The sequence below is a fragment of the Phenylobacterium sp. J367 genome (genome assembly GCF_024699985.1).
GTDB lineage: Bacteria > Pseudomonadota > Alphaproteobacteria > Caulobacterales > Caulobacteraceae > Phenylobacterium.
In genome coordinates this window covers 1,712,487-2,159,833 of sequence record NZ_JAJONA010000001.1, presented here as the reverse complement: position 1 = coordinate 2,159,833, position 447,347 = coordinate 1,712,487, and the positions used below count along the sequence as shown (strand labels likewise).

Sequence of the window (447,347 nt, the reverse complement as noted above, 5' to 3'; positions counted from 1 at the left end):
GTCGACGCCCGCGCCGCCGCCCACCGCCTGAGGCGTGGTGAGCGCTAGGCTGACCTGGACCCCGCCCGCCGCGCCGCCGGCCGGGGCGCCGATCAGGCTGAGCGGGAAGGCCGGGCCGTAGTCCGCCCAGTCGTGGGCGGAGCCGCCGACCAGGCGGTCGTCGCCTTCCCCGCCGCTGAGCGTGCCGCCGCGGACGTCGGTGAAGAGGACGTCGTCGCCCGCGCCGCCCCAGAGCAGGACGCCCTGGCTGAACATCGTGCCGTTGGCGCCGCCCGACAGCGTGTCGGCGTAGGGCGAGCCGACCAGGCCGTTCAGGCGCACGAGGGTGTCGACGCCCATGCCGCCGCCGACCGCCTGGGGTCCGGTCTCGGCAAGGCTCACCTCCACACCGCCGGTGGCGGTGAGGTAGCCGGCCATGGACATGCCGGTCATGTCGTGGGCGCCGTCGATGGCGTCGTCGCCCGGGCCGCCCTCCAGCAGGACGGAGTCGTCGCCCGCCGTGTGGGTGAGGGTGTCGTTGCCGTTGTCGCCGAACACCTGTCCGCCGACGGACTGGGTCTGGATCACGTCGTCGCCGCCGCCGCCGCGCAGGGTGTCGCGGCCGGCGATGGCAAGGTCGACGCCGCCCGACGTGAGGGTGTCGCCGCCCTGACCGCCGAAGACGAGATCGGGCCCGCGGCTGCCGGTGATCCGGTCGGCGTCGGCCGTGCCGGTGAGCGTGTCGGCGTAGCGGGTCGCGACGATCTCGGCCATCGGGGGCTCCCTCGGTTCAGGCTCCGAAGATCCAGCCGGACGGCAGGGTCGAGAGCTGAACGTTCATGAGCATGAGCTGGGCGCCGGGGCCCGTCGAGACGACGACGTCGGCCCCGACCTGCTCGGCCGTATAGATCGCGCCGGGCAGGAGCTGGACGCGGTCGCCCTCGGCGGCGTTGAAGTCGGTGACCCGGTCGATCCCGGCCTCGGCGAAGGTGTGGAAGACGTCGGCGCCGGCGCCGCCGGAGAGCGTGTCGTCGCCCCGGTCGCCGGAGAGCCAGTCGGCGCCCGCCCCGCCGGCGAGGGTGTCGTTCCCCTGGCCGCCGCGGACGATGTCGGCCCCGTCGCCGCCTGACGCGGTGTCGTCGCCGAGGTTGCCGTAGACGATGTCGTCGCCCGCCTGGCCGTCCAGCCGGTCGTGGTCCTTGCCGCCCACCGTCCAGTCGTCGCCGGCCCCGCCGGAGACGGTGTCATTGCCCTCATTGCCGTGGGCGTCGTCGAAGCCCGCGCCGCCCTGGATCACGTCGTCGCCGGCGTTGCCGCGCAGGTAGTTGGCGCCGCCGTAGTCGGTGATCCGGTCGTCGCCCGCCCCGCCGAACACCGTGTCGGCGCCGTAGAAGAAGTAGTCCGCGGTATCGGCGACGATGGTGTCGTTGCCGCCGCCGGCGTCGATCCACTCGTTGCGGTAGGTGGAGGTGTAGCTCTCGGCCACGTCGCCGCCGTAGACCTTCTGGGCCTCCTCGATGCGGATCACCTGCACGTCCTTGGCGATGAAGCCCGGGCCGGCGTGGTCCTGGTTGAGGTAGACGTCGGGGGATGTTCCAGTAGCGGATGGCCAGGGTGTTGGTCCCAGACCCGCCCTCGAAGACCAGGCGGTCGATGGCCGGGTTCAGGCCCTCGAGCCAGAGCTCGTCGTCGCCCGCGCCGCCGGTGACGGTCTGCAGCACCTGGGGCGTGTCCCAGGCCTCGTACCAGCGGCCGACGGTGATGATGTCGTTCCCGTCGCCGCCGTCGACCACGGCATCGTAGATCGAGGCGCTGATGCCGTCGTCGCCCGCGCCGCCCAGCAGGGTGTCGGCGCCCGGGACGGCGGTGCTGCCGCCGACGCCGGGGATGGCGCCCTGCAGGCTGTCGTTCCCGTCGCCGCCGTCCAGCAGGTCAGCGCCGTGGTGGCCGGTCAGCACGTCATTGCCCGCGCCGCCCAGCAGGGTGTTGCTGGCGGTGTCCATCACGGTGATGTCGCTGTAGAGGCCGGCCATCAGGGTGTCGTGGCCGTCGCCGCCGTCCAGCCGGTCGGCGCCGAGCTGGCCGCCCAGGACGTCGTCGCCGCCGCGGCCGATGATCGTGTCGGCGCCGTCGAAGCCGTTCATCCGGTTGGCCCCGGCGTCGCCGCGCAGGACGTCGTCGAACAGCGAGCCGCCCAGGTCCTCGATGCCGATCAGGGTGTCGAGGCCCTCGCCGGTGTCCTGGGCGCCCGTGATCGTCAGGTCGACGGTGACGCCGCGAGCCGTGCCGGTGAAGTGGGCCACGTCGCCGGCGTAGAAGCCCAGCGGCATGACGTAGTCCTCGGCCTCGCCGGGGCCGCCGTCGAGGATGTCGTTCCCCGCCCCGCCGGTCAGGCCGTCGCGGCCGGAGCCGCCGACCAGGGTGTCGTCGCCCGCGCCGCCGTCCAGGCTGTCCACATCCTCGGCGCCGTCGAGACGGTCGTGGCCGGCCTCGCCCTTCAGCACGTCCGAACCGGCGCCGCCCTCCAGCGTGTCCGCGCCGTCGCCGCCGGAGAGGCGGTCCATGCCGCCCAGGCCCTGCAGGGTGTCGTCCTCGACCCCGCCCGTCAGCGTGTCGGCGCCCGCCGTGCCCGTGAAAACGCCCATCGAAACCGACCCCAAGCTCTACCGCAGGGCGCACAGGCCCCGACCATCGCCGAGGGCCTTATAGGCGCCAAGATGACGGCAAGATGACTGAGCTCTACCGTAGGCTGCGGCGGGGCCGGCCGCCTAGTGGCGGCCCTCAGCGAACTCCTCGACCATCTTGGCGCAGAAGGCCGGCAGGTCGTCGGGATTGCGCGAGGTGACGAGGCCGTCGTCGACCACCACCTCCTCGTCGACCCAGTCGGCGCCGGCGTTCTTGAGGTCGGCCTCCAGCGACGGCCAGGAGGTCATCCGCCGCCCGTCGACGGCCTCGGCGTTGATCAGCGTCCAGGGGCCGTGGCAGATCGCCGCGATCGGCTTCTTCGCCTCGGCGAAGGCGCGGATGAAGTCGATGGCCTTTGGCTCCAGGCGAAGCTGGTCGGGATTGATCACCCCGCCCGGCAGCACGATGGCGTCGTAGTCGGAGGCGTTCGCCTGGGCGAGCTCGCGGTCGACCGCGACGGTGTCGCCCTTGTCGTGGTGGTTGTAGCCCTGGATCTCGCCCGCCTTCGGGGAGACGACCTCCACCTGGGCGCCGGCGGCCTTCAGGGCCTCCACCGGCTTGGTGAGTTCGACCTGTTCGAAACCGTCCGTCGCCAGGACGGCGACCTTCCTGCCCTGCAGCCTTGCGTCGGCCATGGCGCGTACTCCTTCGAGAGATTGGGTTCGGGCCGACAACCCCGCGCCCGGCAAGGGGTTCCGACAGCCCAGGCGCCGAACCGCCGCCCGGCCGGCGAAGCGGCGCTTGGCGGGGCGGGGGAAGGCTCCTACACCTCCGCCCATGTCCGACGACGAGAAGACCCTGCTGGCGGCCGTGGAAGCCGCGATCCGCAAGCGGCCGGAGCTCGCCAAGCGGATCGAGGAGATCGGCGCGCTCGCCCAGGGCAAGGGCTGGGGCACGGCGACCATCGCCCAGGAGATCAACTGCGTGCAGGCGGTGCTGAAGGGCCCGCTGACGCTGGCGGTCGACGTCGGCGGCAACATCGGCGACTACACCGCCACGCTCCGGGCGCGCTATCCGGACCTGGAGATCCACACCTTCGAGCCGGCGCAGCGCAACGTGGCGCGGCTCCGGACCCGGTTCGCCGAGGACCCGGGCGTCCGGATCGTGCCGCTGGCGCTGTCCGACAAGGGGACGTCCACGACGCTCTATTCCAACGTGCCGGGCTCGGGCGGCGCCAGCCTGACGAGGCGCAACCTCGACCACCTGAACATCCGCTTCGACCTCGAGGAGAAGATCGTCACCACCCGGTTCGACGACTACTGGCAGGCCGCCCTGCAGGGCCGGCCGATCGACCTGGTGAAGCTCGACATCGAGGGCCATGAGCTCGATGCGCTGAACGGCTTCGGCGACGCGCTGGCGGTGACCCGGGTCGTGCAGTTCGAGTTCGGCGGCTGCAACATCGACACCCGCACCTACTTCCGGGACTTCTGGTACTTCTTCACCGAGCGCGGCTTCACGCTCTTCCGCATCACGCCCTTCGGCGCCTGGCGGATCCGGACCTACCGGGAGGCCGAGGAGAACTACGTCACCACCAACTTCCTGGCGGTCCGCGACCCGCCGGGCTAGGCCCCGAAGATCCAGCCGCTGGGCAGGGACGACAGCGTCACGCCGACCAGCACCATCTGGCCGCCGCCGGCCATGGAGATCACCATGTCGGCGCCGACCTGGGCGGTGGTGTACTGGGTTCCGGCCAACAGGTTCACCCGGTCCCCCGCCGCCGCGTCGAAGTCGAGGACCCGGTCGAGGCCGGCGTCGCCATGGGTGTGGAAGATGTCGGCGCCCGTCCCACCGGTGAGGGTGTCGTCGCCCCGGTCGCCGGCCAGCCAGTCGTCGGCGGCGCCGCCGGAGACCGTGTCGGCGCCCTGGCCGCCGCGCACGATGTCGGCGCCATCGCCGCCCGCGCAGGTGTCGTCGCCGAGATTGCCATAGACGATGTCCGCCCCGGCCTGGCCGTCGAGCAGATCGTTGTCCTTGCCGCCCACCACCCAGTCGTCGCCGCCGCCGCCGGCCACGGTGTCGTTGCCCATGTTGCCGTGCAGGTCGTCGAAGGCGCTGCCGCCCGACAGGCTGTCGTCGCCCGCCTCGCCGCGCAGATAGTTCAGGCCCACGATGTCCGACAGGGTGTCGTCGCCATCGCCGCCGAAGATCTGATCGCCGCCGCCGCCGCCGGCCAGGTCGTCGTTCCCGCCGAAGCCGTTCATCAGGTCGTTGCCGGACAGGCTGGTGAAGTAGTTGTCGGAGGCGTTGCCGTTCAGCGTGTCGGCGTAGAGCGAGCCCCAGAGGTCTTCGATGCTGATCAGGGTGTCGAGCCCGAAGCCGGTCTGCTGGGCGGCGGCGATCCGGAGGTCGATCGTCAGGCTGCCGTCCGCGGCGCTGTAGTCCACGGCGTCATAGCCGTCGCCGCCATCCATGACGTCTGCCCCGGGGCCGCCGTCCATCAGGTCCCAGCCGTCTCCGCCCCGCAGGGTGTCATTGCCCCAGAGGCCGGCGAGGATGTCGTCGCCGCCGGCGCCGTCGATCTCGTCCGCGCCGGCGCCGCCCAGGATGGCGTCGGCGAGCGCGCCGCCGTGCACCCGGGCGCCCTGCTCGGGCAGCCAGACGATCTCGATCCCGTCCGCCCTGAGTTGGCCCGCAGGCGCGGCCTGGTCGAGCCAGAGCTCAACGAAGCCGGTCCCGTCCGCGAACAGCAGCAGGTCGTCGCCCGCCCCACCGTCGAAGCGGTCGGCGCCCGTCGCGCCGACGAGCACATCATTGCCGCCGCCGCCGTTCAGGGTGTCGGCGCCCGCGCCGCCCTCCAGATAGTCCGCGGCGTCGCCGGCGCCGCCGTGCAGCACGTCGTCGCCGCCGCCGCCGATCAGGAAGTCGGTCGCCGCATAGCCGGTGATGGTGTCGCCGCCGGACGATCCGACGAACTCGGCGCCGAGATTGGCGAGGCCGCTGTTCAGCAGCGCGATGTTGGTCCCGGTGGGCAGGTCCTCGATGGTCGCCACCAGCTCGCCCGCGGCGTTGAACAGCAGGGCGGACTCCACCTGGCCGGTGAAGGGCAACTGGCCCACAGTGCCCGAGGTGAAGGTGGTGACGGGATAGAGTTCGAGCCGCCAGCCGGCCATGGGCGCGCCGGCCGCGCCGGTGATCACCACCTTCTGCGGCGTGACCTCCAGGGTGTAGCGGCCGGCGTCGGCCAGCAGGCTGCGCAGGAGGTCGCCCTCGGGCTGGGCGGGGTCGCCGCTGAACACTGTCGGCCGGGCGAAGGTGATGATCGGGATCGTCGCCGCAGGGTCGTTGGTGGCGCGCACCGGCGCCGGCTGTGCCTGATCCATACTCACCCCCACCCCGGAGCGGACAGTGACCGGGCCGGGCGGCTGCCGTCAACCGTGCACTGACGGCCGCCCCGAGCGGAGCGCGAGGCCTAGGCGCCGAAGATCCAGCCGGCCGGCAGGGACGACAGGGTCACGCCGACCAGCACCATCTGGGCGCCGCCGGCCATGGAGATCACCGTATCGGCGCCGACCTGGTCGGCGGTGTAGTCGGTCCCGGGCAGCAGGAAGACCCGGTCGCCCTCGGCGGCGCTGAAGTCGGTGACCCGGTCGAGGCCGGCGTCGCCGTGGGTGTGGAAGATGTCGGCTCCGAGCCCGCCGATGAGGGTGTCGTCGCCGCGGTCGCCGGCCAGCCAGTCGTCGCCGGCGTCGCCCAGGACGATGTCGTTCCCCTGGCCGCCGCGGACGATGTCGCTTCCGGCGCCGCCGTGACTGGTGTCGTCCCCGAGGTTGCCCAGCACGATGTCGTCGCCGGCGTCGCCGAACAGCAGGTCGTGGTCCTTGCCGCCGACCACCCAGTCGTCGCCGGCCCCGCCGGAGGCGGTGTCGTCGCCCATGTTGCCGTTGATGGCGTCGAAGCCCGCGCCGCCGGTGATGCTGTCGTTCCCGCCATTGCCGGAGAGCACGCTGGTCCCGTCGCCGCCGGTCAGCGTGTCGGCGCCCGACGAGCCCAGCCAGTTCGCCCCGAAATCCTCCAGCCAGGCGCCGGAGAGCAGCGCATCGAGGTCGCCGCCCATCGGCAGGTCGGTGACCGAGACCAGAGTCTGGCCCTGGGGATCGAGCACCCGGATCTCGCCGAGGTCGCCGGAGAGGTAGGGCGCGCGGAAGGTGATGCCGAAGCTGGTCTCCGGCAGGAGCTCCAGCCGGTAGCCGGCGAGCGGGGTCGTGGCGCCCGCGGCGATCACCACCCGGCTGGACGACAGGGTCTCGATGCTGACCAGCGAGGCGAGGTCCGAGACCGTACCGATCCAGTCGCGAAGGGCGCCGACGTCGAAGGGCAGGGCCTGGGCGAAGGTGAGGGTGGTCATGCGGACGCTCTCCGGCCCCGGGTGGAGCCTCGATAGGGTGCTACCAAGACCTTAAGCCCTTGTAATCGTGGCGATCGGCCGCGCGGGGCGGGCGTGGGATCCGGCGCAGGCGGGGAAACCTAAGGGCGCCTGAGACCGGAGCTCCGGCCGCGCCGTCGCCCCAGGCGCGGGTTTCACCCTAGGTCCGGGCGCGGGGATGGCCGCTACCGTCGCTCCCGACAGGCGGGAGGGCGTCATGACGGGCACAGAGAATTTCCTCACACCGGCGGCGCTGGCGATCCCCAGGGAAGGCTACTTCGAACGGATCGAGGGCCCCTATGGTCCGCTGTTTCCGAAGACGCCGGCCAACTACGGCTTCTCGATCCTGGCCAAGGTGCTGCCGGGCCGCGAACAGGTCATCCGGGACTACGCCAAGACCATCGAGGCCGCCGTCCGGGAAACCCCCGGCGTGCTGGCCCCGCTCAAGCTGCACTACCTGCGCTGGATCATGTTCCCGATCGGGGACGACCTCTACTTCATGTACCAGGGCATCTTCGACACCGACTTCGACAAGTACATGGACGACGCGCTGATGCTGTTCCTATCGACCGGCATCACCACCGTCTTCGTGAACCTGGAAGGCTTCCCGGAGGACTGGAAGGACAACCTGCCGGCGGTCGTCAGGTTCTTCCGCGAGCACCAGGTGCCGAGCTTCCTGGAGTACGGCGAATACCCCTACGTCAGCGCCGACGAGATCAAGAAGGCGCTGCGGCTCAAGGCCTCGCTCACCGACGCCCTCGACCAGCTGCAGTAGGGGCGGCGTCCATGCGCGAACCGGCCCGCACCTACAACCAGAGTCACGCGCCCAGGCCCGAGACCCCGGGCCGCAAGCGCGCGAGCATCTACATCTCCTGGAGCTATCCCGGCGAAGCGAACCGCAACCCCGCCGAGATGGACAACCGCTTCTCGACCATGACCGAGGTGCGCCGCGTCCTGTGGCCGGCCTACGAGGTCCCGCGCTTCGCCGACCCGCTGCAGTTCCAGCAGGGCATCGCCGGATCGCTGGAGCTGTTCTTCTGGGCCTGGGTCCCGTTCCAGGACCTGGCCGCCCAGGTCACCGGCCATCCCGTGCCGGTGTTCCAGCGGGTCGACCAGGCCGGCTTCGCCCTGCCGCTGGACGAGCGCGTTCTCGGCGACTGCGACGTGCTCTTCCTGTTCAGCCTCGACCACAACGTCACCTGCCAGACACCCAGCGCGGCCGAGATCGCCGCGTTGCGCGACTGGCTCGGGCGGCCCGGGACGCTGCTGGTGATCGGCCCGCACCACGACGTGGGCGCCACCGACGATCCCGACCAGCGGGCGGTGGAATATGCCCACCACGGCGACCTCCTGGTGCCGCGTCAGCAGCGCTTCGGGCAGTACGCCGTGCAGCTCCTGCAGGCGCTCGGCGTCCCCGTGGAGAACCGGTGGGCTTTCCGTCCGGCGGTGCGCGAGGGGACGGGGAACAAGATCGCCCCCTTCGAAGCCTATCCGCAGAACGACGCCCGCGGCTGGCTGGCGGGGGTGGAGAGCCTGAACTTCCACATGCACCTGCCGCACTACGCGATCACCCGCGACGACGGGACCGCGGTCGTGCTGGCCAAGCAGCCCATCGACCCGAACCGGCCGCATCCCTTCACGGCCAGCGGCGAGAGCGCGTTCAACACCCTGGTCTATGCCCCGCCGGCCGGCGAGCGGGCCGGCGACGTGCTGGTCTGCGACTCCACGGTCTTCAGCACCCTCTTCGGGGCCGACGAGAGCCTGGAGCGGTTCTGGAAGAACCTGGTCTCGTGACCCATGGCTGACGACGCCGCCGTCCCGAGGCTGGAACTGGAGGACATCCAGAGCGGCGTGCTGCGGCCCCGGCCCACGCCCTACGCCGCCACCTACATCCTGCTGCGGATCGACGACCGTGGGCAGGGCGGGGAGCTGCTCCGCCGGCTGGGGGAGGTGGTGACCTCCGCCGCCGCGCCGGAGCGGCCGGGGCGCGACACCTTCGTCCATGTCGCCCTGACCTACGACGGGCTCGTCGCGCTCGGCCTCCCCGAGGCCTCGCTGGAAAGCTTCTCCTGGGAATTCCGCCAGGGAATGCTCGCCCGCGCCAAGGCGCTCGGCGACGAGGGGCCGAGCGCGCCCGAGCGCTGGGAGGCGCCGTTCGGCGGCCGGGACATCCACGTGATCCTGACGGGCGTCGCGCCGAGCGCCGAGAGCCTGCAGACCGCGCTGGACCGCGCCCGCGCCGCCTTCGCCGACCTGCCGGGGGTGGTCCCGATCTGGCGGCAGGACTGCTTTGCCCCGGCCGACGAGAAGGAGCCCTTCGGCTTCAAGGACGGGATCAGCCATCCGGCCATCGAGGGCAGCGGCATCCCCGGGACCAACCCGCTGGAAGCGCCGCTCAAGGCCGGCGAACTGGTCCTCGGCTACCTCGACGAGATGGGGACCTATCCGCCCGCGCCCGAGCCCGCCGCCCTCGGCCGGAACGGGACCTATGTGGTGTTCCGCAAGCTGCATCAGGACGTCGCCGGTTTCCGCCGCTACCTCCGCGCCAATTCCAGCGGGGCCGACGACGAGGAATTGCTGGCCGCCAAGATGATGGGCCGCTGGCGCAGCGGCGCGCCCCTGGCGCTCTGCCCGATGCACGACGATCCGGCGCTGGGCGGGGACCCGGCGCGCAACAATGCCTTCCTGTTCCGGGCCGACGACGCCACCGGCTACAGGACCCCGCCCGGCAGCCACGTCCGCCGCTGCAACCCGCGCGACGCCGACGTCGCCGGCGTCGTCCGCCTGCACCGGATGATCCGCCGGGGCACCGCCTATGGCCCGCCGCTGCCGCCCGGGGTCACCGAGGACGACGGCGCCGACCGCGGCCTGATGTTCGCCTTCGTCGGCGCCCACCTGAAGCGGCAGTTCGAGTTCGTGCAGTCGGAGTGGGTGAACGGCGGCGAGTTCCTGGGCCTCGGCGACGCCCGCGATCCGATCTGCGGCGCCGCCGACGGCGCGGGCGCCTATGCGATCCCCCGCCGGCCGCTGCCGCGACGCCTCCAGGGCCTGGCGCGGTTCGTCACCACGCGGGGCGGCGCCTATGGCTTCATGCCCAGCCTCACGGCGCTGCGCTGGCTGGCGGAGGTCGCGGCCGGGCCACAATGACCGACGTTCTCGTCACCGACGTCGTCGTGGTCGGCGCCGGGCCGGCCGGGACCATGGCCGCGCTGCGCGCCGCCCAGCTCGGCGCCCGCACCGCCCTGGTCACCGAGGGCGCGTTCGGCGGCATGGCGGCCAACGACGGGCCGGTCCCGGTCCGCACGCTGGCGCATGCGGCGCGGCTGATGCGCGAGGCCCGTCAGCTCCCGGCCTACGGCATCGGCGGCGCGCCGCCGGAACTCGACTACGGCCGCCTCCTGGTCCGCGTCTCGGACGTGGTGGCCGAGGTCGCCGCGCGCTCCTCGCTGCGCGCCCAGGTGGAGGCGGCCGGGGCGACGATCCGCGAGCACGAGGGACGCGCCCGCTTCGTCGGACCGAACACGCTCGAAACCGCCACCGGCCGCCGCTTCCATGCCGATCGCGTCATCCTCTGCACCGGCGGGGTCAGCCGCCGGCTGGACGTCCCGGGCTTCGAGCTCACCGCCACCCATTCCGACGCCTGGTCGCTGACCGCCGTGCCGCCCTCCATGCTGGTGATCGGATCAGGCGCCACCGGGGCCCAGGTCGCCTCGGTGTTCAGCGCCTTCGGCACGCAGGTGCAGCTCTTCGAGGCCGGGGAGCGGATTCTGCGCACCGAGGAGCCGGAGGTCTCGGCCTGCGTCGCCGCCGCCTACCGCGCCGCCGGCGTGGTGATCCACGAGCGGTTCGGCGCCATCCACGGGTTCGAGGCGACGCCGGACGGCATCCGCATGACCTATGGCCCGCCCGGCGAGGCCCGCACCGCCGAGGCCGCGCTCTGCGTCGTCGCCGTCGGCTGGACCGCCGACACGCAGGGCCTGAACCTCCCCGCCGCCGGGGTCGAGACCGACGCCCGCGGCTTCGTCCGCGTCGACGCCGCCCAGCAGACCACCGCGCCGCACGTCTATGTGGCGGGCGACGTCGCCGGGGTCCGCATGCTGGTCCCCCAGGCCCTGCAGGCCGGCTTCACCGCGGCCACCAACGCCGTCACCGGATCGCGCGAGACCGCCGCCCATGCGGTCAATCCGGTGGGCAGCTTCACCGACCCGGAGTACGCCCAGGTCGGCCTGGGCGAGGCCGCCGCGCGGGCCGAGGGGCATGACATCGAGGTCGTCGCCGTCCCCTTCGCCGAGACCACGCGGGCGATCATCGACGGCCGCACCACCGGCCTCTGCAAGCTGATCGTCGCCCGAGACAGCCATGCCCTCCTCGGCTGCCACCTGGTGGGCGAGCGCGCCGTCGACGTGGCCCAGGTCGCGGCCGTCGCCATGGCCGGCGGCCTCACCGTGGACGCGCTCGCCCGCCTGCCGCTCAGCTTCCCGATCTACGCCGGCGTCCTCGGCCGTGCGGCGGCGGCCGCCGCCCATCGGCTGAACCGCGGGGCCGAGGCCACGGGCCTCGCGGCGGCCCTTTCATGAGGCGCAGGCTCGCGGTCCTGATCGCCGCCAACCTCGCCGCCCTCCTGCTCGCCGCCCTGGTCCTGGCGGCGCTGGCGACCCAGGCCCGCGCGCAGGACGACGGCCCGCGGGTCTATCAGCTCGCGCCCGTCGGCGCCCGCAACGTCACCGCCTTCCTGGTCAACAAGCGCGGCAACGAGCTGCCGGAGCCGGGCTCGGTCGCGCCCGGCGCCGACATCGACACCGACATCCTGGTCCTCCGCTACGCCGAGACCTTCGAGATCGCCGGCCGGCCGGTCACGCCGTTCGCGATCCTGCCGTTCGGCGAGGTCCGGCGGACCGGCGCGGCCTCCAGTTCCGGCCTTGGCGACATCCAGCTCGGCGGCACGGTGGGACTGCTCGGGGCCCCTGCCCTCACGCCGGCGGCCTATGCCGCCTACGCGCCGGGCTTCGGCGTGCAGATCCTCGGACGGGTGTTCTTCCCGACCGGCGCCTACGACGGCGACCAGCCCCTCAACCTGGGCTCCAATCGCGCCGCCTTCCAGGTCGGCCTGCCCACGGTCTTCGCGGCCGGGCGCTCCTATCGCGAACCGGGCCTGACCAGCCTGGAGGTGCTCCCGACCGTGACCTTCTATGCGCCCAACGAGGACCCGTTCGGCGGCGCGCGCAGCGAGAAGGACCCCTTCCTCACCGTCGAGGCCCACCTGACCCGCACGCTGGGCGACCGGCTCTGGGTGTCCGCCGACCTGCTCTACCGCCGGGGCGGCGAGACGGAGACCGATGGCGTGCGCGACGCGAACGGCATGCACGGCTGGTCGGCGGGCGGGAGCCTCGCCCTGCCGTTCGTGTCGCGCACCAGCCTGATCTTCACCTGGCAGCAGGTGATCGAACGCAGCGACGACGGCCCCGACGGCTGGTTCTTCCGCACCGCCCTGGTGGCGCCGTTCTAGGCGGGGGATGGGGGTCAGGCGACCCAAGCCCCCCGCCCCCTACCGCGTGAACTTGTGGAACTTGATGCGGTGGGGGGATGAGGCTGTCGGCGCCGAGGCGGCGCTTCTTGTCCTCTTCGTAGGCTTCGAAGTTGCCTTCGAACCATTCCACGTGGCTGTCGCCCTCGAAGGCGAGGATGTGGGTGGCGAGGCGGTCGAGGAACCAGCGGTCGTGGCTGATGACCACGGCGCAGCCGGCGAATTCCTCCAGCGCCTCTTCCAGGTTCTGCAGCGTCTCGATGTCGAGGTCGTTGGTCGGTTCGTCGAGCAGGATGACGTTGCCGCCCTCGGTGAGCGTCTTGGCCAGGTGGACGCGGTTGCGCTCCCCGCCCGAGAGCTGGCCGACCTTCTTCTGCTGGTCGCCGCCGCGGAAGTTGAACGAGCCAACGTACGAGCGGGTGTTGATGTCCCGCTTGTTGACGGTGAGCACGTCGAGGCCCTGGCTGATCTCCTGCCAGACGGTCTTGGAGGGATCGAGCGCGTCGCGGCTCTGGTCGACATAGGCCAGCTTCACGGTCTCGCCGACCCGGAAGGTCCCGCCGTCGGGCTGCTCCTGGCCGGTGATGATCTTGAAGAGGGTCGACTTGCCGGCGCCGTTCGGGCCGATCACGCCGACGATGCCGTTGGGCGGCAGCTTGAAGGAGAGGTTCTCGAAGAGGACCTTGTCGCCATAGGCCTTGGTCAGGCCGTCGGCCTCCAGCACCACATTGCCCAGGCGGGGGGCCGGGCGGGATGGTGATGGTGGCGAAGCTCTGGGCGTCGCGCATGGTCTCCTGCTGGCGGACCATCTCGTCATAGGCCGCGAGGCGGGCCTTGGACTTGGCCTGGCGGGCCTTGGCGCCCGAGCGCACCCATTCCAGCTCGCGGGTCATGGCGCGCTGGCGGGCCTCGCTCTCGGACTTCTCCTGCACGATGCGCTTGGTCTTCTGCTCCAGCCAGCCGGAGTAGTTGCCCTCGTAGGGGATGCCCTTGCCGCGATCGAGCTCCAGCGTCCACTTGGTGACCTGGTCCAGGAAGTAGCGGTCGTGGGTGACGAGGATCACGCAGCCCGGGAAGGCCTCCAGGTGGTGCTGCAGCCAGGCGACGCTCTCGGCGTCGAGGTGGTTGGTGGGCTCGTCGAGCAGCAGCATGTCGGGCTTGGAGAGCAGCAGGCGGGCGAGCGCCACGCGGCGCTTCTCACCGCCGGAGAGCTTGTCGACCGGCCAGTCGTTCGGCGGGCAGCGCAGGGCGTCCATGGCCATCTCGATCTTGGAATCGATGTCCCACAGGTCGCCGGCGTCGATCTTCTCCTGGAGGGCGGTCATCTCCTCCATGAGCTCGTCGGTGTAGTTCTCGCCCAGCTCGGCGGCGATCTGGTTGTAGCGGTCGAAGATCTTCTTCTCTTCGCACCAGGAGATGACGTTGCCCCAGACGTTGAGCTGCTCGTCGAGCTGGGGCTCCTGCTCCAGGTAGCCCATCTTCACGCCGTCGGCGGCCTTGGCCTCGCCGGTGAACTCCTTGTCGATCCCCGCCATGATCTTCAGCAGGGTGGACTTACCCGAGCCGTTGACGCCGACGACGCCGATCTTGGCGTCCGGGTAGAACGAGAGCCAGATGTTCTCGAAGGTCTTCTTGGGGTTTCCAGGGTAGCCCTTGGTCAGGCCCTGCATCTGGAAAATGTACTGCTGCGCCATGGGGCGTCCGCGCTCGCTCTTATCGAAGTGTGGGAAGTCGCGGGTGCAGATAGCGGGGCGGAGCCCCAGGTGCAATGACGGGCGGCGCCGGAGCGCAGCTCGCGCAGCCGACCGGGGTGGGGAAGCGGGGTTCAAGCGCGGGGGATCGCGCCTGGCTCACACACCCCCACCCGGCGGAGCTTCGCTCCGTCCACCCTCCCCTGAAGGGGAGGGATTGGGCTAGTTCCGGGCCGTCTGGATCTGGACGGCGGCCTTGTTGCAGGCGCGGAGCTGGCCGATGGTCAGGTCGCGGCCGCGGCTCTTGTAGCTGGCCACCGGGCCGATGACGGCGGCGACCTTCTTGCACTCGCGCACCAGGCCGTCGGCGTTGGCGGTCTTGCCGGGCGCCCTGGCAGGCGTCGCCCTCGCAGCGCCAGGCGACGCCGCTGATCACCGCTTCCTGCGGCGCGGACACGGGGCTGGTCAGCCGGGCTTCCGACGAAGCCTGGGCCAAGGCCGCCCCCGGAGCGAACACCGCCAGCGCGGCGATCGCCCCCAACACACTCAGACTTTGCATTCCCGTGATCCTTCCGTTAGGGAAAAGAGCACGACCGGTCGCTAATGCTGAAAGAGCACGATCGGTCACTTTCTGTCAAGCAGGGAGGCTTGGCTTTTGCGCAAAGGCGACGCGACCCGGGTCCGCATCCTCGACGAGGCGACGAGGCAGGTGGCCGTACGCGGCCTGACCGCCGCCAGCCTGGGCGACGTGGCCGAGGCGGTGGGCCTGTCCAAGAGCGGGCTCTTCAAGCACTTCGAGTCCAAGGAGGCGATGCAGCTCGCGGTCATCGACCGGGTGCAGGAGCGGTTCTCCGACTTCGTGTGGCGCGAGGCCGAGCCGCTGGCGCCCGGCCGCGCGCGGCTGGAGAAGATCTTCGACCGCTGGCTGGACTGGTCCGAAAGCGAGTGGGACGACCACGGCTGCCCGCTGATGGCGCTGTCGGTGGAGCTGGACGACCAGCCGGGACCGCTGCGCGACGCTCTGCAGAAGGGGATGCTGCGCTGGCGGCGCACCCTGATGCGCGAGTTCCAGGCGCTGACGGACCCGCCGCTGTCCGAGGACCAGGCGGCGGCGGCCTATTTCCAGATGAAGAGCTACCTGCTCGGCCATTCGGAGGCGCGGCGGCTGATGGGCCTGCCCGACGCCAGACGCTCGGCGCAGGCTGCGTTCCACGCCCTGCTGGACCGAGTGGGCCAGGCTCAGCCGTAGGAACCCCGGCCCTTCCCGCCGCGTAGTGCTCCCGACGCGAACGCTTGCAAGGAGTACGATCATGCACCGCGACGAGATCAAGGGCGCCGCCAAGGACGCCAAGGGCACCGTGAAGGAAGCCGCCGGCAAGGCGACGGGCAACGAGCGCCTGGAAGCCGAAGGCGTGGCCGATCAGGCCGCCGGCAAGGTCCAGAAGGGCGTCGGCAACCTGAAAGACGCCGCCCGGGACGCGCTGAAGCACTAGTTCGGCAGCGCTCTCCGCCTCCCCGAGCGGCGCTGCGCCGCTGGCGGAGAGCTCGATCGAGACCAACGGCCGCGCTGGTGAGCGCGGCCGTTGTTGCATCCGGGCTAGGGCGCCGGCGCCCAACCCGGCGGCGCCAGCTCGAAGCCGGAGAACTCGAACCCGGGAACCACGACGCAGGCCACCAGCGCCCAGCCGTCGCCGGCCCGGGCCGCCTGCCATTCGCCCGGCTGCACCACGTGCTGCTGGACATCGCCGGCCAGGGGGTCGGGGCCGAGGCGGGTCTCGGCGACGCCCTGCCCCATCGACGTCCCGAGGATCAGCGGGGTCCCGGCCTGGAAGATCCACAGCTCGGCGGCGTCGACCCGGTGCCAGTGCGAGCGCCCGCCCGCCTCCAGCAGGAACAGGATCGAGGTCCCCGCGGCCCGCCCGCCGCCGGGCGCCGGCGCACGCCAGGTCTCGCGGTACCAGCCGCCTTCGGGGTGCCTCTCTCGAGGCCGAGGGCGGCGATGATACGCCGGGCGTCGCTCATGGGCGAGGAATGCCCGCCCGCACGACGCTCGGCAACCGCCGTTCGACTGCGCCGCGTTGACGGAGGCAGACGGTTCCGCTTCGGTCACGCGCTGAAGGTTTCCGAAGGGGTCATCATGCTGTCGCGCGCCGTCCTGCTGGGGTCCGCCCTGGCCCTCTGCCTCTCCACCACCGCGGCCGCGCAGGCGGCGCCGGAGACGCGGGAAGTCGGCGCCATCGTCTATTCCGGCGTGCCGGCGACACCCGCCGACCTGCAGGCCCGGATCGCGCCCTACTACAACGCCCGCTCGGCGGTGTTCGAGGGCTGGCTGGCCGACGGCTCCATGCTGATCGCCACCCGGTTCGGCGACACCCAGCAGCTCCACCGGGTGAAGGCGCCCGGCGCGGCCCGGACGCAGCTCACCTTCTTCAACGAGCCGATCAACCAGGCCCAGGTGCGGCCGGGGACGTCCACCTTCGTCTATCCGCGCGACGTGGGCGGGGCGGAGTATTACCAGGCCTACCTCCGCGACCTCTCCGGAAACGAGACGGCGCTCACCGCGCCGAACACCCGCAACCAGGGCTTCGTGTTCAACAAGTCTGGCAGCCTCGTCGCCTGGACCCAGGTGACGCCCGGCGATCCGAACTACGACATCGTCATGGCCGACCCGTCGAACCCGGCCAGCCGCCGGGTGGTGCACGAGGGCACGGGCGGCATGGGCGTGGAGGACGTCTCCGAGGACGGGTCGCGGCTGCTGGTCGGCCGCCGACATTCGGCCACCCACACCGAGCTGTTCGTGCTGGACACGGCCAGCGGCAAGCTGACCCCCATCGGGCCGCAGGGCCGCAAGATCGGCTACCTGGTGGCGGCCTTTGTGGATGGCGGGGTGCTGGCGGTCTCCGACGACGGGGCCGAGCAGGCGCGGGCCGTGGTGATCGACGCGAAGACCGGCAAGGTCCGCGACCTGGAGCCCAATCCGAAGTGGGGCACCGAGGCGATCGAGATCAGCCCGGACGGCAGGACCCTGCTCTCCGCCGTGAACGAGGAAGGCTATTCGACGATCGTCCTGCGCGACATCGCCACCGGCAGGCTCCTGCCCGGGCCGAAGCTGCCGCAGGGCGTGCTGACCGCGGCGAAGTTCTCGCCGGACGGCTCGAAGATCGGGCTCAGCCTGTCGACCTCCACCAGCTCCGGCGACGTGTGGGACTACGACCTGAAGACCGGCCAGCTCACCCGCTGGACGGAGAGCGAGCTGGGCGGGCTCGACCCGGCCAAGCTCGTGGAGCCGACGCTGTTCCGCTACCCGAGCTTCGACGGCCGGCAGATCCCGGCCTTCATCTACCGGCCGAAGACCGCGAAGGCCGGCGGCAAGCTGCCGGTGGTCATCCAGATCCACGGCGGGCCGGAAGGCCAGGAGCAGCCGAACTTCAACCCGCGCCGCCAGTCCTGGGTCAACGAGCTGGGCGCGGCGGTGATCATCCCGAACGTCCGGGGATCGTCCGGATACGGCAAGACCTACATCGGTCTCGACAACGCCGAGAAGCGCGAGGACTCGGTGAAGGACATCGGCGCCCTCCTGGACTGGGTGGCCAAGCAGCCGGACCTGGACGCCAGCCGGGTGGCCGTGGTCGGACAGTCCTACGGCGGCTACATGGTGCTGGCCGTGGCCGGCCACTACAACGACCGGATCGCCGGCGCGATCGACCTCTACGGCATCTCCGACTGGGTGACCTTCCTGCAGAACACGGAGGGCTACCGCCGCGACGCCCGCCGCGCCGAGTACGGCGACGAGCGCGATCCGAAGATGCGGGCGGTGTTCGACAGGATCGCGCCGATCCGGATGAGCGACCGGATGAAGAAGCCGATGATGGTCTTCCAGGGCGCCAACGACCCGCGCGTGCCGCGCTCGGAGTCCGAACAGATGGTCGCCAAGCTCCGCGCCCAGGGCACAGAGGTCTGGTACGTGCTCGCCAAGGACGAGGGCCACGGCATCTACAAGAAGGCCAACCAGGAGGCCGTCAGGGCCACCGAGGTGGTGTTCCTGAAGAAGGTTCTGGGGGGTGGAGTAGACGGGAATCCCTCCCCTTCAGGGGAGGGTGGACGGCGCGTTCGCGCCGTCGAGGGGCGCCTATTCCGGCAGGCGCCGCGCCTGAACACGACTGCCCCACCCGGATCGCTTCGCGATCTGTCCCTCCCCTTGAAGGGGAGGGATGAGGGAGGGACGGGAGCCATAAAGGCCAAGCTGCGTTTGGCAGCTTATGAGCATCGCGTGCCCGGCCCTGCGGCCGCAGTCACTGGCCGCCGACCCCCGGCGCGTCTCCCTCCTTTCCCTGATGGTCGCGGGTCTCTGCGTCCTGCTGCTCGCCGCGTGCGGACAGAAGGACGGGCAGATCGGCGCTCGTGACGCGGATTACGCCATCGAGGTGCTGGCGGCGGCGCCCGGCCCACGGCTTTCCGGACGGCGCGTTCGACGCGCAGCGGCTGGCCGAGATGCCGAAGTCGGCGGAGCGCGACCGGCTGCTGAAGGCCGCCCTCATCGCCTATGCCGAGGCCCAGCATGGCCTCGGCCTGCCCAAGTCGGCGCTGCGCAAGGACTGGGGCCTGCGGCCCGCGGCCTATGACGCCGAGGCGGAGCTGACGGCGGCGCTGCAGAAGGGCGACTTCCGCGCGTGGCTGGACGCCCAGGCGCCGACCGCGCCCGGCTACACGGCCCTGAAGGCGGCCTATGCGCAGTACCTGAAGATCGACGCGGCCGGCGGCTGGCCGCAGGTTTCGTCCAACACCGACCCGGCCGTCCTGCAACAGCGGCTGGCCTTCGAGGATCCGCAAGCGACGGCCGATCCGGCGGGCGCGCTCGGCCGCTTCCAGGCCGCCCACGGCCTGCGTTCGACCGGCAAGCTCGACGCCGCGACCCTGGCCGAGCTGAACGTGCCGGCGATCACCCGGGCCGCCCAGATCCGCGCCAACCTGGAGCGCCTGCGCTGGCTCCCCCGAGACGAGCCGGCCACGCGCATCGACGTGAACACCGCCGCCGGGGTCATGGCCTATGTGGTCGACGGCCAGACGGCGGTGACCATGCGGACCGCGTCCGGCAAGCCGGGCGACGAGACCCCGATCCTGGCCTCGGAGATCCGCTCCATCGTGATCAACCCCCCGTGGAACGTGCCCGAGGGCATCGCCAAGGAGGAGCTCTATCCCAAGGAGGCGGCCAATCCCGGCTACTTCGCGGCCAACAACTTCGTCGAGAAGGAGGGCCGGCTGGTGCAACTCCCCCGGCCCGGAGAGCGCGCTGGGTCTCGTGAAGTTCGACTTCGAGAATCCGTACGCCGTCTATCTGCACGACACGCCGGCGAAGGCCGCGTTCAACCGCACCAGCCGGGCGGTGAGCCACGGCTGCGTCCGGCTGGAGCACGCCGTCGCCTTCGCCCGCATGATGCTCAGCCAGCAGCCCGGCTGGTCGGCGGCGAAGTTCGACGAGACCCTGGCGGCCGGCGAGACCCGGCACGTGAAGCTCGAGACGCCGGTGCCCGTCCGCCTGATGTACCTGACCGCCCTGCCCGAGGGCGGCCGGATCGCCTTCCGCCCGGACGTCTATGGCTGGGACGGCGAGCTGCTGCGGATCATGGACCGCGAGCTGGGCCGCACGGTGGCCAGCGCGGGCACGGCGGAGGCGGGCTAGAACCGCAGGAACACCGAGCCGAAGGCGGCGACGCCGATCAACATGACGGCGCCGGCGATCAGGTAGTTCGGACTGTGGAGCTGCTTCGGCGTGAGGGCCGCGATGCTGGCGAAGGCGCCGCTCGAGAGCCCGTGGCGGGCCCGGTGGTACTGCCAGGTGAAGATCGCCAGCGAGACCACGCCGGCGGCGATCAGGACGAGGCCGAAGTTGCGGGGCGCCGCCTCCGAGAGCCGGCGCGGGCCGTCCTCGCCCACCAGCTTCTGGAAGAACTGGGCCACCGTGAAGCCGAAGCCGATCAGCGAGACCGAGGTGCGGACCGCGGCCATCAGGGTGCGCTGGAGCGCCATCTGGGTGCGCAGCCAGGAGAAGTAGTTGCTCGCGTTGGCGGCGGCCTCGAAGCCGGCGGGCGACGGCGGGGGCAAGGCGGGCCTCCCTATTTCGGGAACAGCAGGGTGGTGACGAAGCGCAGGCCCCAGGCGGGACCCTTATCCTCGCGGGCGGCATAGACCTTGGCGCCCCCGGTGAACTGCACCTTCCGGCCGCCGATGGTGGTGAGCTGGGCGACGGTCAGGTTCACGGGCACGGTCCAGCTCCCGGACTTCCAGTTGTAGGTGGACTCCGTGTTGATCCCGATCGTGGTGTGGCTCGGCGAGGTCCAGCTCAGGAACGGCTGGACGAAGGTCTGGCTGATGTCGTCGCGGCGAGCGTCGCCGACGTCGGCGTAGGACCAGATGTGATTGGCCAGCACGCCGACGCTCCAGGGGCCATCCTGCTTGAGGACGAGGCCGGTCGGCCCCGCGCCCCACTGCTTGCTCCCCAGCTCCTGTCCGGCGACCGGCCAGAGGAACACCGGGCCGGCCGCGAGGATCAGGCCGTTCACCGGCTGCTTCGGCGAGAAGAAGAAGCTCTGGGTGATGTCGCCGAAGCCCTGGGCGTCGCCGGCCGCGGGCGAGGTGCGGTCCTGGTAGATGACCGGCATGATCGTGCGGACGATCATGTTCCAGTCCTGACCTACCGAGACCGGGACCACCGGCTGGACGTTGAGGGTGTAGCGATAGCCCTCGTCCGGCCCGAAGCAGCAGTCGTGGTTGAGCTGCAGCGGCACGCTGATCAGGCTGGAGACCGGGTTGGACAGCTTCTTCGCCAGCTCCGCGTCGCTGTCCTGGGCGGCGGCAGGGAATGCCGCGGCCGCCGCGGCGGCGAGGGCCAGACTGACGACGCTGCTTCCCATCCCGCCTCTCCGCACCCGCACGGCCCGCACGTTCGATCGTGGCGGCCCGGACCGGGATCGGGTGAAACCCGAAGGCGGCGCCGCGCCGAACGCCGAGGCGGCTGGTGGTGCCGGCGCGGCGGCGATAGGGTCGGCCCGCGCAACCGGGGGACCCTGCCGCATGCTGAGGATCGCGAGCTTCGTGGGGGCCGTGGCGCTGGCCGGGACCGCGGCCGCGCAGCCGCTCAGCCCCTACGCCTCGGCCGCAGAGCAGCAGGCGGCCATGCGCGCGGGCGCGATCAGCGCCGAGCGTCTGACCCAGCTGTCGCTCGACCGCATCGCCCGGATCGACCGGGCCGGGCCGAAGCTGAACAGCGTGCTGACGCTGAACCCGCATGCGCTGGCGGACGCGCGGCGGCTCGACCAGGAGCGCCAGGCGGGGCGCGTGCGCGGGCCGCTGCACGGCGTGCCGATCCTGCTGAAGGACAATATCGAGAGCCAGGACGGAACGGCGACGACCGCGGGCTCGCTCGCCCTGGTCGGCAATGTGCCCGAGCGCGACGCGCCGATCGTCAAGCGGCTGACCGACGCCGGGGCGGTGATCCTCGGCAAGGCCAACCTGTCGGAATGGGCGAACTTCCGCTCGACCCGGTCGATCAGCGGCTGGAGCGCGGCGGGCGGACTGGTGCGCAATCCCTACGGCCTGGACCGCACGGCCTGCGGCTCGTCCTCCGGCTCGGGCGCGGCGGTGGCGGCGGGTCTGGTAGCCCTGGCCATCGGCACGGAGACCGACGGCTCGGTCACCTGCCCGGCGGCGATGACCGGGATCGTCGGGCTGAAGCCCACCGTGGGCCTGGTCTCGCGGACCCACATCGTGCCGATCTCGCCGGCCCAGGACACGGCGGGTCCGATGACCCGGACCGTGGCCGACGCCGCCGCCGTGCTGACCGCCATCGCCGGCTCCGATCCGCTGGACCCGGCCACCGCCGAGGCCGACCGCCGGAAAACCGACTATGTGGCCGCCCTCGACCCGCAGGCGCTGCGGGGCGCGCGGATCGGGGTGCTCAGGAACCTCGCCGGCCGTCACCCGGACGTGGACGCCGAGTACGAGAAGGCGCTTACCGCGCTCCGCGACGCCGGAGCCGTCCTCGTCGAGGTGAAGGGGCCCGAGGAGGCCGTGCTCAACAAGGTGGGCGCCGCCGAGGGCGACCTGCTGCGCTGGGAGTTCAAGGCCGCGCTCGACGCCTATCTCGCCACCACGCCGCCGGCCGTCCGCACGCGCACCCTGGAGGCGCTGATCGCCTTCAACGCCGCCGAGCCGCGCGAACTGCCGCTGTTCGGCCAGGAGATCTTCGAGCAGTCGGCGAAGACGCCGCCGGCCGCCGACCGGGCCATGGCGGCGAAGCGGGCCGAGACGACCAAGCTCGCCGCCGACACCCTCGACAAGCTGATGCGGGAGGCGAACGTCGAGGCGCTCGTCTCACCGAGCGGCGGCCCCGCCTCCATCGTCGACCCGGTGAACGGGGGGCGGTTCTTCGGCTCGCCCTCCACCCTGCCGGCGGTGTCGGGCTATCCGCACCTGACCGTGCCCATGGGCCAGGTCCGCGGCCTCCCAGTCGGGCTGTCGTTCCTCGGGCCGGCCTGGTCGGAAGGGCGGCTGCTCTCGCTGGGCCACGCCTTCGAGCTCGAAACCCAGGCGCGCCGTCCCCCCGGAATTCCCGCCTTCGATCGGGGCCCGTCCCGAGGTCGCCAGGGCCTACGATCCGTAGAGACACGGACTTGCACCCGACCGCTTTCCGCCCAATCTGGGAAGCAAGCTTCAGTGTGACGCGCGTCCGCCCGCGTCCTTTGCCGATCCGATGCGAAGGGGCAACAGCCTGGACAACGACTGGAAGAAGACGCCGGCCAGGCGCAAGCTGCGGGTCCGGAAGCCTCTCGGGCGGGATCGATCCGCCGGTCTGCTCGTTGCAGCTTCAGCGAGCGTCATCGAGAGACGCGTCAACGAAGCACAGGGGGGCACGCCGAATGTTCGACGCTGTCGCGCCGCAGCCTGAGAATCTGATCCGGCTGGATCCGGCGGACACGCCCGCGTTCGGAGAGGCGCAGGGCTTCCACCTCATCGACACGACGATGATGTACGCGCCGAAGTCCGGGGGCGTGAAACGCTACCTGCTGGCCAAGCGCGCCTGGCTGGACCTGCGCCGGCCGGACATCCGCCACACCCTGGTGGTGCCGGGCGCCCGGACCGAGGCTCAAGGGTCCAACCTCGTCACCATCGCCGCCGCCCGCCTGCCGTTCGGCGACGGATACCGGATGCCCGCCAGCCTGACCAAGTGGGAGACGGTGATCCGGATGCTCGAGCCGGACATCATCGAGGCCGGCGACGTCTTCGTGCCGGGCCATGCGGCGCTGGAGGCCGGCGAGGCCCTGGGCGTGCCGGTGGTCGGCTTCTGCCACACCGACGCCGCGACGCTTGCCGCCCTGCACTTCGGCGAATGGGCCGAGGCGCCGACCTTCAACTTCTGGGCCCAGGCCTACCAGCGCTTCGACCATGTGGTGGCGCCGTCCAGGCACATGGCCAACCGGCTGCAGGAGGCGGGCGTGGAGCGGATGAGCGTCCAGCAGCTGGGCGTCGACACCGACCTCTTCCATCCCTCGCGGGGCGACCGGGCGAAACTGCTGAAGCGGCTGGGCCTCGCCGCCGACACGCGGCTGCTGGTGTTCGCCGGCCGCCCGGCGCGCGAGAAGAACATCGACGCCATGGTCGCCGCCGTGGAGCGGCTGGGCGCGCCCTACAAACTGCTGCTGGTCGGGGCCGGCAAGGACGTGGGCTATTCGCCGAACGTCATCTGCCTCGACTACGAGCGCGACCCGGTGAAGCTGGCCGGGCTGATCGCGTCCTGCGACGCCTGCCTGCACGCCAACGAGAACGAGATCTTCGGGCTCGTCGTGCTGGAGGCCATGGCCGCCGGCCTGCCGGTGGTCGGCCCCGGCAAGGGCGGGGTCTCCGAGCTGATCGACGAGACGGTGGGCCAGCGGGCGCGCAACGTCGAGCCGGCGGGCCTGGCCGAGGCCATCGAGGCGCTGTTCGCGCGCGACCTCGGCGAACTGTCGGCCGCGGCGCGGCGGCGGGCCGAGACCCGCCACGGCTGGGCCGCGACATTCGAGGGCCTGACCCGGCTCTACAGCCAGATCCTCGGGACCAACGCCCGCAACCGCCCGCTGGCGCTGACGGCGTAGCTTCGCGCGGCGCTACTGCCGCGCCATGGCCAGCTCCAGGGCCTTCTCCCTGTCGACCAGATGCCCGTCGCCCGCGTCGACGGGCGCGATGGAGATCTGGACGCCCTTGATCCGCCCGTTGAAGGCGTTGTTGATCGGCGGGTAGTCCTCGGACACGGGCGCGCCGCTGTCACGGCCCACGTCGCAGCCGTCGTCGGCCGAGTAGACCATCGAGAGCGTCGCCTCCACGCGGCCCTGGCCCGCAGCCTCGCCGTCGACGTAGAGGGTGACGTTCCCGCCCTTGCCGAGCCCGCCGCCGTCGTAGGCGAACTCCATGCGGACCTGGTGCTCGCCCTCGGTGAGCGGCGCCTGGGCCTCGACGTAGAAGTAGCGGACGCCGGACAGGTTGTAGCAATACTTCAGCCGGCCCTGCAGCGCGTACAGCGACCAGCCGCCGATGTTGGCGCCCTGGGCGATGATGACGCCATGGGCCGGTTCCGGCCCGACGACGATCTCCGCCGTGACCGCGTGGGACTTGTTCTTGATGCTCAGCACGGCGTTCTCGCCGAGCCGGCCCATGCCCGCGAAGAGCAGCTGGGTGTCGCCGCGGATCAGCACCGGGCGCCCGGCGGTGTCGGGGGTTCAACCGCTTCCCCAGGTCGTCGTCGAGGGGCAGCACATTGTATTTCACGGCTTCGATCAGCCACAGGCGCTGGAGTTCGTGCAGCTTCTCCGGGAACTGCTTCGAGAGGTCCTTCGCCTGGGTCCAGTCCTGGGTCGTGTCGTAGAGCTCCCAGACGTCGTCGTCGAAGGCGGGGACCGCCTCGCCGATGAGCAGCCAGGGCGTCTTGTGCCGGGTCACGGCCGTCCAGCCCCGGTGATAGATGCCCCGGTTGCCGAACATCTCGAAGTACTGGGTCTCGTGGCGGTCCGCCGCCTCCGGATCGTCGAAGGAGTAGGCCATGCTGACGCCATGCAGCGGTGTCTGCTGGACGCCCTCCACGAACAGCGGCTCGGGCAGGCCCGCGGCTTCGAGGACGGTCGCGGCGACGTCGATCACATGGTGGAACTGGTCGCGGACCTCGCCACGCGCGGCGATGCCGTTCGGCCACTGGACGATCGTGCCGTTCCGGGTGCCGCCGAAGTGGGAGGCGACCTGCTTGGTCCACTGGTAGGGCGTGCACATCGCGTGCGCCCAGCCGACCGCGAAGTGGTTGTAGGACTTCGGTCCGCCCAGCTCGTCCAGGCGCTCGATCAGGAACTCGGGCGTCTCGATGGCGCTCAGGCCATTGAAGTTGATCATCTCGTTGAAGGTCCCCTGGAGGGTGCCTTCCGCCGACGCGCCGTTGTCGCCGATGATGTAGTAGATGAGGGTGTCGTCGAGGATCTTCAGCTTCTCAAGGCTATCGATCAGCCGTCCCACGTGATGGTCGGCGTACTCCAGGAAGCCGGCATAGACCTCCATCTGCCGGCGCAGCGCCGGCTTGATCGCCTCGGGCATGTCGTCCCAGGCCGGGATCTCCTTGTGGCGCGGCGTCAGCTCGCAGTCCGCCGGCACCGCGCCCATGGCCTTCTGCCGCGCGAAGGTGCGTTCCCTCAGCTCGTCCCAGCCGGCGTCGAACCTGCCCTTGTACTGGTCCGCCCAGGCCTTCGGCACGTGATGCGGCGCATGGGTCGCGCCCGGGGCGAAGTAGATGAAGAACGGCTTGTGAGGCGCGAGCGCCTTCTGCTGACCGACCCAGGCGATGGCCTTGTCGGTCATGTCCTCCATCAGGTGAAAGCCCTGTTCGGACGTCCGGGTGACCTCGACCGGCGTCGTGCCTTCGTAGAGGCTCGGGTACCACTGGTTGGCCTCGCCCCCCGATGAACCCGTAGAAATATTCGAACCCCGCGCCGGTCGGCCATTGGTTGTAGGGACCGACCGGGCTCGTCTGCCAGACCGGCACCTCGTGGCACTTGCCGAACTGGGCCGTCGAATAGCCGTTGAGCTTGAGCGTCTTGGCGAGCGGCGCGGCCGTGTTGGGCAGCACCGACGAATATCCCGGGGCGCCGGTGGCGATCTCGGTGATGCCGCCCATGCCGACGGCATGGTGGTTGCGGCCGGTGAGCAACGCCTGCCGCGTGGGGGAGCAGAGCGCGGTGGTGTGAAACCGCCGGTACTTCAGGCCGCCCGCCGCCAGCCGCTCCGCGGTGGGCATCTCGCAGGGGCCGCCGAAGGCGCTCGAGGCCCCGAAGCCCACATCGTCCAGCAGGACGATCAGGACGTTGGGCGCCCCGTCAGGGGCCCGCAGTTCGGCGATCGGCGGGAACGAGGTCTCTCCGTCCTTGGCGTCGAAGGTGACGAGACGCGCTTGCGCGCGATCCGGGATCGGCAGGACGGTGCGATCGTCGCGGCGGATGGCCATGTCCGGGGCTCCGTGGCAGAGGCAGCGCCAGATCCTCATGGCGGGAAGGTCCCGGCGCCTATCCGGTGGTCGCCCGTATAGGCGCAGCGCTTCTACGGATGCAGACATTCGAAGCGCGGGTCAGGTCCCCACCGGATGCTCCCGTCCGCCGGGGCGCCGCTAGATGCGGCGGTCCACACGGAGAGCCCCCCATGGCGGACAAGCGCCCCTCTATCCGCCTCGCAGCGGCCGGCGCCGCGATCGGCGTGACCCTGGGTTGGGCCGCCGGCGCACGCGCCGCGCCGGACGAACCCGCGCCGGACGCCGCCGGCCGCGAGCCGGCGTGCGCGGCGGACGAAGGGTGGGAGGTCTCGGTCGCCCCCTACATCTGGTTCGCCGGCCTGAACGGCGACCTCGGCACGCCTGGGCGGCTGCCCGACGTGAGCGTCGACACTGCGTTCAGCGACATCCTGGACGCCCTGAAGTTCGGGGCGATGGCGATGGGCGCGGCGCGCCGCGACCGCCTGGTGATCGTGGGCGACCTCTCCTACGCGGAGCTCGAGGCGTCCAAGGACCTGAAAATCCGCGATCCCGGCCTGGTGACCGGCGAGGCGACGGTGAGGCAGTTCATGTCGACCCTGGCCGGCGGTTACCGGGCGGTCGACCGGGGCGCCACCTTCGTCGACCTGCTGGCCGGGATTCGGATCGTCGCGATCGACCAGGAGGTGCAGCTATCCGGGCCGGGACGGACGGTCTCGGGCGGGTCGTCGAAGACGCTCACCGACCCGATCGTCGGCGTGCGCCTGGGCGGGCCCATCGCCGACCGCTGGGCATACGATCTCTACGGCGACGTCGGCGGCTTCGGCGTTTCGTCCAGCTTGACCTGGCAGCTCATGGGCGTGGTGAACTACCGGCTGAGCCCGCACTGGACCGCCGCGGGCGGCTGGCGCCACCTCGCCATCGACACGTCCAACAGCGGCTTCAAGTTCGACGCCGGGATGGACGGACCGATCCTCGGCTTCGCCTACCGCTTCTGAAACCCGATCGCCGCCGCTATCGCCCCGTCGGCATGTCCTTGAAGGGGACGTCCTTGTCGACGCGGATGTCGCCGGGGAGGCCCAGGACGCGCTCGGCGATGATGTTCTTCAGGATCTCGTCGGTGCCGCCGGCGATGCGCAGGCCCGGCGCCATCATCCAGGAGCCGTGGAAGGCGCTCTTCAGCGGCGCGAGCTCGGGGTCGTTGATGATCCCGTACTGATCCAGCATCTCGATGGCGGTGTGGGCCAGCTCCTGCATCTGGACGGCCGAGACGATCTTGCCGATCGAGCTTTCCGGGCCCGGCGTCGCCCCCTTGGAGAGCGCGGTCAGCGTCCGGTTGCGGGTGTGCTTCAGCCCTTCGGCCTGGACGTACCAGTCGGCCAGCTTCTCGCGCAGGGCCTGGTCCTTCAGCGCCGGGGCGCCGTCGAGGCCGGGCACGGTGCGGGCCGCCTCCAGGAACTGGCTCCAGCCGGCGCCGGTCGCCCCGCCCACGGCCAGGCGCTCGTTCATCAGCGTGACGAGCGAGACGCGCCAGCCGTCGTCCACGGCGCCCAGGCGCTGGCTGTCCTTTACGCGGACGTCGGTGAAGAACACCTCGTTGAAGCCCGAGCCGCCGGACATCTGGTGGATCGGCCGGACCTCGATGCCCGGGTCCTTCATGTCGACCCAGAACATGGTCAGCCCCTTATGCTTGGGGGCGTCGGGGTTGGTGCGGACGACGACGATGCCGAAGTCGGAGAACTGGGCGCCGGTCGTCCACACCTTCTGGCCGTTGATGACCCAGTCGTCGCCGTCGCGGACGGCGCGCGTGCGGGCGGCCGCCACGTCCGAGCCGCCCGAGGGCTCGGAGAACAGCTGGCACCAGATCTCCTCGCCGCGGAGGGCGGGCCCGACGAAGCGCTTCTTGGTGTCTTCGTCGGCGAAGGTCATCACCGTGGGCACGCACATGCCCAGGCCGATCTGGAACGGGTTTGGCGGGATCGGATAGGCCGCCTCCTCCTGGTTGAAGATCACCTGCTGGATCGGCGTGCCGCCGGGGCCGCCCCACTCCTTGGGCCAGGTGATCTGCGCATAGCCGGCCGCGGCCTTCTTCGCCTGCCAGGCCTTGGAGGCGGCCATCGAGCCGCCGCCCTCCATGTCGGTGAGGTCGAGCGCCTTCTTCGGGGCGTTCTCGTCCAGCCACGCGCGGACCTGGGCGCGGTAGGCGGCTTCTTCCGGGGTGTCGTTGAAGTCCATGATCCCTCGCTCCCTGATCAGGCCGCGTTGCGCCGTTCGAGCTGGCTGACCAGCCGTTCCTTCCAGACGCGCGGGGCGCCGGCCACGAGGCCGAGCTGGCGCGAGCGGCGGAAGTAGAGGTGGGCGTCCACCTCCCAGGTGAAGCCGATGCCGCCGTGGGTCTGGATGTTCTCCTTGGCGGCGAACCAGTAGGCCTCGGACGCGGCGATCCGCGCGGCGCTGGCGGCCACCGCCAGCTCCGGGGCGTTGGTGTTGAGCGCCCAGGCCCCGTAGTAGGCGTTCGAGCGGGCGAGCTCGTTGCGGACATACATGTCGGCGAGCTTGTGCTTGATGGCCTGGTAGGAAGCGATCACCCGGCCGAAGGCGTAGCGCTCCAGCGCATAGGCCTTGGCCATCTCCAGGCACTTGTCGGCGCCGCCGGTCTGTTCGAAGGCCAGCAGGATGGCGGCGCGGTCGAGGACCTGCTCCAGGAGCGCGAAACCCTCGCCGGCCGGGCCGAGCCGCGTCGCCGGCGCGCCGGAAAAGACAAGCTTCGCGGCGTCGCGGGTGGGATCGACCGTCTGCAGCGCCTCGCGGGCGACGCCCTCGCCCGTCAGGTCCACGAGGAACAGGCCGAGCTTGCCGTTCTCCTTGGCGAGCACCACGGCGAGGGTGGCGATGTCGCCGTCGGTGACGGGGACCTTGGTCCCGGTGAGCTTGCCGCCGGAGACGGTCGTCTGGATCGAACCGGGGGTCACCGGGCCGGGGCCTTCGGAGGTGGCGAGGCAGCCGATCACCTCGCCGGCGGCGATCTTCGGCAGGAGGTCGGACTTCTGGGCCTCGTCGCCGGCCAGCATCACGGCTTCGGCCAGGAAGTAGACGGTGGAGGCGAAGGGGATCGGGGCGACCGCGCGGCCGAGCTCCTCGGCGATCACGCAGAGCTCCAGGTGGCCGAGACCGAGGCCCCCGTGTTCCTCGGGGATGGCCGCGCCCAGCCAGCCCTGGCCGGCCACGGCCTTCCACAGCGCCTCGTCATAGGCCTTGCCGTCGTCGTCCAGCACCTTGCGGACCTGGGCGGCGGAGCTGTTCGCCTCCAGGAACTTGCGCGCCTCGGACTTCAGGAACTTCTGGTCGTCGGAGAAGTCGAAATTCATGCCCTGCCTCCCGCCGGTTGGCCGGCGTTCGTCGTTTCCTCGCCCGCAGCATTGCGCGGGAAGGCAGGGCAGGAAAAGCGTGACCTCGCGTCAGGCCATGGCCGGTTCGGGCTAGAACTTGTAGCCGACGCCGGCCGAGACGACCCACGGGTCGAGGCTCACCTTGGACTTCACCCCGTTCCAGGGATCCTTGGCGTCGGTCTCGAAGAAGATCTTCTTCACGTCGACGTTGGCGCTCCACGGGCCCTGGATGGCGACGTCCGCGCCGGCCTGGAGCGCGACACCGAACCCGTTGTCGATGTCGAGGCCGAAGCCGTTGAAGTCCTTGTCGGCGTAGAACAGCATGTAGTTCACGCCCGCGCCCACATAGGGGCTGACCTTGGCGGCCGGGGCGAAGTGGTACTGCAGGCTCAGGGTGGGCGGCAGCACCCAGGTCTCCTTGACCTTTACGTCCGTCGTCCCACCCTTGGCGCGGACGGTGTGCTTGCTGCTGCCGGCGATGAGTTCGGCGGCCAGGTGGTCGGTGAAGAAATAGGTCAGGCCGATGGTGGGCACGATGCTGTCGCTGACGTCGGCCTTCAGGCCCGTCGGGGGCGCCGGCCAGCGTGGTGATCGGGTCGCCGGCGTCGGGCGCCACGTCGGTGATGCGGACGTTCAGCATCACGGTCCCGGCCGTCTTGGGCTGGAAGTCCTGGGCCTGGGCGGCGCCGGCGAGCGCCAGAGCCGCCCCGGCCGCAAGCGCCATCTGGATGGTGTTCATGTCTATCCCCTGTGTTGGCGGCAAGGCCGCGCAGGGGTCATGGGCCAGGGGCACAGGCTTCACCTTGACGCCGCTCAATCCGCGACGGGTCCGTGCAAAACCGCGCCGAATGCGCGCGGGCGCCGCTGGCGAGGGCCGGTGCGGAGGGCTAAATCCTCCGGATGCGCACCGAGACCCCCCAGCCGATCAAGCTCTCCGACTACCGGCCGCCGGCCTACCTCGTGGACGAGGTCCACCTGGCCTTCGATCTCCAGCCCAACACCACGCGGGTGACGGCGACTCTCAAGGTCCGCCGCAACGGGGAGCACGCCGAGCCGCTGCGGTTCAACGGCGAGCGGCTGAAGCCGATCTCGGTGGCCGTGGACGGGCGGGTCCTGGCCGAGGCCGAGCGGACCATCGACGCCGAGGGGCTGACGATCCCGGGCGTGCCGGCCGCCTTCACGCTCACCACCGAGGTCGAGATCGACCCGGAGAACAACAAGGCGCTGGAAGGGCTCTACATGTCCGGCGGCCGGTTCTGCACCCAGTGCGAGGCCGAGGGCTTCCGGAAGATCACCTTCTGGCCGGACCGGCCGGACGTGCTGTCGCGCTTCACCGTCCGCATCGTGGCGGACCGGAAGTTCCAGCACCTGCTCTCCAACGGCAATCTGCTGGAGAAGGGCGACCTGCCGGGCGGGCGCCACTACGCGGTCTGGAACGACCCCTTCCCGAAGCCCTGCTACTTGTTCGCCCTGGTGGCCGGCGAGCTGGACGTGCTGGAGGACACGCTCACCACGATGAGCGGCCGCACGGTCGAGCTGAAGATCTTCGTCGATCCCGGCATGGCGCCGCGCGCGGCCTACGCCATGGACGCGCTGAAGCGCTCGATGAAATGGGACGAGGAGGCGTTCGGCCGCGAGTACGACCTCGACCTCTTCATGATCGTCGCGGTGCGCGACTTCAACTTCGGGGCCATGGAGAACAAGGGGCTGAACATCTTCAACAGCTCCCTCCTGCTGGCCGACCCGGCGACGGCGACCGACGTGGACTTCGAGCGCATCGAGAGCGTCGTGGCCCACGAGTACTTCCACAACTGGACCGGCGACCGGATCACCTGCCGCGACTGGTTCCAGCTCTGCCTGAAGGAAGGCCTGACGGTCTTCCGCGACCAGAGCTTCTCGGGCGACATGCGCGGCCACGCCGTGCAGCGGATCAAGGACGTGAAGGCGCTGCGCGCCCGCCAGTTCGCCGAGGACCAGGGGCCGCTCGCCCACCCCGTGCGGCCGTCGAGCTACCTGAAGATCGACAACTTCTACACCGCCACGATCTACGAGAAGGGCTCCGAGGTCATCCGGATGCTCAAGACGCTGATCGGGCCGGACGCCTTCCGGAAGGGGATGGACCTCTATTTCGAACGCTGGGACGGCCACGCCACCACGGTCGAAGAGTTCATCAAGTGCTTCGCCGAAGTCTCGGGCCGGGACCTCTCGGCCTTCTTCGCCTGGTACGAGCAGGCCGGCACGCCGCGGGTGAGCCTGGCCAGCACCTATGACGAGGACGCCCGGACGCTGACCCTGGAGCTCGCGCAGCAGACGCCGCCGACGCCGGGCCAGCCCACGAAGCAGCCGCTGCCGATCCCGGTGACGGTGGGCCTGCTCGACCCCGAGGGCCGCACCCTGGCCTTCGAACGCGACGGCCAGGCGGTGGACGAGACCGTGGTCGTGCTGGACCAGGCGACGGCCAAGGTGACCCTGACCGGCGTCGACGCCCCGCCTGTGGTCTCGGCGCTGCGCGGCTTCTCGGCGCCCGTGGTGCTGACGACCGACGCCCCGCAGAAGGACCGCTACGTCCAGCTCGCCGCCGACCCGGACCTGTTCAACCGCTGGGAGGCCGGCCAGGACCTGGCCCGCGCCCTGATCCTCGGGCGCGCGGCCGGCCATCCGGACGAGGTCTCCGAGGAGCGGTTCGCCGACGCCGTGGGCCGGGCGCTCAGCGACCTGGCGGCGGACCCGGCGTTCAAGGCCCTGCTGCTGGCGCTGCCGTCGGAAAGCGACCTGGCGCTGGCCATGAGCCCGGCCGACCCGGCGGCGATCCACCAGGCGCGGGACGCGCTCCGCCTGCGGCTGGCGCTGCACCTGAACGCCCAGCTCCGGCACATCCACACCGGCCTGCAGGACCTCGGCGAGTTCTCGCCGGACGCCGCCGGGGCGGGCCGCCGGGCGCTGCGCAACACCGCCCTCGACCTGATGACCGCCAATCCGCGCTCGGAGATCGCCGAGATCGCCGACGGGCACTACCGCGCGGCGATCAACATGACCGACCAGATGGGCGGGCTGAGCGCGCTTATGCAGATCGGCGGGGCGGCCGCCGAGGCCGCTCTGGAGGACTTCTACGCGCGCTGGAAGTCCGAGCCGCTGGTGATCGACAAGTGGTTCGCCGTGCAGGCGCGCGACCCGTCGGAGGAGGCCATCGGCCGCGTGCTGGGGCTGACCGCGCACCCGGCCTTCGACGCCAAGAACCCGAACCGGCTGCGCGCGCTGGTCTCGACCTTCGCCAACTTCAACCCGGCGCGGTTCCACGATCCGAGCGGGTCCGGCTACCGGTTCCTCGCCGACCAGATCATCGCCACGGACGGCTTCAACCCGATGATCGCGGCGAGGCTCGTCGACCCGCTGGGCGGCTGGCGGCGCTACACGCCGGAGCTGGGCGCGCTGATGAAGGCGGAGCTGGAACGCATCCTGAAGACCGAGGGGCTCTCCAAGAACGTCTACGAACTGGTCAGCCGGGCGCTCGCCGAGGAGGGCTGAGCCAAGCTTCACGGGGAGTCGAAACGCCGCGCCCGAGATGGGTGACGGATTCCGCGACGCACCTTAGATTCGCGAACCGAGGGAATGACTCGGGTCGGGGAGGGTCGGCAGGCGTTGGCCAGGCGCGGGCTCAGTGACGCGGTGGAATCGCCTGCGGATGCGGGCGGCGAAGACACGTCCGAGCGCCGGCGGCCGCCGAGCTACAGCTTCGCGCGCATCGCCATCCTGGCCACCCTGCTGCTGCTCGCGGTCTATACGGCCGTGGCGGTGGGCCGGCTGCGGGCCGGGCCGCAGTCGCCGGAGGAGACCCTCGTCTGGCTGGCCGCCCCGCTCGCCACCGCCTTCGCGCTCGGCCTGCTGCTGCTCTTCGAATGGCGGCGCGTGGAACAGGCGCACGCCGCCTATACCGACAGCGAGCACCGCTTCCGCCTGGCGGTAGAAGCCGCCCGCTGCGGCATCTGGGAATGGGACCTGACCACCGACAAGATCTTCATGTCGGACGTGACCGGCGCCCTCTTTGGCTGGCGCGGCGGGGTGGTGGACGGCCAGCAGGTGCTGGATCGCGTCTCGCCCGGGCACCGGGACGGCCTGCGTGACGCGCTCGCCAACGCCGCGATCTACGGCGGTTTCGACGTCTCCTTCCAGGTGCCTTCGCCGATCGGCGGCCGGCCGGTGTGGATCGACGCCCGGGGCCAGGGCTTCGGCGAGGCGGCCGAGGGCGGCTTCGCCCGGATCATCGGAGTGGCGCTGGACGTCACCGAGGAGCGGCTGGCCCAGGCCCGGGCGCAGACCGCGGAGATGCGCCTGCGCGACGCCATCGAGAGCGTGTCGGAGGCCTTCGTGCTGTGGGACCGGCACGGCCGGCTGCTCATGTGCAACAAGAACTACCGCAACTACTTCCGGCTCGACCCGCAGCTCCTGAAGCCCGGCGTCCAGCGCGAGCAGGTGGACCGCTTCGCCCAGCTCGCCGTCCGGCAGGAGGTCTCCGCCCCGGGCGGCCTGCGCGGCGTGCGCGAGGCCGAGCTGGTGGACGGCCGCTGGGTGCAGATCTCGGAACGCTCGACCGCCGAGGGCGGCCTGGTGGTCACCGCCGCCGACATCACCGCGCTGAAGACCCAGGAGGAGGCCCGGCGGCGGAACGAGGAGGCGCTGCGCCGCGCGGTGTCGAACCTGGAGGCCAGCCAGCAGGAGCTCTCCGAGCTCGCCCGCAAGTACGAGCTCGAGAAGGTGCGCGCCGAGAGCGCCAACAAGGCCAAGAGCGAGTTCCTGGCCAACATGTCCCACGAGCTCAGGACTCCGCTGAACGCCATCAACGGCTTCTCGGAGATCATGCTGGGCGAGATGTACGGCCCGCTCGGCGACAAGCGCTACGTGGACTACTGCCGCGACATCCTGGCGTCCGGCCAGCACCTGCTGGCGCTGATCAACGACATCCTCGACATGTCGAAGATCGAGGCCGGCAAGATGACGCTCCGCTTCGAGCCGGTCTCCATCGAGGAGGTGGCCGAGGACGCCGCCCGGCTGGTGCGGAACCGGGCCGAGAGCGCCGGGCTGAAGCTCGACGTGGAGTTTCCGGTCCTGCCGGAGGTGGAGGCCGACTACCGGGCGGTGAAGCAGGTGCTGCTGAACCTGCTCTCCAACGCCATCAAGTTCACGCCGCGCGGCGGCCGGGTCAGCATCCATGCCGAGGTGCGCGCCGAGCACCTGGGCGAGCGGGTCCGGGTGGCGGTGCGCGACACCGGCATCGGCATCGCCGAGGACGACCTCAAGCGGCTGGCCGTGCCCTTCGAGCAGATCGAGAGCCAGCACTCCAAGACCCAGCAGGGCACGGGCCTGGGCCTGGCGCTCACCAAGTCGCTGGTGGAGATGCACGGCGGCCTGCTGGAGCTGGCCAGCGCGCCGGGCCAGGGCACCGAGGCGAGCTTCCTCCTGCCGGTCCGCCAGACCGCCCCGGCGGAGCCGGAGCGGGTGGAAGAGGACGCGGAAGAAGAAGTCGCCTGATCCCTCCGCTTCAGGGGAGGGTGGACGGCGCGTCGGCGCTGAGGGGTGGGGATCCCACGATCAAGCACGGAGCCTGGACGTGACCTCCCCCACCCTGCCCGCGAAGCGGGCTGTCCCTCCCCTGAAGGGGAGGGATGACGTTACGCCGGCTGGCGGTGCATGCGGTGGCCGCGCATGCCCTTGCCGCGCTTCAGCTCGTCGCCGGAGAGGACGCCGTCCTTGTTGGCGTCGGCCTTCTCGAAGCGGGCCTTCGAGGCGGCGTCGAGCTCGGCCTTGGTGATCGCGCCGTCCTTGTTGGTGTCGAGCCGCGCGAACATGCGCTCGGTCCGCTGGGCCTGGCGGGCCTCGAACTGCTGCTGGCTGATCTGGCGCTCGGCCTTCGGCTGCGGCGCGGGGCCCGGGGCCTGCTGGGCGATCGCGGCGCCGGCCACGAGGGCCGCCGCCGTGGTGGCGGTGAGGAGAAGAGCTTTCATCGATAGGTCCTTACGGGATGCACACAGGTGGGGCTTCGTCCCGTCCGAACGTCGCCGCCTCCGTCATCCACGGTCAGGGTTGCACGATGATGTCGTAGGCTTTCCGGGCCGCCACGCGGGATGTCGAAAGTTTGGCGAAGAGACCCTTCAGGTCCCGGGCCCCGCCGGCCCGGGCGAGACGGGCCTGGAACGGCTTCGGCTCCTGGGTCGGGTCAGGGTTCTCCTCGAGCGCCACCTTGAGGAGCTGGGTCAGGTCCTGCTGCAGGCGCCAGGCGGCCTCCAGGGCTTCCAGCGGCTGGGTCGGGGCCAGGCCCGCCTCGCGGAAGGCGGCCAGCGCCTCGGCGGTGTTGGGGCGCAGGGGACCGCCGTCGGCGGCGTGGCAGAGCTGCAGGAACTGGGCGGCGAACTCGATGTCCACCAGGCCGCCGGGGGTGAGCTTGAGGTCCCAGTCGCCCTTGGGCGGACGCTCCTCCTCGAGGAGCTGGCGCATCTCGCGGACGTCGGCGGCGGTCCTCCTTCGGTCCCGGGGCCGGCGGAGCGCGGTCTCGACGGCGCCGGCGACCTCCTGGGCGAAGGCTGGCGAGGTCGCCCAGACCGGCCGGGCGCGGGTCAGCGCCAGCAGCTCCCAGGTCTCGGCCTCGCCCTGGTAATAGGCGTCGAAGGCCGCAGCGCTGACCGCCACCGGGCCCTTGGTGCCGGAGGGGCGAAGCTGCATGTCGACCTCGTAGAGGCCGCCTTCGCCGGTCTGGGTGGAGAGCGCCGCGATCAGCCGCTGGGTGAAGCGGCCGTAGAAGGTGGATGCGTCCCAGCCCTTGATCTCCGACATGCCGGCCGGGTCGGCGGCCCGGTAGAAGGTCATCAGGTCGAGGTCGGAGCCGGCGCTCATCTCGCGCGAGCCGCACTTGCCGAGCGCGACGACGGCCACCTCGCCCGCGAAGGCCCCGCCCAGGCGGACGGTCTCGGCGAGCGCCGCGGGGGCCAGCGCCTCGATGCAGACGTCGGCGAGGTCGGCGAAGGCCTTTCCGGCGACCTCGGCGGTGGCGGCGCCGCTCATCACCTGGACGCCGATGCGGAACGCCTGTTCGCGGTGGGCGCGGCGGACGGCGTCCATGGCCGCCTCGAAACCGTCGGCGCGGGAGACGGCGGCGGCCATCACTGCCCGGTCCTCGGCGATGTCGATGGGCTCGAAGAAGTCCGCGTCCAGCATGGCGTCGATGGCGGCGGGACGGCGCGAGAGGGTGTTGGCGAGCTTCGGGGCGAAGGCCATCACCTGGACCACCAGCTCGAAGAGCTTCGGCTGGGCGAGGAACAGGGACTGGAGCTGCACCCCGGACGAGAGGCGGGCGAAGAAGTCCGAGAAGCGGTTGAAGGCGACGTCCGACGCGCCGGTGGCCTGGAAGGCGTCGAGCAGGCGCGGCGCGAGGCGGGTGAAGAGCTCGCGGCCACGCTCCGTGCGGGTGGCCGGGATGCGGCCGTGGTGCCAGCTTCGGATGGTCTGGGAGACGCGCTCGGGGTTGCTGAAGCCCATGCGCCTGAGGGTGGCGAGCGTCTCCGGGTCGTCGTCGACGCCGGTGAAGACCAGGCTGCCGAACTTCGAGGAGAGCTGCTCCTCCTCCGGGAAGAGCTCGGCGTAGCGGGCGTTGACGGTCTTCAGCGTGCGGGTGATCCAGGCGTCGAAGCTGCGGAGCTTGTCGTAGCCGCAGAGCGCGGCGACCCGCCGGCGGTCGGCGTCGGACTCCGGCAGCCTGTGGGTCTGCTCGTCCTCCAGCATCTGGATCCGGTGCTCCACGGCGCGGAGCGTCCGGTAGGCCTCGGTCAGCTCCTCGCAGGCCTCGGGGGCCACGTGGCCGGCGTCGCGCAGGGCGCGCAGGGCGTCGATGGTGCGGTTGGCGCGCAGCTCCGGATTGCGGCCGCCGAGGATCAGCTGCTGGGTCTGGACGTAGAACTCGATCTCGCGGATGCCGCCGCGGCCGAGCTTCAGGTCGACGCCCTTGGCCGACATGCGCTCGTCGACCTTGTGGGCGTGGATCTGGCGCTTGATGGAATGGATGTCGGCGATGGCTGCGAAGTCGAGGTTGCGGCGCCAGACGAAGGGCTGCAGCTCGGCCAGGAAGTCGCGGGCGGCGGCGAGGTCGCCGGCGCAGGGCCTGGCCTTGATGAAGGCGGCGCGCTCCCAGTTCTGGCCGACGGTCTCGTAGTACTCGAGCGCCGCCGGGATCGGCACGGCGGGCGGGGTTGAGGACGGGTCCGGCCGCAGGCGCAGATCCATCCGGAAGACGTAGCCGTCGGCGGTCTTGGCCTGCATCAGCTCGGAGAGCCGGTGGGTCAGGCGGACGGCGAAGGCCTGGGGCTCCACGTCCGCGGCCAGCGGCAGGCGCTCGGGGTCGAAGAAGACCGAGACGTCGATGTCCGAGGAGTAGTTCAGCTCGAAGGCGCCCTGCTTGCCCATGGCGATGCAGAACCAGCCGGGAACCGGGCCTTCCTCGCCCTCGCCCAGGCGGGTGAGGCGGCCGGCCTCGACCTCGGCGCGGGCGGCCACGGTGAGGGCCGCGGCCACCGAGGCGTCGGCGAAGCGGGTGAGCGCGCCCGTCACCTGGTCGAGATCCCAGGCGCCGCCGAGGTCGCAGAGCGCCGTCAGCAGGTGCAGTTCGGCCTTCAGCTTGCGCAGCTCGACGGTGGCCGCCTCGGTGTCGAGGGCGGCGGCCGCGGCGGTGCGGGCCAGCACGTCGGCGAGGCGCGCCTCGGGGTCGTCGGCCAGGATGCGGCCCAGCATCGGGGGATCGCGGCGGGCTAGGCTGGCCAGGTAGGGCGAGGCGCCGAACACCGGGGCCAGCGCCGGCCAAGCCTGTTCCAGCTCCGGTCCGTCCCAGCGGCCGGCGACGATCTCGCGGGCGCGCTCGGCGGCGCGGGCGTCGAGCACGGGGCCGCAGGGCCCGAGGAGATCCGCGGTTACCGCCATTTAACTGGCCGCACGCGGACGGCGCGCGCCACTATCCGCCGCGCCGCAGACGGAGAGCCGCATGACGCCCCGCGACCTGATCACGCTTTCGCCGCTGGCCCGCGGCGCGGACGCGGCCCTGACCGCCCTGCGCGTCGGGATCGGCGCCTTCCTGGTCTTCGGGGTGTGGGACAACATCACCAGCGCGGAGCACATGCGGGAGTTCGCGGCCTTCCTCGGGCAGTTCGGGTTTCCCTGGCCGAACGTTCTGGCTCCCTTCGACGTGGGCGTCCAGTTCGCGATCGGCATGGCCTTCGTGCTGGGCCTGATGACGCGGTGGGCCGGACTGCTCTGCGCGGTCAACTTCGTCGTCGCCATCGTCATGGTCGACCACCACCAGGGCTGGCGCGGCTCGTTCGGCTCCATGTGCCTGGTGCTGATCGGGCTCTACCTGGCGACGCGGGGGCCGGGCCCGTGGTCGCTGGACGCCCTGCTGTTCCGCCGGCGACGGGGGTTCCGGACCTAGGCCCTCGGCAGGATCAGCGCCACGCGCAGGCCGGGGCCCATCTCGCCGACCTTGCCGGGGCCCTCGTTCAGCTCCAGGCGGCCCTGGTGGGCCTCCGCGACGGCGGTGACGAGGGAGAGGCCGAGGCCGGCGCCGGGCTCGTTGCGGCTGTTCTCCAGGCGCACGAAACGCTGGACGACGCGCTCGCGGTCGGCCTCGGGCACGCCCGGGCCCGTATCGGTGACGGAGAACTCCACCTCGCCGGAGGAGCGCCGGCGGACGCGGAGCATGATCGCCCCGCCGGAGGGCGTATATTTGATGGCGTTGTCGAGGATGTTGGCCAGCGCCTGGGCCAGGAACTCGCGGTTGCCGCGCACCTGCAGGTCGCGGGTGAACTCGGCGGCGAAGTCGATGCCCTTGTCCTCGCAGAGCGGCTCGTAGAGCTCGGCGATGTCGGCGGCGAGGTCGGCCGGATCGAAGAGGACCGGATCGGGCGCCGTGCCCGCGGCCTGCAGCCGGGCGATCGAGAGCACGGCGCCGAAGGTTTTCAGCACGCCGTCGGTGTCGGTCAGCGCCTGGGCCAGGGCCTCCTGCGGGTCGCCCTTGCCGGCCTCCACGTCGAGGTAGGCGACCTCGAGCCGGGCGCGCAGGCGGGTGAGCGGCGAGCGCAGGTCGTGGGCGATGGCGTCCCCGGAGTGCTTGTGGCCGGCCATGGAGCGTTCCAGCCGGTCGAGCATCTCGTTGATTCCCTGGGCCAGTTCGTCGAACTCGTCGCGGGCGCCGCGGACCCGGGCCCGGGCGCCCAGGTCGCCGTTGCGCACGGCGTCGACCACCTCGGTGAGACCGGCCATGCTGCGGCTGACGTTGCGGCTGACCAGCACGCCGCCGGCCAAGCCCAGCATGACCACGAGCGCGCCGGCGCCCCAGAGCGCGTTGATGATCTTCAGAACATAGGCCTCGTCCTCGCCAACGTCGGCGCCGACGAAGAGGATCTCCCCGCCGCGCAGACGCTGCTGCAGGCCCCGAGCCGGATTGCGGACGAGACGGCCCTGCTCGTCCTCCTCGGTGATCTGGAAGGTGGTCCAGGTCGGCTGGCCGTCGAATTCCTCCACCGGGCTTTCCTCGATGGAGCCGGAGATGGTCTCGCCGGCGTGGTCCATGAGGAGGTAGAGGAACGGCCGCTCGGAGGCGGCGCGCTCGATGGTCGCCTGGTTGACCGCGGCGATGCCGGCGCGGTCGTAGGCCTGCACCAGGGACCGCATCTCGCGGGTGATCTCCTGGTCGGTGCGGCGCGCGGCCTCGCCGGCGGTCGCCACATAGATGTAGGCCAGGAAGGCGAAGGCGGCGCTGGCGAACAGCGCCAGGAACAGCAGCGTCAGCCGGAAGGGCGTGGTCCGGAAGATGCGCGGCAGGCGCATGGGCTTCCTTCCCCGTTTACGGGGAAGGGGGGACCATCGGCCGAAGAGCCGATGGTGGAAGGGGCGGAAGCGGGCGCGGCGGATGAACTCGCCCCCTCCACCACTCGCTCTGCGGCGAGTGGTCCCCCTCCCCGCTTCGCGGTGGCGGAAGGTTACGCATCCAACCGGTAGCCCGCCCCGCGGACGGTCTGCAGCATCGGCCGGTCGAAGCCCTTGTCGATCTTCGAGCGCAGGCGGGAGATGTGCACGTCGATGACGTTGGTCTGGGGGTCGAAGTGGTACTCCCAGACCTTCTCCAGGAGCATGGTCCGGGTCACCGACTGTCCGGCGTGGCGCATCATGAACTCCAGGAGCTGGAACTCGCGCGGCTGGAGGTCGATCTCCTTGCCCTGGCGGTGCACCGTCCGGGCGATGAGGTCCATCTCGAGGTCCCCGACCCTGAGCAGGGTCTGCACCGAGCCGGTCTCGCGGCGCCGGGCCAGAGCCTCGACGCGGGCGATCAGCTCGGCGAAGGCGTAGGGCTTCACCAGGTAGTCGTCGCCGCCCGCCTGCAGGCCGGCCACCCGGTCGCCGACCTCGCCGAGGGCGGAGAGGAACAGCACCGGGGTCTGGTCGCCCTCGCGCCGGAGCGTGGTGATCAGGGTGACGCCGTCCATGCGGGGCATCATGCGGTCGACGATCATCACGTCGAACTCGCCGTCGCGGGCGGCGGCGAGGCCCTCCTCGCCGTCGGCGGCCCGGACGCAGGCATAGCCCGCCTCGGTGAGGCCCCGGTCCATGGCCTCGGCCGCTTCAAGGTCGTCTTCGACGATCAGGATCCGCATGATTCTCCGCCCCCGCGAGCCTCAGACCCTAGCCCGAAACCTTCAGCGGCAGGAAGGACGTGCGGCCGTTGCGGTAGACGCCGACCAGCACGCTGGGACGGTTCGCCTTCTTCGCGGCGTCCACGACCGCGGCGAGATCGGCGGCGCTGCCGATCGCGCGGTCGCCGGCCCGGGTGATCACGTCGCCACGGCGCAGGCCCTTCTCGCCCGCGTCGGAGGCCTGGTCGACGCTGGTGACCAGCGCACCGCGCACGTCGGCGGGCACGTTGAGCTGGCGACGCGAGGCCTCGTCCAGCGGGGCCAGCGCCAGGCCGATCACCAGCGCCGCGGGCGCGGCCGGCGCCCTGGCCGCCCGGAGCACGGCCGCCCGGCGCGTTGTCGTTGGCCGCGAGCTCACGCTCGGACGGACGGGTGCCGGAGCGGACGTCCACCACCCGGCGGCGGCCGTCGCGGATCACGTCGAGCTTCAGCAGGTCGCCCGGACGCGCCTGGGCCACGCGGCGGGTCAGCTCGGACGAGCTCTTCACGCCCTGGCCGTTCACGGCCACCACCACGTCCCCGACCATCAGGCCGGCGCGCTGGGACGGACCGCCCTGGACAAGGTCGCCGACGATCGCGCCGCGCTGGTCGCCCAGCCCCTGGGCTTCCGCCATGTCGCGGGTGAAGTTCTGGATCGACGCGCCGATGTAGCCGCGCTCGATCCTGCCGCCGCTGATCAGCTGCTTGGTGACCGAGTTGGCGACCTCGGCCGGAATGGCGAAGCCGATGCCCACCGAACCGCCCGACGGCGAGAAGATCGCCGTGTTCACGCCGATCACCCGGCCGTAGATGTCGAAGGTCGGGCCGCCCGAGTTGCCCCGGTTGATGGGGGCGTCGATCTGGATGTAGTCGACGAAGGTCTCGCCGATGTCGCGGCCGTAGGCCGAGATGATCCCGGCCGTGGCGGTGCCGCCGAGGCCGAACGGGTTGCCGACCGCGATGACCCAGTCGCCGACCCGCGGGGTGGCGGCTTCCTCGAAGTTGACGAACGGATACGGCCCGCGGCCGCCCTTCACCTTCAGCACGGCGAGGTCGGTGCCTTCGTCGCGGCCGACGATCTCGGCCTCGAGCTCGGTCTCGTCCTTCATCACCACGGTGATCTTCTCGGCGTTCTCGACCACGTGGTTGTTCGTGACGATGTAGCCGTCCTGGGAGATGAAGAAGCCCGAGCCGGAGGACTGCTGGCTGGGGAGACGCGGCTGGCCGCGCTCGGTCTGGCCGCCCTGCGGCGGGGCGGTCGGATCGTCGCCGTCCTCGTCGTCCGGCTGGGGCAGCAGGAACGGCAGGCCGGGCAGCGCGCGGCGCAGCGCGTTCGGGTCGACGCGGCTGGTGACGTTGATCGAGACCACCGCCGGAGACACCCGCTCGAAGATGTCGGCGTAGGACATCGGCGCGCCGGGCGGCGGGGCGAAGATCGGCGCTGTGGACGCCTTGATGACCTGCGCTTCGCCCGCCTGGGCGGTGGGAAGCCGCATGCCCGCGCCCGCGACCGCCGCGGCCATCACGCCGGCGCCGGCCACGGCGCCCAGGAGGTAACCCGTCTTCTTCGAGGTCATAAGCCTTCTATTCCCTGTACGGGCCCGCGAGAGTTTCGCCCGTCCGAAAAACCTAGGTTCGATGCACGAGAGTGCAACCGCTCTCAAGTTACATTCAGGTCACCCTGCGCGCGGCATCGCGTCGGATATTTGGCGCAATCGTGTCAGTCTGTTTCGCTCTCCGCCAGCCGGCGCAGACGCTCCGCCTCCCCTTCCGAAAGCTCCAGCTCCGGCGTCCGGTTCCGCAGGCGGACGAAGAGCAGGCCGGCGCCCAGCAGGACAATCAGGAAAGGCCCTATCCAGAGCGCAAGATTGCCCGCGTTGAACGCCGGCGTCAGCAAGACGAACTCGCCGTAGCGGTCGGTGAGATAGGCCTTGATCTGGTCCTCGGTGCGGCCCGCGCTCACCTGCTCGCGGACGAGGCGGCGGAGATCCTGGGCGAGCTCGGCGTCCGAGTCGTCGATCGACTCGTTCTGGCAGACCATGCAGCGGACCTCGCGGAAGATCTCCCGGGCGCGGGCCTCCTGGGCCGGGTCCGCCAGGCGCTCGGCCGGGTCGGAGGCCGCGGCCACGCAGAGCACGGCGGCCGCCGCGGCGAGGAGCGCGCGGAGCCGCCTCATGCCGGCTGCTCCTGCGGGGCCGGCTGGGCCTGCGGCTGCTCGCGCCGGCGGCCGACGCCGAGCCGCAGGCGGCGGTCGGACAGGGAGACGAGGCCGCCCAGGGCCATGATCGCCGGGCCGATGAAGATCAGGCTGGCCCAGGGGTTCCAGTAGGCGCGGACCAGCCAGACGGGCTCGGGCCCGCCCTCGCGGCGTTCCCCCAGCACGACATAGACGTGGCTCATGCCCTGGTAGCAGATGCCGACCTCCGACGTGGTCTGGCCGCCGGCCGGATAGAACCGGCGCTCGGGCGATGGCGCGCAGATCGGCCGGCCGTTGCGGGTGACGGCGAGCTGGGCGCGCTCGGCGTCGTAATTGGGGCCTTCCACCGCCTGGATGTCCTGCAGGACCACATGGTAGGCGCCGGCGTCGAGCGCGCCGCCGAGCGGCAGGGTATCGGCCGCCTCCACCTTCCAGGTGGTCTCGAAGACCGCGCCCAGCACGAAGACGCCCAAGCCCAGGTGGGCGAGCGTCATGCCCCAGGCGCCGCGCGGCAGGCCGGTGAGGCGGCGCAGGCTCTCCGCCGCGGGGGCCCGGAAGGCGCGGACCCGCTCGAGGATCTCGGCCACGGAGCCGGCGATCAGCCAGACGCCGAGCGCCACGCCGGCCGCCCCCAGCCGTGCCTCGGGCTGACAAGCGCGATGGTGGCGACGCCGGCGGCGAGCGCGATGAGCGCGGCGATCCAGAGCCGTTGCAGCACGCCCTGCGCGTCGCCGCGCTTCCAGGCGAGCAGCGGGCCGGCCGGCAAGAGGATCATCAGCGCGGCCATCAGCGGCGTGAAGGTCAGGTTGAAATAGGGCGGGCCGACCGAGATCGCCTCGCCCGTGGCCGCTTCCCGGATCAGCGGGAAGAGGGTGCCCAGCAGCACGGTGGCGGTGGCGGCGGCCAGCAGGATGTTGTTGAGGACGAGCGCGCTCTCGCGGCTGACGGGCGCGAAGACGCCGCCCTGGGCCAGGCTCGGCGCGCGCCACGCGAAGAGGAGGAAACCGGCGCCTGTGCTGACGCCCAGGATCATCAGCAGGAGCACGCCGCGGGTGGGGTCGACGGCGAAGGCGTGGACCGAGGTCAGGACGCCTGAACGGACCAGGAAGGCGCCCAGCATGGAGAAGGAGAAGGCGGCGAGCGCCAGGAAGACCGACCAGCCCGGCAGCGCGCCGCGCTTCTCGGTGACGATCGCCGAGTGCAGCAGGGCGGTGGCCACCAGCCAGGGCATGAAGGAGGCGTTCTCGACGGGGTCCCAGAACCACCAGCCGCCCCAGCCGAGCTCGTAGTAGGCCCAGAAGGCGCCCAGCGCGATGCCGGCGGTGAGCATGCTCCAGGCGGCCAGCGCCCAGGGCCGGACCCAGCGGGCCCAGGCGGCGTCGACGCGGCCCTCGACCAGGGCGGCGATGGCCAGCGAGAAGACCACGCTGAGGCCGACATAGCCCGCGTAGAGGAACGGCGGGTGGAAGGCGAGCGCCGGGTCCTGCAGCAGCGGGTTCAGCGAGCGGCCCTCGACCGGCGCCGGGTTCAGGCGGGCGAGCGGGTTGGAGGCGAAGACGGTGTAGGCCAGGAAGAGCACGCCGATCAGGCCCTGGGTCGCGACGGCGACGGTCCGGAGACCCTGGGGCAGGGTTCGGCCGAGGATCGCCGCGGCGGCGCCGTAGCCGGTGAGCGCCAGGCACCATAGCAGCATGGAGCCCTCATGGCTGCCCCAGGTCCCGGCCACCCGGTAGAGCAGCGGCTTTTCGCTGTGGGAGTTGGCGGTGACGTTGGCGACCGAGAAGTCGGAGCCGACGAAGGCGTGCATGAGTGCGGCGAAGGCCACGGCGACGCCCAGGAAGGCGACGAGGGCCGCCCCCTCCCCGGCCGCGGCCAGCACCGGCGAGCGGCGGATGCGCGCGACGATCGAGAGGCCGGACTGGGCCACCGAGGCGGCCAGCGCCAGGATGAGCGCGAAGGCGCCGATCTCGGCGATCATAGGGCGTTGCTCTTCGCGGGCTGGATGGGCGCGTCGTGCATGGGCTTGCCGCCCTCGCCGTACCACTCGCCCTGTTCCTTGAGGGCCTTGGAGACCTCGCGGGGCATGTAGCGCTCGTCGTGCTTGGCCAGCACCCGCTTGGCCTCGAAGACGCCGTCCTCGCGGAAGGCGCCGACGGCGACCACGCCCTGGCCCTCGCGGAACAGGTCCGGCAGGTCGCCCTGGAAGACCACCTTGTCCACCGCACCCTGGTCCTGGACCGTGAACTCCACCCGACCGTCGGCGTGCTTGACCACCGACCCCTCGGCGACAAGGCCGCCGAGCTGGATCGCGCGGCCCGGCGGCGGCTTGGCGGCCTCGGCCTGGGTGGGCGTGTAGAAGAACGAGATCGAGTCCCGGAGGCCCCAGAGCGTCAGGCCGACGGCCAGGGCCAGCACCGGCGCGATGGCGGCCAGGAGGGTCAGGCGGCGGCGCGCCTTCGGGGACTTGGGAAGCCAGCTCATGGGGGCAGGAAACTCATCGCATGGGCTCCGCCCGCGCGGCCTGCGCGAGCTGGTTCAGGATCTCGGGCCTTCCGGCGTAGCGCGCCCGGGCGTCCGCCAAGGCGGCGTCACGCTGGGCGGTCTCGCCCAGGACCGCGTAGGCGCGGACCAGGCGCACCCAGCCCTCGGGGTCGTCGGGATCGGTCTTCAGCCGCGCGGCCAGGCCGTCGACCATGCCGCGGATGGCGGCCATCTGGTCGCCCTGGATGGAAGGTTCGGCCGGCAGGTCCTCGGCTTCGGCGATGGCGCGGCGCAGCACCTCGGCGCGGGGGTCGTCGGCGGGCAGTTCGCCCAGCAGGCCGCGCCAGGTGGCGATGCCGCCCGGCCGGTCGCCGGCGAGGATCTGCTGGCGGGCCAGGTAGAAGCGCGGTTCGATCAGCTTCGGGTCGCGCTTCAGGGCTTCCTGGAAGGCGGCCTGGGCGGCCTCGTCGATCTCGCCCGCCTGGGTGGCGTAGGCCTCGCCGAGCAGGGCCCAGAGGTCGGCGCGCTCGGGCGCGATCGCGGTGGCGCGGCGCAGGGCGCGGACGGCGGCGGCGGGGTTGTTGGCGCTCTGCTCGACCATGGCCAGCAGGCGGAAGAGCTCGGGGTCCTCGCGGCGCTCGCGCCTCAGGCGGTTCAGCACCGCGGCGATCTCGGCCGGCTGCAGGGTGGCGAGCTCGGCGTTGCGCCAGGTCTCCAGACGCTTCGCAAACGGCTGGTCCGGCAGGCCGGGCGAGCCCAGGCCGATGTAGAGGCCAAGCGCCAGGGCCGGCACGAGGGTGGCGGCGAGGAGCACCGGCGTGCGGCTCGCCCCGTCCGCCTTCCAGACGGCGGCCGGCTGATCGGCGGCGGCCAGCAGGCGGCGGGCGGCCTCGGCGCGGGCGCCCTTGCGCTCCGCATCGGCGATCAGGCCACGGTCGGCGAGGTCGTCGATCTCCGCCAACTGGCGGCGATAGAGGATGGGAGTCGGGTCCGGCGCCTCGCCCTGCGAGGCGGCCTTGGCGGCCCGGAAGAGGATGAGGCCGGCCGCGGCGGCGGAGAGAACGCCCGCGACCGCCCAGAACGCGATCATGCGGCGCGTTTAGCCGAAACCGAAAGCGAGCGCGAGAGGGCGATCAGCCGCCGGTGGCGGTCTGCTTCGGCGCTTCGCAGGCCGCGGCGCGGCGGCGAACCAGGTCGGCGGCCTTCTCGTCGCGGACCAGGATCGAGAACTCCACGACCACCGCCAGGTGCTCGCGGGCCACGGCCTCGTTCTCGCAGTCGCCGGTCTTGATCAGGTCCAGCGTCTCCTCGACGTAGTGGTCGAGCATGTCGCCAACCTTGTCGAGCATCCGGCTGCGGGCGGAGGCGAAGCCGCCATAGTTGGCGCTGGAGCGGATCTCGCGGGCGAAGTGCAGCAGGGTGATGGCCCGGCGCACGGCCTTCTCGTCCGGCGGCAGGGTGTGGCGCGGGATCATCCGGCGGATGCGGCGCAGGCGGGCCGGCTGCATCGGCAGGGCGAGGCTTGCGTACTTGTCGGCCTCGCGGATGCGGCCCTCGACGACGCTGGCGAGCGCGGCCTTCTGCTTGAAGAGGCGGTGCCCCCAGCCCTGCTCGCGCTCGATGGCGATGCAGGTCTCGATCTCGGCGATCTGCAGGGTGATCTGCTCGACCAGCTTGGCGGCCTCGCGGGCCACCGGCTCGCCGCCGTCGGCGTCGATGGTCTGGATGGTCCGCAGCCCCTCGTCGATGTCGTCCATCAGGCGCTCTGCGAAGGCGCCGAACTCGCTCTGGGCCAGGTAACGCTCGGTGGGCTTGTCCATGACCGCCGAGATGATGCGCAGCACCATCCAGGGGCTGGGCAACTGGGCGGCCAGCATCTCGAAGAACGTCGGGCCGGCGTCGTCGGAGACCTGGCAGGCGTCGCGGTAGGCGAGCCGGGCGGCCGCGGTGGTGTCGTCGCCGAAGTGGGCGGTCCATTCCGGCAGCCGGTGCGCCGCGCGGCGCACCACGGGGGCGAGGTCGAGGCAGGTCTGGAAGGCCTGGCCGCCGCCGGGGCGGGCGCCTTCGCAGAGCGTCTTGACCAGCATGAACTCGCGCGGCTCGCCGGCGCGGACCGCGTCTGCGGCGCGCTGCACCAGGGCGTCGAAGGGCGCGTTGGAGCTCTCGCCGGGGCGGTAGTCGTAGAGCGCCCTGGCGGCCGCGTCGACGCCGGCCGGGTCGAGGGCCTTCAGGCCCTTCCACAGGTAGCCCAGCGCGATCGACGGGAAATGTAGGCCGTGCGGGTCCGTGCCGTGACCCACGCACATGGGGACGATCGGCTGAAGGATGACGTTGCGCAGGCGCCGTTCAGCGGCCTCGGCCTCCACCAGCTTGCGCACATTGGCCAGGGGTGAATCGCCCATGTGGTCGGCGAGCGCCGCCTGCAGCCCGCCCACGACCTTGTCGGGCGCTGCCGCGACGAGGCCTTTCACGAGGGCGATCTTGCGCTCCGACAGAGCGACCATGCACGGCTCCAGGGGTGCGGACACGCGACCGCACGGGCTGCAGCATCCCTCCAGCCGGTTAAGGCTTTCCAAAAGTTAGGGAAAACACCGCGATAACCTTGAATTCAGGCCGCCGCCATCGGCAGGACGACCGAGAGTTGCAGGCCTCCCAGGGGACTGTCGCCAAGGTCGAGCGCGCCCCCCGTAGGCGCGGGCCAGTTCGTCGACGATGGACAGCCCGAGCCCCGAGCCCGGCGCGCTCTCGTCCAGGCGGGCGCCCCGGCGGATCACCGTCTCGCGTTCCTCGGCCGTGAGGCCCGGCCCGTCGTCCTCGACGGTGAGGCGGAAGCGCTCGGCGGTCGTGGCCGCCGCGCGGACGCGGACCCGGGCGCGGCCGAACTTGCAGGCGTTCTCCATGGCGTTGCCGGCGATCTCCATGAGGTCCTGGCGCTCGCCGAGGAAGAAGAGCTCGTCCGGCGCGTCCCAGTCGATCTCCACGCCCTTGTCGCGGAAGATGCGCTCGAGCGTGCGGGCCAGTTCGTCGAGCACCTCGGCGACGGAGGTCCGCTCGCCCTGGCCCTGGCTGCGGGCGGCGGCGCGGGCCCGGCGCAGGTGGTGGTCGACCTGCTGGCGCATGGTCTCGGCCTGGCGGGCGACGACCTCGGCGAGCGGCCCGGGACGCTGGCCGGCCTCGGTGAGCATGACCGAGATCGGGGTCTTCAGCGCATGGGCGAGGTTGCCCACGTGGGTCCGCTGGCGTTCCACGACCTCCTGGTTGTGGGCCAGCAGCGCGTTGAGCTCGTCGGAGAGCGGCACCAGCTCGGTAGGATAGACCTGCTGCAGGCGCTCGGCCTTGCCCCGGCGGACGGCGGCCACCTCGTTCTGCAGGGCGAAGACCGGACGCAGGCCGACACGGACCTGGATGATGATGGCCGCGACCAGCCCGCCGCCCAGCAGCAGGAAGGCGCCGGCCGTCCAGGCGGCGAAGTTCAGCACGTCGCGGTCGATGGAGCTGCGGTCCTCGGCGGCCAGGAAGACCACCGGCACGCCCCGCAGCTCGGCGTAGCGGGCGCGGGCCCGCAGCGGCTCGTCGAGCGGCCCGCGGGTGTCGTAGGCGATGGGCTCGGACGGACGGGCCTTCAGCCGGGCCACGAGGTCCGGCGGCGAACGCAGTTCGGAATCGAATAGCGAATAGGAGCGCACCAGAGGCTGCACCCGGCCGTCGGCGGTGGGGGCGGCGATGGTCCAGTAGCGGCCGGAATAGGCGCGCAGCGCGCGTTCGTCGGTGAGCGCCGGGGCGAACACCTGACCGGCCTCGACCGTGGAATTGGAGAGCAGGTTGTCGATCAGCTCGCCCAGCGTCTGGTCGACGCGGCGCTCGGCGGCCTGGCGGAAGAGGAGCGCCAGCACCACCGCGGAGATCACCAGGGCGGCCAGGCTCCAGCCGAAGGCGAGCAGGACGAGCCTGCGCGCGAGCGACGGCCTGGCGAGCGCCCCGGCGAGGTTCACCGGGCGGGCGTCACGAACTGGCGGCCTGGCCCACCTCGTCCTCGGGGCAGGTCAGGCGGTAGCCGAGGCCGCGGACGGTCTCGATGCGGTCGGCGCCGATCTTCTTGCGGACCCGGCCGATGAACACCTCGATGGTGTTCGAGTCGCGGTCGAAGTCCTGGTCGTAGAGGTGCTCGACGAGCTCGGTGCGGCTGATCACCCGGCCCTGGTGCATCATCAGATAGTGCAGCAGGCGGTACTCCAGCGAGGTGAGCCGCAGCGGCTCGCCGTTGACGCTGGCGCGGGCCGCGCGGGGGTCGAGGCGCAGGCCGCCGCAGGCGAGGTTCGGGGTCGCATGGCCGGCCGAGCGGCGCAGCAGGGCGCGCAGGCGGGCCAGCAGTTCCTCGGTGTGGAACGGCTTGGTCAGGTAGTCGTCGGCCCCGGCGTCGAAGCCCGCGACCTTCTCGCTCCAGGCCCCGCGGGCGGTGAGGATAAGCACGGGCGTGGCCATGTTCTCCCGCCGCCAGCGCTCCAGCACCGAGACGCCGTCGACCTTGGGCAACCCCAAATCGAGGATGATCGCGTCGTAGGGCTCGTTCTCGCCCAGGTACTGGGCTTCCTCGCCGTCGGGGGCATGGTCCACGGCATAGCCGGCGTCGGCCAGCGCCAGCTTGAGCTGGCGCGACAGGTCCGGGTCGTCTTCAACAAGCAGGATGCGCAAGGCTCGCGTCCCTTCCAATCCTTCGGGCTACTGGCGGCCGACGATCCGGCCGGTCTGGGCGTCCACCACGATGACCATCACGCGGCCGTCGGGCGTCTGCCACTGGACGAAATAGGCCGGGCGTCCGCCGGCGTCGCCCATGGTGGTGTTCAGGTGCCGGCCAGGCATCTGCTGGCCGATCGTCTCCAGAACGCGCGGCAGCGGCACAAGGCGCCCGTTCTGGACGGGCACGATGCGCGCAGCCTGGGCCTCGGCCGCGACGGGCGCGGCGAAGGCGCCCAGCAGGGCGGCGATCACGAGAAGACGTTTCATAGCCCCAGATCTAGCCGGCCAGGACTGAACCGGGCCTGAATAGTGGGTTTATGTCGTGGCTGCGACCGCCTGTCACGGACGCATTCGGGCGTGCGGCTCAGGTGCGGCGCTTCGGCGTGTAGGGCCGCTTGGCCCGCCAGGTCTCGGCGATCTGCTCCAGCTCCGCATCGACGGTGTCGGGCAGGGTCACCACGAGGCGTGCGAAGAGGTCGCCGCGGTGGCCCTTGGCGTCGGAGAGGCCGCGGCCCTTCAGGCGCAGCTTGGCGCCGGTGTTGGCGCCCTTGGGGATGGTCAGCGAGACCGTGCCGTCGGGCGTCGGCGCCTCCACCTTGCCGCCGAGGACGGCGTCGTAGACCGTCACCGGCACGTCGACGACCAGCACCTCCCCTTCCCGCCTGAAGACCGGGTGCGGCTGGATCGAGAGCTCGATGAAGGCGTCGCCGGGCCCGGCGCGGCCGGGCGCGCCCTGGCCCTTCAGCCGCAGCGTCTGGCCGTCCTGGGCCCTTTGGGGATGGTGACGTCGATGGTCCGGCCGTCGGAGAAGGCGACCCGGCGCTTGCCGCCGCGGATGGCGTCCAGCAGGTCGACCTCGAGCTTGGCCCGGATGTCCGCGCCGCGCTGGGAGAAGCCGCCGAAGCCGCCCCCCGCGCCGCCGCGGCCGGCCCGGCCGCCGCCGAACATCTCGCCCAGGATGTCGCCAAGGTCCGCGCCCTCGAAGCTCTCCGACTGGTAGGAGCCGCCGCGGCGCTGCTGGAAGCCGCCGTCGCCCCAGGGTCCGCCGCTGCCGCCGCCGCCGCCCCAAGGCCCACCGCCGGCGAAGCCGCGCGCGGTCTCCCGGCCGTCGGCGTCGATCTCGCCGGCGTCGAACTTCTTCTTCTTCGCCGGGTCGCCGACGATATCGAAGGCGGCGGAGACGCGCTTGAAGCGCTCCTCGGCCTCCTTGTTGCCGGGATTGGTGTCCGGGTGGTTCTGCTTGGCGAGCTTGCGGAACGCCTTGCGGATCTCGTCCGCGCTCGCGCTCCGGGAGACACCCAGTTCCTGATAGGGGTCGCGCGCCAAACCTTCAGCCTCTGCCCACATTCGATAAGACCTTTGGCTTGTAGATTGGTCCGCGGCCGGATGCACGCAAGGGCGCGTGTGTCATTTTGGCCACAGGCCCGAGACCTACGGCGCCAGGATGGGTCCGTGCGGGTCCTGGAACGGCCGCCGCTCCGCCTCGGCGGGAGCACCATCGTACGGCCGCGGGGCGGCGTCGGCCGGGCGGGCCCCGCGGGTGAACACCGTGTCGGCGAAGCGCTCGATGGCGCTGTTGTAGGCGTGCGCCAACTCCAGCGGGCCCAGGTGGCCGGCGTCGGTCACATGGTCGGGCGTAGCGTCGGGCATGCGCCGCGCGATGGTCTCGCCAGCCTCGGGCACGGTGACGATGTCCGATCCGCCGATGAACACCAGCGCCGGGACCCGCAGCGAGGCCAGGTCCTCGGTGACCGACCAGTCCATCATGGCGAGGTTGCCGCGCGCCTGGACGGCGGGCGAGTTGCGGGTGACGGCGCGGGACACCTGCTCCAGCTGGGCCCTTGTGGGCGTCGTGCCGAAGCCGCCGAGGCGCATGGCCAGGTGCGTCGAGCCCGACAGATAGCTCTGCCAGTTCATGAGCCACACCAGGGGCTGAAGGAAGATGTCGAGGCGCATCACCAGCCGCACCAGCGGCTCGAAAACCACCAGCCCGCGCCCGAGGATGGTGGTCTTCATCGGATCCGTGTGGGTGGTGTTCTCCAGTACGACGCCGAGGACCTGCCGGCCGAGCATCTCCGGATGGCGCCGGCAGAACGTCTGCACGATCATTCCGCCGATGGAGTGGCCGACCAGTATCACCTTGCGGGGGCAGGCTTCCGCGATCAGCGGCGTCAGGTCTTCCGCCATGCGCTCGATGCTGTAGCGCCGGTCGCGGTAGGGCTTGGAGCGGCCGAGGCCCGGCAGGTCGTAGGTGACCACCTGGTAGCGGTCGGCGAGCGCGCGGCGCGCCTCCCACCAGACGCCGGAGTCGAGGCCCCAGCCGTGGACGAAGATCAGTACGGGCGCATCGGCCGGGCCGCTGCGCTCCACGTACAGCCGCGCCCCATCGGGCGTCTCCACGAGGTGGCCGGGGTCGCGCCGCAGGCGGCCCCAGTCGTCGCCGGCCTCGCCGAGCAGCAGGGCCGTTGGCAGGCGGCCGAGCAGGGCGACGGCCAGCAGGGCGCCGCCGGTCCAGAGCCGCCAGTCCTGGGCGTCGACGTCATCGCCGAGAATCTCGCGGACCTCGAACCACGACCAGATCAGCGTCCCGCCCAGGGCAAGGACGGCCAGCGAAGCGAGCGCCGCAACGCGCTGATAGATGGCAAGCAGCATATCCGGCACTCCCACGCCAGGGCAGGGAATAGCGGGTGGGTCCGGAGGTTCCCCGCCTTATCCTTTAGTCCCGCCCGCGCTCGTCCAGCAGGTCGTAGGCGGCGAAGTCCAGCGCGTCCTCGGGGTCGGCCAGCGCCGCCTCGTTGATGGTCTGGCCGCGGATCGAGACCCCGGCGCGGTGCACGCTCTCCGGGTCGCCGGAGACCAGCGGATGCCAGTCGGCGAGGTCGCGGCCTTCGTGCAGGCGGCGGTAGGCGCAGCTCTTCGGCATCCACTCCAGCGCCTCGATGTTGTGCGGCGTGAGCTTGATGCAGTCGGGCACGTGCTGCTTGCGGTTCGGATAGTCGGTGCAGGCGCAGCGGTCAGCGTCGAACAGCTTGCAGTGGACGCGGGTGGGGATGATCTCCGCCGTCTCCTCGTCCTCGAAACGCACCAGGCAGCACAGGCCGCAGCCGTCGCAGAGGCTCTCCCACTCCGCCACGGTCATCTGCTGCAGGGTCTTGCGGCGCCAGAAGGGTTCACGCGGCATCGGCGCCATCTAGACCCTCGCGGCCGCCGGCCCAACCCCTTGCGTCGGATGACGCGCCTTTCCGCGGCGCCCGCGACCCTCTATGTGAGCGCCCCCATGAGAGCTCCGATCCTCGCCCTGAAGGACGTCCGGCTGGCCGACGGTCCGGTGATGCTGTTCGACGGCGTCGACATCGGCCTGGAGCCGCGGGTGCGCGCCTGCCTGGTCGGGCGGAACGGGGCGGGCAAGTCGACCCTGCTGCGCGTCATCGCCGGCGAGATCCAGGCCGACAGCGGCGAGCGGACGATCACGCCGGGCACAAAGATCGCCTTCGTGCCGCAGGAGCCGCAGATCACCGGCGCGACGCTGCTGGACTACGCCACGGCCGGCGGCGCCGAGACGCACCGGGCGGAGGACGAGCTTGCGACCTTCGGCCTCGATCCCGCGAAGCCGGCCAGCGGGCTCTCCGGCGGCGAGATCCGCCGCGCGGCGCTCGCCAAGGCGTTCGCCGAGGACGCCGACGTCCTGCTGCTCGACGAGCCGACCAACCACCTGGACATCCTGGCGATCGAGACCCTGGAGGCCGAGCTCGCCGAGAGCCGCGCCGCCGTCCTGATCATCAGTCACGACCGGGCTTTCCTGCAGCGGACCACGAAGCGCTGCTTCTGGCTGGAGCACCGGCAGGTCCGCCGCCTGGACGAGGGCTTCGCGGCCTTCGACGCCTGGGCCGAGAAGATCGAGGCGCAGGACGCCGAGGAAGCCCGCCGGCTTGACGTCACGATCAAGAAGGAGATGCACTGGCTGGCGCGCGGCGTGACCGCGCGGCGGACCCGCAACGAGGGGCGGCTGCGGAAGCTGAACGACATGCGCGCGGCCAAGAGCGCGTGGATGCGGGAGCAGCGCGGCCAGCTCAACATGGGTCTGGCGACCGCGGGCGTCTCCGGCCAGCGGGTCGCCGAGGCCAAGGGCGTCTCCAAGGCGTTCGGCGAGCGCACGATCCTGAAGCCGTTCTCGACCCGTATCATCCGCGGCGACCGGGTGGCGATCGTCGGGCCGAACGGGGCGGGCAAGACGACGCTGGTGAAGCTGCTGCTGGGCGAGCTCGCGCCGGACACCGGCTCGGTGAAGCTCGGGACCAACCTGGAGATCGCCTACATCGACCAGAGCCGCGCGGCGCTGAGGCCCGAGATGACCCTGAAGGACGTGCTGACGCCCGACGGCGGCGACCAGGTGATGGTCCGCGGCCGGCCCATGCACTACGCGGGCTATGCGAAGGACTTCCTGTTCCGCGAGGCCCAGCTCCGCCAGCCGGTGCGGAGCCTGTCGGGCGGTGAGCGCAACCGCCTACTGCTGGCCCGCGCGCTCGCCCAGCCCTCGAACGTCCTGGTGCTGGACGAGCCCACCAACGACCTCGACATGGACACGCTGGATCTCCTGGAGGACCTGCTGGCCGACTACGAGGGGACGCTGATCCTGGTCAGCCACGACCGGGACTTCATCGACCGGCTGGCCACCTCGACCATCGGCCTGGACGGAACGGGACGCGCGGTCGAGACGCCGGGCGGCTGGCAGGACTTCATCGACCAGAACCCGGGCTTCTTCGGGCGGAAGGGGGCGGCGCCGGCGCCGAAGGCCGCGGCGAAGGCGAAGCCCGCCGCCCCGCCGCCGGCGGCGGCCAAGCTGAGCTTCAAGGAACAGCGCCGGCTGGCGGAGCTGGACGCCCTGATCCACGAGCTGCCGCAGAAGATGGCGGTGCTGGAGCAGGGCCTGTCGGACCCGGACCTCTACGCCAAGGACCCGTCGGCCTTCGACCGCTACTCCCGCGCCCTGGACGCCGCGCGGGCCCAGCTTTCGGCGGCGGAGGAGGAGTGGCTGGCGCTCGAAGAACGGCGTGAGGCGCTGGAAGCCGGGCGGTAGACCGGCGGGCGGCTTTCCTGTGGAAAACCCAAGCTTTTGAATTCGCTAGCGGACTGGTTAGCCGCGCAACGATTGTTAACAGTTTACTCACAGAAGAGTGACGCCTTGCGCACATCGGGGCGCTTTCGGGCGCTTGCCTCATACCGGGTTCAGGCGCACCGTCAACTCGTCGAGAGGGACTGCGGCGCGGAGCGGAACGGGCGACCGGAAAGCTCAAACGAGCAGGAGGCTTCTTCTGACGCAAGGGACCGGGGCAACCCGGGACCAGCCTCGGAAGCGGCAACGACGCGGCGGAAAACCAGCGGGGCGACCCGCAAACCGAAACCGCCTCGACCTTGAGACTCAGATCCCCCAACGGATCTGGATAGGAGGAGCGACGCCTCGGGCAACCGAAGCGCCGCCCTCTTGCTATGGGGGCTTGGCCAGACGTGGCGCCACGCCCTAGGTTCCCCCGAGCCATAGGTCGGGGACATCTCCATGAAAGCTCTGCGCCTGCTCGCCGTCGCCCTGGCCGCGATCGTGGCGGCCTGCTCGCCGGCGACGAAGGACGAGGCCGCCTCCGGCCAGCCTGAGCGCACGACGATCCGCTTCGCCACCGACTGGCGGGCCCAGGCCGAGCATGGCGGCTTCTACCAGGCGCTGGCGTCGGGCGAATACGCCCGGCGCGGGCTCGACGTGACCATCGTCCAGGGCGGGCCGGGGGTGAACGTGCCGCAGCTCCTGGCGGCCGGCGCGGTCGAGCTCGGTATGGGCTCGAACAGCTTCATCGTCATGAACCTCGCCCAGGAGGGCGTGCCGGTGAAGGCGGTGGCGGCCTACATGCAGAAGGACCCGCAGGTCCTGATCGCCCACCCCGACCCGGCGGTGAAGTCCATCGCCGACCTGAAGGGCCGGCCGATCCTGCTCTCCGACGCCTCGGTGACGGCCTTCTGGGTCTGGCTGAAGGCCAAGTACGGGTTCACCGACGACCAGGTGCGCAAGTACACCTTCAATTCCGCGCCGTTCCTGGCCGACAGGCGCGCCGTGCAGCAGGGCTATGCGACCAGCGAGCCCTACACCATCGAGAAGCAGGCGGGCTTCAAGCCGACGGTCTTCCTGCTCGCCGACGAGGGCTACCCCGGCTACGCCACCATGGTGCTGGCGTCCGACAGCCTGATCGCGAAGAACCCGGCCGCGGTGCAGGCCTTCGTGGAGGCGACCGCGAAAGGCTGGGACGACTATCTGAACGGCGACCCGAGCGCCGCCGACGCCCTGATCCGTAAGGACAATCCGGAGATGACCCAGGACGTCCTCGACCAGGCCCGCGCCAAGCTGAAGAGCTACCGGATCGTCGCCGGCGACGAGGGCCTGCCGACGGGCGCCATGACCGATGCGCGCTGGAAGGCCTTCTTCGACGTGGCGAGCGGCCAGGGCGTCTATCCGACGACGCTGGACTACCGGCGCGCCTATATCCTGCAGTTCGCGCCCAAGTGAGCGTCGCCGCTCTCCGGCAGGTCGAGGTCGACTACGCCGGGCGCGGCAAGGCGCTCGGACCGTTCAGCCTCGACATCGGCGCGGGGGAGATCGTCGCGCTCGTTGGGCCCTCGGGCTGCGGCAAATCGACGGCGCTGCGGCTGCTGGCCGGGCTGGAAGCCCCGACGCGGGGCGAGGTCGCGCGCACGCCGGGCCGGGGCGAGACGGCGGTGGTCTTCCAGGCGCCGACGCTGGCGCCCTGGCTGTCGGCGCGGGCCAACGTCGCCCTGCCGCTGGAACTGGCGGGCGTCGGCCGGCGCGAGGCGGCGGCGCGGGCCGAGGCCGCGCTGGCGCGCGTGGGCCTGGGCGCGGCGGCGGACGCCCGGCCGGCGCAGCTCTCGGGCGGCATGGCCATGCGGGTGTCGCTGGCCCGCGCCCTCGTCACCGAGCCGAAGCTTCTCCTGCTCGACGAACCGTTCGCGGCGCTGGACGAGATCACCCGGCGCGCCCTGGCCGACGACGTGCTGGCGCTCTGGGCGCAGGCGAAGCCGGCCATCGTCTTCGTGACCCACAACGTCGAGGAGGCCGCCTACATGGCCGACCGCGTGGCGGTGATGACCCGTGGGCCGGGCCGGATCGCTGGCGAGGCGAAGGTGGCGGGCCCCCTGCCCCGTCCGACCGGCTTCCGCACCGCCGCAGCGTTCCGCGACACGGTCGAGGCGGTCTCGGGCCTGCTCGGCCAGGGGATGGCGGCGTGAGGCGGCTCGCGGCGATCGCGGCGCCCGTGGCGCTGATCGTGCTGCTGCTGGCGGCCTGGGAGATCGCCTGCCGGGCGTTGGCCGTGCCGGCCTATTTCCTGCCCACGCCGTCGGCGATCGGACAGGCGTTGATCGCCGACTGGCCGACCCTGCTGGCCTCGGCGTGGGCGACGCTGCGGATGGCGCTGATGGCGCTGGTCGTCGCCAGCCTGATCGCCCAGGGCGTAGCGCTGGCCGTGGCCCTGTCGCCCACCGCCGAGCGGGCGGTGCGGCCCCTGGCCGTGGTGCTGCAGGTGACGCCGGTCGTCGCCATCGCGCCGCTGGTGCTGATCTGGGCCGGCATCGACCACCCGACCCGGGCGATCGTGGCGCTGGCGGCCATCGTCGCCTTCTTCCCGATCTTCTCCGGCGCGCTCACCGGGTTGAAGTCGGCGGACCCGGACCTGGAGCGGCTCTTCGACCTCTACGGCGCGAGCCGGGGCCAGCGGCTCGTGCGGCTCCGCCTGCCGTCGGCCGTGCCGTTCCTGCTGGAGGGCCACAAGGTGGCCGCGGGCCTGGCGGTGATCGGGGCCGTGGTCGCCGAGTTCGTGGCCGGCTCCGGCGGCGCCCAGGGGCTGGCGTGGCGGATCCTGGAGGCCGGCAACCGCCTGCAGACGGCGAAGATGTTCGCCGCCCTCGTGGTGCTGGGGCTGATGGGCGCCCTGCTCCACGCCCTGCTGGAGGCCGGCGAGAAGGCCGGCCTGCGCTGGTGGCGCGGGCGCTAGCGCGCGGCCTGGACCTGCTTCAGCTCGTAGCGGATCGGCACCCGGACCTTGGCGCCGTAGGTCGGCTGGCCGTCCGCGGACCAGGCGCCGACCCGGAACTTCGGCATCAGCGCCAGCGCCGCCTGGCCATAGCCCTGGCCGGCCGGTTCCTCGCGGTCGAGCGCGCAGTCGGTGAGCGCCCCGCCCTCCTGGGCGGTGCAGATGTAGGCCACCCGGATGCTGTTCACGCCGTTCTCGGTCTTCGGCAGCGCCGTCTGGAAGTCGGAGGTCGCCGGGATCTCGATCCATGACGGGTTGAGGACCGTGATCTGGCCGCCGCGGAGCAGCTCCACGGGGAAGGCGACGGAATCTCCACCTCGGAGCCCTTCACCAGCTTCTCTTGCGGCGCGGCGACTAGATAGGCTTCGGCGATCTTGCGGGCGGCGGTGCCGAAGCCGAGGTTGGCCGGCTCTTCGTGGGTGGCGGTGCAGTCGCGAGGCTGCAGGGCGCGGGTGAGCGTGCAGGACAGCAGCACCATCCCGCCGACGCCGGCGGCCTTGGCGCGCGGCGGATAGGCGGCGGCGATCTCGGCCGCGGTGGGGACTTTCGACCAACCGGCGACGGCCACCTGGGCCGAGGCGGAGGTGGCGGCGGCTGCGGCCAGGACGGCGAGCGCGGCGGTGAGCTTCAGGGTCATGACGATCCTCCCGAGGCGGAGCTTGCCCCGGCCAAGGCGGATTGAGAAGCGGCGCCGCTTCCGGTGGGCGCGTCGCAGGCGCCGCCGGTCGCATATTTTTGACCGATCGCGGGCCTCCGGCGCGGAAAACACGCGTCAGCCGGGCGACTTCACAGGCGGCGTCTCGGCGGGCTTGGCGCCCAGCTCGAAGCGGATCGGGATGCGGACGTAGGCGCCGACGGTCGGCAGGCCCTCGGTGGTCCAGGTGTTGAGCCGGAAGTCCGGGGCGACCTTCAGCGCGGCCTGGCCATAGCCGTGGCCGGCCGGCTCCTCCTTTTCGACCACGCAGTTGGAGACTGCGCCGGCCTGCTCCACCCGGCAGCGGAGCATCACGCGGACCGTCCCGGCGACGGCCGTCTCCTTGGGGAAGGCGGCTGCAAGCGCTTCGACGGTGGGCAGCCTGGCCCAGGACGGCTTGCCGACCGCCGGGTCGGCGCCGGTCAGCATGTCCGGCGAGAAGGCGAAGGGGATCTGCACCCCCGCCCGAAGCATCTTCCCATCCTCGTCGGTGGCGGGGGCGCGGAAGCGCTTCGAGAGCGTCCGCGCCGCGGCCGCAAAGCCCATGCCCTTCGGCTCCTCGCGCATTAACTGGCAGGCGCTCAGTTCGCCGCCGCGGATCGAGCAACTGAGACTGGCGACCCCGCCGACGCCCGCGGCCTTCGCCTTCTCGGGATAGGCGGCGACCACCTCCTGGTAGCTCGGCGCCTCCGGCCAGGCCCAGGCGGCCGGCATCATGCGCTGGGTGCCGAAGGTGTCATTGCCGCCGAAGCCGACGCCGCCACCCGGCATGACGAAGTTGAACGGAAGCCTGACGCCGTCGACGACCGGCTGGCCGTTGCGCCGGGCGGGCTTCATCAGGAGCTGCGGGGTCATCAGCATGGCTGCGGCGCCGAAGCCGGAGCCCTTAGGCTCCTCGCTGGCGACGCGGCACTGGGTCAGCGTTCCCTGCAGGGTGACCATGCACTCCAGGATCGCCTTGCCGCCCTGACCCTTCTTCCACGCCTCCGTCGGCCACACGCCGCGCAGCATTTCGGCGGTCGGGCGTCTGAGCCAGTCGGCGGGCTGGTACTGATCGGCCGCCAGGGCCGGCAGGGCGATGCCGGCGATCAGCACGGCGGCAAGCGGCGATGGACGCATGCAGGAATTCCTCCGGACACGTCCTACAACCTTTGCAGGCGCCGGAACGATCCGGAAAGGCCCTTCAGACGGCGGTGCGCGGCGTTCGCGAGGCGCCGGCGCTGACCCGGTCCAGGGCGTCCTGGGCGACGACGGCGAGCGAACGCAGGCCGTGCTCGCCGAACACCTCGAGGGCGGCGTCGAGCGCGGTGACAGCGGCGGCGCGCTCGCCCCGGTCGCGGCGGGTGATGTCGAGGCGGGCCTCGTAGAGCCGGGCGAGGTTGAGCTGGGCGAGCGCCCAGCCCACAGGGTCGCGGCCCGGACGGGCGGCGGCGAGCTCGATCTTCATCGCAGCCTCGGCGGCGTCGAGCACGGCGAGGTCGCCGGTGAGCTCGGCGGAGCGGGCGAGGCAGACGGCGCGGGCGCCGGCGGCGTGGCCGCGCATCGGCAGGGTCACGGCGTCCTTCAGCACCAGGTTCGCGCGGTCGTAGCAGGTGACCGCTTGCTCGAAGGCGCGCTCGTCGGCGGCGGCTTCGCCGATCGTCTGCAGGGTCTGGGCCAGCGCCATCTGGGCGCGGGCCCAGTCGAGCGGGCTGTGGTCGCGGCTGAGCTCGTCCAGGGCGGCGGCCAGCGCCGTGGCCCCGGCGGAGACGGCGTCGATGTCGCCGAGGCATTCGCCCCAGAGCGTCAGGGCCTGGCCGCGCATCGTCTCGGCCCGGGCCCAGGTCAGCGGCTCGTAGGCGGGGTCGAGCCGGCGGGCGGCGCAGGAAGCGTCGTCGACAGCCGACTTCAGCAGCACCTCGTCCTTCAGGCGCGCGCCGAAGCCCAGCATCAGGTCGGCGCGGATCAGCCGGGCCTCGGCGGCGAGGCCGCGGGCGAAGACGATCCGGCGGGTCAGGGCGTCCAGCGCAGCGATCGGGGCGGCGAAGCGTTCGGCCACCCGCTGGGCGTCCGAGGCGTCGCCCAGGCCGAGCACCTGGCGGCCCTGGACGGCGGCGAGGCCGATGTCGGCCAGGGGCGCGGCCAGCCCGCCACGGGCGGCGGCGCGGGCCTCGCGGAAGGCCACCTCGGCCGCGGCGTCGAGGCCGGGATCGCCGAACAGCTCGGCGCCGGTAAGCGCGCAGAAGCCCTGTTCCGCCCGCGCGCGGGCCCATGCGTCGGGCTTCTTCTTCTGATCCAAGGCGCCGGCGGCCATCTCGGCCGTGGCGGCGGCCTTGCGGAGCGCGGCAGAGTCGCCCGAGCGGCGGGCGACCTCGCGCCAGACGACGGCGGCCTCCAGCCGTCGCTGGGCGGGATGCTTCTCTCCGGCCCGGCCCGCGGCGATGTCGGCGGCGCGACCCTCGTCGCGCAGCAGCTTCATGTCGAGGAGTTCGAGGAGGGCGCTGTCGCCACCCGTGACGCCCTCCCGGGCCGGATAGGACCGGGAGGACTGGGCGGCATCGGCGCCGAACAGCCGCTTAAGCTCGCGTCCCAGCTCGAACATCGCGTCCCTCCAGAAGGCGGGGCGTCCCGCCTTGAGACGGGCAGCCCCTGCCCCGAAGGACGTCAGCAAAGCCGCTGCCGAAGGGTTTAACAAGTCATTAACGTCCGAAGTATGGTTAACGAAGTCCTGCCATCCACAAGTAAAGGCGTGGGTTGTTGATGTGTTCCGCGCAGGCCTGATCGTGTCTTGTCCCGGCGGAGCGGCCGGATCAGGCGTCTGCAATCTCAAGATATTGGGGTCGACCGGCGGGAGCCCGCATTCCCTGCCCGGCTCAGCGGCCGCGGAGCAGCCAGCCCATGACGGCCGCCGCCGCCAGCGCGCCGGCGATCTGCCCGGCGATGAACCCGGGGGCGGAGGCGGGCGCGATGCCCGCGAAGGTGTCCGTCAGGCTCCGCGCCACGGTCACGGCGGGGTTGGCGAAGCAGGTGGAGGCGGTGAACCAGTAGCCCGCCGTGATGTAGAGCCCGACCGCGGCGGGCGTCGCCTCAGGCCGGAAGCGCGACGCGCCGAGGATGGTGGCGATCAGGCCGAAGGCGGCGACGGCCTCCGACAGGCCCTGAGCCGGGCCCTCGCGGGACTGTGTCGAGACCTGCCACAGCGGCAGATCGAACATGGCGTGCGCCAGGAGGACGCCGAGGATCGCCGCCGCGACCTGCACCGCCACATAGGCCAGCGCCGGCCCCGGCGCGATCTCCCGCCGGAGCGCGAAGACCAGCGTCACCGCCGGGTTGAAATGGGCGCCGGAGATCGGGCCGAAGATGGTGATGAGGACATAGAGGCCCGCGCCGGTGGCGAGCGTGTTGCCGAGCAGGGCGATGGCCGCATTGCCGCCGGCCAGCTGCTCCCCCATCACCCCGGAACCGACCACGACGGCGAGCAGCAGGGCCGTTCCCAGCGCCTCGGCGGCCAGCCGGCGGCCGAGGTCGACCCCGCTCATGCCGGGCCGGCGTCGTGCGCGCCGGAGCCGATCTCCCGGAGCCGGGCGTCGAGCGTCATGCGGTCGAGCGAGGCGAGCGGCAGGTTCACGAAGGCGGTGATGCGGTTGCGGAGCTGGCGGGTGGCCTCGCCGAAGGCGGCGGCCACCTCGGCCGGATGACCCTGGACGGCGGCCGGGTCCGGGATGCCCCAATGGGCGGTGACGGGATGGCCGGGCCACACCGGGCAGATCTCGCCGGCCGCGTCGTCGCAGACGGTGAACACGAAATCGAGATGCGGGGCGCCTGCGGCGGCGAACTCGTCCCAGGACTTCGAGCGGAAGTCGGAGGCCGCATAGCCCAGCCGCTCGACGATGGGGACCGCGCCCGGGTTGATCGCGCCCTTGGGGAACGAGCCGGCCGAGAAGGCGCGGAATCGCCCCTCCCCCATCCGGTTCATCAGGGCCTCGGCGATGATCGATCGGGCCGAGTTGCCGGTGCAGAGGAAGAGCACGTGGTAGGGCCGGTCCATCTCAGCAGCTCCGGCCTTCGGCGGCGCACGACTGGCCGGCGATGACCGCCAGCGGCGCGCAGATCGTGGCGTTCCCGGCGCAGCAGTCCTCCATCAGGAAGGTCAGCAGGTCGCGCATCTGCTCGTAGGTGGCGGTGTAGATGATCGAGCGCCCCTCCCGCCGCGAGGCCACGAGGCCGGACGCGCTCAGGATGTTGAGGTTGCTCGACAGGGTGTTCGGCAGCACGCCTGTGGTTCGGGCGATCTCGCCCGCGGGGAGGCCTTCCGGCCCCGCGCGGACGAGGAGCCGGAAGATACCCAGCCGGCCTTCGTGGGCCAGGGCGGAAAGGGCCGTGACGGCAGATGTCGTTTCCATAGTTCGTCGCTATTCGAAATGTGCGACCTGGGGATGACAGCCGCCGGCCGGGCGCGTCAAGCCGCAGCCGGCGCGCCGCAGCAGGCGCTCGCCTGGGGCTTCGGCTCGGGCGCGGGCGCCGGTCCACAGCAGGCGGCCCCGGCGGCGGCGGTGGCTTCCAGCTTCGCCATGGCCTGGTCCTCGCCGTAGGTCGTGGCCTCGCCGAAGGTGTAGAAGGTCTCCCAGCGCACGCCGGCCGGGTCGGCCACCCAGCTCTTGTCGGACTGGGCGTAGCAGCAGGTGGTGGCCGCCTCGTCGAAGGTCTCGGCGCCGGCCGCCTTCAGCCGGCTGGAGAGCTCCGCCAGTTCGCCCCCGGTGTCGACCTGGATGCCGACGTGGTCCACGCCCAGCGCCCGGGCCGGCTGCTTCGAGATCGCGAAGTTCACCCGCGGATCGTCCAGCATCCACTTGGCGTAGTCGTCCTTCACCACATTCGGCGCCGCGCCGAACAGGGGTCTCGTAGAACAGGATGGACTGGGCGAGATCGGGCACGCTCACGTGCAGGTGCAGGCGCTTCATGGGGTTCTCCTTCAGCAAGCCGCGCTGATATCAGTTCTATATTGCGGGAATCTTCGAACTGTCAACCCCCATCTGCACCTGGCCGGGACGTTCGCACGTGCAGAAATGGGAGCTAGAGGGCGCCTTCGGGACCTGCGGGCGGGAGAACGCTTTCGCCCACGACGAGGGGAAAGCCGATCTCGCAGCGGACGCCGCCAGGGCGGAGCGAGAGCCGGCCCTCGCCGCCCAGGTCCTGGGGCAGCCGATCCTCAATCACCTCGGTCCCGAAACCGCGGCGACGGAGGGGCGCGATCACGCGCACGCCGGTTTCCACCCACTCGAGGCGCAGCCAGTCTGGGCCGTCGGGCCGGCTCTCCAGGCGCCAGGTGACCGCGATGGCTCCATTCTGGCCGATGGCGCCGTGGGTGGTGGCGTTCGCGGCCAACTCGTGGATCGCCAGGGTGACGACCTCCGCCGACCCGGGGGCCAGCACGATCTCCGGGCCCTCGACGGTGATGCGCCCTTCGTCGGCCGTCTGGGCGAGCAGTTCCTCGCGGACGAGCATCTCGAGGTCGACGCCTGCGCCCGTGGCGCGGGTGAGCATGGCCTGGGTGCGGCTGAGCGCATTCAACCGGCCCTCCAGCATGTCGCGAAGTTCGTCGGCGCCGACGGCGCCGGCGGCGGTGCGGCGGACGACCGAGCGGACGGCGGCGAGGATATTGCGCACGCGATGCTGCAGCTCGCTCAGCAGCAGGGCCTGGGCCTGTTCCGCCCGGTGGCGCTCGGTGGTTTCCAGGGCGACCATCAGGAACCCGCCGATGTCGCCCGGGGCGACGGGAATGGGCGTCCAGGTGGCGGTGAACCAGCCGGTCTCCAGCCGCCCGGCCGAGCGGGCCAGCTCGAACGGCGTCTCCCGCCAGAGCTGCGGCTCGCCGGTCAGGGTGGCGGCGATCTGCGGCGCGAGCACGTGACGCAACTCGGGCCAGACCTCGGTCAACGGCAGGCCGAGGGAGTGCGGATGCTTGATCCCGAGAATCGCCCGGTACTCGTCGTTGTGGATCAGGATGGCGTCCGCCCCCCAGCAGACGCTGGCCGGCTGGCGCATGGCGAGCACGAGGTCGACCGCGAGCCGCAGCGGCTGGGGCCAGCCGGCGAGCGGTCCGAGCGGCGTCGCGGTCCAGTCGAACGCCCGGACACGCGCGCCCATGTCGCCGCCGCCGGCCGGCCATTCCATCGCAAGAGCGTCCGCCATCCGGTGATCAACGCACCAGACGGCGCGCGAGTCACCCATGCAGCATTTGTCAGGCGCGTTCCTTCGAACGCTCGAAGCGCACCTTGGGGTAGCGCTCGGCCACATAGCCGATTTCCCACGCAGACTTGGCCAGGAAGACGGGCTGGCCGTCGATGTCGGCGGACATCTGCATCTTGTGCTTGTTCGCGAAGTCCTCGAGGTCGGCACGCTCCGCCACCAGCCAGCGGGCCTCGGCATAGGGGCTGGGCTCGAAGATCACCTCGAGCTGGTACTCGTTGGCCAGGCGGTCGGCCATGACCTCGAACTGCAGCTGGCCGACGGCGCCGACGATGAAGTCGGCCCCGACGTCGGGACGGAAGAGCTGGGTGACGCCCTCCTCGGCGAGGCCGGTGAGCGCCTTGGCGAGGTGCTTGGCCTTGAGGGGGTCCTTGACCCGCACACGCTGGAGGATCTCGGGCGCGAAGTTGGGCAGGCCGGCGAAGCGGAGCGCGCCGCTCTCCGACAGGCTGTCGCCGACCCGCAGCACGCCGTGGTTCGGGATGCCGATGACGTCACCGGCGTAGGCCTCCTCGGCCAGTTCCCGGTCCGAGGCGAAGAACATCACCGGGGCGTTCACCGAGATCTGCTTGCCGGTGTTCTGGACCTTCAGCTTCATGCCGCGGCTGAACTTGCCGGACGCCAGCCGCAGGAACGCGATCCGGTCGCGGTGGTTGGGGTCCATGTTCGCCTGGACCTTGAAGATGAAGCCCGTGACTTCCTTGTCGCCGGGCTGGACCTCCGTGGGCTCGCCGCCCCGGGTGGCCGGCACGCCCTTGGGCGGCGGGGCGTACTCGCCAAGCCCCTCGAGGAGCTGGTCGACGCCGAAGTGGCGGAGCGCCGAGCCGAAGAAGACCGGCGTCATGTGGCCTTCCAGGAAGGCCTGGCGGTCGAACGGCTTCGACGCCTCCTGCACCAGCATGGCGCCCTCCTCCACCTCGGCCTGCTCGGCCTCGTCGAGGAAGGCGGCGAGCGAATTGCCGCCGAGCGCCACCGGCTCGGGATGGCCCTCATCGGTCCCGTCCGAGCCCTTCTTGGCGAAGGGGATGAAGCGCTGGCGGGCGAGGTCCAGCATCCCCTTGAAGCGCCCGCCGGAGCCGGCCGGCCAGTAGAGGGGCGCCGGGTCGAGGGCCAGCTTGGAGCCGATCTCGTCCAGCAGGGCGAAGGGGTCCTGGGCCTCGCGGTCCATCTTGTTGATGAAGGTGACGATCGGGATGTCGCGCAGGCGGCAGACCTCGAACAGCTTCAGGGTCTGAGGCTCGATGCCCTTGGCGGCGTCCAGCACCATGACGGCGGCGTCGGCGGCGGTGAGCGTGCGGTAGGTATCCTCCGAGAAGTCCTCGTGGCCCGGCGTGTCCAGCAGGTTGAACATCCTGCCCGCGTGGTCGAACGTCATCACCGAGGCCGAGACGGAGATGCCGCGCTCGCGCTCGATCTTCATCCAGTCCGACCGGGTGCGCCGGTTCTCGCCCCGGGCGCGGACGGCGCCCGCCGCCCGGATCGCGCCGCCGGCCAGCAGCAGGTTCTCGGTCAGGGTCGTCTTGCCGGCGTCGGGGTGCGAGATGATCGCGAAGGTGCGGCGGCGCGCGGCCTCGGCGGCGGGGGAGGTGCTCATGGCGGGCGCAGGTAGCGGTTCGCAGGCGTTTCCGCAAACGCGCCCTTGGCTCAGGCGTGCGGCAGATTGAGTTGCCAGGACACGCCGAAGCGGTCGTTGACCCAGCCGAAGCGCCTCGAGAATCCATAGTCGCCAAGCGGCATGAGCGCGCCGCCGCCCTCAAGCAGCTCGCCGTAGAGCCGCTCGAGTTCGGCCTCGTCGCGGCAGTCCACGAAGATCGACAGGGCCGGCGTGAAGGTGAAGGCGTGGGCGACCGGGCTGTCGAAGGCGCGGAACTCCCGCCCGCCCAGGCGGAACCAGGCCTGGAGCACCTGGCCCGGCTTCGGCGCATCGTCGCCGTGGCGGTCGAGGCGGGTGATCGCGGAATCCTCGAAGATCGAGACGTAGAAGTTCACCGCCTCCTCGCAGCGGCCCTCGAACATCAGGAAGGGGGTGATGGCGGCGGGCATGGCGGCTCCTCGGGATATTTCCCGAACGTAACCGGATCGGCCTTGAAAGCGCCACAGCCGGACACCAGCTTGAACCTCGCGGGCCGGGCCCCTCTGGCGATCGTCTCCCAGCGATCGTGATGTCGGACCGCATCGGGTGTGCCTGATGCTGAGTGGGTCCGTCGCCTCCCCCCAATGACGGCTGCCGGTGTCGGGCGCACCCCTCCAACTTGCCGAGGGGCCGGACGATGCCGCACATCCTGATCTATCGCCTGCAATCCAAGCGCCGGGCGCTGATCGCCGAGATCCGCCGCGAGCTGAAAGGCCGCGCGCCCGACATGCGCCGCCTGCTGGAGCTGCGCAGCCGCAAGGACGTGGTCACCGCCCGGCTGGCGGCGTTGCAGCCGGCCTAGGCGCCGAGCGCGGCCAGCGCCGCCTCGCCCCCGGTCTCGAGCTGGTCGCAGGTGCATTGCCCAGGCGCCTTGTCGGGGCGCCAGCGCAGCAGCTTCGCGCCGTGCCGGAAGCGGCCGCCGGTCGCGTGGTCGTAGCGGACCTCCACCACCAGTTCGTGGCGCAGCGGGACCCATTCGGCCGAGCGCTCGGTCGACCAGCGACTGGGCCCGCCGGGCGCGTCGCCGGTGAACCCCTCGCCAGGGGCGAGCGCCTCCAGCCGCTTGGTCAGCTCCGCACGCTCGGCGTTGGTGATCGTCGAGGTGAAGCCCACGTGGTTCAGCCGGCCGGCCCTGTCGTAGAGCCCGAGCAGCAGGGGAGCCCACGAGCTTCGAGCCCTGACCCCTTGTGACCTGGGCATAGCGGAAGCCGCCGACCACGCAGTCGACGGTGCGCATCTTCTTGATCTTCAGCATCGCCCGCTCGCCGGGGACGTAGGGGCCGTCGAGGCGCTTGGCGACGACGCCGTCGAGCCCGCCGCCGGACCGGGCCAGCCAGCACCGGGCCTCCTCCGGATCGGTTGTGCCGGGCGAGAGGCGCAGGCGGTCCTGCGGACCGAACCGCTCGAACAGCGCCTCCAGCGCCGCGCGGCGCCGGGCGAAGGACGCGTCCACCAGGCTCCGGCCCTTGGGATCGAGGAGGCAGTCGAAGAGAACGAGCGCCGCGGGCGTCTCGGCGGCGAGCTTGCGGACCCGGCTCTCGGCCGGGTGCAGGCGCATCTGCAGGGCGTCGAAGGCCAGTTCGCCCGCCACCTCGATCACCAGCTCCCCGTCGACGACAAACCGGTCGACCGGCAGCGCCCTCAGCATGTCGACCACGTCCGGGAAGTAGCGGGCCAGCGGCTTGCCCGACTTGGCCTGGAGCCCGACCTCGCCGCCGGCCCGGAAGGCCAGGCAGCGGAAGCCGTCCCATTTGGGTTCGAACCGCCAACCAGGTTCATCGGGGATGGCGTCGACGAGCTTCGCCTCCATGGTCTGGAAGCCGGGCGGGACGGCGAGGTCGGAGAGCCTGGGCATCGGCGGGCTAACCGCCGGGCCTCAGGCCCGTTCCACGGGTTCGGTGAGGAAGTGGCGGCCGTCGCGGTCCTCGATCTCGACGACCCAGATGTCCGGGTCGATGCGGGCGGCGCGCTCGACGTAGCGGTCGAGGTCCGGTTCCTGATCGGTGAGCTGGGGCTGCATCCAGACGCGCTCGCCGTCCATGCGGGTGGCCTCGGCGTACAGCCGAGCGGTGCCGTCGGACCGGTTCAGCACCTTCACCAGGACAGCGCCCGCACGGGCGTCGCCCTTGCGGACGACGACAGCGAAGGCGCCGCCGATCTCGGCGCGGCGGATCAGGGCGCCGACCCAGATGTCGGTGGAAAGCAGCATGGCGGCGGACCCTGCCGCACCGCCGGGACCCTGTCATCCCGTTTACCGTATCGCTTAAGGACGTTCCTCAACCCAACCGCAAGCTGCACCCCCTAAACCAGGGTCAACGGCCGTAAAGGCTGACGAGAGAACAACGAAAAGACGCGAATGACGGACACGCGCAAAAATGCGCGGCCGGCGTCTCGGTGGATGGGGTTGTTGGGCGCAGCGATGGTGGCTGCGCCGGGTCTGGCGCATGGCCAGGCCATCGACCTGTTTGTCGAGCGTACGGCCATGATGGCGGCCGACGGCCGCTGTGGGCTATTCGCGCCCGAGGTGTCGCAGGCGCTCGCCGCCGGCGCCGCCCAGGCGCGCGGCACGGCCCTGCGCGCCGGTGTGTCCGCCGACAAGCTCAAGGCCGCCGAGCGCGACGCCCGCGGCCGCGTGGCGCGCGTGGCCTGCCGCTCACCGGACATGACCGTCACCGCCGAGCGGGTGCGCAACGCCTTCGACGGCTACACCCGGCTGGCGCGGATGACCTATCCCGGCGACTTCGCCGCCTGGAAGGCCGATCGCATCCCCTCCTACAAGGTGCGCTGGCGCCTCGCCCAGGAAGCCCGCTTCGGCCGCGACCGCATGACCTTCGGCCTGATCGGTTCGGAGGACGCCGGGACGCTGATGGCCGTGGCCCGCTTCGCCGACGGAGCCGAGCCCTATGGCGCGAGGCTCGTCACCCGCGACACGATCCGCACGTGGGGCCCCTACCTCGACCGCTACTACGGCGGCCCGACCTCGGCCCTGCCGCTCACCCGGCGCGTGCCGCCGGCGAGTGCGCAGACCGGCTACATGGCCCAGACGCGGACCCAGGCGAACCCCGAGCTGCTCGCCGACGACATGAAGTCGGGCTGGGCGTTCCGCTTCCCGGCGGGCGCCATCGGCCGGCTGTCCAGCCTCGACCCGCGCGAGGCCGTGGTGGTGGAGTTTCTGTTCGCGGGCGGGACGCGCCGGGCCTACGTCGAGGTCGGAGACTTCGCCGCTGGCCGCGCCTTCCTTACGGCCGGTTCGCCGAAACCGGCGGCGCCGGCGCGGGTGGCGCTGCAGGAGCCGCGGTCGGCGCGGGGGCGCTGAGGGCGGCCGGCCTGAGGACAGGCATCCGGACGGTGACCGTGGTCCCTTCGCCCAACGCGCTCTCGATGGCCATGTCGCCGCCGTGCAGACGCGCGAAAGCCCGCACCAGCGACAGGCCGAGCCCCGCGCCATTGGCCTTCTGACCGGCGTCTCCGGCCTGCTCGAAGGGCCGCCCCAGGCGCTCGAGGTCCTGGACGGCGATCCCCACGCCGGTGTCGGCGACGACGATCTCCAGCACGTCTCCCGCCCCCTGCACCGTGACGGTGACCGTGCCGGTCTGGGGCGTGAACTTCAGCGCGTTGGACACCAGGTTCAGCGCGATCTGCTTGAGCGCCCGGCGGTCGGCGTCCGCGTCGAGCGGCTCGGTCGGCAGGACGCCGCGCAGGGTCACCCCGGCCCGGTCGGCCTGGCCGCGCATCAGCCGCAGCACCGCCGAGATGGCGTCGCGGGCGTCGAAGGTCTCGCGGGCCAGCTCGAACCGCTCGGCCTCGATCTTCGACATGTCGAGGATGTCGTTGATCAGCTCCAGCAGGTGCGCGCCGCTCTCGTGGACCAGCTCGGCGTATTCCACATAGCGGTCGGACATCGGCCCGAAGAGCCGCTGCCGCATGATGTCGGAGAAGCCCATGATCGCGTTGAGCGGGGTGCGCAGCTCGTGGCTCATGTTGGCGAGGAAGCGGGACTTGCCCGCGTTCTGGCTCTCGGCCGACGCGCGGGCCTGGTCGAGCTCGGTCTCCCGGGCCTTCTGCGCCCGGGCGTCGCGGACCGCGCCCACCAGGCGGATGTCGCTCATCCGCCGCAGCGACAGCACGCACCAGCCGTCGGGATCGTGGGCCGGAATGAACGCCGCCTCGGCCGAGCCGTCCTGCACGGCGCGCTGCAGGGCCTCCTCGACGGCGAGGCGGTCGTCGGGCGAGACGAGTTCGGAGAGGTTGCGGCCGAAGAGCCCGTGCGCGCTCGCCTCGCCGGGCGCCTGGCCGAAGGCCTCCAGGATGCGGCCGCCGGGATAGACGCTCATCAGGAGCTGGGGCTGGTTGTCGAGCACCTCCCGCAGCGCCTGCTCGGCCGCGTCGCGCCGACGGCCCTCGAAGCGGGCATGGCCCTGCAGCGAGACGAGGCCAGCGCCCAGGCCGATGGCCACCGTCGAGAGCGACAGCAGGCTGAACCAGGGGGCGAGCGCCGGAGACGGGCTCGGCAGCGGCATGAGCAGCGTGCCCACGGAAGCCAGGGCGGCGGCGGCGACCGCGCCGGCCGCGCCCAGGGACAGCAGCTCGGAGCGACGGAAGGCGGCGGCGGCGGCCAGCGGCGCCAGGCACCAGGCGGCGAGCGGGCCGAGCGTGCCGCCGGTCATCTGGCAGGCGACCGCGCCGGCGAGGGTCCAGACGAGGATGGCGATCACCCGGGCGGGGCGGGCGTCCAGCAGGGCAAGGCCCGCGCCCACCAGCGCCGGCACCGCGCCGACGGCGAGCGCGGCCAGTTCCGTTCCGGGCGCGAGGCGGCCCAGGCCCACGAGGATCCCGGCCGCGGCAAGCACCGCGCCGGCCCAAGCGAGGTGCCAGGCGAGCGCGAAGCCGCCGAGGCGGCGCGGCTTCCTTCGGGAGTTGTATCGCCGGTACGGCATGCTCTCAGTTGCGATTCCATCCCGGGGTGCGGTCCGGACAGCTTAGCGGCCTGGGCGAGTCCACGTAAGACCGCTCGCCTGCGACGCGACGGCTCCACGAAAAGGCGAGAAACAACCGCCACTGCAACCAATTCGTAAGTGCGGCAGGCGACACTCGCGTTTCAGGTCGGACAGAAGGTCCAACGAAGGCGAAAAATGCCAAAACCGGCATCCATGGCGGCCCAGACGGCGGTCCCCGCGAACGCTCGCGCGCCCAGCGCGCAGCAGGCGCGGCGCGATCAGGCGTTCGAGGATCAGAAGCGGTCGTTCCTGCGGATGGTCAGCCATGAGCTGCGCACCCCGCTGAACTCGATCCTCGGCTTCTCGGACATCCTGGCTTCGGGCTCTACGGGCCGCTGGGCGATCCCCACTACCGCGAATACGCCGAGATCATCCGCGGCAGCGGCTCGCGCCTGCTGAAACTGGTCAACCAGGTGCTGGAGATCGCCCGGCTGGAGAGCGGATCCGGCGAAATGAACGCCCGCGCCGAGCCGCTGGAAGCCGCGCTCGACGACGTGACCGGCGCGCTCGCCGAGGATCTCAAGGGGCGCGACATCCGGCTGAACGTCGACCAGAGCGCCGAGCAGATCCTGATCCACGCCGACCCGAAGGCGCTGCGCACCGTGGTCGGCAACCTCCTGCAGAACGCCGTGGCCTTCTCGCCGGATGGCGGCGAGGTGCGCGTGCGCGTCGAGCGCCATGGGGCTTTCGTGGAAGTGGTCATCGAGGACGACGGCGAGGGCGTCGACCCGGCCGACCTGCCGAGGCTCGTGAAGCCCTTCGAGCAGGGCGAGAACGCGCTCACCCGCCGCGGCCACGGGGCGGGCCTCGGCCTCGCCATCTGCGACCTCAACTGCCAGGCCATGGGCGGCAAGCTGACCCTGGTCTCTGCCCCCGGCCAGGGACTTTCCGCGCGGGTCCGACTGCCGGCCGGCTGACCAGGACGGCCGACTTCGTCCGGCCGGCCCGCTGGACGCTTGCGTCGGCCCGTCCAACCGCTACCCAGGAGCGCGGAGCCGCGACCGAGGGGGCGAGATGCACGACTTTCCGGACGATATCTTCACGGAGCCGGAGGACGTCGACCCCGACGGCCTGGCCAATCTCGGCCCGCTCCGGCGGCTGGCGGGGGTCTGGGAGGGCCGCAAGGGCGTCGACGTGAACCCTAAGGCCGACGGGCCGGAGCGTCGGGAATACCTCGAGCGTATCGAGATGCATCCGATCGACCCGCAGCCGAACGGGCCGCAGATCCTCTACGGCCTGCGCTACCACATCCACATCGTCTCGACGGACGAGGAGACCACCTTCCACGACCAGGTGGGCTACTGGCTCTGGGAGCCCGAGACCGGCCTCGTCATGCAGACGCTGTCGATCCCCCCGCGGCCAGACGGTGCTGGCCGGCGGCCTGGCGGGGCCCGACGACAGCCGGATCACCGTCCGGGCGAAGCGCGGCGACCCGACCTACGGCATCTGTTCCACGGACTTCCTGGAGTGGGCGTTCCGCACCGACAGCTTCACCCTCGAGGTGACCTTCCAGCCGGACGGGACCTGGAGCTACGTCTCCGACACGGTCCTGCAGGTCCGCGGCCGCGACGAGCCCTTCCACCACATCGACCGCAACCGGCTGAGCAAGGTGGGCGAACCGCGGCGCAATCCGCTGCTGCGCATCGAGCGCGACGGGGTCAGCAAGGCGGACGCGCACGGCCTGGGCTGAGGACTGGCCGCCATGGGGCGATACGTCCCGTGGGCGGGCGCGGGAATCACGACACAACGGTCGGGCGGCCCCCTCGCCTGGGGCGCTCGGCGCAACCGCAGGGACCCCATGGCCAGCCTCCCGATCCGCCGCGACGCGGACTCCCTGCGCCCGCCCCTGCACGAGATCGTCGACCTGCCCGACCGGATCCGCATCGTGGACGTCGGCGCCAATCCCATCGGCGATCCGCCGCCCTACGCGTCGCTGATGGCCACCGGCCGGGCGGACCTGATCGGCTTCGAGCCCAACCCCGAGGCGCGGCAGGCTCTGGAGGACGCGAAGGGGCCGTACGAGACCTACCTGCCCTACGCCGTGGCCGACGGCGGCCGCCACGAGCTGAAGATCTGCCTGAACTCCGGGATGACCTCGCTCCTGGAGCCGAGCGTCCCGGTGCTGTCGCTGTTCAACAACTTCGCCTTCTGGGCGACGGTCGTGGAGCGCGTCGAGCTGGACACGGTCCGCCTGGACGACCTGCCCGAAATCGAGGGCATGGACTATCTGAAGATCGACATCCAGGGCGGCGAGGTCATGGTGTTCGAGAACGCCCGCGAGCGCCTGCGCGACGCGCTGGTCGTGCACACCGAGGTCTGCTTCATGCAGATGTACATCGACCAGCCGCTGTACGGCGACATCGACGCGGTGATGCGGGCCAACGGCTTCATGCTGCACCGGTTCGACGCCCTCACAACGCGGGACCTCTCCCCGCTCCGCATCGGCAACCACAAGCGGGATGGGCACAGCCAGCTCTTCTGGGGCGACGTCATCTACATCCGCGACATCGTCGACCTGAGCGGCCTCGACGACGGTCAGATCCTGCGCCTCGCGAACATCCTGCACGACTGCTACCGCTCGTTCGACGTGGTGCTCCGCCTGCTGCAGGAGAGCGACCGCCGGACGGGCGGGACCCGGGCCGACGCCTATGTTGCGGCCCTGGACGCGGCGGCCGACACCGGCGGCTAGAGCACGACGGGGCCAGGTGGCGTCGCCTGACCGCTGAATCGTGCTCCAGATTCAAAAGTGTAGAGTGCGCTCGAGCGGCGAAACCGCTCTAGGCGGCCTTGCGGGCGATCAGCAGAAGGTTCGAGGGCCAGCCGAGCAGGGAGACCGAGGCGACCTTGCCCGCGGCGCCGGACGCCTGGGCGACCTTCCTCAGGTCTTCGCCGCCCAGCAGGTTCAGCACCGCCTCGTCGGCCAGCTCGCCGCGGCCGGTGGCGTTCAGCACCCGCCAGAAGGCCGGGCGCGGCAGCCAGTGGACAAGCGGCAGGACCGAGTGGAATTCGATCGGGAACCAGCGGTTCGGCGTGGTCAGGAACACGCCCTTGCGGGCGACGCGCCACAGCTCGGCGATGAACCGCGCCTGGTCGGCGCGGGCGCCCACGTGCTCCAGCACCGCGCTGGAATGGACGAAGTCGAAGCTTCCGTCCGCGAACGGCAGGGCGCGGCCATCGGCCTTGCGGAAGGTCACGCCCGGATAGCGGGTCTCGAGGAACGAGGCGTCGTCGATGCCGACCGTGGTGATCTTCGATTTGTGCGGATACCAGGCGACCGCATAGTTCGAATGCTCCAGCGTCTGGTCGCTGGTGGCGCCGACGTCGAGCAGGGTGTCCTCCGGGCCGGGGTCCATCTCGTGCAGGAAGCGCTCGAACATGCGGCGGCGCTGCCAGCCGGCGATGCGGTCGGGGATGGAGCCGGCGCGCGAGACGCTGATCTGGGCGTTGAGGGTCTGGGCGGTCACGGTCGCCACTATAGCGGGAAGGCGGCCCCCACCAACCCCGATCGCCGAACGCCGGCGCCCCGAGCCCGGCTGTTGCAGCGAGGCCCGCCGCCCCTTAAGTGCCGCCAGCCATGCCGAGCATCGACCAGGACTTCCGCGACCTTTCCGACGAGTTCGACGTCCTGGGCGACTGGGAGGAGCGCTACCGCTATGTGATCGACCTCGGGCGGGAGCTCGCCCCCTGACCGACGCGGAGCGGTCGGAGGCCAACAAGGTGCGTGGCTGCGCGAGCCAGGTCTGGCTTGTCACCGAACCCCAGCCCGACGGGACGCTCGCCTTCCGCGGCGACAGCGACGCCCACATCGTGCGCGGCCTGATCGCCATCCTGCTGCGGCTGTTCTCGGGACGCGCGCCGGGCGAGATCCTCGACTTCGACACCAAGGCGGCCTTCGACGCCCTCGGCCTGACCGGCGCCCTATCGTCGCAGCGGTCGAACGGGCTCGCCTCCATGGTCGCCCGCATCCGCCGCGACGCGGAACTGGCCAAGGCCGCTTAGGCCGGCAGCCGCTTTTCGTAGACGCCTTCCAGCTCGGCATGGCGGCCCCAGAACGGGCCGCGGGGCCGGCCGGCGAGCTCGTCCACGAGCTGGGCGAGATGGCTGTGCCAGCCGCCCGAGACGTCGACCATCATGGCGCGGTCGCGCAGTTCGCTGTGGGTCAGGGTGAGCAGCACCTCGGTCCCGCGCGGCTCCAGCTCGAAGGTGACCACGGACGGCGGCCCCTCCTCCTCATGCCAGGCGAAGCTCAGCAGGCGCGGCGGGTCGACCTTGAGGATCGTGCCGGTCGAGTTGAAGCCGGTCTCGTTCATCTCCCGGTGCTTCTCGGGGGCGGGTCAGGCACGTCCGAGAGCTGGGCGTGGCGGAAGTTGATGTCGGCGTGGCCGCCTTCCCTCAGGTCCATCTCGCCTACGGCGAACCAGCGGCCGCGCTTCTCGCTCTCGGTGAGATACGCCCAGACCCGTTCGATCGGGCCGGGCAGCAGCCGCTCGAAGCGGACCACGCCGGGGCCCGGCGACATGCCGAAGTCGTTCATCCGTCACTCCCTTTCTGGGCTTCGTCCTCGGCCCTCAGCAGGCCTTCGAGGACGTCGAGCCGGCCGTTCCAGAACCGCTCGTAGGGCTTCAGCCAGTCGTGGGCGCCGGCCAGCGGCCGGGCTTCCAGACGGCAGAGGTGGGTGCGCCCGCGGACCTCGCGGCGGACGAGGCCGGCGCGCTCCAGGGCCTTGATGTGCTTCGACGCCGCCGCCAGCGACATGCGGTGCGGGGCCGCCAGCTCGCCCACGCTGCGCTCGCCTTCGGCGAGGCTGAGCAGCATCCGGCGGCGCGTGGCGTCGCCGAGGGCGTGGAACACGGCGTCGAGGCGGGCGGGCTCTAATTCAACCATCAAGTTGAGGATTAGGCCGGCAAAAGCGGATAGTCAACCGTTCGGTTTAACGAGTGGGATCAGGCGGCGCGGATGCCGCTATAGAGCTGGCTCATGCCGACCACGGCGTCGTAGCCGAGGATCATGTCCACGTCGGACCCGTTGGAGGCCAGGGGCAGGCGCAGCCACAGGATCGACAGGTGGGAGGCGCCCTTCCAGGCGAGGTTGTGGACGCCCACGGCCGGCCGGCGCTCGGCGACCACCCGGCCGAGTTCACCGCGCCAGTACTCGGCGGCGCTCGACGCATAGACCTCGGAGATGGTGCGGCCGGTGATCTCGCGGCCATAGACCCCGTAGAGGTCGGTGCCGGCCAGCCGGATGCGGTAGTCGAGGCCGCCGCCGTCGCCGCGGACCACGTCCAGCAGGCTGACGGTGGGCAGCAGGCGCTTGAAGCCCGAGGGATGGATGTCGCCACGGCCCGGCAGGCCGGCGCCCCGCCGAAGCTGGGCCCAGTAGCGGATCATCTCCTCATGGGCGCGAGCCGCCGCTGCGGGGGCTCCGATCTGCGCCGCCATGTTCAGATTCCTTAACAACCCGTTGGAATCACAACGAATCACTTATCGCCTGATGCGCGAATCGGCGGCAAGTCAAAATCATGGCGCGACAACAGATTTCGCGCGTGGGGTGACTGAAAAGCAGAACGCCCGCCGAGACCGGCGGGCATTCCTTAACTTAAGAGGCTGTTGTTCCGGCGGACGCCGGCTGCGGATCTCAGCGCTTCTTGCGGGGCGCCCTGGCGGCCGCCCTGGCCGAGACCCATCTGCTTGGCGAGGTCCGAGCGGGCCTTGGCGTAGTTCGGAGCCACCATCGGATAGTCCTTTGGCAGGTTCCACTTCGCCCGGTACTCCTCGGGGCTCATGTTGTACTTGGTCCGCAGGTGCCGCTTCAGCGACTTGAACTTGCGGCCATCCTCGAGGCAGACGAGGTAATCCGGCGTGATCGACCGGCGCACCGGGACCGCGGGTTCCTTCGGCGCGACCTCGGCCGTCTCCTGACCGGAGGAAACGCCCGCCAGGGCGCGGTGAACGCTCTGGATCAGCGCCGGCAGGTCGGCGGCGGCCACGGTGTTGTTGCCCACGTAGGCGGAAACGATATCCGCCGTCATCTCGATGACTTCCGACTTCTCGTCCATTCTTGTCGTTCCGTAGAAGCGCGCCGATGAACGGCGCCGAAGCGATCCATAAGATCAGTAGCGGAGGTGCCTATATGGAACTCGCTCCCAAGACAAGCAAGTGAGAAGAACTCAATTTGGGCGAACACGGCTCGGAATTGAGAAAAAACGCGTTTTTCAAGCGTTTTCCCAGGGGACCGAAGAGTAAGATCGGGACGGTCTACCTGCCTTTCCCAAGGGGTCGCGAATCAGTCACGCCCCCTGGAATTCCGTCTCACACCAAGATGTGTTGCACCGCACAACAGTATCGGCCCGCGGGGACTGCCGCGGGCCGCTAAGGGGAACTGCGGAACCCGGACTAGCGGAACGTAGGCGCCTGCCAGTGGGGCCAGATGTCGGGCAGGTCCGACGACACCTTGTCCGGATAGTTGGGTGGACGCTTCTCCAGGAACGAGCTCACCCCCTCGCGGGCGTCGCCCGAGCGTCCGCGGAGCTGGATGCCGCGGCTGTCGGCCATGTGCGCCTCCATCGGGTGGGAGGCGCCGGCCATGCGCCAGATGAGCTGGCGGGTGATGGCGACGGACACCGGGGCGGTGTTGTCGGCGATCTCGCGGGCGATGGCGCGGGCAGCCGGCAGCAGGTCGTCGGGCGCGTGCACCGAGCGGACCAGCCCCTTCTCGTGCGCCTCGGCGGCCGGGAAGATGCGGCCGGTGTAGCACCACTCCAGCGCCGTCTGGACGCCCACCAGCTTCGGCAGGAAGTAGGAGGACGCCGCCTCCGGGTTCAGACCCCGGCGGGCGAACACCAGGCCGTAGCGGGCGTCCGTCGACGCGAGCCGGATATCCATGGCGAGCTGCATGGTGACGCCGACGCCCACCGCCGGCCCGTTGCACGCCGAGATCACCGGCTTGAGGCTGTCGAAGATGCGCAGCGTCAACAGGCCGCCGCCGTCGCGCTGGACCCCGTCCCGCTGACGCTCGGCAAGCGCCCGGCCGCCCTGCGCCTCGTAGTCGAAGGTCTGGGCGCCGCCGGAAAGGTCGGCCCCGGCGCAGAACGCCCGGCCGGCCCCGGTGACGATCACCGCGCGGACGGCGTCGTCGGCGTCGGTCTCGTCGAAGACCGCGATCAGGTCCTTCATCATCTGGGTATTGAAGGCGTTGAGCTTCTCCGGCCGGTTCAGGGTGACGGTCGCGACGCCGTCGTCCACGGCGTACTGGATGGTCTCGAACGTCGGCGCGGGCATGGGTCATTCCTCCTGATGTTTCGGCCACTCCGCCCGGGTTGACGGACGGTAGGTCAAGCGCACCGTATGCGACTGAACACAGATAAGTCGGGCGCCGGCGAACGGCGCCGATGGGAGCGAGCACACACCATGCATCCGGCGACCCACGCCAAGACCCATCCGGACCGGCCCGCCTACATCATGGCGGGCTCCGGCGAGACGGTGACCTATCGAGAGCTGGACGAGCGCTCGAACCAGGGTGCGCACCTGTTCCGTTCGCTGGGCCTGAAGCCGGGCGACGTGATCGCGCTCTTCATGGACAACCACCCGCGCTACTTCGAGATCGCCTGGGCCGCCCAGCGCAGCGGGCTCTACTACACCTGCATCTCGTCCAAGCTGACCGCAGGCGAGGTGGAGTACATCGTCGGCGACTGCGGCGCGCAGGTGCTGATCGCCTCGCCCGGCGTGGGCGAGGTGGCCGCGGAGCTGCCGGCGATCCTGAAGGGCGTGAAGCTCTACATGGTGGGCGAGGCCAAGGCCCCGTACGAGAGCTTCGAGGCGGCGAGGGCCGCCTTCCCGACGACCCCGATCGCCGACGAGACCGCCGGCTCGGACATGCTCTATTCCTCGGGCACCACCGGCCGGCCGAAGGGCATCAAGCCGGCGCTGACCGGGGCCGCCATCGACGAGCCCAACGCGCTGGTGATGATGGCCCAGGGCCTGTTCGGCTTCCCGCCCGGCTGCACCTACATCTCGCCCGCGCCGCTCTACCACGCCGCCCCGCTCCGCTGGTGCATGAGCGTGCACAAGCTCGGCGGCACGGTCGTCGTGATGGAGAAGTTCGACCCCGAGCAGGCGCTGGCCCTGATCGAGAAATACAAGGTCGACGTCGGCCAGTTCGTGCCCACCCACTTCGTCCGCATGCTGAAGCTGCCGGAAGAGGTGCGGGCGAAGTACGACGTCTCCTCGATGAAATCGGCGGTGCACGCCGCCGCCCCCTGCCCCGTGCCGGTGAAGGAACAGATGATCGCCTGGTGGGGGCCGGTGATCTACGAGTACTACGCCGGCACCGAGGGCAACGGCTTCTGCTTCATCCGGGCGGACGAGTGGCTGACCCACAAGGGCTCGGTCGGCAAGGCCGTGCTGGGCGAACTGCGGATCTGCGACGAGGACGGCGAGCCCCTGCCGCCCAGGACCGAGGGCGTGGTGCACTTCGCCAACGGCCCGCCGCTGAGCTACCACAACGCGCCGGAGAAGATCGCCGAGGGCACCAACAAGCACGGCTGGACGACGCTGGGCGACGTGGGCTGGGTTGACGAGGAGGGCTACCTCTACCTCACCGACCGCAAGAGCTTCATGATCATCTCCGGCGGGGTGAACATCTATCCGCAGGAGATCGAGAACCTGCTGATCGGCCACCCGAAGGTCGCCGACGCCGCCGTGGTCGGCGCCCCCGACGAGGTGATGGGCGAGAAGGTGGTCGCGGTGATCCAGCCGATGGCCTGGCAGGACGCCGGCGAGGACCTGCGCGAGGAGCTGATGGCCTACGCGCGCCAGAACCTCAGCCACGTGAAGTCGCCCCGCGTGATCGACTTCATCGCCGAGCTGCCGCGGCACCCGACCGGCAAGCTCTACAAGCGCCTCATCCGCGACGCCTACTGGGGCAAGGAAGGCTCGCGGATCGTGTAGGCGGGTCACTTCACCTCCCCCAGCGCGGAGCGATGGCGGGAGGGGGACCGCTCGCCGCAGAGCGAGTGGTGGTGGGGGCAAGCGGCCGCGCGGAGGCTTGCCCCCTCCACCATCGGCTCTTCGGCTGCGCCTCGGCCGACGGTCCCCCCTCCCGCCGCTTCGCGGGGGAGGTGAGGCCTGCTAGAGACGAACAACTGTTTTGGACTTCAGGGAGAGACGAATGAACCCGGTTGAGATCAAGGACCTGCCCGGCCTCGTGGGCCAGGAGGTGGGCGTGTCGGACTGGGTGCAGATCACCCAGGAACGCGTGAACCAGTTCGCCGAGGCGACCGGGGACCACCAGTGGATCCACGTGGATGTGGAGCGCGCCACGAAGGAAATCGGCGGGCCGATCGCCCACGGCTACCTGACGCTCAGCCTGATCCCGTTCCTGTCGGCCGGCCTGATGCCGGTGAAGGGCGTGACCCGCGGCATCAACTACGGCTCCGACAAGGTGCGGTTCACGAACATGGTCCGCGTCGGCAAGCGCGTCCGCCTGCGCCAGAAGCTGATCGGCGCCGAGCCCAAAGCCGGCGGCATGCAGCTGAAGAACGAATGCACCATCGAGATCGAGGGCGAGGACAAGCCCGCCTGCATCGCCGAGACGATCAGCGTCGTGTACGGCGGCTAGTCTCCTTCTCGCCTTGCGGGAAGGTGTCGTCCGCAAGGACGACGGATGAGGGGTCGCACGGGAGATCGTGCGGCCCTTCTTCGTGTCTGGAGATCGAGGTCGGGGCGAGCCCTCATCTGTCGGCTTCGCTGACACCTTCTCCCGCAAGGGGAGAAGGGATTTTCAGTAGGGCGCGACGGCTTCCTCGGCCGAAGCGGCCTTGGCGCCCGTGACCTGCTGGGTCGTGGCGTAGGTCACCGGCGCGGCGGGATCGGTCACCAGGGCCACCGTCTCGCGGATATATTTCGCGTGGGTGACGATGCCGATCTCGAGGCGTTCGTTGTTCAGCTCGACCTGCTGGGTGAGCAGGCCGGCGATGAAGGTGGCGTCGCCGCCGGCGCGGGTCTGCTCGCTCATGAACACCGGCCCGCCGGAATTGCCCGGGAAGACCGAGAAGTCGAGCAGGAAGGTCGGGAAGATCTTGGCCGGGGCGATCGGGTAGGACGCCACCCGGCCGGAGCGCAGGATCGGGAAGCCGGCCTGATTGGCCGCCAGCCCGCGCGGGAAGCCGAGCGCCATCATCTCGTCGCCGGCGCGGACCTGGTACTTGTTGAAGGTGTCTTCGGCCGCCAGGTAGTCCACCGGGATCGCCGCCTTGGCGAACTCCGGCGGCGCGGTGATGGCGATGGCGGCCACGTCGCGATCGGATGCTGCGTCCAGAGCGGCTGGCCCTTGGCGTCGCGCACCTTCAGCGTCTGGGGCGCGTAGCTCCAGGAGCCGTCGGAATTGGAGAAGCGGTAGCCGATACGGGCGTCCGCCTTCGGCATCTTCTGGAAGACGTGGTTGGCGGTGACGAGGATGGTCCGCGGCTGGCCGTCGGCGCCGGTCTCGGTGATCAGGAAGCCGGTGCCGACCGTGCGCGTGCCGTCGCCCAGCGGCTGTTCAAGCTGGACCGTCGCGTTGATCAGCTCAAGCGGCAGATCAATGGCCATCTAGGTGTTCCCGACTTGGAGACTCGATACGCCCTTCGCGTCTACGCGCGATCTCGATGCCAAAGAGTGAATGAACCGCGGGATCGCAACAAGCGCAGACCGCAAGGTGGCGTTGCGCCCTAGTGACGCGCGTCACCTTCCGGTGGAGCTTGAGCCGGGACGGGCGGCGGCGCATCTAGCAGGCATGACCCTCCCCACCCCGCCGAAGGCCCGCAAAGAGCCTCATCGCATCGAGCAGCTTGGCCGCGTCCGGATCGACGACTACGCCTGGATGAAGGACGACAACTGGCAGCAGGTGCTGCGCGACCCGAAGGCGCTGCGCGCCGACGTTCGCGAGCACCTCACAGCCGAGAACGCCTACACCAAGGCCATGCTGGCCGGGACCGAGGCGCTGCAGGCCGAGCTGTTCGCCGAGATGAAGGGCCGCATCAAGGAGGACGACAGCTCCGTCCCCTCTCCCGACGGCCCCCTGGGAATATTACGCCCGCTACGAGATCGGCGCCGAGCATCCGGTCCACGCCCGCAAGCCCCGCGGCGGCGGCGAGGAGCAGGTGCTGCTGGACGAGCAGGCCGAGGCCAAGGGCAAGGCCTACTACCAGGTGGGCGCGGCCAGCCATTCGCCGGACCATGGGCTCTACGCCTGGGCGGTGGACGAGCAGGGGTCGGAGTATTTCCAGATCCGGGTGAAGGACCTGCTCACCGGGGAGGCCGTGGGCGCGCCGATCGAGAGCGCCTACGGCGACTTCACCTTTTCGCCCGACAGCCAGTGGCTGTTCTGGATCTGGCGCGACGAGAACGCGCGACCCTCCAAGGTCTTCCGCCGGTCGGCGCGAGGCGGCGAGGACGTGCTGGTCCACGAGGAAGCCGACGAGGGCATGTTCCTGGGCGTCGGGACCGCCTCGGACGACAGCGCGATCCTGATCCACGTGGGCAACCAGGAAACCACCGAGATCCTGATCGTCCCGGCGGCCGATCCGTCCGCGCCGGCGGTGGTCGCCGAGCCGCGGCGGGTCGGCGTCAAGTACGACCTCGATCACTGGACCGACCGCTGGGTGATCCGCACCAACGACGACGGGGCGGTGGACTTCAAGCTGATGGTCTCGGACGCCCCCGTCCCAGCCAAGGCGACCTGGCGCGAATGGATCGCCCACACGCCGGGCCGCTACATCACCGGCTTCGCGGCCTACGCCGGCCACCTTGTGCGCGCCGAGCGGGTCGATGCGCTCGACCGGCTGGTGGTGACGGCCCGGGACGGGACCGAGCACGCGGTGGCCTTCGACGAGGAGGCCTATGCGCTGAACCTGGAGGGCGGGCTCGAATACGAGACCACGCTCACCCGCTTCGTCTACCAGTCGCCGACCACGCCCAGGCAGTGGTTCGACTACGACCTGGCCACCCGTGAGCGGACGCTGCGCAAGACGCAGGAGGTGCCGTCGGGCCACGACCCCGCGAAGTACGTGGCGCGGCGGATGCACGCGAAGGCCAGCGACGGGGCCGAGGTGCCGATCACCGTCCTGATGCTGAAGGACACGCCGCTCGACGGCTCGGCGCCGGTGCTGCTCTACGGCTACGGCAGCTATGGCCACGCCATGGAGCCCAGCTTCTCGATCCGGAACCTCAGCCTCGTGGACCGCGGCTGGATCTCGGCGACGGCGCACATCCGCGGCGGATCGGACAAGGGCTGGGGCTGGTTCCTCGACGGCCGGCGGGAGACCAAGACCAACACCTTCACCGACTTCATCGCCTCCGCCGAGCACCTGATCGCCGAGGGCTACGGGTCGAAGGGGCGGATCGCGGCCATGGGCGGCTCGGCCGGCGGGATGCTGATGGGGGCGGTGGCGAACCTGCGCCCTGAGCTCTTCGGCGCCATCGTCGCCGCGGTGCCGTTCGTGGACGTGCTGAACACCATGAGCGACACGACCCTGCCGCTCACCCCGCCCGAGTGGCCCGAGTGGGGCAATCCGATCGAGGACCCGGTCGCCTACGACCGGATCGCCGGCTACAGCCCCTACGACCAGGTGAGCGCCCAGGCCTATCCGCCGGTGCTGGCCACCGGCGGCCTCTCGGACCCGCGCGTCACCTACTGGGAGCCGGCGAAGTGGGCGGCCAAGCTGCGCGAGTTCCAGGCCGGCCCGGCGCCGATCCTGCTCAAGATCAACATGGAGGCCGGCCACGGCGGCGCCTCTGGACGCTTCGACTTCCTCAAGGAGGTCGCCCTGGACTACGCTTTCGCCATCTGGGCGCTCGAGGGGAGCTGGGCGAAGGCATGATCATCCGCGCCGCGACGGAGGCCGACGCCGGCGCGTTGGCGGAGATCTACGGCCACCACGTCCTCCACGGCTTCGGCACGTTCGAGATGACGCCGCCCGACGCCGCCGAGATGGACCGCCGCCGTGCGGCCATCGCCGCCCACGGCCTGCCCTACATGGTCGCCGAGCTGGGCAAGCGGGTGCTGGGCTACGCCTACGCCAGCCCGTTCCGACCGCGGCCCGGCTACCGCTTCACGGTCGAGGACAGCGTCTATGTGGCGCCCGACGCCATCGGCCGCGGCGTCGGCCGCGCGGCGCTGGCCAGCGTGCTCGACCAGTGCACGGCGCTCGGGCTGCGCCAGGTGGTGGCGGTGATCGGCGACAGCGGCAACGAGGCGTCCATCGGCCTGCACCGGGCGCTGGGCTTCGAGGACGCAGGCGTCCTGCGCCACGTCGGCTTCAAGCACGGCCGCTGGGTCGACATCGTGATGATGCAGAAGAGCCTGAACGGCGGCGGCGCGACCCCGCCCGACGTCCCGGGCCTGACCCTCGGCGGCTGAGTCTCCGCGCAGCGGGCCGACTCGGCGCCCGTTCCTCCGGCAGAATTCCTCTATAGATGAAATCTATGGATGCACCGCAGCAAAATCAGTTTTGCTATTGCGAGAAGAGTCCCTACATGGAGCCCACATCAATCGGGAGTGCATGGATGTCTCTGATCAACACCACGGTGAAGCCCTTCTCCGCCCAGGCCTACAAGGCCGGCAAGTTCGTCGGCGTGAGCGACGCCGACCTGAAGGGCAAGTGGGCTGTCTTCTTCTTCTACCCGGCCGATTTCACCTTCGTCTGCCCGACGGAGCTGGAGGACCTCGCTGACAATTACGCCGAGTTCCAGAAGCTGGGCGTCGAGATCTATTCGGTGTCGACCGACACGCACTTCTCGCACAAGGCCTGGGCCGACACCTCGCCGGCCATCGGCAAGATCCAGTACACGATGATCGGCGACCCCGCGGGCGTCGTGACCAACAACTTTGGCGTCATGCGCGAAGGCCAGGGCCTGGCCGACCGCGGCACCTTCCTGGTCGATCCGGACGGCGTGATCCAGTTCATGGAGATCACCGCGGAAGGCATCGGCCGCAACGCCGCCGAGCTGCTGCGCAAGGTGAAGGCCGCGCAGTACGTCCGCAGCCATCCGGGCGAAGTCTGCCCGGCCAAGTGGGAAGAGGGTGAAGCGACCCTCGCCCCGTCGCTCGACCTCGTGGGCAAGATCTAACAACCCACCCGCTGGGACCCGTCCGGGCGGCGAAACCGCTTCGCACTTTCGCCTGACGGGTCCTGGCCGCACGACCGACCCCGGCGCCGCCGCCCAAGCGGCGGCGCCGGCCTCTTCCTTCAGTCCCTTTCCCTCCCCGGAACCCGCATGTTGGACGCGTCGCTGAAGGCCCAGCTGAAGGCCTATCTCGAGAACCTGCGCCAGCCGATCGAGCTGGTCGCCTCGCTGGACGACAGCCCGAAGTCCGCGGAGTTGATGCAGCTCCTCGAGGACATCGCCGGACAGTCGGAGAAGGTCAGCGTCCGGCGCGACGGCGACGACGCCCGCAAGCCTTCCTTCGCCATCGTCCGCGCGACCGATCCGGCAGTCTCCGTCCGCTTCGCCGGCGTGCCGCTCGGCCACGAGTTCACCTCGCTGGTGCTCGCCCTGCTGCACGTGGGCGGCCATCCGCCGAAGGTGGACGCCGACGTCATCGAACAGGTGAAGGCGCTCGACGGCGACTTCACGTTCGAGGTCTATTTCTCGCTCTCCTGCCAGAACTGCCCCGATGTGGTGCAGGCGCTGAACACCATGAGCGCGCTGAACCCGAAGATCCGCGTCACCTCCATCGACGGCGCCCTCTTCCAGGCCGAGGTCGAGCAGCGGCAGATCATGGCCGTGCCCACCGTGCTCCTGAACGGCCAGGAGTTCGCGCAAGGCCGCATGACGCTGGAGCAGGTGCTGGCCAAGCTCGACACCGGCGCCCAGGCCCGCGAGGCCGAGAAGATCAGGGCCAAGGACGCCTTCGACGTGCTCGTGGTGGGCGGCGGCCCGGCCGGCGCGGCGGCGGCGATCTACGCCGCCCGCAAGGGCATCCGCACCGGCGTCGCCGCCGAGCGGTTCGGCGGCCAGGTTCTGGACACCATGGCCATCGAGAACTTCATCTCTGTCTCCCACACCGAAGGCCCGAAGCTGGCCAGCGGCCTGGAGCAGCACGTCAAGGACTACGACGTCGACGTGATGAACCTGCAGGTGGCGACGAAGCTCGTTCCCGCCGCGCAGCCGGGCGGCCTGATCACCGTCGAGCTCGCCAACGGCGCGAGCCTCAAGTCCCGCACCGTGATCCTGGCCACCGGCGCCCGCTGGCGGCAGATGGGCGTGCCGGGCGAGGACGAGTACCGCAACAAGGGCGTCGCCTACTGCCCGCACTGCGACGGGCCGCTGTTCAAGGGCAAGCGGGTGGCGGTGATCGGCGGCGGCAACTCGGGCGTCGAGGCGGCCATCGACCTGGCCGGCATCGTCGCCCACGTGACCCTGATCGAGTTCGACGGCCAGCTCCGCGCCGACGCCGTGCTGCAGAGGAAGCTCCACAGCCTGCCGAACGTCACCGTCGTCACCTCGGCGCTGACCACCGAGGTGCATGGCGACGGCCAGAAGGTCGTGGGCCTCACCTACAAGGACCGCACCACGGACGCGCTGCATCGCGTCGAGCTGGAAGGCGTCTTCGTGCAGATCGGCCTGGTGCCGAACACCGAGTGGCTGAAGGGCTCGGTGGCGCTGTCGCCGCGGGGCGAGATCGAGACCGACGCGCGCGGCGCGACCAGCGTGCCCGGCGTTTTCGCCGGCGGCGACGCCACGACCACGCCCTACAAGCAGATTGTCATCGCCATGGGCGAGGGCTCGAAGGCCTCGCTCTCGGCCTTCGACTACCTGATCCGCCAGCCGGCGCCGGACGCGGCGCGCGAGCCGGCCGACATCGGCGAGGCGGCCTAGCCGGCCGGCTTGGGGCCGGGAGACCGCCGCGGCGCCGGTGAAGACCTTAGGGTTTCACCCGATTTCGCGGCGCCGCGTTACCCGGCACTGTGCGCATGCCGGCAGGGCCAATCCGCACCCCACAGTGCAAGGCCGCGACCCCCAGCCCAGTCGGCGCCCACGAGCGGCGGCGTCGGCCCGTCGTCGCCGCTCGTGGGTAGCGCCCCCTCCGACCGACTTCAGCCCTTGTAGCCGCCCGCCGGCTCCCGCTGGATCGTGCAGGGACCGCTGGTGACGTCGAGACCGCTGGCCCCGGTGGTCCGCCAGGTGGCCTGGCGGGCCGGCGGATCGAGCCGGATGGTGAGGGTCATGGACGCCGTGCTGATGAAGCCCTCCAGCGTCTTGCGGTCCGCCGTGCAGGCATAGCTCTGGCAGAGGTTGGGGCCGAATTCCCGCTCGCCTGGCTTCCATTCCTGGAACACGTAGCGGCCGAGCCGGAAGGTCCGGACGGTCGCCGGCCGGCCGTCCTTCCCGGCCACCTCACAACCCAGGATGAAGGTCGGCCCCGCGGGCGCCGCGGCCTGCTGCAGCACCACCAGGCCGGTCATCGCCATCGCCAGCATCATCGTGTCGGGCCCCTGTTCGTGGCGCATGATGCCGACCACCCCTGGCCCGAGACCTCGGGCGATACCCTGAGAGGCGGTCGGGTGATCTACGGATGGACCGGGGGTGATTCCGGATGTCCACTCGCCGGGTAGAAACCACAAGTTCTCGTTAAGGCTGCATTTTGAATATGCTTATCGCCATAGGCGAGTGAGAGGGGTATGTTTTCAAGGTGAGGCGTTTAAGGGCGGGGCTAGCTGAGGACCGGCGCGAGGTCCCAGGCGTCCGGGCGCGAGGACGGTCAGACACCTGACCAGAGCGGGCCCGCGCACGCGGTCCTGGGAACGGGGGATCCGATGCTTCGCATACTGATTGCCGACGACCACCAGATCGTGCGCAAGGGCGTCCGCGACGTCATCGAGGGGCATCCGGGCTGGGAGGTATGCGCCGAGGCCGCCGACGGCCAGCAGGCGCTCGAGCTGGCGCTCAAGGAGAAGCCCGACGTGGCGATCCTGGACGTCTCGCTGCCGATCCTCAATGGCGTCGCCCTCACGCGCCGGCTGCAGAAGGAGATGCCCAAGATCCGGGTGCTCCTCTTCACCATGCACGACGACGACGAGACCGTGTCGAGCGGCCTGGCCGCCGGCGCGCGGGGGTACGTGCTGAAGTCCGACAGCGAGCGGCACCTGGAGGCCGCGATCAGCGCCCTGCACGTGAACCGGCTCTACTTCTCCTCGCCGGTCTCGGAGCTGCTGCTCGACGCCGCGCTCAACGAGCGCAAGCGGTCCAGGCTGGAGAGCTTCACCATCCGCGAACTGGAGGTCGCCCAGCTCATCGCCGAGGGCAAGGTGAACAAGCAGATCGCCCGCCAGCTCGACATCAGCGTGAAGACCGTCGAGAGCCACCGGGCCGCCGCGATGCGCAAGGCCGGCGTGCGGACGGCGGCCGAATTCGTGCGGTTCGCCATCAAGCACAACCTGATCCAGCCCTAGGTCGGCGCCACGCCAGACTAGGGTATCGGCCCGATATCGGGCCTTGGGCGCCCCCCGGGACACTCCCGCTCTCGGGGAGGCGCAATTGGCCCAGAAGATATTCCGGGAGCGAGGTTCCAACTCCATCCGCACGGCCGCGGCCGGCTGCCTCTCGATCTGCTTCCCGCTGTTCCTCGTCGACGCCGTCCGCCGAGCCCATCCGCTGGCCATGCAGCAGTTCGCCCTGCTGCCCCCCGACGGGGCGGGTCTCGCGCCCGGCCTGCAGGAGGACGATGCCTGCATCGTACAGACCAGCGCCTGGATCGACCTCTCCCGCGGCCCCGTCGTCGCCCACCTGCCCCACGCGCACGGTCGCCATTTCGACCTCACCCTGATCGACACCGCCGGCGAGCCCTTCGCGAGCTTCGGCAGCCGGACCGGCGACGACACCGGCTTCGACCTGGTGCTCGTCGGTCCGCGATGGTCGGGCGAGGCGCCGCGGGACGTGGTGGCCCGCCGGTCCCCGAGCGAGGCCTGCTGGGCGATCGGGCGCCTTCACGCCCATTCGGCCCTCGACCGATCGGACACCATCGCTCTCGCCAGGCGCCAGTCGCTGGCCCCGCTGGCCGAGCGCAACGAGCCCCGGTCCGCGCCGGTGCGCACCCTTGAGCCACCGGCCTCGTCCTGCCTGCGCCAGGTGGCCGAGCTCGGCCCCGCCCTCTTCTTCCACCGGCTCGACGCCGTGCTCGACCGAGCGCCCGTCCCCTTCCAGCGGGCCGCCCGACCCAAGCTGGAGGACTTCCGGCGCGAGCTCGGTGGGCCGCCGCCGCCCGGCGACTGGGACGAGGCGTTCGCCCATGACCTGGCCCAGGGTCTCGACGATGGGCTCGCCGCCGTGCAGGCCGCCGCGGAGGCCGTCGTGGAGAGCCATGGCTCCGGCTGGCGCGCGCAGGCCGTGCCCGTCCACGACGGGTCGGGCGCCAGCCTCGCCCAGGCCGGCCGGGCCTACGCCAACCTCGGCGCGCCGACCCGCGAAGAACTCATCACGCTCACCTGCGACCACGACGAGTTGGGCGCGCCGCTCCGGGGCGACCTCGGTTCCCGCATTCACTTCGAGGCCGACGCCCTGCCGCCGGTCCACGCGTTCTGGCGGCTCTGCACGCGGCCCGCCGCCTCGCCCGACAAGCGCTACGGGCTTTCGAACCACAGCGACCTGCTGCTCAACGCCGACGGTTCGCTGGACCTCCTGATCCAGAACGCGCCGCCGCCGACCGGCGCGATGGCCAACTGGCTGCCGGCGCCGGCCGGACCGTTGACGCTGGCCATGCGGCTCTACGCGCCGCGCGCCGCGGCGCTGGGCGGCGGCTGGCGGATGCCGCCCGTGCAGGGGTCGGATGCCGACCCCGTCCCCGCAAGACCCCGGCGCAGCCGGCCGCAGCCTTCAAGACCGGGCGCCCGCGAGCGTCACTACCGGCCCGCCAGCGCGGAGAGGAGACCTATCCTGTGAAAGCCCTTTCGATCGTCCTGACCGGGGCGCTGGCGCTCGCCGCCTTCGCCGCCCCGGGTCCCTCGCCGGCCCAGGCTCCCGCGCCCCAGGCCGCGCCGCCGGCCAAGGCCGGGCCGGAGACCGCGGCACCCGAGGAGGTGGAGCCCGAGGCCAAGGCGGCGCTGCAGAAGATGAGCGCCTACCTGGGCACGCTGGACACCTTCGAGATCAAGGCGACGACGAGCCTCGACCTGGTCACCCAGACCGGCCAGCGGGTCCAGCTCAACGGCGACGCCCGCTACCGGGTGCGGCGGCCCAACGGCTTCGTCATCGACGTGAACACCGACTGGAAGAAGCGGACCTTCATCTACGACGGCAAGAGCTTCACGGTCTTCGCCCCGGAGAAGGGCTACTACGCCACCGTGCCGGCGCCCGGCACGATCCTGGCGACCCTGGACCTGATGTACGAGAAATTCGGCATCGCCCTGCCGGTCGAGGACCTGTTCCGCTGGAACAACGAAGGCAGCCGCAGGGTCGCGCAGATCGATTCCGGATGGCGGGTCGGGACGGTGACGATCAGCGGGACCAAGACCGACCACTACGCCTTCCGGCAGGACGACATCGACTGGCAGGTGTGGATCGAGCAGGGCGACAGGCCGCTGCCGCGCAGGCTGGTGATCATCGACCGCTCGCAGGCCGAGCAGCCGGCCTATCAGGCGACCTTCGACTGGACGCTCAACCCGAGGCTCGCCGACGACACCTTCGCCTTCAAGGCCGGGCCAAACGCCAAGGCCATCCAACTCACCGTCTTGTCCGATGGGGGCAGCCAATGAGCGGACAACAGATCTCCACGGCCATCGCGTTGGCGGTCGGCCTTTCGGCCTCCATGCTGGCCTTCGTCGAGGAGAGCTGGGCCCGCGGCGGGCGCGGCGGCGGCGTGCGCAGCGCCGGAATGAGCAGCATGAGCCGGGGGGCGGCGGCAGTTTCGGCGGCAGCCGATCCTACTCCTCCGGCCGGTCGTCCTCCGGCAGCAGCTTCGGCTCCGGCAGCCGACCGAGCGCCTCGACCCGCCCTAGCGCCTCGACCCGGCCGAGCGGCGGCTCGGGCAGTTTCGGGGGCGGGGCGAGCGCTGCGACGCGCCCGTCGACGGGCGGCGGCGCCGGCGTTTCGAACCGCGCCGCGGCGGGCGCCGGCGGGGCCGGCGCGGCCGCCACCCGTCCCGGCCAGGGCGAACGCGGGGACCGCATCACCAACATCCAGGGCGGCGACATCAACATCGACCGAAACACCAACATCGACATCGACGACGGCTGGGGCGGCTGGGACGGGGACATCGACCATCCGATCGCCGCCGGCATCGCGTTTGGCACGGCGGCGGCGATCACGGCCGCGGCGTTCACGCCCTATTACTACTATGGCCTGCCGGGCGGCTGCGGCCCCTACGCCTATCCCGGCTACAGCTACTACTACTGCGGCAGCTACTTCGTGGAGCCGCGCTACGAGGGCGACACCATCGTCTATGTGACGGTGCCGGATCCGCGCTCCGAGGAAGAGCAGAAGAAGAATCCGCTGCAGCAGGGCGCGCCGCCGCCGTCGACGGCGCCCGTCCCGTCGACGCCCCAGCCGTCGGCCGGTCCCCCGGCTTCGCCAGGCTGAGGTCCGGGACAGAGAGAAAAGGCCCCGCGCCGCAGCGCGGGGCCAGTTGGGAGCCTGTTGAAAACCGCCCCCGGGAGACCGCCATCCGGGGGTGATGGCGGACGCGTGCCCAGCATGACCCGCGGGGCGCGCGTTCTGAATCAGGTGAAACCCTGAGACACGCCCGATCCGAACGGTGCGTTCGTCCGCTGGCGGACGGCGGTCAGGGTTCGCCGGCGGCGATCGGCAGGCGGACCCGGATTTCGAGGCCGCGCACGGGACAGCCGATGTCGAGCCGCCCCCCGAGCTGGGCTGCGCGCGTGTGCATGCCGGCGACGCCGACGCCAGGCTGGAAGGCCTGCGGATCGCCCGCGCGGAGGGCCGGGACGCCCTGGCCGTCATCGGCGACGCGCAGCGACACCAGCTCGTCATCGCTTTCGAGTTCCACCTCCACGCGGGTCGCCCCGGCATGGCGGTAGACGTTGGCCAGGGCTTCCTGGACGATCCGGTAGACGGCATGCTGCACCGCCGGGGAGGCGCACTCGAAACGCCCCCGCGCGCGCAGCTCGGCCGTGAGGCCGGTCCGGGTGGCGAACCCCCGGACGAAGGCCCGGATCGCGCCCTCGAGGTCGCCCGGGGCGAGCGCCGCCGGCCGCGTCAGGTAGGAGAGCACGCGGATCTCCTTCACCACCTCGCCGATGGCGGTGGACATGTCTTCCATCACGTCCAGCGCGCCGGCGCCGCCGACCAGGCGACGCAGCCGGGCAAGGCCGAGCGCCAGGGCCACCAGGTGCTGACTGGTGGAGTCGTGGAGTTCCATGGAGATCCGCAGGCGCTCCTCCTCCTGGGCGGCCAGAAGGTCCTCCGGCGCGGAGGGCCCGGCGCCCGCCGGCCTGCGCACCTCGTCATCGGTGACCACGAAGAGCGCGGCCGGACCGAGCGTGATCGGCGTGATGCGGATCTCGCGCTGGCGGCGGCTCTCGCCCGCGTAGGGGTGCGTCAGAGACGTCGCGCGGCCGGCGAGTACGTCGGCCAGGCTGTCGCGGAACGCCGCGCTGTCCAGAGCCGGGCTGAGCCGGCGGCAGACGTCCGCGTAGGACTGGCCCACGTCGCCAGCGCGGCCGCCGAAGCCTTGAGCCAGCATCACGCCGCGCCAGGCGGCGTTGACGGCGACGATCGCGCCGGCTTCGTCGAGCAGGGCCATCGCCTGGCCGGTCTCGCCCGGCAGGTCGGCGAGCACGCCCTCGACCGGCCGACCCTGGACGCCACGGTCTGCGGTCGTCGCCAGTCCGATCGTCGCGGGGGGCGGAAACGGTCCAGGACGCGTGCGACCATGCCCACCCGGCGCTCAGGCTCGCCCGAGCCGAGCTCGCCCTTGAAGGTCGCCGGCGTCACGCCGGCTCCATTACCCCATCCGACAGCCCTGTGCGCCGGCGTCATCATCCCTCGCTCGGCCAGGATCCGCCAAGCGGAGACCGGCCTACCCTCTGTTGTACCCGCCCCCCGTCGTCTCCATCGTCATCGCCTTGGACACCCTCAGGCCTTGCCGGTCAGACCCTGCTCGTTGATCGGCGACAGCGCCTTGACCTCGTTCAATCCCCGGACCGCGAGCTGGGCCCAGGTCTTCACCAGCCGGCGGAAGTCGGCCTGGTTGGAGACCCTGGTCCGCCAGCCGACGGTCGTGTCGCCCGCGACACGGCGGTCCGCCGCGCGGCCCAGCAGGGCGTTGGTCTCGGAGTCCCGCACCTCGACCACGAGGGTCGCCTCGCCGGCTTCCTCGGCGAACTGGTAGCTGCGCCCGGCCTGCGGAATGTCGGGGGCCGAGACCCGGATGTTGAGGATGCCGATGGTCAGCCGCACCACGTCGGGACCCGCCGCCTCGACGACCGGATAGCCGCCCTTGTTCAACTCGTCCGCGTAGATGTCGTGGGCCGCCACGATCCCCTTGGCGATCGCCTCCTGGAGGTCCTTCTCCGACACGCGACCAGACAGGCCGACCTGCGAGTTGTTGTAGTCGCGCCGCCAGTTCTTCTCGAACGCCACCTGGACCGGATCGAGCATAACCTTGCTGTAGACGCGGAAATCGGCGCCGGGGGCGAGGTAGACCAGGTCGAAGCGCTTGGCTTTCGCCTGTACGAGCCCGTCCCAGGTCTTGGGCGGCTTGGCCGCCAAGGCCGGACCCGCCGCGCCGACGGCCGCCATTGCACCCAAGGCGGCCGGGAACAACTGCCTGCGATCCATTGCGCCCTCCCAAATCTGTCCACCGTCAGAATGGGCGTCGTCCCGGAGCCTCGCCATCAGGTAGAATCCGGAGAGGCGAACGTCGCAACCGTGGGCTGATGTTCCGACGACGGGTCGAAGCGGGTCTCGGAGTGGGCTCGAAGTCGGCGCAGATGGGGCCGCCCCCGGCTGGCGCCCCCACCGGCGGCGGCCCTCGGGAGCGACCCGACCCTGACCCCACGAACTCCGGGGAGGACCACGCGAACATCCCGGGTTCGACCTGAGCCCGGTCTGGGGGCTTGGCCGGATACCCGGTCCACGGGAACCCAACCAACCTTTCCCATGGCGGCCGCTCCTGGCCCGCCGAACTCGGGAGGGGCGACGCGATGCGAGAATACAGGCCTTGCCGGCCGCGGCTGCTGCTGGCCGCGAGCACGGCGGCCCTGCTGGCGGGCGCCAGCGCGGCCCACGCCCAGGACGGGCCGAGCTTCGAGGTCTACGGCTTCGCCCAGGTCGACTACACCCAGGATTTTGACCGCGTTCACCCGAAATGGGATGACGCGCTCAGGCCCTCCAAGATCCCCACCGAGGACGGGATCTACGGCGACGACGGCCAGACCAGCATCAGCGTGAAGCAGAGCCGGTTCGGCGTCCGCGGCGGCCAGGAGGTCGGCGGCCAGCAGCTCGACTTCCGCTTCGAGTTCGACCTCTTCGGCGTCGGCGGCGACGAGGGCCAGACGACCTTCCGCCTGCGCCACGCCTACGGCTCCTGGGGCCCGATCCTCGCCGGCCAGACCAACAGCGTGTTCATGGACGGCGACACCTTCCCGAACACGGTGGAGTACTGGGGCCCGAACGGGATGGTGTTCCTGCGCAACCCGCAGATCCGCTTCACCCACCTGATGGGGCCGAGCCAGTTCGCCGTCGCGGTGGAGAAGCCCGGCAACGACATCGACCCCGGCAACGTCCGCCAGCTCGATCCCGCGATCGGCGACAACCTGCAGGGCGACGAGAAGCTGCCGGACCTGACCGCGCACTGGCGCTACGGCGGCGACTGGGGGCATTTCCAGCTCGCCGGCATCCTGCGCCGGGTCGGCTACGAGACCGCCGGCACGCCCGACAACAAGCCCAAGGACCACAAGACCGGCTGGGGCGTGAACGCCAGCTCCAACATCAAGACCTGGGGCAAGGACGTCGCCCACCTGTCGGTAGTCTATGGCGAAGGCATCGCCAGCTACATGAACGACGGCGGCACGGACCTCGGCCCGAAGATCGCGCCCGGCGCGCCGAACCCGCTTCCCGTCCCGCCGCCGCCCGGCTCATTGCGCGGCGACGTCCTGCCGATGCTGGGCGTGATGCTCTATTACGACCACTACTGGAACGACACCTGGTCGAGCTCCTTCGGCTGGTCGATGAACAAGGTCGACAACACCTCGTTCCAGGACGGTTCGGCCTACAAGAAGGGCCAGTACGCCTCGGCCAACATCCTCTACACGCCCGCTCCCGCCCTGCTCTTCGGCGCCGAGTTCCTGTGGGGCCAGCGCGAGGACTTCGACGGCGCCAAGGGCGAGGACGTGCGCCTGCAGCTGACCGCCAAATACAGCTTCTCCAGCAAGGACTTCTTCAACTGAGCCGCGGCTCAGGGGGCCAGACACACATGATGCAAACCCATGCTTCGCGCCGCGACCTCGCCCGGGGTCTCGCCGCGCTCGGCCTCGGCCTCACCGCCGGCGCCGCCGTCACCGCACCGGCCTCCGCCCAGCGCGGCGGGGCCAACGTCGATGCCGCCGTCAAGGCGGCCTATGAGAAGTACAAGGGCCTCAACGAGGGCAAGAACGCGGACTACATCCCGGCGCTCGCCCAGGTGCCATCGAACTACTTCGGCATCGCGTTGGCCACGCCGCAAGGCCAGCTCTCCACCGCCGGCGACATCGAGCCGAAGTTCTCGATCCAGTCGATCTCCAAGGTCTTCACCATGGCCCTGGTCTTCCAGGAGAGCGGCGCGGACCTGGTGGAGAACGCCGTCGGCGTCGACGCCACCGGCCAGGTGTTCAATTCCATCGTCGCGGTCGAGCAGTTCCGCGGCAAGGAGATGAACCCGCTGGTCAACCCGGGCGCGATCGCCACCACCGGCATGGTCAAGGGCACGCCCGACGAGGTCTGGCGGAAGATCCTGGCGATCCACTCGGACTTCGCCGGCCGCCAGCTCGACGTGGACGAGGTGGTCTACAAGTCGGAGGCCGACACCAACCAGCGCAACCGGGCGATCGGCGCCCTGATGTGGGCCTATGAGCGGTTCAAGAGCGACCCGGCGGTGGCCACCGACATCTACACCCGCCAGTGCGCCATCGCCGTGAACGCCAAGGATCTCGGCAACATGGCCGCGACGCTGGCCAACGGCGGCAAGAACCCGCTGACCAAGAAGCAGGTCATCGATCCGAAGTACGTGCCCGGCATCCTGGCGGTCATGGCCACGGCCGGTCTCTACGACGACAGCGGCAAGTGGCTCTTCCACGCCGGCCTGCCCGCCAAGAGCGGCGTCGGCGGCGGGCTGATCGCCGTCTCGCCCGGCAAGTTCGGCATCGGCACCTTCGCGCCGCCGCTGGACGCCGCCGGCAACAGCGTCCGCGGCCAGCGGGCGATCAGCGACATCTCCAACGCGCTGGGGGGCAACCCCTACGCGGTGAAGCCCGTCTGACGCCGGGACACAGCATGACGCGTAAAGGGCGCCTTCGCGGCCGCGGGCGCGGTCCTGGGGATGGCCGCGCTCAGCGGCCCGGCCCTCGCCCAGGAGGCGGTGACCACAGCGGTCGCCGCCCCCACGCCCGAAGCGTCGGCATCAGCCCTCGCCGACATCCGCCGCGAGATCGAGGCGCTCAAGGCGGAGTCCGCCCAGGCCAAGGCGGCGGAGGAGGCGCGGGCCCGCCGCATCGACGCCCTGTCGCAGCAGTTCGGGGTGATCGCGGGCGACGCGTCGCCAGCGCCGCCGCCCGTGGAGATTCAGAGGACGCCGATCCGGGTCTCCGAGGCTCCGGAACCGGGAGCCCGCTGGGGCGGATTCGAGCCGGGCAAGGGCCTCGTCCTCATGCGCTCCGACGTGGGCGAGGTGGACCTCGGCCTGGTCAGCTACCTGCGCTACCTGAACCAGCACGGGCTGGACAAGTCGTACGAGGACGCCTTCGGGCGGACCAAGACCGTTACCCCGCGCGAGGATTTCCAGTTGGCCAAGGTGCAGATCACCCTGCGCGGCTGGCTGTTCGATCCCCGCTTCGGATACAACGCCTATGCCTGGACCTCGCAGACCAGCCAGGGGCTCGGCGCCCAGGTCGTCCTGGCCGGCAACATCAATTGGACGTTCGACGAGGCGCTGCGCGTCTACTTCGGCGTGCACTCGCTGCCGTCCACGCGCTCGACCAACCGGACCTTCCCGATCTGGCTGCGCAACGACAACCGCCCGATCGCCGACGAGTTCTTCCGCGGCTCCTACACGCAAGGGATCTGGGCGGACGGAAAGATCGCCCATGGTCTCGAATACCGGGTGATGATCGCAAACAACCTGAGCGCCCTCGGCGTAAGCGCGGGTCAGCTCGACGCGAAGATCAACACCTACTCAGGCGCGCTGACCTGGATGCCGACGACGGGCGAGTTCGGCCCGGGCGCGGGCTTCGGCGACTTCGAGGACCACCAGCAGTTGGCGACCCTGTTCAGCGCCCACTACACGCGCAGCACCGAGGACCCGCAGTCCCAGCCGAACACCGAGTCGATCGAGAACACCCAGCTCAGGCTCTCCGACGGCACCCTGCTGTTCGCCAACAACGCCTTCAATACGCCGGGCCGCATCATCGAGGCCCGCTACCAGATGCTCGCCCTCAACGCGGCCGCCAAGTATCGGGGCTACGCCCTGAATTCGAGTACTACGCGCGCTGGCTGGACCATTTCGAGGTCGAGGGCGTCGTCCCCGTGACCGACCTCTACGACAGCGGCTTCCAGCTCCAGGCGTCGGCCATGATCATCCCGAAGACCCTGATGCTCTACGCGTCGGGCTCGAAGATCTTCGGCAAGTACGGCGACCCGTCCGACATCGCGCTCGGCCTCAACTATTACCCGTTCCAGCGCCGGGACCTCAGGATCAACCTCATGGGTCTTTGGGTCGACCGCTCACCGGTCGGCTACACCGCCTACCCGCTGCCGGTCGGCGGCGACGGCTTCACCCTCGTCACCGATTTCTCGCTCGCCTTCTGAGCCACGGAGGTCGCCGATGCCAGTCCGATCCCTCGCCCTGCTCGCCGCTGGCCTGGCCCTCGCCGCCGGCACGGCCGCCGCCCAGGCGCCGAAGGGCTGCCAGTTCTCGGACAGCCATTTCCACCTGACGAACTACATTCAGGAGGGGATCACGGCGGCCCAGCACTTGCGGCAGATGGGCGACCGTGTCTGCCGCTCGACCCTGTTCGGCATCCCGCTGCAGCAGCAGTGGTCATACCGCGAGAGCGGCGACCTGGGGCCGGGCTACTACCTCGAGGCCGACGCGCCGCTCTACTACTACGGCCTGACCGACGCGATGATCGCCCAGGCCTACCTCAGCCTGCCGGAGAAGGACCGCGGCCGGCTCGATCCCATGATCACCGGCTTCAATCCCGCCGACATGTACGCCGCCGACCATGTCCGGCGCGTGCTCAGGATGTATCCCGGCGTCTTCACCGGCATCGGCGAGTTCTCGGTGCACAAGGAGTTCGTCTCCCCCAAGATCGCCGGGGGCGGCGCGACGCTATCGGACCGCTCGCTCGACCGTCTGCTGGACTTCGCGGGCGAGGCCGGCCTGATCGTGATCCTGCACAACGACATGGTCCGCCCCTTCACCAAGGACGCCAAGGTCAGCGGCTATTTCGACCAGTTGACCGCGCTCTACGCCCGTCACCCCAAGACGACGATCATCTGGGCGCACGTCGGGATGGGCCGGATCGTGCAACCCGTGCATGACCTCGCCACCTACCTGGAGCAGATCCTCGGCAACCCGGCCATGTCGAACATCTATTTCGACATCTCCTGGGACGAGGTGGCGAAGTATCTGGTGGCGAGCGACGACTCGTCCACCCGCGCGGCCGCGCTGATCAACAAGTATCCCGACCGCTTCCTGTTCGGGACGGACGTGGTCGCCCCCAGCACCCCGCAGGCCTACTACGCGGTCTACGACATGTACCAGCCGCTCTGGACCAAGCTGACCCCGGAGGCCCGGGAGAAGGTGCTGAAGGGCAACTACGCCCGGCTGTTCGACGCCGCCCGCGTGAAGGTCCGCGCCTGGGAAGCCGCCAACGTCCGCTGAGCGGCCTTGCGGAATCCCCTGAGAGAGCCCTCAGGTCATCACCCGATACGAGCCGCAGAGGGCTGCCCCGATCCTTTCGCCCGCGGATCAGCGACGGACGGAGCGCGGCGGATGGGGGCGTCTGACGATCGGGACAACCCCCGCCGCGGCCGAGCCGTGGCGCGGCGGCTCGACCGCCGCGCCCTTATCGCCGCGGCACCCCTGGCGCTGGCGGCCTGCGGAACGACGCGCGAGGGCCTGGCGGTGCCGGCGGCGGCCACCGCCCGGGCCGAGGCCTCCATCCCCGGCGTGCGCTTCCTGCCCGACCGCGATCCCGAGCCCTTCGAGCGGCTGGGGGCGACGGCGATGGAGCGGGAGCGCGCCTGGTTGAGCAGCCAGGGCCATAGGGGTCCGCTTCCCCCCGCGCAGATTCTCGCGGTGTCCGGCGGCGGCGGCGACGGGGCCTTCGGGGCCGGCCTGCTGGCCGGCTGGACCAGGGCGGGCGACCGGCCCTCGTTCAAAATGGTCACGGGGGTCAGCACCGGCGCCCTGATCGCGCCCTTCGCCTTCCTCGGGCCGGACCACGACGCGACCCTGCACGTCGCCTACACCCGCACCACCGACGCCGACATTTTCAAGAAGCGCCACTTCACCGCCGCCATCTGGGGCGACGCGCTCACCGACACGACGCCTATGGCCGGGCTGATCGCCCAGTACGTGACACCCGACCTGCTGAGGGCGATCGCCGGCGAATACGCCAAGGGCCGGCTGCTGATGGTCGGCACGACCAACCTCGACGCGCGCGAGGCGGTCTACTGGGACATGGGCCGCATCGCCACCCAGGGCGACGAGACCGCGCTGAAGCTCTTCCGGCAGATCACCCTGGCCTCGGCCGCGATCCCGGGCGCCTTCCCGCCGGTGATGATCGACGTGACCGTCGACGGCCAGCGCTATCAGGAGATGCACGTCGACGGCGGAGCCACCCGCCAGGTGTTCATGTACCCGCAGCGGCTGCACCTGAACGAGGCCCTGGCCGCCGAGGCCCGGGCCCGCGAACGGCGCGTCTACATCATCATGAACGCCCGGCTCGACCCGGACTGGGCCAGCGTCGACCGCCGCACGCTCAGCATCGCCGGGCGCGCGGTGGCCTCGATGATCCAGACGCAAGGGATCGGCGACCTGATGAGGATGTACATCACCTCACGCCGGGACGGCATCGACTACAATCTGGCGTACATTCCGAGCCGCTTCACCGCCGAGCGGCACGGGGAGTTCGATCCGGCCTACATGAAGGCGCTGTTCGAGCTCGGCCAGACCATGGCGGCGACGGGATATCCCTGGGACAAGGTCCCGCCGGGGTACGGGCCAAACGCGAGCGTCCCCTGACGTCGCGCTAGGCCGCGACGCCGTCGAGGCGGTCGGCTTCGGCGTCGGCCAGCGCGCGGACCAGCTCCACGATCTTGCGGCGCGTCCGGGCGTCGCCGATGTCCGGGAAGGCGCGGGCCAGGTCGAGACCGTCGTTGCTGGAGAGGAAGCCCTCGTTCGGCGAGGTGGCGACCTCGCCGTCGTCCTCCGGCAGCCCTTCGTAGAACCAGCTCACCGTGGTCTTGAGCGCGCGGGCGGCTTCCCAGAGCTTGGAAGCGCTGACCCGGTTCGTGCCGCGCTCGTATTTCTGCACCTGCTGGAAGGTCATGCCGAGCGCCGCGGCCAGGCGGTCCTGGCTGATGCCCAGGGCCTTGCGGCGCAGGCGCATGCGCATGCCGACATGGCGGTCCACCGGATGGGCGTGGGGATCGGAGATCTCGCTGCTGCGAACGGTGGCGAAGGCGACGGCGGTCATCGGGCGGCTCCTGGCTGATCCACAAGGCCAGGCTGCGCGCCGGCCATCTGCGGTAGAGCTTTCACCCGCACGGCCGCGCCGGACCATTACGCAAAACTACAGTAGGGCTTCGCCGCGCCGTGCTAGTCGGGAGGCCGATGAAAGCCCGGCCCTACTATGCCCAAGGCGGCGCCTCCGCCGAGTTCTACGACCTGATCACAGCCGCCGACCGCTCGCTGGACGGCGACGTGGAACTCTATGCGGGCCTGGCCCCGGAGGGCGGCAGGATCCTGGAGCTCGGGTCCGGCACCGGCCGGATCGCCGAGGCGCTGGCAGCGCGGGGTTTCGTGGTGACCGGCGTCGAGCTGGCGCCCAGTATGCTCGCCCAGGCCGAGGCCAAGCGCCGGGCCCCTGCCGGACGAGGTCGCCGCGCGGATCGACTACCGGCGGGGGGACATGGCCTCGCTGGCGCTGGGGACCGTGTACGACGCGGTGATCTGCCCGTTCTTTGGCCTGGCGCACCTGCCGGCCGGAACCGCCTGGCGGAACACCTTCAAGGGCGTGGCGAAGCATCTCAGGCCCGGCGGCCTCGCCGCCTTCCACCTGCCGCTGGCCGAGCGCATGCAGGGCCCCGCCCCACCGCCGGACCAGCCGGTTGCGCGGCACGTCCTGCCGGATGGCCGGACCCTGACGCTGTATGTGGCGGAGAAGGCGTTCCGGCCTGACATCGGCCGCTTCAGCCTGGCGCTGGACTATGTGTCGGGCGCCGAGCGGCGGCGCGAGCAACTCACCTATTACCTGGCCCATCCGGTCCCCCTCGCCGAGGCCTCGGGTCTGGCGCTCGACCGGCCGGCGACGCGCCTCGGCGATACCGGCGAGGTGTTCGTCTTCCGCCGCGCGGCGGACGCCTAGGGATAGGGGGAAGAAGTGGCTGGGGAACTAGGAGGTGACCCGCCATTCAGAAAACGACGTAAAATCAGTCCAATCGACAGGCTCGATCTCTAGGTTCGCACCGTTTGTGACACTGTTTTGGACGGGCTCCAACACGCACATGAGTAGGAACGGAGGGCGCAGCCAAACTTCAGCGCAGTGCCTTCAGGATGCTGACTGCATCGGCAGCCAAGTCGAGATCCATTTCGATGTCCGACATCTGCATAATGGCCTTCCAGTGCTCCACGCCCCTTACGTCAGGGGACAGTGATTTCCAGGCTGAGTTCTCCAAGAAATGCCGGAAGAGCGCAGGCAACTCCTCAATCTGAGGTGCGGGCCTGGTGTTATGCATGATCCAGTTCCGACGCTGACCCAAGGCGTAGCAAACCGCGCTTACAGCCTCCTTGTCCGACCAGGTTAGCGCGAGCCGGTTGGCGATGTGCTGGGCGGATTGTCCCATTGTTATGTGTTCGGCGGCTTTCCACAGCCGCATCACAACGGTGTCAGCGTCCACTTCGCTTAGCGCGTCGAAATAGAGTTCAAAAAAGGAGCGGTAAAAAGCTCGATCTCCCTTTTTGAGTCGGTTTAATCGCTCGATGATCTTTACGTGCTGCTCAAGCTTCCTCAGTTCACCATCGGAAAGTTTTTTCGCAGTGGTTGGGTAAGTCGTGTAGTAACGCCAGACATCGACATCGGCCACACCATCTGCGTTGAGCAGGAAAACTTCGCGCCCCGGGAAAACCTTAACGCTCATCTGCCTCTCACCGTTGAACAACGTCCAACTCAGATTGCCAAGATTGAGCGTAAAGTTGAGCAGGCCGAGCAGAAAAGCGATGTCATGCGTAGCTCGGTCTAAGGCTCCGCTCTTCGTTCGTTCATAGACCGTCATTGTGAGATAGGCCCCGAACTCCGGATCGGCGAATGCCGTGCGACCATTCAGCAACCGGGGCTGTTCGGGGGAGAGCCCGCCATCAGGTGGTGCCTGTGTGATGGTAAGTCTCGCGCCCCAAAGCTCAATGTCGAGCCGGTAGTCGTGCGGGATAGAGAAGTGGCAGCGTGAACAGATGCGGAATGGCGAACGTCGCTTGCGTTTGAAGGAAGCGATTTCCTCGCTCAGGTTTTGCTCTAACTCCGAGCATGAGGTGGCCCGCGCCTTGATCGTGGTCATGACCGCCCTCCAAGCGCAGTGCTCAAAGTCAGTCGCCGTAAGGCCGCTGGCCGCCACGTCGAGTAGCTGGATTAGCGCGCCCTCATACAGCCTTATGCTGAAGCTGCTGGTGCGGAGCCCGCCGTCCTCAGTGACCTCATAGAGGGGGACGATGGACGCCAGGAGAGCGTCCACCTTTGACCGCAATCCCTTAGGGACTGAACTCATGAAGGTAGCCCAATGATTCGGGTGTGCTGCCGCCACTTTCCGCGCCGCAGGCGGTGAAGAACAGCCTTCGCTGCACCCATGGACAATCACGGCTACCCAGATTGTCGCCGACGACGGGTTGGGGCTCACTAGCGCGACGCGCCGACGGCAGCGATGCGCGTTCTTACGTGAGGTCAACATGGCCAGACCCAAGAAGGCGGCGCCGACGCATGAGGAGTTCGTCTTCCAGATCCGGGTGCCGTCGCTCAGTTATCACTTCGGGATCGAGCATGATCGGAGGCGGCGGGAGTGGCGGCCTTTCGACGAGAGCGAGACGACCCACCTCGTCGCCGAGTGCATCTGGCCAGATCGGTTCAAAGGTCGGGAGAGCAAGGCGACGCTGCATCCCGAGCCCGCCTTCGTCGATCACAAGCTGCTCGACGAGGACGACGTTCGGCGGAAGTGGATCGGCTACATCAAGGCGACGAAGGGCGAGTTCGAGACGGTGATCTGGTTGCCACCGGCTGCGTGCTGGCGGCTGGGCGAGGCCATGGCTTCAGGGCTGGTTGGCTCGATGCTGACCAACGGTCTGATCGAGACCCGCAGCATGAACCGGGTGACCTCGGTCTCTTTCCATGGGCAGGAGTTCGATCCGGTGACCTACGTCGGATGACCATAAACGGCAAAGGCCGATCAGTTGCCTGACCGGCCTTCGTGCGTGGTGCTGAAGATGTCGTCGTCTAATCGAGCGGCTGCTTGGTGCGGCTCGCGCCCCCCGCCTTCTCCCACGTCTCGTGGCGATACTTCGCCGCGCCGTAGCTGATCCCCATGGCCTCCTTGACGGCGTAGATGGTCTTCCCCTGGTCGAACAGGCGGTAGCAGACCTCGACCCCACGGGCGGACAAGTTGCGGCCGTCCTTGTTGCGGGGATCCTTCGGATCGATGTGCTCGCCCTTCGGCGGAGCGAGCAGGGCTTCGAGGCGGTCGAGTTCGGCTCGCGCGGCGGCGATGATGGACAGGGCGGCTTCCGCGTTGACGTTCAGGTTGGTGTTGGCCATTGTAGGTCCTCTGGTTAAGTGATCGCCTTTGGTCAGGCAACGTTCTTTAACTATTTAACCTTATGTAGTGTCAACGCCTACAGTGATCCCGTCGGTCCCCGGCGCCTCGCCAACCGGCTGTGACGAAACCGAACACTTCTGACCAGGGTCTTGGCCGCCGGCACACCCGTTGATCTTCCAGGGTTTCTAGCCTCGCCATCCGGGGAGGGTTATGTCACAGGGGGCAGGGCCGTTAGGTGGCCAGCCAGAACATCGTCGCTTCGTTCTGGTCTTCGAAGTGGAACTCGACAGGTCCAGGGTGCTTCGGGATGCGGCGGAACCACCTCCGCGAAGTGTTGTGTAGGCACCAGTGTTCGGCTTGGAGCCGCCGCCGATCATCGATCCGGTCGTCGATGTTGATGAGCACGTCGATCCGATAGCGAGCGACGAAGCTGGCGGGGTCGGAGGGCTTGTTCATCGCGCGGAGTCCTCTCCGCGTTGTCGTCCGAACAGCACCATGCGGCCGACGCGCAGGGCGAGCAGCCAGCGACCTTCGGCCACCAGCTTGCGGAAGACGGCGATCATGGCGCCTTCGGAGAGAGCTTGGGTAGTGGCCAAGTAGGACGCCGAGCGGCCTGCCCAGCGGCGGGAGAAGTCGCGCTGGCTGGTGGTCAACCCCCGCTTCCTCAGCGTCTCGTAGATTTCGTTCATGGTGCTCCTGACCGGTTGTGGTCAGGTATTTAGCCGGCGAGATCAGGCGGATGATCGGCGTCGAAAGATATGGCGTTTCGCACCTAGGATGCGGGATAAATAAGGTTATGGTCAGGGGCTCTGAAGACATCGGACTTGCTGGCTAACCACTCATCGCTCAGGGGTTCTATTTCGCCGGAAGGCGTGAAACTGGCGTGCCCCACGCCGCCTTGGTAACGAACACGGCCTGCGTTGGCAGGAACGGCCAAGCACCGCCTAGAGCAGGCTACGGAGAGGGATCGGTCCCTGCCGCCGTCAAAGCCCGGAAACGGGCGCGCGCCTTGTGGGGTCGCGTAGGCAAAATAGAAGCTGGGGTCCGCCGAGACCGAGTTGGAGCCCTAGCGACGCAGGCGCGGTCTGGAAAGCGTCTGTGTGCTCCGGCCCTACAATGGGCCGGGACCGTTTCAGTCCAACGATAGTGAAGCAAGCGACCCAAATAAGCGGATGGTCTTAGGCCACGCGGGTTACGCAGCCCCTCCTTAGGGCTGGGAAGTCGGAGCAAATGCGAGAGATCGGGAAACCGCTCGCGCCGTTAACAAGGCGACGCTCCTTTCAGAGAACCTGTCCGACGAGGATAAGCATCTTCCCCCTGTCTCTTCTCCCTCTGCCCGTGCCGTTGGCCGATTCCAGTGTGGGGAAGGGACAGGGGGAATTGAGAACCCTCTCTCAGAGGATATTGGGAACAAGGCTATGGAGAGCACGACCTCCTGTTTGTCCTTGCTCCTTCTCGCCGATGGCCGTCAGAGCGAGCGATCAGCGAGCGACAGGCCAATCGGCTGCTGGGGCGCGTAGCGCGCCGGCCATGCATCACTCAGTCTGGCGAGAACGAGGCGCATAGGACGTGCGTGACGTGTGCTGCTCAGTGAATGTTTTGCCACGGCACCTCATTTCAATTTTGCCTTTCTGAGAAGGGTGCGCGTAGGCTGAAGTCAGGTCGCAGTGATTGAGCGACTTGAGCAGCCATTAATTAGATAATTGAGAAAAAACTATATGCGTAAGAGAAGTGAAATCGAGATCAAGTTCTACGCCATGACTAAGATGGCGGGAATTCAACAAACTAAACCTAATAAGTTTACCTTTGACGGCAAGGCCTACACCGTGAATGTGGATGTGAGTTCGGAGGTCGCCGCGTCCTTGGGGGGCAAACGGCGCGCCTTCAGACTCCTGCGCCACGGGCAAATGATCGAGCACGTCTGCTCGATGCCGGGAAACAACCACCTGTTCGGCACGGTCGCGAAGAGCTTCGACGAGATCAGCCGCCAATACTCGATGCTGCGCTCCTACTACGAAGCGGCTCGGGTCGGTGGATGGAAGCACACCTGGATGAGGTGGGCGGCGTGACCGAGATCGACCTGTTCGAGGCTGCGTGGGCAGCCGTGCCTGCTCCCTTGGGCGCATGGCGCCACGACTACAAGGATGAAGAGTGGATGGCGTTCGCCAACGCCGTTGATGATGCTGTGGATCACGAGAACGGTGAGAGCCTCCTGCTGCTCGACCAAGACGTGAGCGTGAGCTTCAGGGAGGACGTGTTGATCCGGTTCCTCGGAGTCAACATTGGGCCTCAGGGCTGTGCCTACTACGGTTTTCTGTTCACGGTGCCGAGTAAGCTCGAAGTCATGGCCTGGATCGAGGAGGACTCGATCCTTTCGCGGGTCCCGCTGGAGAGGGGACAAGACCAGCTTCGAAAGGCTGGCTCTCGACTTGAAGAAGTTCCGGGGCGACTGGCTCCCGTAGCTTCCTGAGGCCGCGTAAGTGGCCTCGACTCACAACGCTAGCGGGCAGGGCGCGGACGCCACAGTGCGCACCCCACCCGCCGCCAAACCAAAATCCGAAACGAGACGATGACCAGCCCCACTACGATCGACGAGATCGAACGCACCATCGACGCCATGTTCGAGACCTTCGCGGCCCAAGCGCGCTGCGAGAATAAGATCGCCATTCAGGACTGGCGAACCACCTATAAGCCGTTGAGTGTCGAGGGCAGGGAGGAGTTCGATCCGCGTAAGCCCGACGATAGGCGGTTCATTAACACCGTCCACCCTCGGCACATCTGGACTGTCTACGGCAGCCGGAGAACCAATGACTTCCGCATCGTGCCTGGCTCGTTCCGCCGAGGCTCCCCCAAGCTTTGCGTCACCCTCGTTCCCTGGGAACACGACAAGGAGGGCATGATCGTCAGCGACTAGGACGAGGCCGAAGAGCGGAGCCCTACCAGCCAACGGCTCCGGCGCCCATTACACGTGGCGCCGGGCCGTCGGGCCTCCGCTCAAGCGATCCGCACCAGCTTTGCTTGCCCCGGATCGTAGACATACCCGGTGATCGTGCCGTCCTTGATCCGCTCAACCGCCTCGTCGATCACGAACACCGGAACCAGGAACCACTCACGCGGAATCACCGGCTGGCCGAAACGATCCTTGATCTCGATGTTCAGCCGCGCCGGGGCGAAGACCCGATGGATGAGGTTCTCAAGCCTGGCCCGGTTGATGTTGTAGAGGTCGTAGGTGGCGATGGTCTCTACCTCAGCCATGAGGAAGGTCGGATCGAGCTTCGCGTTGGCCAGGCGCCGCTGCACGTCGCCGCCCGTCACGCCGATCTTGTGGAGGACGTGCCTGTTGGCCTCAACGGCGGGGTGGTCCGACTTGCTGCGTAAAACGTAGATGCTCCCGCTCTCGACATCGCTGTCCTCGGCTACGCCGCCGAACACCGCTTCTGGCGGGTCCTCAAACCCCTCGTCGAACAGCGGCCCTGCGTTCGGATCAGTCAGCCTGCGGCCAGCCTCATCCTTGTAGAGGGCTCGCTGGAGGGAGCGGCGCAGCAGGTTGCTCTCCGTCCCGTTGCCGAAGATCACCCGGAGGCGTGCATCCGTTTCTCCGTTCGGAGCGCGTATGGTCTCTCCGGTGTGGGCGACATAGGCCATCTGGCCGCCCAGGATGAAGAACTCGCCGGTAGCGATGCTCGCATCCTGGCCGAACCGCCGCGTTGACCGCACGCCGCTCTTCAGATCGCTCTCGGCCCGCTCGAACAGCGGCTTGAACTGATCGAAATCCTCGCAGACCTCGCGATTGGCGATCTCCTCGGCGGCACGCTTCTCCGCGCTGGTGCGAACATGACGAAGCTTGGTGATGTCGGCCGAGCCAGCCGCCCCCTCCAACTCTGCGAGAAGCTCGTCGTCATCCATGGTTTCCACCGGAGCCTCGGCGTCAGAGCCGGCGCCGTCCAAGAGTCCCTGGTGGTCAAGCGGAGCCAGCACGGTGCGGCACTCTTCCAGGGCGCGAATCCGGTCCAGGCGGACGGCGTAGAGTCGCTCGAAGATGTCTCTATCTTCGCCATGCATGGGCGGGTGGCCGTGGTGCTCAACGAAACGCTGGATTTCCTCGAAGCCAGCGATGATGCGCTCCTCCCGAGGCGAACGGCCGTTCTTCTTCTCAGGTTGGGCGAACTCATCGAGTTCGGCCCGCAGGTCGTCGAGGTCGAGGTCAGTCATAGCGGCCCTCGTCCTTGAAGCGGACGAACGCGGCGGCGCCCTCCGCCATTCGCTTCTCCCATGCATCGGTCGAACTGATGGAGGGGAGCCGCCCTCGCTCCTTCTTGAACTTGACCGCCCGGAGCGCGAGATCTTTGGCCTCCTCCGGCGAGAGGCTGGTGCGCTTGGCGGCGATAGCTGCCGCCACCTGCTTCAGGCTGTCCTCGCTCATGGTCTTGGCGAGGATCGCATATGCCTCTCCGAACGGATTGATCCGGTCGATCAGATCGATATCGAGTTCGCGCACGTCCATGGCGAAACGCCGGACGCCGTCGATGAGGGCGGTGTTTCCAGCCGCCTCCGCACCGCCGTTGTTCAGCACAGCCTGCTTGGCCTGCTGCGTCAGGTTGAGGGCGGCGATGGCGTGCTGGCGCACCGCCTCTTGGTCCTCATCGTCGAGTTCCGGGTATCGGTCCTTGATGATCTTGCCCAGGCGCGCCTGGGTGAGTTCCTCTGGCACGAGTTCCTCATCGAACAGGCCCCGTTCGATGGTCCCCTTGTCCTGGACGAAGCTGGCGATCACCTCGTTCAGGTCTTCCCGGCAGATGCGAGCCGCCTCCGGGCTCTTCGGCTCGACTAGGCCCTTGATCTCAATTTGGAAGCGACCCGTCTCTTCGTTGAAGCCGACGTTGCACTTCTCCGGATCATAGCCGCCCTCGCCGTAGTCGAAGCCTGGCGTGGCCTCATTGGTGGGGTTCTTCGGCTTGAACTCAAAGCGCGGCGCCAGCACCTGCTCCATGAGCAAGCTGGCGGCGATGGCCTTCAGCGTGTCGTTCACGGCCTCAGTGACCGCCGCCTCGGCCGCGTCGGGCTCGGCGATGAGGTTGGTGAAGCGGGCGCGAGTCTTGCCGGGCGCGTCCCTGGTGGCGCGACCGATGATCTGCACGATCTCCGTCAGGCTGGAACGATAGCCGACCGTCAGCGCGTGCTCGCACCAGATCCAGTCGAAGCCTTCCTTCGCCATGCCCAAGGCGATGATGATGTCCACATGGTCGCGATTGTTCTTCTGAGCCGGGTCCTTCAGGGCCGCTGACACTCGGTCGCGCTTGCCAGGGTCGTCGTCCACGAGGTCGGCGATCCGCAGGACCCGACCATCCGTCGTCCTGACAAGCTGGAACCCCGTCGCCGGGTCCGTTCCCTGCCACACCCCCAGGGCGTCGATGATGTGCTCGACCTCCCGGATCTTATCCTTAGTGCTCTCGCGGGAGTTCACGCTTGGGATGTGGACGATGGTCTTCTCGGCTGGATCGAGCACCTTTAGAATGTCGTCGGCGTAGGAGCCCGAATAGAAGAAATAGCCGATGTCGAGCTGTTTGAGGTGCTCGTAGCCGTTCAATTGCTCGTAGTAGGTGTAGGTGACGGTCTCGAACCGCGCCTCGTCGTGCGGCATAAGAACGGCCTCGGCGTCTCCCCGGAAGTAGGATCCGGTCATGGCGACGATGTGGGTGCGGTCTCGGGCGATGAACTGGCCGAGGTGCAGGCCGAGCTTGTTGTCCGGGTTCGCGGAGACGTGGTGAAACTCATCCACGGCGATCAGGCGGTCGTCGAAAGCCTCTACGCCGAACTTGTCCACGGCGAACCGGAACGTCGCATGGGTGCAGACCAGCACCTGGTCATCGCTCTCAAGGAAGGCGCCGACGGAGCTGACCTTGCCGCCGTTATCGGAGCCAGGCGCGTTGCAGAGGTTCCATTTCGGCTCCACCCGCCAGTCGGCCCAGAAGCCGAATCTGGTCAGCAGCTCGTCATTGAAGCTCGCGCCGATGGACTTTTCCGGCACGACAATGATTGCTTGCTTCAGGCTCTGGTTCGCGAGCTTGTCGAGCGCGATGAATATGAGCGCGCGGCTTTTTCCCGAAGCGGGAGGGGACTTGATGAGCAGGTATTGTTCGCCCCGTTTCTCGTAGGCGCGCTCTTGCATCGGCCGCATCCCTAGAGCGTTGGCCTTGGTTGAGCTGCCGCTCCGGGCATAAGAGACCGAAACGGACGGGACCGATTTAACTTCTTTCGTCATGCGCTCGCCCCCGCCTTCCGCCTTTTCGCCGCACCAGCCCCTTTGGTGAGCTTAGTGTATAGCTCAAACAACTTCTCTAGCCGCTCGGTGTCATTCCGAAACCGCCGCCCGATATAGATGCGCTCTAAGACCTCATCGTTACGCTCGTGAGCGGCCTGAATATCTAGTGGCAGCTCGTCTTGGTCATAAATATCCGCGAGTGAGGCTGGGAACTGCGCTTCGCGCGCGAGCAGAATGTCAGCAGCACATGCGCTTAGGTCCGCCTTCTGCTTCGCCGTCAGTGCAGGAAGCGGGAAGGAGTTATAGGTAAGCTGGGATGAGTAGCGAATACCTGAACCCAGCCCGCCCGATATGGCCGCCGTCCACACTCTGTGTAGAGTCGATGCGATAACTGCCAACGTCCATAGCTCGGAGGTGTAGCTGACAAACGCAAGATCTGTCGTAATGGTATATTCATCGACGTAGATTGGAGTAACGTATTTTATCTCGTCTGTAGTGTTCTTTGGGACGACAATGGACGGACTCCGTTGGTGGGATCGCTGAGCGAACTTATGAGCAATCTTTGCGTAAGCCTGCGTCGTCTTTGCCGAGGAGGCGGTCCGAAAAGCACGCACATGAGCTATTCGTGCCCGCAACGGAGGGATCGCCAAGGCTTTGTCCACGTCGGAGTCTTCGAGCCATAGGCACCAGCGGCGAGTGCTTTGCCGAACTTCACTTGTTCCAATCAGTGGCTTCAGGAACTTTCGCGCCTCAGGGAACTCCGCGATTAATGCGTCCCGCTCGGCGTTCTCCAAAATGAGACCGCCATCGTCTCTGGCCATGTTCCCGGAGACGAGTTTGGGCATGTCTGCTGAAAGCGGAGCATCCGCCTTGCGGATGAAATCTTCTTCACCCGGAATTAGATAGGGGGAAATCGTCGTGACCGAACGGCGCGTGTCGCCAGTAAAGATGATTCTTTGAGAGGATCTATCGCGCCCCACGCCGACTATAACACACCAAACACCGGCGTTGTTAGATGCGCTATTGGACCATCTAAACTTCGTATGGCAGAAAATAATAGAATCGCCGTTCTGATAGAGCCGCTCCCAAAGGTGCTGGACCTGTTCGCCCTGGGATATTGAGTTTGTGGAAACGAAAGCGAACTTCGTATGGGTGTGATTTGAATACTCAGACGCTTTCAAGAACCATGCGGTCACGTAGTCGCAGTCCTTATAGGCGTTTCCACCTCCGAATACGAAATCCATGTCCTCCTTTTGCGCCCTCGTTTGCTTCCGAGCTCCTTTGAACGGAGGATTTCCGCAGATATAAGTTTCACCACCTTCGTTTTCGAAGTCGATCTCCGGCTGTTCAAGCGGCGTGCGAAAAAGATCGTCTGATACTAACTTTACGCCAGTTCCTGTCGGGGGGCAGATGTTTAACCAGTTAAGCCGGAGCGCGTTTCCGCAGGTGATCCAATTCTCTGAGTCGAGCGGCAGGAACTCTGCGAGAGCCAACCGTTTCCCACGATACATCACGTCCGACTGAAACTCGGCAATGATGAGGGCCAGGCGCGCAACCTCAGCCGGGAAGTCGCGGAGTTCAATCCCACGGAAATTGGTCGCTGGGATTTCGGAAGGACGCCCCTCCTCGCCCCGCCTCCGATTAATTTCTGCCTCGATCTCCCGCATCTGCTTGTAGGCAATGACGAGGAAGTTGCCGCTCCCGCACGCCGGGTCGAAGACGCGGATCTTCGCCATCCGATTGCGAAGATTGAGGAGCTTGCGGGGGTTATCGCCTGCCTCTTCGAGACGCTCGCGCAGGTCGTCGAGGAAGAGCGGGTTCAACACCTTCAGGATGTTCGGAACGCTGGTGTAGTGCATCCCGAGGGCACCACGCTCCTCGTCGTCGGCGACCGCCTGGATCATGGATCCGAAGATGTCGGGGTTGATCCTCGTCCAATCGAGGCTACCGATGTGGAGGAGATAAGAGCGCGCGATGCGGCTGAAACGTGGGACTGCGAGGCCACCGGAGAAGAGCCCGCCGTTCACGTAGGGAAAGCCATCGACCCAGCGCGACAGCCCTGCGTTGGCCCGGTCAGCGGTCTTTGTGTTCATGGCGCGGAATATCTCGCCGATCACCTCATGGGTGTTGGACGAGTCCCGCGCACTCATCCGCTCGACCGTGGTGGTGAACAGCCGAGTGCCGTTGAAGATGTCTGTGTCCTCGGCGAAGAAGCAGAAGATCAGCCGTGCCATGAAATGGTTCATGTCGGGCCGCCGCTCGGCCGCGCCCCAGTCCGGGTTGTCCTTAAGCAACTCGACGTAGAGCCTGTTCAGACGGCTCGTGGCCCGTATGTCGAAGGAGCTTTCCCGGACCTGGCGAACCGTGGTGATGCCGGCGAGCGGAAGGAAGAAGCCGAAGTGGTCCGGGAAGTCGCGATACGCGCAGGCGACCGTCTCGCCGGTCTCCAGATCCTCAGCCTCGAACGTGTCGCCATCCGTGGCGAGCACGAACTTGGCCTTGGCCCTCACGGTCGCGGGACTGGCCTTCAGGGTTGCGAGCGTAGCCGTAACTTGGCCGCTCGGGGCCACCGCCAGGTGGATGTGATTGGTCTGTAACACTCCACCCGCATCGGACTTGTTCGACGCGCCAGAGCGCAGCCGCCGGATCGTGGTCTCCTTGTTCCCGAACGCTTCCAGGAACGAGAAGGGAAACTCGTTGGGGTCAAACGGCTGCTCCGCAAGGGCGGAGACTGCCTCTTCGATTTCAACCGCGTTCATTCCCGCACCGAATCTAACCCGCACCTGGACGGTGAGCCGTCCCAACCGCTGATGAGCCGGGCGCCCGCACCAATCATGGAGCAGCGGTCCGGCCGCGTGACATGCAGGTGCGACTTCGAGGCCCCGCCCGACGACCTCCCCCACTTCTTATCGGACGACGCCCCGAGTGCACAGGCGCCCAGGCGCGGCTATCCACCGCCATGGCGACCGGGCAGCCGCGAGCACCTAGTCTTCGTCGCCGCTGAACTCGCGCGTCCTAAAGGTCGCGCAGGCGAGTCATGCGAGGAGGCCGAGCGCATCGTGGTGCCGGATCGCACGCCGCACGCTTCGCCAATCACCTGCATCCGGTGACGCAATGTGCGGGATGCCCACGGCCGCACACTTCTGTTCGGCTGCTGAGCGCAGGTCGCGAGGGGCCAATCCGTTGCGGAGCGTGTGAACGTCCACGAGCAGCCAGCCCCGGTCTCCCGACAGCGGCCGGAACTCGCAGACCGCTTTGCCCGTCGTGCCGACGAACTCGGCGAATGCCACCCGGCCAACCAGGGCCTCGCCGATCATGGAAGCGAGGCAATTGCGATACTCCCGGCCAGCCTGGGTCATGGCGCGGGCGGTCGCGAGCGGCCGAAGCTCGTGATCGCCAGCCACCGGTTGGTGAGGGAAGCGGTCGGCTCGCCGCACGAACCGATCGATCAACCTCGGTAGCCCATCGGCAGACCTCATCTGCGCGATGGCCGCCGAGATAGCCTCGTCAGTGGCGGTTGAGCAGGCTGCTTGGATGAAGCGAACCGCTCGACTGAGATCGACGGCCTGCGGAACCGAATCCACCCTCTGCAAGGTCGCCGGATGCACCAAGAGCGGGTCGAGGGCGTCGAGGATGCGGATGGTGCCGGCGGTGATCTCCTGCACGTCCCGCAGCGCGGCGGCTTTGCGCTGGTCTCCATCGGTGAACATCTCCCACAGTCGGGAATAGCTTTGCGGGAGGTTCATTGGTGCGGGGCCGATCCGCTCCAATGCAGGCAGAAGGCCGTCAGGGACCGTCCCGAACTGGTGAGCGATGATCTCCTTGGCCCACCCGCTGCGGAGCACCTCAGCCAGGCTCTCCGCCACGTCGCGTGCAGGTGCATCCGGGCCGGTCGCGGGGAAGCTGTCCCATTCAGCGAGGGTTAGAAAGATGGCCTGGCGCACCATGGGTGCGGAGACCATCAGCCGCCGGATCAGGCCCGGTGCAAGACCGTCAAACGCGACGAGAAGATCGGTTGTCCAGCCAAGCGGTTCGCCGTCGCGCACATGCCCTCCGCAAATAGGCAGGAAGGCTCTCACGGAAGCCCGGATCGTCAACCAAAGCGTGCCCATGAACCGGGTTCGCCTGATCGGTGCCGGTTAGGTCCCGAATAACGGATGGCTGCGATCTTCTCGGCACGCGAAGGGGGAAATGACGATGCCGGTGGCGCGCGATGGCTACGAATGGATCGAGGTTGAGAGCTTCATTCCCGGCAAGACGGGCGCCGCGCACATTCGCCCTGTGCCTGGCGGTCCCTACCCGACCCACCTGCGCGTCGAATGCTCCAAGGCTTTGAGCCGCAACTACCCGGTGGGGACCCGCTTCCGGATCCGTGCCAAGCTGACCGACATGCAGGGCACGCCGTTCCTCTACTCGTCGTGGCAGTGGAAATATGATGTGGTGGCTCTACCAAGCCGTTCGGATGCTGAAGTGGGTCAGACGAGAGGAGCGAAACCGCCGCGCCGCTGAGACGGCTTCGCTCCCTTCGGTTCATCGACCCCGGATCAGGTCGATCACGACGCGGAGAACCAGCGGATTGAACTCCCGGTAGAGGGTGCCGCCGCGCATAAAGTCGGCCTTATCGTTCAGCTTCCCGATCAGCCGGTTCTGGCCCCCCTCCAGCCTCTCCGGTGAAGGCCCAATCAACGGCGACCCCGAAGCCCAAGTCAGGGTCTTGCTGAACGGTGTTGTCGGTCACCACGCCAGCAGCCTTGACCATGAGGCCGACTGATGGGGCGGCCGACTTCAGGAAGACGAGATCCCCGATCTCGATCTGCCTCAGCATCGCATGAAGGAATGGGGCGTCCTGAGGGTCCCACCCAATGAAGGCGGAGCCCGAGTTGACGAAGGCGCGAGTCTTGTCGTCCGTGCCGCCATAAGCGGCACCAAATGCATATGTGGCCATAAGCACATCCTAAGCAGGAGATCAGCGCGGCGAGCGAAACATCGGATGTGCGGCGGCCCAGGTCAACCTGGCTGGCCAACTGCCCGCCCCAACCCCTGTGACGAAACCCTCCCCGGATCGCGGGGCTAGAAACCCTGGAGGATCAACGGCTGCGTCGGTGGCTGGGAGCCTGGTCAGAAGTGTTCAGTTTCGTCACGGCTGAGGTAGGGTCGGCGTAGGGGGAAGCCGTGACGAGAGTTCTGCTTGCGCCGACGCCGGAGATTAGGGCGGCGTGCGACCGGATTGATGATGCGATCGGACGGCTCATCGCTGCCGTTCACCAGACCAATGCGAGCTACAAGGACTTCGGCCGCTACGAAGCGGACAAGGAAGCCGTCACGCTCCTGCTGATCGCCCTGCGCTCTGTGGAAGGCGTCATTGAACTCGCACGCCATGATCTGGTCCTCCTGCCGCCAGCGATCATGGCTGCGCGAGGCGCCTTCGAGACCTCGTTGAAGGCCGCCTGGCTCGTTGATTGTGACGATCCGTATGATCGGGAGAGGCGTTGGCTTCAGCATCTGGCCTCGGAAGAGCGCGTCTGGCTGCGACTCGTCGGCCACATCGAGAAGGCGGGCGGCGACAGCGAGTGGCCGAAGAAGAGAGCCGCCGACGCTCGGGCTTTTCGCGAGCACGTGGAGAAAGTTTTCCCTCAAGGCTATCCCGCCCTGCCCGGCCTACCTTCCGTGCCGGAGATGGTCCCTACGCTCCACGATGAGCCGCTCTATGTGGCCTACGTTTACATGTCCCAGTTCATCCACGGTGAGCGGGTGGCAGCCCAGCACTACGCACCAAGGGACAAGCCGCGAGTAGACGCCGTTGAACCGAACGACTGGTCCATGCCGCTGCGCGTCTCGTGGCTCTCATTGTTCCGCGCGGGGCGGAAGATCATCGGTCGTCTTCACGGAGAGCCTGATACCTTCATGAGCGAGGTGGAGGAGGTCGAAGTGCGGAATGCTTTGGCCATGGTGCAGTAGGTCCCTCTCGTTGACGCCCTACCGATCCATGAGATCGTCTCTGAGATGAAGCGAGCCGCCCTCTACGTCCGCGTCAGCACCGACGATCAGACCATCGAGAACCAGCTTCTCGTGCTGACCGAGGTCGCCCGAAGATCCGGCTGGGAGATCGTGCACACCTTCTCCGACGAAGGCGTGAGCGGCGCCAAAGGGAGGGACAAGCGGCCAGGCTACAACGCCCTGCTGAACGCTATCGCTCGACGTGAGGTGCAGATCGTCGCCGCATGGTCCGTAGACCGTCTCGGACGCTCCCTGCCCGATCTGGTGAGCTTCCTCTCCGACATCCAAGCGAAGGGATGCGACCTCTACCTGCACCAGCAGGCCATCGACACCAGCACCCCGAGCGGCCGGATGCTCTTCCAGATGCTGGGCGTCTTCGCCGAGTTTGAACGCGCCCTCGTCGTCAGCCGCGTAAAAGCCGCACATGACCGTTGTCGTGCGCGAGGGGTGCGGATCGGTCGTCCGCCCATCCCCAGGAGCCGTGTCGAGAAGGTTCAGAAAGCCTTGCAAGGCGGCCAATCAATCCGTGTGGTAGCGGCCTCCACCGGCGTCTCAACGGCAACTGTGCAACGGGTGAAACGGTCGATGAGGATGGTTCAGACGATCCGTCAGGAGGCCGGCCGAGCGTGAGGCTGTGGGCGCCCCTCGTCTACCTGCCATAATCGCCGGGTTCGGCCTCGTGCTGCTCACTGCCTTCCAACAACTGCGCCTGCGCTTGGCGCGCCGCGCAATCCTGCTCCTCGGCAACACGGGCCAGGGCCTCAATCACTCGGTGGACGGCCACTTCCGCCTCAACGATCTCCTCAGCGGTGGGCGGAACGAGCACGTCAATCTCACCGTCTGCACCTAGTCGCACAACCGCCATCGCCGTCTCCATCAGGCCAGCCATCCGCCTTGTCCGATGCTACGCGCATATCACCCGCACGTCGCACTCGGCCGATGGAGAGCGGACGCCATCCACTTCACCTGTTCAGTGCGAATGTCGGGTAATCGACCCTCCGAATGGCTTCAGCCAACAAAGCCAGATCGGCGCCTGCGCCATACCCGCGCCCGGCACCGCCAATCCCCTTATGTCCGGTGATTAAATCACTGATCTCCTCAGAGATTACCCCCCGGCAGGCGCGCTTGAACGTGTGGCGAAAGCTGTGGAAGTTCACAGTCGGATCGGAGAAGCCATTCGCGTCCGACCATAGCCCCCACCATTTGGTGAATTGGCGGGTCGAGGCTTCCGGATCATCAGCCTCGCTCATGTCGTGTGGGAATTCGGGAAAGAGATAAACATCTCCCGCGATGCGCCGCTCAGCGACATAGTCCAGAAACCCGAGTGCCACGAGCTTGGGATGGAGCGGCAAGAGGCGGTTCGCCGTGTCGTTCTTCAATGCGCGCTGCGTCAGGTCGAGATAGTTAATCTGGCCCTCGCACTTGATGTCGGCGACCTTCGCCCCGCCCCATTCCTCCATCCGGTTGCCATGGAAGAGGTTGAGGATCGGCATCCAGTAACGGCCATCCTTTAGGACGATGGCACCGGGCACACTGCGGTAGCCATGGAGGTCGCCCTTGCGATTGTGGGTCTTGGAGCAGCCCGTGAACATTGGCTTCGCGAACAGCGTGGCAATCTCATCAGGCGTGTATGCTCGAACCGGCTTCGTCGGCTTCGGCTTAGACGGCATCACGGCAGCGACTGGATTGAACGGGATCAGCCGCATCATCAGGGCATAGTTGAACACCTGGCCGTAGCTGACAAAGTGCTTCCAGACGGTCGGCTCGGCGATGGGCGGCGCCACGTCGCCGTGCTTCGCCAGAATCTCGTCAAAGCCGAGCTTGGCGATGTCCGGTCGGCGGGTCTTCGGGAACCGGCGCAGGTCGATCAGGAAGGCTTCCAGCGCGTCGGGCGTGACGGCCTCCACAGCCACATCGCCGACGCGCTCAACCAGCCGCCGCCAGTGGTAGCGAAGATCGTCCTCGCTCTTGGGCTTCTTGGCGGCGACGTAGCGGTCTACGAGGGCCTTCATGGTGACAGAGGCGGTCGCAATTGACTGAGGGGCGGGAGGCTGCTGTGGCGTCTCCTGCGCTCCGTCCTCGGGCCAGTCCTTGAAGACCCCTCGCCGGAACTGTTCAGTATGGCGTTCGACGCTCGCCCACGCCCTCCCGAACCACGCCCGCGCCGCAGGCTGCGAAAGCAACGGATGACCGGCAGACACCTCCAGGCCCTCGCTGGCTAGTGCGCCGCGCAGCCGATCTTCAAAGTCGGCGATCTGGTCGAAGGTTGTTTCGCTGGCTAGCTTATGGCGCAGGTCGCTGATTGCCATGGCCTCGTCCCCGAACATGGGGATCACCGGCGCGGCGCCGCTGAAGTGATCGGCTTGGGCGGCATTGATGGCGGCCACACGCCATCTCTCGATAGCGGCCCGAACTTCAGCAGGACGGTAGATCGCGGGAGTGGTCTGCGCGACCGGCTGGGGTGACGCTTGAAGGGCGGCGGCGATGCGCTGCTTCAGGTCGGCGATGATCGGCGGCGCCTTCATGAACGCCACGGCCTCGTCGCGGGTCCTGAGGCTGACCGCGTAGTCGCCCGACGCGGGAAGGTGGGGGAATGCATGACGCGCCGCAGGCGGAATCACCATGCGGACGCGGTAGATTCCGCCCCTCTGATCGACGTGCTTCATCAGGCGCATTTTGTGACAGCCTTTTGTGACTGTGCACCTAACGAGCGGCTGATTTTGTAAGGTTTTCTGTGTTTTCAGCCCTTTAGAGGGCCTTGGCTGGGGAACTAGGACTCGAACCTAGAATGACGGTACCAAAAACCGCAGTGTTACCATTACACCATTCCCCAGCAGGAATGGGCGTCGAGGGGGTCGCCCTCGCGAGAGGCGGTGAGATAGCGCAGGACCTCCGCCGATGCAACGCCCCCATTGTGCGCGTTTTCTGGCCGCTTGCGGGCTCAGAAACACTCCCCTATAAGCCGCCCTCCAAGTCGGAGTGTGGCTCAGTCTGGTAGAGCACCGCGTTCGGGACGCGGGGGTCGCAGGTTCGAATCCTGCCACTCCGACCATCTTCCTCCCGCCCAATCCCGAAGGCGGCGACCTTCCACCCAAAATCAGCACGGTTCCAGAGACGCCTGCGGCGCCGACGTCGCGGTCGCCGCGAACGCTGTGCGTCGCTCCGCGTTATGGCCGGGACGTCCCACGAGAGGTTCCCATGATCGACCGTCTGCAGTCCCTGAAGTCCGACCGCCTGCTCCGCGGGAGCGACGCGATGAACCAGAACCTGACCCACGCGCGTGAGCGGATCGCCGGCGCCCGCGACGCGGCCGTGTCGATGGGCCGCCGGTCAGGCGCGGCCTCCGCCGCCGGCGCCCAGGCGCTCGCGGGCGAGGTGCGCAAGCGCCCGGTGTCCGCCGGACTGATCGTTCTGGGCGCGGCGGCCGGCGGCGCTCTGCTGCTGAACCCGGCGCTCCGGCGCCTGGCGCTCGCCAATGCGCCCAGGATCTGGCGGGCGGTGAAGAGCCGCATCGGGACGGGCCCCGCGACCAAGACGTCCCGGCTGCCGTTCCCGCGGGCCGAACTGGTCAGCCGCCGCGCGGGCTGAGCCGCGGCGCGGCCCAGCGAACCCTTCCCGCGCAAGGGAATGTGTGCGACAGCCGGTCGCTGGGCCGCGGTCCACGCGGCCCGCGCGCGCAGGGTTCGACCGGCTCCATGAAGCAGTTCCTGATCACCGCGGCGGGCGTATTCGCCGGCCTGATGATCTTCCTGATCGGGGTTCCGATCGTGCTCGTCGCCATGGCGGCGAGCGCGGCCGGGCCCGCGCCTGTGCCGTCGCGCACGGTGCTCGAGCTTGACTTGCGCGACCCGCTCACCGACCAGGACCCGCAGAACCCGTTCGCCAGCTTCGGCCGGCGCTCGCAGTCGGTGATGTCGATCATCGAGGGCCTGCGGCGGGCGTCCGAGGATGACCGGATCAAAGGTGTGCTGATCCGTCTGCCGGAGGGCGGGTTGGAGCCGGCGGCGGCCGACGAGATCCGGCTGGCCATCAAGCACTTCCGCGCCGCCGGAAAGCCGGTGATCGCCCACAGCCAGGGCCTGTTCCCGGCCGGCATCGTCACGCACACCTATATGCTGGGCGCGTCCGCCAACGAGCTGTGGATGCAGCCGGGCGCCTCGTTCCAGGTCACCGGGATCGCCACCGAGGACATCTTCCTGAAGCGCTTCTTCGACCGCTTCGGCGTCTCGCCGAACTTCGAGCAGCGGCAGGAGTACAAGAACGCAGTCAACGGCTACCTGCACGACGACTACACGCCCGCCCACCGCGAGGCGACGCTCTCCTGGATGGGTTCGATCTACGAGACGGGCCTGGCCGCCGTGGCCGCCGACCGCAAGCTCGACGCGACCGCGCTGCGCGCCAACCTGGAGGCCGGTCCCTACCTCGCCGAGGATGCGCTCCGGCTGAAGCTGATCGACAGGCTGGGCCAGGTGCGCGAGGCGCAGGCGGCCCTGCTGAAGCGGGCGGGCGACGACGCCGAGCTGCTCGATTTCGAGGATTACGACCATCGCCGCGAGCGGGCGCCGCGGCGGCGATTCCATCGCCGTGATCAGCGGCGAGGGCGCGATCGTCACGGGCAAGGACGGCGGCGGCAACCCCTTTGCCGGCGGGGGCGCCATCTATTCTGACGACATCGCCGACGCCTTCCAGGCCGCGATCCGGGCCAAGGACGTGAAGGCCATCGTCTTCCGGGTGAACTCTCCGGGCGGCTCGGACACCGCCTCCGAGCAGATCCTTTCGCAGATCCGCGCGGCCAAGGCGGCCGGCAAGCCGGTCGTGGTCTCCATGGGCACCTATGCGGCGTCGGGCGGCTACTGGGTCTCCTCGGAGGCGTCCTCGATCGTCGCCGAGCCCACCACGCTCACCGGCTCGATCGGCGTGTTCGGCGGCAAGTTCGCTTTCGGCGAGGCGCTCAGTCGCTACGGGGTCGATTTGCGCGACGTCGGGGTCGGCAATCCCAATGCCGGCGCCTTCGACGTCGGGGAGGATTTCACGCCGCAGGAACGGGCCGCCTTCGCCGGCTGGATGGACCGCATCTACGAGACCTTCATCGCCCGCGTCGCAGCGGGCCGGCAGCTCAGCCCAGACCAGGTGCGCGAAATCGCCAAGGGCCGCGTCTGGACCGGCTCCCAGGCGCTGCGCCTCGGCTTGGTGGACAAGCTCGGCGGCTTCTACGACGCGGTCGACGAAGCCAAGACGCTCGCCAAGCTGGAGGGCGAACCGCATCTGCGCCGCGTCGGCCCGCAGGCCTCGCCGTTCGAGGCCCTGGAGCGGATCCTCGGCGTGCAGACCTCGTCGGTGCGGACGCTGGCGGCGGCGGCCTGGGTGTTCGGCGATCCGCGCGCCGAGCGGGTGCTGGACGAGCTGGCCCAGGCGCGTCTGCGCGACCAGGGCGCGATGGTGCTGGCCCCGACGCCCTCGTTCTAGGAGGGGCGCTTCAGCCTCTGCCCCGGCGCCCGGGGCGCGAAGGCCACCTGCTTGCGGCCGAAGTCGAGCGTCACGTCCTGGAAATGCCGCAGCACGTCGACGCCGACCAGCAGGGCCGGCCGGTCGTTCAGCTTCCACAGGTCGAAGATGTGCAGGTCGGCGAAGACCCCCAGCACTTCGTGGATGGCGAGGCCGCCCAGGCGGACCGGCGGCAGGGTCGCGAACTCGCCGCGCGCCGTCTGGCCGGTCGCGCTGATCAGGGGCACGGGCGCCAGCCGCACGGCGAGTTCGGGCCGGGCCCGGACCGCGGCCTCGCGCAGCGCCCGGTTGCCCACCGTCACCTGCGAGCCGGAATCGATGAAGGCGGCGACTTTCACCCCGCCCACCTCGGCGTCGAGGATGACGAGCTGGCCGAACCGGTACTGGGCCGGCACGCGGACCGGCGCCTGGGTGTCCTTGATCCGGGTGTCGGTGGGGCGGCCGCCGAGCTCCATGCCCCGCCCGGAGGCGCTGATCTCGAAGCGGTTGGCGGCGAAGTCGAGCCGGACCACCCGGTTCTTGAAGATGTCCACGCCCAGCAGGCCGTCGGCCCCCAGACGGGTGCGCGGCAGGACGGGGAGCTCCAGCCCGCTGGAGAACACCGAGCCCACCCGCAGGCGATCCACCCGGGCGAGGTCGGCTGGCTCGACGCCGGCGATGCCGTGGACGTCGGCCCGGCCCGCCAGCGGCAAGCTGCAGGCGCCGGCCAGCTCGCGGCTGACCACGGTCCGGTTGGCGCCGGTGTCGACCACGAAGGGATAGGGCCCCTTCCTGTCCACATAGACCGGGACGGTCATGCGGCGCGCCTCGTCGAAGGCGGTCTCCAGCAGCGCCATGTCGGTGGGCGGCGGCGCGGGCGGGATCTCAGCGTCCAGCAGGTTCACCGAAACGATCGGCGGGCCGGCGGACTGCAGGGTCGCGCAGGCGCCGAGCAGACCGGGCGGGAGGGCGGCGGCGATCCCGCGGCGGGTCCAGGTCATCGCGGCGCCTCCGGCCAGGCGGCGAGCACGGGACCCAGCGCCGACTTCAACGGGTCGAGCCAGGGCTCGTAGTTGCGCCAGTGCCCGGTGGCGTCGGCGTAGATCGGCCGGCGGACCTGTTCGGAGGAGGCGGTGCGAACGGCGCGGTCGTTCTCGTAGAAGCGCAGGCAGCCCTCCTCGAAGGGCAGGCCGCAGTGAGCGAGCAGGCGGCGGACCTCGGCCTCGGGGTCGGCGACCATCTGCTCGTAGATCACGCGGTGGACGCGCCCGGGCAGGACATCGTCGAAGTGGGCCATCAGGGCGACGTAGTCGGCGTAGTAGCGGCCCAGATCCTCGAGCGCATAGCTGAACGTCTGGCCCTCGGCGAAGTGCTGCTTGAAGGCCGAAAAGCAGCAGCCCAGCGGGTGGCGACGGGCGTCGATGATCCTGGCGTTCGGCAGGATCAGCTGGATCAGGCCGACGTGGATCCAGTTCGTCGGGTTCTTGTCGATGAAGAACGGCCGGCCGAGCTTGCGGTGCACCTTGGTGCGCGCGAGGTATTCGTCGCCGAGGGTCCGGAGTTCCTGCGGCGACATCGCGGCCAGGACGTCCGGGTAGGCGCCTTCCGAGGCGCGGCGGGCGCGGCCGCCTAGGCGGGCCGCGATGGCGGGAAGGTCGGGAAGCTCCTGGGTCCCCTCCACCCGGGAGTGGCTGGCGAGGATCTGTTCGATGAGCGTGGAGCCGGCGCGGGGCAGGCCGACGATGAAGATCGGATCGGGCGCCGCGCTCCCCTGCCCGCCCGCGCGGCGAAGAAGGTCGGCGTGAAGAGCGCCTTCGCCCGGCGCATCTGCTGGGTGGTGTCGGCCGCCTCGTAGCCGAGCCGCGCGCCGCGGATGGCGTTGCCCTGCGCGTAGTGCTCGAAGCTCTGGCCGTAACGCCCGGCATCCTCCAGCGCCTTACCGAGCGCGAAGTGAAGGTGGAAGCGGTCGTCGTCGGCGAGGCCGGCCGCGGCCAGGGCGGCGGTCATGGACTCGGCGTCGTACTCACTGAAACGGACGGTCTTGAGGTTGGCGAGGCTCCACCAGGCCTCGCCGAGCGCCGGGCGCAGGCGGACACTCTCACGGTATGCGGATACCGCTTCAGCCTGACGGCCGAGCGTTTTCAGCACGTGGCCATGGGCCATCCAGGTCAGCGGCTGGTCGGGATGCTCGGCGAGGACCGAGGCGTAGGTCTCGGCCGCCTTCGAGAACTCGCCGATGCGCACGAGCGCGGCGGCGCGCAGGTGGCGGCCGAGGATGCTGGACGGCGTCTGGCGGAGCAGGGTGTCGGCCTCGCGCAGGACGTCGAGCGGCCGGTTCTGGCGGTGGAGGACCAGGGCGAGCGCGAGGCGGGCGCCGGGAAACCCCGGCTGCAGGTCCAGGCACCGGGCGAGCAGGCGTTCGGCGTCCGCCAGGCGGCCGATGCGGGCGGCCACCTCTGCGAGCAGGCGGACGGCCGAGGCGTCCGACGGCCGGCGCTGCAGGGCGACGCTGACGAGCTGCTGGGCCTCGGCGAGGCGGTCGTGGGCCAGGGCGTCCGCCGCCTGGGCGACCTGCTCGTCGGCGGCCAGCGCCTCGATCTGGCGGGCGTAGGCGGCGTCGGCGCCCGCGAGGTCGCCGGAGAGCCGGAGCCGGTCGCCTTCGGCCCCCAGGCGGGCGGCCAGGGCCAGGTCGGGGGTGCGGGCCGGGGCCTCGCTCATTCCGCCTCGTAGCCGAACCGTTCGACCCACGGCGCCAGCGTCGGCAGGACGGGGGCGAGCTGGTCGCGATAGCGGCGCCAGGCGCCCAGACCTTCGCCCGAGAGGCCGCCGGCGAGCTGGGCGGCGGACGGCGTGGCGATCCCCCGCTCTCGGACCCGGTCGGCGAACGCCCGCAGGTCCGCCGTGAAGGGGATGCCCAGCACCTCGCAGACCGCGCCGACCTCGGCGTCGAAATCCTCGATCATCGCCTCGTGGCGGACCACGTGGAGACGTTCGCCGAGTACGCCTGCGAACCGGTCGGCCATGCGCATGGCCGCGTCGTAGTAGCCGGCGGTCCCGGGCAGGGTGAGGAGCTGATAGGCCGAGCTGCTCATGGCGAAGCGGCGACGCCAGGCGGAGAGCACGACGTCGCGCGGGTCGCGCCGGGCCATCAGGACCACCGCGTCGGGGAACAGGCGGGCGATCAGCGGCAGCCGGAAGGTGTTGAGCGGGTGCTTGTCGACGAACACCTTGCCATCGGGCCGGGCGCCTTCGGCGCGGACGCGCTCCCAGTAGGCGGCGCGCAGCTCGGCGAGCTCCGCTTCGGGCGCGCTCGCGAGGTTGGCCACGTCGCCGGCCCGGCTCATGAAGGCGCGGATGGCGGCCGAGAGGGTGTCGCGCTCCTCGAGCGTCTCCACCTCGGGGTGGCTGCCCAGAACCTGTTCCAAAAGGGTGGTGCCGGACCGGGGGAAGCCCAGCAGGAAGACGTGGCGCTTCACGCCGGGCGGCGCGCCGGCCGGCGAGACAGGCCAGGTCTCCGGGCCGCCGAAATCCAGGGCGTCCAGGACGTCGCGGGCGAAGTCGAGCGCCGCGGGCTGGTCGGCGAAGGCCGGCGCATAGGCCCTCCAGAGCGTCATGTTGCCGGCGGCATAGGCCTCGTAGGCCTCGGGGATGCGGCCCTCGGCGTCGAGGACATCGGCCAGCAGGCCCTGGGCGAGGCCCCTCTGGACATCGGTGAGACGGCTGTCGGCGGCGAGCGCCTGCAGACGGGCGATGGCATCCGCGGTTCGTCCGTCCGCCAGGTCGGCGGCGGCCACCACCATGACGCTGTCCGGATAGTTCGGCTGGACGGCCAGGACACGCTCGGCGAGCGCGCGGGCCTCGGCGTGGGCGCCCGCGGCGGCTGGTCAGGTTCGCGAGGCCTGCGACGGCGCCCAGGTTCTCAGGCTGGACCGCGAGGGCCCGGCGGTAGTCGGCCTCCGCCTCCAGCAGCCGGCCGGTCGCCTCGAAGCCCGCGCCGCGGCCGCAGAGCGCGCCGGGGAAGTCCGGCTGCTGGGCCAGGACCTCGTCGAACTGGTCGAGCGCCTCGCCGTAGCGCTCCAGGCGGAGGAGACAGAGCGCGAGCGCGTTGCGGGCGGTGAATTCCTTCGGGGCGGCCTCGACCGCCTCGCGCAGCACGGCCAGCGCATCCTCGAACCGCTCACCCTTCTCCAGCCGGAGCGCCACGAGGTTCAGCACCATCGGGTGCCTGAGGCCGCCGCGGTAGGCGGCTTCCGCCAGGGTCTCGGCGCGCTCGAAGTCCCGGGCCTGGGCGGCCTCATGGATAGCGCGCAGGGCAGCGCGGGTCTGCTCCTCCTCGGACCGGGACGGCGCGACCTTGGGCATGTCGAGCCCGCCGACCTTCACCTGGATCTGTCCGACCTTCCAACCGCCGCTCAACGCCGCAACCCCGAATGCAAAGAGACCGCACACTAGCAGTCGCGGCGGATCGGTTCAGCCCGTGTTTCGCCGCCGCCTCGCGCGCATGAAAAGGGGCGGCGGATCGCTCCGCCGCCCCCAGTTAGCCGAAAAAGAAGGGGCGGCGGATTGCTCCGCCGCCCCGGGTCGAACCTTGCTGGTCTGTCGTCGACTAGAAGTCGGCGGTCAGGCCCAGGAAGATGTAGCGGCCGAAGGTGTCGTACACTTGCGGCCAGGTGTTGCCGTTGCAGGGCCCGGTCGGGCAGTTCGACGAACCGTTCAGCGGCGGATCCTTGTCGAACACGTTGTTCACGCCGAGGCGGAAGTTGACAGTGTCTTTCATGGTCCAGGTCGCGGTCAGGTCGAAGTAGTCCCGCGCGCCGAGGGTCTTGTCGGTTTCGTACTGGAGGCCCGGGTTGTTGAGCAGCGGGTCATCCGAGTAGGCGTCCAGGGTCACCTTGTTGAAGTGACGCCATTGGACCGACAGGCCGACGCTGGAGATCCAGTCGTTGTACGACCAGGGGGTGTTCCAGGTCAGGCGAGCCTTGTGACGCCATTCCGGGTTCGGCGAGGACAGACCGCCCGAGACCGAGCAGATCGTGCCGTACTTGCCGACGCAGTCGAACGACTCCGAGTCCGGCAGCGACTTGATCGACAGCTTGTCGAGCCAGGTGCCGACGAACGACACCGAGATGCCGCCCGCGTCGGTCATGCCGAAGCGGTCGAGGTCGGTGCGGTAGCCGAGGTTGAAGTCGACGCCCGCCGTTTCCAGCGAACCGGTGTTCAGCGTCGTGTCGACCACGTAGCCCTGCGGCGACAGCCAGATCGAGCCTTGCGAGTCCCGGTTGACGAGGCCGCAATAGAACTGGTCGAGCGTGTCGAGGCAGTTGTTGATGATCAGGTCGGCGCCGATGCCGGAGATGTAGTCGTCGACCTTGATGTTGAACCAGTCGACCGACACGTTCAGGCCCGGGACCATCGACGGCTGGAAGACGACGCCCAGCGAGTAGGTGTCGGACTTTTCCGGATCGAGGTCCGGGTTACCGCCGGTCAGGCCGTTGTACTGGTTGGCCGGGTTCTCTTCGATGGCCAGCACCTGGGCCGTGGTCAGGCCGAAGGCCTGGGCGCAGCGGGCCACCAGGGCGTCACCGGCGGAGAGGCCGGCGCAGGGATCCTGCGTACCGTCGAGGACGACGTTCTGCGGGCTGAACAGCTCGAGGACGTGCGGCGCACGGACGGCGCGCTGGTAGCTGGCGCGGAAGCGCAGGTCGTCGATCGGTTCCCAGTCACCGGCGAACTTGTAGGTGTGGGTGGTGCCGATCGAGTTGTAGTCCGAGAAGCGGTAGGCGGTCTCGAACGTCAGCGACTTGGCGAACGGCATGTCCTGCACCAGCGGGATGCGGGCTTCGCCGAACAGGTCATAGACGTCGAACGAGCCGTTCACCGGCGGCGAGGCGCCGCCCGAACCGTTCAGGGCGCCCGACGACGACACGTAGTCGGCGGCGAAGTCGAGCTGTTCGCGGCGGTATTCCGCACCGAACGAGACGCCCACGCCGTCTTCCGCCCACGGGCTCTTCAGGCCGTAGTCGCCGAGCATGCCGCCGAACGAGACGTTGACGATGCGCTCGAACAGGTTACCCGCCTGGGTGGAGGGGGTTTCCAGGTAGTCGAGGGCCGCCTGGGTGACGCCGCCGATGCGGAAGATGTTGTAGGGCACGCAGGCCGTGTCCGAGCCGTTCACCACCGACGCGCAGGTCGGGGTGCCGTTCACGTTCACGACGTTCAGGGCGTTCTGGATGGCGCCCGTGCGGAAGAAGCCCGTCTGGACCTGGTCGAAGTCGACGCGGCCGTACTGCATGTAGGCGTCGTAGGTCCAGTTCTCGCTGATGTCGCCGCGGATACCCACGACGTAGCGGTACTGAACGTGCTCGGTCGTGCCCTGACGGCCGCCGCCTTCCGTGTTCCGGCGGGCGACGATGCCCGTGAACGTGCCGGCCGGGTTGCTGGCGCAGGTGCCGCCGCCCGAGGCCGCCGTGGCGGTCAGGAGGCCGGCCTGCTGGGCCGACAGGAGCGGGTTGGCGCAGTTGATCGAGAAGGTGCCGGCGAAGATGCCGCCCGGCGCGATCTGATAGGTGGACTTGTCGTCCATGAACATCAGGTCGGCGTAGGCTTCCGCCCAGTCGGTGAGTTCATAGTGGGCGAACGCGCCCATCACGTAGCGGTCGTCCGGACGCTGGTAGTAGTTGGACGGGCCGAAGTTATAGACGTCGCGCGACGCGACGCGCGGGCGGAACTGCTGCGCCGGGCTGGTCACGTCGACGACGAAGTTGCCGACGCGGGCCGGGAAGGCCGTGCCCGAACCACCGCAGCCGGCGGCCGCGAAGGTCGCGTCCGAATTGAGCGTGCACGACGAGAAGTCGCGGCTGCCCTGCAGGATCGGCTCGAAGTGGCGGTAGCCGGCGTAGGCGGTGATGTTGCCGCGGCCGTCCGGCGCATTGACGCCGAACACCAGGGTGATTTCCGAGCTTTCGCCGTCGATCACGTTCTCGTCCGGCAGCGCGAAGAATTCCGGGCTGGCGGCGCCGGCGGCGGCGGCGGCCACGACGTCCGCCACCGGGTTGTCGTTCTTGTGCTGGTAGAACCCGTACTGGGTGTCGATGCGGACACCTTCGAAGTTCTTCTGCAGGATGAAGTTGACGACGCCGGCCACGGCGTCGGCGCCGTAAACGGCCGAGGCGCCGCCGGTCAGCACGTCAACGCGTTCGACGAGCGCGGTCGGGATGAAGTTCAGGTCGGGGGCCAGCGCGCCGCCGGCGGTGTTCGGCGTACCCGGCATCAGGCGACGGCCGTCGACCAGCACCATGGTGCGGGTGGCGCCCAGGCCGCGCAGGTTGACGGTGGCCGTACCGGTCGAGCCGTTGGAGAGGGCCGCGCCCTGGGCCGCGAACGCTTGCGGCAGGCTGTTGACCATGTCCTCGACCCGGGTGACGCCCTGAGCCTTGATTTCGGCGGAGCCGATGGCGGTCACGGGGCTCACGCTCTCCAGGTTGGGAGAGGGGATCCGGGTGCCGGTGACGACGATTTCGGACACTTCGTCCTGCGCCGCCGCCTGCGTAGCGGACAGGCCGAGTACGGCCACACCGCAGATCATGGAAGACGCCAACAGGCGCTCCCGCATGGATTTGATTTGCAAGGTCTACATCCTCCAGCGGTCCGCCGATGGCGGACCCGCTCCCCAACAAGGTTCGGTCCCGGGAACGAAGTCGCGCCCGGTTACGGTGGAGTTACGAGCGTAACCATCTAGGGGTCAACGCACATTACAGCCCTGTCAGGTGGTCGACGCCGACGTGTCGCATTCTGGTCACAGATTGTCGCACCTGCCCCGAAGCGAGCACTTTTCAACCTCTGCGACCCCGTGTGGCTGAAATGCGCCACTCAGGGCTTGCAGGAATCGTGGACCGGCGACAGCCGCCGCCGGACGTGACTGAGAATCGGCCGAACAGCGAAGGCTGGCGATTGCGCCGGACCGGGCCGGCGGCTTGAATGCGCGCCTTCGTGTTCAGGGGTTCGCGCACATGAGATCTCTCCGGGTCCGCCTCGTCCTGGCCGCCGCGGTCGGCCTGGCGCTGACCGCCCAGCCGGCGCTCGCCCAGTCCAAGGCCCAGCGGGCGCAGGCGCTGCAGAAGCTCAGCGACTGCCGCAAGGTGGCCGACAGCGCCGAGCGCCTGGCCTGCTACGACACCGCCGCCGAGGCGCTGGAGACCGCGGAGGCCAAGGGCGACGTGGTGGTGGTCGACCGCGAACAGGCCCGCGAGGTGCGCAAGCAGGCCTTCGGCTTCCAGATGCCGTCGCTCAGCCTGTTCGAGAAGGGCGAGAAGCCGGAGGACCTCGACAGCCTGACCGGCGAGGTCGCGGCCGCGCGAATGACCAGCGCGGGCAAGTGGATCGTCGAGCTGAAGGACGGCGCGGTCTGGGCGCAGATCGACGCCAACGAGGTGCCCTTCGCGCCCAAGCCGGGCGACCCCGTGCGCATCCGCAAGGCCTCACTGGGGAGCTATATGCTGAGCGTGAAGAACCAGCGCTCCTTCCGCGCCAGCCGCCAACAGTAGCGAGCCCATCCGAGCGCGTCCGGGCGGCGAAACCGCTTCACACTTTCGCCTGACGCGCTCACCGGTCCTTCGGGTCGATGGCGTCGCGCAGGCCATCGCCGATGAAGTTGAAGCTCATCAGCGTCACGACCATCACCACTGACGGGAACACCAGCAGCCAGGGCGCGAGCTCCATGTCCTGGGCGCCGTTGGCGATCAGGGTGCCCAGCGAGGCCATGGGCGGCTGCACGCCCAGCCCCAGGAAGGAGAGGAAGCTCTCCGCCAGGATCACCGCCGGGATGGTCAGGGTCACATAGACGACCACGGGCCCGAGGAGATTGGGCACGATGTGCCGGGCGATGATCGCGCCCTGGGAGAGCCCCGCGGCGCGGGCGGCCTCGACGAACTCCTTGTGCTTCAGGGTCAGCGTCTGGCCGCGCACGATCCGGCTCATGGTGAGCCATTCGACCGCGCCGATCGCCACGAAGATCAGGATGATGTTCGAGCCGAAGGTGACCATCAGGAGGATCACGAAGAAGATGAAGGGCAGCGAGTAGAGGACGTCGACGATGCGCATCATCACCTCGTCCAGCCGCCCGCCGACGTAGCCCGCGACGGCGCCCCAGGCCACGCCGATGATCAGCGAGACGACGGTGGCCACGAGTCCGATGGCCAGCGAGACGCGCAGGCCCATGAGCAGGCGAGCGGCCAGGTCGCGGCCGAGCGAGTCGGTTCCCAGCAGGTGGCCGCCCTGCAGCGGCGCCCAGCCACACGTCCTCCTTGTTCACCTGGTCGTAGGGCCATCCCGTCAGGTACGGGCCCACCAGGGCGCCCAGCACCAGCAGGGCGAGCACCACCATGCCGGCGACCGCCGCCTTGTTGCGCAGCAGCCGCCGTCGCGCGTCGTCCCAGAGGCTGCGGCCCTTGACGGCCGCGCGCTCCATGCTGTCCGCCCCCTTGCGGGAGCCGGGGACCAGGATCGAAGAGGTCATGCCAGCCGCACCCGGGGATCGAGGGCGGCGTAGAGCAGGTCGGCCACCAGGTTCAGGAGGAGGATCAGGGCGGCGTAGAAGATCACCATGCCCATGACGACGGTGTAGTCGCGCTGCAGCGCGCTGATCACGAAGAACTTCCCGAGGCCGGGGAGGTTGAAGATCTTCTCCACCACCAGGGAGCCGGTGATCAGGCCGGCGCAGGCGGGGCCGAGGTAGCTGACCAGCGGCAGGATGGCGGCCCGCAGCGCGTGGCGGGTGACGATCCGGTGCTCCGGCAGGCCCTTGGCGCGGGCGGTGCGGATGTAGTTGGCGTGCAGAACCTCGACCATGCCGGCGCGGGTCAGGCGCGAGATGATGGCGATCTGCGGCAGGGCCAGCACGGTGACCGGCAGCACCATGTTGATCAGCGCCCCGTCGTTCCAGCCGCCGCTGGGCAGCCAGCCCAGCTTGGAGGCGAAGACCAGCACCAGCAGGGGCGCGGTGACGAAGGTGGGGATGCAGACGCCCAGGATGGCGACCGCCATGACCCCGTAGTCCGCCGGCCGGTTCTGGCGCAGCGCCGCCAGCACGCCCAGGCTCACGCCGACCACCGAGGCGATGAGGATCGCCGACAGGCCGAGGCGGAGCGAGGGCTTGTAGTTCTCCTTGAGGATGTCGAGGACGCTCTTGTCCCGATACTTGAGCGACGGGCCGAGATCGCCGCGGGCGACGCCCATCATGTAGTCCACGTACTGCTCGTGGAGCGGCTTGTTCATGCCGAACTTGGCCAGCACGTTCGCCTCGATCTCGGGCGAGAGCCGGCGGTCGGTGTCGAAGGGGCTGCCCGGGGCCGCGCGCATCATGAAGAAGGCGGCGGTGATCACCAGAAGCAGGGTCGGAACCGCCACCAGGAGCCGCCGACCGATGAACCGGAACATCTGGTGAGAGAGCCTTGCGCGTGGGGCCTTTTCGGGGCGGGGCGTTGCGAAACTTCCACCCGCCCCCGATGATGTCAACGAAGGGCCCCCCGCCAGATGGAAACCAGCAGTCATGAGTGATTTCAGACGCGTCACCGAAGACCTCTCGGTGGCCCCGCAGATCAGCGTCGCCGACGTGGACGAGGCGGCCCGGCAGGGCTTCCGGACGATCATCAACAACCGCCCGGACGGCGAGGACCCCGCCCAGCCGTCCGGCGCCGAGATCGCGGCGGCCGCCGAAGCGGCGGGCCTGGCCTATTTCCACGTGCCGGTGACCGGCGGGCCGACGCCGGACCAGGTGGAGGCCACCAACCGGATCCTCGACGAGGCGCCAGGGCCCGTGCTGGCCTTCTGCCGTTCAGGGACGCGGTCCATCGTCACCTGGTCGATCGGCCAGGCGGTGTCGGGCCAGAGGGGCCGCGACGAGCTGAAGGCGCTCGGCCGCGGGGCCGGCTACGATCTCTCCGGCGTGCTCGGCTGATGATCCCCTACGTCCGGGAGATCGATTTCGCCTACGGGCGCTGCGACCAGGTCAGTCCGCTGATCCGACGGGTGATCGCCAACAACCCGAGCCCGTTCACTTACGTCGGCACCGGCACCTACATCGTCGGCCGGGACGAGGTCGCGGTGATCGACCCCGGCCCCGACGATCCGGCGCACCTGGAGGCGATCCTGGCGGCGATCCCCGGCGAGCGGGTAACGCACATCGTCATCACCCACCACCACTCCGACCACTCGCCGCTGGCCCGCGCGCTGCAGGCGCGGACCGGCGCGCCGATCTACGGCTGCGCGGTCGCCACGCCCGACGAGGACGACGGCGGGGTGAAGATGGAGGCCGGCCACGACGCCGACTTCCAGCCGGACGTCAGCCTCTGCGGCGGCGGCGAGGTCTCCGGCCCCGGCTGGACGCTGGAGGCGATCCCCACCCCCGGCCACACCTCCAACCACCTGTGCTTCGCGCTGAAGGAGGAGAACGCGCTGTTCTCCGGCGACCACATCATGGGCTGGTCGACGACGGTCATCACCCCGCCGGACGGCGACATGACCGACTACCTGGCGAGCCTGCGGACCATCCGCGACCGGGGCTTCGCGACGCTGTGGCCGACGCACGGCTCGCCGGTGCGGGAGGTGCGCCCGTTCATCGACGCCTACCTCGCCCACCGCCAGGAGCGGATCGACCAGATCACCGAGGCGCTGACGGCGGGGCCGTCGACGATCCGGGACCTGACGCCCCGGCTCTACAAGGACGTGGACCCCCGGCTGTGGCCGGCGGCGTCGCGCTCCATGCTGGCGGCGATGATCCACCTCGTGCGCGAAGGCGTGCTCACGACCGACGGTCCGGCCGGACCGGACAGCGAGTACCGGCTCGTCTAGGCGGTCGCCTTTTCCTTGGCGGTCGGCAGGACGTAGTCGCTCATCCGCTGGCGGATGAGCTTCTTGTCGATCTTGCCGGTGGCGCCCAGCGGGATGTCGTCGACGAAGACCACGTCGTCGGGGGTCCACCACTTGGCGATCTTGCCCTCGAGGTGGGCGAGGAACTCCTCCTTGCTGCCCGTCTCGCCTTCCTTGAGCTTGACCAGAAGCACGGGGCGCTCGTCCCACTTGGGGTGCGCCGCGCCGATGACGGCGCAGAGCGCGGCCTTCGGGTGGCCCATGGCGATGTTCTCGATCTCGATGGAGCTGATCCACTCGCCGCCGGACTTGATCACGTCCTTGGCGCGGTCGGTGATCTGCATGAAGCCGAACTCGTCGATGGTCGCCACGTCGCCGGTGTCGAAGTAGCCCTCGTCGTCGAGGATCGCCCCGCCGTCGCCCTTGAAGTACTCGCCCACCACGAAGGGGCCGCGGACCATCAGCCGGCCGAAGGTGGTCCCGTCGTGGGGCAGCACCTTGCCGGCATCGTCCACCAGCTTCAGTTCGACGCCGACGGGCGGGCGGCCCTGCTTCAGGGTGAAGCGAAGCTGCTCCTCGTCGCTCATCATGGCGATGGCGCGGGTCGGATTGGCGAGCGTGCCGAGCGGCGAGGTCTCGGTCATGCCCCAGGCGTGGGTGACGGAGACGCCGTACTCGTCGCGGAAGCCGCGGACGATGGCCTCGGGCACCGCCGAGCCGCCGATGACCACGCGCTTCAGGGTGGTCAGCTGGCCCCCTGGTCTCGCGCAGGTGGTTGAGCAGCATCTGCCAGACCGTCGGCACGGCGGCCGAGAAGGTGACGCCCTCGCTCTCCAGCAGCTCGTGCACCGAGGCGCCGTCCAGCTTCTGGCCGGGCATGACCATCTTGGCGCCCACCGCCGGGCAGGAGAAGGCCAGGCCCCAGGCGTTGGCGTGGAACATCGGCACCACCGGCAGGACCACGTCGGTGGCCGACAGCCCCATGACGTCGCGGCCCATGGTGACGAGGGTGTGCAGGAAGTTGGACCGGTGGGTGTAGAGCACGCCCTTCGGATTGCCGGTCGTGCCCGAGGTGTAGCAGAGGCCGGCCGGGGTCTGTTCGTCGAAGCCGCCCCAGGCGACATCGGCCGAGTTCTGCTCGACCAGGTCCTCGAAGCACAGCGCGCCCGGGAAATCGACGCCCTTCATGCCCTCGCGGTCGGTCATCACCACGAAGTGCTTCACCGTCGGCATGTTCGCGCGGTGCGCGGCCAGGATCGGCAGGAAGGTGAGGTCGGTGAAGAGGACCTTATCCTCGGCGTGGTTGATGATGTAGCAGAGCTGCTCGGGGAACAGGCGCGGGTTCAGCGTGTGGCAGACCGCCCCGATGCCCATGACGCCGTACCAGGCTTCCACGTGGCGGCCGGTGTTCCAGGCGAGGGTCGCGACGCGGTCGCCCTTCTGGATTCCCATGGCCTTCAGCGCATTCGACAGCCGCTTCGCGCGCTCGTGGATCTCCGCATAGGTGGTGCGCACGATCGGCCCCTCGACCGAGCGGCTGACCACCTCGATTCCGCCGTGCCAGGCCTTCGCATGGTCCAGGATCCTGTCGACCGTAAGCGGCCAATCCTGCATCCGGCCCTGCATCGCACGTCCTCCCAACTGACGCTTGTTAAGTTGGAAACAGGCTAGAGCCCCAGGCCGTTGGACGCAAACGGACTTCGCGCTTGCGGTATGATCCGGCCTATTCCTGGGCCTCGTTCGCCAGCCAGGCGTGGGCGGCTTCCCGGGTGTCGCCCGACGCATCCACATGGGTCCACTCGACCTCCAGGTCGCCGGCCCGTTCGAGCTGGCCGCGGAGCACGTCGACGTTGGCGTCCGACGCGTCGCCCGTGCGGGCGGCGACGCGGGCCTCCAGAACGTGGGCGGGCGCATCCAGCCAGACGCCGTCGAAGGGGACGCCGGCGTCGCGGGCGAGCTGGGCGACCCGGTCGCGCAGGCCCCCGTCCATGAAGCTGGCGTCCAGGACCACCGAGCGGCCGGCGGCCAGCATGGCGCGGGCGTCGGCGATCATGGCGTCATAGACCTGGCCCTGGGCGGCGGGCGTGTAGTGCTCGCGGCCCAGCGGCTGGGTCGGCGGGATGTTGAGCAGGCGCTTGCGGATCTCGTCGGTCCGCAGGACGACCGCGCCGGGCGAGGCCCCGATGCGCCCGGCGACGGCGCGGCCGAAGGTCGACTTGCCCGAGCCGGAGAGGCCGCCGACCGCCAGCAGGCGGGGCGGCGGCGGCGACAGGTGGGCGATGCCGGCGTCGACGTAGCGCCTCGCGGTCTCCACATCGCCCGAATGGACCGAGACGTGGGCGCGGACGCCGGCCCGCACCGACAGCATCAGCGGCAGGGCGGCGAGGCCCTCCCACAGCGCCGGCGGGAAGCCGCGCGCCGCCTCGTCGAGATAGGCCGAGTGGACCCGGACGGCGGCGTCGCGGCGGTCCCGGAAATCCAGGTCCATCAGCAGGAAGGCCAGGTCGTACTGGACGTCGATGTCGGACAGGAGGTCGTTGAACTCGATGCAGTCGAAGAGCACCGGCTCGCCGCCCTCCACCAGGATGTTCCCCAGATGCAGGTCGCCGTGGCACTGCCGGGCGAAGCCGGTGGCGCTCCGCCGGGCCAGCAGCGGCGCCTGGCGCTCGAGCTCCGCTTCGGTCGCCTCGACCAGGGCTTCGACCCTCTCCGTTCCGAGCTCGGGGGCCAGCTCGCGCAGGAGCTGGGCGTTGGAGCCGATGGTGAAGGCGAGCGCGGTCAGCCCGCCTTCGGGCTTCAGCGGCGCCTGGAGGTGGAAGCCCGCGATGGTCCGGCCCAGCCGCTCGGCGAGCGCGCCGTCCACCGCCTGAGGGGTCTTGGCCAGCACGGCCGCGTCGTCGAAGCGGCGCATCTCGAGCGCGTAATCGACCACCTCCCCTGCGCCGTCCCACTCCAGCCCGCCGTCGGCGGCGCGGGTGATGGGGACCAGCCGCCGGTAGATGTCGCAGGTGCGGGCGTTGAACGACAGCTCGCGTTCCAGCGCCCAGTGGCGACGCTCGGGCGTGCCGAACTCCACATAGCTCAGGCTGACATGGCGCTTCAGCTTGTAGGCGACATCGGTCCCCAGGAAGACGCGGGAGATGGCGGTCTCGATCGGGGCGCTCGTCCGGGCGGCGAGCCAGCGGACGACCTCCGCCTCATGCTCGGCGCCCATCAGGGATAGAGCCTGCGGGTGGTCCAGCCGTCGCCGGCGCGGGCGAAGACCAGGCGCTCGTGCAGGCGGAACGGCCGGTCGCGCCAGAACTCGAAGGTCTCGGGCGCCAGGCGGAAGCCTGACCAGTGCGGCGGGCGCGGCACCTTGCCCAGGCCGAAGCGCAGGCCCACCTCGGCGATCTTCTTCTCCAGCGCGAGACGGTCGCCGAGCGGCCGGGACTGGTCCGAGGCCCAGGCGCCGAGCTGGGCCGGTCGTGCGCGGGTGGCGAAATAGGCGTCCGCCTCCTCCGGGGTGGTCGGCGCGACGGTCCCGCGGACGCGGACCTGCCGGCGCAGGGACTTCCAGTGGAAGAGCAGCGCGGCCTTCGGATGGGCGGCGAGCTGGCGGCCCTTCGCGCTCTCGAGGTTGGTGTAGAAGACGAAGCCGGCCGGATCGACGTCCTTCAGCAGCACCATGCGGACATCGGGCATGCCGTCGTCGTCGACGGTGGACAGCGCCATGGCGTTGCCGTCGTTCGGCTCCTTCGCGAGCGCCTCGCGCAGCCATTCGGCGAACAGGGCGAACGGGTCTTCCTCGGCCAGCAGCGGCGGCGGCTCGGCGGCGGCCACCTGCCGGACGTATTCGTCCTCGCTCGGCGAGGCGGGGATGAGGCTCTTCTCGGTCATTGCCTGGGATATAGCGCGCAGGTTCGCCGGCGCGCGAGCGTAACCCGTCGTTCACCATGTTCAGGTGTGGTGGAGGGGATGTCCCCGACCGCCCGATCGATGACTGCGCGCGCCGCCCGCGAGGCCCTGGGCGTGGGCGCGCTCGCGGGTCCCGGCGAGATCCGTCGCGCCTTCCGCGAAGCCGCCAAGGCGGCGCACCCCGACCGGCCGGGCGGCTCGGCCGAGCGGTTCCGCCAGGTGGTCGACGCCTATCACCGCCTGCAGGGCGAGCCGCGGCCGCAGGACCGCTTCGTCCAGCCGCCGGCGAGGCGCGAGCCGGTCGCGGCCGAGCTTTGCATCAGCCCCCTCACCGCGCTGAAGGGCGGTTCGGCCGAACATCGGCTGGCCGACGGGCGCACGATCCGCATCAAGCTGCCGCCCGGCCTGCGCACCGGCGACACGGTCCGCGCCGGCGAGACCGAACTGCCCGTCGTGGTGCGAAGCGAGGGCGACATGATCCTGCGCGGCGACGACCTCTGGCTCACGGTGTCGGTGACGCCCCCGCGTCCTGGCCGACGGCGGGCGGGTGGCGCTGGAGACGCCGCTGGGCCGGCGGATCGTCTGGGTGACCCGGAAGGCCGGCGAGCGCGGTCTCGTGCGGCTGGTCGGCCAGGGTCTGCCGGCGCGCGGCAGGCACGCCCAGGGCCACCTCTTCGTCCGGCTGCGGCCGCAGGAGAGCTCCACCGACAGCGCGGCGCGCAGCCTGCTCCGGCGCTTCGCCGCCGCCTGGGCGGCATGATCATCCCTCCCCTGCAGGGGAGGGAAAGCCGGGCGAAGCCTGGCCGGGTGGGGAAGCGCGGGCCGGACCTTGCCTCACAGAATAATCCTTACACCCCCCACCCCGGTCGCGTTCGCGACCCACCCCTCCCCTGAAGGGGAGGGATGAGTTAGAAGCGCCGCCATGTCGCACAACACCTTCGGCCACCTCTTCCGCGTGACGACCTGGGGCGAGAGCCACGGGCCGGCGCTGGGCTGCGTGGTGGACGGCTGCCCGCCGGAGATCCCGCTGACGGCGGACGATATCCAGGTGTGGCTGGAGAAGCGCCGGCCGGGCCAGGGCAAGTTCGTCACCCAGCGCCAGGAGCCGGACGCGGTACGCATCCTCTCCGGCGTGTTCCAGGACGAGCGGACGCTGGCGGATTTTGGCGGCCAGGTGACCACGGGGACGCCGATCTCGCTGATGATCGAGAACGTCGACCAGCGCTCGAAGGACTATTCCGAGATCGCCCAGGCCTTCCGGCCGGGCCACGCCGACTATCCCTATTTCGCCAAGTACGGGGTGCGCGACTACCGGGGCGGCGGTCGCCAGTCGGCCCGCGAGACCGCGGCCCGCGTGGCGGCCGGCGCCATCGCCCGCAAGGTTATCCCGGGCGTGACGATCCGCGGCGCGGTCGTGCAGATCGGCCCGCACGCCGTCGCGCCCGACCGCATCGACTTCTCCGTCACCGAGGACAATCCGTTCTGGTGCCCCGATCCGGAGATGGTCCCGGTCTGGGAAGAGCACCTGGAGAAGATCCGCAAGGCGGGCTCGTCCACGGGCGCCGTGGTCGCCGTGGAAGCCACCGGCGTCCCGGCCGGCTGGGGCGCGCCGGTCTACGGCAAGCTCGACGCCGAGCTGGCGCTAGCGCTGATGTCGATCAACGCCTCGAAGGGGGTCGAGATCGGCGCCGGCTTCGCATCCGCCGCCCTGACCGGCGAGGAGAACGCCGACGAGATGCGGATGGGCAATGACGGCCCGGCCTTCACCTCGAACCACGCCGGCGGCGTGCTCGGCGGCATCTCCACGGGCCAGCCGGTGACCGCGCGCGTGGCGTTCAAGCCGACCTCCTCGATCCTCACCCCGCGCAAGACGCTGAACGAGGCCGGCGAGGAGATCGAGCTCAGGACCAAGGGCCGCCATGATCCCTGCGTCGGCATCCGCGCCGTGCCGGTGGTCGAGGCCATGGTCGCCTGCGTGCTGGCCGACGCCTTCCTGCGCCACCGCGCCCAGACCGGCGGCGGCGCCTACCAGCCCGGCGCCCGCGAGCGGCGCTAGGCCGCACCGCTTCGCCATCTTTCGGCAACGGCCTTGGGTCATAGTCCGCCGAAAGATCGGGGAATCCTCATGACCGCCAAGCTCGCGCTCCGCGCCGCCCTTCTCACTGCCCTGGGCCTGAGCCTGTCCGGCTGCCTGGCCGTCGCGGCCACGGGCGCCGTGGTCGGCACGGCGGTCGGCGTCACGGGCGCCGCGGTGAAGACCACGGCCAAGGCCGGCGGCATGGTGGTGGGCGCGGTGGTCCCCGGCGGCGGGGACAAGGACGAGGACTAGTCCCCGTCTAGCTGACGCGCAGCGCGCAGCTCTCGCCGATCGTCGGACGCGAGACGCAGATCCGAGACAGGCCCGGAAATTGCTCCTTCAGCCGTTCGGCGAAGTAGAGGCAGATGTGCTCGAGCGTCGGCCGTTCCAGGCCCGGCTTGTCGTTCAGCAGGCCGTGGTCGAGTTCGGCCGCGACGGCCTTCAGCGCCTGGTCGAGGTCGGCGAAGTCGGCCACCCAGCCCACCGGCTCCTGCGCTTCGCCCGCGACGGTGGCCTCCACCTTGAACGAATGGCCGTGCAGGTTCGTGTAGGGCCGGTGCTCCGGCCCGTCCGTGATGTAGTGGGCCGCGTCGAAGGTCGCGGTCTTGGTGATCTCGAAGAGGGGTGCGGTCATGAAATAGGTCGTGGCGGCCTGGGCGAACGCCTCAGGCGATGCCGAGGTATTTGTGGGTCTGGACGCTTAAACGCCAGCGGGGATGGGAAAGGCAATAGGCGATGGCCGCCCGGGTATTGGCCTCGCGGTCGGGCCCGTCCATCGGCTGGAGCAGGAAACGCTCGAAATCGAGGTGCTCGAACCGCTCCGGACGCGCCTTTTCCTGGGGAAACACCAGCTTCAGCTCGTGGCCATGGGTCTGGACGACTTCGGCGTCCGCCTTGGGACTGACGCAGATCCAGTCGACGCCCTCCGGCACGGCCAGCGTGCCGTTGGTTTCCAGCGCGATCGCGAAGCCGCGGGCGTGGAGCGCGTCGAGCAAGGGACGGTCGACCTGCAGCAGGGGCTCGCCGCCGGTGAGCACCACCAGGCGGTTCTCCACCCCACCGGTCCAGGCGGCCTCGATGGCGCGGGCCAGGTCGTCGGGCTCGGGGAAACGGCCGCCGCCCTCCCCATCCATGCCCACGAAGTCGGTGTCGCAGAAGCTGCAGACCGCGGTCGCCCGATCCTGCTCCCGGCCGCTCCAGAGATTGCAGCCGGCGAAGCGGCAGAACACCGCCGGACGGCCGGCCTGGCCGCCCTCCCCCTGAAGGGTCAGGAAGATCTCCTTGACCGCATAGCTCATCAGGCCGGCTCCGCCCGGAGGACGGGCCGGTCCTCGGCGGCCCAGGCCGCGTAGCCGCGGGCCCGCAGTTCGCAGGCCGGGCAGGTCCCGCAACCGTGGCCCCAGGCGTGCAGCTCGCCCCGCTCGCCGCGATAGCAGGTGTGGCTGTCCTCGACGGTGATCCCGACGAGGGGCTCGCCGCCCAGGCGCTTGGCGAGCGCCCAGGTCTCCGCCTTCGTCAGATGCATCAGCGGCGTCTCGATGCGGAAGTCCTGGTCCATGCCGAGATTCAGCGCGGCTTCCATGGCGTCGATGGAGGCGCGGCGGCAGTCCGGATAGCCGGAGAAGTCCGTCTCGCACATGCCGCCGACCAGCACCTTCAGGCCCCGCCGGTCGGCCAGCGCGGCGGCATAGGTCAGGAAGACCAGGTTGCGGCCAGGCACATAGGTGGAGGGCAGGCCCTTCTCGGTGATCTCGAACTCGCGCCCGGTGGTCATGGCGGTCTCGCCGATGGCGCCGAAGCCGCGCATCTCCAGCATGTGATCCTCGCCGAGGCGGGGCGCCCAGGCCGGGAACTCGGCAGAGATGCGTTCGCGGACCCGCTGACGGGCCTGAAGCTCCACCGCATGGCGCTGGCCATAGTCGAAACCGACCGTCTCGACGCGCGGGTAGCGGTCGAGGGCCCAGGCGAGGCAGGCGGTGGAGTCCTGCCCTCCTGAGAACAGCACGAGGGCGCCGGCGGTCTCGGTCATCGGCCCCATATGCGCGCTCGGCGGCGCTTGGGGAAGGGACGGGGCGTCGCGGCCACTTCCGGCGGCGCCAGGCGGGGAATCGGCGAGGACGGCGGAGCGATCCGCCGCCCTTCATCTTTGTACATCCCTGTCGGTAAAGGGGTTTCCGCTCCGTCAGCTGTGGTCGCCTATTTGCCACAACCCCTGCCGTACGGGTATGTTATCAACGTTCACATAACGTCGTTTGGTTGACAGACCTTAAGGCCTGGCTCCTGCTTGGGTCTGGCTGTCGGGGGAACCGCCGCACTCCTCAGCGCAACGTCGGGCGGCGAAGCGACACTCAACGGGCCACAAGAGCCTGGGCGTGTTGGGAGGAACCAAATGGAAAGCGCAAAATCCTTGCGTCGCGTTCTCGTGGCCAGCGCATCCGCGGCCGCCCTGATCGCGGTCGCAGCACCGGCCTCTGCTCAGGGCAGCAACGTCATCGAGGAGTTGGTCGTCACCGCCCAGAAGCGCGAGGAAGCGCTTCAGGACGTGCCGATCGCGGTCTCGGCGTTCAGCCAGGAGACCCTGGAGCGGGCGCGGATCGACGGCGGTCCGAACCTGGTGCTTCAGGTGCCGAACGTGCAGTTCTCCAAGGGGAACTTCACCGGCTACAATTTCCAGATCCGCGGGATCGGCTCGAAGCTGGTGTCGGGTTCCGGTGACGCCGGGACGGGCATCCACCTGAACAACGCCCCGCTGATCGCCAACAACCTGTTCGAGACCGAGTTCTACGACATGGAGCGCGTCGAGGTGCTCCGCGGTCCGCAGGGCACTCTCTATGGCCGGAACGCCACCGGCGGCGTGGTCAACCTGCTCACCGCCAAGCCGACCGACACCTTCGAGGCGAACATCCGCGGCGAGTACGGCAACTACAACAGCATCAAGGTGCGCGGCATGGTCAACATGCCGATCAACGACATGCTGGCCCTGCGCGTGGCGGGCAACTACCTGAAGCGCGACGGCTACGGCGAGAACCTCGCCACCGGCAACGACGCGGACGACCGTGACCTGTGGGGCGGCCGCGCCACCCTGTCGTTCTCGCCGACCGACAACTTCCGCACCTGGCTGCTGTGGGACCACTTCGAGGAGGACGACAACCGCTCGCGGATCGGCAAGCAGCTCTGCACCAAGGACCTGGGCCCCGCCAACATCGGCGGGCTCGGCTATTCCGCCATCCCGCCGGTCGGCCAGATCCAGCGCGGCCTGTTCAGCCAGGGCTGCTCGCCGAGCTCGATCTACGACGACAGCGCGTTGGGCACGGTGAACTCCCAGGCGACGCTGGGCGGCCTGTTCGGCGCGCTGGGCGGCTTCCAGACCGGCGACGCCTACGCCGGCAAGATGCAGACGGACGACGTGCGGGACATCGAGTCCCTGTTCGACCCGATCTACAAGTCGAAGACCGACATCTACGAGTTCAACGCCGAGTTCGACGTCACCGAAAACGTCACCCTGAACTGGCTGTCGGCCTACACCTACTACAAGCTCTACACGCGGCAGGACTACAACCGCTACCTGCCCAGCACGAACTTCAACACCACGCCGAACCCGGTGAACGCGTTCGCCGCCGTACCCGGCTATGCCACGGCCATCTATCCGAGCCTGTTCCCCGGCGGCGTCATCAACGATCCGCAGAACGGGCCGCAGAACCGGTTCACCACCAGCGACATCTCGTCCTCCTACACCGAGCAGTGGAGCCACGAGGTCCGGTTCCAGTCGAACTACGACGGACCGTTCAACTACAACGTCGGCGGCATGCTCACCCGGTTCAAGGGGACCGGCGACTACTATGTGATGTTCAACACGGGCACCGGCTACTACCAGATCAACAACCTGTTCTCGACCGGCAACCCCAACTGCTCGGGCCCCGCGCCCTGCGTCACCATCGACCCGAACGCCGACCCGAACCGCAGCGGCCACAACTACTATGACAGCTACGGCCCCTACCGCCTGCTGTCCTACGCCGCGTTCGGCGAGTTCTACTACCAGATGTCCGACACCTTTAAGTGGACGCTCGGCCTCCGCTACACGGTCGACGACAAGCAGGTGATCTCGCACAGCGTGTCGCTCGGCACGCCGGGCATCGGACCGGTCCCGATCGGCCTGCAGAAGGTGAAGTTCAAGGAGCCCACCGGGCGCTTCGGCTTCGACTGGAAGCCGGACGTCGGCTTCACCGACGACACCCTGGTCTACGCCTTCTATGCGCGGGGCTATAAGTCCGGCGGCCTCAACCCGCCGTTCAGCCCGGGGATCGGCGTGGTGCCGGTGCCGGCCAGCTTCGAGCCGGAGTTCATCAACTCCTACGAGATCGGCACCAAGAACACGCTCGCGGGCGGCTCGCTGGTGCTCAACCTGACCGGCTTCTACTACGACTACAAAGGCTATCAGGTCTCGAAGATCATCAACCGGACCTCGATCAACGAGAACATCGACGCCCAGGTCATGGGCGCCGAGTTCGAGACGATCTGGCAGCCGGTGGACGGCCTGCGCCTGAACGCGCAGATCGGCTACCTGAACACCGAGATCAAGGACGCCAGCTCGATCGACACCTTCAACCGGACGCAGGGCGTCGCCGGCCTGCAACTGGTGAAGTCCAGCGCCGCGTCGAACTGCGTGGTCTCGACGGCCGCCGCCCAGACGGCGCTGGCCATCTCCAACGGCCAGGTCCCGGGCTTCACGCCGAACCCGTTCAACCTGCTCGGCGTCTGCACCCTGGCCTCGGCCGCGGGCGCGGGCACGAACATCAACGGGACGGGCGCCATCGCCGCCGGCACCAACGCCTTCGGCGGCCTGGTCTCGGAAGGCGTGTCGGTGGACCTCGACGGCAACGAGCTGCCGAACTCGCCGGAATGGACGGTGTCGCTGGGCGCCCAGTACTCCTGGACGCTCGGCTCCTGGGACGCGACCCTGCGCGGCGACTACTACAAGCAGACCAAGACCTTCGCGCGGATCTACAACAGCGCCGCCGACCGCATCAAAGGGTGGGACAACCTGAACTTCACCTTCACGGTGCAGAATGCGGACAACGGCATCGAGGTCGGCGCCTTCGTGAAGAACGCCACCGACGAGGCGGCGGTCACCGACTTCTACCTCACCGACGACAGCTCCGGCCTGTTCCGGAACGTCTTCTACACCGAGCCGCGCACCTATGGCATCTCGGTCGCCAAGCGCTGGTAAGGCGCAAGGCATAACCTCTGACGGAGGGCGGCGGGGCGACCCGCCGCCCTTTCTCTTTGCCGGCGCGCCAGCCCTCCAGATCGCCCGTTCGAAATATTGGTACGCCCCTTAGAGTTCTGACGCGCACGTCAGTTCCTTCGCCAGCAAGCGTTCGCCGACCAGCGTTCAGTTTTGAGCAGCAGATTCGAAAGTGAGGTATTTCGGCCACGGCGCGCCGAAACTCGGCCTTATTGGCGATAAGTTATCGACGTCCAGTTGACCTCCCCCCGTCGCGGAGCCGCAGCGTCCGGCCCCTTCGGGCGCCTCCCCGCGCCCGTTCACCGCAAACGACAACAAGCGGCGCCGCGGGTCCCTCGCGCGCGCCCCGGGAGGACTGCATGTCTAAGACCACCCTGCGGCTTCGCAGCCTGCTGGCCGTGGGCGCCTCGGCCGTCGCGCTCGCCAGCTTCGCCCAGCCCGTCCTCGCCCAGGAGGCCGGCGGCGCCATCGAGCTGGAAGAGCTGGTGATCACCGCCGAGAAGCGCGAGCAGTCGCTGCAGGACGTGCCGGTGGCCGTCTCGGCCTTCACCTCCGAGCGCCGCGACATCGCCGGCATCACCGGCATCCAGGACTTCGTGAACTTCACGCCGGGCATGAACTACTCCGGCACCGACCGGGTCAGCCTGCGCGGCGCCGGCCGCAACACCTTCTACATCGGCAACGACCCCGGCGTGGCCAGCTACTCGGACGGCTTCTACTCGGCCTCGTCCTCGGAGCTGTTCAAGAGCCCGCTGTTCATCGAGCGCACCGAGATCCTGCGCGGACCCCAGGGCACGCTCTACGGCCGCAACGCCATCGGCGGCGCCATCAACCAGATCTCCAAGCGTCCGTCGCAGGACTTCGGCGGCGAGATCCGCGCCGGCTACGGCAACTACAACCGCACCAAGCTCGAAGGCGTGGTCTCCTGCCGGTGGCCGAGAACCTGCGCTTCAAGGTCGGCGGCAGCCAGGACTGGCAGCGCGACGGCTTCATCAAGAACATCGGCGGCGGCAAGGACGGCGCCACGATCAAGCGGACCTACTTCGAGTTCATGATGGAGGCCGAGCCCACCGAAAAGCTCGACATCTTCGTCCGCTACAACCGCTCGAGCTGGGACGACACCATGGGCGTGGGCGACCGCCTCGCCAACCTGGTGACGCCGTACGACACCACCCTGCCCTTCGGGCCGATCGGCCAGCTCGTGCCGAACGCCGCGTTCGGCTACACGACCCCGAACCCGGGCGTCGAAGACCCGTACGTCACCAACACCAACACCGACGGCTACGGCCAGCTGCGCGGCAACCACGTGCTGGCGACCAATGTCAGCTACGACCTGGGCTTCGCCACGCTGAAGTACATCGGCGGCTTCCAGCAGTACAATTACCAGACGGGCGGCGATTACGACGGCACCAGCCGCACGGCGCCGATCAGCATTCCGGGGATGCTGGTCCCCTACTTCCCGACCACCACCACCGACTTCAACGAGAAGAAGCGCTACTTCTCGAACGAGGTGAACCTGACCTCGAACTCGGACGGCCCGCTGCGCTGGATCCTCGGCGCGTACCAGTACCATGAGGAATACAAGCAGCGGATCCAGCTCGCCAACCCCAACCAGGTGCAGCTCGCCAACCCGCTGACCCTGCAGGGGGACGCCGGCCGCGCCGAACCCTAGCCGCAACTTCGTCGACGGCCAGGCCACCCTGGAATCCAAGGCCTGGGCGGCGTTCGGCCAGGCGACCTATGAGCTGAACGACCAGTTCGCGCTCACCGCCGGCCTGCGCTACACCAAGGACCAGAAGGACGGCTGGGAAAGCTACCGCCTGATCATCCTGTCGCCGGCGATCGCGGGCGGCGCAGCGGCCTTCGACGTCTCGACCGACCTGAGCCCGACCACGCCGGGCATCCAGAACGCCCGCGAGATGGAGGGCAGCTGGGACGCGGTGACCGGCCTGATCAACCTCGACTGGACCCCGGACGAGGATACGCTCGGCTACGCCAAGTACAGCCGCGGCTACAAGTCAGGCGGCTTCCTGCTGGGCACGCTCGCGCCCGATCCGGAAGCTGAACAGGAGCAGGTGAACGCCTACGAGATCGGGCTGAAGCGCACCTTCGGCGGGCGGTTCCAGCTGAACGCCTCGGCGTTCTTCAACGACTACAAGGACCTGCAGCTGAACCTGTCGCAGCTGAACGGCGCGGCGGCGGCCAACAACTTCGTCAACGTCGACGCCGAGGCCTACGGCCTGGAGCTGGAAGCCCTGTGGCGGCCGGTCGCCAACCTCGACCTCTCGGCGAGCTATGGCTACCTGAACACCGAGATCACCTCGGGCTGCTGCTTCTACGATCCGGCCGACCCGGGCGCGCTCGACCCCAACGCCACCCCGGAAGGCGGCGTCGTGGTCTCCAACGGCACCCGCCTGGTCTTCCAGACCCTGAAGGGCTCGCGGATCTACCAGTCGCCGAAGCACAAGTTCGCCGGCAACGCGAACTACACCTTCAACTTCGCCCCGGGCTCGCTGATCCTGTCGGCGACCTACACCTGGACCGACGAGACGACCTATCAGCCGTTCAAGAGCGCGGCGAACATGGTCCCGGCCTACGACGTCACCGACTTCCGGGTCCTGTGGAACGACGCCGACGACCGCTACACGCTCATCGGCTACGTCAAGAACGCCTTCGACGAGCGCGGCTTCACCTCGAACGGCTCGACGACCCCGTCGGCGATCTTCGACCTGCCGAACCCCTGGTCCGGGCCTCGTCCAGACGCGGACGGCGATCACCCGCGGCCTGATCCAGCCCCGCACCTACGGCGTGGAGCTGCAGTACCGCTTCTAATAAAGGCGCGTTTCCTCCCATTTGCGCCATCTGGGGCGGCGGGTTTTCCCGCCGCCTCTTTTGTCCACAACGCACGGTGGACTTAACCTCCTCGCAAACCCTTGAGGCGATGATCTCAGGGTTTTCCCTGAGGCGGCTCTCCCGGCCCATGTCCCTGCCTGCCTTCTTCTTCGACCGCGTGAGCGCGGAGATCCGCCAGCAGATGGGGGATATCCTGGCGCTGTCCGAACAGCTTCAGCGACAGCGCCTGCCGGCCGACAGCGCCGCCTGCGTGACCGGGGTGGTCGAGGCGGCCGAGACCGTGCGCCGCACGTTCGAAAGCGCGATCGACCTGAAGGCCGTGCTCAGCGACGGCCTGACGCTGACGCCGGCCCCATTCAGCCTGCGCGAGGTGATGGACACCTTGCAGACCCGCTGGCACGGCCGGGCGCGCGCCGCCGGCGTGACCCTGCTGGTCTCCTTCACCGGCGATCCCGACGCCGCCGTGGTGGGCGACCGCACCCGGCTGCTGCAGGTGTTCGACGGTTTCCTCGGCGAGGCCGTGGCCAGTTCGGCCGGCGCCGCCGTCGAGGCGAGCCTGAAGGCCGCGCGCGAGGGCGAGACCGTCCGCCTCGAAGGCCGCGTGCGCGGCGCGCGCAGCGACGCCTGGAGCGGCGATGACCTGGAGGCGCGCGTCCGCAACATCGCCGGGCGCTTCGGCCTGGAGGTGGCCATCGGCGTGATGCTGGCCCGCCAGGTGGTCGAGGGACACGCCGGCCTGGTGCGCGAGGACGCCGGCCCCGGCGCCGCCCAGACCGTCGCCTTCGACCTGCGTCTGCCCGCCGCCGCCGAGGCTCCGGCCGAGCCGCAGAGCGCGTCCGAGCGGCCGCTTCACGTGCTGATCGTCGACGACAACGCCACCAACCGCGTGGTCGCCCAGGCGCTCTGCGAGATGCTCCAGTGCACCACCGAGACGGCCGAGGACGGTCTGCAGGCGGTGGAGGCGGTCCGCAGCACCGCCTACGACCTGATCCTCATGGACATCCGCATGCCGGGGATGGACGGGGTGACCGCCACCCGGACGATCCGCGCCATGCCGGGCCGGGCGGGCGAGACGCCGATCATCGCGCTCACCGCCAACGCCGATCCCGACGAGGCCCGCGCCTACATCGAGGCGGGCATGCTGGGCGTCATCGAGAAACCGATGAAGGCCGACCACCTGCGCACCGCACTCATCCGCGCGCTGGGCGATCCCGCCGAGGTCCAGGCGGCCTGACGCTCGTATCGGCTGCAACTTTTTGCGGCAAAGCGGCCTATTGCACCCTTCGGCGCAATGACCTAGGTCGCCCCCTCGGGTTTCCGGGGGAGATTATGGCCCAGGCCACCACCAAGACCGGGACGCCGTCGCTGGATGACGTCCGCGCGCGGATCGACGCGATCGACGCCGAGCTGCTCAGGCTGCTCGACGAGCGCGCCGGCCTGGCGCGCGCGGTGGCGGCGGCGAAGGCGGCGGCGGGTGAGGCCGGCCGGTTCGGCCTGAAGCCCGGGCGCGAGGCCCAGCTCCTCCGCAAGCTGCTCGCAGCCCCGCGCTCCGGAGCGAGCGCCGCGCTGGTGGTCCGCGTCTGGCGCGAGATGATCGGCGAGTCCCTGAAGCTGCAGGGGCCCTTCCACCTAGCGGTCTGGGGCGGCAAGGATCCGGGCCGGGCGGTCGAGCTGGCCCGCCTGCGCTTCGGCGCGGCGCCGCCGCTGATCCAGGTCGCCAAGCCGGAGGAGGCGATCGCCCAGGCCAAGACGCCCGGCGGCGTCGCCATCGCCGCCCTGACGCCAGACAGCGCCTGGTGGGGACGTCTCCTCGCCGAGCCGAAGCTCCGGGTGTTCGCCGCCCTCCCCTGCCTCGCCGCCTGGGGCCCGATGGCGGCGCTGGCGGTGGGCGAGGTCGAGGTCGAACCCACCGGCGACGACGTCACCTTCTGGGTGACCGACGCGCCGCAATCGGCCCTGGCCGTCGAGGAGGCGCTGAGCCGCGACGGCGCGGCCGCCACCCTGCTGGTCGAGGCGGGCGGCCTGAAGCTCTTCATGCTGGCCGGCTACTACCAGGCCGACGATCCCAGGCTCGCCCGCGCGCCCGGCCGGCTTTCCGGCGTCATCGGGGCTGCGCCGGCGCCACTGGACGTGTAAGAGGCGACGCTCCCGGGCCGAACGGCCCTTCGAAGACGCCTCTGGTCCGATGTCCGACGACGCCCCGCTGAACGACCGCGCCCGCGCCCAGCGCCCCCTGCCCAAGCCCGGCATCATGGACATCCACGCCTATGTGCCCGGCAAGGCCAAGGCGGACGGCGTCGAGAACCCGATCAAGCTGTCGGCCAACGAGAACATCCTGGGCTGCAGCCCCAAGGCCCGCGAGGCCTACGCCGGCGCCGCCGACCAGCTACACATGTACCCCGACAGCCGGACGAGCCTGCTGCGCGCCGCGGTCGCCGAGGAATTCCGGCTGGAGCCCGAGCGGCTGATCTTCGGCCAGGGCTCGGACGAGGTTTTCCAGCTCCTCAACCAGGTGTTCCTCGAGCCGGGCGACAACATCGTCCAGGGTGAATACGGGTTCGCCGCCTACGCCATCGGCGCCTACGCCTGCCAGGCGGAGGTGCGCCGCGCGAAGGAGCCGAACTACACCATCGACGTGGAAGAGATCCTCAAGTGCGTCGACGACCGCACGCGGCTGGTCTTCATCGCCAACCCGGCGAACCCGACGGGCACCTGGATCCCGTTCTCCGAGATCGAGCGGCTGCACTCGGCGCTGCCGCCGTCCGTGGTGCTGGTGCTCGACGGCGCCTACAGCGAATTCTGCGCCGACCCGACCTTCGACGACGGCCTCGACTTCGCGCGCAGCCACGAGAACGTGGTGGTGACGCGCACCTTCTCGAAGCTGCACGGCCTGGCGGCGCTCCGCGTCGGCTGGGGCTATGCGCCGGCCGAGATCGTCGCCGCCGTCGACCGCATCCGCCTGCCGTTCAACATCTCGATCCCCGGTCAGGCCGCGGCCATCGCCGCCCTGACGGACAAGGACTTCCAGGCGAGGTCCATCGCGCTCGTTGACCAGTGGCGACCGTGGCTGGCCCAGCAGCTCGGCGGCGCGGGTCTGGACGTGGTGCTGCCGTCGGCCGCGAACTTCCTGCTGGTCGGCTTCCCGGCGACGCCCGGCAAGACCGCGAAGGACGCGGAGGCGTATCTGGCGTCACGCGGCCTGCTCGTTCGCGGCGTCGGCAACTACGGCCTGCCGGGCCACGTGCGGATCACCATCGGGCTTGAGGAGCACAACCGCGCCGTGGCGGATGCGCTCGCGGAGTTCATGCGGGCTTAGGCGCTTCGGCGACCTGCGCGAGCAGGTTCTCGGCCTGGGCGACGAAGGCCTGCACCACCTTCGGCGCGAACGGGTTCTGCGTCTGGATGGCGGTGAACAGCTCGAAGGTGTCCGCGCCGATCAGGCCGCAGAGCTCCAGGAGATGCTGGTACGACTGGGTCGCCAGCCGCTCGTCCGGGATGCCCAGGTTCACCAGCGACCGGCCGATCAGGTGGGTGAGGGCCTGGACGTAGGCCATCTCCTCGTCGTGCTCCTCCGGCGTCGTCACGGTGACCGCAAGGCCGAGGGATCGGCCGAAGGCGGCGACCTTCTCGTAGCGGTCGCCGCGCAGCGGGCAGACCACGAAGCGCAGGCCGGCCAGCCCGTCGCGCGCGACGCTCTGCGGGCCGAACAGCGGGTGGGTGGCGACGAGGTCCACGTGATCGGGCAAGAGCTCGGTCATCCACTGGGACGGCAGCATCTTCACCGAGCCGACGTCGCAGACCAGCGCCCCGGGCTTCAGGTGCGGGGCGATGGCGGCGAACACCTGGCGCATGACCGCCACCGGCACGGCGACGACCACGACCTCGCGGGCGGCCGCCGCCTCCTGGGGTCCGAAAGCCACGCCGAGCGCGCGGGCCCGCTCAGCGGCGTCCGGGGCAGCGTCGGAGACCAGGACGTCGAAATGGTCCTTCAGCACGCCGGCGGCGAGCTGGCCGAACTGTCCGAAACCGATGAGGCCGAGCGTCTTCATGGCCGCTCACTAGCTGGCAGACGCCGCGTCGGCAAACCGCGCCGCTTTCCCGCCGCAGAGGCGCAACATGATCGCAACACCGCGGGCGCAGTCTGCCTGCCGACATCGAAGGAGCCCACGATGCGCAAGATCCTGATCGCCGCCCTCGGCCTCGCCGCGCTCGCCGGCTCCGCCGCCGCCCAGATGCCGGCCCCCGCCGACATCGTGAAGGCCTGGGACAAGGACGGCGACGGCGCGGTCAGCAAGGAAGAGTGGGTGGCCGCCGGGCGGCCCGAGGCGCGCTTCGCCATGGTCGACGCCAACAAGGACGGCAAGGTCACGGCCGAGGAGCTGGACGCCGCCATGAAGATGATGCGCCAGCGCCAGGGCGGCTGACGCTCAGGGCTTCAGGAATTCCGCGGTCTTCTCGATCGCCTCCACGAGGCTGATCCGCTGCAGCTCCACGCCCTCGGGAAGACCTGAGAACAGTCGCGTGGGCGAGGACGCATCCAGCATCACGAACACGCCCTTGTCGTCGGCCCGGCGGATCAGCCGGCCGAAGGCCTGGGCGATGCGGCCCCGGGCGATGGCGTCGTCGTAGCCCTTGCCGCCGAAGCGGGCGCGGCGGGCCTTGTGCAGGATGTCGGGCCGGGGCCACGGCACGCGGTCGAACACCAGGCAGCGCAGCGAACGGCCCGGCACGTCGACGCCGTCGCGCACCGCGTCGGTGCCGAGCAGGCAGGCGTCCTCCTCGGCGCGGAAGATGTCGACAAGGGCGCCGACCTCCAGCGGGTCCACGTGCTGGGCGTAGAGGGCGAGGCCCTTGTCCGCCAGGGGCGCGGCGATGCGCTCATGGACCGCGCGCAGCCGCCGGATGGCGGTGAAGAGGCCAAGCCCCCCGCCGCCCGCCGCCAGGAACAGCTCGCGCATGGCCGCCGCGATCTGGCGGGGATCGTCCCGGCCGACGTCGGTGACCACGAAGCAGCGGGCCTGGTCCGCGTAGTTGAACGGCGAGGCGAGCCGGAGCGTCTTGGGCCGGTCGGGAAGGCGCGCGGCGCCGGTCCGCATCTCGGCCAGCGCGAAGGGATCGTCCAGGGTCGGGTCGGCGAGGGTGGCGGAGGTGACCAGCACGCCGTGAGCCGGCGCGATCACCGCATTGGTCAGGGGCTCGGTCGGATCGACCCAGTGGCGCCGGCAGGCGGCGTCCACCACCCGGCCATAGAGGAAGGTGGCGTCGAACCAGTCGACGAAGTCCGGGTCGTCCTCGGCGTCCTCGTCGATGGCCCGCAACATGGAGCGCCAGGCCGGCAGCGTCATGCGCGCCCGGCGGTCGAGGCCGCGCAGCGCGCCCTCGATGCGGGCGCGCTCGGTCGCCCCCAGGGTGGCGGCCTCCTGGTCGAGCACGTCTTCCAGGGCGCGGGCCAGGGCCAGCAGCGGCGCCTCGACCTTCGCCAGCGCCTTCGCGGCGTCGCGGGCGGTGTCTCGGACACGGTCGAGGGCGGGCCGCGCGGCGCACTCCATGCCGACCTCCGACGGCGCGGCGCGGGCGCGGAGCTGCTCCAGCACGGCGACCAGGAACTGCTCGATCGGCCCGCTCGGGTTCACCTCGCCGTTGGGCGGAGCGATGCGGCCGGACCAGCTCTCGCCCGGCAGGGCGGCGGCGGCGTGGGTGGCCTCGACCAGGAGCGACTTGGCGTCGTCGTGGGCGCCCAGCACGTCCATCAGCCTGGCTTCGAGGCCCCGGCCCCGGCGGCCACGGCCCTCGGGCCCGCGGATCCAGCGGCGCATCTCGGCGCTCTCGGCGCCCGACAGCGCGGCGGAGAAGGCGCTGTCGGCGGCGTCGAACAGGTGGTGGCCCTCGTCGAAGACGATGCGCTTGAGCTGCGTGGTCTCCCCGTCGGCCTTGGAGCCGCGCGCCGCCCGGGCCCCGTCGAAAGCGGCCTGGGTCATGACGAGCGCATGGTTGGCGATGACGATGTCGGCGCGCCGGGACCCACGGATCGCCTTTTCCACGAAGCAGGTCCGATAGTGCTGGCAGCCGGCATGGATGCACTCGCCCCGGCGGTCCACGAGGTTCGCCGGGCTGGCCTGGGCGGCCGGCGCGATGGCGAAGAGCGTCGGCAGCCAGGCCGGGAAGTCGCCGCCGGTCATGTCGCCATCCCGGGTGGCCCTGGCCCAGCGGGCGGCGAGCGCCATGCCGACGAGATCCGCGCCGCCGAGCTGGGCGGTGTTCGCCTGGTCCTGGAAATTGAGCAGGCACAGGTAGTTTTCGCGGCCCTTGCGGACGACCGCCTTCTTCTGACGCACCTTGGGGTCCGGGTAGATCGCGGCGCTCTCGCGCTCGATCTGGCGCTGGAGGGCGCGGGTGTAGGTAGAGACCCAGACCGACGGACCGTTGCCCTCGGCCCAGAGCGAGGCGGGCGCCAGGTAGGCCAGCGTCTTGCCGGTGCCGGTGCCGGCCTCGGCCAGCATCATGCGGGGCTCGCCCTCCCGCTCGCGCGGCTGGAAGGCGAAGGCGGCCTCGGCGGCGTACTCGGCCTGGGCGGGCCGGGCCTCGTCGAGGCCGGCGCGCTGCAGCAGGTCCTTCAGGCGGGTGGCGGCTCCCTCGGCGGCGATCGGCTTGGTGCCCGGCTCGCCCGGCGGGGCCTCCGCCTCCCACTCGATCATCCGCGCCCAGACGTCGAGGCCGGAGGAGCGGAACATGTTGCCGACGGGAGCGGTCCGCAGCGCGCCGACGCAGGCCTGGCCCCAGGCCCAGCCGGCGCGGGCGAGCGTCTCGGCGAGCGCCAGGGCCTCCTCGCGCGACGGCTCGGGCGCGGCGGCAAGCTCGGCCAGAAGCAGGCGGCAGGACTCGGCGAGCGACCGGGCCTGGGCCTCCGCGCCCTTGGGTTCGGCCTGGCCCAGCGCCTGGGCAAGGCCGGCCGCCGAGGGTGCGCAGAACCGCGCCGGCCGGACGAAGCCGAAAAGCTCAAGGGCGTCGAACAGGCGGGGCGAGCGCGGCGGCGCGTTCATCCCCAGCCGGCGCGCGGTCATGGCCGCGTGGGCGACGACGAGGGCGCCGACTCCAGCAGGTCCCGGGCTTCCGGAGCCCGCAACGTGCGCGCGCCCGAGGCGTCCGCAGCGGCCGCGCGGGGGCCGGGAAGGACCACGAGGGCCGGCGCGAGATCGACGGTGGCGGGGGACGCAGTCACCGCCGGAACTTACCGGAGTCGCCAGGGAACGAAAAGCGAACCCTGCCTGTGGGCGGCCTTGCCGCAGCCCCGCCCCCAGGTTGGGGACCCGGAGCCATTGTCTTTTCACGGAAAAGCCGACAAGTGCTCGACCGTGTCCTACGTCGCACCCCAGCTGGCCTCGATCCTACGCGAGCGCGTGATCGGCGATCTGTCGCTGGACTTCCTCATGGACGTGGCCTCGGTGGGGATCGCCGATCTCGACAGCTCCGACGCCCTGCTGGTCATGGCCATCAACCAGGCGAACATCCTGCCCCTGACCCGCGATCCCGCGGCGCGCCGGCGCTATGGCGACCTGGCTTCGCCCGCGCCCGACGCCGAGCGGACGCCGATCAGCATCAGCGCCATCGCCGAGTCGCTCGGCCTGCCGTTCGAGACGGCGCGGCGCCACATCCACGGGCTGATCGCCCGCGGCGCCTGCGCCATCGAGAACTCAGGCGTGATCGTGCCGTCGTCCTTCCTGGGGTCGCCCGCCTATCTGGCCTCGGTGATGCAGGTCTATGCGCGCATGCGGACCTTCTACGAGGACCTGACCGCCTACGACCTCCTGGCGCCCCTGCCCGATCCGGTGTTCGCCCCGCAGGAGGACCTGATGCGCGGCGCCGCCCGCCTGGTGAGCGACTACCTGCTGCGCATGGCGGCCGGCGTGGTCAGGGTCTCGGGGGATCGGCTCTCGGCGCTGGCCCTGCTCGGCGCGGTCGCCGAGGGCGTGGAGCCGCCCACGCTGACCGGAACCGGTCAGGTGAAGCCGGGCCCGCCGGCCGGTCCGGCCGGCTGAACTTTCGCGCCGCCTGAAGCTGCCCGCCGAGACCACGCGCCGCCAGCTTCTCAAGCTCGCCGACGACGGCGTCGTCGCGCGCACGCCGCAGGGCTTCCTGGTCACGGAGGATATGCTGGCCAGCCGGCCGTGGCGGGTGGTGCTGAAGGCCAATGCCGGCGACGTGCAGCGCCTGTTCAACGGCCTCTCGACCCGCGGGGTGGTCGCCCTCTGGCAGGCGTAGGGAACGCCCGGCCCCTAGTGCGCCAGCACCCACTCGGAGACGTAGGCCTGCGCCTTGCGGGCGAGGGTCGGCGGTCCGGAAAAGTAGAACTCGCTGCCGAACAGGCTGCGCCGCTCGCGCCAGGCCAGCGGTCCGGTGTCCTCGGTCTGAAGGATCCGGCGCAGCTCGTCGCGATGCTTGGTCGGGACGAAGGCGACGTAGGTGGCGTCAGGCATGATCTCGTCTCGGTTCCAGCGCCCCTCCACGGACCTATGAGCCGTGAGTCGGCCCTTAAGAGAAGTTAACGACCCGGGAATCCACAGGAAATCGGCGTCGCACGTAACAATGCCGCGCAGTCTCCTCTCCCCCGACGTGAGCGTCGGGAGAGAGGAGGCTCGAACGCCTAGCTCAGGACGACGATCGCCACGCGCCGGTTCTGCGAACGCCCCTCGGGGCTCTCGTTCGGCGCCACCGGGCTCTCCTCGCCATAGGAGATGGTCGCCATGCGGTTCAGGGCCACGCCCTTCTGGCTGAGATACTTGCGGACCGCCTCCGCGCGGGCCTCGCCGAGCTGGTCGTTGTAGGCCTCGGGGCCGGTGGAGTCCGTGTGGCCCTGGATCTCCAGGTAGACGTTCCGGTTCTCGCTCATCAGCCGCTGGGCGAACTCGTCGAGCCGCGCCTGGCCTTCAGGCGACAGGGCGTGGCGGTCGGTCGGGAACTTCACGGAGTCGTCCGACAGCACGACCTGGTAGAGGAACTTGCCCTCCGCCAGCTTGTGGGCGGCGTTGGCCCGCTGAAGGGCTTCGCCGGCCGTGCCTTCGACGGTCGTCACCCGATCGTCGACGACGGCCACCCGTTCCTTCACGAACCGGTGGCTCGCACAGCCCGTCGTGGCGAAGCCGGCCGCGAGCATGGCGCTCACCGCCACCATCCTGATCTTCGCGTTCATCTTTTCGCGTTTCCTTCTATGTTCCGGGCCCCCACCCGGGCTCTCCGCCAGCGCCAAGGTGTCGCACCCGCAATGGCGGCGTCATGACGCGAGCGTGGCCGGAATCCGGCAGCTTGACCGTGGCGCACGCCCCATTCTGGACGCGAACGCGGGGTTCGCTGGCCGGCCCATGGCGAGGAAACCGGAGACACGCAGGCGGCGCTCGGCCGCCATCGCGGTGAGCCTCGCCGCCCACCTGGCCATCCCGCTCGTCTGGCTGGCGGCGCAACGCGACGCCGCGCCGGAAGGCATGGCCGCGATGCCCGATCCGGTGGTCCTCTCCCTGATCGACCCGCCGGTCGTCCCGCCGCCCGGTCCGCCTTTGGACGACGAGGCCTCGGCCGCCGCGCCCCCCGGCCCCGCCCGCGCCCAACCCCCTCGCGCCCGGCGATCCGCCTGCACGCCGCAGCCCCCCTCGCCTACCGTCGCGCCGCTCGTGGCTCCCCTGACGGAGGCCCCCGCCCTGGTCCCGCTGGTCACCCTCGGCGATACAGAACTGGCCGGCGCGCGGACCGCCGGGACGGGAACCGGCGACGGCTCAGGCTCCGGCGCGGGCGGCGGCGGACAGACCTGCGACATGGTCCGGCGGCTGCAGGCGGCGCTCCGGCGCGATCCCGAGGTCCGCCAGGCGGTCGCCCGCGCCAACGTGGAGACCGGCCGCGCCATCCTCGTCTGGAACGGCGACTGGCTGCGCAGCCCCGGCCAGGAGGGCAAGGGCCTGGCGGGGGTGCGCCAGGCCATCGTCATGGAAGTCGCCTTCGCGCCGGAGACCTGTCGGGACGATCCGGTTCAGGGCCTGGTGGTGCTGTCGCTGGGCGAGCAGGCCGGCGCCGGCCGCGTCGTGCTGGGCGGCGGCGCCTGGCGCTGGACCGACCTGCTCGCCGCCCGCAGGCGGGGCTAGGGGCGGCTAGACGATGTCGCTGCGGCCCTTGGCGGGGGAGACCTTGCCGTCGTCGAGGTCGTAGCGGGCGGCGACGATCTTGAGCTGGCCGGCGAGCACCCGGGCGCGCAGCGGGCGGGAGCCTGCGAAGATCTCGGCGGCGGCCTGGGCGGCGTTCAGGGAGACGGCGGCGTCCACGCGGTCGACGGTCCCGGCCGGCACGGCGCGGACGGCCGGGGCGATCAGGGCGGCGAGCGCGCCGATCTTGGTGTCCGCATCCTCGGGCGAGCCGTGGCCGTCCAGCGCATCGGCGGTGGCCTTCACCGCGCCGCAGCGCTCGTGGCCGAGCGCCATGACCAGGTTCGAACCGAGGTGGATGACCGAATATTCGATGGAGGCCAGGATCGCGTCGTCGACGACGTTGCCGGCCACGCGGACGACGAAGAGGTCGCCCAGACCCTGGTCGAAGATCAGCTCGGGCGCGACCCGGCTGTCGGCGCAGGCGAGGATGGTGGCGAACGGCGTCTGGCCGGCGGCCACGAGACGGCGCCGGGCCGCGTCGCCATTCGGGTGGGTGGCCTTGGCCGCCACATAGCGCCCGTTGCCGGCCATCAGCCGGGTCATGGCCTGCTCGGGCGAGGGCGGCGCGCCGGCGGCGGTGTGACCCGCCGGGGCGGCGGCGCGGGCCGCCGGCTTGTGCGCCTGGGCGGCGAAGGCGGACGGGGCGGCCACGAGGCCCGCGCCGGCGGTGACGATCAGGCCGCGGCGCGAGAGGCCGCCAGCCATCTGGAAGTTGCGCATTCTGCTTCGCCCCCCGGCGAGATCCTTTGAGACCTGCCGGGAGGAGAGCGCAGATTTCCTAAGATGCGGTGCAGATCGCGCCGCAGGCCGAGGTCAGTTCGGCGCGGTCTCGACCTTCTGCTCGGCCTTGTCGGCGGCGGACGCGGCGGTGTCGGCGGTCGCCGCGGGCGCCCGCGGCGGCGGCGTCCGCGGCAGCCGCGGCGTTCACCTGGGCGGCCTCCGCGGCGGCGCCGGCAGTGGCGGCGGTGTCCGCGGCCGCGGACGAGGCGGTGGCCGTGGCGCTGTCGGCGGTCGCCTCGGCGCTGTCTTCGGTCTTCTGGGAGCAGGCGGCGAGCGCCAGGCTGGCGGCGGCGGCGAGGAGGATGGGGGTCAGGCGCATCGGGCATCTCCTGGACTGCGAGCGCCCGAACCTTCCCCATCAAAAGAAAAATGCCAAGAGGCGAACCACGGTGGGAACGCCTTCCCAAAACCGGCGTTTTCGATCCCGACCGCACGATGCCCCCCGACGTCGCGGTCGAGAAGGCCGGTCCCGCCACACCCCTGGCATCCCCCCTGCTGCCCCGCGCGGGCCGGCCAATTTCTCCCCGGGCGCGAATTTTAGGATTTATCTCAAGCCTGCCGGTTGTATCCCGAACCGGGTCGCGATCCTGTTCGTGAGCACCCAGCCAAGTCCGCCCGCATGTCCGCTTCGCCATCCCTGACCCGACACAGGCTCGTGGGCCGTCTCTCGATCGCATTCCTCCTCGACCTCGTGCGCCTGTGCCGGACGGGCGGGGCCCCGTTGCTCGACACGCTCATCCTGATCGCCGTCGTCCAGTCGAACGTCGCCCCGCTGAACCGCAACGCGGACCTGGCGCTCACCTACGCCGACTACGAGGGCGTGCCGCCCGACGACCTGCGCCGGAGGGTCAGCATCAGCGCCATCGCCCAGTCCCTGCGCCAGCCCTACGAGACCGTGCGCCGCCGGATCACGGCGCTCGCCGCCCAGGGACACTGCGTGGTCACGCCCCATGGCGTCTATGTGCCGGCCGAACGGGTGAGTTCGCCGGAGCATCACCGGATGCTGCAGGACAGCTATGAGCGCGTGCGCACCTTCTACCTGCGCCTGCGCGACCTCGGCATGCTGACCGACCTGCCGAACCCGGCGCCCCGCAGCGCGGTGGCGGCGGGCGAGCCGGTGCGGGCGGTGGCCCGGGCCTCTTCGGACTACGCGCTCAGGGTGCTGGACCTGACCGTCACCCATGTCGGCGACGTGGTGCGCGGCCTGATCCTGCTGACCATCCTCTCCTGCAACACGGAGCATCTCACCGACGAACAGCGCGGCGGCGACCAAGCCGGCGCCGAGGGGTTCGTGCCCGACGCGCTTCGCCGACCGGTACGGATCGCCACCATCGGCGAGAGCCTCGGCGTGCCCGAGGAGACGACCCGCCGACATGCCAACAGGCTGGTGGCCGACGGGCTCGTGGTGCGCGTGGCCGACGGGCTCATCGTACCGGCCGAAGTGCTGGCGAGGCCGGCTTTCATGCATCTGATGGCCGAGAACCAGGCCTACGTGCGCCGGATGTTCGAAGTCCTCGCGCGGCTCGGAATCCTCGCCGAATGGGAACGAGGGCCCGGGGCGGAGACCGCCTAGGAAAACACCGTTTGTCGTGCGGCGGCTCGCCGCACAGGCCAACCAAACCCCAAAATGGGTAAGGCCAAGCTTCAACCATCGGTTGGCTTAGTGTTCCTAGGGACAGGGGGACCCGGTGCGTTGCGTGGCGCTAACCGGGGCCAACGACAACCTTGGGGCGACCAACTCTCATGACCAAACCGATCAAGCCGGGCAATCTCGTCACCGCCGTTCCCACCGATCCGGACGCCCATCCGGTCGACCGGCACGTGGGCCTGCGCATCCGGATGCGCCGCAAGGAGCTGGGCATGAGCCAGGATCGCCTGGCGGAAGCGCTGGGCATCACCTTCCAGCAGATCCAGAAATACGAGCGCGGATCGAACCGGGTCAGCGCCTCCAAGCTCTGGGAGACGGCGCGCGCCCTGCAGGCTCCGATCAACTATTTCTACGAAGGCCTGCCGGAAGAAGGCGAGACGACCGCCGCCAGCGGCGCGCATGCCTTCCTGATGACGCCCGAGGGGCTTGAGCTCGCCGCCGCCTTTCCGCGCATCACCGACCCGCGCGTGCGCCGCAAGGTGGTCGAGCTGGTCCGTGCGATGCTCGATTCGGAGCGCGAGGACGCGTGAGGCTGCTCTGGCGGCGCCGGCCTTCGCCGCCGCCGCCAGGCCGCGCTAGGACTCCACCGTGAAGGTGAAGCCGGCGTTCTTCGTCAGCCGGTCGACCAGCTTGCCCTGCATGGCGGCGCCAGGCGTCCAGACGCCGCCCTCGACGTCGGCGCATTCCTTGACCAGGCACAGCGCCGATTCCGCGATCATCTTCGACGTCGACCCGTAGCCCGGGTCCTTGTCGCCCTTGACCGAGGCCTTCACCTTCCGGCCGTCGGCGGCGATGCCCACCATCAGGATGTCGAAGAAGCCGGTCTCCCGCTCCTCCTTGGTCGGCCCTTCGCCCGGCTTCGGTCCCGCGTCGCCGATCTGGGTGAACTCCACGTCCGAGCCCGGCGCCAGGATGGTCATCTCGTCGTACTGGAAGTCCCGGCCCCAGGGGTGGCCCATCAGGTAGTTCGAGCGGTGGACGTTCTTGGTGTTGATCACCGCCATCATGAAGGGGCCGACGTCCGCGCCCACGTCCTCGTCGTGCGCCTTGGCGTTGCCCGGCGGCTGGGCCGGCCCCTCGAAGCCGGGCGTCAGGGAGAACGGGTTCATCATCACGCCGAGCTGGCTGGGATCCTTCTGGATCGCCGCCATGGTGGCCGCGCCCGACGCCGCGGTGCCGCCGGACAGGCCGCCCTTGATCCCGCGCACCCGGCCCTTCACGCGCGGCACGGGCGCGCCGAGCTGCTGCTTCGCCGTCTCCTCCACGAACCAGACGCCGAGCTCGAACGGGATCGAATCAAACCCGCAGGAGTGGAGGAGCCGCGCCCCGGTCTTCTTCGCCGTCTCGTGGTGGGCGGCGATGGTGCGGGCCATCCAGTTGGGTTCCCCGGTGAGGTCGAGGTAGTCCGTCCCGGCCGCCGCGCAGGCGGCGATCAGGGCGTCGCCGTAGAGCTGGTAGGGCCCGACCGTGGTGATCACCGCCTTGGCCCGCTTGACCATGGCCTCCAGCGACGCCGGATCGTCGGCGTCGGCGACGATAAGGAGCGTGTCCTTCGGCGCGCCGATCTCGTCGCGCACTTCCTCGAGCTTGGCCTGGCTGCGGCCGGCCATGGCCCATTTGACGTCGCCCACGCCATAGGTCCTCGCCAGGTGCTCGGCGACCAGGCGGCCGGTGTAGCCGGTGGCGCCATAGACGATGACGTCGAATTCCGCAGCCGGGTTCATGGCCGTCCCTCCTTGTTGAGGCGCGCACCTTGGCCGTGGCTTACGATGTAAGCAAGCGCTGTTCGCCTCGTGAAACGGAACGGGAACATGCTATAGGGCCCCAATGGCCGACGCTGCGGGCCCCTCCCCCGACCTCCTGCCCACCCGCTTCGCCGACTGGTTCGCGAAGCGGGGCTGGCGCCGCGCGCGCACCAGCTCGGCATGGTGGACCGGGCCCGCGCCGGCCGGGACGCGCTGCTGATCGCGCCCACCGGCGGGGGCAAGACGCTGGCCGGTTTCCTGCCGAGCCTGATCGAGATTTCCGAGCGCCCGCCGTCGAACGCCCCGACCGGCCTGCACACCCTCTACATCTCGCCGCTGAAGGCCCTGGCGGTGGACGTGGAGCGGAACCTCAATGCGCCGATCCTGCAGATGGGCCTGCCGGTGCTGGCCGAGAGCCGGACCGGCGACACCGGCGTGGCGCGGCGCGCCCGCCAGCGGCTGAAGCCGCCCGACATCCTGCTGACCACGCCCGAGCAGCTCGCGCTGCTCTGCGCCTGGGAGGGCGCGCGGGCCTATTTCGAGAGCCTGCGCTGCGTGGTGCTGGACGAGATCCACACGCTCCATTCGTCGAAGCGGGGCGACCTGCTGGCCCTCGACCTCGCCCGGCTCTCGCAGCTCGCGCCGAACATGCGCCGCGTCGGCCTCTCGGCGACGGTGGACGACCCCGAGGTGATCAAGCGCTGGATGGCGGGACCGGCGGGACCCGACAGCATCGATCTCGTCCGCGGGCCGGGCGGGGCCGAGCCGATCGTCGACATGCTGCTCTCGGAGGGCCGCGTGCCGTGGGCCGGCCACACCGCCCAGCACGCCATGGCCGAGGTCTATGAGGTCATCAAGAAGAGCCGCACGGCGCTGGTATTCGTGAACACCCGCTTTCAGGCGGAGTTCGCCTTCCAGGAGCTCTGGCGGCTGAACGACGACAGCCTGCCGATCGCCCTGCACCACGGCAGCCTGGCGGCCGAACAACGGCGCAAGGTCGAGGCGGCGATGGCGCGGGGCGAGCTGCGCGCCGTGGTCTGCACCTCGACCCTCGACCTGGGCATCGACTGGGGCGACGTCGACCTGGTCATCCAGCTCGCCAGCCCGAAGGGCGCAAGCCGCATGGTCCAGCGGATCGGCCGGGCCAACCATCGCCTGGACGAGCCCAGCCGGGCGCTGTTCGTGCCGGCCAACCGCTTCGAGATGCTGGAGTGCCAGGCGGCCCGCGAGGCGATCGCCGAGAACAAGCTGGACGGCGATCCGCCGCGGGTCGGCGCGCTCGACGTGCTGGCCCAGCACGTCATGGGCTGCGCCTGTTCGGAGCCCTTCGACGTGCTCCAGCTCTACGACGAGGTCAGGACCAGCGGACCCTACCGCGACCTCGCGTGGGAGGACTTCGAACAGGTCGTCGATTTCGTCGCCACCGGCGGCTACGCGCTGAAGACCTACGACCGCTTCAGCCGGATCATCCGCGGCCAGGACGGGCTCTGGCGGGTGCGCAATGCCGCCACCGCCCAGCGCCACCGGCTGAACGTCGGGGCCATCGTCTCGCCGGCCGTGCTCTCCGTGCGCATGGCGATGCGCGGCGGCCGGGGCGGCCGCAAGATCGGCGAGGTCGAGGAGGGCATGCTGGAGATGCTGGAGCCCGGCGAGACCTTCGTGTTCGCCGGCCAGACCTGGGAGCTGGTGGGCGTCACCAACCTCGACGTGCTGGTCCGCCCGGCCAACGACAAGGACCCGAAGATGCCGTCCTGGGGCGGCTCGAAGTTCGCACTCTCCACCTACCTCGCCAAGCGCGTCCGCCAGCTGATGTTCGACGAGGACCACTGGAGCGTCCTGCCCACCGACGTGCGCGAATGGCTGGAGGCCCAGCGCGACCGCTCGCTGATCGTCCGCGAGGAGGAGATGCTGCTGGAGACCTTCCCGCGGGGCCAGCGGCACTTCCTGGTCTGCTACCCCTTCGACGGGCGGCTCGCTCACACCACGCTGGCCATGCTGCTGACGCGGCGACTGGAGCGGCTGGGCGTCGGGCCGCTGGGCTTCGTCTGCAACGACTATGCGATGGCCATCTGGGCGCTGAAGCCCATGGACGGGCTCGATTTCGGGGAGCTCTTCGCAGAGGACATGCTGGGCGACGACCTGGAGGACTGGCTCAACGAGAGCTTCATGATGAAGCGCGCCTTCAAGGGCTGCGCGATCATCGCCGGCCTGATCGAGCGCCGCTTCCCCGGCGAGCCGCAGAAGACCGGGCGGCAGATCACCTTCTCCACCGACCTGATCTACGACGTGCTGCGCCGCCACCAGCCGGACCACCTGCTGCTGCGCTGCGCCCGGGACGATGCGGCGACCGGCCTCATCGATGTGGCGCGCCTGGGCCATATGTTGGCCCGGATCCGCGGCAAGATCCGCCATGCGCCCCTCGAGCACCTGTCCCCCTTCTCGGTCCCCATCCTCCTGGAGATCGGCAAGGAGCGGTCGCCGGGCGGACACGCCGGTGAGATGATCCTGGCGGAAGCCGAAGAAGACCTGATCGCCGAGGCCCTGAGTTGAGTTCGACCGCCGCCATCGCCGCCCCTGGGGCGGCCTTCGCCTACGACTTCGCCGCCAGCCCGTGCGGCGCGCTGCGCACGTGCGTGGGGAGCGCCCGGGTGATGCTGCGCGCGTCCGGCGCCATGTACCTGGAGATCTCGCGGACCCTGGTGGTGGCCGACCTTCACCTGGAAAAGGGCTCGTCCTACGCCGCCCGCGGCCAGATGCTGCCGCCCTACGACACCCGCGAGACGCTCGGCCGGCTGGAGGCGGAAGTGGCGGCGCTGTCGCCCGCCGCGGTGATCCTGCTGGGCGACACCTTCCATGACCGGAGATCCGAGGAGCGGCTGGCGGCCGATGACGCCCAGCGCCTGCGCGATCTGGCCGGACGCACGCGGCTGATCTGGGTGATCGGCAACCACGACGCCGACGGGCCGCAGCGCCTGCCGGGCGAGACGGCCGACGAGCTGGAACTGGAGGGCCTGACCTTCCGCCACGAGCCGCAGGCGGGCCTGCAGCCCGGCGAGGTTGCGGGCCACCTGCACCCGGCCGCCAAGGTCCGGGCGTCCAAGGGCACGGTGCGGCGGCGCTGCTTCGTCACCGACGCGGAGCGGGCGATCCTGCCGGCCTTCGGCGCCTATGCCGGCGGCCTGAACGTCCGCGACGCGGCCTTCGCCGGCCTCTTCGCCCGCCCGCCCCTGGCCGGCGCGCTGGGGCTGGGCAAGGTTCATGCGGTGGGGTGGAAGTCGCTGACGGGCGACTGAGGCGCGGCTGGGACGAAAAGCCACCGGGCCGAGGCTGGCGTTCGCGCCGCCTCCGGGCTAGCAGGGCGGCCGCATGATCCGCCTCGACAACATCTCCAAGCAGAACGGCCACCAGATCCTGTTCATCGAAGCTTCGATGGGCATCCAGAAGGGTGAGAAGGTCGGCCTCGTCGGCCCGAACGGCGCCGGCAAGACCACCCTCTTCCGGATGATCACCGGGCAGGAGCAGCCCGACGACGGCCTGGTGGTGACCGACCCCGGCATCACCATCGGCTACTTCAGCCAGGACGTCGGCGAGATGTCGGGCCAGAGCGCGGTCGCCGCGGTGATGGACGGCGTCGGGCCGGTCAGCGCCCTGGCCGCAGAGATGGCCGAGCTCGAGGCGGCCATGGTCGATCCGGACCGGGCGGACGAGCTGGACGCGATCATCGAACGCTATGGCGAGGTGCAGGAGCGCTTCCAGGAGCTGGACGGCTATGCGCTGGACGCCCGCGCCCGCGAGGTGCTGGCCGGCCTGAGCTTCAGCCAGGAGCGCATGGACGGCGACGTCGGCCTGCTGTCCGGCGGCTGGAAGATGCGCGTGGCGCTGGCCCGCATCCTGTTGATGCGGCCGGACGCCATGCTGCTGGACGAACCCAGCAACCACCTCGACCTGGAGAGCCTGATCTGGCTCGAGGCCTTCCTGAAGGACTACGACGGCGCGTTGCTCATGACCTCGCACGACCGCGCGTTCATGAACCGGATCATCGGCAAGGTGGTGGAGATCGATAGCGGCGACCTGATCACCTATTCGGGCGACCTCGACTTCTACGACCAGCAGCGGGCGCTGAGCGAGGCGCAGCGGCAGGCCCAGTACGAGCGCCAGCAGGCGATGCTGGCCAAGGAAATCAAGTTCATCGAGAAGTTCAAGGCGCGGGCCAGCCACGCCGCCCAGGTGCAGAGCCGGGTGAAGAAGCTCGACAAGATCGAGCGCGTCGAGGCGCCGCGCCGGCGCCCAGACAGTGCAGTTCGAGTTCCGCAGCCCGCCCAGGTCGGGCGACGACGTGATCAGCCTGAAGGACGTCCACAAGGGCTACGGCGACCAGCCGATCTACGAGGGCCTCGATTTCCTGGTGCGCCGCAAGGAGCGCTGGTGCGTCCTGGGCGCCAACGGGGCCGGCAAGTCGACGCTGCTGAAGCTGGTGGCCGGCGCCGCCGCCCCGGACCAGGGCTCGGTCAACATCGGCGCGAGCGTGAAGATGGGCTACTTCGCCCAGCACTCCATGGACCTGCTGGACGGCGAGGAAACGATCTTCGAGGTCCCTGGACCGCTCGTTCCCGCAGGCCGGCCAGGGCCAGCTTCGCACCCTGGCCGGCTGCTTCGGCTTCTCCGGCGACGATGTGGAAAAGCCCTGCCGGGTGCTGTCCGGCGGGGAGAAGGCGCGCCTGGTGATGGCCAAGATGCTGTTCGATCCGCCGAACCTCCTGGTCCTCGACGAGCCGACCAACCACCTCGACATGGCCACCAAGGAGATGCTGGTCACAGCCCTGGCGGACTTCGAGGGCACCATGCTGTTCGTCAGCCACGACCGCCACTTCCTGGGGGCCCTGTCGAACCGGGTGCTGGAGCTGACGCCCGACGGCGTCCACCAGTACGGCGGCGGCTATACGGAATATGTCGCCCGCACGGGCCAGGAAGCGCCGGGCCTGCACCCGGGCGGGTAGCAGCCTGGCGTTACCGACGCCGAAACAGGAAGCTCGCCCCCCAGCCGATCAGCAGGGCCGCCAGCATGGAAACGATTCCGTAGGCCCAGGGGCGCTGGTGGGCCCAGAGGTAGAGGGTGCGCTCGATCCCGACCTTCTGGACGGTCAGCGTGCGGTGCTTGACGGAGATCGGCTCGCCGTTCCGGAAGAGGATGATGTCCGCCTCATAGGTGCCGGTGGGCGCCTGGGCCGGCAGGGCGATCTCGGCGCGGAACAGGCCGCGGTCCACGAAGCGCACGCCGCGCTCGTCGGCGGCGTAGAGGCCGGTCTTCTCCTTCAGCCGCACCACGGCCTGGCGCCAGAGCAGGTAGTCTGGGCCGAGGCTGGAGACCACCACGTCGCGGACGCCGTAGCGGGTTTCGACCCGCTGCTCGGCCGGCGCCCGGATCGGCAGGTGGTCGACGCCGATGTTCAGCTCCCGCAGGGTCCGGAAGCGGGCGATGTCGTCCAGCGGCCGCGTGGACGCGGCGATGTAGAACCCCGGCGCGCCGTGGAAGACCACGGGCCGGCTGTTCAGCCAGAGGCCGGCGACCCTGACCTTGCGGGCGATCCGGACCGGCTGTTCCGGGCCACGGACGATCACCACCACGTCGCCGGGCGTGTCGGAGGGACCGAAGACCGCGCCGTAGAGTACGATCCGCGCGCCGCGGAAGTTGGAGGCGACCCGCACCTCGGTCTCCGTCAAAGCCGCCGAGACGGCGGCCGGCGTCTTGGCGACGGGCGGGGCTGCGTCCACCGCCATCAGCCGGCCATCCCCTGCATGAGGACGAAGGGCTCCTCGGGGCGGAAGAACAGGCCCAGGCCCATCCGCAGGCCGACCACCAGGACGATCAGCGCCAGCAGGGCGCGGAGTTCCTCGGCCCGGAAGCGGGTGGAGGCGCGCGCGCCGTACTGGGCGCCCAGGACGCCGCCGACCAGCAGCAGCGCGGCCAGGACGATATCCACCGTCTGGTTGCGGCCGGCCTGGAGGATGCCGGTCAGCGCCGTCGTGATGATGATCTGGAAGAGGCTGGTGCCGACCACCATCCGCGCCGGCATCCTGAGCAGATAGACCATGGCCGGGACGAGGATGAACCCGCCGCCGACGCCCATCACCGCCGACAGCAGGCCCACGAAGACCCCCAGGCCCAGGGCCGGGATGATGCTGATGTAGAGCCGGGACTTCGGGAACCGGACCTTCAGCGGCAGGCCGTAGAGCCAGGGCGGTCGGCGGTCACGCCTGGGCGGCGGCGGCTGGCCGCGACGGCGGCGCAGGATGGACCCCAACGACTCCGTCAGCATCAGCCCGCCGATGACGCCCAGGAAGATCAGGTAGGAGAGCGCGACGACGAGGTCGGCCTGGCCCAGCAGGCGCAGCCAGCGAAAGACCTCGACCCCCAGGATCGCGCCGACGATCCCGCCCGCCGCCAGCACGCCGCCCATCTTCCAGTCCACCGCGCCGCTGCGGCCGTAGGCCTGGACGCTGGACATGGAGGAGGCCGCCACATGGGTCGACATCGACGCGACCGCCACGGCCGGCGGGATGCCGAAGAACACCAGCAGCGGCGTCATCAGGAAGCCGCCGCCGATGCCGAACAGGCCGGAGATGAACCCCACCAGCGCGCCCAGCGCCACGATCAGCGGCGCGTTCACCGAGACCTCGGCGATGGGCAGGTAGATGTCCAATCCTCAGCGCCTCGTTTGTGGGGGCGCCGCCGGAACCGGTCAGCGCGTGAAGACGGAGAGCCGCTGGGCCGTGCCGCGATCCAGTTGGCCCGTGGCCGCCAGACCCTGATCGCGCTGGTAGGCCGAGATCGCAAGGGTGAAGTCGCGGGACATGCCCCCGTCCTGCGGGCCCTTGTAATAGCCGAGCCGGCCGAGGATCCGCTGGGCCGACGCAACGGACACCGAAGGCTTGACGCCCACCTGCTCGACGGCGGCGCTGACCGGCCGGAAGTCTTCCGCGGCCTTGTCGGCGGCGGCGAGCTGAGCCGGGCTGAGCTTCTTCTCCAGGTCGATGGCGCTGGCGCGGGCCGCGGCGTCCCCGCCCTCGGCGGCGATGGCGAACCACTTGTAGGCCTCGGTCAGGTCGCGCGGCACGCCGCTGCCGGCCTGATAGAGAAGGCCGAGGTTGTACTGGCTGTCGCCGATGCCGGCTTCGGCGGCCTTGCGGAACCAGCGGGCGGCGGACGCCAGGTCCTGCGGACCGCCGGTCCCCTCGAAGTAGTAGAGGGCCAGGTTGTGCATGCCCCGCGGCTCGCCGTTCAGGGCCGCCTTGGTCGTCCACTTGCGCGCTTCGGCGAGGTTCTTCACCACCCCGCGCTGGCCGGTCTCGTAGAGCTTGCCCATGAAGAACTGGGCCGGCGCGTAGTCGGCGTCGGCCACCGCCTTCATCCGGGCCAGCCCGCCGGCCTCGCCGCGTTCCACGGCCCGCAGCGCCTCCAGGTACTGGCCGGACAGCGGCGCCGCGGGCGCGGCCTCGGCGACCGGAGCCTGCGCAGCGGGGGCGGCGGCGTCCGTGGCCGGGGCGGTCGGGCCGATCGGCTGCGGCGCGATGGCGACGGCGGCGCGCGGCGGGGCGCCGAACGGCGAGGTCTCGGCGGCCTCGCGCGGCGCCTGGGCGTTCATCAGCACCATGCCGGCCGCGCCCACGCTCAGGAAGGCGGCGCCGCCGGCGATCATGAAGGCGGTCTGCAGGGTGGAATTCGGACGCGGCCGCGAGGCTCTGGCCGGCATCGGCGGCTTCGGCTGGGCGCGCCAGTTGGCGCGGGCCTTCACCTGCAGGCGCGGCCGGCTGGCCTCCGCGGCGCGGGCGGCGGCGCGGGCCTGGTCGATGACCTCGCGGGTCGACAGCGGTCGCGCCGACTCCGGCGCAGGCTCCGCTTCGGCGGCCGGCGGCGGCTCCGGCTGGTCGAGGCCGAACAGGTCCTCTTCCGGCTCCGGGATCGGCGCGAAATCGGCGGCGTCGAACTGGCCGGCCGGCGCCGGGGCGGTCTCGACCGGTTCGTCGAGCTCGAGGTCGTCCAGGGCCTCGGCGCGGGAGAACAGCTCGGGCCCGAAGGCGGCCGTCGACTTGACGGGCGGGTCTTCGGCCGGTGCGGCCGCCGGCTCGGCCGGGCGCAGGATGTTCAGCTTCTGCTCGAGGCGCTCATTGGCCTCGTCGAACAGCTTGGCGGTGCGCTCCTCGCTCTGACGCAGGCGCTCGGCGATGTCGGCGCCGACGCGCTCATGGCGCTGCTCGATCCGCTCGGTGACGCGGGCCACCTGCTCGCCCACGTCGTCGATCGCCTGGGCGGCGCGGCGCTCGGACTGGAGCATCCGGTCGGTGAGCCGCTCGGTGATCTTGCCGATCTCGGTCGAGAGCTTGTCCAGGGCGTCGGCCTGGGCCCGCTCCGCCGCGCCCATGCGCTGCTCGACGGCGCCGGCGATGCGGGCCATCTCGCCGCCAACCTTGGCGATGGCGTCGGCGCTGCGGGTCTCGGAGGACTGGAGGCGGCGGTTGAAGGCCTCGGCGATGCCGATGACCTCCTTGCCCATCCGCTCGATGGCCTGGGCCGAGCGCTGCTCGGCGGCCTCCACCTGATGGGCGAGTTCGGCGAAGCGCTCGTCCACCCGACCGTTGGCGGTGGCCATCAGCTTCTCGGTGATCTCGGCGCGGGCCGCCTCGACCCGGGCGGTCAGGCTGGCGCCCAGGGCTTCCAGCTTGCGTTCGGCCTCGGCGGCGCCGGGAGCCTTCGACGGCGCCCAGACGGTTGTCGAGCGTGGCGAGCGAGCGGCGCAGGCTGTCCAGCGCATCGGCGGTGCGGCCCTCGGCGTCGGCCAGTCGCTGGCCAAGGCGGCGGACCACCTCGTCGATCAGCGGCGCGGGATCGGTTCCGGCGGCGGCGGCTTCGGCGCGCGCCAGGCGGGCGTCGATGGCCGCCAGTTCCTCACGGGTGCGGGCCTCGCCGGAATAGACGTGGTCGGCGACGCGGGTCACCGACTGCTCGAGCACGCGCAGGGCCTCGGCCGAGCGCGGGCCGGCGGCCTCGGTCTCCAGCCGGCGCAGACGGTCGGCGATCCGCGCCTGCTCGGCGCCCACATGGTCCACGGCGCCGTCGAAGCGCTGGGCCACGGCCATATGCTCGCGCTCGCCGGCCTCGATGCGCGCGACGGCGGCGCGGACGGAATGCTCGACGCCGGAGATCGCCAGGCTGGTCCGGGTCTCGGAGGACTCGATCCGGTCGGTCAGTCGGTCCAGCGCATAGGCGATGCGGGCGAGGTCGTCGGCCCGGCTGTCGGCGCGCGGCGCGAACGTCGGGATCGGCGCGCTGGCCACCAGGCGCGGCCGCTGCGGCTCGATCGGCGGCGGCGCCGCGCGCTGCGGGCGGTCGATGAACTGGTCCTCGGAGGTCACGTCCTCCGGTACATCATCTTCAAGGATGACGCGATTCAACCACTCGCCGAGGGTCATGCCCGAACGCCGGGCGAGGTCCTTCGCGACCTCGCGGGCCTTCGGGTCAATCCCCTTGACGCTCCAGGGCGCGCCCGCGGTCATAGAATCGTTCTCCAGGTACTGCGGGGAGCGTACGCACCGATTCCTGGGGGTGTAAACGCGACCTTAACGCTACATATAGCGTCCGGAGGCTCTATCCTGTGGATGTTCGCCTACAACTCCAGAGGGCAGACTTCGGACCTTCCCGCCACCCTGCGATATGCGGTCGCACATGAGCCTGACACTGACGCTTTCCCTCGCCGCGGTCTTCCTGGCGCTCGCCCTCTTCGCGGGCTGGCGCGGCGCGCGGCCGCCTGACCTGATGAAGGGGCCGAGGCTGATCCCGTGGCGGCCGATCATGGTCGCCGGAGCGCTGGGCGTGATCGTCATGCTGGTCCACGCCGTGAACCTGCTGGGCGTCACGACGGGACGCTGACGTCCGAGGCAAGGGCGGGCTCCGGCGGGTTCGCCGGTGCCTCCTTCTTCGGCCGCTTGGCGAGATTGGCGATGCCGCCCGAGGAGAGCAGGCCGACGCCGGCCAGCACCAGCGGAATGATCCAGCGGTGCTGGGCCGCCACGTACCGTGGCTGCCAGAGCGGATCGTACTTGTCCTTGTACTTCCGCACGCCCTGGAAGTTGTAGATCTCCTCCCCGCGCTCGAAGAGCAGGCGGCCGACCCGCGACATGATCGGGGCGAGCGGCCGGTCGTCGAGCCCGGCGAGCGGCGCCATGCCGAAGTCGAAGGCGTCGTAGCCTTCCGACCGCCCCCACTCGATCAGCTCGACGAAGAGATAGTCCATGACATTGCGCGGCGCGGCCTCGCCGTAGCGCATGAGATCCATGGAGAACGAGCTCTTCCGGGCCGTCGTCCACAGGGTGGCGAAGGCCACGGGCTGGCCGTGCAGGAAGACGACGCCGACCGGGAACTCGGCCACATAGGCTTCCGCGAAACCGCCCATGGAGAAGCTCTTCTCCCCGCCGGCGTGCCTGGACAGCCACTCGTCGGAAATCGCCCGCAGCGCCGGCAGCAGGTCGCGGACCTCGTCGCCGCGCAGCACCTTGAAGGTGCAGCCGTCCTCCCCGGCCTTGCGCCAGGCCCGGCGCAGGTTGCCGCGCTTGCGGCCCTCGACCGAGAAGGTCTCCAGCGGCACCAGGGCGTATTCGCCGACCTTCTGGATCGAGAAGCCGAGCTCGACGATCTCGGGCAGGTCCTCCGCGGTGAGGCCGTAGAAGCCCGGGCGGGCGGCGTGAGAATCGGCGAGCTCCCGGAAGCGCCAGACCAACTCCGAGCGCTCGTCCTGCCGGCCGACCGGCCCGCCGAGCGCGATCCAGCTGCGGCTCCTCACCCCGAACATCAAGAAGCTCGCGCCGCTGGCCGAGAACAGGAAGCGCTTGTCGCCCAGGAGGGCCAGGTTCGAACCGGGCTCGGCGACCTCGGCCGACGCGAGGATCTCCCGGACCCGGTGGAACTCCGGGTCGGCCTCACCCACCACCGGCGGCTTGGCGGCCGAGGCGATCAGCCGCCAGAACCCGAAGGCGAGGAGCGCGATCGCCGCCCCAGCCCAGGCCCGCACCGAGCGGGCGGCGTCGGCGTCGGCCATCACCCGCCACCAGGGCATCTCGCCATAGTCGGCGTTTTCGAAGGACCAGAGGCCGAGCAGGCCCGCGCCGGCCACGGCCGCCAGCGCCGAGACCAGCCACCCCGGCGTGATCTCCATGCGGCTCAGCCGGGCGGTGCGGGGAAAGGCGCCGCGGAACGGCGCCAGCAGCGCCGCCAGCAGGACTAGCAACACCGTCTCCTCCCAGTTGAGGCCCTTCAGCAGCGACAGCGACGCCGCCACCAGGAGCAGGAGCATGGTCGTGGCCCAGGCCGCGTCGAGCCGGGCGCGCAGGCCGAAGGCCACGAGGACGAGGGCCAGACCGAGGACGCTGTCGAGGAAGTGACTGAGCTCGATCAGGAAGACCGGAGTGATCTCCAGCAGTTTCACGAAGCGGAACGGCTCGGACGGCATCGCGCCCGAGGCCAGCAGCATCGCGCCGGCGGCCATTGTGAGCAGGGCCGCGGTCCACGGAGCGACGGCGAAGGCGGCGGGCTTCAGGTCCCGGAGGATTCGCATCGAGGCCTTATAGCATCGCGCCCGCGCCGCGCGCGGGGCGCGACGATCTTCAAACAACTGTTCGGTTCCGCTTGCCCGGAGAGCCGTCGGCGCTAAGGTGGCGGCTCGTTCCGAGACGTGTTTCTAGAGCAAGGGGAGACGGCCATGGCCGACTTCGGCGGCGCCGAGCTGGACGCCTTCCGCACCGAGGTGCGCGAGTGGCTGGAGGCCAACTATCCGGCCGAGCTGAAGGACCCCGGCGCGAAGACGGACCCCGAGGCCGTCTGGGGCGGCCGGCGGTTCGAGGGCGAGAGCGCCGACCCGCAGATCGTCTGGCAGCGCCGGATGGCCGACAAGGGCTGGACCGCGCCGACCTGGCCCAAGGAATACGGCGGCGGCGGCCTCTCGCCGGCCGAGGCCCGGGTGCTGGACCAGGAGATGGCCCGCGGGCGTTATCGCCCGGCCCTGCTCTCCTTCGGCATCTGGATGCTGGGGCCCGTGCTCCTCGAATACGCCAACGAGGAGCAGAAGCAGGAGCATCTGCCGAAGATCGTCCACGGCGACATCCGCTGGTGCCAGGGCTACTCCGAGCCGGGCGCGGGCTCCGACCTCGCGAGCCTCGCCACCAAGTGCGAGGACAAGGGCGACCACTGGCTGATCAACGGCTCGAAGATCTGGACGTCCTACGCCGACAAGGCGGACTGGTGCTTCTGCCTGGTGCGCACGGACCAGACGAAGAAGCACGAGGGCATCTCCTTCGTGCTGATCGACATGCGGACGCCGGGCGTGGAGACGCGGCCGATCCCGCTGATCTCCGGCGAGAGCCCGTTCTGCGAGACCTTCTTCACCGACGTGAAGATCCCCAAGGGCAACCTGGTCGGGCGCCTGAACGGCGGGTGGGAGATCGCCAAACGCCTGCTCCAGTACGAACGGCAGAACATCTCGGCCGGCTTCGGCGAGGGCGGTTCGGCGGGCGGCGCGGCCGGCGACCTCGCCCAGATCGCCAAGCAGTATGACGCCCTCGCCTACGACGGCGGCGAGCTGCGCTCGAAGATCACCCGCAACAAGATGGACTTCCAGGCGCTGCGGCTGACCATCGCCCGGTCGGCGGCGGAGAGCCGGGCCGGCAACGGGCCCAGCGCCGCGACGTCGATCATCAAGTACGCCGCGGCCGAGCTCGCCAAGGAGCGGTCCGAGCTGATGATCGAGGCGCTGGGCAACCAGGGCCTCGGCTGGACCGGCGAAGGCTTCGCGACCCCGGAGCTCACCGCGGTGCGGGGCTGGCTCCGCACCAAGGCCAACTCCATCGAGGGCGGCACCAGCGAGGTGAACCTGAACGTGGTCTCCAAGCGGGTGCTCGGCCTGCCCGATCCGAAATAGAGGCGGACGGGGCGGCCGATTCCGGACTTTCGAAAGGGCGTGGTACGATCAGGTATTAGAAGAACTATAATATTGAATTCATAGGGAGATTTGGTGATGGCGGATTTCGGCGGCGCCGATCTCGACGCCTTCCGCGCGGAAGCGCGCGCCTGGCTCGACGAGAACTTCCCCAAGGCCCTCGGGGCCGACACCGACGCGCAATCCGCGGCGGTCCAGAGCCCGGCCAAGCCCACGGGCGACCAGGCGGTCTGGAAACAGCGCATGGCCGACAAGGGCTGGGGCGCGCCGACCTGGCCGAAACAGTACGGCGGCGGCGGCCTCACCGCCGCCGAGGCCCGCGTCCTCGCCGACGAGATGAACCGCATCGGCGCGGTGAACCCGATCGGCGGCATGGGCATCGGCATGTTCGGCCCGACCCTGCTGGAATACGGCAACGAGGAGCAGAAGCAGCGCCACATCCCGCCCATCGTCCGCGGCGAGATCCGCTGGTGCCAGGGCTTCTCGGAGCCGGGCGCGGGCTCGGACCTGGCCTCGCTGCAGACCAAGGCCGAGGACAGGGGCGACCACTACCTCGTGAACGGCCAGAAGATCTGGACGTCCGGCGCCCAGTACGCGGACTGGTGCTTCTGTCTGGTGCGCACCGACAACACCAAGAAGCACGAAGGGATCAGCTTCCTCCTCATCGACATGAAGAGCCCGGGCGTCGAGGTCCGGCCGATCAAGCTGATCGCCGGCAACAGCCCGTTCTGCGAGACCTTCTTCACCGACGTGAAGGTGCCGAAAGAGAACCTGATGGGGCCGCTGAACGGCGGCTGGACCATCGGCAAGCGGCTCCTGCAGTTCGAGCGCAACGGCATGGGCAACCGGCAGAATGGCCCGGCCCCGGCGGCGGTGCATGAGATCGCCAAGGACTATGTGGGCGTCGACGGGACCGGCCGGCTGGCCGACCGCGACCTGCGCTCCCGGGTGATCCAGCACGAGATGGACAACCGGCTCGTGCAGCTCACCGCACGCCGGATCGCCGTGGAGGCCAAGGGCAACCAGGGCCCGAGCGCCGCCACCTCGATCATGAAGAACGCCTCGATGAAGGCCGGCCAGGACCGCCAGGAGCTGCTGGTGGAGATCTTCGGCTCGCAGGGCCTCGGCTGGGAGGGCGAGGGCTTCAAGCCGGACGAGCTGACGGCCATGCGCTCGATGCTCTCGGCCAAGGCCTTCACGATCTTCGGCGGCTCCACCGAGATCCAGAACAACATCATCTCCAAGCGGATCCTGGGGCTGCCGGAGCTGACCCAGAGCCGCTGAGCCGAACCTTTTTCGAACGACCTATTTTTCGGGAGACGTATTTCAGATGGCGGATTTCGGAGGCCAGGACCTCGAGGGCTTCCGGGCGGAAGCCCGGAGCTGGATCGAGGCCAATTTCCCGGCGGGCCTGAAGGGCCAGCCGAACCCGATGATGCGCGAGGAGCGCACCAAGCCCTCGGCCGACCAGGAAGCCTGGCGCAAGGCCATGGGCGAGAAGGGCTGGGGCGTCCCCACCTGGCCGAAGCAGTATGGCGGCGGCGGACTCTCGGGCGCCGAGGCGCGCGTGATCCAGCAGGAGCTGAACCGCGCCGGGGCCTACAACCCGATCGGCGGCATGGGCGTGATGATGTTCGGCCCGACCCTGCTGGAATACGGCAACGAGGCCCAGAAGCAGCAGCACATCCCGTCCATCGTGAAGGGCGAGATCCAGTGGTGCCAGGGCTTCTCCGAGCCGGGCGCCGGCTCTGATCTGGCCTCCCTGCAGACCCGCTGCGAGGACAAGGGCGACCATTACCTCGTTAACGGCCAGAAAATCTGGACGAGCGGCGCGCAATACGCCGACTGGTGCTTCTGCCTGGTGCGGACCGACACCTCGAAGAAGCACGAAGGCATCTCCTTCGTGCTGTTCGACATGAAGACGCCGGGCGTGGAAGTGCGGCCGATCAAGCTGATCAGCGGCAACAGCCCGTTCTGCGAGACCTTCCTCACCGACGTGCGCGTGGAGAAGGATCAGCTCGTCGGGCCGCTGAACGGCGGCTGGACGATCGCCAAGCGTCTGCTGCAGCACGAACGGTCGGGGCTGTCGGGCGCCGGCGGCGGCGGTCGGATGGGGATGGGCCGCGGGCCGGTGCAGCTCGCCAAGGAGTATGTCGGCCTCGACGAGACCGGCCGGATCGCCGACCGCGATCTCCGTACCCGGATCATCCAGAACGAGATGGAGGGCCGCGCCTTCCAGCAGACGGCCATCCGCGCCATGCTGGAGAGCAAGGGCAATTCGGGCCCGAGCGCCGCGACCTCGATCATGAAGAACGCCGGCACCCGGGTGATGCAGGAACGCGCCGAGCTGGCGCTGGAGATCATGGGCTACCAGGGCCTGGGCTGGGAGGGCGACGCCTTCTCGGCCGACGAGCTGACGGCCGTCCGCGGCTGGCTCGGCGGCAAGGCCGTGACGATCTACGGCGGCTCCCAGGAGGTGCAGAACAACATCATCTCCAAGCGCATCCTCGGCCTGCCCGACCTGACGCAGGCGAGCTGACCGGACCCTGATGACGACCGCCCTTCCCTTCCTTCACGTCACCGCGGGTTCTCTACCCGCGAGGGACGGTTCCGCCCCTCCGCTCATCCCGGCGAAAGCCGGGATCCAGGCGGGCTCCCGGCGGAGCGACGGCGGGGACGGGCCCATTTCAACTCAGCTTGGATCCCGGCTTTCGCCGGGACGAGCGGAATAGGATTTCGAGGAAAGACACCAATGGCCGTTCTGAACGAAGAACAGAGCATGCTGAAGGACGCGGCGAAGAGCTGGGTCCAGGAGAAGAGCCCGGTCACCGCGTTCCGCAAGATGCGCGACAGCGGGGTGGAGCTCGGCTACGACGCCGCCGCCTGGAACGAGATGGCGGAGATGGGCTGGGCTGGGGTGATCATCCCGGAGGAGTACGGCGGCTCGAACTTCGGCTACCTGTCGCTGGGCCTGATCCTGGAGGAGCTCGGCCGCACGCTCACCGCCTCGCCGCTGCTGGCCTCGGGCCTGGCGGCCTCGTCGGCCCTGATCCTCGGCGGGTCGGACGCCCAGAAGTCGGAATGGCTCCCGAAGCTGGCCGAAGGCTCGGCGGTCGGCACGCTCGCCGTCGACGAGGGCCCGCACCACAACCCCGAGAAGGTCGAAGCCACCGTCTCGGGCGGCAAGCTGACCGGCAAGAAGACCTTCGTGCTGGAAGGCATGGCGGCCAATGTCTTCGTGGTCTCGGCCAAGGAAGGCGGCGAGATCGGCCTCTACCTCGTGAAGGCCGACGGCCCCGGCGTCACCCGCCAGCGCCTGTCGCTGGCCGACAGCCGCGGCGCGGCCAACGTCACGTTCGAGGGCGCCCCGGCCGAGAAGCTTGAGGGCGGCTCGGCCCTGCTCGAGAAGGTGCTGGACCGCGCCCGCGCCGGCCTCAGCGCCGAGATGCTCGGCGCCGCCACCCAGGCCTTCGAGACCACCCTCGACTACCTGAAGACCCGCGTGCAGTTCGGCCAGGTGATCGGCTCCTTCCAGGCGCTGCAGCACCGCGCGGCCAAGATGTTCACCGACCTGGAGCTGGCGCGCTCGGCGGTCGAGGCTGCGCTGGCGGCCATCGACAACGACACGCCCGACGTGCCGGAGCTGGTCAGCCTGGCCAAGGCCAAGATGGGCGACACCTTCCACCTGGTGTCGAACGAGATGGTCCAGATGCACGGCGGCATCGGCATGACCGACGCCCACGACGCCGGCTTCTACCTGAAGCGCGCCCGGGCGGCGGAAGCGGCCTTCGGCAACCAGAGCTACCACCGGGACCGCTACGCGAAGATCCACGGGTACTGAGGAATATGAGCTTCGGCCCGCGCGGAGTGCGGGCCGGGGGTCTGGGGATGAGAGCCCCTCCGCCAGGGATGGCGGAGGGGCTTTCCTTTGGGGTCAGGCAGGCGCCACGCGGAGACATTGGCGTCCCGCCTGAAAGCTGACGTCGTCCAGCGCGTTTCAGCGCCAGGCTGGTCGATGTCCGGAGGTCGCCAGCCCAGCAGCCAGGCTGACGTCGCGAATGGCTTGCCGAGCCCGGCGGTTGCACGTCGCATCCGGGGCGGGGAGGATGACCGCATGCCGGAATTCATCGAAACGGTGCTGCGGGGCGGGGCGGTTACGACGTTCCTGCTCCTGGCCGTCATCCTCCTGCGCGACGGTCGCGGCCGGACCCAGGCGCGACTTGGGGCTCTGTTCTGCGCCAGCACGGGATGGTGGGCGCTGAACACCGAGCCATTCGTTTCCTGGAGTCTCGTGTGGGCGTCGCCGATCTGGGTGATCTCGCACGGCAAATACGCGGCCTTCTGGCTGTTCTCCCGCGCGCTGTTCGACGACGGCTTTCGGATGCGGCCTCTGGAGTGGGCGGTGTGGGGCGGCACGGTCGTGTGGGGCGCGATCTGGCACCTCGGCGACAGGTTCGCCCTCGATACGGACTGGATGGGCCTTCCGCGGCAGGCGGCGCACCTCATGCTCGCCGCGGCCGCCGCCTGGAGCGCCTGGCAGGGCCGCGGCGGCGACCTCGTCGAACCCCGGCGACGCGCGCGGATCGCCTATGTGGTGCTGAGCAGCGTGCTCATCATGGGGGTCACGGCCTCCTACATCGCGCCTGGGACGCCGCCGGCGTTCGCAGCCGACCTGAACGTCATCCGGCTGTTCGTCATGGCGATCGGCATGGCGCTCCTCGTCTCGGGCCTCCGCTCGGACGGCCTCTTCGACGCGCCGCGGGTCGCCATCCGGCCCGTGACCGGAACGGACAGTGACGGTCTGGTCTATGTGGAGCCCGGCGAGGCGCGGACCCTGAGCCGTCTCCAGCGACTGATGGAGGAGGAGCGCGTGTATCGCCTCGAAGGCCTCAGCATCGGCGCTCTGGCGGCGCGCGTCGGGACGCCGGAGTACGCCCTTCGCCGGCTGATCAACGGGCGGCTCGGCTACCGGAACTTCAATGCCTACCTCAACGGCTACCGTCTGGCGGAGGCGAAGGCGGCGCTGACCGACCCCGCTCAAAGGACAGTGCCGATCTCGACGATCGCGATGGACGCGGGCTTCGGGTCCCTCGGTCCTTTCAACCGGGCCTTCAAAGCGGCCGAGGGCGTCACGCCCAGCGAGTACCGCGAGGGTCGCGGGCGCCTCCGGGGCGAGCCTGGCCCCCTCACCGATTTCAGGATCCGCTTAGCCGTTTTCGAAACGCGGCGCGCCAGGCGGCGCGCACCCCGGCTGGGTGGCGAGGAGCCACAGCCAGGGAATTCATCGTGCGTCAGCGTAGAACCAACCGCCGTTCCGACCTCCGAACCGGAGCCGCCATTGTCGCCTTCGCCTTCCTCTGGGCCGGCGCGGCCCACGCCCAGCGCGCCGACGAGAATGCGGTCCGGTCGGCGCAGGACGCCTTCGGCACCAGCATCGGCAACGAACGCATCGGGCTCTACAACGACGGCGACGCGCGCGGCTTCAGCCCGACCGCGGCCGGCAACATCCGCCTCGAAGGCATCTACATCGACAACCCGATCGGCTTCAGCGGCCGCCTCGTCTCCGGGTCCAGCCTGCGGGTGGGCATCACCGCGCAGGGCTATCCGTTCCCCGCCCCGACCGGCATCGCGGACTACACCCTGCGGCGTGTAGGGGAGACGGGCGTGGTGAGCGTCAGCGCCCAGGCGGGGCCGTTCTCAACGCGCGCTGTCACCATCGATACGCAACAGCCCTTGTCCGAAGGTCGCCTCGGCTTCGCCGGCGGCGTCACCTACCGCGCCGACGAGCAGATCGCCAACAATCCCGACGTCTACTATGGCGCCGGGGGCGTGCTGCACTGGAGCCCTTCGGACCGGCTTCTGGTCCAGCCCTTCGCCGGCGTGTTCGACTACCCGAGCCTGCGCTCCACGCCGCTGGTGTTCACCGACGGCCGTTCGGGCCGCCGGGCGCCGCCGGCCCGCAACCTCGCCCCCGACTGGGTCCACAGCAGCGCGTTCCGGCCGCTCTACGGCGCGCTGCTCACCAGGCGCGCGACGGACGCCTGGAACGTGCGGGCCGGCATCTTTCGCGTCGAGAACGACAACCCTCGCCAGCGAACTCTGCTGCTCCGCAACCTGGAGCCCGACGGTGCGGCAGACCGGTTCCTGTCCGCAGCGGAGAACCAGACCTTCGCATCCAACTCCGGCGAGGTGCGGGCGACCTGGACGGGCGACGAGGGACCGCGGAGCCACGCGGTTCACCTGTCGGCGCGGGCCCGGGCCGCCGAGCGCGCCTACGGCGGCAGCGTCGTGCAGGCGCTCGGAAGGGGCAGCCTCTACGAAGACGCCGCCCACCTGCCCGAGCCGGCCATCGCCTTCGGCCCCCAGAGCCGGGACGAGGTGCGCCAGACCACTCTCGGCCTCGCCTATAACGGGGCGTGGGCCGGCCGCGGCGAGCTCCGGCTGGGCGTTCAGAGGGCGGACTACCGGAAGACGACGGCGTCGCCGGGACGGCCGCAGGTGGTCTCCAGCGACAGCCCCTGGCTCTACGACGGGGCCCTGGCGCTTCAGCTCAGCGGCCGGCTCTCGGCCTACGCGGGCTACACCGTCGGCCTGGAGGAAAGTCCGGTGGCGCCCGAGAACGCGGTCAACCGCAACGAGGCCCCGCCCGCCCTGCGCACGACCCAGAAGGACGCCGGCCTGCGCTGGAAGGCTCCGCTCGGCATGACACTGGTGGCGGGCGTGTTCGACGTGCAGAAGCCGTACTTCAACCTCGACCCGTCGCAGGTCTATCGCGAGCTCGGCGAGGTCCGACACCGGGGCGTGGAGCTTTCACTCGCGGGAAGCCCCGCGAAGGGCCTGACGCTCATTGCCGGGGCCGTCCTGCTGGACGCGGAAGTCACCGGTGAACTGGTCGACCTCAAGCAGATCGGTCCCCGGCCGGTCGGCAGACCCGAACGGCAGCTGCGCCTGAACGCCGACTGGCAGCCGGCGGCCGTCCCGAACCTCTCGCTCGACCTGGCCCTGCTCGGCGTCGGCGACCGGGCGGCCGGGGCCGCGCCGCAGGCGACGCTGGGCGGGCGGCAATTCACGGTCGGCGGCCGGACCACCCTGGATCTCGGGGCGCGCTGGCGGTTCGGGGTGGGAGACGGCCGGGCGGTGGCTCGCCTGCTCGTCCAGAACGTCACCGACGACCGTGGGTGGGAGGTCGCCGGCAGCGGCGCGTTCGTGCTGCCGAGCCCGCGCCGGGTGTCGCTCGCGGTGACGGCTGACTTCTGAGCTGTGGGGTGCTGCGCTCGCGGTGCGCGCAACCTGCGTCTGGCCAAACTTCGGGCCGGCACGCCTGTCGCCGCTCTGGGAAGTCAGGGCGTGCGTCACGACACAGTCGCCTCCGCACGGCTTGCGGCTTAGGGCGGGCGGCGGACGACCTATACGGACGCGATGCCCTGGGAGGTCCGCCGGATCGAGGGCCGGCTGGGGCGGATGACGCCGAAGACCTACCGGATAGACGCCCTCCGGCAGGAGCCGTAGGCGCGCGGGTCGACCAGGGGGGCGGCCCGTGGGGGCCGCGGTCAGCGCCGGACGGGCCTGCGCCCGGCGCGCCCCGAGGCCGCTGACTATTTCTCGGCGACCTTCTCCGGCGCGGGCGCGGGCGCGCGGCTGCGGCGGCCGTTGCCCATCATGGCCAGGATCGGCTCGAACTCCTTCTTGTCGATCCCGCCGTCCTTGTTGGCGTCGGCGAGCGCGAAGCGCGGCCGGATGGCGTCGCCGATGCCGCCCTTGAGCTCAGCGACCTGGACCTTGCCGTCGAGGTTGGCGTCCATCATGCCGATCAGGCGGCCCTTGAGCATCTGCTCGTCGTAGTCGGTCTGCTTGGCGGCCGTCTCGTCGACCCAGCGGTAGCGGAGCTGGGTGAAGAACATCTCCTCGAAGGACTGGTCGCCCCAGACCACTTCCTGGCTGGGGTCCGGGTTGGCCGGGTTCCGTTTGGAGTTGTCGTAGATGTAGGTGGCGATCAGCTTCGAGCCGGCCGGCACCTTGATAGGCTCGGCGAACTCGTACATCCGCTGCCAGTTGAAGTCGTACTTCGGCACGTTCAGGAGCATCTTCTCCGTCCCGTCCGGATAGCGGATCTTCAGGTTGGAGTAGGTGCCGCGATAGTGGGCGTGCACCACCGCCGAGTAGAGCAGCGCCTCGTGCGGGAATTCCAGATAGCTGGTTTCCTCGTGGGCCTCGGCGTTGGCCGGGATCTTGATGAACGACTGCACGATGGTGTTCTCGCGCATCACCAGATCAGGCATCTCGCCGGGCTTGTAGAAGTAGAGCCCGATCTGCTGGGTCGAGTTCACTTCCTTGCCGAACGGCGTGTAGTGCATCTGGTAGCCGATCGAGCCGCCGGCCGGGATGTAGCTGCCGATGCCCGGCGGCTGGACAATGCTCTCCATGCCGACGGTGTAGCCGCCGACGCTGCCGCCCCAGTTGGCCATGCCGCCCAGCTTGTCCTGGCCCGGCGGGATGTAGCCCGACAGGATGTGGTGGACGCCCTGGCGCTGCTGCACCCGCGCGGTGGAGGCCTTGAGCCAGCGGCCTTCCTTCAGCGGATTGTCCATCACCGGATACTGGTAGTCGACGATGCCCTGGGCCGGGATCACGAAGGACGGGATCTCGATGACCATGTCGGGCTTGCCCAGCGGCCAGTCGGGGGCGACGTGCTTCACCTGGGCCAGCCGGTCGGCGCCCTCGCCGCGCGGCGCGCCGGCCTCGATCCAGCGGACCAGGGTCTTGATCTCGGCCGGCGTCAGGCTCTTGTCGTTCTTGAAGTGGCCGACCTTCGGGTCGACGTCCCACGGCGGCATCCGGTCGGTGCGGATGGTCTCGCGGATCATCGGCGAGAAGCCCTTCACCTTCTCGTAGCTGTCGAAGGCAAAGGGGGCGATGCCGCCCTGCTGGTGGCAGGCGACGCACTTGTCTTCGAGGATCGGCACGATCTCCTTGGCGTAGGAGATTTTCGCGAAGCGGGCCTGGGCGGCCGGCGAGCGGTCGGGGAAGCTGATCGCCGCCCCGGTCGCCGGAACCTGCGCGATCGCCACGGGCCTGCCGGCGATCACCGCGTCCAGGGCCTTGGCCGCCACGTCACCCTTGCCGGGCGCGGTCAGGGCGCCGTGATAGACCGTCTTCCACGACTTCGGATCGATCACGAAGACTTCGGAGACGCGCGTCGCGCCCAGCTGGTCGCCGACCAGCAGGTTTTCGTCCATCATCACCGGCACCGCGCCGAGCCCCAGCGCGTTCGTCTCGGCCAACACTGCCTCGCGGCTGTCCTTCGCCGTCGAGTTCAGCATCAGGACCTTCACGCCCTGCGGCTCGTATTTCGCCGCGAGCGCGGCCAGCGCCGGCGCGTTCTTGCGCACCTCGGGGCTGCCCAGCGCGTGCATCACGATGACCACGGCCTTGGCGTCCTGGTAGCGGTAGAGGTCCTCGGAGCGTCCCGCCGCCGTCACCAGCCGGAAGTTGTCGACCGTGCCGGCGGCCGTCATCGCCGGGTTCGCGGCCGGCGCCTTGGCCGCCGCGGCGGCCAGTCCAATCGAAGCGGCGAGCATGAGCCCGACGGCAGCGGTTCCACGGCGCATGGTTCTTGTTCCTCCCGGGGGTGTTGCAGCACCTTAGTCTTCTTATCACCGACAACACAAATAGATGACGCTATCGTCAACTTCGAATGTCGGCCCTGTTCGGGCGACCGCCGCGGCTAGTACCAGGTCCCCTTCTTGAGGCAGGCGCTGTAGCGGGTGCTGGCGGTCATGGTGCAGCGGTCGGCGCCGAGACCGCAGAGCGCGGTGGCCTCGTGCCACATCTGCTTGCAGTAGGCCTCGGTGGTCGCGGCGGCCGGCGTGGCGGCCGGCCGCGAGGCCGGCGGCGGCGAGCCCGGGCCGAGCAGCGCCCGCATCTCCGGCGAGGCGGCGTAGTCGGCGGGACGCTTGCCGGCGCCGTCGGTGGCCGTGCGGCTGGCGCCCCGGGCGATCAGCAGGCGGGCGATGTCGACCCGGTTCCGCTCGGCGGCCACGTGCAGGAGCGTGCCGCCGTCGGTGTCCTTCGAATTGACGCCCACGCAGTCGTCAAGCAGCGCCGCCAGCTCGTCCGGCTGGTTGTACCAGACGGCGTCGCGGGCCTGCAGGCGCGGGCGGGTGGCCGCGGTGCGCCCGTCGTTGGCGGGGTTGGCGTTGGCGGCGGCGCAGGCCCCATTTCCGCCGCGCCCCGGCGCGGTGGTCGGCGTCCTCGGCGGCGGCGCGGGCGCGGCGGCAAGGCCCGGGGGCCTGCCCGCCGCCGCCCAGGTAGGGCGCGAAGGGGTCGACCGGCGCGGCCATCTTCGCCCGGATCGCGGCGCGGATCGCCGAATAGCCTTCGGCCACGTCGTAGGCGGTGCGGCCCCGGGTCGTCTTCAGATCCGTCCTGGCGCCGCGGGCCAGCAGGTAGCGGACCATCCGCTCGTTGCCGTCCTCGGCCGCCACGTGGAGGGCGGTCCAACCCTCCTCGTTCTGCATGTCGATGTCCTGGCCGGCGTCGAGCATCCGCACGACCTCGGCGTCCTGCCCCATCTTCACCGCGTATCGCCAGTTGTCCCAGGAGGTCGGCGATCGCGGTGAACGGAAGCAAGAGGGCCGCCACGAGGGCGGCGCGGGCCAGTCTGGTACGCACAACATTTCTCCCCAAAATGGGTAGACGATAGCCAGGGTCGCAGCCGGATGCGAGCCAAATGCTCCGCATACGTAAGATGTGATCGCTCGCGGCCGCAGGTCCGCGTCTGCCGCGTCTACCCGGCGACGACCGCCGCCAGGACCAGGGCGAGGCCGAGCGTCGCGGCGTTCCAGCTGAAGGTCCGGATCCAGGGCAGGCCGGCGGCGTAGAGCGGCAGGAACAGCACGCGCCCGGCGAGATAGAGGCCGGCGCCCCAGACGCCGAGGGCCGAGCCGGTCCGGTCCAGCACCTCCAGCAGCAGGACGGCGGCCGCGAAGATCGGGAAGGTCTCCAGAAAGTTGCGCTGGGCGCGGTCCAGCCGGGCGGCGACGCCCGCCGGGCGCAGGTCGGCGTCGCGGGCCGACGGTATAGGCGTTGCCCACCTGCGCCTTGAAGCTGAAGGCGGCGGCGGTCAGGTGGACGAGCCCCAGGAGCATCGCCCCGAACAGCATCCACGCCTCGAAGGACATCAGGCGGCCGCCTCCGCCATGGCGGCGCGGGCCGGGCGTCCGGCCAGCCGCAGGACCACCACCGCGGCGATGGCCGAGAGCAGGCTGCCACCCAGGACGCCCAGCTTAACCTCCGTCTGCAGGTCGGCGGCGTCGCCGGGGAAGGCCAGGGCGCCGATGAACAGGCTCATGGTGAAGCCGATCCCGCACAGCAGGCTGACGCCGTAGAGCTGGAGCCAGGTCGCGCCTTCCGGCCGCGCGCCGATCCGCAGCTTCGTGACCAGCCACACCGCGACCATCACGCCCACCTGCTTGCCGAGGAAGAGGCCAAGCGCGATGGCCACGACGAGGGGGGCGAGCGCCTGGGCGAGCGTCAGCCCAGCCATCGAGACGCCGGCCTTGGCGAAGGCGAAGATCGGCAGCACCAGGAAGGCGTTCCACGGATGGAGGTCGTGCATCGCCTCCTGCAAGGGGCTCTGGCCATCCTCGCGGCGCGGCTTCAGCGGCACGATCGTGGCGAAGGCGACCGCCATCAGCGACGTGGAGAGTCCGGCCTGCACGGTGAGCCACCAGGCCGTGGCGAAGCCCAGGGCCCAGACCGGCGTCGGCACGCGCATGCGCTGGGCGACCCCGCCCAGGACCACGAGCAGCAGGACCGCGGCGCCGGCCAGCGACCAGTCCGTGCCGCCGCTGTAGAGGAGGCCGATCAGGACGATGGCGCCCAGGTCGTCGACGATGGCCAGGGTGAGCAGGAAGATGCGCAGCGATGACGGCAGGCCACGCCCGACCAGCGCCAGGACGCCGAGGGCAAAGGCGATGTCGGTGGCCGTCGGGATCGGCCAGCCGGCCGCCGGCGCGCCGGCCGTGGCGGCGAGCGTCAGATAGACCGCGACGGGCCCCAGCATGCCGCCGATGGCGGCGATCACCGGCGTCGCCAGCTTCCGCGGATCGCTGAGCTCGCCGCGCAGGATCTCGTGCTTGATCTCCAGGCCGACGACCAGGAAGAAGACCGACATCAGGCCTTCCTTCACCCAGTCCGCGGCGGTCATCGACAGCACCAGCGGCCCGAGATGCAGCGCCTGCTCGCTCTTCAGGAAGCCGAAGTACTGCCCGGCCAAAGGCGAATTCGCGGCGATCAGCGCCGCCAGGGCGGCCACGGCGAGGAAGCTGGCCGACGCCGCCTCGGTGCGGAGGAATTTGAAGGTCAGTCTGCGCGCCACGGCGGCCTCCCTGCTTGGGTGAGCGGTCGTGGCGTCCGGTTATCGACGAACGCCTGACTGGGTTCGCCCGCAAGAGCGCCAGCCCGGTCGCCGACGGCGACCCGATATCTGCCCGACAGATAGCGCGCCGGTTGGGCGAGGCCAAGGAAATCCGGCGCGCCGCGACCGCTTCCGCGCTGTCAGCGGGGTGGAAGTCCGGCGCATGAGCGGCCAGTATCCGCCCAGGGACCGCGCGCAGCGACGGCCGGAAAATGGGGAGACAGCATGCTCAGTCACGTGATGGTCGGGTCGAACGACCTGGAGCGCTCGAAGCGCTTCTACAATTCGGTGCTGGGCGTGCTGGGGGCCGGCGAGCCGATCAGCAACACCACCGACGCCGGCGTCACGCGGCTGTTCTATCGCCACGCCGGCTCGACCTTCTGCGTCTCCGAGCCGATCGACGGCGAGGCCGCCACCCACGCCAACGGCGGCACCATCGGCTTCAAGTGCGACAGCGCCGAGCAGGTGAAGGCCTTCCACGACGCGGCGGTCGCCCAGGGCGGCCAGTCCATCGAGGACCCGCCCGGCCTGCGCAACGGCGCCATGGGCCCCATGCACCTGGCCTATGTCCGCGATCCGGACGGCAACAAGCTCTGCGCCATCTACCGCCCGGGGTGAGGACCGGCGCGCTCTACACGAGCAGCATGATCGCGTTGCCGAAGTTGTGCAGCGCGACGGGGATCAGGACGCTGCGGGTGCGGAGCGCCAGCCACGCCGCGATCAGCGACGGGCCGGCGGTCAGCGCGAATATCAGCGGATCGAAGCTGAAGCCGGCCTTGCCGTAGCCGAAGGCATGCGCCAGGCCGAAGAGGCCGCACGACAGGATCGCGCCCCAGCCCCAGTCCACGCCCCGGATGCGCTTGCGGCCGGTGAAGGCGCGCATCAGGGCGAGCAGGAGGACGCCGCGGTAGAAGGGCTCCTCCTCCAGGCCGGGCATGGTCAGCTGGAAGGCGACGGTCTCGGCCGAGGCCGGCTCGTTGGGGAAGGCGAGCGCCAGGGCGAGGAAGACGGCGACGTAGAGACCCGCCACCACCAGGACCGGGGCGAAGCCGCTCATCTCCCTGGCGGAGCGTGAGCCCGGAGGCCCGCCAGCCGAAGGCCGGCAGGGACGCGACGGCGAGTGTGGCGGCGAGCGCCAGGACCTTGCCCTGCCAGTTCCAGTCGCCATCCGGCCACACGAGCGGGATCAGGCCGTAGAGGTTGGTGAGCAGGGCGTCGTTGAGCAGCACCAGGCCGGCGGCGACCGCCAGCCAGCCGAACGAGACCTGCCCGCGCTGGAGAAGGGCGACCGCGCCACCTGCGATGAGCAGGATCGCCAGGACCCCGAGAATTCCGATGACGCCGTTCAAGAGCTGGCCTCCGCCGTTGTGAGGCGGCGAGACCTAGGGCGTCCGGCGGCCCAGGCTCTTCTCAGAACCCGGCGAAGCGTTGCTCAGAAGACGGCGTCCGCCGTGCGCGGGGCGGCGGCCTGCCCCGCCAGGGCGGCGGCGCGGTAGGCGCTGGGGGTGCGGCCGTCGATCTCGCGGAAGGCGCGGTTGAACGACGGCAGGGACGCGAAGCCCGCGTCGAAGGCGACCGCGATCAACTTGTCGTCGCGGCGGGCGGGATCGGCGAGCAGCCGCCTGGCCTCGGCCACCCGGTGGGTGTTCAGGAAGGTGCGGAAATGGTCGTGGCCGAGCTCACGGTTGATCAGCCGACGGACGGCCTTCTCGGGCGCGCCCATGGCGCGCACGAAGTCGGCGAAGGTGAGGTCCGGGTCGAGATGCAGGCGCTCGCCCTCGATGAGCGTCCGGAGGCGGGCCAGCGCCGGGTCGGCGGCCGCAGCGACCGTGGCCGGCGCATCGGCCGCGGCCGTCCGCGGCGTCAGGCTGAGCAGCCAGATCGTGAAGGCGAGCAGGCCGGCGTTCTGGGCGATGGAGAAGGCCTGCGGCTGCCAGTCCATGCCGAGGACAAGGTCGATCAGGAGGTCGGCGAGGAGCTGGCCGCCGAGCACGAGCACCACCGCATGGCGGACCCGGCGGCGGGCGTCGACCAGGTCGCCCTCGCGGTCGCGGAGCAGGCGCCAGGCGAGGTGGGCGCACATGCCGAGCCCCAGGGCCACCAGCGCCCAGGAGAGCCCGGCCTCTTCCAGCGCCGGCCCGAACAGGCCGCGGTCGGCGCTGGCGATGACGATCCAGGCGGCCCCCGCCGCCAGCACCGCGCCGCGCGGCCGGAAGCTCGCGTCGAACACCGCCAGGCAGAACCACCAGAGGAAGGCCGCGGCGTAGCCGGCCAGGATCACCGCGACCGAGCCGAGCGGCCCGCCGAGCTGGAGACCCGGGTTCGGCGTGTTCCCCGCCAGGAACCCGCAGAGGCAGACGGCCAGCGGGATGAACCAGCCCCGCGCGCCGGCCATGCGGCCGCGCGCCGTCGCGGCGGCGACCAGCAGGAGCGTCGCGCCGGCCACGCGGACGATGACGTCGAGCAGGTCGAGGGGCATAGCGGGAGCGTAGCGGCGGACCGCGGGGCGTCACAATGGGCGAAGCGCGTCCGCCCTCAGCCTAACCCTCTCCCGCCCCAGCCGCCGCCCAGGACCTATCGGCCCGGGCCGATCCGGCGCGGGCGGCCGGCGATCAGACCGGATCGAGGGTGGCGGATGCGTCGAGCTTGCGTTCCGTGGCGGACCAGAGCTCCACGGTGGGGTCCTGGCCGGGGCTCAGCACGAGGGCCCGGCGGAGCGCCTCGTCGCCGTTGGCGGCTTCGATCCAGGCGGCCCAGGTCAGCGCGCCGGAGGCATCCTGGAGATAGGCTCGAAAAGTTTTCATCGCCCGATGTAGGGCGTCCGGGCCGTCGGCGCCACCTCGCATGGCCCGATCGGGGGCTAGCCGCCCGTCTCGTCGACGACGATCACCACGGTCTTTCCGCGGGACAGCGGCTCCCAGCCGGCGGCGACGGCCGAGCCGATGGCCCTGGCCACGAGCTTGGTGTCGATCTGCTGGGGCTTGAGCTGGGGCGCGTTGAACCGGGGCGGCTGGGTGGCCGGCGGGAACTCCAGGACAGCCTCGCGCTGGCCTTCCTGGTGGCGGACGCCGATCGCCATGCCGCGCCGCTCCTGGGATCGTGCGACCACTGGGGCCGACGCTGCAGCCGCCAGACATAGGGCTCGCCGCCCACCTGGATGTCGAACTCTTCGCTCGCCTTGCTCTTCGCCATTCCCGGCTTTTAGTCGAAGCCGACGAAGGTTGTCGCCTCCTCGACCGTCTTGCGCTCGGAGACCACCGCGTTGGCCGGGAAGGTCTCGTCGGGCCAGCCCAGCGCGATGCTCTTCATGATCACCTGGTCGTCGGCGATGCCGGCGTGCTCGCGCACCACCGGCGACTGCATGATGCCCTGGCTGTTGATCACCGCGCCCAGGCCGCGCGACCAGGCGGCGTTGACCAGCGCCGTCGCCACCGCGCCGCAGTCGAAGGCGGTGTCGTCGCTGCCGGCCAGCACCTTGTCGTAGGTGATGATCACGCAGACGGGGGCGTCGAACTGGCGGAAGCCGCGCAGCACCCAATCCTGGCGCATGGCGGTGTCCTCGCGGGCGATGCCCATGGCGGCGAAGAGCTGCTTGGCGACGCCGATCTGCCGCTCTCGGTGGACGCCGGCGAAGGCCTCGCCGGTGCGGAACTCGCGGCTGTGGGGCACGCCGGCGAGGTTGCGCTCGGTGTTGCCGGCGCGGATGCGGTCCAGCGGCTCGCCGGAGATGACGTAGAAATTCCATGGCTGGGTGTTCATCGACGACGGCGCCCGCATGGCCAGGCCGATGATCTCCTCGATCAGCTCGCGGGGGACCGGATCGGGCTTGTAGCCGCGGATGCTGCGGCGGCCGAGGATGACGTCGTCGAACTTCATGGATGGGTCCATTGGTGGTGCGTGGCGGCGTGAGCCTACACGGGTCCGGAGCTGACGCAGCGTCCGGGCGATGGGGCGCCTGGCGGCCGGGCGCGGTTCAGCCCTTCGCGGCGCGGACCCTGTCCGCGGCGGCGAAGTGGGCGAGCTGGTCGGCATGGGCCTTGCGGAAGGCCGGCCGGGCGACCGCGCATTCGACGTAGGCCTTGGCGGCCGGGTAGTCGGCCAGGCCGCCGAAGCGGTCCACCAGCCGCAGCACGTCGGCCATCAGGATGTCGGCGACGGTGAACGGCCCGACCAGCCATTCGCGGGCGGCGAGGATCGGCTCCATGTGCGCCAGCCGGTGCTGCTTCAGGAAGCCCTCGAAGAACGGCCACATCTCCCCCTGCCCGGCCTGGCCCGAGAACTGGAAGAAGGACCAGGGCTGGCTCGCCGCCTCGACGGAGGCGAGCGCCGCGAACAGCCACTCCGTGGTCTCGGCCCGGCCCTTCGGATCGGCCGGCATCAGCGCCGGGCTCTTCTCGCCCAGGTGCAGGAGGATCGCGCCGCTCTCGAAGATCGAGAGGTCGCCGTCGGTGAGCCACGGGACCTGGCCGAACGGCTGGTGGGCGAAGTGGTCGGGCCCGCGGCCCTCGAACGGCACGCCTTCGACCCGGTAGGCCAGCCCCGCCTCCTCCAGCGCCCAGCGGATCCGCAGGTCGCGCACGAAGCCGCGCGGCGGCTCGGGCGCCCAGTCGAAGGTGGTAAGGACCAGGTCGGCCATGGCGCGGCTCCTTCTGCGGCGCAGGACTATGGCCGTGCGCCCGGCCGCGGGCTAGGGCCGCCCACAGGCTCCGATGGGGTTTCGACCGGATCGTCCCTGGCCGGCCGCCTCCGCACTCTCGGCCGCCATGGAACAGGTCCTGCGCCAGATCGCAGCGCCGGTCGCCGCCGCCGCGGACCTGGCCTGCATCCTCTGCATCGCCGTGGGCGGGATCGCCGCCTTCGTCCGCGTGGTCATCGCGGTGGCGACCAACCGCATCGGCCAGCGGGGCGCGCGGCGGGGCATCTTCCGCACCTTCGGCTCCTGGATCGTGCTGTCGCTGGAGTTCGCGCTCGCCGCCGACATCGTCAGGACCGCCATCGCGCCCACCTGGCAGGAGATCGGGCAACTCGCCGCCATCGCCGCGATCTGGACCGCGCTGAACTATTTCCTCGAACGGGATCTGGAGGTCCTCGAGGCGGAGGCCCCGTCGGGCGGCGGCGTAGCGAGGGTCTAGAAGCGGTAGGCCGCCCGGAGGCCCAGGCTGTCGGCGCCGTCGTGTGTCTGGCTGCCGAGCTGGCCGTTGCTCCAGTGCTGGCCCTCGATCTCGATCGCCCAGCGGTCATTGAGCCGCCAACCCACCGCGAAGGTGGCGTGGAACTGCCAGCGGGTGTCGAAGGCGATGCGGTCGTCGCGGACCGCCCGGCGGCGGTCGTTCTCGGCGTCGGAGAGGCCGGCCGTCGGCGGGGGCAGGTCGAGCTTGCCATCATGAATGGCGACGCCGGCCCCGAGGTCGAGGTAGGTCCGCCGCGCCTCCCATCGCCAAAGGAGGCCGCCCTGCGCGTAGTTGGTGTAGCCGTCGAGGCTGATCTGGGTCCCGAGATAGGCCCTGGGCCCGCCGAGGGCCTTGAGCCCCGCGAGGCCGGGCCCGACATAGTCGAGGACAAGCGAGGCGCCCTTCTCCGGCCCGTGCGGGGCGTAGCCGCCGCCGAGGCGCAGCTCATGGGCATGAGCCGGGACGGTCGCGGGCAGCCAGGCGGCGAAGAGAAGTGCGCGCGCTCTAGCCGCCATGCCGATCTCCTCCGTCCACGTCGCGTGGGCGCGAAGGTTCCACGGGCCGGCGGGCGGCCCCATCCGGGGAGGGCCTGAGGACGGGTGGGGGAATGCCCCCCTACCGCTCGCGCTCCGCCTCGGCCTCCTTTTCGGCGCGGGCGTTGTCGGCGAGCCGGCCGACGGTGGTCACCGCCAGCCCCTTGGCGGCGAGCCCCTGCAGGACCAGCGGCAGGGCCGCCCGCGCCGTGCCGTTGGCGTCGTACATTACATGCATGAGGATGATCGAGCCGGGCTTCGCCTGCTCGACGATCTCCCGGGCGTATTCCGCCGGGTCCGTGGCGGAGGGCTCCTCCACGTCCCAGGTGACCATGGTGAGGCCCTCGCGCTGGGCGGCGAGCGCCAGGCCGGGCAGCTTCTTGCCGTAGGGCGGCCGGAACCAGCCGCCGACCACCTCGCGCTCGCGGAACTGGTCCAGCAGGGTCTCGGTGTCGGAGAGCTCGCGCTCGTAGAAGCCCTGGGACCGCAGGACCATGCGCTGGTGGCTCCAGGAATGGTTGGCGACCTCGTGGCCGGCGTCGACCAGGCGCTTCACGAGTTCGGGCCTCGCCTCGGCCTCCTGGCCGATGATGAAGAAGGTGGCCCGCACACCGCTGGCGCGCAGCACCGGCAGGACGGCGTCCAGGCCCCGTGCGGTGGGCCCGTCGTCGAAAGTGAGCGCCACCTCGGGCCGCGTCGTCTCCACCTTGCACATCAGCGGGCCCAGCAGGGCGAAGCAGCGCAGGTTGCTGATCTGCCAGAGGCCGCCCGCGACGATGGCGACGAGCGCCAGGAGGATCAGCCACAGCGGCGGGCTGCGGCGTCGCGCTGACTTCACGGGTTCGGGCTCGGCGGTCACAGGCGGAGGCTCCCTCGGACTGGCGGCGCACGAATGGCGCGCGCCGCCAGCGAAGTCTAGCCGCCGGCCGCAGCCTTCGCCTTCCAGGCGGCGAGCAGGGCCTGCTCCTTCTCGGGCGTGAGACCGGCGCGGAGCTTGGCCTGCCGTTCGGCGGGCTGGGTCCGGAACCAGGCGAGCGTGTCGGCGGCCGTGGCCGGCAGCGGGCGGTAGGTCAGGCCGGCGGCGCGGGCCCGGGCGGTGGAGCGGGTGTGGAAGCCCTTGCTCTCCCCGTCGCCCGGCACCCAGACGGGCATGTCCATCCAGGCGCTGATCTTCTGCTCCTCGAGGAACGGCGCCGGGATCCAGGTGAGCTTCGGCTCGGCCTTCACGCCGCGGGCGACGCCGGCCAGGAAGTCGCGCATCGGCATCGGCGCGGCCGGACCGATGGCGTTGTAATCGCCGCTCCGGCCCGTCTCGGCCATCCGGATGGTCCATTCGGCGAGGTCGCGGGCGTCGATGTACTGGACCACGTCGCGGCCGTCGCCCGGCGCCGCCACCTCGCTGCCGCGCGCCAGGCGCACCGGCCAGTAGGTGAAGCGGTCGGTCTCGTCGCCGGGGCCGACGATCAGGCCCGGCCGGATGATCGCGACATTGGACGCGCCGAAGATCTTCCTGGCCTCCGCCTCGGAGGTCGCCTTCAGCGGGCCGTAGAGGCTCATGTCGGCGCGCAGCTTCTCCTGCGTCTCGGCCATGGCGTCGGCGCCCTTGTAGACCGCGAGCGGCGCGGTCTCGTCCGTGCCGGCCACGTCGTTGGAGGCGTAGGCCGAGAGCGTGGAGATGAAGATGTACTGCTTCACCTTGCCCTTCAGCACCGCGCCGGCGTCGCGGACCCAGAACGGCAGGGTCGTGGGGTTGTCGATGCACACGTCCCAGGTGCGGCCTTCGAGGGACTTCAGGTCGCCGGTGTTGCGGTCGCCGGACAGGTGCTCGACGCCGTCCGGAAGGTCGGCCTGGCGCCGCCCGCGGTTGAACACGGTGACCTTGTGGCCCCGGGCGACGGCGTAGCGGACCTGATGCGGGCCGGTGAAGCCGGTGCCGCCGAGAATCAGGATGTTGAGCTTGCGGGCAGGCGCCTGGGCGTGGGCGGCGGGTCCCGCGAGGGTGAGGCCGGCGGCGGCGGCCGAAACCTGCATCATGCGACGACGGGTGGTCATTTTTCCTGTGTGTCCCTGCGGACGTTCGAACGTCCTTTTGCTGGCCGGAGCATGGCCGGACGGCTGCGGCTTCGCCAGTCCGGCGTACGCCGGCCCTGTGCGGATTTTGGCGGGCGCGCGCACGAAAAAGGCCCCCGACCGGGGTCCGACGCCAGGGCGTTGCAAGGGCGGGAACGGGCCCGGCCTAATCGGATGGCCGTTCCGGCTGCCGACGGTTCGGGTCAAGTCGCAGATGCCTCTAATTACGCTGTTCAGTGACTGCGACCTCGCCTAGGCTGCGCTTTGGAGAACATGATCTTCGAATGCGCGTCCTGCTCGCCTCCGCCGTCCTGACGCTCACCCTGGCCGCCTCGGAGGCGGTTGCGCAGGGTTCCAGCGGCTATGACTGCCGGGGCTTCGGAAGCTGCGGCCAGCCCGCGGCGAAGGACGCCAAGGCCCAGGCCAGGCCCGCGAAACGCGAACGGCCGGCGCCGCCCAGGACGGTCCGGCCGCTGTCGCAGCAGGGGGCCGGCGATCCCGCGGCCCCGGATTGGCGCCGCCGGCTGGGCGACGCCATCCTGGAGGGCCGCTGCGAAGATGCGCGGCGCATCGCGCTCGAGTTCGGCAGCGTGGACATGGCGGTGAAGTCCGTGCGGCTCTGCCGGCCGGGCCCCTGGCTGCCGTTGAGCTGAGCCCAGTCGAGCCCAGCCGGACCGCCGATCAGACGAGCGTCACCTGCGAGATCGCCGCGAAGCCCGCGGCGACCGGGATGATCGCCGCCATCACCATGTTGGCGATGGTGTTGAAGACGGTGTTGTTACGCTTTTTCATGGTCTGAGGTCCTTTGAGATCGGGGCGGGGGAGCGCCCGTTGCGAGAGGACCTTGTTTTGCACCCGCCACGGCCGGGCGGCTGTGACGGTCGTCACCGAAGCTTCACAGTGATCAGATGAGGGGTTTCAGCCGACCCGGTGGACGGGGCCGGGATCCGCGGCGCGCGCTCAGTGGTCGTTGGCGGCGCGGCGCTCGCGGCGGGCTTCGTCGGCGAGGAATACCCACTGCATGGCGAGGTCGAGATAGGCTTCCTTGACGTCCGCGCCATCGGCTCGCCAGGCAAGATCACGAACCTGGTCGGCGATGCGCAGGTAGCGCCCGGCGCGGTCGGCCGGCGATCCCGAGGACTGGCTCTGGTTCAGCACGTGCATCTTCGCCTGCAACGGGACGCCCCCTTGCGGACCGCTGCAAGGGAATCTTTACCATCAGCCAAGGCGAACCGGAAGCACTATGCTCAACCATGGGTGGACGCCGGAAACCGCCCCGAGAATCTTCAGTCCTCGGAGCCGAACGAGCGCCTTTCCGGCCCCACGCGGGCGACCGGCGGACGCATCGGCGGCGGCTTCGCGGTCTCGGGCTTGAGGCTCTTGGCGGCCATGTAGAGCCAGGTCTCGGCCTCCTTGTAGAAGGCTTCGCCGACGGCCTCGGAGCCGGCCCGCTCGGCCTGGTCGATGGCCTCCTGGGCGCGCTGCATGAAGAAGGCGGCGGCGCGGACCTGTTGTTCCTTCGAACCGGACATGATGCTGATCGAACCCGGCCGCGGGCCGCGCGGTTCCAGCCGGCCGGGGTCGCCTCGGACGGGTAACCGGTGTCAGGTTTCGGCTCCGGCGGGACCGCGAAGACCCCACGCCCGACTGCTGACACATGGCCTCAATCCCGGGTTCGAGCATGGCCGTCAAAAACGCGGGATCGAACCCCGGGGATCGGCGTTACGCGGCCCATGCAAGCTTCCAATGACAAGCTGGAGCGGTTGGCCCAGGCGCTGGGACGGGCGGTGATCGCGTCCGAGCGCAGCCGCCGGGGACTGGGCGGGCCGCCGCCGCGGCCCCTGCCCCGTCGTTCCGCCCTCGACCGCGGCTGAAGGTCGGCGCCGGCAGGCGTCCGCCGACGGTGGCACGGCGTCGCGGCTCCGGAAAGCGGCGCCGTTCGGGCGTGACGACTCTGTGAGGGTGTGCGACGGATGGACGGCATGAGCGAGCGCACACTCTCCGACCTCGACGTCTACCAGCAGCTCACGCGGATCGCCGCGGAGATCGATGCCCTGCAGGCTGCCGCGATCAGCCTGATCGGCCAGACGGCGCTGAACACCGCCGCCAAGACCGTGCGCGGCATGGCCCAGGCCGTCTACGAGCACAGCCTCTCGGACGGCGCCCACTGAAAGCCCGCCGCCGACCCGCCCGCAAGGCGTGACGCCGGTCACAACCGCGGCGGAACTTTGGCGCAGACTTGGCAATTGTAGTTGTCGAGCTTCCTTGCCTACGCTTGATTGGAAGCCCCTCGAAAGGCGCCCGCCATGAGCAGCTTTGCGTCCCCGCTCCAGATCGCCGCAGTCGCCGCCGCCGTCGCCTGGCCGTTGGCGGCCGGCCTGGGCGTGGTGGCCTGGTCGAAGGCCCGTGCGGCGCGCGAGGCGAAGCGGAGGGCCCGGCTCGACGGCCAGCTCAGGGGCATGTTCACCCAGCTCGAGGGCCGCGGCATGTCGCCAAGGCTGGCCCTGGTGGTCGAGGCGCTCGAGGAGCACGACGACCTGACCGCCGCGGCCGACCGGGCGAAGGCCGCCGCGCGGACCGGCGCGGCGACCTGATCCTCCGTCCTCAGAAGATCCAATCCCCCGCCGTGAGCCGGGCGGGCGCCACGCCGTCCAGGGTGGTCAGCGTCCAGGCCGAGGCCGGGCCCGCGCCGTCGGGATCGAACATCACATTGGCGCCGCCGCGCCCGTCGGCCTCGAGCCGCAGCAGGCCGTCTGCGATCGGGTTCGAGCCTGCGTAGCCGACCTGGTCGAGGAGGGCGGAGACGTCGAGGTTGTCAGAGCCCGGACGGAAGTCGGTGATGTGTCCGGGCGCCCACGGCGGATTGCGGAACACGAAGGCGTCGTCGCCCAGCCCGCCGGTCAGGGTGTCGGGCCCCTGCCCGGCGACCAGGGTGTCGTCGCCGATGCCGCCGGTCAGCCGGTCGCCATAGGTGTCCGAGACCAGGGTCTTGCCGCGCATGAAGGCGCCGGTGAGGTTGTTGACGAAGTTGCCCACGGCCGTGCCGAGGCCGTAGTCGCCGCTGTCGAGCCAGTTGCCGATGGCCTCGAAGAGGCCCGGCTTCCAGTTGGACAAGAGCAGGGTCGAGGTCTTCAGCCCGACGGCGTTCACGCCGTCCAGGGTGACGACCGTGTTGAAGCCCGCTGCGCCCCGGGCGCCGTCGGCGTCGTAGAGCACCCGCGTGCCGCCCGCGCCGTCCGCCTCGAAGCGCAGGAAGCCGTCGCGCACCGGGTCGGAGCCCATGTAGTTGGAGCCCTTGAGCAGGGCCGAAAGGTCCAGCTTGTCGGTGTTCACCTTGAAGTCGGTGATGTGGCCCGCACTCCAGGGCGTGGACTTGAAGACGAAGACATCGGCGCCTGCGCCGCCAGTCATCGTGTCGGGACCGCGGCCCGCATACACTGTATCGGCGCCTGCGCCGCCGACCAGGACATCGCCGTACTTGCTTGAGGTCACGACAGCCACTTGCCTCTCCTTCGAATCCTTCAGCCGGGCGCCAAAACACCGGCCCCGCCAAGCCGTTCCAGCTCAACCGTAGGGAATCGTTGGGTTTTGGCCTGGCGAGGCTCCGCGCCCCCTTTGCGCCTCGCGCCGTCACGTTAAGGTGAGGACCCGTCCGTCCCCGGAGCGCCCATGTCCCGACCCGCCCTGCCGGCCACGCTCGCCGCCCTCATCCTGGCCGCGCCCGCGCTCGCCCAGCCGGCCCCGGCCGCCGGGCTGTCCGGGCCGATGCTGAGCGTCAGGGACGTCATGCGCCACATCGTCAATCCTGCGGCGGAGCGGTTCTGGAAGGGCTCGGGCTCGGTCTCCACCGAGGACGGCGTGGAGGAGCGGACGCCCACCTCCGACGCGGCCTGGGCCGAGATGGTCGACGCCGCGGCCGTGGTCCAGGAGAGCGGCAATCTGCTGATGATGCAGGGCCGGGCCCGCGACCAGGACGCCTTCGCGCGCTATTCGCGCCAGCTCGCCGAGGCCGGGGCGGCCGGAATGGCGGCGGCCCAGGCGAAGGACCCGGACAAGGTGTTCGAGACCGGCGGCCAGATCTATGACGCCTGCTTCGCCTGTCACGCGCGATACATCCCGCGCCCGGCGAACTCCCTCTGGAAGCAGCCGTGACGCCGAGCCGGCGCCTCGTCCTGGCCGGCGGCCTCGGGCTCGCTGTGGGGGCGGCCGCGCCGGCGCGCACGGCCCAGGCCTGGATCGCCTATGCGGCCCGGCTGCGCGAGCGCCTCGGCGACGCCGGCGGCGGCCGGTTCGACGACGGGACGGCGCGCGAACTGCTGACCCTGACCAACACGGCGCGGCGGACGGCCGGGGCCATGGCGCTCGCCTGGCACGACGAGCTGGCGCAGGCCGCCCGGGCCCATGCGGCGGACCTCGCCCAGCGGGCCTATGTGGAGCACCTGTCGCCGGAGGGCTTCGACCCCACCGACCGGCTGGGGCTGGTGGCGCGGCGGCTGCTCTGCACGCCGTCGGAGAACATCGCCTACCACCGGGGCGACACGCCCCATTCCGCGGCCGACCTGATGGGCCAGTGGCGACGCAGCGCGTCCCACTGGACGAACCTGCTGCGCCCCCGGCACAGCCATACAGGCTTCGGCGTCGTACGGCGCGGCGAGCGGACCTATGCCGTCGGCCTCTACGCCCGGCCCGACGGCGAGCTCACGAACGCCCTGCCCTTCCGCGTCGCCAGCCCGGAGACGATCGCCGGCGTGGTCGCGGAGCTTACGGCGCCCTACATCGGGTTCTGGCTGGAGGACCAGGCGCGTCCGGGCCGCCGGGTGAGCGGGCGCGCGGGTCCCGGCGTCTATCGCCTCCGGATCGACCGGCGGCTGGACGGCCGCGCCTACACTTCGCTCTACGGCCCGATCTTCATCTGGGGCGAGCCCAGCTAGTTGCGCAGCCGACGGACGGCTGCTCTAGCTGCGGCATGCGACTTCCGATCTCCGCCCTCGCCGCCGCCTCGCTGATCGCCGGCGCCGCCGCCGCCGCCCAGCCCGCCGACCTCGTGATCTGGGGCGGGCCCGTCTACACCGGCGAGGACGCCCAGCCGCAGGCGGAGGCGGTCGCCATCTCGGGCGGCAGGATCGCCTACGTCGGCGACCGCGCCGGCGCGCAGGGCCGGGTCGGTCCGAAGACGCGCGTCGTCGACCTGAAGGGCGCGGCGCTGTTCCCCGGCTTCACCGACGCCCACGCGCACCTGCGCGGCATCGGCGAGCGCGAGCTGACGCTCAACCTCGAAGGCGCGGCGTCGGCGGCGGAAGCCGCGGGACGGGTGAAGGCCTACATCGCCGAGCGCAGGCCCACGGGCCTCGTCCAGGGCCGCGGCTGGATCGAGACCGGCTGGCCCGAGGGCCGCTTCCTGGAACGCGGCGACATCGATCCGGTCTCCGGCGGCCTGCCGGTGATCCTGGTCCGCGCCGACGGCCACGCCCTGGTCGCCAACAGCGCCGCCTTGAAGGCCGCGGGGATCGACGAGACGACGCCGGTCCCGGCCGGCGGACAGATCCTGAAAGGGCCCGACGGCAGGCTGACGGGCGTGCTGGTCGACAACGCCATGGGCCTGGTCCGCAAGCTCGCGACGGCGCCGACGGAGGCAGACCGGCTCGCCGCCTTCCGCGCCGCCTTCAAGGTGGAGACCGCCTACGGATGGACGGGGGTCCATTCCATGAGCGTCGCCTGGCCCGACGTCGCCCTGCTCGAGGGGATGGCCGCCAGGGGCGAGGCTCCGCTCAGGGTCTATAACGCCGTCGACGCCGGCCAGGCCGGCCCCCTCTTCGAAGGCGGGCCGCGCCAGAGCCCGGACGGGCGGATCACCACCCGGGCGGTGAAGCTCTACATGGACGGCGCGCTGGGCTCGCGCGGCGCGGTGCTGTTCGCCCCCCTACGCCGACGCCCCGCACATCACCGGGACCTATGTCACCCAGCCGGAGGCGGCGAAACCGATCCTGGCGAAGGCCCGCGACAGCGGCATCCAGGTCTCGATGCACGCCATCGGCGACAGGGGGAACGCCACCGTCCTCGACCTCTTCGAAGAGGCGTTCCGCAACGTGCCGCCCAATGTCCGGCTGCGCGACCCGCGCTGGCGCGTCGAGCACGCCCAGATCGTCCGGCCGGCCGACATCCCGCGCTTCGCGCAGGACGCGGTGATCGCCTCCATGCAGCCCAGCCATGCGATCGGCGACTTCCATTTCGCCCCCGCCCGGCTGGGCGACGATCGCCTGCACGGCGCCTATGCCTGGAAGAGCCTGCTGAAGTCCGGCGCCGTGGTCGTCGGCGGCTCGGACGCGCCGGTGGAGCGGGGCGATCCGCTGATCGAGTTCTACGCCGCCGTGGCGCGCAAGGACCTGAAGGGCTTCTCTGCCCCGAACTGGCACGCCGAGGAGGCGCTCTCCCGCGCCGAGGCGCTGAAGCTGTTCACCGCCGCCCCGGCCTTCGCCCGCTTCGCCGAGGACGAGCTCGGCACCCTGAAGGTCGGCAAGCGCGCCGACCTTTCGGCCTTCTCCGTCGACCTGATGACCGCCCCGGAAGCGGAGATCCCCAAGGGCCACGCCGTGCTGACGGTCGTGGACGGCCAGGTGGTGTTCGCCAGGCCCTAGAAGCCCGGCCGGGCCTGGGCGGCCGGCACGTTGGCGATCACCCGGCCTTCGTTGCCCGGCTCGCCGGGCGGGACGAGGTCGTAGAAGCCGGCGAGCTTCAGCCGGACCACAACCGGGGTGAGCGACCCGCTCTGGAAGAACCAGCCCTGGATGCCGTCGAAGGGGGCGGTGAGCGCGCCGCGCATGGCCTGGCCGTTCGCCTGGCGATAGGTGGCGACGGTCACCTCCCGGCCCTGGGCGGCCAGGGTGTGGCCGTGGAAGTCGAAGTACAGGTCGTCGGAATGCTGCGCGCCTTCGACCTGCCACTCGTAGATCAGGGTGGCGTCCTTCCGCATGCGCACCTTGTATTCGATCTGGAAGTCGGCCGGGTCGCCGGAGACCGCCTTCAGCGGGATCTCGATCGTGTCGGTGCGGAAGCCCTGGGGGTACTCGCGGGCCAGCGGGACGTCGCCCATGGCCGCCATGCGGACCTCGCGCGGCGCCCAGAGCCTCGACAGGCCCGTCGCCTGGCCGAGACCCGTGGGATCGCGTCCGAACTCCGCCGGGATCACCGCCACGACGAGGATCGCCAGGGCCACGGCCGCGGCGCCGAGGGTCGCGGCGATCGCCTGCCGGCGGGAGAGGTGGAGCGGGTGCGGGTCGTGGGCCATCAGCGGCCTCCCTGGAAGGCGAAGCCGGCGAGCTGCTGGCCCGTCAGCACGAAGCCGGCGGTCATCAGCAGCAGGTTCGCCGCCACCGCCGTGCGGCGGAAGGCGGGTGTCGCGCGCCAGGCCGCAAACACCAGCACCAGCACCGAAAGCGCCAGGAGCTGGCCGATCTCCACGCCGAGGTTGAAGGCCAGGATGTTGCCCACCAGGCCGTCGGCGGACAGCCGGAGGTCCTGCAGCTTGGTGGCCAGGCCGAAGCCGTGGACCAGGCCGAACCCCGCAACCACGATCCGGTTGTCCGGCTGGCGGCCCATGATCGCAGGGAATCCGCCGAGGTTGTCGAACGCCTTCCAGACCACCGACAGCCCGATCACCGCGTCGACCAGGAACGGGTCGACGTGTACGCGCGCCAGCACGCCGGAAAGCAGGGTCACCGAGTGTCCCAGGCTGAACAGCGTCGCATAGAGCGCCACGTCGCGCAGGCGGCGCAGGAAGAAGATCACCCCGGCCAGGAACAGCAGGTGGTCGTAGCCGGTGACCATGTGCTTGGCGCCCAGGTACAGGAAGGGGACGACCTGCGGCCCCGGATTGGCGGCGATGAAGGTCGCATCCTTGTCCGCCACGCCGTGCGCCAGGACAGGGCCGGCGGCGAGCGCGAGCAGCAGGGCCGCCGGCGCCAGACGCATGATGAACCGGACCGGCGTGGGCATGGTCAGATAGCTCCCAGCGTCCCGAGCAGCAGTCAACGACGCGAGCGCCATCAACCATAGATGGTGGCTAAATCTACCCTAGAGTTGAAGATATTCCGGGGGCTTCAGTCTTCGGTTGCAGTTTACGAGAACTATGTGCGCCGAAAGGGCGCAAGCAACGGCGCCAGTGTTGCAACGGCTCAGGTGCAAGGGTATTGGCTGGACCGATCAATGTTCTGTTCTGGCACGTTCGCCAGTCAGAATCGGGCATCCGTCCTCGGCCATGCCGCGTTGTAAGCGTAGCCGGACAAGAAAGACCGCGGGAACGAGATGAAGAGCCTTCGCAAACTGGCCATCAGCGCCGCCGGCGCCCTGGCGCTGTCGGCCGCAGCCACCGGCGCCCTGGCCCAGGCCTCGTCGACCCAGACGACCACCTCGACCGCGACCATCTTCCAGCCCATCCAGCTCGCCAAGAACTCCGATCTGTCCTTCGGCACCGTCGTGCGCCCGATCTCGGGCTCCGGCACCGTCTCCATCGCCTCCAGCGACGGCCAGCGGACCTCCACCGGCGGCGTGGCGCTGCTGACCAACGGCCCGAACGCGACGGCCGGCCGCGCGACCTACACGGTCACCGGCGAAGGCGGCCAGACCTTCAACATCAACATCCCGGCCAACTTCTCCATGACGCGCACCGGCGGCTCGGAGACGATCCTGGTCACGCTCGCGCTGTCGGTGACCAACCCGCAGACGCTGTCCAGCTCGCTCGGCAACACGGGCAACCTGAACTTCGGCGTCGGCGGCTCGATCCCTGTGGCCAACAACACCCAGTCGGGCGCCTACTCGGGCACCTTCAACGTGGTCGTCTCCTACAACTAGGCCGACCGCCCGCGACGGACTTCGAAGCCCCTCCGGTCCCGCCGGAGGGGTTTTTCGTGCGCGCCATGCGCGCTAGGGAGCGTCCATGCGGGCAGCGAACCAGGGGCCGGGCGGCTGGGTGATCGGGGTGATGGTGGAGCTGCCGGGCGAGCCGAAGGCCCTGCTCCACTACTACGCCGTGGGCCATGACGATCAGGGCAAGGCCGAGTGGACCGCCGTGGACTGGGCGCTGCGCGAGGGCCGCGTGTCCTCCAGCCCGGTCGGCGGCCAGGAGCCCGTGGAGGCGCTGCGCCGGATCCCCGCGCCGAAGATGACGACGCTGGGCCTCAAGCCTGGCGAGGTGAAGCCGCTCGGCTGGCGGTTCCCGAGACGCTGGCTCGGCTGAGCGGAACCTGGTCAAGCTTGTGGCGTTTGCCGCCATCGCGAGGTCCGGCCAAGCCTTGAGCGGCCCGCGACAATGTATGGTCGCTATCGGCTGATCAAAAGATAGCCCGCTACCCGATTCGCCGCCCGAAGGGGCAGGCAGATACAGATAAGTCGGACTTCCGACATTTCGGGCCGCCGGGGAAATCACGAGATATCCACAGCACCCGCCAGATCGAGACGAGTTTTTGCCACCCTTTCGTCATTAGTGTCGTCTTCTCGACAGTCCAAGGTCTTTTGCGTCGATAACTTGAAACCTAAGCCGTACGGCGACGTTTCGTCCCCCCGATGCATAGGCCCGTCACCGCGTTGAGAAACCGACTTCTCGCGTCCCTCCCCGCCGAGGATTACGCGTCGATTGCGGCTAGCCTGGCTCAGGTGGAACTTGAGCGGGGGCGGCTGCTGTATGATCCCGGCGACGAGATCGAGACGATCTACTTCCCGCAGGACGGCGTGATCTCGCTGATGACGCTGATGGAGAACGGCGCGGCCATCGAGAGCGCCACCATCGGCCGCGAGGGCGCGCTGGGCCTGATGGCCGCGGTGGCGCCGCGCCAGTCGCTGTCGCGCGCCATCGTCCAGACGCCAGTCCGCGCCACGCGGATCAGCGCCGCCGCGCTGCACGACGCCTGGGAGAAGAGCCCGGCGCTGCGCACGCTCGTCGACCGCCACACCGAGGCGCTGTTCGGCCACGCCATCCAGTCGGTGGCCTGCAATGCGCTCCACTCGGTGGAGGCCAGGTTCTGCCGCTGGCTGCTCACCTGCCACGACCGGATCTCCACCGACACGGTCGCGCTCACCCAGGAGTTCCTGGCCGACATGCTGGGGGTCCAGCGGACCACGGTGACCGCCGTCGCCCGCTCGCTGCAGGACAAGGGCGCCATCTCCTATCGCCGCGGCGTCGTGGACATCCTGGACCGCGCCGCCCTCGAGCAGTACGCCTGCGAGTGCTACGACGCGATCAACCGGACCTACGCGCGCCTCCTGCCGCCGGACATGTAGTCTCGTCGCAAAGTCCCCTTGCCCAGGGGCGAAATTCCAACTTTGGTGCGCGACCAAGGCAGGAAACCACCTGCTCGCCAGTCCACACGTGCATCAGAGACGCCGATGACCTCCACTACGCGAAATATCCTGCTTTCCGCCGCCGCGGCCGCGGCGCTGTCCGCCGGCCCCGCCCTGGCCGCGGGTCACGACCACGCCTGCGCCGACGCCGCCTGCCAGACCGAACTGCTGTTCGATGCGGCTGACACCACCACGGCCTCGGGCGCGGCGACGTCCCTCGAAGCGCCGAAATACGGGACCTGGGGCTTCGACCTGGCCGGCATGGACCGGTCGGTGAAACCCGGCGACGACTTCTTCAAGTTCGCCAACGGCAAGTGGGACGAGACCACCCAGATCCCCTCGGACCGCGTCCGGTGGGGCAACTTCAACAAGCTGCGCGAGCTGTCCGACGCCCGCCTGCACGCCATCCTCGAAGAGGCCAAGGCCGGCAAGCTGCAGGACCCCGACGCCGCCAAGATCGCCGCTGGCTACGCCGCCTACATGGACGAGGCGCTGGTCAACAAGCTCGACGCCAAGCCGATCCAGCCCGAACTGGCGCAGATCCGCGGCGTGAAGACCAAGGACGACTTCACCGCCCTGATGGGCAAGTCGGCGACCACCGGCTTCGCGTCGATCCTGCCCGTCTACATCTCCATCGACGCCAAGGCGCCGACCCGCTACGCCGTGATGGCGGCGACCGGCGGCCTGGGCCTGCCCGACCGGGACTACTACCTGCAGCCGAGCTTCGCGGAGAAGAAGGCCAAGTACCAGGCCTACCTCGAGCAGCTCCTGACCATGGCCGGCTGGGAAAAGCCCGCCGAGAACGCCAAGGCGATCGTGGAGTTCGAGACCCGTCTCGCCGAAGCGTCCTGGACCCGCGTCGAACGCCGCGACCGCGACAAGACCTATAACCCCGCGACCCTGGCCGAGCTCTCGGCCATGACCCCGGGCTTCAACTGGAACCGCTACCTCACCGGCGCGGAGCTGCCGAAGGTCGACCGCGTGGTGGTGACCACCAACACCGCCTTCCCGAAGTTCGCCAAGATCTATTCCGAGACCCCGCTCGAGACCCTGAAGGCCTGGCAGGCCGCGCGCGTGATCGACGGCGCCGCGCCCTATCTGTCGGACCGCTTCGTGCAGGCCCACTTCCAGTTCCGCTCCAAGGAGCTGCAGGGCCAGCCGGAACTGCAGGCGCGCTGGAAGCGGGCCGCCCAGTTCATGGACAACACCATCGGCGAGTCCATCGGCCGGGTCTATGTGGCGCGCTACTTCACGCCTGACGCCAAGGCCAAGATGGACGACCTCGTGAACAACGTCCGGGTGGCCATGCGTGGCAGGATCGAGAAGCTGGAGTGGATGGGTCCCGAGACCCGCGCGCGGGCGCTCGAGAAGCTGGCCAAGTTCACCGTGAAGATCGGCTACCCCGAGGAATGGCGCGACTATTCCAAGCTCGATCTGAAGGCGAACGACCTCTACGGCAATGCGCTGCGCTCCGGCGCCTACGAGTGGCGGCGTGACGTCGCCCGGCTGCACCAGCCGGTCGACAAGAAGGAGTGGGGCATGACCCCGCAGACCATCAACGCCTACTACAACTTCGCCAACAACGAGATCGTCTTCCCGGCCGCGATCCTGCAGCCGCCGTTTTTCGATCCCGACGCCGACCCGGCCATCAACTACGGCGGGATCGGCGGGGTGATCGGCCACGAGATCAGCCACGGCTTCGACGACCAGGGCCGCAAGTCCGACGGCGACGGGGTGTTGCGGGACTGGTGGACCGCCGAGGACGCCGCCAAGTTCAAGGCCCAGGCCGACCGGCTGGGCGCCCAGTACTCGGCGTTCGAGCCCCTGCCGGGCGCCAAGCTGCAGGGCGGCCTGACCATGGGCGAGAACATCGGCGACATGGGCGGCCTGTCGGTGGCGCTGGACGCCTACCACGCCTCGCTGAAGGGCGGCGCGGGCGCCGGTGATCGACGGGCTGACCGGCGACCAGCGGGTCTTCCTGGGCTGGGCGCAGGTGTGGCGTGAAAAGTACCGCGACGAGGCGCTGCGCCAGCAGGTCGTCACCGGCCCGCACTCGCCGGCCTACTATCGGGTGAACGGCACCATCCGGAACATCCCCGGCTGGTACACGGCCTGGGACGTGAAGCCGGGCGACAAGCTCTACGTCGAACCGGAACAGCGCGTCCGGATCTGGTAATCGGATAACGGCGCTCTCCGGTCCGCCCCGCGGCGGGCCGGAGAGATGCCGTGAATCCAACCTTAACGCGCGCCGGGCGACCACCCCGCAATCATAATGGTACGGCGCAGCGTCGCTGCGCGCCTGCGACACGAGTCCGCTGAACCAAATCGCCTTTAGGGAGTTCTGGCCGGCGGATGTCCGTCGGATTCCCGACAAGCGGGTTGCAGGTCGATGCGGGTCGCAGCACTTCTGTCTCTGACGCTTCTTCTGGCGGGCTGCGCCACGACCTCGACGGTCGACGCCCCGACGGCCCTGAACGGCCGCGAACTGGACACCGCGCTCAACCTGTTCGGCCGCTGGGACGACAAGATCGTGCTGGCTGGACGGCCGCACTATGTGTGGCGGCGCGGCGTGACCCTGAACGGCTCCACCTACTACTGCGAGCTTCGCAGCGAGGTGGGCTACCGCAACCTGATCAGCTCGACCGTGGTCGAGGGCTATCCCGCCGCCTGCTCCCTGTTCCAGGTGCAGTACACCGCCGCCGCCGACAGCCGGCCCAAGGAGGGCCGCGCCGCGGACCCAGGTGGTTGCTACGCGCGAGCGCAACTTCCGCCCGGTGGGCTCGCCCGCGCAGTCGGCCAGCGTCACCCAGGCGGCGGAAGACGCCGCAGACCGTCCTCAAGCAGCGCCAGCTGCCCGCGATGGATCCTGACGCGCGCCGCGTCGGGACCGAACCAGGCCGCCTGATCGACCTCCGGGAAGCTGGCCCGCCGGCCTGAGCGTGGGGGCCATTCCATTTCGAACGCATTGCTGGCGAGACCGGTCGGATCGAAGTCCGCCTCCACAAGGAAGGCGCAGATGCGCTTGCCGCCCGGCGTGCGCACCGGCGCCAGCGGCTCCGGCGCGGCGACGGGGTCGAGGGGGCGGCCGAGTTCCTCGGCGGTCTCGCGCAGCGCGGCGGCCAGAAGGTCCTCGCCCGGCTCCACCAGGCCCTTGGGGATCGACCAGGCGGCGGCGTCCTTGCCCCGCCACCAGGGTCCGCCCGGGTGGACGAGCAGCACCTCCGGGCCCGACGCGGTCCGCCGCCAGGCGAGGATTCCAGCGCTCACCTCCGGCACGGGACCTCCCGACGGGACGACATGAGGGGGGCGGAGATCATTCTCAGAACAGGATAGCGGTCCAGACGATCGCCGGCGGTTTTTGTACGCGGGCGACTAAGATGCCTGCAAACATGGCGATGTGGAGCCGAAGCGCCTATCCTTCAGGCAAACAAGTCCACACGGAGGATCGCCATGAAATCCCTGATGATCGCCGCCCTCGCGCTCACGATGGCCGCGCCGGCCGTGGCCGCCGAGCGGTCCGTGGCGACCGCCGACCTCACCCTCTCCCGCCCCGCCGACGCGCAACGCGTGCTGCGCCGCCTCGATCAGGCCGCGCTCGAAGTCTGCGGCGCGTCGGTCAACAGCGTCACCGAGACCCGGCGCGCGGCCCGTGCTTCGGACTGCTACGCCCAGGCCATGGACGCCGGCGTCGCAGCGGTGAACAGCCCTACGGTGAGCGACCTCTACCGCGAGCGCGGCCGCACCTACGCCGCCCGTTGATCCGGAACGGGGCGGGACCGGTCTGGCCGGTCCCGCCGCCGTCGCTCAGGGCTTCTTCGCCGCCTGCACCTCGATCTCGGCGTACATGCCCGGGCGAACGAGCGCCGCCACCTGCGAGGTGATCCGCGCCGGCTTGTTCTTCAGCGGACCGAAGACGGTGTTGTAGCCTTCCATCATGCCGGCGAAGTCCATGCCGCCGCCCTTGGCGGGGTCGCCGACCAGCACGACGCGCATCATCACCACATCCTCGAACCCGTAGCCCTGAGCCTTCAAGATCGCCCCGATCTTGTTCAGCACGCTCAGGGTCTGGGTCTTGGTGTCGCCGAACGGCGTGGCCGCCGGCGCGCCGGGGACGACGTCCGGCGTGATGCCGCTGACGTAGAGCATCTCCGACCCGGCCGGCACCTTCACCGCCTGGGAGATGAAGCCGTTCTGCGGATTCACGTGCAGGTTCTGGGCCTGGGCGGCGCCGGCGGCGAGCAGGCCAAGGGTCAGGGCAGCGGCGAGAGCGGGCGTCTTCATCGGGGTCTCCGTCAGGATCGGGCGAAGGCCGCGCTGCGGCCGGGGTCCAACCGCTACCGTCCGACCACGGCGCTCGGCGATCAAGCCCCCGTTGGCGCGGGCCGAAACGATCCTTGGCGGCCAATCCTTGTGCACGCCGCGCCCAATCGCTGAACATTTCGACGCCGGTGCACAACGTGATCGCAGGTCGTTTTGATTTGGACCCTCACGTCAAATTCGGGACATTTGAATAAAAACCAATCATCGACGCGCACTGTGACGCCAAACAAAGCACGGCGGTACGGCGTCATCTTATTTCATTGACTCGGTATCCGATCCGTCCGGTCCTGACGTCGCAACACGACGACGTGGGCGGGCCTTGAAGCGGCCCGATCAAGACCTGCGCGCATCGTTTGCTGTGGGGACAGGAAACGAACCGGGCCGGGGCGCTCTCTCTACTGAGGCGCGTGGCGAATGGACGTTTCGACTTGGCCTGAGATCTGGATCTCGCGGCTGGATACCGAGCCTCAGGCTCGTCCGGCGGACGTCTGAACGCCCGCGCCCAAGAACAGCGACAAATCTCTGCAGACAAGAAAACGGGGGTAATCTCATGCAGACCAAGACATGCCGCAGGCTCTGGCTCGCGGGCGTATCGGCCCTGGCGGCGGCGACCGCCACATCCGCATGGTCACAGGCCGCGATCGACGAGGTGATCGTCACGGGCTCGCGCGCCGCGCCGCGCACGGCGATCAGATCGCCGGTGCCGGTGGACAGCTTCAGCCAGGAAGACATCGACTCGATCTCGGTGACCGACACCCAGGACCTGCTGAAGACGCTGGTCCCCTCCTACACCCTCACCCGCCAGCCGATCTCGGATGGCGCGACCTTCATCCGCCCGGCCTCGCTGCGCGGCCTGCCGTCGGACAAGACGCTTCTGCTGGTGAACTCCAAGCGCCGCCACCGCTCGGCCCTGGTGGTCACCGGCGGCTCGGGCGTGCAGGCCCAGGACGCCGCCCAGATCCCGGCCTCAGCCCTGAAGTCCGTGGAAGTGCTGCGCGACGGGGCCGGCGCCCAGTACGGCTCCGACGCCATCGCCGGCGTCATCAACTTCATCCTCAAGGACAGCCCGAGCGGGGGCTCGCTGCAGGTCCAGGCCGGCCAGTACTACGAGAAGGACGGCGACTCGATCATCTTCAACGGCGACATCGGCCTGCCGCTGCCGAACAACGGCTTCATCCACGGCTCGTTCGAATATGTCACCGAGCAGCCGAGCTCGCGGGCCCAGACGTTCTGCAACCGCAACATCCCGAACCAGTCGGCGGGCTTCTGCATCCCGCTGTTCCCGTCAGAGACCACGGGCCCCGGCACGGCCTACACCGCCGCCTACGCCCAGCAGGTCAACTACGCCGGGCTCTACCAGCGCATCCCGCAGAAGTGGGGCCAGCCGGAAGCCGAGGCGTTCCGGGCGTTCTTCAACGCAGGCATGGAGCTCGGCGTCGGCGAGCTCTACGCCTTCGGCAACTTCGGCCGCAGCCACATGAAGGAGGACTTCAACTACCGGAACCCGGTGGACGTCGGTGCCTCGACCAACAACCTCGACGACTACGTCCGGATGTCGAATGGCCAGCTCTTCCGGGCCAACCAGATCTTCCCGCTGGGCTTCACGCCAGAGTACTTCGGGACCATCACCGACTACTCGCTGATCGGCGGCTACCGCGGCGAGGCCGGCCCGCTCGGCTACGACCTGTCGGCCCGCTACGGCTACGACAAGCTGCGCTACGACCTGGACGAGACGGTCAACTTCTCGCTCGGCGAGAAGAGCCCCACCGAGTTCCACCAGGGCGACCTGATCTCCGACGAATGGGCGCTCAACGCCGACTTCGTCTACGAGCTGGGCGGCTTCACGCCGGAGCCGATCGCCGTCGCCTTCGGCGCGGAATACCGCAAGGAAGGCTACGAGATCCGCGAGGGCGACGTGAACGCCTACATCGCCGGCCCCTATGCGGTGCAGGACCCCTACGACTTCTGCACCAACGAGACGAACATCGCCCTGCGCACCCTGCGGCCGACCGCGCCGCAGAACCAGGGCATCGTCTGCAACTCGGCGACCCAGGTGATCGACGGCCGGACCTTCACCAACCCGGTCTATGCGGTCCTCGGCGTCGGCTCGAACGGCGCGCCGGGCATCGGCCCGCAGTACGCGGGCCGGCTGACCCGCAACTCCAAGGCCGCCTACCTCGACGTCTCCACCGACCTGACCGACCGGCTGTTCGTCCAGGGCGCGCTCCGCGTCGAGGACTTCTCGGACTTCGGCTCGACGCTGGATTACAAGGTCGCCGGCCGCTTCGAGATCAACGACATCTTCGCGGTCCGCGGCTCGGTTGGCACCGGCTTCCGGGCGCCGACCACAGGCCAGAACTTCACCACCATCGTCTCCACCGTGGTGAACAACGGCCAGCCAGTGGCCCAGGGCCTTTTCCCGGCCACCAACCCGGTCGCCCAGTTCCTGGGCGCCGAGGAGCTGGAGCCGGAGACCTCGCTCAACTTCTCGCTGGGCGTGACCGCGACGCCGCTGCCGGGCCTGTCGATCTCGGCCGACGCCTACTTCATCCAGATCGACGACATGTTTTACGCGGTGACCCCGATCACCGTGACGCCGGCCCTGCAGGCGGCCCTGATCGCCGCCAACGTGCCGGGCGCCGACACCATCGGCCAAGTGAACTTCTTCCAGAACGCCTTCGACGCCGAGGTCCAGGGCGTCGATGTGGTCGCCACCTACGCCCACAACTGGGACAACGGCCAGGCCACCAACGTCACCGCCTCGCTCAACTACAACATGCCGGTGGTCAAGAAGGTGAAGACCATCGTCGACCCCTCGGGCGTGACTCGGACCTTCTTCGACGGCGAGTACGTGTACGACTTCAAGCACTACGATCCGCGCTGGCGCAGCGTGATCACGGCCGTGCACACCGCCGGGCTGTTCAGCGCCGTGGCGCGGGCCTCGATCTACGGCCCCTACAAGAACATGTTCAGCGCCTCCAACAACATGATCCAGAAGTGGGACCCGGAGATCTTCATCGACGTGGAAGGGAGCTGGGAGGTCACCGAGAGCACCAAGCTGTCGCTGGGCGTCCGCAACCTGTTCGACAACTATCCGACCCGCGACCTGATCGGCGAGAGCGCGACCAACGGGCGGATCTACCGCTCCGACATGATCGTCGACTGGCAGGGCGGCTTCTACTACGCGCGGATCGGCGTCACCTTCTGACCGGCCACCCCTTGGCGGTCAGCGGCTGAGCCGCGGCGGGCGGACCGAAAGGTCCGCCCGCTTCTCTTTCACAGGGGCTTGGCCATCCGTACCAGCGGCACCCGAACGCCGCCGGAGGTCTCGGCGTGGAAGGGCTCCACCTCCGTGAACCCGCAGGCCCTGTAGAGCGGCACGCCGCCCATGGTCGCGGCGAGCTCGACCGAGCGGAAGCCCTCCGCCCGCGCGGCCGCCTCGCAGGCCTCGAGGATCCGGCGGCCCAGGCCCCGGCGGGCGAAGTCGGGATCGGTGTACATGGCGCGCACCCGGGCCGGCTCGCGGGCCGGATCGAGCAGGGCGGCGTCACGGCCGGCGGAATGGTCGCCGCCGAACAGCGTCGCCCGCCGGCTCCAGCCGCCGCTGGCGGCGAGGCGGCCCTCGGCCGCGATCACATAGTAGGTCCCGTCGGCGACCAGCTGGGTGTCGAGGCCCATGATCTCGAAGGAGGCTTCGAGTTCGGCCGGCGTCAGGAACGGCTCCAGGAGGGCGCGGATCGACCGGTCCATCAGCACCCGCAGCGCGGGCTGGTCGGCGGCGGTGGCGAGACGCAGGACGTGGGGTTCGCTCATGATCCCAGTAGGGAACGCCAGCCGCCGGGAAACAAGACGGGCCGCCCCGGGGAGAGGGCGGCCCGACATTCTGATCCCTATTGGGGCTCCGGGATCAGAAGGCGTAGCGGAGGGAGAACCGCACGCTGCGCGGCGCCTGGTAGCTGCGGTTCTTGCCGACCGTCGGGACCCAGCGGCCCACCCGGTTGGTCGTCTCGCTCTGCTCGACCACGCGGGTGACCGCGCGCTCGTTGAACAGGTTGAAGACGTCGATCGCCGCGGTGACCGCGCCGTAGTCGTTCTCCGGCCGCAGGATGTCGTAGCTGATGTTCAGGTCGGTGTTGGTGACCCACTCCGTCCGGCCGAGCGAGCCGCGGGGCGTCAGCACCCGCGTGCCGTTCTGCTGCAGGCAGTACCAGGCCGAGGGCGTCGCGCCCGGCGAGGCGTCCTGCGGATGATAGGCCATGCAGCCGTAGGGCCGCCCCGACTGGGCGTAGAAGTTCGCGCCCACCCGGAGCTGCTCGGTCACCTGGTAGAAGCCGAACAGCTTGAAGGTGTGCCGGTGATCGTTCGGCAGGTAGCCGTAGGAGCCTTCCTGCTGGAACCAGGCGTCGAAGTCCTGGGTGATGGAGGTGTCGGTCTGGCCGACATCCGACTTCACCGCGCCCTCGTAGTTGCCCTTCGACTTGGCCAGCACATAGGAGCCTTGCAGCGCCCAGGTGCCGTCGAACGGCCGCTCGAAGGTGAACTCCAGCGCCTGGTACTTCCGCTTGGCCTTCTCCAGGCGCAGGTCCTCTTCCGAGAGGTTGACCGCCTGCAGGTTCGCCCCGCCCGGACCGGCCGCCAGGTCCAGCATCATCTTCGCCTCGCTGCCCGGATTGAGCAGGATATAGGCGCCGGTGAAGCGGTCGTTGGCCGTGTAGGCGTTGCCGTCGGCGTCGTAGGTGATGACGTTGCAGCCGGCGGCATTGGTGCGGGCGCAGTAGCGGTCGATGACCCCGCCGCGGCCGAGGTCGGTGTCCTCGATCGTCGACTTGAGGTTCCGGTTCACATAGCGCACCCCGCCGCGCCAGCCGTCGAACATCGAGCCCTCGAACTGGTGCTCGTAGCCCAGGATGAACTCGTCCTCGAACATCGGCTTGATGTTGGTGGCGGTCACCTCGCCCGGGTTCGGGGCCACCGGTCGGGCGAAGATCGCGTCGGGGATGATCCGGTCGCCGAGGATTGGCACCCCGTTGGCGTCGCGGCGCAGCGTTCCGTCGGCGTTGAAGGTCAGCGCCCGGAACTCCTGGTGGTAGTCCTCGCCGGACACCGCGCGGATCGAGGTGTTGGTGGCGATCGGCAGGTAGTAGCGGCCGAAGGAGCCGTAGACCTTGTCGCGGCCCTCGCCGCTCGGGTCCCAGGTGAAGCCGAGGCGCGGAGCGAGCTGGTTGTCGAGCTTGATGTAGCTGTCGCCGTCGCGGTTCTTGTAGTCGTACTTGTCGAGGCGCAGGCCGGCCTGGACGGTCAGGGTGTCGGTGACGTCCCAGCTGTCCTGGACGTACATCGCCGTCTGCTCGGCGTCGTATTCGCCGCCGGAGCCGAACACCACCTTCGAGGCGTAGTCCCGCTCGGCCATCACGCCGTCCGGGCTGCCGTGCACCACGTCGACGTAGTAGCCGCCGTTGTAGAGGTGCAGGTCGGTGGAGTTCAGGTCCTCCCGGTCGAAGCCGATGCGGACGTGGTGGCGGCCGAACAGGTTGGCGTAGAAGTCCGCGTCGACCCGGTAGGTCTTGCGCGTGTCCTCGCCCACCGGCTGCAGCGAACCGGCGGTGTTGGCCCGGGTCAGGAAGACGGTCGTGCCGCTGCGCAGGTCGCGGGCGCGGGGGATGTCGACCAGATCGCCCTCGTCCTGCTGGTCGGAGCGCTGGTCGCCGTAGAGGGCGGAGAGGGTGAACCAGTCGGTGAAGGCCCCGGTGTACTTGTAGATCTGGTTGAAGCCCCCGGCGTTCTCCACGTAGCCCAGCCCCTCGCCGGTGATGCCGGTGCGGACGTCGCGGTTGAAGAAGCGCTGCTCGGTCTCGGACTTGTCCGAGAACAGGGTCGCCTCGAGGCGCTGGCGGTCGGTGATGTTCAGGTCGAACTTGGCCAACCAGCGCGGGCTGTCGCTCTTCGAGTGGGTCTGGACGCCGGTGTAGAGGTTGTTGCCGGTGACCCCCTGCGAGGTCATTGCCAGCTCCTCCTCGGTGCTGCGCGCATTGTAGAGGCCGAAGAAGAACAGCCGGTCCTTGAGGATCGGGCCGCTCGCGTAGATCGAGGCCTCGCGGGTGTCGAGCTTGGCGAGCTGGTTGTAGACCAGGGCGCCGGACACCGCGCTGCCGCCCGGGCTGTGGGCGTCGTGCATCTTGTTCCGGAGCGAGTCCGGCGAATAGGTGAGCGTCACGCCGCCGTGCCACTCGTTGGAGCCGGAGCGGGTGACCATGTTGACCACGCCGCCGGTGGCGCGGCCGAACTCGGCCTGGTAGCCGCCGGTCTTGATGTCGATCGACTGGATGGCGTCGAACGGCAGGTCCGCATAGCCCAAGAGGTTGCGCAGGTCCGTCACGTTCAGGCCGTTGATGTAGTAGACGCTCTCGGCCGCCGAGGTGCCGCCGACCACCAGGGTCTCCCTGGTTGCGGCGCGAACTGGCGTTGATGGTCGCGTCCGGCCGCGACACGCCGGGCGTCAGCAGGGCGACGTTGGCGATCGAACGGCCGACCGGGATCTGCCGGGCCAGTTCCTGGACGTCCACGGTCATGCCGATGTCGGTGCGGGCGAAGTCCTGGGTCTGGCGGGTGCCGGTGACCACCACCTCGTCCACCGTGCCGCTCTGCAGAGTGAAGGTGAAGGACGAGCCGCCGGGCGCGACGCTGATCCGCTGGCCGGTCAGGCCGGGCAGGTCCTGGGCCGAGACGTCGGCGGTGTAGGCGCCCACCGGGAGCGCCGTCACCTGGAAGCGGCCCGAGGCGTCGGTGGTCACGGTGCGCGTCGTGCCCTGCGCCGAGCGCACGACGACCGTCGCGCCGGCGACTGGGGCGCCGGCGTCGGTCTCGACGCGGCCGGACAGGATGCCCGAGGTGTAGTCCTGCGCGCGCGCGAGGCCCGGCGTCAGCGTGGCGGTCGCGGCCACGCCCAGGACCGCGGCGCTGGCGAACAGGGTCGAGGCCAGCAGGCGACCGCGGATGGTCGTTGTGTTCACGTGAGAGTCTCCAGGTTCCGAGGGGAGCGGCCGCGCGGCCCCCGCCGCACGTCGCCTTCGCGCGGGTCGCCATCGCGGTCCCGCGTCTGTCGCGAACCTGTCACTGAAGCTTCAGCGTGCGGATCGTTTGCGACGAACTCGGGCTTGGCTGCGGCGAATTCGGCGGCGGTTGCGACGGCCTCAGGCGACGGGGGCGAGCGCGTAGCCGACGCCGCGGACGGAGACCAGCAGCCGGCGGCCGGAGAAGGCCTCGAGCTTGCGGCGCAGGCGGCAGGCCATGACGTCGACAGTGCGTCCGGCGACCTCGCCGCGCCAGGCGAGGTCCATCAGCTCGGCGCGGCTCAGCACCCGGTCGGGATGGGCGAAGAAGACGCCCAGCAGGCGCGTCTCGCCGGCCGGCAGGCGCAGCAGGCGTCCGTCCGGCCCGGTCAGCCGGCGGCGGATGGGATCGAGGCGGAAACCCTGCCAGGCGCGGCCCTTCGGTTCGGCGTCGCGGGTGACCGTCCGTGGCCGGACGGCCCGGCGGCGGACCGCGGCGCGGGCCCGGGCGACCAGCTCCAGCGGATGGCAGTCCTTGCCCAGCACGTCGTCGGCGCCGAGCTCCAGGCCGATCACCCGGTCCAGCGCCTCGCAGCGGCCGGTGAGCAGCAGGATCGGCGGCGCGCCGCGCAGCGCCAGGCGCCGGCACAGCCCCAGCCCGTCCTCGCCCGGCATGTCCGGATCGAGCACCACGAGGTCCGGTTCGTCGGTGGCCAGCATGACCTCGGCGGCGGCGACGTCGGCCGCCAGCTCCACCTCGAACCGATGCTCGCGCAGCAGAGAGGCCACGCGGCCCGCGTCATCCGGCTGGGCGCCGACCAGCAGCACGCGGCCCTCGACGCCGCGCGCCGACGACGGCGCCAGGCGCCAGGCGACCAGGCTGTCGGGGGCCAGCTCGCGGACCGGCTGCGGCGCGCGGGAAAGGTCGAAGGACTTCATCGGCGGACGGCCTCATTGCCAAGCTTATGGCCGTCCAGATGCCTGTCGGGGCCGTGGCCCGTCAGCCGATCCGCGACGAAGTCCGCCCGCAGCGCGACGGCCTTTCGTCAGTCCCCGGCACGTCCGCCCGCGCTGATCAGGCCGGAGAGCCCCAGCGCCTCGGCCACGCGGCCGACGTAGCTGACCCCCACCTCGACCACCGCCCCGTCCTCGGTGATCAGCCGCATCATGTTGCGGCCGGAGCGCTCGACCCGGGCCACGGTGTCGGGCCTGACGAAGGCCGAGCGGTGGACACGGATGATCTGGGCCGGGTCGAGCCGGCGCGCCAGGTCGGCCATGGTGGCGCGCAGGATGTAGCTGCGCGTGGCGGTGTAGATCAGGGCGTAGTCCCGCGCCGCCTCGATGCGGCGGATCTGGTCGGTGCGGACCCGGACGAAACCGTCGCGATGGCGGATCCAGAGTTCGTCGTCGTAGGCGCCGGCGCCCGGCGGCGCCGGCCGGGCGGCGACCAGCTCCGGCCTCACTTGCTCCCGGCGCCGGCGCGCCCGGCGCACCGCCTCGGCCAGGCGGTCGACCTGCACCGGCTTCAGCAGGTAGTCGGCGGCGTCCAGCTCGAACGCCTCGAGCGCGTGATCGGTGAAGGCGGTGACGAACACCACCTCGGGCCGCTCGCGATGGCGCAGCGCCTGGGCGACCTGCAGACCGGTCCGGCCGGGCATCTGGATGTCCAGCAGGACGAGGTCGGGCCGCGTCTCGGCGATGCGGTCGAGGGCCTCGTCGCCGTCACCGGCGACGCCCACCACCTCCACACCCTCGATCTCGCTCAGGCAGCGGCTCAGCCAGTCCGCCGCCAGCGGCTCGTCGTCGACAACCAGGACACGCATCAGGCGGCCGCCCGCTCCGGCCGCCCGACGGTGAGCGGCAGCTCGACCTCGGCCACGAACTGGCGGCCCTGGCGGCCGGCGCGGAACGTGGCTTCTTCGCCGTAGAGCGCGGCCAGCCGCTGCTCGACGTTGTGCAGACCGACGCCGGGCGCCCGGCGGCGCCTCGCCGTCCAGCGGCCCGGCGTCGTCGGCGACCCGCACCACCAGCCGGCCGTCCCGGATTCGCGCGGCGATCTCCAGCCGCACCGTGGCCTTGGACCGGGCGACACCGTGCTTGATGGCGTTCTCCACCAGCGGCTGCAGCAGGAAGTGCGGCACCTGGGCCTCGGCCACGGACTCCGGGCAGTCGATCCGGGCGTCCAGCCGGGGACCGAACCGCGCCGCCTCGATGTCGAGGTAGGAGCCGATGACGTCGAACTCCTCCTCCAGTCGGACCATCTCGCCCGGCGGGGTGTTCAGCGTCGCGCGGAAGAAGCTGGAGAGCCGGGCCACCACCTGGCTGGCCTCGGCGTTGCGGCCGGCGCCGACCAGGGCGGTGACGGCGTTCAGCGCATTGAACAGGAAGTGCGGGTTGATCTGTAGGCGGAGCGTCGTGAGATGCGCCTCCTGCATGGCCGCCTGGGCGGCGGCGAGCCGGCGCTCCTTGTCCTCATTGGCGAGCGCCGAGAGGGTGAGCGCCACGCCGGCCAGATAGAGCCCGTAGGTCGGCGCGAGCATGACGAAGTTGGTCAGGTAGAAATACTCGAACTGCTTCACGTGGGTGGGGTCGCGGAACACCAGCCTCGGCGAGAAGACGGCCTCATAGATCTGAGTGTCGAGCAGGGCGTGCAGCGCGATCGCCGCGAGGGTTGCGGCCACGACAATGCAGGTCCTCAGCCGCATCGAGATCCGACGGGTGCCACGGATCAACTGGAAGATCAGCAGCGACTGGAACGCGCCGAAGACCGAGCAGGCGGCCAGGAAGATCACGACCTTCGGCTTGTTCTCGCCCAGGATGAAGGCCGGGGACATGTAGAAGCCCCACGCGGCGCTCCACAGACCGATCGTCAACAGCAGGATCTGCCGGTTGAGCATGGTTCTCAACGTTGCCGGCACCGCAGCCCTCCCCCGCGCCCCCCGCGCCTTCGATCGATAGCATGGCGAAGCTTTAGCGCGTCTGCGCCTTCGTCGCACGACGGACAGTGTCCGTCGCAAAAGCTGAGCAAAGTCAACGAGCTGGGCCGTGCGGTAAACAAGCTTGGCACGGTCAACTTGACGCACCTTTGTGGCGGCCAGCCGCCACATTCCGGCCCGCGCCGCCCGTCAACCCTCTGGGCGCTAACGAGCCAGGGGGCCTCTCTCGAAAACCTGCGTCTGGAGCACCGCGTCGGGCGGCGCCTCAGGCCATGCCCGCGCCGCCGTCGGGGCGGCGCGGGCGCACCATCAAAGAGGATCACGGGGATGAGCACCGGAAACTACGGCGACCTGCTGCGCGCACTCGGACAGAACGAGTCCGGCAACAACTACGCCTTCGTCTCGAGCGTCGGCTATCTGGGCCGCTTCCAGTTCGGCGAGGAGGCGCTGAAGGCGATCGGCTTCTACGAGGGCCATGACGGCACCGGCGAGATCGACTTCATCGGCCGCTGGACCGCGAAGGCGGCGAGCTACGGCGTCTATGACAAGGCGAGCTTCCTGGCCTCTCCCGCCGCTCAGGACGCGGCGCAGCAGGCCTGGTTCGAGAACGTCCACGCCGACCTGATCGCGCTCGATATCGTCAAGTACATCGGCGACTGGGTGGCCGGCAGCCAAGTGACCATGTCGGGCCTGATCGCAGGCGCGCACCTGGTCGGCGTCTGGAACCTGAAGGACTTCCTGACCTCCGGCGGCGCCATCGACACCCGCGATCCCTACGGCACGCCGGTGTCGCAATATGTCTCGAAGTTCGCCGGCTACGACACGCCGTGGTCTTCGTCCACCAGTGTCCAATCCCCCGCCGGGCCGACGTCGGGCGACGATGTTCTGATCGGTTCGGACGCGACCGACATCCTGCACGGCGGCGACGGCCGCGACTGGATCTCCGGCGGCGGCGCCTTCGACGACCTGCACGGCAACGCCGGCGACGACACGATCTCCGGCGGCGGCGGCGACGACTGGGTCGTGGGCGGCCGGGGCGCCGACGTCCTTGCCGGCGACGACGGCCACGACGTGGTGCTGGGCAACATGGGCGACGATACCGCCGCCGGCGGGGCGGGGAACGACATTGTCCGCGGCGGCCAGGGCGACGACTTCGTCCAGGGCGGCGACGGCGACGACTGGCTGTCCGGCGACCGCGGCAACGACGTGCTGATCGGCGGCGCGGGCGCCGACACCTTCCACTTCTTCGCCGAGGCCGGGTCCGACCGCATCCTCGACTTCCACTACGCCGCCGGCGACCGGGTCGATGTGATGGACGGCGGCTATGCCGTGGCCCAGATCGGCGCCGACGTGGTCCTGACCCTCGACAGCGGCGCCCAGCTCACCCTGGTCAATGTCTCCCTGTCGTCGTTCGGCTCCGACTGGATCGTCTGACCGACGCGCTCTAGACCTTGGCCATCGGAGGGGGTTTCGATGGCCGTGGCGATCCTGCAGGCGCGGATGAGTTCGTCGCGCCTGCCCGGCAAGGTGATGATGCCGCTGGCGGGCCGGCCGATGGTCGAGCGCCAGATCGAGCGGCTGCGGCGCTGCGAGACGCTTACCCGGCTGATCGTGGCGACCAGCGTCGAAGCCTCGGACGACCCGCTGGCGGCGCATCTCCAGACCCTTGGCGTCGAAGTCTTCCGGGGCCCGCTGGCCGACGTGCTCGGCCGCTACGTGGCCTGCGTCGAGGCGCTGGACATCCAGGGCGACGTGGTCCGGCTGACCGCCGACTGCCCCCTGACCGATCCCGGGGTGATCGATGCGGGGGTCCGCCTCCGCGAGCGGCTGGAGGTCGACTACGTCTCCAACGGACGGATCCCGACCTGGCCGCGGGGCCTGGACATGGAAGTCTTCACCCTGGACGCCCTGCTGGCCGCCGGCCGCGAGGCGCGGGATCTCTACGACCGCGAGCACGTGACGCCCTACCTCTACAAGGAAGGCTCCCGCTTCACGGTGGCGGCGCTGACGCAAGGCGTGGACGAGAGCGCGTTGCGCTGGACCGTCGACACGCCGGACGACTACGCCTTCGTGGCCAGGGTCTATGACGCGCTCTATCCGGCCAATCCGCGGTTCACGAGCGCCGACGTTAGGGCGCTGCCGTTCCAGAGGTACGAGCGGGAGGCGTAGACCTCAGGCCCTCTCCCTACCCTCTCCCTCTCCGCTTCGCGGGGGAGAGGAGTGGGGCTGCGAGGCCGACGAATCACCTCCTCTCCCCCGGGCGGAGCCCGAGAGGGAGAGGGTAGGGAGAGGGCCCTACTCCACCATCGACCAGTCCAGCGGCGCGCCGCGCTTCAGCGCGCGGGACGCCCTGCGGCCCAGCACCTCCGGCAGGTGTTTCGGCGGCAGGCCGAAGCCGGGGCGGATCGAGCGGACGTTGGCGGAGGTGAGCGCCTCGCCGGCCGCCACGTCGGCGGTGACGTACAGCGAGCGGCGGTGGTCGCGGCTGGAGGCCTCGCAGGCGGCCTCGTCGTACTGCACGCTCCCCAGCGCCTCCCAGGCGGTGCGGCTGTCCTCCACCAGGCGGGCGAGCTCGGCGGGCTCCAGGGAGAACTCGGAGTCCACCCCGCCGTCGGCCCGGCTCAGGCAGAAGTGCTTCTCGATGAAGGCGGCGCCGAGCGCCACCGAGGCGATGGAAACGGCGACGCCCAGGGTGTGGTCCGAGAGGCCGACGACGACGTCGTGCTGGGCGGCGAGGTGCTGCAAGGTCCGCAGGTTCATCTGCGAGGCGGGCGTCGGATAGCCGCTGGTGCAGTGGAGCAGGATGATCTGGTCCCCACCGGCCGCCCGGGCCGCGGCGATGGCTTCGGTGATCTCCTGCGGCGACGCGAGGCCCGTGGACATGATCAGCGGCTTGCCGGTCTTCGCGCAGAGCTCGATCAGCGGCAGGTCGATCAGCTCGAAGCTGGCGATCTTGAAGGCCGGCGCGCCCAACTCGTCCAGGAAGGCGACGGCGGTCGGATCGAAGGGCGAGGAGAAGATCGTGATCCCCACCTTCGCCGCATGTTCGAACAGCCTCGGATGCCAGTCCCAGGGGGGTGTGGGCCTCCTGGTAGAGCTCATACAGACGCCGGCCGTCCCAAAGGCCGCCATGGACGCGGAACTCCGGACCGTCGTGGTCGATGGTGATGGTGTCGGCGGTGTAGGTCTGGAGCTTCACGGCGTGGGCGCCGGCGGCCTTGGCGGCGTCGATGAGGGCCAGCGCCCGGCCGATGTCGCCGTTGTGGTTGCCCGACATCTCGGCGACCACATAGGGCGGATGGTCGGCGCCGATCGGACGGCCGGCGATGGTGACGGTCTTGCTCATCGGTCGAACCCCAGCCGGGCGAGCGCGTCCGGCACGTCTGCGAAGGAAGCCGCCTCAGCATCCGCCCGCCAGCGCGGGGCGTCGAGTGCGGCGAAACGGCCGGTGCGGACCCGCACGGACCTCGCCCCGATGGCCCGGGCGGCGGCGATGTCGTGCAGCGGGTTGTCGCCCACCACGACGGCGTCGGCGGCCTCGGCGCCGAGGCGTTTCAGCGCCAGGCGGAACCCCTGCGGATCGGGCTTCGGCGCCTCGTGCTCCCAGCAGAACACCACCGTGTCGACGAGGTCGGCCAAGCCCAGCGCCTCGGCCTTGCGGGCCTGCATGGCGTGCAGCCCGTCGGTGACGATGGCGAGCTTCCAGGACTTGCGCAGCTCGGCCAGGGTGTCGGCGACGCCGGGCCACAGCGCGACGTCCGGCGTGTGATGGCGGTAGGCGGCGACGAGCCGCTCCACCAGCTCCGGCGTCGCCTCGATGCGGAAGGCGAGCAGCGCGCCGTCGAACAGCTTGCCCCGGCCCTGGCTCTCCAGCGTCTCGGCCAGGTGCGCGAAGACGGCGTCCGCGTCGGCATGCGGGAAGTGGGCGTGGATCTCTTCGGCCACCGCGCGGAAGCCGGAGAGGACGTAGGACCGCTCCTCGTAGAGCGTGTCGTCCATGTCGAGCAGCAGGGCGCGGGTCATGACCCGGATCGGGCGTCGAGCTCGGCCAGTTCCGCGGCGGTGACGATCCGGTCCTCGGCATAGCGCAGCATGGTGAGGCCATAGCGGATCGGCCGCGGGGTCGCCGCCTTCTGCGAGCCGGTCAGCATCATCAGGATCCGCTCGGGCGAGGCCAGGCCCGCCTGGATCGAGAGGTTCGAGGCGCCGCCGAACCGGGGGTTGATCTCGATGAACCGCGGCGGGGGCGCCCGGCTCCCAGAACGCCTGCACCACATTGTGGCCGACCAGGCCGAGCGCCGCGCAGAGCCGCATGGCCGGATTGGTCAGCTCCGGCGCCGCCACCACCCGCGACTTCACCGCCTCCCCCGCGCGGATCGACAGGCGCTGGCGCGCCACCGCCTGGAGCGGGCGGCCCTCGAGATCGAGCAGCACGTCGATGGTGAACTCCGGCGCGGCGTCGAAGACCTGGACCAGCAGGCCGGGATCGTCGGGCAAGTCCTCGGCCCGGTCGATGCGCCGGGCCTGGGCCCCGCCCGCGCCTGACACCGGGCGAACGAACACCGGATAGCGGTCGGGCGCCTCGCCCGGCGCATAGGCGCGCGGCGTCTCCAGGCCCTGGGCGGCGCAGAAGGCGGCGAAGCGGCGCTTGTCCCGGCAGATGGCGATGGCCTCCGGCGAGGCGACCAGGACCGTCACCTCGTGGTCGGCGAGGCGGGGCTTCAGCAGGGCAAGTGTCTCGAGCTCCGCGTCGCGGGTCGGGACCACCAGGCGGACGCTGTGGGCGTGACAGGCGGCCACGACCGCTTCCGGGAAGTCCGGCGCGTCGCTCCGCGGCAGGATCAGCGGCTCGTCGGCTTCGAACAGGGCGGCGTTGTCAGGCGTGACGTCCGCGGCGATCACCCGGCCGCCGCAGGCCCCGGCCGCCTCGCGGAAGGCCCGGACCAGCAGGACCTTGGCCGCCGCGCTGAGAATGAGGACGTTCACCGGCCTATCGCGCGGCCGGCCGGGCGTAGGCCGTCTGGTTGCGCCCGATCCCCGCGGCGGCGCAGCCCCGGCGGTAGGCGATGACGCCGTCGAGGCCCTTGGCCTTCCAGAGGCCCATCTCGAAGGCGATGCGGGTGAAGTGGCAGTCCCGTCCCCTCGCCTTCTCCTGCAGGTAGTTGGTGGCCGGGTTCAGCAGGAAGGTGTCGATGGGGTATTCCCCGAGGTGCTCGGTGACCTCCCACCCATGGGCCGCGAGCGCGCGGGGCAGGGTGTCGGTGTTGAAGTAGTTGAGGTGGTCGGGCGGGGCCAGCCAGAACTCCGGCGCCCCGAAACCCCGCGCGACGATCTCGGCCTGAAGCCAGGAGCCGTCGTTGGGCACGGCGATCCTGAGCAGCCCCTCGGGCGCCACGATGGCGCGCAGCCGGTCCAGCAGGCCCATGGGGTCGAGCACGTGCTCCAGCACGTTGTTGCAGACGATCAGGTCATAGGTCTCGCCGGCCGCGATCGCCTCGTCGAGAAGCCGGAAGGCGTCGCCGGTGGTCAGGGCGCCCACCAGGTGGGGGGTGAAACTCGCGCACCCCGTCGTCGGTGAAGTCGAGCCCCGTCGCCCGCCAGCCGCGCTTCAGGAAGTAGTCGAGGGTGAAGCCCTCGCCGACGCCGACCTCCAGCAGGCGGCCCGGCGGCCGGCCCCAGACGTGCTCGGCCTCGGCGGGCTGGAGGAGCTTATGTTCGAGTTCCTCGGGCGTGTAGCCGAAGGCGTAGGGCGTGCGCCCGTCACGGCTGCCGTAATACTTGTCGCGGTAGTAGGCGGAGAGCTCGTCCGGGGTCGGCCGGGGCTCCAGCTCCAGGTGCCCCTCGGGCCTCTCCACCAGCCGCATCGCCGAGATGTCCATGGCCAGCGTTCTCGGCCGATCCGGTAAACGCGGCGCTAACCATGTTTCCGAACCGCCGGGGCTTGGACGGTCTCGCGGGCGCGGATCGAAAAGATTCATCGGCGCAGCTCTGAACCCTCGCCCTCCCCACCCGCTCTCCATGTCTAGCAGGAGGGATGCTTCAATGAGCGACGAAACCTATCGCGCGCGCAATCCAGGCGCGGGCGGCGAGACTCACCAGACGGCCCAGGACGATCAGGTCCTCACCACCCAGCAGGGGACGCCCGTCGCCGACGACCAGAACACGCTGCGCGCCGGCCTGCGCGGCCCGGCCCTGATCGAGGACTTCCATTTCCGCGAGAAGATCTTCCACTTCGACCACGAGCGGATCCCGGAGCGCGTGGTCCATGCCCGCGGCTTCGGCGTGCACGGCGTCTTCGAGACCACCGACAGCCTGGCCGACCTGACCAGCGCCGACATCTTCCAGCGCAAGGGGAGAAGACGCCGGTGTTCGTGCGCTTCTCGACGGTGGCGGGCTCGAAGGGGCTCGTTCGACCTGGCCCGCGACGTGCGCGGCTTCGCGGTGAAGTTCTACACGAAGGAGGGCAACTGGGACCTCGTCGGCAACAACATCCCGGTCTTCTTCATCCAGGACCCGATCAAGTTCCCCGACCTGGTCCACGCCGCCAAGCCGGAGCCGGACCGCGGCTTCCCGCAGGCCCAGACGGCGCACGACAACTTCTGGGACTTCATCAGCCTGACGCCGGAATCCATGCACATGATCATGTGGGTCATGTCGGACCGCGCCATCCCGCGCTCCTTCCGGTTCATGGAAGGCTTCGGGGTCCACACCTTCCGGTTCCTGACGAAGGACGGGAAATCGACCTTCGTGAAGTTCCACTGGAAGCCGAAGCTCGGCCTCCAGTCGGTGATGTGGAACGAGGCCGTGAAGATCAACGGGGCCGACCCGGACTTCCACCGCCGCGACCTGTGGGACGCGATCGGCGCCGGCGACCCGCCGGAATGGGAGCTGGGCGTCCAGCTCTTCGACGAGGCCTTCGCCGACACCTTCGACTTCGACGTCCTCGACCCGACCAAGATCATCCCGGAGGAGCTCGTGCCGGTGCGGATCGTCGGCCGGCTGGTCCTGGACCGCTCGGTGGACAACTTCTTCGCCGAGACCGAGCAGGTGGCCTTCCTGACCCAGAACGTGGTCCCCGGCATCGGCTTCTCGAACGACCCGCTGCTGCAGGGCCGGAACTTCTCCTACCTGGACACCCAGCTGAAGCGGCTGGGCTCGCCCAACTTCACCCACATCCCGATCAACCAGCCCAGGGGCTGCCCGGTGATGAACTTCCAGCAGGACGGCCACATGGCCATGCGCAATCCGATCGGACGGGTGAACTACGAGCCGAACAGCTGGGGCGGTCCGCGCGAGAGCCCGGAGCGCGGCTACCGTCACTTCGAGCAGGAGGTCGCCGGCGCGACGCGGCAGATCCGTCCGGAGAGCTTCGCCGACCACTACAGCCAGGCGCGGCAGTTCTACCTGAGCCAGACCCCGGTGGAGCAGAAGCACATCGGCGACGCCCTGGTCTTCGAGCTGTCCAAGGTCGAGCGCGAGGACATCCGGGCCAGGCTGGTCTCCCACCTGGTCAACATCGACGGCGACCTGGCGAAGACGGTGGCGGACGGCCTGGGCCTGGCGAAGAAGCCGGCCGCCGCCAAGCCCTTCGTGGCCGTCCGCACCGACCTGGAGCCGTCCGACGCGCTCAGCATCCTGAAGCGTCTTCCGGCCGACTTCCGGGGCCGCAAGGTGGGCATCCTGATCACCGACGGCGCCGACGCCGACCTGCTGAACGGCCTCATCGCCGCCGTCGAGAAGGAGGGCGCGGCCTACGAGATCATCGCGCCCAAGGTCGGCGGCGCCACGCTCTCGAACGGCGTGCTGCAGCCGGCCATGCAGAAGATCGATGGCGGGCCCTCGGTGCTCTACGACGCCGTGGCCGTCATCGTGTCGGAGAAGGGCGCGGCCCTCTTGGCCATCGACAAGTGCGCCAAGGACTTCGTCAACGACGCTCACGCCCACTGCAAGGTGATCGGCCACACCGCCGAGGCCGCGGACTTCCTCGCCAAGGCCGGCATCGCGCCCGAGGACCAGGACGAAGGCTATGTGGACCTGGCGGCGGGGCCGAAGGGCTTCATCGCCGCCTGCCGCGCCGGCCGCATCTGGGCGCGCGAGCTGAAGACCGACCTCGACGCCGTCGCGCCGAAATGACCGGACGCCGGCGGGCTCCGGCCCGCCGGCGGTTCCGCGTCTGCTGGGGGAAATTGGAGCGGCCGGGGGAAATCGAACCCCCGACATTCAGCTTGGGAAGCTGACGTTCTACCTCTGAACTACGGCCGCATCCGAGCCGTCGAACGGCCCGAGGCAGGTTCCTTAGCGGAGCGCGCCCTCTCCCTCAAGCCGTCACCCCGCCGCGGCGATCACGGGGGCCATGCCGTTCGGCGAGAGGATCTCGATCCAGTAGCCGTCGGGGTCGAGGATGAAGGCGATGCCCTTCATGGCGCCGTCGTTGGGTCGCTTCTGAAACGGCACGCCCATGGCCTCGAAGCGCTCGCAGGCGGCGGCCACATCGGGGACGCTGATGCCCAGGTGGCCGAAGCCGCGGGGCTCGCTGTTGCCGGAGTGATAGCCCTTGAAGTCCGGGTCGCTCTCCGTCCCCCAGTTGTGGGTCAGCTCCAGGGTCGTCTCGCGGGTGAAGATGAAGCGGCCGCGCTCCGCCGGGTCCTCGGGGATGGTCTCGCCCGGCTGGAGATAGGCCATGAAGTAGAGCGAGAACTTCATCGGCGGGAAGTCCAGCTTCTGCAGCAGGGTCATGCCCAGCACGTCGCGGTAGAAGGCCACGGAGGCCTCGGGGTCCCTCACCCGCAGCATGGTCTGGTTGAGGATGAAGCCGGCGGTCGCCGGGTCGCGCGTGGTCATGGGGATCCTCGCTCTCTGGGCGTCTCTGCTAGGCCCGGGCGCCATTCCCCGCAAGGCCGGCTGAGCGTATGGAGCCGCCATGTCCGAACAACCCATGACCTATGCGCGCTACCTGGGCCTCGACGCCCTGCTGGCCGCGCAGACGCCGCAGTCCGACCGCCACGACGAGCTCCTGTTCATCGTCATCCACCAGACGAAGGAGCTGTGGCTGAAGGAGATCATCCACGAGGTGAAGCTGGCCAAGGCGCTGGTCGCCGCTGGCGACCTGGAGCCGGCCTACAAGGCGCTGGCCCGCGTCTCGCGCATCCAGACGATCATGACGCTGTCGTGGGACGTGCTGGCGACCATGACGCCCGCCGACTACCTCTCCTTCCGCGGCAGCCTGGGGACCAGCTCCGGCTTCCAGTCGCACCAGTTCCGCGAGCTGGAATATCTGCTGGGCCTCAAGGACGAGAGCTTCCTGCGCTTCCACACCGAGCGGCCGGCGGTGCTGGCCGACCTGAAGGCCGCGCTGGAGGCGCCCAGCCTCTACGACCTCGCCATCCGTCACCTGCCGACCCACGGCCTGGCGCTGCCCCCGAGGTGCTGGAGCGCGACGTCGCCCAGCCCTACGAACCCTCGAAAGCCGTGGAGGACGCCTGGCTCGAGGTCTATCGCGACACCAAGCGCTACTGGGAGCTCTACCAGCTCGCCGAGAAGCTGGTGGACCTGGACGACGCCCTGCTCACCTGGCGGCACAAGCATGTGCTGACCGTCGAGCGGATCATCGGCGGCCGGCCCGGCACCGGCGGCACCGACGGGGTGGGATACCTGTCGAGGACGCTTACCCGCCGCGCGTTTCCGGAGCTGTGGAGCCTCCGGACGCGACTTTAGAGCCCCTCCCCCTTGCGGGGAGGGGGTTGGGGTGGGGGGTGAGACACCGGCGCGGGAGCAGACACCCCCCACCCGACACTCCCCGCAAGGGAGGAGGGCTTTCACTGGCTCGTCACTCGCACGCCCAGCTTCTCAAGCTGCGCCTGCACGCTGTCGGGGCCCACCAGGTGGCCCGCGCCGACGGCGACGAAGGACACGCCCGAGCCCTCGAGCTTCGCCTTGAGCTGGCGGGCCCAGTCCTCGTTCCGGCCGACGACGACGGTGGCGTACATGTGCGGATAGTCGCGGCGGGTCTCCTCGACGAACTCCTTCTCCAGGTTCACCAGGTCGCCGGCCGCCCAGGCGGTGACCATGCGGTCGAGCTGGGCCGGGCCGTCGGCCACGTCGTCGAGCGTGGCGCGCAGCAGGTCGACCTCCACGTCGTTCGGCATGTCGGCGAAGAAGCGGAGCTGCTGTTCCAGCGTCTCCAGGGCGGTGATCGGCTTGCCGGCCGCCTTGGCCTCGGCGGTCAGGACGGTCTCCACGCCGCTCTTCGGGTCGTAGCCGGCCTGGATCATCGGGGTGACGGCGAGCGTGAGGGCCGCGAGCCACGGCCGCATGGGCTCCAGCGCGCCCTCGGGCAGGCCCATGGCCTTGGCGGCCGCGGCGAGCCTCGGCCGGTCCGGCTCCGGCAGCTTGCCGGAGAGCGGCCGCTGCGGATCGAGGCCCAGCCTGGCGATCAGCGGCTGGGCGGCCGCGACGTTGTCGGCGTCCAGCACCTCGATCGTCAGCTCGCGGCTGTCGGCCATGGCCTTGGCGACCTTCGCCGAGCGCCACTCGGTGCCGGGCCGGAGCACGTGGACCGTGCCGAACAGGTAGATGGTCGAGTCGTGGTCGCGGATGGTCCAGAGCGCGGGCTCGGCGGCGGCCGGGCTGGCGGCGACCAGGGCGACGGCGGTCGCAGCGGCCGCCAGCCGGCGGACAACACGGTACAGGGACGAAAGCATGGAAATCCTCTCTGGGAGCCGCCTCAAGCGGCCCCGTCCTCGAATATGGCTTCGATCGGCAGGTCGAACACCCGGGCGATCTTGAAGGCGAGCGGCAGGCTGGGGTCGTACTTGCCGGTCTCGATGGCGTTGACGCTCTGGCGGGAGACGTCGAGCCGCTCGGCCAGGTCGCCCTGGCTCCAGTTGCGCTCGGCGCGCAGCACCTTGAGGCGGTTCTTCATCGGATCCCCCTAGCGCCGCACGAACCACCAGCCGGCCCAGACCACCAGGTAGCCGATGAGCTGGGCGATGATGACGCCGATCAGGCCGAGCTCGATCAGATCGAGCGGGCCGCGGCCGGCGACCAGCAGCGGCTCGAGGCCGAGCTTCTTGGCGGCGACGAAGGCGATGAAGGCGGCGAGCATCCCGAAGGAGCCGCCCCAGTACCAGGCGGTCTTGTGGGCGTCGCGGGCCACCTCGTCGAGGGCGCGCCAGCACGCCACCGAGACCACCAGGGCGCCTATGATGATCACGCCGCTCACCACGACCATCGCGACCGGCGGGACGGGGAAGAGGTAGCGGAGCGCGAGCGCGCCGATGGCGGCGAGCGTCAGGCCCAGCAGCGGCAGGGCGGTCTTCCGGGCGCGGGGGAAATCATCGTGGGCGTCCTCTAGCGGAAGGCGGCGACGGAGACGCCGGCGGCGGCGGTCCCGAGCACGGTGGCGAGATTGATCTCGTGGAGACGGACGGCCTGCAGGGCGTCGCCGCCCGACAGCAGGGCCGCGCCGGCCAGGGCGTAGAGACCGAGCGCCACGGCCGCGAAGGCCGGGACGAGGCTCCAGAGGATTTGGCGGCGCGACCGCATGGCAAGCTCCCTTGTCTTGGTGACAAGGAAACATGACACGAAGGGCCTGTCAAGCGTCCATGACAGAATGTCGGGTCTGCTTGCTATTGGATGCGCGTGACGTCGTAGCCGCGGGCGGCCAGCAAGGCGGGCAGGCCCTCGTCGCCGACCATGTGCAGGGCGCCCACATTGACCAGTTCCACGCCCGCCCCCCGACATCTCGTCCGCGAGCCGGTCGGCCCATTGCAGGTTCCGGCGCTTGAGCAGCGCCTCGTAGAGACCGGGGTTGCCCGAGCGCAGCTCGTCGACCAGGGCGGGCCCCAGCGTCGCCAGGTCGCCCGCCGCCCAGGCCCTTTCCAGGTCGCCCTCGCGGCGGCGGAGCGTCAGCTTCGGGCCCTCCGACCGCTGGCGGATGACGTCGGTGAGGTAGGCCACCTCGGCGGGCTCGGAGAGGCCGGCGAACAGCCGCGCCTGGTCCTCCAGGGTCTCGAAGGCGCGGATGGTCTTGGAGGTCTGTCGCGCGGCGCGGGTGACGGTCATGTCGGCCCCGGCCTCGACCCGCGCGCCCCGGCCGAGCATCGGCTGCATGGAGAGCATCAGGGCCGCGGCCCAGGGCCGGAGATGGTCGATGCGCGCCACGTCCACATGGCGGCTCAGCGCCGCCAGGTCGCGGGGCGGGAGCTTGCCCGACAGCGGCCGGGCCGGATCAACCCCGTAGCGGTCGAGGATGTTGGCGATGGTGCGGGGATCGGCGGTGTCGAGGTCGGCCTCGAACCAGACGGTGTCGGCCCGCGCCAGGGCCGCATCATAGGCCGGCGTCCGCCAGCGGGTCGCGGGGTCGAGCGCGTGGAGCGTGCCGAACAGGTAGATCTCAGGATCGGCGTCCTTGACGACCCACAGCGCCGGGGCGGCGCTGGCGGCGCCCGCGACCAAAACCCCGGAGACCAAGCCGGCTGCTGCCAGGACTGCCTTGCGGAACCAACGCACTGACGCCCCCCGTCCGAAGGGCCGGCGGCTTCAGGACCGCGCTATTCGCCCCACACTCTGAAGTGCTTGGATAGCTTGAGGCCCTGGCGCTGGTAATGCGACCCGAGGTCACCGTAGAGGCGCGTCGGCTTCTCCGTGAGCGGTTCATAGACGAGGCGGGCCACGGTCTGGCCGTCCTCGAGGATGAACGGCGTCTCGTGGCTGCGCACTTCCAGCACCCCGCGGCTGCCCTTGCCGTGCGCCTCGTCGGTGCCGAAGCCGGGATCGAAGAAGCCGGCGTAGTGCACCCGGAACTCGCCCACCGAGGGGTCGATCGGGGTCATCTCGGCGGCCTCCAGCACGGGGATCTCCACGGCCTCCTTGGAGGCCAGGATGTAGAACTCGCCGGGATCGAGCAGGAGCTGGCCGTTCTGCGGGATCAGCGGCTCCCAGTAGAGGCGCGGATCGTGGCCGTCGACGTTGTCGAGGTCGACCACGGGGGCGTGCCGGCGGCCGCGGAAGCCGGCCACCTCGCCGGTCAGGTCGACGCCGACGCTTTCCGTCCTGAGCCTCGGCGGCTCGCCGCGCTTCAGGCGGAGCTGGTTGAGGCGGGTCCCGCGCCGGACCAGCACCGAGAAGGTCTGCGGCGCGATCTCGATGTAGATCGGCCCGCGATAACCTTCCGTCACGTCGTCGAAGGCCGGCCCCCCGTCGGAGAGCAGGCGCACGAAGACGTCCACCCGGCCGGTCGAGCTCTTCGGATTGGCGCGCGCCGAGACGCCGGGCGGCAGGGCCAGCCGCTCCTGCAGCTCGGCGATGTAGACGCAGCCCTTCTCCAGCACCGCGCCCTTGGTGAGGTCGAGCTCGTGCATGGCCACGTCGGCGATCCGCTGGGCCACCGTCTGGCCGAGGCGCGGCAGGAACGAGGCCCGGACCCGCCAGACGCGGGCGCCCAGGCGCAGGTCGAGACTGGCCGGCTGCACCTGGTCGGCGTCGAACCGGTCTTCGCTTGAGATGGCGCCCTGTTCGATCAGGGCGTCGATGGACTGGCAGGGCAGGATGCCCGGGCGGAGGATTTCGCTCATGGGCGGCGAAGCCTTAGCTCAGAACGAGGTCTTGCAAGAGACCTGAAGGCCGCTTCAGCAAAGCCAAGGTTGACGGCGCGCCGGCTTCGACGTTCAAGCGCCCTCTCTGCCGAAGGAGAGAGCGTCATGGCCGAAGATCCGCGCGACTGGGAAGAGGCGACCCGGGCCGTCCGCGGCGGCATGGCCCGCACGCCCTATGGCGAGATCTCCGAAGCCCTCTTCCTGACCCAGAGCTTCGCCTACGACAGCGCCGGCGCCGCCGACCGCCGGTTCTCGGGCGACGACCCGGGCTTCATCTACCAGCGCTTCGGCAACCCCACGACGCAGATCTTCGAGGAACGCCTGGCGCTGATCGAGGGCGCCGACGTCTGCCGGGCGACCGCGTCCGGCATGAGCGCGGTGCACATGGCGCTGATGGGCCTCTTGAAGGCCGGCGACCACCTGGTGGCGGGCCGCGCCCTGTTCGGCTCCTGCCGCTGGATCGTCTCGGAATGGCTGCCCAGGTTCGGCGTCGAGGCGACCTATGTGGACGCCACCGACCTGGAGGCCTGGAAGAACGCCGTCCGGCCCAACACCAAAGCGTTCCTGGTGGAGAGCCCGGCCAACCCGCTTTTGGAGATCACCGCCATCGGCGCCGTGGCCGAGATCGCGCACGCGGCCGGCGCCAGGCTCGTCGTGGACAATGTCTTCGCCACCCCGATCTTCCAGAAGCCCTTGGCGCTGGGCGCCGACGTGGTCGTCTATTCGGCGACCAAGCACATCGACGGCCAGGGCCGGGTGCTGGGCGGGGCGATCCTCGGCGCCGAGCAACTTATGACCGAGTCCTACAAGGACCTGCTGCGCCACACCGGCCCGGCGCTTTCGCCGTTCAACGCCTGGGTGCTGCTGAAGGGCCTGGAGACCCTGGACCTGCGCGTGCGCCAGCAGAGCCTGAACGCCGCGCGCGTGGCCGATGCGGTCGGCGCGCACGCCAAGGCGAGGAAGGTGATCTACTGCGGCCGGCCGGACCATCCGCAGGCCGGCATCATCGCCAACCAGATGACCGGCGGCGGCAACGTCCTAGCCTTCGACCTGGGCTCCCAGGCCGCCGCCTGGCGCTTCCTGGACGCCCTGCAGATCGTCGACATCTCCAACAACCTGGGCGACGCCAAGTCGATGGCGACCCATCCGGCCACCACCACGCACCGCTCGGTGCCCGAGGCCGAGCGCCTGCAGATCGGCCTCACCGACGGGTGGGTGCGGATGAGCGTCGGCCTGGAGGGCGCCGGCGACCTGGTGCGTGACGTGTCCCGGGCGCTGGACGCGGCCTGAGGCCGCCGAACGCCGTTCTCAACGACGCCGCACCGCGCTACGGTGCGGCCATGATCAAGCTTGGGCTCATCGCCGCCGTGGCCTGGGGGACGCTCCTCGCCGCACCGGCCCTGGCGCAGGGCGCGCCCGCGCCGGCCCCGCCGCCGACCTACTACCTGATCGTCTACAGCGCCGGTCCGGCCTGGAAGACCGGCCAGCCGATGTCCGCGCAGGGCCTGGCGCCGCACGGCGCCCTATATGACCCGGCTGTTCGGCGAGGGCGTGGTCGTCGCCGCCGGCCCGACCACCGACCCCGAGGGCGGCGGCATGGCGATCGTCAAGGCGGCCGACATGGCGGCGGCCCGGGCGCTGCTGGCCGCCGACCCGGCCATCCGGGACGGCATCATGAAGGCCGAGGTCCGCAACTGGCGGCCGGTGATGGCGACGAAGGAGCCGTTGAGGCCGTAGGCGCCGTTCCTCCCCGTCGGGAGGGGGAGCGACCGGCGTCAGGCCGCCTGGTCGAGCGTCGCGGGCTCCACGGCGTAGACGTGGCTGCAGTACTCGCAGGTCACGTGGATCTTGCCGTCGGCCTCGATCATGCCTTCGCGGTCCTCGGGCGGGAACGACTTCAGCACCGTCTCGATCCGGTCCTGCGAGCACCGGCAGAAGGCGCGCAGCGGCTGGGAGCCGAATACCCGCACCCCGTCCTCGTGGAAGAGGCGGAACAGCAGGTGGTTGGACGAGAGCAGGCTGTCGATCAGCTCGTCCTCGCCGATCGTCTCGAACAGCGCCTGGGTGCGGGTCCAGGCCTCCTCGGTGGGGCCCCGGGCGTCGTCCTCGGCGATGTTCTGGATCAGCACGCCGCCGGCGCGCCACTTCAGGCCCTCGCCCACGTCGGACTGGCCGACGGCCAGTCGCACGCGGGTCGGCGTCTGCTCGGACTGGGCGAAGTACTGCTCGGCGCAGAGCGCCAGGGTCTCGCCCTCGATGGCGGTGACGCCCTGGTAGCGGTCCATGTCCGGGCCCTGGTCGACGGTCATCAGGAAGACGCCCTCGCCCAGCAGGCTCTTGGCCCCCGGGCGCACGAAGCCGGCGGACGCCTCGGCCACCTCGTCAGGGGTCGAACCGGCAGTAGCCGCGCAGGCCGCCGGAGGTGTCGTAGTCGGCGACCACATAGCGCACCGGGCCCGCGCCGCGGGCCTCGACGATCAGGCGGCCGTCGAACTTCAGGTTGGAGCCCACGAGGGCGGCGAGCGCGCAGGCCTCGCCCAGCAGGTTCGCCACCGGCTCGGGATAGTCGTGCGCACGCAGGATCTCGTCGACCGAGGAGCCCAGGCGGGCCACGCGGCCGCGCACCGGCTCGCCCTCGATCTGGAAGGCGCCGACCAGGTCGTCGGGAATCTGGGAAGTAAGCATCGGCCCCATATAGGTAGAGGAATCCGTGTGTCGAGCTTCCTCCTGCGGACGGCGTTCGGCGAGGCGGCGACTGGCCGCAGGGTTCAGTCGGAGACCCGCACCGACCTGAGGTCGCGGATGCGCGGGCCCCAGAAGCTCAGACCCTCGACCCGGCCGCCTTGGCCGCGGATCAGGCGCACCGTGTCCGCCCCGCTGATCCGGAAGGCGTCCTGGTAGATGGGCGTCAGGGCCACGGCGGCGCTGGGCCGGTCCTCCGGCGTCAGCGTCAGCTTGCCGTCGCGCAGTGTTAGGATGTGCGTGGCGTCCGCCTCGGCGCTCGCATAGCGGCCGGCCGCGGCGCTCAGCTCCTGGGGCGTCGGGGACCAGGTGGCGATCTTCCGGTACCGCTGGGCCTCGCCCTCGGCGGTGCGGCGCTCGAAGCCGCCGTCAGGCGCGAAGACCACCTCCCCGCCGGCCAGGCTGTACCGGCCGGGCGCCACCGGCGTCAGCGGGGACAGCCCGCGCAGGACGAGGGAACCGTCGCGGACGGTGAGCGTCGAAACCAGGCCCGTGCGCTCGTCGAGGTAGCCCCCTGCCCGACCCTCCAGCGCCTCCGAGGCGGGCTTCGACGGCTCAGGCGCATTGATCGGCGGCGGCGGGAGATACGCGTCCACCACCTTGTGGCCCAGGTCGCCGGAACTGGCGTCGGCGGCATTGCAGAGCAGAGCCACCGAGAACCCGCGTTCCGGATAGCGCGCCAGCCAGGTGCGGTAGCCGGCGGTCGCGCCACCGTGGGCGATCTCGAGGTTGCTGTAGTGCCGGTCGACGAAGAGGCCGCGGGCGGAGGCGATGGTCCGGCCGTCGTTGAGCTTCGATTGCCGCTGCAGCTCGGCGGTGACCACCGGCCCGAGCCGGCCCGCCGTCAGCGCCTCGTTCCAGACCAGCAGGTCGCCCACCGTGGTCAGCAGGGCGCCGTGGCCGTAGGTGTCCTCGAACGGCATGTCCTGCTCCCAGGCCTTGCCGGTCCAGCGATAGGCGATGGCGCGGCCACGGACCACGCGGCGGAAGTCGTCGCGCCACTGGGTCTTGCCCATGCCCAACGGCCGGAAGAGCCGTTCCTGGGTGAACTGGGCCAGCGACTGGCCGCTGATCCGCTGCACCACCGCGGCGGCGAGGGTGTAGCCGCTGTTGGTGTAGGCATACTCCGCCCCCGGCTCGTAGTTCAGCTTCGTCTGGCGGACGATGAGCTGCAGGGCCTCGTCGTTGGTGTAGACCCGGGACGTGCGGGGCCAGCCGCCGATCTGGGCTACCTCCCCCAGTCCCGCAGGCCGCTCGTGTGGTTCAGCAGGTGCTCCAGCGTGATCACCGCGCCGTAGTCCGGCATCTCCGGGATGTACGTCCGCACGTCGTCGGTGAGCGCGGCCTTGCCCTCCTGGACGAGGGTGAGCAGGGCGGCGGCGGTGAACTGCTTGGCCACCGAGCCGCTCTCGAAGACCGTCTCAGGCGTGTTGCGGACCCCGTGCTCGAGATCGGCCGCGCCCCAGGCGCGGGTCATGACAACCCTGCCCTGCTGGGCGACGCCGAGCGCGCAGCCCGGCGCGTCGGGCCGGTTCCAGATGGCGAAGATGCTGTCGAGGCGCGCCTCGGCCGGCGCGGGCGGCTGGATGGCCGGGCGCGCGACGGTCTGGCCCAGCGCGGGGCTGGCGGCCAGCAGGACGGCGCCGGCGGCGGAAATGGGCTTCATGCGGACGAACTCCCCCCCAACGCGCCAAGCTAAGGGCGCGCCGGGGGGCGATGTCATGTGGAGAAGATCAGCCGATGGCGCCGAAGCACCAGGCAAGGATCGACTTCTGGGCGTGGATGCGGTTCTCCGCCTCGTCCCAGATCAGGCTGCGCGGGCCGTCGATCACCTCGTCCGTCACCTCCTCCCCGCGGTGGGCAGGCAGGCAGTGCAGGAAGCCGGCGTTGGGATTGGCCAGCGCCATCAGCTTCTCGTCGACCTGGTAAGGCTCCAGCGCCTCCAGGCGCTCGTCATGGTCGGTGTCGCCCATGGAGACCCAGGTGTCGGTGATCACGCAGTCGGCGCCGCGAACCGCCTCGCGCGGGTCGTGGGTGGTCATGACGCGGCCCTGCTGCTCCTGGGCGCGCGCCAGGTCGACCAGGTCCGGGTGATAGATGGCCGGGCTGGCGATGTTCAGCCTGAAGCCCAGCTTCGGCGCCGCGTGGATGAAGCTCGCACAGACATTGTTGCCGTCGCCGACCCAGGCCAGCGTCTTGCCCTCCACCTTGCCGAAGTGCTCCTCGAAGGTGAGCAGGTCGGCGAGGATCTGGCAGGGGTGGCCCTTGTCGGACAGACCGTTGATCACCGGCACTGTGGACGCCAGCGCCAGGCGCTCCACGTCCTCGTGGTAGTTGGCGCGGATCATGATCGCGTCGACCATCCGCGAGAGCACGCGGGCGGTGTCCTCGATCGGCTCGCCGCGGCCGAGCTGCATCTCGGACGCGTTGGAGATGATCACGTCGCCGCCGAGCTGGCGCATGGCCGCGTCGAACGAGAAGCGGGTCCGGGTGGAGTGCTTCTCGAAGATCATGGCCAGCGTCCGGCCGTCGGCCGGGCGGTCGGCGTCGGGCTTGCCCTTCGGCCAGCCGAGGCGGGCCTTCTTGCGCGCCCGGGCGTCGTCGAGGATGACCCGCAGCTCCGCGCCGTCGAGCCGCCAGAGGTCGAGGAAGTGCCGGACCTGGGTCACGCCGCCGCCTTCGCCTTGGCCCGCGCCGTCTCGCAGGCGCGCTCCAGCTTGCTGATGGCTTCGGAGGCTTCCTCGATGGAGATCACCAGCGGCGGAAGCAGCCGCACGCAGTTGTCCCCGCCGCCGGCGATGAGCAGCTTCTCGTCGCGGGCGTGCTGCATGAACTCGCGGTTCGGCGTGGCGAGCTTGATCCCGATCAGCAGGCCCTTGCCGCGGATGTCGACGACGACGTCCGGGTAGCGGTCCTTCAGGCCGCTGAGCTGCTGGGTGAAGTAGCCGGCGACCTCGCGGACGTGCTCCATCAGCTCGGGCTTCACGAGTTCCTCCACCGAGGCCAGGCCGACGGCCATGGCCAGCGGGTTGCCGCCGTAGGTGGAGCCGTGGGAGCCGGGGGTCATGCCCTTGGCCGCGTCGATGGTCGCCAGGCACGCGCCGACCGGGAAGCCGCCGCCCAGCGCCTTGGCCACCGCCATGATGTCCGGGTTCGCCGCGCCGTCCGCCCACTCGTAGGCGAAGAGCTTGCCCGTCCGCCCGAGGCCGCACTGGATCTCGTCGTAGATCAGGAGCGTGCCGGTCTCGTCGCAGAGCTGGCGGATCTCCTTGAGTTGGGCCTCGGTCCAGGACCGGGCCCCGCCCTCGCCCTGCACGGGCTCCAGCAGGATGGCCGCGGTGGTCGGCCCGACGAGCTTCTTCAGCCCCTCGACGTCGCCGAACTTCGCGCCGACGAACCCCGGAGGCGGTGGGCCGAAGCCTTCCACATAGGTCGGGTTATTGGCCGCGAAGATCGCCGCGATCGTCCGGCCGTGGAACGAGCCGTCGAAGCCGACGATGTCGATCCTCTCCGGGTGGCCGTTCGCCCAGTGGTGCTTGCGGGCGGTCTTGATCGCGCACTCGATCGCCTCGGCGCCTGAGTTGGTGAAGAACACCACGTCGGCGAAGGTCGTCTCGGTCAGGAGGGCGGCGAGCGTCTCCTGCTGCGGGATCTTGAAGATGTTGGAGGTGTGCCAGAGCTTCTCGCCCTGGTCCTTCAGCGCCTGCACCAGCTTCGGGTGGCTGTGGCCCAGCGCGGTCACCGCGATGCCGGCCATGCAGTCGAGGTAGGCCTCGCCCTCCGTGGTGAACAGTCGGACGCCCTCGCCTCGCTCGAACGCCAGCGGGGCGCGCGCGTAGACGCCCATGATGTGGTCGCTGGGAACGGCGGGGGTGGTGGCGTTGTCGGTCACCTTGGCAGCCCTCCAAAAAGGAAGTGTCCCCGTCGCGTGGCGGCGGGGACCGGAAGGCTTGGCGTTTTCGACCTCTAACGGGGGTGTGTCAATCTTGCGCGCGTGACAGACGTACACGGGCGATCACGAGGGCGATGACGACACCGACGCCCAGGTGGGCGCAGATGTCGGCCACGGTCTGGATCCCCTGCCAGTTCGGGAACGGCGCCCCGAACCTCCCAGGCAGCACCACGCCGTACATGACCAGGTAGAGGACGACGCCGTAGGCGAGGCCGCTGACCAGCGGCCGGCGGGTCAGGACCGCGACCCGGCTGGCGGCCAGCGCGAAGGCCAGCGCCATGGTCGTGGCGATGGCGAAGTGGGTGACCACGCCCAGCGCCACCGAGGTCCAGCCCATGTCGAAGGACGGCTTGCCGAGCCAGCCCGAGGCGACGCTCTGCCAGGGCCGGGTGGCGGGCCTGCCGTTCGCGGCGGCGACGCCGCAGGCGTAGATGAAGTCCACGAGGCCGCCGAGCAGGCCGGCCTTCAGGATCACCGGCAGGGGCGCGAGACCGGGCGCCACCGCGGAACTGGCGACCGTCATGCGTCCCCCCGGAGTGCGGCGTCAGGTTTTGATCTTGTACCCGGACCGGAACATCCACAAGCAGGCCCAGCCGGTCGCCAGGACCAGCGCGATCGTCATGGTCACGCCCACCACGAGCGAGCCCTCGGCCTGGCCGACGAAGCCGTAGCGGAAGCCGTCGATCAGATAGAAGAACGGGTTGAAGTGGCTGGCCGTGCGGAACGGCTCCGGCAGGCGCTCCACCAGGTAGAAGGTCCCCGACAGGAAGGTCATCGGCATGATGACGAAGTTGGTGACCGCGGCCATGTGGTCGAACTTCTCGGCCCACAGCCCGGCCATGATGCCGATGAAGCCCATGATCAGCGCCGCGCCGAGCCCGAAGAACAGGATCGCCCACGGCTGGGCGACCGGCAGACGGGCGAACGGCAGGATGGCCGCAAGGCTGACCGCGCCCACGACGATCCCGCGCGTGGCGGCGCCCAGGCCGAAGCCGACCACATGCTCGGCGGGCGTCAGGGGCGGGGTCAGGAAGTCCCCCATCAGGCCGTTGAACTTCGCCTGCAGCAGGCTCGACGACGAATTGGCGAAGGCGTTGGAGAGGATCTGCATCATGACCAGGCCGGGCGCCACGAAGGTCCCATACTCGACCCCGTGCACCGGCCGGCCGCCGCCCACCGCGACCACGAACACCAGCATGTAGAGCAGCGCCGTCACCACCGGGGCGGCCAGCGTCTGCATCCCCACCTTCATGAACCGCCGCACCTCGCGGGCGTAGAGGGTCCGCAGGCCGACCCAGTTCACGCCGGGATATTCCCGGGGCTGCGGCGGGGTGACGGCGTGGGCGGCGGGCATGTCCTTCATGGCCGCTGATGTGCGCCCGCACGGGCTGCGCCGCAAGCCTCCGGACCGTCTCGGAAGCGTCACCGTTGCGGCGTGCGGACGCGACATTCGCGCGCACTCCAGCCCCAACATCTAGTTCCTGTGGACAAGCCGGAGGGCGCCTATTGTGGCTCTTAAGGAGTTGTTTACTACTGATGGTGGTTGGTGGGCAGCGAGATAGCTGATCGCCACAAGATGTTGATCCGCGGTGCAGGGGTGCGGCCGGATCCAGGGCTGGGAGAGGCGACATGGGTTGGACGGACGAGCGCGTAGAGCTGCTCAAGAAGCTGTGGCAGGACGGCCTTTCGGCCAGTCAGATCGCCAAGCAGCTTGGGGGCGTCACCCGCAACGCGGTCATCGGCAAGGTTCACAGGCTGGGCCTCTCGGGCCGCGCCGCGCCGTCGAAGCCGGCCCGCACGGTGTTCAAGGCGCCGCGTCCCGCGCGTCCGGTGACGGCGGCCCCGTCGGCCCCGCGCCGCATCGCCGAACAGCAGCCGACCGCCGTCGCGGTGCAGCCGGCGCCGGTCCGCTACATCGAGGAAGCCCCCGGCACGGCCACCGTGCTGACGCTGGGCGCCCACATGTGCAAGTGGCCGATCGGCGATCCCTCGCTGGACAGCTTCACCTTCTGCGGCCGCCGCTCGGACGAGGTCGGCCCCTACTGCGTGGAGCACGCCCAGGTGGCCTACCAGCCGGCCCAGACCAAGAAGAAATCCAGCGCCGCCGAGCTCGCCCGGAGCCTGCGCCGCTACATCTGAGATCCGCGACCGTGCGCGGTAAGTGATCCGTTGGGGATGGGGGCGCGCTGGCCGCTACGAGCGGCGGGCGCGCCCTTTCCCATTTGAGGCCCCACGCACTACCTTCCCCCGATGACCGACCTCGCGCCTGAGTCCGCGGCCCCCGCCGACGGCAACGCCCGGCCCTACTCCGTCTCGGAGCTGGCCTTCGCGCTCAAGCGGACGCTGGAGGACGCCTACGGCTTCGTGCGCCTGCGCGGCGAGCTCTCCAAGGTCACCCACCACTCCAACGGCCACGTCTACCTGACGCTCAAGGACGAGCGGGCCGCGATCGACGGGGTCATCTGGAAGGGCCAGGTCAGCCGGCTGCAGGTCCGCCCGCAGCAGGGCATGGAGGTGGTGGTCACCGGCAAGATCACCTCCTATCCGCAGGGCTCCCGCTACCAGATCGTCATCGAGACGATGGAGCCGGCCGGCGTCGGCGCCCTGCTCGCCCAGCTCGAGCGGCTGAAGGCCAAGCTGCAGGCCGAGGGCCTGTTCGAACCCGGCCGCAAGAAGCCGCTGCCCTCCATGCCGGCCGTGGTCGGGGTGATCACCTCGCCGACCGGCGCGGTGATCCGCGACATCCTCCACCGCATCCGCGACCGCTGGCCGTGCCGGGTCGTCGTCTGGCCGGTGGTCGTCCAGGGCGACGCCGCCGCGGGCCAGGTCTGCGCGGCGATCAAGGGCTTCGACGCCCTCCGGCCCGGGGGGCCCGTCCCGCGTCCGGACATCCTGATCGTCGCCCGCGGCGGCGGCTCGGTTGAGGACCTCTGGGCCTTCAACGACGAGGAGTTGGCGCGCACCGTCGCCGCCTGCTCGATCCCGCTGATCAGCGCCGTGGGCCACGAGACGGATACGACCCTGATCGACTTCGTCTCCGACCGCCGGGCGCCGACGCCGACCGCCGCCGCCGAGATGGCGACCCCCGTTCTGGCCGAGTTGAAGGCCCTGGTCAGCGACTTCGGCGCGCGGATGCACCGCTGTGGCGGACGGGTGGTCGAGGACCGCCGGGCCCGGGTGCAGCACGCCGACCGGGCGCTGAAGCGTGTGCCCGACATGGTGGAGCTGGCCGCCCAACGGTTCGGCGTGGTGTCCGGCCGGCTGGGCGCAGGCCTCGCCCGCAACGCCGCCGCCCACGAGCGCGACCTTGTCCGCGTGGCGAGCCGGCTCTCCCCGCTCCTGCTCCAGCGGCCTCAAGCTGTGCAGAAGGACCGGCTGGACGCCGTCGCCGCCCGCCTGCACCCGGCCGCCGAGCGGAAGCTGGACCGCCTGGCCGAACGGCTGACCGCGCTCGGCAAGCTGCACGCCTCGGTCGATCCTGAGCGGCCCCTGGAACGCGGCTTCGCCCGGGTCACCCGCGCCGACGGCTCGATCGTCCACCAGGGGTCGGCGCTGGCCGCCGGCGAGGCGGTCGCCATCAAGTTCGGCGACAAGGTCACGCGCCAGGCGGTGATCGACGGGGACGGCGGCGTCCCGGCGCCGGCGCCTCCCGCCCCGAAGGCCGCCCGGCCGAAGCCCAAGGCCGACGGTCCGCCCCAGGGGGACCTGTTCTGAGACGCCCTGCAGCGCTATATCCACGCCCATGAACGCCCACGACCGCGACTTCTCCGGCCAGGACCTCGCCAAGCTGCACTACGGCGACGGCGACTTCGCCGTCTTGAAGCCGGGCCGCTACGTGGTCTGCGCGGTGACGGGCAAGAAGGTCCCGCTGGAGCAGCTCCGCTACTGGAGCGCGGCCCTGCAGGAAGCCTACGCCGGCCCGGCCGAAGCGCTGAAGCGCTGGCAGGAGACCCAGTAGCCTCCATCCCTCCCCTTCAGGGGAGGGTGGCCGAGGCGAAGCCTCGCCGGGTAGGGGTCTGTGGGCCAGGCTCGGCAATCGGAACCTGAACGCGACTTCCCCACCCTGGCCGCTACGCGGCCTGCCCCTCCCCTGAAGGGGCGGGATGACGACGCTTCTTGTAGAGCTCGCTCGGCCAGCGCTTGTGGACCCAGAACCACTCGGCGGGACGCTCGCGGATCCGGTCCTCCATCCAGGCGTTGACCACCCGCACCCCGGCCTCGATGTCGGCGTTGCGGTCGCCGGTGTCGGCGAGGAAAATCGGCTCGTGCACCACCACCCGGAAGCGGGCCTTGTCCTTCCGCTCGACGCTCATCGGCTGCAGCGGGATGCCGTAGCGCAGCGCGAAGGAGGACGGCCCCGGCGCCGTATGGGCGGTCACCCCGAAGAACGGCGCGGCGATCCCGCCGTTGAACTTCTGGTCGTTCATCAGGGCCACGGACTCGCCGCGTGACAGCGCGCGCAGCAGTTCGCGGGCGCCGTCCGTCCCCTTCGGCGCGAAGAGCCTGACGCCATAGCGGAAGCGGCTGCGGCGGATGCGGTCGTCCACGTGCGGGTTGTTGGTCGCCCGGTAGGTGATCTGGCAGGTGACGCCGGAGTGGATGATCACCGCCGGCATGATTTCGAACGACGAGAAGTGGCCGGAGATGAACACCACCGGCCCCGCGCCGTCGCGGATCGCCGCCAGCCGCTCGGCGCCGACGACCTCCACGCGCCCGGGGTCGGCGATGATCCGGTCGAGGATCGCGAACTCGGCGAACCAGCGGCCGACGTGGGCCCACTGCTCGGCCAGCAGGGCGGCGATCTCGACGTCGGACTTCTCCGGGAAGGCGATCCGGAGGTTGATCTCGGCCACCCGGTTGGCGCTGGTCAGCGGACCCAGGCGCTGGAACAGCCAGGCTCCGAAATCGGACACCCGGTCGATCGGGAAGGCGCGGGCCAGCGCCTCCAGCCCGTCGTAGGCGATCGCCTCCAGCCGCCAGCCGAGGTCCTGCCAGAAGGAGGGCTTCTTGTCCGCCATGGCCGGTAACTAGAGCGCGTCAGGCGATCCGTCCAACTCGCGTGGCGCGCGACTTGCGGCCCGAAGTCCGGATTGTCCCACGATGGGACGGGGATAAGGGGCAGCGTTAAGCGTGATGAGCAGCGAGATCGACGTCCATCTGGGGCGGCGGCTGCGCCGGCGCCGGAGGCTTCTGGGGCTCACCCAGCAGCAGCTCGCGGCCGTGTGCGGCGTGCGCTTCCAGCAGATCCAGAAATACGAATGCGCCGCCAACCGCATGTCGGCCGCCCGGGTCTGGCAGCTCGCCCAGGTGCTCGAGGTGCCGGTGAGCTACTTCTACGAGGGCCTATCCAAGGCCCAGCGCGAGGAGCACGTGCTGAACGGCGAGGGCGCAGAGATGTTCGCCCGCAAGGAGACCCGCGACCTCATCCAGGCCTACTACCAGCTCGGCGAGCGTCCGCGCCGCCGGCTGCTGGATCTCGCCAAGTCGCTCAACGGCGACGCGGAAGGCTGATAAAGGGCGGGCCATGCCCGCCCTCTCCCCGAAAAAGATCGCCGAGCTCGACGCCTTCCTGCTCGAGCTGAACGCGGCCTCCGCCGAGGCCATCCGTCCGCACTTCCGGGCCGAGCACGGCATGGTCGACAAGAACGCCGGCAAGGGGGGCGGCGCCAAGGGATTCGATCCCGTCACCGAGGCCGACAAGGGGCGCCGAGCGGGCGATCCGCAAGCTGATCGCCGAGCGCTACCCCGAGCACGGGGTGATCGGCGAGGAATACGGCGAAGACCGGCCCGACGCGGAGTTCGTCTGGATCACCGATCCGGTCGATGGGACGAGGGCGTTCGTCGCCGGCCTGCCGCTCTGGTGCACCCTGATCGGCCTGCGCGTGGAAGGCCGACAGGTGCTGGGCTCGATCGGCCAGCCCTATCTCGGCGAGGTGTTCCTGGGCTCGCCGTCGGGCTCGCGGCTGGTGACCGCGGCCGGCGAGACGCCGCTCCGGGTCCGTCCCTGCCCCGTCCTGACCGACGCGGTGATCGCCACCACCGACCCGGAAGGCTGCTTCGACGGCGCGGAGCTGGGCGCCTGGCGGCAGGTGCGTTCGGCCGCGAGGCTCGCGCGGCTGGGCTGCGACGCCTACGCCTACGCCATGGTGGCGGCGGGCCAGATGGACCTGGTGGTGGAGGCGGGGCTCGCGCCGTGGGACGTGGCCGGGCTGGTCCCGCTCGTAGAGAACGCCGGGGGATCGTCACCGACTGGCGGGGCGACCCCATGCCCGAGCGCGGCGGCCAGATCGCGATCGCGGGCGACCGCGCCTGCCTGGACGAGGCTTTGGTCGCCCTCAAGCGCTCGGCCAAGTAGGCGGCGCCCTCCCGCTGAGGAGGACGCCCTTTCCGTTCTACTTCTTCGAAGGCGCCTTGGCCGCCGGCTTCTTGGCGGCGGGCGTCTTCGCGACGGTCTTCGGCGCGGCCTTGGCGGCCGCCGGCTTGGCGGCCGGCTTCGCCGCGGCGGGCTTGGCCGCAGCCGGCTTCTTGGCGGCCGGAGCCTTCTTCGCCGCGGTGGGCTTCGCGGCCGGCTTGGCGGCGGGCTTCGGCGCAGCGGCCTTCTTCGGCGCAGCGGTCGTGGCCGGAGCCTTGGCGGCCGCGGGCTTCGACGCCGGCTTGGCGGCCGGCTTCGCAGCGGTCTTGGCCGGAGCCTTCGCGGCGGCCGGCTTCGGCGCGGCGGCCGGCTTCGGCGCGGCGGCCTTCTTCGGAGCCACAGCCTTGGCGGCCGGCTTGGCGGCGGCGGGCTTCGCCGCGGCCTTCGGGGCCGGTTTGGCGGCGGCAGGCTTCGCGGCCTTCGGGGCGGCGGGCTTCTTCGCCGCGGCCGGCTTCTTGGCCGCCGGCTTCGCGGCCGTGGCGGGCTTGGCGGCGGTCGCGGGCGCCGCGGCGGGCGCAGCGGCCGGAGCCGGGGCCGGCTTCGGCGTTTCCACAGGCTTGGGCGCGGCGGCGGCCGGGGCCGGCGTCGGGGCCGGGGCGGCCGGCTTCGGCGCTTCGGCAGGCTTCGGCGCGGTGCGGCCGATCAGCATGTCGAAGGCACGCAGGAAGATGTTTCGCATGTCGTCGGTCTCCATCAGGATTTCGTGGTAGGCGCCGGGGGCGTTGACGAACTTTCCCTGCGGCAGGTGTCGGGCGGCCGCGGCCTGCGCGGCGTTGTCCACCAGCTTCTCCTCGCCCGCCGACACGATGGTCACGGGCAGGGTGACCTCGCGCAGCCGTTCGGGCCGGGCGAGGAAGGCGGTGGCGCGGAAGGCGAAGTCGAGCCAGCCCCAGGTCGGCGAACCCAGCGCCAGGTCGGGGTGCTCGGCCACGAGCCGGCAGTTGCGCTCGAAGCGCGCGCGGTCGTGGGTCAGGATGTTGGTGTCGAAGTCGTCGTCGCGTGGGAGGCGCTTCGGGTCGCGGGCGTAGCGCGCCGCGCGGCCGAGCATGGTGTTCGTCCGGGCCGCGACGCGGGCGGCCCGGGGCGACACCGGCTGGGTGCGGATGCCGAGCATCGGCGCCGACAGAACCGCGCCGGCGAACCGGTCCTCGCCGTGGGCCAGGGCCAGCAGGGTCAGGCAGCCGCCCATGGAATGGCCGACCGCGAACCAGGGTTTCGGCAGCCGGTCCGCGAAGGCGCCGATCAGCGCGCGGTAGTCGTCGAGGAAGGCCTTGTAGCCGTTGGCGTGGCCCTTCAGCCGGTCGCCCAGCTCGCGGTGCGACAGACCCTGGCCGCGCCAGTCGTGGACCAGCACCACCAGGCCGCGGTCGAGGAAGTCCTGGATGGTCTCGAAGTACTTCTCGATGACCTCGGTGCGGCCGCCGGACAGCACCACCGAACCGCGCGGCGTCCCGGCCGGCTGGAACAGCGCGGCCCTGAGCTTGACGCCGCCATGGCCGGTGAACCACTCGCCCGCGCCACGCGCCGGGACGGGGTTTCCGGCGATCTCGAACAGGGGGGCGGCGTCGGCCATCGCGCTGCCTTATCCGGCCTTGGAAAACAGAGACTGAATCTGCGGCAGAAGTTTCATGGCGAGCCCCATGTCCGACAGCTTCAGCCGGCCGGTCATCATGGCGCGCATGGGGTCGAGCTCGCGCTTGCCGAGAGCCTCCAGGTCCTTGCGCGCGACGGTCACCACGAGGTCGGCCGGGAGGTCCTCGTTCGAGACCTCGGCGCCCTTGATGTGGATGTAGCCCTCGCCCTTCAGGTCGAGCTTGATCGACCGGTCGAGGTCAACGCCGGAGGCCGCCGCGCGGCGGATCCGATCGGTGATCTCGTCGATGGTCGCCATCAGCCCCCGGCCCTCCCGACTCACCGCCGAGCTTCGCTTCGCGGGCGAGCGAAGTAAACCGTCAGGGTTGCGCCCGCCCAGTCCGAACGTGAGGGTTTGCGTGCGGCGTGACGTCCCACGGGCGCCGCGGCCGGTCAGGCTTCGTCCGTAAGCGGATTTCTACTTCGCCGCCGGCGGGGGCGGCGCGACGGCCTGGGCGGGCTTCACGAACTTCAGCGTCATGCGGTCGCTCTCGCCGATCGCGTCGTACTTCGTGTGGTCGAAGGCCGCGTCGTCGGGCTGGCCGCGGGGGCTGGAGCGGCGCACCGGCGGCAGGGTCCAGACGCCGAACGGATGGTCCTTGGTGTCCCTCGGATTGGCGTTGACCTCGCTCGCCGCGGCGAGCTGGAAGCCGGCCTCCTGGGCGAGCTGGATCACATAGGGCTGCTGCACATAGCCGTCGTCGGCCAGCACGTCCTGCACGGCGCCGATGTTGGCGCGGTGCTCCTCGACGCCCAGCACGCCGCCGGGCTTGAGCGCGGCGAAGGCGTCGCGGAACGCCTTCTCGGCGATCCCCGCGGCCATCCAGTTGTGGAGGTTGCGCAGGAACAGGACGAGGTCCGCCGAGCCCGCCGGCGCGACCGGTCCGCTCGTCGGACCGAAGGCGGTGATCTCCACCTGGCCGTAGAGCTTCGGCTTGTCCTCGAGCTTGCGCCGGTAGGCGTCGACCACCGCCACCGTCGCCGGGTCGGCGGGATCGGGCTGCAGGTTGGCGGCGTAGAGCTTGCCGCCGTTGCCGGCGAGGTAGGGCGCCAGGATGTCCGTGTACCAGCCGGCGCCGGGCCAGAATTCGACCACCGTCTGGCCGGGCTTCAGCCCCCAGAAGTTCAGGCTCTCCACCGGATGGCGGAAGCCGTCGCGGGCCTTGTCGGCGGGCAGCCGCCAGTCGCCGGCGACGGCCTCGGCGAGGCTCATGCCGCGGGCGGCCTTGGCGGCCGGCGCCGTCGTCGCGTCGGGCTTGCCGCCGCAGGCGCCGAGGGCCCCGGGCACGAGGACCGCGGCGCCGAACAGGATCGTGCGGCGGGAGAAGCTGGAAATCGGGCGCGCCAAATCGACCTCGTCGCGCCCCCCGGCAATCGACATCCCGGCGGAGGTAGCCCGCTCCGCCGGGACCGTCAAAGGCTTGGTGGTCACGCCGGCTTCACGAACTTCAGCGTCATCCGGTCGCTCTCGCCGATGGCGTCGTACTTCGTGCGGTCGAAGCTGGCGTCGGCCGGCTGGCCCTGCGCCGCGCTCCGGCGCACGGGCGGCAGGGTCCAGACGCCGAACGGATGGTCCTTGGTGTCCTTCGGGTTGGCGTTCACCTCGGATTGGGCGGCCAGCTTAAACCCGGCCTTCTGCGCGGCGTCGACCACGGTCTTCACCGCGACGTAGCCGTCGGAGACGCCCGGCTTTTCCGGCCGCGGATCGGCGCGGTGCTCTTCGACCGCCAGCACGCCGCCGGGCTTCAGCACCGCGAAGCTGTCGGCCAGCACTTTGTCGAGCATGCCCTGCTGGTACATGAAGTTGTGGATGTTGCGCGCGGTGATGACCATGTCCGCCGACCCGGGCGCGCCCAGCGGCCCCGAGGTCGGTCCGAAGTTCACCACCTTGACCGTCCCCCATTTGGCGGCGTCGGCGTACTTCGCCTCGAAGGCCTCGCGGCCCTTCTTGGCCGCCTCGGAAAGGCTGGGGTTCGCCAGGTCCGCGCCGGTGGTCACATAGGTCCCGCCGGTCGCCTTGGCGTAGGGCGCCAGAATCTCGGTCCAGTAGCCGGAGCCGGGCGACAGTTCGATCACCGTCAGGCCGGGCTTGAGGCCCCAGAAGGTCAGGGTCTCGGCGGGATGACGGGCGGCGTCGCGCGCCTTGTGCGCTTCCCCGCGCAGGGGGCTGGCGACCGCGGCCTGGAGTTGGGCGTCGGCGGCCTGGCTGGGCGCGGCGGCGAGCACGAGGGCGAAGGCAGAGGCGGCGGCGAGCGCGCGGAGCATGGGGATCCTCCCGATCCGTTCCGTTGAAGGCCGGCAGACTGAGGGGGCCGGGGCGCGCTTGGCAAGCGCTGGATTCACGCGGCGCGCGAGGTCTTGAACGCGTTCGCGCCGATCCTACCTCAACGGCTGGAGGGCGCTGGATGTCCGGGCCCACCGGGACGCCGCGCGACGCCTACGGGGTCGCCGACAGTCCCAGACGACAACGCAACCTTGCTTTGAAAGAAGGATGTGACCGCATGCGTACGATCGACTTCTCCCCCCTCTATCGCTCCGTCGTCGGCTTCGACCGCCTGGCCGACCTCCTGGAGACCGCGACCACCGAGGCCGCGACCACCGGCTATCCGCCCTACAACATCGAGCGCACCGACGAGAACGCCTACCGCATCGAGATCGCGGTGGCCGGCTTCCGTCCGGAGGAACTCAATGTCGAGGTGAAGGAGAACCTGCTCACCGTCACGGGCCGCAAGGCCGCCAACGACGAGGCCCGCCGCTACCTGCACCGCGGCCTGGCCGAGCGCAATTTCGAGCGCCGGTTCCAGCTCGCCGACTACGTCGTCGTGACCGACGCCAACCTGGCCGACGGCCTGCTCTCGATCTCGCTGAAGCGCGAGATCCCCGAGGCCCTGAAGCCGCGCCGCATCGAGATCGGCACGCGCGCGGCCCAACTGATCGAAGGCGAGAAGGCCGCCTAAGGCCCGACGCCTCCCGGCGATCAACGAGGGCGGTCCCGCGAGGGGCCGCCCTTTTTCGTTTGCCCTCTCCCGATCCTCTCCCTCTCAGCCTCACCTCCTCTCCCCCGCGAAGCGGAGAGGGAGAGGGTAGGGAGAGGGCCTGAGGCCCCCGCTAGGCGAGCATCGCCCGCAGCGCCGGCGTCACCGCCTCGTGGAATCCCTCCCCCTCGCGCCGGACGACCAGGGCGGCGACGTCGTAGGCCTCGGCGAAGGCCCCGGCCTCCTCGCCCAGCACCGTCAGCGCCGTGCAGAGCGCGTCGGCCCACATGCAGCTCGGATGGATCACGGTGACCGCCGCGACGCCCTGCGCCGGCGCCCGCGTGCGCGGGTCGATCGTGTGGCTGTAACGCCGTCCGCCAGTCTCGAAGCTGCGCCGCCAGTCGCCGGAGGTGGCCACGGAGAGGCCGTGCAGCGCGATGCGAAGCGGCGTGAGCGCTTCGCCGCCCGGCGGCCGCTCCACATCCACGAACCAAGGCTCGCCCGAGCCCTTCACGCCCTCGCCGCGCAGCTCGCCGCCGATCTCGATCAGGTGGTCGCGGACGCCCATGGCGGTGAGCGCCGCGGACGCCTTGTCGACGCCGAAGCCCTTGGCGATCCCGGAGAGGTCGAGCTGCAGCCCGCCGGGCTGGAAGATGCGCTGTCCGTCGGGATCGAGCAGCACGCTGCGCCAGCCGGCCGGGGCGGCGTCCAGCGCGCCGGCGTCGGGCGGCCCGTCCACGGCCCCTGAGGGTCCGAACCCCCAGAGCCCGGTGAGCGCCCCGATCGTCGGATCGAACGCTCCGCCGCTGAGCCCGGCCAGCCGCAGGCTCGCGTCCACCACGGCGATCAGGTCGGCCGGCGCCGGAACCCAGGTCCCGGCCTCGGCGCGGTTGAACTGCGAGAGGTCGCTCTCCGGCTCCCAGTCGCTCATCTGGCCCACGACCCCGTCGCAGGCCGACTGCACGGCGGCGCGGATCCGGCCGTCGTCCAGGCCTTCGGGCGCCAGCGCGTCCAGGGCCCAGGTGACGCCCATGGTGGGCCCGGCCAGCCTCACCCGACGCCCGCCGCGCGGACGGGCGCTCTCTGGGGTCAGGTTGGTCGGGACGGCAATTCGCACGCCTCGTTAATCGGGCAGAACCTCGAAGGTCGCAACATAGGCGGCGTTGCGCTCGGAGTTCGCGACCTCGCCCGGGCCGCCGCGCACCGAGGCCTCGACCCAGTACATCCCGGCCTCCGGCCAGGTGACCTGAAACACGCCGTCGGCCCCCGTCGTCACCTTGATCTCCCCGGGCGCCTTCCGGTAGCGCGCCGCGCCCGGGACCACCTCGACCTCGACGCCCGACGCCGGCTGGCCGTCAAGCAGCAGCTTGAACTTCGCCGCCTCGCCCGAGACCAGGTCGTTGGGGTGCGTGACCGGCTCCAACTCCAGGCCGCGGCCGGTGGGTTTCAGCGCCGTGGCGTTGGGCGCGCCCAGCGTCACGAAGGTCTCCACGCGCCGCTGGTTGGACATCACCTTCAGATCCGCGGCGCCGGCCGGGACGGCCGTGGTCAGCTCGGCCTTCGCGCCGCGCCAGCGCTTGGTCTCGGTCCCTTCCTTCCAGGACGCCGACAGCATGTCGGTGGCGTTGACGATCTTGTAGGTGCCGGGCTTCGTCAGATGGACGTCGAAGGTCGAGCGGAACTTGCCGGTCGCGCCGTTCTCGAGCTGGGCCGCCCCGCCGTCCGGCCCGATCACCTGCACGGCGTTCAGCCGCATCGGCACGTGGTCCGGATGGAAGAGGGTGTTGGACACCGCCGCGTCGACCGTGACCCAGGCGTCCTGCCCGGAGAGCACGGTGGAGGACGGCGTCATCCACTGGCGGTGGGCCTGGGCCGCGAACGGCAGGGCGACGACGGCGAGGCCGGCCAGCAGGCCGGCGGCGCGGGAGGCTTTCATGGCGGTCCTTCTCTCGATCATTTCGCGGTGACGCTGAGCGCGCCGAGCTCGGTGGTCCCGGCGCCGCGGGTGGTCTTCGCGCCCTTGGGCGGCCAGGCGAACGGCGCCTTCACGACCTCGCGGCCGCCGACCTCGCGGGAGGCTTCGACGACCAGGCTGTACTCGCCGGCCGGCAGGTTTCCGATCTGGGCCTGGCTGAACACCACCTGGTGCCGGCCAGGCGCCCGGGTCGGGCCGCTGACGCCGTCGGCCGGCAGGGCCAGGCTACGCCCCGCCCGCCGCCACCACTGGCGGATGTCCTTCAGCCACTCGGCGCCTTCGTTGTTCTTCAGCTTCACGTCGTACCAGACGGCCAGCGTCTTCACGGCGGTCTGGTCGGGCTTCTCGATCCACATGGCGACGTAGGGCCGGTGGTACTCGGCCACCGGCAGGCGCGGGATCTCGACGGTGACGGTCAGGTCCGCGGCGCTGGCCGCCGCCGGGGCGGCGGCGGCGATGCCACCCAGGACGGCGATGGACTTGGGACCAGGAACGCGCATCGGTTCTCCTCAGTGGATCAGGAACAGGGCGAGCAGCAGGGGGGATGACGAGGCCCAGGCCGACCAGCGGCCAAGTGGACCTGCGCGCATGGGCGTGGAGCTGCAGCAGGATCAGGCCGGTGACGCAGAACACCACGCAGCCGACCGCGAAGATGTCGATGAACCAGGCCCAGGCCGGGCCCGTGTTGCGGCCCTTGTGCAGGTCGTTGAGGTAGGCGACCGCGCCGCGGTCGGTGCGCTCGTAGGCGGCGTCGCCGGTGGCCGTGTCGATCGTCACCCAGGCGTCGGCCCCCGGGCCCGGGAGGGCCACATAGGCTTCGCCCGGCGACCACTCGACCTTGGCGCCGGCCGGCGTCTTCACCTTCATCTCCCTGGCGAGCCAGGTGCGGGTGGGCTCCGGCAGCGCCCCCTCCGCGGCCTCGGCCTGCTGCAGCGCGGGCCGCAGCGCCTCGGGCAACACGCCCTCCCGGCTGACGGTCTTCGGCTCGGCCTTGATCTGGCCGGCGTGGTTGAGGGTGATGCCGGTCGCCGCGAACAGCAGCATGCCGACCAGGCAGATGGCGGCGCTGATCCAGTGCCAGCGCATGACCTGGCGCAGGAAGGCGGCGCGCGCCTGGGCCCGCTTCTTGGCGCGCGCCCGCTCGGCGGCCGCGTCCCCGGGCGGCGCGAGTTCGGAGACGCTCACGCGCGGGCGCCTTCCGGAAAGGCGGAAACGGCAGGACTTACGCGCCGTGCGCGAACCATGAGATGGGCTTCCCGTTCTTGCGAATAATTCGCAATAGCGGGAGAGGGCTGGCTTGGCAACGGGCGTCGCGACGCCTGGCCGGTCAGCTCAGATGATGTCGTCCAGGCCGCGCGCGCCCTGGCGGGTCACGCCCGCGAAATTGGCCTGCCGCAGCAGGGCGCCGGTGAAGTTCGCGCGGCTGACGTCGGCGTTCTTCAGATTGGCCTGGTGCAGGTCGGCGCGGGCGAGATCGGCGCTCTTCAGGTTGGCGCTGGTCAGGTCGCACGGCATCACCCGGTCCGCGCCGATCAGCAGGGGGCCCATCAGCGCGTCGCGCAGGTCGGCGCCGGCGAGCTTGGCGCCCGCCAGCCGCGCGCCCCGCAGGTCGGCCCGGCGCAGGTTGCAGTTGCGGAGGTCCGCGCCTTCGAGGTGCGCGCCCTGGAGCTGAACCCCTTCCATGTCGAGCCCGTAGAACACCGCGTGCTTGGCGGAGAGCGCGGTCAGGTTGAAGCCGCGGATGCTCTTCAAGGCCCGCAGGTCGGCGTTGCTGAACGACGAGGGATGGCCGTCCGCCCCGCCCGTGGCGCACCAGCGGGCGTGCTCGCGGATCATGATCTCGTAGGGCATGTCGGCGGCCGGAATGCCGGCCGGCTCGTCGGTGAGCACGCCCTTCAGGTTGGCGTCCATGACGTTCCAGGCGACGGTCTTGGCGCCCACCAGCACCGCGTCCTGCAGGTCGGCGCCGGCCAGGTCCGCGCCGGAGAGGTCGGCCCCCGACAGGTTCGCGCCGCGCAGCTGGGCCTGCTTGAGGTTGGCGCGGATCAGCTTGGCGTCCTTGAGGATCGCGTCGGTGAAGTCGGCCCGCTGGGCCATGACGCCGGAGAGCCGGGTGCGCTCCAGGTTGGCGCCGGCGAGGATCGCGCCCTGCACCACGCCGGGCCTGGCGGTGGGCTCCAGGCGGCGGAAGCCCTCCTTGCGGTCGGCGGCGGCGAGCGCGCCCTCGCGCAGGTCGGCCTCGAAGAGGTCGGCGCCGGTCAGGTTGGCGTTGCGCAGGCAGGCCCCGCGCAGGTCGGCCCGGCGGAGCGAGGCCTCGGTGAGGTCGGCGTGCTGCAGGTCCGCGCCGAAGAAGGTGGCGTGGTCGAGCCTGGTCTTGTGCAGCTTGCAGTCGTGCAGCACCGCGCCGGTGAAGTCCGCGTTGCAGAGGTTCTTGCCGGAGAGATCGAGCTCGGTGAGGTCCATCCAGGCGAACACTGCCCGGGCGCCGCCGGGTTTCGAGCTCCAGAGGCGGTCGTGCTTCGCCGCGATCTGGTTCAGCTCGGCCTGCGTGACGCGGCGGACGAGCATGGTGTTGGCGGGTGCGACGGCCATTGTCCGGCGAGACTAGGCCTCAGGCGCTTAACGATGGATTTCCAAGCGCTTAGGCCTCGCGCGGCCGGTAGCTCTCATAGAGGTCGCCCGCTTCGTCGGCGAGCAGGCCGCCTTCGACCGCGATCCCGGCGTCGCGGAGCCGCTGCGCGCCGGCCCCGGCGGCATGGATCGAGGCGTCGTCGCAGGCCACTGCGACCCGGGCCACGCCCGCCTCCACCAGCCGCTCGGAGCAGGACTTGCCCCCCGCCGATCGCGAGGCGCAAGGCTCCAGGGTGACGTAGGCCATGGCCCCCCGGGCCTTCCCGCCGGCCTGCGCCAGCGCCGCCTCCTCGGCATGCGGCCGCCCGCCCTCGGCGGTGGCGCCCTCGCCGACGATCTCGCCGTCCTTGACGATCACGCAGCCCACCGACGGGTTATCTCCCGTCCTCCCGAGGTTGGCCCGGGCCAGTGCGATGGCCCGGCGCATGAAGGCCTCATCCATGCGCCCAGCCTATCAGATGGGCGGCAGCGCCTGCGCGCGGCTTTCGTCGAGGTAGCGGGCGGCGGTCGGTTTCAGGTTCGCGTCCAGCTCGATCAGCAGCGGATTGCCGGTGGGGATCTCCACGCCGACGATGGCGTCGTCGGCGACGCCGAACAGCAGCTTGACGATGGCGCGCAGCGAATTGCCGTGGGCGGCGATCAGCAGGGTCTTGCCGGCCTTCAGCTCCGGCGCGATCTGCGCCTCCCAGTAGGGCTGCACGCGGTCGAGGGTGGTCTTCAGGCTCTCGGTGGCCGGCAGCTCGACCCCGGCGTAGCGGCGGTCCTTCGAGAAGTCCCACTCTCCGCCCGGGGCGAGGGGCGGCGGCGGCACGTCGTAGGAGCGGCGCCAGATCTTCACCTGGTCCTCGCCGTGCTTCTCGGCGGTCTCGGCCTTGTTGAGGCCAGTCAGGCCTCCGTAGTGGCGCTCGTTCAGCCGCCAGTCCTTGGTCTCCGGCACATAGGCCTGCTTCGCCGCGGCGAGCGCCAGCCACGAGGTGCGGATCGCGCGGGTCTGGACGGAAGTGTAGCAGCCGTCGAGCTGGACGCCGGCGGCCTTGATCAGCTCGCCGCCCTTCTTGGCCTCGGCCTCGCCCTGGGCGGTCAGGTCCACGTCCACCCAGCCGGTGAAGCGGTTTTCGAGGTTCCACTGGCTCTGGCCGTGGCGGAGCAGGATGAGCGTCGGCAAGGCGGAAGTCTCCTCGTTCAGGTCGGACCGGAGGCGCTAGGGCGAGGGGCGTTGGCCGTCAAGCGGCGAAGCGGCTATATGCGCTCCAATGCTCGACCGCCTCTACCTGCCGCTGCTGGGGCTCGCCGCCGCGCTCGCCATCGCGCTGGCCCTCGTCTGGCCGCAGGGCCTGGGCGCGCGCTCGCCGGCCCCGTTCGGCCACACGCCCCTCCAGCAGACCCCGGAGATGAAGGCCGCCATGAAGCGCGAGCACGACGCCGCCCAGGAGCGCGCCAAACAGGCCCGGGACGCGGTCCGCGACCTGCAGGCCCAGGCGGTGGCGCCCACCCAATGAGCGAGACGTCCCCGATCACCGCCTTCGACGCCATCGCCGTCGGCCGGCGCGTCCTGGCCCAGGAGGCCGACGCGCTCTCCGCCCAGGCCCGGGCCCTCGGCGAGCCCTTCGCCCGCGCGGTCGACCTGCTGTTCGCCGCCAAGGGCCGGATCATCTGCACCGGCATGGGCAAGGCCGGGCACGTGGCCCGCAAGATCGCCGCCACCTTCGCCTCCACGGGTTCGCCCGCCTTCTTCGTCCACCCGGCGGAGGCCAGCCACGGCGACCTCGGCATGGTCACCGACGCCGACGTGATCCTCGGCATCTCCAAGTCGGGCGAGTCCCGGGAGCTCGCCGACATCCTGGCCTACGCCAAGCGCTTCCATATCCCGCTGATCGGCATCACTGCCGAGGCGCACAGCGCGCTCGGCCAGGCCTCCGACGTGGTGCTGGAGCTGGCGAAGGCCGCCGAGGCCACGGCGGAGGTCAACGCGCCCACCACCTCCACCACCCTGCAGATCGCGCTGGGCGACGCGCTGGCCGTGGCGCTCCTGGAACGCCGCGGCTTCAAGCCCTCCGACTTCCACGTCTTCCATCCGGGCGGCAAGCTCGGCGCCATGCTGCGCACCACGGGCTCGCTGATGCACGGGCGCCCACGAGCTGCCGCTCGTCTCCCAGTCCGCCCCGATGCGCGAGACCCTGCTGGTGATGACCGAGAAGCGCTGGGGCGTCGTCGGCGTCACCGGCGACGACGGCCGGCTCCTGGGCGCCATCACCGACGGCGACCTGCGCCGGCACATCGAGGGTCTGCTGGACCACACCGCCGGGGAGGTCATGACGCCGGGGCCGAAGAAGACCGTGCCGCCCGACATGCTGGCGTCCGAGGCGCTCGCCCTGATGAGCGACCCGCCGCCCGCCGTCACCGTGCTCTTCGTGGTCGACGACGGCCGGCCCGTCGGCATCCTGCACGTCCACGACATCCTTCGCGCGGGCGTGATGTGACCCTTCTCCGACCTTGAGCGTTGAGGTGGCCTAGCCGCCTTCCGCTCATTAAACAGACCGCGCACACGCCGTTTTCCGGAGTTCCGATGCTGCCCGTCCCCCGCGCCGACCTCGTCGCCAACACCTTCGAATACGAGACCCAGCCGCTGGTGAAGGCGACCGGCTTCCGCGAGTACGACGCGCGCTGGCTGTTCGGGCCCGAGATCAACCTGCTCGGCGTCCAGGCCCTGGGCCTGGGGCTTGGGACCTACATCCACGAGCTCGGCCAGAAGCGGATCGTCGTCGGCCACGACTACCGGTCCTATTCGATGTCGATCAAGCAGGCGCTGACCATCGGCCTCGTCGCCGCCGGCTGCGAGGTGCTGGACATCGGGCTGGCCACCTCGCCCATGGCCTACTTCGCCCAGTTCGACCTCGACGCGCCGTGCGTCGCCATGGTCACCGCCAGCCACAACGAGAACGGCTGGACCGGGGTGAAGATGGGCGCCCAGAAGCCGCTGACCTTCGGCCCCGACGAGATGGGCCGACTGAAGGAGCTGGTGCTCGGCGGAAAGTGGAAGCAGCGCCCCGACGGCTCGCTGGCCCACATCGACGGCGTCAAGGAACGCTACATCGCCGACGCCGCGACCCGGCTCAAGCTGACCCGTCCGCTGAAGGTCATCGCCGCCTGCGGCAACGGCACCGCCGGCGCCTTCGCCCCCGACGCGCTGCGCCGCATGGGCGTCGCCGAGGTCATCGAGATGGACTGCGACCTCGACTGGACCTTCCCGAAGTACAATCCGAACCCCGAGGACCACCACATGCTCTCCGAGATGGCCAAGGCCGTCCGCGAGCATGGCGCCGACGTGGCGCTGGGCTTCGACGGCGACGGCGACCGCTGCGGCGTGGTGGACGACGAGGGCGAGGAGATCTTCGCCGACAAGATCGGCCTGATGCTGGCCCGCGACCTGTCGGCCCTGCACAAGGACGCCACCTTCATCGTCGACGTGAAGTCCACGGGCCTCTTCGCCACCGACGAGATGCTGAAGGCGAACGGCGCCAAGACCGTCTACTGGAAGACCGGCCACAGCTACATCAAGCGCAAGACTGCGGAGCTCGGCGCGCTCGCCGGCTTCGAGAAGAGCGGCCACTTCTTCTTCAACCCGCCGATCGGCCGCGGCTACGACGACGGAATTGTCGCCGCGGCTGCGATCCTGGCCATGCTCGACCGCAATCCGGGCAGGAAGCTCTCGGACCTCAAGAAGGCCCTGCCCGTCGCCTGGACCTCGCTGACCATGAGCCCGCACTGCGCCGACGAGGAGAAGTACGGCGTCGTCGACGACGTGGTCCGCGAGTACAGCGAGTTCGCCAAGGCCGGCGGCACGATCCTCGGCCGCAAGATCGTCGACGTGATCACCGTCAACGGCGTCCGCGTGGCCCTTGAGGACGGCTCCTGGGTGCTGGTGCGCGCCTCGTCCAACAAGCCGGAGATCGTCGTCGTGGTGGAGAGCACCCGTTCCGAGGACGACATGCGCGCCCTGTTCCGCGAGGAAGTTAAGCCCCGCCTGGCGAAACGGCCGCAGGTCGGCAAGTACAACCAGGAAATCTAGTCCTGCGGCGCCGCTGCGCTGGCGCCTGCCCGCCGCCCGTGCCAAGGACGCCCAATCTTCGTCGGGGATAACTGAATCATGCACGTGGCGATGATCGGCACAGGCTATGTGGGCCTGGTCTCGGGCGCCTGCTTCGCGGACTTCGGTCACGTCGTGACCTGCATCGACAAGGACGCCGGCAAGATCGAGCGCCTGCAGCAGGGCGGCATCCCGATCTACGAGCCCGGCCTCGACGCCCTCGTGGCCAGCAACGTCAAGGCCGGCCGGCTGTCCTTCACCACCGACGCGGCCGAGGCGGTGCGCAAGGCCGACGCGGTGTTCATCGCGGTGGGCACCCCGTCGCGCCGCGGCGACGGCCATGCCGACCTCTCCTACGTCCACTCCGCCGCCGAGGAGGTCGCGGGCCTGGTCGACGGCTTCACCGTCGTGGTCACCAAGTCCACCGTGCCGGTCGGCACCGGCGACGAGATCGAGGCGATCTTCAAGCGCGTGCGCCCCGACGCCGACGTCGCCGTGGTCTCCAATCCGGAGTTCCTGCGCGAGGGCGCGGCCATCGAGGACTTCAAGCGCCCCGACCGGGTGGTCGTCGGCACCGACGACGAGCGGGCCCGCGCGGTGATGCGCGAGCTCTATCGCCCGCTCTATCTCAACGAGACCCCGATCCAGTTCACCGGGCGCAGGACCAGCGAGCTGATCAAGTACGCGGGCAACGCCTTCCTCGCCATGAAGATCACCTTCATCAACGAGATGGCCGACCTCTGCGAGGCGGTCGGCGCCGACGTGCAGCAGGTGGCCAAGGGCATCGGCCTCGACGGCCGGATCGGCGGCAAGTTCCTGAACGCCGGCCCGGGTTACGGCGGCTCCTGCTTCCCGAAAGACACCCTGGCGCTCGTCCGCACCGCGCGCGACGCGGGCTCGCCCGTCCAGCTCATCGAGACGACCGTGAAGGTCAACGACGCCCGCAAGAAGGCCATGGCCAAGAAGGTCATCGGCGCGGTCGACGGTCAGGATCTCAGCGGCAAGACGATCGGCGTGCTGGGCCTCACCTTCAAGCCCAACACCGACGACATGCGCGATGCGCCCTCCCTCGACATCGTGCCCGCCCTGCAGGCCGCCGGCGCGAAGGTGCAGGCCTTCGACCCCGAGGGCCACGAGGCGAAGCACATGCTGAAGGACGTCGCCTTCCGGGACGACCCCTACGCGGTCGCCGAGGGCGCCGACGCGCTGGTCATCATCACCGAGTGGGACCAGTTCCGGGCCCTCGACCTCGACCGCATCAAGCTCCTGATGAAGAAGCCGGTGCTCGTGGACCTCCGGAACATCTACAAGCCCGACGACATGCGCGCCCGCGGCTTCGCCTACACCAGCGTCGGGCGGGCCTAGACGACGAAGGCCGGGCAAGCCCGGCCTTGGGCGTAGCATGAGGGCGCACCGATGGGCCCGCGGAGGCGGTCGCCTTCAACGCGGCCGCTGTCGGTCAGGGGATCAGAACCCGCCGCCCGACGTCAGCTGAAAGAGCACTTGGCCGAGCCAGACCGCACCGGCCCAGAAGGCCAGCGCCAGGACGACCACGAACGCCAGGCAGGCCACGGAGCTGACGCCCCGGCCGACCAACGGACGCGCCGACCCGCCGAAAGCGAGGTCATGCCGCATGTTTCCTCCGCATCTTCTTTTCGTCGGCGCCGGTCGAGCGGCGCAGAACGCTGTGATGCTGACACAAGTCTCAAGGGTTGGGTAGGGTTGCCGTCGCGGCAATTCTATCCGTCGACAGAAGCTTGTCCGCCCGCGCCTTCAGGTAATCGTGAAGCGCCTGCACCTCGGCGTGGCTGAGATGCTTGAAGCGGCTGCGCGAGACCCCGGTCATGAGGCCGATCTCCCGGTCGCCGGCCGCGATGCCGGTGTGCAGCAGCTTCTCGAAGTCCTCGATCTCATAGGACGCCGCCATGATCAGGTCCGGCGCCTTCACCACCTCCCGGCCGGTCAGGGCCGGGCCATGGCATTCGATGCAGGTTCGCGCGATCCGGCGGCCCTCGGCGTGCCGGGGTCCGAGGTCCGGCAGCGCCACGTCGCCCTCCTTGATCAGCATGGCCGGCGCCAGATCGAACTTGCCCATCAGGACGCCCAGCCGGCCCACCGGCCCGACCTGGGTGCGCGGCTGCTCCTCGCCGGTCACCGGGAAGCTGCGGATGTAGGCCAGCAGGTCCGCGGCCTCCGAGTCGTCCAGGCGCGCGAAGGCCTCCGACGGCATCACCCACAGCGTCCGGCCGTCGCCGGCCACGCCGTGGCGGATGGCGCGGTCGAGTTCGGCGTCCGTCTGCTTGGCGGCGATCCTCGTCAGGTTCGGTCCCCAGGCGCGCAGGATCGGCATCTCGTCGTGGAAGAGCCGGCCCTCCATCCTGTCGCCGTGGCAGTCGTGGCAGCCGTTCAGCAGCGCCACCTTGCGGCCGCGGGCCACCGCGCCGTCGTCGGTCGAGGCCGCGATCGTCACCGGGGTCTTCGGATAGCTTCGGCGCAGCATCACCTCGCTGGCGGCGAACGCGCCCAGCACGGCGCAGACAACAAGGACAGCGAGACCGGCCAGCGCGAGGCCGGCCCGCCTGAGGAGGCGCTTCATTGGAACCCTGGCTCCCGATCAAGACGTGGGAGCTTCGTCGACCCCCGTTCGCGGAGCGGGGGTCCTAAGCCAAGCCGTAAGGGCCCACAATCCGCGCGGACGCAGCACGGCTCTGCAGCTTTGCAGAACCCTTAGGCTGGTGGGCGGACGATCTTCTAGGCCGCCGCCTTCTTCACCGCCCCGACGATCTCCTTGACCACCTGGCTGACCAGCTTCTCGTCGTCGCCCTCGGCCATCACGCGGATCAGCGGCTCGGTGCCGGACTTGCGGATCACCAGCCGCCCGGTGCCGTTCAGCTTCGCCTCGGCGTCGGCGATCACGGTCTTCACCTGCTCGTCCTCCAGCGGCCTGCCGCCCGAGAACCGCACGTTCTCGAGCTTCTGGGGCACGGGCACGAACTGTCGGGCGAGCGCGCTCATCGGCTTGTCGCTCTCCTTCAGCACGGCCAGCACCTGCAGCGCGGCCAGCAGGCCGTCGCCGGTGGTCGAGAGGTCCGAGAGGATGATGTGGCCCGACTGCTCGCCGCCCAGGTTGAAGCCGCCCTCGCGCATCCGCGCCATGACATAGCGGTCGCCGACCTGCGTCCGCTCCAGGGTCAGCCTGCGGTCCGCGAGATAGCGCTCCAGGCCGAGGTTGGACATCACGGTCGCCACCACCCCGCCGCCGGAGAGGCGGTCGGTCCGCGCCCAGTGGTCGGCGATCACCGCCATGATCTGGTCGCCGTCGACGACCTGGCCCTTCTCGTCGCAGATCACCAGCCGGTCGGCGTCGCCGTCGAGCGCGATGCCGATGTCGGCCCGGTATTCCTTCACCGCCTTCTGCATGGCGGCGGGCGCGGTCGAGCCGCACTCCTCGTTGATGTTGAAGCCGTTGGGGGCCACGCCGATGCGGATCACCTCCGCCCCGAGCTCGTAGAGCGCTTCGGGGGCCACCTTGTAGGCCGCGCCATTGGCGCAGTCGATCACCACGCGCATGCCCGAGAGGCTGAGCCGGCGGGGGAAGGACGCCTTGGCGATCTCCACATAGCGCGCTTGGCAGTCGTCGATCCGCTGCACCCGGCCCAGGCCCTGGGGCGGCGCCAGCCCTCCTGCAGGCCCTGGTCCATCAGGGCCTCGATCTCCAGCTCGCGCTCGTCCGACAGCTTGTAGCCGTCGGGGCCGAACAGCTTGATGCCGTTGTCGGCGAAGTGATTGTGCGAGGCCGAGATCATCACGCCCAGGTCGGCGCGCAGGCTGCGCGTCATCATGGCGACGCCCGGCGTCGGCAGCGGACCGAACAGGCGCACGTCCATGCCGACGCTGGTGAAGCCGGCCACCAGCGCCGGCTCGATCATGTAGCCCGAGAGCCGGGTGTCCTTGCCGATGACCACCAGGTGGCGGCGCTCGTCCTTCGACATGAACAGCTTGCCCGCCGCCATGCCGACGCGCAGGGCCACCTCCGCCGTCATCGGATGGCGGTTGGCCTGACCCCGGATGCCGTCGGTGCCGAAATAGGCGCGCTTGCTCATCGATAGTCCTCGAAACGATCCGAAACCGAGATTTAGTGGCCGCCAGCTTAGCCGATGCTAAAGCCCCGGCGTTAGGACCCAGAACCCGGGAACTAGGGCTCAGGTTCGCGCCCTATCATAAAGGAAGCAAAGCCTCATGTGCGGCATCATCGGCATCGTCGGCGTGCGTCCGGTGCAGGACCGGCTGATCGAAAGCCTGAAGCGCCTGGAGTACCGTGGATACGACTCCGCGGGCGTGGCCGGCGTCGTCGACGGCAGGCTCCAGCGCCGCCGGGCCCAGGGCAAGATCCGCGCGCTGGAGGAGGTGCTGGCGGGCGATCCCCTGACCGCCACCGTCGGCATCGGCCACACCCGCTGGGCCACCCACGGCGCCCCGTCCGAGCGCAACGCCCACCCGCACAAGGCCGGCCGCGTCACCCTCGTCCACAACGGCATCATCGAGAACTATGCCGAGCTGCGCGAGGCGCTGAGGGCCAAGGGCCGCACCTTCGAGAGCGAGACCGACACCGAGGTGATCGCCCAGCTCCTCGACCAGGAGCTGGCGGACAAGCCGCCGCTGGACGCGCTGAAGGCCACCCTCGACCAGCTTACCGGCGCCTATGCGCTGGCCGTGCTCGTGGAGGGCGAGGACGGCCTGGTCATGGGCGCCCGCCGCGGCAGCCCCTGGTCGTCGGCTACGGCGACGGCGAGATGTTCCTGGGTTCGGACGCGCTTGCCGTCGGGCCCTTCACCAACCGCATCTGCTACCTGGACGAGGGCGACTACGTCGCCATCGACCACACCCAGGCCCGCATCTTCGACGAGACCGGCCAGCCGGTGGATCGCCCGGTGCGCCAGGTCTCCGCCTCGGCCGCCCTGGTCGAGAAGGGCAACTACCGCCACTTCATGGAGAAGGAGATCCACGACCAGCCGGAGGGCGTCCAGCACACCGTCTCGGCCTATGTGGACGCGCTCGCGGGCAGGACCGCGGTGGCCGGCGGCATCGACTGGGCCGAGCTGGAGCGCGTGCAGATCGTCGCCTGCGGCACCTCCTACATCGCCGGCCTGCTCGGCAAGTACCTGATCGAGCAGCTCGCCGACCTGCCGGTGGACGTGGAGATCGCGTCCGAGTTCCGCTACCGCCAGCCGGCGCTGCGCAAGGATGCGCTCGCCATCGCCATGTCGCAGTCGGGCGAGACCGCCGACACCCTGGCCGCGCTCCGGTTCTGCGCGGCCAAGGGCATGAAGACCGCCGCCGTGGTCAACGCCACCGAGAGCACCATGGCCCGCGAGGTGGACGTGGTCTGGCCGATCCACTGCGGGCCGGAGATCGGCGTCGCCTCGACCAAGGCCTTCACCGCCCAGGTCGCCGTGCTGACCGCCGTCGCCGTGGCCGCCGCCCGCGCCCGGGGGAAGATCGACGCCGCCGAGGAGAGCGCGGATGGTCAAGGTGCTGCTGGAGCGCCGCGGCTGATCGCCAGAATCCATCCAGCTCGAGGACGCCGTCCGCGGCATCGCCCAGGACGTGGCCAAGGCCCGCGACGTGCTCTACCTCGGCCGCGGGCCGATGTACCCGCTGGCGCTCGAAGGCGCGCTGAAGCTCAAGGAGATCAGCTACATCCACGCCGAGGGCTATGCCGCCGGCGAGCTGAAGCACGGTCCGATCGCCCTCGTCGACGAGCAGACGCCGATCGTCATCCTCGCGCCCTTCGACAGCTATTTCGAGAAGTCCGCCTCCAACATGCAGGAGGTCATGGCCCGCGGCGGACAGGTGATCTTCATCACCGATCCCGACGGCGAACGGCATGCTCCGAAAGGGGCCCGGGTGGTGGTCACCGCGCCGCGCTGCGACCCGCTGATCGCGCCCCTGGTGCTGTCGGCGCCGGTGCAGCTCCTGGCCTACCACGTGGCCGTCTACAAGGGCGCGGACGTGGACCAGCCGCGCAACCTCGCCAAGTCCGTCACCGTCGAATAGCGGATACGAAAACGGCCGCCCCGAGGGACGGCCGTTCCGTTCAGGTCTGCCTGAAGCCTTACTGCGGCGGCGGCGTCGTGGTGGGGGCCGTGGTGGCCGGCGGCGTGGCGGTCATCGAGCCGTCGACCGGCGGCGTGGCCGGGGCCGCGGCCGGATCGGTCGGCGTGGTCATCGCGCCGGCGGCGGCCGGATCGGTGGCCATGGCCGAGCCCATGGCCGAGGTGTCGGCGGCGGGCGCCGTGGCCGAGGCGTCGGCGGCGGTGCCGGTGGCCGGCGCCTCTTCCGTCTTCTGCTGGCAGGCCGACAGGCTGGCCATCAGCATGGCGGCGGCGGCGACGGACGTGATGGTGCGGAGCATCATTTGGTCTTCTCCCTGGTCTTGGTTCCCCCCGGGCCGCGGACGTTACACGCCGCCGTGAGGCGCCGAAATCGTGAAAAGGCGCCTTCCCGATCACATTTGGCGACCGCCCCGGTGGATTTCCGAACGCCGGTCCTCTAACGCCGCAGGGATCACTTCGCCGGCCTGGACGTTTCGGTGTCCGCCTGAAAGTGAAGCTTGGGGACGAGGGGCTGATGACGAAGCGCGTGCGTAAGGCTGTCCTGCCGGTGGCGGGCCTGGGGACCCGGGTGCTGCCGGGCGCCAAGACCACTCCGAAGAATCTGCTGAACGTCGTCGACCGGCCGATCCTCAGCTACATCGTCGAGGAAGCCAGGGCGGCCGGCATCGAGCACTTCGTGTTCATCGTCGGCCGCGGCCAGGGCGCGATCGAGGACTATTTCGACGCCAGCCCCGAGATCGAGGGCATCCTGGAGGCCAAGGGCAAGGTGGAGATCCTGGCGGACCTGCGCCGCGACCTGCCGCAACCCGGCCAGATGAGCTTCATCCGCCAGATGGCCCCTCTCGGCCTCGGTCACGCGGTCTGGTGCGCCAGGGACGTGATCGGCGACGAGCCCTTCGCCGTCATGCTGCCCGACATGCTGATGGCCGCCGACACCCCGGCGCTCGCCCAGGCGGTGGCCGCCTACGAGAAGACGCGGGCCAACATCGTCGTTGTCGAGCCCGCGCCGGAAGGTGAGGCCCACAAGTACGGCATCGTCGCCCTCGAAGGCCAGGGAGGCCGGCTGAACCGCATGGTCGGCATGGTCGAGAAGCCGGCCCCGGGGACGGAGCCCTCGAACCTGTTCATCTCCGGCCGCTACATCCTCAATCCCGAGATCTTCGAGATCCTCGAGACCCAGGAGCGCGGAGCCGGCGGGGAGATCCAGCTCACCGACGGCATGGCCCACCTGATGAAGCGCCAGCCCTTCCAGGCGCTGGAGTACGAGGGGACCACCTACGACTGCGGCGACAAGATCGGCCTGCTGCGCGCCAACGTCGCCTTCGCGCTCCGCCGGCCCGACCTGGCCGACGCCGCCCGCGCCGCGATCCAGGATCTGCTCAAGGCCTGAGGCTTCCGCCCAACGCCGCTCTGCGGTAGCCCTGTCGTCCAGGGGGAAAACGCGAAGGAGCGGCGAGTTTGCGCGTACTGGTCCTCGGCGGCGACGGCTTCTGCGGCTGGCCCACGGCCCTGCACCTGTCGGCGCGCGGCCACGAGGTGGCGATCGCTGACAACCTCTCACGCCGACGGATCGACGACGAGCTCGCCGCCGGGTCGCTGACCCCTATCGCCGACATCGGGACCCGCCTCGCCGCCTGGGCGGAGGTCTCCGGCCGGACCATCGGCTTCCACGATCTCACCGTCGGCAAGGACTATGACGCCCTCCTGGCGCTGCTTGCCGGCTGGCGGCCGGACGCCGTGGTCCATTTCGCCGAACAGCGGGCCGCGCCCTATTCCATGAAATCGGCGCGGCACAAGCGCTACACGGTCGACAACAACCTCAACGCCACCAACGACATCCTGGCGGCCATCGTCGACAGCGGCCAGGACATCCACCTCGCCCACCTGGGCACCATGGGGGTCTACGGCTACGGCACGGCAGGCATGGCGATCCCGGAAGGCTATCTCACGGTGAAGGTGGAGACGCCGGACGGCTGGGAGCCCCGGGAGATCCTCTATCCGGCCAATCCGGGGTCGATCTATCACCTGACCAAGACCCAGGACGCCCTGCTCTTCCAGTTCTACGCCAAGAACGACCGCCTCCGGATCACCGATCTCCACCAGGGCATCGTCTGGGGGACCCAGACCGCGGAGACCCGGCTCGATCCCCGGCTGGTCAACCGCTTCGACTACGACGGCGACTACGGCACGGTGCTGAACCGCTTCCTGATGCAGGCCGCCGTGGGCCACCCGCTCACCGTCCACGGCGCCGGCGGCCAGACGCGGGCCTTCATCAACATCCAGGACACGGTGCGTTGCGTCGAACTGGCGCTCGCCAATCCGCCCGAGCGCGGCGAGCGGGTCAAGGTCATGAACCAGATGACCGAATGCTGGCGGGTCCGCGACCTCGCCCAGATGGTCGCGCGCCTGACCGGCGCCGAGGTCGCCCACCTGCCCAATCCGCGGCAGGAGGCAGACGAGAACGACCTGGCCGTGGAGAACCGCCGCCTGCTCGCCTACGGCCTCGACCCGATCACCCTGGAGGATGGCCTGCTGCTCGAAGTCGCCGAGATCGCCCGGGCCTGCGCCGGCCGCGCCGACCTCTCCCGGATTCCCTGCGTCAGCGCCTGGAACGCCGAGCGGGCCGCCGCCACGGCCAGCGTCCAGTCCGGCGCCGTCGCCGCGGAATAGCGCTTGCGGCTGTTCGTCTTCGGCTATGGCTACGCGGCCCGCGCGCTCGCCCGGCGCCTGCGGCCGAAGGGCTGGGAGGTGCACGCCACGGTCCGGTCGCCGCAGGACGCCGCCGCCCTCGCAGCGGAAGGCGTCACGGCGCACCTCGCCACCGACCAGGACGCTGTCGCCGAAGCGCTGACGACGACCCAGGCCTTGCTGGTCACCGCCCCGCCCGGGGCCGACGGCTGCCCCGGCCTGCCGGTGCTGGTCCCGGCGCTGGCCCGCTCGGGGGCCTTCCCGGACTGGACCGGCTATCTCTCCACCACCGGGGTTTACGGCGACCGGCGCGGCGGCTGGGTCACCGAGGCGAGCCGGCTGTCGGCCCAGTCGCTGGAAGGCGCCCGCCGGGTCGCCGCCGAGCGCGACTGGCTGGAGGTCGGCCGCGGCATGGGCCTGACGGTCACGGTCTTCCGCCTGCCCGGGATCTACGGCCCCGGCCGCTCGGCGCTGGACCGGCTGCGGGCGGGCGAGGCCCGCCGGATCGTCGCCCCGGGCCAGGTGTTCTCGCGCATCCATGTGGACGACCTGGCCGCGGGCCTGGACGCCTCCATCGCCCGGCCACGGGCCGGCGGCGTCTACAACCTCTGCGACGACGAACCCGCGCCGAACGCCGACGTGATCGCCTACGCCGCCGGCCTGCTCGGCCTGCCGGTCCCGCCGGAGATCCCCATCGCCGAGGCGAGCCTCTCGCCCCAGGCCATGCGCTTCTACGCCGAGAGCAAGCGCGTCTCGAACGCCCGGGCCAAGGCCGAGCTCGGCTGGCGGCCGGCCTATCCGACCTACCGCGAAGGGCTGGCCGCGATCCTGGCCTCGGGGGGCTAGAGCATTTTCCGCCGAAGTGGAGGCCGGTTCGGCGTAGAAAATGCTCTAAATTCAAAGTGCCTTGAGCGAAATCCGATTATATCGAAGCGGATTTCGCTCTAAGCCCTTCGGTCGCCAGGACGACAGCAGGATCCCCGCCCCGATCAACGCCAGCCCGGCCGCGTGGAACAGGTGGAAGGCCTCGCCCAGCAGCAGCACCGCCAGGACGGCGCCGAACACCGGCTGCAGGTGCAGGTACTGCGAGGCCCGCGCCGCCCCGATGAGCTCCACGCCGCGGTTGAAGAACAGATAGGCCAGGAACGACGGGAAGATCGCCACATAGGCGACGCCCAGCAGGGTGGGCGCGTTCAGCGTCATGTGCCGGCCGGCGATCAGCTCGGCGGCGTAGAACGGCGCGAGCAGCAGGATCGCCGCCCCGAAGGTCGCCCAGAGCAGGCTCATGGGATGCACCTGCGGCCGCCGCCTGAGGATCAGCGAATAGACCGCGTAGAGCACGACGCCGAACAGCACGACCGCGTCGCCGGCGTTCAGGCCCAGGTGCAGCAGGTCCCATGGCCGCCCGCGCGACAGCACCACCAGCACGCCTAGCAGCGAGACCGCCACCCCGCCCACCTGCCAGCGGGTGGTCCGCTCGCGCAGGAAGAGCCAGGCGAACAGCATGATCAGCGGCGGGATCGCCGCCTGGACGACGAGGGTGTTCAGCGCGGTGGTCCGCTGCAGGCCCACGTAGAGCAGCGCCCCGAAGCTCGCGACTCCGGTGGCGGCGAGCGCCAGCACGGTGGGCCAGCGGCGGATCAGCTCGGCGCGGTCCTTCCGGACGTGGCGCCAAGCCACCGCCGAGACGATGGCGAAGGCCGCCACCCAGCGCCAGAAGACCAGCGCCATCGGCGGGACCACGCCCACCAGGGCCCGTCCGGCGATCGAGTTGCCCGCCCAGAAGAGGATGGTGGTGGAGAGCAGCAGCGGCGCCGTCCGCCAGGGACTGAAGGCCGTCAGGAGACCTCCTCCACCGCCGCCACCAGGCGATCGAGGTCCTGCGGCCGGGAGAGGCGGTGGTCGCCGTCCTTGATCAGGGTGAAGACCACGTCCTCGCCCTTCAGGGCGTTGGCGAGCTCGAGCGCGTGGGCCCAGGGCACGTCGGGATCGGCCCCGCCCTGCAGCACACGGACCGGCACCGCGATGGGCACCTCGGTCGCCTCCAGGATCGACCAGCGCGCGCCGTCCTCCAGCAGTTCGCGGGTGATCGGATAGGGCTCGCCATAGTCCGAGGGCCGGAGCCACACGCCGTCGCGCTCGAGGTCGGCCAGCCCCTCCGGCGGGATCTCGGGCCTCATCAGCTTCTCGGTGAAGTCCGGGGCGGGCGCGACCAGCACCAGGGCCCTCACCCGCGCCGGCCGGGCCATGGCGGCGAGGCAGGCGATCCAGCCGCCCATGGAGGAGCCGACCAGCACCACGTCGCGCTCCCCAAGCTCGTCGATGACCGCGAGCGCGTCCTCGCGCCAGCGGGTGATCGTGCCGTCGCGGAAGTCGCCGTCGGACTCGCCGTGGCCGAAGTAGTCGAACCGGACATAGGCCCGGCCGGTCTCCAGCGCCCAATCGGCCAGCACCTGGGCCTTGGTCCCCGCCATGTCGGACTTGAAGCCCCCCAGCCAGACGACCACGGGGCCCTCGCCCGCGACGCGTTTCCAGGCCAGCCGGTAGCCCGGCCGTTCGAGGTGTCCGCTCTCTTCGCTCATGCCCCGTCTTAAGGCCCGCGGCGGTGTTCACCAAAGGCCGTTTCACGCTATGCAGGCCCTCGTGTCCCTGCCCCCCTGGCTTCACCCTGCTGCAGGTCGTCCCGGAGCTCGACACCGGTGGCGCCGAACAGTCCGCGCTCGACGTCGCCCGTGCGGTCGTCGCCGCCGGCGGCCGGGCGATCGTCGCCAGCCGCGGCGGACGCATGGTCTCCCGCCTCGAGGCCGACGGCGGCGAGTTCGCGCCGCTGGACGCCGCCTCCAAGAACCCGCTGACCATCCTCGCCAACGCCTGGAAGCTCGCGGCCCTGATCCGCCGGGAGAAGGTCAGCCTCGTCCACGCCCGCAGCCGCGCCCCGGCCTTCTCGGCGCTGTGGGCGGCCCGCGGGACCGGCGTCCCCTTCGTGGCCACCTACCATGGGGTCTACAAGGCGAAGTCCGGGCTGAAGCGCTGGTACAATGCGGTGATGACCCGCGGCGACCTGGTCATCGCCAACTCCGACTACACCCGCGACCATGTGCTGGCCGAGCACCGCATCGCCCCGGCCCGGGTGGTGACCATCCCGCGGGGCGTCGACCTGGACCGCTTCGATCCGTCGAAGGTGGCGCCCGAACGGGTCGAGCTGCTGCGCGCCGCCTGGGGCGTGCCGGCGGACGACGGGAAGGTGGCCTTCCTGCTGGCCGGGCGGCTTACCCGCATCAAGGGCCAGCTCACCATCGTCGAGGCGGCGCGCCGGCTGGCCGCGGAAGGCCGCACGGACTTCACCATCCTCTTCGCCGGCGACGACCAGGGCCGCACCGAGTACCGCCGCGAGCTCCACGCGGCCATCGCGGCGGGCGGTCTTCAGGACACGGTAAAGATCGTCGGGCATTGTGACGACATGCCCGCGGCCTGCCTGCTCAGCGACGTCGCCCTCCTGCCGACCACCGTGCCGGAAAGCTTCGGCCGCGCGGCGGTGGAGCCGCAGGCCATGGGGCGGCCCGTCATCGTCTCGGCTCACGGCGGCACGGTGGAGACGGTCGTCGACGGCGTCACCGGCTGGCTGGTCCCGCCGGGCGACGCGCACGCCTGGGCCGACGCGCTCCGCGCGGCCATCGACGCAGGCCCCGACGCCCGCGCGGAGATGGGCCGGGTCGCCATGGACCGCGCCTGCCGGCTCTACCGGGTCGACGCCATGACGGCGGCGACGCTGGCCGCCTACGAACAGGTCCTGGAGGGCCGCGCCTGATGCCCCGCGGCGTTCAGAAGATCCTCGTCGTGAAGCTGGGCGCGCTCGGCGACTTCGTGCTGGCGCTGGCCGCCATGAAGAAGATCCGCGAGGCCCACCGGAAGGACCACATCACCCTCCTCACCACCCCGCCCTTCGAGGCGCTGGCGAAATCCTGCCCCTATTTCAACGCCGTCGAGACCGACGGCCGGCCCGAGACCTTCGCCCAGTGGATGGCGCTCAGGAAACGGCTGCGCGCGGCGAACTACGATCGGGTCTACGACCTGCAGACCTCCTCGGCCTCGAACCGCATCTTCCAGGTGCTGCGCCCGAACCCGCCGCCCTGGTCCGGCATCGCGCTCGGCTGCGCGCTGCCGCACCGGAACAAGCTGCGCGACCACATGCACACGCTCGAGCGGCAGGCCGACCAGCTGATGTACGCCGGCATCTGGCCCGATGCGCCGACCTCGCCGGGGACCGCGCCGGGGCCCGACCTCTCCTGGATCTGGAAGAACCACCCGGCCGAGCGCCCGGTCCCGGGCGCCGTGAAGCCCCGGCCCTACGTCATGTTCGTGCCCGGCGGCTCGGCCCACCGGCCGGAGAAGCGCTGGCCCGTGGAGCGCTACGCCGAGCTCGCCCGCATCCTCTACGGCCGCGGGTTCGACATCGTGATCATCGGCGGCCCGCAGGAGACCGCCCTCGCCCATTCGATCCAGCGCACCGTGCCCCGGGCCCGCGACCTGACCGGCCGCACCGACTTCGCCCGCATCGCCATCCTGGGCGCCAAGGCGGCCATGGCGGTCGGCAACGACACCGGCCCGCTGCACCTGGCCGCCGCGGCCGGCGCGCCGACGGTCGTGCTGTTCTCCGGCGCGTCCGATCCGGCGCTGTCGGCGCCGCGTGGCAAGGTCACGGTGATCCAGGCCGAAAAGCTCTCGGAACTCCCTGTGGCGAAGGTGGCACAGGCCGCCGTCTCTCTGGTCCCCGCCGCCGGCGCGGGTTGATAGAGCGTCAACCCTCACGCATATAGTTGCGGGGTCGACCGGAGCGCTCGCCGCGCGCCGGCGTTTTGCGTTCGAACCCTCGTTGAAACAGCTCTAGGAGCCTCGCCTATTCGCCGCCCCATGCAGGCGCCGCCCGTCAAAGACGGTCCGCGCATCAATGATGAAATCCGTGTTCCCCGCGTCCTGCTCATCGACCAGCACGGTGAGAAGCAGGGTGTGATGCCGACCTCCTCCGCTCTGGAGGCCGCCGAAGAGGCGGGCCTCGACCTGGTGGAGATCGTCCCGAACGCGGATCCGCCCGTTTGCAAGATCCTGGACTACGGCAAGTTCAAGTTCCAGGAGCAGAAGAAGAAGAACGAGGCGCGCAAGCGGCAGAAGGTGGTGGAGATCAAGGAGATCAAGCTCCGTCCCAACATCGACATCCACGACTACGAGGTCAAAGCCCGCTCGATGCACCGGTTCTTCGAGGAAGGCGACAAGGTGAAGGTCACCCTGCGCTTCCGCGGCCGGGAGCTCGCCCACCCCGAACTGGGCATGAAGCTGCTGCAGAAGGTGAAGGCCGACTTCGAGCCCGTCGCCAAGGTCGAGTACGAGCCCCGCATGGAGGGCCGTCAGATGATCATGATCCTGGCGCCCCGGTAGTGCGCCGCAGACACTTCGGAATTTGGGGAGCGGTCGCCGTCACGGCGGCCGCTTTTTCCTGGGCGCCGCCGCCCAGCAGGGCCCGTCGCCGGAGAACGCCGCCTATCCGCCGTTCAAGATAGGGGAAGGCCTCTACTACATCGGCGCCGCCGACTACGCCGCCTACCTGCTGACCACCAGGGCCGGGCTGATCGTCATCGACGGCGGCGACGCGATCACCGGTCGGCAGGCGGTCGAGAATATCCGCACGCTCGGCTTCGATCCCGCGACCATCAAGGTGCTGGTCAACAGCCACCAGCACTTCGACCACGCCGCGGGGCTCGCCGAGCTGAAGAAGGCCGCCCCCGGCGCGAAGCTCTACGTCAGCGCCCCCCGACGCCCCGATCATCGAGGCCGGCGGCAAGGGCGACCCCTACCTCAAGGGGCCGCAGTGGGAGTACGCGCCCACCAAGGTCGACGTGATCCTGAAGGACGGCCAGCACATCCGCCTGGGCGGCGTCACGCTGACCGCCCACATCACCCCCGGCCACACCAAGGGCTGCACCACCTGGACCTTCCCGGTGACCGTCGCCGGCAAGGTGCGCCAGGCGCTGGTCCACTGCTCGTCGAGCGTCCTGCCGGGCTACCGCCTGGTGGCGCCGGAGACCTATCCGGGCATGGCGGCGGACTATGAGAAGAGCCACCAGTTCTGGCTGAACGCGCCGTGCGAGGTGTTCCTGGCCAGCCACACGCGCTTCTTCGACCTGCAGAAGAAGAAGGCGGCGCTCGACGCCGGCAAGGCCGACGCCTTCGTCGATCCGGCCGGCTGCAAGGCCTACTACCAGGCCTCCTACAAGAGCTTCCGCGAGACCCTGGCCAAACAGCAGGCGGCGGCGAAGTAAACCCGTCCCTCCCTTAATGGGGAGGGACAGGCCGCAGCGGCCAGGGTGGGGATGTCAGGCTCAGGCACGGACTCCCAGCCAGGCCCACACCTCCCCACCCCGCTCGCCTGACGGCGAGTCGACCCTCCCCAGTAAGGGAGGGATCAGGTGTGGCGCCGTTGTCCTTGTCGGGACGGTCGGCCCGTCCTAACACCGTTAACATGTCCGACACCGCGCCGCGGGGGCGACGCCGCCACCGCGGTTCGCGGCGGCGGCGCTGATCTCGCTGATCTTCCTGAACATGCTGGGCTTCGGGATCGTCGTCCCGTTGCTGCCCTTCTATGCCAAGTCGTTCGACGCCCCGCCCTGGCAGATCGCGCTGATCTTCTCGGCCTTCGCAGTCGGCACCTTCTTCGGGGAGCCGTTCTGGGGCCGGCTGTCGGACCGCATCGGCCGCAAGCCGGTGCTGATCTCCACCATCGTCGCCAACTGCCTCTGCTACCTGGCGCTGGCCTTCGCGCCCGACGCCTGGGCGGCCTTCGGCATCCGGCTGCTGGGCGGCCTCTTCTCCGGCAACGGCTCGGTGATCCAGGGCTACATCGCCGACGTCACCCCGCCCGAGCGCCGCACCCGGGCCATGAGCTACCAGAGTGCGGCCTGGAACGTCGGCCTGATCGTCGGCCCGTCGCTGGGCGGCCTCTTCGCCCGTCCCGAGGCCGGGCACCTGGGCTTCCAGCTCCCGCTGTTCATCGCCGCGGCCCTGTTCGGGACCTGCGCCGTGGGCATCGCCCTCTTCATCCGCGAGAGCCGCCAGCGCGACCTCTCGGCCACCTACCGGCCGAACCGCTGGGCGGCGACCGGCGAGGCCGCCCGCCATCCGGTCGTCGGCAAGCTGATGCTGGTCACCTTCCTGGTCGGCTTCGCCTTCACCGGCGTGGAGTCGATCTTCGGCCTCTGGGCCCAGGCCCGCTACGACTGGGGCCCGCGCGAGGTCGGCATCGCCTTCGCCTTCGCGGGCGCCGCGTCGGCGGCGACCCAGATGACCTTTGCCGGCCCGCTCGCCGAACGCTACGGCCAGGGCCGGATGCTGGCCGCCGGCATGGCGCTGACCATGATCTGCATGGCCCTGCAGCCGGTCGTGTCCAGCGGACCGGCGACCATCGCGCTCATGTCGCTGAGCGCGGTCGGCTCCTCCGTGGCCTTCCCGAACGTCGCGGCGATGATCTCCGAGGCCGCCGATCCGCACCGCCAGGGGCAGATCCTCGGCCTGAACAACGCCATGGGCGCGCTCGCCCGGGTGATCGGGCCGTTCTGCGCGGGGCTGAGCTTCGCCGGGCTGACCATCCACGGACCCTTCCTGCAAGGCGCGCTCGCCGTCGCGCCGGCCATCTGGCTGGCGCTGGCCGCCGGCGAGATCGCGCGCCAGCGGCGCGGCGGCGGCCAGCCATGAGCGCGCCCGTCACCGCGCCCGTGTCCCCCGAGGAGCGCCGCGCGCTCGTCGTCCTGCTGTCGGTGATCTTCCTGATGATCGCCGGTTTCGGCCTGGTGATCCCGCTGCTGCCGTTCTTCGCCCAGGCGTTCGAGGCGGAGGCCTGGCAGGTCACCCTGATGTTCTCGGCCTTCTCGTTCGGCCAGTTCCTCGGGGAGCCGTTCTGGGGCCGGCTGTCGGACCGCATCGGCCGCAAGCCGGTGCTGATCGTCACCATCGCCCTGGTCGGCGTCAGCTACGCGGCGCTGTCGTTCGCGCCGAACATCTGGATCGCCTTCGCCATCCGGTTCTTCAATGGCTTCTTCGCCGGCAACATCTCGACGCTGCAGGGCGCGCTGGCCGACATCACTCCGCCGGAGCGCCGCGCCGCCCGCATGGGGATCATGGGGGCCGCGTTCAGCGCGGGCTTCACCACGGGGCCCGCCATCGGCGGCCTGCTCGCCCAGCCGTCGCGCGGCGCCCCTGGGGTTCCAGCTTCCCCTGTGGGTCGCCGCGGGCTTCGCGATCGCCGCGGCCCTGGCGGTCGTCCTCTTCGTGCGCGAGAACCGGCCGGAGCGGCGCCCCTACCGGCCTCTCAAGCGTCTCGACGGGCTGAACGAGGCCTTCGCCCACCCGATCATCGGCCGGATCATGGCGATCAGCTTCATCACCGTGGTCGGCTTCGCCGGCATCGAGGCGACCTACGGCCTCTGGACCGAGACCCGCTTCGGCTGGGGCCCCCGGCAGATCGGGCTCGCCTTCATGGCCATCGGGTTGCTGGGCGCCGTCTGCCAGGGCTGGCTCTCGGGCCGGCTCGCCCGGCGGTTCGGCGAAGCAACCACGCTCACCGGCGGCCTGGTCTTCATGTGCGTCGGCCTGACCACCCAGTGGCTGTCGCCCGTCTGGCAGGTGGCGATCCTCGGATTCGCCTTCGTCTGCATCGGCCAGTCGATCTGTTTCCCGAACCTCACGGGCCTGATCTCCCAGGCCGCGCCGCCCGACCGGCAGGGCGAGATGCTGGGGCTGAACATGAGCGGCATGGCGCTGGCCCGGATCGGCGGCCCGGTGCTGGCCGGCCAGCTCTTCAGCCTGGTCAGCCCCGGCTCGCCCTTCGCCTTCGCCGCCGTCCTGATCCTGCCGGCCGTCTGGTTCGCGTTGCAGGTGCGGCAGCGCACGCGGCGGCCGGCGTAGCTTTCACCTCCCCCGCGTCAGCGGCGGGAGGGGGACCGCTCGCCGAAGCCAGCTTGCTGGCTGCAGAGCGAGGGGTGGAGGGGGCAAGCGGCCGGCAGTGACTGGGGCTTGCCCCCTCCACCCCCGGCTCTCCGGCTTCGCCTCGGCCGGCGGTCCCCCTCCCGCCACTTCGTGGGGGAGGTGAAGCCGGGGGAGAGGAGTTGCACGAGCCCCCTCTTTCGCGTATTAGCCCGCCCCTTCGGAGCCGCCTGGCCAAAGGCATGCCAGGGCGGTTCATCAATACGCCAAGAGGACGGAGCTCCGGCTCCGACGTGAAATGCCCAAACTGAAGACCAAGTCGGGCGTGAAGAAGCGCTTCAAGCTGACGTCGTCCGGCAAGCTGAAGGCCGGCGTCGCTGGCAAGCGTCACCGCCTGATCAGCCACAACGCCAAGTACATCCGTCAGAACCGCGGGACCAAGGTGATGAGCGAAGCCGACGCTCAGATCATCAAGAAGTTCCTGCCGTACGGCCTTTAATCCGGAGATCTGACAGATGGCTCGCGTCAAAAGGGGCGTCACCGCCCACGCCAAGCACAAGAAGGTCCTGGAACAGGCCAAGGGCTTCTACGGCCGCCGCAAGAACACCATCCGCGCCGCCAAGGCCGCGGTGGACAAGGCCGGCCAGTACGCCTACCGCGACCGCAAGGTCCGCAAGCGCAACTTCCGTTCGCTGTGGATCCAGCGGATCAACGCCGCGGCGCGCCTTGAAGGCTTCACCTACTCGCAGTTTATCCACGGCCTGGACCAGGCCGGGATCGAGATCGACCGCAAGGTCCTCGCGGACATCGCGGGCAACGATCCGACCGGGTTCAAGGCCATCGCCGACAAGGTTCGCGCCGCGCTGGCTTAAGGCTCCCGGATCGCTTCGATCCTGAAGCTCACAATCAGCCCTCCGGCCGAACCGCCGGAGGGCTTTTTTGCTGCGCGCCCTCTCCCGCCGAACCGGCGGGAGAAATCCTTGAAAGGGCGCCCGCAGGGCCGTCCGGCGAAGCCGCCTCCCGTCCTGCGGGTGGTTCCCCAAAGCCCCTTCCCCTCTAAGAACCCCAGCGTCATGACCGACCTTTCGCAACTCGAAGCCGAGATCACCGGCGCCGTCGCCGCCGCGGCGGACCTCGCCGCCCTGGAAGCCGTGCGCGTGGCCGCGCTGGGCAAGTCCGGCTCCGTCTCCGAGCTCCTCAAGACCATGGGCCAGCTCAGCCCCGACGAGCGCCGCGAGCGCAGCCCGCAGATCAACGGGCTACGCGACCGCGTCACCGCCGCCATCGCCGCCCGCAAGGCCGAGTTGGAGGCCGCCGAACTTGAAGCCAGGCTGGCGGCCGAGCGCGTCGACCTGACGCTTCCCCGCCGCCGGAGCGCCGCGGCCGCGTCCATCCGACCATGCAGGTGCTGGACGAGATGATCGCCATCTTCGCCGACATGGGCTTCGGCCTGGCGGAAGGCCCCGATATCGAGACCGACTTCCACAACTTCACGGCGCTGAACTTCCCGCCGAAGCATCCGGCGCGGGAGATGCACGACACCTTCTGGCTGCCCGAGGACGCGACGGGCGAACGGAAGCTGCTGCGCACCCACACCAGCCCCGTGCAGGTCCGGGTCATGCAGCAGGGTCAGAACGGCAAGCTGCCCGCCTGGATCGCCCAGGGCCAGGCGCCGCCGATCCGCGTCATCGTGCCGGGCCGCGTCTATCGCTCGGACTCGGACGCCACCCACACGCCCATGTTCCACCAGATGGAGGGCCTGGTCATCGACCGCGCCATCCACATGGGCCACCTGAAGTGGACGCTCGACGCCTTCACCCGCCGGTTCTTCGAGACCGACGCGGTGGTCACCCGCTTCCGCCCGCACCACTTCCCGTTCACCGAGCCCTCCTGCGAAATGGACGTGCAGTGCGACCGCTCGGGCGGCTCCATCAAGATCGGCGAGGGCAAGGACTGGCTGGAGATCCTGGGCGGCGGCATGGTCCACCCGAAGGTCCTGGCCAACTGCGGCCTCGATCCCGACGAGTGGCAGGGCTTCGCCTTCGGCCTCGGCATCGATCGCCTGGGCGCGCTGAAGTACGGCATGCCCGACCTGCGCGACATGTTCGCCTCGGACACCCGCTGGCTGGAGCACTGGGGCTTCTCGGCCTTCCAGGCGCCCAACCCCGCCACCGGCCTGAGCTGAGCGCCTGAGAGGATAAAGCGATGAAGTTCACCCTCTCCTGGCTCAAGGAGCATCTGGACACGACCGCCTCCGTGCAGGAGGTGGTCGACGCCATGACCATGGCCGGCCTCGAGGTCGAGGGCGTCGAGGATCCGGCGTCCAAGCTCGCGAAGTTCACGGTCGCCAAGATCGTCGAGGCCGTGCAGCACCCGAACGCCGACAAGCTCCGGGTCTGCCAGGTCGACACCGTCGACGGCCGCCTCGAGATCGTCTGCGGCGCGCCGAACGCGCGGCCGGGCCTGACCACCATCTACGCCCCGATCGGCGCCTACGTCCCGGGCTCGGGCATCACGCTCGAGCCGCGCCCCGTGCGCGGCGTGGTCTCCAACGGCATGCTGTGCTCGGCCAAGGAGCTGGAGGTGGCCGAGGAGTCCGACGGCATCGTCGAGCTTTCCGACGACCTGGCGGTGGGCGTGCCCGCGGCGGAAGCCTTCGGCCTGGAAGCCGTCATCGACTTCGAGGTGACGCCGAACCGGCCCGACTGGCTGGGCGTGCGCGGCATCGCCCGCGACCTCGCCGCGGCCGGCCTCGGGACCCTCAAGCCCGACACGACGCAGGCCGTCCCGGGCGCCTTCCCCTGCCCGATCGAGATCAAGGTCGACGGCGACGCCTGCCCGGTGTTCTCCGGGCGGCTGATCAGGGGCGTGAAGAACGGCCCCTCGCCCGACTGGCTGCAGCGCCGCCTGCTGTCGGTGGGGCTGCGCCCCATCAACGCCCTGGTGGACGTCACCAACTACATCTCCATGGACCGCGCCCGGCCGCTGCACGTCTATGACCGCGCGCTGATGGTCGGCGACGTGATCGAGGCCCGCCTCGGCCGCGGACCGGCCGAGCCCTCGGGCGAGGACACGCCGACGCCGCACGCCCACAAGGACGAGCAGCTCATCGCGCTCGACGGCAAGACCTACGACCTGACGCCCGAGATGAGCGTCATCGCCGACGCCGACGGCCAGCGCCCGATCGGCATCGGCGGCGTCATGGGCGGGGAGATCCACCGGCTGCTCGGACGCCACCGTCGACGTCTTCGTGGAGTGCGCCTGGTTCGACCCGATCCGCACGGCCCAGACCGGCCGGGTCACCGGCATCACCTCGGACGCCCAGTACCGCTTCGCCCGCGGCGTCGATCCGGAAAGCGTCGTCCCCGGCCTGGAGCTGGCGACGCAGATGATCCTTGAGCTCTGCGGCGGCGAGCCGTCCGAGATCCGGGTCGCCGGCAAGGCGCCGCCCCCCGCCGGCCGCCATCGACTTCGACCGGGCCTATGTGAAGAAGCTCTCGGGCCTCGACCTGCCGCGCGCCCGGATCGACGAGATCCTGACGAAGCTCGGCTTCCAGCTCTCCGGCGACCTGGTTCAGCCGCCGTCCTGAGCGCCGCGACGTGGAAGGCAAGGCCGACCTCGTGGAGGAGGTCGCCCGGATCGAGGGCTACGACCGCCTGCCGCTGGAACCCCTGCCGGAGGTCGCCCCGCCCGCCGGCGGCGCGCTCACCGTGCGCCAGGGCCGCATGCGCAACGCCCGCCGGGCGCTCGCCGCGCGCGGCTATTCGGAAGCGGTCACCTGGAGCTTCATGCGCACCGACTGGGCCGAGCTGTTCGGCGGCGGCCAGAAGGAACTGGTGCTGGCCAACCCGATCGCGTCCGACCTCGCCTGCATGCGCCCGAGCGTGCTCGGCAACCTCATCGAGGCCGCCGCCCGCAACAGCCGCAAGGGCTTCGCCGACGCGGCCCTGTTCGAGGTCGGCCCGAACTTCCGCGGCGACCAGCCGGGCGACCAGTGGACGGCGGTGGCCGCCCTGCTCGCGCCCCGTCCGCCCCGCCGGTGGGACGGCGCGAAGTCCGACCCGCTGTTCCAGCTCAAGGCCGACCTGGAGTTCCTGCTGGCCGAACTGGGCGCGCCCGCGCTGCAGACCGTCCAGGGGGCCAACGCGCCCTGGTGGCACCCGGGCCGATCGGCCCGCCTGCAGCTCGGCCCCAAGAACGTGGTGGTCGAGTTCGGCGAGCTGCACCCCCTGATCCTCAAGGCGCTGGACGCCGAGGGGCCGATGCTGGCCTTCGAGCTCAACCTCGACGCCATTCCGGAAGGCAAGAGGAAGGGCCTGAAGACCAAGCCCCCGCTGGACCTTTCGCCGCTGATGCCGCTGCGCCGCGACTTCGCCTTCGTGGTCGACGCCGCGACGCCGGCGGGCGACCTCGTGCGGCCGATCGCCGGCGTCGACAAGGCGCTGATCGCCGACGTCAGGATCTTCGACGTCTACCAGGGCAAGGGCGTCCCGGACGGCCAGAAGTCGGTCGCCCTGGAGGTCACCCTCCAGCCCCGCGAGAAGACGCTGACCGACGCCGAGATCGAGGCCCTGTCGGCGAAGATCGTCGCCGTCGCCGAGAAGGCCGTGGGCGCGAAGCTGCGGAGCTAGCAGGGCGCGGCGCCGCGGCCCATTGGATCGCGGCGCCGGGTCGTCCACCCTGCCGGCCATGGCCGACTCGCTCCCCACCCCCGGACCTGCGCCGGCTGCGACGCCTGCTGCACGGTCATGGCCGTGCGCGAGCTGCCGAAGGCGGCGGGCCAGCCCTGCGGCCACCTGCTGGGCGGGGGCCGCGGCTGCGGGATCTGGGGCGCTCACCCCCCGTCATGCCAGACGTTCCACTGCCTCTGGCGGCATGGCGAAGCCCCGGAAGGCCTGTTCCCGCCGGACTGCGGCTTCCTGCTGGCGGCGGGCGAGCGCGACCGCTGGCCGGTGGCGGTCCAGGTCGTCTCCCTGCCGGGACGCCGCCACGCCTGGAACACGCCCGAGAACCGCGAGGCGTTCAGCCGGCTGGCGGCGGCCTGGAACGGGGTGGTCACCATCACCGACGCCGAGGGCTGCGCCACCCACGCCTTCGCCCCGAGCGGCCGGGTCTATTCACGGACGCTGAACCCCGAGGTCTTCCCGGAAGACGGCGCCCGGGTCGCCGTGCCGGTCGGCGACTACCGCCCCGCGGCTTGACTCTCCTTCGCGTGACGGTGGTCTCCTGGCGCCCATGGAGATCAACGGCGTCGCCCACACCTTCATCACCGCCGGCGACTTCGAGGCGTCGGTCGCCTTCTACCGCCGGCTCCTGCCCTTCCTCGGCCTGAAGGAGGTCGCCGCCACCGACCGCCTCTACTACTGCGTCGGCGGGCGGACCGGCTTCGGCGTCCAGGCGCCGGACCCGGAGCACGCCGGCCAGCGCTTCGTGCAGGCGCGCGTCGGGCTGCACCACCACTGCTGGCGGGCCCGCGAGCGCGAGGACGTCGATGCGCTCTTCGCCTTCCTGCAGGAGCTCGGCGCGACCATCGTCCACGGTCCGCAGACCGATCCCTGGGCCCCCGGCTACTACTCCGTGCTCTTCGAGGACCCCGACGGCATCCGGCTCGAGCTCAACCACGTGCCCGGCCGCGGCCTGTTCGGGACGCCGTCGCAGAAGGTCGGCGACCCCGGCTAGGACGGTGACGCGGGTCACCTCGGGGCGAGCGTGAACGTCCGATAGATCGCCGCGGCGGGGGAGACCCGCTCAAGTCAGTCCTTAGCTCAGCTTGAACCGCAACGCGCCCGCGCCGCGCATCGACGGCGCGCGCCCACGACAAGGACGATCCCAATGAGCCTCGAAGAACTCACCGAAGCCCCCGCCTCCACGGGCGCCTGGTCGACTCTCGAATCCAGTGACGCCACCGCGCTCACAAACGGCCTGCCGATCACCGCCAACGGCCGGATCTGGGCCCTCGACGGCGACCGCGACGTCACCGTCGTCTCCTCGCCGGACGCCCTCAACTGGTCGACCAACGGCGGCCTGCCGCACCGCATCTCCGCGGCCGCCTGCGCCCACAACGGCGTGCTCTATGTCTCCGGCGGCGGCGGCTTCTCGGCGGAGACCAACGACGTCTTCAGCTCCACCGACGGCGTCAACTGGACCCAGCGCCAGGCGCCGTGGGGGCCCCGCTACGGCCACTGCATGGTCTCCTACCGCGGCGCGCTGATGGTGTTCGGCGGCCGGACCATGCAGGGCCACTTCTACCAGGATCAGTGGATGTCCACGGACGGCGTGAACTGGCAGGCGCAGGGCAGCGCGCCGGAGTACGGTCCGATCAACGCCGCCGCCGCCGTGGTCGCGGGCCGCCTCTGCGCCGTCGGCGGGCCGGCCAGCGTGATCCAGTGGTACGACGGGACCCGCTGGACCACGGAGGTCCTGCCCTGGGCGACGCCGCGGATCTCTCCCGCCGTCGCCGTGGTCGACGACCGCCTCTACCTGGTCGGCGGCCAGTGGGGCCAGACCGTGTACAGCGACATGTGGAGCTGCGTCGGACGCGGGTCCTGGCGGCCGGAGACCGCCCCGCCCCTGGCGAAGCCGCTCATGGGCCTCACCGCCTGCGAGCTGAACGGAGGCCTGATCCTGTTCGGCGGCTCGGCCATGGACGGGTCCCGGAGCAAGAACGTCTACCGCTACGAGCCCTAGCGCCTCGGGGGCGCGGTCTGCTCGGGCAGGCCGCGCCTTCAGGCCTAGAACGGCAGGATGTTGCGCTTCTTGGAGTAGGACAGGTAGCCGATGTTGGCGCCGAGGCGGACGCCGACGCCCGCGCGGATCGGCGCCAGCGTCACGCCGGCGGCCTTCTGGTAGTTCACGCCCAGGCCGCCCACGAAGTAGGCCGAGCCTTCCACGCCCGGGAAGCGCTGGAAGATGGTCTCCGGGTCCTCGAGGTCGTAGCACAGCGTGAAGACGCGGCTGGCGTTGCCGCCGAAGTCCCAGCCGGCCGACGGGCCCTGCCAGAACACCTCCACGGGCTCGCGGTCCTTCATGTAGAGGAGGCCGCGGCCGTAGCGGGCGCCGACCACCAGGGCGCCGGAGCCTTCCTCGCCCGCGATATAGGCGGTGGGCCGGCCGTTGCGGGCGAAGATCTTCTCCACAGCCGCGCCGGCCGTCTCGGCCGTCACGCCCATGAAGTCGGAGACGTTCTGGACCATCTCGTCGCGGGTGTAGGTCTTGGCCTCGTCCGCCGGGGCCTGCGCCGGATAGCTCGGCGTCGAGTTGGGGGCCGGGGGCGCCTCGGCGCGCGGCGGCGGCTGGCTGTCGTCGATGGCCTTGGCCGGCGGCAGGTCGCGGACCTCGGTGGACTGCGCCCGGGCCACGCCGGCGGCTCCGAGCGTCACCAGCCCGCTCACGATCAGGGTGCGACGATCCATGGGCGCAATTCCTCCAATATCTTCGATCCAGCTCCCGCCCAGGGCCAGTCAATGCAGCCCCCCAGCTTAACGCGCGATTAACCACATGCGCCGTGACGCGACGCCGCGTCCCTCGCAGAGCGCCCGATTTGTGCTAGAGGGCGCCCCTGATGACGACTCCCCTCGACAAGATCCGCAATTTCTCGATCGTGGCGCACATCGACCACGGCAAGTCGACGCTCTCCGACCGCCTGATCCAGGAGACCGGCGCGCTGACCGCGCGCGAGATGTCCGAGCAGGTGCTCGACAACATGGAGATCGAGCGGGAACGCGGGATCACCATCAAGGCCCAGACCGTCCGCCTGACCTACAAGGCCGACGACGGCGAGACCTATGTCCTGAACCTGATGGACACCCCCGGCCACGTGGACTTCGCCTACGAGGTCTCCCGGTCGCTCGCCGCCTGCGAAGGCTCGATCCTGGTGGTGGACGCTAGCCAGGGCGTCGAGGCCCAGACGCTCGCCAACGTCTATCAGGCGATCGACAACAACCACGAGATCGTGCCGGTCCTGAACAAGATCGACCTCCCGGCCGCCGAACCGGACCGGGTCCGCGCCCAGATCGAGGACGTCATCGGCCTGGACGCCTCCGACGCCATCCTGACCTCCGCCAAGACCGGCGCCGGCATCCACGAGCTTCTGGAAGCCATCGTCACCCGCCTGCCGCCGCCGAAGGGCGACCGCGAGGCCCCGCTGAAGGCCCTGCTGGTGGACGCCTGGTACGACCCGTACCTGGGCGTCGTGGTGCTCGTGCGCGTCATCGACGGGGTCCTGAAGTCGGGCCAGCGCGTGAAGATGATGCAGCAGGGCTCGACCCACCTGGTCGACCGGATCGGCGTCTTCAATCCCAAGCGCACCGAGGTCGAGAGCCTGGGCCCGGGCGAGATCGGCTTCATCACCGCCCAGATCAAGGAGGTCGCCCACGCCGCCGTCGGCGACACCATCACCGACGAGCGCCGCCCCGCCGACGCCCCCCTGCCGGGCTTCCGCGACGTGCAGCCCGTGGTGTTCTGCGGCCTCTTCCCGGTGGACGCCGCCGACTTCGAGGACCTGCGCGCCGCCATCGGCCGCCTGCGCCTGAACGACGCCTCCTTCAGCTACGAGATGGAGACCAGCGCGGCGCTCGGCTTCGGCTTCCGCTGCGGATTCCTCGGCCTGCTGCACCTGGAAATCATCCAGGAGCGCCTCTCCCGCGAGTTCGACCTCGACCTGATCGCGACGGCGCCCTCGGTCGTCTACAAGATCAAGCTGGCCCACGACGGCGGCGAGATCGAGCTGCACAACCCGGCCGACCTGCCCGATCCGGTGAAGATCGAGAGCATCTCCGAGCCCTGGATCAAGGCCACCATCCTGACGCCCGACGAGTACCTGGGCTCGGTGATCAAGCTCTGCCAGGACCGCCGCGGCTCGCAGCGCGAGCTCTCCTACGTCGGCTCGCGCGCGCTGGTGGTCTACGACCTGCCGCTCAACGAGGTGGTGTTCGACTTCTACGACCGCCTGAAGTCGATCTCGAAGGGCTATGCTTCCTTCGACTACCAGATCGAGGACTACCGGGTCGGCGATCTCGTGAAGATGTCGATCCTGGTCAACGGCGAGCCGGTCGACGCGCTCTCCATGCTGGTCCACCGCGACCGCGCCGAGGCCCGCGGCCGCGGCATGGTCGAGAAGATGAAGGACCTGATCAACCCGCACATGTTCCAGATCCCCATTCAGGCGGCGATCGGCGGGCGGATCATCGCGCGCGAGACGGTGCGGGCGCTGCGCAAGGACGTGACGGCCAAGTGCTACGGCGGCGACGCCAGCCGCAAGCGCAAGCTCCTCGACAAGCAGAAGGCCGGGAAGAAGCGCATGCGTCAGTTCGGCAAGGTGGAGATCCCGCAGGAGGCCTTCATCGCCGCCCTGAAGATGGACGCGGACTGACCCGAACGGTTATCCGCTTTCGGCAAGCCGAAGACCGGGATCCATTCGCCTGGGCGCATGCAGAAAAGGCGCGAGCGTCGCCGCCGCGCCTCTCAAATGATCTCGGAGATCATGGATCCCGGACAGCCGCTGCGCGGCCTCCGGGATGACACCTCCGGTGTCAGATCTGGTTGAACTCGCCGCAGCGGCACTTCACGACCAGGTCGGCCAGCATCGAGCGGTCCTGGGCGGTGAAGATCACGTCGTCGCAGGCGCCGCAGACGAACTTGGCTGTCGCGCCGTCGGCCACGCTGTCCTGCGCCTCGACCAGGGTCCGGCGGCCCACGAAGAGGCCGGGGAAGGTGCGCATCGAGACCTGCAGCATGGTGATCAAACTCCTGAACAGCGCCGCCTCATAGCCCAGGCTCTTCGCAGGTGCAAAAACTCTTCTGCGAAGAGATTGTTGCAACGCAGCGTTATATGACCATTGTTCAGTTAAGCGGCGCCGTGTGCCCGGCCTCTGCCCGTCTCGGGCTCCGCGGGGAGGGGCGGCGGAACTCGCCGATCCACGTTATAATTGCCGTCCCATGCGGTTCCTCTGCGACGAGATGCTCGTCAGGCTGGCCCGCCTGCTCCGGGCCGCCGGCTACGACACCTACCTGGCCGCCGGCGGCGAGAAGGACGCCGCCCTGCTGCATCTCGCCCGCGAGGAGGGCCGACAGCTGCTGACCCGCGACCGCAGGCTGGCCGAGGCGGCGCAGCCCGATTCGGTGCGGATCACCGGGTTCGGTCCGGAGCAGGAGGCGAGGCGGCTGTCCGAGGCCGTTCTCATCGACTGGGATTTCGCCCCCTTCACCCGCTGCGTGATGGACAACGCGCCGCTCAGGCCCGCCAGCCTCGACCAGATCGACCGCATGCCGCCGAGAGCCCAGGCGCTCGCCGGGCCGTTCCGCGCCTGCCCGGCCTGCGGCCGCCTCTACTGGCCGGGCAGTCATGCCCGGCGCATGGCGGACCGTTTCCGGGGCATCGCCCGCCCATACTCTTGACGATTTGATGACGGCGCCGGAAAGGATCGCCGACAAGTCTGTGGGGAACCAGATGCGGAAACTGATCGTGCTGGGCGCCGCCCTTTCGGCGCTCTGGGTGTCCGGCTGCAACACCATGTCGGGCCTCGGCCGCGACCTCGAAGCCGCCGGCGCCGCTGTCGCCAGCACGGCGGAAGACGCCAAGCGCTAGAGTAGGAACGGCGACGCAGGGCGCGCCGTTCGACCGGGACATCCATCAGGAGGTCCCATGAGCACGTCCAAGCACCCCGGTCCCGGCGAAGCCAAGCCGCCGCGCGACGACCTCGAGACCGATCCCGGCATCGGCGCGTCCCGCGGAACGACCATCGCGGGCGAGGATCCGCACATCCTGCGCCAGGACGGCGAGAACACCGAAGAGGGCGACGTCGGCAACGACACGGACGCCACCGGCGCCGTGGTCCCCAACAGTCAGCACCGCACGGATCCCTGAGCGGGGCCCCAGGCGCATCGGGGGCGACCTTTCGCCCCCGGGCGCCTTCCCCCGGGCGGCCCGGCAGGCCATATGGCGCGCATGGCCGAGATCCGTTATCCGCTCGGCCGCTCGGTGGGGCGCGGGCTGAAGCACCGCTGCCCGGCCTGCGGCCAGGGCAAGCTGTTCCGCAAGTACCTCAAGGTCGTCGACCGCTGCGGGGCCTGCGACGCCGATCTCGCCCGCTATCCCGCCGACGACGGCCCGGCCTATCTCACCATCCTCCTGGTCGGCCACGTGATCATCGGGCCGCTGTTCTTCTTCCCGATCGTCTGGGAAAGCCCGGCCTATCTGTCGGTGCCCATCCTGGTGACGGCGCTCGGGGCCGTCACCCTCCTCGCCCTGCCGCGGATCAAGGGCGGCTGGATCGGCCTGATGTATGCGCTGGGCGTCACCGACCGCGACGCGAAGCTCCACACCGCCGACCGGGCCGACTGACGGACGCCGACTAGGCGCTCTCCGTCTGATCCCGTAGCATCCGCCCAAGCGACAACCTGGGGGGATGGATTTGACCGCGACCGAGACGGGCGCCGAGGCGCTGGCGCCGGAGGGCGCGACGGCGCCGGGCCTCACCGCCGGCCAGCGGCTGAAGGCGATCCTCGGCGGCTCCGCTGGCAACCTCGTCGAGTGGTACGACTGGTTCGTCTACTCGTTCTTCGCGGTCTATTTCACCGGCCACTTCTTCCCCGGCGACGACGACCTCGCGTCCCTGCTGAAGACCATGGCCGTCTTCGCCGTCGGCTTCTTCGCGCGCCCCGTGGGGGCCTGGCTGATGGGCCTCTACGCCGATCGGGCCGGCCGCCGGACGGCGCTCACGGTCGCGGTCAGCATGATGTGCGCCGGCTCCCTGATCATCGCCATCCTGCCGAGCTACGAGACCATCGGCGTCGCCGCGCCGATCCTGCTGGTGCTGGCCCGCATCCTCCAGGGCCTGTCGGTGGGCGGGGAGTACGGGGCGAGCGCCACCTACCTCTCCGAAATGGCCGGCAAGCGACGCCGCGGCTTCTGGTCGAGCTTCCAGTTCGTCACCATGGTGATGGGCCAGCTCGTCGCGCTGGGCATCCTCAGCCTGCTGCAGACCACGCTCACCGACGCCCAGCTCGAGAGCTGGGGCTGGCGCATCCCGTTCTTCATCGGCGCGGCCATGGCCGTCGTGGTGTTCTGGATCCGCGCCCGGATGGACGAGAGCCAGTCCTTCGAGGCCAGCAAGGCCCGCGGCGAGGAGCGAGCGCGCACCATGATGCTGTTCCTCCGCTATCCGAAGGAGACGGTGCAGATCTTCCTGTTCACCGCCGGCGGGTCCTTGGCCTTCTACAGCTACACCACCTACATGCCGAAGTTCCTGGTCGGCACCGCCGGCATCGCCGAGACGGTGGCGACCGCGATCTCCGCCGCCTCCCTGGTCGTCTATCTCCTGGCGCTGCCGCTGTTCGGCTGGATCAGCGACCACACGGGGCGGAAGTTCACCCTCGCCATCGCCTTCGGCGGCTGCGCGCTGCTCTCCTATCCGGCGCTGGCGACCCTGGCCGGCGGGCCGCCCCCGGTCGTCGCCTTCCTGATCGTCTCGGCGCTGGTCTTCCTGCTCTCGGGGTATAACGCCGTCAGCGCCGTGGTGAAGGCCGAGCTCTTCCCGGCCAACGTCCGCGCGCTGGGCGTCGCCCTGCCCTACGGCATGGCCACGGCCTCCTTCGGCGGCACCGCCGAGATGGCCGCCCTCGCCTTCAAGCGGGCCGGGAACGAGAGCGGCTTCTACGTCTATGTGGCGGCCGGGATGCTGGTGTCGTTCCTCGTCGTCTTCACCCTGCGCGACAACCGCCGTCACAGCCTGATCCTGGAGGACTGAGGCTTGGGACCGATCGACCTCGACCGCTTCGGCGTCTCCAGCCTGACTCCGCTCGATCTGGCCGCCTTCGGCGTCTTCCTGGTCTGCTGGATCTTCTACCAGCCGCTGCTGGCCGTGCTCGCCAAGCAGCGCGGCGGGGGTGATCAACACCGACATGACCGTCCTGCGGGCGGCCTGGATGCGCAACATGGTCGGCCGCGACAACCGGTTCATGGACGGCCAGCTCCTCGGCCACACCCTGAACTCGGCCTCGTTCTTCGCCTCCTCCAACCTGATCCTGATCGCCGCCACCGCCGGCGCCCTGTTCGGCGGCGAGTCGACCTTCCGCAGCGTCTCGGCCCTCGAGGTGATCCGCACCTCCTCGCGCTTCCAGTTCGAATTCCAGCTCGCCGTGGTGCTGATCAGCCTGGCCCGCGGCCTGCTCGACTTCATCTGGGCGATCCGCCAGATGAACTATTCCATCGCCGCGATCGGCGCGGTGCCGGAGGTGCTGACGCCGGAGGAGGCCGAACGCTTCGGCGCCGCGGTCGCCCGCCTGCTGAACCCCGCCCTGTCGTCGTTCAACTCCGGCATCCGCGCCTACTATTTCGCGCTCGCCGCCGGCGCCTGGCTGTTCGGCCCCATCGCCCTGATCGCGGCGACCCTGGGCGCTGTCACCGTTCTCTTCTGGCGCCAGCGCCGATCCCCGGCCGCCCGGGCGATCGGCGACCTCCGCCGCCTGATCGAGACCACCCCCTGGCGCCCGAAGACCCCCGGCGAGGCCCCGCCCGACGCGCTCTAGATCAGGCCCAGCTCGGCGCGCGCCTTCTTCGTCAGCTTCGCCGCGATCAGGGAGTGCGCCGTGGCGAGCCAGCCCTCGAGGTCATCGGCGGCGTCGGCCAGGTCGACGTTCACCCACTGGCCCTTGGCGCAGTAGGGGCGCCTGGCGGCCCGGCCCGCCGTCTTCCGTCAGCACCACGAAGCCGATCTCGCTGACCTTGAACGAGAGGCTTTCGTCGCCGCAGATGGCGAACACCTTGCCGCCCACCTTGTAGACGTCCGACCCGCCCCACTGGACCACCTTGGTGGTCGCCGGCAGGGCCAGCGCGATCGCCTCGACCTCCGCCCGTCCCGGCATCAGCTCAGCCCCAGCTCCTTCTTCTGGGCCCGGGTCAGCTTGGCGGCGACCAGGGCGTGGGACGTCGCGAGCCAGTCCTTGACCTCGCCCGCGTCGAGCCCGGCGAGGTCGTCGAAGAACACCCACTTGGCCCGCGCCAGATAGGGGCGCCGGCCTCGCCCGGCCGCTCCCGGTCAGGGCCTCGAAGGCGATGTCGGTCGCCTTGAACGACAGGTTGGAGCAGGCCCCGTCGGTCGCCGCGAACATCTTCCCGGCCACCTTGTAGACGTGGTCGTCGCCCCACTGGACGTCCATGTGGGCGCCCGGCAGCGCCAGGGCCGCGGCGTGCAGTTCGTCCCGGGTCATTCCCCCTCCCGCTCAGGCTTGGACGCGGAATATAGGCCCAGGCGCCCCCCGCTTGCACGCCGCGCGGCTGACGGCTTCGCCAATCCATGCCAATGTCGAATAACGACGTTAGGGGGAAGGATATGCCCATGCGCGTTGTCACCACCATGCTCCTGGCCGGCCTGCTGGCCACGGCCGGCGGCGCGGCCCTGGCGGCCGGCTCGGGCGGGACCGGCGGAGGCGGCATGCCGTCTGTCTCCGGCCCGCAGTACGACCCGGCGGCGGAATACGCCAAGGCCGTCACCGCCCTGCAGGCCAAGGACTACAAGGCCGCCGCCCGCTCGGCCCAGCGGGTCACCGACGCCGCGCCCAGGGCCGTCGACGGCTGGCGGGTGCTGGGCGCGGCCAAGGCCGGCGCCGAGGACTGGAAGGGCTCGCGCAAGGCCTACGAGCGCGCCGTGAAGATCGCCCCGGACGACGTGATGAGCCATGCCGGCCTCGGCCTGGCGCTCGCCAACCTCAAGGAGCCCGCCGCCCAGGCCCAGCTCGACTGGCTGAAGGCGAAGGCCCAGGCCTGCGGCGACACCTGTCCCGACGCCGCCCTGCTGAAGGGCCTCGCGGGCCAGGTGGAACGCGCCATGGCCGGCGAGAAGCCGCAGGCCGCCCTCGCCCCCCGGCCTGCTGTTCGAGGGCGCCGCCGCCGGCGACGCGGCCTATGTCGCCGCCGTCGGCCTGATCAACGAGCGGCGCTACGACGAGGCGCTCGCCGCCCTCGCGGACGCCCGAGCCGTCTTCGGCCCGCACCCCGACCTGATCACCTACCAGGGCTACGCCTGGCGCAAGAAGGGCGACCTCCTCCGCGCCGAGCAGGCCTACCGCCTGGCGCTGGCCATCGCCCCCGACCACCGCGGGGCCACCGAGTACTATGGCGAGCTGAAGGTCGAGCGGGGCGACCTCCCCGGCGCCCGCGCCATGCTGGCCAGGCTCGACCGGCAGTGCGCCTTCGGCTGCGCCGAGGCGGAGGAGCTGCGCCGTTGGATCGACGTCGGCGGCGAGCCGCGGTCCTAGCCGCCGCGCTGGCGGGCGGCGCGTCGCTCTCGCTCGCCGCCGATGCGCCGCCGCTCCGGGCCATGCGCTGGCTCAGTCCCGGCGCGGACCCGGTCCGCACGCTGGCGACCCAGCCGGTGGAGTGTCTGCGGCCGCCCGCCGGCCTCGAGGACGCCCTGTCGGTGGAGATCGGCCGCGCCGCCTTCCGCTCGCCCCTGGTGCTCGGCGGCCAGGCGGCCCGCGCCGGCCTCTCCTGCGAGAGCTGCCACCGCAACGGCCGCGGCAACCCCGACTTCCTGTTCCCGGGCGCCTCCGGTCCGCCCGGCACGGCCGACGTGACGCTCTCCCTGTTCTCCAGCCGCCGCGGCAACGGCGTCCATGATCCGGAGCCGATCCCCCGACCTCGGCGGCCCGCGCGCGGCGCTGAAGGTGGCCGGACCCGGCCTGCCGGGATTCATCCGCGGCCTGGTGGTGGAGGAGTTCGACGGCCGCGAGCCGCCACCCGCCGTCCTGGCCGGCCTCGTGGCCTACGTCCGCCACCTCGACCCCGCCGCCTGTCCGGCCGGAGCGGCCACGCCCGTCACCCTGGCCGGCCTCCTCACCGACGCCCGCCGGGCGCTGAAGGCGGGCCTCGCCGCCTTCCACGCGAACGACCCCGCCACCGCCGCCGCCATGGTCGCCGCCGCCCGCGCGCGCCTCGGCCTCGTCCACGAACGGTTCGCCGGCATGGAGACTGAGCAGGACCGCCTGCGCGCCGCCGACCTCGCCCTGGCCGAGGCCCAGGAGGCCGCCCGCACCGCCGCGCCGGACGCCGGCGGGCGCCTCACCGCCTGGCTCGCCGCCTCGGAAAGGCTGGAGCGGGCGCTCGCGCCGAAACAGGCCCGCTCGCTCTTCGATCCGGACCGTCTTGCCGCAGCCGCGAACCGCCGCTTGCCCCCCGGGGCTTCCTGACTATATTGCGCGCCTCCGCGGGGGGACCCACTCCCTCCGCGGCGTGTGGTGAGGTGGCCGAGTGGTTGAAGGCGCACGCCTGGAACGCGTGTATAGGGGAAACTCTATCGAGGGTTCAGATCCCTCTCTCACCGCCATCCTTCCCGAAATCCCGGCTCCGGGCTCCCCTGAACGCCGTTCGCAGCATCTGCGCGGAACCGCGCAAAGGCGGCGCGCCTTCTCCCAGCGCGTGTCTGCGCCGGGCGGAACGCTACAGCGCAGCTGGAGTTAAGGGTGCGTCAGCCGAGCTGAGGGGACAGCACACCGGTCGATGGACGATGTCGCCGCGACGACCTTGAGCAGCGCCGGAGGCCAGGCTTCCGCGATCGCCGACGCGTTCAGGGCCGCGCCGGCGCCTTGCTGCTGATCGCCGCCGACCCGCCGCGCTTCACAATGGTCGCCGTCAACCGGGCGCATGCGGAGGCCTTCCGCACCACGGTCGAAGGGCTCGAAGGGCACGGGACCTTCGAGGTCTTCCCGGCCGAGCCCGACCCGATCACCGCCGCCTTCATCAACCAGATCCGCAGCTCCTTCGACCGTCTGCTCGAAACGGGCGTCGCGGACCAGATGCCGGTCATGCCCTATGCGGTGGTCTCGGAAGGCGGAACCGCGCTCGAGGAGCGGCACTGGACGGCGGTGAACGCGCCGGTGTTCGACGCGGACGGCCGCGTCAGCCACATCATCAGCAATGTCCGCGACGTCACCGCGGAGGTGAACGAGCGCCGGGCGGTCGAGGCGCGCAACCTGCTCATGCTGGAGGTCGACCACCGCGCCCGCAACGCGCTCACCGTCGTGCAATCGATGATCCGGCTCACCCGCGCGCCGTCCGTCGAGGAGTTCCGCGACGCCCTGGCCGGCCGGGTGGACGCGCTCGCCCGGGCCCAGACCTCCCTGGCCGAACGCCGCTGGGAAGGCGGCGACCTCAGGACGATCCTCTGCGAGGAACTGGCGGCGCACGCCGGCGCGGACCGGCTCGACGTCGGCGGCCCCCGGATGCTGCTCAGCGCCGACCAGGTGCAGTCCGCCAGCATGATCGTCCACGAGCTCGCCACCAACGCCTGCAAATACGGGGCGCTGAGCGCGCCGGGCGGGCGGATCTCGGCGACCTGGCGGCGCCTCGGCGACGGGGCCGTCGCCTTCACCTGGCAGGAATCCGGCGGCCCGCCCGCCGTCGCTCCGCAGCAGGAAGGCTTCGGCTCGCGGCTGATCCGGAAGCTCGCCGAGGACCTCGGCGGCGGGCTTCGGCTGACCTGGGCCCCGACGGGCCTGCGCGCCGAGTTCCTCATCCGCGGATAGGTCGGCGGCGCCTCGCGGGGGCGCTGAGTCCCCTTTCCCGCGGCGCCCGTTTCGACCAAGCTCCGTCCCGGAGGAAGCGTCGAATGGCCGAGCCCTATGACGTCATCGTCGTCGGCTCCGGGGCCGGCGGGGGGATGAGCGCTTATCACCTGACGAAGTCGGGACTGAAGGTGCTGATGCTGGAAGCCGGGCGGGACTACGACCCGGTCGCCGAGACCCCGATGTACAACATCCCGGCCGAGGCGCCCCTGCGCGGCGCATCGACCCCCGACAAGCCGTTCGGTTTCTACGACGCCACCGTCGACGGCGGCTGGGAGGTGCCCAACGAGCCCTACACCGTGGCCGAGGGCTCCGAGCCCTTCATCTGGTGGCGGCCGCGGATGCTCGGCGGGCGGACCAACCACTGGGGCCGCATCTCGCTGCGCTTCGGGCCGCTGGACTTCAAGCCGAAGAGCCGCGACGGACTCGGTCACGACTGGCCGATCACCTACGACGACCTCGCCCCCTGGTACGACCGCACCGAGAGGCTGATCGGGGTCACCGGCGCCGCGCCGCCGCGCGGCCTGACCAACACCCCCGGACTCGCCGCCCGGCTGCCTGCTGGAGAACCCGCCGCTCCGGGCCTTCGAGACCTTCTATGCCCGCGGCTTCGAGGCCATGGGCATCCCGGTCGTGCCGATGCACGGCGCGGTGCTGACCGGCGCCGTCGAGGAGATGGAGGGCCGCAACACCTGTGTCTTCGCCACCCCCCTGCGGCCGCGGCTGCTCGATCGGGGCGAACTTCCAGTCGACCACCGTGCTGATCCCGCCGGCGCTGGCGACGAAGAACCTGACCGTGGTGACCAACGCCCTCGTCTACCAGGTCGACCTCGACGCCGCCGGCAAGGCCAAGGGCGTCACCTACGTCGACCGGCGGACCGGCGAGCACCGCTCGGCCGTCGCCCGCGCCGTGGTGCTGGCGGCGGGCTCGGGCGAGACGGCCCGCATCCTGCTCAACTCAAAGAGCGCGAAGTTCCCCGACGGCCTCTGCAACACCCACGGCATGGTCGGCCGCTACCTGATGGACAGCGTCGGCCTCAACGTCACCGGCCAGTTCCCGGCGCTCGAGGGCCTGCCGCCGACCAACGACGACGGCATGAGCGTTTCCCACGCCTATGTGCCCTGGTGGGGCTACGACAAGCATGCGGAACTCGGCTTCCCGCGCGGCTACCACGTCGAGATCGGCGGCGGGCGGCAGATGCCGTCCATGAGCCTGGGCCGCGTCCTGCCCGAGGACGAGGTCAGCGTCGGCGAGGATCTGCGCGCCACGCTCCGCCGCCGCTACGGCAGCGTCATCAGCTTCAACGGCCGGGGCGAGATGATCCCCAACGACGACTGCTACTGCGAGCTCGACCCGACGGTGAAGGACAGGTGGGGCATCCCGGTCCTGCGCTTCCACTGGAAATGGGGCGAGGCCGAGACGAAGCAGGCCGCGCACATGGTCACCACCTTCCTGGAGGTGATCGACCGCCTCGGCGGCAAGCCGCTGGGCGCCATCGAGCGCGATGGGCGCAAGGCGATCTCCAAGGGCGGGGAGATGATCCACGAGGTCGGCACCGTCCGCATGGGCGCGTCGGAGGCGGACTCGGTGGTCAATCAGTACGGCCAGGCCTGGGCCGTGCCGAACCTCTTCGTCACCGACGGCGCGGTGCTGGTCTCCAGCCCCGACAAGAACCCGACGCTGTCGATCCTGGCGCTGGCCTGGCGGTCGAGCGACAACCTGGTGAACCTGGCCAAGCGGGGGAACTGTGAGCGACGCGCCCGCCCCCCCGAACAACCCTACGTCCGCAAGATCGACCGCCGCACGGCGCTGATCTGGGTCGGCGCGGTGGGCGCGGCCGCCGCCGCCGGCGCCGCCGGGGTGGTGATCTACCGCGAGGCCATCGCGCCCGAGCCCGAGCCGCCCGGCTACGGCACAGACCCGAAGCTCAACCCGCCGCTGAAGGCCGCCTGGCGGCGCCTGCTCACCGACGACGAACTGCAGGCCGCCGCCGTGCTCAGCGACTACATCCTGCCGGCCAGCGGCGCGGCCCCGGCGGCCAGCACGCTGGGCGTGCCGGACTTCATCGACGAGTGGGTGAGCGCCCCCTACCCCGACCAGATCGAGGACCGGCCGGTGATCCGCGACGGGCTGAAGGCGCTGATCCCGGACCTGGTGCGCGGCGACGCCGCGAAGCGGGCCGCGGCGCTGGCCGCCCTGCCCACGGCGAGGGACGCGGCGACCCAGGCCTTCTTCCGCCGGTTCCGGGCGCTCACCATCGGCGCCTATTACACGACCGAGGCCGGCTTCAAGGACATCGGCTACATCGGCAACGAGGCGCGGGCCTCCGACCCCGGCCCGTCGGCCGAGGTGAAGGCCGTGGTGGAAGAGCGCCTGCGCGCGCTGGGACTCTGAAAGGAAACGCGATGAAGGCGATTATCCTGGCCATGGCGCTCGCGGCCTCGGCGACTACGGCGGCCGCGGCGGACAACACGCTCACAGCCGCCGAGAAGCAGGCCGGCTGGACCCTGCTGTTCGACGGCAGGGACCTCTCGGCCTGGCGCGGCTTCAAGGCGCCCGCCCCCGACGCCGGCTGGACCATCGTCGACGGCGCCATCGGGCCCGACCCGAAGTCCTCGAAGGACATCATGACCAAGGAGCAGTTCGGAAGCTTCGAGATGAGCTGGGACTGGAAGGTCACGCCCAAGGGCAACTCCGGCGTCATGTTCCACGTGATCGAGGAGGGCCAGCAGACCTACCAGAGCGGCCCAGAGTACCAGATCGCCGACAACGCCAGGGGCGAGCCGGTCAACGAGCGGGCCGGCGCGCTCTACGCCCTCTACGAGCCGGCGCGGGACGTGACCAAGCCGGTCGGCGAGTTCAACCACAGCCGCCTAGTGCTGAAGGACGGCAAGGGCGAGCACTGGCTGAATGGCGTGAAGGTGGCCGCCTACGACATGAACTCCGCGGACTTCAAGGCCCGCGTCGCGGCGTCCAAGTTCAGGGCCTGGCCCATGTTCGCGAGCTCCCCCCACCGGCCACATCGCCATCCAGAACCACGGCGACCACGTCTGGTTCAAGAACCTCAAGATCCGCCGCCTGGACTGATCGGTCGCAGGCCCGCGCCGCATTTCGGGCGCCGTTCGGTGGGAGGAGCGCCCGCCTTTCAAAGCGGAGTCTACGCGTGTCGCCCGTCGCCAGCTTCCTGTTGCTCGCCACGCCGATGGCGGGCCTCGTGACCTTGCTGAAGCTGACGCACAAGCCGCCGCCGCCGAAGCCGCCGGCCGAGAAGCTGATGTCGATGGAGCTGCCGTCCCCGGCCCCGGAAGAGGCCGCGCCGCCGTCGGAGGCCTGGATGGCGGCGATCGGCGGGATGATCGAGGAAGACGACCACAGCGCCGCCCTCGCCGAGCATTACCGCCGCAAGCCGAACTGAAACGAAGAAGGCGGCGGGTCGCCCCGCCGCCTCCCGTCGTCGCGGAGGTCGCCTGAGCCCTAGAAGCTCTTGCGCACCGTTACGCCCATGGTCCGCGGCTGACCCACCGCGAAGCCCAGGCGCGCCCGCCCGCCGCGTTCGCGGTCGAAGGACATCAGCGCGTTCTCGTCGAACAGGTTGTTGACGTAGGCGATCACGTCGAGCCCGCTGGTCATCTCGATCCCCGCCGAGATGTTGACCAGGTCGTAGGCCGGCAGCTTCAGGTCGACGATCGTCGCATTGGTCCCGCTGGCGCCGCCGAACGGCAGGCCGGAGACGAAGGACCGCGGGTTGTTCTCCTGGTCGCTCGCCTGGGTGTAGCGGCTGCCCACGTGCTGGTACGAGGCGTTGACGAAGCCGTCCATGGTCGAGGAGACGGCCCAGGTGTAGGTGCCGGTCACCGCCATCTGGAACTTCGGCACCGAGGGCAGGCGGTTGCCTTCCCGGATGCCGCCGATCACCGCGCCGGTCCCGTCGCGCACCGTCGAGTCGAACTCGGCCTCCAGCATGGAGCCCGACACCGACAGCTCGAAGCCTTCGCCGATCCGGGCGGACAGCTCGGCCTCAACGCCCATGGTGTGGGCCTCGGGCACGTTGAACACCACCCGCGAGGAGCAGGAGCCGGCGTCCAGCGTGGTCTGCAGGTTCTTGATGTCCGTGTAGAAGGCCGCCGCGTTCAGGGCGACGCCCGCGAAGCGCGACTTCACGCCGGCCTCGTAGTTCCAGAGCGTCTCGTCGTCATAGGACTGGAAGCCGCCGAAGATCGCCGCGTCCTGCGGCGTGCAGAGCGGCAGGTTCAGCGGATCGTTCACGCCGCCCAGCCGGAAGCCCTTCGCCGCCTGGGCGTTGAAGGTCATGCTGTCGCTGAACTCGTAGGAGGCCAGGAACCGGGGCGTGAAGCCGTCCGAGCTTGTCTTGTCGGTCTGCCGGTCGCCGTTGGCGAACAGACCGCCGGAGATGAACTGCCGCTCCTCCTCGAAGTCGTAGTAGCGGCCGCCGGCGGTCAGCGACAGCCGGCCGAACTCGTAGGTCGCCTCCCCGAACACCGCCTTCTGGGTGATGTCGTAGGGCAGGTCGGCGTTGTAGGGCGAGTTGGCCGGGAAGCCGTTGGCCACCGCCGCCGAGGTGCCGGCGCCCAGCACCGCGTCGGTGAAGGCGTCGTAGCCCGGGGTCGGCAGGCGCTGGGCGTAGGTGCGCTCCACGTCGGAGTAGAACGCGCCGATCACCCACTGCAGCGGCCCGTCGGAGTTCGAGGTCAGGCGCACTTCCTGGGTGAACTGCTTGAGGTCCGTCGTGTCGCGCAGGTTCGACGGCAGGCGCACGGCCGTGGACGGATAGCCCAGGTCCACCGACACCGAGCCGGTCAGGGCGCTGGCGTCGCGGCTGACCAGGATGTCGCGGTCGATGTAGCTGGTGATCGAGGCGAACTGGACCGCGCCCATGTCGTAGCGGATGTCGAGGTCCGCCAGCAGGGTCTCGTCCTCGAACGCCTCGTCCAGCAGCAGGTACTGCTCGCGCTCGTCGAGCGTGATCGGCGGACGCGTGGTGGTGAACGGGTTGGCGAAGAGGTTGAACACCTCCTGCCGGTTGAAGCCGTCGGTCTCGATCTTCTGATAGACCACGCGCGGCGTGATGCTGAGGTTCTCGGTGGGCTTCAGCAGGAGCGCGATGCGACCGCCGGTGCGGGCGCCCGTCGTTCACGTCCTCCTTCTTGGGCTTGCCCTCGCGCAGCGCGTCGATGAAGCCGCCGTAGCGGGTGTGGTAGGCCACCACGCGCAGCGCCGCCTGGTCCGACATCGGGATGTTGATCGCGCCCTTCAGGTGGCCGCCGTAGTCGTCCCCGTCCACCAGGTTCGCATTGGCCTCGATCGTGCCCTCGTAACGGTCGGTGTTGGGCTGGTTGGTGATGTAGCGGATCGTGCCGCCCACCGAGCCCGAACCGAACAGCGTGCCCTGCGGCCCGCGCAGCGTCTCGACCCGGTTGAGGTCGAAGAGGTCGAGGTCCGGCGTGAACAGCGACAGCGAGATCACCGACTCGTCGAGATAGACGCCGACCTGCTCCTTCACGCCCGGCTGGTCGCGGACCACCTGGCCGGCGGAGACGCCGCGCACCGACACCTGGCTCTGGCCCGGGCCGAGGTTCTGGATGGTCAGGCCCGCCACGTTGCGGGACAGGTCCTCGAGCGTCGAGGCCCCGGATCGCTGGATGTCCTCCTGGGTCTGAGCGTTGATCGAGAACGGTACGTCGAGGATCGATTCCGCGCGCTTGGTGGCGGTGACGATCACCTCCTCGACGGTGGACTGGGCGCTGGCCAGGCCCGGCGCAGCCAGCAGGGCTGCGAACGACGTGGCGGCCAACAGGCGCGCCCGCGCGCGCTTGCCTACGGTTTTCATTGTCTTTTCTCCCCCCTCATGTTTTCAGCGTCGCGCCCTACGGGGACCGGATGCGACTCGCGGTGCAGCTTAGGCGCGCGGATTCCGGCCACGCAACATAGCGGCGTTCTCCAACCGGATTAGGCGGCCGGGTGCGACCCTGGGCCACGGTCGGGCCGCCGACAGAAAAGCGGCCGGACTCTCGTCCGGCCGCCGCAGAAGTTGGCTCTGGATCGGGCGATCAGCCGGTCATCGCCTCCAGCTCCTTGCCGCGGGTCTCGTGGACCATGGCGCGGACGAAGAAGAACGAGACCGCCGCGCTCGCCGCGTAGAAGCCGTAGGTGACCACCAGGCCCAGCGAGGCGGCGAGCGCCGGGAAGCTCACCGAGATCGCGAAGTTGGCGATCCACTGGGCGAGGCCGGCCACGGCCAGGCCGGAGCCGCGGATCTGGTTGGGGAACATCTCCCCCAGCATGACCCACATCACCGGACCCCAGGAGAGGTTGAAGAACACCACATAGGTGTTGGCGGCGATCAGCGCGATCATCCCCCACGGGTCGGCCAAGTGGACGGCGCCGTCCACCATGCTGGCCGTGGAGAAGGCCACCGCCATGGTCGCCAGCGACACCGCCATGCCGGTGGAGCCGATCAGCAGCAGCGGCTTGCGGCCGATGCGGTCGATCAGGCCGATGGCCAGGAGACAGGCGACGATCGAGAGCGAGCCCGACAGGATGTTGATCTTCAGGGCGTCGTCCTCGGAGAAGCCCACCGACTGCCAGAGCACGGCGCCGTAGTAGAAGACGACGTTGATGCCGACGAGTTGCTGGAACACCGCGAGGCCGATGCCGGTCCAGACGATCGGACGCAGCTTGCCGGTGGTCTTGTCGATCAGGTCCGACAGCGTCGGCCGGTGGTGGTCGGCGGCGAGCGAGTCGCGGATCTCCTCCACCTTCCGGCGGCCCTCGGCCGGGCCGAACAGCTTGGAGAGCACGGCTTCCGCCTCGGATCCGCGGCCCTTCACCACCAGGTAGCGCGGGCTCTCCGGGATCAGCAGCAGGGTCAGGAGGAAGACGCCGGCCGGGATCACCTGCATCCAGAACATCCAGCGCCAGGCCGGATAGCCGAACCAGAACTCCGCCGTCGATCCGCCGGCCGTCCGGGCCAGCAGGTAGTTGGCCAGGAACGCCCCGGTCAGGCCGGTGATGATCATGATCTGCTGCACCGAGGACAGCCGTCCGCGGATGTTCGCGGGCGTCACCTCGGAGATGTAGACCGGCGACAGCACGCTGGCCGCGCCGACCCCCAGGCCGCCGATGAAGCGGGCGACGATGAACACCGCCGACGAGTCCGCCGCCCCGGTGCCCAGCGCCGAGAGGATGAACAGCACCGCGGCGATCATCATCACCGTGCGCCGGCCGACCTGGTCGGCCAGCCGGCCGGCGACGAAGGCGCCCACCGCGCAGCCGATCAGGATCGCGCCGACGTTGAAGCCGGTGCCGAGCTTCGACAGATCGAAGGCCCGCTCGAGCCCGTCCTGGGTGCCGTTGATGACCCCGCTGTCGTAGCCGAACATGAAGCCGCCGATCGTCGCCACGGCGACGATGGCGGCGATGAAGGCCATGTTGACGCGAGCGGCGTCGCCGCCCACGCCTCCTCCGGCCGTGCTGGATGTGGTGGTCACTGGACGCCTCCCTTGGCGGAGCCCCCCGGGCCCGCGGTTTCCTAATCTTCGCCGGCGGTTGGTCGCCGTTCGAACGCCGTTACTCAGAGTTGGCTGACAGCGCTGTCTATAGTCAAGCTTCGTGCGCTCTCAGTGGTTGTGCCGCGGCGTCTTCGCCGCCACGCCCCGGTATTTCAGCGCCATGTCGAGCACGCCGCCGTCGGCGAGCTGGCCGGTCTTCTCCCGGTAGATCTCCTCCCAGGGCGTGTGGCTCTCCGGGACCGGCGGCGCGGGCTCGGCCTTGCGCCTCTCGATCTCGGCCGCGTCGACCAGCGCGTTGCAGGTCCCGGCGTTCAGGTCGATGCGGATGACGTCGCCGGTGCGAAGCCACGCCAGCCCGCCGCCCGCCGCGCTCTCCGGCGAGGCGTTGAGGATCGAGGGACTGTCGGAGGTTCCCGATTGCCGCCCGTCGCCGAGCGTCGGCAGGCTCATGATCCCCTTCTGGATCAGGGCGTCCGGCGGCTGCATGTTCACCACCTCGGCGGAGCCCGGCCAGCCGATCGGCCCCGAGCCGCGGATGACGAGGATGGTCTGTTCGTCGATGCCCAGGGCCGGGTCGTTGATCCGGTGGTGGTAGTCGTCGGACCCGTCGAACACGACGGCCTTCGCCTCGAAGACGCCCTCGTGGCCCGCCTGGCTCAGGTAGCGGGCGCGGAAGTCCTCGGAGATCACGCTCGTCTTCATGATCGCGAAGTCGAACAGATTGCCTTTGAGCACCAGGAAGCCGGCGCGTTCCTTCAGCGGCGCGTCATAGGGCGTGATCACCTCGCGGTCGGTGGCCGTGCGGCCGGCGACGTTCTCGGCGATCGTCCGCCCGGTGACGGTCAGGCAGCCGCCGTCCAGCTTGCCGGCGGCCAGCAGCTCGCTCAGCACCGCCGGCACGCCGCCCGCCCGATGGAACCGCTCGCCCAGGTACTTGCCGGCCGGCTGCATGTTGACCAGCAGCGGGATGTCGTAGCCGTGGACCATCCAGTCGTCGTGCCTGACCTCGACGCCGGCATGGCGGGCCATGGCGACGATGTGCGGCTGGGCGTTGGACGAGCCGCCGAGCGCGCTCACCGCGCGGATGGCGTTCAGGAAGCTCGCGCGCGTCAGGATCTTCGAGGGCCTGAGGTCCTCGTAGGCCATCTCCACGATCCGCCGTCCGGTCTCGTAGGCCATCTGCCCGCGCTCGCGGTAGGGCGCGGGGATCGCCGAGCAGCCGGGCAGCGACAGGCCCAGCGTCTCGGCCACGGCGTTCATGGTCGAGGCCGTGCCCATGGTGTTGCAGTGGCCGGGCGACGGCGCCGAGTCGGTCGCCCGGCGCAGGAATTCCGCCTCGTCGATCTCGCCGGCCGCGAGCTTGCGGCGCGAGCGCCAGATCACCGTGCCGGAGCCCACCAGCTCGCCCTCGTGCCAGCCGTCCAGCATCGGGCCGCCGGAGAGCACGATCGCCGGGATGTCGACGGTGGACGCCGCCATGATCCCGCTGGGCGTGGTCTTGTCGCAGCCGGTGGTCAGCACCACCGCGTCGATCGGATAGCCGTAGAGCACCTCGACCAGGCCCAGGTAGGCGAGGTTGCGGTCGAGCGCCGCGGTCGGCCGCCGGCAGTTCTCGAAGATCGGATGGACCGGGAACTCCATCGGGATGCCGCCGGCGTCGCGGATGCCGTCGCGCGTGCGCCTGGCCAGCTCCAGATGGATGCGGTTGCACGGCGACAGGTCCGAGCCGGTCTGGGCGATGCCGATGATCGGCTTGCCGCTCATCAGCTCGTCCGGCGTGATCCCGTAGTTCATGAACCGCTCGAGGTAGAGGGCGGTCATGTCCGAGCGGCCGGGCGCGGCGAACCAGTCGCGCGATCGGAACGGCCGCTCAGGCGCGCGGTCAGACATCCCGCACCTGGTTCTGCGGCAGGCCGGGCACGTCCACCTCGAACCGGAACAGCGCGCCGGCCTGCGGCTGGTCCTCGCGCTCGGCCTTGGACAGGCCCTTCCAGGCCGTGGTCGCATAGACCGTCTTCAGGTCGTCGCCGGCGAACGCCAGCTTGGTGATGTTGGCGACCGGGAACGCGACCTTCTCCAGCAACTCGCCCTTCGGGGAATAGCGCCGCACGTGGCGGCCGGCGAACAGCGCCGTCCAGACGCAGCCCTCGGCGTCCACCGCCGGCCCGTCCGGATAGCCCTCGTCGATCTCAGCGAAGGTGCGCTTGCCGGTCAGCTTGCCGTTGGCGTCCACGTCAAAGGCGTAGATCACCCGCTTGAGCGTGTCGGTGTGATAGAGCGTCCGCCCGTCCGGGCTCATGGCCGGGCCGTTGGTGATGCAGTAGCCGGGGTCCTGGCGGACCGGCGTCCTGCCGTCCAGCCGGTAGAGCGCGCCGGTCAGGTTGGTCTCGCCGTCGTGCATCGAGCCGAACCACAGCCGGCCCTTCTGGTCCACGAAGCCGTCGTTCAGCCGGTTGTCGAGCTTCGGGTCCTCGACCGTGGCCAGGAGGTCGAAGCGGCCGCTCTTCGGGTCGAAATAGTGCAGACCGGTCTTCAGGCCGGCGATCCAGCGGCTGTCGGCCAAGGGCGCGATGAACCCCGGCTGGGCCGGCGCCGCCCAGCTCCAGGCTGCGCCCGTGGTCACCTCGTACTTGTGGATCCGGAGACCCTTGATGTCGACGAACCAGACGGCGTCGTCGCGGGCCATCCACACCGGGCCTTCGCCGAGCTCGGCGTCGGCGGCATAGACGCTTTCGGGCTCGGTGGTTGCGCTCATCGCCAGCCTGCGTCGATCCAGTATTCGTGGCCGGTGCAGAAACGGGCGTCGTCGGAGGCCAGGAACAGCACCAGCGCGGCCACGTCGCGGGGCTCGATCCGACCCTTGAGGCACTGCTGCGCGACGATCTCCGCCTCGCCTTCCGGGGTGTACCATTTCATCTGCCGGGGGGTCTTCACATTGCCCGGGGCGATGCAGGTGACGCGGATCCCGTCGGGGCCCAGCTCCCGGGCCAGCGCCCGGGTCATGCCCTCGATCCCGGCCTTGGCGGTCTCGTAGAGCACCAGGTCCGGCAGGCCGAGGTGCCAGGAGATCGAGCCGAAGTTGATGATCGCCCCGCCGCCGGCCTTCCGCATGTCCGGCACAACCGCCTTGGTGCAGAACAGCATGTGGCGCAGGTTCACCGCGATCCGGTCGTCGAAATAGGCCGGCGTCACCTCGTCGAGGCTGTGGCGGTCGTCGTTGCCGGCGTTGTTCACCAGCACCTGCACCGGGCCGATCTTCGCGAAGCAGGCGGCGATCGCGTCGGCATCCTTGAGGTCGCACGGGTGGAACACCGGCTTGATCGGCGAGACCCCGAGATCCTTCACCAGCGCCTCGGACTCCGCCTCCAGCACGTCGAGGAAATGCACCTCCGCGCCCTGCCCGGCGAAGGCCTCGACGAGGCCCGCGCCGATGCCGGAGCCGCCGCCGGTGATGACGACCCGCTTGCCCTTCAGGCTGGGATAGACGGCCGCCTGGGCGGCGGCGGCGACGTTTATGCCCATGAGTACGCCGTCTTCGTCTGGGTGTAGAACTCGACCGCCGCGAACCCCTGCTCGCGCGGGCCGTAGCTGGACTTCTTCGTGCCGCCGAACGGCACATGGTAGTCGACGCCCGCAGTGGGCAGATTGACCATCACCATCCCGGCCCTGGCTCTCCTCTGGAAATCTCTGGCGTGCTTCAGCGAGGTCGTGACGATCCCGGCCGAGAGGCCGAACTCGCCGCCGTTGGCGACGGCCAGCGCCTCGTCGTAGTCCTTCACGCGGACGGTGGAGGCCACGGGCCCGAACACCTCCTCGTTGTTGATCGTCATCGCCTTGTCCGTGTCGGCGATCAGCGTCGGCTGCACGTACCAGCCGGGCGTCTCGAGCTTCAGCCGCCCGCCGCCGATCACCACCCGTCCGCCTTCGGACCTGGCGATGTCGATGTAGCGGTAGCTGGTCTCCATCTGGTCCTCGCTGACCGCCGGGCCCATCTGGGTCGCCGGGTCCAGCGCGTCGCCGACCTTCAGGGCGGCGACCTTCTCGGCGAGCGCGGCCACGAACCGGTCGTGGATGCCGTCCTGCACGATCAGCCGCGAGGACGCCGTGCACCGCTGGCCGGTGGCGTAGAAGCTGCCGTCGAGGGCCACCATCACCGCCCGGTCGAGGTCGGCGTCGTCCAGGATCACCAGCGGGTTCTTGCCGCCCATCTCGAGCTGCACCCGCGCCTGCCGCGCCACCGCCGCCTGCGCCACGCCCGCGCCGACGCCCTGCGAGCCGGTGAACGAGACGCCGTCCACGTCCGGGTGCTCGACGAGCTTCGCGCCCATGGAGCCCGGGCCGAAGATCATGTTGAAGACGCCGGCCGGCGCCCCGCATTCCCAGATGATCTCGGCCAGCGCCGCGGCCGTGGCCGGTGTCGGCCCGGCGGGCTTCAGCACCACCGTGTTGCCGAACGCCAGCGCCGGCGCGGTCTTCCAGGCGGGGATCGCGATCGGGAAGTTCCAGGGCGTGATCATGCCGTAGACGCCCACCGCCTGCCGGTAGGTCTGGATCTCCACCCCGGGGCGCACGCTCTCCAGGTTCTGGCCGTGGCGGCGCAGCGCCTCGCCGGCGAAGTACTTGAAGATCCGGCCCGCCCGCACCGTCTCGCCGATGCCCTCGGGGAGCGTCTTGCCCTCCTCGCGGGAGAGCAGCCGGCCGATCTCCTCGCGCCGCTTCAGGATGGTGTCGCCCACCTTGTCCAGCAGGTCGAAGCGCACCTCCGGCGAGGCCTCGGACCAGGCCGGGAAGGCGGCCTTCGCAGCGGCCACGGCGGCGTCCACCTCGGCCTTGCCGCCGGCCGGCACCCGGGCCACCACCTCGTCGGTGTTGGACGGGTTGCGGCTCTCGCCGGAGGCGTCGGCGCCCACGCGCTCGCCGCCGATGAACTGGGGTAGCGTCTGGGGGCTCATCGCGGGGACTCCAGCAGGCCGCGTCCGGCCAGGTTCCGCATCAGGTCGGAGAGGCCGAACGCCCACGGCGGGGCGGCCTTCGAGGTCGTCACCTCATTCTCCAGAACGCCCAGCCTGGGGCTTGCGACCCGCACGACGTCGCCGACCTTGTGGGTGAAGCCCGAGCCGGGGGTGTCGCGGTCCTGCGTCGGGGCGAACAGGGTGCCGAGGAACAGGGCGAAGCCGTCCGGGTACTGGTGCTCGCTCATCGCCTGGCGCACGAGGTCCAGGGGATCGCGGCTGATCTCGCTCATCCGGCTCCGGCCCTCGAGCCGGTAGTTGTCCTGGCCCTCGATGGTCAGCTCGACCTCCGCCTGGCGGACGTCGTCGACCGTGAAGCCCGCGTCGAAGATGCGGATGAACGGGCCCAGCGAACAGGAGGCGTTGTTGTCCTTGGCCTTGCCCAGCAGCAGCGCCGAGCGGCCCTCGAAGTCGCGCAGGTTCACGTCGTTGCCGAGGCAGGCGCCGAGCGCCCGGCCCTGCCCGTCGACGATCATCACCACCTCGGGCTCGGGGTTGTTCCAGGCGCTGTCCGAGCGCACGCCGATCAGCGCCCCGTGGCCCACCGAGGCGAGCACCGGCGCCTTGGTGAAGATCTCGGCGTCCGGCCCGATGGCCACTTCCAGATACTGCGACCACAGGCCGTCGGCGATCAGCGCCGCCTTCAGCCGCGCCGCCTCTTCCGATCCCGGGCGCACCGAGCGGATGTCGGCGCCGACTCGGTCGCGCAGGTCGCCGCGGATCGCCTCGGCCTTGCTGGCGTCGCCGCGCGCCCGCTCCTCGATCACCCGCTCCACCGCCGAGACGGCGAAGGTCACGCCGGCCGCCTTGACGCACTGCAGGTCGACGGGGGCCAGCAGCGGCTGGGCGGCGAAATCGAAGTCCTCGACGGGGCCGAGGTCGACGCCGGCCGGCGGCTCGCCGGTCCAGCGGTTCAGGAGATCGGAGACCGTGGGCGCGCCCTGGGAAACGTCGCGGAGCCGTCCGCCATGGATCACGACCGGGCTCACCCCGGCGGGGGTCTGGATCCGGCCCACGAGCACGGCGTCCTGCCAGTCGGCAGGCAGACATGCCGCCGACGCATGCGTCGCGCCCCCTCCCATTGGTCAGACCTCCCTTGATTTTTGGTAGCGCTATCAATCAGAGTGCCCGACTGTCAAGGCGAACACGCTGGCGGGAGGAAATGAGCATGGGAAAACCGGTACGCTGGCTCGTCGGCTGCGCCCTCGCGGCGGGCCTGTTGGCGCCGGCCGCCGCCGCCGCGCCGCCCCCGAAATGGGTGGGCGCCTGGGCCGCCTCCCAGCAGGTCCCCGAGACCCGCAACGAGCTCCCGAAGGACGACCTCGACGACGCCACCCTGCGCCAGGTGGTCCGCGTCACCCAGGGCGGCCCGCAGATCCGTATCCGAGTCACCAACGTCTTTGGGACCGAGCCGCTGACGGTCGCGGCGGTGCAGGTCGCCAGGCCCGTGGCGCCGGGCTCGCCGGCCATCGACCCGGCGACGACCCGCGCCGTCACCTTCCACGGCCAGGCCGCGGTCACCGTCCCGGCCGGCGCCGACTGGACCTCCGATCCCGTCGCCTTCGCCGTGAAGCCGCTGGAGCGCATCGCGATCAGCCTCCACCTGCCGAAGGCGCCGGCCCGCCAGACCAGCCACCCCGGCTCGCGCACCACCTCCTGGACCGTGAAGGGCGACCACACCGCCGCCGCCGACCTGCCGGGCGCGAAGCCCGTGGTCCACTGGTACCAGCTCGCCGGGGTCGACGTGCCGGCGACCGCCAAGGCGGCCGCCATCGTCGCCTTCGGGGATTCCATCACCGACGGCTTCGGCGTCGGCCCGGACCGCGACGACCGCTGGCCCGACGCGCTCGCCGAGCGCCTGCAGGCCGACCCCCGCACCCGCCACCTCAGCGTCCTCAACCACGGCATCGGCGGCAACCGCGTCCTGAAGGACGAGCTCGGCCCCAATGCGCTGGCCCGGTTCGAGCGCGACGTGCTGGCCCAGCCCGGCGTCCGCTTCGTGATCATCCTGGAGGGCGTCAACGACCTCGGCACCCTCACCCGCGACGGCCCGGTCGGCGCCGAGGCGCACGCCCGCCTCGTCCACGAGATCACCGGCGCCTACGCCCAGATGGCCGCCCGCGCCCGGGCCCGGGGGATCAAGGTGATCGGCGCCACCATCCTCCCGTTCGCCGGGACCCCGGTCTACAACCCCGGCCCCGCCAACGAGGCCGACCGGCAGGCGATCAACGCCTGGATCCGCCGGCCCGGCGCCTTCGATGCGGTCATCGACTTCGACGCCCTGATGCGCGACCCCGCCCGGCCCGACCGGATGCGCGCCGACCTCGACTCCGGCGACCGCCTGCACCCGTCGCTGGCCGGCTACCGCGCCATGGCCGCCGCCATTCCCCTGGAGCTGTTCCTGCCGTGAGAGCCTTCATCGCGACCTGCGCCGTCTTCGTCCTCCTCGCCGCGCCCGCGGCGGCGGAGGAGATGGCCCTCACCTTCGACGACCTGCCGGTGCACAGCGACCTGCCGCCCGGCGAGAGCCGGACCGGCGTGCTCGCCCGCATCCTCGGCCCCCTGGCCGACGCCGACGCCCCGCCGGCCTACGGCTTCGTCAACGCCGCCGGCGAGGCCGAGACCGGCCCGGAGCCGCTCCGCCTCTGGCGCGCCGCCGGCCATCCGGTCGGCAACCACACCTGGGCCCACAAGCGCCTCGGCGACCTCGCCGTCTTCAAGGAGGACCTGCTCCGCAACGAGCCGGTGCTGGAGGCCCTGGGCGGTGACTGGAAGTGGTTCCGCTATCCGTTCCTGGTCGAGGGCGACACGCCGGCGCTCAGGGCCGGCGCCCGCGACCTGCTCCGGGCCCGCGGCTACCGCATCGCGTCCGTGACCCTGACCTTCGACGACTACGCCTGGAACGCCCCCTACGCCCGCTGCATGGCCAAGGGCGACGTGGCCGCCATCACCTCGCTGGAGAACAGCTTCCTCGCCGCCGCCGACGCCAGCCTGGCTCGCGCCCGCCAGATGTCGGAGACGCTCTACGGCCGCCGCATCCCGCTGGTCCTGCTGATGCATGTGGGCGCCTTCGACGCCCGCATGCTGCCGAAGCTGCTCGCCCTCTACCGCGACCGCGACGTCACCCTCGCCCCGCTGGAGACGGTCATGGCCGACCCCTACTACAAGGACGACCTCGCCGCCGCCGCCTCACCCGGGCGGGCGATGCTGGAGGACGTGGCCGAGGCGAAGGGCGTCCCGGTCCCGCCCCGCACCTGGTCCTGGGAGGCGCTCGACAAGGTGTGCCGCTGAGGGGCGGCGTACCGCTTCGTCCTCCCCCCTTTGGGGGAGGGGGGACCGCGCGTAGCGTGGTGGAGGGGGCCAGCCCCATCTGCCGTGCTTGCAGCGCTCCCCCTCCACCGCCTTCGGCGGTCCCCCCTCCCCTACGGGTGAGGACGAAGGTAGACCGAGCCCTACCTCCGCTTCGGCGGCCCGGCGGACTCCCTGAGGATCAGCTCGTAGTCCAGCAGCGCGTGCGGATGCTTGGCGACCTCGCCGGCCCGGCGGCTGCGGATCTCCTCGACCAGCAGGTTCACCGCCTCGCGGCTCATGTCGGCCACCGGCTGCCGGATGGTCGTGAGCTCCGGCCAGATGGTCGTCGCCAGGGCCGTGTCGTCGTAGCCGCAGACCGTCAGGTCGCCGGGAACGTCCAGGTGCCGGCGGTGCGCCACCGCCACGGTCGCGGCGGCCATGTCGTCGTTGCTGGCGAAGATCGCCGTCGGCGGCTCCGGCAGGGCCAGCAGCGCCTCCGCCGCCTCCAGCCCCGAGCGGTAGGTGAAGTAGCCCTGGACGATCAGGTCCTGGTCCGCCGCCACGCCCGCTTCCGCCAGCGCCGCGAGGTAGCCCTCCAGCCGCTGGCCGCTGGCCGTCTGGTTCGGATGGCCCTTGATGAAGCCGATCCGCCGGTGGCCGAGCGACAGGATGTAGCGGGTCATGGCCTGGGCGGCGGCGAAGTCGTCGATGCGCACCGCGGCAGCGTCAGGCGGCGGCTGTCCCGTCGCCACCGCCACGGCCGGCACCTTCGAGGCGGCCAGCACCTTCACGATCGCCTCCGAGTCGCAGAGCGGCGGCGGCAGGATCAGCCCGTCGATGCCGGAGGCCACCAGCTTCTCCGCGGCGGCCTTCTCGGCGCCCTCCACGTCGCACTTCTCGACGATGAGCTGGATGTTCGCCCGGCTGCACTGGTCGAGCCCGCCGACCAGGAACTCCGAGAGATAGGCCGCCGAGGGGTTGGAATAGAGCAGGCCCAGGCGGATGAGGTCGGCGCCCGCCAGGCTGCGGGCCGCGGGATTGGGCTGGTAGTTGAGGTCGCGGATCGCGGCGTTCACCGCCTCGCGCGTCGCCTCGCGCACGTTCTTCTCGCCGTTGATCACCCGGGAAACGGTCATCGGCGAGACGCCGGCCCGCCGGGCGACATCATGGATCGTCAGCGAGCCCCTCTGACGGCGGGCGGGTTTCTGCTCCAAGCACGACCTCCCGGGCGGCGGCGGCGCGCCCTGTCTCGTCTTTGTCCCACTGCGCGGCGCACCTCAAGCCCGCCCAGGTTGCAACCGCAGGGCCGCCAAGTATTGGTCAGACCACAACCGGCCCAACGGTCAGACCGTATTGACACGAAAGGACTGACCCAGTACCACTGTCAATGTGACCGCTATCATATCGAGTTCTAGGCAGCGGTTCTTAAGACTTTATGTCAATCGACACGGCGAAACGCCGGCCGACGCGCTGTCGCGCGAATAAAGAACAAGTGCCCGCAAAGCACACGAAATGGGGAAGGAATGATGAACTCTTCACACAAGAAGCAGTCCACGCGTATCAAGGCCATTCTGCTTGGCGCGACATTCCTGTCGGGCGTGGTGGTCACGGAAGTCCAGGCCCAGGCCGCGGTCGAGGAAGTGGTCGTCACCGGCTTCCGCCGCAGCCTGCAGCAGTCCACCGAGGCCAAGCGCGACGCCACCATCATCCAGGATTCGATCTTCGCCGAGGACATCGGCAAGTTCCCGGACACCAACCTCGCCGAGTCGCTGAACCGCATCCCTGGCGTGCAGCTCTCCCGCGAAGTGACCGGCGAAGGCCTGCAGATCGCCATCCGCGGCCTGGGCACCAACTTCACCAAGATCCTGCTGAACGGCAACCAGATCGCGGTGGCGTCCACCGGCCGCCTGGACAGCCAGAGCCAGAACCGGGAGGTCGACCTCGACATGTTCCCGACCGAGCTGTTCACCCGGCTCGACGTGAACAAGACGCCGACGGCCTCCATGCTGGAAGGCGGCGTCTCAGGCACCGTCAACATGCGCAGCGCCCGCCCCTTCGACTTCGGCGACCGCCAGCTCACCTACTCCCTGCAGGGCAGCTACAACTCGACCGCGGAGAAGTGGGGGCCGCGCGGTTCGCTGCTTGCCAGCGACACTTTTGACACCGGTGTCGGCGAGTTCGGCGTCCTGGTCGGCTTCGCCGGCGCCCGGACCCACATCTCCACCGAGGGCTTCGAGACCATCGGCTGGTCGAACGCCAACATGACCTGCACGGGCTGCAACATCTATGGCGGCAACAACTTCAACTGGGCCTCCACGGTGCCGGCCGGCGTCAGCCTGCCGGGGCGTCCCGTCGGCTCGCCCCTGACCAACGCCGACCTGCTGGCGCTCAACCCCGGCCTGACGCTGCAGCAGCTCTCCGACGCCATGATCCCGCGGCTCGGCCGGCCGGCGTACACGGACGGTCAGCGTGACCGGCTCTCAGGCCTGATCTCCTTCCAGCTCCGGCCCATGGAGAACCTGGAGCTCTATTTCGACACCCTGGTGGGGCGCGGCATCCGCAAGTTCGACCGGGTCGACATGAACTGGATCGGCCGCAACTCGAACTTCATGGTCCCGGTCGGCCTGCAGGTCGACAGCAACCATGTGGTGACCTCGGGCGACTTCCTGAACTCACAGTTCTTCCTGGAGGCGCGCCCGTACCACGAGAAGGTCAACTTCTTTAACCTGAACCCCGGTTTCCACTGGCAATACAACGACTTCATCCAGGTGGACGGCCAGTTCAACATGTCGAAGAGCGAGTTCCTGCGGGAGAGCCCGACGGTGCTCTTCAACTCGCCGCTCGGAGTCGGCATCAACGTCGACTACGAGAACCCGGGCAAGCCCTATCCGAACATCGTCACCAACGCCGACCTCAACAATCCGGCCCTGGGCTGGGTGTGGACCGGCGGCGGCCGCGTGAACATCCAGAACGAGCGGCGGGTGACCAAGACCAAGGCCGCCCACCTCGACGCCCTGTTCGGCGACGCCGACGCGGTGAACGTGAAGGCCGGCGTCGCCTGGGACCAGGCGAGCCGCAGCATCATGGCCCAGGACAACTCGGCCCGCTGGCAGCAGCTCGTTTGCGGGGGCGGGGGCGTGTTCCAGCCGGCGCCCGCGCCGCAGCCGCCGTGCAACGGCCAGGCCGGCTCGGCCGTGCCAGCCTCGGCGCTCGCCAGCTATCTGAAGCCCGGCCCCTATGGCTTCGTGGCCGTGGATTACGACCGGTTCTTCGCCGACACCAACTATTCGGAGCTCGCCTCCACCGCGCCGTTCTCGGCCTCGGCGAACACGGCGGCGCGCTCCGGCGTCATCGACGAGAACACCAAGGGCGCCTATGCCGAGTTCAACGGCCGGACCGACGTGGGCGCCTGGCAGCTCCGCTTCAACGGCGGCGTACGCTACGTCTCCACCGAGCAGGAGATCACCGGGCCGGTGACCTTCACGGTGGCCGGTGTTCAGACCACGGAGTTCCAGACCCGCAAGTCGCGCTACGACGCCTACCTGCCCTCATTCAACGCGGTGCTCCAGGTGCGCGACGACGTGAACCTGCGCCTGTCGGCCTCGCGCACCCTGACCCGGCCGAACCCGGCCGACATGCTGCCCGGCACCACCTTCTCCGACCCGTCGGCCCAGGAGGCCAACCAGGGCAATCCGAACCTGACGCCCTTCTTCTCCAACAACTTCGACATCGGGGCGGAGTGGTACACCGGCGCCGAGGGCTACGTCGGCATCGTCGGCTTCAACAAGGTGATCTCGGGCTGGACCCAGGTGGGGACCACCACCATCCCGTTCAGCCAGCTCGGCATCCCCTTCGAGTCGCTGACCGCCACCCAGCAGACCGCCATCAACAACCGCGGCGGCCCGAACTCCGCCACCGTGAACGTCCGCCAGCAGATCAACGTCGGCGGCACGCTCACCATCCGCGGCTACGAGGCCAACTGGGTGCAGCCGCTGAGCTTCCTGCTCGACGGCCTCGGCTTCCAGGCCAACTACACGCGGATCTATCAGAGCGCGTCGGGCGCCGGCGCGCCGCCGGTGGCGGTCGGCGTCTCGCCCTACACCTACAACGTGACCGGCTACTACGATCACGGCCCGGCCTCGATCCGCGTCTCCTACGTCTACAACGCCAGGCAGACCGGCTCGGCGGGACCCGAGAATGGCATCACCCTGCCCAATCCGGAGGGCGGGACCCCGATCCCCGCGCGGTTCCGCAACGACGCCTACGGCCAGTGGGACCTGTCGGCCGGCTACCAGTTCGAGGGCTTCCTGACCGAGCCCCGGATCACCCTCGACGTCATCAACATCACCAAGGAGGACCAGCGCACGGCCTTCGTCTGGCCGAACGCCACCCAGTCCTTCTACAGCGGCAGCCGCACCATCCTCCTGGGCATCCGCGGGAAGTTCTAGAACCTACGCCTACGGATAAACCTTCTCTCCCTCCCCCCGAGAAAAGGTCCCCCTGGGGCGGCGCCACCCGGCGCCGCCCTCTTCCTTTTGAGCTGACGGCGCAGCCCCCGGCCCTCTCCCTACCCTCTCCCTCTCTTCCCCCGGCGGTCGCCGGGGTCGGGGGAGAGGAGGTTCTGGCGCAGGCCTGGCAGCTCCACTCCTCTCCCCCGCGAAGCGGAGAGGGAGAGGGTAGGGAGAGGGCCGCCCGCGAAGCCCCCCGCACTCCGCCGCCTCAGTCATGCCCGGGCGCGTAGGGGAAGCTCAGCGACCGGTAGTGCTCCAGGCTCTCCGGCGGCTCCGCATGGCCGGCCGGGAGCGGGCGCCTGGCGAAGGTCCGGAAGTAGGCCACGGAGGCGTCGCGCCACCACTGGGCCTCCTGCCGCTGGATCGCCAGGAAGGCCGCCTGCTCCGCATGGCGCTCGGGATCCACGTAAGGCGCCAGCGACGCCCAGGTGCGCTGCATCTCCCCCACCTGTGACACCCCCAGGTCGTAGCGCACGACCAGTTCGTCCCAGAGCGTTCGCCCCGAGCGCACCCGGTGATCCCAGGGCAGATGCCGGAACCACAGCAGGTGGCGCTCGTCGGCCAGCAGGGCCTTCGCGGCCTCCGGCGCATACTGGCCGACCGCGTCGCTGCCGGTCTTCGTGCGGTCGAAGCCGATGCCGTCGGCGGCGGCCCGGTGGTAGTAGACGGGGGTCCAGTCGGCGCGCTCCAGGTTGTCCACCCAGGGGCCCGGGCCGTAGTGGTGGCCGGTCGCCATCAGGTGGGTCAGGCCGAGCGGCGTCATGTAGTTCACCACCGCCTCGCGGCTGCCCATCATCATGCCGACCGCCGGCGCGACGAAGGCCGGGTCGTTGGAGAAGGTCATCCGCACCCAGTCCTCGGCGATGTCGCGCGCCCTGGCGTCCGGGTCCCAGGCCATCCGCCCGAAGGCGTACCAGTTGGCCTGGTCGAAGTGCGAGCCGGACCAGTTGCGGTCGGTCCCGATGTTGGCGACGCCGGCCATGCCGGTCAGGGCCTGCGGGAACACCCTGCCCTCGACCACCCTGGCGACCGTCGAGCCCCTGCCGCGCCGCCAGGTGTCGGCGGCAAGCACCTCCTCCCACATCGGCCCGAGGTAGGCGAGGTGGGTGGCGAAGCCGAGGTATTCCTTGGTGAGCTGCACCTCGAGCATCAGGGGCGTCTTCGGCGTGGCCCCGAACAGCGGGTGGAAGGGCTCGCGCGGCTGGAAGTCCAGCGGCCCGTTCTTCACCTGGACGATGACGTTCGGCGCGAACGTCCCGTCGAGCGGGACGAACTCGTTCGCGGCCTGCTTCACCCGGTCCTCGGGCTGCTCGGCGGAGTAGACGAAGGCCCGCCACATGACGATCCCGCCGTGCGGACCGACCGCTTCCGCCAGCATGTTGGCGCCGTCGGCATGGGTGCGGCCGTAGTCCTGCGGCCCGGGCTGGCCTTCGGAATTGGCCTTCACCAGGAAACCGCCGAAGTCGGGGATGGCGCGGTAGATCTCGTCCGCCTTGGCCTTCCAGAAGGCGCGCACCGCGGGGTCCAGCGGGTCGGAGGTCTTCAGGGCCCCGATCTCGATCGGCGCCGAGAACCGGGCCGAGAGATAGACCCGGATGCCGTAGGGCCGGAAGGTGTCGGCCAACGCCGCGGCCTTGGCGATGTAGGGCGCCGTCAGGCTGTCGGCCTTGGCGTTGACGTTGTTCAGCACCGTGCCGTTGACGCCCAGGGAGGCGTTGGCCCGGGCGTAGTCAACGTAGCGCGGGTCCTGCCAGCCGGGGAGCTTGTGCCAGTCCCAGAGGCTGTCGCCGGCGTAGCCGCGCTCCACATTGCGGTCGAGGTTGTCCCAGTGGTTGAGGACGCGAACCTTCACCTTGGGCGCCGAGGCGATGTCGAGCCCCGTCACCGGCTGGCGGGTCTGCACCAGCCTCAGCAGATGGAAGGCGCCATAGAGCACGGCGCGGTCGGTCTGGCCGGCGATCACGGTCGCCGGCCGGCCGTCGACCGTCGTGCTGCGGATGACATAACCCTCGGGGCCGATGCCGCCCGGCAGTCCAGCCCCGCCCGCGCGAAGCACGACCGGAGGGCGCCCGCGGGTCCGGGGCGCCCAGCAGGCCGGAAAGCCCCCGCCGCAGTTCGGCCGCGGCGACGTCGAGCGTCTGGGAGCCGCCCTCGGCCGCCACCGGGCCCAGCGCCGCGCGATAGGCGCCGGCCGCCTGCGGCTCCACCGGCCGGTAGCGCAGCCACAGGTCGTAGCCGTCCTCGGCCCAAGCCGCCGGGGCCAGGAGAACCGCCATCAGCGCCAGCAGCGCTCCCGTCAGGCTCAACCGCACGGCATCCTCCCTTTGGTCTGCACACTCTTCTTCTATTGGTCAGACCACCTGATTGACAACAGGGGACCGTCGGCTAGGTTGGACCGGCCGCTGCTGCCGGCCCGGGCGCGCGCCGCCCCTGCTCGCCTCCGTGAAAGCGTCCATGCCGAAGATCACCGCCGCCAAGACCATCGTCACCAGTCCGGGGCGGAACTTCGTCACCCTCAAGATCGAGACCGAGGACGGCGTCACCGGGATCGGCGACGCGACCCTGAACGGCCGCGAACTGGCGGTGGAAAGCTACCTCAGCGAGCACGTCATCCCCTGCCTGATCGGCCGCGAGTCCCACCAGATCGAGGACATCTGGCAGTACCTCTACCGCGGGGCCTACTGGCGGCGCGGGCCGGTCACCATGAGCGCCATCGCCGCCGTCGACATGGCGCTGTGGGACATCAAGGGGAAGATCGCCGGCCTGCCGGTCTACCAGCTGCTCGGCGGCGCCTGCCGCACCGGCGTCATGGTCTATGGCCACGCCAACGGCGAGACCATCGACGAGACGCTGGCCGCCGCCCGCGACTACCAGGCCCTGGGCTACAAGGCGATCCGCCTGCAGACCGGCGTGCCGGGCATGGCCGGGACCTACGGCGTCTCCAAGGACAAGCTGTTCTACGAGCCGGCCGACAGCGACCTTCCGAAGGAGACCGTCTGGTCCTCCGAGAAGTACATGCGCGTCGTCCCCGAGCTCTTCGGCCGGGCCCGCGAGGCGCTCGGCTGGGACGTCCACCTGCTGCACGACATCCACCACCGCCTGACCCCCATCGAGGCCGGCCGGCTGGGTAAGGACCTCGAGCCCTACCGCCCGTTCTGGATGGAGGACCCGACGCCGGCCGAGAACCAGGCCGCCTTCCGGCTGATCCGCCAGCACACCACCACGCCGATCGCCGTCGGCGAGATCTTCTCCTCGATCTGGGACTGCAAGCAGCTCATCGAGGAGCAGCTCGTCGACTACATCCGCGCCACCGTGGTCCACGCCGGCGGCCTCACCCACCTGAAGAAGATCGCCCACCTGGCCGAGCTCTACGGCGTGCGCACCGGCTGCCACGGCGCCACCGACCTCTCGCCGGTGGCCATGGCCGCGGCCCTGCACTTCGACCTGTCGATCCCGAACTTCGGGGTCCAGGAGTACATGCGCCACACGGCCGAGACCGATGCGGTCTTCCCGCACGCCTACAGCTTCGCGGACGGCATGCTGCACCCCGGCGACGCGCCGGGCCTGGGCGTGGAGATCGACGAGGCCGCGGCCGCCCGCCATCCCTACCGCCGCGCCTACCTGCCCGTCGCCCGTCGCGAGGACGGCTCCATGCACGACTGGTGACGTTCGGCTATGGTGCAGTCTCCCAAGCGCGCCCCGGGGCGCGCGTCGCCCAAGGTTGAAGACGTCATGGCGGCCCCCAGCGGCAAGCTCTACCGCCGCCTCGCCGACCAGATCGCCGGCGAGATCGAGACCGGCAAATACAAGGTCGGCGAGCGCCTGCCGACCGAGCGCGAGCTCGCCGAGCAGTTCGGGGTGTCGCGGCCGACGCTGCGCGAGGCGCTGATCGCGCTCGAGATGCTGGGCATGATCGAGGCCCGCCACGGCCTCGGCATCTACGTCACCCGCGCCCAGGCGCCGCTGACCGCCGCCGCCTACGACTTCGAGATCGGCGCCTTCGAGCTGATCGAGGCCAGGCGTCTGTTCGAGGGCGAGGCCTGCGCGCTGGCCGCCGCCACCATCGACGCCGACTCCCTCGCCGAGCTGAAGCGCCTGCTGACGCTGATGGCCGACGAGGACGAGCTGAAGGGCGAGGACGCGGACAAGGAGTTCCACATGGTGATCGCCCGCGCCACCGGGAACGGCGCGATCATCGCCACCATCGAGAACCTGTGGGAGTTGCGCAACCGTTCGCCGCTGGCCCGCAACATCCTGACCCGCGCCCGCGGCGCTCGGCCTCGAGCCGCGGATCGCCGAGCATGGCAAGGTGCTCGACGCCCTGAAGGCCCACGATCCCGCGGCGGCCCGCCAGGCCATGCGCGACCACCTGGAGCGCGTGATCGAGCACCTGCTCCACGCCACCGAGACCGAGGCCATGGAGCGCGCCCAGCAGGAGAGCAAGGCCCGCCGCAGCCAGATCGCCAAGCGCGTGGCGATCTAGGCCGCCGCCTCAGGCCACGGTGAACTGGGCGGACTTCACCTCAGCCGAGTTCGCCCCGGCCATCACCGTGAACACCCCGGGCTCCACCACCCGCTTCATCTCCAGGTTCCAGACGGCGAGGTCGGCCGGCGTCAGCTCGAAGGCCACCGTAGTCCGGGCCCCCAGCGCCAGCGTCACCCGCCGGAACCGCTTCAGCTCCATCAGCGGCCGGGTCACCGAGGCCGCCTCGTCGCGCAGGTAGAGCTGCACCACTTCGTCGCCGGCGCGAGCGCCCGTGTTGGCGACGTCGACCTCGATACGGACGGTCTCGCCGGCGCCGACCACGGCCTTCGCCACCCGCGGCGCCCCGATCTCGAAGGTCGTGTAGGAGAGCCCGAAGCCGAACGGGTAGAGCGGCGTCGAGTCGTCGATCAGATAGCCCCGCCGGGCCGTCGGCTTGGCGTTGTAGAAGAGCGGGATCTGGCCGACGTTGCGGGCGATGGTCACCGGCAGCTTGCCGCCCGGATTGGCCCGGCCGAACAGCACGTCGGCCACCCCGTGGCCGGTCTCCTGGCCGAGGTACCAGCCCTCCACCAGGGCGTCGGCCCGCTCGGCCAGCAGGGTCACCGCCAGCGGCCGGCCGTTCAGCAGCACCACCACGGTCGGCTTGCCGAGGTCGAAGATCGCCCGGGCCAGGTCCTCCTGCTGCCCGACGAGGCCCAGCGACGCCCGGTCGCCCAGGTGGTCGTCGCCCCAGGCCTCGCGGCTGGTCTGCTCGTTGTCGCCCAGCACCATGACCACCACGTCGGCGCGCTTCGCCGCCTCCACCGCCTCGGCGATCAGCCGGGCGTTCACCGCCGGGTCGACGAGCTTCACCTCGTCCTGCGCCCAGATCCGCTGCTCGGTGATCCGCACGGCCTCGGCGTACTCCACCTCGAAGCGGCCCTTCGCCTCGGCCTGGATCCCCTCCAGCACGCTCACCACCTTGCGGGGGATGTCGCTGTAGCCGCCGATCGGCGTGTCCCGCGCGTGGGTCCCCAGCACCGCCAGGCGGCGGATTTCCCCCCATCCAGCGGCAGCAGCCCCTTGTCGTTCTTCAGCAGCACCATGCATCTGCGCGCCGCCTCGCGGGCCAGCGCCACGTCGTGCGGGGTCGCGGTCAGCCGGTCGGCGCGCCTCTCGTCCGCCCACGGATTTTCGAACAGGCCGGCCTCGAACTTGAGCCGCAGCACCCGGCGGACGGCCGTGTCCACCTCGGCCTGGGTCACCTTGCCCTCCGCCACCAGCTTCGGCAGCGCGTTCCACGCCTCCCCGTCCGGCAGCTCGACGTCGACGCCCGCCTTCAGCGCCGCGGCGCCGGCGTCGTCCAGGCTGGCGAACATCTTGTGCCGCGTGACCATCTCGCGGATCGCGAAATAGTCGCTCATGACCGCCCCGTCGAACCCCCACTCCTGGCGCAGCACCGTCGTCAGGAGCCATCTGTTCGCGTGGCTCGGCACCCCGTCGATCTCGTTGTAGGACGGCATCACCGACCGCGCGTTGCCCTCCTTCACCGCCCGCTCGAACGGCGGGAAGAAGTTCTCGCGCAGCGTCCGTTCGGCGATCTGGGCCGGGCCGACGTTGCGCCCGCTCTCCGGCTGTCCGTGGCCGGTCATGTGCTTCAGCGTGACGAACACCTTGTCCTTCGCCAGCGGCAGGGTGCGGCCCTGGAAGCCGCGGATCGCCGCCAGCCCAATCTCCGAGACCAGGTAGGGGTCCTCGCCATAGGTCTCCTCGATCCGGCCCCAGCGCGGGTCGCGCGCGACGTCGACCACGGGGGCGAGCGTGATGTTCGCGCCCCTCGCCCGCATCTCCCGGGCCGCCACCGCGAAGCATTTCTCCACCAGCTCCGGATCGAAGCTCGAGGCCAGCGCGATAGCCTGCGGGAACGAGGTCGACTCCCGCGCCACATAGCCGTGCAGCGCCTCCTCGTGCATCAGCATCGGGATGCCGAGCCGGGTCTGTTCCACCGCCCATTTCTGGGCGGCGTTGATGTAGCGGGCGGTCTCCGCCGGCGTGCGGTTGACGGTGCCGGCCGCGGCGCCGGCGTGCGGTCCCTGGCTCGCGCCCCGCCGGTCCGACGGCCGCGAGATCTGCCCCAGCCCATGCGGGAAGGCGGCCGACGCCTTGGCGGGCGAGAACTCCGCCTCGGGCGTCTGGATGGTCTCCTTCTTCAGCCAGATGCCGACGAGCTGGGCGCACTTCTCCTCCAGCGTCATCCGGCCCATCAGGTCGTCCAGCCGCGCGTCGATCGGGGCCTTCGGGTCCTTGTAGAGCGGCCGAGCGTTCTGCGCGGCGGCCGGCGCGGCCAGCGCGGCGGACAGGGCGGCGAGGCTCGCGCCCATCTGGCGGCGGGTCAGGGTCTGTTCGCTCATGGGGTCCCGTCCGAAAAGGCGTAGAGGCCGAAGGTCGCGCCGACGAAGCCGCCGGCCGTGTGGGTGGAGAGGATCGTCCCGTCGGCGCCGGCCACCAGCGTCGTCCAGCGGCCGGGCTCGGTGGCGTAGGCGAAGTCGTAGGCCCCGCCGCGGGCGGTGATCCTCAGGTCCACGGGCCGGCCCGCGGGGATGGCGGCGGAGGCCACCGTCACCCCGTGCGGCGGGTCGCCCTTGCCGGCCCGCTTCTCCAGGCGGACCACCTCGCGGCCGCCCTCGCGCCCGACGCTCAGCAGGTAGAAGAAGTCCTCGCTCTGCAGGGCGGCCAGCCCCGCGCGGTCGCCGTCGCCGGCCGGGCGGAAGTCCACCCGCGTCGTCGCCTCGGCGCCGAGATGCTGCTGGCGCCGCCCCCAGTAGGACGGCTGGCCGAGCGAACCCAGGGCCACGTTCCGGGCCCGGAGGACCAGGGCCCCATCCGCCGCCCGGCTCCAGGTCTCCTTCGGCGTCCTGAGCGTCATCCACTCGGGCCCGAGCTTCGCGCCGGCGAAGTCCTCCCGCCAGGCGCCCCCCGCCCTGCGGCCCGTCGGCCTTCAACCCCGGCCGGGCGCGCACCTGCGGGATCGCCTCGCCGTCCGGCAGGATGACCGGCCAGCCGTCCTTCCAGGTCACCGGCAGCAGGAAGGTCTCCCGCCCGATGTTGTAGAAGTCGTCCCGGTAGGGCCGCGTGGCCAGGAAGGTCGCCCACCAGCGCCCGTCCGGCGTCTCCACATAGTCCGCATGGCCCGCCGCGCTGATCGGGTCCGGACGGTCGGCCGGCAGGTCGCGCTGGGTCAGGATCGGATTGCCGGGGAAGGGAACGTAAGGACCCCAGACGTTCCGGCTACGGAGCACCACCTGCGAGTGGTTCACCGAGGTGCCGCCCTCGGCGCAGCTCAGGATGTACCAGCCGTCCTTCCGGTAGATGTGCGGCCCCTCGATCCACACCGGCTTCGTCGAGATGTCGACCCCGCCGTTGACCAGCACCTTCCGGGGGCCGACGGTCTTCATCGCCTTGAGGTCGAACTCCTGCATCCAGATCGCCCGGTGGCCGTCGTAGAGCGGCGTCCCCTCGGGCGGGCCGTTGTTGAGCAGATAGGTCCGGCCGTCGGCGTCGTGGAAGAACGACGGGTCGATGCCGTCCACGTCCTTGATCCAGATCGGATCGGACCACGGGCCGGCCGGGTCCTTCGCCGTCAGCACATAGTTGCCGCCGCAGTCCACGCATGTGTTCAGGATGTAGAACGTACCCGCCTCGAAGCTGATGTCCGGCGCGAACACGCCGCGCGACAGCCCCAGGCCCGAGAAATCGAGCTGGCCCGGCCGGTCGATGGCGTTGCCGATCTGCCCCCAGCGCACCAGGTCGCGGCTGCGGAACACCGGCAGGCCGGGGAAGTAGGAGAAGGTCGAGGTGACCAGGTAGTAGTCGTCGCCGATCCGCTCCAGGGCCGGGTCGGGATGGAAGCCGGGCAGGATCGGGTTGCGGTATTCGCCGGGCGCCGTCACCGGCTCGGGGTCCAGCGGGCGATAGGCGAACCAGTCGAACCGGGCCTCCGACGCGGCGGCCGCGCCGGCGCCGAGCAGGCTGGCCACCGCGGCGAGCGCCGCCCGCCTGAGGCGCTGAGGGGTCAGGCCCATGGCGTGCGCTCCGGCGCCGCCCGGAACGCCTCGGCCACCGCCTCGCGCATCGGCTTGGCCTTGAGCGCGGCGTCGTAGAGCGTCGGCCGCTTGGCGATCCCGTCGGGCCTGGGCCACCAGCCCTGCAGCCAGGAATGGTGGTCGGCCAGCCCCCACATCAGCACCTGCTTGGTCTCCGGGTAGTCGAGCATGATCCCCAGGAAGTCGCGGACCAGGGCCGCGCCCAGGGCGTCGCGCCGGGCGGGATCGGCCGGCAGCACCCGGTCGTTGACGTCGAGCTCGGTGATCAGGAGGTCGAGGCCCATGCCCCGCACCTCGTCGACAAAGGCCCGCCACTCGCGCTGGTCCGCCGCCGTGAACGTCACCACGTCGCCGCCGTCGCCGTTGGCGATGTGGCCCTGGATGCCGAAGCTGTCGATCGGCGCGCCCCGGCTCTTCAGCCGTTCCAGCAGCTTCAGCACGCCCGCCCGGTGCTTCGCGTCGCCCGGGCCCCAGCCCATGTAGTCGTTGTAGGCGAGCCGGGCGTTCGGCGCGGCCGCCTTCGCGGCGTGGAAGCAGAGCTCCACCACCTCCGGCCCCATGGCCCGGGTGAACACCGAATTGCGCATCTCGCCGGTCGCCGGGTCGATGCTCTCGTTGACCACGTCCCAGGACGTGATCTGCGGATAGCGCCCGGCGACGCGCCGCACATAGTCGCCCATCCACCGCTCGCCCTCGGCCCGCGAGGGGAAGCCCTCCTTCTTCAGCCAGTCGGGCGTGAACTCGTCGCGGTTCCACAGCAGGGTGTGGCCGCGCAGGACCATGCCGTGCTGCTTCGCGTAGGCGGCGATCCGGTCGGCCGGTTCGAACCGCCACTGATCCCGCGCGTCGGCCTTGATCGCATAGAGCTTGTGCTCGTTCTCTGAGACCAGCGCCCCGCACTCGCGGGCCACCAGGGCCGCATAGGCGGGATCACCCAGGCCGTTCGCCGACATCGCCGTGCCGAACGCCAGGCCCTTGGCCTTCGCGAGGTCTTTCAGGGGCTCGGAGTTGGGGGCCTGCGCCGCGGCCTGCCCCCGGCCAGGAGGGCGGCGGCGCCGAGCGCCAGACCTTCCCTTCGCGACAACGCTCGCGGCACGCCGGACCTCCCTGATATCCCGGGCGCGATCTCGGGCCGCGCCTCCAGGCCGGGAGCTTTGCCGAACGTGGTCTGACCAATCAAGCGCTTTCTGGTAGCGCTATCAGAATCCCTTGCGCACGGTATTCACCTCCCCCAGCGCGCAGCGATGGCGGGAGGGGGGACCGCTCGCCGAGGTCAGCGCAGGCTGACCGCAGAGCGAGGGGTGGTGGGGGCAAGCGGCCGGCAGTGCGTCGGGCTTGCCCCCTCCACCGTCCGCTCTTCGCTGCGCTCGGCCGACGGTCCCCCTCCCGCCGCTTCGCGGGGGAGGTGAAAGACCCCTACGACCCCGCCGCCGGCTGCTCCGCCGCCGGCAGCATGGCCACGACCTCGTTGGTCTTGGTCATGAACTTCACGCCCTTCAGCCGGTCCTTCTTGTAGCCGGGCCAGGCCTTCTCGACCTCGATGGGCGTCACGGCCTGGGCCGCGGCGCCCGTGGGCTTGGTGGCGATCACGTCCACCTCGTAGATCCCGTCCTTCGGCTGGGCCGCATAGACGCGGGGCAGGAAGGCCGGGTCCGACCAGCCCGGGGTCGCCGTCGCGCCCTCCACGTGCAGGATCAGGTTCCCGTCGTCGACCTCGATCTTGCCGCTGGAGACGCTGAGGATCTGTTCCTGGCCGGCGTACATCGGGGCCGACCGCGCCAGCGACTTGGGCTTCTCCGGCGCCGCCGGAGCCGCCGCCTGGCTTGACGATTGCTCGCAGCCGCCGAGCGCGACGCAGCCGGTCAGCAACGCCGTAAGAATGAGTGTGCGCATAGGTTTCCTCCCCAGGATCTATCACCCCACGGAGAAGAGGTTGCGCCCGTAACGACCCGCCCGCAAGGGCGCCGAACGGCGTTCGCGAATTCCTCCCCTGCGTAAGCGGGGGAGGGGGTGGAGGGGGCGGACGGCCGCGCGCTCGCTCGCCCTCTCCCTACCCTCTCCCTCTCGGGCTTCGCCCGGGGGGAGGAGGTGATGGCGCGGCCTCGGTGCTCCACTCCTCTCCCCCGCGAAGCGGAGAGGGAGAGGGTAGGGAGAGGGCCTGAAGCGCCTACCCCGCCAGGTAGGCGAACGTCGCCCAGAGGCAGAACGCGCCCGCCAGGCCCGCCACCGCCCAGACGGCGAACCTGCGCCCCGGCGACAGCCCGCCGGAGAACCGCAATAGCGCCACGGCACACAGCAGATAGACCAGCAGGTTCGCCAGCACGGCGGCGTTGATCAGGGCGTTGAACTGCTTGGTGAGCGTCGGCGAGATGGTCGCCAGCGTGGTGATCGACATCAGCACCGCCGTCGCCACCACGCCGCGCACCGGCAGGCGCGAGCCCGGCTCGCCGCCGATGGCCCGGGGCAGATACCCGCTGGCGGCCCCCGAGGCGCCCGCCTCCGCCGCGACCAGCAGCCAGCCGGCGAGCGTGCCCAGGGTCTTGGCGAGCGCGCAGGCCGCCACGACGGCGCCGGCCACCGGCCCCACCAGCCGCCCCACCACGTCGGCGAAAGGCGCCGTGGATTTCGCCAGGTCGCCGGCCGGGATCACCCCCATCACCGCCGCCGTGGCGGCCGCATAGACCACCGTCGCCAACGCCACCCCGCCCAGCGTGGCGATCGGCAGGTTGCGCCGGGGATTGTCCACCGCCTTGGCCGCGATGGTCGCGCTCTCCAGGCCGAGATAGGCCCAGAAGATGGTCACCAGGGTCGCCGGGATGGCGTGGGTCAGCGGCTGGCCGCTGACGTTCCAGGAGGCGGCGAACACGTCGGCGTCGAACCCGATCACGCCCGCAATGATCGCCGCCACGATGGGAACCAGCCCGATCAGCAGGGTCGAGCCGGAGAACCAGCCCACCACCCGCGGCCCCGAGAGGTTGGCGAGCGTCATCAGCCAGATGGCGACGATGGCGGCGATGGCCGTCGGCCAGGGTCCGATCAGGGCCGGCAGGAAGTAGGCGAGGTAGCCCACGGCGGCGAGCGCGATGGCGACATTCCCCACCCAGCACGACAGCCAGTAGGCGCCCCAGGCGATGGCCCCGGCCCACGGATGCACCCCGTCCGCCGGATACCGCACCAGGCCGTCGGGATCGGGCCTGACGGCCCCCAGGATCGCGAACACGCCGGCGATCGCCATGGCGCCCACGCCCGCGATCCCCCAGCCGATCAGGCTCGACGAGCCCACCCCCGCCAGCGACGCCGGTAGCAGGAACAGCCCCGACCCCACCATGTTCCCGGCCACCAGGAACGTCGCCGTCAGGGCCCCCAGGCCCTTCTGCTTCGGATCGTCCGCCACGCTCATCTCCCCCGCGCGCCGCACCTCAGCACATCCCTCCCCTTCAGGGGAGGGACAGATCGCGCAGCGATCAGGGGGGGGAGTCGCGCTCAGGCTCCGCGTCGTCAGCACGCCCTCTCCCTACCCTCTCCCTCTCTTCCCCCGGCTTTCGCCGGGGTCGGGGGAGAGGAGACTATGGCTCGGCCTCACAACCCCACTCCTCTCCCCCGCGAAGCGGAGAGGGAGAGGGTAGGGAGAGGGCCCCGGCTCAGAACCTTCTTCTCTTCGCGTCCCGCGCCACTTCCCGCGCCGCGTTGTGCCCCGGCGCGCCGGTCACCCCGCCGCCCGGGTGGGTGCCGGCGCCGCACTGGTAGAGGCCGGCCACCGGCGTGCGGTAGTCGCCCGCCCCCAGCACCGGCCGGGCCGAGAACATCTGATCGAGGCTCAGGTTGCCGTGCATGATGTCGCCGTTCACCAGGCCGAACTTGCGCTCCAGGTCGAGCGGCGAGAGCACCTGCCGGCCCACGACCGACTTCGCGAACCCCGGCGCGTGCTTGTCGACCGTGGCGATCATCAGGTCGGCGACCTCCTCGCGGTGGTCGTCCCAGCTCCGGCCCCCGGGCAGCACCGGGGCCACGTGCTGGCAGAACAGGCTCGCCACGTGCTGGCCCTGGGGCGCCAGGCTGTCGTCCAGGGTCGAGGGGATCAGCATCTCGACGATGGGATCCCTTCGACCAGCCGTGCTCGCGTGCGTCGGTATAGGCCTTCTCCATGTAGGCCAGGGTCGGCGCGATGATGATCCCGGCCGTCAGGTGGTCGCCGGCCTCCGGCTTCACCGCGAACCGCGGCAGCGCGGAGAGCGCCACGTTCATCCGGAAGGTGCCCGAGCCCGAACGATAGCGGTCGATCCGTTCCCGGAAGTCCGCCGGCTGCACGCCCGGGTCCACCAGCTTGCCGAACAGCAGCTTCGGATGGAGGTTCGAGACCACCGCGCGGGCGTGGATCGTCTCGCCCGCCTCGGTGACGACGCCGATGGCGCGGCCGCCCTTCGTCAGCACCTCGGCGACGCCCGTACCGGTCCGGATGGTCACCCCACGCTCGGCGCAGGCCGCCGCCATCGCCTGGGTGATCGCACCCATGCCGCCGATGGCGTGGCCCCAGGCGCCCTTCTTGCCGTTCACCTCGCCGAATACATGGTGCAGCAGGACGTAGGCCGAGCCCGGCGAATAGGGGCTGGCATAGTTGCCCACCACCCCGTCGAAGCCGTAGGCCGCCTTGATCGGCGAGCTCTCGAACCAGCCGTCCAGCCAGTCGCCCGCCGACTGGGAGAACAGCGCCAGCAGGTCGCGCTTGCCGGTCATGTCGAGCTTGTTCAGCCGCCTGCCGAGCGCGGCGCTCTTCAGGAGCTCCGGCACGGCCTGGGCGATGCCGCCCTCCACCAGGTTCGGCGGGGTCATCAAAACGAGCTCGCGCAGGACGTCGGCGATCCGCTCCAGCCGCTCGCCGTAGGCGTCGAGCCGGTCGGCGTCGCGATTGGAGAACCGCGCCACCTCGGCCTTGGTGATCCCTTCGCCGACGGAAAAGTGGTCGCCGTCCAGCGGCAGGAAGTTGGACACCTTCCGCTCGACCACCTTCAGGCCGTGGCGATGCAGCTCGAGGTCGCGGATGACCTTCGGATTGAGCAGGCTGACGGTGTAGCTGGCCACCGAGTTGCGGAATCCCGGGTGGAACTCCTCGGTCACCGCCGCGCCGCCGACCACGTGGCGGCGCTCCAGCACCGTGACCTTCAGGCCGGACGACGCCAGGTAGGCCGCGCAGGTCAGGCCGTTGTGCCCGCCGCCGACGATCACGACATCGGTCTTGTCCATCAGGCGGCTTCCTTCGGGGCGTGCGGCAGGGCGGCTTCGGGGATCTGGGCCTTCAGCCTTCGGGCGAAGGCGGCCAGGCACACCTCCGAGGGGCCGAGCGGGCCCGAGACATAGCCCGAGGTCTGCATCCCCTCCTGGACGCGGGCGATCAGCACCGTGTCCTCGGCGTTGACCTGCCGGTTGATCCGCCAGTTGAGGTAGCGGGCGGCCTTCACCTCGCGGCGCGCGTCGGGCCGCACATAGGCGATCTCGCGGATCAGGGTCTCGGTGGGCGAGACCGGGATGAACTGCATGAAGTCGACCTGGTCCGGATAGACGTCGAAGGCCAGGTTCGGCCACAGGCGGTAGTAGCTCCAGCGGCGCCGCGCCTTCGGGTCCAGGTGGTCGAAGTTGTCGAGCAGGGCCTGGTAGTTGCGCTCCACCCAGTTCGGGGACGGCGTCTCGGTGACGTCGCCCCACAGGGTGTCGGTCCATTCGCCCGCCTTCATGGCGTAGCTCGGCCCGAAGAGCCGCGTCAGCCCCGGGTGCGCCACCGGGATGTGCAGGGCGTCGGCGTAGTTGTCGGCGACGTTCTTCCAGTTCACCGGCCGGGGCCTGAGCGTCACCCGCCCCTGCGGCTGCAGGTCCTCGAAGCCGTGCGGCGCGATCTCGGCCTCATAGGGGGCCATCATCTCGGCGACGCTCGGCAGGCCCGGCTGGAACCGCACGAAGACGAAGCCGCGCCAGGTCTCCTGCTCCACGGGCTTCAGGCCATGTTCGGCGAGGTCCAGGCCCTCGAAGCCCTGCCAGCGCGGCACGTTCTTCAGGCTGCCGTCGAGGCCGTAGCTCCAGGCGTGGTAGGGGCAGACCAGCCGGCGCCCGCAGTTGCCCTCCTGGCCGTCGACCAGCCGCGAGGCCCGGTGCCGGCAGGCGTTGTGGAAGGAGCGCACCTCGCCGTCCTCGCCGCGGACCGTGACCACCCGCTCGCCGAGGATGTCCAGGGTCTGGAAGTCGCCGGGCATCGGCACGTCGTTGAGGTGGCAGACCACCTGCCAGCCGGTCCGGAAGACCGTCTCGCGCTCCCGCTCGAAGAAGCCCGGGTCCGAGTAGATCCAGGCGGGAAGGCTCTGCTCCAGCATGGTCAGCTCCGCTTGCTATACACTCGTATAACAAGACACCCAGTGCCGCGCCAGCCTCACCGCTTCCGCCGGCGTGAAGGTCGTCGGGTCGAGGCACAGCTCCAGCCACAGCCCGTCCAGCAGCGCCGACAGGCCGAGCGCCGCCGGCCGCGGATTCTCCACGCCCAGGTCGGCCAGCAGCCCTTCGATCCGTGTACGGTACGACTGGTAGGTCTCCGCATGGACCTTGGCCGCGTCGGGGTCGGTCCTGACGAACCCCCAGAACCCCAGCCAGGCCGCCAGCAGGTCCCGGTCGACGATCGCCGGCGAGAAGCTGGCCTCCAGGAACGCCTCGAGCCGGGCCCGCGGGTTCGGCCCGGCCGCGAGAAGAGCCTCGTCCATGTTCATGTCGATCCGGGCCACGACGCTCCGGTAGGCCTCGACCAGCAGCTGGCCGAAGCCTCCGAAGTGGTGCCGGACGAGGCCGGGCGAGACGCCGGCCCGCTTGGCCACGTCCCGCACCGACACCGCCCCCAGCCCCCGGTCAGCGAGGCTCGCCAGCGCGGCCTCGATCAGCGCCTCGCGGCGAACCTCGCTGGGCTCCCGGGAGAACCGTCCGCTCAGAACGACTGCCCGAACCGCACCCCCGAACAGCCGGGGCCGGATCGGGGTCACGAACACGCGGCTGCAGACCGAGGAGGCGCAAGCCACGCCGCGGTCGATCTGCCCGTCGTCGTCGAACAGGTTCTTGACGTAGGCCTCGACCCGCCAGTTGTCCTTCTCCACCCCGGCCGCCAGGTCGACGGTCGTGAACGACGGCAGCTTGCCGATCACGTCACGATCGGAGATCCGCAGGTCCGGCCACGAGGAGCCCGTGTGGGCCACGCCGCCCTGCAGGTGGGCGTCCATGTCGCCGACGGCCCACTCGTAGCGCGCGGTCAGCGAGCCGCGGAACTTCGGAGGTCACCGGCAGGGACGTACCCTTCTCGGCCTCCGGCGGCGCGTCGGGATCGGGGGCGTAGTCCTCGTCCAGCTCGGCGTCGGTGTAGGCGCCCGCGGCGTTGATGGTAAGGCCATCGGTCACCGCCCAGCTCAGGTCGCTCTCGATGCCCAACATCTTCGCCTTGCCGGCGTTGCGGATCTCGGTCAGGCCGTTGGCCCCCAGGAACGAGAACTGGAAGTCGTCCCAGTTCTCCAGGTACGCCGCGCCGTTCCACCGCAGCCGGTTCTCCAGCCACATGGTCTTCCACCCGAACTCGAGGTTCTTCAGGTAGTCTGACTCGTAGGGGGGCAACGTGCCCCGCCGGTTGATCCCGCCCGGCCGGTAACCCGTCGAGTAGGTGACGTAGATCATCCGGTCGTCGTCGATCTCGTACTGGGCGTTCAGGCGGTAGGTGTTGCCGTTGTCCTCCGTGGTCTTGTCGACGTTGGTGCAAGGCCCGCCCTTCACGATCGCGGTGTCCTTGAAGCAGGCGGCGACGCCGGTGCCGCCGCTGTAACCCTCGCCGAAGCCGAAGAAGCCCTGCAGCGAATTCTTCGCCTTGAAGAACCGGATGCCGGCATTCAGCGAGAACTTTTCGCTGACGTCGAACGAGGCGTCCATGAAGGCCGCATAGTCCCGGTCGACCCGGAGCTGCTTCGTCAGCCAGATGGTGTCCGGCCAGCCGGGCACTTCGAGATCGTCGGCCAGAGCGTCGATCTTGTAGCGCTGTTGAATGTTGTGCGTCTGGCGCTGGTAGAAGGCGCCCATGGTCACCCGCAGCGGCCGGTCCACCGGCGTGGAGACCCGGAACTCGTGGCTCTGCTTCTTGTAGGCGTCCTTGCCCTGAATGTACTGGGTGATGTCGTGGGGGTTGCCCGCGTTGTCGAGCCAGTAGACGCCGTAGCCCGCCAGGGTGTCGTAGAAGTAGGAATAGTCCGAGTAGTCGGACTCCGTGTCGACCCACCGCTTCATGAGCGCGCCGGCGTAGACGAGGTCGAGGTCGGAGACCGCGCCCTCGATGGTGAGGGCCGCCTGCACCCACTTGTCGTCTGAACGCTCAGGGCGGTAGCGGCTGACCTTCAGGTCGCCCTTTCCGGGATCGTAGGAGAAGTTGCCGTCGGCCTCCGTGCGCTGGGCGTTGAGGGTCGGCATGATCGACCAGTTCTCGTTGAGATCGATCTTCAGCGCCGCGCGGGCGCCGTAGATGTCCACCTCATTGTAGTCGTCCTCGACCAGGCTGTTGTTGTTCACCGTCACCGGGCCGAGGTTGTCCGGCGGAATGCCGATCGGATAGGTGAGCGTGCCGGGGACGTTGTCGATATAGCCGCCGTCGTGCTCGGCCCAGGCGACCAGGCGAACCGCCGCGAGCTCGCCGACCGGCTGGTTCACGAAGCCCTCGAAGCCGTAGCCCACGTCGCTGTGGCTGAACTTGTTGAGGTCGAGGTCATAGCCGGCTTCGAAGCCCGCGGGCGACGGCTTCTTGGTGATGATCCGGATGGTGCCGGCCTGCGCGCTGGCCCCGTAGAGCGTGCCCTGCGGGCCGGACAGCACTTCGACGCGCTCGATGTCGTAGACGTGGATGTCGAGCGGGCCGGTGATGGTCGTCACCGGCTGTTCGTCCAGGTAGACGGCGACGCTGGGCAGCGGGCCGGAGTGGTTGTTGTTCTCCCCCGAAGCCACGCCGCGCATGTAGATGGTCGAGAAGCCGGGCGCCGCCGTCTGGATCGTCACGTTCGGCAGGAACCGGGCGTAGTCGGCCATGTCGGTGACCTGCAGCTCGTCGAGCCGCTCGGCCCCCAGCGCCTGCACGCTGACCGGCACGTCCTGCAGGTTCTCGGACCGCTTCTGGGCGGTGACCACCACCTCGTCCAGCGCGGTCTGCGCCAGCGCCGGCGCAGCCAGGCCGGTGAACATGCTGGTGGCGAGCAGCGCCGCCAGCCTATGCGTTGTTCTCGAACTCATACGCACCCCCCTCTTCTTGTCGTGATGCGCCCGGTCAGGCGGGCGCTTTCGGGTAGCTCTCCAAGACCGGGCCGAGCGCCACCTTGAGCGGCGCCAGCCAGGGTTCGAAGTTCCGCCAATGCTCGGCGGCGTCGGCGTAGATCGGCTGGCGCACCTGTTCGGAGGACGCGGTGCGCACGGCGCGGTCGTTCTCGTAGAAGCGAAGGCAGCCCTCCTCGAAGGGAAGACCGCAATGATCGAGCAGCCGGCGCGTTTCCGCCTCCGGATCGGCCACCATCTGCTCGTAGATCACGCGATGGACGCGGCCGGGCAGGACCTCGTCGAAGTGCGCCATCAGCGCCACGTAGTCGGCGTAGTAGCGGCCCACGTCCTCCAGCGAGTAGGTGAAGCCCTGGCCGCGGGCGAAGTGCTGCTTGAAGCCCGAGAAGCAGCAGCCCAGCGGATGGCGCCGGGCGTCGATGATCTTGGCGTTCGGCAGGATCGCCTGGATCAGGCCGACATGGGCCCAGTTGTTCGGCATCTTGTCGATGAAGAAGGGCCGGCCGAGCTTGCGGTGGACCTGGGCCCGCTCGAGGTACTCCTCGCCCAGAGCCTTCAGGTCGGCGGGGGAAAGGCCGGCCAGCGCCTCGGGATAGGCCGTGTCGCGCTCGGCGGCCGGCTTGCCACCGATCCGCCGGGCGAGCGTGATGATGTCGGGCAGCTCCTGGGTGCCCTCCACCTCAGAGTGGCTGGCCAGGATCTGCTCGACGAGGGTCGAGCCCGCGCGCGGCAGGCCGATGATGAAGATCGGGTCGGGCGCGGCGCACCCCTGGCCCGCCCGCTCGGCGAAGAAGTCCGGGGTGAACAGCGCCTTCGCCCGATGGACCTGGTCGGAAGTGTCGGCGGCCCGGTAGCCGAGGCTTTCGCGGCGGATCGCATTGCCGGTCTCGTAGTGACGGAAGGCCGGCCCGAAGGCGCGCGCGTCCTCCAGGGCCTTGCCGAGTGCAAAGTGCAGGTGCAGCCGGTCGTCGTCCTCCAGGCCCTCGGCGCCGAGTGCGGCGTGCATGGCGGCGACGTCGTCCTGTGCGAAACGGAAAGTCTTCAGGTTGGCCAGGCTCCACCACGCCTCGCCCAGCGACGGCTGCAGCTCGACGGCCTTCCGGTAGGCGGCCACGGAGTCGGCCTGCCGGCCGACCGTCTTGAGGGCGTGGCCGAGGCTCATCCAGCCCTTGGGCTGCCGGGGGGTGTTCGGCGAGCACGTCCTCATAGAGCGCGATCGCCTGCTCGTACTCGCCGATCCGGCTGAGCGCGGCGGCCTTGAGGTTGCGGTAGCCGGGGTTCTTCGCGTCGCGCTCCAGCAGGCGATCGACCTCGGCGATCGCCTCCACCGGTCGGTTCTGCCGGTAGAGGATGGTCGCGTAGTTGTGGCGAGCGGCGACGAAGCCGGGGGCGAGTTCGACACAGCGGGCCAGCAGCGCCTCGGCGTCCGCCAGACGGCCGAGCCGGGCGCCGGTCTCCGCCAGCATGCGGATCGCCGCGACATCGGTCGGATGGCGCTTCAGGAAGCCGCGGAGGATACGCTCAGAGACCGCCAACCGGTTCTCGCAGAGCGCGGTCGCCGCCTCGACTAGTTCGGGGTCGCGCACCGAGGCGCGGATGTGATTGGCGTAGGCGGCGTCGGCCTGGGCGGCGTCCCCCAGCAGGGTCCAGGCGTCGCCCAGCGCCCGCCAGGCCTGGACGTGGCCCGGGTCGAGGTCGACGGCCCGCTCCAGGGGCGCGATCGCGGCCTCGGTGTCGCCCAGGGCGAGGAGCGCCAGGCCCAGCTCGGCCTGGGCCTGCGGCCATTTCGGTTGCTGGGCGGCAAGCGACAGGACGATGTCGCGGGCCGGCGCCGCCGCGCCCTGACTCCGGAGCGAGGCGGCGAGCAGCAGCAGGGCCTGCGGATGGCCGGGCGCGGCCTTGAGGATTTCGCGGGACTGGGCTTCTGCCAGAGCCGGGCTCTGCGTCAGGAGGCGGGCCGCGTGGGAGAGCGCGGTGGCGAGCGTTCCGACAGGCTCTGCGGCGGCGCCGGGCAAGCAATTATCCGATCGTGCAACAACGATACGCGAAGGGAGGACGGAGCCCGTACGTTGTCAATCCACGGTGAAGGTCGTTCGCCGCATCGTCATGGCGGTGTGTCGAAAGCGCCATGATCGACGCCGAAAAAGGGCGCAGCCGCCGCCCGCGAAACCCACAGCCGCGGCCGTGCGGCGGCGACATTGCCCACATGCCCCCGGGGTCAGCCCCAGGTCGATCGTCAGGACAGGGCCGCGCCTTCAGCCAGCGAGTCGGCGAGCGCCTGCAGCAGGGTCTCGGCGCGCAGGGGCTTGGTCACGTGCCGGTCGGCGCCGGCCTTCAGCGACATCTCGACATGCTCGGGCAGGGCATGGGCCGAGAGCGCCACGATCGGCGTGCGTTCGAGGCCGAGCTCAGCCTCGCGCCGACGGATGGCGCGGATCGCCGAAAGCCCGTCCAGCACCGGCATCTGCACGTCCATCAGGATCAGGTCGAAGCGGTCCGCGGCGACCGCGTCCAGCGCCTGGGAGCCGTCGCCCACCAACGTCAGGTCGACCGGTTCGGCGGCCAGCATCAGCTCGACGACACGTCGGTTGGTGGCGTGGTCGTCGGCGACCAGAACCTTCGCGCGGCGTCCGTCGCCGGCGACGGCGTCCGGTCCCGGCGCGGCGATCGCCATATCGAGCGCCGAGGGCATGCCCAGCGGCAGGCAGAGGGTGAAGACCGCGCCCTTGCCGGGCGTGGCGGTGGCGCCGAGCGTCCCGTGCATCAGTTCGGCCAGATGGCGCGAGATCGAAAGACCCAGACCCGAGCCGCCGAACTTCTCGACGATCGCGCCGTCGGCCTGCTCGAAGCGGCCGAACAGCTCGGCGGCGCGCGAGGGGTCGAAGCCGATCCCGGTGTCGCGCACCTCGAAGCGGAAGCCGTCGTCCTCCCGCGCCACGCGGCAGCTCACCGAGCCCTCGGACGTGAACTTCACCGCATTGCTGATCAGGTTGGTCAGGATCTGCTGCACGCGGAGCGGGTCGCCGGTGACCGTCGCCCTTGCCTGGGGCTCGACGACCACGGTGAAGACCAGTCCCTTCTCCTCCGCCTTGGGCCGGAAGAGGGCGGCGGCGCGCTCGACGATGGTCGGCAGGTCGAACCGCTCCTTGCGGATCTCCAGCTTCCCGGCTTCCACGCGCGACAGGTCGAGGGCGTCGGAAAGCAGCCGCTCCAGCGCCTCCGCGGAGTCGACGATGGTGCGGACCATCTTCTTCTCGGCGTCGCCGTCGAGCCGGGTGGCGAGCACGCTGGCCACGCCCAGGATGCCGTTCAGCGGCGTACGGATCTCGTGGCTCATATTGGCCAGGAAATCGGATTTCGCGCGGGTGGCCGCCTCGGCCTGACGCACGGTCCGGCGCAGTTCAACCACCAGCTTCTCGAGGTCCGGCTGATCGCGTCGGCCGCGTTCCTCCGCCTGCTTGCGGGCCACATGGGCTTCGAGCCGCGCCTGGGCGATGTCGAAGTCGACCGGCTTGGTCAGGTAGTCGTTCGCGCCCAGCCGCAGGGCGCGCACCACGTCGGCGCTGCCGTCCTTCACGGTCGCCATGATGACCGGCAGCGTCGCCGACGAATGGATCTCGCGGATGCGGGTGAGCACCTCGAAGCCGCTCATCCCCGGCATGACGATGTCGAGCAGGACGAGGTCGAGCGGCTCTCGGGCGACGATCTCCAGCGCCTCCGGCCCGTCCCCGGCCTGGAGCACGTCGAAGCCGCGCCGCGAGAAGCGACGGCTCATCAGGATCCGGTTGTCCTCCAGATCGTCGACGATCAGGAGGCGCGGCCGGACCAGGCTTGCAACGCCCGATGAGTCGATTGCCGACACAGCGCTATCCCACACTCCAGGTTGCGCCATTCTGGGCGCCGCGCGCTTAACCGAGAGTGCACGGGGCGTTGACCGGTTGGTTACGTCTTGCGGCTAGCTTGCCTGGGAGAGCCGGGCCTGCGCCCGGGAAGCTGGCAGGGGTTAGCTTGTCGACGGAAGCAGAAAGCGCGCGACGCCTCCGCGTCCTGATGGCGGATGACCATCCGACCAACCGGGCCGTCATCGAGGTCGTCCTGGGGCTGATCGACTGCGACCTCGTGCAGGTCGAGGACGGTCTACAGGCGCTCAACGCCTACAAGGCCGACGACTTCGACGTCGTCCTGATGGACCTGCAGATGCCGGTGATGGACGGCCTGACCGCCATCCGCGAGATCCGCAAGTTCGAGGTCGAGCAGGGGCGCCACCGCACCCCGGTGCTGGCCGTGACCGCCAACGCCATGACCGAGCATGTGCTGGCCTCGCGCCAGGCCGGCGCCGACCACCACATCGCCAAGCCAATCATCCCCGACCTGCTGATCGGCGCGATCATCCAGTCGACCACAGAGGCCGCCAAGGCTGAGGCCAAGGCCGCCCAGGCCGGCTGAACCCCAGGCAGGCTGAACGGAAATGCGAGAAGGGCCGGAGCTCCTGCGAGCTCCGGCCCTTCGCTTTTGTGGTCTGTCAAAGAAGAAGGCCGGCATCCCTAAGGACGCCGGCCTCTTAGCCTTTTCGCCTCAGACGGGCTGGATCAAAACTGCCAGTCCAGGCTCATCGAGGCGGTAAAGGCGTCGCCCTTGAAGGCGCCGCGGGTCGGCACCGTCGTCTGGGCCGGGGTGCCGGCGTAGAAGACGTCGAAGTCGACCAGCGGGGCGTCGTCGAAGCGCGTGTAGGCCACGGCGCCGTTCAGCGTCAGCGCAGGCTGCAGCCGGGCGCTGGCCCCGGCGGCGAAGACCCAGCGGTCGCTGTCGAACACGCCCGGTTCACGCAGGTCGTCGTGGGTCGGCGTCGGGTCGAACTGCACGCCGCCGCGGATGGTCCACATGGTGTTCAGGTCGTGATCCACGCCGACGGCCACCGAGGTGGTGTTCTTGAAGCCCTGCGGGATCGAGGCGGTCATGCCGGCGAAGGCGACGTCGATCGTGTCGTACACGTCCCAGCCCGACCACACGACCTGGCCGTTCAGGGTGGTGGCGTCGGTCAGCGCGAAGCGCGCGCCGACGGTCACCGTCGAACGGGTGGTGAAGTTGGTGTCCGCCTCGGCCGTGAAGTTCGCCGTGTCGAGCGGCGCCTGCAGGCCCGAAAGCGTGATCGAGCCGTCGAGCTCGTGCTTCACCTTCGAGCGGTAGGCGACGCCCAGCGTCACGCGCTCCAGATGCGCCTGGGCGCCCAGGGTGAAGCCGTAGTTCCAGCCGTCGCCGGCCAGGGCCTGGAGGCCGTCGGGGGCGGTCGGGTTGAGGTTCGGAGACGCCTGGTCGTAGTAGGCGTCGGTGTAGTTGGCTGTGAAGCCCACGCCGAGGTCGAGCCATTCTGTCGCCTGGATGGCGGCGGCGGTCTGGATCTCGGTGGTTTCGATCTTGGATCGGATGGTGTCGTAGCGCGCCCAGGAGTCCGCGCCGAAGTCCGTCTTCAGCCGGATCGGCTTGTGCACGGAGAGCCCCACGGCGAAGCGGTCGCCGAACGGAACGGCCACGGCGAAGTGCGGGGCGGTGAAGTCCTGGCTGACCTCGTCCACCGGCGAGCGGCCGCCCACGGGCAGGGTCAGGCCAGCCGGCGGGATCGGCCGGGTGATGGTGGTGCTGGTGTTGGAGAATTCGGTGTCGTCGTTGCGGTGGTGGACGCCGAGCGTCGCACCGCGGCCGCCACGCGCGATCGCGGCGGGGTTCCAGAACAGGGCCGAGGCCCCGGTGTCGGCGACTTCCCCGGAGTTGGCCCGCCCGAGTCCTTCGGTCGAGACCTCCGTGACGCCGATGCCGTTGGCCGACGCCTGGCCCGCAACGGCGAGCAGAGCCGCCGCCGCGGCCATGCCGCACGCGACGCGAATTTCCAGATGACGCACTGAGTTATCCCCGACAGGTCCGGCGAGGAAGCGGCCGGACAATACGCTTGATAGGCGAATTTCGTTACTTGCGGATTTACGCAAACCCTTATGCAGCAAGGGGTTGCGCGGCTTCGGCGCTAGCGTCCTCGGTCGGGGCGACGGCCGGCAGGCGCACGGTGAACGAGGAGCCGTGCCCGGCCTCGCTGGCCACCGAGATGCCCCCCGCCCATCAGGGCGCAGAGCTTCTGGCTCACCGCCAGGCCCAGGCCGGTGCCGCCATACTGCGTGGAGGTGGTGGCGCTCACCTGCCCGAAGTCCTGGAACAGCTTGTGCAGGTCCTCCTCGGCGATGCCGATGCCGGTGTCGTCCACGCGGATCTCGATCCAGTCGCCGGCCGGCTTCTCGTCGCGGCGCAGGGTGACGGTCACCGTGCCCTCGCTGGTGAACTTGGCGGCGTTGGACAGCAAGTTGAGCACCACCTGGCGCAGCTTGGTCTGATCGGTGGTGATCGAGCCCAGGCGGCCCATGGGGCGCAGCACGAGCTGGTTGCCGTTCTGGGTCATCAGCGGCTGGGCCGTCGACGCCACATGCTCCATGAAGTTCTCGAGCTCGAAGGTGTCGAGGCTCAGCTCCACGGTGTTGCTCTCGATCCGCGAGACGTCGAGGACGTCGGTGACCAGCGCCAGCAGGTGCTGGCCCGCGGCGTTGATCCGGCCGAGGTCGGCCAGCTTCTGGTCGTCGGCGCCGGTGTCCTGGCAGTGCTCCAGCAGAAGCTCGGAGTAGCCGATCACGGCGTTGAGCGGCGTGCGGAACTCATGGCTCATCTTGGCCAGGAAGATCGAGCGGGCCAGGTTGGCCCGTTCGGCCTGCTCCTTGGCCTGGCGAAGCCGGACCGCGGTCGCCCGGTGCCGGTCGGCCTCCCGCTCCAGGTCGGATCGCAGGGAGATGGTCGACACGTAATAGACGGCCATCCAGCTCATGTAGATCGTGGCCGAGAAGATCGAGATCCAGCCGACGTTGGTGAGCTGCTCGAGCGGCACCCGCTCGTCGAAGGCCCCATTGATGGCGTAGGCCGCGTAGAACGCCAGCAGGTCGGCGGCGAACATGCCGAGGATCAGCAGCGGACGCTCGCCGAGATAGAAGAAGCCCAGCAGCAGGGCGACCAGCAGCCACGGCAGCAGCGGCGAGGAGACGCCGCCGTAATGGAACGAGCCGAACAGCGAGGCGAAGGCCAGGATCTGCACGGAGAGCAGCGCCACGAGCTGAAGGTTCTTCGTATACTTCAGCAGGAAGGGCAGCGCCCAGAAGGACCAGATGGAGCCGACCATGGTCCAGACGATCCAGTTGGGTTTCGGATCCGTCAGGTACAGGAAGACGCAGATCGACTGCGCCATCAGCGGACCGAAGAGGTGCGTGAAGACGAAGTTGCGCGCCAGGCCCACTTCCGAACGCTCGCGCTTGGCGGCCTCCGGCACGAACCAGTCGATCACCTTGAGGATGTTTTCCCACATGCCCGTCTCACTCGGCGCGAGCGCCCCCAGAATTCCGGGAAATGAGCACACGGACCAATTAAGAACTGGTGCACGGCGACCTTTAACCGAGATAACTCCATCTTAATTCGCATGATGCAGCCTCCTCGACGCCTCGGCTGAATGTTCGGGGCGCCGCAAGTTGATCGGAACTGAATTCCTCAACCGATCCTTGCCGGCACTTCTTGGGGGTTGGTTAGACATGACCACGGCGACAGCGCAGGCGACCAATCTGCTCGATCGCTTCATCGACTGGTTCATCCCAGACGAGGTGAAGGCGGAGCGCGACAAGCGCCAGCAGGCCCGCATGTTCCTGATCAGCCACTGCCTGGGACCGATCCTCGGCAATGTGGTGCCTGGCGCGCTCCTGTTCCTGGACCCGACGCCGGGCTTCCCGACCTTCGTCCTGATGGCGTCGATCACCGCCTTCTGGGTGTTCCCGTTCCTGCTGAAGTTCACGGGACGCTACAACCTGTGGAGCTTCGTCTCCGTCCAGAACCTGAATTTCTGCATCCTGTGGAGCTGCTACTACTACGGCGGGGTCACCTCGCCGACGCTGCCCTGGGTGCTGACCATTCCGCTGCTCGCGTTCTTCTACCTCGGCTACACGCCGCACCTCAGGAAGTACGTGCTGCTGCAGTTCGCGCTGAACTTCGCGACCTTCGTGGCGCTCTACCACTTCGTGCCACCGCCGTTCGACGACACGCCGCTCGAGGGCCTGCAGGGCCTCGGCATCGTCTCGACCCTGGCCTGCGCCGGCTATGTGACCATGATGGCCATCTACTATAGTCGGATCCTCGCCTCGGGCGTGGAGCTGGAGGCCGAGATGCGCGCCCACCTGGCGAGCGCCGCCCAGCTTCGCCGCGCGACCGCCGAGGCCGAGCGCGCCGGCGCCGCCAAGGCCGAGTTCGTGGCCTCCATGAGCCACGAACTGCGCACCCCGCTGAACGCCGTCATCGGCTACTCGCAGATGCTGCTCGAGGACGCCGCGGACGAGGACGACGAGGATTCGATCGCCGACCTGGAGAAGATCCACAAGGCCGGCCACCACCTGCTGCGCCTGGTGAACGAGGTGCTCGACCTTTCGAAGATCGAGGCTGGCAAGATGGAGCTCGTCCCCGAGGACGTGGCCGTCGGCGAGTTCATCAACGCCATCGTCGACCACAAGCGCGCCAAGGCCGACGCCAAGGGCGTGGCGGTCGTGGTCAAGCTGGAGCCCGGGCTAGGCACCGCCCGCTGGGACGGTCAGCGCGTGCGCCAGTCCGTGGGCCAGGTGATCGACAACGCCGTGAAGTTCACCGAGAAGGGCCAGGTCACCGTGACCGTCGGCCGCCGCACGACCCGCGGCGCCGAGAACATCTTCATCGAGGTGCGCGACACCGGCATCGGCATCGCGCCGGATATGCTGCCCACCCTCTTCGAGAAGTTCACCGTCGCCCGCGACGCGAGCGCCTCGAAGTACGGCGACACGGGCCTCGGCCTCGCGCTCAGCCTTGCGCTGTGCAACCTCATGGGCGGGTCGATCTCCGCCGAGAGCGTGCTTGGCGAAGGCTCGGTGTTCACCGTCCTGCTGCCGGCCTCCCCGGGGGGTAAGCGCAAACGGCGCGCCCGCGCCGACGCGACCGAGCTGGCCGCCTGATTTTCCTCGACCCTAGTGGAATGACGCCATGACGAAGATCCTTCTGGTCGAAGACAACGAGATGAACCGGGACATGCTGACCCGACGCCTGGTGCGCCACGGCTTCGAGGTCTGCTGCGCGCCGGAGGGCCCCACAGGGGTCGCCATGGCCGAGAGCGAGATGCCCGACATCATCCTGATGGACATCGCCCTTGGCGACATGGACGGCTGGGAGGCCACGACCTTGATCAAGGAACGGGCCTCGACGGCGGCCATCCCGATCATCGCGCTGACCGCTCACGCGCTGGCCACCGACCGCGCCAAGAGCGTCGAGGTGGGGTGCGCCGACTTCGACACCAAGCCGGTGGACCTGCCGCGGCTGCTCGGCAAGATCAGCGCCTGCCTGGAAGCCCGGGCCGCCTGACCCTTAACCAAGGTCGGTCTTCGAGAGCGCCCGCCGGCCGGCGGGCGCTTTTCTTTGCCCGAGAGCGCACGACAACCGGAAATTTCCGCGCCACACCAATAACTTGTGTCGAGATATTCCGTTAACTCAACTCAGGAAGACCAAGTTAATCTTAACTGTAAACCACAGGAATACCTTCTGTACACCGGCCAATAACACCTACGCTGTACAACAGGCTTCTGAACCCGAGAACAGGGTGGGGAGCTATCAATGCTGAAGGCATTCAATAACTATACGCCGCCGGCCGCCCTGACGGGCAGCATGCGCGATTTCCGCTACCCGAAGGGCAGCGACCTCGAAGCGCGCGTGGGCGGCTTCTTCAAGTGGCAGAACCTGCGCCGCCAGAACGGCCTGTGGCCGTTCTCGCGCTCGACCGAGGAAAGCCCCTCGACGGTCTGCGCCGCGCGCGATGACGCCGGCGGCAAGATCCAGGGCGTGAACTTCGCGAGCCAGGACTATCTGTCGATGTCGACCAACCCGGTGATCAAGAAGGTCGCCCAGGACGTCATCGAAGAGTTCGGCGTGCACAGCGCCGGCTCCGCCGCCCTGCTCGGCAACACGCACCACTCGGTGCTGCTGGAGCGCAAGATCGCCGACTTCCTCGGCATGCCGGAAGCGATCCTGTTCCCGACCGGCTGGGCCGCGGGCTACGGCGTGATCAAGGGCCTGGTGCGCTCCACCGACCACATCGTGATGGACTCGCTCGCCCACACCTGCCTGCAGGAAGGCGCCAGCGCCGCCACGCGCAACATCTATCTCTTCCGCCACAACATGGTGGGCGAGTGCCGCAAATGGCTCGAGAAGATCCGCGCCAAGGACAAGGAAAACGGCATCATGGTGGTCATCGAGTCCCTGTACTCGATGGACAGCGACACGCCGGACATCGGCGCCATGCAGGCGCTCTGCGACGAGTTCGACGCCACCCTGATGGTCGACGTTGCCCACGACCTGGGCAACCTCGGCGATGACGGGCGCGGCCACATCGGCATGCAGGGCATGCTGGGCAAGGTCGACCTGGTCATGGGCTCGTTCTCCAAGACCTTCGGCTCGAACGGCGGCTTCGTCGGCTGCCGCTCGCGCGAGGTGAAGGAGTACCTGCGCTTCTACTCGCCGCCCTGTACCTTCTCGAACGCGCTGTCGCCCATGCAGGCGGCCACGGTCCTGAAGGCCTTCGAGATCATCGAAAGCGTCGAAGGCGCCGAGCTGCGCAACAAGCTGATGACCAACGTCCTGAGCCTGCGCCGCCAGCTCGTGGAAGCCGGTTTCGAGGTCTACGGCGACCCCTCGGCGATCGTCTGCGTGAAGGTCGGCACCGAGGGCCTCGCCCGTCTCGTCAGCCGCCGCCTGCCCGAGGCCGGCCTGATCGCCAACCTCGTCGAGTTCCCGGCCGTGCCGAAGGGCCAGGCCCGGTTCCGCATGCAGGTGATGGCCAACCACACGCCGCAGAACATCCGCGACGCGGTCCTGCGCCTAAAGGACGCCTACGAGGCCGGGCTGGCCGAGTTCGAAGCCCAGGCCGAGACGCCCGAGCAGATCCGCGCCACGGCCTAGCGGCCGCTCTACCGCGACCACGACGAGGGCCGGGCGGCGACGCCCGGCCCTTTTCGCATGCGCACGATGCGGCGGCGCAAATCGGTCCGACGCGATGCGAGGCCCCACCCGCTCGGCATCCGTCAGGATGCTGATCAGCCCGACGCCCCATGGCGGATCTTCAGCGCCGGCCTCCCGCCGGCGCAAGCTTGCTGAGGTGGTCTTGAGGAAGAACCCGGCCGCGGATCGCCGGGCGCTTCGCGCCGGCCCCCTACGCCGCTGCGGCCTTCGCGATCAGCGGGAGCTCGACGCGGAAGGTGGCGCCCTTGCCGGGCTCGCCTTCGGCGCTGATCTGGCCCCCCATCAGGCCGACGAGGCCGTTGCAGATCGCCAGGCCCAGGCCCACGCCCCCGAACCTTCGGGTCAGCGAGCCGTCGGCCTGCTCGAAGGGTTTGAACATGCGCTTGGCGGTCTCGGCGTCGAAGCCGACGCCGGTGTCGCGCACCTCGAAGGCCACGCCGTCGGCGGAGCGGGCGACGCGGAGCGCCACCTCCCCCGCTTCGGTGAACTTCACGGCGTTGTCGAGCACCTTGCCCAGCACCTGGCGCAGACGCTGCGGGTCGACCTCGACGGGCGCCGGCGGCATCCTTGGCCACATCCACCTTGAAGGCGAGGCCCTTGGCCTTGGCCTTCTCGGCGGCGACGGCGGCTTCCTCTTCCACGAGCGCCCCGAGCGGCGCCTGTTGCGGCGTCAGCTTCAGGCCGCCGGCCGTCAGGTCGAGCGTGTCCAGCAGGTCGGCGACAACGCTGTGCAGCTGGTCGGCCGACGCGTTGACGATGCCGACCATCTTTCGCTGCTGTTCATTGAGCTCGGTGCGGGCGAGCATCTGGCCCATGCCGATCATGCCGTTGAGCGGCGTCCGCAGCTCGTGGCTGACGATGACCAGGAACTCGTCCTTGGACTTGTTGGCGGCCTGAGCCTCAGCCAGCGCGATGCGGAGCTGCTCGGTGCGCTCTGCGATCCGGCGCTCAAGGTCCTCGTTGGCGCGCGACAGGGCTTCGTTGGCCCGGCGCACATGCTCTTCCGCCTGGCGCGAGCGGACCTGGGTAGACACCCGGGCCAGGGCGACGGCGAAGTCGACGGGCTTAGTGATGTAGTCGTTGGCGCCGGCGGTCAGCGCCTCGACGATGTCGGAGCTCTCGGTCTTGCCGGTGACCATGATCACCGGAAGCTGGACGTCGGTGTGCTTCTCGCGGATCCGGCGGAGCACTTCCAGCCCGTTCATGTCGGGCATCATCACGTCGAGCAGGACGACGTCGAACTCCTCGCGGCCGATCATCTCGAGGGCGCCCTTGCCGGAGTCGGCCTCGGCGATCTCGTAGCCGCGGCGCTGGAAGCGGCGGCCAAGGATGGTGCGGTTGTCGGCGACGTCGTCGACGATGAGGATCCGGGCCGGCCGGTCCTGTTCGGAGATCGTCGCTAGATCCTCAGACATGGCCACCCCCGGATGCCCCAAACAACCACTTCACGAAGTCTGCGGAGCGTGCCGGACACAGTTTAAATAACGGTGCACATCATAGGTGCGCACGCGCGTGTATAGGGCTTGAGATCAATATCGGCGATTGTCGAATAGGTTCGGACGGCAACCGGCGGTTTTATGTTATGGTTACCCGCTCATTATTCTTTCGGTTACCTGCGATCAACGTTCACCTCAGCGTTTCTTAAGGTTTACACGATAGAACTGCATTCAACGATTGACCTATTGGGATGCAGGTGATGGCTTCCATGAAGATTGCGGCTGCGGCCGCCCTGGCCGCGGCCACGCTGGCCGGCGCTGCGAATGCTCAAGAGGCGAGCCGCTGGTTCGTCCATGCCGGCCCCGCCTATGTGGAGCCGAGCGAGAGCGCCGAGATGACCGCCGGCGGCGCGCCGGTGGCCGGCGCCAATGTGACGATCGACGGCGAATGGACCGCGGAAGTCGAGATCGGCTACTTCGTGACGCCGAACATCGCGATCGCGGCGGCCGGCGGGTTCCCGCCCAAGTTCGACGTGATGGCCTCGGGCACGCTCGCGGCCCTCGGCAAGGCGGGCAGCATGACCGGCGGTCCGGCCGGCGTGATGGCCCAGTATCACTTCAATCCGGAAGGCCGTTTCCAGCCCTATGTGGGCGCCGGCGCCTCCTTCCTGATCGTGTTCGACACCAAGGACGGCGCGCTGAGCGACCTCGAGGCCGACAGCGCCGTGGGCACCGTCCTGCAGGTCGGCGCCAACCTAATGGCCAATGAGCGCTGGGGCGGCTTCGTGGACGTGAAGAAGGCCTGGGTCGGCACCGTCGCCAAGGCCAACCTCGGCCCGACGCCGGTCCGCGCCAAGGTCAAGGTCGACCCGCTCGTGGTCAACGCCGGCCTGACGTACCGCTTCTAGTAAGGCATAGCTTCAGGATCCCCGGGGCGGCGAACGCCGCTCCGGGCCCTGTATTCCGGGTCCTCCCGCCGCCGGCGGTCGGGCCCGAAGTACGTTTCGGACCTGACGAACGCGCGCGGCGCGTGGATCAGGGCCTCCATCCGGCGCAGCAGCCCCACGATGGTGAAGGGCTTGCTCAGGAACTCGGTCACGCCTGCGTCCCTCGCCGCCTGCACGCGGCGCTGCTCGGTGTAGCCGGTCAGCATCAAGATCGGCAGATAGGGGTTCACGCTCGCCGGGTCGGTGCGGACGCGCTTCACGAGCGCGATGCCCTCGTCCCCCTTGCCCAGGTTCTGATCGACGATCAGCAGGTCACAGGCGCCGGCCTGCAGGACCTCGAACGCCCGCTCGGCGGTCACGGCGAGCTCCATATCCTTCGCGCCGACGCTCGCCAGGACCGACTTAACGATCTCGGCAGCGTTGCGGTTGTCGTCGACGATCAGGAGGCGGAGGGCTCGGAGGTCCATGCGTCGCCTTGCAGAAGCCCCCCGACCTACGCGAGCGGCCATTCTGCCGCATGACTTTGGACCGACCCAGAATCGAAATTCGGACCGTTGCTCTATCTGACACCTAAGGCCGAGCTAAGCCAACCCCCTTGGGCCTTCGCGCCTTCTGGTGAACAGGCGTCACGTGCGCAGAGGTTGAGCCTTCACACGTGCGCCGCGCAAGCATACCGCTCGTTCAAGGTTCGGAGGCCGCCGGCGAAAGCAGGCCCTCGAAGAGCGGCCGCACATAGTGGGTGGCGGCGTTCGCGGCCTTCAGGTCCCGGCTCCAGAATTTGAGGTCGACCGAGGCATTGATCATACCGGTGACGAGCTGGGCGGCGACGTTGACCTCGATGGGCCGGATCGAGCCATCGGCGACGCCGTCGCAGATGATCGAGGCGAAGCGGAGGGGAGATGCGGTCGAACTCGCGGGTGAGTTCTGTGTTGAGCGACTTCGGCACAGTGGTCAGCGCCGAGACGCGCAGCAGGGGAGCCGGCCGGCGAGGTGGTGGTGGACGAGGGCCACACAGGCCTGAGCTAACACCTTCAGCGCCGACCCGCCTTCGGCCTCAGCCATCCGGATCGCCCGCCACATGATCTGGAAGGTCCGCTGGAAGCAGGCGACGACCAGTTCATCCTTGGTCGCATTGTGGTGGTAGAAGGCGCCCTTCGAGACGTTGAGCCGGCCGGATATCCGCTCCACCGACGCCCCGTGATAGCCCTCTTCGTTGATCAGCTCGGTCGCGGCCTGCAGGAACTGCTCGGCCGACGCGTCCGCATCCGGATCGTCGTCCCGGGCCAGCGGCAGGACCGCGAAGGCCGGCCAGGCCACGCCGGGCGCCAGGAGACCGTTCGCCAGGATGTCCCCCATGCGGTCCGCCACCCGGCCGAAATCGGCGACGTCGGTCGTCTCCAGCCACGAGACGCTCCAGAACAGTTCGCTGAGCAGCAGGTGCGTGCGGGCGGCGCTGTGGATCCCCGGCAGCGGCGCGCCGGCAGGTCCTTCGAGCAGGCCGCGGGCGCGGCGGAACATGGCGACGAACGCCTCGTTGACGGTCGCCGCCTGCAGGCCCCGGGCGTCGTTCAGGATCGCGATCTGATCGGCCTCGCCGACCTCGGCCCGATGCTTGAAGTCGAGCCAGGCATCGGTGAACGCCTTGAGCCGGCCGCGGTCGCCGCCGTCGGCGGCCAGGCCGGCGCCCACGATCGCGTCGTAGCGCTCGATGGCCCGCTGGAAGCAGGCGGCGGCGAGTTCCTCCTTGTTCTTGAAGTAGTAGATCACCCCGGTCGGCACGAGATCGAGCCGGGCGGCCACGTCGCCGAGCGTCATGCCCCGCACGCCGTGCAGGTTTATCTCGCTCACCGCCGAGGCGATGATCGCGTTGCGCCGCGCCTCGAAGCGGCGCGTCGGCGTGCGCGGCGTGCGCGCGCCTGGCGGCGCACGACCGTTCTCGATGCCAGGCATCGTTGCCTCGTATCTTCCCGTCCCGGTAGTACCCTTACCCCGCCCGCCGCGACGCCAAAGCCTAAACTGTGCGGGGCGCCGAATATTACCATACTAAGGAAGACCCCTTTTGCCCTGGGACTCACCCTACGACACACGCCGACCAGGCGGCGCCATCTGGAGTTGAGTCACCCAACGGCAGCTCACGTTGCGTCCCGGGCTGCATTGCCGCCTCCGATCCGCTAGCGTCGGCGCGCCCGGCGGGAACAAGCCGGCAGGGGAGACGACCATGGCCGAAGCCGGCGCCGACGCGATCCAGATCCTCAGTGACATCCCGCGGGTCCACGCTCTCGGCCGGGGGGACCGCACGGCGGTGGAGGTCGTCGGGGGCGAGACCCTGACCTACGCCGACCTGGAGCGCCGCTCGAACCAGGCCTGCGGCCTCGTCCAGGCGCTCGGCGCGAAGCCCGGCGACCGCATCGGCTGGCTGGGGAAGAACTGCGCGGCCTGGTACGAGATCATGTTCGGCGCGGCCAAGGCGCGGGCCTGCCTGGCCCCGATCAACACCCGCCTGGCCGTCCCCGAGATCGCCTTCATCTTGAAGGACTCCGGCGCCGACCTGTTCTTCGTCACCCCCGACTTCTTCGCCGCCGCCCGCGAGGTGGCCGCGAGCATCGGGCGGCCGATCCGGCTGATCGCGGTGGGCGGCGAGGCCGAAGGCTTCGAAAGCTACCAGGCCCTGCGCGACGCCGCGCCTGCGCCGGCGCTCGATCCGCCCAGGGCCGAGGACGACGTCCTGCAGCTCTACACCTCGGGCACCACCGGCCTGCCCAAGGGGGTGCGGCTCAACAACATCAACTACGGAGCCTTCCTCGGTCTGCGCCACCAGGTGGAGGGCTTCGACTACGGCGCCGACGACACGGTGCTGATCGTCATGCCGCTGTTCCACGTGGCGGGCACCAACATCAGCTTCTCGGGCCTGGCGGCCGGCGGCCGGCTCATCGTCATGGCCGACTTCAATCCGGTTGAGGTGCTGCGGCTCATCGAGGCGGAGAAGGTGGCGCACATCTTCCTGGCGCCGGTGATGATCAACGCGCTGCTGCAGACGCCGCAGTCGCAGACGACGGACTTCTCCAGCCTGAAGACGGTCTCCTACGGAGCGTCCCCGATCTCCGAGGCGGTGCTGAAGGCGGCCACGGAGCGGTTCGGCTGCGGCTTCATCCAGTTCTACGGCATGACCGAGACCTGCGGCGCGGGCACGACGCTCGCCCCTTCCGCGCACACCGGCGAGCTGCTGCGCTCCTGCGGGCGGCCCTGGGCGACGCTGGAGACCCGCATCTCCGGCGAGAACGGCGAGACGCTCGGGCCGCGCCAGATCGGCGAGATCGAGATCCGCGGGCCGATCGTCATGGCCGGCTACTGGAACCGCCCGGAGGCCACCGCCGAGACCATCCGGCCGGACGGCTGGCTGCGCACCGGCGACGCGGGCTTCATGGACGAGGACGGCTACTTCTTCGTCCATGACCGGGTGAAGGACATGATCGTGTCGGGCGGCGAGAACGTCTATCCGGCCGAGGTGGAGAACGCGATCCTGGGCTGCCCTGGCGTCGCCGACGCGGCGGTGATCGGGGTGCCGGACGAGCGCTGGGGCGAGGCGGTGAAGGCCGTGGTCGTGCCGGCGGCCGGCGCGGCGCCCGACCCCGAGGCGATCATCGCCTGGGCCCGCCAGCGCATCGCCGGCTTCAAGGCGCCGAAGTCCATCGACTTCATCGAGGCCCTGCCCCGCAACCCGTCCGGCAAGGTGCTGCGCCGCGAGCTGCGCAAGCCGTACTGGGAAGGCCGCGACCGCAACGTCGGCTAGCCGGGCCCGGTGAAGGAGAGCTGCTGGGCGGTCTTGCCGGCGCCGGCGGCCAGGGCCTGCTCCAGCGCCTCGCGGAAGGCGGCCCAGGCCACCTCGCGCATCTCGAAGACGTCCTGACCCTCGAACGGGACCGGCACCTGGGCGCTGACCGTGCGGTGGTTGGGGGTCTCGTCCTCCAGCGCCACCTCGACCGTCGCCCACATCCAGGGCTTCGGGCCCGGCTGCAGCGTGCCTTCGAAGGCGATCTTCAGGGTGCGGACCTCGGCCATGGGGCTTCCTTCACAGATCAGGGCGTTAACTTGTGGATAACCATTGTGTGTGGCGTTGTGTCGCGCAAAGGCGTATAAGCCTCCGCCATGGCCGATCGACAGTTCAAACCAGACCTGGTGGGATCGGACGAGAGCCTCGAGCATCTGCTCGACCGTCTCCGGTCCTTCAGCATCACCACTCCCTCCCGCTCAGGCCGTCGCCCGCCGGATTGGGAATTCGTGACGAACCGCAGGCCCCCGCGGGGCAGCGGCGGCGCCGAGGCCCCGATCCCTGTGGAACGCGCTCGGCCGGACGCCTACGCGGCCGTCTGACGGCCGTCACCGCCCCTGGAAGTCCGGCGTCCGCTTCTCGTTGAAGCTGGCGACCCCTTCCCGACGGTCCTCGGTCCGGAACAGCCGGTTGTAGTGGGTGAGCTCCAGGTCCATCGACTCCGCGAGCGACAGCCCGGCGCCCTCGCGGACGACAGACTTCAGCGCCCGCACCGACAAGGGCGCCTTGGCCGCGATGGTCCCGGCCACAGCCATCACCGTCGACATCAGCGCATCCGGCGCGGTCACGCCGCTGACCAGGCCGAACGCCTCGGCCTCCGCCGCCGTGAACAGCCGCCCGGTGGTCAGGAGCTCCAGGGCGCGGCGCTCGCCCACCGCCCGGCGCAGAAGCTGGGTGCCGCCCAGACCCGGCATGATGCCCAGCCCCACCTCCGGCAGGCCGAACCGCGCCGCCTCGCCGGCGTAGGCGAAGTCGCAGGCGAGCGTCATCTCGCAGCCGCCGCCGACCGCCGCCCCGTTCACCGCGGCGATCACCGGCACGGGCACGGCGAGCTGGGCGCGGACCATGGCCTCGAACACCTCGTGCTGGGCCGACCACTGCTTGTCGGTCATGCCGTTGCGTTCCTTGAGGTCGGCGCCGGCGCAGAAGTGCCTGCCCGCGCCGGCCAGGATCACGCAGCGCAGGTCCTCGCGGACCGACAGGCCCGTCCAGGCGTGCAGCAGTTCCTCGCCCATCTTGGTGTTGAGCGAATTGGCGGCGTCGGGCCGGTTCAGGGTGACCACGGCGACGCCCGGCGACGCGTCTTCGATGAGGATGGTCTCGTGTTGGGCGGCAGGGGGGCATCAGAAGCTCTTCGGCAGGTCCAGCACGTGGGTGGCCACGTGGGAGAGGATCAGGTTCGTGGAGATCGGGGCCACCTGGTAGAGGCGGGTCTCGCGGAACTTCCGCTCGATGTCGTATTCCTCGGCGAAGCCGAAGCCGCCGTGGGTCTGGAGCGCCATGTCGGCGGCGTACCAGGAGGCCTCCGACGCGGTGAGCTTGGCCATGTTGGCCTCCGTCCCGCAGGGCTCTCCGGCCTCGAACAGGCCGGCGGCGTGGTCGACCATGTGGGCGGCGGCGGTCATCTGGACGTAGGCGCGGGCGATCGGGAACTGCACGCCCTGGTTCTCGCCGATGGCGCGGCCGAAGACGTTACGCTCCTTGGCGTAGGCGGAGGCGCGGTCGATGAAGAACTTCGCGTCGCCGATGCACTCGGACGCGATCAGGATCCGCTCGGCGTTCATCCCGTCGAGGATGTAGCGGAAGCCCTTGCCTTCCTCGCCGACCAGGTTGGCGGCCGGCACCTCCAGGTCCTCGAAGAAGAGCTCGGTGGTCGCGTGGTTCAGCATGGTCCGGACCGGGCGGATGGTCAGGCCGTTCCCCACGGCCTGGCGCATGTCGACGATCAGCACGCTCATGCCGTCCGACGGCTTGGCGGCGTCCTCGCGCTTCTGCGTCCGGCAGAGCAGGACCATGAGGTCGGAGTGCTCGGCCCGGGAGATCCAGATCTTCCGGCCGGAGACGATGTAGCTGTCGCCCTCGCGGCGGGCGAAGGTGGAGATGCGGGTGGTGTCGGTGCCGGCGTCGGGCTCCGTCACCCCGAAGGCCTGAAGGCGCAGCTCGCCGGTGGCGATCTTCGGCAGGTAGGCCTGCTTCTGGGCCGGCGAGCCGTGCCTGAGGATCGTGCCCATGGTGTACATCTGGGCGTGGCAGGCGGGCGCCGTTGCAGCCCGAGCGGTGGATCTCCTCCAGCACCGCGGTGGCGGCGCGCAGGCCGAGGCCCGAGCCGCCGTATTCCTCCGGGATCAGGACGGAGAGGAAGCCGGCCTCGGTCAGGGCCTGGACGAATTCGGTGGGATAGGCCCGCTCGCGGTCCAGCTCGCGCCAGTAGGCGCCGGGGAAGCGCGCGCACAGCTTGCGGACGGCTTCGCGGATCTCGGGAAAGGTCTCGGTGCTCACGCGGAGGTCTTTGCCACGGGAACGCTGGGTGAGCCTAGGGCGCGGGTGGGGATGGAGCATGAACCACGAAGGGCGCGAAGGACGCGACATTGATCCGCCCCTCCTCCGCTCGTCCCGGCGAAAGCCGGGATCCAGGCTGAGGTCGGTTTTGGACCACGGATCTCGCGGGTGCTGGCCGGCGGGCTCGGTGCGGTCCGGGTTTGGAACCACAGAAACACACAGAACCACACAGAAGGGGCTGAGTGGGCTGAGGTCGGTGAGATGGCGGGCGTGAATCGCGCGCCGGAGGCGCGCAAGCATGATCGAGGCGCCAAGCCATCCGGTGGCGCCTTCTGTGTGGTTCTGTGTGGTGCTGTGGTTCATTCCGCGCGCAGCGCGGCTGCGGACTCGGCTTGGATCCCGGCTTTCGCCGGGATGAGCGGAGTTAGGAGGAGTCGGCGGTTGCGGGCTCGGGCTCGGCTCGTTCGCGGCCTCGGATGTCGTAGATGAGGGTGGGGTCGGCGCCGATCGCGTCGCAGGCTTCGATGACCAGGAGGTCGAAGTCGCGGGTGAGGAAGTCGGGCTTGGCTTCCTCGGCGTCGAGGAAGGCCTCGAGCCTGTCCCACATGGGGTCTTCGGGCGGCGGGCGGTCGGGCTTGTCGATCCCGTCGTCGGGGAGGTTCCAGTCGGCGCCTTCGTGCTCGGTCCAGAAGCAGTCGCCGACCCGGGTCCAGACGCCGTCGCGGCGCTGGTCGACAGCGAGGTCATGGGTCTCGGCCTCGGCCTTGCGCTTAACCTCGGCGAGGTCGGCTTTCTCCTGAGCCTTGAAGTGCAGATCGTCCTTGTAGCGGACCAGCTTGAGTTCCAGGGCCAGGGTCTGGCGCAGGCCGCGGCTGACCCGGTGGAAGGCGGTGGCGAGGCGGACGGCGTCCTCGGGGCTCTCGGCGTTCAGCGCCCGCTGCTGCAGGTCGCGGCAGAGCTCCAGGCTCATCCCCGCGAGCGCGCGGAGCGTCACGGTGTGACGGTCTTCTCCGATTTGGACTGCATCGTCGGTCATGAGAACGAAAAGAGAACATCCCAGAGCTGCGGAGTCAAGGTTTTTCGGCTGCAGGCCCTCTCCCTACCCTCTCCCTCTCCGCTTCGCGGGGGAGGAGGTGATGGCTTTGACTCTCAGCTCCACTCCTCTCCCCCGGGCGAAGCCCGAGAGGGAGAGGGTAGGGAGAGGGCGTGGGGATGACAGGGGGGCGCGGGCGGGCGAAGGATGGGGAAAAGCGATTGGGAGGCGAAGGTGGCGGAGCTGAGCTACGTGCACGGCGCGAGCGGTGAGCGGCTGATCGGCAAGACCATCGGCCAGGCGTTCGAGGAGATGTGCCAGGCGAGGCCCGCGGGCCTGGCGCTGATCTCCCGCCACCAGGACGTCCGCTGGAGCTGGGCCGAGCTGAAGGCGCGGGTGGATGCGTTCGCGGCCGGCCTGCTCGACCTGGGCCTCGAACCCGGCGACCGGATCGGCGTCTGGGCGCCGAACTGCTGGGAATGGGTGGTGACCCAGTTCGCGACGGCCCGGGCCGGCTTGGTGCTGGTCAACATCAACCCGGCCTACCGGCTGTCGGAAGCCGAGTATGCGCTGAACAAGGTAGGGTGCCGGGCGCTGGTGACGGCGGTGCGCCACAAGACGTCCGAGTACCTGGCGATGGTGCGCGAACTCCGGCCGAGGCTGCCGCGCCTGGAGCATGTGATCACCACCGGCGAGGAGGTCCACGCCGACGCGCTCGCCTTCGCCGACGTCCTGGCCCGCACGGCGGACCGGGACCGGCTGGAGGCCGTCGCCGCCCGCCTGCAGTTCGACGATGCGATCAACATCCAGTTCACCAGCGGCACGACCGGCTTCCCGAAGGGCGCGACGCTCAGCCACCACAACATCCTGAACAACGGCCACTTCGTCGGCCGGGCCATCGGCCTGCAGGCCGGCGAGAAGGTCTGCATCCCGGTGCCGCTCTATCACTGCTTCGGCATGGTGATGGGCAACCTGGCCTGCGTGGCGCACGGGGCGACCATGGTCTTCCCCGCCGAGGCGTTCGACCCGCTGGCGGTGCTGGAGACGGTGGAGGCGGAGCGGTGCCAGGCGCTCTACGGCGTGCCGACCATGTTCATCGCCGCGCTCGGCCACCCTGAGTTCGAGCGCTTCGACCTGACCAGCCTCCGGACCGGGATCATGGCCGGCTCCCCCTGCCCCATCGAGGTGATGAAGCAGGTGATCTCCAGGATGCACATGCCCGAGGTGACCATCGCCTACGGCATGACCGAGACCTCGCCGGTGAGCTTCCAGTCCGGGACCGACGACAGCCTGGAGCGGCGGGTGTCGACCGTCGGCCGCATCCAGCCGCACCTGGAGGTGAAGATCGTCGACGCCGAGGGCCGGATCGTCCCGCGCGGCGAGCCGGGCGAGCTGTGCACCCGCGGCTACTCCGTGATGATCGGCTACTGGGACGATCCGGAGAAGACGGCCGAGGCCATCGACGCCGGCGGCTGGATGCACACCGGCGACCTGGCCGTCATCGACGACGAGGGCTTCTGCAACATCGTCGGGCGGATCAAGGACATGGTCATCCGCGGCGGAGAGAACATCTATCCCCGCGAGATCGAGGAATACCTCTACCGCCACCCGGCGATCCAGGACGTCCAGGTCATCGGCGTGCCGGACCCGAAGTACGGCGAGGAGCTCTGCGCCTGGATCGTGCTGAAGCCCGGCGAGGCGCTGGACGCCGAGGCCGTGCGGGCGTTCTGCAAGGGCCAGATCGCCCACTACAAGATTCCAAGGCACATCCGTTTCGTGGAAGGTTTCCCTACGACCGTCACCGGAAAGGTGCAGAAATTCGCCATGCGCAAGGCGATGATCGAGGAACTTGACCTCGTGCTCGAAAAAGACGGCGTAGGTCTTCTCCATGAGGAAGCTCCAGAGCGCCGTCGACCCCGCGTCCGACGGCTTCGCCGCCAACGCCCGGGTGAACCGGGGACTGGTCGAGGACCTGCGGAAACACGCCGCTAAAGCCGCGCTGGGCGGGCCGGAGGCCAGCCGCCAGCGCCACGAGAGCCGCGGCAAGCTGCTCCCCCGCGACCGGGTCATGCGGCTGCTCGATCCGGGCTCGCCGTTCCTGGAGGTCGGCGCGCTGGCCGCGTTCGGCGAGTACGGCGACGAGGCGCCGGCCGCCGGCGTGATCACCGGCATCGGCCGGGTGTCCGGCCGCGAGGTGATGATCGTCGCCAACGACGCGACGGTGAAGGGCGGGGCCTATTTCCCGCTGACCGTGAAGAAGCACCTCCGGGCCCAGGAGATCGCGCTGCAGAACCGCCTGCCCTGCGTCTATCTGGTGGACTCGGGCGGGGCGAACCTGCCGCACCAGGCCGAGGTGTTCCCCGATCGCGACCACTTCGGGCGGATCTTCTTCAACCAGGCCCGGATGAGCGCCGAGGGCATCGCCCAGATCGCCTGCGTCATGGGCTCCTGCACCGCCGGCGGCGCCTATGTGCCCGCCATGAGCGACGAGACGGTGATCGTCCGCAACCAGGGGGACCATCTTCCTGGGCGGCCCGCCGCTGGTGAAGGCCGCCACCGGCGAGGTGATTACCGCCGAGGAGCTGGGCGGCGCCGACACCCACGGCCGCCGCTCTGGCGTGGTCGACCACGTGGCCAACGATGACGAGCACGCGCTGGCCATCGTCCGCTCGATCGTCGCCAACCTGAACACCACCAAGCCGGACGAGCTGGTGGTCGCCGAGGCCCGGCCGCCGGCCTACGACCCCGAGGAGCTCTACGGCATCGTGCCGACCGACGTGCGCGCGCCCTACGACGTTCACGAGGTCATCGCCCGCATCGTCGACGGCAGCCAGTTCGACGAGTTCAAGCCGCTCTACGGCACAACGCTGGTCACCGGCTTCGCGCGCATCTGGGGCTATCCGGTGGCGATCCTCGCCAACAACGGCGTGCTGTTCTCGGAGAGCGCGCTGAAGGGCGCCCACTTCATCGAGCTGGCCTGCAAGCGGAAGATCCCGCTCGTCTTCCTGCAGAATATCTCCGGCTTCATGGTCGGCGGCAAGTACGAGGCCGGCGGCATCGCCAAGGACGGCGCGAAGCTGGTCACCGCCGTGGCGAGCGCGGAGGTGCCGAAGTTCACGGTGCTGATCGGCGGCTCGTTCGGGGCCGGCAACTACGGCATGTGCGGCCGGGCCTATTCCCCGCGCTTCCTGTGGACCTGGCCGAACAGCCGGATCAGCGTGATGGGCGGCGAGCAGGCGGCCAGCGTGCTGGCCACCGTCCACCGCGACGCGGACCGCTGGACCAAGGACGAGGAGGGAGGCCTTCAAGGCGCCGGTCCGCCAGCGCTACGAGGACGAGGGCAATCCCTACTTCGCGACCGCCAGGCTGTGGGACGACGGGATCATCGACCCGGCCCAGACCCGCGACGTGCTCGGCCTCTCCATCTCCGCGTCCCTGAACGCCCCGATCCCCGAGACGCGCTTCGGCGTGTTCCGGATGTGAGGGGCGAGATGGGCAGCTCAGAGGCGCGTCAGCGCCTTCAGGATTCAACCACGAAAGACACGAAAAACACGAAACGGGCCGACGCACGTCTTTCGTGCCCTTCGTGTTTTTCGTGGTTCAAGATGACGGCGCCTGCGGCGCGCGAGGCGGTGGCATGATCAAGTCGATACTGGTGGCCAACCGGGGCGAGATCGCGCGCAGGGTGTTCGCGACGGCGCGGCGGATGGGGATCGCCACGGTGGCGGTCTATTCCGAGGCGGACGCCGATGCGGCGCATGTGCGTGACGCCGACCGCGCCGTGCTGATCGGGCCGGCGGCGGCGCGCGAGAGCTACCTCGTCGGCGAGAAGATCATCGCGGCGGCCAGGGAGGCCGGCGCCGACGCCATCCACCCGGGCTATGGTTTCCTGTCCGAGAACGCCGAGTTCGCGGAGGCCGTCGCCAAGGCCGGCCTGACCTGGATCGGACCGCCGCCGGCGGCGATCCGCGCCATGGGCCTGAAGGACGCCGCCAAGGCGCTGATGGACAAGGCCGGCGTGCCGGTGACGCCCGGCTACCTGGGCGAGGACCAGGACCCGAAGAGCCTGAAGCGGGAAGCCGACCGGATCGGCTATCCCGTGCTGATCAAGGCGGTGGCCGGCGGCGGCGGCAAGGGGATGCGGAAGGTCGAGAGCGCCGCCGACTTCGACGCCGCCCTGACCTCGGCCAAGCGCGAGGCGGCGGCGAGCTTCGGCGACGACCGGGTGCTGCTGGAGACCTATGTCACCCGGCCCCGGCACATCGAGGTGCAGGTGTTCGGCGACAGCCACGGGAACGTGGTCCACCTCTACGAGCGCGACTGCTCGCTGCAGCGGCGGCACCAGAAGGTGATCGAGGAGGCGCCGGCGCCCGGCATGACGCCCGAGGCCCGGGCGGCGGTGACGGCGGCGGCAGTGCGCGCCGCCCAGGCGGTGAACTACGTCGGCGCCGGCACCGTCGAGTTCATCGCCGATGCGAGCGCCGGCCTGAAGCCGGACCGCATCTGGTTCATGGAGATGAACACCCGCCTGCAGGTGGAGCACCCGGTCACCGAGATGGTCACCGGCCTCGACCTGGTGGAGTGGCAGATCCGGGTGGCGGCCGGCGAGCCCCTGCCGCTGAAGCAGGACGAGATCACGCTCACCGGCCACGCGGTGGAGGCCCGGCTCTATGCCGAGAACCCGGCGGCGGGCTTCCTGCCGTCGACCGGCGACCTCGACCACTTCCGCCTGCCGCCGGGCGTGCGCGCCGACGCGGGCGTCGAGGAGGGCGGGCGGATCACCCCCTTCTACGACCCGATGATCGCCAAGCTGATCAGCCACGGCGAGACCCGCGAGGACGCGATCACCGACCTCTGCGAGGCCTGCGACGCCGTGGAGGTGTGGCCGGTGAAGACCAACGCCGGCTTCCTGGCGCGCTGCCTGTCGGCGCCGGGGTTCATCGCCGGCGACCTGGACACCGGCTTCATCGACCGCAAACTCGCCGAGCTGACCACGCCCGAGGCGCCGTCGGACGCCGCCCTGGCGGCGGCGGCGGCCGGCGCGCTGATCGCCGACGACAGCCCCATACGGGAGGCCGCCCCCTCGCCCTGGCGCGAGCTGGTGGGCTTCCGCCTGAACCGGCCGCCGGAGACGGCGGTGCGGCTGTTCCTGGACGGCAAGGCGGTGCTGGCGAAACCCTCGGAGAGCGGGACCGAGCCGCGCTCCGTCCTGCTGGACGAGGATGGCCACATCGTCGTCTTCGAGCACGGCGAGGCCTTCGCCTTCTCCGACCATCCGCCGAGCGCCGACGCCGCCGAGGGCGGGGCGAGCGACGGGCAGATCCGCTCGCCGATGCCCGGCAAGGTGACGGCGGTGGCGGTCAAGGCCGGCGAGGCGGTGGCGAAGGGCCAGCCGCTGCTGACGCTGGAGGCCATGAAGATGGAGCACGCCATGACGGCGCCGTTCGACGGGACGGTGGAGAGCCTGGCCGTCGCGGTGGGCGCCCAGGTCACCGAGGGCGCGGTGCTGGCGACGCTCACCCCGGCGGGCTGAACGTCCGCCTGACGAGGCCGGGGAGCAGGGCCGCCTGGCCGGCGGCGCGCAGGACGAAGAACAGGCTGAAGGCCAGCCAGAGGCCGTGGTTGCCGAGCGGCGTCGCCAGCCAGCGCATCAGGACGAAGCCGGCGAGCGCGGCGGCCATGGAGATCACCATGGCGCGCGTCCAGCTCGCCCCGATCATCACCCCGTCGAAGATGAAGGAGACCGTGCCGGCCAGCGGCAGGACGACGGCCCAGACGGCGTAGGTGCGGACCGTCGCGACCACGGCGGGATCGGTGGAGAAGCTGGCGGCGATCGCCCCGCCGGCGACGAGGAAGACGAGCGCGATCAGCACGGCGCCGGCCCCGGACCAGGCGAGGTTGGCGCGAAGCTGGGCGCCGAAGCGGGCGCGGTCCCGGGCGCCGACGCTCTCGCCGGTCAGCACCTGGGTCGAGCTCTCGAAGCCGTCGAGGATCAGGGCCTGCAGCATGAAGAGCTGGTAGAGGATGGCGTTGGCGGCGAGCACCGCCGGCCCCTGCTGGGCGCCGGAGCGGGTGAGCAGCACGGTCGCGCCCATCAGCAGCAGGGTCCTGAGGAAGAGGTCGCGGTTCAGCCGGAAGAGGGCGCCGAGCTCGGCCGGGCGCCAGGTGTCGGGGACGCGGACCAGGGCGAGCGCGCGCCTGGCCGGCGCCTCCCGGGCGACGACGGCGAGGAGCGCCACGAGCTTCAGGGTCTCGGAGAGCAGGGTCGCCGTCGCCACGCCGGCGACGCCCCAGCCGAAGCCGAGCACGAAGGCGACGTCGAGGGCGATGTGGACGAGGTTGGCGGCGACCTCGACGGCCAGCACGGTCCTCATCCGCCGCCGGCCGATCAGCCAGCCGGTGAGGACGCAGTTCACCAGCCAGGCGACCCCGCCGACGTAGCGGATGTCGGCGTAGGTGCGGGCCTGATCCGAGACGCCGCCCGCGGCGTCGAAGATCTGCAGGCCGTAGGTCACGGTGACCGGCCAGGCGCAGAGCAGCACCGCGCCGACCAGCAGGGCCACCGCCACGCCGCGGGTCAGCGTCGCGGCCTGGTCGTCCTCCGCGCCGCGGCCGGCGGCCTGGGCGGTGAGCGCCACCGTCGAGGAGCGCAGGAAGTTGAAGACGATCAGCAGCGTCATGGTGAACTTCGCGCCGATCTCGACCCCGCCCTGGGCGGCCGCGTCGCCGAGCCGGCCGATCAACCACATGTCGGCCAGGCCGAAGAGCGCGGTCGCCACATTGGTGACGATGGCCGGGAGCGCGATCGCCAGGATCGTCCGGTTGAGGTCCCCCCGGTCCCCGCTCACCGGATCAGGCCACCACGCCCTGGTCGTGCAGCCGGCCGATCTCGGCGGACGACAGGCCGAGGACCTCGGCGAGCACCTGGTCGGTGTGCTGGCCGAGCTTCGGGGCGGGCCGGACCGGGCCGCGGGCGTCCTGCGGGATCGTGCCCATGGCGCCGGGCGCCGGATAGGTCAGGCCGCTCGGGTGGCGGATGTCCTGGAAGAGCGGATTGTCCTTGAAGAGGCGGGGGTCGGAGAGCGCCGCCTGCAGGCTCTGGTAGGCCCCCCAGGTGACGCCGCCGGCGTCGAAGGCCGGCGTCAGCTCGGCGGCGGTCCTGGCGGCGAAGGCGCGCTCGAAGAGGGGATAGAGCCGGTCGCGGTGGGTGAAGCGTTCGCCCTCGTCCGTGGCGAACGAGACGCCGAGCTCGGTCTCGAGGGTGGCGACCTCGGCGCCGATGCCGAGCGCTTCGAGGGCCTTGCTCCACTGCTTCGGCGTGATGGCCAGCAGCATCAGCTTCTGGCCGTCCCTGGTGGTGAAGTCGCGGCCGAAGGCGCCGAAGACGTCGTTGCCCATGCGCGGGCGCTGATGGCCCTGGAGCATCGTCTCGGCGGCGAAGCCGAGGTTGGCCATGGTGGCGGCGCCGATATCCGACAGCGGCGCGCGGATCTCGCGCCCGCCCTGGCCGCGCAGCCGGGCCAGCAGGGCCGAGACCAGGGCGAAGGCGCAATAGGCGCCGGTCAGCAGGTCCCAGGCGGCGAGCACATGGTTCACCGGCCGCTCGTCGCCCACCGGGCCGGTCATCTCGGGCAGGCCCAGCGCAGCGTTGATCGTGTAGTCCATGCCCTGGGAGCCGTCGGCCCAGCCCATCACCCGGACGCAGATCAGGTCGTCGCGCAGCGCGCGCAGCTTCTCGTAGGAAAGGAAGCCGTCCACCGGGAAGTTGGTGACGAAGAGGCCGGCGTCGGGGCCGGGCGCGGTCGCCAGCGCCTGGGCGAGCTCGCGGCCGGCGGGGCTGGAAAGGTCGAGGGCGACCGACTTCTTGCCCTTGTTCAGCCCCTCCCAGTAGAGGCTCGACCCGTTGGCGGCGAGCGGCCAGCGGCGGAAGTCCGGCCCGCCGCCGATGTTGTCGAAGCGGATCACCTCCGCGCCCATCTGGGCCAGGTAGAGCCCGCAGGTCGGCGCCGCCACGAAGGCCGAGCCTTCGACGACGCGCAGGCCTTTAAGCAGTTCGTACAACGCTTCACCCCCCCAATGCCTGCGACGCGGCAGGCCCTCTCCCTACCCTCTCCCTCTCTTCCCCCGGCTTTCGCCGGGGTCGGGGGAGAGGAGGCTATAGCTCGGCCTCACAACCCCACGCCTCTCCCCCGCGAAGCGGAGAGGGAGAGGGTAGGGAGAGGGCCTGTTCAGCTCACCAGCTTCGTCACCTCGGCCACCTCGTCCGGGGTCAGCGTCCAGGCGGCGGTGGCGGCGTTGGCGCGGACCTGTTCGGGGCTGGTGGCGCCGGCGATCACCGAGCTCACAACCGGCTGGCCGAGCAGCCAGGCGAAGGCGAGCTCCAGGATGGTATGGCCGCGGGCCTCGACCCAGGCGGTGAGCGTCTCGACGGCGTCGAAGTTCTTCTCGCTCATCGCGCGTTGGCCGCGCTCGCCCCAGGCGGCGAGACGGGTGTTTTCCGGCGGGGCCTCGCCGCGGCGGTACTTGCCCGACAGCAGGCCCGACGCCAGCGGGAAGAACGGCAGGAAGCCCAGGCCGAAATGCTCGCAGGCCGGCAGCACCTCGAAGGCGCTCTTCCGCTCCAGCAGGGAATAGAGGTTCTGGGCCGAGACGAAGCGGGTCTGGCCGGCGGCGGTCCAGTCGGCGTCGGCGATCTGCCAGCCGGTGTAGTTGGAGTTGCCGATGTAGCGAACCTTGCCCTGGGTCACGAGGTCGTCGAGGGCGCGCAGCGTCTCGTCGACGGGGGTGTCCGGGTCGGGCTGGTGGTGCTGGTAGAGGTCGATCCAGTCGGTCTTCAGGCGGGAGAGGCTGTCCTCCACCGCCTGCATGATCCAACGTCGCGAGCCGCCGGACTTCCGCGGGTCGCCGCCCACCGGCATGCCGAACTTGGTGGCGAGCACGATGTCCCTGCGCTTCTTGCCCAGCGCCTGGCCGAGGAATTCCTCGGACTTCGTCCCGCCATAGATGTCGGCGGTGTCGAAGAGGGTGATCCCGGCGTCGATGGCGGCGTCCACCACGGCCTGCGTCTGGGCCGCGTCGATCCGCATGCCGAAATTGTTGCAGCCCAGGCCCACGGCGCTGACCTTCAGGCCCGAAGTTCCCAGCCGGCGAAGCTCCATCATCCCCTCCCTTTCTTATGGCGGGCACCCTAGCGGATGCCGCCCGCCCCGCCAGTCCTGAGCCGGCTAAGCCTTCAGAAACCTTGCCGGGCCGTTCACCACTTCCGTTTGGGATATCGCAAACGGCCGGCCGCTAACCTTACGATCTGAATAGGGTTTTTGCGGAGTTGGCGGACCCATGCGCGTCGTCACCATCATCAGTCTGGGCGCCTCGGCGGCCCTGGGCCTCGCGGCCCTGGTGGTCGCCAAGACCGTCCTGCCGAGCGCCGCCGCCAAGGATGCGCCGGCGGCCGTGCAGCCGGTGCAGGGTGTGCCCGTGGTGGTCGCCGCCAAGCCGCTGAAGTTCGGCGACCGCCTCGACGCCAGCGCGCTGACCATCGTGCGCCTGCCGCCGAACGCCGTGCCGGAAGGCGCCTTCCAGGCGGCCGACGCCGTGCTGACCGCCGACAAGGGCGGGCCGCCCGTGGTGCTGGTCCCGATCGCCGCCAAGGAGCCGATGCTGGCGGCCAAGCTGTCGGGCCCCGGCGCCCGTCCGTCGGTCGCCGCCGAGATCGCGGACGGCATGCGCGCCTACACCATCAAGGTTGACGACGTGACCGGCGTCGGCGGCCACGCCCTGCCGGGCGACCGGGTGGACGTGATGCTGATGCGCGACCTGACGCCGAACAGCGAGACCCGCAACTTCGTCTCCGAGGTGGTCCTCCAGAACGTCCGCGTGCTGGCCGTCGACCTCAACCTGAACACCGCCGAGGCCAAGCCCGCCACGCCGAACACCGCCACCCTGGAGGTGGCCGTGCAGGACGGCCAGAAGCTGGCCGTGGCCGGCGACATGGGCAAGCTGTCCTTGGCGCTGCGCCGCACCGGCTCGGTGGAGGTCGCCCAGACCGGTCCGGTCCGGGTCGGCGGCGGCTATCGTCCCGCGGCCACGCAGCAGGCGGTGGTCCGCCGCGCCGCGCCGCGCCCTGCCCGTCCGGCCGGCCCGGCCCTGATCCAGATCGTCGAAGGCGAGAGCCGCGGCGGCGCGCGCCCTGCGCCCCGTCCCGCCCCCGCCGCGCCGGCCGCCCCGGCGCCCGCGCCGACGGCCGACTGAGAGTGAGCCCCATGTCCCGCAAGCTGATCGGCGCCCTCAGCGCCGCCCTCGCCCTCGCCTCGGCGGCGCCGTCGTTCGCCGACGACTTCCCCCTCGGAGTCGGCGCCCAGCCGGGTGATCTATGTCCCCCGCGACAAGTCGCTGTCCTACCGACTGGACCTGCCGGCCTCGAAGATCGTGGTCGCCCAGCCCGACACCGCCGAGATCGTGGCCACCACCGACCACAGCTTCTACGTCCGCGGCCGCGAGTACGGCTCGACCAACCTCCTGGTCTATGGCGCCGACCGGCGGCTGCGCGAAGTGATCGACGTGCGCGTCGGCTATGACGCCGCGGCCCTGCAGCAGGACCTGCGGCGGGCGCTGCCGGGCGAGACGATCCAGGTGCAGATCCTCGGCGAGGGCCTGCTGCTGACGGGCGAGGTCTCCAACCCCGCCGTCGCCGCCAAGGCGCTGGCGCTCGCGCAGCGCTTCGCCCCGGAGGCGGTCACCTCGACCCTGACCGCGCGCGCCTCGCAGCAGGTCGTGCTCGAGGTCCGCGTGCTGGAGGCCACCCGCTCGGCCCTGCAGGACATCGGCCTCGCCGGCCTGATCCAGGGCAACGACTTCGCCTTCGCCTACGGCAACGGCCTGATCGGCAACAGCTCGCCGAACGGCATCCTGCAGGTGGCCGGCAGCGCCGGCTCGGTCGCCTTCGACCTGCGCCTGCAGGCGCTCGAGGAGAAGGGCGTGATCCGCACGCTGGCCAAGCCGAACCTCGTCGCCGTCTCCGGCGAGAAGGCCAGCTTCCTGGCCGGCGGCGAGTTCCCCTATCCGGTGCCGCAGGACCTGGACAAGATCACCATCGAGTTCCGCACCTACGGCGTGAAGCTCGACTTCCAGCCGTTCGTCCAGGACAACGGCCTGATCAAGCTGCAGGTCACCCCCGAGGTCAGCCAGCTCGACCCGGCCAACAGCCTGCGGATCAACGGCGTGACGGTGCCGGCCCTGATCACGCGGCGCACCTCGACCACGGTGGAGCTGAAGAGCGGCGACGCCTTCTCCATCGCCGGCCTGCTGCAGAACGACTACCAGAACACCATCCGCCAGTTTCCGGTGCTGGGCGACATCCCGGTGCTGTCGGCGCTGTTCCGCTCCAGCCGCTGGAAGCGCAACGAGACCGAACTGGTGATCGTGGTCATCCCGCGCCTCGCCACCGCCCAGGACATGACGGCGAAGGCCGAGGTCGGCGGTTCCGAGCCCAGCGCCATCGACCTGATCCTGTTCGGCAAGGCCCTCGACGCGCCGATCGCGCGCAACGCCACGAAGCCGGAGTGAGGCGCATGCTGAAGCGGAAGAAGACGGACACATCCGCCGCCGCCCGCCGGGTGCTGGCGCTCGGCTCCAGCCTCGCCGGCCTGGCCGACGGCCCGCTGGCCGGCGCCCAGATCGAAGAGGCCGGGCTCGACCGTCTGGCCCAGGCGCGCAACTCCAATTGCGACCTGGTGCTGATCGACGCCGACGCCTGGGAAGCCCAGCCCCTGGCCCAGGCGCTGCAGGCCCTGGCCGACGCCCCGGCCGCCCCGCCGGTGCTGCTGGTCGGCGCACACATGCCGACCATGGTGGTCCGCAACCTGATGCGCCTGGAACGTTCCGACGTGCTGGAGGCGCCCTACACGGCCGAGCAGCTGGCCATGGCCATCGCCGGCCTGACGACCGCGCCGTCGGCCGCCGCGGCGCCGAGCGCCGCCTCCTCCCGCTGCTGGGCGATCACCGGCGCGGTGGGCGGCTCGGGCGCCACGACGCTGGCCGTCGAAGTGGCCACCGAGCTCGCCGCCCGGGCGACGAAGGACAAGAGCGTCTGCCTGGTGGACCTGAACCTCGCCGACGGCCAGGCCGCCGCCTACCTGGGCGCCCAGCCGGCGCTCCGGCTGACAGAGTTCGGCCAGGCGGCCGACCGGATCGACGCGGCCATGCTGCAGGCCTTCGTCACCCCGGTGACCCGCCAGCTCGACCTGCTGGCCGGGGTGCGCGAGCCCGGCGCCTTCGACGCCATCGGCCGCGAGGCGGTGCTGCGGATGCTGGAGATCGCCTGCGAATGCTATGAGTGGGTGATCCTCGACATTCCCCGCCACCGCCGGCCCTGGACGCTGGAGGCGCTGTCGGGCTGCGACGAGATCCTGGTGATCTCCGAGCTGACCGTGCCGGCCCTGCTGGCCGCCCGCTCGCTGGCCGACGAGATCGAGGACGCCCTGGGCGCCGACCAGAAGCCGCGCATCCTGCTGAACCGCCTGGCCAGCCGGATGTTCGGTCCCGCCCCTCCATGTCGGAAGCCGAGCGCGCGCTCGGCCGCAAGGCCGACGCCGGGATCAGCTCCGACTGGGAGGCGGCCGCCGCCTCCGTGAACCTGGGCGGCCCGATCGCCCAGCACCGACCCAAGTCGAAGATCGTCAAGGACGTCCAGATGCTCGTCGAACGCCTGGCCGCCGAGCCCGCGCGGGCCGCGCACGCTACCGGAAAGAGGGCCGCCTGATGGGCCTGCTTCGCCAAGGCTTCGCAGCCCTCATCCGCGATTCTTCGAAGCTCACGAAGGGAGCGAAGTAGGATGGGTCGCTTCAGCCTCGCCCCGAAGCCGGCCGCCAAGCCCGAACCCGACGTTCCGCCGGTGGCGGCCGCGGCGCCTGCGCCGGCCCCGGCTCCGGAGTCCGTCGCCACGCCGGTGGCCGCCGCGCCCGAGCCCGCGCCCAAGCCCAAGTCCGCCGCCCAGGCCGCGCCGCCGCAGGGTGGGGCGCTCGACATGCGGCTGCGCCTGCACGCCCGGCTGATCGACGAGCTGGACCTCGCCAAGCTCGACAAGCTGTCGGAGAGCGAACTGCGCCGCGAGGTGATGAAGCTCACCGCCGACTTCGCCCGCGCCGAGCGCATGGCGCTGAACACCACCGACCTGCAGGAACTCGGCGCCTCGATCTATGACGAGATGGTCGGGCTGGGTCCCATCGAGCCGCTGCTGAAGGACGACTCGATCAACGACATCCTGATCAACGGGCCGTTCCAGGTTTACGTGGAGCGGCGCGGCGAGCTGGAGCTGACCCCCGTCCACTTCCGCGACAACGACCACCTGCTGCGGATCGTCAACCGCATCGTCGCCGGCGTCGGCCGGCGGATCGACGAGAGCCAGCCGATGGTCGACGCCCGCCTGCCCGACGGCAGCCGGGTGAACGCCGCGATCAACCCGATCGCCATCGACGGCGCGGCGGTGTCGATCCGGAAGTTCTCCAAGAAGCCGCTGACGCTCGAGAAGCTGGTCGAGGTGGGCGCCATGCCCCAGGCCGTGGCCGACTTCCTCTATGGCGCCGTGCGCGCCCGGGTCTCCACCGTGATCTCCGGCGGCACCGGCTCGGGCAAGACCACCCTGCTGAACGCGCTCTCCGCCGCGATCAGCGAGGGCGAACGGCTGATCACCATCGAGGACGCCGCCGAGCTGCAGCTCCAGCAGCCGCACGTGGTGCGCATGGAGACCCGGCCGCCGAACATCGAGGGCAAGGGCGAGATCCGCCAGCGCGAACTGGTCAAGAACGCGCTGCGGATGCGGCCCGACCGGGTGATCCTGGGCGAGGTCCGGGCCGAGGAGGCCTTCGACATGCTGCAGGCCATGAACACCGGCCACGAAGGCTCCATGGCCACCATCCACGCCAACAACCCGCGCGAGGCCATCGGCCGCCTGGAGCAGATGATCGCCATGGGCGGGATGAACATCAGCCCCGACGCCATGCGCCAGGGCATCGCGTCGGCGATCGGCCTGATCGTCCAGGCCATGCGCCTGCCGGACGGCAAGCGGAAGCTGACCCACGTGACCGAGATCGTCGGCATGGAGGGCAACGTGGTGCAGATGCAGGACATCTTCACCTTCAACCGCACCCACACCGCGCCCGACGGCACGGTGCACGGCGAGTTCCGCGCCACGGGCCTGCGCCCGCGCTGCCTGGACGAGATGACCCGCCGGGGCCTGCCCTACGACACGGCCAACTTCGACCCGTCGAAGGTGCTGCTGTCGTGCTGAGCCTCGGACAGATCGCGTTCCTGGTGCTGGTCTTCGCGGCGGTGTTCACCGCCGCCCAGGCGGCCATCGGCCTCGCCACCGTGGCGACCCAGAAGCGCAAGCTGAACGCGCGGCTGAAGGTCGCCGAGAAGGTGGACGGGGTGTCGGCGCTGGTCATGGAGCTCCGCAAGCAGCGGGGCCTCTCGGCCGAGGGCAAGAAGGGCGAGCGGCTGAAGTGGCTGTCCGACCTGATCGTCGCGTCGGGCGTGAAGTACGAACCGAAGAAGTGGATCCTGATGTCGACCGCCGGCGGCGTGACCGCCGGGCTCTGCGTCGCGATCCTCACCAAGCAGTACCTGCTGGCCCTGCCGGTCGCCGTGATCGCCGGGGTCGGCGGGCCGTTCGTCTGGCTGAAGCACATGGCCACGGACCGGGCCAAGAAGCTGGGCTTCCAGCTTCCCCAGGCGCTCGACATCATCGTCCGCAGCCTGGAGGCCGGCCACCCGGTGCCGACCGCCATCGCGCTGGTCGGCCGCGAGATGGGCGACCCCGTGGGCACCGAGTTCGGCATGGCCGCCGACGAGATCGCCTATGGCGCGACCCTGGAGCAGGCCGTCGAGCGAATGGCCGAGCGATGCCAGCACCCGGACGTCGACCTCTTCGCCGCCACCATACGCCTGCAGGCGGGGACCGGCGGCAACCTGACCGGCCTCCTCAAGCTCAACGCCAACACCGTGCGCGAGCGGCACAAGATGCGCCTGAAGATCAAGGCGGCATCGGCCGAGGGCCGCGCCTCGGCGATGATCCTGACGGCCGCGCCGTTCATCGCGCTGGGCTTCATCATGATCACCTCGCCCAACTTCTACGGCGACGTGATCGGCGAGCGGGTCGTCCAGATCGGCCTGGGCGTGCTCGGCTTCTGGATGTTCGTCGGCAACATGGTCATGCGGCGCATGATCGACATGCGGCTTTGATCCCATGACCCTCGATCAGCTTCAGACCCTCATCTGGATCGCCGGCCTCGTGCTGGTGCTGGGCGCGCTGGGCGGCGCGGCCTGGATCGCGGCGGTGGAGTTCCGCCTGCGCGCGGTGCGCAAGCTGCGGTTCGCGGCGGCCCCCGCGGGCGGCCCGGCCTCCGTCGTCGAGGCGCCGAAGACCGCCGGCGCGATCGGCGGCCAGTTGCTCGACACGGTCCGCCGGCTCGGCCAGCAGAGCGCGGTGCGCGACCCGGCGAAGCTCTCGCTGCTCCGCTCGCGGCTGATGCAGGCGGGCTTCTACAACCGCGAGGCGCCGGTCATCTACCTGGGCGTCAAGGCCGCGGCCCTGGTCGTCGCCACGGTCGGCGTGGTGCTGACCCTGCCGATGATCGTCGGCGGCCAGGCGGGCATGGGCGGGCTGATCGTCGCCTGCGTGCTCTCGGGCCTCGCCATCATGGGCCCGGACCAGGTCCTGAAGACCCGCAAGGCGACCCGCGAGCGCGAGTACGCCGAGGGCTTCCCCGACCTCCTCGACCTGCTGGTCGCCTCGGTGGAGGCGGGCCTCAGCCTGGACGCCTCAGTGAGCCGGGTGACGGACGAACTCGCCCGGCGCTATCCGACGCTCACCGTGCACCTGCGCTTCCTGGTGCTGGAGCTGCGCGCCGGCCGGGCCCGCAAGGACGCCTGGACCGCGTTTGCCGACCGCCTCGGCATCGAGGACGCCCGCGCGCTCGCCACCATGCTGCGGCAGGCCGAGGAGATGGGCACCAGCCTCGGCGAGACCCTGTCGGTCTTCTCGCAGGACCTGCGGGCCAAGCGGATGCTCAGGGCCGAGGAGAAGGCGCTGGCGCTCTCGGCCAAGCTGACCGTGCCGCTGATCCTGTTCATCTTCCCCTGCCTGCTGGGCGCCCTGATGCTCCCGGCGGTCGCGCGGATGATGCAGGTGTTCGGGGCGCAGTAGGGGCCGGGCGGCGAAAGGCCCTCTCCCTACCCTCTCCCTCTCGGGCTTCGCCCGGGGGAGAGGAGGTGATGGCGCAGGCCTCAGAGCACCACTCCTCTCCCCCCGCGAAGCGGAGAGGGAGAGGGTAGGGAGAGGGTTACAGCGCTACAGCCCGTACGGCCGATAGGGCCCGAGGATCAGCTGTTCGAACACGCCGACGCCTTGTTGGGCGGCCTCGCCGGGGGCCTCGTAGGTCGCCTTGCTGACCGCCTGGATGTGCAGGTTCTCCATCGCCGCCATGTCGACGGAAGCCAGGTCGATGTCCTCGCGGGCGACGGCGAGTTCGCCCTTGAGCGCGCCGTGGCGCCACTCGCCGCCGTAGCCGATGCCGCGCATCAGGAAGGTGGTGACCGGCTCGAACTTCACCGTCGCCTCGCCCTGGAGGAGCGGGATCTTCAGGGTCCCGCCCTTCGCGTGGCGCGTGCCGGGGATCAGGTCGACGTCCTCCATGCGCGGCGCCTCGGCGTGCCAGCCGCCGCCCTCGCCGGCGCCGTCGGGGAGGATCACCGCGCGGGTGTTCCAGGCCGTGCCGTCGGGGTCGGCGTTGATGTGGAAGAAGACGCTGCGGTCCTCGAAATTCACCGGCGTCCACTGCCAGAAGAAGCTCATCAGGGAGGCGCCCGGCGTCGGCTGGGTGTCGGGCGCGCCGACCGGGCGGATGCCCCAGGAGCGGTCGCGCGAGCCGGTCCAGCCGGAGAGCGCCTGGCGCTGGCCGTCCACCTCGATCCAGCCCGAGATGCGGACGTTCTGGGTCAGCCGCGTGTAGTCCATGAACAGCCGGGGGCCATTCCGCTTCACGAAGCGCGGCTCCTCGATCGGGAAGGCGCGGCCCTCGAACACCAGGTCGGCGGAGAGGCCCTCGCCGGCGACGGTCACGCGGAGCTTCTGCAGGGGTTCGAGGATCTCGATGGAGACCGGGCCCACCGTCAGGTCCATGCGCTCCATGTTCAGGATGCGCGAGGCGTGCAGGCAGTGCTGGGTCCCGCCGCGGATCACCGAGAAGTGGGCGTCGGCGACGTTCAGCGCCGGATAGACCCCGAAGGCGACGGCGAAGAAATCCCGCCCGTCCGGCGAATAGCCGTTGAAGAAGTAGCGGTCGTAGAAATTCCGGTCCGAGCCCGCATAGGCGATCGGCTCCGGCGTCTGGTGGATCGGGTAGTCGTCGCCCTTGGTCAGCATGGATGTCCTCCCTGGACCACCTGCTGGCCCACCTTACGCTTGGTCAGTCTTGCGGCTTGCGGGGCGCGAGTATCAAAGTTGCCGCAACGAGAAGACAAGGGAGGCGTGCTCCCGTGCATCCGGGAGGCGCGAAGGCCGATGAGCGTGATGAGCGCCGCGGATCACCGCATTCCGCTGGATGTGGCCTTCCAGCTCGTGGACCCCAAGGCCTACGCCGACGGCCGCATCCACGAGGCCTACCGCTGGCTCCGGAAGAACGAGCCGTTCGGGGTCGCCGACGTGGAGGGCGTCGATCCCTTCTGGGTCGCCACCCGGCACGCGGACATCCTCGAGATCAGCCGGCAGAACAGCCTGTTCCTGAACGGCGCGCGGAGCCCCGTGCTGACCTCCCAGGTCGCCGACCGCAAGGTGCGCGAGATGATGGGCGGCAGCCCGCACCTGCTGCGCACCCTCATCCACATGGATGAGCCGGACCACATGAAGTACCGGGTGCTGACCCAGGCCTGGTTCCTGCCGCAGAACCTGCGGGCCATGGAGGACCGCATCCGGGTGATCGCGAAGGGCGCGGTCGAGAAGATGCTGGCCACCGGCGGCCGCTGCGACTTCGTGAAGGACGTGGCGCTGCACTTCCCGCTGCACGTGATCATGTCGATCATGGGCGTACCGGAGGAGGACGAGGGCCGGATGCTGAAGCTCACCCAGGAGATCTTCGGCGCCGCCGACCCCGAGCTCGGCCGCGACGCCGCGGCCCAGGCCGACGTGCCCCTGGAGGAGCGGCAGCTCGACTTCGGGGTGATCACCGACTTCTTCGACTACTACCGGCGCTTCTCGGAGCATAAGCGGGCCCATCCGTCGGACGACCTCGGCAGCCTGATCGCGAACAGCCAGGTGGACGGCCAGCCGCTCTCCGACCTGGAGGCGATGAGCTACTACATCATCGTCGCCACCGCCGGGCACGACACCACCTCGTCGTCCACGGGCGGCGCCATGTGGGCGCTGGCCCAGAACCCCGGCGAGTTCGCCAAGGTGAAGGCCGACCCGGCGCTGATCCCCAGCCTGGTGGACGAGAGCATCCGCTGGACGACGCCGGTGAAGACCTTCATGCGCACCGCCGCCGAGGACACCGAGGTGGCCGGCCGCAAGGTCGCCAAGGACGACTGGATCATGCTCTGCTACGCGTCCGGCAACCGGGACGAGGCGGTGTTCGAGGACCCGGGCCTGTTCCGCGTCGACCGCCGGCCGAACCGGCACCTGGCGTTCGGCTACGGGGCCCACCTGTGCCTCGGCCAGCACCTGGCCAAGATGGAGATGCGGATCCTCTGGGAAGAGCTGCTGCCGCGCATCAAGTCGGTGGAGCTCGACGGCGAACCGGCGATGAGCGAGGCGGTGTTCGTCAACGGCCCCAAGCGCCTGCCGATCAAGTTCGAGCTCGCGTGACCCATCCCCTGGAGCCGCGGGTCGCGGCCTATGTCTCGGAACAGCTCGGCTGTCCCGCCGAGGTCTCGGGCCTGGAACGGATCTCCGGCGGGGCGAGCCGGGAGACCTACCGCTTCGTCTGCCGCTGGAACGACGGGACGGCGCACGAGCGGCGGATGATCCTCAGGCGCGACCCGCCGGCCAGCCTGATCGACACCGAGCGGCGGATCGAGTTCGCCGCCTACCGCGCCTTCCACGGCTCGGCGGTGCCGGTGCCGGAGATGCTGTGGCTGGAGGAGGAGAGCGGCCCCCTCGACCACCCGTTCTTCATCGCCGAGGAGCTGGCCGGCTTCCAGGCCTCGCCGCAGATGCTGCTGTCGGGCGCCTACGACGCCGTCCTGCCGCGGATCGCCGAGCGCAAGTGGACGATCCTGGGCGAGATCGCCAAGGCGGATCCGGAGGCGCTCGGCCTCACGGAGGTGATGCCGGCGCCGGCGCTCGATGCCTGCTGGTCGAAGGAACTCGATTACTGGGAAGCCGCCCTCGACCGCGACGAGGCCGAGCCGCTGCCGATCACCCGCGCCGCCATCCGCTGGCTGCGCGCCAACCCGCCGCCGCCGGCCCGGAAGCTCAGCGTCGTCCACGGCGACTACCGGACCGGCAACTACCTGTTCGACGAGCGGGGCGAGATCCACGGCGTGCTGGACTGGGAGATGTGCCACCTGGGCGATCCGCTGGAGGACCTGGCCTGGGGCTTCAATCCGGTGTGGGGCTTCGGCCGCCCGGACCTGATGGGCGGGCTGATCCCGCAGGCCGAGGCGGTGGCGATCTGGGCGCGGGCCAGCGGCCTCAGGGCCGATCCGGCGGCGCTCCACTGGTGGGTGTTGTTCAACTGCGTGAAGGGCCAGGCGATCTGGGTCGGCTCGGCCCGCGCCTTCCTGAACGGCGGCAACAGGGAGCCGATCATGATCTATCCCGCCTGGTGGCTGATCAACGCCCAGGACCGGGCGATCCTGAAGGTGATGGGCAAGCTATGAACCCGCCGGTCCCCGCCGTCCTGGCCGAGATGGCGGCGCTGTCCATGCGCTACGCCATGACCGATGCGCCGCCGGCCGAGCGGGCCAGCAACCTGACGCTCCAGGCCATGCTGATGACCCTCGCCGCCGAGGTCTGGGACCGCCAGGCCGCCGACCTCGTCGCCGAGAACCGCGCTGTCCGCGCCCTGCTGGGCGAGGCGGGCGAGGACGGCGACCTCAGGCTCTCGGCGCTCAAGGCCGAGAACGACCGGCTCATGACCTCGCTGATCGCCGCCCAGGCGGCGGCGGAGGCGGCCGGCGACACCGCGCGCCAGGACGCCATCTGGACCGAGCTGCGGGCCGGCACGGAGCGCCGCAAGCTGTCGGTCTCGCTGGTCTAGCCGAGCAGCGTCAGGGTCGCGGCATCCGGCCCGCCATAGTAGCGCGCGAGCGCCTCGCCGAACGCCGGCTGCGCGGGGTCGGCGGCCTGGAAAAGCGTCATGGACGAGCGGAACTTCAGGTCGTCCGGGCTGCCGAAGATCTCGTGCGCCGTGCGGCCTTGCACCCCGTTCACCGCCGCCGTGCAGGCGACGAGCCTAGGCCCCAGCACCGGATGCGCCAGATAGGCCCTCGCCTCCTCGAGGCCGGAGATCCCGAAATGCTGCGCCGTCGGGCTGCGGCCGAGCGCCGCCAGCTGCGGGAAGACGAACCACATCCAGTGGCTGCGCTTCTCGGCCGCCCGCAGCTCGCCGAGCGCCTGGTCGTAGACGCCGGCCTGGGCGTCCACGAAGCGCTGGAGGTCGAAGGGATCGCTCATGGGGGCGAGTCTGCCGGCGCCTCCGCGCGCGCGTCCAGGCCGTAGTCGCGCAGCACGGCGGCGATGCGCAGCCGATAGCCTGCGAACACGCCGGCCCGGCCCTCGGCCTGCGCGGCGCGGTGTTCGGGGAGGTTGCGCCAGGCCGCCACTGCCGCCTCGTCGCGCCAGAAGGACAGCGAGAGCAGCTTGCCGGGCGTGGACAGGCTCTCGAACCGCTCCACGGAGATGAAGCCGTCCATGGCGGACAGCCGCTCCGCCAGCCCGCCGGCCAGCTCCAGGTAGCGCCCGCGACCGGCGGCGCTGGGCGTCGCCTCGAAGATCACCGCGATCACGGCCGCACCGGGGTCAGGAAGGTCCGCCGCTCGCTGAGGATGAAGCGCCTCTCCTGCGCCAGGCGGAAGTTGGCGGCGCCGGCGGGATCGGCCTTGAGGCGCGCGCGGTAGGCTTCGTAGGCCGCGAGGCTCTCGAACGAGATCAGCGCCAGGGCCACGTCGTTGGTCCCCCTCGTGCGGCAGCCAGTATCCCAGGAGGTCGCCGCCGCAGGCGGGGATGATGGTCAGCCAGTTCCTCGCATAGGCCTCGAAGGCGTCGCGCTGGAACGGGTCGATCACGTAGCGGATGCAGCAGGTCACGGTCATGTCGCGGGCTCCTTTGGCGGGAGACCTAGCCGCGCCCTGGGCCGGCATGCTTCGGCCGCGACCGAAGCGTCGGCGTCGAAGATCGGCTAGGCTGGGCGCATGCGGCTCGGGCCTGACATCACGCGCATCGCCGCCCTGCTGGGCGAGCCGGCGCGCGCCAACATGCTGGCCGCCCTGCTCGGCGGCGAGGCGCTGACGGCCGGCGAGTTGGCCCGGGAGGCCGGGATCACCGCCCAGACCGCCAGCGGCCACCTCGCGAAGCTGGAGGCCGGCGGGCTGCTCGTCCGCCGCCGGCAGGGCCGCCACAGCTACTTCGCGCTCGCCGGCGAGGACGTGGCCGAGGCCATGGAGCAGCTCGTCGGGCTGGCCGACCGCGCCGGCCACCAGCGGACGCAGCCGGGGCCGAAGGACCCGGCGCTCCGCAAGGCCCGCGTCTGCTACGACCACCTGGCGGGCGACGCCGGGGTCGCCATGCTGGACGCCCTGATCGCCCAGGGGCGGATCGCCGACCACGACGGCGCGCTGGCGCTGACGGACCAGGGTCGGGGCTTCGCGCGTGAGTTCGGCGTCGCGCTGGACGACCGCGGCCGGCGCCCGCTCTGCAAGGCCTGCCTCGACTGGAGCGTCCGGCGCAGCCACCTGGCGGGCGTCATGGGCGCTGGGCTCTTGCAGCGGATCTACGCGCTGGGCTGGGCGCGGCGGATCGAGGGCACACGGGTGGTGCAGTTCAGCGCGCCGGGCCTTGTAAGCTTCGAGCGCACCTTCGCCCGGATCCCCTAGTTCCGCTCGCCCCGGCGAAAGCCGGGGTCCAATCGGCCTATGAACTTCGCCGCCGCGCCAAAGCGACAGACTCGGCTTGGATCCCGGCTTTCGCCGGGATGAGCGGTGTGTGGTGACAATCCCGCTCCGGTCGGGTTTGCTGCCGGACATTCCAGAACAACGAATTTCATAGGGACGATTTCATGCCACCACGGATGCTGCCCGAACCCACGCCGGAGACCCGGCATTTCTGGGACGGCTGCAAGGCGGGCGAGCTTCGCCTGCAGCGCTGCGCCGCCTGCAACAACGAAGCCTATTTCCCGCCCCGGCCCTTCTGCCCGAAGTGCGGCAGCCGCGAGGTCGAGGTGTTCCCCGCCAGCGGCCAGGCCGTGCTCTGGTCCTATGTGATCAACCAGCGCCCGCGCCCCGACATGGGGACCGAGCCCTACGCCATCGCGGTCGTGAAGCTGGCCGAGGGGCCGACCATGATGACCAACATCGTGGGCTGCCCGCAGACGCCCGAGGCGCTGACCCTCGACATGCCGGTGAAGGTCACGTTCCAGGCGATGAACGACGACATCACCCTGCCCTTCTTCACCCCGGCGGAGGGCTGAGGCGCATGAAGCCGAAATCCGTTGCGGTCGTCGGCGCGGCCGAGACCACCAAGATGGGCAAGATCCCCGACGTGTCGGTGATCGGCCTGCATGCCGACGCGGCGCTGAACGCCATGGCCGACGCCGGCCTGAAGCCCGGCGACATCGACGGCGTCGCCACCGCCGGGATCAGCCCGGTGGAGCTGGCCCACTACCTGGGGATCAAGCCGACCTATGCCGACGGGACCAGCGTCGGCGGCTGCTCCTTCATGCTGCACGTCCGGCATGCGGCGGCCGCGATCAACGCGGGCCTGGCCACCACCATCCTGATCACCCACGGGGAGAGCGGCCGCAGCCGCGTGGGCCGGCGGCTTCAGCCGATCGCCGTCCAGCCTGATGGGCCAGTTCGAGATGCCCTACGGCCCGGTGGGCCCGCCCACCATGTTCACCGTGCCGGTGCTCCGCTACCTCAAGACCCATGGCCTCAGCCCCGAGGACATGGCGCCGGTGGCGACCATCCAGCGGGAGTGGGCGGCGATGAACCCGCGGGCCAGCTACAAGGACCCGATCACCGTCGACGACGTGATGAACTCGGACATGATCGCCTGGCCCTTCACCAAGCTGATGTGCTGCCTGGTGACCGACGGCGGCGGCGCCCTGATCCTGACCTCGGCGGAGCGGGCGAAGGACTTCCCGCAGAAGCCGGTCTATGTGCTGGGCGCGGGCGAAAGCGTCGAGACCCCGATGGTCTCGCAGATGTACGACTTCAACCACTCCACGGCCTTCCGGATCTCCGGGAAGAAGGCGTTCGCGACGGCCGGCATCAGCCACGCCGACGTGGACCACCTGATGATCTACGACGCCTTCGCCCACCTGCCGCTCTACGGCCTGGAGGATCTGGGCTTCGTGAAGCCGGGCGAGGCCGCGGCCTTCATCCGCGAGCGCAACACCGCGCCCGGCGGCAAGCTGCCGCTCAACACCAACGGCGGCGGGCTCTCCTACATGCACTCCGGCATGTACGGCATGTACGCCCTGCAGGAGAGCGTGCGGCAGATGCGCGGGATCGCGCCGGCCCAGGTTCCGGGGGCGAAGATCAGCGTCGCCCACGGGGTCGGCGGCATGTTCGCCGCCTCGGGGACGATCGTCTTCTCGAACGAGGCGCTCTAGCCGCGGGGTTCGTCGTCCTCCCCCGGTTTGGGGGAGGACGAGAACTCTCTGCCGGATAGTGGAGCTTTGCGGCGCCCCCGCGCGTTGCGGCTCCGGCATGGGCGAAGACATCCTGGATTGCGTGATCGTGGGCGCGGGCCCGGCAGGGCTGACCGCGGCCATCTACCTGGCCCGGTTCCGGCGGCGCGTGCGCGTCGTGGAGTCGGGCGCGAGCCGGGCCGGCTGGATTCCGCGCACCCACAACCTGCCGGGCTACCCGGACGGCATCCGCGGCAAAACCCTGCTGGCCCGCATGCGGCGGCAGGCCGAGAAATACGGCGCCGAGATCGTGCGCGGGCGGGTCGAGGGCATCGTCCGACGGGAGGGCGTCTTCGCCCTGGACACGGACGCGGGGCCGCTGACCGCCCGCACCGTGATCCTGGCGACCGGTGTGGTCGACAACCTGCCCGACATTCCGGGCCTCGAGGACGGCGTCGCCCCCGGCCTCGTGCGGATCTGCCCGATCTGCGACGGCTACGAGGTGATCGGCCAGAGCGTCGGGGTCATCGGCTACGACGACCACTGCGCCCGCGAGGCGGTGTTCCTGCGCACCTATTCCGACGAGGTGGCCTTCATCCACGTGGGTCCGGACCCGCTGCCGGCCGCCACGCGCAAGGTGCTGACGGGGGCCGGCGTCGAGCTGATCGAGAGCGCCGAGCCGGCGGTGACGATCGAGAAGCGGAAGATCACCGCCTTCGACTTCGGGACCGGCGAGCCCCGCCGGTTCGACGTGGTCTACTCGGCGCTGGGCATCACGCCGCGCGTGCGGCTGGCGGTCGACGCCGGCGCGAAGCTCGACGCCGGCGGCCGGCTGATCGTCGGCGACCACCAGGAGACCTCCGTCCCCGGCCTCTACGCGGCGGGCGACGTGGTCCGCGGCCTGAACCAGATCTCGACGGCCGAGGGCGAGGCGGCCATCGCCGCCACGGACATCCACAACCGGCTGCGGGGCTGACCCTTCCCGCCATCCAAGGCCTTGTGCCTGGGATCCCTGTTTCGGTGCGTCAGGCGCCGCCTAGGTCGCGCGACCTCTGACGGCCCCCCCAAGGGGGAGCGGCGGTCAGAGGGATCCTAGGCACAAGGCCTAGGATGACGGAGCCATACAGGAACCGCGCTTCACCGTGACCGTTGGCCGAGGCGGGAGGATCACCGTCATGGCCGAACAGGCGCCCGAGCCCCGCAAGGGGATGCCGGACCCGCATCTCAGCGAACCGGAGTTCAAGGCCCGCTATCGGGAACGGTTCGCGGACCCCGCCTTCCGCGCCCTCGACGCCGAGATCGAGAAGATCGCCGCGGTCGCCTGGGAGGCCTACGACGAGGGCCGCAAGGCGCGGTGACCCGCAAGGCCGGCCCGGGCTTCGCCGATCCGGACTACGACCTTTCCGTCGACTGGCTGGCCGCCCGCGAGGCCATCCAGGCGGCCCAGGCCCGGCACGACGACAAGGCCGGCCCCCCCTGCGCTTCCTGGTGATCAACTGCTCGTCGCGCAGCGAGCACACCTGCCCGGGCGAGATGTCCAAGTCCTGGCGGCTGCTCGAGCTGGCGCGCGGCGTCTTCGAGGCGGCGCCGAACACCGAGGTGAAGGTCCTGGATCTGTCGCGGCTGACGTCCGAGTACGGCCGCCACATCCACCCCCTGCAAGGCCTGCTTCTCGACGGCGGCGGCGCTCTGCCACTGGCCCTGCTCCTGCTACCCGAACCATTCCCCTGGGTCAGGTCCAGGACGTCATGAACGACGTCTATCCGATGTGGGTCGAGGCCCACGGGATCATGCTGATCACGCCGGTGAACTGGTACTCGCCGACCTCGCCGCTGAAGCTGATGATGGACCGGATGGTCTGCGCCGACGGCGGCAACCCGGACCCCAGCCTGACCCATGGCAAGGACGCGAAGAAAGCCAAGCAGGTCGAGCTCGACGGCTGGGACTATCCGCGCCACCTGGCCGGCCGGCTGTTCGGACTCGTGGTCCACGGGGACGTGGAAGGGGCCGAGAACGTGCGCCGCGCGATCTCCGACTGGCTCTGCTTCATGCAGCTCTGCCCGGCCGGGCCGACCGCCGAGCTCGATCGCTACATCGGCTACTGGAAGCCCTACGCCACCAGCCACCAGGAACTCGACACCGACCAGGCGATCCAGAAGGAGGTGGAGAACGCCGCGCGCGCCCTGCTGGAGGGCTGCCAGGCCGACCGCGAGGGGCGTTTCACCTCCGGCGGATCCAGCCTGAAGGCGCCTCGCCAGAAGTAGGCTGCGCCTAGGCGCCTTCTTCCAGCATCTCCAGCACGGCGCAGTGCGGGGTGCCCAGGGTCTCGGCGCAGCGCTCCACCGTGGCGGCGAGGACCGCCTCCAGCCGCTGGAGGTCCGCCAGCTTGGCGCGCACGGCGTCGAGGTGCTGGCTGGCGATGGCGCGGACCTCGCAGCACGGCTGGTCCGTCGCCGAAAGCGCCAGGAGGCCGCGGACGTCCTCGATCGGAAAACCCAGCTCGCGGGCGCGGCGGATGAAGGTCAGCCGCGTCTCGTGCGCCGGCTCGTAGATCCGGTGGCCGGACGCGCTGCGGGCCGGGGCCGGCATCAGGCCGATCCGTTCATAGTAGCGGATGGTCTCCAGGTTGACCCCGGTGGCCCGGGCGAGACCGCCGATCGTCGCCCCCCTGTGCATTCGGCATGAATTGGCCCTTGAACCCGTAGTGGCTACGGGTCCCACAGTGCCAGACGACCGGTGGCCTGACGAGACGTTGCGTCGGGCCTCGGGCGGGACCCGTCCCAACTTCCCGCCCCCCGGTTCCGGCAGTCTGCTGGTCGCCTTCTGCCGGCGCTGCCCGGTCGCCCCCCTGAGGTGGCGGTCAGGCAGAGGGGGCGGTCTCACGCGGGACCGCCCCCCACAGCGGGGGGCTCAGCGGTCGAACTTCGTCGAGAGCACGATCGAGGAATTGGTGCGCTCGACGCCCGGCAGGGCGCCGATCTCGTCGATCAGGGCGTCCATCTCGCTGACGCTCGGCGCATCGACCGTGGCCACCATGTCGAAAGGGCCGGAGACCGACTGCAGGCGCTTGACGCCGGCCATCCGCTTCAGGGCCGCGGTCACCGCCGCCGCCTGCTTCGGCTCGACGGTCAGCATGATGAAGGCATGGACGCGGGCCGCTTCGTGCTTCTCGGAGAGCCGCACGGCGTAGCCGGCGATGACGCCGGAGCGCTCCAGCTTGGCGAGCCGGCTCTGCACCGTGGTCCGCGACAGGCCGAGCGCCCGGGCGAGTTCGGCGACCGGCGCGCGGGCGTTCTCCCGAAGACGGGACAGCAGATGCTCGTCAAGGTCGTCCATCGTCAGTCCGCCGGCCTTCTTCGTCGATACGCCCAGGAATACTGCGCAGACCGCCGAACCGCCAGTTGAATCCTGCACCGGCTCCGGGGACCCTCGACCCTGTTCAATCGGGAGGCAGGCAATGCGCAAGGTAGCCGTGGTCGGAGCGGGCAAGATCGGCTCGACCGTCGTCGACATGCTGGTGGGCTCGGGCGACTATCAGGTCGTGGTCATCGACCAGTCGGCGGAGAGCCTGCAGGCGCTGTCGCCCCGGACCGGGATCGAGACCGTGGCCATGCCGATCGACGACGTCGACGCCCTGGCGGCCAGGCTCGCGGGCTGCTTCGCGGTCGTGAACTGCGCGCCCTACCACCTGACGGTCACGGTCGCCCGCGCGCGGCGGCCCAGGCCAAGGCCCACTACCTGGACCTCACCGAGGACGTGGCCTCCAGCCGCGTGACCCGCGAGCTGGCGCTCACCTCCGGCACCGCCTTCATCCCGCAGTGCGGCCTGGCCCCCGGCTTCATCACCATCGCCGCCTGGGACCTCTGCAAGCACTTCGACGAGCTGCACGACGTGCGCCTGCGGGTCGGCGCCCTGCCCCGCTACCCGTCCAACGCGCTGAACTACAACCTCACCTGGTCCACCGACGGGGTGATCAACGAGTACTGCGAGCCCTGCGAGGCCGTGGTGAACGGCAAGCTGCGCGAAGTGCCGGCGCTGGAGGAGTGCGAGGAATTCGCCCTCGACGGCGTCACCTACGAGGCGTTCAACACCTCGGGCGGCCTGGGCACGCTGTGCGCCACGCTGGAGGGCAAGGCGCGGAACCTCAACTACAAGACCATCCGCTATCCCGGGCACGCCCAGATCATGAAGGCGCTGCTCAACGACCTGAACCTGCGCAACCGCCGCGACGTGCTCAAGGACATCCTGGAGAACTCGGTCCCGGCCACCCTGCAGGATGTGGTCATCGTCTTCGTCACCGTCTCGGGGATGAAGGACGGCCGGCTGATGCAGGAGACCTATGTCAACAAGGTCTACGCCCAGGTCGTGAACGGCGAGATGAAGAGCGCCATCCAGGTGACCACCGCCGGCGCGATCTGCGCGGTGCTCGACATGCTGGCCGACGGCAAGCTGCCGCAGGAAGGCTTCATCCGGCAGGAGGACATCCCGCTGGCCGACTTCCTGGCCAACCGCTTCGGCCGGTTCTATGCCCCCCGAAGATTCCCTCTCCTTTCGCGCCGCCGCCGAGTAATTCCGCATGACCGTCCAAGCCAAGATCACCTCGGCCGCCGCCGACGCCGCCCAGGTGCTGGAGCGCCTCGGCGTCTCCGCCAAGCTGACCACCGGCGGCGACCGCCCGGTCCGTTCGCCCGTCACCGGCGAGGTAATCGCCGAGGTGCACGACAACACGACGGCCGAGGTGTCCGCCGCCATCGAGGCCGCCCACAAGGCGTTCCTGGCCTGGCGCACCGTTCCGGCCCCGCGCCGCGGCGAGCTGGTCCGCCTGCTGGGCGAGGAGCTGCGGGCGTCGAAGGAAGACCTGGCGCGCCTCGTCACCCTGGAGGCCGGCAAGATCGTCTCCGAGGCGAACGGCGAAGTTCAGGAGATGATCGACATCTGCGACTACGCGGTCGGCCTGTCCCGCCAGCTCTTCGGCCTGACCATCGCCACCGAGCGTCCGGACCACCGGATGATGGAGACCTGGCACCCGCTGGGCGTCGTCGGGATCATTTCGGCGTTCAACTTCCCCGTCGCCGTCTGGTCGTGGAACTCGGCCCTGGCCTTCGTCTGCGGCGACGCCTGCGTCTGGAAGCCGTCGGAGAAGACCCCGCTGACGGCGCTGGCCGTCCAGGCGCTGTTCGAGCGCGCCGTGGCGAAGTTCGGCGACGCCCCGGCCAACCTGTCGGCGGTGATCCTCGGCGGCCGCGAGGTCGGCGAGGCCCTGGTCGACCATCCCAAGGTCCCGCTGGTCTCGGCCACCGGCTCGACGGCCATGGGCCGGCAGGTGGGCCCGAAGCTCGCCCAGCGGTTCGCCCGCGCGCTCCTGGAGCTCGGCGGCAACAACGCCGCCATCGTCGCGCCCACCGCCGACCTGGACCTGGCGCTGCGCGGCATCGCGTTCGCGGCCATGGGCACGGCCGGCCAGCGCTGCACGACGCTGCGCCGCCTGTTCGTCCACGAGAGCCACTACGACACCCTCGTCCCGCGCCTGAAGGCGGCCTACGGCTCGGTGCCGGTGGGCGACCCGCGCGACGCCGGCACGCTGGTCGGCCCGCTGATCGATCCAGCTTCGAAGGCGGCGATGGACAAGGCGCTGGCCGACGCCCGCGCCGCCGGCGGCAAGGTCCACGGCGGCGAGGCCGTGGAGGTCCCGGGCTGCGCCGAGGCCGCCTATGTCCGCCCCGCCCTCGTCGAGATGGACAGCCAGGCCGACGTGGTCCGCCGCGAGACCTTCGCGCCGATCCTCTACGTGATGAAGTACCGCGACCTGGCGGACGCCATTCGCCTGCAGAACGACGTGCCCCAGGGCCTGTCGTCCTCGATCTTCACCAACGACATGCGCGAGGCCGAGCTGTTCATCAGCGCGGCCGGCTCGGACTGCGGCATCGCCAACGTCAATATCGGCCCCTCGGGCGCCGAGATCGGCGGGGCGTTCGGCGGCGAGAAGGAGACGGGCGGCGGCCGCGAGGCGGGCTCGGATTCCTGGAAGGCCTACATGCGCCGGGCGACCAACACCCTGAACTACGGCCGCACCCTGCCGCTGGCCCAGGGCGTGAAGTTCGACGTTTGACGTCAGAGCGCGTTCGGGCGGCGAAACCGCTCACACTGTCGCCTGACGCGCTCTAGCCGTAGTTCCTGAGCTCCGCGGGCGTGTTGTCGAGGAACCGCAGCAGGTCGCGGAGCGGCATGGGCTTGGCGATCAGGAAGCCCTGCGCCTGGTCGCAGCCCATGGCGGCCAGCAGGGCGAAGCCCTCCTCGGTCTCGACGCCCTCGGCGGTGACCTTCAGGCCGAGGCTGTGGGCAAGGTCGATGGTCGAGCGGACGATCATGGCGTCGCGCTGGCTCTCGGCGACGCCCTCGACCAGCGAGCGGTCGATCTTCAGCTCCTGGCCGCGGATCCGCTTGAGATAGGCGAGCGACGACAGGCCCGTGCCGAAGTCGTCGATGGAGACGCCGACGCCGGCCGCGGCGAAGCGGTCCAGCATGGCGAACGCCCGTTCCGGGTCCTCGATGATCGCCGTCTCGGTGATCTCGAACACCAGCTTGCCGGCGGCGTGGCGCACCTCGGCGAGCGCGAAGTCGGCGAAGTCGTCCTCGCCGAGCGTGCGGCCGGAGATGTTCACGCTCATCTCGAGCGGGAAGCCCTCCCGGGCCAGGGGCGCCCTGGTCGGCGATCGCCCGCTTCAGGGCCCATTCGGTGAGCGCCCGGATGTGGCCGGTCTCCTCGGCCATGCCGACGAAGAGGTCCGGCGGCAGCAGGCCGCGCACGGGATGGCGCCAGCGGGCGAGCGCCTCCACCCCCGTCACCTCGCGGCGGCGCAGGTCGAACTTCGGCTGGTAGTGCAGCTCGATGGCCCCGGTCTCCAGCGCCCGGGCGAGGCTGGACATCAGGGAAAGGTTGGCGGCCGGATGGCCGTAGGCCTCGGCGTCGAAGAAGGTCACCTTGCGGCGGCTGGCGCGGGCCTGGTCGAGCGCGACGCTGGCGAACTCGATGGCCGAGGAGGCGCCCAGCGCGCCGTCGAGCGGGGCCAGGCCCAGGTCGAAGGTCACGTCGATGGCCCCGGACGGGCCGATGCTCAGCGGCTGCTCCAGCTCGGCCAGCAGCCGGCGCGCGTCGTCGAGGGCGGCCGCCGCGCCCTGGGCCACCAGGGTGAAGCCCAGCGTGTCGGTGGCGATCCGCGCCACGCCCGAGTTGGGCGACAGTTTCGACAGCCGCATGCCGATGATCTTCACGGTCTCGGCGGCGAGCGCATAGCCGATGGCGCCGCGCAGGTGGTCGAACCGCCGGATGCCCAGCGCCGCCACATGCACCTGGCCGTGCGGCCGGTCGCGCAGGCCATCGACGACGCGCTCCAGGCTCAGGCGGTTGGCGAGCCCGGTCTCCTCGTCGTGCAGGGCGAGGTGGGTGATCCGCCGCTCCCGGTCGCGGATCGCGGCGGCCATGGCGTTGAAGCTGTCGGCGAGCCGGCCGAGCTCGTCGTCGGTCCCGGAGACCACCTCGACGTCCTCGCCCTGCGCCAGCCGGCGCGCGGCGGTCTCGATCTCGGTGACCCGGCGGGACACGCGCAGCAGGGTGAGCCAGCAGCCGGCGCCGATCATCGCCGACCCGACGAGCGCCAGGAGCGAACCCAGGACCTGCAGCGCGCCGCCGTCGATCGGGCCGTGCACCTGGTGCGAGGCGAACAACGCCACGGCCAGCAGCAGCAGGCCGGCGCCGCCGAACACCGCGCACAGGGTCGCCAGGCGCGAGCTGAACCGCTCCAGGATCATCGGCGGAGGTGGCGCATCGGCCTGGTGGCTCCCTAACGCACCGATGATTCACCCCGGGTTGTGAAGCCAAGGTAAACCACCGGTACGGCAGTCCGTTTGCCCTCGCGCCGGGCGCGGGGCACAATCGCCGCTTTCCGACTGCTCCTTTTCGAAAGCCCGAGACTTTGACCATTACCCCCCGTGGCCAGCGCGCCGGCCGCAGATCCGCTCGCGTCGGTGGACGCCCTCGTCGAGGGCCTGGCGAGCGTCGGCTACATCGCGTCCCGCCGGATCGCCACCGCCCTCTTCATGGCCGTGAACCTGCAGAAGCCGATCCTGGTGGAGGGTTCGGCCGGCGTCGGCAAGACCGAGCTGGCGCTCTCCACCGCCGCCCTGCTCGGCCATCCGCTGATCCGGATGCAGTGCTACGAGGGCCTGGACGAGTCCAAGGCGCTGTACGAGTGGAAGTACGGCAAGCAGCTCCTCTACACCCAGATCCTCAAGGACCGGATGGGCGAGAGCCTGGCCGACGCGCCCGACATGGACGCGGCCATGGACCGTCTGCACGGCATGGGCGACCTGTTCTTCTCCGAGCCCTTCCTGGAGCCCCGCCCGCTGATGCAGGCGCTGAGGCAGGACGCCGGCTCGGTGCTGCTGATCGACGAGATCGACAAGTCGGACGAGGCCTTCGAGGCCTTCCTGCTGGAGGTGCTGTCGGCCTACCAGGTCTCGGTGCCGGAGCTGGGGGTGATCAAGGCCAAGACGCCGCCCCTGGTGTTCCTCACCTCCAACAACGTCCGCGATCTGGGCGACGCGCTGAAGCGCCGCTGCCTGCATCTGCACATCCCGCTGCCCGAGCCGGCGCTGGAGGAGCGGATCGTGGCGACCCGGGTGCCCGGCATCGAGGCCCGCCTGACCCATGACCTGGTGGCCTTCGTCCAGTCGCTGCGCACGCTCGATCTCCGCAAGGCGCCCTCGATCTCCGAGACCGTGGACTGGGCCCGGGCGCTGATCCTGCTGCACGCCGACAGCCTGGAGCCGGCGCTGGTCAAGGACACGCTCAACGTCATCCTGAAGTTCGAGCAGGACATCAATCAGGTGGAGCCGCAGATCGTCGAGCTGCTGAGCCGGCGGTGACCCATGCTTTCGCGGGGATGAGCGGTATTTCTTAGATGCAGCACCAGCTCGAAGCCTTCCTCCGCGCGCTGCGCGCTGCCGACGTCCGGGTCTCGCCGGCCGAGGCGATCGACGCGGCGCGGACGGTGGACGTGGTGGGCTACGCCGACCGCCAGCTCTTCAAGGACGCGCTCTGCGCCACGCTCGCCAAGTCGCAGGCCGAGGTCGCCGCCTTCGACCGCACCTTCGAGACCTTCTTCGCCCGCAAGGCCTTCGACCTGCCGCCGCCCCCGCCGCCTGAGGGTGGCGAAAGCGAAAGCTCGCCTGCGGGCGGGGAGGCGCCCGAGAACCCGCTCGCCCAGGCGCTGCTCCGCGGCGACACGACCACGCTGCAGCAGCAGATGGAGGAGGCCGCGCGCCGCACAGGCGTCGGCGAGATCCGCCTGTCGACCCAGCGCAGCCGGATGACGCGGCGGCTGCTGGACGAGATGGGCCTGGCCGAGATCGAGAAGATCATCGCCGGCGCCCGCCTGAAACCGGAGACCCAGGGCCTCGCCGAGCGCCTCGACGCCGGACGCCGCGCCCTGGTGGCGGAGGCGCAGAAATATGTGGAGCGCCAGCACGAGCTCTATGCCGCGGGCTCCGGCCGGCAGCTCCGCGAGGAGATGCTGGCGCGCAAGGCGCTGAACGCCGAGGGCGGCATCGATCCCGTCGACATGGCGATCATGCAGCAGCTCGTCCGCAAGATGGCCAAGCGGCTGGCCGACCGCTATTCGCGCCGCCGCCACCAGGCCCGGATCGGCCACCTCGACGTCCGCCGCACGCTCAGGAAGTCCATGGGCTACGGCGGCGTGCCGTTCGACATCGTCTGGAAGTCGAAGAAGATCGACAAGCCGTCGATCGTGGCGATCTGCGACGTCTCCAAGTCGGTGGCCGCCGCCGCCCAGTTCCTGCTGACCTTCCTCTATTCCCTGAACGAGGTGGTCGACCGGCTGGACGCTTTCGCCTTCTCAGGCCGGCTGATTCCGGTGGACGACATCCTCGACGACCACGCGGTTGAGCAGGCCATCCTCAAGGTGCTGCAGACCATCGGCTTCCAGCAGACCGACTACGGCAAGTCGCTGGAAGACTTCTGCGACCAGCACCTCGACCGGCTGGACCGCCACACCACGGTGATCTTCCTGGGCGACGGCCGCTCGAACTTCGCCGATCCGCGGCTCGACCTGATGAACCTGATCCACCAGCGCAGCCGCGCCGTGATCTGGCTGAACCCCGAGCCCGAGAGCTACTGGGGCCAGGGCGACAGCGTCATGGACCGCTACGCCCGCTACTGCCACGTGGCCAAGACCTGCAACACGCTCGCCGGCCTGGAGCGGGTCATCGAGGACGTGCTCAGGAACTACGTCCCGCACTGACATCGGCGGCGCGCTTCAGCTTCAGGGCGGCGGACACCTCCGCCTGGCGGCGGCGGCTCAGACCGTAGGGCGCCAGGATCGCCGCGCCGACAATACACAGCAGCGCGCAGAGCGGGCCCCAGCCCAGCACCAGCCCGGCCAGGATGTCCTCGGGGATGGCGGCGTTGACCTGCCGGCCCGCGGTCTGCGGAAAGCGCAGGAGATCGAGGGTGATCCCGCCCAGCAGCGAGCCCATGCCGGAGGCCGCCTTGGCGCCGAACCCGATGCCGGAGAAGAACAGCCCCTCCCGCCGGTGGCCGAACAGGTGCTCGTGCTCGTCGGCGGCGTCGGCCATCATCGACGGGATCGCCACGAAGACGATCCCCGAGCCCAGGCCGACGAAGAAGTTGGTCGCCGCGAGCCATGGCGTGGCCTCCAGGCCGGTCGGGGCGAACAGCCCGAGCGCGCGGACGCTCGGAACGGCCAGCCACGCCACCACGACCGTGAGGAAGCCGATGATCGACGCGGTCTTCTTCTCCATCCAGCGCAGCATGAACGGCGTCAGCGGCGTCGCGACCAGCAGGGCGAACAGATAGCTATAGGCCGGGATCTGGATCAGCTCGGGCCGCAGCCCCCACACGAAGACGTAGGTGTGGTTGTTCAGCGCCTGGTGCAGACCGGCGCTGCTGGAGAACACCAGCAGGGCGAAGAACAGGATCAGGAAGGACCGGTTGCGGAAGATCTCGGCGAGCTCGCCCGGGAGCCGTCGCAGCATGTGGGGCGCCGGCTCGCGCGGCTGCGGCAGGGCGGCGGCGTGGCGCCAGACGCCGGCGCAGCAGATCAGGCCGATCACCAGGATGCCGGCGCCCAGCGTCCAGCCGAAGGCCGGGTAGCGCTCGGCGATCTGCAGCCCGCCCTCGCCCCGGAAGAACACCATGGTGGCCATGGCGGTGATGGCGACGGTGACGACGATGCCGGCGAGCAGCCGGGAGGCGACGATCCGCGTGCGCTCCACATAGTCGTCGGTCAGCTCGCCGCCGAGCGCGTAGTAGGGGGATGTTGAAGACCGAGGCGAAGGCCCGGACGAGCATCTTGGTCACGGTCAACCAGAGGAACAGCGCGAACGGCGAGAGGCCGGCGAGCGGCGAGAACAGCAGCCCCATGGTCAGCATGGTCAGCGGCGCGCCCAGCAGCATCAGCGGCAGGCGCCGGCCGAACTTCGTTCGCAGGCTGTCGGACCAGGAGCCGATCAGCGGGTCGGCGATGGCGTCCAGCACCATGCTGATCGCCACGGCCGCGCCGACCACCGAGCCGGGCAGGCCGAGGACCGCGGTGTAGTAGAAGAAGATGAAGGTGTTGGCGACGAGGTAACCGCTCTCGACCACCTGCCCGAAGGTGTAGAAGACCTTCACCCGCCCCGGCGGCTTGGCCCCGACCGGCTGCGCCGCGACCTCCGCGCCGGGAACCCCGGCCACGCCATCGACCACCGCCACGCCGTTCCTCCCGAGAACGCTCTTCTTGCGAACGACGGTATCGGACGAAGGCGGGGTGGCAACGGTGACCTTAGGTCACGTGGCGGCCGCTTTGCCGGAAACGATCACCACACGTCGACGAAGGGCCGCTTCTTGCCTGCGCCGTGCGGCGGGACCGGGCAGGCCTTCAGGCCGCGCACCAGCCAGGCGCGGGTCTCGGCCGGATCGATCACCGCATCGATCTCCACCACCGAGGCCACCGAGAGCGCCTTGCCGTTCTCGTACATCCTGCCCACCAGCTTCTCGAACAGCGCCTGACGGGCGGCGGGGTCGGGCTCGGCTTCCAGTTCCTTGCGGTAGCCGAGGCGGACGGCGCCCTCCAGGCCCATGGGCCCGAACTCGGCGGTCGGCCAGGCCAGCATCATGGCGGGCGCCGAGAAGTCGCCGCCGGCCATGGCCTGGGCGCCCAGGCCGTAGCCCTTGCGCAGGACGACGGTGAACAGCGGCACCGACAGCGTCGTGGCGGTGACGAACAGGCGCGAGCCGCGGCGCACCGCGGCCGTGGTCTCGCTCTGGGGCCCGACCATGAAGCCCGGCGTGTCGCAGAGCGACAGCACGGGGACGTCGAAGGCGTCGCAGAGCTGGAGGAAGCGGGCGCCCTTCTCCGCGCCGGGGGAATCGATCGCCCCGCCCAGGTGGCGCGGGTCGTTGGCGATCAGCCCCAGCGGCCGGCCCTCGATCCTGAGGAAGCCGGTGATGATCCCCGTCCCATAGCCGCCGCGCAGCTCGAGCCAGGAGCCCTCGTCGGCGAGGGTGCGGATCACCTCGCGGACGTCGTAGGCGCGGACCCGGTTCTCGGGGATCAGATGGCGCAACCGGCGCTGGTCGGCGCAGGTCCAGTCGCGCACGGCGCCCTGGAACATGCCGAGGATCTGCTTCGCCGCCGCCGTCGCCTCGGCCTCGTCCTCCACCAGCAGGTCGAGCGCCCCGTTGGCGTAGAGCACGTCCGAGGGGCCGATCTCGTCCGGGGTGAAGACGCCCAGCCCGCCGCCCTCGATCATCGCCGGGCCGCCGAGCCCGATGTTGGAGTAGCGCGTGGCGATGGTGACGTCGGCGCAGCCGAAGAAGACCGCGTTGCCCGCGAAGCAGCGGCCGGAGTTGATGGCGATGCGCGGCGCGACACCCGACAGCCGCGCGAAGGTCGTGAAGCTGGTGGTGTCCAGCGAGGAGGCGGCGAGCTGGCCGCCGTCCACGTCGCCGGGCCGCCCGCCGCCGCCCTCGGTGTACCAGACGATCGGGGCCTTCCAGTGCTCCGCGAACTCCAGGATCCTGTCGGTCTTCTTGTGGTTGAAGTGGCCCTGGGTGCCGGCCAGCACGGTGAAGTCGTAGGCGAGGCCGACGCAGCGGGCCTTGTCCTCGCCGAACAGTCCGCCGTTCACCTCGCCCACGCCGACCACGATGCCGTCGGCCGGGGTGTTGACCTTCAGGTCGTCGAGGCTGCGGCGGCGGCGCTGGGCGGCCAGGGCCATGGCCCCGAACTCCGAGAAGCTGCCGGGATCGAAGAGGTCGGCGAGGTTCTCGCGGGCGGTGCGCTGGCCGGTCTTGCGCCGCCGGGCCACCGCATCCGGCCGGGCCGCATCGAGGGTCAGCCGGTGGCGTTCGATCACCTCGGCGAGGTCCGGGCGGATGGCGTCGAGGTCGTGGGCGGCTTCCGCCTCCGCGTCCGTATCGCCGCCGCCGGTCTCCTCCAGGAAGGCCAGCGGATGGCCCTCGAACACCGTGTCGCCGGGCGCGACCATGATCTGGCGCAGCACGCCCGAGGCCTGGGCCTCCACGAGGTGCTCCATCTTCATGGCTTCCAGGACCATCAGCGGCTGGCCCTTGCGGACCGTGTCGCCGGCCTGGGCCTGCAGGGAGACGACCGTGCCCTGCAGCGGCGCGCGCACCGGGGCGGTCCCGGCGGGGGCGTCCGGCGCCGCGGGCGCGGCGCGCGGGCCGGGGTCGGCGGCGGCCTCGAAGTAGAGCCTCGGATGCGCCTCCGGCGGGCCGAGGAGGCCCGCCATATGCTCTTCGATGAACCGGGTATGGACCTCGCCGGCCGCCACCGCCGGATCGGCCAGCAGGTTCTGCAGGAAGGCGAGGTTGGTCGCCGAGCCCTCGATGCGGAACTCGGAGAGCGCGCGATAGGCCTTGGCGACCGCGCGGGAAAGGCCGCCGGCGCCGGCATGGACGATCAGCTTGGCGAGCAGGCTGTCGAACCGGGCGCTCGTCCGGTAGCCGGCGTAGCCGAAGCCGTCGACGCGGACGCCCGGGCCGGACGGCGGCTCATAGACGCTGAGCGTCCCGCCCGCCGGCTTCGCGGCGCCGTCCAGGGCCATGGTCTCCAGGTTGACCCGGGCCTGCACCGCATGGCCGCGCGGCGCGGGGACCCGGTCCTGCGTCAGGCCGAGGTCGGCGAGGCCCGCGCCGTCCGCGACCTGGAGCTGGAGCCGCACTAGGTCGAGGCCGGTGACCTCCCTCCGTGACCGTATGCTCCACCTGCAGGCGGGCGTTGGCCTCGATGAACACCGCCTCGTCACCGGCCACCAGGAACTCGATGGTGCCGAGGCCGCGGTAGCCCGCCGCCCCGGCAAGGTCGACGGCGTGGGCGAACAGGCGCTCGCGCAAGGGTGCAGGCAGCATGTCGGCGGGCGCGATCTCCACCACCTTCTGCCGCTGGCGCTGGAGGCTGCACTCACGGTCCCAGAGGTGGGAGACGGCCGCGCCGTCGCCGATCACCTGGACCTCGATGTGCCGGGCCCGGGGCAGGAAACGCTCCACATAGAGGTCGCCGTCGCCGAACGCCGCCTTCGCCTCGGACGCGCAGCGGTCCCAGGCGGCGTCGAGCTCGTCCAAGGCGGTCACCGGCCGCATGCCGCGCCCGCCGCCGCCGGCCACCGCCTTGACCATCACCGCCCCGTGCTCGGCCAGGAAGGCGCGGGCGTCCGCCAGGGTCGTCGGCCCGTCCGTGCCGGGCGCGACCGGCACGCCGCACTGCCGCGCCAGGGCCCGGGCGCGGCCCTTGTCGCCGAACAGCTCGAGGGTCTCCGGGGTAGGTCCGACGAAGGCCAGGCCGGCCTCGGCGCAGGCCCGGGCGAAGGCGGCGTTCTCGGACAGGAAGCCGTACCCCGGGTGGACGGCGTCGCAGCCGGCCACCTGCGCCGCGCGCATGACGCCCGCGATGTCGAGGTAGGCCGCGGGCCCCGAGCCCGTGAGCGGCGTCGCGGCGTCGGCGGTGCGGGTGTGCAGGGAGCCGGCGTCGTCCTCGGAGAACACCGCCACGGTCGCCACGCCCATCTCGGCGGCGGTCCGCGCGATGCGGACCGCGATTTCGCCGCGGTTGGCGATCAGCAGCTTCTTCACCTGGACGTCCCTCAAACACTTGTTGGGACGCATTTGGGCTGATCGGGAGGGCGAGGTCGAGCCCCTTGGTCCCTCCCCTTAATGGGGAGGGACAGGCCGCGAAGCGGCCAGGGTGGGGCAGCGTGGGTCAAGCCTGGACTCAGAGCTTGAGCGCGACTTCCCCACCCCGCTCGCCTGGCGGCGAGTCGACCCTCCCCTTTAAGGGAGGGACGACGACGCCCCTACGTCTTCAGCATCGCCGGATCGATCGGCAGGCTGCGGATGCGCTTGCCGGTGGCGGCGAAGATGGCGTTGGTGAGCGCCGGGATGGCCGGCGGCAGGGCGGGTTCGCCGAGGCCGGTAGGGTTGTTGTCGGTGATCACCCACTTCACCTCGACCGGCGGCGCCTCGTTGATCCGCATCAGCGGGTAGGAGTCGAAGTTGCCCTCGACCGCCGCGCCGTTCTCGATGGTGATCTTCTGGTGCAGCGCCTCGGAAAGGCCGTCCAGCACCGAGCCCTGGACCTGGTTCATCGCCCCGTGCGGGTTGATGATCTGCCGGCCCACGTCGGCGGCGACCCAGACCTTTTTCACCTTCACGGCGCCGTCCGCGGCGACCGCCACGTGGCAGACCTCGGCGAAGTAGCCGAGGTGGCTGTAGTAGCAGGCCACCCCCATGCCCTCGCCTTTCGGCAGCTTCGAGCGGTTCGCCCAGCCGGACATCTCGCCGACCGCCTTCAGCACGCCGGCCATGCGGCCGGCGCCGTAGAGCGCCGGGGCCTCGCCGACGGTCGGCTTGTCGCCCAGCAGCTTGAGCTGGAAGGCCAGCGGGTCGGCGCCGGCGGCGTGCGCCATCTCGTCGATGAACGACTGGAAGACGAAGGCGAGCGCATTGGAGCCCGGCGCCCGCAGCGGCCCGGTCGGCACGCCGAGCGGCATCGTCGAGACGTCGATGCGGAAGTTCGGCACGAAGCGGGCCGGATATTCGGTCGGGCCCATGCCGGCGCTGGGCGCGAAGCCCGTGCCCTCGCCGAACGACACGAAGTGGTCGTGGAAGGCGACCAGGTTGCCGGCCGCGTCCAGCCCGCCGCGGAAGTAGTGGAAGCCGCCCGGCCGGTAGATGTCGTGGCGCATGTCGTCTTCACGCGTCCAGAGCAGCTTCACCGGAGCCCCGGCTTCCCGCGCGATCCAGGCGGCCTCGACCATGTAGTCGTTGGCGAGCCGGCGCCCGAAGCCGCCGCCGCAGCGGGTCATGTGGATGGTGATGTCCTCGGGCTTGATCCCGAGCGTCTTGGCGCAGAGCTGGCGGCCGGGCTCGGGGTTCTGGGTCGGCGCCCAGATCTCCAGCTTGCCGTCCTTCCACTCCGCCGTGCAGTTCTGCGGCTCCAGGGTCGCGTGGCTGATGAACGGATAGGCGTAGGCGGCCTCCACCGTCTTGGCCGCGGACTTCAGGGCGGCGTCCACGTCGCCGTCGTTGCGCGGCGTGCGCTGCGGCTTGGCCGTGGAGAGCTCCCTGGCCTTGGCGGCGAAGGCGGCGCTCGACTGGGCCGAGGTCGGATGCTCCTGCCAGCTGGTCCTGAGCTGGTCGCGGCCCTTCTTCGCCGCCCACCAGGTGTCGGCCACCACCGCCACGCCCGGCAGCAGGCCGCCGCCGATCTGGCCCGGCTGCGGCTGGACCGCCTTGGGATCGCCCTCGACCACGAAGGCCTTGCGGACGCCCTTCACCTTCTGGGCCGCGGCGAGGTCGGCGCTGGCCACGCGCGCGCCGAACACCGGCGCCTTCTCATAGGCGGCGAACAGCATGCCGGGCCGGACCACGTCGATGCCGAACAGCGGCTGGCCGGTGACGATCTTCGGCGTGTCGTACTGGACCTTGGCCTGGCCGATGATCTTGTAGTCGCGCGGATCCTTCAGCGGCAGGGTCTTCGGATCGGGCGGCGTGATCCCGGCGCACTGGGTGGCCAGCGAGGCGTAGGTCGCCTTGCGGTTGGACGCCTTGTGCAGGACGACGCCCGCCGTGGTGGTGCATTCGCCGGCGGGACAGTTCCAGGCCTGGGCCGCGGCCTGGATCAGCATGGCCCGGGCCACGGCGCCGACGCGGCGGTGGTCCTCCCAGTGCAGCGGCGTGGCCATCGAGCCGCCGGCGAACTGGCGGCCATAGACGGCGGGGTCGCTGTCGGCCTGGTCGATGCGGACCTTCTCCCAGGGGATGTCCAGCTCCTCGGCGATCAGCATGGGCAGCATGGTCTTGATGCCCTGGCCGATCTCCGGGTTCTTGTTGGTGATCGTCACCCAGCCGTCCGGGGCCACCTGCACATAGGCGTTGATCCGGGAGAGGCCGCCGGCCTGGGCCTCGGCCTTCGAGGCCACGGCGAAGGAGATGACGAGGCCGCTGGCCGAGGCCGCGGTCAGGAACTCGCGCCGGGAGGCGCCGGTCAGTTCGCGGGTCATGGCTCAGGCTTCCTTCTGGCCGGAGGCGCGCTTGATGGCCGCGCGGATCCGCGTGTAGGTCGCGCAGCGGCAGATGTTGCCGCTCATCGCCGCGTCGATATCGGCGTCCGTGGGCTTCGGATTGCTGGTCAGCAGCGCGGTCGCCGACATGATCTGGCCAGGCTGGCAGTAGCCGCACTGGGCGACGTCGAGCTCGGTCCAGGCGGCCTGCACCTTCTTGCCGACGGCGCTGGCGCCGACGCCCTCGATGGTGGTGATCCGGCCGGTGACGGCGGAGACCGGCGTCACGCAGCTGCGGATCGGCTGGCCGTCCACGTGCACCGTGCAGGCCCCGCACTGGGCGATCCCGCAGCCGTACTTCGGCCCGAGGATCCCCAGGGTGTCGCGGAGCGTCCAGAGGAGCGGGGTGTCGGGATCGACGTCCGCCTGGTGAACCTTGCCGTTGACGTTGAGCTTGTAGGCCATCGCCGCTCCTCCCGAGAGGAGGGCATGGTAGGGCTTCGGACGGCGCCCCGGCAAGGTGCTCAACCCGCGGTCGGGAACTCCACGCGGGCCTCGAAGCCGGCGGGGCGGTAGGCGGCGGTCACCTTGCCGCCGTGCGGGGCCAGCGACACCTGCAGCACGCGCGACCCGAAGCCGGCCCTGACCCGCGGGGTCACCGGCGGGCCGCCCGTCTCGCACCAGTGCACCACCACCCGGCCGGCGGGAGCCGCCGCCTCGGTGATCCGCACCCGGCCGCGGCGTCCCGAGAGCGCGCCGTACTTCACCGCATTGGTGGCCATCTCGTGCAGCAGCAGGCCGAGCGAGGCGGCCATCTGGCCGGCGACGGTGACCCCGTCGAGGGCCGGCGCGATCTCGAAGCGCGCGAGGCCGAAGGGCGTCAGCACCTGGCGCATCACCGCGCCGAGGGACACCGGCGCGCCGCGAGTCTCGGTCACCAGGTCCTGCGAGCGGGCCATGGCCTCGAGCCTCGCCATCAGCACCGCCTCGAAGTCGGCCACCGTCTCGGACGCGCGCGCCGTCTGGCCGACGATGGACATCATCACCGTCAGCCCGTTCTTGGCCCGGTGGGCCAGCTCGCCCAGCAGCAGGCTGCGCCGGTCCTCGGCCTGCTTGCGCTCGGTGATGTCGACGGAGGTGCCGACCACCACCTGGGCGCCGTCCTCCTCCTTCAGCACCCGTCCGTGGGTCAGGATCCAGCGGGCCTCGCCGTCGGGACGGTTGGTGCGGTGCTCCACCCGGAAGTCGCCGCCGCCCTCGGCCGCGCGATAGACCTCCTGGACCTTGGCCACGTCGTCCGGGTGGATCAGCGCCATGTAGCGGTTGATGTCGACATGGGCGTCCGCCGGCAGGCCGAACAGCGCCTTGTTCCGCTCGGACCAGATCACCTGGGCGGCGCGCGGATCCCATTCCCAGAGGCCGAGGCCGGTGGCCTCAACCGCCATCTGCAGGCGGCGGCGCTGGTCGGCGACCTCCTCGGCCAGGCGGCGGGTCTCGGTGATGTCGGTCTGCAGCCCGTCCCAGACCGTCGAGCCGTCGGCCAGCCGGCGGGGGTGGGAGGCGATGCGGAACCACCGCGTCTCGCCGTCCGGCCGGCGCATCTGCACCTCGATCCGGAACGGGGCCTGGCAGCCCAGGGCCGCGGCCTCGGCGGCGGCGAAGGCCCGGCGGTGCTCGGGCGGCATCAGGTCGTAGAGCTTGCGGGCGTCTTGCAGGGCCTCGGCGACGGGCACGCCGTTCAGCGCCTCGCAGCTTGCGCCCACGTGCAGGAAGCGGCGCGAGCGGCCGTCGGGGCTGACCAGCAGGCGGAAGGGCATGCCCAGGCCGATGGCCTCGGCCACCTCGTCGAAGGCGCGCGCCGTCAGGTCGTGGTTGTCCGGCAGGTCGGTCACCCGGCCTCTCCCTTCCCTCGCGCGCAATCTTAGGTCGCGCGCGCCGGCGGACAACCGGTCGGGCCGATTCGCCGCAGCCGGGGGGCTAGCCGCGCGGCAGCAGCACCACGGCGTCGGGCAGCTCATTGGGATTGTCGCCGGGCTTGGCCGGGAAGCGCTCGGCCAGGATGTCGGCGCACAGCGCGATGGCCGCGGCGAAGCCGGCCGAAGGCTCGCGGCGCTTCAGGCCCGCCATCAGGGCCGCCATCGGCTTCTCCCAGGCCTCCGGGGGAACCTGGCCGGCGATGCCCGCGTCGGCGATCAGCTCGGCCATGTGCTCGTCCAGCGAGACGTAGATCAGCACGCCGGTCCGCTCGCGGGTGGCGTGCAGGTTCTTGGCGGCGAAATGCGCCAGGGCCTCGCGCCGCACGCGGTCGCGCTTCAGGCCCCGGGGCGTCAGCCGCAGCCGCACGGCGTCCAGGCTGACCACGAGCGCGGTGACCACGAAGAGCACGAGCTGCAGCAGGATGGCGTCCAGCAGGCTCTGCCGCGCGGCGGCCTGGGCGGTCTGGGCCGCGCTCCAGTCCGGCGTCAGGTCCGGCAGGGCGACGGGCGCGCCGAGCATCAGCAGCAGCGCCGGCCCCAGGAGCGCGACGCCGGCCGCCCAGGCGAGCGGGGTCTCGAAGTAGTCCGAGCTGTCCTCGGCGACCACGCAGTAGATCTCGCCCGTGGTTCGGGCCTCGGCCTCGCGCACGGCCGCGGCGATCGCCGCCTGGTCGGAGGGGGAGATCAGAGGGTCGTTCGCCATCACCAGCTCCCCGAGGATCCGCCGCCGCCGAACGAGCCGCCGCCGCCGGAGAAGCCACCGCCGCCGCCCCAGCCGCCGCCGCCGCGGCGGCCGCCGCTGTTCGACAGGATGAGCGGCAGCAGCCACCAGAGGCCGCTCGACCGGCCGCGACGCCGCCGCCCGAAGGCGCCCAGGATGCCGCCCAGCACCCAGAGCACGACGAAGAAGATGAAGATCAGCGGGATCCCGCCGCCGCCACTCTCGGCCTGGCGCTTCACCTGCTGCTGGGCCTGGGCCGCGCGGGCGCCGGCCTCCTCGTCGGGCAGGGAGAGCTGCTGGATGAGCGACTCGGTCCCGGCCACCACGCCGCCTTCCATGTCGCCCGCCTTGAACCTCGGCAGGATGGCGCTGCTGATGATCACGCTGGTGAGCGCGTCGGTGAGCACGCCCTCGAGGCCATAGCCGACCTCGATGCGCACCTTCCGCTCGTTGGGCGCGACGATCAGCAGGGCGCCGTCGTTCTCGGCCTTCGAGCCGATGCCCCAGGCGCGGCCGAGCTGGTAGCCGTACTCCTCGATCTCATAGCCCTGCAGGTCCGGCAGGGTGGCGACCACGAGCTGGCGGCCGGTCGCGGCCTCGAGCTGGGCGAGCTCGCCGTCGAGCTTCTGCTCCGTCGCCGGCGACAGGAGGTTGGCGTTGTCCACCACGCGGCCGGTGAGCGGCGGGAACTTCGGCTGGGCGAGGACGCCCGTGGCCGAGCCGAGGAGGACGAGGAGCGCGAGGACGAGGCCCCGCGCTCCCGCAAGGGCTGTCATCACTGGGGCGCGGGCGCCGGGACGGGGGCCGGCAGCGCGGGCGGGGCCGCGCCGGGCGCGCGCCGTCCGGAACCGGCGCGCCGGGCTGGGTCCCGCCGAAGTCGACGGTGGGCGCGCTCTGCGCCGCGGCCGAGGCCTGGAAGAGCTGCATCGGCTTGGAGCCGCCGTGGATGGTCTTGGCCCAGATGACCGTCGGGAAGGTCCGGAGGCTGGTGTTGTAGTCCTGGACCGCGGCGTTGTAGTCGCGCCGGGCGACGGCGATGCGGTTCTCGGTGCCCTCGAGCTGGCTCTGCAGGGCCAGGAAGTTCTGGTTCGACTTCAGGTCCGGATAGCGTTCCTGGATCATCATCAGCCGTCCGAGCACGCCGGTCAGACGGTCCTGGGCCTGCTGGTATTGCTGGAACTGGGCCGGGTCGGTCAGGGTCGAGGCGTCCACCTGCACCTGGGTCGCCGAGGCGCGCGCCTCGGTCACCTCGCGCAGCACGGTGCGCTCCTGGGCGGCGTAGCCGCGGACGGTCTCCACGAGGTTCGGGATCAGGTCGGCCCGTCGCTGGTACTGGCTCTGCACGTCGCCCCAGCGGGCGCGGGCGGCCTCCTCCTTAGTCGGAATGGTGTTGATGCCGCAGCTGGCGAGCACCGGGGCCATGAGGATCACGGCCAGCAGGGTCAGGCGTTTGCGAAGCGTGTTCACGTTTGCGGAGCTCCCCGAAGTGTCCAAGCTCAAGCTTGGTGTCCCCAGAATGTGGTTGCGACATTGATCGCGCGCAATCGGCAACGCGCAAGGCCGGCGATCGAGCCCTGACGCAAGGGAATTGGCGCCCGTCGCCCGGCGTGATTTGGTGAGGGCCGAGGCCGGACGCCGGGCCAGCGGAGCCATTTCGCCCGCGGTCCCCGCGCCTCCAATGAAGAGCAGGTGCGCCAGCCATTCGGCGCGGGAGGGATTTGATGGAAGCCTTGAAGGAACGCATGGACCTCGACGCGCAGCTCGCCGCCGCGCAGATGTCCGGGATGACCGCCGCGGTGTGGGCCAAGGTCCAGCCGGACCGGCCGGCGGTGATCGATCCCGACGGGACCACGCGGACCTTCGCCGAGGTCAACGCTACGGCCAACCGGCTCGCCCGGCTGATGCGCGACGCGGGCCTGAAGGCCGGGGACTCGGTCGCCCTGGTCTGTTCCAACCGCCACGAGTTCGTCGAGGTGCTCGCCGCCACCAAGCGCGCCGGCCTGCGGATCACCCCGGTCAACTGGCACCTGACCGCCGACGAGATCGCCTACATCGTCCAGGACTGCGAGGCCAAGGCGCTGTTCGCCGAGGCCCGCGTGGCCGCCTCCGGCCCCGCCGCCGCCCAGTGCCCGGGCCTCGCCCTGAAGATCGCCATCGGCGGCGCCATCGACGGCTTCCAGGGCTACGAGGACGCGCTGGCCGGCCTCGACGGCTCGGACATCGAGGACCCGGTCCTCGGCAACCAGATGATGTACACCTCCGGCACCACCGGCCGGCCGAAGGGGGTCTTCCGCCCGAACCCGGTGATCGCCCCGCCGGGGATCTACCAGCTCCGCGGCTACGACGAGAACTCGGTGCAGCTCTGCGCCGGCCCGGCCTACCACGCCGCCCCGCTGGCCTTCGACGTCAACGCCGCCATGGGCGCCGGCGCGCCGCTCGTCTTCCTCGACAAGTGGGATAGCGAGCAGGTCCTGAAGACCATCGTCGAGCGCAGGGTCACCCACCTGCACCTGGTGCCGATCATGTTCCAGCGCCTGCTGGCGCTGCCCGACGAGGTGAAGGCGAAGTATGACGTGAGCCACGTCAAATACATCGTCCACGGCGCGGCCCCCTGCCCGCCCGAGGTCAAGCTGGCCATGATCGAGTGGTTCGGCCCGGTGCTCAGCGAATACTACGCCGGCTCCGAGGGCGGGGCGGGCTTCACCATCACCTCGGAGGAGTGGCTGCAGAAGCCGGGCAGCGTCGGCAAGCGGCCCGCGCTCCTCGGCTCCAAGATCCTCGACGAGGAAGGCAACGAGCAGCCGCCCGGCGTGCCCGGGACCATCTACCACCAGCTCCCGCCCGGCGGCGGCTTCACCTACTACAAGGACGAGGCCAAGACCCAGGCGAACCGGGTCGGCAACTATTTCACCATGGGCGACGTCGGCTACTTCGACGAGGACGGCTACCTGTTCCTCACCGGCCGCAACGCCGAGACGATCATCTCGGGCGGGGTGAACATCTACCCGCAGGAGATCGACAACGAGCTGATCAAGCACGACGCCGTGGCCGACTCGTCGACGGTCGGCGTGCCCGACGAGCAGTGGGGCGAGCAGGTCCGCGCCGTGATCATGCTGAAGGCCGGCTACGAGCCGTCGGCCGAACTGGAGCAGGAGATCCTGGCCTTCGCCCGGGCCAACCTGCCCAGCTTCAAGGTCCCGAAGAAGATCGACTTCGTCACCGACCTCCCCCGCTCGGAAGCCGGCAAGATCCAGCGCAACAAGGTCCGCGCGCCCTACTGGGAAGGGCGCAAGCGGCAGATCTGAGCAGATCCCGGCCGTCATCCCAGGCACATCGCCTAGGATGACGCCGGAGAAAGCGCCCTTCCCTATCCGTCCGCCCGCTGCTTAAGCTCCGCGCCTCAAGTACCCGGGGGATTTCCAGATGAACCGCTTCCTGACCGGCGCCGCGCTGGCCGTCGCGCTCGCCCTGCCGGCCGCGGCGCAGGCGCCGGCTGCACAGACCACCTTCGTCCAGGCCGGCCGCCTGCTGGCCGACCCGGCGAGCGGCAGGGTCGAAACCCAGAAGACCCTGGTCATCCAGAACGGCAAGGTCGTCCGCATCGCCGACGGCTTCGTGTCCGAACCGGGCGGTAAGGTCGTCGACCTCCGGGACCAGTTCGTCCTGCCGGGCCTGATCGACAGCCATGTCCACATCACTGGCGAGCAGGGCCCGACCAGCCGTCTCGACGAGGTCACCCAGTCCTCCGCCGAACAGGCGATGATCGGCGCCCGCTTCGCGAAGAAGACCCTGCTGGCCGGCTTCACCACGGTCGCGGACCTGGGCGCCGAGAACAGCGCCATCTTCGCCCTGCGCAAGGCGATCAGCCTCGGCGACGTGCCCGGCCCGCGCATCCTGGCCTCCGGCTCGGCGATCTCGGTGCACGGCGGCCACGGGGACGTGAACGGCTTCCGCGACGACGTCATGCACGTGCTGCGTCCGGGCTCGGTCTGCTCCGGGGCGGACGACTGCCGCCGCGCGGTGCGCGAACAGGTCTGGCAGGGCGCCGACGTCATCAAGATCACCGCCACCGGCGGCGTGCTCTCCAACACCGCGGCCGGCCTCGGCCAGCAGTTCAGCCAGGAGGAGCTCGACGCCATCGTCGATTCCGCCCACCGCATGGGCCGGCGCGTGACCGCCCACGCCCACGGCGGCGACGGCATCAACTCGTTCCTGAAGGCCGGCGGCGATTCCATCGAGCACGGCACCTACCTCGACAACGAGGGGATCCAGCTCCTCAAGAAGAACAAGGGCTACCTGGTGCCCACCCTGATGGCCGGCGACTTCGTCTACCGGATCGCGTCCGGCCCCAACAACTTCTTCACCCCCGCCCAGACCGCCAAGGCGCTGGAGGCCGGGCCGAAGATGCTGGACATGGCCAGGCGCGCCCACGCCGGCGGGGTGAAGATCGCGTTCGGCACCGACACCGGCGTCTCGGCCCACGGCGACAACGCCCAGGAGTTCGCCCTGCTGGTGAAGGCGGGCCTCACCCCGCTGGAGGCCGTACAGGCCGCCACCGTCAACGCCGCCGACCACTTCGGCCTGTCGAACGAGATCGGCGCGCTAACCCCCGGCAAGGCCGCCGACCTGATCGCCGTCCAGGGCGATCCGCTGTCGGACGTCCGGGTGCTGGAGAGGGTCGGCTTCGTGATGAAGGGCGGCGTCCAGGCGAAGCCTTAGCGCCCAAGTCCTTCACCTCCCCCGCGCAGCGGCGGGAGGGGGACCGCCCGCCGAGGTCAGCGCGAGCTGGCCGAAGAGCGGGGGTGGAGGGGCAGGCGGCCGGCAGTGGATAAGGCTTGCCCCCTCCACCCCCGGCTCTTCGCCTGCGGCTCGGCCGGCGGTCCCCCTCCCGCCATCGCTGGCGCGCTGGGGGAGATGAAGCGTTTGGCCTGCCCCGCTGTAAAACACCGTCACCAAGCGTGTTTGGCGGCGTGAGTCGGCGTATGCCATTAGGCGCCCGCTTCAGAAGACAGGGGCCGCCCCAGCATGCCTATCCCGTTCATCGACCTGCAGGCCCAGCGCCAGCGCCTCGGCCAGCCGCTGGAGGACGCGATCCTCAAGGTCGTGCGGTCGGGCGCCTACATCATGGGCCCTGAGATCGCCGCCTTCGAAGCCGAGATGGCCGCCTTCGGCGAGGCGCCCTTTGTGCTCTCCTGCGCGTCGGGCACCGACGCGCTCGTCCTGCCGCTGATGGCCTGGGGGATCGGGCCGGGCGACGCGGTCTTCTGCCCGTCCTTCACCTTCGCGGCGACCGCCGAGGCCATGCCGCTGGTCGGCGCCTCGCCGGTGTTCGTCGACGTGGACGCCCGCACCTACAACATGGATGCGAAGAGCCTGGAGGCCGCGATCCAGGCGGTGAAGGCGAAGGGCGAGCTGACGCCGAAGGCTGTCATCGCCGTCGACCTGTTCGGCCAGCCGGCCGACTATCCGGCGATCCGCAAGGTCTGCGACGCCCACGGCCTGAAGCTGATCGCCGACAGCGCCCAGGGCTTCGGCTGCACCCTCGGCGGCAGGCACCCGATCCACTGGGCGGACGTGGCCACCACCTCCTTCTTCCCGGCCAAGCCGCTCGGCTGCTACGGCGACGGCGGCGCGGTGCTGTCGAAGGACGCCCGCTTCCACGATCTTCTGGTCTCGCTGCGCGTCCATGGCCAGGCGGTGAAGTCGGACCTGGAAGGCCGCACCTTCGACCACGATCCGCGCTACCTGAACGTCCGCGTCGGCACCAACAGCCGGATGGACACCATCCAGGCCGCCGTCCTGCTCGAGAAGCTGAAGATCTTCCCCGACGAGATCGAGGCCCGGAACCGGGTGGCCGACCGCTACGCCGAGGGCCTCTCCGACCTGGTCACGGTCCCGACGGTGATCGAGGGCGGGGTCAGCGTCTGGGCGCAGTACACCATCGAGGCGCCGAACCGTGACGGCCTGGCCGCGGCGCTGCGCGAGAAGGGCGTGCCGACCGCCGTCTACTATCCGATCCCGATCCACCGGCAGGGCGTCTATTCGGTCTATCCGACCGCGCCGGACGGCCTGCCCGTCACCGAGGCCAAGGCCGGCCAGGTGATCAGCCTGCCGATGCACCCCTATCTGACGCCGGACGACCAGGACCAGGTGATCGCGGCCATCCGCGCGTTCGTGAAGGCGAACCGCTAGGGCGCGCTAGCCCCACACGCCCTTCAGGATCTCGGCCTGCCCGGCCGCCTGGGCGAGGCCCGCGCGCGCCGCGTCGGGGCGCCGGGTGAAGTCCATCAGGTTCGGCCCCAGCGCCGCCAGGCTGCCGTCGTCGGGGCCGATGACCACGACGCTCGCGCCGCCCTCCTGCAGGCTGTCGACCTCGGCCTCGAGCTGCGCCTGGGTGAGGCGGCCGATCTCGGTCTCGTCGCCCAGCCGGACGGCGACGATCACCACCAGGTCGTAGCCCGCCGCCAGGTCGGCGTTGGTCGAGGAGCGCATGCCGCCGTCGATGTAGCGCCGCCCGTCGATGGTCACCGGCGGATAGACGCCCGGCACGCTGCAGCTCGACGCCACCGCCCGGTCGAGCGGCGCTCCGGCATGCGCGGTCCACAGCCGGAACCCGCCGTCCTCGGCGTCGACGGCCGTGCAGGCGAAGTCCCTGGCGGGCCAGGCTGTCTGGCCGGCGAAGCTGCGTCCGAAGGTGGCGAGGAAGGCGTCCTCGTCCATCGTCTCGGCATGCAGGGCGAAGGCCCCGATCTCGGCGCGGACCTCGGCCGGGTTTCGCTTGCCGCCCCGCGCCTCGGCCATCAGCGCCACGAGGGGGCCGAGGGCGGCGGGCGCGCCGCCGGACGGCGCCCGCCCGGCCTGGGTCTCCCGGAGCACGGGATCGGCCAGGGTCTTCGGATCGGCGCCGAGCGCCAGCCGGGCGCCCACGAAGGATCCCGCCGAGGTGCCCATGATGAAGTCGGCCTGGGAGAGGTCGACACCGGCCTGGGCGAAGCCGGCGATCAGGCCGCTTTCCCAGGCGATCCCGACGGGCCCACCGCCGCCGAGCACCAGAGCGCGCGTCGTCATGTTGTCTTCCCGACTCTCGTTTGTAGCCGGCAACATCGGCGACCCGCCGGCCGATGTCACCCCCGGTTCCGGGACGGAACCTGCGACCCTTGCGCCCGCCGCCCGGCCGTGGTTGGTGGCGGTCAAACAGATGTTTGACGGGAGGGTCCGATGAAGGCTGCGGTCTATCACGAGAACGGGGGTCCCGAGGTCCTGCGCTACGAGGACGTGCCGGATCCGGAATGCCATCCGAAGGGCATCGTGATCCGCGTCGAAGCGGTGTCCATCGAGGGCGGCGACACGCTGAACCGCTTCCGCGGACCGCTCGTCACCCGGCCGCACATCGTCGGCTACCAGGCCGCCGGCGAGGTGGTCGAGGTCGGCGCCGAGGTCACTACGATCAAGGTCGGCCAGAAGGTCGTCACCACCGGCGCCTTCGGCAGCCACGCCGAACTGCGCGCCGTGCCGGCCCGCACCGCCTGGGTGATCCCCGACGGCATGGACGTGAAGCAGGCCGCCGTGGTCCCCGTGCCGTTCGGGACCGCCGACGACTGCCTGTTCGAGTTCGGCCGGATGAAGAAGGGCGAGATTGTCCTCGTGCAGGCCGGCGCGTCGGGCGTCGGCGTCGCCGCCATCCAGCTCGCCGCCCGTGCGGGCGCGGCCATGGTGATCGCCACCGCCTCGTCCGATGAGCGGCTAGAGCGCCTGAAGGCCTTGGGCCTGACCCACGGCATCAACTACAAGACCCACGACGTGGTGCAGGAGGTGGGCCGGCTCACCGACAAGCACATGGCCGACGTGATCGTGGATTCGGTCGGCGGCCCCACCCTGCAGGGCTCGATCCTCAGCCTGGCCTATCGGGGCCGGGTCTCCATGGTCGGCCAGGCGGGCCGCGAGCCGATGAAGGTGGACGTGGGCTCGATGATGGGCGGCAACCGCAGCCTGTCGGGCGTCTTCCTGGGCGCCGAGATCAACACCGACCGGGTGCACGACAACATCCAGCGGCTGATCGAGGACGTCGCGAAGGGCGAGCTGAAGGCGGTCATCGACCGCGAGTTCCCGCTCTCCGAAGCCGCCGAGGCCCACCGCTACATCGAAAGCCGCCAGGCCGTGGGCCGGGTGCTGCTGATCCCGTAAGGAGTACGACATGGGACGTCTTTCCGGCCGCACGGCCGTCATCACCGGCGCGGCGAGCGGCATCGGCCGCGCGGCCTCCCTGCTGTTCGCCCGCGAAGGCGCCAGCGTGCTCTGCGTCGACCGGGCCGGGACCGTGGACGAAACGGCAGCGGCGATCACCGCTGCCGGCGGCAAGGCGGTCGCCATGACCGGCGACGCGGGCGACGAGGCCTGCGTGAAGGACTACATCGGCCGCGCCGAGCGCGAGTTCGGCGGGCTGGACGTGGTCTGGGCCAACGCCGGCATCTCCGGCGGCTGGGTCGAGTACCAGGACCAGGACGCCGCCCACTGGGCCGAGATCCTGCGGATCAACCTGATCGGCGCGTTCCTGGCGGTGAAGCACGCCTCGGCCGTGATGATCCCCAAGGGCAAGGGCTCGATCATCCTCACCGCCTCGGTGGCGGGCATCCGCTCCGGGGCCGGCGGCTCGCCCTATTCGGCGTCCAAGGCCGGGGTCATCAGCCTCGCCCAGACCGCGGCCAACGAGTTCTACGGCACCGGCGTCCGGGTGAACGCGATCGCGCCCGGCCTGATCGAAACCGGCATGACCAAGCCGATCTTCGACGGCGCCCGGGCCCGCGGCAACGAGGACAAGATCGGCCAGCTCAATCCGCTGACCCGCTACGGCGTGCCCGACGAGATCGCGCACGCGGCGCTGTTCCTGGCCTCGGACGACAGCAGCTACGTCAACGGCCAGACGATCGCGGTCGACGGCGGGCTGTCCACGTCCCACCCGGTGGTCCGCCGCAAGCGGTGATCTACCTCGTCCGGCACGGCCAGACCGAGTTCAACCGCGAGCAGCGGCTGCAGGGCCATGTGGATTCGCCGCTGACCGAGCTCGGCCTGCGCCAGGCCGGCGCGGTGGCGGCGCTGCTCAAGGACCTCACCGCCGGCCAGCCCGGCTGGCGGGTGGTGTCGAGCCCGCTCGGCCGCGCGCGCGGAAGACCGCCGAGGTGGTGGCCGCCGCCCTGGGCGCGGAGGTCGAGGAGGACCGCCGGCTGGTCGAGCTCTCCTGGGGCGACTGGGACGGCCGGCTGCGCAGCGACCTGATGGCCGCCTTCCCGGACGCGTTCGGGACCTCCGGCTGGGCCTTCGACGCCCCGACCGGCGAGACCTACGCCTCGGTCTGCGCGCGCATGGCGGACTGGCTGGCCGACCTGCCGCCCGAACCGGAGCGCCGGGTGATCGCGGTCAGCCACGGCGTCGCCGGCCGCGTCTTGCGCGGCGTTTACGCGAATATGGAAAAGGACCGCACGGTGGAGCAGCACGTGCCCCAGGACGCCGTCTACCGGCTGTCCGGCGGCGCCATCGAGCGCATCGACTGCCCGCCCTTCGACTAGGCTAGTGCGGCCAGCGCACCGAGCTGCGCCAGCGCTTCACGCGGGCCGGAAAGGCCTCGCGGTCCTCGGCCTTCATCAGGTGCAGCACGGCGAACACCGCCGCCGTGGTCAGGGCGCCCAGGGCGAACGCGCCGACGGCGGCCACCGTCGCCCCGGTCGGCCCGAGGCCCAGCGGCCGGGGCGCCATCCAGTGGACGACCTCGCCGTTCGGCTCGTTCGGCAGGACGTCGTCCCAATCCTCGTAACCCTTGGCCTCGTGGTCGGTCGCCTCGGTCATCTCACGCCGCCTCTGCTTCAGCTCACCCTCTTGCCGCTAACCCCCGCGCATGGCGGGGGTTCCTTTCGCCCGCCCCTCAAGGGTAGAAGCGGCGACCATACTCTCACGACCTGCCGCAAACGGACCATGGCCGGACACTCAAAGTTCAAGAACATCATGCACCGCAAGGGCCGCGCCGACAGCGTGCGGTCCAAGCTGTTCTCCAAGCTCTCGCGCGAGATCACCGTGGCGGCCAAGGCCGGCCTGCCCGATCCGGCGATGAACGCCCGCCTGCGCCTGGCCGTGGCCAACGCCAAGGCCGAGTCCATGCCGAAGGACGGCATCGACCGGGCGATCAAGAAGGCGGTCGGCGGCGACGCGGAGACCTATGACGAAATCCGCTACGAGGGCTTCGGCCCGGGCGGCGTCGGCGTCATCGTCGAGGTGCTGACCGACAACCGCAACCGCGCGGCGGCCAACGTCCGGGCGATCTTCTCCAAGAACGGCGGCAACCTCGGCGAAACGGGCTCGGTCTCGTTCATGTTCGACCGGGTCGGCCAGATCGTCTATGCGGCCGCCGCCGGCTCCGAGGACGCCGTCATGGAGGCCGCCATCGAGGCCGGCGCCGAGGACGTGGAGTCCGATGAGGAAGGCCACACCATCTACACCGCCTTTGAGAGCCTCAACGAGGTCGCCCAGGCGCTGGAGGCGACGCTGGGCGAAGCCAAGTCCACCGCCATCGCCTGGCGGCCCAAGTCGCTGACCCCCATAGAGGGCGATCCGGCGGCGACGCTCATGAAGCTGATCGAGAGCCTCGAGGACGACGACGACGTTCAGAACGTCTGGTCGAACGAGGACATCCCGGCGGCCGAGCTCGAGCGGCTGGCGGGCTGATCCCGGTGGCGCGCAAGGACGATCCCCGGATCACCGACCTGGCCCGCTACCGCCGGGCCCGCGAACAGGCGCGCCGCCAGCCCCCGCCGAAGCCCACGCCGCCCCAGGCGGCGGGCAGCCAGAGCTTCCTCGGCGGCCGCAGGAACGCGGGCCTGATCCTGGCCATCGTCGTGCTCGTGCTGCTGGCGCTCTATGTGGGGCCGATGCTCTTCTAGCGCCGCGTCTGCAACCGCTGGCGGCGCGCTGTCATTGAAGCGTCATGGTCGGCGCCGCGGGTCCCTTCATCGAATATGTGCTGCCCGTCGCGGGCTCGGTGCTGGCCGGCGCGGCGATCGGCTTCGAGCGCGAGTACCGCGGCCGGCCGGCGGGTCTGCGCACCCACATCCTGGTCAGCCTCGCCTCCGCGCTGCTGATGCTGGCGGCGGTGCACCAGGTGCGCTGGCTGACCGACACGCCGCACGACGTGATCCGCATCGATCCGGTGCGCATGGCGCACGGCATCCTCACCGGCATCGGCTTCCTCTGCGGCGGGGTGATCTTCCGCAACGGGCTGTCGGTGCATGGCCTGACCACGGCGGCGTCGCTGTGGATCACCTCGGCGCTCGGCACGCTCTACGGCGTCGGCTTCTACGGCCTGGCGATCGGCGGCACGTTCGCCACGCTGCTGGTGCTGACCCTGCTTCGGGTGGTCGACAGCCGGATGCCGAAGATCGCCGTGCTCGACGTCGCCGTCGCCTACCGCCGCGAGGGCGACCCTCCGGAGCCGGCGTTCCGGGAGCTCCTGGCGTCGCTGGACATGACCGCCCCGACGCTCGGCCACCGCCTGCACGCCGAAGGCCAGGCGATCGAGCTGACCGCCGCCCTGCACAGTCGCAGCGCGGCCGCCGAAGAACTGGTCAAGCGCCTCTGCGCCGATCCGCGGGTCGTCGCCTTCGAGATCAACCCCCGGAACGACTAGGGCCCGCAGGCCTCAGTGCACGGTCTGCTCGGCCAGGGCCGGCTGCAGCGGCCGGCCGCCGGCCTCGAAGGCCAGCTCCGCCACGCCCGCCCGCCCCTCGCGGCGGAAGCGCAGCGCCGCGCCGAGCTGCTCGACCACGGCGCGCAGCAGATAGCCCTCGGCCAGGGAGCCGAGCTGCCGGGCGGCGCGCGGATCGGTGACCACCACCTCCACCCGCCGGCCGGCGGCGTCGGAGGCCAACCGCACGATGATCGGGCCGTCCGGATGGCCGTTCAGCAGGCTGTCCAGGCATTCGAGCAGGGCGGCGGCGAGCGCGGTGGCGGCCTCCTGGCTCAGCCCCATCTCGGCGTTGACGATGACCGCCACCCGGTCGCGCCGTTCGCCGCGCGACTCGAGCAGCGTCGCCACGATCCGCTCGGCCACCTGTCCGAACCGCACCGGCTCGGTGGGCAGGCCCGAGAGCTCGGCATGGGCGCGGGAAATCTGCAGCGAGCGCTCGGCGGCCTTCTTCAGCCCCGCCGACACCGTCGGCTCGGGCTCGCCCTTGGCCTGCAGGGCCAGAACGCCGGCCACCAGGCGCAGGTGATGGGTGATCCGCTGATTGACCTCGTGGAACAGCTCGGCGTGGGCGCGGGCCATGGCCTCGCTCTCGCCCTGCGCCACGGCAAGGCCCTTCAGGGCGCCGTTCAGCGAGCCGACCACATAGAGGACGACGGCGCTGTTCATGACGAACAGGAAGACGCCCGGCGCGGCGTCCATCGCCGCCTCGACGCCACGCGTCGCGCCGGAGAACAGGACGAAGCCGAGCACCGCCGAGACCAGCATGGCGACGGCGGCGTTGCGCGCCCCGAACACATAGCTGGCCAGGATCACCACCGGGAAATAGATCGACCACACCTGCTTCTCGCCGAGCATCGGATGCAGGCCGGCGCGGACGACCGTGGCGATCAGGATCAGGGCGGCGAGGGTGCGCAGCGGCCGGGCTTCCAGCCAGGCCAGGGCGCGGCGCCAGGAATTCGTACTCATCGTCGCCGTCATAGCATGCCTGCGCCGCGCGGCGCAGGCATGTGTCGGGCTTCGACTTGACGGTCGCCGGTGAAGCCCGCCACTAGCGGGAATGCCCGCGCTTTCCGCCCGCCTCGTCAACAGCCTCGTCGTCGCGGCCGTGATCCTCGGCTTCCTGACCGTCATCGGCGTGGGCCTGGGCGCGGTGCGCACCCTGCAGCGGAACATCGCCTTCACCGAACGCGTCGAACACACCTACCAGGTCGTGCGCGCGCTGTCGGACTACGGCCTGATCAACGAGCGGATCGAGACTGCACGGCGCGGCTACCTGCTGGCGGGCGACCCCCAGTTCCTGGACACCTTCCGCGCGGCCGCCGCCGCCACCGGGCCTGCGATCGACGAGATCGCCCGCCTTACGCGCGACAACCCCGAGCAGCAGGCCCGCGTCGCCGAACTGCGCACGCTCAGCCGCGAACAGCTTGCGGTCGCCGAGGACTCGATCCGCCGCAGCCGCGCCGGGGAATCCTACCGCACGCCGGCGTTCAACACCGAGCGTGGCGTCGCCCTGGTGCGCCAGATCCGCGGGATCACCCAGGCCATGGAAACCGCCGAGAGCAACCTTCTCGCCGCGCGCAACGCCGAACGGCTGGGCAGCCTGGACGAACTCTACCGGATCTCCGCCGCCGCCGCGGTGCTGCTGCTGGTGGTGGCCGTCGGCTCCACCTGGATCATCCTGCGCTTCACCCGCGACCTCACCGCTTCCCGCGCCGAGCTGCAGGCGGTGAACGCCGGCCTGGAGGACGCGGTGAAGGCCCGCACGGCCGACCTGCAGCGGGCCAACGACGAGATCCAGCGCTTCGCCTACATCGTCAGCCACGACCTGCGTTCGCCGCTGGTCAATGTCATGGGCTTCACCGCCGAGCTGGACGCGGCGATCAAGCCGCTCTCGACGCTGCTGGAGAAGGCCGAGACCGAGGCGCCCCAGATCGTCACTCAGGACGCCCGCATGGCGGTCCGCGACGACCTGCCGGAGAGCGTGCGCTTCATCCGCACCTCGACCCAGAAGATGGACCGGCTGATCAACGCCATCCTGCAGCTCTCCCGCCAGGGCCGCCGGGTGCTGACGCCCGAGCCGCTGGACATGCAGCGCCTGTTCGAAGGCATCGCCGGCAGCCTGAAGCACCGCCTGGACGAGAGTGGCGCCACCGTCGAGATCGCGCCCAACCTGCCGAACGTGGTCAGCGACCGCCTGGCCCTGGAGCAGATCTTCTCGAACCTGGTCGAGAACGCCCTCAAGTACGGCCGGCCGGGCGTCGCGGCCCGCGTGCAGATCCGGGGCCGGCGCGAAGGCCGCCGCGTAATCTACGAGGTCGTCGACAATGGCCGCGGCGTCGATCCCAAGGACCACGAGCGGATCTTCGAGCTGTTCCGGCGCGCCGGGCAGCAGGATCAGCCGGGCGAAGGCATCGGCCTGGCCCATGTGCGCGCCCTGGGCTATCGCCTCGGCGGAACGGTGACTTGCCAGTCCGCCCTTGACCAGGGGGCGACGTTCCGGGTTTCTCTACCGGCGGAGCTCGGGGGAGAAGGCAGCGCGGCATGAGTGAACAGCAACAGGTTTCCGTCACCATCGTCATGGTGGAGGACGACGAGGGCCACGCCCGGCTCATCGAGCGCAACATCCGGCGGGCCGGGATCAATAACCACATCCGCCACTTCGCGGACGGCACGAGCGCGGTGGATTACCTGACCCAGGCGAGCGACGGCCCGTCGCTGAACGGGCCGGCCCTGGTCCTGCTGGACCTCAACCTCCCCCGACATGAGCGGCACCGACATCCTGGCCCGCATCAAGTCGGACGAGAAGCTGAAGCGCACGCCGGTCGTGGTGCTGACCACCACCGACGACAAGGTGGAGATCCAGCGCTGCTACGACCTGGGCTGCAACGTCTACATCACCAAGCCGGTGAACTATGAGTCCTTCGCCGATGCGATCCGGCAGCTTGGCCTGTTCCTCTCGGTGATCCAGGTGCCCGAGGTCGAAGCCGGGTGAGCGAGGCGCCCCGCCACGTTCTCTACGTCGACGACGACGAAGGGCTGCGCGCCCTGGTGCGCCGCGCCCTGGAGCGGCGCGGCTATGTCGTGGACACCGCGGCCAGCGGCGAGGAGGGCCAGGCGAAGCTCCTGGAGCGGGCCTACGACATCGTCGCCCTCGACCACTACATGCCCGGCCGCGGCGGCTTCGAGACGCTGAAAGCGATCCTGACGGAGATCGCCGACCCGCCGCCCATCGTCTACGTCACCGGCTCCGACGAGACCCGCGTGGCCGTCGCCGCCCTGAAGGCCGGGGCCGCGGACTATGTGGTCAAGTCGGTCGGCGAGGAGTTCTTCGACCTGCTGGCCAACGCCTTCCAGAACGCCCTGGAGCAGACCCGGCTGCGCCGGCAGCACGCCGAGGCCCAGGCGGCGCTCGCCACCAGCAACGAGCGGCTGGAGACCCTGCTGCGCGAGGTGAACCACCGGGTCGCCAACAGCCTGCAGATCGTCTCCGCCTTCGTGCAGATGCAGGCCTCCATGGTCGGCGACGAGGGCGCCCGCAGCGCGCTCCGCGACACCCAGCGGCGGATCGAGGCCATCGTCCAGGTGCACCGCCGGCTCTACACCACCGACCAGGTGGAGTGGGTGGACATGCAGGACTACCTGGAGGCCCTGGTGCGCGAACTGGAAGGCACCTGCTCGACGCCGACGGCCCCGAGGTCGCTGAAGCTCACCGCCGACCCGATCCGGCTGGAGACCGACAAGGCCGTCTCGGTGGGCGTGATCGTCAACGAGCTGATCACCAACGCCTGCAAGTACGCCTATGCCGGCGACGAGGCCGGCGAGGTGCGCATCCACCTGGGCCGCGACGGCGCCCACGTCCTGCTGCGCGTCGAGGACGACGGCCGCGGCCTCGAGGGTGCGACGCCCAAGGGCACGGGGCTGGGCGGGCGGCTGATCCGGGCCATGGCCCACAGCCTGAACTCCAAGGTGGAGTATGAGCCGGCCGAGCGCGGCGTGCGCGCCGTCCTCCGGGTGCCCGCCTAGCCGCGACGCGGCTAGTTGCCCCAGTCCCCGAGCCGGCGTCCCTGGGCGTCCTCGATGGCCACGCGGTCGATGTCGGCCAGCACCAGGCAGACGGGCCGCCGGTCCGGATGACGGGCGGCGCAGCGCACCGGCCTGCGGTCCTCCGGCTCGGCGATGCGGCCCTCCAGCAGCAGGCGGAAGCCACCCGCGCCGGGCGGCGGATCGGGCGGCGCCTTCTCGGTGACCTCGTAGGGACGGCCGCCACGCCGGGTCACGCGCGAGCCGCCGGCCTCGAAGACCCGCGCGAAGCCGACCGTCTCCGGCTCCGCCATCCCCTCGGCGGGGCCCGGCGCCGGACAGCCCTCGGACGCCAGCCACGGCCGCCGGATCCAGAACCCGTCGATGGTCTCGGTCTCCGGCGTGCCGACCAGCGCCCTCGCCCAGTCGGCGTCGGTCCAGGTCTCGGGGCGGACGACCACCTTCAGCGTCTGGCGGTCCGCATCGTAGCTCCAGCCCGAGGCCGTCTCGCCCGCGGGCCCGAGGCAGCCCACCGGCAGCCGCAGGCTGAACCGCCGGCCGCCGAGCGCGGCGGCCACATCCGGATAGGCCCCGCCCGCCGCCGTCGCCGAGGCGGCCTGGGCGACCGCGCCCAGCAGCTCCGCGCGGCCGAGCACCGGCGGTGGCGGCGGTGGCGCGGGGGCAGGCGTGACCGGCGGTGGGCTGGGCTCCGGCGGAGGCGGCGGCGTCTCCCGCGGCGTGCAGCCGGCGAGGAACGCCAGGGCGCATAGCGCCGCCGCAAGGGCCGGCCGGCGCGGCCGTGAACGGACGATCGGCATGCCACGACCATAGCAGCCTCCGCCCGGATGGCCTACAAGCGCCCGATGACCTTCGACCAGGCCGCAGCGCTGGCCGTCCTGGTCGCCGTGATGGCGGCCCTCATCTGGAACCGGCTGCGCGCCGACGTGGTGGCGCTGGCCGGGGCTGCGATCCTGCTCGGACTGGGGGTGATCCGGCCGGTGGAGGCGCAGGGGGGCCTTCGCCAGTCCCGCCCTCATCGCGCTGGCCTCCCTGTTCGTGATCGCCTACGCCATGGAGCTGTCGGGCCTGCTCGACTTCCTGATCCGCATGGGGGTACGGCTGTGCGGCCGGCTCGGCGCGTTCGGGCTCTGGCTGATGATCGGCTTCTGCGGCGTCGCCTCGGCCTTCCTCAACAACACGCCGATCGTCGTCCTGGCGGCGCCCGTGGTGCGCGACGTGAGCCAGTCCCTGAAGCTGCCACCCCAGCGGTTCCTGATCCCGCTTTCGTACGTGACCATCCTGGGCGGGTGCTGCACCCTGATCGGCACCTCCACCAACCTGCTGGTCAACGACATGGCCCGCAGCTCGGGCCAGCCGGGCTTCGGCCTGTTCGACATCACGGCGGTGGGCGTGATCGTCGCCCTGGCGGGCTGCGCCTATCTTGTGCTGGTCGCGCCCCGGCTGCTCACCGGCCGCGACGGCCGTGAGCCCTCCTCCTACGCCCAGGCGGTGGAGGACGCGGTCACCGGCCGCGACGTCCCGGTCGGCGACGCCAGCCTGTTCGTCCAGCCGCGCCCGCTCGACCTGCGCCGCAGCCTCGCCTCGCTGGCGGTCTTCGTGGCCGTGGTCCTGGTCGCGGCGCTGGGCTACGCGCCGATCGCGGCGGCGGCCTTCACCGGCGCGGTCGGCCTGATCCTGACCCGGGTGATCAGCGCCGATGACGCCTACCGCGGCCTGCGGCCGGAGATCCTGATCCTCATCGCCGGCATGGTGGTGGTGGGCCTGTCCCTGGAGGTCACCGGGCTGGCGGCGGCGGCCACCGAGAGCCTGGCCGCCGTGATGCTTGGCCTGGGTCCGCAGGCGGCGCTGGCGCTGTTCTACCTGATCGCCCTGGTGCTGACCGAGATCCTGTCGAACGCCGCGGTGGCGGTGCTGCTGGCGCCGGTCGCGGTCGCCCTGGCCGAGAGCCTGGGGGTGAGCCCGCAGCCGTTCCTCGTGGGCCTGATGTTCGCCGCCAGCGCCGCGTTCGCCACGCCCTTCGGCTATCAGACCAATGTGCTGGTCTATGAGCTGGGCCGCTACGGCTACATGGACTTCGTGCGCGTGGGCCTGCCGCTGAACCTCGTCACCGGCGTGACGGCGGTGCTGGCGATCCCGCCGTTCTTCCCGTTCTAGCCGCCGCGCAGGTTCTTGCGCAGGATCGCCCAGATGATCAGCAGGAAGGCCAGTAGCCGAAGGGTGTAGATCGGCGCCTGGCTTTCATTGGGAATGCCCGTGAGCATGGGCAGCGGCTGGGCGATGGCGAGGAGGACGAAGGCCGCGGCGAAGGCCGCGAACAGGGTGTCCCCCGTCCGGCGCCAGAACCGCAGGAAGAACAGGCCCGCCACCAGGAAGCCGGCGGTCAGCAGGCCGTTGATGAAGCCCAGGACTTCAGGGGGTTTCGGTGGGGATCACTGCTCGGTCTCCCATACGAAGCCGTAGAGGAGAACCGCCAGCGCCAGGCCCGAGGTGAGCTGGCGGGCCGGGGTCAGGTAGACGTCCGGGAAGATCAGCTTGTCCGCCACCAGGAACAGGTTGTTGAGCGCCAGGAAGGCGAAGGCGACGGCCGTCCAGAGCAGCAGCTTGGTCCGGCTGCGGCCATAGGCGCGGAAAAGGAGCCAGGCGCAGACCACGCTGGTCGCCAGGCACAGGAGATAGACCGCGGTCGGCGCCCAGTCGTTCATTGCCCGTCTCCCCGGAACTTGAACGCATCGGCCAGGCCCTGCACAGGGTTCGAGGGTTTGGCGATGAGGTTGATGATCGCGACCGGCCGCTCGCGATAGGCCGCCTCCAGTCGCTCACTGAGCTCGGCGAGCACCGAACCGGCCGGGGCGTAGCCATAGCAGCCGGTGTCGTCGATCCGGACCAGCCCGCCCCGCTCGAACCGGACGAGATTGTCGTGCACGAGCGCCTGGCTGGCGCGCAGCTCGCGCACCAGCTCGGCCGGCTGCCAGCAGCGCGTGGGATCGCGCTTCAGCAGCAGCAGCAGCTCGAGCGCCCAGACCGAGCGCACGTGCTCGCGGACGAAGTCCATGAGGTCCTGTTCGGAAGCCAAGACGTTTCCCGTTGATCAGCGGGGGGGACCCTAGCGACTGAGCCCGCGCGATCAAGCTTGACCATGAAAGTTTGTCGCGGGCTTGGCCGTGCCGGTCGTCTGTGGGCAAACTGAACGCCGACAACCAACGACCATCCTGGGGGAAACAAAGACTATGAAGGTTCAAGCCTGCCTGGCCGCCGTGGCCGCACTCTCGCTCTCGGCCGGCGCCGCAGCCGCCGCCGAGTTCACCACCATCCCGCTGGAGACCGTGGTCGACGCCCCGCCGGAGGTCGTCTGGAAGAAGGTCGGCGGCTGGTGCGATATCGGCGCCTGGATGAAGACCACCTGCGTGATCACGTCGGGCGGCGAGGAGATGGGCTCAGTGCGCCGCATCGCCGACCGCATCGACGAACTGATGGTCGCCAAGACCGCCTGGTCCTACAGCTACAGCCAGCCGAAGAGCCCGATCGATTACCACGGCACCGTCGAGGTCCGCCCCGAGGGCAAGAACAAGTCGCGGCTGATCTACACGCTCGTCTACGACCTGGGCACCCTGCCGACCGCCGAGGCCAAGGCCGCCGACAAGGAGCGCCGGACGAAGATGTTCACCGGCGTGCTCGCGACCATGAAGAGCATCGCGGAAGCCAAGTGATGAAGAGGGCCGTCGCCGCGCTCTGCGCGCTCACCCTCGCCGGGCCGGCGATGGCCCCGTCCGCCTCGTCCCAGGAGGGCCGCCTCGACGGCGGCTCCCCGGTCATGGCCGGCCAGGACCAGAAGGAAGCCCTGCATTTCGCGGGCGGCCGCATCCACCAGGCCGTCGGCTTCGGCAACACCTTCCTGGTGACGACGAAGGACGGCAACGTGGTGATCGACACCTCGAGCGCCTTCAACGTGACCCGTCACCGCGACCTGCTGCGGGCCGTCTCGACGGCGCCGACCCGCGCGATCTTCCTGACCCACGCGCATCCCGACCACACCGGCGGCGTCGCGGCCTGGAAGGAGGCCGGGACCAAGGTGGTGGGCCAGGCGAACGCGGTGGAGTTCAACAACTACCAGACCCGGCTGGCCGGCTTCTTCGCCTGGCGCAACGCCGCCCAGTTCGGCGGCCGGCTGGGGACCGCGGCCAATCCCAACCCGGGCAACTTCGCCGCGCCGAAGCTCGCCGACACGCTGGTGGAGAAGGAACAGGCGCTGAAGGTCGGCGACCTGACCTTCGTCGCCATCGCCACGCCCGGCGAGACCCCGGACCACATGAGCGTCTGGATCCCCGAGCTGAAGGCCGCCTTCGTGGGCGACAACTACTACGCCTCGTTCCCGAACCTCTACACGCTCAGGGGCACGACCACCCGCTACGCGCTCGACTATGTGGCCTCGCTGAACCGGATCATGGCGCTGGAGCCCGAGATCGTCCTGCCCAGCCACGGCGTGCCGATCGAGGGGAAGGCGAAGATCCGCGAGACGCTGACCCAGTACCGCGACGCCATCCAGTACGTGCACGACGCCACTGTCGCCGGCATGAACCAGGGCAAGGACGTCTACACCCTGATGCGCGAGATCCGCCTGCCGCCGGCCCTGGAGGTGGGCGAGGGGTACGGCAACCTGATCTGGTCGATCCGCGGCATCTACGAGGGCTACGCCGGCTTCTACGACGGCGACCCGGCGACCATGTACGCCACCCCGCCGGCGGCCGCCGCCGGCGAACTCGTGACGCTGGCCGGCGGACCAGGGCCGGTGGCCGCCCGGGCCCAGGCGCTGGTCGCCACCGACCCGGAGCTGGCGCTGCGCCTGACCAGTTCGGCGCTGGCGGTCGACCCGAACCACAAGGCGGTGCTCGCCGCCCGCAAGGCGGCGCTGCAGGCCCTGCTGGCGCGCTCGAAGAACTCCAACGAAGCGGGCTGGCTCAGGTCCGGCATCGCCCGGACCGACGCGGCCCTGAACGCGCGCTAGCGGGCGAGGATCGCGCGGACCTCGCCGGCGAAGGCCACGGGGTCGAAGGGCTTGGTCAGCACGCCCGCGGCGCCGGCCTCGATCAGGGGCCGGTGCTCGGCCGCCTGGGCCCGCGCGGTCACGAAGATCGCCGGGGTCCCGGCATGGCCCGGAACCTTGCGCAGCTCGGCCAGGGTCGCGGGCCCGTCCATCTGGGGCATCATCACATCGAGCAGGAAGACGTCGGGCGCGAACCCGCCGCCCCCGACGAGCGCCAGGGCCGCGGCCCCGCTGTCGGCGACGCGGATCTCCATCTCCGGGTCGAGGCCGAGCGCCAGCTCCGCCACCTCGCGGATGAACTCGTCGTCGTCCACGTAAAGCACCTTGAGCGACGCCATCAGTTCCGCACTCCCGCCGTCAGCGCCCGCACCGTCTCGGCGAGCGCGTCGAAGCTCACCCGCGACTTGGTCAGCACCGCCTGCACCTGGCCTACCATGTCGGCGTCGATCTCCTGGCCCGAATAGACGATCACCGGCGTTTGCGGCCCGTCGCCGTTGATCTCCGCGAGCAGGTCCAGGCCCGAACCGTCGGGAAGGCCGACATCGAGGATGATCAGGTCCGGCCGCCTGAGCCGGACCGCCCGCCTGGCCTTGGCCAGGGTCTCGGCGGTGCGCACCTGGCCCGCGCCGGACAGCGAGGCGCGGACCACCTCGGCGAGGTCGGCGTCGTCGTCCACGTGCAGGATGTCGAGCTCGCTGCGTCCGGCGATGGCGCCGGCCACCGCGTCGCTCAGGCGCCCGAGGTCCACCGGCTTGGTGATCCAGTCGGCCACCGCCAGGCTGGAGAGCCCGGCGGAGACGTCGCCGGTCACCACCACCACCGGCAGCTTGCGCCGCGCCGGGTCCTTGCGCAGCCGGGCGAGCAGGCTGAGCCCGTTGCCGTCGGGCAGGTGGAGATCGAGGATCATGGCGTCGACGCCGCCGTCCGCCAGAACCCGCTCCGCCTCGGCGAGGGTGCGCGCCCGGATCAGCTCGAAGCCGTCCAGGGCGAGGCCGCCGCCGATCACCTCGGCCGCATGATCGTCGTCCTCGCAAAGCAGGACCCGCCCGCCCCTGGGCGCCAGGCCGGTCGCCAGCGTTGTCAGCGGCAGCTCCAGCACGAAGCAGGCGCCGTCCGGTCCCGAATGGGCGAGCCGCAGCTCGCCCCGGTGGCGCTCGGCGATCTCGCGCGAGATGGCGAGGCCCAGACCCGAGCCCTCGGCGCTGCGCCGCGAGGAGGCGTCGGCCTGGGCGAAGCGGCTGAACAGGGCCGTCTGGAAGGCCTCGGGGACGCCCGGCCCCTGGTCCTGGACGCTGACGCAGGCGCGGCCCGGCAGCGGCGTCGCCTTCAGCTCCACCGTTCCCCCCGCCGGCGAGAACTTCACCGCATTGGACAGCAGGTTCGACAGCACCTGGATCAGCCGGTCGAGGTCGCCGGAGATCATCAGCGGTTGGTCGGGCAGGTCGAGCCTGACCGTCACCTGCCGCTCCTGAGCGAACCCGGCCATGGCCTCGGCGGCCCGCTCCGCCACATGCCGGAGGTCCAGGGGCCGCATGTCGAAGGCGATCTTGCCCTCCGCGATCTTCTGGATGTCGAGCAGGTCGTTGACCAGCCGGACCAGCCGCTCGCACGAGGTCTTGGCGATGTAGGTCAGCCGCTTGGCCCGCTCCGGCAGCTCGCCCGCCGCGCCGGCGTCGAGCAGGCCCAGCGAGCCGGCGATCGAGGTCAGCGGGGTCCGCAGCTCATGGCTCACCGTGGCCACGAACTCGTCCTTCATCCGCTCGGCCATCTTGCGCTCGGTGATGTCGCGCACCGCGGCCACCACGTGGGCGCCGTCCTTCAGCCGCATGATGGCCAGCGCCACCTCGGCCGGGAAGGTCGTGCCGTCGCTGCGCCGCCCGGTGAACTCCCGCGCCGCGCCCAGGCCGCCGTTGGCGTGCTGGCCGAGCCGGTGCAGGAACAGCCCCTCTCCCGGCGCGAGGTCGATCAGCAGCGAGGAATCCCGCCGGACCAGCTCGTCGCGGCTGTAGCCGAACATCCGCTCGCCGGCCTGGTTGATGGTCTCGATGGTGCCGCTGGGGTTGAGCGTGAAGACGGCGTCGAGCGTGCTCTCGAAGATCGCCGACAGCCGCTCGGACTGCTGCTCCAGGGCCTGCAGCACCACGTCGCGGTTCCGGTTGTGCCGCCGCATGAGCAGGGCCGCGGCGACCAGGTTCAGGCCGACCAGCGCCAGCAGAGTCCCGGCGATCAGCTCCGCCTGGACCTCGCGCCGCCGGGCGGCCGCCCGCCGCTCGGCGAGCGCCGCCGACTCGGCGCCCAGCATGGCGCTGACCGTCGCCCGGATATCGTCCATGGCCCGCTTGCCGGCGCCGGTCGCCACGTGGGCGGCGGCGGCATCGAGCGTGGCGCTGCGGCGCAGGGCGATGTTCTCGGTCATGAAGGCGAGCTTGGCCGCCACCAGACCCTTAAGGCGCTGCACGCGGCCGTACTGGGCGGGCAGGTCGGCGAGGTTGCGCTCGAGCAGGCGCAGCTGGGCGTCGACGTCGCGGACGGCGTAGACATAGGGCTCCAGGAAGGCCTCCTGGCCGCTAATCACGAAGCCGCGCTGGCCGGTCTCGGCGTCCTGCATCAGCGCGAACACCCGCTGGATCTGCGCCTGGCGCTCGTAGGAGGCTTCCTCCGCCTCGCGCAGGGCGGAGCCGCTGCGCAAGGTGGCGAACATCAGCAGCGCGGCGATCAGGACGAGGGCCGGAACCAGCCCGAGCGACAACAGGGCCGCCACGCGGTAGCCGGGCGTGAACGCCCGGACCTGGCTCTCCGACCCCGTCGCCGTCATCTGGCCTCCAAACACAGCCCCGCGCCGCGGGTCGCGCGGCGCAGGGAATCCGGCAGACCTTGGGATACTTCCACGCCGTCTGGAAGCCGCGGGAATCCCTTATGGGGCCTCTTTCGGCGGCGCAGCCGGCGGCGCGGGCCCTTCGCGCACTTCGGCCAGGCCGGCCTCGGCGTCCTTGGTGGCGCTGGCCGCGGCGGCGGCTTCCTGGCGCTTGCCCTCGTCGAGGACCACGGCGGAGACCTCCTTGCCGGCGGCGCCGCCGCCCGTCGTGCCGCAGGCGGCAAGCGGCGCGGCAAGGAGCATCAGGACGGCGGCGCGCAGCATCAGGCCGCCTCGGCGAAGCGCCAGGCTTCCTCGCGGCCCTGGGCGGCGGCGAGCTGGTGGGCGGCGAACTCCCAGTTGGCGACGGTGTCGAACCACTTCTCCAGGAACGCCTTCCGGTCCTGCTTGTAGTCCAGGTAGTAGGCGTGCTCCCAGACGTCGCAGACCAGCAGCGGCGTCGGCGCCTTGTGCGCCAGGGTGCCGCCGTCATGGGTGTCGACCACGGTCAGCTTGCCGTCCTCCACGGCCAGCCAGACCCAGCCCGAGGCGAAATGGTCCGCGCCCACCTGGACGAACTTCTCCTTCAGGCCCGCGAGCCCGCCGAACGCCTCGCCGATCAGGGCCATGAGCTCGGCGGTCGGCTCCTGCCGCTCCGGGGTCATGCAGGTCCAGAAGAAGGCGTGGTTCCAGGCCTGGGCGGCGTTGTTGAAGAGCTTCTTCTCGCCGGCCTTTTCGGCCGCGGCGATGATCTCCTCCAGGCTCTTGCCGTCGAGCCCCTTCTCCTTGGCGAGCGTATTGGTGGTCTCCACGTACTTGGCGTGGTGCTTGTCGTGGTGGGTCCGCATGGTGGTCGCCGAGATCGTCGGCTCCAGCGCTTCATAGGGATAGGGCAGCGGCGGCAGCTTGATCATGGCGGGGCTCCTGTGGGCTCGGGCACGAGAGATGGGGGCTTCCTGCCTCAACCCCCAGCCGCGCCGCGCCGTTCCGCCTCGACGAAGGCCAGCACCCGCTCGAACGTCGCCTCCGGCGCAAGGTCCGTGGTGTCGAAACGGAGCGTGGCGTCCCCGTCCCGGTCGATCAGCACCCGGCCCGAGCGCGCGCCATTGAACAGCTTCGGGTCCGTCAGCTTCCGCGACGCCGCCCGGCCCGGCGAGGCGATCCGCCGGTCGAGCTCGTCCGCCTGGCAGTCCAGCACGACCACCAGCAGCCGCGACCCGCGCTGGCGGGCGAGATCGGTCCAGGCGTCCCAGTTCTCGTTGCCCCAGCCGCTGTCGGTCATGTGGGCGTTGGTGGCGACCACGGGCGTCTCCGCCGGCAGCTCCAGAACCCGCTGGAACGCCAGCTCGCGCATGGCCCTGAGGGTCTCGTAATAGGGCTCGGACTTCATCTCGGTGAGCGCCAGGGCGAGGTTGTAGACCGAGTGGTTGTCGACGAGCCTGCCGCCGATCGCATCCGTCAGCCGCCGGGCGAGGGTCAGCTTTCCCGCCCCGGGATAGCCGTTGATGTGGACGAGGACCGACATCAGCGCGGGTAGAGAATGACCTGGGTGCAGCGGAAGGCGGCCATCAGCCGGCCGCTCGCCGGGTCCGTCATGGTCGCGTCCCACACCTGCGTGGTGCGCCCGCCGTGCAGCAGCTGCGCCGTGCAGAGCGCCGCGCCCTCGCGCAGGGTGCCGGTGAAGTTGCACTTCACCTCCGCGGTGGTGAAGCCGCTCGCCCCCTCCGGCCAGGCCGTCGAGACTCCGTAGGCGCAGAGGATGTCGGCCACCGACAGCACCGCCCCGGCCAGCAGGTAGCCGGTGTGCGCCACGAGATCCGGGCGCACCTCGAAGCGCCCCGCCACCCGGCCGTCGGCGACCTCGGTGATCTCGAGCCCGAGGTGGCCCGGCAGCTTGCCGGCGTTGGCCCGATTGAGGTCGTCCACGCTGGTGCGGTTGGTCGTCGCCGGCATCTTCCCCTCTTTCCCGGAGTGACCTCCTTCAGGAGGGTCTCCGCCATCATTCTCATGGCAGATGCGAGCCTGTGGCCCGAAGTCAGTCAAGGACCGGCCGCCGGCCGGCTGCGCCGCGGCGGCCCTCCGGGCCGTCCTTGAATGACTTCGGACCACAGGCAGACTGGCCACCATGAGATTTAAGGCTATGGGTGCGCGGATGCGCATACTCCTGACCGCCCTGTCCGCCGCCGCACTCGCGGCCGCCGTTCCCGCCCTCGCCCAGCCGTCCACCGCCCCCATCGACCCGGCGAAGCTCTCCGAACACACCCGGATCCTGTCCGGCCCCGAGTTCCACGGCCGCGCGCCGGGCGGCCCCGGGGAACAGGCGACGGTCGACTACGTGGTGGGTCAGTTCAAGGCGCTGGGCCTGAAGCCGGCCGGCGACAAGGGTGGCTGGACCCAGGCCGTGCCGCTCATCCGGACCCAGGTCGGCGCCGGGGCCAAGGTCACGCTCAACGCCGGCGGCCAGCCGCAGACCCTGACCCAGTTCAAGGAGGTCCGCCTCCACGCGCTGCGCCCCGATCCGAAGGTGCAGGTGGCCGACGCCCCGCTCGTCTGGGTCGGCTACGGCGTCGCGGCGCCCGAGCGCGGCTGGGACGACTTCAAGGGCGTCGACCTCAAGGGGAAGGTCGCCGTCATTCTGATCAACGACCCCGACTTCGAGGCGAAACCCGGCGAGCCCGTTGCCGGCAAGTTCGGCGGCCAGGCGGCCACCTACTACGCGCGCTGGACCTACAAGTACGAGGAGGCCTTCCGCCAGGGGGCGGTCGGCGCCCTGATCGTCCACGAGACGGCCGGCGCGGCCTACGGCTGGTCGACCATCACCGCCTCCAATGGCGAGAGCTACGACGTGCGGCGCGCCGACCCTTCGAAGGAGAAGCTGGCCTTCGAGGGCTGGATCACCCGCGAGCTGGCCGTCGACCTGTTCGCGAAGTCCGGCCTCGACTTCGAGGCCGAGAAGGCCCGCGCGCGGACCGCCGGCTTCACGCCCGTGGCGCTGAAGGACGCCAAAATCTCCGTCGACCTCGACGTGACGACCGAGACGCTGGAGAGCCGCAACATCCTGGCCGCCCTGCCCGGCAAATCGCGGCCCGGCGAAAGCGTCATGTACGCCGCCCACTGGGACGGCTACGGCGTGGGCCCGGCGGACGCCCAGGGGAACACCATCCGCCCGGGCGCGCTCGACGACGCCATCGGGGTCGGCGGGGTGATCGAGATCGCCCGGGCCTTCGCAGCCGGGCCGCGTCCCGAGCGCACCATCGTCTTCGCCGCCTGGACCGCCGAGGAACGCGGCCTGCTGGGCTCGGAATACTATGCGAGCGCGCCGAGTTATCCGCTGGAGACCACGGTCGCCAACTTCACCCTCGACGTCCTGCAGCCGCTCGGCCCGTCGAAGGACGTGGTGCTGGTGGGCGCGGGCCAGAACGAGCTGGAGCAGCACCTGGCCTACGCCGCCGCCCGCCAGGCCCGGGTGGTGACCCCCGACGCCCGCCCGGAGCGGGCGCTGTTCTACCGCGCCGATCACTTCTCGCTGGCCAAGCGCGGGGTGCCGGTGCTGCTGCTGATGGCGCTGGGCGGCGCGCCGGACCTGGTGGAGGGCGGCCGCGCGGCCGGCGACCGCTGGGTCGCCGACTACACCGCCCGCTGCTACCACCAGACCTGCGACGCCTGGAGCGGTGACTGGAACCTGACCGGCGCGGCCCAGGACGTGGCGCTGGTCTACGAGGCCGGCAAGTCGCTGGCGACCTCCCGGCGCTGGCCGCAGTGGAACGCCAGCTCGGAGTTCAAGGCCCTGCGCGACGCGAGCGCCGCCCGGCGGAGATAGGGAAAGAAGCGCCGTGGTCGGACGCGGGTGCGTGTGGTGCGCCCGACCACGGCTGGCGCCTGATCCGCCGGCAGGCCCGGTTCCGTTCCGCGCGTCCTACCTCTTGGGGCTGGAAGGACGGCGACGCGGTCGGCCCGGCTGGCGGCCCGGGGAGGAAGGCCGCAGCCTTAGAGCGCTCGGAAGCGCCCTAACTCCTGGACCTTTCGAACACGATGCGAGCATCGTGTTCAGGGCCCCGGATCAGGACCAAGCAGGAAAGCGACAGCGCCGAAGACGGAGGCGATGAGCAGGCAGAGGATCGGCAGGCTCCGCCAGAGCCGTTCGGCCCAGGCGGCGTCCCGTGGTCCCCAGCCGTTCATCCCTTGCTCCCCCCTCTTCGACGAGCCTGCTGAAGGTGCGCCTTCCGCCGCGTCCGGACCGTGACCGGGGTCACAGACACCCATCTGCGTGCGTCCTGCCCGGTTTCTGCGTTAGATGGACCGACACCCATGCCGCCGACCCCGCCCTTCGCCGCTTCCGACGCCGAGTACGAGGCCTGGGCCCGCCAGGAGGCGGCCCATTGGCGCAGGCGTGTGCTGAAGCCGGCCGGCCCGATCGACAAGGCGGCCCGCGGCCTGCAGCAGAGGATCAACCAGGCGATCCCGGAGAAGGTGCACACGGCCGTCACCGCGGTGATCGAGCGCCTGACGCGGACCATCCTCGCCGGCTCGGACCTGACCACCGGCGCGCCGCTCGAGGGCCTGTCGCTCCGCGAGCGCGACACCCGCGCCCGCCGCGCCATCGAGGGCTACCGCAACGCCGCCGCCGTCGAGGGCGGGGTGACCGGGGCCGGCGGCTTCTTCATGGCCATGGCCGATTTCCCGGCCCTCCTCACCCTGAAGATCAAGCTGCTGTTCGACCTCGCCGCCATCTACGGCAAGTCGGGCGAGGACTTCGCCGAGCGCCTCTTCCTGCTGCACGTCTTCCAGCTCGCCTTCTCCGGCGCCGGCCGTCGCGGGGACGTCCTGGCGGCCATCGAGACCTGGGACGCCGATCCGCACCCGGAGAGCTTCGAGGCCTTCGACTGGCGCCGCTTCCAGCAGGAGTACCGGGACTACATCGACCTGGCGAAGCTCGCCCAGATGCTGCCGATCATCGGCGCGCCGGTCGGCGCCGTGGTCAACTGGCGGCTCACCGAACGGCTCGGCGAGACGGCGATGAACGCCTACCGCCTGCGGGCGCTCAGATGAGACGGCTCGTCCTCCTCGCCGCCGCCGTCCTCCTCTGCGCCGCCGCACCGGCCCGGATCACCGACGCCGAGGTCCGCGCCTTCGTCGACCGCCAGACCCGCGCCTGGAACGCCGGCGACGTCGGCGCCTGGGCCGCGCTGCACACGGCCGATGCCCGCTTCACCGACCAGACCCGCACCGGCAAGGGCGAGATTGTCGCCTATGGGACCAGCACCCTTCCCCAGGCCCGTAAGCAGGCCCAGCGCTTCTTCGCCGGCTCGAAGATCCAGGAGACCGGCCGGATCGAGAAGGTCGAGATCGCCCCCGACGGCGCCTCGGCCCGCGTGACCCAACGCAAGGCCAGCCGCATCACCGCCGAGGGCCGCGTCCGGACGTCGTGTGCGGTAAGCGTGCAGACGGTGGTGAAGACGGCGGGCCGCCTGCGGTCGCAAGGGCGAGTGGACACGCTCTACAAGTGTCCGCGGTGATGGGCGCTCGCCAACGTCCGCAACGGGTCGAAGCTCGCCCTCCTTCGTGATCAAGAAGGCTTCGCTGCCCCCTCACGTACAGCTTGTCGCCATCCCCAGCAGCCCGCCCAGCAGGGCGATCATCAGCATGGCGCCGGCGAAGTCCGCCCACACCACCTTGCGCCAGCCCGGATCGTCCTGACACGCCGTGGTTTCCAGCCAGCGCCCGCCGCCCCGTTCCCTGAGAACCATCGCCCTCTCGCTCCCTCCAGCCTCCAACCCCCGGCCTGGAAGCCGCCGGTATCGCGCCGGCTTGCCGGACGTGGCGTGACGTCCGTCACAGGCAAGGCTTGCGCAGATGGGGCGAACGTGGTCACCGAACGCCACTCCGGCATGTTGCCTTCGGGGCGGCGGCGCATATGCTGCGATGCAGCGAGCCGCACGGGGGCGCCGGCCGGTCAACGGATGGTGTGCGGTTCAGGAAGAGGGGCGTAGGTGTCGAGCAGGAAGGTCGAACGACGTCTGGCGGCGATTCTCGCCGCCGACGTGGCAGGCTATAGCCGGCTCGTCGCGGCGGACGAGGAAGGCGTGCTGCGCCGGTTCGCGACCCATCTCCACGACGTCATCGAGCCCGCCGTCTCGGAGCACGGCGGCCGGATCTTCAAGACGCTCGGCGACGGCCTCCTGGTCGAGTTCGCCAGCGCGGTCGGCGCGCTGCGCTGCGCGCTGGCCATCCAGGCCGGCGTCGGCGAGAGCAACCGGCCGGTCCCCGAGGTCGAACGGCTGGAGTTCCGCATCGGCATCCACACCGCCGACGTGGTCATCGAGGAGGGCGACATCTTCGGCGACGGGGTGAACGTCGCCGCCCGGCTGGAAGCCATCGCCGAACCCGGCGGGATCTGCGTCTCGGCACGGGTGCAGGAGGACGCACAAGGCCGCCTCGACGCCGAGTTCGACGACCTGGGCGAGCAGCCGCTGAAGAACATCCCCCGTCCGGTGCGCGCCTACCGCGTGCGGCTGGGCGAGCCGGGCGGCGCCGCCGGCGAGGCGGCCCGCGCCGCGGCGCTCCCCCTGCCCGCCAAGCCCTCCATCGCGGTCCTGCCGTTCCACAACATGAGCGGCGACCCCGAACAGGAATATTTCGCCGACGCCATCACCGAGGACATCGTCACCGCGCTTTCCCGCTGGCGCTGGTTCTTCGTCATCGCCCGGGATTCCAGCTTCGCGTTCAAGGGCCGGGCGGGCGACCCCGGCCGGGTCGGCCAGGAGCTGGGTGTCCGCTACGTCCTGGAAGGCAGCGTGCGCCGGGCCGGCCAGCGGGTGCGGGTCACCGCACTCCTCGTGGAGGCGGCCACCGGGGCTCACATCTGGGCCGATACCTTCGACCGCGAGATGGTCGACATCTTCGCCCTGCAGGACGAGATCACCGAGCAGGTGGTCGGCGCCATCGAGCCGGCCATGCTGCACTCGGAGGGCATGCGGGTCTCGCGCAAGAGCCCGCACGACCTGACGGCCGTGGACTGCTTCCAGCGCGGCATGTGGCACCTCAACAAGATGAGCGCGGAGGGCTTCCGCGCGGCCCGGGATCTGTTCCGCCAGGCGCTGGAGCTCGATCCCGATCTGGCGCTCGCCCACATCGGCCTGGCCCGCTCGCTCTACGGCGCGGCGATCTACGGCTGGTCCGACCAGCCCAAGGCCGACATCATCGACGCCTACGCCTCGGCGCTGAACGCCATCCGTTGCGACCCGCGCGACGCCTATGGCTATTTCGCCGCCTCGGGGGCGGCGCTCTACCTCGGCCGCCACCGCGAGGCGCTGGAGGCGGCGCGGAAGGCGATCGTGCTCAATCCGAACTTCGCCTTCGGCCACTTCCGGCTGGGCCAGGTGCTGACCTATTCGGGCCGCGCCAAGGAAGCGATCGCGCCGATCGAGCGCAGCCTGCGCTACAGCCCCTTCGACCCGCAGCTGGGGCCGATGCACCGGATGCTGGCCCTGGCGAATTTCCACGCGGGCGATTTCGCGGAGGCCGCCGCCCAGGCGGAGGCGGCGATCCGGCTGAACGACCTGGCGGCCAGCGCCCTGCTGGCCGCGTCGCTGGCCCGCCTCGGCCGGTTGGAGGAGGCCGCGCGCGCCTATCCGCAGGAGCTGCGCGCGCGGATGCGAGCGCGGGTGGTGCACCCGCAACCGTACGCCAACGCCGCCGACCGGGACGCCTTGATGAGCGCCGTCCGGCTGGCGACGGAGGCAGGCGAGTACGTCCGCTAGGTCCGGTTACTTGGACTTCGCCACGCTCGGCCCGGCGATCGGGTGATCGTCGTCCGGGTAGCGGCTCTTGATGAGCACGGTGACGCCGCCCTTCGTCATCTTCGTATCGGGGGCCTGCCAGACGGTCATCTCGTAGTCGTAGCCCGGAGCCCACGCGAAGGTGACCTGGGTCGGCGGCTCGGTGGACAGCGCCTCGTGGATCACGGCGCGGAGCCCCGCCCGCATGGCCGGCGGCATCTCCTTCAGGTAACCCTGCCAGGCGGTGACCAGCTTCGGGTGGTCCTGCATCAGGAAGCTGTAGTCCGGGTCGTTCCCCGGCGCGAAGTGATGCTTGTTCTTCGCCAGGGCCGCGATCTTCTCGCGGCCCATGTGAACGTTCAGCTCGCCGAGCAACGTCTGGAACATCGGCATGTGTGGTCGCCCCTTCTTTCCCCAATAAACTTGATCTACGCAGCACTCGTCCCCGCGGCCGGACCCCCGTTCAGCCGCTCAGACGTTCCTTCACCACGCCCTGCAGGCGGTCGGCGACCAGCACGCGGACGCCCGAGGCGGTCCGTTCGACCCAGCCTTCGTTCATCCAGTCGCGGAGCTTGCGGTTGACCTTCTCGCGGCTGACGCCGACGCGGCGGGCCATCTCGGTCTGGGTGAGCGCGATCAGCCCGCGCGCGTTCTGCTCGGCGAGGAGCAGGCGGGCGAGGCGGCCGCCGAGGTCGAGCGCCGAGCGGGCCTCGAGGTCGGCGTTGGTGGCGCGCAGGCGGCGGCTGAGCTCGGCGACCAGGGCGACGCAGGCCTTGGGCTCGCTCTCCAGCACATCCATCAGGGCGGCGCGGGGAATGCGCCACAGCCGGGTCTTGCGGGTGGCGACCATGTCAGCCGAGCGGGGGCCGCCGTCGAGGACGGCCATCTCGCCGACCACCGAGCCGCGGCCCAGCGCGGTCAGCCGGATCTCGCGGCCGCCGATGGTCGTGGAGCGGATCTCCACCTCGCCGTCGAGCACGACGAACACGGCGTCGCCGGGATCGCCCTCCTGGGCCAGCAGCACGCCGGCGGTCAGGGCGACGGGAGCGCCGCGGCGGGCCAGCGTGGTCGCCGCCGCCGGCGAGATGTGCTTCAGCACCTCGCTCGCCGCCAGCGCCGAGCGGACCTGCTCGAAATCGTCTGCGCCCGGAGAAGTCACGCCCGCCTCCAGCCCAGCGGTCCTGACAGCAGGACTCGATGTTCGCGGCCGGGCTATGCCGGCCGCGAAGTTAGCACCGAAAGCGTCACCATCGGAAGCGGTCACGTTACGCCGTTCCCCTAACGCCGGGCGAGCAGGAAGGACTGCTCGGTCTGCAGCAGCGCCGTGACGCGCGGGGCGCCCAGCGCGGCGACGGCCTTCTCGGTCATCCGCTTCTTGCACTTGTAGATGGTCTCGCGCCGGGCCACCGACATGGTCGTGCGGTAGTCGGGCGCGCAGTACTGGCCGGACGCATCCTCGATGCGGCGGAGCGCGGCCCGGGCGCCGGCGTGGCTGGACACGTTCAGGTCGCCCGTACGGACGATCATCACGTCCTCGGCGGCGGTCGCGCCGGCGCCGATCGTCAGGGCCGCGGCGAACGCCGATGCGGCGATCATCTTGCGGTTGGTCATGGTCTTCTCCTCGTTCGTGTCGCGAACTGGCGACGCTCGAGGTTTAAGGCGAAGCTTCCCGCCGGGCTGTGACACCTGTCACCGCCGTTGCTGGCGCGGCGTGGGACGGGCTAGCGTGCGGTCCATGCCTAACCGCCGGATCCTCCTCGCCGCCGCGCTCGCGCTCTTCGCCGGCCCGGCGCTCGCCCAGCCCGCCGGGACGCCAGCGCCGGCCCCCCGCCGCCGCGCCGCCCGTGCGCGTGGCCCTGACCACCACCGAGGGCGTGATCGTTCTGGAGCTCGACGCCGCCCGCGCACCGGTCACCGCCGGCAACTATCTGAAGTACGTCGACCGCAAGCTCTACGACGGCGCGGCCTTCTACCGGGCGTCCACCGCGCCCGGCGGACCCAAGGACTACGGCCTGCTGCAGGGCGGACTGCAGAACGATCCGAAAAAGGTCCTGCCGCCGATCGCCCACGAGAGCACCCTGAAGACCGGCCTGTCGAACAAGGACGGGACGATCGCCATGGGCCGGCACGCGCCCGGCACCGCCCAGGCCGACTGGTTCATCTGCGTCGGTGACCAGTCCTACCTCGACGCAGACCCGAAGGATCCCAAGGCCGCCGGCTTCGCGGCCTTCGGCCGGGTGGTCGAGGGGATGGATGTGGTGAAGAAGATCCTCGCCATGCCGGTCGACCCGAGCCGGGGCGAGGGCGCCATGAAGGGCGAGATGCTGGTGTCGCCCGTGAAGATCCTCACCGCCCGGCGGGTCGCCCCGCCGGCCGGCTAGGGGATCAGGCGACCGCGCTGAGGTCTTCGCTCTCGCGGGAGAGCGCGCGGGCGAGCGCGGTGAGCAGGCCGGCCGCGGTGATCGGCATGGGCATGTGCAGGTCCGCGCCGGCGGCGATCGCCTGGGCCGCGGCCCCGCCGTCCCTGGAGACCGCCAGGATCGGCGCGCGGCGCAGGCCGGCCTCGTCCTCGTTGCGACGGATCACCCGGACGCCGTTCAGGCCGTCGCCCATCTCGACGTTCATCAGGATCAGGTCGAACACCTGGCCGCTGGCCAACTGGGCAGCTTCCGCGCCCGAATGGGCCTCGGAGAGCTCGATCTCCACGTCGGTCTCGGCGAACACCATGCGCACGCCGTGCCGGCGGGCGGGGTCGGCGTCGGCGGACAGCACGCGGATGCGGCCGGACGGCGTGACGGGGGCCTTCTTCCGGGTCTTGGCGGGCGCGGCCGGGGCGTCGGTCGTCGCCTCGGCGACCAGGCGGTCCAGCGACTGGGCGGCGCCCTCGATCACCGTGATCATCTTCTTCAGGTCCGGCGTGTCGCAGACCTTGGTCAGCACCTGGGCCGCGCCCAGTAGGCCGTCCAGCGGCGCGCGCACCTCGGGGCCGAGGTCGGTCATGGCGGCGGACTTGTTCTGCGCCTGCTCGATCGACTCCTGCAGGCCGGTCAGGGTCTGCTCCAGCTCGCGGTAGGCGGCGCGGCTGTGGTCCTCGGCGCGCTTGCGGCGGAGCTGCATCTCCACGCGGGCGGCGGCGACCTCCATGTCCACCGGCTTGGTGATGTAGTCGTTGGCGCCCATCAGCAGGGCCTCGACCACGTCCTCGCTCGCCGACTTGGCGGTGACCATGATCACCGGGAGCTGGTTCTCGGTGTGCTCCTCGCGGATCCGGCGCAGCACCTCCAGGCCGTCGATCCCGGGCATCATGATGTCCAGCAGGATCACGTCGAACGGCTCGCGGGCGATCAGGTTGAGCGCCGACAGGCCGTCCACGGCCTCCAACACCTCGTAGCCGAGGCGCGTGAAGCGGCGGTTCAGGATGATGCGGTTGTCCTCGGTGTCGTCGACCACCAGGAGGCGGGGCAAGGCTTGCGGCTGCATGGACTCACGCGTGGCTGGGGCGCTAGGCCCGTTGAGGCTCATCGCCGAGTGTCCACGCGCACGCTTAAGTATCGGTATATGCTGATCGGCAACCGGGGATCGGGCCTCGCGGGGCGATGGCCGCTCGCCCGGGCGGGGTTCAGCCCTCGGCCATCACCATCCGCGCGACCAGCAGCCAGAAGGCGGCGCAGAACGCGGCGCTCACCGCCAGGCCGGTCACGCGAAAGACCACTCTCGCCATCGCCCGCCGCTCGCCTCCCGAGGTTGATTCCACAACCCTTCGATGCATAACGCACGAATGCGCGCGCAAGGTCCCGGGGCCCCGGAATGGGCGCGCCAGGCGCAGTCGGGGGCCCCGCGCGCTTGCGTCGCGCGGCGTGCGATCAAGTCCGCGTCCCGCGCGACGAAGTGGCCGAACCCGGGTCTCAGGCGAACAGAAACCGGGCCGGCGAACGCCGGTCCGCCAAGCGGCGCCACAAAGCCGTGATCGCGTCGGTCCGGTCCGCTCCGGAACCGCAGCCGCGGCTGTGCTTTTCATGGCCCAGTTCGAGGAGAGTGCCTCTTGACCCGACAACCTGATCAGGCCCGCAAAGCCCGCCGCGCTGTCCGTGTCCGGATCGCCCGCGGCCTCGCCCGCTGCCGCCGCGCCCTCGCCCGGCGCCGCCTGGCGGAGCCGGCGCCACCGCTCCCCGAAAGCCGGCCCTTCGTGTTCCCGGACCTCCGTGTGCTGCACCGTCAGGAGCTGCTCAGGCTGGAGCGGGACCAGTTCCCCATGTGGCGTCCGGACTACGAGAAGGTCCGCGCCCTCCAATCGTGCGCCTGAGGGCGCAAAGGGAGCCTTGCCGTGAAGAACCGCACCCCCCGCACCTTCCAGGTCGTCTACCGCCGCCGGAAGGTCCTGAACCGCCCCGACATCCGTCCCCAGCATCTGGCTGTCGCCCCGCCCGAGACCCGCGGCCGCCTGATGCTCGGCGGCCGGTCCTGACCGCGCCGCCAGGGCCGTCCCGCCAGGAGCCGTCGCGCGTCGCGCAGGTCGCGCGTCTCGACCGCATCGGCGAAGGCCTGCCAGATCGGGGCCAGCACGTCCCTGGCGCCGCGCGGATCGCCACGATCCTGTAGCCGGGCCGCCAGGTCGCGCGCCCGGCTTCCGCACCGCGCCCGCACACCCCATAGGCGCTGCGCGCATGCCGCAATGGCCGCGGAATTGGTGTCCGCCACCGCGTTCCAGGCCGCGAGGCCATGCCGGTGGATCGCGCGAGGTCGCCGCCTTCATCGACGCCGCCGCCGCCGTGAAGTGATCCGGCAGGGCCGGCCTCAACCCCGCCCGCAGACAGCAAAAAAGCCTCGCTGCCCGGGGTGAGCAGCGAGGCCTTCTTTACGCTCGGGCCCGCGACGTGACCGCGGGTCCGTTACTTCTTGACTGTGGACGACTACTTTTCGGCCGGCGGGGTCGCCATGTTGGCGTCCGACGGGCTGGTGTTCGGCGTGTTGGCCGTGGTGGCGCCGCCGTCGGCGTTGCCCGCCTGTTGCTCGATCGCGTCCGCCTGGGCGTTGAGCTGGGTTTCCTGGGCCTCGTTCGGCGTGGCGGCGGCTTGCGCTTCCAGGCTGTCGGCCTTGGCTTCGGCGGCCTTGTCGGCCGAGCTTTCGCCACAGGCGGCCAGGCTCAGAGCCGCGCAGGCGGCGGCGATCGCGGTAATGACGCGCATTGGGATATCCTCTCCTTGATCTGTTCCCCGGTGCAGTCGGAAGCGCACGAACTCGTGAATTGGTTCCGGGAACCGAACGCTACGGCCGAAAAATAAGCTTCACCCGGCGACCGGGTGGATCACGGCCGCCGCCAGGACCGGCGCCGTCACGCCCCGGCGCAGCGTGTGCAGCGGCGCGTCCCAGCCGAACTCCGGGTGCGGGGTGGTGAGGAACAGATAGACCTGCCACGGGTCGTCGCCGAGCAGGTCGAAGAGCGCCGGCAGGGCGGGAAGCAGCGACCGGTCGCCGCCCACCTGCCACATGGGGGCGCGGATACAGCCCGCGCCCACATCGAACGCCAGGACCTCGCGGCCCAGGCGCCGCCGGTCGAGTTCGGCGGGCGCGAACCCCGCAAGCTGGGCGAAACTCTCGCCGCTCAGCATGTCCGCGCCGGTCAGGATGGCCGCCTCCAGGGCATGGCCCGTCGTCCCCCGCCGCGCCGCTGCGCCCAGACTTCCCACGCTGTCCAACTCCCCGCAGGGCCGCACCCCAAGCGCCCCACGTCGGCGATGCTGCCTGCCCGCCCGCCGCGAAGTCCTGTGACCGCGGTCACAGACAGGGCCGCGGCGCAGCCCTTGCCCCCGTGCCAGCAACCCTTGCCCCCGCGGAGCGACCCTTGCCAAGAATTCACTTATCGGACCCGCCGGCTCGCGTAAGGTCGCCGCCGTATCGTCTGGGGGCCTCATGTTACGCATCGCCATTTCCGCCGCCGCGCTTCTCGCCGGCCTCGCCGCGCCGACCGTCCAGGCCCAGCCGGCCGCGACGCCCGCGCCCGCCGCCGCGCCGGCCGCGTCCGAGGACGCCCGGCTCGCAACCCTCTTCCAGCAGGCCTTCATGGAGGTGATCCAGGAGAGCCCGGAGAGCCTGACCCAGCTCGGCATGAAGGTCCGCTACGGCGAGCTCGGCGACTACACCAAGGCCGCCCAGGACAAGCAGCTCGCGATCGGCGAGAAGTACCTCGCCCGCATGAAGGCCGAGTTCGACCCCGCGAAGCTCTCGCCCGCCTCGCGGATGTCCATGCAGCTCTTCGAGCGCCAGGTCGCGACCACCCGCAGCCAGACGAAATGGTACTGGCAGGGCTACGCCGTCTCCTCCACGGGCAGCGCGCTGGACGGCGTGCCGGTGATGATGATCAACGCCCACCGGATCGACAGCGTCGCCGACGCCGAGGCCTATGTCTCGCGCCTGAAGGCCGTCGAGCGCGTGGCCAACGAGGTCGCCGCCGACCTCGACGAGCGCACCGCCAAGGGCTACCTGCCGCCGGCCTTCGTCTTCGGCCGGGTGATCCCCGACGCCCGGAACCAGCTCAAGGGCGCGCCGTTCGACGGCGGCGCCGACCACGCCGTCTGGGCCGACTTCAAGAAGAAGGTCGCCGCCCTGAAGGCCGACGACGCCGCCAAGGCGAAGCTGCTGGCCGACGGCGAGGCCGCCCTGAAGGGCCCGTGGAAGACGGGCTACGAGCGCTACATCGCCGCGCTGGAGGCCATGTCGAAGAAGGCTGTCGCCGTGAACGGCGTCTGGGCGCTCCCCGACGGCGACGCCTTCTACGCCGACCAGGTGGCCTTCTTCACCACCACGTCGCTCACCCCCGACCAGATCCACCGGACCGGCCTCTCCGAGGTCGCCCGGGTCCGCGCCGAGATGGACCAGATCCGGCAGAAGGTGGGCTTCAAGGGCGACCTGGCGGCCTTCTTCGCCCACGTGAAGACCGACCCGAAGTTCCACTATCCGAACACCGACGCCGGCAAACAGCAGTACCTGGCCGACGCCAAGAAGATCATCGCCGACTACATGGCCGTGGCCGACCGCCAGTTCTCGGCGCTGCCGAAACAGGCGCTGGAGGTGCGCGCCGTCGAGCCGTTCCGCGAGAAGACCGCGTCCGTGGCCTTCTACAACCAGGGGGCCCCGGACGGCTCCAGGCCGGCGATCTTCTACGTGAACCTGTCGGACATGACCCAGGTGCTGAAGCCGCAACTGGAGGGCATCGCCTACCACGAGGGGGCGCCCGGCCATCACTTCCAGATCGCCCGCGCCCAGGAGCAGCAGGGCCTGCCGATGTTCCGCAGGTACGCCTACTACGGCGCCTACCTGGAGGGCTGGGGCCTCTACGCCGAGAAGCTCGCCAAGGAGGCCGGCTTCTACCAGGACCCCTACAACGACTTCGGCCGGCTCTCGCTGGAGCTCTGGCGGGCGGCGCGCCTCGTCGTCGACACCGGGGCGCACGCCAAGCGCTGGAGCCGGGATCAGGTCGTCCAGTACCTGCGCGACAACACCCTGCTCTCCGAACGGGACATCCAGTCGGAGACCGACCGCTACTTCACCAACCCCGGCCAGGCGACCAGCTACAAGGTCGGCCAGCTCAGGATCCTGGAGCTGCGCGAGAAGGCCAAGACGCAGCTCGGCCCGAAGTTCGACCTCAAGGCCTTCCACGAGGTGGTCCTCGCCAACGGCGCCCTGCCCCTCGACGTCCTCGAAACCGAGGTCGACGCCTGGGTGGCGCGGACGAAATGACGTTTCGCCTCTCCTCGGCGCCTGGCGCCGGGGAGAGGCGCCCCATTCATAGCGCCTGCTTATCAATAGCCGGCACACATCTATTGGACGGCTTGCCCTTAGAGGCCCAGAGTTCCATCCGCGAGACGTCGGGATCAGGCGTCCGTGAAGGGAAGGGACAGATGGAAAAGCTTCGGCGCATCGCGCCCTATCGCACCTACTCCATCGGGCAGCTCTGCCGGGAATTCGGCTGCACCTCGCGCGCGCTGCGCTTCTACGAGGAGCAGGGCCTGCTCGCGCCGCGCCGCAGCCAGATGCAGAGGGTCTATTCCTACAAGGACCGCGCCCGGCTGCAGCTCGTGGTCCGCGGCCGCAAAGTGGGTCTCACCGTCGCCGAGATCCGGGACATCCTCGACACCTACGACGCCGAGGGCGAGGAGGCCCAGAACGCGCTGGCGCTGAAGATCTTCAAGGCCCGCATCGCCGCCCTCGAGGCCGAGCGCCAGAGGATCGACAACGCCATGCAGACGCTCGCCCAGGCCTGCACCCGCCTCGACGGCGGCTCCCCCAGCCTCGGCCGCGCCGCCTAGTCCGAGGTTCCCACGAGCCGGGCCCCGGGATACTGGGCCCGCGCTTCCCGCCAGAAGAGTTCGGCGGCCGGGTTGCCGCCGCCGGCGGCGCGAACCAGCGCGAACTGGGTGACGACGTCCAGCCCCACCACCGGCCGCCGGACCATGTCCGGGTCCTGGGGGTCGCCGGTGTTGAACCAGCCCAGCGAGACCGCCGGCATCCGGAACTGCCGGCCATAGCGCTCCACCCCGATCGCGTGCGGCTCAGGTGGCACCACCAGGCGTGCGCCGCCGCCGCCCAGAACGGCGCGCAGGGGGCCGAGGATCGGGCTGCCGTGGGTCGCGCCGACCATGGCGATCGGCATGCCGGCCAGGGCCTCGGGCGGGATCGCCTCGAAGCCGGCCAGAGGGCTCTCCTTGGGCACCAGCAGCTCGGTGCGGCGCTCGCTCAGCACCATCCGCGGCAGGCTGTCGGGGAACATCACTTCGCCGATGGGCTCGGCCTGCCACTGGTCGAGGGGCACGGGCACGCCCAGCATCAGGGCCAGGTCCGCCTCGTCGCGCAGGAGCGCGCGCGCCACCTCCCGCTGCCACAGCGGCGAGACCGTGAACGGGATATCCGGATAGCGCTGGAAGAAGGCCTCCAGCAGCATCCGGCGTTCATGGATCTCGAGCGTGTAGAGCGCCGCCCCGAACACGACCCGCCGCTGCGGCCGGCCCTGCACCTCGGCCACGGCGTCGGCGAAGCGGTTGCTCTCGGCCAGCAGCGCGCGGGCGGGGGCCAGCAGCGCCGTCCCCTGGCCGGTCAGCATGACCCGCCGCGTGCTGCGGTCGAACAGGGAGAAGCCCAGCCGGTCCTCGAGCTGGCGGAGCTGGGCCGAAAGCGCCGGCTGGGTGACGTGCAGGCGCTCGGACGCCCGGCCGAAGTTCAGTTCCTCGGCCAGCACCACGAAGGCCCTGAGCAGGCGCAACTCCACGGCGTCGCGACGGTCCATCCAGACATTGATAAGCCCCGCCTATAGATGCACCAAGCCTATTGATTGGACGGCTAAGGGTTCCCGGTCCCAACCTTTCTCCAACGGCGGCGGCAGTCCGCGCGGGAAAGGAGTCGGGCGGGTGGCCGAGGCTTACGACCTCATCATCGTGGGCGGCGGCATCGGCGGTTCGGCCCTGGCCGCGGTCATAGCCCGCGACGACCGCAAGGTGCTGCTGCTGGAGGCCTCGGAGATCTACGAGGACCGGGTGCGCGGCGAGTGGATCGCGCCGTGGGGCGTCGCCGAGGTCCAGCGGCTCGGACTCTACGACCTGCTGGTCTCCGCGGGCGGCCACCACATCACCCGCCACGTCACCTACGACGAGACCCTGGAGCCTGCCCAGGCCGAGGCGAGCCCCCTGCCGCTCGGCATCTTCCGGGAGGGTATCCCCGGCCCCCTGGCCATCGGCCATCCGCACCACTGCCAGACCCTGTTCGACGCGGCGAAGGCCGCCGGCGCCCACGGCGTTGCGGGGCGTGCGCGTCACCCGGGTCCAGGCCGGCGCCGCCCCCCACGGTCGCCTTCGAGCACGACGGCCAGGCCCGCGAGGCGACCGCGCCCCTGCTGGTCGGCGCCGACGGCCGCGCGTCCATGGTCCGCGAGGCGGCCGGCATCCCCCTGCACCAGGATGCGCCGCACCACTGGTTCGCCGGCCTGCTGGTGGAGGACGCCCACGACTGGGATCCGCAACTCCAGGCGATCGGCACCGAGGACGATTTCGGCTTCCTGGCCTTCCCCCAGGGCGACGGCAAGGTGCGGGTCTACGGCGGCTATCCGCTCGACCAGGCCAGGCGCTTCAAGGGGTCCGACGGTCCCCGCCGCTTCCTCGACGCCTTCGCGCTGGCCTGCAGCCCGAAGAACGCCGCCCTGGTGTCCGGGAAGCCGGCCGGCCCGCTGTTCGCCTACGTCAACGCCGACAGCTGGACCGACGAGCCCTGCGCCCCGGGCGTGGTCCTGATCGGCGACGCCGCCGGCTGGAACGACCCGATCATCGGGCTTGGCCTCTCCATCACCTACCGCGACGTCCGCCTGGTCTCCGACATCCTCAAGGCCACGGACGATTGGGCGAGGGTCGACTTCGGCGCCTATGCCGAGGAGCGCGCCGAGCGGATGCGCCGCCTGCGGTTCGTCGGCCAGATCACCGCGGCCATCGACATGGAATTCGGCGAGGCCGCCCGCGCGCGGCGCCGCAGCCTGTTCGAGCGTTCCGCCGCCGACCCGGGACTGAAGGCGCACGCCTTCGCGGTCATGGCCGGACCGGAGAGCCTGCCGTCCGAGCTGTTCACCGACGCCCACCGCGCCCGCGTGCTGGAGGGCTGACGCCATGGACATCGCCGACTTCAACGCCCGCTGGCTGAAGGCCTGGACCGACAAGGACGTCGACCGCCTGGTCCGCTTCTACGCCGAGGGCTGCGTCTACAAGGATCCGCAGACCGCCGCTGGCCTCGAGGGCCGCGAGGCGCTGCGGGCCTACCTCACCGGCCTGTTCGCCGCCACGCCCGCCATGACCTACACGCCCGACGAGGTGTGGCCGATCCCCGGCGGGTTCTGCGGCCGCTGGTACTGCCGGATCGAGGGCGCGGGCCAGCTCCGCGGCTTCGACCTCGTGCTCCTCGACGGCGAGGAGATCGTCCTCAACGAAGTCTATGTGCACCCGCTTCCATGATGCTTCTGACCCGTCCCGACATCCGCCCGCCGGAGGCCATCGACGGCCCCTGGATGACCGCCGTGCTGAACGACGCCGGCCTCGACGTCCGCGTGGACCGGGTGACCGCCCAGCCGGTCGGCACCGGCCAGATCGGCGACAGCGTCCGCTTCCATCTGGAGTACGGCCGCAAGGGCCCGGGCGCCCCGGCCAGCCTGGTGGGCAAGTTCCCCGCCGCTGGGCCTGAGAGCCGCGCCACCGGCGTGGCGCTCGGCAACTACCTGCGCGAGGTGCGCTTCTACCAGCAGCTCGCCGCCGGCGCGCTCATCCGCACGCCGCGCTGTTATTTCGCCGAGGTGGACGAGCAGACCCACGACTTCGTCCTGATGCTGGAGGACCTGGCGCCCGCCCAGCCCGGCGACCAGCTCAGGGGCGTCACCCTCGACCAGGCCCGGCTGGTGGTCGTGGAGGCCGCCCGGCTGCACGCCTCCCACTGGGGCGATGCGCGGCTGGATACGCTGCCCTGGGTCTCGGGCTCCGCGGCCGCCCCGTCCGGCATGGTCACGGAGGAGATGGTCATGGCGCTGTGGGCGGGCTTCAAGGACCGCTACCGCGACCGCCTGAAGCCCCGCTGGACCGCGGTCGGCGACGACCTTGCCCGCCGGTTCAAGCAGCTCGGCGAAAGCTACGACGGCCCGCGCTGCCTGACCCACAACGACTTCCGCCCGGACAACATGATGTTCGCCACACCGGCCGGCGGCTATCCGGTCACGGTGCTGGACTGGCAGTCGTTCGCCTACGGGGCCGGCGCGGTCGACGTGGCCTATTTCCTGGCGGGCGCGCTTCCCGCGAAGACCCTGGAGCGCCACGAGCCCGAGTTGCTGGAGCTCTATCTCCGCACCCTCGAAGGCCTGGGTGTGAAGGGCTATCCCATGGCCGACCTGGAGCGGCACTACGCCCAGGGCGCCTACCTGCTGTTCGCCACCGCCTTCTTCGCCGCCATGATCGTGACCCGTACCGAACGCGGCGACCGCATGTTCCTGCAGATGCTGGGCTCGGCGGCGGAGCACCTGCACCGGCACGAGGCGGCGGGATAGCTCCGCCCAGGGAAGATCGGGCCGGAGGGGGGTTCCGGCGGGCCGGGCCGGCCTCCGTCTACCCCATTTGGGGGTTGAACCGTGGTGGCGGCTCGACTTTTTGACAGTCATGTCGCCAGCCGAGTACCGCGCCCAAGCCGTCGCTTTGCGAAAGCAAGCCGAGCGCTCGAGAGATCCAGCCGTCCGTGAGCAGATGCTTCTGATGGTGGCCGACTGGGAAAAGCTCGCCGCCGATGCGGAAGAGCTCGAACGCCGCCGCCGGGCGGAGAACGGCTAGCCCTGCCCTGACCGACACCCGACGCTTGCCGACGCCGCCGACGGGCCCGGCGCGACGCCAAGATCAGCATTTGTTACCCGGAGTAGGTACGGGCGTTGCAGACGTCGGGTAGCTCACATAGTGGGTCGCCCGATGCGAAGCGAACGGTACAGGGCGCAAGCGGAAGATGTGCGGCGCGAGGCGGCGCGGACCAGCGACCCCGTCGTCAAGGGTCAGCTGGAGCATATCGCGAGCCATTGGGAGGCTCTCGCCGCCAAGGCAGAGGCCGCCGAGGGGCGCTCGCCCCGCAGCACAGCCGAGGAAGATCGCTAACGGTCGCCGCTTCGGGCTGTCCGGCAGCCAGGACGTCGCCCCCGAGGACCGCTCAGAACGTTTCCCAGTCGGCTTCACGGGCGAGTTGCTGCTGGGCGGCGGTGAGGTAAAGGCCCCAGCGCGGTCCCCTCGACCCAGCCGCACCGGGCACGAACGAACCCTCGTAGTCGATGATCTCATCGGGGTCCCAGCCCTCGCCCGCGCACTGGCGTCGGGCCAGCGCTTGGGCGCAGGCTTCAACTTCAACCATTCGAGGAGTTGGGCTGAGAACTTTCAACCAATGGTAAACCCGCGCGCGCAGGCCCGGGTGGGGCCCGCAAGCCGTCGCAGGCGCCGACGCACCTCCTGACCGCCCCCGTCATTGCCGCCCCTGGTGTCCGGGTTCTCCCCGATGCCGCGGCCCGGCGCCGCGTGGAAGCTTCACTCCGACCTCAAACCCCGGAGGACCGGATGCTCCGCCTGCGTATCGCAGCCCCCTGATCGCCATCGCCCTCGCCGCGACCGCCGGCGCCTCCGCCCAGACGACTGCGTCCGCCAGCGCCGCGCCCAACAGCCTGAAGCGCTCCGAGGCGGTCAGCGCCACGGCGGTGATCAAGGCCATCGACCCGGCGACCCGCAAGGTGACGCTCACCCTGCAGGACGGCGAGGAGGTGTCCATGACCGCCCCGCCGGAGGTGCAGAACCTCGACCGGCTGAAGCCCGGGGACAGGATCGTCGCCACCTACATCCGCGCGACCGAGATCGTCATCTCGCCGGCCAGTGCGAAGACGCCCGAGGACGCCATCACCGCCGTCGAGGCCCGCGCCGAGAAGGGCGCCCAGCCCGCCGCCGGCATCGGCGGGACGATCACCGTCACCGGCCAGGTGACCGGCATCGACAAGGCCGGGAACACCATCAAGATCGTCAGCCCCGGCGGCGGCCAGGTGCACACCGTCGCCGTCCGGACCGCCGAAGGCCGCGAGCGCCTGAAGACCCTGAAGGTCGGCGACCGGCTCACCGCCCACGTCGCCGAGGCGATCCTGCTGGAGACCCAGCCGGGCGGCTAGCCTGCGCGGTCCCCCCGGCGCCATCCTCGCCGCCTCGGGTTCGGAGGCCAGGCGATGCCGGTGCTGGGAATGGGCGGCTACTTCTTCCGCGCGAAGGACCCCGCAGGCCTGAAGGCCTGGTACCGCGACCGGCTGGGGGTCGGCGGCGGCATGGGGACCGACGAGGATGGCCGGTCCGACGAGTGGGTGTGGTTCGTGGCGGGCGGGCCGATGGTCTTCGAGCCGTTCAAGGCCGACAGCGACTATTTCGCCGCCGACAAGCAGACCATGATCAACCTGCGCGTCTCGGACCTGGCGGGGCTGATCGCCAGCCTGGAAGCGGCCGGCGAGACGGTGATCACCAGGCCCGAGTGGGACGTGCCCGAGCTCGGCCGGTTCGCCCGGGTCCACGATCCGGAAGGCAACGCCATCGAACTCTGGGAGCCCGCCGCGCCGCCCTGACGCGGTGAAATGCCGCCCTTCCCGGGCGGGCCCGCCCGCGCGATGATCCGTCCGCTGGTGTGACGGGCGCCGGCGACGAACGACCAGACGCGCCCGGGAACTTGACGCCATGCAGCTTGACCTTGCCAACATGAGCGGCCGCGAGCTTCGCAGCCTGCTCGACACCGCCCGCGACCGCGGCCAGGCCCAGCAGTCCTACGAGATCCTGCAGGAAATGGCCCGCCGCCGGATGGACGAGCCGCGCCCGAAGCGGCGCTCGCCGCGGCCGGCGCCGCCCCGAACCGCACCTGATCACCATCGACCTCGGCGATCCGCTGGCGCCCAAGGACGAGACCTGGGACCAGCCCGATCCGCCCGCCGTTCCCGACGAGCCGCCGCTGGTCCTGGAGCGCGAACCGCCGCCGCCACGGCGTGAGCGGAAGCCGCCGGCCCCGCCGCCGCTGCCCGCCCTGCCCCGCCGCCGCAAGGCCCCGGTGGGCGTGTTCGCGGCCGGCGCCGTGCTGGGGATCGGCCTGGGCGCCGTGGCCGGCTTCGTGGGCGCGCTCGCCGCTGCGCCGCCACCCGCCCCGCTGGAGATCGCCGCCGTCGAGCCCGCGCCCCTGCCGGTCGGCGCCCCTCGCCCCGCCGCCGGCCGCCCCGGTGGTCGCCGAGCCGGCCCCGCCGCCCGCGCCCGCCGTCGACCCCGCCGCGGCGACGGCGGCGCCCGAGGGCCTGCAACTGGCCGTGGTCTCGCCCGACGCCGCCGACGTCTCCGACGCCGCGGAGGACGCCGCCGCCACGCCCGAGCCGAAGCCCGAGCCCAAGATCCAGAAGGCCGCCGCCGAGACCTGTGCGGCCGCCACGCCCGCCGACCGCGCGATCTGCGGCGACCCGGAGCTTCAGCGCCTGCAGAAGGACCTGCGCCAGGCCTATGCGGAAGCCCTCGAGGCCCACGCCGACCGCGCGACGCTCCGCCAGCGCCAGCTCGCCTGGCGCGAGGCCCGCAACGACGTCGACGACCCCGAGCGTCTGGCCGGCCTCTACAGCCAGCGGATCCGCAAGCTCGAGGCCGCCACCGCCGAGGCGCGGCGCCTGCAGCGCTGACCGCGACGCGTGCTACAGTGCGCGCATGACCGACGACGCACCTTCCAAAGACGCTGGCGAGACCGAGACGCCGATCCAGCGGGCGCTGCGCCTCAAGCAGGCCGCCATCGACGCCCGCCCGAAGCCGCCGCGCGGCGGGCGCT

Annotated in this window: 418 protein-coding genes, 4 tRNA genes and 50 pseudogenes (2 of these 472 cut by a window edge); 225 read left to right on the top strand and 247 right to left on the bottom strand. The window is 70.4% G+C overall.

All coding sequences use genetic code 11. The features are described 5' to 3' along the window. From LRS04_RS11580 to LRS04_RS11565, 4 genes are all read right to left on the bottom strand, one after another. A protein-coding gene (locus LRS04_RS11580; RefSeq protein WP_257816502.1) for a calcium-binding protein crosses the window boundary here: on the bottom strand, positions 1–753 show its 5' portion. Its footprint begins 741 nt before the window's first position; the window shows 753 of its 1,494 coding nt (coding positions 1–753); the start codon lies at positions 751–753; the stop codon falls past the left edge of the window. Between the two features lie 16 nt (positions 754–769). Further along, complete coding sequence (locus LRS04_RS11575) at positions 770–1,327, bottom strand: calcium-binding protein (protein ID WP_257819085.1); 558 nt, start codon at positions 1,325–1,327, stop codon at positions 770–772. Beyond that, entirely contained in the window at positions 1,233–2,624 is a 1,392-nt protein-coding gene (locus tag LRS04_RS11570; RefSeq protein ID WP_257816501.1) for a calcium-binding protein, read from the bottom strand. The genes LRS04_RS11575 and LRS04_RS11570 overlap by 95 nt, the downstream gene beginning before the upstream one ends. Positions 2,625–2,747: 123 nt before the next feature. Further along, positions 2,748–3,299, bottom strand: a complete 552-nt coding sequence (locus tag LRS04_RS11565; RefSeq protein ID WP_257816500.1) for a type 1 glutamine amidotransferase domain-containing protein — start codon at positions 3,297–3,299, stop codon at positions 2,748–2,750. A 142-nt stretch (positions 3,300–3,441) separates the two neighbouring features. Between LRS04_RS11565 and LRS04_RS11560 the strand changes: the two genes are divergently transcribed. Beyond that, positions 3,442–4,230, top strand: coding sequence for an FkbM family methyltransferase (locus tag LRS04_RS11560; protein WP_257816499.1), 789 nt, complete (start codon positions 3,442–3,444; stop codon positions 4,228–4,230). On the opposite strand, the gene LRS04_RS11555 is transcribed toward LRS04_RS11560, so the two are convergent. Beyond that, the gene (locus LRS04_RS11555) at positions 4,227–5,984 is read right to left on the bottom strand and encodes a calcium-binding protein (protein WP_257816498.1); all 1,758 of its coding nucleotides are present in this window, start codon (positions 5,982–5,984) and stop codon (positions 4,227–4,229) included. The genes LRS04_RS11560 and LRS04_RS11555 overlap by 4 nt on opposite strands. Positions 5,985–6,073: 89 nt before the next feature. Beyond that, positions 6,074–7,009: a calcium-binding protein gene (locus tag LRS04_RS11550; RefSeq protein ID WP_257816497.1), complete on the bottom strand. Its 936-nt coding sequence runs from the start codon at positions 7,007–7,009 to the stop codon at positions 6,074–6,076. A gap of 235 nt (positions 7,010–7,244) precedes the next feature. On the opposite strand from LRS04_RS11550, the gene LRS04_RS11545 reads away from it, so the two are divergent. The 5 genes from LRS04_RS11545 to LRS04_RS11525 are packed head-to-tail and all read left to right on the top strand — an operon-like array spanning position 7,245 to position 12,533. Beyond that, on the top strand, positions 7,245–7,802 hold the full coding sequence (locus LRS04_RS11545; protein ID WP_257816496.1) for a hypothetical protein: 558 nt from the start codon (positions 7,245–7,247) through the stop codon (positions 7,800–7,802). An 11-nt stretch (positions 7,803–7,813) separates the two neighbouring features. Then, positions 7,814–8,821, top strand: coding sequence for a hypothetical protein (locus LRS04_RS11540; protein WP_257816495.1), 1,008 nt, complete (start codon positions 7,814–7,816; stop codon positions 8,819–8,821). 3 nt (positions 8,822–8,824) lie between these two features. Beyond that, on the top strand, positions 8,825–10,174 hold the full coding sequence (locus tag LRS04_RS11535; protein ID WP_257816494.1) for a Dyp-type peroxidase: 1,350 nt from the start codon (positions 8,825–8,827) through the stop codon (positions 10,172–10,174). Next, positions 10,171–11,604, top strand: a complete 1,434-nt coding sequence (locus LRS04_RS11530; protein ID WP_257816493.1) for an NAD(P)/FAD-dependent oxidoreductase — start codon at positions 10,171–10,173, stop codon at positions 11,602–11,604. Before LRS04_RS11535 ends, LRS04_RS11530 begins: the two co-directional genes overlap by 4 nt. Beyond that, positions 11,601–12,533: a transporter gene (locus LRS04_RS11525; protein ID WP_257816492.1), complete on the top strand. Its 933-nt coding sequence runs from the start codon at positions 11,601–11,603 to the stop codon at positions 12,531–12,533. Before LRS04_RS11530 ends, LRS04_RS11525 begins: the two co-directional genes overlap by 4 nt. Before the next feature lie 39 nt (positions 12,534–12,572). Here the strand turns inward: LRS04_RS11525 and ettA are convergent. Both ettA and LRS04_RS11515 read right to left on the bottom strand, forming a co-directional pair. Then, positions 12,573–14,245, bottom strand: a pseudogene (gene ettA / locus LRS04_RS11520) (energy-dependent translational throttle protein EttA). A gap of 219 nt (positions 14,246–14,464) precedes the next feature. Further along, complete coding sequence (locus LRS04_RS11515; protein ID WP_257816491.1) at positions 14,465–14,599, bottom strand: hypothetical protein; 135 nt, start codon at positions 14,597–14,599, stop codon at positions 14,465–14,467. 298 nt (positions 14,600–14,897) lie between these two features. Here LRS04_RS11515 and LRS04_RS11510 point away from each other — a divergent pair, with 298 nt between their 5' ends. After that, positions 14,898–15,491, top strand: coding sequence for a TetR/AcrR family transcriptional regulator (locus tag LRS04_RS11510; protein WP_257816490.1), 594 nt, complete (start codon positions 14,898–14,900; stop codon positions 15,489–15,491). A 61-nt stretch (positions 15,492–15,552) separates the two neighbouring features. Next, on the top strand, positions 15,553–15,735 hold the full coding sequence (locus tag LRS04_RS11505) for a CsbD family protein (RefSeq protein WP_257816489.1): 183 nt from the start codon (positions 15,553–15,555) through the stop codon (positions 15,733–15,735). A 104-nt stretch (positions 15,736–15,839) separates the two neighbouring features. On the opposite strand, the gene LRS04_RS11500 is transcribed toward LRS04_RS11505, so the two are convergent. Beyond that, the gene (locus LRS04_RS11500) at positions 15,840–16,352 is read right to left on the bottom strand and encodes a cupin domain-containing protein (protein ID WP_257816488.1); all 513 of its coding nucleotides are present in this window, start codon (positions 16,350–16,352) and stop codon (positions 15,840–15,842) included. A 27-nt stretch (positions 16,353–16,379) separates the two neighbouring features. Here LRS04_RS11500 and LRS04_RS11495 point away from each other — a divergent pair, with 27 nt between their 5' ends. The 3 genes and pseudogenes from LRS04_RS11495 to LRS04_RS11490 all read left to right on the top strand — a co-directional run bounded on the left by LRS04_RS11495 (position 16,380) and on the right by LRS04_RS11490 (position 19,922). Continuing rightward, on the top strand, positions 16,380–18,647 hold the full coding sequence (locus LRS04_RS11495) for a S9 family peptidase (protein WP_257816487.1): 2,268 nt from the start codon (positions 16,380–16,382) through the stop codon (positions 18,645–18,647). Next, a pseudogene (locus LRS04_RS27885) lies at positions 18,644–19,471 on the top strand (L,D-transpeptidase family protein); the annotation flags it as partial. The gene LRS04_RS11495 and the pseudogene LRS04_RS27885, both read left to right, overlap by 4 nt. Beyond that, positions 19,437–19,922, top strand: a complete 486-nt coding sequence (locus LRS04_RS11490) for a L,D-transpeptidase family protein (protein ID WP_257819084.1) — start codon at positions 19,437–19,439, stop codon at positions 19,920–19,922. The pseudogene LRS04_RS27885 and the gene LRS04_RS11490, both read left to right, overlap by 35 nt. On the opposite strand, the gene LRS04_RS11485 is transcribed toward LRS04_RS11490, so the two are convergent. Further along, complete coding sequence (locus tag LRS04_RS11485; RefSeq protein WP_257816486.1) at positions 19,919–20,344, bottom strand: YidH family protein; 426 nt, start codon at positions 20,342–20,344, stop codon at positions 19,919–19,921. The genes LRS04_RS11490 and LRS04_RS11485 overlap by 4 nt on opposite strands. Positions 20,345–20,355: 11 nt before the next feature. Continuing rightward, positions 20,356–21,153, bottom strand: a complete 798-nt coding sequence (locus LRS04_RS11480; RefSeq protein WP_257816485.1) for a hypothetical protein — start codon at positions 21,151–21,153, stop codon at positions 20,356–20,358. A gap of 160 nt (positions 21,154–21,313) precedes the next feature. Between LRS04_RS11480 and LRS04_RS11475 the strand changes: the two genes are divergently transcribed. Both LRS04_RS11475 and LRS04_RS11470 read left to right on the top strand, forming a co-directional pair. Further along, entirely contained in the window at positions 21,314–22,960 is a 1,647-nt protein-coding gene (locus LRS04_RS11475) for an amidase (RefSeq protein ID WP_257816484.1), read from the top strand. 197 nt (positions 22,961–23,157) lie between these two features. Beyond that, the gene (locus tag LRS04_RS11470; protein ID WP_257816483.1) at positions 23,158–24,372 is read left to right on the top strand and encodes a glycosyltransferase; all 1,215 of its coding nucleotides are present in this window, start codon (positions 23,158–23,160) and stop codon (positions 24,370–24,372) included. 12 nt (positions 24,373–24,384) lie between these two features. Here the strand turns inward: LRS04_RS11470 and LRS04_RS26825 are convergent, their stop codons facing one another. The 3 genes and pseudogenes from LRS04_RS26825 to LRS04_RS27880 all read right to left on the bottom strand — a co-directional run. Next, the gene (locus LRS04_RS26825) at positions 24,385–24,582 is read right to left on the bottom strand and encodes a hypothetical protein (protein ID WP_308238125.1); all 198 of its coding nucleotides are present in this window, start codon (positions 24,580–24,582) and stop codon (positions 24,385–24,387) included. Then, a complete protein-coding gene (locus LRS04_RS11465) occupies positions 24,542–26,329 on the bottom strand; it encodes a sulfatase-like hydrolase/transferase (protein WP_308238328.1) in 1,788 nt (595 codons plus the stop codon). Before LRS04_RS11465 ends, LRS04_RS26825 begins: the two co-directional genes overlap by 41 nt. Continuing rightward, positions 26,307–26,756: pseudogene (locus tag LRS04_RS27880) on the bottom strand (sulfatase-like hydrolase/transferase); the annotation flags it as partial. The gene LRS04_RS11465 and the pseudogene LRS04_RS27880, both read right to left, overlap by 23 nt. 191 nt (positions 26,757–26,947) lie before the next feature. Between LRS04_RS27880 and LRS04_RS11460 the strand changes: the two are divergent. After that, positions 26,948–27,772, top strand: coding sequence for a hypothetical protein (locus tag LRS04_RS11460; RefSeq protein WP_257816482.1), 825 nt, complete (start codon positions 26,948–26,950; stop codon positions 27,770–27,772). Between the two features lie 16 nt (positions 27,773–27,788). Here LRS04_RS11460 and LRS04_RS11455 read toward each other — a convergent pair whose 3' ends face one another. The 3 genes from LRS04_RS11455 to LRS04_RS11445 all read right to left on the bottom strand — a co-directional run bounded on the left by LRS04_RS11455 (position 27,789) and on the right by LRS04_RS11445 (position 30,697). Then, positions 27,789–29,009 carry an acyl-CoA dehydrogenase family protein gene (locus tag LRS04_RS11455; RefSeq protein WP_257816481.1) on the bottom strand — a complete coding sequence of 407 codons (1,221 nt, stop codon included), beginning with the start codon at positions 29,007–29,009 and terminating at the stop codon, positions 27,789–27,791. 17 nt (positions 29,010–29,026) lie between these two features. Then, the gene (locus LRS04_RS11450; RefSeq protein ID WP_257816480.1) at positions 29,027–30,142 is read right to left on the bottom strand and encodes an acyl-CoA dehydrogenase family protein; all 1,116 of its coding nucleotides are present in this window, start codon (positions 30,140–30,142) and stop codon (positions 29,027–29,029) included. A 111-nt stretch (positions 30,143–30,253) separates the two neighbouring features. Beyond that, on the bottom strand, positions 30,254–30,697 hold the full coding sequence (locus LRS04_RS11445; RefSeq protein WP_308238124.1) for an OmpW family outer membrane protein: 444 nt from the start codon (positions 30,695–30,697) through the stop codon (positions 30,254–30,256). A 366-nt stretch (positions 30,698–31,063) separates the two neighbouring features. Here LRS04_RS11445 and pepN point away from each other — a divergent pair, with 366 nt between their 5' ends. Together pepN and LRS04_RS11435 are read left to right on the top strand one after the other, a co-directional pair. Beyond that, positions 31,064–33,688, top strand: a complete 2,625-nt coding sequence (pepN, locus tag LRS04_RS11440) for an aminopeptidase N (RefSeq protein WP_257816479.1) — start codon at positions 31,064–31,066, stop codon at positions 33,686–33,688. 141 nt (positions 33,689–33,829) lie between these two features. Then, positions 33,830–35,689: an ATP-binding protein gene (locus tag LRS04_RS11435; RefSeq protein ID WP_308238123.1), complete on the top strand. Its 1,860-nt coding sequence runs from the start codon at positions 33,830–33,832 to the stop codon at positions 35,687–35,689. A 140-nt stretch (positions 35,690–35,829) separates the two neighbouring features. Here LRS04_RS11435 and LRS04_RS11430 read toward each other — a convergent pair whose 3' ends face one another. Both LRS04_RS11430 and LRS04_RS11425 read right to left on the bottom strand, forming a co-directional pair. Continuing rightward, positions 35,830–36,162, bottom strand: coding sequence for a hypothetical protein (locus LRS04_RS11430; protein ID WP_257816478.1), 333 nt, complete (start codon positions 36,160–36,162; stop codon positions 35,830–35,832). A 73-nt stretch (positions 36,163–36,235) separates the two neighbouring features. Beyond that, the gene (locus tag LRS04_RS11425; protein WP_257816477.1) at positions 36,236–39,121 is read right to left on the bottom strand and encodes a bifunctional [glutamine synthetase] adenylyltransferase/[glutamine synthetase]-adenylyl-L-tyrosine phosphorylase; all 2,886 of its coding nucleotides are present in this window, start codon (positions 39,119–39,121) and stop codon (positions 36,236–36,238) included. A gap of 61 nt (positions 39,122–39,182) precedes the next feature. Between LRS04_RS11425 and LRS04_RS11420 the strand changes: the two genes are divergently transcribed. Beyond that, positions 39,183–39,626, top strand: coding sequence for a DoxX family protein (locus tag LRS04_RS11420; RefSeq protein WP_257816476.1), 444 nt, complete (start codon positions 39,183–39,185; stop codon positions 39,624–39,626). On the opposite strand, the gene LRS04_RS11415 is transcribed toward LRS04_RS11420, so the two are convergent. The 15 genes and pseudogenes from LRS04_RS11415 to LRS04_RS11345 all read right to left on the bottom strand — a co-directional run bounded on the left by LRS04_RS11415 (position 39,623) and on the right by LRS04_RS11345 (position 54,461). Beyond that, positions 39,623–41,023, bottom strand: a complete 1,401-nt coding sequence (locus LRS04_RS11415; RefSeq protein ID WP_257816475.1) for a HAMP domain-containing sensor histidine kinase — start codon at positions 41,021–41,023, stop codon at positions 39,623–39,625. The genes LRS04_RS11420 and LRS04_RS11415 overlap by 4 nt on opposite strands. 152 nt (positions 41,024–41,175) lie before the next feature. Further along, positions 41,176–41,847, bottom strand: coding sequence for a response regulator transcription factor (locus LRS04_RS11410; protein ID WP_257816474.1), 672 nt, complete (start codon positions 41,845–41,847; stop codon positions 41,176–41,178). A gap of 28 nt (positions 41,848–41,875) precedes the next feature. Beyond that, a complete protein-coding gene (locus LRS04_RS11405; protein ID WP_257819083.1) occupies positions 41,876–42,100 on the bottom strand; it encodes a PDZ domain-containing protein in 225 nt (74 codons plus the stop codon). A gap of 229 nt (positions 42,101–42,329) precedes the next feature. Continuing rightward, positions 42,330–43,274 (bottom strand): annotated as a pseudogene (locus LRS04_RS11400) (S1C family serine protease); the annotation flags it as partial. 311 nt (positions 43,275–43,585) lie between these two features. Further along, positions 43,586–44,041: a cytochrome c-type biogenesis protein gene (locus LRS04_RS11395; protein ID WP_257816473.1), complete on the bottom strand. Its 456-nt coding sequence runs from the start codon at positions 44,039–44,041 to the stop codon at positions 43,586–43,588. Then, a pseudogene (locus tag LRS04_RS11390) lies at positions 44,038–46,040 on the bottom strand (heme lyase CcmF/NrfE family subunit). Before LRS04_RS11390 ends, LRS04_RS11395 begins: the two are co-directional and overlap by 4 nt. Beyond that, a complete protein-coding gene (ccmE, locus tag LRS04_RS11385) occupies positions 46,037–46,543 on the bottom strand; it encodes a cytochrome c maturation protein CcmE (RefSeq protein WP_257816472.1) in 507 nt (168 codons plus the stop codon). Before ccmE ends, LRS04_RS11390 begins: the two are co-directional and overlap by 4 nt. A gap of 13 nt (positions 46,544–46,556) precedes the next feature. Further along, positions 46,557–47,633, bottom strand: coding sequence for a c-type cytochrome biogenesis protein CcmI (gene ccmI / locus LRS04_RS11380; RefSeq protein WP_257816471.1), 1,077 nt, complete (start codon positions 47,631–47,633; stop codon positions 46,557–46,559). Between the two features lie 43 nt (positions 47,634–47,676). Next, positions 47,677–49,047: a hypothetical protein gene (locus LRS04_RS11375; protein WP_257816470.1), complete on the bottom strand. Its 1,371-nt coding sequence runs from the start codon at positions 49,045–49,047 to the stop codon at positions 47,677–47,679. Positions 49,048–49,122: 75 nt separating this feature from the next. Continuing rightward, positions 49,123–50,535, bottom strand: coding sequence for an ATP-binding protein (locus tag LRS04_RS11370; protein ID WP_308238122.1), 1,413 nt, complete (start codon positions 50,533–50,535; stop codon positions 49,123–49,125). A 10-nt stretch (positions 50,536–50,545) separates the two neighbouring features. After that, positions 50,546–51,235, bottom strand: coding sequence for a response regulator transcription factor (locus LRS04_RS11365; RefSeq protein ID WP_257816469.1), 690 nt, complete (start codon positions 51,233–51,235; stop codon positions 50,546–50,548). A 27-nt stretch (positions 51,236–51,262) separates the two neighbouring features. After that, a complete protein-coding gene (locus LRS04_RS11360) occupies positions 51,263–51,547 on the bottom strand; it encodes a PepSY domain-containing protein (RefSeq protein WP_257816468.1) in 285 nt (94 codons plus the stop codon). Positions 51,548–51,644: 97 nt separating this feature from the next. Then, positions 51,645–52,606: pseudogene (locus LRS04_RS11355) on the bottom strand (DnaJ C-terminal domain-containing protein). A 105-nt stretch (positions 52,607–52,711) separates the two neighbouring features. Further along, entirely contained in the window at positions 52,712–53,932 is a 1,221-nt protein-coding gene (locus tag LRS04_RS11350; protein WP_257816467.1) for an alpha/beta fold hydrolase, read from the bottom strand. A 64-nt stretch (positions 53,933–53,996) separates the two neighbouring features. Beyond that, complete coding sequence (locus LRS04_RS11345) at positions 53,997–54,461, bottom strand: YcgN family cysteine cluster protein (protein ID WP_257816466.1); 465 nt, start codon at positions 54,459–54,461, stop codon at positions 53,997–53,999. A gap of 84 nt (positions 54,462–54,545) precedes the next feature. Here LRS04_RS11345 and LRS04_RS11340 point away from each other — a divergent pair, with 84 nt between their 5' ends. From LRS04_RS11340 to LRS04_RS11325, 4 genes are all read left to right on the top strand, one after another. Continuing rightward, on the top strand, positions 54,546–56,357 hold the full coding sequence (locus LRS04_RS11340; RefSeq protein ID WP_257816465.1) for an ABC-F family ATP-binding cassette domain-containing protein: 1,812 nt from the start codon (positions 54,546–54,548) through the stop codon (positions 56,355–56,357). A 477-nt stretch (positions 56,358–56,834) separates the two neighbouring features. Continuing rightward, positions 56,835–57,830: an ABC transporter substrate-binding protein gene (locus tag LRS04_RS11335; protein WP_257816464.1), complete on the top strand. Its 996-nt coding sequence runs from the start codon at positions 56,835–56,837 to the stop codon at positions 57,828–57,830. Then, positions 57,827–58,567 carry an ABC transporter ATP-binding protein gene (locus LRS04_RS11330; RefSeq protein ID WP_257816463.1) on the top strand — a complete coding sequence of 247 codons (741 nt, stop codon included), beginning with the start codon at positions 57,827–57,829 and terminating at the stop codon, positions 58,565–58,567. Before LRS04_RS11335 ends, LRS04_RS11330 begins: the two co-directional genes overlap by 4 nt. After that, on the top strand, positions 58,564–59,331 hold the full coding sequence (locus tag LRS04_RS11325; protein WP_257816462.1) for an ABC transporter permease: 768 nt from the start codon (positions 58,564–58,566) through the stop codon (positions 59,329–59,331). Before LRS04_RS11330 ends, LRS04_RS11325 begins: the two co-directional genes overlap by 4 nt. Here LRS04_RS11325 and LRS04_RS11320 read toward each other — a convergent pair. The 11 genes from LRS04_RS11320 to LRS04_RS11270 all read right to left on the bottom strand — a co-directional run bounded on the left by LRS04_RS11320 (position 59,328) and on the right by LRS04_RS11270 (position 68,335). Next, positions 59,328–59,558 carry a hypothetical protein gene (locus tag LRS04_RS11320; RefSeq protein WP_257816461.1) on the bottom strand — a complete coding sequence of 77 codons (231 nt, stop codon included), beginning with the start codon at positions 59,556–59,558 and terminating at the stop codon, positions 59,328–59,330. The genes LRS04_RS11325 and LRS04_RS11320 overlap by 4 nt on opposite strands. Then, a complete protein-coding gene (locus LRS04_RS11315; protein ID WP_257816460.1) occupies positions 59,555–60,007 on the bottom strand; it encodes an energy transducer TonB in 453 nt (150 codons plus the stop codon). Before LRS04_RS11315 ends, LRS04_RS11320 begins: the two co-directional genes overlap by 4 nt. A gap of 135 nt (positions 60,008–60,142) precedes the next feature. After that, positions 60,143–61,183, bottom strand: a complete 1,041-nt coding sequence (locus LRS04_RS11310) for a TonB family protein (RefSeq protein WP_257816459.1) — start codon at positions 61,181–61,183, stop codon at positions 60,143–60,145. A 64-nt stretch (positions 61,184–61,247) separates the two neighbouring features. Next, complete coding sequence (locus LRS04_RS11305; protein ID WP_257816458.1) at positions 61,248–62,645, bottom strand: hypothetical protein; 1,398 nt, start codon at positions 62,643–62,645, stop codon at positions 61,248–61,250. Between the two features lie 271 nt (positions 62,646–62,916). Further along, positions 62,917–63,582 (bottom strand): MIP/aquaporin family protein, encoded by a 666-nt coding sequence (locus tag LRS04_RS11300; protein ID WP_257816457.1) that lies wholly within the window; start codon positions 63,580–63,582, stop codon positions 62,917–62,919. Beyond that, positions 63,579–64,091: an arsenate reductase ArsC gene (locus tag LRS04_RS11295; protein ID WP_257816456.1), complete on the bottom strand. Its 513-nt coding sequence runs from the start codon at positions 64,089–64,091 to the stop codon at positions 63,579–63,581. Before LRS04_RS11295 ends, LRS04_RS11300 begins: the two co-directional genes overlap by 4 nt. A 1-nt stretch (position 64,092) precedes the next feature. Further along, a complete protein-coding gene (locus tag LRS04_RS11290) occupies positions 64,093–64,446 on the bottom strand; it encodes a helix-turn-helix transcriptional regulator (RefSeq protein ID WP_257816455.1) in 354 nt (117 codons plus the stop codon). Between the two features lie 56 nt (positions 64,447–64,502). After that, positions 64,503–64,913: a glyoxalase/bleomycin resistance/dioxygenase family protein gene (locus LRS04_RS11285; protein ID WP_257816454.1), complete on the bottom strand. Its 411-nt coding sequence runs from the start codon at positions 64,911–64,913 to the stop codon at positions 64,503–64,505. A gap of 203 nt (positions 64,914–65,116) precedes the next feature. Beyond that, entirely contained in the window at positions 65,117–66,235 is a 1,119-nt protein-coding gene (locus tag LRS04_RS11280) for a sensor histidine kinase (RefSeq protein ID WP_257816453.1), read from the bottom strand. A gap of 49 nt (positions 66,236–66,284) precedes the next feature. Continuing rightward, positions 66,285–67,886, bottom strand: a complete 1,602-nt coding sequence (locus LRS04_RS11275) for a peptide chain release factor 3 (RefSeq protein WP_257816452.1) — start codon at positions 67,884–67,886, stop codon at positions 66,285–66,287. A 50-nt stretch (positions 67,887–67,936) separates the two neighbouring features. Next, positions 67,937–68,335, bottom strand: a complete 399-nt coding sequence (locus LRS04_RS11270; protein WP_257816451.1) for a VOC family protein — start codon at positions 68,333–68,335, stop codon at positions 67,937–67,939. Positions 68,336–68,562: 227 nt separating this feature from the next. On the opposite strand from LRS04_RS11270, the gene LRS04_RS11265 reads away from it, so the two are divergent. Beyond that, positions 68,563–68,727, top strand: coding sequence for a hypothetical protein (locus tag LRS04_RS11265; RefSeq protein ID WP_257816449.1), 165 nt, complete (start codon positions 68,563–68,565; stop codon positions 68,725–68,727). On the opposite strand, the gene LRS04_RS11260 is transcribed toward LRS04_RS11265, so the two are convergent. The 3 genes and pseudogenes from LRS04_RS11260 to LRS04_RS11255 form a co-directional block, all read right to left on the bottom strand. Continuing rightward, positions 68,724–69,125 (bottom strand): hypothetical protein, encoded by a 402-nt coding sequence (locus LRS04_RS11260; RefSeq protein WP_257816448.1) that lies wholly within the window; start codon positions 69,123–69,125, stop codon positions 68,724–68,726. The two genes, LRS04_RS11265 and LRS04_RS11260, sit on opposite strands and share 4 nt — an antisense overlap. Before the next feature lie 100 nt (positions 69,126–69,225). After that, a pseudogene (locus tag LRS04_RS27875) lies at positions 69,226–69,735 on the bottom strand (ATP-dependent DNA ligase); the annotation flags it as partial. A 66-nt stretch (positions 69,736–69,801) separates the two neighbouring features. Next, entirely contained in the window at positions 69,802–70,134 is a 333-nt protein-coding gene (locus LRS04_RS11255) for a DUF1491 family protein (RefSeq protein ID WP_257816447.1), read from the bottom strand. Between the two features lie 189 nt (positions 70,135–70,323). Between LRS04_RS11255 and LRS04_RS11250 the strand changes: the two genes are divergently transcribed. Next, on the top strand, positions 70,324–71,241 hold the full coding sequence (locus LRS04_RS11250) for a hypothetical protein (protein WP_257819081.1): 918 nt from the start codon (positions 70,324–70,326) through the stop codon (positions 71,239–71,241). Here the strand turns inward: LRS04_RS11250 and LRS04_RS11245 are convergent. Beyond that, entirely contained in the window at positions 71,165–72,862 is a 1,698-nt protein-coding gene (locus LRS04_RS11245; RefSeq protein ID WP_257816446.1) for a HAMP domain-containing sensor histidine kinase, read from the bottom strand. The two genes, LRS04_RS11250 and LRS04_RS11245, sit on opposite strands and share 77 nt — an antisense overlap. A gap of 195 nt (positions 72,863–73,057) precedes the next feature. Between LRS04_RS11245 and LRS04_RS11240 the strand changes: the two genes are divergently transcribed. From LRS04_RS11240 to LRS04_RS11220, 5 genes and pseudogenes are all read left to right on the top strand, one after another. Beyond that, positions 73,058–73,321: a histidine kinase dimerization/phospho-acceptor domain-containing protein gene (locus LRS04_RS11240; protein ID WP_257816445.1), complete on the top strand. Its 264-nt coding sequence runs from the start codon at positions 73,058–73,060 to the stop codon at positions 73,319–73,321. Between the two features lie 14 nt (positions 73,322–73,335). Beyond that, positions 73,336–73,839, top strand: a complete 504-nt coding sequence (locus LRS04_RS11235; RefSeq protein WP_257816444.1) for a HAMP domain-containing sensor histidine kinase — start codon at positions 73,336–73,338, stop codon at positions 73,837–73,839. Between the two features lie 97 nt (positions 73,840–73,936). Further along, positions 73,937–74,215: pseudogene (locus tag LRS04_RS11230) on the top strand (heme-binding beta-barrel domain-containing protein); the annotation flags it as partial. A gap of 73 nt (positions 74,216–74,288) precedes the next feature. Beyond that, positions 74,289–74,612, top strand: a complete 324-nt coding sequence (locus LRS04_RS11225) for a hypothetical protein (protein ID WP_257816443.1) — start codon at positions 74,289–74,291, stop codon at positions 74,610–74,612. 108 nt (positions 74,613–74,720) lie between these two features. After that, entirely contained in the window at positions 74,721–75,611 is an 891-nt protein-coding gene (locus LRS04_RS11220; protein WP_257816442.1) for an FkbM family methyltransferase, read from the top strand. A gap of 88 nt (positions 75,612–75,699) precedes the next feature. Here LRS04_RS11220 and LRS04_RS11215 read toward each other — a convergent pair whose 3' ends face one another. Then, positions 75,700–76,386, bottom strand: coding sequence for a class I SAM-dependent methyltransferase (locus LRS04_RS11215; protein WP_257816441.1), 687 nt, complete (start codon positions 76,384–76,386; stop codon positions 75,700–75,702). 110 nt (positions 76,387–76,496) lie between these two features. On the opposite strand from LRS04_RS11215, the pseudogene LRS04_RS11210 reads away from it, so the two are divergent. Beyond that, positions 76,497–76,921, top strand: a pseudogene (locus LRS04_RS11210) (SufE family protein). On the opposite strand, the gene LRS04_RS11205 reads toward LRS04_RS11210, so the two are convergent. The 6 genes from LRS04_RS11205 to LRS04_RS11180 form a co-directional block, all read right to left on the bottom strand. Continuing rightward, positions 76,918–77,232, bottom strand: a complete 315-nt coding sequence (locus tag LRS04_RS11205; RefSeq protein ID WP_257816440.1) for an SRPBCC domain-containing protein — start codon at positions 77,230–77,232, stop codon at positions 76,918–76,920. The pseudogene LRS04_RS11210 and the gene LRS04_RS11205 overlap by 4 nt on opposite strands. Next, positions 77,229–77,456: an SRPBCC domain-containing protein gene (locus LRS04_RS11200; protein WP_257816439.1), complete on the bottom strand. Its 228-nt coding sequence runs from the start codon at positions 77,454–77,456 to the stop codon at positions 77,229–77,231. The genes LRS04_RS11205 and LRS04_RS11200 overlap by 4 nt, the downstream gene beginning before the upstream one ends. Further along, positions 77,453–77,806, bottom strand: a complete 354-nt coding sequence (locus LRS04_RS11195) for a helix-turn-helix transcriptional regulator (RefSeq protein ID WP_257816438.1) — start codon at positions 77,804–77,806, stop codon at positions 77,453–77,455. The genes LRS04_RS11200 and LRS04_RS11195 overlap by 4 nt, the downstream gene beginning before the upstream one ends. Before the next feature lie 59 nt (positions 77,807–77,865). After that, positions 77,866–78,360 (bottom strand): PAS domain-containing protein, encoded by a 495-nt coding sequence (locus LRS04_RS11190; RefSeq protein WP_308238121.1) that lies wholly within the window; start codon positions 78,358–78,360, stop codon positions 77,866–77,868. A gap of 152 nt (positions 78,361–78,512) precedes the next feature. Then, positions 78,513–78,977, bottom strand: coding sequence for a MucR family transcriptional regulator (locus LRS04_RS11185; RefSeq protein WP_257816437.1), 465 nt, complete (start codon positions 78,975–78,977; stop codon positions 78,513–78,515). Between the two features lie 337 nt (positions 78,978–79,314). Continuing rightward, the gene (locus tag LRS04_RS11180; RefSeq protein WP_257816436.1) at positions 79,315–80,199 is read right to left on the bottom strand and encodes a crotonase/enoyl-CoA hydratase family protein; all 885 of its coding nucleotides are present in this window, start codon (positions 80,197–80,199) and stop codon (positions 79,315–79,317) included. Between the two features lie 129 nt (positions 80,200–80,328). Here LRS04_RS11180 and LRS04_RS11175 point away from each other — a divergent pair, with 129 nt between their 5' ends. Both LRS04_RS11175 and LRS04_RS11170 read left to right on the top strand, forming a co-directional pair. Then, the gene (locus LRS04_RS11175; RefSeq protein ID WP_257816435.1) at positions 80,329–81,867 is read left to right on the top strand and encodes an acyl-CoA synthetase; all 1,539 of its coding nucleotides are present in this window, start codon (positions 80,329–80,331) and stop codon (positions 81,865–81,867) included. A 220-nt stretch (positions 81,868–82,087) separates the two neighbouring features. Continuing rightward, a complete protein-coding gene (locus LRS04_RS11170; protein ID WP_257816434.1) occupies positions 82,088–82,537 on the top strand; it encodes a MaoC family dehydratase in 450 nt (149 codons plus the stop codon). Positions 82,538–82,699: 162 nt separating this feature from the next. Here the strand turns inward: LRS04_RS11170 and LRS04_RS11165 are convergent. After that, a pseudogene (locus LRS04_RS11165) lies at positions 82,700–83,508 on the bottom strand (serine protease). Positions 83,509–83,692: 184 nt separating this feature from the next. On the opposite strand from LRS04_RS11165, the pseudogene LRS04_RS11160 reads away from it, so the two are divergent. The 4 genes and pseudogenes from LRS04_RS11160 to ahpF all read left to right on the top strand — a co-directional run bounded on the left by LRS04_RS11160 (position 83,693) and on the right by ahpF (position 88,779). Then, positions 83,693–85,778 (top strand): annotated as a pseudogene (locus tag LRS04_RS11160) (S9 family peptidase). Then, entirely contained in the window at positions 85,775–86,317 is a 543-nt protein-coding gene (locus LRS04_RS11155) for a GNAT family N-acetyltransferase (protein WP_257816433.1), read from the top strand. Before LRS04_RS11160 ends, LRS04_RS11155 begins: the two are co-directional and overlap by 4 nt. Positions 86,318–86,463: 146 nt before the next feature. Beyond that, positions 86,464–87,027 carry an alkyl hydroperoxide reductase subunit C gene (ahpC, locus tag LRS04_RS11150; RefSeq protein WP_257816432.1) on the top strand — a complete coding sequence of 188 codons (564 nt, stop codon included), beginning with the start codon at positions 86,464–86,466 and terminating at the stop codon, positions 87,025–87,027. Between the two features lie 147 nt (positions 87,028–87,174). Then, positions 87,175–88,779: an alkyl hydroperoxide reductase subunit F gene (gene ahpF, locus LRS04_RS11145; protein WP_257816431.1), complete on the top strand. Its 1,605-nt coding sequence runs from the start codon at positions 87,175–87,177 to the stop codon at positions 88,777–88,779. A gap of 218 nt (positions 88,780–88,997) precedes the next feature. Here the strand turns inward: ahpF and LRS04_RS11140 are convergent, their stop codons facing one another. After that, the gene (locus LRS04_RS11140; protein WP_257816430.1) at positions 88,998–89,411 is read right to left on the bottom strand and encodes a hypothetical protein; all 414 of its coding nucleotides are present in this window, start codon (positions 89,409–89,411) and stop codon (positions 88,998–89,000) included. A gap of 306 nt (positions 89,412–89,717) precedes the next feature. Between LRS04_RS11140 and LRS04_RS11135 the strand changes: the two genes are divergently transcribed. The 4 genes from LRS04_RS11135 to LRS04_RS11120 all read left to right on the top strand — a co-directional run bounded on the left by LRS04_RS11135 (position 89,718) and on the right by LRS04_RS11120 (position 93,474). After that, positions 89,718–90,353 carry a response regulator transcription factor gene (locus LRS04_RS11135; protein WP_257816429.1) on the top strand — a complete coding sequence of 212 codons (636 nt, stop codon included), beginning with the start codon at positions 89,718–89,720 and terminating at the stop codon, positions 90,351–90,353. Positions 90,354–90,438: 85 nt separating this feature from the next. Further along, complete coding sequence (locus tag LRS04_RS11130; protein WP_257816428.1) at positions 90,439–91,839, top strand: DUF1254 domain-containing protein; 1,401 nt, start codon at positions 90,439–90,441, stop codon at positions 91,837–91,839. Beyond that, positions 91,836–92,651, top strand: coding sequence for a DUF2092 domain-containing protein (locus tag LRS04_RS11125; protein WP_257816427.1), 816 nt, complete (start codon positions 91,836–91,838; stop codon positions 92,649–92,651). Before LRS04_RS11130 ends, LRS04_RS11125 begins: the two co-directional genes overlap by 4 nt. Next, entirely contained in the window at positions 92,635–93,474 is an 840-nt protein-coding gene (locus LRS04_RS11120; protein ID WP_257816426.1) for a hypothetical protein, read from the top strand. Before LRS04_RS11125 ends, LRS04_RS11120 begins: the two co-directional genes overlap by 17 nt. 202 nt (positions 93,475–93,676) lie before the next feature. On the opposite strand, the gene LRS04_RS11115 is transcribed toward LRS04_RS11120, so the two are convergent. Together LRS04_RS11115 and LRS04_RS11110 are read right to left on the bottom strand one after the other, a co-directional pair. After that, on the bottom strand, positions 93,677–94,693 hold the full coding sequence (locus LRS04_RS11115; RefSeq protein WP_257816425.1) for a sensor histidine kinase: 1,017 nt from the start codon (positions 94,691–94,693) through the stop codon (positions 93,677–93,679). Between the two features lie 296 nt (positions 94,694–94,989). After that, entirely contained in the window at positions 94,990–95,694 is a 705-nt protein-coding gene (locus LRS04_RS11110; protein WP_257816424.1) for a DUF3313 domain-containing protein, read from the bottom strand. A 365-nt stretch (positions 95,695–96,059) separates the two neighbouring features. Here LRS04_RS11110 and LRS04_RS11105 point away from each other — a divergent pair, with 365 nt between their 5' ends. The 6 genes from LRS04_RS11105 to LRS04_RS11080 all read left to right on the top strand — a co-directional run bounded on the left by LRS04_RS11105 (position 96,060) and on the right by LRS04_RS11080 (position 102,358). Beyond that, the gene (locus tag LRS04_RS11105) at positions 96,060–97,304 is read left to right on the top strand and encodes a DcaP family trimeric outer membrane transporter (RefSeq protein WP_257816423.1); all 1,245 of its coding nucleotides are present in this window, start codon (positions 96,060–96,062) and stop codon (positions 97,302–97,304) included. Between the two features lie 29 nt (positions 97,305–97,333). Beyond that, a complete protein-coding gene (gene glsA, locus LRS04_RS11100; RefSeq protein ID WP_257816422.1) occupies positions 97,334–98,371 on the top strand; it encodes a glutaminase A in 1,038 nt (345 codons plus the stop codon). A gap of 60 nt (positions 98,372–98,431) precedes the next feature. Next, positions 98,432–99,637 (top strand): hypothetical protein, encoded by a 1,206-nt coding sequence (locus LRS04_RS11095; protein ID WP_257816421.1) that lies wholly within the window; start codon positions 98,432–98,434, stop codon positions 99,635–99,637. Beyond that, the gene (locus tag LRS04_RS11090; RefSeq protein ID WP_257816420.1) at positions 99,634–99,915 is read left to right on the top strand and encodes a hypothetical protein; all 282 of its coding nucleotides are present in this window, start codon (positions 99,634–99,636) and stop codon (positions 99,913–99,915) included. The genes LRS04_RS11095 and LRS04_RS11090 overlap by 4 nt, the downstream gene beginning before the upstream one ends. A 16-nt stretch (positions 99,916–99,931) precedes the next feature. Continuing rightward, entirely contained in the window at positions 99,932–100,993 is a 1,062-nt protein-coding gene (locus LRS04_RS11085) for an amidohydrolase family protein (RefSeq protein WP_257816419.1), read from the top strand. 111 nt (positions 100,994–101,104) lie between these two features. Further along, entirely contained in the window at positions 101,105–102,358 is a 1,254-nt protein-coding gene (locus LRS04_RS11080; protein WP_257816418.1) for a patatin-like phospholipase family protein, read from the top strand. Positions 102,359–102,365: 7 nt separating this feature from the next. On the opposite strand, the gene LRS04_RS11075 is transcribed toward LRS04_RS11080, so the two are convergent. Continuing rightward, positions 102,366–102,812 carry a helix-turn-helix domain-containing protein gene (locus LRS04_RS11075; protein ID WP_257816417.1) on the bottom strand — a complete coding sequence of 149 codons (447 nt, stop codon included), beginning with the start codon at positions 102,810–102,812 and terminating at the stop codon, positions 102,366–102,368. A 137-nt stretch (positions 102,813–102,949) separates the two neighbouring features. On the opposite strand from LRS04_RS11075, the pseudogene LRS04_RS27870 reads away from it, so the two are divergent. Together LRS04_RS27870 and LRS04_RS11070 are read left to right on the top strand one after the other, a co-directional pair. Beyond that, positions 102,950–103,189 (top strand): annotated as a pseudogene (locus LRS04_RS27870) (class I SAM-dependent methyltransferase); the annotation flags it as partial. Between the two features lie 58 nt (positions 103,190–103,247). Beyond that, positions 103,248–103,703: a hypothetical protein gene (locus LRS04_RS11070; protein WP_257816416.1), complete on the top strand. Its 456-nt coding sequence runs from the start codon at positions 103,248–103,250 to the stop codon at positions 103,701–103,703. Between the two features lie 169 nt (positions 103,704–103,872). On the opposite strand, the gene LRS04_RS11065 is transcribed toward LRS04_RS11070, so the two are convergent. Next, complete coding sequence (locus LRS04_RS11065; RefSeq protein ID WP_257816415.1) at positions 103,873–104,889, bottom strand: hypothetical protein; 1,017 nt, start codon at positions 104,887–104,889, stop codon at positions 103,873–103,875. Between the two features lie 385 nt (positions 104,890–105,274). Between LRS04_RS11065 and LRS04_RS11060 the strand changes: the two genes are divergently transcribed. Continuing rightward, positions 105,275–105,748, top strand: a complete 474-nt coding sequence (locus LRS04_RS11060; RefSeq protein ID WP_257816414.1) for a hypothetical protein — start codon at positions 105,275–105,277, stop codon at positions 105,746–105,748. A gap of 67 nt (positions 105,749–105,815) precedes the next feature. Here LRS04_RS11060 and LRS04_RS11055 read toward each other — a convergent pair whose 3' ends face one another. The 3 genes from LRS04_RS11055 to LRS04_RS11045 all read right to left on the bottom strand — a co-directional run bounded on the left by LRS04_RS11055 (position 105,816) and on the right by LRS04_RS11045 (position 106,823). Continuing rightward, positions 105,816–106,133 carry a hypothetical protein gene (locus tag LRS04_RS11055; RefSeq protein ID WP_257816412.1) on the bottom strand — a complete coding sequence of 106 codons (318 nt, stop codon included), beginning with the start codon at positions 106,131–106,133 and terminating at the stop codon, positions 105,816–105,818. A 232-nt stretch (positions 106,134–106,365) separates the two neighbouring features. Further along, positions 106,366–106,590 carry a hypothetical protein gene (locus LRS04_RS11050; protein ID WP_257816411.1) on the bottom strand — a complete coding sequence of 75 codons (225 nt, stop codon included), beginning with the start codon at positions 106,588–106,590 and terminating at the stop codon, positions 106,366–106,368. After that, positions 106,587–106,823 carry a DUF6626 family protein gene (locus tag LRS04_RS11045; RefSeq protein WP_257816410.1) on the bottom strand — a complete coding sequence of 79 codons (237 nt, stop codon included), beginning with the start codon at positions 106,821–106,823 and terminating at the stop codon, positions 106,587–106,589. The genes LRS04_RS11050 and LRS04_RS11045 overlap by 4 nt, the downstream gene beginning before the upstream one ends. Positions 106,824–107,852: 1,029 nt before the next feature. Between LRS04_RS11045 and LRS04_RS11040 the strand changes: the two genes are divergently transcribed. The 3 genes from LRS04_RS11040 to LRS04_RS11030 all read left to right on the top strand — a co-directional run bounded on the left by LRS04_RS11040 (position 107,853) and on the right by LRS04_RS11030 (position 109,048). Beyond that, on the top strand, positions 107,853–108,203 hold the full coding sequence (locus LRS04_RS11040) for a hypothetical protein (protein ID WP_257816409.1): 351 nt from the start codon (positions 107,853–107,855) through the stop codon (positions 108,201–108,203). Next, complete coding sequence (locus LRS04_RS11035; protein WP_257816408.1) at positions 108,200–108,604, top strand: hypothetical protein; 405 nt, start codon at positions 108,200–108,202, stop codon at positions 108,602–108,604. Before LRS04_RS11040 ends, LRS04_RS11035 begins: the two co-directional genes overlap by 4 nt. 99 nt (positions 108,605–108,703) lie before the next feature. Beyond that, entirely contained in the window at positions 108,704–109,048 is a 345-nt protein-coding gene (locus LRS04_RS11030) for a hypothetical protein (protein ID WP_257816407.1), read from the top strand. 80 nt (positions 109,049–109,128) lie between these two features. Here LRS04_RS11030 and LRS04_RS11025 read toward each other — a convergent pair whose 3' ends face one another. From LRS04_RS11025 to LRS04_RS11010, 4 genes are all read right to left on the bottom strand, one after another. Further along, a complete protein-coding gene (locus LRS04_RS11025; protein ID WP_257816406.1) occupies positions 109,129–110,346 on the bottom strand; it encodes a GIY-YIG nuclease family protein in 1,218 nt (405 codons plus the stop codon). Then, complete coding sequence (locus LRS04_RS11020; protein ID WP_308238120.1) at positions 110,339–112,396, bottom strand: DEAD/DEAH box helicase; 2,058 nt, start codon at positions 112,394–112,396, stop codon at positions 110,339–110,341. Before LRS04_RS11020 ends, LRS04_RS11025 begins: the two co-directional genes overlap by 8 nt. Next, a complete protein-coding gene (locus LRS04_RS11015; protein WP_257816404.1) occupies positions 112,393–115,155 on the bottom strand; it encodes a DNA methyltransferase in 2,763 nt (920 codons plus the stop codon). The genes LRS04_RS11020 and LRS04_RS11015 overlap by 4 nt, the downstream gene beginning before the upstream one ends. Before the next feature lie 276 nt (positions 115,156–115,431). After that, entirely contained in the window at positions 115,432–116,508 is a 1,077-nt protein-coding gene (locus LRS04_RS11010; RefSeq protein WP_257816403.1) for a hypothetical protein, read from the bottom strand. A gap of 79 nt (positions 116,509–116,587) precedes the next feature. Here LRS04_RS11010 and LRS04_RS11005 point away from each other — a divergent pair, with 79 nt between their 5' ends. Continuing rightward, on the top strand, positions 116,588–116,905 hold the full coding sequence (locus LRS04_RS11005; protein WP_257816401.1) for a hypothetical protein: 318 nt from the start codon (positions 116,588–116,590) through the stop codon (positions 116,903–116,905). 109 nt (positions 116,906–117,014) lie between these two features. Here the strand turns inward: LRS04_RS11005 and LRS04_RS11000 are convergent, their stop codons facing one another. Continuing rightward, entirely contained in the window at positions 117,015–117,341 is a 327-nt protein-coding gene (locus tag LRS04_RS11000; protein ID WP_257816400.1) for a hypothetical protein, read from the bottom strand. A gap of 227 nt (positions 117,342–117,568) precedes the next feature. Between LRS04_RS11000 and LRS04_RS10995 the strand changes: the two genes are divergently transcribed. Then, positions 117,569–118,354, top strand: a complete 786-nt coding sequence (locus LRS04_RS10995) for a hypothetical protein (protein WP_257816399.1) — start codon at positions 117,569–117,571, stop codon at positions 118,352–118,354. 45 nt (positions 118,355–118,399) lie between these two features. Continuing rightward, positions 118,400–119,023, top strand: a complete 624-nt coding sequence (locus LRS04_RS10990; RefSeq protein ID WP_257816398.1) for a recombinase family protein — start codon at positions 118,400–118,402, stop codon at positions 119,021–119,023. 19 nt (positions 119,024–119,042) lie between these two features. Here the strand turns inward: LRS04_RS10990 and LRS04_RS10985 are convergent, their stop codons facing one another. From LRS04_RS10985 to LRS04_RS10975, 3 genes are all read right to left on the bottom strand, one after another. Further along, positions 119,043–119,282 carry a hypothetical protein gene (locus tag LRS04_RS10985; RefSeq protein WP_257816397.1) on the bottom strand — a complete coding sequence of 80 codons (240 nt, stop codon included), beginning with the start codon at positions 119,280–119,282 and terminating at the stop codon, positions 119,043–119,045. Between the two features lie 73 nt (positions 119,283–119,355). After that, on the bottom strand, positions 119,356–121,059 hold the full coding sequence (locus tag LRS04_RS10980) for a hypothetical protein (protein ID WP_257816396.1): 1,704 nt from the start codon (positions 121,057–121,059) through the stop codon (positions 119,356–119,358). Positions 121,060–121,152: 93 nt separating this feature from the next. Continuing rightward, a tRNA-Gln gene (locus tag LRS04_RS10975) sits at positions 121,153–121,226 on the bottom strand. A 142-nt stretch (positions 121,227–121,368) separates the two neighbouring features. Here LRS04_RS10975 and LRS04_RS10970 point away from each other — a divergent pair. From LRS04_RS10970 to sppA, 4 genes are all read left to right on the top strand, one after another. Then, a tRNA-Pro gene (locus LRS04_RS10970) sits at positions 121,369–121,445 on the top strand. A 146-nt stretch (positions 121,446–121,591) separates the two neighbouring features. After that, positions 121,592–121,981: a hypothetical protein gene (locus LRS04_RS10965; RefSeq protein ID WP_257816395.1), complete on the top strand. Its 390-nt coding sequence runs from the start codon at positions 121,592–121,594 to the stop codon at positions 121,979–121,981. Positions 121,982–122,088: 107 nt separating this feature from the next. After that, entirely contained in the window at positions 122,089–123,060 is a 972-nt protein-coding gene (locus LRS04_RS26815; protein WP_308238119.1) for a S49 family peptidase, read from the top strand. Further along, complete coding sequence (gene sppA, locus LRS04_RS26810) at positions 122,978–123,859, top strand: signal peptide peptidase SppA (protein ID WP_308238118.1); 882 nt, start codon at positions 122,978–122,980, stop codon at positions 123,857–123,859. The genes LRS04_RS26815 and sppA overlap by 83 nt, the downstream gene beginning before the upstream one ends. Here sppA and LRS04_RS10955 read toward each other — a convergent pair. The 6 genes and pseudogenes from LRS04_RS10955 to LRS04_RS10935 all read right to left on the bottom strand — a co-directional run bounded on the left by LRS04_RS10955 (position 123,856) and on the right by LRS04_RS10935 (position 131,402). Beyond that, entirely contained in the window at positions 123,856–124,878 is a 1,023-nt protein-coding gene (locus LRS04_RS10955) for a retroviral-like aspartic protease family protein (RefSeq protein WP_257816394.1), read from the bottom strand. The genes sppA and LRS04_RS10955 overlap by 4 nt on opposite strands. Then, positions 124,875–125,579, bottom strand: a complete 705-nt coding sequence (locus tag LRS04_RS26805) for a sulfotransferase (RefSeq protein ID WP_308238327.1) — start codon at positions 125,577–125,579, stop codon at positions 124,875–124,877. The genes LRS04_RS10955 and LRS04_RS26805 overlap by 4 nt, the downstream gene beginning before the upstream one ends. Further along, on the bottom strand, positions 125,507–126,595 hold the full coding sequence (locus LRS04_RS26800; RefSeq protein WP_308238117.1) for a tetratricopeptide repeat protein: 1,089 nt from the start codon (positions 126,593–126,595) through the stop codon (positions 125,507–125,509). Before LRS04_RS26800 ends, LRS04_RS26805 begins: the two co-directional genes overlap by 73 nt. Continuing rightward, the gene (locus tag LRS04_RS10945) at positions 126,592–127,677 is read right to left on the bottom strand and encodes a sulfotransferase (protein WP_257816393.1); all 1,086 of its coding nucleotides are present in this window, start codon (positions 127,675–127,677) and stop codon (positions 126,592–126,594) included. The genes LRS04_RS26800 and LRS04_RS10945 overlap by 4 nt, the downstream gene beginning before the upstream one ends. Positions 127,678–127,906: 229 nt before the next feature. Next, positions 127,907–128,095: pseudogene (locus LRS04_RS27865) on the bottom strand (tetratricopeptide repeat protein); the annotation flags it as partial. A 388-nt stretch (positions 128,096–128,483) separates the two neighbouring features. Beyond that, complete coding sequence (locus LRS04_RS10935) at positions 128,484–131,402, bottom strand: TonB-dependent siderophore receptor (protein WP_257816392.1); 2,919 nt, start codon at positions 131,400–131,402, stop codon at positions 128,484–128,486. A gap of 484 nt (positions 131,403–131,886) precedes the next feature. Between LRS04_RS10935 and LRS04_RS10930 the strand changes: the two genes are divergently transcribed. Next, positions 131,887–132,420, top strand: a complete 534-nt coding sequence (locus tag LRS04_RS10930; protein ID WP_257816391.1) for a hypothetical protein — start codon at positions 131,887–131,889, stop codon at positions 132,418–132,420. A 58-nt stretch (positions 132,421–132,478) separates the two neighbouring features. Here the strand turns inward: LRS04_RS10930 and LRS04_RS10925 are convergent, their stop codons facing one another. The 3 genes and pseudogenes from LRS04_RS10925 to oppB all read right to left on the bottom strand — a co-directional run bounded on the left by LRS04_RS10925 (position 132,479) and on the right by oppB (position 134,311). Continuing rightward, on the bottom strand, positions 132,479–133,093 hold the full coding sequence (locus LRS04_RS10925; protein WP_257816390.1) for an ABC transporter permease: 615 nt from the start codon (positions 133,091–133,093) through the stop codon (positions 132,479–132,481). A gap of 100 nt (positions 133,094–133,193) precedes the next feature. After that, positions 133,194–133,343, bottom strand: a pseudogene (locus LRS04_RS27860) (hypothetical protein); the annotation flags it as partial. A gap of 44 nt (positions 133,344–133,387) precedes the next feature. Next, the gene (gene oppB / locus LRS04_RS10920; RefSeq protein WP_257816389.1) at positions 133,388–134,311 is read right to left on the bottom strand and encodes an oligopeptide ABC transporter permease OppB; all 924 of its coding nucleotides are present in this window, start codon (positions 134,309–134,311) and stop codon (positions 133,388–133,390) included. Between the two features lie 112 nt (positions 134,312–134,423). On the opposite strand from oppB, the gene LRS04_RS10915 reads away from it, so the two are divergent. Continuing rightward, the gene (locus LRS04_RS10915) at positions 134,424–134,831 is read left to right on the top strand and encodes a TIGR01244 family sulfur transferase (RefSeq protein ID WP_257816388.1); all 408 of its coding nucleotides are present in this window, start codon (positions 134,424–134,426) and stop codon (positions 134,829–134,831) included. Further along, positions 134,831–135,724: an MBL fold metallo-hydrolase gene (locus LRS04_RS10910; protein WP_257816387.1), complete on the top strand. Its 894-nt coding sequence runs from the start codon at positions 134,831–134,833 to the stop codon at positions 135,722–135,724. Before LRS04_RS10915 ends, LRS04_RS10910 begins: the two co-directional genes overlap by 1 nt. Here LRS04_RS10910 and LRS04_RS10905 read toward each other — a convergent pair. The 3 genes and pseudogenes from LRS04_RS10905 to pdxH all read right to left on the bottom strand — a co-directional run bounded on the left by LRS04_RS10905 (position 135,721) and on the right by pdxH (position 139,621). Continuing rightward, positions 135,721–137,368, bottom strand: a pseudogene (locus LRS04_RS10905) (long-chain-fatty-acid--CoA ligase). The gene LRS04_RS10910 and the pseudogene LRS04_RS10905 overlap by 4 nt on opposite strands. A 97-nt stretch (positions 137,369–137,465) precedes the next feature. Then, a complete protein-coding gene (locus LRS04_RS10900; RefSeq protein WP_257816386.1) occupies positions 137,466–138,956 on the bottom strand; it encodes a bifunctional aminoglycoside phosphotransferase/ATP-binding protein in 1,491 nt (496 codons plus the stop codon). After that, positions 138,956–139,621 carry a pyridoxamine 5'-phosphate oxidase gene (gene pdxH / locus LRS04_RS10895; RefSeq protein WP_257816385.1) on the bottom strand — a complete coding sequence of 222 codons (666 nt, stop codon included), beginning with the start codon at positions 139,619–139,621 and terminating at the stop codon, positions 138,956–138,958. The genes LRS04_RS10900 and pdxH overlap by 1 nt, the downstream gene beginning before the upstream one ends. Positions 139,622–139,699: 78 nt before the next feature. Between pdxH and LRS04_RS10890 the strand changes: the two genes are divergently transcribed. The 3 genes from LRS04_RS10890 (at position 139,700) to LRS04_RS10880 (ending at position 141,968) form a co-directional block, all read left to right on the top strand. Continuing rightward, positions 139,700–140,533: a J domain-containing protein gene (locus LRS04_RS10890; RefSeq protein WP_257816384.1), complete on the top strand. Its 834-nt coding sequence runs from the start codon at positions 139,700–139,702 to the stop codon at positions 140,531–140,533. 28 nt (positions 140,534–140,561) lie between these two features. After that, positions 140,562–141,695: a chorismate synthase gene (aroC, locus tag LRS04_RS10885; protein WP_257816383.1), complete on the top strand. Its 1,134-nt coding sequence runs from the start codon at positions 140,562–140,564 to the stop codon at positions 141,693–141,695. A 69-nt stretch (positions 141,696–141,764) separates the two neighbouring features. Continuing rightward, entirely contained in the window at positions 141,765–141,968 is a 204-nt protein-coding gene (locus LRS04_RS10880) for a hypothetical protein (RefSeq protein ID WP_257816382.1), read from the top strand. Positions 141,969–141,975: 7 nt separating this feature from the next. On the opposite strand, the gene queD is transcribed toward LRS04_RS10880, so the two are convergent. The 3 genes from queD to queC are packed head-to-tail and all read right to left on the bottom strand — an operon-like array spanning position 141,976 to position 143,745. Continuing rightward, positions 141,976–142,350 carry a 6-carboxytetrahydropterin synthase QueD gene (queD, locus tag LRS04_RS10875; RefSeq protein WP_257816381.1) on the bottom strand — a complete coding sequence of 125 codons (375 nt, stop codon included), beginning with the start codon at positions 142,348–142,350 and terminating at the stop codon, positions 141,976–141,978. Between the two features lie 31 nt (positions 142,351–142,381). Next, positions 142,382–143,014, bottom strand: a complete 633-nt coding sequence (gene queE, locus LRS04_RS10870; RefSeq protein WP_257816380.1) for a 7-carboxy-7-deazaguanine synthase — start codon at positions 143,012–143,014, stop codon at positions 142,382–142,384. Further along, positions 143,014–143,745 (bottom strand): 7-cyano-7-deazaguanine synthase QueC, encoded by a 732-nt coding sequence (gene queC, locus LRS04_RS10865; RefSeq protein ID WP_257816379.1) that lies wholly within the window; start codon positions 143,743–143,745, stop codon positions 143,014–143,016. Before queC ends, queE begins: the two co-directional genes overlap by 1 nt. Positions 143,746–144,123: 378 nt before the next feature. Here queC and LRS04_RS10860 point away from each other — a divergent pair, with 378 nt between their 5' ends. The 6 genes from LRS04_RS10860 to hisC all read left to right on the top strand — a co-directional run bounded on the left by LRS04_RS10860 (position 144,124) and on the right by hisC (position 153,130). Continuing rightward, positions 144,124–146,943: a TonB-dependent receptor domain-containing protein gene (locus LRS04_RS10860; protein ID WP_308238116.1), complete on the top strand. Its 2,820-nt coding sequence runs from the start codon at positions 144,124–144,126 to the stop codon at positions 146,941–146,943. Positions 146,944–147,320: 377 nt separating this feature from the next. Continuing rightward, positions 147,321–148,016, top strand: a complete 696-nt coding sequence (locus LRS04_RS10855; RefSeq protein ID WP_257816377.1) for a TonB-dependent receptor plug domain-containing protein — start codon at positions 147,321–147,323, stop codon at positions 148,014–148,016. A gap of 645 nt (positions 148,017–148,661) precedes the next feature. Then, positions 148,662–149,879 (top strand): TonB-dependent receptor, encoded by a 1,218-nt coding sequence (locus LRS04_RS10850; RefSeq protein ID WP_257819078.1) that lies wholly within the window; start codon positions 148,662–148,664, stop codon positions 149,877–149,879. Positions 149,880–149,941: 62 nt separating this feature from the next. Further along, on the top strand, positions 149,942–151,048 hold the full coding sequence (locus tag LRS04_RS10845; RefSeq protein ID WP_257816376.1) for a response regulator: 1,107 nt from the start codon (positions 149,942–149,944) through the stop codon (positions 151,046–151,048). A gap of 95 nt (positions 151,049–151,143) precedes the next feature. Continuing rightward, a complete protein-coding gene (locus LRS04_RS10840; protein WP_257816375.1) occupies positions 151,144–151,950 on the top strand; it encodes a chorismate mutase in 807 nt (268 codons plus the stop codon). Between the two features lie 49 nt (positions 151,951–151,999). Continuing rightward, complete coding sequence (hisC, locus tag LRS04_RS10835) at positions 152,000–153,130, top strand: histidinol-phosphate transaminase (protein WP_257816374.1); 1,131 nt, start codon at positions 152,000–152,002, stop codon at positions 153,128–153,130. Here the strand turns inward: hisC and LRS04_RS10830 are convergent. Continuing rightward, the gene (locus LRS04_RS10830) at positions 153,117–153,863 is read right to left on the bottom strand and encodes a prephenate dehydrogenase (protein WP_257816373.1); all 747 of its coding nucleotides are present in this window, start codon (positions 153,861–153,863) and stop codon (positions 153,117–153,119) included. The genes hisC and LRS04_RS10830 overlap by 14 nt on opposite strands. A 120-nt stretch (positions 153,864–153,983) precedes the next feature. Between LRS04_RS10830 and LRS04_RS10825 the strand changes: the two genes are divergently transcribed. Then, on the top strand, positions 153,984–154,238 hold the full coding sequence (locus LRS04_RS10825; RefSeq protein ID WP_257816372.1) for an EF-hand domain-containing protein: 255 nt from the start codon (positions 153,984–153,986) through the stop codon (positions 154,236–154,238). Between the two features lie 3 nt (positions 154,239–154,241). Here LRS04_RS10825 and LRS04_RS10820 read toward each other — a convergent pair whose 3' ends face one another. Beyond that, positions 154,242–156,875, bottom strand: coding sequence for an ATP-dependent DNA helicase (locus LRS04_RS10820; RefSeq protein ID WP_374575993.1), 2,634 nt, complete (start codon positions 156,873–156,875; stop codon positions 154,242–154,244). A gap of 291 nt (positions 156,876–157,166) precedes the next feature. On the opposite strand from LRS04_RS10820, the gene LRS04_RS10815 reads away from it, so the two are divergent. Then, a complete protein-coding gene (locus LRS04_RS10815; RefSeq protein WP_257816371.1) occupies positions 157,167–157,850 on the top strand; it encodes a hypothetical protein in 684 nt (227 codons plus the stop codon). A gap of 237 nt (positions 157,851–158,087) precedes the next feature. On the opposite strand, the gene LRS04_RS10810 is transcribed toward LRS04_RS10815, so the two are convergent. Together LRS04_RS10810 and LRS04_RS10805 are read right to left on the bottom strand one after the other, a co-directional pair. Next, the gene (locus tag LRS04_RS10810) at positions 158,088–158,288 is read right to left on the bottom strand and encodes a hypothetical protein (protein WP_257816370.1); all 201 of its coding nucleotides are present in this window, start codon (positions 158,286–158,288) and stop codon (positions 158,088–158,090) included. 167 nt (positions 158,289–158,455) lie between these two features. Then, positions 158,456–159,001: an OmpA family protein gene (locus tag LRS04_RS10805; RefSeq protein ID WP_257816369.1), complete on the bottom strand. Its 546-nt coding sequence runs from the start codon at positions 158,999–159,001 to the stop codon at positions 158,456–158,458. Between the two features lie 169 nt (positions 159,002–159,170). Between LRS04_RS10805 and LRS04_RS10800 the strand changes: the two genes are divergently transcribed. Next, positions 159,171–159,941 (top strand): hypothetical protein, encoded by a 771-nt coding sequence (locus tag LRS04_RS10800; protein WP_257816368.1) that lies wholly within the window; start codon positions 159,171–159,173, stop codon positions 159,939–159,941. 6 nt (positions 159,942–159,947) lie between these two features. On the opposite strand, the gene LRS04_RS10795 is transcribed toward LRS04_RS10800, so the two are convergent. Both LRS04_RS10795 and LRS04_RS10790 read right to left on the bottom strand, forming a co-directional pair. Continuing rightward, positions 159,948–160,721, bottom strand: a complete 774-nt coding sequence (locus LRS04_RS10795; RefSeq protein ID WP_257816367.1) for a carbonic anhydrase — start codon at positions 160,719–160,721, stop codon at positions 159,948–159,950. Positions 160,722–160,779: 58 nt separating this feature from the next. Next, positions 160,780–161,100: a hypothetical protein gene (locus LRS04_RS10790; protein WP_257816366.1), complete on the bottom strand. Its 321-nt coding sequence runs from the start codon at positions 161,098–161,100 to the stop codon at positions 160,780–160,782. 402 nt (positions 161,101–161,502) lie between these two features. Between LRS04_RS10790 and LRS04_RS10785 the strand changes: the two genes are divergently transcribed. Further along, the gene (locus LRS04_RS10785; protein WP_257816365.1) at positions 161,503–162,354 is read left to right on the top strand and encodes a hypothetical protein; all 852 of its coding nucleotides are present in this window, start codon (positions 161,503–161,505) and stop codon (positions 162,352–162,354) included. Between the two features lie 170 nt (positions 162,355–162,524). Beyond that, complete coding sequence (locus tag LRS04_RS10780) at positions 162,525–162,959, top strand: helix-turn-helix domain-containing protein (protein WP_257816364.1); 435 nt, start codon at positions 162,525–162,527, stop codon at positions 162,957–162,959. Positions 162,960–163,004: 45 nt separating this feature from the next. Here the strand turns inward: LRS04_RS10780 and LRS04_RS10775 are convergent, their stop codons facing one another. Beyond that, the gene (locus LRS04_RS10775) at positions 163,005–164,153 is read right to left on the bottom strand and encodes a trans-acting enoyl reductase family protein (RefSeq protein WP_257816363.1); all 1,149 of its coding nucleotides are present in this window, start codon (positions 164,151–164,153) and stop codon (positions 163,005–163,007) included. A gap of 103 nt (positions 164,154–164,256) precedes the next feature. Between LRS04_RS10775 and LRS04_RS10770 the strand changes: the two are divergent. The 3 genes and pseudogenes from LRS04_RS10770 to LRS04_RS10760 all read left to right on the top strand — a co-directional run bounded on the left by LRS04_RS10770 (position 164,257) and on the right by LRS04_RS10760 (position 169,171). Next, positions 164,257–166,724 (top strand): annotated as a pseudogene (locus tag LRS04_RS10770) (ligase-associated DNA damage response DEXH box helicase). Then, positions 166,721–167,467: a ligase-associated DNA damage response endonuclease PdeM gene (gene pdeM / locus LRS04_RS10765; protein ID WP_257816361.1), complete on the top strand. Its 747-nt coding sequence runs from the start codon at positions 166,721–166,723 to the stop codon at positions 167,465–167,467. The pseudogene LRS04_RS10770 and the gene pdeM overlap by 4 nt, the downstream one beginning before the upstream one ends. 73 nt (positions 167,468–167,540) lie before the next feature. Next, a pseudogene (locus LRS04_RS10760) lies at positions 167,541–169,171 on the top strand (ABC-F family ATP-binding cassette domain-containing protein). Between the two features lie 10 nt (positions 169,172–169,181). On the opposite strand, the gene LRS04_RS10755 reads toward LRS04_RS10760, so the two are convergent. From LRS04_RS10755 to LRS04_RS10745, 3 genes are read right to left on the bottom strand one after another with little or no spacing between them, the layout of a single operon-like run. Further along, entirely contained in the window at positions 169,182–169,952 is a 771-nt protein-coding gene (locus LRS04_RS10755) for a TIGR02186 family protein (protein ID WP_257816360.1), read from the bottom strand. Beyond that, positions 169,952–170,875 carry a sulfite exporter TauE/SafE family protein gene (locus LRS04_RS10750; protein WP_257816359.1) on the bottom strand — a complete coding sequence of 308 codons (924 nt, stop codon included), beginning with the start codon at positions 170,873–170,875 and terminating at the stop codon, positions 169,952–169,954. The genes LRS04_RS10755 and LRS04_RS10750 overlap by 1 nt, the downstream gene beginning before the upstream one ends. Before the next feature lie 39 nt (positions 170,876–170,914). Beyond that, positions 170,915–172,822 carry a peptidoglycan-binding protein gene (locus LRS04_RS10745; RefSeq protein WP_257816358.1) on the bottom strand — a complete coding sequence of 636 codons (1,908 nt, stop codon included), beginning with the start codon at positions 172,820–172,822 and terminating at the stop codon, positions 170,915–170,917. On the opposite strand from LRS04_RS10745, the gene LRS04_RS10740 reads away from it, so the two are divergent. Beyond that, positions 172,815–173,981 carry a hypothetical protein gene (locus LRS04_RS10740; RefSeq protein WP_257819265.1) on the top strand — a complete coding sequence of 389 codons (1,167 nt, stop codon included), beginning with the start codon at positions 172,815–172,817 and terminating at the stop codon, positions 173,979–173,981. The genes LRS04_RS10745 and LRS04_RS10740 overlap by 8 nt on opposite strands. Before the next feature lie 101 nt (positions 173,982–174,082). Here LRS04_RS10740 and LRS04_RS10730 read toward each other — a convergent pair whose 3' ends face one another. After that, a complete protein-coding gene (locus LRS04_RS10730; protein ID WP_257816356.1) occupies positions 174,083–175,780 on the bottom strand; it encodes a bifunctional lysylphosphatidylglycerol flippase/synthetase MprF in 1,698 nt (565 codons plus the stop codon). Positions 175,781–175,924: 144 nt separating this feature from the next. Here LRS04_RS10730 and LRS04_RS10725 point away from each other — a divergent pair, with 144 nt between their 5' ends. The 5 genes from LRS04_RS10725 to LRS04_RS10705 all read left to right on the top strand — a co-directional run bounded on the left by LRS04_RS10725 (position 175,925) and on the right by LRS04_RS10705 (position 182,810). Further along, a complete protein-coding gene (locus LRS04_RS10725) occupies positions 175,925–177,139 on the top strand; it encodes an acyl-CoA dehydrogenase family protein (protein ID WP_257816355.1) in 1,215 nt (404 codons plus the stop codon). Positions 177,140–177,235: 96 nt separating this feature from the next. Next, positions 177,236–178,441 (top strand): acyl-CoA dehydrogenase family protein, encoded by a 1,206-nt coding sequence (locus tag LRS04_RS10720; RefSeq protein WP_257816354.1) that lies wholly within the window; start codon positions 177,236–177,238, stop codon positions 178,439–178,441. Positions 178,442–178,487: 46 nt separating this feature from the next. Further along, on the top strand, positions 178,488–179,696 hold the full coding sequence (locus tag LRS04_RS10715) for an acyl-CoA dehydrogenase family protein (protein ID WP_257816353.1): 1,209 nt from the start codon (positions 178,488–178,490) through the stop codon (positions 179,694–179,696). A 213-nt stretch (positions 179,697–179,909) separates the two neighbouring features. Beyond that, a complete protein-coding gene (locus LRS04_RS10710; protein ID WP_257816352.1) occupies positions 179,910–180,998 on the top strand; it encodes an acyl-CoA dehydrogenase family protein in 1,089 nt (362 codons plus the stop codon). 117 nt (positions 180,999–181,115) lie between these two features. Continuing rightward, positions 181,116–182,810, top strand: a complete 1,695-nt coding sequence (locus LRS04_RS10705; RefSeq protein WP_257816351.1) for an AraC family transcriptional regulator — start codon at positions 181,116–181,118, stop codon at positions 182,808–182,810. A 1,942-nt stretch (positions 182,811–184,752) separates the two neighbouring features. Here LRS04_RS10705 and LRS04_RS10695 read toward each other — a convergent pair. From LRS04_RS10695 to nhaA, 5 genes are all read right to left on the bottom strand, one after another. Beyond that, positions 184,753–186,765 carry a redoxin domain-containing protein gene (locus LRS04_RS10695; RefSeq protein ID WP_257816350.1) on the bottom strand — a complete coding sequence of 671 codons (2,013 nt, stop codon included), beginning with the start codon at positions 186,763–186,765 and terminating at the stop codon, positions 184,753–184,755. A gap of 116 nt (positions 186,766–186,881) precedes the next feature. Beyond that, positions 186,882–187,241, bottom strand: a complete 360-nt coding sequence (locus LRS04_RS10690; RefSeq protein ID WP_257816349.1) for an ankyrin repeat domain-containing protein — start codon at positions 187,239–187,241, stop codon at positions 186,882–186,884. A gap of 7 nt (positions 187,242–187,248) precedes the next feature. After that, positions 187,249–187,728 carry an ankyrin repeat domain-containing protein gene (locus tag LRS04_RS10685; RefSeq protein ID WP_257819075.1) on the bottom strand — a complete coding sequence of 160 codons (480 nt, stop codon included), beginning with the start codon at positions 187,726–187,728 and terminating at the stop codon, positions 187,249–187,251. Positions 187,729–187,943: 215 nt separating this feature from the next. After that, positions 187,944–188,186: an MAPEG family protein gene (locus LRS04_RS10680; RefSeq protein WP_257819074.1), complete on the bottom strand. Its 243-nt coding sequence runs from the start codon at positions 188,184–188,186 to the stop codon at positions 187,944–187,946. 150 nt (positions 188,187–188,336) lie between these two features. Then, positions 188,337–189,536, bottom strand: a complete 1,200-nt coding sequence (gene nhaA / locus LRS04_RS10675) for a Na+/H+ antiporter NhaA (protein WP_257816348.1) — start codon at positions 189,534–189,536, stop codon at positions 188,337–188,339. A 264-nt stretch (positions 189,537–189,800) separates the two neighbouring features. Between nhaA and LRS04_RS10670 the strand changes: the two genes are divergently transcribed. Beyond that, entirely contained in the window at positions 189,801–190,193 is a 393-nt protein-coding gene (locus LRS04_RS10670; RefSeq protein WP_257816347.1) for a VOC family protein, read from the top strand. Positions 190,194–190,206: 13 nt separating this feature from the next. Here the strand turns inward: LRS04_RS10670 and LRS04_RS10665 are convergent, their stop codons facing one another. From LRS04_RS10665 to LRS04_RS10640, 6 genes are all read right to left on the bottom strand, one after another. Continuing rightward, a complete protein-coding gene (locus LRS04_RS10665; protein WP_257816346.1) occupies positions 190,207–190,632 on the bottom strand; it encodes a CPBP family intramembrane glutamic endopeptidase in 426 nt (141 codons plus the stop codon). Between the two features lie 375 nt (positions 190,633–191,007). After that, positions 191,008–192,054 carry a helix-turn-helix domain-containing protein gene (locus LRS04_RS10660; RefSeq protein WP_257816345.1) on the bottom strand — a complete coding sequence of 349 codons (1,047 nt, stop codon included), beginning with the start codon at positions 192,052–192,054 and terminating at the stop codon, positions 191,008–191,010. A gap of 133 nt (positions 192,055–192,187) precedes the next feature. Continuing rightward, the gene (locus LRS04_RS10655) at positions 192,188–192,379 is read right to left on the bottom strand and encodes a hypothetical protein (protein WP_257816344.1); all 192 of its coding nucleotides are present in this window, start codon (positions 192,377–192,379) and stop codon (positions 192,188–192,190) included. A 56-nt stretch (positions 192,380–192,435) separates the two neighbouring features. After that, positions 192,436–192,654, bottom strand: coding sequence for a hypothetical protein (locus tag LRS04_RS10650; protein ID WP_257816343.1), 219 nt, complete (start codon positions 192,652–192,654; stop codon positions 192,436–192,438). 122 nt (positions 192,655–192,776) lie between these two features. Continuing rightward, positions 192,777–193,451: a nitroreductase gene (locus LRS04_RS10645; RefSeq protein ID WP_257816342.1), complete on the bottom strand. Its 675-nt coding sequence runs from the start codon at positions 193,449–193,451 to the stop codon at positions 192,777–192,779. 97 nt (positions 193,452–193,548) lie between these two features. Then, positions 193,549–194,211: a glutathione S-transferase family protein gene (locus LRS04_RS10640; RefSeq protein WP_257816341.1), complete on the bottom strand. Its 663-nt coding sequence runs from the start codon at positions 194,209–194,211 to the stop codon at positions 193,549–193,551. 127 nt (positions 194,212–194,338) lie between these two features. Between LRS04_RS10640 and LRS04_RS10635 the strand changes: the two genes are divergently transcribed. Further along, complete coding sequence (locus LRS04_RS10635) at positions 194,339–194,707, top strand: DUF1622 domain-containing protein (RefSeq protein ID WP_257816340.1); 369 nt, start codon at positions 194,339–194,341, stop codon at positions 194,705–194,707. Here LRS04_RS10635 and LRS04_RS10630 read toward each other — a convergent pair. From LRS04_RS10630 to LRS04_RS10620, 3 genes are all read right to left on the bottom strand, one after another. Continuing rightward, positions 194,704–195,261, bottom strand: coding sequence for an acyloxyacyl hydrolase (locus LRS04_RS10630; RefSeq protein ID WP_257816339.1), 558 nt, complete (start codon positions 195,259–195,261; stop codon positions 194,704–194,706). The two genes, LRS04_RS10635 and LRS04_RS10630, sit on opposite strands and share 4 nt — an antisense overlap. Positions 195,262–195,361: 100 nt before the next feature. Then, the gene (locus LRS04_RS10625) at positions 195,362–196,138 is read right to left on the bottom strand and encodes a polysaccharide deacetylase family protein (protein WP_257816338.1); all 777 of its coding nucleotides are present in this window, start codon (positions 196,136–196,138) and stop codon (positions 195,362–195,364) included. A 56-nt stretch (positions 196,139–196,194) separates the two neighbouring features. Then, positions 196,195–197,331, bottom strand: coding sequence for an NAD-dependent epimerase/dehydratase family protein (locus LRS04_RS10620; protein ID WP_257816337.1), 1,137 nt, complete (start codon positions 197,329–197,331; stop codon positions 196,195–196,197). Positions 197,332–197,633: 302 nt separating this feature from the next. Here LRS04_RS10620 and LRS04_RS10615 point away from each other — a divergent pair, with 302 nt between their 5' ends. Next, positions 197,634–198,002: a hypothetical protein gene (locus LRS04_RS10615; protein WP_257816336.1), complete on the top strand. Its 369-nt coding sequence runs from the start codon at positions 197,634–197,636 to the stop codon at positions 198,000–198,002. Between the two features lie 307 nt (positions 198,003–198,309). On the opposite strand, the gene LRS04_RS10610 is transcribed toward LRS04_RS10615, so the two are convergent. Further along, positions 198,310–198,525, bottom strand: coding sequence for a hypothetical protein (locus tag LRS04_RS10610; protein WP_257816335.1), 216 nt, complete (start codon positions 198,523–198,525; stop codon positions 198,310–198,312). Positions 198,526–198,635: 110 nt separating this feature from the next. Further along, entirely contained in the window at positions 198,636–198,881 is a 246-nt protein-coding gene (locus tag LRS04_RS10605) for a hypothetical protein (RefSeq protein ID WP_257816334.1), read from the bottom strand. A 201-nt stretch (positions 198,882–199,082) separates the two neighbouring features. Here LRS04_RS10605 and LRS04_RS10600 point away from each other — a divergent pair, with 201 nt between their 5' ends. The 3 genes from LRS04_RS10600 to LRS04_RS10590 all read left to right on the top strand — a co-directional run bounded on the left by LRS04_RS10600 (position 199,083) and on the right by LRS04_RS10590 (position 199,943). Further along, a complete protein-coding gene (locus LRS04_RS10600) occupies positions 199,083–199,223 on the top strand; it encodes a hypothetical protein (protein WP_257816333.1) in 141 nt (46 codons plus the stop codon). A 108-nt stretch (positions 199,224–199,331) separates the two neighbouring features. Next, entirely contained in the window at positions 199,332–199,520 is a 189-nt protein-coding gene (locus LRS04_RS10595; RefSeq protein WP_257816332.1) for a hypothetical protein, read from the top strand. A 135-nt stretch (positions 199,521–199,655) separates the two neighbouring features. After that, positions 199,656–199,943, top strand: coding sequence for a hypothetical protein (locus tag LRS04_RS10590; RefSeq protein ID WP_257816330.1), 288 nt, complete (start codon positions 199,656–199,658; stop codon positions 199,941–199,943). Between the two features lie 10 nt (positions 199,944–199,953). On the opposite strand, the gene LRS04_RS10585 is transcribed toward LRS04_RS10590, so the two are convergent. Continuing rightward, a complete protein-coding gene (locus LRS04_RS10585) occupies positions 199,954–200,850 on the bottom strand; it encodes a type I secretion C-terminal target domain-containing protein (RefSeq protein WP_308238115.1) in 897 nt (298 codons plus the stop codon). A gap of 168 nt (positions 200,851–201,018) precedes the next feature. Here LRS04_RS10585 and LRS04_RS10575 point away from each other — a divergent pair, with 168 nt between their 5' ends. The 4 genes and pseudogenes from LRS04_RS10575 to LRS04_RS26790 all read left to right on the top strand — a co-directional run bounded on the left by LRS04_RS10575 (position 201,019) and on the right by LRS04_RS26790 (position 203,984). Further along, positions 201,019–201,501, top strand: a complete 483-nt coding sequence (locus LRS04_RS10575) for a hypothetical protein (protein WP_257816329.1) — start codon at positions 201,019–201,021, stop codon at positions 201,499–201,501. Continuing rightward, the gene (locus LRS04_RS10570) at positions 201,498–202,280 is read left to right on the top strand and encodes a CAP domain-containing protein (RefSeq protein ID WP_257816328.1); all 783 of its coding nucleotides are present in this window, start codon (positions 201,498–201,500) and stop codon (positions 202,278–202,280) included. The genes LRS04_RS10575 and LRS04_RS10570 overlap by 4 nt, the downstream gene beginning before the upstream one ends. A gap of 35 nt (positions 202,281–202,315) precedes the next feature. Further along, positions 202,316–203,227, top strand: a pseudogene (locus tag LRS04_RS26795) (amidohydrolase); the annotation flags it as partial. A 61-nt stretch (positions 203,228–203,288) separates the two neighbouring features. Next, positions 203,289–203,984 (top strand): amidohydrolase family protein, encoded by a 696-nt coding sequence (locus tag LRS04_RS26790; protein WP_308238323.1) that lies wholly within the window; start codon positions 203,289–203,291, stop codon positions 203,982–203,984. Here the strand turns inward: LRS04_RS26790 and LRS04_RS10560 are convergent. Both LRS04_RS10560 and LRS04_RS10555 read right to left on the bottom strand, forming a co-directional pair. After that, complete coding sequence (locus LRS04_RS10560) at positions 203,981–204,634, bottom strand: hypothetical protein (RefSeq protein ID WP_257816327.1); 654 nt, start codon at positions 204,632–204,634, stop codon at positions 203,981–203,983. The two genes, LRS04_RS26790 and LRS04_RS10560, sit on opposite strands and share 4 nt — an antisense overlap. Beyond that, positions 204,634–205,341 (bottom strand): HupE/UreJ family protein, encoded by a 708-nt coding sequence (locus LRS04_RS10555; RefSeq protein ID WP_257816326.1) that lies wholly within the window; start codon positions 205,339–205,341, stop codon positions 204,634–204,636. Before LRS04_RS10555 ends, LRS04_RS10560 begins: the two co-directional genes overlap by 1 nt. A 309-nt stretch (positions 205,342–205,650) precedes the next feature. On the opposite strand from LRS04_RS10555, the gene LRS04_RS10550 reads away from it, so the two are divergent. The 5 genes and pseudogenes from LRS04_RS10550 to LRS04_RS10530 all read left to right on the top strand — a co-directional run bounded on the left by LRS04_RS10550 (position 205,651) and on the right by LRS04_RS10530 (position 210,586). Next, the gene (locus LRS04_RS10550; RefSeq protein ID WP_257816325.1) at positions 205,651–206,196 is read left to right on the top strand and encodes a DUF4402 domain-containing protein; all 546 of its coding nucleotides are present in this window, start codon (positions 205,651–205,653) and stop codon (positions 206,194–206,196) included. 85 nt (positions 206,197–206,281) lie between these two features. Further along, positions 206,282–206,581: a hypothetical protein gene (locus LRS04_RS10545; protein ID WP_257816324.1), complete on the top strand. Its 300-nt coding sequence runs from the start codon at positions 206,282–206,284 to the stop codon at positions 206,579–206,581. Between the two features lie 416 nt (positions 206,582–206,997). After that, positions 206,998–207,621 (top strand): Crp/Fnr family transcriptional regulator, encoded by a 624-nt coding sequence (locus LRS04_RS10540; RefSeq protein WP_257816323.1) that lies wholly within the window; start codon positions 206,998–207,000, stop codon positions 207,619–207,621. A gap of 105 nt (positions 207,622–207,726) precedes the next feature. After that, positions 207,727–209,857 (top strand): annotated as a pseudogene (locus LRS04_RS10535) (M13 family metallopeptidase). Between the two features lie 213 nt (positions 209,858–210,070). After that, positions 210,071–210,586 (top strand): hypothetical protein, encoded by a 516-nt coding sequence (locus tag LRS04_RS10530; RefSeq protein ID WP_257816322.1) that lies wholly within the window; start codon positions 210,071–210,073, stop codon positions 210,584–210,586. Here the strand turns inward: LRS04_RS10530 and LRS04_RS10525 are convergent. Beyond that, on the bottom strand, positions 210,484–210,957 hold the full coding sequence (locus LRS04_RS10525; RefSeq protein WP_257816321.1) for an NUDIX domain-containing protein: 474 nt from the start codon (positions 210,955–210,957) through the stop codon (positions 210,484–210,486). The two genes, LRS04_RS10530 and LRS04_RS10525, sit on opposite strands and share 103 nt — an antisense overlap. A gap of 174 nt (positions 210,958–211,131) precedes the next feature. Here LRS04_RS10525 and LRS04_RS10520 point away from each other — a divergent pair, with 174 nt between their 5' ends. Further along, the gene (locus LRS04_RS10520; protein WP_257816320.1) at positions 211,132–211,440 is read left to right on the top strand and encodes a UrcA family protein; all 309 of its coding nucleotides are present in this window, start codon (positions 211,132–211,134) and stop codon (positions 211,438–211,440) included. 45 nt (positions 211,441–211,485) lie between these two features. Here LRS04_RS10520 and LRS04_RS10515 read toward each other — a convergent pair whose 3' ends face one another. After that, a complete protein-coding gene (locus LRS04_RS10515; RefSeq protein ID WP_257816319.1) occupies positions 211,486–211,962 on the bottom strand; it encodes a RidA family protein in 477 nt (158 codons plus the stop codon). A 589-nt stretch (positions 211,963–212,551) separates the two neighbouring features. Here LRS04_RS10515 and LRS04_RS10510 point away from each other — a divergent pair. After that, positions 212,552–215,209: a TonB-dependent siderophore receptor gene (locus LRS04_RS10510; RefSeq protein WP_257816318.1), complete on the top strand. Its 2,658-nt coding sequence runs from the start codon at positions 212,552–212,554 to the stop codon at positions 215,207–215,209. Positions 215,210–215,277: 68 nt separating this feature from the next. On the opposite strand, the gene LRS04_RS10505 is transcribed toward LRS04_RS10510, so the two are convergent. Both LRS04_RS10505 and LRS04_RS10500 read right to left on the bottom strand, forming a co-directional pair. Beyond that, positions 215,278–215,814: a GNAT family N-acetyltransferase gene (locus LRS04_RS10505; RefSeq protein ID WP_257816317.1), complete on the bottom strand. Its 537-nt coding sequence runs from the start codon at positions 215,812–215,814 to the stop codon at positions 215,278–215,280. Between the two features lie 94 nt (positions 215,815–215,908). Continuing rightward, positions 215,909–218,431, bottom strand: a complete 2,523-nt coding sequence (locus LRS04_RS10500) for a TonB-dependent siderophore receptor (protein ID WP_257816316.1) — start codon at positions 218,429–218,431, stop codon at positions 215,909–215,911. A gap of 35 nt (positions 218,432–218,466) precedes the next feature. Between LRS04_RS10500 and LRS04_RS10495 the strand changes: the two genes are divergently transcribed. Beyond that, positions 218,467–218,739 (top strand): hypothetical protein, encoded by a 273-nt coding sequence (locus tag LRS04_RS10495; protein WP_257816315.1) that lies wholly within the window; start codon positions 218,467–218,469, stop codon positions 218,737–218,739. Here the strand turns inward: LRS04_RS10495 and LRS04_RS27855 are convergent. The 3 genes and pseudogenes from LRS04_RS27855 to LRS04_RS10485 all read right to left on the bottom strand — a co-directional run. Continuing rightward, positions 218,706–218,822 (bottom strand): annotated as a pseudogene (locus LRS04_RS27855) (carboxypeptidase regulatory-like domain-containing protein); the annotation flags it as partial. The gene LRS04_RS10495 and the pseudogene LRS04_RS27855 overlap by 34 nt on opposite strands. Positions 218,823–219,191: 369 nt before the next feature. Beyond that, positions 219,192–219,989 (bottom strand): response regulator transcription factor, encoded by a 798-nt coding sequence (locus tag LRS04_RS10490; RefSeq protein WP_257816314.1) that lies wholly within the window; start codon positions 219,987–219,989, stop codon positions 219,192–219,194. Positions 219,990–220,096: 107 nt separating this feature from the next. Then, positions 220,097–221,947, bottom strand: a complete 1,851-nt coding sequence (locus LRS04_RS10485) for a response regulator (RefSeq protein ID WP_257816313.1) — start codon at positions 221,945–221,947, stop codon at positions 220,097–220,099. Positions 221,948–222,313: 366 nt separating this feature from the next. Between LRS04_RS10485 and LRS04_RS10480 the strand changes: the two genes are divergently transcribed. Together LRS04_RS10480 and LRS04_RS10475 are read left to right on the top strand one after the other, a co-directional pair. Then, the gene (locus LRS04_RS10480) at positions 222,314–223,420 is read left to right on the top strand and encodes a calcium-binding protein (RefSeq protein ID WP_257816312.1); all 1,107 of its coding nucleotides are present in this window, start codon (positions 222,314–222,316) and stop codon (positions 223,418–223,420) included. Between the two features lie 39 nt (positions 223,421–223,459). Beyond that, positions 223,460–224,155, top strand: coding sequence for a glycosyltransferase family protein (locus tag LRS04_RS10475; RefSeq protein WP_257816311.1), 696 nt, complete (start codon positions 223,460–223,462; stop codon positions 224,153–224,155). Between the two features lie 126 nt (positions 224,156–224,281). Here LRS04_RS10475 and LRS04_RS10470 read toward each other — a convergent pair whose 3' ends face one another. From LRS04_RS10470 to LRS04_RS10455, 5 genes and pseudogenes are all read right to left on the bottom strand, one after another. Further along, positions 224,282–225,019, bottom strand: a complete 738-nt coding sequence (locus LRS04_RS10470; protein ID WP_308238114.1) for an N-acetylneuraminate synthase family protein — start codon at positions 225,017–225,019, stop codon at positions 224,282–224,284. Between the two features lie 109 nt (positions 225,020–225,128). Beyond that, positions 225,129–225,263 (bottom strand): annotated as a pseudogene (locus LRS04_RS26785) (N-acetylneuraminate synthase family protein); the annotation flags it as partial. Positions 225,264–225,328: 65 nt separating this feature from the next. Then, positions 225,329–226,972: an HAD-IA family hydrolase gene (locus tag LRS04_RS10465; protein WP_257816310.1), complete on the bottom strand. Its 1,644-nt coding sequence runs from the start codon at positions 226,970–226,972 to the stop codon at positions 225,329–225,331. 4 nt (positions 226,973–226,976) lie between these two features. Next, positions 226,977–227,525 (bottom strand): class I SAM-dependent methyltransferase, encoded by a 549-nt coding sequence (locus tag LRS04_RS10460; protein WP_257816309.1) that lies wholly within the window; start codon positions 227,523–227,525, stop codon positions 226,977–226,979. Then, entirely contained in the window at positions 227,455–227,865 is a 411-nt protein-coding gene (locus LRS04_RS10455) for a hypothetical protein (RefSeq protein WP_257816308.1), read from the bottom strand. The genes LRS04_RS10460 and LRS04_RS10455 overlap by 71 nt, the downstream gene beginning before the upstream one ends. A gap of 163 nt (positions 227,866–228,028) precedes the next feature. Between LRS04_RS10455 and LRS04_RS10450 the strand changes: the two genes are divergently transcribed. Beyond that, positions 228,029–230,119, top strand: coding sequence for a catalase (locus tag LRS04_RS10450; RefSeq protein WP_257816307.1), 2,091 nt, complete (start codon positions 228,029–228,031; stop codon positions 230,117–230,119). A gap of 54 nt (positions 230,120–230,173) precedes the next feature. On the opposite strand, the gene LRS04_RS10445 is transcribed toward LRS04_RS10450, so the two are convergent. Both LRS04_RS10445 and gloA read right to left on the bottom strand, forming a co-directional pair. After that, positions 230,174–230,248: transfer RNA gene (locus LRS04_RS10445), tRNA-Gly, on the bottom strand. A 63-nt stretch (positions 230,249–230,311) separates the two neighbouring features. After that, positions 230,312–230,827: a lactoylglutathione lyase gene (gene gloA, locus LRS04_RS10440; RefSeq protein WP_257816306.1), complete on the bottom strand. Its 516-nt coding sequence runs from the start codon at positions 230,825–230,827 to the stop codon at positions 230,312–230,314. 79 nt (positions 230,828–230,906) lie between these two features. Between gloA and LRS04_RS10435 the strand changes: the two are divergent. Next, positions 230,907–231,700: pseudogene (locus tag LRS04_RS10435) on the top strand (tryptophan 2,3-dioxygenase). A gap of 101 nt (positions 231,701–231,801) precedes the next feature. Here LRS04_RS10435 and LRS04_RS10430 read toward each other — a convergent pair. From LRS04_RS10430 to LRS04_RS10410, 6 genes and pseudogenes are all read right to left on the bottom strand, one after another. Further along, entirely contained in the window at positions 231,802–232,686 is an 885-nt protein-coding gene (locus tag LRS04_RS10430) for a TraB/GumN family protein (protein WP_257816305.1), read from the bottom strand. A 23-nt stretch (positions 232,687–232,709) separates the two neighbouring features. Beyond that, on the bottom strand, positions 232,710–232,907 hold the full coding sequence (locus tag LRS04_RS10425; RefSeq protein ID WP_257816304.1) for a helix-turn-helix transcriptional regulator: 198 nt from the start codon (positions 232,905–232,907) through the stop codon (positions 232,710–232,712). A 9-nt stretch (positions 232,908–232,916) separates the two neighbouring features. After that, complete coding sequence (locus tag LRS04_RS10420; protein ID WP_257816303.1) at positions 232,917–233,198, bottom strand: hypothetical protein; 282 nt, start codon at positions 233,196–233,198, stop codon at positions 232,917–232,919. Between the two features lie 415 nt (positions 233,199–233,613). Then, complete coding sequence (locus LRS04_RS27850; protein WP_374577171.1) at positions 233,614–233,682, bottom strand: hypothetical protein; 69 nt, start codon at positions 233,680–233,682, stop codon at positions 233,614–233,616. Between the two features lie 97 nt (positions 233,683–233,779). After that, positions 233,780–234,496 (bottom strand): annotated as a pseudogene (locus tag LRS04_RS27845) (TraB/GumN family protein); the annotation flags it as partial. A 41-nt stretch (positions 234,497–234,537) separates the two neighbouring features. Beyond that, on the bottom strand, positions 234,538–235,560 hold the full coding sequence (locus LRS04_RS10410; protein WP_257816301.1) for a 2'-deoxycytidine 5'-triphosphate deaminase: 1,023 nt from the start codon (positions 235,558–235,560) through the stop codon (positions 234,538–234,540). A 126-nt stretch (positions 235,561–235,686) separates the two neighbouring features. Here LRS04_RS10410 and metZ point away from each other — a divergent pair, with 126 nt between their 5' ends. Together metZ and LRS04_RS10400 are read left to right on the top strand one after the other, a co-directional pair. Next, positions 235,687–236,871 carry an O-succinylhomoserine sulfhydrylase gene (metZ, locus tag LRS04_RS10405; RefSeq protein WP_257816300.1) on the top strand — a complete coding sequence of 395 codons (1,185 nt, stop codon included), beginning with the start codon at positions 235,687–235,689 and terminating at the stop codon, positions 236,869–236,871. A 237-nt stretch (positions 236,872–237,108) separates the two neighbouring features. Next, positions 237,109–237,318 (top strand): YciI family protein, encoded by a 210-nt coding sequence (locus LRS04_RS10400; RefSeq protein WP_257816299.1) that lies wholly within the window; start codon positions 237,109–237,111, stop codon positions 237,316–237,318. Positions 237,319–237,356: 38 nt separating this feature from the next. Here the strand turns inward: LRS04_RS10400 and LRS04_RS10395 are convergent. The 7 genes and pseudogenes from LRS04_RS10395 to LRS04_RS10365 all read right to left on the bottom strand — a co-directional run bounded on the left by LRS04_RS10395 (position 237,357) and on the right by LRS04_RS10365 (position 243,638). Then, positions 237,357–238,275: pseudogene (locus LRS04_RS10395) on the bottom strand (Hsp33 family molecular chaperone). A gap of 74 nt (positions 238,276–238,349) precedes the next feature. Then, positions 238,350–239,489 (bottom strand): serine hydrolase, encoded by a 1,140-nt coding sequence (locus LRS04_RS10390; protein ID WP_257819070.1) that lies wholly within the window; start codon positions 239,487–239,489, stop codon positions 238,350–238,352. Between the two features lie 62 nt (positions 239,490–239,551). After that, on the bottom strand, positions 239,552–239,989 hold the full coding sequence (locus LRS04_RS10385; RefSeq protein ID WP_257816298.1) for a serine hydrolase: 438 nt from the start codon (positions 239,987–239,989) through the stop codon (positions 239,552–239,554). 67 nt (positions 239,990–240,056) lie between these two features. After that, positions 240,057–240,992: an ornithine carbamoyltransferase gene (gene argF / locus LRS04_RS10380; protein ID WP_257816297.1), complete on the bottom strand. Its 936-nt coding sequence runs from the start codon at positions 240,990–240,992 to the stop codon at positions 240,057–240,059. After that, positions 240,989–242,170, bottom strand: coding sequence for an aspartate aminotransferase family protein (locus tag LRS04_RS10375; protein ID WP_257819069.1), 1,182 nt, complete (start codon positions 242,168–242,170; stop codon positions 240,989–240,991). Before LRS04_RS10375 ends, argF begins: the two co-directional genes overlap by 4 nt. A gap of 133 nt (positions 242,171–242,303) precedes the next feature. Further along, positions 242,304–242,798, bottom strand: a complete 495-nt coding sequence (locus tag LRS04_RS10370) for a hypothetical protein (RefSeq protein ID WP_257816296.1) — start codon at positions 242,796–242,798, stop codon at positions 242,304–242,306. 21 nt (positions 242,799–242,819) lie between these two features. Next, a complete protein-coding gene (locus tag LRS04_RS10365) occupies positions 242,820–243,638 on the bottom strand; it encodes an ABC transporter permease (RefSeq protein WP_257816295.1) in 819 nt (272 codons plus the stop codon). A gap of 266 nt (positions 243,639–243,904) precedes the next feature. Between LRS04_RS10365 and LRS04_RS10360 the strand changes: the two genes are divergently transcribed. From LRS04_RS10360 to LRS04_RS10350, 3 genes are all read left to right on the top strand, one after another. Further along, positions 243,905–244,414, top strand: coding sequence for a GcrA family cell cycle regulator (locus LRS04_RS10360; RefSeq protein WP_257816294.1), 510 nt, complete (start codon positions 243,905–243,907; stop codon positions 244,412–244,414). A 111-nt stretch (positions 244,415–244,525) separates the two neighbouring features. Beyond that, positions 244,526–245,989 (top strand): exodeoxyribonuclease VII large subunit, encoded by a 1,464-nt coding sequence (xseA, locus tag LRS04_RS10355; RefSeq protein ID WP_257816293.1) that lies wholly within the window; start codon positions 244,526–244,528, stop codon positions 245,987–245,989. Between the two features lie 28 nt (positions 245,990–246,017). Then, positions 246,018–246,233: a DUF2093 domain-containing protein gene (locus LRS04_RS10350; protein WP_257816292.1), complete on the top strand. Its 216-nt coding sequence runs from the start codon at positions 246,018–246,020 to the stop codon at positions 246,231–246,233. 112 nt (positions 246,234–246,345) lie between these two features. Here LRS04_RS10350 and LRS04_RS10345 read toward each other — a convergent pair whose 3' ends face one another. Beyond that, a complete protein-coding gene (locus LRS04_RS10345) occupies positions 246,346–247,293 on the bottom strand; it encodes a lysophospholipid acyltransferase family protein (RefSeq protein ID WP_257816291.1) in 948 nt (315 codons plus the stop codon). Between the two features lie 115 nt (positions 247,294–247,408). Here LRS04_RS10345 and LRS04_RS10340 point away from each other — a divergent pair, with 115 nt between their 5' ends. Then, on the top strand, positions 247,409–247,786 hold the full coding sequence (locus LRS04_RS10340) for a helix-turn-helix domain-containing protein (protein WP_257816290.1): 378 nt from the start codon (positions 247,409–247,411) through the stop codon (positions 247,784–247,786). A 13-nt stretch (positions 247,787–247,799) separates the two neighbouring features. Then, positions 247,800–248,630, top strand: a pseudogene (hisN, locus tag LRS04_RS10335) (histidinol-phosphatase). A gap of 37 nt (positions 248,631–248,667) precedes the next feature. Here the strand turns inward: hisN and LRS04_RS10330 are convergent. The 4 genes from LRS04_RS10330 to LRS04_RS10315 form a co-directional block, all read right to left on the bottom strand. Next, positions 248,668–250,260, bottom strand: a complete 1,593-nt coding sequence (locus LRS04_RS10330) for an alpha/beta fold hydrolase (protein WP_257816289.1) — start codon at positions 250,258–250,260, stop codon at positions 248,668–248,670. Between the two features lie 9 nt (positions 250,261–250,269). Further along, complete coding sequence (locus tag LRS04_RS10325; RefSeq protein ID WP_257816288.1) at positions 250,270–250,578, bottom strand: SCP2 sterol-binding domain-containing protein; 309 nt, start codon at positions 250,576–250,578, stop codon at positions 250,270–250,272. Positions 250,579–250,737: 159 nt separating this feature from the next. Then, entirely contained in the window at positions 250,738–251,667 is a 930-nt protein-coding gene (locus LRS04_RS10320; RefSeq protein ID WP_257816287.1) for a class I SAM-dependent methyltransferase, read from the bottom strand. A gap of 80 nt (positions 251,668–251,747) precedes the next feature. Next, entirely contained in the window at positions 251,748–252,584 is an 837-nt protein-coding gene (locus LRS04_RS10315) for a class I SAM-dependent methyltransferase (protein ID WP_257816286.1), read from the bottom strand. Positions 252,585–252,820: 236 nt separating this feature from the next. Between LRS04_RS10315 and LRS04_RS10310 the strand changes: the two genes are divergently transcribed. Next, complete coding sequence (locus tag LRS04_RS10310) at positions 252,821–253,276, top strand: Hsp20 family protein (RefSeq protein ID WP_257816285.1); 456 nt, start codon at positions 252,821–252,823, stop codon at positions 253,274–253,276. 151 nt (positions 253,277–253,427) lie between these two features. On the opposite strand, the gene LRS04_RS10305 is transcribed toward LRS04_RS10310, so the two are convergent. The 7 genes and pseudogenes from LRS04_RS10305 to gpmA all read right to left on the bottom strand — a co-directional run bounded on the left by LRS04_RS10305 (position 253,428) and on the right by gpmA (position 259,065). Next, complete coding sequence (locus LRS04_RS10305) at positions 253,428–254,411, bottom strand: FAD:protein FMN transferase (protein ID WP_257816284.1); 984 nt, start codon at positions 254,409–254,411, stop codon at positions 253,428–253,430. A gap of 6 nt (positions 254,412–254,417) precedes the next feature. Further along, positions 254,418–255,230: a DUF4198 domain-containing protein gene (locus tag LRS04_RS10300; RefSeq protein ID WP_257816283.1), complete on the bottom strand. Its 813-nt coding sequence runs from the start codon at positions 255,228–255,230 to the stop codon at positions 254,418–254,420. A gap of 17 nt (positions 255,231–255,247) precedes the next feature. Next, complete coding sequence (locus LRS04_RS10295) at positions 255,248–255,769, bottom strand: DUF2271 domain-containing protein (RefSeq protein ID WP_257816282.1); 522 nt, start codon at positions 255,767–255,769, stop codon at positions 255,248–255,250. 100 nt (positions 255,770–255,869) lie between these two features. After that, positions 255,870–256,355, bottom strand: a pseudogene (locus LRS04_RS10290) (PepSY-associated TM helix domain-containing protein); the annotation flags it as partial. Positions 256,356–256,601: 246 nt separating this feature from the next. Continuing rightward, positions 256,602–257,861 carry a pentapeptide repeat-containing protein gene (locus tag LRS04_RS10285; RefSeq protein ID WP_257816281.1) on the bottom strand — a complete coding sequence of 420 codons (1,260 nt, stop codon included), beginning with the start codon at positions 257,859–257,861 and terminating at the stop codon, positions 256,602–256,604. Positions 257,862–257,910: 49 nt separating this feature from the next. Further along, complete coding sequence (locus LRS04_RS10280) at positions 257,911–258,342, bottom strand: bifunctional diaminohydroxyphosphoribosylaminopyrimidine deaminase/5-amino-6-(5-phosphoribosylamino)uracil reductase RibD (protein WP_257816280.1); 432 nt, start codon at positions 258,340–258,342, stop codon at positions 257,911–257,913. Positions 258,343–258,354: 12 nt separating this feature from the next. Further along, positions 258,355–259,065: a 2,3-diphosphoglycerate-dependent phosphoglycerate mutase gene (gene gpmA, locus LRS04_RS10275; protein WP_257816279.1), complete on the bottom strand. Its 711-nt coding sequence runs from the start codon at positions 259,063–259,065 to the stop codon at positions 258,355–258,357. An 88-nt stretch (positions 259,066–259,153) separates the two neighbouring features. On the opposite strand from gpmA, the gene LRS04_RS10270 reads away from it, so the two are divergent. From LRS04_RS10270 to LRS04_RS10250, 4 genes and pseudogenes are all read left to right on the top strand, one after another. Continuing rightward, complete coding sequence (locus LRS04_RS10270) at positions 259,154–259,399, top strand: hypothetical protein (protein ID WP_257816278.1); 246 nt, start codon at positions 259,154–259,156, stop codon at positions 259,397–259,399. 14 nt (positions 259,400–259,413) lie between these two features. Next, positions 259,414–260,380 (top strand): annotated as a pseudogene (locus LRS04_RS27840) (SIS domain-containing protein). 86 nt (positions 260,381–260,466) lie between these two features. Next, complete coding sequence (locus LRS04_RS10255) at positions 260,467–261,969, top strand: phosphomannomutase/phosphoglucomutase (RefSeq protein WP_257816277.1); 1,503 nt, start codon at positions 260,467–260,469, stop codon at positions 261,967–261,969. Positions 261,970–262,047: 78 nt separating this feature from the next. After that, positions 262,048–263,352 carry a UDP-glucose/GDP-mannose dehydrogenase family protein gene (locus LRS04_RS10250; RefSeq protein WP_257816276.1) on the top strand — a complete coding sequence of 435 codons (1,305 nt, stop codon included), beginning with the start codon at positions 262,048–262,050 and terminating at the stop codon, positions 263,350–263,352. Between the two features lie 102 nt (positions 263,353–263,454). On the opposite strand, the gene LRS04_RS10245 is transcribed toward LRS04_RS10250, so the two are convergent. The 3 genes and pseudogenes from LRS04_RS10245 to glmM all read right to left on the bottom strand — a co-directional run bounded on the left by LRS04_RS10245 (position 263,455) and on the right by glmM (position 266,090). Then, a complete protein-coding gene (locus LRS04_RS10245; RefSeq protein WP_257816275.1) occupies positions 263,455–263,622 on the bottom strand; it encodes a hypothetical protein in 168 nt (55 codons plus the stop codon). A gap of 70 nt (positions 263,623–263,692) precedes the next feature. Then, positions 263,693–264,583, bottom strand: a complete 891-nt coding sequence (locus LRS04_RS10240; protein WP_257816274.1) for a cytochrome c — start codon at positions 264,581–264,583, stop codon at positions 263,693–263,695. A 155-nt stretch (positions 264,584–264,738) separates the two neighbouring features. Beyond that, positions 264,739–266,090 (bottom strand): annotated as a pseudogene (glmM, locus tag LRS04_RS10235) (phosphoglucosamine mutase). A gap of 136 nt (positions 266,091–266,226) precedes the next feature. Between glmM and glmS the strand changes: the two are divergent. Continuing rightward, positions 266,227–268,044 (top strand): annotated as a pseudogene (gene glmS, locus LRS04_RS10230) (glutamine--fructose-6-phosphate transaminase (isomerizing)). Positions 268,045–268,102: 58 nt separating this feature from the next. On the opposite strand, the gene LRS04_RS10225 reads toward glmS, so the two are convergent. Further along, positions 268,103–268,402 (bottom strand): hypothetical protein, encoded by a 300-nt coding sequence (locus LRS04_RS10225; RefSeq protein WP_257816273.1) that lies wholly within the window; start codon positions 268,400–268,402, stop codon positions 268,103–268,105. Between the two features lie 215 nt (positions 268,403–268,617). Between LRS04_RS10225 and LRS04_RS10220 the strand changes: the two genes are divergently transcribed. The 3 genes from LRS04_RS10220 (at position 268,618) to LRS04_RS10210 (ending at position 271,637) form a co-directional block, all read left to right on the top strand. Continuing rightward, a complete protein-coding gene (locus tag LRS04_RS10220; protein WP_257816272.1) occupies positions 268,618–269,493 on the top strand; it encodes a UTP--glucose-1-phosphate uridylyltransferase in 876 nt (291 codons plus the stop codon). Between the two features lie 68 nt (positions 269,494–269,561). After that, a complete protein-coding gene (locus LRS04_RS10215; protein ID WP_257816271.1) occupies positions 269,562–270,773 on the top strand; it encodes an NAD-dependent epimerase/dehydratase family protein in 1,212 nt (403 codons plus the stop codon). Between the two features lie 3 nt (positions 270,774–270,776). Continuing rightward, positions 270,777–271,637 carry an SDR family oxidoreductase gene (locus LRS04_RS10210; protein WP_257816270.1) on the top strand — a complete coding sequence of 287 codons (861 nt, stop codon included), beginning with the start codon at positions 270,777–270,779 and terminating at the stop codon, positions 271,635–271,637. Between the two features lie 51 nt (positions 271,638–271,688). Here the strand turns inward: LRS04_RS10210 and LRS04_RS10205 are convergent, their stop codons facing one another. Both LRS04_RS10205 and LRS04_RS10200 read right to left on the bottom strand, forming a co-directional pair. Next, a complete protein-coding gene (locus LRS04_RS10205) occupies positions 271,689–272,597 on the bottom strand; it encodes a DMT family transporter (protein WP_257819066.1) in 909 nt (302 codons plus the stop codon). 32 nt (positions 272,598–272,629) lie between these two features. After that, a complete protein-coding gene (locus LRS04_RS10200) occupies positions 272,630–273,373 on the bottom strand; it encodes an alpha/beta fold hydrolase (protein ID WP_257816269.1) in 744 nt (247 codons plus the stop codon). 23 nt (positions 273,374–273,396) lie between these two features. Between LRS04_RS10200 and LRS04_RS10195 the strand changes: the two genes are divergently transcribed. From LRS04_RS10195 to infC, 3 genes are all read left to right on the top strand, one after another. Then, the gene (locus tag LRS04_RS10195; protein ID WP_257816268.1) at positions 273,397–274,599 is read left to right on the top strand and encodes a glycosyltransferase family 4 protein; all 1,203 of its coding nucleotides are present in this window, start codon (positions 273,397–273,399) and stop codon (positions 274,597–274,599) included. Next, the gene (locus LRS04_RS10190) at positions 274,599–275,582 is read left to right on the top strand and encodes a glycosyltransferase family 9 protein (RefSeq protein ID WP_257816267.1); all 984 of its coding nucleotides are present in this window, start codon (positions 274,599–274,601) and stop codon (positions 275,580–275,582) included. Before LRS04_RS10195 ends, LRS04_RS10190 begins: the two co-directional genes overlap by 1 nt. A 120-nt stretch (positions 275,583–275,702) precedes the next feature. After that, on the top strand, positions 275,703–276,224 hold the full coding sequence (gene infC / locus LRS04_RS10185; RefSeq protein WP_257816266.1) for a translation initiation factor IF-3: 522 nt from the start codon (positions 275,703–275,705) through the stop codon (positions 276,222–276,224). Here the strand turns inward: infC and LRS04_RS10180 are convergent. Further along, on the bottom strand, positions 276,202–276,534 hold the full coding sequence (locus tag LRS04_RS10180) for a hypothetical protein (RefSeq protein WP_257816265.1): 333 nt from the start codon (positions 276,532–276,534) through the stop codon (positions 276,202–276,204). The genes infC and LRS04_RS10180 overlap by 23 nt on opposite strands. On the opposite strand from LRS04_RS10180, the gene LRS04_RS27835 reads away from it, so the two are divergent. From LRS04_RS27835 to LRS04_RS10130, 12 genes and pseudogenes are all read left to right on the top strand, one after another. Beyond that, complete coding sequence (locus LRS04_RS27835) at positions 276,415–276,897, top strand: MBL fold metallo-hydrolase (RefSeq protein WP_374577167.1); 483 nt, start codon at positions 276,415–276,417, stop codon at positions 276,895–276,897. The genes LRS04_RS10180 and LRS04_RS27835 overlap by 120 nt on opposite strands. Beyond that, positions 276,881–277,105, top strand: coding sequence for a hypothetical protein (locus tag LRS04_RS27830; protein WP_374575897.1), 225 nt, complete (start codon positions 276,881–276,883; stop codon positions 277,103–277,105). Before LRS04_RS27835 ends, LRS04_RS27830 begins: the two co-directional genes overlap by 17 nt. Before the next feature lie 256 nt (positions 277,106–277,361). Beyond that, positions 277,362–278,534, top strand: coding sequence for an MFS transporter (locus tag LRS04_RS10170; RefSeq protein WP_374577165.1), 1,173 nt, complete (start codon positions 277,362–277,364; stop codon positions 278,532–278,534). Continuing rightward, positions 278,531–278,959 (top strand): annotated as a pseudogene (locus tag LRS04_RS26775) (MFS transporter); the annotation flags it as partial. The gene LRS04_RS10170 and the pseudogene LRS04_RS26775, both read left to right, overlap by 4 nt. Beyond that, positions 278,868–279,743 carry an MFS transporter gene (locus LRS04_RS10165; protein WP_308238113.1) on the top strand — a complete coding sequence of 292 codons (876 nt, stop codon included), beginning with the start codon at positions 278,868–278,870 and terminating at the stop codon, positions 279,741–279,743. The pseudogene LRS04_RS26775 and the gene LRS04_RS10165, both read left to right, overlap by 92 nt. 316 nt (positions 279,744–280,059) lie before the next feature. Next, entirely contained in the window at positions 280,060–280,260 is a 201-nt protein-coding gene (gene rpmI / locus LRS04_RS10160; RefSeq protein ID WP_257816262.1) for a 50S ribosomal protein L35, read from the top strand. 16 nt (positions 280,261–280,276) lie between these two features. Then, positions 280,277–280,633: a 50S ribosomal protein L20 gene (rplT, locus tag LRS04_RS10155; RefSeq protein ID WP_257816261.1), complete on the top strand. Its 357-nt coding sequence runs from the start codon at positions 280,277–280,279 to the stop codon at positions 280,631–280,633. Positions 280,634–280,834: 201 nt separating this feature from the next. Further along, positions 280,835–281,946 (top strand): annotated as a pseudogene (gene pheS, locus LRS04_RS10150) (phenylalanine--tRNA ligase subunit alpha). A gap of 20 nt (positions 281,947–281,966) precedes the next feature. Next, positions 281,967–284,393, top strand: a pseudogene (gene pheT, locus LRS04_RS10145) (phenylalanine--tRNA ligase subunit beta). 117 nt (positions 284,394–284,510) lie between these two features. Further along, on the top strand, positions 284,511–284,963 hold the full coding sequence (locus tag LRS04_RS10140; RefSeq protein WP_257816260.1) for a hypothetical protein: 453 nt from the start codon (positions 284,511–284,513) through the stop codon (positions 284,961–284,963). A gap of 34 nt (positions 284,964–284,997) precedes the next feature. Then, a complete protein-coding gene (locus tag LRS04_RS10135) occupies positions 284,998–285,441 on the top strand; it encodes a VOC family protein (RefSeq protein ID WP_257816259.1) in 444 nt (147 codons plus the stop codon). A gap of 153 nt (positions 285,442–285,594) precedes the next feature. Next, a complete protein-coding gene (locus LRS04_RS10130) occupies positions 285,595–286,449 on the top strand; it encodes a hypothetical protein (protein ID WP_257816258.1) in 855 nt (284 codons plus the stop codon). 44 nt (positions 286,450–286,493) lie between these two features. Here LRS04_RS10130 and LRS04_RS10125 read toward each other — a convergent pair whose 3' ends face one another. Further along, entirely contained in the window at positions 286,494–287,174 is a 681-nt protein-coding gene (locus tag LRS04_RS10125; protein ID WP_257816257.1) for a DUF1134 domain-containing protein, read from the bottom strand. A 146-nt stretch (positions 287,175–287,320) separates the two neighbouring features. Between LRS04_RS10125 and lepA the strand changes: the two genes are divergently transcribed. Next, complete coding sequence (lepA, locus tag LRS04_RS10120) at positions 287,321–289,132, top strand: translation elongation factor 4 (RefSeq protein WP_257819065.1); 1,812 nt, start codon at positions 287,321–287,323, stop codon at positions 289,130–289,132. Between the two features lie 160 nt (positions 289,133–289,292). On the opposite strand, the gene LRS04_RS10115 is transcribed toward lepA, so the two are convergent. Next, complete coding sequence (locus LRS04_RS10115; RefSeq protein ID WP_257816256.1) at positions 289,293–289,496, bottom strand: hypothetical protein; 204 nt, start codon at positions 289,494–289,496, stop codon at positions 289,293–289,295. 202 nt (positions 289,497–289,698) lie between these two features. Between LRS04_RS10115 and LRS04_RS10110 the strand changes: the two genes are divergently transcribed. The 6 genes from LRS04_RS10110 (at position 289,699) to LRS04_RS10085 (ending at position 293,289) form a co-directional block, all read left to right on the top strand. Beyond that, the gene (locus LRS04_RS10110) at positions 289,699–290,157 is read left to right on the top strand and encodes a Mut7-C RNAse domain-containing protein (RefSeq protein WP_257816255.1); all 459 of its coding nucleotides are present in this window, start codon (positions 289,699–289,701) and stop codon (positions 290,155–290,157) included. A gap of 52 nt (positions 290,158–290,209) precedes the next feature. Next, positions 290,210–290,347, top strand: coding sequence for an entericidin A/B family lipoprotein (locus tag LRS04_RS10105; RefSeq protein ID WP_257816254.1), 138 nt, complete (start codon positions 290,210–290,212; stop codon positions 290,345–290,347). 57 nt (positions 290,348–290,404) lie between these two features. After that, positions 290,405–290,626 carry a hypothetical protein gene (locus LRS04_RS10100; RefSeq protein WP_257816253.1) on the top strand — a complete coding sequence of 74 codons (222 nt, stop codon included), beginning with the start codon at positions 290,405–290,407 and terminating at the stop codon, positions 290,624–290,626. 81 nt (positions 290,627–290,707) lie between these two features. Beyond that, positions 290,708–291,103: a DUF983 domain-containing protein gene (locus tag LRS04_RS10095; protein WP_257816252.1), complete on the top strand. Its 396-nt coding sequence runs from the start codon at positions 290,708–290,710 to the stop codon at positions 291,101–291,103. 64 nt (positions 291,104–291,167) lie between these two features. Beyond that, a complete protein-coding gene (locus LRS04_RS10090) occupies positions 291,168–292,508 on the top strand; it encodes an MFS transporter (RefSeq protein ID WP_257816251.1) in 1,341 nt (446 codons plus the stop codon). A gap of 139 nt (positions 292,509–292,647) precedes the next feature. Next, positions 292,648–293,289 (top strand): DUF599 domain-containing protein, encoded by a 642-nt coding sequence (locus LRS04_RS10085; RefSeq protein ID WP_257816250.1) that lies wholly within the window; start codon positions 292,648–292,650, stop codon positions 293,287–293,289. Positions 293,290–293,370: 81 nt separating this feature from the next. Here the strand turns inward: LRS04_RS10085 and LRS04_RS26770 are convergent, their stop codons facing one another. Then, entirely contained in the window at positions 293,371–293,970 is a 600-nt protein-coding gene (locus LRS04_RS26770) for an MmcQ/YjbR family DNA-binding protein (RefSeq protein ID WP_308238112.1), read from the bottom strand. A 128-nt stretch (positions 293,971–294,098) separates the two neighbouring features. Here LRS04_RS26770 and LRS04_RS10070 point away from each other — a divergent pair, with 128 nt between their 5' ends. The 9 genes and pseudogenes from LRS04_RS10070 (at position 294,099) to LRS04_RS10035 (ending at position 300,737) form a co-directional block, all read left to right on the top strand. Further along, a complete protein-coding gene (locus LRS04_RS10070) occupies positions 294,099–295,733 on the top strand; it encodes a M48 family metallopeptidase (RefSeq protein WP_257816249.1) in 1,635 nt (544 codons plus the stop codon). After that, positions 295,723–295,947 carry a hypothetical protein gene (locus LRS04_RS10065; RefSeq protein WP_257816248.1) on the top strand — a complete coding sequence of 75 codons (225 nt, stop codon included), beginning with the start codon at positions 295,723–295,725 and terminating at the stop codon, positions 295,945–295,947. The genes LRS04_RS10070 and LRS04_RS10065 overlap by 11 nt, the downstream gene beginning before the upstream one ends. A 47-nt stretch (positions 295,948–295,994) precedes the next feature. Further along, positions 295,995–296,084, top strand: a tRNA-Ser gene (locus LRS04_RS10060). Positions 296,085–296,343: 259 nt separating this feature from the next. Next, positions 296,344–297,282, top strand: coding sequence for a PAS domain-containing sensor histidine kinase (locus LRS04_RS10055; protein WP_257816247.1), 939 nt, complete (start codon positions 296,344–296,346; stop codon positions 297,280–297,282). An 83-nt stretch (positions 297,283–297,365) separates the two neighbouring features. Next, a complete protein-coding gene (locus tag LRS04_RS10050) occupies positions 297,366–298,085 on the top strand; it encodes an FAD-binding protein (protein WP_257816246.1) in 720 nt (239 codons plus the stop codon). Beyond that, positions 298,016–299,716 carry a GMC oxidoreductase gene (locus LRS04_RS10045; protein WP_257816245.1) on the top strand — a complete coding sequence of 567 codons (1,701 nt, stop codon included), beginning with the start codon at positions 298,016–298,018 and terminating at the stop codon, positions 299,714–299,716. Before LRS04_RS10050 ends, LRS04_RS10045 begins: the two co-directional genes overlap by 70 nt. 11 nt (positions 299,717–299,727) lie before the next feature. Next, positions 299,728–300,279: pseudogene (locus LRS04_RS10040) on the top strand (DUF1080 domain-containing protein); the annotation flags it as partial. Positions 300,280–300,343: 64 nt separating this feature from the next. Continuing rightward, positions 300,344–300,409, top strand: a complete 66-nt coding sequence (locus tag LRS04_RS27825; RefSeq protein ID WP_374577162.1) for a hypothetical protein — start codon at positions 300,344–300,346, stop codon at positions 300,407–300,409. A 76-nt stretch (positions 300,410–300,485) separates the two neighbouring features. Continuing rightward, positions 300,486–300,737, top strand: a complete 252-nt coding sequence (locus LRS04_RS10035; protein WP_257816243.1) for a hypothetical protein — start codon at positions 300,486–300,488, stop codon at positions 300,735–300,737. Positions 300,738–300,796: 59 nt separating this feature from the next. Here the strand turns inward: LRS04_RS10035 and LRS04_RS10030 are convergent, their stop codons facing one another. From LRS04_RS10030 to LRS04_RS10000, 8 genes and pseudogenes are all read right to left on the bottom strand, one after another. After that, on the bottom strand, positions 300,797–302,398 hold the full coding sequence (locus LRS04_RS10030) for a TonB-dependent receptor (RefSeq protein ID WP_374575878.1): 1,602 nt from the start codon (positions 302,396–302,398) through the stop codon (positions 300,797–300,799). A gap of 355 nt (positions 302,399–302,753) precedes the next feature. Continuing rightward, positions 302,754–303,170, bottom strand: a pseudogene (locus tag LRS04_RS27820) (TonB-dependent receptor plug domain-containing protein); the annotation flags it as partial. Positions 303,171–303,390: 220 nt separating this feature from the next. Next, positions 303,391–304,830, bottom strand: a complete 1,440-nt coding sequence (locus tag LRS04_RS10025) for a sugar porter family MFS transporter (protein WP_257816242.1) — start codon at positions 304,828–304,830, stop codon at positions 303,391–303,393. A 129-nt stretch (positions 304,831–304,959) separates the two neighbouring features. Next, a complete protein-coding gene (locus LRS04_RS10020; RefSeq protein WP_257816241.1) occupies positions 304,960–306,741 on the bottom strand; it encodes an IlvD/Edd family dehydratase in 1,782 nt (593 codons plus the stop codon). Next, entirely contained in the window at positions 306,734–307,606 is an 873-nt protein-coding gene (locus tag LRS04_RS10015) for an SMP-30/gluconolactonase/LRE family protein (protein ID WP_257816240.1), read from the bottom strand. Before LRS04_RS10015 ends, LRS04_RS10020 begins: the two co-directional genes overlap by 8 nt. Beyond that, complete coding sequence (locus tag LRS04_RS10010) at positions 307,603–308,373, bottom strand: SDR family NAD(P)-dependent oxidoreductase (protein WP_257816239.1); 771 nt, start codon at positions 308,371–308,373, stop codon at positions 307,603–307,605. Before LRS04_RS10010 ends, LRS04_RS10015 begins: the two co-directional genes overlap by 4 nt. Continuing rightward, positions 308,364–309,803: an aldehyde dehydrogenase family protein gene (locus LRS04_RS10005; protein ID WP_257816238.1), complete on the bottom strand. Its 1,440-nt coding sequence runs from the start codon at positions 309,801–309,803 to the stop codon at positions 308,364–308,366. Before LRS04_RS10005 ends, LRS04_RS10010 begins: the two co-directional genes overlap by 10 nt. Then, complete coding sequence (locus LRS04_RS10000; RefSeq protein WP_257816237.1) at positions 309,800–310,945, bottom strand: fumarylacetoacetate hydrolase family protein; 1,146 nt, start codon at positions 310,943–310,945, stop codon at positions 309,800–309,802. Before LRS04_RS10000 ends, LRS04_RS10005 begins: the two co-directional genes overlap by 4 nt. 86 nt (positions 310,946–311,031) lie before the next feature. Here LRS04_RS10000 and LRS04_RS09995 point away from each other — a divergent pair, with 86 nt between their 5' ends. Beyond that, positions 311,032–312,273 (top strand): SGNH/GDSL hydrolase family protein, encoded by a 1,242-nt coding sequence (locus tag LRS04_RS09995; protein WP_257816236.1) that lies wholly within the window; start codon positions 311,032–311,034, stop codon positions 312,271–312,273. Beyond that, positions 312,270–313,154: a polysaccharide deacetylase family protein gene (locus LRS04_RS09990; protein WP_257816235.1), complete on the top strand. Its 885-nt coding sequence runs from the start codon at positions 312,270–312,272 to the stop codon at positions 313,152–313,154. The genes LRS04_RS09995 and LRS04_RS09990 overlap by 4 nt, the downstream gene beginning before the upstream one ends. Before the next feature lie 161 nt (positions 313,155–313,315). Here the strand turns inward: LRS04_RS09990 and LRS04_RS09985 are convergent, their stop codons facing one another. Further along, the gene (locus LRS04_RS09985; RefSeq protein WP_257816234.1) at positions 313,316–314,368 is read right to left on the bottom strand and encodes a LacI family DNA-binding transcriptional regulator; all 1,053 of its coding nucleotides are present in this window, start codon (positions 314,366–314,368) and stop codon (positions 313,316–313,318) included. Positions 314,369–314,680: 312 nt separating this feature from the next. Here LRS04_RS09985 and LRS04_RS09980 point away from each other — a divergent pair, with 312 nt between their 5' ends. Then, complete coding sequence (locus tag LRS04_RS09980) at positions 314,681–317,602, top strand: TonB-dependent receptor (protein ID WP_257816233.1); 2,922 nt, start codon at positions 314,681–314,683, stop codon at positions 317,600–317,602. A 271-nt stretch (positions 317,603–317,873) separates the two neighbouring features. On the opposite strand, the gene LRS04_RS09975 is transcribed toward LRS04_RS09980, so the two are convergent. Further along, entirely contained in the window at positions 317,874–319,721 is a 1,848-nt protein-coding gene (locus LRS04_RS09975; RefSeq protein ID WP_308238111.1) for an alpha-glucuronidase family glycosyl hydrolase, read from the bottom strand. 82 nt (positions 319,722–319,803) lie between these two features. Then, positions 319,804–319,941 (bottom strand): annotated as a pseudogene (locus tag LRS04_RS26765) (hypothetical protein); the annotation flags it as partial. A gap of 178 nt (positions 319,942–320,119) precedes the next feature. Here LRS04_RS26765 and manD point away from each other — a divergent pair. Both manD and LRS04_RS09965 read left to right on the top strand, forming a co-directional pair. Further along, entirely contained in the window at positions 320,120–321,331 is a 1,212-nt protein-coding gene (gene manD, locus LRS04_RS09970) for a D-mannonate dehydratase ManD (protein ID WP_257816232.1), read from the top strand. Positions 321,332–321,397: 66 nt separating this feature from the next. Then, positions 321,398–322,148, top strand: a pseudogene (locus tag LRS04_RS09965) (FadR/GntR family transcriptional regulator). Between the two features lie 9 nt (positions 322,149–322,157). Here LRS04_RS09965 and LRS04_RS09960 read toward each other — a convergent pair. The 12 genes and pseudogenes from LRS04_RS09960 to LRS04_RS09900 all read right to left on the bottom strand — a co-directional run bounded on the left by LRS04_RS09960 (position 322,158) and on the right by LRS04_RS09900 (position 339,416). Beyond that, a pseudogene (locus LRS04_RS09960) lies at positions 322,158–324,541 on the bottom strand (glycoside hydrolase family 3 N-terminal domain-containing protein). Beyond that, positions 324,538–325,056 carry a hypothetical protein gene (locus LRS04_RS09955; protein ID WP_257819064.1) on the bottom strand — a complete coding sequence of 173 codons (519 nt, stop codon included), beginning with the start codon at positions 325,054–325,056 and terminating at the stop codon, positions 324,538–324,540. Before LRS04_RS09955 ends, LRS04_RS09960 begins: the two are co-directional and overlap by 4 nt. A gap of 187 nt (positions 325,057–325,243) precedes the next feature. Beyond that, positions 325,244–326,212: pseudogene (locus tag LRS04_RS09950) on the bottom strand (glycoside hydrolase family 43 protein); the annotation flags it as partial. Next, positions 326,203–327,186 carry an endo-1,4-beta-xylanase gene (locus LRS04_RS09945; protein ID WP_257816231.1) on the bottom strand — a complete coding sequence of 328 codons (984 nt, stop codon included), beginning with the start codon at positions 327,184–327,186 and terminating at the stop codon, positions 326,203–326,205. The pseudogene LRS04_RS09950 and the gene LRS04_RS09945, both read right to left, overlap by 10 nt. A 463-nt stretch (positions 327,187–327,649) precedes the next feature. Next, the gene (locus LRS04_RS09940; protein WP_257816230.1) at positions 327,650–328,126 is read right to left on the bottom strand and encodes a hypothetical protein; all 477 of its coding nucleotides are present in this window, start codon (positions 328,124–328,126) and stop codon (positions 327,650–327,652) included. 274 nt (positions 328,127–328,400) lie between these two features. After that, entirely contained in the window at positions 328,401–329,627 is a 1,227-nt protein-coding gene (locus LRS04_RS09935) for an amino acid permease (RefSeq protein WP_257816229.1), read from the bottom strand. A gap of 247 nt (positions 329,628–329,874) precedes the next feature. After that, positions 329,875–331,474: pseudogene (locus LRS04_RS09930) on the bottom strand (phytoene desaturase family protein). Then, positions 331,474–332,592 (bottom strand): aromatic ring-hydroxylating dioxygenase subunit alpha, encoded by a 1,119-nt coding sequence (locus LRS04_RS09925; RefSeq protein ID WP_257816228.1) that lies wholly within the window; start codon positions 332,590–332,592, stop codon positions 331,474–331,476. Before LRS04_RS09925 ends, LRS04_RS09930 begins: the two are co-directional and overlap by 1 nt. 15 nt (positions 332,593–332,607) lie before the next feature. Then, positions 332,608–333,480, bottom strand: coding sequence for a TetR family transcriptional regulator C-terminal domain-containing protein (locus LRS04_RS09920; RefSeq protein ID WP_308238110.1), 873 nt, complete (start codon positions 333,478–333,480; stop codon positions 332,608–332,610). Next, positions 333,407–335,515 carry a TonB-dependent receptor gene (locus LRS04_RS09910; RefSeq protein ID WP_308238318.1) on the bottom strand — a complete coding sequence of 703 codons (2,109 nt, stop codon included), beginning with the start codon at positions 335,513–335,515 and terminating at the stop codon, positions 333,407–333,409. The genes LRS04_RS09920 and LRS04_RS09910 overlap by 74 nt, the downstream gene beginning before the upstream one ends. A gap of 34 nt (positions 335,516–335,549) precedes the next feature. Next, positions 335,550–337,569: pseudogene (locus tag LRS04_RS09905) on the bottom strand (sulfotransferase). Between the two features lie 221 nt (positions 337,570–337,790). After that, entirely contained in the window at positions 337,791–339,416 is a 1,626-nt protein-coding gene (locus tag LRS04_RS09900) for a response regulator (RefSeq protein WP_257816227.1), read from the bottom strand. 188 nt (positions 339,417–339,604) lie between these two features. Here LRS04_RS09900 and LRS04_RS09895 point away from each other — a divergent pair, with 188 nt between their 5' ends. Further along, positions 339,605–340,000, top strand: a complete 396-nt coding sequence (locus tag LRS04_RS09895) for a response regulator (protein ID WP_257816226.1) — start codon at positions 339,605–339,607, stop codon at positions 339,998–340,000. A 143-nt stretch (positions 340,001–340,143) separates the two neighbouring features. Here LRS04_RS09895 and LRS04_RS09890 read toward each other — a convergent pair whose 3' ends face one another. Both LRS04_RS09890 and LRS04_RS09885 read right to left on the bottom strand, forming a co-directional pair. Further along, positions 340,144–341,418 carry an OmpP1/FadL family transporter gene (locus tag LRS04_RS09890; protein ID WP_257816225.1) on the bottom strand — a complete coding sequence of 425 codons (1,275 nt, stop codon included), beginning with the start codon at positions 341,416–341,418 and terminating at the stop codon, positions 340,144–340,146. A 152-nt stretch (positions 341,419–341,570) separates the two neighbouring features. After that, on the bottom strand, positions 341,571–342,944 hold the full coding sequence (locus tag LRS04_RS09885; RefSeq protein ID WP_257816224.1) for a sensor histidine kinase KdpD: 1,374 nt from the start codon (positions 342,942–342,944) through the stop codon (positions 341,571–341,573). A 220-nt stretch (positions 342,945–343,164) separates the two neighbouring features. On the opposite strand from LRS04_RS09885, the gene LRS04_RS09880 reads away from it, so the two are divergent. From LRS04_RS09880 to LRS04_RS09870, 3 genes are all read left to right on the top strand, one after another. Further along, positions 343,165–344,601, top strand: a complete 1,437-nt coding sequence (locus tag LRS04_RS09880; protein ID WP_257816223.1) for a HAMP domain-containing sensor histidine kinase — start codon at positions 343,165–343,167, stop codon at positions 344,599–344,601. A 28-nt stretch (positions 344,602–344,629) separates the two neighbouring features. After that, positions 344,630–345,004 carry a response regulator gene (locus tag LRS04_RS09875; protein WP_257816222.1) on the top strand — a complete coding sequence of 125 codons (375 nt, stop codon included), beginning with the start codon at positions 344,630–344,632 and terminating at the stop codon, positions 345,002–345,004. Positions 345,005–345,253: 249 nt separating this feature from the next. Further along, the gene (locus tag LRS04_RS09870) at positions 345,254–346,594 is read left to right on the top strand and encodes an aminotransferase class I/II-fold pyridoxal phosphate-dependent enzyme (protein WP_257816221.1); all 1,341 of its coding nucleotides are present in this window, start codon (positions 345,254–345,256) and stop codon (positions 346,592–346,594) included. A 250-nt stretch (positions 346,595–346,844) separates the two neighbouring features. Here LRS04_RS09870 and LRS04_RS27815 read toward each other — a convergent pair whose 3' ends face one another. Together LRS04_RS27815 and LRS04_RS27810 are read right to left on the bottom strand one after the other, a co-directional pair. Beyond that, positions 346,845–347,219, bottom strand: coding sequence for an ATP-binding protein (locus LRS04_RS27815; protein ID WP_374577160.1), 375 nt, complete (start codon positions 347,217–347,219; stop codon positions 346,845–346,847). A 148-nt stretch (positions 347,220–347,367) separates the two neighbouring features. Beyond that, a pseudogene (locus tag LRS04_RS27810) lies at positions 347,368–348,069 on the bottom strand (response regulator); the annotation flags it as partial. Positions 348,070–348,359: 290 nt separating this feature from the next. On the opposite strand from LRS04_RS27810, the gene LRS04_RS09860 reads away from it, so the two are divergent. After that, a complete protein-coding gene (locus LRS04_RS09860) occupies positions 348,360–348,998 on the top strand; it encodes an OmpW family protein (RefSeq protein WP_257816219.1) in 639 nt (212 codons plus the stop codon). Here LRS04_RS09860 and LRS04_RS09855 read toward each other — a convergent pair. The 3 genes from LRS04_RS09855 to LRS04_RS09845 form a co-directional block, all read right to left on the bottom strand. Next, positions 348,995–349,504 carry a response regulator gene (locus LRS04_RS09855; protein ID WP_257816218.1) on the bottom strand — a complete coding sequence of 170 codons (510 nt, stop codon included), beginning with the start codon at positions 349,502–349,504 and terminating at the stop codon, positions 348,995–348,997. The genes LRS04_RS09860 and LRS04_RS09855 overlap by 4 nt on opposite strands. A 214-nt stretch (positions 349,505–349,718) precedes the next feature. Beyond that, positions 349,719–349,841: a hypothetical protein gene (locus LRS04_RS09850; protein WP_257816217.1), complete on the bottom strand. Its 123-nt coding sequence runs from the start codon at positions 349,839–349,841 to the stop codon at positions 349,719–349,721. 147 nt (positions 349,842–349,988) lie between these two features. Then, positions 349,989–350,987: a TetR/AcrR family transcriptional regulator gene (locus LRS04_RS09845; protein ID WP_257816216.1), complete on the bottom strand. Its 999-nt coding sequence runs from the start codon at positions 350,985–350,987 to the stop codon at positions 349,989–349,991. Positions 350,988–351,255: 268 nt separating this feature from the next. Here LRS04_RS09845 and LRS04_RS09840 point away from each other — a divergent pair, with 268 nt between their 5' ends. Further along, positions 351,256–352,827, top strand: a complete 1,572-nt coding sequence (locus tag LRS04_RS09840; protein ID WP_257816214.1) for a long-chain-fatty-acid--CoA ligase — start codon at positions 351,256–351,258, stop codon at positions 352,825–352,827. On the opposite strand, the gene LRS04_RS09835 is transcribed toward LRS04_RS09840, so the two are convergent. The 5 genes and pseudogenes from LRS04_RS09835 to LRS04_RS09815 all read right to left on the bottom strand — a co-directional run bounded on the left by LRS04_RS09835 (position 352,824) and on the right by LRS04_RS09815 (position 356,359). Next, positions 352,824–353,096 carry a hypothetical protein gene (locus LRS04_RS09835; RefSeq protein WP_257816213.1) on the bottom strand — a complete coding sequence of 91 codons (273 nt, stop codon included), beginning with the start codon at positions 353,094–353,096 and terminating at the stop codon, positions 352,824–352,826. The two genes, LRS04_RS09840 and LRS04_RS09835, sit on opposite strands and share 4 nt — an antisense overlap. A 318-nt stretch (positions 353,097–353,414) precedes the next feature. After that, positions 353,415–354,176: an enoyl-CoA hydratase/isomerase family protein gene (locus LRS04_RS09830; protein WP_257819062.1), complete on the bottom strand. Its 762-nt coding sequence runs from the start codon at positions 354,174–354,176 to the stop codon at positions 353,415–353,417. Positions 354,177–354,209: 33 nt separating this feature from the next. Then, positions 354,210–354,755 (bottom strand): acyl-CoA dehydrogenase family protein, encoded by a 546-nt coding sequence (locus LRS04_RS09825; protein WP_374577152.1) that lies wholly within the window; start codon positions 354,753–354,755, stop codon positions 354,210–354,212. 21 nt (positions 354,756–354,776) lie between these two features. Continuing rightward, positions 354,777–355,425: pseudogene (locus tag LRS04_RS09820) on the bottom strand (acyl-CoA dehydrogenase family protein); the annotation flags it as partial. Positions 355,426–355,789: 364 nt separating this feature from the next. Then, on the bottom strand, positions 355,790–356,359 hold the full coding sequence (locus LRS04_RS09815) for a hypothetical protein (protein WP_257816212.1): 570 nt from the start codon (positions 356,357–356,359) through the stop codon (positions 355,790–355,792). A gap of 273 nt (positions 356,360–356,632) precedes the next feature. Between LRS04_RS09815 and LRS04_RS09810 the strand changes: the two genes are divergently transcribed. The 3 genes and pseudogenes from LRS04_RS09810 to LRS04_RS09800 all read left to right on the top strand — a co-directional run bounded on the left by LRS04_RS09810 (position 356,633) and on the right by LRS04_RS09800 (position 361,931). After that, a complete protein-coding gene (locus LRS04_RS09810) occupies positions 356,633–358,390 on the top strand; it encodes an AMP-binding protein (protein ID WP_257816211.1) in 1,758 nt (585 codons plus the stop codon). Next, a pseudogene (locus LRS04_RS09805) lies at positions 358,287–359,881 on the top strand (carboxyl transferase domain-containing protein). Before LRS04_RS09810 ends, LRS04_RS09805 begins: the two are co-directional and overlap by 104 nt. Positions 359,882–360,035: 154 nt before the next feature. Further along, positions 360,036–361,931, top strand: coding sequence for an acetyl/propionyl/methylcrotonyl-CoA carboxylase subunit alpha (locus LRS04_RS09800; RefSeq protein WP_257816210.1), 1,896 nt, complete (start codon positions 360,036–360,038; stop codon positions 361,929–361,931). On the opposite strand, the gene LRS04_RS09795 is transcribed toward LRS04_RS09800, so the two are convergent. The 3 genes from LRS04_RS09795 to LRS04_RS09785 all read right to left on the bottom strand — a co-directional run bounded on the left by LRS04_RS09795 (position 361,915) and on the right by LRS04_RS09785 (position 365,556). Further along, a complete protein-coding gene (locus tag LRS04_RS09795; protein ID WP_257816209.1) occupies positions 361,915–363,246 on the bottom strand; it encodes an MATE family efflux transporter in 1,332 nt (443 codons plus the stop codon). The two genes, LRS04_RS09800 and LRS04_RS09795, sit on opposite strands and share 17 nt — an antisense overlap. 4 nt (positions 363,247–363,250) lie before the next feature. After that, positions 363,251–364,459 carry a CoA transferase gene (locus LRS04_RS09790; RefSeq protein WP_257816208.1) on the bottom strand — a complete coding sequence of 403 codons (1,209 nt, stop codon included), beginning with the start codon at positions 364,457–364,459 and terminating at the stop codon, positions 363,251–363,253. A gap of 167 nt (positions 364,460–364,626) precedes the next feature. After that, positions 364,627–365,556, bottom strand: coding sequence for an aldo/keto reductase (locus LRS04_RS09785; protein ID WP_257816207.1), 930 nt, complete (start codon positions 365,554–365,556; stop codon positions 364,627–364,629). A 178-nt stretch (positions 365,557–365,734) separates the two neighbouring features. On the opposite strand from LRS04_RS09785, the gene cpaB reads away from it, so the two are divergent. From cpaB to LRS04_RS09750, 7 genes are all read left to right on the top strand, one after another. Further along, complete coding sequence (gene cpaB / locus LRS04_RS09780) at positions 365,735–366,646, top strand: Flp pilus assembly protein CpaB (protein ID WP_257816206.1); 912 nt, start codon at positions 365,735–365,737, stop codon at positions 366,644–366,646. A 114-nt stretch (positions 366,647–366,760) separates the two neighbouring features. Beyond that, entirely contained in the window at positions 366,761–367,960 is a 1,200-nt protein-coding gene (locus LRS04_RS09775) for a type II and III secretion system protein family protein (protein ID WP_257816205.1), read from the top strand. Between the two features lie 5 nt (positions 367,961–367,965). Beyond that, positions 367,966–369,027, top strand: a complete 1,062-nt coding sequence (locus LRS04_RS09770; protein ID WP_257816204.1) for a cellulose synthase operon protein YhjQ/BcsQ — start codon at positions 367,966–367,968, stop codon at positions 369,025–369,027. Next, positions 369,024–369,155, top strand: coding sequence for a hypothetical protein (locus LRS04_RS09765; RefSeq protein ID WP_257816203.1), 132 nt, complete (start codon positions 369,024–369,026; stop codon positions 369,153–369,155). The genes LRS04_RS09770 and LRS04_RS09765 overlap by 4 nt, the downstream gene beginning before the upstream one ends. Before the next feature lie 72 nt (positions 369,156–369,227). Next, positions 369,228–370,682 carry a CpaF family protein gene (locus tag LRS04_RS09760; RefSeq protein WP_257816202.1) on the top strand — a complete coding sequence of 485 codons (1,455 nt, stop codon included), beginning with the start codon at positions 369,228–369,230 and terminating at the stop codon, positions 370,680–370,682. Beyond that, a complete protein-coding gene (locus tag LRS04_RS09755; RefSeq protein WP_257816201.1) occupies positions 370,676–371,635 on the top strand; it encodes a type II secretion system F family protein in 960 nt (319 codons plus the stop codon). Before LRS04_RS09760 ends, LRS04_RS09755 begins: the two co-directional genes overlap by 7 nt. A 4-nt stretch (positions 371,636–371,639) precedes the next feature. Continuing rightward, positions 371,640–372,599, top strand: a complete 960-nt coding sequence (locus LRS04_RS09750; RefSeq protein WP_257816200.1) for a type II secretion system F family protein — start codon at positions 371,640–371,642, stop codon at positions 372,597–372,599. Positions 372,600–372,743: 144 nt separating this feature from the next. Here LRS04_RS09750 and LRS04_RS09745 read toward each other — a convergent pair whose 3' ends face one another. Next, positions 372,744–373,817 (bottom strand): hypothetical protein, encoded by a 1,074-nt coding sequence (locus tag LRS04_RS09745; RefSeq protein WP_257816199.1) that lies wholly within the window; start codon positions 373,815–373,817, stop codon positions 372,744–372,746. 105 nt (positions 373,818–373,922) lie between these two features. Here LRS04_RS09745 and LRS04_RS09740 point away from each other — a divergent pair, with 105 nt between their 5' ends. From LRS04_RS09740 to LRS04_RS09730, 3 genes are read left to right on the top strand one after another with little or no spacing between them, the layout of a single operon-like run. Continuing rightward, positions 373,923–375,254, top strand: a complete 1,332-nt coding sequence (locus LRS04_RS09740) for a cytochrome P450 (protein WP_257816198.1) — start codon at positions 373,923–373,925, stop codon at positions 375,252–375,254. Continuing rightward, positions 375,251–376,270, top strand: a complete 1,020-nt coding sequence (locus LRS04_RS09735; protein WP_257816197.1) for a phosphotransferase family protein — start codon at positions 375,251–375,253, stop codon at positions 376,268–376,270. The genes LRS04_RS09740 and LRS04_RS09735 overlap by 4 nt, the downstream gene beginning before the upstream one ends. Further along, positions 376,267–376,650, top strand: coding sequence for a hypothetical protein (locus LRS04_RS09730; protein ID WP_257816196.1), 384 nt, complete (start codon positions 376,267–376,269; stop codon positions 376,648–376,650). Before LRS04_RS09735 ends, LRS04_RS09730 begins: the two co-directional genes overlap by 4 nt. On the opposite strand, the gene LRS04_RS09725 is transcribed toward LRS04_RS09730, so the two are convergent. The 4 genes and pseudogenes from LRS04_RS09725 to LRS04_RS27805 all read right to left on the bottom strand — a co-directional run. Continuing rightward, entirely contained in the window at positions 376,647–377,066 is a 420-nt protein-coding gene (locus LRS04_RS09725) for a DUF1810 domain-containing protein (protein ID WP_257816195.1), read from the bottom strand. The genes LRS04_RS09730 and LRS04_RS09725 overlap by 4 nt on opposite strands. Next, complete coding sequence (locus LRS04_RS09720; RefSeq protein WP_257816194.1) at positions 377,063–377,398, bottom strand: antibiotic biosynthesis monooxygenase; 336 nt, start codon at positions 377,396–377,398, stop codon at positions 377,063–377,065. The genes LRS04_RS09725 and LRS04_RS09720 overlap by 4 nt, the downstream gene beginning before the upstream one ends. After that, positions 377,395–377,556, bottom strand: coding sequence for an NIPSNAP family protein (locus LRS04_RS09715; RefSeq protein ID WP_257816193.1), 162 nt, complete (start codon positions 377,554–377,556; stop codon positions 377,395–377,397). Before LRS04_RS09715 ends, LRS04_RS09720 begins: the two co-directional genes overlap by 4 nt. Positions 377,557–377,623: 67 nt before the next feature. Beyond that, positions 377,624–377,704: pseudogene (locus LRS04_RS27805) on the bottom strand (NIPSNAP family protein); the annotation flags it as partial. A gap of 99 nt (positions 377,705–377,803) precedes the next feature. Between LRS04_RS27805 and LRS04_RS09710 the strand changes: the two are divergent. From LRS04_RS09710 to LRS04_RS09675, 8 genes are all read left to right on the top strand, one after another. Further along, on the top strand, positions 377,804–378,484 hold the full coding sequence (locus LRS04_RS09710) for a helix-turn-helix transcriptional regulator (RefSeq protein WP_257816192.1): 681 nt from the start codon (positions 377,804–377,806) through the stop codon (positions 378,482–378,484). A gap of 182 nt (positions 378,485–378,666) precedes the next feature. Further along, a complete protein-coding gene (locus tag LRS04_RS09705) occupies positions 378,667–379,077 on the top strand; it encodes a Zn-ribbon domain-containing OB-fold protein (protein ID WP_257816191.1) in 411 nt (136 codons plus the stop codon). A gap of 375 nt (positions 379,078–379,452) precedes the next feature. After that, positions 379,453–380,223 carry a hypothetical protein gene (locus tag LRS04_RS09700; protein WP_257816190.1) on the top strand — a complete coding sequence of 257 codons (771 nt, stop codon included), beginning with the start codon at positions 379,453–379,455 and terminating at the stop codon, positions 380,221–380,223. A gap of 97 nt (positions 380,224–380,320) precedes the next feature. Further along, positions 380,321–381,217: an NAD(P)/FAD-dependent oxidoreductase gene (locus tag LRS04_RS09695; protein WP_257816189.1), complete on the top strand. Its 897-nt coding sequence runs from the start codon at positions 380,321–380,323 to the stop codon at positions 381,215–381,217. 199 nt (positions 381,218–381,416) lie between these two features. Next, the gene (locus LRS04_RS09690; RefSeq protein ID WP_257816188.1) at positions 381,417–381,599 is read left to right on the top strand and encodes a hypothetical protein; all 183 of its coding nucleotides are present in this window, start codon (positions 381,417–381,419) and stop codon (positions 381,597–381,599) included. Beyond that, on the top strand, positions 381,596–381,733 hold the full coding sequence (locus tag LRS04_RS09685) for a hypothetical protein (protein WP_257816187.1): 138 nt from the start codon (positions 381,596–381,598) through the stop codon (positions 381,731–381,733). Before LRS04_RS09690 ends, LRS04_RS09685 begins: the two co-directional genes overlap by 4 nt. Further along, positions 381,730–381,993 (top strand): hypothetical protein, encoded by a 264-nt coding sequence (locus LRS04_RS09680; RefSeq protein ID WP_257816186.1) that lies wholly within the window; start codon positions 381,730–381,732, stop codon positions 381,991–381,993. Before LRS04_RS09685 ends, LRS04_RS09680 begins: the two co-directional genes overlap by 4 nt. Continuing rightward, positions 381,990–382,505, top strand: a complete 516-nt coding sequence (locus LRS04_RS09675) for a flavodoxin family protein (protein WP_257816185.1) — start codon at positions 381,990–381,992, stop codon at positions 382,503–382,505. Before LRS04_RS09680 ends, LRS04_RS09675 begins: the two co-directional genes overlap by 4 nt. 7 nt (positions 382,506–382,512) lie before the next feature. On the opposite strand, the gene LRS04_RS09670 is transcribed toward LRS04_RS09675, so the two are convergent. Together LRS04_RS09670 and LRS04_RS09665 are read right to left on the bottom strand one after the other, a co-directional pair. Then, on the bottom strand, positions 382,513–382,917 hold the full coding sequence (locus LRS04_RS09670) for a helix-turn-helix domain-containing protein (protein ID WP_257816184.1): 405 nt from the start codon (positions 382,915–382,917) through the stop codon (positions 382,513–382,515). A 234-nt stretch (positions 382,918–383,151) separates the two neighbouring features. Then, positions 383,152–383,655, bottom strand: a complete 504-nt coding sequence (locus LRS04_RS09665; protein WP_257816183.1) for an Lrp/AsnC family transcriptional regulator — start codon at positions 383,653–383,655, stop codon at positions 383,152–383,154. A gap of 43 nt (positions 383,656–383,698) precedes the next feature. Here LRS04_RS09665 and LRS04_RS09660 point away from each other — a divergent pair, with 43 nt between their 5' ends. The 3 genes and pseudogenes from LRS04_RS09660 (at position 383,699) to LRS04_RS09650 (ending at position 386,350) form a co-directional block, all read left to right on the top strand. Then, positions 383,699–384,016, top strand: a complete 318-nt coding sequence (locus LRS04_RS09660) for a saccharopine dehydrogenase NADP-binding domain-containing protein (RefSeq protein ID WP_257816182.1) — start codon at positions 383,699–383,701, stop codon at positions 384,014–384,016. Continuing rightward, a pseudogene (locus tag LRS04_RS09655) lies at positions 383,998–384,669 on the top strand (saccharopine dehydrogenase family protein); the annotation flags it as partial. The gene LRS04_RS09660 and the pseudogene LRS04_RS09655, both read left to right, overlap by 19 nt. Before the next feature lie 148 nt (positions 384,670–384,817). Continuing rightward, complete coding sequence (locus LRS04_RS09650; protein ID WP_257816181.1) at positions 384,818–386,350, top strand: aldehyde dehydrogenase family protein; 1,533 nt, start codon at positions 384,818–384,820, stop codon at positions 386,348–386,350. Between the two features lie 52 nt (positions 386,351–386,402). Here LRS04_RS09650 and LRS04_RS27800 read toward each other — a convergent pair whose 3' ends face one another. Then, positions 386,403–386,909: an EAL domain-containing protein gene (locus LRS04_RS27800; protein ID WP_374577149.1), complete on the bottom strand. Its 507-nt coding sequence runs from the start codon at positions 386,907–386,909 to the stop codon at positions 386,403–386,405. Between the two features lie 49 nt (positions 386,910–386,958). Continuing rightward, positions 386,959–387,879, bottom strand: a pseudogene (locus LRS04_RS27795) (EAL domain-containing protein); the annotation flags it as partial. A 351-nt stretch (positions 387,880–388,230) separates the two neighbouring features. Between LRS04_RS27795 and LRS04_RS09640 the strand changes: the two are divergent. Continuing rightward, positions 388,231–389,166, top strand: coding sequence for a MoxR family ATPase (locus LRS04_RS09640; RefSeq protein WP_257816178.1), 936 nt, complete (start codon positions 388,231–388,233; stop codon positions 389,164–389,166). Positions 389,167–389,201: 35 nt separating this feature from the next. Continuing rightward, positions 389,202–390,560 carry a VWA domain-containing protein gene (locus LRS04_RS09635; RefSeq protein WP_257816177.1) on the top strand — a complete coding sequence of 453 codons (1,359 nt, stop codon included), beginning with the start codon at positions 389,202–389,204 and terminating at the stop codon, positions 390,558–390,560. Here the strand turns inward: LRS04_RS09635 and LRS04_RS09630 are convergent. The 10 genes and pseudogenes from LRS04_RS09630 to LRS04_RS09590 all read right to left on the bottom strand — a co-directional run. Beyond that, positions 390,538–391,584, bottom strand: a pseudogene (locus tag LRS04_RS09630) (MFS transporter); the annotation flags it as partial. The gene LRS04_RS09635 and the pseudogene LRS04_RS09630 sit on opposite strands and share 23 nt — an antisense overlap. A gap of 73 nt (positions 391,585–391,657) precedes the next feature. After that, positions 391,658–391,924: pseudogene (locus LRS04_RS27790) on the bottom strand (MFS transporter); the annotation flags it as partial. Positions 391,925–392,136: 212 nt separating this feature from the next. Next, positions 392,137–394,389 (bottom strand): carboxyl transferase domain-containing protein, encoded by a 2,253-nt coding sequence (locus tag LRS04_RS09620; RefSeq protein ID WP_308238315.1) that lies wholly within the window; start codon positions 394,387–394,389, stop codon positions 392,137–392,139. Beyond that, a complete protein-coding gene (locus LRS04_RS26760) occupies positions 394,337–395,413 on the bottom strand; it encodes a biotin carboxylase N-terminal domain-containing protein (protein WP_308238109.1) in 1,077 nt (358 codons plus the stop codon). Before LRS04_RS26760 ends, LRS04_RS09620 begins: the two co-directional genes overlap by 53 nt. Positions 395,414–395,634: 221 nt before the next feature. Continuing rightward, positions 395,635–397,842: a xanthine dehydrogenase family protein molybdopterin-binding subunit gene (locus LRS04_RS09615; RefSeq protein WP_257816175.1), complete on the bottom strand. Its 2,208-nt coding sequence runs from the start codon at positions 397,840–397,842 to the stop codon at positions 395,635–395,637. A gap of 3 nt (positions 397,843–397,845) precedes the next feature. After that, positions 397,846–398,307, bottom strand: coding sequence for a (2Fe-2S)-binding protein (locus LRS04_RS09610; RefSeq protein ID WP_257816174.1), 462 nt, complete (start codon positions 398,305–398,307; stop codon positions 397,846–397,848). A gap of 59 nt (positions 398,308–398,366) precedes the next feature. Further along, the gene (locus LRS04_RS09605) at positions 398,367–399,734 is read right to left on the bottom strand and encodes a sensor histidine kinase (RefSeq protein ID WP_257816173.1); all 1,368 of its coding nucleotides are present in this window, start codon (positions 399,732–399,734) and stop codon (positions 398,367–398,369) included. A gap of 85 nt (positions 399,735–399,819) precedes the next feature. Continuing rightward, on the bottom strand, positions 399,820–400,521 hold the full coding sequence (locus tag LRS04_RS09600) for a TPM domain-containing protein (RefSeq protein WP_257816171.1): 702 nt from the start codon (positions 400,519–400,521) through the stop codon (positions 399,820–399,822). After that, complete coding sequence (locus LRS04_RS09595) at positions 400,521–401,204, bottom strand: TPM domain-containing protein (RefSeq protein WP_308238108.1); 684 nt, start codon at positions 401,202–401,204, stop codon at positions 400,521–400,523. The genes LRS04_RS09600 and LRS04_RS09595 overlap by 1 nt, the downstream gene beginning before the upstream one ends. A gap of 184 nt (positions 401,205–401,388) precedes the next feature. After that, positions 401,389–401,961, bottom strand: a pseudogene (locus tag LRS04_RS09590) (LemA family protein); the annotation flags it as partial. A gap of 299 nt (positions 401,962–402,260) precedes the next feature. Here LRS04_RS09590 and LRS04_RS09585 point away from each other — a divergent pair. The 3 genes from LRS04_RS09585 to LRS04_RS09575 all read left to right on the top strand — a co-directional run bounded on the left by LRS04_RS09585 (position 402,261) and on the right by LRS04_RS09575 (position 406,731). After that, positions 402,261–403,844: an AMP-binding protein gene (locus LRS04_RS09585; protein ID WP_257816169.1), complete on the top strand. Its 1,584-nt coding sequence runs from the start codon at positions 402,261–402,263 to the stop codon at positions 403,842–403,844. A 118-nt stretch (positions 403,845–403,962) separates the two neighbouring features. Beyond that, positions 403,963–405,258 carry an amidohydrolase family protein gene (locus tag LRS04_RS09580; RefSeq protein ID WP_257816168.1) on the top strand — a complete coding sequence of 432 codons (1,296 nt, stop codon included), beginning with the start codon at positions 403,963–403,965 and terminating at the stop codon, positions 405,256–405,258. Positions 405,259–405,564: 306 nt separating this feature from the next. Beyond that, positions 405,565–406,731 carry a DegT/DnrJ/EryC1/StrS aminotransferase family protein gene (locus tag LRS04_RS09575; RefSeq protein WP_257816167.1) on the top strand — a complete coding sequence of 389 codons (1,167 nt, stop codon included), beginning with the start codon at positions 405,565–405,567 and terminating at the stop codon, positions 406,729–406,731. Between the two features lie 6 nt (positions 406,732–406,737). Here LRS04_RS09575 and LRS04_RS09570 read toward each other — a convergent pair whose 3' ends face one another. Continuing rightward, complete coding sequence (locus tag LRS04_RS09570; RefSeq protein WP_257816166.1) at positions 406,738–407,607, bottom strand: patatin-like phospholipase family protein; 870 nt, start codon at positions 407,605–407,607, stop codon at positions 406,738–406,740. A gap of 150 nt (positions 407,608–407,757) precedes the next feature. On the opposite strand from LRS04_RS09570, the gene LRS04_RS09565 reads away from it, so the two are divergent. The 4 genes from LRS04_RS09565 to LRS04_RS09550 are packed head-to-tail and all read left to right on the top strand — an operon-like array spanning position 407,758 to position 410,102. After that, complete coding sequence (locus LRS04_RS09565; protein WP_257816165.1) at positions 407,758–408,723, top strand: zinc-binding alcohol dehydrogenase family protein; 966 nt, start codon at positions 407,758–407,760, stop codon at positions 408,721–408,723. A 10-nt stretch (positions 408,724–408,733) separates the two neighbouring features. Further along, the gene (locus LRS04_RS09560; RefSeq protein WP_257816164.1) at positions 408,734–409,519 is read left to right on the top strand and encodes an SDR family NAD(P)-dependent oxidoreductase; all 786 of its coding nucleotides are present in this window, start codon (positions 408,734–408,736) and stop codon (positions 409,517–409,519) included. Beyond that, positions 409,516–409,812, top strand: a complete 297-nt coding sequence (locus LRS04_RS09555) for a histidine phosphatase family protein (RefSeq protein ID WP_257816163.1) — start codon at positions 409,516–409,518, stop codon at positions 409,810–409,812. Before LRS04_RS09560 ends, LRS04_RS09555 begins: the two co-directional genes overlap by 4 nt. Further along, positions 409,719–410,102, top strand: a complete 384-nt coding sequence (locus LRS04_RS09550) for a histidine phosphatase family protein (RefSeq protein WP_257816162.1) — start codon at positions 409,719–409,721, stop codon at positions 410,100–410,102. The genes LRS04_RS09555 and LRS04_RS09550 overlap by 94 nt, the downstream gene beginning before the upstream one ends. Position 410,103: 1 nt before the next feature. On the opposite strand, the gene LRS04_RS09545 is transcribed toward LRS04_RS09550, so the two are convergent. Further along, complete coding sequence (locus LRS04_RS09545) at positions 410,104–410,379, bottom strand: hypothetical protein (RefSeq protein ID WP_257816161.1); 276 nt, start codon at positions 410,377–410,379, stop codon at positions 410,104–410,106. A 126-nt stretch (positions 410,380–410,505) separates the two neighbouring features. On the opposite strand from LRS04_RS09545, the gene LRS04_RS09540 reads away from it, so the two are divergent. The 3 genes from LRS04_RS09540 to LRS04_RS09530 are packed head-to-tail and all read left to right on the top strand — an operon-like array spanning position 410,506 to position 412,210. Further along, the gene (locus tag LRS04_RS09540; protein ID WP_257816160.1) at positions 410,506–411,252 is read left to right on the top strand and encodes a YebC/PmpR family DNA-binding transcriptional regulator; all 747 of its coding nucleotides are present in this window, start codon (positions 410,506–410,508) and stop codon (positions 411,250–411,252) included. Between the two features lie 5 nt (positions 411,253–411,257). Next, complete coding sequence (locus LRS04_RS09535; protein ID WP_257816159.1) at positions 411,258–411,467, top strand: hypothetical protein; 210 nt, start codon at positions 411,258–411,260, stop codon at positions 411,465–411,467. A gap of 44 nt (positions 411,468–411,511) precedes the next feature. Continuing rightward, positions 411,512–412,210, top strand: coding sequence for an MgtC/SapB family protein (locus LRS04_RS09530; RefSeq protein WP_257816158.1), 699 nt, complete (start codon positions 411,512–411,514; stop codon positions 412,208–412,210). A 12-nt stretch (positions 412,211–412,222) separates the two neighbouring features. Here LRS04_RS09530 and LRS04_RS09525 read toward each other — a convergent pair whose 3' ends face one another. Then, entirely contained in the window at positions 412,223–413,236 is a 1,014-nt protein-coding gene (locus LRS04_RS09525; RefSeq protein WP_257816157.1) for a DUF4118 domain-containing protein, read from the bottom strand. Positions 413,237–413,327: 91 nt separating this feature from the next. Here LRS04_RS09525 and LRS04_RS09520 point away from each other — a divergent pair, with 91 nt between their 5' ends. From LRS04_RS09520 to LRS04_RS09510, 3 genes are all read left to right on the top strand, one after another. Beyond that, a complete protein-coding gene (locus LRS04_RS09520) occupies positions 413,328–414,815 on the top strand; it encodes a CHASE3 domain-containing protein (RefSeq protein WP_257816156.1) in 1,488 nt (495 codons plus the stop codon). 216 nt (positions 414,816–415,031) lie between these two features. Continuing rightward, positions 415,032–415,262 carry a response regulator gene (locus tag LRS04_RS26755; RefSeq protein ID WP_308238107.1) on the top strand — a complete coding sequence of 77 codons (231 nt, stop codon included), beginning with the start codon at positions 415,032–415,034 and terminating at the stop codon, positions 415,260–415,262. Continuing rightward, complete coding sequence (locus LRS04_RS09510; RefSeq protein ID WP_257816155.1) at positions 415,259–416,293, top strand: sensor histidine kinase; 1,035 nt, start codon at positions 415,259–415,261, stop codon at positions 416,291–416,293. Before LRS04_RS26755 ends, LRS04_RS09510 begins: the two co-directional genes overlap by 4 nt. 11 nt (positions 416,294–416,304) lie before the next feature. On the opposite strand, the gene LRS04_RS09505 is transcribed toward LRS04_RS09510, so the two are convergent. After that, entirely contained in the window at positions 416,305–417,327 is a 1,023-nt protein-coding gene (locus tag LRS04_RS09505; RefSeq protein WP_257816154.1) for a hypothetical protein, read from the bottom strand. 19 nt (positions 417,328–417,346) lie between these two features. On the opposite strand from LRS04_RS09505, the gene LRS04_RS09500 reads away from it, so the two are divergent. Then, positions 417,347–418,465 carry an SLC13 family permease gene (locus tag LRS04_RS09500; RefSeq protein ID WP_257816153.1) on the top strand — a complete coding sequence of 373 codons (1,119 nt, stop codon included), beginning with the start codon at positions 417,347–417,349 and terminating at the stop codon, positions 418,463–418,465. On the opposite strand, the gene LRS04_RS09495 is transcribed toward LRS04_RS09500, so the two are convergent. From LRS04_RS09495 to LRS04_RS09485, 3 genes are read right to left on the bottom strand one after another with little or no spacing between them, the layout of a single operon-like run. Then, a complete protein-coding gene (locus LRS04_RS09495; RefSeq protein WP_257819060.1) occupies positions 418,462–418,698 on the bottom strand; it encodes a DUF5985 family protein in 237 nt (78 codons plus the stop codon). The genes LRS04_RS09500 and LRS04_RS09495 overlap by 4 nt on opposite strands. Positions 418,699–418,740: 42 nt before the next feature. After that, a complete protein-coding gene (locus tag LRS04_RS09490; RefSeq protein WP_257816152.1) occupies positions 418,741–419,013 on the bottom strand; it encodes a DUF5985 family protein in 273 nt (90 codons plus the stop codon). Further along, entirely contained in the window at positions 419,010–419,363 is a 354-nt protein-coding gene (locus tag LRS04_RS09485) for a hypothetical protein (protein ID WP_257816151.1), read from the bottom strand. Before LRS04_RS09485 ends, LRS04_RS09490 begins: the two co-directional genes overlap by 4 nt. Positions 419,364–419,538: 175 nt before the next feature. On the opposite strand from LRS04_RS09485, the gene LRS04_RS09480 reads away from it, so the two are divergent. Continuing rightward, positions 419,539–420,018: an SRPBCC family protein gene (locus LRS04_RS09480; RefSeq protein ID WP_257816150.1), complete on the top strand. Its 480-nt coding sequence runs from the start codon at positions 419,539–419,541 to the stop codon at positions 420,016–420,018. Continuing rightward, positions 420,018–421,313 carry an MBL fold metallo-hydrolase gene (locus tag LRS04_RS09475; protein ID WP_257816149.1) on the top strand — a complete coding sequence of 432 codons (1,296 nt, stop codon included), beginning with the start codon at positions 420,018–420,020 and terminating at the stop codon, positions 421,311–421,313. Before LRS04_RS09480 ends, LRS04_RS09475 begins: the two co-directional genes overlap by 1 nt. On the opposite strand, the gene LRS04_RS09470 is transcribed toward LRS04_RS09475, so the two are convergent. The 6 genes from LRS04_RS09470 to LRS04_RS09445 form a co-directional block, all read right to left on the bottom strand. Then, the gene (locus tag LRS04_RS09470; protein ID WP_257816148.1) at positions 421,310–421,690 is read right to left on the bottom strand and encodes a response regulator; all 381 of its coding nucleotides are present in this window, start codon (positions 421,688–421,690) and stop codon (positions 421,310–421,312) included. The two genes, LRS04_RS09475 and LRS04_RS09470, sit on opposite strands and share 4 nt — an antisense overlap. Next, positions 421,690–424,167: a CHASE3 domain-containing protein gene (locus LRS04_RS09465; protein ID WP_257816147.1), complete on the bottom strand. Its 2,478-nt coding sequence runs from the start codon at positions 424,165–424,167 to the stop codon at positions 421,690–421,692. Before LRS04_RS09465 ends, LRS04_RS09470 begins: the two co-directional genes overlap by 1 nt. Before the next feature lie 99 nt (positions 424,168–424,266). Further along, entirely contained in the window at positions 424,267–424,491 is a 225-nt protein-coding gene (locus tag LRS04_RS09460; RefSeq protein ID WP_257816146.1) for a hypothetical protein, read from the bottom strand. Beyond that, positions 424,491–425,120: a superoxide dismutase gene (locus tag LRS04_RS09455; protein WP_257816145.1), complete on the bottom strand. Its 630-nt coding sequence runs from the start codon at positions 425,118–425,120 to the stop codon at positions 424,491–424,493. The genes LRS04_RS09460 and LRS04_RS09455 overlap by 1 nt, the downstream gene beginning before the upstream one ends. A 47-nt stretch (positions 425,121–425,167) precedes the next feature. After that, positions 425,168–425,731 carry an ATP-binding protein gene (locus LRS04_RS09450; RefSeq protein ID WP_257816144.1) on the bottom strand — a complete coding sequence of 188 codons (564 nt, stop codon included), beginning with the start codon at positions 425,729–425,731 and terminating at the stop codon, positions 425,168–425,170. Then, positions 425,731–426,159, bottom strand: a complete 429-nt coding sequence (locus LRS04_RS09445) for a PaaI family thioesterase (protein ID WP_257816143.1) — start codon at positions 426,157–426,159, stop codon at positions 425,731–425,733. Before LRS04_RS09445 ends, LRS04_RS09450 begins: the two co-directional genes overlap by 1 nt. A 199-nt stretch (positions 426,160–426,358) precedes the next feature. Between LRS04_RS09445 and LRS04_RS09440 the strand changes: the two genes are divergently transcribed. After that, positions 426,359–428,026 (top strand): M28 family metallopeptidase, encoded by a 1,668-nt coding sequence (locus LRS04_RS09440; RefSeq protein ID WP_257816142.1) that lies wholly within the window; start codon positions 426,359–426,361, stop codon positions 428,024–428,026. Positions 428,027–428,253: 227 nt separating this feature from the next. Here the strand turns inward: LRS04_RS09440 and LRS04_RS09435 are convergent, their stop codons facing one another. Further along, positions 428,254–428,385: a hypothetical protein gene (locus LRS04_RS09435; RefSeq protein ID WP_257816141.1), complete on the bottom strand. Its 132-nt coding sequence runs from the start codon at positions 428,383–428,385 to the stop codon at positions 428,254–428,256. 129 nt (positions 428,386–428,514) lie between these two features. Here LRS04_RS09435 and LRS04_RS09430 point away from each other — a divergent pair, with 129 nt between their 5' ends. Together LRS04_RS09430 and LRS04_RS09425 are read left to right on the top strand one after the other, a co-directional pair. Next, positions 428,515–429,255, top strand: a complete 741-nt coding sequence (locus LRS04_RS09430; RefSeq protein ID WP_257816140.1) for an EcsC family protein — start codon at positions 428,515–428,517, stop codon at positions 429,253–429,255. Then, positions 429,252–429,722 (top strand): nuclear transport factor 2 family protein, encoded by a 471-nt coding sequence (locus tag LRS04_RS09425; RefSeq protein WP_257816139.1) that lies wholly within the window; start codon positions 429,252–429,254, stop codon positions 429,720–429,722. The genes LRS04_RS09430 and LRS04_RS09425 overlap by 4 nt, the downstream gene beginning before the upstream one ends. Positions 429,723–429,794: 72 nt before the next feature. Here the strand turns inward: LRS04_RS09425 and LRS04_RS09420 are convergent, their stop codons facing one another. Next, on the bottom strand, positions 429,795–429,953 hold the full coding sequence (locus LRS04_RS09420) for a hypothetical protein (protein ID WP_257816138.1): 159 nt from the start codon (positions 429,951–429,953) through the stop codon (positions 429,795–429,797). A gap of 243 nt (positions 429,954–430,196) precedes the next feature. Between LRS04_RS09420 and LRS04_RS09415 the strand changes: the two genes are divergently transcribed. Then, entirely contained in the window at positions 430,197–431,966 is a 1,770-nt protein-coding gene (locus LRS04_RS09415; protein WP_257816137.1) for an adenylate/guanylate cyclase domain-containing protein, read from the top strand. 6 nt (positions 431,967–431,972) lie between these two features. On the opposite strand, the gene LRS04_RS09410 is transcribed toward LRS04_RS09415, so the two are convergent. The 3 genes from LRS04_RS09410 to LRS04_RS09400 form a co-directional block, all read right to left on the bottom strand. Beyond that, the gene (locus LRS04_RS09410; protein ID WP_257816136.1) at positions 431,973–432,377 is read right to left on the bottom strand and encodes a hypothetical protein; all 405 of its coding nucleotides are present in this window, start codon (positions 432,375–432,377) and stop codon (positions 431,973–431,975) included. A gap of 70 nt (positions 432,378–432,447) precedes the next feature. Continuing rightward, positions 432,448–433,143: a Crp/Fnr family transcriptional regulator gene (locus LRS04_RS09405; protein ID WP_257816135.1), complete on the bottom strand. Its 696-nt coding sequence runs from the start codon at positions 433,141–433,143 to the stop codon at positions 432,448–432,450. Between the two features lie 119 nt (positions 433,144–433,262). Then, positions 433,263–433,595: a UrcA family protein gene (locus tag LRS04_RS09400; RefSeq protein WP_257816134.1), complete on the bottom strand. Its 333-nt coding sequence runs from the start codon at positions 433,593–433,595 to the stop codon at positions 433,263–433,265. A gap of 233 nt (positions 433,596–433,828) precedes the next feature. Between LRS04_RS09400 and LRS04_RS09395 the strand changes: the two genes are divergently transcribed. Continuing rightward, positions 433,829–434,365, top strand: a complete 537-nt coding sequence (locus tag LRS04_RS09395; protein WP_257816133.1) for a peptidylprolyl isomerase — start codon at positions 433,829–433,831, stop codon at positions 434,363–434,365. A gap of 4 nt (positions 434,366–434,369) precedes the next feature. On the opposite strand, the gene LRS04_RS09390 is transcribed toward LRS04_RS09395, so the two are convergent. Next, positions 434,370–435,464 (bottom strand): response regulator, encoded by a 1,095-nt coding sequence (locus tag LRS04_RS09390; RefSeq protein WP_257816132.1) that lies wholly within the window; start codon positions 435,462–435,464, stop codon positions 434,370–434,372. 562 nt (positions 435,465–436,026) lie between these two features. On the opposite strand from LRS04_RS09390, the gene LRS04_RS09385 reads away from it, so the two are divergent. After that, on the top strand, positions 436,027–436,287 hold the full coding sequence (locus LRS04_RS09385) for a hypothetical protein (protein WP_257816131.1): 261 nt from the start codon (positions 436,027–436,029) through the stop codon (positions 436,285–436,287). Positions 436,288–436,308: 21 nt separating this feature from the next. Next, on the top strand, positions 436,309–436,449 hold the full coding sequence (locus tag LRS04_RS09380) for a hypothetical protein (protein ID WP_257816130.1): 141 nt from the start codon (positions 436,309–436,311) through the stop codon (positions 436,447–436,449). Positions 436,450–436,894: 445 nt separating this feature from the next. Here the strand turns inward: LRS04_RS09380 and LRS04_RS09375 are convergent, their stop codons facing one another. After that, entirely contained in the window at positions 436,895–437,170 is a 276-nt protein-coding gene (locus LRS04_RS09375) for a hypothetical protein (RefSeq protein ID WP_257816129.1), read from the bottom strand. 99 nt (positions 437,171–437,269) lie between these two features. After that, positions 437,270–437,671: a hypothetical protein gene (locus LRS04_RS09370; protein WP_257816128.1), complete on the bottom strand. Its 402-nt coding sequence runs from the start codon at positions 437,669–437,671 to the stop codon at positions 437,270–437,272. Between the two features lie 223 nt (positions 437,672–437,894). On the opposite strand from LRS04_RS09370, the gene LRS04_RS09365 reads away from it, so the two are divergent. Together LRS04_RS09365 and LRS04_RS09360 are read left to right on the top strand one after the other, a co-directional pair. After that, complete coding sequence (locus tag LRS04_RS09365; protein WP_257816127.1) at positions 437,895–439,721, top strand: DUF885 family protein; 1,827 nt, start codon at positions 437,895–437,897, stop codon at positions 439,719–439,721. 161 nt (positions 439,722–439,882) lie between these two features. Continuing rightward, positions 439,883–440,290, top strand: coding sequence for a MerR family transcriptional regulator (locus LRS04_RS09360; RefSeq protein ID WP_257816126.1), 408 nt, complete (start codon positions 439,883–439,885; stop codon positions 440,288–440,290). On the opposite strand, the gene LRS04_RS09355 is transcribed toward LRS04_RS09360, so the two are convergent. Further along, on the bottom strand, positions 440,287–441,264 hold the full coding sequence (locus tag LRS04_RS09355) for a LysR family transcriptional regulator (RefSeq protein WP_308238106.1): 978 nt from the start codon (positions 441,262–441,264) through the stop codon (positions 440,287–440,289). The genes LRS04_RS09360 and LRS04_RS09355 overlap by 4 nt on opposite strands. On the opposite strand from LRS04_RS09355, the pseudogene LRS04_RS27785 reads away from it, so the two are divergent. The 5 genes and pseudogenes from LRS04_RS27785 to LRS04_RS09330 form a co-directional block, all read left to right on the top strand. Further along, positions 441,164–441,481, top strand: a pseudogene (locus tag LRS04_RS27785) (hypothetical protein); the annotation flags it as partial. The gene LRS04_RS09355 and the pseudogene LRS04_RS27785 sit on opposite strands and share 101 nt — an antisense overlap. Positions 441,482–441,522: 41 nt before the next feature. Then, positions 441,523–442,623, top strand: coding sequence for an FAD-dependent monooxygenase (locus LRS04_RS09345; RefSeq protein WP_308238105.1), 1,101 nt, complete (start codon positions 441,523–441,525; stop codon positions 442,621–442,623). A 4-nt stretch (positions 442,624–442,627) separates the two neighbouring features. Continuing rightward, complete coding sequence (locus LRS04_RS09340; RefSeq protein ID WP_257816124.1) at positions 442,628–442,969, top strand: nuclear transport factor 2 family protein; 342 nt, start codon at positions 442,628–442,630, stop codon at positions 442,967–442,969. Then, positions 442,969–444,045 (top strand): ecdysteroid 22-kinase family protein, encoded by a 1,077-nt coding sequence (locus LRS04_RS09335; RefSeq protein ID WP_257816123.1) that lies wholly within the window; start codon positions 442,969–442,971, stop codon positions 444,043–444,045. The genes LRS04_RS09340 and LRS04_RS09335 overlap by 1 nt, the downstream gene beginning before the upstream one ends. Positions 444,046–444,154: 109 nt before the next feature. Continuing rightward, positions 444,155–444,322, top strand: a complete 168-nt coding sequence (locus tag LRS04_RS09330) for a hypothetical protein (RefSeq protein ID WP_257816122.1) — start codon at positions 444,155–444,157, stop codon at positions 444,320–444,322. A 364-nt stretch (positions 444,323–444,686) separates the two neighbouring features. On the opposite strand, the gene LRS04_RS09325 is transcribed toward LRS04_RS09330, so the two are convergent. Further along, positions 444,687–444,884, bottom strand: a complete 198-nt coding sequence (locus tag LRS04_RS09325; protein WP_257816121.1) for a hypothetical protein — start codon at positions 444,882–444,884, stop codon at positions 444,687–444,689. A gap of 337 nt (positions 444,885–445,221) precedes the next feature. Here LRS04_RS09325 and LRS04_RS09320 point away from each other — a divergent pair, with 337 nt between their 5' ends. The 5 genes from LRS04_RS09320 to LRS04_RS09300 form a co-directional block, all read left to right on the top strand. Then, positions 445,222–445,680, top strand: a complete 459-nt coding sequence (locus LRS04_RS09320; RefSeq protein ID WP_257816120.1) for a hypothetical protein — start codon at positions 445,222–445,224, stop codon at positions 445,678–445,680. Between the two features lie 54 nt (positions 445,681–445,734). Beyond that, a complete protein-coding gene (locus LRS04_RS09315) occupies positions 445,735–446,121 on the top strand; it encodes a VOC family protein (RefSeq protein ID WP_257816119.1) in 387 nt (128 codons plus the stop codon). 109 nt (positions 446,122–446,230) lie between these two features. Continuing rightward, positions 446,231–446,536 carry a hypothetical protein gene (locus LRS04_RS09310; protein WP_257816118.1) on the top strand — a complete coding sequence of 102 codons (306 nt, stop codon included), beginning with the start codon at positions 446,231–446,233 and terminating at the stop codon, positions 446,534–446,536. Between the two features lie 224 nt (positions 446,537–446,760). Further along, entirely contained in the window at positions 446,761–447,204 is a 444-nt protein-coding gene (locus tag LRS04_RS09305; protein WP_257816117.1) for a hypothetical protein, read from the top strand. 25 nt (positions 447,205–447,229) lie between these two features. Further along, positions 447,230–447,347, top strand: partial view of a hypothetical protein gene (locus LRS04_RS09300; protein ID WP_257816116.1) — the 5' portion only. Its footprint extends 62 nt past the window's final position; the window shows 118 of its 180 coding nt (coding positions 1–118); its start codon is at positions 447,230–447,232; its stop codon lies off the right edge, out of view.

Coding starts and splice junctions, on each gene's coding strand:
- LRS04_RS10855 (WP_257816377.1), top strand. CDS start 147,321: ATGTCTAAGACCACCCTGCGGCTTCGCAGCCTGCTGGCCGTGGGCGCC.
- LRS04_RS09585 (WP_257816169.1), top strand. CDS start 402,261: ATGGAAGCCTTGAAGGAACGCATGGACCTCGACGCGCAGCTCGCCGCC.
- LRS04_RS09560 (WP_257816164.1), top strand. CDS start 408,734: ATGGGACGTCTTTCCGGCCGCACGGCCGTCATCACCGGCGCGGCGAGC.
- LRS04_RS11415 (WP_257816475.1), bottom strand. CDS start 41,023: ATGCGCCTGCCGCGCATCTTCCGGACCACGCCCTTCCGGCTGACGCTG.
- LRS04_RS11080 (WP_257816418.1), top strand. CDS start 101,105: ATGGGGGCGTCTGACGATCGGGACAACCCCCGCCGCGGCCGAGCCGTG.
- LRS04_RS09660 (WP_257816182.1), top strand. CDS start 383,699: ATGCGCAAGGTAGCCGTGGTCGGAGCGGGCAAGATCGGCTCGACCGTC.
- LRS04_RS10010 (WP_257816239.1), bottom strand. CDS start 308,373: ATGGGCATAAACGTCGCCGCCGCCGCCCAGGCGGCCGTCTATCCCAGC.
- LRS04_RS10005 (WP_257816238.1), bottom strand. CDS start 309,803: ATGAGCCCCCAGACGCTACCCCAGTTCATCGGCGGCGAGCGCGTGGGC.
- LRS04_RS09890 (WP_257816225.1), bottom strand. CDS start 341,418: ATGGCCGCGGCGGCGGCTCTGCTCGCCGTTGCGGGCCAGGCGTCGGCC.
- LRS04_RS10730 (WP_257816356.1), bottom strand. CDS start 175,780: ATGCGAATCCTCCGGGACCTGAAGCCCGCCGCCTTCGCCGTCGCTCCG.
- LRS04_RS10670 (WP_257816347.1), top strand. CDS start 189,801: ATGCTCAGTCACGTGATGGTCGGGTCGAACGACCTGGAGCGCTCGAAG.
- LRS04_RS09355 (WP_308238106.1), bottom strand. CDS start 441,264: ATGGACCGTCGCGACGCCGTGGAGTTGCGCCTGCTCAGGGCCTTCGTG.
- LRS04_RS26770 (WP_308238112.1), bottom strand. CDS start 293,970: ATGACCCGGGACGAACTGCACGCCGCGGCCCTGGCGCTGCCGGGCGCC.
- LRS04_RS09425 (WP_257816139.1), top strand. CDS start 429,252: ATGAGACGGCTCGTCCTCCTCGCCGCCGCCGTCCTCCTCTGCGCCGCC.
- LRS04_RS11240 (WP_257816445.1), top strand. CDS start 73,058: ATGCCAAAACCGGCATCCATGGCGGCCCAGACGGCGGTCCCCGCGAAC.
- LRS04_RS09800 (WP_257816210.1), top strand. CDS start 360,036: ATGATCAAGTCGATACTGGTGGCCAACCGGGGCGAGATCGCGCGCAGG.
- LRS04_RS10595 (WP_257816332.1), top strand. CDS start 199,332: ATGAGCGAGCGCACACTCTCCGACCTCGACGTCTACCAGCAGCTCACG.
- LRS04_RS11050 (WP_257816411.1), bottom strand. CDS start 106,590: ATGAACAAGCCCTCCGACCCCGCCAGCTTCGTCGCTCGCTATCGGATC.
- LRS04_RS10475 (WP_257816311.1), top strand. CDS start 223,460: ATGGCCGTGGCGATCCTGCAGGCGCGGATGAGTTCGTCGCGCCTGCCC.
- LRS04_RS11275 (WP_257816452.1), bottom strand. CDS start 67,886: ATGAGCACCTCCCCCGCCGCCGAGGCCGCGCGCCGCCGCACCTTCGCG.
- metZ (WP_257816300.1), top strand. CDS start 235,687: ATGGCCGAAGATCCGCGCGACTGGGAAGAGGCGACCCGGGCCGTCCGC.
- ccmE (WP_257816472.1), bottom strand. CDS start 46,543: ATGAGCTGGCTTCCCAAGTCCCCGAAGGCGCGCCGCCGCCTGACCCTC.
- LRS04_RS10590 (WP_257816330.1), top strand. CDS start 199,656: ATGAGCAGCTTTGCGTCCCCGCTCCAGATCGCCGCAGTCGCCGCCGCC.
- LRS04_RS09505 (WP_257816154.1), bottom strand. CDS start 417,327: ATGAGGGCGGGACTGGCGAAGGCCCCCCTGCGCCTCCACCGGCCGGAT.
- LRS04_RS10825 (WP_257816372.1), top strand. CDS start 153,984: ATGCGCAAGATCCTGATCGCCGCCCTCGGCCTCGCCGCGCTCGCCGGC.
- LRS04_RS09445 (WP_257816143.1), bottom strand. CDS start 426,159: ATGCCGGCGACGACCAACCGCACCAGCGTGGACGACCTCAATCGGGCC.
- LRS04_RS11265 (WP_257816449.1), top strand. CDS start 68,563: ATGCCGCACATCCTGATCTATCGCCTGCAATCCAAGCGCCGGGCGCTG.
- LRS04_RS11530 (WP_257816493.1), top strand. CDS start 10,171: ATGACCGACGTTCTCGTCACCGACGTCGTCGTGGTCGGCGCCGGGCCG.
- LRS04_RS09940 (WP_257816230.1), bottom strand. CDS start 328,126: ATGCGCACACTCATTCTTACGGCGTTGCTGACCGGCTGCGTCGCGCTC.
- LRS04_RS09450 (WP_257816144.1), bottom strand. CDS start 425,731: ATGTCGGTCCTCGTCCACATCAACGGCTATCCCGGGGCGGGAAAGCTG.
- LRS04_RS11175 (WP_257816435.1), top strand. CDS start 80,329: ATGCATCCGGCGACCCACGCCAAGACCCATCCGGACCGGCCCGCCTAC.
- LRS04_RS10915 (WP_257816388.1), top strand. CDS start 134,424: ATGAGTGATTTCAGACGCGTCACCGAAGACCTCTCGGTGGCCCCGCAG.
- LRS04_RS11105 (WP_257816423.1), top strand. CDS start 96,060: ATGCGAGAATACAGGCCTTGCCGGCCGCGGCTGCTGCTGGCCGCGAGC.
- LRS04_RS09615 (WP_257816175.1), bottom strand. CDS start 397,842: ATGACCCGCGAACTGACCGGCGCCTCCCGGCGCGAGTTCCTGACCGCG.
- LRS04_RS09485 (WP_257816151.1), bottom strand. CDS start 419,363: ATGGACTTCGTCCGCGAGCACGTGCGCTCGGTCTGGGCGCTCGAGCTG.
- LRS04_RS09465 (WP_257816147.1), bottom strand. CDS start 424,167: ATGACGGCGACGGGGTCGGAGAGCCAGGTCCGGGCGTTCACGCCCGGC.
- LRS04_RS11495 (WP_257816487.1), top strand. CDS start 16,380: ATGCTGTCGCGCGCCGTCCTGCTGGGGTCCGCCCTGGCCCTCTGCCTC.
- LRS04_RS10350 (WP_257816292.1), top strand. CDS start 246,018: ATGAACGCCCACGACCGCGACTTCTCCGGCCAGGACCTCGCCAAGCTG.
- LRS04_RS09400 (WP_257816134.1), bottom strand. CDS start 433,595: ATGACCAACCGCAAGATGATCGCCGCATCGGCGTTCGCCGCGGCCCTG.
- LRS04_RS11185 (WP_257816437.1), bottom strand. CDS start 78,977: ATGGACGAGAAGTCGGAAGTCATCGAGATGACGGCGGATATCGTTTCC.
- LRS04_RS10430 (WP_257816305.1), bottom strand. CDS start 232,686: ATGCTTTCGTCCCTGTACCGTGTTGTCCGCCGGCTGGCGGCCGCTGCG.
- LRS04_RS11425 (WP_257816477.1), bottom strand. CDS start 39,121: ATGGCGGTAACCGCGGATCTCCTCGGGCCCTGCGGCCCCGTGCTCGAC.
- LRS04_RS11180 (WP_257816436.1), bottom strand. CDS start 80,199: ATGCCCGCGCCGACGTTCGAGACCATCCAGTACGCCGTGGACGACGGC.
- LRS04_RS11000 (WP_257816400.1), bottom strand. CDS start 117,341: ATGGCCACATATGCATTTGGTGCCGCTTATGGCGGCACGGACGACAAG.
- LRS04_RS11055 (WP_257816412.1), bottom strand. CDS start 106,133: ATGGCCAACACCAACCTGAACGTCAACGCGGAAGCCGCCCTGTCCATC.
- hisC (WP_257816374.1), top strand. CDS start 152,000: ATGTCCGACGACGCCCCGCTGAACGACCGCGCCCGCGCCCAGCGCCCC.
- LRS04_RS10510 (WP_257816318.1), top strand. CDS start 212,552: ATGCAGACCAAGACATGCCGCAGGCTCTGGCTCGCGGGCGTATCGGCC.
- LRS04_RS10665 (WP_257816346.1), bottom strand. CDS start 190,632: ATGAGCGGCTTCGCCCCGGTCCTGGTGGTGGCGGGTCTCTACGTCGCC.
- LRS04_RS11155 (WP_257816433.1), top strand. CDS start 85,775: ATGATCATCCGCGCCGCGACGGAGGCCGACGCCGGCGCGTTGGCGGAG.
- LRS04_RS10720 (WP_257816354.1), top strand. CDS start 177,236: ATGGCGGATTTCGGCGGCGCCGATCTCGACGCCTTCCGCGCGGAAGCG.
- LRS04_RS10295 (WP_257816282.1), bottom strand. CDS start 255,769: ATGCGCGTTCCTGGTCCCAAGTCCATCGCCGTCCTGGGTGGCATCGCC.
- LRS04_RS26825 (WP_308238125.1), bottom strand. CDS start 24,582: ATGGTCTACTCGGCCGACGACGGCTGCGACGTGGGCCGTGACAGCGGC.
- LRS04_RS10365 (WP_257816295.1), bottom strand. CDS start 243,638: ATGAAGGACATGCCCGCCGCCCACGCCGTCACCCCGCCGCAGCCCCGG.
- LRS04_RS10100 (WP_257816253.1), top strand. CDS start 290,405: ATGAGCACGTCCAAGCACCCCGGTCCCGGCGAAGCCAAGCCGCCGCGC.
- LRS04_RS09860 (WP_257816219.1), top strand. CDS start 348,360: ATGAAGATTGCGGCTGCGGCCGCCCTGGCCGCGGCCACGCTGGCCGGC.
- LRS04_RS11310 (WP_257816459.1), bottom strand. CDS start 61,183: ATGCGTCCATCGCCGCTTGCCGCCGTGCTGATCGCCGGCATCGCCCTG.
- LRS04_RS09610 (WP_257816174.1), bottom strand. CDS start 398,307: ATGGCCTACAAGCTCAACGTCAACGGCAAGGTTCACCAGGCGGACGTC.
- LRS04_RS11315 (WP_257816460.1), bottom strand. CDS start 60,007: ATGACCCTGAAGCTCACCGCCGCGCTCGCCGTCCTGGCCGCAGCCGCC.
- LRS04_RS10805 (WP_257816369.1), bottom strand. CDS start 159,001: ATGAACGCGAAGATCAGGATGGTGGCGGTGAGCGCCATGCTCGCGGCC.
- aroC (WP_257816383.1), top strand. CDS start 140,562: ATGTCGCACAACACCTTCGGCCACCTCTTCCGCGTGACGACCTGGGGC.
- LRS04_RS09580 (WP_257816168.1), top strand. CDS start 403,963: ATGAACCGCTTCCTGACCGGCGCCGCGCTGGCCGTCGCGCTCGCCCTG.
- LRS04_RS11025 (WP_257816406.1), bottom strand. CDS start 110,346: ATGACTGACCTCGACCTCGACGACCTGCGGGCCGAACTCGATGAGTTC.
- LRS04_RS09460 (WP_257816146.1), bottom strand. CDS start 424,491: ATGCTGCGCGCCGCCGTCCTGATGCTCCTTGCCGCGCCGCTTGCCGCC.
- LRS04_RS10225 (WP_257816273.1), bottom strand. CDS start 268,402: ATGCTCCGCACCATCACGTCCGTCGCCGCCGCCGCCATGCTGATGGCC.
- LRS04_RS09570 (WP_257816166.1), bottom strand. CDS start 407,607: ATGACGACGCGCGCTCTGGTGCTCGGCGGCGGTGGGCCCGTCGGGATC.
- LRS04_RS10455 (WP_257816308.1), bottom strand. CDS start 227,865: ATGGACATCTCGGCGATGCGGCTGGTGGAGAGGCCCGAGGGGCACCTG.
- LRS04_RS10645 (WP_257816342.1), bottom strand. CDS start 193,451: ATGAAGTTCGACGACGTCATCCTCGGCCGCCGCAGCATCCGCGGCTAC.
- LRS04_RS11280 (WP_257816453.1), bottom strand. CDS start 66,235: ATGGCGGACGCTCTTGCGATGGAATGGCCGGCCGGCGGCGGCGACATG.
- LRS04_RS10845 (WP_257816376.1), top strand. CDS start 149,942: ATGTCCCTGCCTGCCTTCTTCTTCGACCGCGTGAGCGCGGAGATCCGC.
- LRS04_RS10115 (WP_257816256.1), bottom strand. CDS start 289,496: ATGCTGCAGGTCTCGATGCGCACCTTCCCCGGCCTCTTCGTGGGCCGC.
- manD (WP_257816232.1), top strand. CDS start 320,120: ATGCCGAAGATCACCGCCGCCAAGACCATCGTCACCAGTCCGGGGCGG.
- LRS04_RS11195 (WP_257816438.1), bottom strand. CDS start 77,806: ATGGTTGAATTAGAGCCCGCCCGCCTCGACGCCGTGTTCCACGCCCTC.
- LRS04_RS11545 (WP_257816496.1), top strand. CDS start 7,245: ATGACGGGCACAGAGAATTTCCTCACACCGGCGGCGCTGGCGATCCCC.
- LRS04_RS10140 (WP_257816260.1), top strand. CDS start 284,511: ATGGCCGTGCGCGAGCTGCCGAAGGCGGCGGGCCAGCCCTGCGGCCAC.
- LRS04_RS09340 (WP_257816124.1), top strand. CDS start 442,628: ATGGACATCGCCGACTTCAACGCCCGCTGGCTGAAGGCCTGGACCGAC.
- LRS04_RS09335 (WP_257816123.1), top strand. CDS start 442,969: ATGCTTCTGACCCGTCCCGACATCCGCCCGCCGGAGGCCATCGACGGC.
- LRS04_RS10930 (WP_257816391.1), top strand. CDS start 131,887: ATGAGATCTCTCCGGGTCCGCCTCGTCCTGGCCGCCGCGGTCGGCCTG.
- LRS04_RS11070 (WP_257816416.1), top strand. CDS start 103,248: ATGGCCTCGCTGGCGCTGGGGACCGTGTACGACGCGGTGATCTGCCCG.
- LRS04_RS11475 (WP_257816484.1), top strand. CDS start 21,314: ATGCTGAGGATCGCGAGCTTCGTGGGGGCCGTGGCGCTGGCCGGGACC.
- LRS04_RS10810 (WP_257816370.1), bottom strand. CDS start 158,288: ATGCCTGACGCCACCTACGTCGCCTTCGTCCCGACCAAGCATCGCGAC.
- LRS04_RS09955 (WP_257819064.1), bottom strand. CDS start 325,056: ATGACGCTCAGGACGCCGAAGGAGACCTGGAGCCGGGCGGCGGATGGG.
- LRS04_RS10360 (WP_257816294.1), top strand. CDS start 243,905: ATGGGTTGGACGGACGAGCGCGTAGAGCTGCTCAAGAAGCTGTGGCAG.
- LRS04_RS10660 (WP_257816345.1), bottom strand. CDS start 192,054: ATGCCCCTCGACCTGCTCGACGTCATCGTCCGCGTGGCCGGCGCGACG.
- LRS04_RS09750 (WP_257816200.1), top strand. CDS start 371,640: ATGACCCTCGATCAGCTTCAGACCCTCATCTGGATCGCCGGCCTCGTG.
- LRS04_RS10110 (WP_257816255.1), top strand. CDS start 289,699: ATGCGGTTCCTCTGCGACGAGATGCTCGTCAGGCTGGCCCGCCTGCTC.
- LRS04_RS09525 (WP_257816157.1), bottom strand. CDS start 413,236: ATGAGTACGAATTCCTGGCGCCGCGCCCTGGCCTGGCTGGAAGCCCGG.
- LRS04_RS09650 (WP_257816181.1), top strand. CDS start 384,818: ATGACCGTCCAAGCCAAGATCACCTCGGCCGCCGCCGACGCCGCCCAG.
- LRS04_RS11555 (WP_257816498.1), bottom strand. CDS start 5,984: ATGGATCAGGCACAGCCGGCGCCGGTGCGCGCCACCAACGACCCTGCG.
- LRS04_RS09725 (WP_257816195.1), bottom strand. CDS start 377,066: ATGAGCGATCCCTTCGACCTCCAGCGCTTCGTGGACGCCCAGGCCGGC.
- LRS04_RS10480 (WP_257816312.1), top strand. CDS start 222,314: ATGAGCACCGGAAACTACGGCGACCTGCTGCGCGCACTCGGACAGAAC.
- LRS04_RS10245 (WP_257816275.1), bottom strand. CDS start 263,622: ATGCGGCATGACCTCGCTTTCGGCGGGTCGGCGCGTCCGTTGGTCGGC.
- queC (WP_257816379.1), bottom strand. CDS start 143,745: ATGACCGAGACCGCCGGCGCCCTCGTGCTGTTCTCAGGAGGGCAGGAC.
- LRS04_RS11300 (WP_257816457.1), bottom strand. CDS start 63,582: ATGAGCGGGGTCGACCTCGGCCGCCGGCTGGCCGCCGAGGCGCTGGGA.
- LRS04_RS10505 (WP_257816317.1), bottom strand. CDS start 215,814: ATGAGCGAACCCCACGTCCTGCGTCTCGCCACCGCCGCCGACCAGCCC.
- LRS04_RS11290 (WP_257816455.1), bottom strand. CDS start 64,446: ATGGAAACGACATCTGCCGTCACGGCCCTTTCCGCCCTGGCCCACGAA.
- LRS04_RS10425 (WP_257816304.1), bottom strand. CDS start 232,907: ATGAAGAACCGCCTCAAGGTGCTGCGCGCCGAGCGCAACTGGAGCCAG.
- LRS04_RS10890 (WP_257816384.1), top strand. CDS start 139,700: ATGTCCCCGACCGCCCGATCGATGACTGCGCGCGCCGCCCGCGAGGCC.
- LRS04_RS11040 (WP_257816409.1), top strand. CDS start 107,853: ATGCGTAAGAGAAGTGAAATCGAGATCAAGTTCTACGCCATGACTAAG.
- LRS04_RS10315 (WP_257816286.1), bottom strand. CDS start 252,584: ATGCTCCGCGCGCTCGCCGCCGCCTCTGCCTTCGCCCTCGTGCTCGCC.
- LRS04_RS10725 (WP_257816355.1), top strand. CDS start 175,925: ATGGCCGACTTCGGCGGCGCCGAGCTGGACGCCTTCCGCACCGAGGTG.
- LRS04_RS09875 (WP_257816222.1), top strand. CDS start 344,630: ATGACGAAGATCCTTCTGGTCGAAGACAACGAGATGAACCGGGACATG.
- LRS04_RS09455 (WP_257816145.1), bottom strand. CDS start 425,120: ATGATCAAGCTGCCGCCGCTGCCCTATCCCTATGAAGCGCTGGAGCCG.
- LRS04_RS10255 (WP_257816277.1), top strand. CDS start 260,467: ATGCTGCCCGTCCCCCGCGCCGACCTCGTCGCCAACACCTTCGAATAC.
- LRS04_RS10330 (WP_257816289.1), bottom strand. CDS start 250,260: ATGGCCGACGCCGCCCCCCTGTTCGAGATCGCCGGAAACCCCGTCCCG.
- LRS04_RS09885 (WP_257816224.1), bottom strand. CDS start 342,944: ATGTGGGAAAACATCCTCAAGGTGATCGACTGGTTCGTGCCGGAGGCC.
- LRS04_RS10640 (WP_257816341.1), bottom strand. CDS start 194,211: ATGGCCGACCTGGTCCTTACCACCTTCGACTGGGCGCCCGAGCCGCCG.
- LRS04_RS10965 (WP_257816395.1), top strand. CDS start 121,592: ATGATCGACCGTCTGCAGTCCCTGAAGTCCGACCGCCTGCTCCGCGGG.
- LRS04_RS10715 (WP_257816353.1), top strand. CDS start 178,488: ATGGCGGATTTCGGAGGCCAGGACCTCGAGGGCTTCCGGGCGGAAGCC.
- LRS04_RS11450 (WP_257816480.1), bottom strand. CDS start 30,142: ATGAATTTCGACTTCTCCGACGACCAGAAGTTCCTGAAGTCCGAGGCG.
- LRS04_RS11480 (WP_257816485.1), bottom strand. CDS start 21,153: ATGGGAAGCAGCGTCGTCAGTCTGGCCCTCGCCGCCGCGGCGGCCGCG.
- LRS04_RS10830 (WP_257816373.1), bottom strand. CDS start 153,863: ATGAAGACGCTCGGCCTCATCGGTTTCGGACAGTTCGGCCAGCTCGCC.
- LRS04_RS09620 (WP_308238315.1), bottom strand. CDS start 394,389: ATGGCCCTGGACGGCGCCGCGAAGCCGGCGGGCGGGACGCTCAGCGTC.
- LRS04_RS10130 (WP_257816258.1), top strand. CDS start 285,595: ATGAGCCTCGAAGAACTCACCGAAGCCCCCGCCTCCACGGGCGCCTGG.
- LRS04_RS09745 (WP_257816199.1), bottom strand. CDS start 373,817: ATGCTGACCAAGGGCGACGACTACCCGATCCACCAGACGCCGGAGCCG.
- LRS04_RS10745 (WP_257816358.1), bottom strand. CDS start 172,822: ATGGCCACCGCCAACGGTCGGGTGGACGAGCGCTTCGCCGAACTCGCC.
- LRS04_RS10015 (WP_257816240.1), bottom strand. CDS start 307,606: ATGAGCGCAACCACCGAGCCCGAAAGCGTCTATGCCGCCGACGCCGAG.
- LRS04_RS11085 (WP_257816419.1), top strand. CDS start 99,932: ATGCCAGTCCGATCCCTCGCCCTGCTCGCCGCTGGCCTGGCCCTCGCC.
- LRS04_RS09670 (WP_257816184.1), bottom strand. CDS start 382,917: ATGCACAGGGGGGCGACGATCGGCGGTCTCGCCCGGGCCACCGGGGTC.
- LRS04_RS10755 (WP_257816360.1), bottom strand. CDS start 169,952: ATGGCGGTGGACGCAGCCCCGCCCGTCGCCAAGACGCCGGCCGCCGTC.
- LRS04_RS09710 (WP_257816192.1), top strand. CDS start 377,804: ATGCGGCTCGGGCCTGACATCACGCGCATCGCCGCCCTGCTGGGCGAG.
- LRS04_RS11005 (WP_257816401.1), top strand. CDS start 116,588: ATGACGATGCCGGTGGCGCGCGATGGCTACGAATGGATCGAGGTTGAG.
- LRS04_RS10450 (WP_257816307.1), top strand. CDS start 228,029: ATGAGCGACGAAACCTATCGCGCGCGCAATCCAGGCGCGGGCGGCGAG.
- LRS04_RS10880 (WP_257816382.1), top strand. CDS start 141,765: ATGACCGCCAAGCTCGCGCTCCGCGCCGCCCTTCTCACTGCCCTGGGC.
- LRS04_RS10385 (WP_257816298.1), bottom strand. CDS start 239,989: ATGAAGCCCATTTCCGCCGCCGGCGCCGTCCTGCTGGCCGCCAGCCCC.
- LRS04_RS10990 (WP_257816398.1), top strand. CDS start 118,400: ATGAAGCGAGCCGCCCTCTACGTCCGCGTCAGCACCGACGATCAGACC.
- LRS04_RS09365 (WP_257816127.1), top strand. CDS start 437,895: ATGTTACGCATCGCCATTTCCGCCGCCGCGCTTCTCGCCGGCCTCGCC.
- LRS04_RS11045 (WP_257816410.1), bottom strand. CDS start 106,823: ATGAACGAAATCTACGAGACGCTGAGGAAGCGGGGGTTGACCACCAGC.
- LRS04_RS27830 (WP_374575897.1), top strand. CDS start 276,881: ATGGCGGCGGACTATGAGAAGAGCCACCAGTTCTGGCTGAACGCGCCG.
- LRS04_RS10370 (WP_257816296.1), bottom strand. CDS start 242,798: ATGACGGTCGCCAGTTCCGCGGTGGCGCCCGGTCTCGCGCCCCTGCCG.
- LRS04_RS11335 (WP_257816464.1), top strand. CDS start 56,835: ATGAAAGCTCTGCGCCTGCTCGCCGTCGCCCTGGCCGCGATCGTGGCG.
- LRS04_RS09410 (WP_257816136.1), bottom strand. CDS start 432,377: ATGCCGATGTTCCAGACGTTGCTCGGCGAGCTGAACGTTCACATGGGC.
- LRS04_RS11140 (WP_257816430.1), bottom strand. CDS start 89,411: ATGCGCCACGAACAGGGGCCCGACACGATGATGCTGGCGATGGCGATG.
- LRS04_RS09315 (WP_257816119.1), top strand. CDS start 445,735: ATGCCGGTGCTGGGAATGGGCGGCTACTTCTTCCGCGCGAAGGACCCC.
- LRS04_RS09825 (WP_374577152.1), bottom strand. CDS start 354,755: ATGCTGAACCACGCGACCACCGAGCTCTTCTTCGAGGACCTGGAGGTG.
- LRS04_RS10695 (WP_257816350.1), bottom strand. CDS start 186,765: ATGCGCCGTGGAACCGCTGCCGTCGGGCTCATGCTCGCCGCTTCGATT.
- LRS04_RS11470 (WP_257816483.1), top strand. CDS start 23,158: ATGTTCGACGCTGTCGCGCCGCAGCCTGAGAATCTGATCCGGCTGGAT.
- LRS04_RS11345 (WP_257816466.1), bottom strand. CDS start 54,461: ATGCCGCGTGAACCCTTCTGGCGCCGCAAGACCCTGCAGCAGATGACC.
- LRS04_RS09480 (WP_257816150.1), top strand. CDS start 419,539: ATGAAGGTTCAAGCCTGCCTGGCCGCCGTGGCCGCACTCTCGCTCTCG.
- LRS04_RS09330 (WP_257816122.1), top strand. CDS start 444,155: ATGTCGCCAGCCGAGTACCGCGCCCAAGCCGTCGCTTTGCGAAAGCAA.
- LRS04_RS11360 (WP_257816468.1), bottom strand. CDS start 51,547: ATGAAACGTCTTCTCGTGATCGCCGCCCTGCTGGGCGCCTTCGCCGCG.
- LRS04_RS09920 (WP_308238110.1), bottom strand. CDS start 333,480: ATGGACGCCCACCTGCAGGGCGGCGTGGCCCACACGGGCTCCTCGTGG.
- LRS04_RS09995 (WP_257816236.1), top strand. CDS start 311,032: ATGGGAAAACCGGTACGCTGGCTCGTCGGCTGCGCCCTCGCGGCGGGC.
- LRS04_RS09785 (WP_257816207.1), bottom strand. CDS start 365,556: ATGGAGCTTCGCCGGCTGGGAACTTCGGGCCTGAAGGTCAGCGCCGTG.
- LRS04_RS10520 (WP_257816320.1), top strand. CDS start 211,132: ATGAAATCCCTGATGATCGCCGCCCTCGCGCTCACGATGGCCGCGCCG.
- LRS04_RS10515 (WP_257816319.1), bottom strand. CDS start 211,962: ATGAAGACGCCCGCTCTCGCCGCTGCCCTGACCCTTGGCCTGCTCGCC.
- LRS04_RS09575 (WP_257816167.1), top strand. CDS start 405,565: ATGCCTATCCCGTTCATCGACCTGCAGGCCCAGCGCCAGCGCCTCGGC.
- LRS04_RS09325 (WP_257816121.1), bottom strand. CDS start 444,884: ATGGTTGAAGTTGAAGCCTGCGCCCAAGCGCTGGCCCGACGCCAGTGC.
- LRS04_RS10270 (WP_257816278.1), top strand. CDS start 259,154: ATGCTCGACCGCCTCTACCTGCCGCTGCTGGGGCTCGCCGCCGCGCTC.
- LRS04_RS09435 (WP_257816141.1), bottom strand. CDS start 428,385: ATGAACGGCTGGGGACCACGGGACGCCGCCTGGGCCGAACGGCTCTGG.
- LRS04_RS09390 (WP_257816132.1), bottom strand. CDS start 435,464: ATGCAGCCGCAAGCCTTGCCCCGCCTCCTGGTGGTCGACGACACCGAG.
- LRS04_RS11095 (WP_257816421.1), top strand. CDS start 98,432: ATGGCCGCGCTCAGCGGCCCGGCCCTCGCCCAGGAGGCGGTGACCACA.
- LRS04_RS11305 (WP_257816458.1), bottom strand. CDS start 62,645: ATGTTCGAGCTGGGACGCGAGCTTAAGCGGCTGTTCGGCGCCGATGCC.
- LRS04_RS09470 (WP_257816148.1), bottom strand. CDS start 421,690: ATGGCGTCGCTCAAGGTGCTTTACGTGGACGACGACGAGTTCATCCGC.
- LRS04_RS09490 (WP_257816152.1), bottom strand. CDS start 419,013: ATGAACGACTGGGCGCCGACCGCGGTCTATCTCCTGTGCCTGGCGACC.
- LRS04_RS11350 (WP_257816467.1), bottom strand. CDS start 53,932: ATGCTGCTTGCCATCTATCAGCGCGTTGCGGCGCTCGCTTCGCTGGCC.
- pdxH (WP_257816385.1), bottom strand. CDS start 139,621: ATGACCGAGAAGAGCCTCATCCCCGCCTCGCCGAGCGAGGACGAATAC.
- LRS04_RS10615 (WP_257816336.1), top strand. CDS start 197,634: ATGCGCGTCCTGCTCGCCTCCGCCGTCCTGACGCTCACCCTGGCCGCC.
- LRS04_RS10190 (WP_257816267.1), top strand. CDS start 274,599: ATGCCCCGCGGCGTTCAGAAGATCCTCGTCGTGAAGCTGGGCGCGCTC.
- LRS04_RS11245 (WP_257816446.1), bottom strand. CDS start 72,862: ATGCCGTACCGGCGATACAACTCCCGAAGGAAGCCGCGCCGCCTCGGC.
- LRS04_RS11525 (WP_257816492.1), top strand. CDS start 11,601: ATGAGGCGCAGGCTCGCGGTCCTGATCGCCGCCAACCTCGCCGCCCTC.
- LRS04_RS09730 (WP_257816196.1), top strand. CDS start 376,267: ATGAACCCGCCGGTCCCCGCCGTCCTGGCCGAGATGGCGGCGCTGTCC.
- LRS04_RS10545 (WP_257816324.1), top strand. CDS start 206,282: ATGCGGGCAGCGAACCAGGGGCCGGGCGGCTGGGTGATCGGGGTGATG.
- LRS04_RS10985 (WP_257816397.1), bottom strand. CDS start 119,282: ATGGCTGGCCTGATGGAGACGGCGATGGCGGTTGTGCGACTAGGTGCA.
- LRS04_RS10495 (WP_257816315.1), top strand. CDS start 218,467: ATGGTCGCGTCCGGCCGCGACACGCCGGGCGTCAGCAGGGCGACGTTG.
- LRS04_RS09945 (WP_257816231.1), bottom strand. CDS start 327,186: ATGTCGGCGAACGGCCTGGGTGATCCCGCCTATGCGGCCCTGGTGGCC.
- LRS04_RS10280 (WP_257816280.1), bottom strand. CDS start 258,342: ATGGATGAGGCCTTCATGCGCCGGGCCATCGCACTGGCCCGGGCCAAC.
- infC (WP_257816266.1), top strand. CDS start 275,703: ATGCAGGCGCCGCCCGTCAAAGACGGTCCGCGCATCAATGATGAAATC.
- LRS04_RS10800 (WP_257816368.1), top strand. CDS start 159,171: ATGGCGAGGAAACCGGAGACACGCAGGCGGCGCTCGGCCGCCATCGCG.
- LRS04_RS10980 (WP_257816396.1), bottom strand. CDS start 121,059: ATGAAGCACGTCGATCAGAGGGGCGGAATCTACCGCGTCCGCATGGTG.
- LRS04_RS10375 (WP_257819069.1), bottom strand. CDS start 242,170: ATGGGCGTCTACGCGCGCGCCCCGCTGGCGTTCGAGCGAGGCGAGGGC.
- LRS04_RS10955 (WP_257816394.1), bottom strand. CDS start 124,878: ATGACCTGGACCCGCCGCGGGATCGCCGCCGCCCTCCCGCCCGGTCTG.
- LRS04_RS09690 (WP_257816188.1), top strand. CDS start 381,417: ATGGCCGAACAGGCGCCCGAGCCCCGCAAGGGGATGCCGGACCCGCAT.
- LRS04_RS10250 (WP_257816276.1), top strand. CDS start 262,048: ATGCACGTGGCGATGATCGGCACAGGCTATGTGGGCCTGGTCTCGGGC.
- LRS04_RS11460 (WP_257816482.1), top strand. CDS start 26,948: ATGGCGGACAAGCGCCCCTCTATCCGCCTCGCAGCGGCCGGCGCCGCG.
- LRS04_RS10650 (WP_257816343.1), bottom strand. CDS start 192,654: ATGGCGATCGGCGTCCGCCACCAGGAAGGCCAGCGCGAGGCTGTCCTG.
- LRS04_RS26800 (WP_308238117.1), bottom strand. CDS start 126,595: ATGAGCGAGGCCCCGGCCCGCACCCCCGACCTGGCCCTGGCCGCCCGC.
- xseA (WP_257816293.1), top strand. CDS start 244,526: ATGACCGACCTCGCGCCTGAGTCCGCGGCCCCCGCCGACGGCAACGCC.
- LRS04_RS11220 (WP_257816442.1), top strand. CDS start 74,721: ATGGCCAGCCTCCCGATCCGCCGCGACGCGGACTCCCTGCGCCCGCCC.
- LRS04_RS09430 (WP_257816140.1), top strand. CDS start 428,515: ATGCCGCCGACCCCGCCCTTCGCCGCTTCCGACGCCGAGTACGAGGCC.
- LRS04_RS09700 (WP_257816190.1), top strand. CDS start 379,453: ATGGGCCAGTTCGAGATGCCCTACGGCCCGGTGGGCCCGCCCACCATG.
- LRS04_RS11205 (WP_257816440.1), bottom strand. CDS start 77,232: ATGAACGAGACCGGCTTCAACTCGACCGGCACGATCCTCAAGGTCGAC.
- glsA (WP_257816422.1), top strand. CDS start 97,334: ATGCAAACCCATGCTTCGCGCCGCGACCTCGCCCGGGGTCTCGCCGCG.
- LRS04_RS09910 (WP_308238318.1), bottom strand. CDS start 335,515: ATGAGTTCGAGAACAACGCATAGGCTGGCGGCGCTGCTCGCCACCAGC.
- LRS04_RS10635 (WP_257816340.1), top strand. CDS start 194,339: ATGGAACAGGTCCTGCGCCAGATCGCAGCGCCGGTCGCCGCCGCCGCG.
- LRS04_RS10410 (WP_257816301.1), bottom strand. CDS start 235,560: ATGAGCGAAATCCTCCGCCCGGGCATCCTGCCCTGCCAGTCCATCGAC.
- LRS04_RS09845 (WP_257816216.1), bottom strand. CDS start 350,987: ATGCCTGGCATCGAGAACGGTCGTGCGCCGCCAGGCGCGCGCACGCCG.
- LRS04_RS10400 (WP_257816299.1), top strand. CDS start 237,109: ATGACCCGGCTGTTCGGCGAGGGCGTGGTCGTCGCCGCCGGCCCGACC.
- LRS04_RS09880 (WP_257816223.1), top strand. CDS start 343,165: ATGACCACGGCGACAGCGCAGGCGACCAATCTGCTCGATCGCTTCATC.
- LRS04_RS09540 (WP_257816160.1), top strand. CDS start 410,506: ATGGCCGGACACTCAAAGTTCAAGAACATCATGCACCGCAAGGGCCGC.
- LRS04_RS10685 (WP_257819075.1), bottom strand. CDS start 187,728: ATGGGGCAGGACGCCGAGGTCGTGCGGATGCTCGACGCCGGCCAGGAC.
- ahpF (WP_257816431.1), top strand. CDS start 87,175: ATGTTGGACGCGTCGCTGAAGGCCCAGCTGAAGGCCTATCTCGAGAAC.
- gloA (WP_257816306.1), bottom strand. CDS start 230,827: ATGACCACGCGCGACCCGGCGACCGCCGGCTTCATCCTCAACCAGACC.
- LRS04_RS09635 (WP_257816177.1), top strand. CDS start 389,202: ATGCAGCACCAGCTCGAAGCCTTCCTCCGCGCGCTGCGCGCTGCCGAC.
- LRS04_RS11455 (WP_257816481.1), bottom strand. CDS start 29,009: ATGGACTTCAACGACACCCCGGAAGAAGCCGCCTACCGCGCCCAGGTC.
- LRS04_RS10775 (WP_257816363.1), bottom strand. CDS start 164,153: ATGAACCCGGCTGCGGAATTCGACGTCATCGTCTATGGCGCCACCGGC.
- LRS04_RS11170 (WP_257816434.1), top strand. CDS start 82,088: ATGAACCCGGTTGAGATCAAGGACCTGCCCGGCCTCGTGGGCCAGGAG.
- LRS04_RS09360 (WP_257816126.1), top strand. CDS start 439,883: ATGGAAAAGCTTCGGCGCATCGCGCCCTATCGCACCTACTCCATCGGG.
- LRS04_RS10790 (WP_257816366.1), bottom strand. CDS start 161,100: ATGCGCCTGACCCCCATCCTCCTCGCCGCCGCCGCCAGCCTGGCGCTC.
- LRS04_RS10340 (WP_257816290.1), top strand. CDS start 247,409: ATGAGCAGCGAGATCGACGTCCATCTGGGGCGGCGGCTGCGCCGGCGC.
- queE (WP_257816380.1), bottom strand. CDS start 143,014: ATGAGCTATGCGGTCAAGGAGATCTTCCTGACCCTTCAGGGGGAGGGC.
- LRS04_RS09770 (WP_257816204.1), top strand. CDS start 367,966: ATGCTGAAGCGGAAGAAGACGGACACATCCGCCGCCGCCCGCCGGGTG.
- LRS04_RS10090 (WP_257816251.1), top strand. CDS start 291,168: ATGGATTTGACCGCGACCGAGACGGGCGCCGAGGCGCTGGCGCCGGAG.
- LRS04_RS11200 (WP_257816439.1), bottom strand. CDS start 77,456: ATGAACGACTTCGGCATGTCGCCGGGCCCCGGCGTGGTCCGCTTCGAG.
- LRS04_RS10285 (WP_257816281.1), bottom strand. CDS start 257,861: ATGGCCGTCGCACCCGCCAACACCATGCTCGTCCGCCGCGTCACGCAG.
- LRS04_RS11260 (WP_257816448.1), bottom strand. CDS start 69,125: ATGCCCAGGTCACAAGGGGTCAGGGCTCGAAGCTCGTGGGCTCCCCTG.
- LRS04_RS09375 (WP_257816129.1), bottom strand. CDS start 437,170: ATGCGCGTCATTACCGCGATCGCCGCCGCCTGCGCGGCTCTGAGCCTG.
- LRS04_RS10020 (WP_257816241.1), bottom strand. CDS start 306,741: ATGTCTGACCGCGCGCCTGAGCGGCCGTTCCGATCGCGCGACTGGTTC.
- LRS04_RS11015 (WP_257816404.1), bottom strand. CDS start 115,155: ATGAACGCGGTTGAAATCGAAGAGGCAGTCTCCGCCCTTGCGGAGCAG.
- LRS04_RS10900 (WP_257816386.1), bottom strand. CDS start 138,956: ATGGGCGCCGAGCATGAGGCGGAGGTCGTCCGCTGGCTCGCCGCCCGG.
- LRS04_RS10530 (WP_257816322.1), top strand. CDS start 210,071: ATGCGGGTCGCAGCACTTCTGTCTCTGACGCTTCTTCTGGCGGGCTGC.
- LRS04_RS10620 (WP_257816337.1), bottom strand. CDS start 197,331: ATGACCACCCGTCGTCGCATGATGCAGGTTTCGGCCGCCGCCGCCGGC.
- LRS04_RS11410 (WP_257816474.1), bottom strand. CDS start 41,847: ATGCGGATCCTGATCGTCGAAGACGACCTTGAAGCGGCCGAGGCCATG.
- LRS04_RS09850 (WP_257816217.1), bottom strand. CDS start 349,841: ATGATCAATGCCTCGGTCGACCTCAAATTCTGGAGCCGGGACCTGAAG.
- LRS04_RS09925 (WP_257816228.1), bottom strand. CDS start 332,592: ATGCTGGAGCAGAGCCTTCCCGCCTGGATCTACTCGGACCCGGGCTTC.
- LRS04_RS10310 (WP_257816285.1), top strand. CDS start 252,821: ATGCGTACGATCGACTTCTCCCCCCTCTATCGCTCCGTCGTCGGCTTC.
- LRS04_RS10070 (WP_257816249.1), top strand. CDS start 294,099: ATGCGCGTTGTCACCACCATGCTCCTGGCCGGCCTGCTGGCCACGGCC.
- LRS04_RS11010 (WP_257816403.1), bottom strand. CDS start 116,508: ATGGGCACGCTTTGGTTGACGATCCGGGCTTCCGTGAGAGCCTTCCTG.
- LRS04_RS27815 (WP_374577160.1), bottom strand. CDS start 347,219: ATGCCGCCGGCGCCCGTCGAGGTCGACCCGCAGCGTCTGCGCCAGGTG.
- LRS04_RS11190 (WP_308238121.1), bottom strand. CDS start 78,360: ATGGCGGCGCAGATCGGAGCCCCCGCAGCGGCGGCTCGCGCCCATGAG.
- LRS04_RS10555 (WP_257816326.1), bottom strand. CDS start 205,341: ATGCCCACGCCGGTCCGGTTCATCATGCGTCTGGCGCCGGCGGCCCTG.
- LRS04_RS10050 (WP_257816246.1), top strand. CDS start 297,366: ATGGCCGAGCCCTATGACGTCATCGTCGTCGGCTCCGGGGCCGGCGGG.
- LRS04_RS09855 (WP_257816218.1), bottom strand. CDS start 349,504: ATGGACCTCCGAGCCCTCCGCCTCCTGATCGTCGACGACAACCGCAAC.
- LRS04_RS10000 (WP_257816237.1), bottom strand. CDS start 310,945: ATGGGAGGGGGCGCGACGCATGCGTCGGCGGCATGTCTGCCTGCCGAC.
- LRS04_RS10105 (WP_257816254.1), top strand. CDS start 290,210: ATGCGGAAACTGATCGTGCTGGGCGCCGCCCTTTCGGCGCTCTGGGTG.
- LRS04_RS11565 (WP_257816500.1), bottom strand. CDS start 3,299: ATGGCCGACGCAAGGCTGCAGGGCAGGAAGGTCGCCGTCCTGGCGACG.
- LRS04_RS10125 (WP_257816257.1), bottom strand. CDS start 287,174: ATGGATCGTCGCACCCTGATCGTGAGCGGGCTGGTGACGCTCGGAGCC.
- LRS04_RS10945 (WP_257816393.1), bottom strand. CDS start 127,677: ATGGTGGTGGCCGCCGCCGACCTGGCGGACGGACGAACCGCGGATGCC.
- LRS04_RS11075 (WP_257816417.1), bottom strand. CDS start 102,812: ATGACCGCCGTCGCCTTCGCCACCGTTCGCAGCAGCGAGATCTCCGAT.
- LRS04_RS10135 (WP_257816259.1), top strand. CDS start 284,998: ATGGAGATCAACGGCGTCGCCCACACCTTCATCACCGCCGGCGACTTC.
- LRS04_RS26815 (WP_308238119.1), top strand. CDS start 122,089: ATGAAGCAGTTCCTGATCACCGCGGCGGGCGTATTCGCCGGCCTGATG.
- LRS04_RS10065 (WP_257816248.1), top strand. CDS start 295,723: ATGGAGACTGAGCAGGACCGCCTGCGCGCCGCCGACCTCGCCCTGGCC.
- LRS04_RS09695 (WP_257816189.1), top strand. CDS start 380,321: ATGGGCGAAGACATCCTGGATTGCGTGATCGTGGGCGCGGGCCCGGCA.
- LRS04_RS11135 (WP_257816429.1), top strand. CDS start 89,718: ATGCTTCGCATACTGATTGCCGACGACCACCAGATCGTGCGCAAGGGC.
- LRS04_RS11535 (WP_257816494.1), top strand. CDS start 8,825: ATGGCTGACGACGCCGCCGTCCCGAGGCTGGAACTGGAGGACATCCAG.
- LRS04_RS10910 (WP_257816387.1), top strand. CDS start 134,831: ATGATCCCCTACGTCCGGGAGATCGATTTCGCCTACGGGCGCTGCGAC.
- LRS04_RS09530 (WP_257816158.1), top strand. CDS start 411,512: ATGGTCGGCGCCGCGGGTCCCTTCATCGAATATGTGCTGCCCGTCGCG.
- LRS04_RS10345 (WP_257816291.1), bottom strand. CDS start 247,293: ATGGCGGACAAGAAGCCCTCCTTCTGGCAGGACCTCGGCTGGCGGCTG.
- LRS04_RS10795 (WP_257816367.1), bottom strand. CDS start 160,721: ATGCGCAACTTCCAGATGGCTGGCGGCCTCTCGCGCCGCGGCCTGATC.
- rplT (WP_257816261.1), top strand. CDS start 280,277: ATGGCTCGCGTCAAAAGGGGCGTCACCGCCCACGCCAAGCACAAGAAG.
- LRS04_RS09840 (WP_257816214.1), top strand. CDS start 351,256: ATGGCCGAAGCCGGCGCCGACGCGATCCAGATCCTCAGTGACATCCCG.
- oppB (WP_257816389.1), bottom strand. CDS start 134,311: ATGTTCCGGTTCATCGGTCGGCGGCTCCTGGTGGCGGTTCCGACCCTG.
- pepN (WP_257816479.1), top strand. CDS start 31,064: ATGCGCACCGAGACCCCCCAGCCGATCAAGCTCTCCGACTACCGGCCG.
- LRS04_RS10600 (WP_257816333.1), top strand. CDS start 199,083: ATGCAAGCTTCCAATGACAAGCTGGAGCGGTTGGCCCAGGCGCTGGGA.
- LRS04_RS10630 (WP_257816339.1), bottom strand. CDS start 195,261: ATGGCGGCTAGAGCGCGCGCACTTCTCTTCGCCGCCTGGCTGCCCGCG.
- LRS04_RS10490 (WP_257816314.1), bottom strand. CDS start 219,989: ATGAAGTCCTTCGACCTTTCCCGCGCGCCGCAGCCGGTCCGCGAGCTG.
- LRS04_RS09705 (WP_257816191.1), top strand. CDS start 378,667: ATGCCACCACGGATGCTGCCCGAACCCACGCCGGAGACCCGGCATTTC.
- LRS04_RS10655 (WP_257816344.1), bottom strand. CDS start 192,379: ATGAAAACTTTTCGAGCCTATCTCCAGGATGCCTCCGGCGCGCTGACC.
- LRS04_RS27800 (WP_374577149.1), bottom strand. CDS start 386,909: ATGAGCGTGAACATCTCCGGCCGCACGCTCGGCGAGGACGACTTCGCC.
- LRS04_RS10840 (WP_257816375.1), top strand. CDS start 151,144: ATGGCCCAGGCCACCACCAAGACCGGGACGCCGTCGCTGGATGACGTC.
- LRS04_RS11395 (WP_257816473.1), bottom strand. CDS start 44,041: ATGAGGCGGCTCCGCGCGCTCCTCGCCGCGGCGGCCGCCGTGCTCTGC.
- LRS04_RS11570 (WP_257816501.1), bottom strand. CDS start 2,624: ATGGGCGTTTTCACGGGCACGGCGGGCGCCGACACGCTGACGGGCGGG.
- LRS04_RS10325 (WP_257816288.1), bottom strand. CDS start 250,578: ATGGCGACCATCGACGAGATCACCGATCGGATCCGCCGCGCGGCGGCC.
- LRS04_RS10560 (WP_257816327.1), bottom strand. CDS start 204,634: ATGGCCCACGACCCGCACCCGCTCCACCTCTCCCGCCGGCAGGCGATC.
- LRS04_RS09980 (WP_257816233.1), top strand. CDS start 314,681: ATGAACTCTTCACACAAGAAGCAGTCCACGCGTATCAAGGCCATTCTG.
- LRS04_RS10220 (WP_257816272.1), top strand. CDS start 268,618: ATGACGAAGCGCGTGCGTAAGGCTGTCCTGCCGGTGGCGGGCCTGGGG.
- LRS04_RS11295 (WP_257816456.1), bottom strand. CDS start 64,091: ATGGACCGGCCCTACCACGTGCTCTTCCTCTGCACCGGCAACTCGGCC.
- LRS04_RS11560 (WP_257816499.1), top strand. CDS start 3,442: ATGTCCGACGACGAGAAGACCCTGCTGGCGGCCGTGGAAGCCGCGATC.
- LRS04_RS11255 (WP_257816447.1), bottom strand. CDS start 70,134: ATGCTGCTTTCCACCGACATCTGGGTCGGCGCCCTGATCCGCCGCGCC.
- LRS04_RS11060 (WP_257816414.1), top strand. CDS start 105,275: ATGGCCAGACCCAAGAAGGCGGCGCCGACGCATGAGGAGTTCGTCTTC.
- cpaB (WP_257816206.1), top strand. CDS start 365,735: ATGCGCGTCGTCACCATCATCAGTCTGGGCGCCTCGGCGGCCCTGGGC.
- LRS04_RS11020 (WP_308238120.1), bottom strand. CDS start 112,396: ATGACGAAAGAAGTTAAATCGGTCCCGTCCGTTTCGGTCTCTTATGCC.
- queD (WP_257816381.1), bottom strand. CDS start 142,350: ATGACCGCACCCCTCTTCGAGATCACCAAGACCGCGACCTTCGACGCG.
- LRS04_RS11270 (WP_257816451.1), bottom strand. CDS start 68,335: ATGCCCGCCGCCATCACCCCCTTCCTGATGTTCGAGGGCCGCTGCGAG.
- LRS04_RS10780 (WP_257816364.1), top strand. CDS start 162,525: ATGACCAAACCGATCAAGCCGGGCAATCTCGTCACCGCCGTTCCCACC.
- LRS04_RS11065 (WP_257816415.1), bottom strand. CDS start 104,889: ATGACCACGATCAAGGCGCGGGCCACCTCATGCTCGGAGTTAGAGCAA.
- LRS04_RS09870 (WP_257816221.1), top strand. CDS start 345,254: ATGCTGAAGGCATTCAATAACTATACGCCGCCGGCCGCCCTGACGGGC.
- LRS04_RS09760 (WP_257816202.1), top strand. CDS start 369,228: ATGGGTCGCTTCAGCCTCGCCCCGAAGCCGGCCGCCAAGCCCGAACCC.
- LRS04_RS10240 (WP_257816274.1), bottom strand. CDS start 264,583: ATGAAGCGCCTCCTCAGGCGGGCCGGCCTCGCGCTGGCCGGTCTCGCT.
- LRS04_RS10820 (WP_374575993.1), bottom strand. CDS start 156,875: ATGACCGCGCGCCGGCTGGGGATGAACGCGCCGCCGCGCTCGCCCCGC.
- LRS04_RS09475 (WP_257816149.1), top strand. CDS start 420,018: ATGAAGAGGGCCGTCGCCGCGCTCTGCGCGCTCACCCTCGCCGGGCCG.
- LRS04_RS09895 (WP_257816226.1), top strand. CDS start 339,605: ATGGCGGATGACCATCCGACCAACCGGGCCGTCATCGAGGTCGTCCTG.
- rpmI (WP_257816262.1), top strand. CDS start 280,060: ATGCCCAAACTGAAGACCAAGTCGGGCGTGAAGAAGCGCTTCAAGCTG.
- LRS04_RS11030 (WP_257816407.1), top strand. CDS start 108,704: ATGACCAGCCCCACTACGATCGACGAGATCGAACGCACCATCGACGCC.
- LRS04_RS10095 (WP_257816252.1), top strand. CDS start 290,708: ATGGCCGAGATCCGTTATCCGCTCGGCCGCTCGGTGGGGCGCGGGCTG.
- LRS04_RS09675 (WP_257816185.1), top strand. CDS start 381,990: ATGAACGACGTCTATCCGATGTGGGTCGAGGCCCACGGGATCATGCTG.
- LRS04_RS09420 (WP_257816138.1), bottom strand. CDS start 429,953: ATGGTTCTCAGGGAACGGGGCGGCGGGCGCTGGCTGGAAACCACGGCG.
- LRS04_RS11375 (WP_257816470.1), bottom strand. CDS start 49,047: ATGGTCGCTCTGTCGGAGCGCAAGATCGCCCTCGTGAAAGGCCTCGTC.
- LRS04_RS09440 (WP_257816142.1), top strand. CDS start 426,359: ATGCGCATACTCCTGACCGCCCTGTCCGCCGCCGCACTCGCGGCCGCC.
- LRS04_RS10575 (WP_257816329.1), top strand. CDS start 201,019: ATGTCCCGACCCGCCCTGCCGGCCACGCTCGCCGCCCTCATCCTGGCC.
- LRS04_RS11120 (WP_257816426.1), top strand. CDS start 92,635: ATGGGGGCAGCCAATGAGCGGACAACAGATCTCCACGGCCATCGCGTT.
- LRS04_RS10165 (WP_308238113.1), top strand. CDS start 278,868: ATGGCTTCTTCGCCGGCAACATCTCGACGCTGCAGGGCGCGCTGGCCG.
- LRS04_RS09520 (WP_257816156.1), top strand. CDS start 413,328: ATGCCCGCGCTTTCCGCCCGCCTCGTCAACAGCCTCGTCGTCGCGGCC.
- LRS04_RS09600 (WP_257816171.1), bottom strand. CDS start 400,521: ATGGCGAACGACCCTCTGATCTCCCCCTCCGACCAGGCGGCGATCGCC.
- LRS04_RS10605 (WP_257816334.1), bottom strand. CDS start 198,881: ATGTCCGGTTCGAAGGAACAACAGGTCCGCGCCGCCGCCTTCTTCATG.
- LRS04_RS09565 (WP_257816165.1), top strand. CDS start 407,758: ATGAAGGCTGCGGTCTATCACGAGAACGGGGGTCCCGAGGTCCTGCGC.
- LRS04_RS11430 (WP_257816478.1), bottom strand. CDS start 36,162: ATGAAAGCTCTTCTCCTCACCGCCACCACGGCGGCGGCCCTCGTGGCC.
- LRS04_RS11505 (WP_257816489.1), top strand. CDS start 15,553: ATGCACCGCGACGAGATCAAGGGCGCCGCCAAGGACGCCAAGGGCACC.
- LRS04_RS11550 (WP_257816497.1), bottom strand. CDS start 7,009: ATGACCACCCTCACCTTCGCCCAGGCCCTGCCCTTCGACGTCGGCGCC.
- LRS04_RS10300 (WP_257816283.1), bottom strand. CDS start 255,230: ATGAAAGCCTCCCGCGCCGCCGGCCTGCTGGCCGGCCTCGCCGTCGTC.
- LRS04_RS26755 (WP_308238107.1), top strand. CDS start 415,032: ATGAGCGGCACCGACATCCTGGCCCGCATCAAGTCGGACGAGAAGCTG.
- LRS04_RS09310 (WP_257816118.1), top strand. CDS start 446,231: ATGCAGCTTGACCTTGCCAACATGAGCGGCCGCGAGCTTCGCAGCCTG.
- LRS04_RS11420 (WP_257816476.1), top strand. CDS start 39,183: ATGACGCCCCGCGACCTGATCACGCTTTCGCCGCTGGCCCGCGGCGCG.
- LRS04_RS11250 (WP_257819081.1), top strand. CDS start 70,324: ATGGGGTTGTTGGGCGCAGCGATGGTGGCTGCGCCGGGTCTGGCGCAT.
- LRS04_RS09545 (WP_257816161.1), bottom strand. CDS start 410,379: ATGACCGAGGCGACCGACCACGAGGCCAAGGGTTACGAGGATTGGGAC.
- LRS04_RS10925 (WP_257816390.1), bottom strand. CDS start 133,093: ATGGGCCTGCGCGTCTCGCTGGCCATCGGACTCGTGGCCACCGTCGTC.
- LRS04_RS11540 (WP_257816495.1), top strand. CDS start 7,814: ATGCGCGAACCGGCCCGCACCTACAACCAGAGTCACGCGCCCAGGCCC.
- ahpC (WP_257816432.1), top strand. CDS start 86,464: ATGTCTCTGATCAACACCACGGTGAAGCCCTTCTCCGCCCAGGCCTAC.
- ccmI (WP_257816471.1), bottom strand. CDS start 47,633: ATGATCGCGTTCTGGGCGGTCGCGGGCGTTCTCTCCGCCGCCGCGGCC.
- LRS04_RS11110 (WP_257816424.1), bottom strand. CDS start 95,694: ATGGATCGCAGGCAGTTGTTCCCGGCCGCCTTGGGTGCAATGGCGGCC.
- LRS04_RS10550 (WP_257816325.1), top strand. CDS start 205,651: ATGAAGAGCCTTCGCAAACTGGCCATCAGCGCCGCCGGCGCCCTGGCG.
- LRS04_RS10710 (WP_257816352.1), top strand. CDS start 179,910: ATGGCCGTTCTGAACGAAGAACAGAGCATGCTGAAGGACGCGGCGAAG.
- LRS04_RS09835 (WP_257816213.1), bottom strand. CDS start 353,096: ATGGCCGAGGTCCGCACCCTGAAGATCGCCTTCGAAGGCACGCTGCAG.
- LRS04_RS10200 (WP_257816269.1), bottom strand. CDS start 273,373: ATGAGCGAAGAGAGCGGACACCTCGAACGGCCGGGCTACCGGCTGGCC.
- LRS04_RS10485 (WP_257816313.1), bottom strand. CDS start 221,947: ATGCTCAACCGGCAGATCCTGCTGTTGACGATCGGTCTGTGGAGCGCC.